Source organism: Pseudomonas sp. GL_139_B (assembly GCF_057834475.1).
In genome coordinates this window covers 5,288,494-5,744,454 of record NZ_CM174403.1, presented here as the reverse complement: position 1 = coordinate 5,744,454, position 455,961 = coordinate 5,288,494, and the positions used below count along the sequence as shown (strand labels likewise).

General features: G+C 58.3%; 420 protein-coding genes, 14 tRNA genes, 6 rRNA genes, 10 pseudogenes and 1 riboswitch (2 of these 451 cut by a window edge). Of the genes and pseudogenes, 268 read left to right on the top strand and 182 right to left on the bottom strand.

The features are described from left to right. From glpE to AC3ISI_RS26335, 7 genes are all read right to left on the bottom strand, one after another. Positions 1-201, bottom strand: the 5' portion of a protein-coding gene (glpE, locus tag AC3ISI_RS26365; protein ID WP_016983139.1) for a thiosulfate sulfurtransferase GlpE. The gene continues 129 nt to the left of window position 1, outside the view; only the first 201 of its 330 coding nucleotides appear in the window; its start codon is at positions 199-201; its stop codon lies beyond the left edge, outside the window. Between the two features lie 33 nt (positions 202-234). Then, positions 235-1,113: a symmetrical bis(5'-nucleosyl)-tetraphosphatase gene (locus AC3ISI_RS26360; RefSeq protein WP_489334442.1), complete on the bottom strand. Its 879-nt coding sequence runs from the start codon at positions 1,111-1,113 to the stop codon at positions 235-237. After that, positions 1,113-1,493 carry a Co2+/Mg2+ efflux protein ApaG gene (gene apaG / locus AC3ISI_RS26355; RefSeq protein WP_489334441.1) on the bottom strand — a complete coding sequence of 127 codons (381 nt, stop codon included), beginning with the start codon at positions 1,491-1,493 and terminating at the stop codon, positions 1,113-1,115. The genes AC3ISI_RS26360 and apaG overlap by 1 nt, the downstream gene beginning before the upstream one ends. Before the next feature lie 123 nt (positions 1,494-1,616). Beyond that, complete coding sequence (rsmA, locus tag AC3ISI_RS26350) at positions 1,617-2,435, bottom strand: 16S rRNA (adenine(1518)-N(6)/adenine(1519)-N(6))-dimethyltransferase RsmA (protein ID WP_489334440.1); 819 nt, start codon at positions 2,433-2,435, stop codon at positions 1,617-1,619. Beyond that, on the bottom strand, positions 2,432-3,421 hold the full coding sequence (gene pdxA, locus AC3ISI_RS26345; RefSeq protein WP_489334439.1) for a 4-hydroxythreonine-4-phosphate dehydrogenase PdxA: 990 nt from the start codon (positions 3,419-3,421) through the stop codon (positions 2,432-2,434). The genes rsmA and pdxA overlap by 4 nt, the downstream gene beginning before the upstream one ends. Beyond that, positions 3,418-4,740 carry a peptidylprolyl isomerase SurA gene (surA, locus tag AC3ISI_RS26340; protein ID WP_489334438.1) on the bottom strand — a complete coding sequence of 441 codons (1,323 nt, stop codon included), beginning with the start codon at positions 4,738-4,740 and terminating at the stop codon, positions 3,418-3,420. Before surA ends, pdxA begins: the two co-directional genes overlap by 4 nt. Continuing rightward, entirely contained in the window at positions 4,715-7,510 is a 2,796-nt protein-coding gene (locus tag AC3ISI_RS26335; protein ID WP_489334437.1) for an LPS-assembly protein LptD, read from the bottom strand. The genes surA and AC3ISI_RS26335 overlap by 26 nt, the downstream gene beginning before the upstream one ends. Positions 7,511-7,640: 130 nt before the next feature. On the opposite strand from AC3ISI_RS26335, the gene AC3ISI_RS26330 reads away from it, so the two are divergent. From AC3ISI_RS26330 to AC3ISI_RS26320, 3 genes are read left to right on the top strand one after another with little or no spacing between them, the layout of a single operon-like run. Continuing rightward, complete coding sequence (locus AC3ISI_RS26330; protein WP_489334436.1) at positions 7,641-8,660, top strand: aminoglycoside phosphotransferase family protein; 1,020 nt, start codon at positions 7,641-7,643, stop codon at positions 8,658-8,660. Next, positions 8,657-9,328 (top strand): N-acetylmuramate alpha-1-phosphate uridylyltransferase MurU, encoded by a 672-nt coding sequence (murU, locus tag AC3ISI_RS26325; protein ID WP_489334435.1) that lies wholly within the window; start codon positions 8,657-8,659, stop codon positions 9,326-9,328. Before AC3ISI_RS26330 ends, murU begins: the two co-directional genes overlap by 4 nt. A gap of 1 nt (position 9,329) precedes the next feature. Further along, on the top strand, positions 9,330-10,097 hold the full coding sequence (locus AC3ISI_RS26320; RefSeq protein ID WP_489334434.1) for a TerB family tellurite resistance protein: 768 nt from the start codon (positions 9,330-9,332) through the stop codon (positions 10,095-10,097). A gap of 139 nt (positions 10,098-10,236) precedes the next feature. Here AC3ISI_RS26320 and AC3ISI_RS26315 read toward each other — a convergent pair whose 3' ends face one another. Then, on the bottom strand, positions 10,237-11,217 hold the full coding sequence (locus AC3ISI_RS26315; RefSeq protein ID WP_489334433.1) for an alpha/beta hydrolase family protein: 981 nt from the start codon (positions 11,215-11,217) through the stop codon (positions 10,237-10,239). 73 nt (positions 11,218-11,290) lie between these two features. On the opposite strand from AC3ISI_RS26315, the gene AC3ISI_RS26310 reads away from it, so the two are divergent. The 10 genes from AC3ISI_RS26310 to trpE all read left to right on the top strand — a co-directional run bounded on the left by AC3ISI_RS26310 (position 11,291) and on the right by trpE (position 23,786). Further along, positions 11,291-13,687, top strand: coding sequence for a PAS domain-containing sensor histidine kinase (locus AC3ISI_RS26310; protein WP_489334432.1), 2,397 nt, complete (start codon positions 11,291-11,293; stop codon positions 13,685-13,687). A 125-nt stretch (positions 13,688-13,812) separates the two neighbouring features. Continuing rightward, a complete protein-coding gene (locus tag AC3ISI_RS26305) occupies positions 13,813-14,442 on the top strand; it encodes a response regulator (RefSeq protein WP_046030067.1) in 630 nt (209 codons plus the stop codon). Between the two features lie 324 nt (positions 14,443-14,766). Then, positions 14,767-15,891 carry an ABC transporter ATP-binding protein gene (locus AC3ISI_RS26300; RefSeq protein ID WP_489334431.1) on the top strand — a complete coding sequence of 375 codons (1,125 nt, stop codon included), beginning with the start codon at positions 14,767-14,769 and terminating at the stop codon, positions 15,889-15,891. A gap of 48 nt (positions 15,892-15,939) precedes the next feature. Beyond that, complete coding sequence (locus AC3ISI_RS26295; RefSeq protein ID WP_489334430.1) at positions 15,940-16,983, top strand: ABC transporter substrate-binding protein; 1,044 nt, start codon at positions 15,940-15,942, stop codon at positions 16,981-16,983. Between the two features lie 189 nt (positions 16,984-17,172). Beyond that, positions 17,173-18,420: an ABC transporter permease gene (locus AC3ISI_RS26290; protein ID WP_489334429.1), complete on the top strand. Its 1,248-nt coding sequence runs from the start codon at positions 17,173-17,175 to the stop codon at positions 18,418-18,420. Between the two features lie 12 nt (positions 18,421-18,432). Further along, on the top strand, positions 18,433-19,257 hold the full coding sequence (locus AC3ISI_RS26285; protein ID WP_489334428.1) for an ABC transporter permease: 825 nt from the start codon (positions 18,433-18,435) through the stop codon (positions 19,255-19,257). 222 nt (positions 19,258-19,479) lie between these two features. Beyond that, positions 19,480-20,628 carry an iron-containing alcohol dehydrogenase gene (locus tag AC3ISI_RS26280; RefSeq protein WP_489334427.1) on the top strand — a complete coding sequence of 383 codons (1,149 nt, stop codon included), beginning with the start codon at positions 19,480-19,482 and terminating at the stop codon, positions 20,626-20,628. 115 nt (positions 20,629-20,743) lie between these two features. Then, positions 20,744-21,418, top strand: coding sequence for a ribulose-phosphate 3-epimerase (gene rpe / locus AC3ISI_RS26275; RefSeq protein WP_489334426.1), 675 nt, complete (start codon positions 20,744-20,746; stop codon positions 21,416-21,418). Further along, positions 21,415-22,233 (top strand): phosphoglycolate phosphatase, encoded by an 819-nt coding sequence (locus AC3ISI_RS26270; protein ID WP_489334425.1) that lies wholly within the window; start codon positions 21,415-21,417, stop codon positions 22,231-22,233. Before rpe ends, AC3ISI_RS26270 begins: the two co-directional genes overlap by 4 nt. Before the next feature lie 71 nt (positions 22,234-22,304). Next, the gene (trpE, locus tag AC3ISI_RS26265; RefSeq protein WP_489334424.1) at positions 22,305-23,786 is read left to right on the top strand and encodes an anthranilate synthase component I; all 1,482 of its coding nucleotides are present in this window, start codon (positions 22,305-22,307) and stop codon (positions 23,784-23,786) included. A 173-nt stretch (positions 23,787-23,959) separates the two neighbouring features. Here the strand turns inward: trpE and estP are convergent, their stop codons facing one another. Continuing rightward, positions 23,960-25,870, bottom strand: coding sequence for an esterase EstP (gene estP, locus AC3ISI_RS26260; protein WP_489334423.1), 1,911 nt, complete (start codon positions 25,868-25,870; stop codon positions 23,960-23,962). A gap of 411 nt (positions 25,871-26,281) precedes the next feature. Here estP and AC3ISI_RS26255 point away from each other — a divergent pair, with 411 nt between their 5' ends. From AC3ISI_RS26255 to AC3ISI_RS26240, 4 genes are all read left to right on the top strand, one after another. Beyond that, positions 26,282-26,875: an aminodeoxychorismate/anthranilate synthase component II gene (locus tag AC3ISI_RS26255; RefSeq protein ID WP_489334422.1), complete on the top strand. Its 594-nt coding sequence runs from the start codon at positions 26,282-26,284 to the stop codon at positions 26,873-26,875. Between the two features lie 9 nt (positions 26,876-26,884). Next, on the top strand, positions 26,885-27,934 hold the full coding sequence (gene trpD / locus AC3ISI_RS26250) for an anthranilate phosphoribosyltransferase (RefSeq protein ID WP_489334421.1): 1,050 nt from the start codon (positions 26,885-26,887) through the stop codon (positions 27,932-27,934). Further along, a complete protein-coding gene (trpC, locus tag AC3ISI_RS26245; RefSeq protein ID WP_489334420.1) occupies positions 27,931-28,767 on the top strand; it encodes an indole-3-glycerol phosphate synthase TrpC in 837 nt (278 codons plus the stop codon). The genes trpD and trpC overlap by 4 nt, the downstream gene beginning before the upstream one ends. 145 nt (positions 28,768-28,912) lie before the next feature. Next, positions 28,913-29,614 (top strand): lipoate--protein ligase family protein, encoded by a 702-nt coding sequence (locus tag AC3ISI_RS26240; RefSeq protein ID WP_489334419.1) that lies wholly within the window; start codon positions 28,913-28,915, stop codon positions 29,612-29,614. Here AC3ISI_RS26240 and crp read toward each other — a convergent pair. Then, positions 29,611-30,255, bottom strand: a complete 645-nt coding sequence (gene crp, locus AC3ISI_RS26235) for a cAMP-activated global transcriptional regulator CRP (protein ID WP_489334418.1) — start codon at positions 30,253-30,255, stop codon at positions 29,611-29,613. The two genes, AC3ISI_RS26240 and crp, sit on opposite strands and share 4 nt — an antisense overlap. Before the next feature lie 237 nt (positions 30,256-30,492). Between crp and AC3ISI_RS26230 the strand changes: the two genes are divergently transcribed. Beyond that, entirely contained in the window at positions 30,493-30,915 is a 423-nt protein-coding gene (locus AC3ISI_RS26230; RefSeq protein ID WP_030130026.1) for an OsmC family protein, read from the top strand. A 113-nt stretch (positions 30,916-31,028) separates the two neighbouring features. Here AC3ISI_RS26230 and coq7 read toward each other — a convergent pair whose 3' ends face one another. From coq7 to hemJ, 6 genes are all read right to left on the bottom strand, one after another. Then, positions 31,029-31,676 carry a 2-polyprenyl-3-methyl-6-methoxy-1,4-benzoquinone monooxygenase gene (gene coq7 / locus AC3ISI_RS26225; RefSeq protein ID WP_027926752.1) on the bottom strand — a complete coding sequence of 216 codons (648 nt, stop codon included), beginning with the start codon at positions 31,674-31,676 and terminating at the stop codon, positions 31,029-31,031. A gap of 109 nt (positions 31,677-31,785) precedes the next feature. Beyond that, positions 31,786-32,124 carry a histidine triad nucleotide-binding protein gene (locus AC3ISI_RS26220; protein ID WP_007947975.1) on the bottom strand — a complete coding sequence of 113 codons (339 nt, stop codon included), beginning with the start codon at positions 32,122-32,124 and terminating at the stop codon, positions 31,786-31,788. Between the two features lie 61 nt (positions 32,125-32,185). Beyond that, the gene (locus AC3ISI_RS26215) at positions 32,186-32,974 is read right to left on the bottom strand and encodes an SDR family NAD(P)-dependent oxidoreductase (protein ID WP_489334417.1); all 789 of its coding nucleotides are present in this window, start codon (positions 32,972-32,974) and stop codon (positions 32,186-32,188) included. A gap of 61 nt (positions 32,975-33,035) precedes the next feature. After that, entirely contained in the window at positions 33,036-34,013 is a 978-nt protein-coding gene (locus AC3ISI_RS26210; protein ID WP_489334416.1) for a DUF805 domain-containing protein, read from the bottom strand. Between the two features lie 97 nt (positions 34,014-34,110). Beyond that, on the bottom strand, positions 34,111-35,079 hold the full coding sequence (locus AC3ISI_RS26205) for an NAD(P)H-dependent flavin oxidoreductase (protein ID WP_489334415.1): 969 nt from the start codon (positions 35,077-35,079) through the stop codon (positions 34,111-34,113). 34 nt (positions 35,080-35,113) lie between these two features. Then, on the bottom strand, positions 35,114-35,542 hold the full coding sequence (hemJ, locus tag AC3ISI_RS26200; RefSeq protein ID WP_489334414.1) for a protoporphyrinogen oxidase HemJ: 429 nt from the start codon (positions 35,540-35,542) through the stop codon (positions 35,114-35,116). Between the two features lie 134 nt (positions 35,543-35,676). Between hemJ and argC the strand changes: the two genes are divergently transcribed. Beyond that, positions 35,677-36,711 carry an N-acetyl-gamma-glutamyl-phosphate reductase gene (gene argC, locus AC3ISI_RS26195; protein ID WP_489334413.1) on the top strand — a complete coding sequence of 345 codons (1,035 nt, stop codon included), beginning with the start codon at positions 35,677-35,679 and terminating at the stop codon, positions 36,709-36,711. A gap of 168 nt (positions 36,712-36,879) precedes the next feature. Next, the gene (erpA, locus tag AC3ISI_RS26190) at positions 36,880-37,230 is read left to right on the top strand and encodes an iron-sulfur cluster insertion protein ErpA (protein WP_007947969.1); all 351 of its coding nucleotides are present in this window, start codon (positions 36,880-36,882) and stop codon (positions 37,228-37,230) included. A gap of 68 nt (positions 37,231-37,298) precedes the next feature. Here the strand turns inward: erpA and AC3ISI_RS26185 are convergent, their stop codons facing one another. Both AC3ISI_RS26185 and AC3ISI_RS26180 read right to left on the bottom strand, forming a co-directional pair. Then, complete coding sequence (locus tag AC3ISI_RS26185; RefSeq protein WP_489334412.1) at positions 37,299-38,390, bottom strand: anhydro-N-acetylmuramic acid kinase; 1,092 nt, start codon at positions 38,388-38,390, stop codon at positions 37,299-37,301. A gap of 3 nt (positions 38,391-38,393) precedes the next feature. After that, positions 38,394-39,806 carry a peptidoglycan DD-metalloendopeptidase family protein gene (locus tag AC3ISI_RS26180; protein ID WP_489334411.1) on the bottom strand — a complete coding sequence of 471 codons (1,413 nt, stop codon included), beginning with the start codon at positions 39,804-39,806 and terminating at the stop codon, positions 38,394-38,396. 212 nt (positions 39,807-40,018) lie between these two features. Here AC3ISI_RS26180 and tyrS point away from each other — a divergent pair, with 212 nt between their 5' ends. The 56 genes from tyrS to bfr all read left to right on the top strand — a co-directional run bounded on the left by tyrS (position 40,019) and on the right by bfr (position 83,578). Beyond that, the gene (gene tyrS, locus AC3ISI_RS26175; protein WP_489334410.1) at positions 40,019-41,218 is read left to right on the top strand and encodes a tyrosine--tRNA ligase; all 1,200 of its coding nucleotides are present in this window, start codon (positions 40,019-40,021) and stop codon (positions 41,216-41,218) included. Positions 41,219-41,713: 495 nt separating this feature from the next. After that, positions 41,714-43,250 (top strand): 16S ribosomal RNA (locus AC3ISI_RS26170). Between the two features lie 81 nt (positions 43,251-43,331). Next, positions 43,332-43,408 (top strand) — tRNA-Ile (locus tag AC3ISI_RS26165). Positions 43,409-43,438: 30 nt separating this feature from the next. Continuing rightward, positions 43,439-43,514 (top strand) — tRNA-Ala (locus tag AC3ISI_RS26160). 235 nt (positions 43,515-43,749) lie between these two features. Continuing rightward, positions 43,750-46,641: ribosomal RNA gene (locus AC3ISI_RS26155) — 23S ribosomal RNA — on the top strand. 148 nt (positions 46,642-46,789) lie between these two features. Next, positions 46,790-46,905 (top strand): 5S ribosomal RNA (rrf, locus tag AC3ISI_RS26150). The 16S, 23S and 5S rRNA genes sit together here with 2 tRNA genes alongside, the layout of an rRNA operon. A 135-nt stretch (positions 46,906-47,040) precedes the next feature. Further along, the gene (gene birA, locus AC3ISI_RS26145; RefSeq protein WP_489334409.1) at positions 47,041-48,000 is read left to right on the top strand and encodes a bifunctional biotin--[acetyl-CoA-carboxylase] ligase/biotin operon repressor BirA; all 960 of its coding nucleotides are present in this window, start codon (positions 47,041-47,043) and stop codon (positions 47,998-48,000) included. Then, a complete protein-coding gene (locus AC3ISI_RS26140) occupies positions 47,990-48,739 on the top strand; it encodes a pantothenate kinase (RefSeq protein ID WP_489334408.1) in 750 nt (249 codons plus the stop codon). The genes birA and AC3ISI_RS26140 overlap by 11 nt, the downstream gene beginning before the upstream one ends. Positions 48,740-48,746: 7 nt before the next feature. Next, positions 48,747-49,187 (top strand): hypothetical protein, encoded by a 441-nt coding sequence (locus AC3ISI_RS26135; protein WP_489334407.1) that lies wholly within the window; start codon positions 48,747-48,749, stop codon positions 49,185-49,187. A 144-nt stretch (positions 49,188-49,331) separates the two neighbouring features. Then, positions 49,332-49,416: transfer RNA gene (locus tag AC3ISI_RS26130), tRNA-Tyr, on the top strand. Between the two features lie 24 nt (positions 49,417-49,440). Then, a tRNA-Gly gene (locus tag AC3ISI_RS26125) sits at positions 49,441-49,514 on the top strand. 26 nt (positions 49,515-49,540) lie between these two features. Beyond that, positions 49,541-49,616 (top strand) — tRNA-Thr (locus tag AC3ISI_RS26120). Between the two features lie 84 nt (positions 49,617-49,700). Further along, positions 49,701-50,894: an elongation factor Tu gene (gene tuf, locus AC3ISI_RS26115; protein ID WP_027924378.1), complete on the top strand. Its 1,194-nt coding sequence runs from the start codon at positions 49,701-49,703 to the stop codon at positions 50,892-50,894. Positions 50,895-50,947: 53 nt separating this feature from the next. Continuing rightward, positions 50,948-51,023, top strand: a tRNA-Trp gene (locus AC3ISI_RS26110). Between the two features lie 45 nt (positions 51,024-51,068). Then, positions 51,069-51,437 carry a preprotein translocase subunit SecE gene (secE, locus tag AC3ISI_RS26105; protein WP_007896620.1) on the top strand — a complete coding sequence of 123 codons (369 nt, stop codon included), beginning with the start codon at positions 51,069-51,071 and terminating at the stop codon, positions 51,435-51,437. Positions 51,438-51,446: 9 nt separating this feature from the next. Further along, positions 51,447-51,980, top strand: coding sequence for a transcription termination/antitermination protein NusG (gene nusG, locus AC3ISI_RS26100; RefSeq protein WP_007896622.1), 534 nt, complete (start codon positions 51,447-51,449; stop codon positions 51,978-51,980). Between the two features lie 117 nt (positions 51,981-52,097). Next, entirely contained in the window at positions 52,098-52,529 is a 432-nt protein-coding gene (rplK, locus tag AC3ISI_RS26095) for a 50S ribosomal protein L11 (RefSeq protein ID WP_003176435.1), read from the top strand. Beyond that, positions 52,529-53,224 (top strand): 50S ribosomal protein L1, encoded by a 696-nt coding sequence (gene rplA, locus AC3ISI_RS26090; protein WP_008041297.1) that lies wholly within the window; start codon positions 52,529-52,531, stop codon positions 53,222-53,224. The genes rplK and rplA overlap by 1 nt, the downstream gene beginning before the upstream one ends. Positions 53,225-53,422: 198 nt before the next feature. Further along, positions 53,423-53,923, top strand: a complete 501-nt coding sequence (gene rplJ / locus AC3ISI_RS26085) for a 50S ribosomal protein L10 (protein ID WP_452628342.1) — start codon at positions 53,423-53,425, stop codon at positions 53,921-53,923. Between the two features lie 75 nt (positions 53,924-53,998). Further along, complete coding sequence (gene rplL / locus AC3ISI_RS26080) at positions 53,999-54,364, top strand: 50S ribosomal protein L7/L12 (RefSeq protein WP_401221642.1); 366 nt, start codon at positions 53,999-54,001, stop codon at positions 54,362-54,364. Positions 54,365-54,584: 220 nt separating this feature from the next. Beyond that, positions 54,585-58,658 carry a DNA-directed RNA polymerase subunit beta gene (gene rpoB / locus AC3ISI_RS26075; protein ID WP_007946139.1) on the top strand — a complete coding sequence of 1,358 codons (4,074 nt, stop codon included), beginning with the start codon at positions 54,585-54,587 and terminating at the stop codon, positions 58,656-58,658. A 64-nt stretch (positions 58,659-58,722) separates the two neighbouring features. Next, positions 58,723-62,922: a DNA-directed RNA polymerase subunit beta' gene (rpoC, locus tag AC3ISI_RS26070; protein WP_008145492.1), complete on the top strand. Its 4,200-nt coding sequence runs from the start codon at positions 58,723-58,725 to the stop codon at positions 62,920-62,922. Between the two features lie 216 nt (positions 62,923-63,138). Then, on the top strand, positions 63,139-63,510 hold the full coding sequence (gene rpsL / locus AC3ISI_RS26065) for a 30S ribosomal protein S12 (protein WP_002555494.1): 372 nt from the start codon (positions 63,139-63,141) through the stop codon (positions 63,508-63,510). Positions 63,511-63,628: 118 nt separating this feature from the next. Beyond that, positions 63,629-64,099 carry a 30S ribosomal protein S7 gene (rpsG, locus tag AC3ISI_RS26060; protein ID WP_002555493.1) on the top strand — a complete coding sequence of 157 codons (471 nt, stop codon included), beginning with the start codon at positions 63,629-63,631 and terminating at the stop codon, positions 64,097-64,099. A 30-nt stretch (positions 64,100-64,129) separates the two neighbouring features. Continuing rightward, complete coding sequence (fusA, locus tag AC3ISI_RS26055; protein WP_489334406.1) at positions 64,130-66,235, top strand: elongation factor G; 2,106 nt, start codon at positions 64,130-64,132, stop codon at positions 66,233-66,235. Positions 66,236-66,265: 30 nt separating this feature from the next. Then, complete coding sequence (gene tuf / locus AC3ISI_RS26050) at positions 66,266-67,459, top strand: elongation factor Tu (protein ID WP_027924378.1); 1,194 nt, start codon at positions 66,266-66,268, stop codon at positions 67,457-67,459. Positions 67,460-67,618: 159 nt separating this feature from the next. Then, the gene (rpsJ, locus tag AC3ISI_RS26045; RefSeq protein ID WP_003186070.1) at positions 67,619-67,930 is read left to right on the top strand and encodes a 30S ribosomal protein S10; all 312 of its coding nucleotides are present in this window, start codon (positions 67,619-67,621) and stop codon (positions 67,928-67,930) included. An 80-nt stretch (positions 67,931-68,010) separates the two neighbouring features. After that, a complete protein-coding gene (gene rplC, locus AC3ISI_RS26040) occupies positions 68,011-68,646 on the top strand; it encodes a 50S ribosomal protein L3 (RefSeq protein ID WP_003186059.1) in 636 nt (211 codons plus the stop codon). 12 nt (positions 68,647-68,658) lie between these two features. Beyond that, positions 68,659-69,261, top strand: a complete 603-nt coding sequence (rplD, locus tag AC3ISI_RS26035) for a 50S ribosomal protein L4 (RefSeq protein ID WP_007896707.1) — start codon at positions 68,659-68,661, stop codon at positions 69,259-69,261. After that, entirely contained in the window at positions 69,258-69,557 is a 300-nt protein-coding gene (rplW, locus tag AC3ISI_RS26030) for a 50S ribosomal protein L23 (RefSeq protein ID WP_002555488.1), read from the top strand. Before rplD ends, rplW begins: the two co-directional genes overlap by 4 nt. A 14-nt stretch (positions 69,558-69,571) precedes the next feature. Continuing rightward, positions 69,572-70,396 carry a 50S ribosomal protein L2 gene (gene rplB / locus AC3ISI_RS26025; RefSeq protein WP_003176423.1) on the top strand — a complete coding sequence of 275 codons (825 nt, stop codon included), beginning with the start codon at positions 69,572-69,574 and terminating at the stop codon, positions 70,394-70,396. Positions 70,397-70,412: 16 nt separating this feature from the next. Further along, entirely contained in the window at positions 70,413-70,688 is a 276-nt protein-coding gene (rpsS, locus tag AC3ISI_RS26020) for a 30S ribosomal protein S19 (protein WP_002555486.1), read from the top strand. An 11-nt stretch (positions 70,689-70,699) separates the two neighbouring features. Further along, positions 70,700-71,032, top strand: a complete 333-nt coding sequence (rplV, locus tag AC3ISI_RS26015; RefSeq protein ID WP_003103908.1) for a 50S ribosomal protein L22 — start codon at positions 70,700-70,702, stop codon at positions 71,030-71,032. A gap of 13 nt (positions 71,033-71,045) precedes the next feature. Beyond that, positions 71,046-71,732 (top strand): 30S ribosomal protein S3, encoded by a 687-nt coding sequence (gene rpsC, locus AC3ISI_RS26010; protein WP_003176422.1) that lies wholly within the window; start codon positions 71,046-71,048, stop codon positions 71,730-71,732. 12 nt (positions 71,733-71,744) lie between these two features. After that, positions 71,745-72,158 carry a 50S ribosomal protein L16 gene (gene rplP / locus AC3ISI_RS26005; protein ID WP_007896757.1) on the top strand — a complete coding sequence of 138 codons (414 nt, stop codon included), beginning with the start codon at positions 71,745-71,747 and terminating at the stop codon, positions 72,156-72,158. Then, on the top strand, positions 72,158-72,349 hold the full coding sequence (gene rpmC, locus AC3ISI_RS26000; protein WP_002555481.1) for a 50S ribosomal protein L29: 192 nt from the start codon (positions 72,158-72,160) through the stop codon (positions 72,347-72,349). The genes rplP and rpmC overlap by 1 nt, the downstream gene beginning before the upstream one ends. Positions 72,350-72,351: 2 nt before the next feature. Next, a complete protein-coding gene (gene rpsQ / locus AC3ISI_RS25995; protein WP_003176419.1) occupies positions 72,352-72,618 on the top strand; it encodes a 30S ribosomal protein S17 in 267 nt (88 codons plus the stop codon). A gap of 23 nt (positions 72,619-72,641) precedes the next feature. Then, positions 72,642-73,010, top strand: a complete 369-nt coding sequence (rplN, locus tag AC3ISI_RS25990) for a 50S ribosomal protein L14 (RefSeq protein WP_002555479.1) — start codon at positions 72,642-72,644, stop codon at positions 73,008-73,010. A gap of 11 nt (positions 73,011-73,021) precedes the next feature. Then, positions 73,022-73,336 carry a 50S ribosomal protein L24 gene (gene rplX, locus AC3ISI_RS25985; protein WP_003176416.1) on the top strand — a complete coding sequence of 105 codons (315 nt, stop codon included), beginning with the start codon at positions 73,022-73,024 and terminating at the stop codon, positions 73,334-73,336. 20 nt (positions 73,337-73,356) lie between these two features. Then, positions 73,357-73,896: a 50S ribosomal protein L5 gene (gene rplE, locus AC3ISI_RS25980; protein ID WP_003176415.1), complete on the top strand. Its 540-nt coding sequence runs from the start codon at positions 73,357-73,359 to the stop codon at positions 73,894-73,896. Between the two features lie 13 nt (positions 73,897-73,909). Beyond that, a complete protein-coding gene (gene rpsN / locus AC3ISI_RS25975; protein ID WP_003176414.1) occupies positions 73,910-74,215 on the top strand; it encodes a 30S ribosomal protein S14 in 306 nt (101 codons plus the stop codon). Between the two features lie 209 nt (positions 74,216-74,424). Further along, positions 74,425-74,817 (top strand): 30S ribosomal protein S8, encoded by a 393-nt coding sequence (gene rpsH, locus AC3ISI_RS25970; protein ID WP_003186040.1) that lies wholly within the window; start codon positions 74,425-74,427, stop codon positions 74,815-74,817. A gap of 12 nt (positions 74,818-74,829) precedes the next feature. Next, positions 74,830-75,363 carry a 50S ribosomal protein L6 gene (rplF, locus tag AC3ISI_RS25965; protein ID WP_003176412.1) on the top strand — a complete coding sequence of 178 codons (534 nt, stop codon included), beginning with the start codon at positions 74,830-74,832 and terminating at the stop codon, positions 75,361-75,363. Positions 75,364-75,373: 10 nt separating this feature from the next. Continuing rightward, on the top strand, positions 75,374-75,724 hold the full coding sequence (gene rplR, locus AC3ISI_RS25960; protein WP_003186037.1) for a 50S ribosomal protein L18: 351 nt from the start codon (positions 75,374-75,376) through the stop codon (positions 75,722-75,724). A gap of 3 nt (positions 75,725-75,727) precedes the next feature. Further along, positions 75,728-76,228, top strand: a complete 501-nt coding sequence (gene rpsE / locus AC3ISI_RS25955) for a 30S ribosomal protein S5 (RefSeq protein WP_007943782.1) — start codon at positions 75,728-75,730, stop codon at positions 76,226-76,228. 2 nt (positions 76,229-76,230) lie between these two features. Further along, positions 76,231-76,407, top strand: a complete 177-nt coding sequence (gene rpmD, locus AC3ISI_RS25950) for a 50S ribosomal protein L30 (RefSeq protein WP_003186033.1) — start codon at positions 76,231-76,233, stop codon at positions 76,405-76,407. 3 nt (positions 76,408-76,410) lie between these two features. Further along, positions 76,411-76,848, top strand: a complete 438-nt coding sequence (gene rplO / locus AC3ISI_RS25945; protein ID WP_007896782.1) for a 50S ribosomal protein L15 — start codon at positions 76,411-76,413, stop codon at positions 76,846-76,848. Continuing rightward, positions 76,849-78,177 (top strand): preprotein translocase subunit SecY, encoded by a 1,329-nt coding sequence (gene secY / locus AC3ISI_RS25940; RefSeq protein ID WP_003228718.1) that lies wholly within the window; start codon positions 76,849-76,851, stop codon positions 78,175-78,177. A 27-nt stretch (positions 78,178-78,204) separates the two neighbouring features. Next, positions 78,205-78,321 (top strand): 50S ribosomal protein L36, encoded by a 117-nt coding sequence (gene rpmJ, locus AC3ISI_RS25935; protein WP_002555468.1) that lies wholly within the window; start codon positions 78,205-78,207, stop codon positions 78,319-78,321. Between the two features lie 130 nt (positions 78,322-78,451). Continuing rightward, a complete protein-coding gene (gene rpsM, locus AC3ISI_RS25930) occupies positions 78,452-78,808 on the top strand; it encodes a 30S ribosomal protein S13 (protein WP_003186020.1) in 357 nt (118 codons plus the stop codon). Positions 78,809-78,838: 30 nt separating this feature from the next. Continuing rightward, complete coding sequence (gene rpsK / locus AC3ISI_RS25925) at positions 78,839-79,228, top strand: 30S ribosomal protein S11 (protein WP_002555466.1); 390 nt, start codon at positions 78,839-78,841, stop codon at positions 79,226-79,228. Positions 79,229-79,246: 18 nt separating this feature from the next. After that, entirely contained in the window at positions 79,247-79,867 is a 621-nt protein-coding gene (gene rpsD, locus AC3ISI_RS25920) for a 30S ribosomal protein S4 (RefSeq protein ID WP_003210056.1), read from the top strand. Between the two features lie 22 nt (positions 79,868-79,889). Continuing rightward, positions 79,890-80,891 (top strand): DNA-directed RNA polymerase subunit alpha, encoded by a 1,002-nt coding sequence (locus AC3ISI_RS25915; protein ID WP_003186012.1) that lies wholly within the window; start codon positions 79,890-79,892, stop codon positions 80,889-80,891. A 42-nt stretch (positions 80,892-80,933) separates the two neighbouring features. Beyond that, on the top strand, positions 80,934-81,320 hold the full coding sequence (gene rplQ / locus AC3ISI_RS25910; protein WP_007918448.1) for a 50S ribosomal protein L17: 387 nt from the start codon (positions 80,934-80,936) through the stop codon (positions 81,318-81,320). 189 nt (positions 81,321-81,509) lie between these two features. After that, the gene (locus tag AC3ISI_RS25905) at positions 81,510-82,964 is read left to right on the top strand and encodes a catalase (RefSeq protein WP_489334405.1); all 1,455 of its coding nucleotides are present in this window, start codon (positions 81,510-81,512) and stop codon (positions 82,962-82,964) included. A 149-nt stretch (positions 82,965-83,113) separates the two neighbouring features. Next, the gene (bfr, locus tag AC3ISI_RS25900) at positions 83,114-83,578 is read left to right on the top strand and encodes a bacterioferritin (RefSeq protein WP_489334404.1); all 465 of its coding nucleotides are present in this window, start codon (positions 83,114-83,116) and stop codon (positions 83,576-83,578) included. A gap of 65 nt (positions 83,579-83,643) precedes the next feature. Here the strand turns inward: bfr and uvrA are convergent, their stop codons facing one another. Beyond that, positions 83,644-86,478, bottom strand: a complete 2,835-nt coding sequence (gene uvrA / locus AC3ISI_RS25895; protein WP_489334402.1) for an excinuclease ABC subunit UvrA — start codon at positions 86,476-86,478, stop codon at positions 83,644-83,646. A gap of 191 nt (positions 86,479-86,669) precedes the next feature. Between uvrA and AC3ISI_RS25890 the strand changes: the two genes are divergently transcribed. From AC3ISI_RS25890 to AC3ISI_RS25880, 3 genes are all read left to right on the top strand, one after another. Beyond that, a complete protein-coding gene (locus AC3ISI_RS25890) occupies positions 86,670-88,067 on the top strand; it encodes an MFS transporter (RefSeq protein WP_489334401.1) in 1,398 nt (465 codons plus the stop codon). A 9-nt stretch (positions 88,068-88,076) separates the two neighbouring features. After that, positions 88,077-88,601: a single-stranded DNA-binding protein gene (locus tag AC3ISI_RS25885; RefSeq protein WP_007896798.1), complete on the top strand. Its 525-nt coding sequence runs from the start codon at positions 88,077-88,079 to the stop codon at positions 88,599-88,601. A 124-nt stretch (positions 88,602-88,725) separates the two neighbouring features. Beyond that, on the top strand, positions 88,726-88,971 hold the full coding sequence (locus AC3ISI_RS25880) for a hypothetical protein (RefSeq protein WP_489334400.1): 246 nt from the start codon (positions 88,726-88,728) through the stop codon (positions 88,969-88,971). On the opposite strand, the gene AC3ISI_RS25875 is transcribed toward AC3ISI_RS25880, so the two are convergent. The 12 genes and pseudogenes from AC3ISI_RS25875 to AC3ISI_RS25820 form a co-directional block, all read right to left on the bottom strand. Beyond that, positions 88,961-93,952, bottom strand: coding sequence for an autotransporter outer membrane beta-barrel domain-containing protein (locus tag AC3ISI_RS25875; protein ID WP_489334399.1), 4,992 nt, complete (start codon positions 93,950-93,952; stop codon positions 88,961-88,963). The genes AC3ISI_RS25880 and AC3ISI_RS25875 overlap by 11 nt on opposite strands. Continuing rightward, a complete protein-coding gene (locus AC3ISI_RS25870; RefSeq protein WP_489334398.1) occupies positions 93,952-95,205 on the bottom strand; it encodes an autotransporter strand-loop-strand O-heptosyltransferase in 1,254 nt (417 codons plus the stop codon). The genes AC3ISI_RS25875 and AC3ISI_RS25870 overlap by 1 nt, the downstream gene beginning before the upstream one ends. A gap of 731 nt (positions 95,206-95,936) precedes the next feature. Then, a pseudogene (locus tag AC3ISI_RS25865) lies at positions 95,937-96,098 on the bottom strand (IS5/IS1182 family transposase); the annotation flags it as partial. A gap of 52 nt (positions 96,099-96,150) precedes the next feature. Further along, positions 96,151-98,355 carry an OsmC domain/YcaO domain-containing protein gene (locus AC3ISI_RS25860; protein WP_489334397.1) on the bottom strand — a complete coding sequence of 735 codons (2,205 nt, stop codon included), beginning with the start codon at positions 98,353-98,355 and terminating at the stop codon, positions 96,151-96,153. A gap of 147 nt (positions 98,356-98,502) precedes the next feature. Continuing rightward, positions 98,503-99,660: a glutathionylspermidine synthase family protein gene (locus AC3ISI_RS25855; protein ID WP_489334396.1), complete on the bottom strand. Its 1,158-nt coding sequence runs from the start codon at positions 99,658-99,660 to the stop codon at positions 98,503-98,505. A gap of 12 nt (positions 99,661-99,672) precedes the next feature. Next, a complete protein-coding gene (locus AC3ISI_RS25850; RefSeq protein ID WP_489334395.1) occupies positions 99,673-100,383 on the bottom strand; it encodes a DUF1190 domain-containing protein in 711 nt (236 codons plus the stop codon). Between the two features lie 19 nt (positions 100,384-100,402). Continuing rightward, on the bottom strand, positions 100,403-100,831 hold the full coding sequence (locus AC3ISI_RS25845; RefSeq protein WP_027924370.1) for a DUF350 domain-containing protein: 429 nt from the start codon (positions 100,829-100,831) through the stop codon (positions 100,403-100,405). 14 nt (positions 100,832-100,845) lie between these two features. After that, positions 100,846-101,526, bottom strand: coding sequence for a DUF2491 family protein (locus AC3ISI_RS25840; protein ID WP_489334394.1), 681 nt, complete (start codon positions 101,524-101,526; stop codon positions 100,846-100,848). A 65-nt stretch (positions 101,527-101,591) separates the two neighbouring features. Beyond that, a complete protein-coding gene (locus tag AC3ISI_RS25835) occupies positions 101,592-102,155 on the bottom strand; it encodes a rhomboid family intramembrane serine protease (RefSeq protein ID WP_489334393.1) in 564 nt (187 codons plus the stop codon). A 167-nt stretch (positions 102,156-102,322) separates the two neighbouring features. After that, positions 102,323-103,021: a PspA/IM30 family protein gene (locus AC3ISI_RS25830; protein ID WP_489334392.1), complete on the bottom strand. Its 699-nt coding sequence runs from the start codon at positions 103,019-103,021 to the stop codon at positions 102,323-102,325. 21 nt (positions 103,022-103,042) lie between these two features. After that, positions 103,043-103,732: a YjfI family protein gene (locus AC3ISI_RS25825; RefSeq protein WP_489334391.1), complete on the bottom strand. Its 690-nt coding sequence runs from the start codon at positions 103,730-103,732 to the stop codon at positions 103,043-103,045. A 185-nt stretch (positions 103,733-103,917) separates the two neighbouring features. Next, positions 103,918-104,469, bottom strand: a complete 552-nt coding sequence (locus tag AC3ISI_RS25820; protein WP_489334390.1) for a cysteine hydrolase family protein — start codon at positions 104,467-104,469, stop codon at positions 103,918-103,920. Positions 104,470-104,571: 102 nt separating this feature from the next. Between AC3ISI_RS25820 and AC3ISI_RS25815 the strand changes: the two genes are divergently transcribed. The 3 genes from AC3ISI_RS25815 (at position 104,572) to AC3ISI_RS25805 (ending at position 107,634) form a co-directional block, all read left to right on the top strand. Further along, positions 104,572-105,564 (top strand): GlxA family transcriptional regulator, encoded by a 993-nt coding sequence (locus tag AC3ISI_RS25815; protein WP_489334389.1) that lies wholly within the window; start codon positions 104,572-104,574, stop codon positions 105,562-105,564. Positions 105,565-105,776: 212 nt separating this feature from the next. After that, a complete protein-coding gene (locus AC3ISI_RS25810; RefSeq protein ID WP_489334388.1) occupies positions 105,777-106,886 on the top strand; it encodes a DUF3182 family protein in 1,110 nt (369 codons plus the stop codon). Next, positions 106,876-107,634: an alpha/beta hydrolase family protein gene (locus AC3ISI_RS25805; RefSeq protein WP_489334387.1), complete on the top strand. Its 759-nt coding sequence runs from the start codon at positions 106,876-106,878 to the stop codon at positions 107,632-107,634. Before AC3ISI_RS25810 ends, AC3ISI_RS25805 begins: the two co-directional genes overlap by 11 nt. A gap of 114 nt (positions 107,635-107,748) precedes the next feature. Here AC3ISI_RS25805 and AC3ISI_RS25800 read toward each other — a convergent pair whose 3' ends face one another. From AC3ISI_RS25800 to AC3ISI_RS25780, 5 genes and pseudogenes are all read right to left on the bottom strand, one after another. After that, entirely contained in the window at positions 107,749-108,735 is a 987-nt protein-coding gene (locus AC3ISI_RS25800) for a lysylphosphatidylglycerol synthase domain-containing protein (RefSeq protein ID WP_489334386.1), read from the bottom strand. Continuing rightward, complete coding sequence (gene clsB / locus AC3ISI_RS25795; RefSeq protein ID WP_489334385.1) at positions 108,722-110,017, bottom strand: cardiolipin synthase ClsB; 1,296 nt, start codon at positions 110,015-110,017, stop codon at positions 108,722-108,724. The genes AC3ISI_RS25800 and clsB overlap by 14 nt, the downstream gene beginning before the upstream one ends. Then, complete coding sequence (locus tag AC3ISI_RS25790; RefSeq protein WP_489334384.1) at positions 110,014-110,811, bottom strand: endonuclease/exonuclease/phosphatase family protein; 798 nt, start codon at positions 110,809-110,811, stop codon at positions 110,014-110,016. The genes clsB and AC3ISI_RS25790 overlap by 4 nt, the downstream gene beginning before the upstream one ends. Continuing rightward, on the bottom strand, positions 110,808-111,734 hold the full coding sequence (locus tag AC3ISI_RS25785) for a DUF72 domain-containing protein (protein ID WP_489334383.1): 927 nt from the start codon (positions 111,732-111,734) through the stop codon (positions 110,808-110,810). Before AC3ISI_RS25785 ends, AC3ISI_RS25790 begins: the two co-directional genes overlap by 4 nt. Positions 111,735-111,851: 117 nt before the next feature. Continuing rightward, positions 111,852-113,063: pseudogene (locus tag AC3ISI_RS25780) on the bottom strand (MFS transporter). Positions 113,064-113,310: 247 nt separating this feature from the next. Between AC3ISI_RS25780 and AC3ISI_RS25775 the strand changes: the two are divergent. Then, positions 113,311-115,437, top strand: a complete 2,127-nt coding sequence (locus AC3ISI_RS25775) for a mechanosensitive ion channel family protein (protein WP_489334382.1) — start codon at positions 113,311-113,313, stop codon at positions 115,435-115,437. Positions 115,438-115,555: 118 nt separating this feature from the next. Here AC3ISI_RS25775 and AC3ISI_RS25770 read toward each other — a convergent pair whose 3' ends face one another. Further along, complete coding sequence (locus AC3ISI_RS25770) at positions 115,556-119,872, bottom strand: Lhr family helicase (protein ID WP_489334381.1); 4,317 nt, start codon at positions 119,870-119,872, stop codon at positions 115,556-115,558. 311 nt (positions 119,873-120,183) lie between these two features. Here AC3ISI_RS25770 and AC3ISI_RS25765 point away from each other — a divergent pair, with 311 nt between their 5' ends. Further along, positions 120,184-121,068 (top strand): sugar nucleotide-binding protein, encoded by an 885-nt coding sequence (locus tag AC3ISI_RS25765; RefSeq protein WP_489334380.1) that lies wholly within the window; start codon positions 120,184-120,186, stop codon positions 121,066-121,068. After that, a complete protein-coding gene (locus tag AC3ISI_RS25760; protein ID WP_489334379.1) occupies positions 121,061-121,990 on the top strand; it encodes an NAD-dependent epimerase/dehydratase family protein in 930 nt (309 codons plus the stop codon). Before AC3ISI_RS25765 ends, AC3ISI_RS25760 begins: the two co-directional genes overlap by 8 nt. A 111-nt stretch (positions 121,991-122,101) precedes the next feature. Here the strand turns inward: AC3ISI_RS25760 and AC3ISI_RS25755 are convergent, their stop codons facing one another. The 5 genes from AC3ISI_RS25755 to AC3ISI_RS25735 form a co-directional block, all read right to left on the bottom strand. Beyond that, a complete protein-coding gene (locus AC3ISI_RS25755; RefSeq protein ID WP_489334378.1) occupies positions 122,102-122,803 on the bottom strand; it encodes an OmpW/AlkL family protein in 702 nt (233 codons plus the stop codon). A 126-nt stretch (positions 122,804-122,929) separates the two neighbouring features. Then, positions 122,930-123,448: a DUF3299 domain-containing protein gene (locus tag AC3ISI_RS25750; protein WP_489334377.1), complete on the bottom strand. Its 519-nt coding sequence runs from the start codon at positions 123,446-123,448 to the stop codon at positions 122,930-122,932. Between the two features lie 11 nt (positions 123,449-123,459). Continuing rightward, positions 123,460-124,725: an ABC transporter permease gene (locus AC3ISI_RS25745; protein WP_489334376.1), complete on the bottom strand. Its 1,266-nt coding sequence runs from the start codon at positions 124,723-124,725 to the stop codon at positions 123,460-123,462. A gap of 1 nt (position 124,726) precedes the next feature. Further along, complete coding sequence (locus AC3ISI_RS25740; RefSeq protein WP_489334375.1) at positions 124,727-125,437, bottom strand: ABC transporter ATP-binding protein; 711 nt, start codon at positions 125,435-125,437, stop codon at positions 124,727-124,729. Between the two features lie 135 nt (positions 125,438-125,572). Further along, a complete protein-coding gene (locus AC3ISI_RS25735) occupies positions 125,573-126,148 on the bottom strand; it encodes a DUF2796 domain-containing protein (protein ID WP_489334374.1) in 576 nt (191 codons plus the stop codon). Positions 126,149-126,283: 135 nt separating this feature from the next. Here AC3ISI_RS25735 and AC3ISI_RS25730 point away from each other — a divergent pair, with 135 nt between their 5' ends. Next, complete coding sequence (locus AC3ISI_RS25730) at positions 126,284-126,631, top strand: hypothetical protein (protein ID WP_489334373.1); 348 nt, start codon at positions 126,284-126,286, stop codon at positions 126,629-126,631. Here AC3ISI_RS25730 and trxA read toward each other — a convergent pair. The 3 genes from trxA to AC3ISI_RS25715 form a co-directional block, all read right to left on the bottom strand. Then, entirely contained in the window at positions 126,628-127,500 is an 873-nt protein-coding gene (gene trxA / locus AC3ISI_RS25725; RefSeq protein ID WP_489334372.1) for a thioredoxin, read from the bottom strand. The genes AC3ISI_RS25730 and trxA overlap by 4 nt on opposite strands. Before the next feature lie 165 nt (positions 127,501-127,665). After that, on the bottom strand, positions 127,666-128,322 hold the full coding sequence (locus AC3ISI_RS25720) for a class I SAM-dependent methyltransferase (protein WP_489334371.1): 657 nt from the start codon (positions 128,320-128,322) through the stop codon (positions 127,666-127,668). Then, positions 128,319-128,783, bottom strand: coding sequence for a YbaY family lipoprotein (locus AC3ISI_RS25715; RefSeq protein WP_489334370.1), 465 nt, complete (start codon positions 128,781-128,783; stop codon positions 128,319-128,321). Before AC3ISI_RS25715 ends, AC3ISI_RS25720 begins: the two co-directional genes overlap by 4 nt. A gap of 127 nt (positions 128,784-128,910) precedes the next feature. On the opposite strand from AC3ISI_RS25715, the gene nrdR reads away from it, so the two are divergent. From nrdR to AC3ISI_RS25655, 12 genes are all read left to right on the top strand, one after another. After that, on the top strand, positions 128,911-129,375 hold the full coding sequence (gene nrdR / locus AC3ISI_RS25710) for a transcriptional regulator NrdR (RefSeq protein ID WP_003228656.1): 465 nt from the start codon (positions 128,911-128,913) through the stop codon (positions 129,373-129,375). Continuing rightward, the gene (gene ribD / locus AC3ISI_RS25705; protein WP_489334369.1) at positions 129,372-130,505 is read left to right on the top strand and encodes a bifunctional diaminohydroxyphosphoribosylaminopyrimidine deaminase/5-amino-6-(5-phosphoribosylamino)uracil reductase RibD; all 1,134 of its coding nucleotides are present in this window, start codon (positions 129,372-129,374) and stop codon (positions 130,503-130,505) included. The genes nrdR and ribD overlap by 4 nt, the downstream gene beginning before the upstream one ends. Before the next feature lie 44 nt (positions 130,506-130,549). After that, positions 130,550-131,215 (top strand): riboflavin synthase, encoded by a 666-nt coding sequence (locus AC3ISI_RS25700; protein WP_414875975.1) that lies wholly within the window; start codon positions 130,550-130,552, stop codon positions 131,213-131,215. Positions 131,216-131,245: 30 nt separating this feature from the next. Next, positions 131,246-132,337 carry a bifunctional 3,4-dihydroxy-2-butanone-4-phosphate synthase/GTP cyclohydrolase II gene (gene ribBA / locus AC3ISI_RS25695; protein WP_007944233.1) on the top strand — a complete coding sequence of 364 codons (1,092 nt, stop codon included), beginning with the start codon at positions 131,246-131,248 and terminating at the stop codon, positions 132,335-132,337. A 91-nt stretch (positions 132,338-132,428) separates the two neighbouring features. Beyond that, positions 132,429-132,905: a 6,7-dimethyl-8-ribityllumazine synthase gene (ribH, locus tag AC3ISI_RS25690; protein ID WP_074871273.1), complete on the top strand. Its 477-nt coding sequence runs from the start codon at positions 132,429-132,431 to the stop codon at positions 132,903-132,905. Beyond that, positions 132,902-133,402, top strand: a complete 501-nt coding sequence (gene nusB / locus AC3ISI_RS25685; protein WP_007944234.1) for a transcription antitermination factor NusB — start codon at positions 132,902-132,904, stop codon at positions 133,400-133,402. Before ribH ends, nusB begins: the two co-directional genes overlap by 4 nt. 18 nt (positions 133,403-133,420) lie before the next feature. After that, positions 133,421-134,386: a thiamine-phosphate kinase gene (gene thiL / locus AC3ISI_RS25680; RefSeq protein WP_489334368.1), complete on the top strand. Its 966-nt coding sequence runs from the start codon at positions 133,421-133,423 to the stop codon at positions 134,384-134,386. Further along, the gene (locus AC3ISI_RS25675; protein ID WP_150782649.1) at positions 134,383-134,886 is read left to right on the top strand and encodes a phosphatidylglycerophosphatase A family protein; all 504 of its coding nucleotides are present in this window, start codon (positions 134,383-134,385) and stop codon (positions 134,884-134,886) included. The genes thiL and AC3ISI_RS25675 overlap by 4 nt, the downstream gene beginning before the upstream one ends. A 21-nt stretch (positions 134,887-134,907) precedes the next feature. After that, on the top strand, positions 134,908-135,642 hold the full coding sequence (locus AC3ISI_RS25670; RefSeq protein WP_489334367.1) for a substrate-binding periplasmic protein: 735 nt from the start codon (positions 134,908-134,910) through the stop codon (positions 135,640-135,642). Between the two features lie 248 nt (positions 135,643-135,890). After that, complete coding sequence (gene ribA, locus AC3ISI_RS25665) at positions 135,891-136,508, top strand: GTP cyclohydrolase II (RefSeq protein ID WP_489334366.1); 618 nt, start codon at positions 135,891-135,893, stop codon at positions 136,506-136,508. Then, positions 136,505-136,924: an MFS transporter gene (locus AC3ISI_RS25660; protein ID WP_489334365.1), complete on the top strand. Its 420-nt coding sequence runs from the start codon at positions 136,505-136,507 to the stop codon at positions 136,922-136,924. Before ribA ends, AC3ISI_RS25660 begins: the two co-directional genes overlap by 4 nt. After that, positions 136,924-137,724, top strand: a complete 801-nt coding sequence (locus AC3ISI_RS25655; RefSeq protein ID WP_489334364.1) for a cobalamin-binding protein — start codon at positions 136,924-136,926, stop codon at positions 137,722-137,724. Before AC3ISI_RS25660 ends, AC3ISI_RS25655 begins: the two co-directional genes overlap by 1 nt. A 120-nt stretch (positions 137,725-137,844) precedes the next feature. Here AC3ISI_RS25655 and AC3ISI_RS25650 read toward each other — a convergent pair whose 3' ends face one another. The 5 genes from AC3ISI_RS25650 to AC3ISI_RS25630 all read right to left on the bottom strand — a co-directional run bounded on the left by AC3ISI_RS25650 (position 137,845) and on the right by AC3ISI_RS25630 (position 144,328). Further along, positions 137,845-139,728: a TonB-dependent receptor domain-containing protein gene (locus AC3ISI_RS25650; protein ID WP_489334363.1), complete on the bottom strand. Its 1,884-nt coding sequence runs from the start codon at positions 139,726-139,728 to the stop codon at positions 137,845-137,847. 167 nt (positions 139,729-139,895) lie between these two features. Continuing rightward, positions 139,896-141,794: a 1-deoxy-D-xylulose-5-phosphate synthase gene (gene dxs / locus AC3ISI_RS25645; protein ID WP_489334362.1), complete on the bottom strand. Its 1,899-nt coding sequence runs from the start codon at positions 141,792-141,794 to the stop codon at positions 139,896-139,898. Between the two features lie 92 nt (positions 141,795-141,886). Next, positions 141,887-142,774 carry a (2E,6E)-farnesyl diphosphate synthase gene (gene ispA / locus AC3ISI_RS25640; RefSeq protein ID WP_489334361.1) on the bottom strand — a complete coding sequence of 296 codons (888 nt, stop codon included), beginning with the start codon at positions 142,772-142,774 and terminating at the stop codon, positions 141,887-141,889. Continuing rightward, positions 142,771-143,013 (bottom strand): exodeoxyribonuclease VII small subunit, encoded by a 243-nt coding sequence (locus AC3ISI_RS25635; protein ID WP_007894317.1) that lies wholly within the window; start codon positions 143,011-143,013, stop codon positions 142,771-142,773. Before AC3ISI_RS25635 ends, ispA begins: the two co-directional genes overlap by 4 nt. Before the next feature lie 169 nt (positions 143,014-143,182). After that, positions 143,183-144,328: a Fic family protein gene (locus AC3ISI_RS25630; protein WP_489334360.1), complete on the bottom strand. Its 1,146-nt coding sequence runs from the start codon at positions 144,326-144,328 to the stop codon at positions 143,183-143,185. A gap of 278 nt (positions 144,329-144,606) precedes the next feature. Here AC3ISI_RS25630 and AC3ISI_RS25625 point away from each other — a divergent pair, with 278 nt between their 5' ends. From AC3ISI_RS25625 to AC3ISI_RS25600, 6 genes are read left to right on the top strand one after another with little or no spacing between them, the layout of a single operon-like run. Then, entirely contained in the window at positions 144,607-145,398 is a 792-nt protein-coding gene (locus AC3ISI_RS25625) for a YfaP family protein (protein WP_489334359.1), read from the top strand. A gap of 36 nt (positions 145,399-145,434) precedes the next feature. Next, entirely contained in the window at positions 145,435-147,147 is a 1,713-nt protein-coding gene (locus AC3ISI_RS25620) for a DUF2138 domain-containing protein (RefSeq protein ID WP_489334358.1), read from the top strand. Continuing rightward, a complete protein-coding gene (locus tag AC3ISI_RS25615) occupies positions 147,132-147,782 on the top strand; it encodes a DUF1175 domain-containing protein (protein ID WP_140669546.1) in 651 nt (216 codons plus the stop codon). Before AC3ISI_RS25620 ends, AC3ISI_RS25615 begins: the two co-directional genes overlap by 16 nt. After that, a complete protein-coding gene (locus AC3ISI_RS25610; RefSeq protein WP_489337791.1) occupies positions 147,779-152,344 on the top strand; it encodes an alpha-2-macroglobulin family protein in 4,566 nt (1,521 codons plus the stop codon). The genes AC3ISI_RS25615 and AC3ISI_RS25610 overlap by 4 nt, the downstream gene beginning before the upstream one ends. A 1-nt stretch (position 152,345) precedes the next feature. Beyond that, positions 152,346-153,965, top strand: coding sequence for a DUF2300 domain-containing protein (locus tag AC3ISI_RS25605; RefSeq protein WP_489334357.1), 1,620 nt, complete (start codon positions 152,346-152,348; stop codon positions 153,963-153,965). A 3-nt stretch (positions 153,966-153,968) separates the two neighbouring features. After that, on the top strand, positions 153,969-154,784 hold the full coding sequence (locus AC3ISI_RS25600; protein WP_489334356.1) for a YfaP family protein: 816 nt from the start codon (positions 153,969-153,971) through the stop codon (positions 154,782-154,784). A gap of 56 nt (positions 154,785-154,840) precedes the next feature. On the opposite strand, the gene AC3ISI_RS25595 is transcribed toward AC3ISI_RS25600, so the two are convergent. After that, a complete protein-coding gene (locus tag AC3ISI_RS25595; RefSeq protein ID WP_489334355.1) occupies positions 154,841-155,794 on the bottom strand; it encodes an HAD family hydrolase in 954 nt (317 codons plus the stop codon). A gap of 438 nt (positions 155,795-156,232) precedes the next feature. Here AC3ISI_RS25595 and AC3ISI_RS25590 point away from each other — a divergent pair, with 438 nt between their 5' ends. Next, positions 156,233-156,892 (top strand): MarC family protein, encoded by a 660-nt coding sequence (locus tag AC3ISI_RS25590; protein ID WP_489334353.1) that lies wholly within the window; start codon positions 156,233-156,235, stop codon positions 156,890-156,892. Positions 156,893-157,348: 456 nt separating this feature from the next. Here AC3ISI_RS25590 and AC3ISI_RS25585 read toward each other — a convergent pair whose 3' ends face one another. From AC3ISI_RS25585 to exaC, 9 genes are all read right to left on the bottom strand, one after another. Beyond that, entirely contained in the window at positions 157,349-158,095 is a 747-nt protein-coding gene (locus tag AC3ISI_RS25585; protein ID WP_489334352.1) for a S24 family peptidase, read from the bottom strand. A 229-nt stretch (positions 158,096-158,324) separates the two neighbouring features. Next, complete coding sequence (ppa, locus tag AC3ISI_RS25580; protein WP_008052339.1) at positions 158,325-158,852, bottom strand: inorganic diphosphatase; 528 nt, start codon at positions 158,850-158,852, stop codon at positions 158,325-158,327. A gap of 113 nt (positions 158,853-158,965) precedes the next feature. Then, the gene (locus tag AC3ISI_RS25575) at positions 158,966-159,778 is read right to left on the bottom strand and encodes a M90 family metallopeptidase (protein ID WP_489334351.1); all 813 of its coding nucleotides are present in this window, start codon (positions 159,776-159,778) and stop codon (positions 158,966-158,968) included. A gap of 6 nt (positions 159,779-159,784) precedes the next feature. Next, positions 159,785-160,441, bottom strand: a complete 657-nt coding sequence (locus AC3ISI_RS25570; protein ID WP_489334350.1) for a DedA family protein — start codon at positions 160,439-160,441, stop codon at positions 159,785-159,787. 284 nt (positions 160,442-160,725) lie between these two features. Next, the gene (locus AC3ISI_RS25565) at positions 160,726-161,187 is read right to left on the bottom strand and encodes a GNAT family N-acetyltransferase (RefSeq protein ID WP_489334349.1); all 462 of its coding nucleotides are present in this window, start codon (positions 161,185-161,187) and stop codon (positions 160,726-160,728) included. Positions 161,188-161,297: 110 nt separating this feature from the next. Next, positions 161,298-162,122, bottom strand: coding sequence for an ethanolamine ammonia-lyase subunit EutC (eutC, locus tag AC3ISI_RS25560; protein ID WP_489334348.1), 825 nt, complete (start codon positions 162,120-162,122; stop codon positions 161,298-161,300). An 8-nt stretch (positions 162,123-162,130) separates the two neighbouring features. After that, on the bottom strand, positions 162,131-163,525 hold the full coding sequence (locus AC3ISI_RS25555) for an ethanolamine ammonia-lyase subunit EutB (RefSeq protein ID WP_489334347.1): 1,395 nt from the start codon (positions 163,523-163,525) through the stop codon (positions 162,131-162,133). A 201-nt stretch (positions 163,526-163,726) separates the two neighbouring features. Then, positions 163,727-165,097: an ethanolamine permease gene (eat, locus tag AC3ISI_RS25550; protein WP_489334346.1), complete on the bottom strand. Its 1,371-nt coding sequence runs from the start codon at positions 165,095-165,097 to the stop codon at positions 163,727-163,729. Positions 165,098-165,336: 239 nt separating this feature from the next. Next, positions 165,337-166,857 (bottom strand): acetaldehyde dehydrogenase ExaC, encoded by a 1,521-nt coding sequence (gene exaC / locus AC3ISI_RS25545; RefSeq protein ID WP_489334345.1) that lies wholly within the window; start codon positions 166,855-166,857, stop codon positions 165,337-165,339. A gap of 424 nt (positions 166,858-167,281) precedes the next feature. Here exaC and AC3ISI_RS25540 point away from each other — a divergent pair, with 424 nt between their 5' ends. Continuing rightward, the gene (locus AC3ISI_RS25540; RefSeq protein WP_489334344.1) at positions 167,282-169,189 is read left to right on the top strand and encodes a sigma-54-dependent Fis family transcriptional regulator; all 1,908 of its coding nucleotides are present in this window, start codon (positions 167,282-167,284) and stop codon (positions 169,187-169,189) included. Between the two features lie 36 nt (positions 169,190-169,225). On the opposite strand, the gene AC3ISI_RS25535 is transcribed toward AC3ISI_RS25540, so the two are convergent. Then, positions 169,226-170,296, bottom strand: coding sequence for a J domain-containing protein (locus AC3ISI_RS25535; RefSeq protein WP_489334343.1), 1,071 nt, complete (start codon positions 170,294-170,296; stop codon positions 169,226-169,228). 249 nt (positions 170,297-170,545) lie between these two features. On the opposite strand from AC3ISI_RS25535, the gene mpl reads away from it, so the two are divergent. From mpl to AC3ISI_RS25520, 3 genes are read left to right on the top strand one after another with little or no spacing between them, the layout of a single operon-like run. Beyond that, a complete protein-coding gene (gene mpl / locus AC3ISI_RS25530) occupies positions 170,546-171,895 on the top strand; it encodes a UDP-N-acetylmuramate:L-alanyl-gamma-D-glutamyl-meso-diaminopimelate ligase (protein WP_489334342.1) in 1,350 nt (449 codons plus the stop codon). Continuing rightward, positions 171,892-172,524 (top strand): flavin prenyltransferase UbiX, encoded by a 633-nt coding sequence (gene ubiX, locus AC3ISI_RS25525; RefSeq protein ID WP_489334341.1) that lies wholly within the window; start codon positions 171,892-171,894, stop codon positions 172,522-172,524. Before mpl ends, ubiX begins: the two co-directional genes overlap by 4 nt. Next, positions 172,517-172,801 (top strand): YceK/YidQ family lipoprotein, encoded by a 285-nt coding sequence (locus AC3ISI_RS25520; protein ID WP_489334340.1) that lies wholly within the window; start codon positions 172,517-172,519, stop codon positions 172,799-172,801. The genes ubiX and AC3ISI_RS25520 overlap by 8 nt, the downstream gene beginning before the upstream one ends. 131 nt (positions 172,802-172,932) lie before the next feature. Here AC3ISI_RS25520 and AC3ISI_RS25515 read toward each other — a convergent pair whose 3' ends face one another. The 3 genes from AC3ISI_RS25515 to AC3ISI_RS25505 all read right to left on the bottom strand — a co-directional run bounded on the left by AC3ISI_RS25515 (position 172,933) and on the right by AC3ISI_RS25505 (position 175,877). Further along, entirely contained in the window at positions 172,933-173,574 is a 642-nt protein-coding gene (locus AC3ISI_RS25515) for an oxidoreductase (protein WP_489334339.1), read from the bottom strand. Between the two features lie 27 nt (positions 173,575-173,601). Next, entirely contained in the window at positions 173,602-175,320 is a 1,719-nt protein-coding gene (locus AC3ISI_RS25510; protein ID WP_489334338.1) for a C13 family peptidase, read from the bottom strand. A gap of 101 nt (positions 175,321-175,421) precedes the next feature. Beyond that, positions 175,422-175,877, bottom strand: a complete 456-nt coding sequence (locus tag AC3ISI_RS25505; protein ID WP_489334337.1) for a MaoC family dehydratase — start codon at positions 175,875-175,877, stop codon at positions 175,422-175,424. 195 nt (positions 175,878-176,072) lie between these two features. On the opposite strand from AC3ISI_RS25505, the gene AC3ISI_RS25500 reads away from it, so the two are divergent. The 3 genes from AC3ISI_RS25500 to AC3ISI_RS25490 are packed head-to-tail and all read left to right on the top strand — an operon-like array spanning position 176,073 to position 177,749. Continuing rightward, complete coding sequence (locus AC3ISI_RS25500; protein WP_489334336.1) at positions 176,073-176,435, top strand: CidA/LrgA family protein; 363 nt, start codon at positions 176,073-176,075, stop codon at positions 176,433-176,435. Then, positions 176,432-177,148, top strand: coding sequence for an LrgB family protein (locus AC3ISI_RS25495; protein WP_489334335.1), 717 nt, complete (start codon positions 176,432-176,434; stop codon positions 177,146-177,148). The genes AC3ISI_RS25500 and AC3ISI_RS25495 overlap by 4 nt, the downstream gene beginning before the upstream one ends. A 10-nt stretch (positions 177,149-177,158) precedes the next feature. After that, positions 177,159-177,749 (top strand): LON peptidase substrate-binding domain-containing protein, encoded by a 591-nt coding sequence (locus AC3ISI_RS25490; RefSeq protein ID WP_489334334.1) that lies wholly within the window; start codon positions 177,159-177,161, stop codon positions 177,747-177,749. Between the two features lie 21 nt (positions 177,750-177,770). Here AC3ISI_RS25490 and AC3ISI_RS25485 read toward each other — a convergent pair whose 3' ends face one another. Further along, positions 177,771-179,087 carry a bifunctional DedA family/phosphatase PAP2 family protein gene (locus AC3ISI_RS25485; RefSeq protein WP_489334333.1) on the bottom strand — a complete coding sequence of 439 codons (1,317 nt, stop codon included), beginning with the start codon at positions 179,085-179,087 and terminating at the stop codon, positions 177,771-177,773. Positions 179,088-179,174: 87 nt separating this feature from the next. Beyond that, entirely contained in the window at positions 179,175-179,873 is a 699-nt protein-coding gene (locus tag AC3ISI_RS25480) for a DNA-3-methyladenine glycosylase (protein ID WP_489334332.1), read from the bottom strand. A 177-nt stretch (positions 179,874-180,050) separates the two neighbouring features. Here AC3ISI_RS25480 and AC3ISI_RS25475 point away from each other — a divergent pair, with 177 nt between their 5' ends. From AC3ISI_RS25475 to AC3ISI_RS25415, 13 genes are all read left to right on the top strand, one after another. Beyond that, complete coding sequence (locus tag AC3ISI_RS25475) at positions 180,051-181,322, top strand: glutamate-5-semialdehyde dehydrogenase (protein WP_489334331.1); 1,272 nt, start codon at positions 180,051-180,053, stop codon at positions 181,320-181,322. Then, a complete protein-coding gene (gene nadD / locus AC3ISI_RS25470) occupies positions 181,291-182,013 on the top strand; it encodes a nicotinate-nucleotide adenylyltransferase (RefSeq protein ID WP_489334330.1) in 723 nt (240 codons plus the stop codon). Before AC3ISI_RS25475 ends, nadD begins: the two co-directional genes overlap by 32 nt. Before the next feature lie 71 nt (positions 182,014-182,084). Beyond that, positions 182,085-182,579 (top strand): ribosome silencing factor, encoded by a 495-nt coding sequence (rsfS, locus tag AC3ISI_RS25465; protein WP_489334329.1) that lies wholly within the window; start codon positions 182,085-182,087, stop codon positions 182,577-182,579. 9 nt (positions 182,580-182,588) lie between these two features. Further along, positions 182,589-183,056, top strand: coding sequence for a 23S rRNA (pseudouridine(1915)-N(3))-methyltransferase RlmH (gene rlmH, locus AC3ISI_RS25460; protein WP_489334328.1), 468 nt, complete (start codon positions 182,589-182,591; stop codon positions 183,054-183,056). Between the two features lie 10 nt (positions 183,057-183,066). Then, positions 183,067-184,962, top strand: coding sequence for a penicillin-binding protein 2 (gene mrdA, locus AC3ISI_RS25455; RefSeq protein ID WP_489334327.1), 1,896 nt, complete (start codon positions 183,067-183,069; stop codon positions 184,960-184,962). Between the two features lie 31 nt (positions 184,963-184,993). Further along, positions 184,994-186,097, top strand: coding sequence for a rod shape-determining protein RodA (gene rodA / locus AC3ISI_RS25450; RefSeq protein ID WP_050590204.1), 1,104 nt, complete (start codon positions 184,994-184,996; stop codon positions 186,095-186,097). 17 nt (positions 186,098-186,114) lie between these two features. Next, positions 186,115-187,125 carry a lytic murein transglycosylase B gene (mltB, locus tag AC3ISI_RS25445; protein ID WP_489334326.1) on the top strand — a complete coding sequence of 337 codons (1,011 nt, stop codon included), beginning with the start codon at positions 186,115-186,117 and terminating at the stop codon, positions 187,123-187,125. Beyond that, a complete protein-coding gene (locus tag AC3ISI_RS25440) occupies positions 187,125-188,138 on the top strand; it encodes a septal ring lytic transglycosylase RlpA family protein (RefSeq protein WP_489334325.1) in 1,014 nt (337 codons plus the stop codon). Before mltB ends, AC3ISI_RS25440 begins: the two co-directional genes overlap by 1 nt. A 180-nt stretch (positions 188,139-188,318) precedes the next feature. Beyond that, positions 188,319-189,476: a D-alanyl-D-alanine carboxypeptidase family protein gene (locus AC3ISI_RS25435; protein WP_489334324.1), complete on the top strand. Its 1,158-nt coding sequence runs from the start codon at positions 188,319-188,321 to the stop codon at positions 189,474-189,476. Positions 189,477-189,563: 87 nt separating this feature from the next. Continuing rightward, on the top strand, positions 189,564-189,839 hold the full coding sequence (locus AC3ISI_RS25430; protein WP_223521967.1) for a DUF493 domain-containing protein: 276 nt from the start codon (positions 189,564-189,566) through the stop codon (positions 189,837-189,839). Then, on the top strand, positions 189,839-190,486 hold the full coding sequence (gene lipB, locus AC3ISI_RS25425) for a lipoyl(octanoyl) transferase LipB (protein ID WP_123433427.1): 648 nt from the start codon (positions 189,839-189,841) through the stop codon (positions 190,484-190,486). The genes AC3ISI_RS25430 and lipB overlap by 1 nt, the downstream gene beginning before the upstream one ends. Before the next feature lies 1 nt (position 190,487). Then, positions 190,488-191,513, top strand: a complete 1,026-nt coding sequence (lipA, locus tag AC3ISI_RS25420) for a lipoyl synthase (RefSeq protein WP_008035102.1) — start codon at positions 190,488-190,490, stop codon at positions 191,511-191,513. Between the two features lie 175 nt (positions 191,514-191,688). Further along, the gene (locus tag AC3ISI_RS25415; protein ID WP_489334323.1) at positions 191,689-192,639 is read left to right on the top strand and encodes a S66 peptidase family protein; all 951 of its coding nucleotides are present in this window, start codon (positions 191,689-191,691) and stop codon (positions 192,637-192,639) included. A 104-nt stretch (positions 192,640-192,743) separates the two neighbouring features. Here the strand turns inward: AC3ISI_RS25415 and AC3ISI_RS25410 are convergent, their stop codons facing one another. The 5 genes from AC3ISI_RS25410 to leuS all read right to left on the bottom strand — a co-directional run bounded on the left by AC3ISI_RS25410 (position 192,744) and on the right by leuS (position 198,779). Next, entirely contained in the window at positions 192,744-194,066 is a 1,323-nt protein-coding gene (locus tag AC3ISI_RS25410) for a lytic murein transglycosylase (protein WP_489334322.1), read from the bottom strand. Between the two features lie 61 nt (positions 194,067-194,127). After that, positions 194,128-194,292: an alternative ribosome rescue factor ArfA gene (gene arfA / locus AC3ISI_RS25405; protein WP_007946659.1), complete on the bottom strand. Its 165-nt coding sequence runs from the start codon at positions 194,290-194,292 to the stop codon at positions 194,128-194,130. A 109-nt stretch (positions 194,293-194,401) separates the two neighbouring features. Beyond that, positions 194,402-195,439, bottom strand: a complete 1,038-nt coding sequence (holA, locus tag AC3ISI_RS25400) for a DNA polymerase III subunit delta (protein WP_489334321.1) — start codon at positions 195,437-195,439, stop codon at positions 194,402-194,404. A 39-nt stretch (positions 195,440-195,478) separates the two neighbouring features. Beyond that, a complete protein-coding gene (locus tag AC3ISI_RS25395) occupies positions 195,479-196,084 on the bottom strand; it encodes an LPS-assembly lipoprotein LptE (protein WP_489334320.1) in 606 nt (201 codons plus the stop codon). A gap of 88 nt (positions 196,085-196,172) precedes the next feature. Beyond that, positions 196,173-198,779, bottom strand: coding sequence for a leucine--tRNA ligase (gene leuS, locus AC3ISI_RS25390; RefSeq protein WP_489334319.1), 2,607 nt, complete (start codon positions 198,777-198,779; stop codon positions 196,173-196,175). A 278-nt stretch (positions 198,780-199,057) separates the two neighbouring features. Here leuS and AC3ISI_RS25385 point away from each other — a divergent pair, with 278 nt between their 5' ends. Then, a complete protein-coding gene (locus AC3ISI_RS25385; protein ID WP_489334318.1) occupies positions 199,058-199,378 on the top strand; it encodes a hypothetical protein in 321 nt (106 codons plus the stop codon). A 114-nt stretch (positions 199,379-199,492) separates the two neighbouring features. Continuing rightward, positions 199,493-200,254: a YdcF family protein gene (locus AC3ISI_RS25380; protein WP_489334317.1), complete on the top strand. Its 762-nt coding sequence runs from the start codon at positions 199,493-199,495 to the stop codon at positions 200,252-200,254. Between the two features lie 111 nt (positions 200,255-200,365). Here AC3ISI_RS25380 and lnt read toward each other — a convergent pair whose 3' ends face one another. From lnt to miaB, 5 genes are all read right to left on the bottom strand, one after another. Next, positions 200,366-201,889 carry an apolipoprotein N-acyltransferase gene (lnt, locus tag AC3ISI_RS25375; protein ID WP_489334316.1) on the bottom strand — a complete coding sequence of 508 codons (1,524 nt, stop codon included), beginning with the start codon at positions 201,887-201,889 and terminating at the stop codon, positions 200,366-200,368. Positions 201,890-201,897: 8 nt separating this feature from the next. Next, complete coding sequence (locus AC3ISI_RS25370) at positions 201,898-202,737, bottom strand: CorC family transporter (protein WP_223521987.1); 840 nt, start codon at positions 202,735-202,737, stop codon at positions 201,898-201,900. Positions 202,738-202,742: 5 nt separating this feature from the next. Beyond that, the gene (gene ybeY / locus AC3ISI_RS25365) at positions 202,743-203,237 is read right to left on the bottom strand and encodes an rRNA maturation RNase YbeY (protein ID WP_489334315.1); all 495 of its coding nucleotides are present in this window, start codon (positions 203,235-203,237) and stop codon (positions 202,743-202,745) included. Beyond that, entirely contained in the window at positions 203,230-204,234 is a 1,005-nt protein-coding gene (locus AC3ISI_RS25360) for a PhoH family protein (protein WP_033049346.1), read from the bottom strand. The genes ybeY and AC3ISI_RS25360 overlap by 8 nt, the downstream gene beginning before the upstream one ends. Positions 204,235-204,441: 207 nt before the next feature. Continuing rightward, positions 204,442-205,770 carry a tRNA (N6-isopentenyl adenosine(37)-C2)-methylthiotransferase MiaB gene (miaB, locus tag AC3ISI_RS25355; protein ID WP_489334314.1) on the bottom strand — a complete coding sequence of 443 codons (1,329 nt, stop codon included), beginning with the start codon at positions 205,768-205,770 and terminating at the stop codon, positions 204,442-204,444. A gap of 133 nt (positions 205,771-205,903) precedes the next feature. On the opposite strand from miaB, the gene AC3ISI_RS25350 reads away from it, so the two are divergent. Next, positions 205,904-206,233 carry a DUF1820 family protein gene (locus tag AC3ISI_RS25350; RefSeq protein ID WP_007894425.1) on the top strand — a complete coding sequence of 110 codons (330 nt, stop codon included), beginning with the start codon at positions 205,904-205,906 and terminating at the stop codon, positions 206,231-206,233. Between the two features lie 140 nt (positions 206,234-206,373). On the opposite strand, the gene AC3ISI_RS25345 is transcribed toward AC3ISI_RS25350, so the two are convergent. From AC3ISI_RS25345 to AC3ISI_RS25330, 4 genes are all read right to left on the bottom strand, one after another. Further along, the gene (locus AC3ISI_RS25345) at positions 206,374-206,928 is read right to left on the bottom strand and encodes a tetratricopeptide repeat protein (RefSeq protein WP_489334313.1); all 555 of its coding nucleotides are present in this window, start codon (positions 206,926-206,928) and stop codon (positions 206,374-206,376) included. A 224-nt stretch (positions 206,929-207,152) separates the two neighbouring features. After that, the gene (gene hemL / locus AC3ISI_RS25340) at positions 207,153-208,436 is read right to left on the bottom strand and encodes a glutamate-1-semialdehyde 2,1-aminomutase (RefSeq protein ID WP_489334312.1); all 1,284 of its coding nucleotides are present in this window, start codon (positions 208,434-208,436) and stop codon (positions 207,153-207,155) included. 15 nt (positions 208,437-208,451) lie between these two features. Beyond that, entirely contained in the window at positions 208,452-209,075 is a 624-nt protein-coding gene (gene thiE, locus AC3ISI_RS25335) for a thiamine phosphate synthase (RefSeq protein ID WP_489334311.1), read from the bottom strand. A 32-nt stretch (positions 209,076-209,107) separates the two neighbouring features. Next, positions 209,108-209,905, bottom strand: a complete 798-nt coding sequence (locus tag AC3ISI_RS25330; RefSeq protein ID WP_489334310.1) for a hydroxymethylpyrimidine/phosphomethylpyrimidine kinase — start codon at positions 209,903-209,905, stop codon at positions 209,108-209,110. 432 nt (positions 209,906-210,337) lie between these two features. On the opposite strand from AC3ISI_RS25330, the gene AC3ISI_RS25325 reads away from it, so the two are divergent. The 4 genes from AC3ISI_RS25325 (at position 210,338) to AC3ISI_RS25310 (ending at position 216,834) form a co-directional block, all read left to right on the top strand. Continuing rightward, a complete protein-coding gene (locus AC3ISI_RS25325; protein WP_489334309.1) occupies positions 210,338-212,701 on the top strand; it encodes a 7TM diverse intracellular signaling domain-containing protein in 2,364 nt (787 codons plus the stop codon). Positions 212,702-212,797: 96 nt separating this feature from the next. Further along, positions 212,798-214,444 carry an acyl-CoA dehydrogenase family protein gene (locus tag AC3ISI_RS25320; protein WP_489334308.1) on the top strand — a complete coding sequence of 549 codons (1,647 nt, stop codon included), beginning with the start codon at positions 212,798-212,800 and terminating at the stop codon, positions 214,442-214,444. 136 nt (positions 214,445-214,580) lie between these two features. Continuing rightward, a complete protein-coding gene (gene amn, locus AC3ISI_RS25315) occupies positions 214,581-216,080 on the top strand; it encodes an AMP nucleosidase (protein WP_193560094.1) in 1,500 nt (499 codons plus the stop codon). Between the two features lie 118 nt (positions 216,081-216,198). Beyond that, positions 216,199-216,834, top strand: a complete 636-nt coding sequence (locus AC3ISI_RS25310) for a pseudouridine synthase (protein ID WP_489334307.1) — start codon at positions 216,199-216,201, stop codon at positions 216,832-216,834. Here the strand turns inward: AC3ISI_RS25310 and AC3ISI_RS25305 are convergent. Beyond that, positions 216,829-217,038, bottom strand: a complete 210-nt coding sequence (locus AC3ISI_RS25305) for a DUF2788 domain-containing protein (protein ID WP_027924271.1) — start codon at positions 217,036-217,038, stop codon at positions 216,829-216,831. The genes AC3ISI_RS25310 and AC3ISI_RS25305 overlap by 6 nt on opposite strands. Before the next feature lie 213 nt (positions 217,039-217,251). Next, the gene (locus tag AC3ISI_RS25300) at positions 217,252-217,731 is read right to left on the bottom strand and encodes an Lrp/AsnC family transcriptional regulator (RefSeq protein WP_007937367.1); all 480 of its coding nucleotides are present in this window, start codon (positions 217,729-217,731) and stop codon (positions 217,252-217,254) included. A 435-nt stretch (positions 217,732-218,166) separates the two neighbouring features. Between AC3ISI_RS25300 and AC3ISI_RS25295 the strand changes: the two genes are divergently transcribed. Continuing rightward, positions 218,167-219,225, top strand: a complete 1,059-nt coding sequence (locus tag AC3ISI_RS25295; RefSeq protein WP_489334305.1) for a DUF6515 family protein — start codon at positions 218,167-218,169, stop codon at positions 219,223-219,225. Here the strand turns inward: AC3ISI_RS25295 and AC3ISI_RS25290 are convergent. Together AC3ISI_RS25290 and AC3ISI_RS25285 are read right to left on the bottom strand one after the other, a co-directional pair. Next, positions 219,210-220,115 (bottom strand): cation diffusion facilitator family transporter, encoded by a 906-nt coding sequence (locus AC3ISI_RS25290; protein WP_489334304.1) that lies wholly within the window; start codon positions 220,113-220,115, stop codon positions 219,210-219,212. The genes AC3ISI_RS25295 and AC3ISI_RS25290 overlap by 16 nt on opposite strands. A gap of 29 nt (positions 220,116-220,144) precedes the next feature. After that, on the bottom strand, positions 220,145-220,564 hold the full coding sequence (locus tag AC3ISI_RS25285) for a polyribonucleotide nucleotidyltransferase (RefSeq protein WP_223522008.1): 420 nt from the start codon (positions 220,562-220,564) through the stop codon (positions 220,145-220,147). Positions 220,565-220,674: 110 nt separating this feature from the next. Between AC3ISI_RS25285 and hrpB the strand changes: the two genes are divergently transcribed. Further along, positions 220,675-223,191 (top strand): ATP-dependent helicase HrpB, encoded by a 2,517-nt coding sequence (gene hrpB, locus AC3ISI_RS25280; protein WP_489334303.1) that lies wholly within the window; start codon positions 220,675-220,677, stop codon positions 223,189-223,191. 53 nt (positions 223,192-223,244) lie between these two features. On the opposite strand, the gene AC3ISI_RS25275 is transcribed toward hrpB, so the two are convergent. Beyond that, a complete protein-coding gene (locus AC3ISI_RS25275; RefSeq protein ID WP_489334302.1) occupies positions 223,245-224,654 on the bottom strand; it encodes an amino acid permease in 1,410 nt (469 codons plus the stop codon). A gap of 323 nt (positions 224,655-224,977) precedes the next feature. On the opposite strand from AC3ISI_RS25275, the gene AC3ISI_RS25270 reads away from it, so the two are divergent. From AC3ISI_RS25270 to AC3ISI_RS25235, 8 genes are all read left to right on the top strand, one after another. Then, positions 224,978-225,997: a TauD/TfdA family dioxygenase gene (locus AC3ISI_RS25270; protein WP_489337790.1), complete on the top strand. Its 1,020-nt coding sequence runs from the start codon at positions 224,978-224,980 to the stop codon at positions 225,995-225,997. Positions 225,998-226,001: 4 nt separating this feature from the next. Next, complete coding sequence (locus AC3ISI_RS25265; RefSeq protein WP_489334301.1) at positions 226,002-227,585, top strand: phenylalanine aminomutase (D-beta-phenylalanine forming); 1,584 nt, start codon at positions 226,002-226,004, stop codon at positions 227,583-227,585. Then, positions 227,582-228,658, top strand: coding sequence for a pyridoxal phosphate-dependent aminotransferase (locus AC3ISI_RS25260; RefSeq protein WP_489334300.1), 1,077 nt, complete (start codon positions 227,582-227,584; stop codon positions 228,656-228,658). The genes AC3ISI_RS25265 and AC3ISI_RS25260 overlap by 4 nt, the downstream gene beginning before the upstream one ends. A gap of 12 nt (positions 228,659-228,670) precedes the next feature. After that, positions 228,671-229,477 (top strand): alanyl-tRNA editing protein, encoded by an 807-nt coding sequence (locus tag AC3ISI_RS25255; protein WP_489334299.1) that lies wholly within the window; start codon positions 228,671-228,673, stop codon positions 229,475-229,477. A 25-nt stretch (positions 229,478-229,502) separates the two neighbouring features. Beyond that, the gene (locus tag AC3ISI_RS25250; RefSeq protein WP_489334298.1) at positions 229,503-230,402 is read left to right on the top strand and encodes a hypothetical protein; all 900 of its coding nucleotides are present in this window, start codon (positions 229,503-229,505) and stop codon (positions 230,400-230,402) included. A 132-nt stretch (positions 230,403-230,534) separates the two neighbouring features. Beyond that, positions 230,535-231,917, top strand: a complete 1,383-nt coding sequence (locus AC3ISI_RS25245; protein WP_489334297.1) for an FAD-binding oxidoreductase — start codon at positions 230,535-230,537, stop codon at positions 231,915-231,917. A 36-nt stretch (positions 231,918-231,953) separates the two neighbouring features. Next, positions 231,954-233,189, top strand: coding sequence for an ATP-grasp domain-containing protein (locus tag AC3ISI_RS25240; RefSeq protein WP_489334296.1), 1,236 nt, complete (start codon positions 231,954-231,956; stop codon positions 233,187-233,189). Continuing rightward, positions 233,186-234,370 carry an MFS transporter gene (locus AC3ISI_RS25235; RefSeq protein WP_489334295.1) on the top strand — a complete coding sequence of 395 codons (1,185 nt, stop codon included), beginning with the start codon at positions 233,186-233,188 and terminating at the stop codon, positions 234,368-234,370. Before AC3ISI_RS25240 ends, AC3ISI_RS25235 begins: the two co-directional genes overlap by 4 nt. Positions 234,371-234,385: 15 nt before the next feature. On the opposite strand, the gene AC3ISI_RS25230 is transcribed toward AC3ISI_RS25235, so the two are convergent. After that, complete coding sequence (locus AC3ISI_RS25230; RefSeq protein ID WP_489337789.1) at positions 234,386-235,300, bottom strand: LysR substrate-binding domain-containing protein; 915 nt, start codon at positions 235,298-235,300, stop codon at positions 234,386-234,388. Between the two features lie 226 nt (positions 235,301-235,526). Between AC3ISI_RS25230 and AC3ISI_RS25225 the strand changes: the two genes are divergently transcribed. The 5 genes from AC3ISI_RS25225 (at position 235,527) to AC3ISI_RS25205 (ending at position 241,412) form a co-directional block, all read left to right on the top strand. Then, on the top strand, positions 235,527-237,017 hold the full coding sequence (locus AC3ISI_RS25225) for an aldehyde dehydrogenase (protein ID WP_489337788.1): 1,491 nt from the start codon (positions 235,527-235,529) through the stop codon (positions 237,015-237,017). Between the two features lie 22 nt (positions 237,018-237,039). Continuing rightward, positions 237,040-238,410, top strand: a complete 1,371-nt coding sequence (locus AC3ISI_RS25220) for an aspartate aminotransferase family protein (RefSeq protein WP_489334293.1) — start codon at positions 237,040-237,042, stop codon at positions 238,408-238,410. 378 nt (positions 238,411-238,788) lie between these two features. After that, positions 238,789-239,775 carry an ABC transporter substrate-binding protein gene (locus tag AC3ISI_RS25215; protein WP_489334292.1) on the top strand — a complete coding sequence of 329 codons (987 nt, stop codon included), beginning with the start codon at positions 238,789-238,791 and terminating at the stop codon, positions 239,773-239,775. Positions 239,776-239,784: 9 nt separating this feature from the next. Beyond that, positions 239,785-240,588, top strand: a complete 804-nt coding sequence (locus AC3ISI_RS25210; RefSeq protein WP_140669488.1) for an ABC transporter permease — start codon at positions 239,785-239,787, stop codon at positions 240,586-240,588. Further along, the gene (locus AC3ISI_RS25205) at positions 240,576-241,412 is read left to right on the top strand and encodes an ABC transporter ATP-binding protein (protein ID WP_489334290.1); all 837 of its coding nucleotides are present in this window, start codon (positions 240,576-240,578) and stop codon (positions 241,410-241,412) included. Before AC3ISI_RS25210 ends, AC3ISI_RS25205 begins: the two co-directional genes overlap by 13 nt. A gap of 129 nt (positions 241,413-241,541) precedes the next feature. On the opposite strand, the gene AC3ISI_RS25200 is transcribed toward AC3ISI_RS25205, so the two are convergent. Both AC3ISI_RS25200 and AC3ISI_RS25195 read right to left on the bottom strand, forming a co-directional pair. Then, positions 241,542-242,615 (bottom strand): endonuclease/exonuclease/phosphatase family protein, encoded by a 1,074-nt coding sequence (locus tag AC3ISI_RS25200; protein ID WP_489334289.1) that lies wholly within the window; start codon positions 242,613-242,615, stop codon positions 241,542-241,544. A 66-nt stretch (positions 242,616-242,681) separates the two neighbouring features. Beyond that, positions 242,682-243,356: a hypothetical protein gene (locus AC3ISI_RS25195; protein ID WP_489334288.1), complete on the bottom strand. Its 675-nt coding sequence runs from the start codon at positions 243,354-243,356 to the stop codon at positions 242,682-242,684. A 179-nt stretch (positions 243,357-243,535) separates the two neighbouring features. On the opposite strand from AC3ISI_RS25195, the gene AC3ISI_RS25190 reads away from it, so the two are divergent. The 5 genes and pseudogenes from AC3ISI_RS25190 to AC3ISI_RS25170 all read left to right on the top strand — a co-directional run. Next, on the top strand, positions 243,536-244,306 hold the full coding sequence (locus tag AC3ISI_RS25190; protein WP_489334286.1) for a DUF2076 domain-containing protein: 771 nt from the start codon (positions 243,536-243,538) through the stop codon (positions 244,304-244,306). A 140-nt stretch (positions 244,307-244,446) separates the two neighbouring features. Beyond that, positions 244,447-244,926, top strand: a complete 480-nt coding sequence (locus AC3ISI_RS25185) for a LabA-like NYN domain-containing protein (protein WP_007946629.1) — start codon at positions 244,447-244,449, stop codon at positions 244,924-244,926. 22 nt (positions 244,927-244,948) lie between these two features. Beyond that, positions 244,949-245,560, top strand: a complete 612-nt coding sequence (locus AC3ISI_RS25180) for a 3'-5' exonuclease (protein ID WP_489334285.1) — start codon at positions 244,949-244,951, stop codon at positions 245,558-245,560. A gap of 467 nt (positions 245,561-246,027) precedes the next feature. Continuing rightward, positions 246,028-246,543 (top strand): BRO-N domain-containing protein, encoded by a 516-nt coding sequence (locus AC3ISI_RS25175; protein ID WP_489334284.1) that lies wholly within the window; start codon positions 246,028-246,030, stop codon positions 246,541-246,543. A 90-nt stretch (positions 246,544-246,633) separates the two neighbouring features. Beyond that, positions 246,634-246,708: pseudogene (locus tag AC3ISI_RS25170) on the top strand (3'-5' exonuclease); the annotation flags it as partial. Positions 246,709-246,823: 115 nt separating this feature from the next. Here the strand turns inward: AC3ISI_RS25170 and AC3ISI_RS25165 are convergent. Further along, the gene (locus tag AC3ISI_RS25165) at positions 246,824-247,276 is read right to left on the bottom strand and encodes an Lrp/AsnC family transcriptional regulator (protein WP_489334283.1); all 453 of its coding nucleotides are present in this window, start codon (positions 247,274-247,276) and stop codon (positions 246,824-246,826) included. A gap of 163 nt (positions 247,277-247,439) precedes the next feature. Here AC3ISI_RS25165 and yedA point away from each other — a divergent pair, with 163 nt between their 5' ends. Continuing rightward, positions 247,440-248,366 (top strand): drug/metabolite exporter YedA, encoded by a 927-nt coding sequence (gene yedA / locus AC3ISI_RS25160; RefSeq protein ID WP_489334282.1) that lies wholly within the window; start codon positions 247,440-247,442, stop codon positions 248,364-248,366. Between the two features lie 78 nt (positions 248,367-248,444). Further along, entirely contained in the window at positions 248,445-249,779 is a 1,335-nt protein-coding gene (rhlE1, locus tag AC3ISI_RS25155) for an RNA helicase RhlE1 (protein WP_223519368.1), read from the top strand. Positions 249,780-249,914: 135 nt separating this feature from the next. Here rhlE1 and AC3ISI_RS25150 read toward each other — a convergent pair whose 3' ends face one another. Together AC3ISI_RS25150 and AC3ISI_RS25145 are read right to left on the bottom strand one after the other, a co-directional pair. Continuing rightward, positions 249,915-251,156 carry a TIGR03862 family flavoprotein gene (locus AC3ISI_RS25150; RefSeq protein WP_489334281.1) on the bottom strand — a complete coding sequence of 414 codons (1,242 nt, stop codon included), beginning with the start codon at positions 251,154-251,156 and terminating at the stop codon, positions 249,915-249,917. Positions 251,157-251,452: 296 nt separating this feature from the next. Next, a complete protein-coding gene (locus tag AC3ISI_RS25145) occupies positions 251,453-252,373 on the bottom strand; it encodes a histone deacetylase family protein (RefSeq protein WP_489334280.1) in 921 nt (306 codons plus the stop codon). A gap of 73 nt (positions 252,374-252,446) precedes the next feature. Between AC3ISI_RS25145 and AC3ISI_RS25140 the strand changes: the two genes are divergently transcribed. The 3 genes from AC3ISI_RS25140 to AC3ISI_RS25130 all read left to right on the top strand — a co-directional run bounded on the left by AC3ISI_RS25140 (position 252,447) and on the right by AC3ISI_RS25130 (position 254,585). Beyond that, positions 252,447-253,016, top strand: coding sequence for a GNAT family N-acetyltransferase (locus AC3ISI_RS25140; protein WP_489334279.1), 570 nt, complete (start codon positions 252,447-252,449; stop codon positions 253,014-253,016). A gap of 109 nt (positions 253,017-253,125) precedes the next feature. Further along, the gene (gene tesB / locus AC3ISI_RS25135) at positions 253,126-253,995 is read left to right on the top strand and encodes an acyl-CoA thioesterase II (RefSeq protein ID WP_489334278.1); all 870 of its coding nucleotides are present in this window, start codon (positions 253,126-253,128) and stop codon (positions 253,993-253,995) included. Continuing rightward, positions 253,992-254,585, top strand: a complete 594-nt coding sequence (locus AC3ISI_RS25130; RefSeq protein WP_027924249.1) for an HAD family hydrolase — start codon at positions 253,992-253,994, stop codon at positions 254,583-254,585. Before tesB ends, AC3ISI_RS25130 begins: the two co-directional genes overlap by 4 nt. A 124-nt stretch (positions 254,586-254,709) precedes the next feature. On the opposite strand, the gene AC3ISI_RS25125 is transcribed toward AC3ISI_RS25130, so the two are convergent. Then, positions 254,710-255,669: an alpha/beta hydrolase gene (locus tag AC3ISI_RS25125; protein ID WP_489334277.1), complete on the bottom strand. Its 960-nt coding sequence runs from the start codon at positions 255,667-255,669 to the stop codon at positions 254,710-254,712. Then, positions 255,670-256,563: a KPN_02809 family neutral zinc metallopeptidase gene (gene ypfJ / locus AC3ISI_RS25120; RefSeq protein ID WP_489334276.1), complete on the bottom strand. Its 894-nt coding sequence runs from the start codon at positions 256,561-256,563 to the stop codon at positions 255,670-255,672. A 278-nt stretch (positions 256,564-256,841) separates the two neighbouring features. On the opposite strand from ypfJ, the gene AC3ISI_RS25115 reads away from it, so the two are divergent. Continuing rightward, on the top strand, positions 256,842-257,618 hold the full coding sequence (locus AC3ISI_RS25115; RefSeq protein ID WP_489334275.1) for an IclR family transcriptional regulator: 777 nt from the start codon (positions 256,842-256,844) through the stop codon (positions 257,616-257,618). A gap of 133 nt (positions 257,619-257,751) precedes the next feature. Next, complete coding sequence (locus AC3ISI_RS25110; RefSeq protein ID WP_489334274.1) at positions 257,752-258,630, top strand: DMT family transporter; 879 nt, start codon at positions 257,752-257,754, stop codon at positions 258,628-258,630. 49 nt (positions 258,631-258,679) lie between these two features. Here AC3ISI_RS25110 and AC3ISI_RS25105 read toward each other — a convergent pair whose 3' ends face one another. After that, complete coding sequence (locus AC3ISI_RS25105) at positions 258,680-259,981, bottom strand: MFS transporter (protein WP_489334273.1); 1,302 nt, start codon at positions 259,979-259,981, stop codon at positions 258,680-258,682. A 387-nt stretch (positions 259,982-260,368) separates the two neighbouring features. On the opposite strand from AC3ISI_RS25105, the gene quiC reads away from it, so the two are divergent. Beyond that, positions 260,369-262,270: a 3-dehydroshikimate dehydratase QuiC gene (gene quiC, locus AC3ISI_RS25100; protein WP_489334272.1), complete on the top strand. Its 1,902-nt coding sequence runs from the start codon at positions 260,369-260,371 to the stop codon at positions 262,268-262,270. A gap of 102 nt (positions 262,271-262,372) precedes the next feature. Then, the gene (locus tag AC3ISI_RS25095; protein ID WP_489334271.1) at positions 262,373-263,050 is read left to right on the top strand and encodes a TetR/AcrR family transcriptional regulator; all 678 of its coding nucleotides are present in this window, start codon (positions 262,373-262,375) and stop codon (positions 263,048-263,050) included. A 36-nt stretch (positions 263,051-263,086) separates the two neighbouring features. On the opposite strand, the gene AC3ISI_RS25090 is transcribed toward AC3ISI_RS25095, so the two are convergent. The 3 genes from AC3ISI_RS25090 to AC3ISI_RS25080 form a co-directional block, all read right to left on the bottom strand. Next, on the bottom strand, positions 263,087-263,941 hold the full coding sequence (locus AC3ISI_RS25090; protein WP_489334270.1) for a shikimate dehydrogenase: 855 nt from the start codon (positions 263,939-263,941) through the stop codon (positions 263,087-263,089). A gap of 5 nt (positions 263,942-263,946) precedes the next feature. Further along, on the bottom strand, positions 263,947-264,387 hold the full coding sequence (gene aroQ, locus AC3ISI_RS25085) for a type II 3-dehydroquinate dehydratase (protein ID WP_489334269.1): 441 nt from the start codon (positions 264,385-264,387) through the stop codon (positions 263,947-263,949). Between the two features lie 140 nt (positions 264,388-264,527). Further along, the gene (locus AC3ISI_RS25080) at positions 264,528-265,439 is read right to left on the bottom strand and encodes a LysR family transcriptional regulator (RefSeq protein ID WP_489334268.1); all 912 of its coding nucleotides are present in this window, start codon (positions 265,437-265,439) and stop codon (positions 264,528-264,530) included. Between the two features lie 247 nt (positions 265,440-265,686). Between AC3ISI_RS25080 and AC3ISI_RS25075 the strand changes: the two genes are divergently transcribed. Continuing rightward, entirely contained in the window at positions 265,687-266,115 is a 429-nt protein-coding gene (locus AC3ISI_RS25075) for a DUF4160 domain-containing protein (protein ID WP_489334267.1), read from the top strand. Continuing rightward, positions 266,112-266,558 carry a DUF2442 domain-containing protein gene (locus AC3ISI_RS25070; protein ID WP_489334266.1) on the top strand — a complete coding sequence of 149 codons (447 nt, stop codon included), beginning with the start codon at positions 266,112-266,114 and terminating at the stop codon, positions 266,556-266,558. The genes AC3ISI_RS25075 and AC3ISI_RS25070 overlap by 4 nt, the downstream gene beginning before the upstream one ends. Positions 266,559-266,613: 55 nt before the next feature. Here the strand turns inward: AC3ISI_RS25070 and trmA are convergent, their stop codons facing one another. Beyond that, a complete protein-coding gene (gene trmA / locus AC3ISI_RS25065) occupies positions 266,614-267,693 on the bottom strand; it encodes a tRNA (uridine(54)-C5)-methyltransferase TrmA (protein ID WP_489334265.1) in 1,080 nt (359 codons plus the stop codon). Then, positions 267,690-268,985: an NCS2 family permease gene (locus AC3ISI_RS25060; RefSeq protein WP_489334264.1), complete on the bottom strand. Its 1,296-nt coding sequence runs from the start codon at positions 268,983-268,985 to the stop codon at positions 267,690-267,692. The genes trmA and AC3ISI_RS25060 overlap by 4 nt, the downstream gene beginning before the upstream one ends. Before the next feature lie 223 nt (positions 268,986-269,208). Between AC3ISI_RS25060 and AC3ISI_RS25055 the strand changes: the two genes are divergently transcribed. Both AC3ISI_RS25055 and AC3ISI_RS25050 read left to right on the top strand, forming a co-directional pair. Continuing rightward, positions 269,209-269,655, top strand: a complete 447-nt coding sequence (locus AC3ISI_RS25055) for a DUF4879 domain-containing protein (RefSeq protein WP_489334263.1) — start codon at positions 269,209-269,211, stop codon at positions 269,653-269,655. 67 nt (positions 269,656-269,722) lie between these two features. Further along, positions 269,723-270,274 (top strand): DJ-1 family glyoxalase III, encoded by a 552-nt coding sequence (locus AC3ISI_RS25050; protein ID WP_489334262.1) that lies wholly within the window; start codon positions 269,723-269,725, stop codon positions 270,272-270,274. A gap of 6 nt (positions 270,275-270,280) precedes the next feature. Here the strand turns inward: AC3ISI_RS25050 and AC3ISI_RS25045 are convergent, their stop codons facing one another. Next, positions 270,281-271,519 (bottom strand): MFS transporter, encoded by a 1,239-nt coding sequence (locus tag AC3ISI_RS25045; RefSeq protein WP_489334261.1) that lies wholly within the window; start codon positions 271,517-271,519, stop codon positions 270,281-270,283. A 484-nt stretch (positions 271,520-272,003) separates the two neighbouring features. Between AC3ISI_RS25045 and AC3ISI_RS25040 the strand changes: the two genes are divergently transcribed. The 3 genes from AC3ISI_RS25040 to AC3ISI_RS25030 all read left to right on the top strand — a co-directional run bounded on the left by AC3ISI_RS25040 (position 272,004) and on the right by AC3ISI_RS25030 (position 274,695). Further along, on the top strand, positions 272,004-273,440 hold the full coding sequence (locus tag AC3ISI_RS25040; RefSeq protein WP_489334260.1) for a cytochrome ubiquinol oxidase subunit I: 1,437 nt from the start codon (positions 272,004-272,006) through the stop codon (positions 273,438-273,440). Positions 273,441-273,443: 3 nt separating this feature from the next. Continuing rightward, positions 273,444-274,451, top strand: coding sequence for a cytochrome d ubiquinol oxidase subunit II (gene cydB / locus AC3ISI_RS25035; RefSeq protein ID WP_489334259.1), 1,008 nt, complete (start codon positions 273,444-273,446; stop codon positions 274,449-274,451). A gap of 76 nt (positions 274,452-274,527) precedes the next feature. Further along, positions 274,528-274,695, top strand: coding sequence for a DUF2474 domain-containing protein (locus AC3ISI_RS25030; RefSeq protein ID WP_116029815.1), 168 nt, complete (start codon positions 274,528-274,530; stop codon positions 274,693-274,695). A 68-nt stretch (positions 274,696-274,763) separates the two neighbouring features. Here the strand turns inward: AC3ISI_RS25030 and AC3ISI_RS25025 are convergent, their stop codons facing one another. Both AC3ISI_RS25025 and AC3ISI_RS25020 read right to left on the bottom strand, forming a co-directional pair. Beyond that, complete coding sequence (locus AC3ISI_RS25025; protein WP_489334258.1) at positions 274,764-275,888, bottom strand: methyltransferase; 1,125 nt, start codon at positions 275,886-275,888, stop codon at positions 274,764-274,766. A gap of 177 nt (positions 275,889-276,065) precedes the next feature. Further along, positions 276,066-276,776: an autoinducer binding domain-containing protein gene (locus tag AC3ISI_RS25020; RefSeq protein WP_489334257.1), complete on the bottom strand. Its 711-nt coding sequence runs from the start codon at positions 276,774-276,776 to the stop codon at positions 276,066-276,068. Positions 276,777-277,122: 346 nt separating this feature from the next. Here AC3ISI_RS25020 and AC3ISI_RS25015 point away from each other — a divergent pair, with 346 nt between their 5' ends. Then, on the top strand, positions 277,123-277,899 hold the full coding sequence (locus AC3ISI_RS25015) for a ferredoxin--NADP reductase (protein ID WP_489334256.1): 777 nt from the start codon (positions 277,123-277,125) through the stop codon (positions 277,897-277,899). Positions 277,900-277,943: 44 nt separating this feature from the next. On the opposite strand, the gene mscL is transcribed toward AC3ISI_RS25015, so the two are convergent. Continuing rightward, entirely contained in the window at positions 277,944-278,357 is a 414-nt protein-coding gene (gene mscL / locus AC3ISI_RS25010) for a large-conductance mechanosensitive channel protein MscL (RefSeq protein ID WP_489334255.1), read from the bottom strand. Positions 278,358-278,501: 144 nt separating this feature from the next. On the opposite strand from mscL, the pseudogene AC3ISI_RS25005 reads away from it, so the two are divergent. From AC3ISI_RS25005 to radA, 3 genes and pseudogenes are all read left to right on the top strand, one after another. Then, positions 278,502-278,861, top strand: a pseudogene (locus tag AC3ISI_RS25005) (catalase); the annotation flags it as partial. A gap of 118 nt (positions 278,862-278,979) precedes the next feature. Then, on the top strand, positions 278,980-279,132 hold the full coding sequence (locus AC3ISI_RS25000; protein WP_489334254.1) for a hypothetical protein: 153 nt from the start codon (positions 278,980-278,982) through the stop codon (positions 279,130-279,132). Between the two features lie 96 nt (positions 279,133-279,228). After that, entirely contained in the window at positions 279,229-280,596 is a 1,368-nt protein-coding gene (radA, locus tag AC3ISI_RS24995) for a DNA repair protein RadA (protein WP_008040321.1), read from the top strand. 125 nt (positions 280,597-280,721) lie between these two features. Here radA and AC3ISI_RS24990 read toward each other — a convergent pair whose 3' ends face one another. Then, complete coding sequence (locus AC3ISI_RS24990; RefSeq protein WP_489334253.1) at positions 280,722-281,090, bottom strand: PilZ domain-containing protein; 369 nt, start codon at positions 281,088-281,090, stop codon at positions 280,722-280,724. Between the two features lie 160 nt (positions 281,091-281,250). Here AC3ISI_RS24990 and AC3ISI_RS24985 point away from each other — a divergent pair, with 160 nt between their 5' ends. The 3 genes from AC3ISI_RS24985 to yjiA all read left to right on the top strand — a co-directional run bounded on the left by AC3ISI_RS24985 (position 281,251) and on the right by yjiA (position 284,626). After that, on the top strand, positions 281,251-283,317 hold the full coding sequence (locus AC3ISI_RS24985) for a carbon starvation CstA family protein (protein WP_489334252.1): 2,067 nt from the start codon (positions 281,251-281,253) through the stop codon (positions 283,315-283,317). A 15-nt stretch (positions 283,318-283,332) separates the two neighbouring features. Beyond that, positions 283,333-283,530, top strand: coding sequence for a YbdD/YjiX family protein (locus AC3ISI_RS24980; protein WP_003228401.1), 198 nt, complete (start codon positions 283,333-283,335; stop codon positions 283,528-283,530). A gap of 124 nt (positions 283,531-283,654) precedes the next feature. After that, positions 283,655-284,626 (top strand): GTPase, encoded by a 972-nt coding sequence (yjiA, locus tag AC3ISI_RS24975; RefSeq protein ID WP_489334251.1) that lies wholly within the window; start codon positions 283,655-283,657, stop codon positions 284,624-284,626. A 65-nt stretch (positions 284,627-284,691) separates the two neighbouring features. Here the strand turns inward: yjiA and glyA are convergent, their stop codons facing one another. Both glyA and AC3ISI_RS24965 read right to left on the bottom strand, forming a co-directional pair. Continuing rightward, positions 284,692-285,945 carry a serine hydroxymethyltransferase gene (gene glyA, locus AC3ISI_RS24970; RefSeq protein WP_489334249.1) on the bottom strand — a complete coding sequence of 418 codons (1,254 nt, stop codon included), beginning with the start codon at positions 285,943-285,945 and terminating at the stop codon, positions 284,692-284,694. A 249-nt stretch (positions 285,946-286,194) separates the two neighbouring features. Next, positions 286,195-290,043 carry a sensor domain-containing protein gene (locus tag AC3ISI_RS24965; protein ID WP_489334248.1) on the bottom strand — a complete coding sequence of 1,283 codons (3,849 nt, stop codon included), beginning with the start codon at positions 290,041-290,043 and terminating at the stop codon, positions 286,195-286,197. A gap of 285 nt (positions 290,044-290,328) precedes the next feature. On the opposite strand from AC3ISI_RS24965, the gene ettA reads away from it, so the two are divergent. Continuing rightward, on the top strand, positions 290,329-291,993 hold the full coding sequence (gene ettA / locus AC3ISI_RS24960) for an energy-dependent translational throttle protein EttA (protein ID WP_489334247.1): 1,665 nt from the start codon (positions 290,329-290,331) through the stop codon (positions 291,991-291,993). 165 nt (positions 291,994-292,158) lie between these two features. Here the strand turns inward: ettA and AC3ISI_RS24955 are convergent, their stop codons facing one another. From AC3ISI_RS24955 to AC3ISI_RS24945, 3 genes are all read right to left on the bottom strand, one after another. Then, entirely contained in the window at positions 292,159-292,653 is a 495-nt protein-coding gene (locus AC3ISI_RS24955) for a GreA/GreB family elongation factor (RefSeq protein WP_489334246.1), read from the bottom strand. A 143-nt stretch (positions 292,654-292,796) separates the two neighbouring features. Beyond that, a complete protein-coding gene (locus tag AC3ISI_RS24950) occupies positions 292,797-294,650 on the bottom strand; it encodes an Lnb N-terminal periplasmic domain-containing protein (protein ID WP_489334245.1) in 1,854 nt (617 codons plus the stop codon). A gap of 91 nt (positions 294,651-294,741) precedes the next feature. Continuing rightward, positions 294,742-295,230 (bottom strand): DUF3015 domain-containing protein, encoded by a 489-nt coding sequence (locus AC3ISI_RS24945; RefSeq protein WP_489334244.1) that lies wholly within the window; start codon positions 295,228-295,230, stop codon positions 294,742-294,744. Positions 295,231-295,509: 279 nt separating this feature from the next. On the opposite strand from AC3ISI_RS24945, the gene AC3ISI_RS24940 reads away from it, so the two are divergent. Both AC3ISI_RS24940 and AC3ISI_RS24935 read left to right on the top strand, forming a co-directional pair. After that, the gene (locus AC3ISI_RS24940) at positions 295,510-297,948 is read left to right on the top strand and encodes a Lon protease family protein (protein WP_489334243.1); all 2,439 of its coding nucleotides are present in this window, start codon (positions 295,510-295,512) and stop codon (positions 297,946-297,948) included. Positions 297,949-298,274: 326 nt separating this feature from the next. Then, the gene (locus tag AC3ISI_RS24935) at positions 298,275-298,616 is read left to right on the top strand and encodes a PA4575 family protein (RefSeq protein ID WP_046028575.1); all 342 of its coding nucleotides are present in this window, start codon (positions 298,275-298,277) and stop codon (positions 298,614-298,616) included. A 5-nt stretch (positions 298,617-298,621) separates the two neighbouring features. On the opposite strand, the gene AC3ISI_RS24930 is transcribed toward AC3ISI_RS24935, so the two are convergent. After that, entirely contained in the window at positions 298,622-300,451 is a 1,830-nt protein-coding gene (locus tag AC3ISI_RS24930; RefSeq protein WP_489334242.1) for a hypothetical protein, read from the bottom strand. A gap of 171 nt (positions 300,452-300,622) precedes the next feature. Between AC3ISI_RS24930 and AC3ISI_RS24925 the strand changes: the two genes are divergently transcribed. From AC3ISI_RS24925 to bamJ, 3 genes are all read left to right on the top strand, one after another. After that, positions 300,623-301,111, top strand: coding sequence for a TIGR00645 family protein (locus AC3ISI_RS24925; RefSeq protein ID WP_027924206.1), 489 nt, complete (start codon positions 300,623-300,625; stop codon positions 301,109-301,111). A 214-nt stretch (positions 301,112-301,325) separates the two neighbouring features. Then, positions 301,326-301,637: a DUF6482 family protein gene (locus AC3ISI_RS24920; RefSeq protein WP_489334241.1), complete on the top strand. Its 312-nt coding sequence runs from the start codon at positions 301,326-301,328 to the stop codon at positions 301,635-301,637. A gap of 121 nt (positions 301,638-301,758) precedes the next feature. Then, entirely contained in the window at positions 301,759-302,376 is a 618-nt protein-coding gene (gene bamJ, locus AC3ISI_RS24915; RefSeq protein ID WP_223515490.1) for a BamJ family beta-barrel-assembly machinery protein, read from the top strand. A gap of 119 nt (positions 302,377-302,495) precedes the next feature. On the opposite strand, the gene AC3ISI_RS24910 is transcribed toward bamJ, so the two are convergent. From AC3ISI_RS24910 to AC3ISI_RS24900, 3 genes are all read right to left on the bottom strand, one after another. Beyond that, entirely contained in the window at positions 302,496-302,753 is a 258-nt protein-coding gene (locus AC3ISI_RS24910; RefSeq protein WP_489334240.1) for a PA4570 family protein, read from the bottom strand. A gap of 206 nt (positions 302,754-302,959) precedes the next feature. Then, a complete protein-coding gene (locus AC3ISI_RS24905) occupies positions 302,960-303,301 on the bottom strand; it encodes a zinc ribbon domain-containing protein YjdM (RefSeq protein WP_046028563.1) in 342 nt (113 codons plus the stop codon). A 189-nt stretch (positions 303,302-303,490) separates the two neighbouring features. Beyond that, on the bottom strand, positions 303,491-304,459 hold the full coding sequence (locus AC3ISI_RS24900) for a polyprenyl synthetase family protein (protein WP_489334239.1): 969 nt from the start codon (positions 304,457-304,459) through the stop codon (positions 303,491-303,493). Between the two features lie 239 nt (positions 304,460-304,698). Between AC3ISI_RS24900 and rplU the strand changes: the two genes are divergently transcribed. From rplU to AC3ISI_RS24875, 5 genes are all read left to right on the top strand, one after another. Then, on the top strand, positions 304,699-305,013 hold the full coding sequence (rplU, locus tag AC3ISI_RS24895) for a 50S ribosomal protein L21 (protein ID WP_003176051.1): 315 nt from the start codon (positions 304,699-304,701) through the stop codon (positions 305,011-305,013). A 34-nt stretch (positions 305,014-305,047) separates the two neighbouring features. Continuing rightward, positions 305,048-305,323: a 50S ribosomal protein L27 gene (gene rpmA, locus AC3ISI_RS24890; RefSeq protein ID WP_007943982.1), complete on the top strand. Its 276-nt coding sequence runs from the start codon at positions 305,048-305,050 to the stop codon at positions 305,321-305,323. A gap of 193 nt (positions 305,324-305,516) precedes the next feature. Then, a complete protein-coding gene (gene cgtA, locus AC3ISI_RS24885; RefSeq protein WP_008037904.1) occupies positions 305,517-306,740 on the top strand; it encodes an Obg family GTPase CgtA in 1,224 nt (407 codons plus the stop codon). A 137-nt stretch (positions 306,741-306,877) separates the two neighbouring features. Next, the gene (gene proB, locus AC3ISI_RS24880) at positions 306,878-307,996 is read left to right on the top strand and encodes a glutamate 5-kinase (protein ID WP_027924199.1); all 1,119 of its coding nucleotides are present in this window, start codon (positions 306,878-306,880) and stop codon (positions 307,994-307,996) included. Positions 307,997-308,008: 12 nt separating this feature from the next. Further along, positions 308,009-308,476 carry a CreA family protein gene (locus tag AC3ISI_RS24875; RefSeq protein WP_489334238.1) on the top strand — a complete coding sequence of 156 codons (468 nt, stop codon included), beginning with the start codon at positions 308,009-308,011 and terminating at the stop codon, positions 308,474-308,476. Between the two features lie 180 nt (positions 308,477-308,656). On the opposite strand, the gene rpsT is transcribed toward AC3ISI_RS24875, so the two are convergent. Further along, the gene (gene rpsT, locus AC3ISI_RS24870) at positions 308,657-308,935 is read right to left on the bottom strand and encodes a 30S ribosomal protein S20 (RefSeq protein ID WP_007942340.1); all 279 of its coding nucleotides are present in this window, start codon (positions 308,933-308,935) and stop codon (positions 308,657-308,659) included. 252 nt (positions 308,936-309,187) lie between these two features. On the opposite strand from rpsT, the gene murJ reads away from it, so the two are divergent. The 6 genes from murJ (at position 309,188) to ispH (ending at position 316,676) form a co-directional block, all read left to right on the top strand. Continuing rightward, positions 309,188-310,726, top strand: coding sequence for a murein biosynthesis integral membrane protein MurJ (gene murJ / locus AC3ISI_RS24865; protein ID WP_489334237.1), 1,539 nt, complete (start codon positions 309,188-309,190; stop codon positions 310,724-310,726). 128 nt (positions 310,727-310,854) lie between these two features. Beyond that, a complete protein-coding gene (gene ribF, locus AC3ISI_RS24860; RefSeq protein WP_489334236.1) occupies positions 310,855-311,805 on the top strand; it encodes a bifunctional riboflavin kinase/FAD synthetase in 951 nt (316 codons plus the stop codon). Further along, the gene (gene ileS, locus AC3ISI_RS24855) at positions 311,806-314,637 is read left to right on the top strand and encodes an isoleucine--tRNA ligase (protein WP_489334235.1); all 2,832 of its coding nucleotides are present in this window, start codon (positions 311,806-311,808) and stop codon (positions 314,635-314,637) included. Next, positions 314,630-315,142, top strand: a complete 513-nt coding sequence (gene lspA / locus AC3ISI_RS24850; RefSeq protein ID WP_489334234.1) for a signal peptidase II — start codon at positions 314,630-314,632, stop codon at positions 315,140-315,142. Before ileS ends, lspA begins: the two co-directional genes overlap by 8 nt. A 7-nt stretch (positions 315,143-315,149) precedes the next feature. Further along, on the top strand, positions 315,150-315,587 hold the full coding sequence (fkpB, locus tag AC3ISI_RS24845) for an FKBP-type peptidyl-prolyl cis-trans isomerase (protein WP_174602658.1): 438 nt from the start codon (positions 315,150-315,152) through the stop codon (positions 315,585-315,587). A 141-nt stretch (positions 315,588-315,728) separates the two neighbouring features. Beyond that, positions 315,729-316,676: a 4-hydroxy-3-methylbut-2-enyl diphosphate reductase gene (ispH, locus tag AC3ISI_RS24840; protein ID WP_489334233.1), complete on the top strand. Its 948-nt coding sequence runs from the start codon at positions 315,729-315,731 to the stop codon at positions 316,674-316,676. Here the strand turns inward: ispH and AC3ISI_RS24835 are convergent. Beyond that, positions 316,673-317,191, bottom strand: coding sequence for a GspH/FimT family pseudopilin (locus tag AC3ISI_RS24835; RefSeq protein ID WP_489334232.1), 519 nt, complete (start codon positions 317,189-317,191; stop codon positions 316,673-316,675). The two genes, ispH and AC3ISI_RS24835, sit on opposite strands and share 4 nt — an antisense overlap. Before the next feature lie 128 nt (positions 317,192-317,319). On the opposite strand from AC3ISI_RS24835, the gene AC3ISI_RS24830 reads away from it, so the two are divergent. The 7 genes and pseudogenes from AC3ISI_RS24830 (at position 317,320) to thiO (ending at position 321,417) form a co-directional block, all read left to right on the top strand. Further along, a complete protein-coding gene (locus tag AC3ISI_RS24830; RefSeq protein ID WP_489334231.1) occupies positions 317,320-317,793 on the top strand; it encodes a GspH/FimT family pseudopilin in 474 nt (157 codons plus the stop codon). Further along, positions 317,790-318,239, top strand: coding sequence for a type IV pilus modification protein PilV (pilV, locus tag AC3ISI_RS24825; protein ID WP_489334230.1), 450 nt, complete (start codon positions 317,790-317,792; stop codon positions 318,237-318,239). The genes AC3ISI_RS24830 and pilV overlap by 4 nt, the downstream gene beginning before the upstream one ends. After that, complete coding sequence (locus tag AC3ISI_RS24820) at positions 318,236-318,949, top strand: PilW family protein (protein ID WP_489334229.1); 714 nt, start codon at positions 318,236-318,238, stop codon at positions 318,947-318,949. Before pilV ends, AC3ISI_RS24820 begins: the two co-directional genes overlap by 4 nt. Positions 318,950-318,960: 11 nt before the next feature. Then, a complete protein-coding gene (locus AC3ISI_RS24815) occupies positions 318,961-319,440 on the top strand; it encodes a pilus assembly PilX family protein (RefSeq protein WP_489334228.1) in 480 nt (159 codons plus the stop codon). Positions 319,441-319,627: 187 nt separating this feature from the next. After that, positions 319,628-319,843 (top strand): annotated as a pseudogene (locus AC3ISI_RS24810) (hypothetical protein); the annotation flags it as partial. A gap of 14 nt (positions 319,844-319,857) precedes the next feature. Beyond that, on the top strand, positions 319,858-320,259 hold the full coding sequence (locus AC3ISI_RS24805; RefSeq protein WP_489334227.1) for a type IV pilin protein: 402 nt from the start codon (positions 319,858-319,860) through the stop codon (positions 320,257-320,259). A 57-nt stretch (positions 320,260-320,316) separates the two neighbouring features. Then, a complete protein-coding gene (gene thiO, locus AC3ISI_RS24800) occupies positions 320,317-321,417 on the top strand; it encodes a glycine oxidase ThiO (RefSeq protein ID WP_489334226.1) in 1,101 nt (366 codons plus the stop codon). A 127-nt stretch (positions 321,418-321,544) separates the two neighbouring features. On the opposite strand, the gene AC3ISI_RS24795 is transcribed toward thiO, so the two are convergent. The 4 genes from AC3ISI_RS24795 to AC3ISI_RS24780 all read right to left on the bottom strand — a co-directional run bounded on the left by AC3ISI_RS24795 (position 321,545) and on the right by AC3ISI_RS24780 (position 325,845). Further along, positions 321,545-322,885: a sigma-54-dependent transcriptional regulator gene (locus AC3ISI_RS24795; RefSeq protein ID WP_489334225.1), complete on the bottom strand. Its 1,341-nt coding sequence runs from the start codon at positions 322,883-322,885 to the stop codon at positions 321,545-321,547. A gap of 2 nt (positions 322,886-322,887) precedes the next feature. After that, complete coding sequence (locus AC3ISI_RS24790; protein WP_489334224.1) at positions 322,888-324,477, bottom strand: sensor histidine kinase; 1,590 nt, start codon at positions 324,475-324,477, stop codon at positions 322,888-322,890. Beyond that, positions 324,467-324,700, bottom strand: coding sequence for a PP0621 family protein (locus tag AC3ISI_RS24785; RefSeq protein WP_489334222.1), 234 nt, complete (start codon positions 324,698-324,700; stop codon positions 324,467-324,469). The genes AC3ISI_RS24790 and AC3ISI_RS24785 overlap by 11 nt, the downstream gene beginning before the upstream one ends. A gap of 122 nt (positions 324,701-324,822) precedes the next feature. After that, a complete protein-coding gene (locus AC3ISI_RS24780) occupies positions 324,823-325,845 on the bottom strand; it encodes an outer membrane protein assembly factor BamD (protein WP_489334221.1) in 1,023 nt (340 codons plus the stop codon). Positions 325,846-325,996: 151 nt separating this feature from the next. Here AC3ISI_RS24780 and rluD point away from each other — a divergent pair, with 151 nt between their 5' ends. From rluD to AC3ISI_RS24745, 7 genes are all read left to right on the top strand, one after another. Next, entirely contained in the window at positions 325,997-326,959 is a 963-nt protein-coding gene (gene rluD / locus AC3ISI_RS24775; RefSeq protein ID WP_007942311.1) for a 23S rRNA pseudouridine(1911/1915/1917) synthase RluD, read from the top strand. Next, entirely contained in the window at positions 326,956-327,675 is a 720-nt protein-coding gene (gene pgeF, locus AC3ISI_RS24770) for a peptidoglycan editing factor PgeF (RefSeq protein ID WP_489334220.1), read from the top strand. The genes rluD and pgeF overlap by 4 nt, the downstream gene beginning before the upstream one ends. Positions 327,676-327,971: 296 nt before the next feature. Then, positions 327,972-330,536 (top strand): ATP-dependent chaperone ClpB, encoded by a 2,565-nt coding sequence (gene clpB, locus AC3ISI_RS24765; RefSeq protein WP_489334219.1) that lies wholly within the window; start codon positions 327,972-327,974, stop codon positions 330,534-330,536. Positions 330,537-330,835: 299 nt separating this feature from the next. Further along, positions 330,836-330,911: transfer RNA gene (locus tag AC3ISI_RS24760), tRNA-Asn, on the top strand. Between the two features lie 9 nt (positions 330,912-330,920). Continuing rightward, positions 330,921-330,997: transfer RNA gene (locus tag AC3ISI_RS24755), tRNA-Pro, on the top strand. A gap of 5 nt (positions 330,998-331,002) precedes the next feature. Continuing rightward, positions 331,003-331,078: transfer RNA gene (locus tag AC3ISI_RS24750), tRNA-Lys, on the top strand. A 96-nt stretch (positions 331,079-331,174) separates the two neighbouring features. Continuing rightward, positions 331,175-331,251 (top strand) — tRNA-Pro (locus AC3ISI_RS24745). 103 nt (positions 331,252-331,354) lie between these two features. Here AC3ISI_RS24745 and AC3ISI_RS24740 read toward each other — a convergent pair. From AC3ISI_RS24740 to AC3ISI_RS24720, 5 genes are all read right to left on the bottom strand, one after another. Next, on the bottom strand, positions 331,355-331,753 hold the full coding sequence (locus AC3ISI_RS24740) for an HvfA family oxazolone/thioamide-modified RiPP metallophore (protein WP_489334218.1): 399 nt from the start codon (positions 331,751-331,753) through the stop codon (positions 331,355-331,357). Between the two features lie 327 nt (positions 331,754-332,080). Continuing rightward, positions 332,081-333,379: an NAD(P)/FAD-dependent oxidoreductase gene (locus AC3ISI_RS24735; protein WP_489334217.1), complete on the bottom strand. Its 1,299-nt coding sequence runs from the start codon at positions 333,377-333,379 to the stop codon at positions 332,081-332,083. A 60-nt stretch (positions 333,380-333,439) separates the two neighbouring features. After that, positions 333,440-333,613, bottom strand: a complete 174-nt coding sequence (locus tag AC3ISI_RS24730) for a DUF3094 domain-containing protein (RefSeq protein ID WP_489334216.1) — start codon at positions 333,611-333,613, stop codon at positions 333,440-333,442. A 50-nt stretch (positions 333,614-333,663) separates the two neighbouring features. Then, the gene (locus AC3ISI_RS24725) at positions 333,664-334,191 is read right to left on the bottom strand and encodes an MOSC domain-containing protein (protein WP_489334215.1); all 528 of its coding nucleotides are present in this window, start codon (positions 334,189-334,191) and stop codon (positions 333,664-333,666) included. Next, the gene (locus AC3ISI_RS24720) at positions 334,188-334,814 is read right to left on the bottom strand and encodes a DUF1780 domain-containing protein (RefSeq protein ID WP_489334214.1); all 627 of its coding nucleotides are present in this window, start codon (positions 334,812-334,814) and stop codon (positions 334,188-334,190) included. Before AC3ISI_RS24720 ends, AC3ISI_RS24725 begins: the two co-directional genes overlap by 4 nt. A gap of 138 nt (positions 334,815-334,952) precedes the next feature. Here AC3ISI_RS24720 and AC3ISI_RS24715 point away from each other — a divergent pair, with 138 nt between their 5' ends. After that, positions 334,953-335,642: an energy-coupling factor ABC transporter permease gene (locus tag AC3ISI_RS24715; protein WP_489334213.1), complete on the top strand. Its 690-nt coding sequence runs from the start codon at positions 334,953-334,955 to the stop codon at positions 335,640-335,642. 63 nt (positions 335,643-335,705) lie between these two features. Beyond that, positions 335,706-335,921, top strand: coding sequence for a hypothetical protein (locus tag AC3ISI_RS24710; RefSeq protein WP_489334212.1), 216 nt, complete (start codon positions 335,706-335,708; stop codon positions 335,919-335,921). A gap of 4 nt (positions 335,922-335,925) precedes the next feature. Here the strand turns inward: AC3ISI_RS24710 and yacG are convergent, their stop codons facing one another. From yacG to AC3ISI_RS24690, 4 genes are read right to left on the bottom strand one after another with little or no spacing between them, the layout of a single operon-like run. Further along, positions 335,926-336,126, bottom strand: coding sequence for a DNA gyrase inhibitor YacG (gene yacG / locus AC3ISI_RS24705; protein WP_489334211.1), 201 nt, complete (start codon positions 336,124-336,126; stop codon positions 335,926-335,928). Next, on the bottom strand, positions 336,123-336,746 hold the full coding sequence (gene coaE, locus AC3ISI_RS24700; protein ID WP_489334210.1) for a dephospho-CoA kinase: 624 nt from the start codon (positions 336,744-336,746) through the stop codon (positions 336,123-336,125). Before coaE ends, yacG begins: the two co-directional genes overlap by 4 nt. Continuing rightward, the gene (locus AC3ISI_RS24695) at positions 336,743-337,615 is read right to left on the bottom strand and encodes a prepilin peptidase (RefSeq protein ID WP_489334209.1); all 873 of its coding nucleotides are present in this window, start codon (positions 337,613-337,615) and stop codon (positions 336,743-336,745) included. The genes coaE and AC3ISI_RS24695 overlap by 4 nt, the downstream gene beginning before the upstream one ends. A gap of 1 nt (position 337,616) precedes the next feature. Then, positions 337,617-338,834 (bottom strand): type II secretion system F family protein, encoded by a 1,218-nt coding sequence (locus AC3ISI_RS24690; RefSeq protein WP_489334208.1) that lies wholly within the window; start codon positions 338,832-338,834, stop codon positions 337,617-337,619. Positions 338,835-339,068: 234 nt separating this feature from the next. Here AC3ISI_RS24690 and AC3ISI_RS24685 point away from each other — a divergent pair, with 234 nt between their 5' ends. After that, entirely contained in the window at positions 339,069-339,491 is a 423-nt protein-coding gene (locus AC3ISI_RS24685; RefSeq protein WP_489334207.1) for a pilin, read from the top strand. A 307-nt stretch (positions 339,492-339,798) separates the two neighbouring features. Further along, the gene (locus AC3ISI_RS24680) at positions 339,799-340,152 is read left to right on the top strand and encodes a BON domain-containing protein (protein WP_489334206.1); all 354 of its coding nucleotides are present in this window, start codon (positions 339,799-339,801) and stop codon (positions 340,150-340,152) included. 212 nt (positions 340,153-340,364) lie between these two features. On the opposite strand, the gene AC3ISI_RS24675 is transcribed toward AC3ISI_RS24680, so the two are convergent. The 15 genes from AC3ISI_RS24675 to dksA form a co-directional block, all read right to left on the bottom strand. Beyond that, positions 340,365-343,349, bottom strand: a complete 2,985-nt coding sequence (locus AC3ISI_RS24675; protein WP_489334205.1) for a DUF748 domain-containing protein — start codon at positions 343,347-343,349, stop codon at positions 340,365-340,367. Positions 343,350-343,409: 60 nt separating this feature from the next. Beyond that, the gene (locus AC3ISI_RS24670; protein WP_489334204.1) at positions 343,410-344,426 is read right to left on the bottom strand and encodes a class I SAM-dependent rRNA methyltransferase; all 1,017 of its coding nucleotides are present in this window, start codon (positions 344,424-344,426) and stop codon (positions 343,410-343,412) included. A gap of 173 nt (positions 344,427-344,599) precedes the next feature. Continuing rightward, positions 344,600-345,472, bottom strand: coding sequence for an oxygenase MpaB family protein (locus tag AC3ISI_RS24665; RefSeq protein WP_489334203.1), 873 nt, complete (start codon positions 345,470-345,472; stop codon positions 344,600-344,602). 50 nt (positions 345,473-345,522) lie between these two features. Then, positions 345,523-347,460, bottom strand: coding sequence for an acetate--CoA ligase (acs, locus tag AC3ISI_RS24660; protein ID WP_489334202.1), 1,938 nt, complete (start codon positions 347,458-347,460; stop codon positions 345,523-345,525). Between the two features lie 108 nt (positions 347,461-347,568). Beyond that, a complete protein-coding gene (pgi, locus tag AC3ISI_RS24655) occupies positions 347,569-349,233 on the bottom strand; it encodes a glucose-6-phosphate isomerase (protein WP_489334201.1) in 1,665 nt (554 codons plus the stop codon). Between the two features lie 210 nt (positions 349,234-349,443). Beyond that, positions 349,444-349,824 (bottom strand): aspartate 1-decarboxylase, encoded by a 381-nt coding sequence (gene panD, locus AC3ISI_RS24650; protein WP_489334200.1) that lies wholly within the window; start codon positions 349,822-349,824, stop codon positions 349,444-349,446. 131 nt (positions 349,825-349,955) lie between these two features. Next, a complete protein-coding gene (panC, locus tag AC3ISI_RS24645; RefSeq protein ID WP_489334199.1) occupies positions 349,956-350,816 on the bottom strand; it encodes a pantoate--beta-alanine ligase in 861 nt (286 codons plus the stop codon). After that, complete coding sequence (gene panB, locus AC3ISI_RS24640; RefSeq protein ID WP_489334198.1) at positions 350,813-351,613, bottom strand: 3-methyl-2-oxobutanoate hydroxymethyltransferase; 801 nt, start codon at positions 351,611-351,613, stop codon at positions 350,813-350,815. The genes panC and panB overlap by 4 nt, the downstream gene beginning before the upstream one ends. Before the next feature lie 363 nt (positions 351,614-351,976). After that, positions 351,977-352,462, bottom strand: coding sequence for a 2-amino-4-hydroxy-6-hydroxymethyldihydropteridine diphosphokinase (gene folK / locus AC3ISI_RS24635; RefSeq protein WP_489334197.1), 486 nt, complete (start codon positions 352,460-352,462; stop codon positions 351,977-351,979). Positions 352,463-352,465: 3 nt separating this feature from the next. Beyond that, positions 352,466-353,866 (bottom strand): polynucleotide adenylyltransferase PcnB, encoded by a 1,401-nt coding sequence (locus tag AC3ISI_RS24630; RefSeq protein ID WP_223515650.1) that lies wholly within the window; start codon positions 353,864-353,866, stop codon positions 352,466-352,468. A gap of 740 nt (positions 353,867-354,606) precedes the next feature. Then, entirely contained in the window at positions 354,607-356,043 is a 1,437-nt protein-coding gene (locus AC3ISI_RS24625; RefSeq protein ID WP_489334196.1) for a sigma-54-dependent transcriptional regulator, read from the bottom strand. Between the two features lie 22 nt (positions 356,044-356,065). Next, positions 356,066-359,020 carry a sensor histidine kinase gene (locus AC3ISI_RS24620; protein ID WP_489334195.1) on the bottom strand — a complete coding sequence of 985 codons (2,955 nt, stop codon included), beginning with the start codon at positions 359,018-359,020 and terminating at the stop codon, positions 356,066-356,068. Further along, entirely contained in the window at positions 359,004-359,180 is a 177-nt protein-coding gene (locus tag AC3ISI_RS24615; RefSeq protein WP_003176118.1) for a hypothetical protein, read from the bottom strand. The genes AC3ISI_RS24620 and AC3ISI_RS24615 overlap by 17 nt, the downstream gene beginning before the upstream one ends. A gap of 77 nt (positions 359,181-359,257) precedes the next feature. Next, complete coding sequence (gluQRS, locus tag AC3ISI_RS24610) at positions 359,258-360,154, bottom strand: tRNA glutamyl-Q(34) synthetase GluQRS (RefSeq protein WP_489334194.1); 897 nt, start codon at positions 360,152-360,154, stop codon at positions 359,258-359,260. Positions 360,155-360,354: 200 nt separating this feature from the next. Further along, entirely contained in the window at positions 360,355-360,798 is a 444-nt protein-coding gene (gene dksA / locus AC3ISI_RS24605; RefSeq protein WP_477791522.1) for an RNA polymerase-binding protein DksA, read from the bottom strand. Between the two features lie 333 nt (positions 360,799-361,131). Here dksA and AC3ISI_RS24600 point away from each other — a divergent pair, with 333 nt between their 5' ends. Beyond that, the gene (locus AC3ISI_RS24600) at positions 361,132-362,304 is read left to right on the top strand and encodes a pyridoxal phosphate-dependent aminotransferase (protein WP_489334193.1); all 1,173 of its coding nucleotides are present in this window, start codon (positions 361,132-361,134) and stop codon (positions 362,302-362,304) included. Continuing rightward, entirely contained in the window at positions 362,304-363,017 is a 714-nt protein-coding gene (gene sfsA, locus AC3ISI_RS24595; RefSeq protein ID WP_489334192.1) for a DNA/RNA nuclease SfsA, read from the top strand. Before AC3ISI_RS24600 ends, sfsA begins: the two co-directional genes overlap by 1 nt. Here sfsA and AC3ISI_RS24590 read toward each other — a convergent pair. Continuing rightward, positions 363,014-363,331 (bottom strand): Rieske (2Fe-2S) protein, encoded by a 318-nt coding sequence (locus tag AC3ISI_RS24590; RefSeq protein WP_489334191.1) that lies wholly within the window; start codon positions 363,329-363,331, stop codon positions 363,014-363,016. The genes sfsA and AC3ISI_RS24590 overlap by 4 nt on opposite strands. A 162-nt stretch (positions 363,332-363,493) precedes the next feature. Here AC3ISI_RS24590 and AC3ISI_RS24585 point away from each other — a divergent pair, with 162 nt between their 5' ends. Genes AC3ISI_RS24585 through AC3ISI_RS24570 form a run of 4 tightly spaced genes read left to right on the top strand, consistent with a single transcriptional unit; the run spans position 363,494 to position 367,039 of the window. Next, positions 363,494-364,366, top strand: coding sequence for a heme/hemin ABC transporter substrate-binding protein (locus tag AC3ISI_RS24585; protein ID WP_489334190.1), 873 nt, complete (start codon positions 363,494-363,496; stop codon positions 364,364-364,366). Positions 364,367-364,416: 50 nt separating this feature from the next. Next, complete coding sequence (locus AC3ISI_RS24580; protein ID WP_489337786.1) at positions 364,417-365,400, top strand: FecCD family ABC transporter permease; 984 nt, start codon at positions 364,417-364,419, stop codon at positions 365,398-365,400. Beyond that, positions 365,400-366,167: a heme ABC transporter ATP-binding protein gene (locus AC3ISI_RS24575; RefSeq protein WP_489334189.1), complete on the top strand. Its 768-nt coding sequence runs from the start codon at positions 365,400-365,402 to the stop codon at positions 366,165-366,167. The genes AC3ISI_RS24580 and AC3ISI_RS24575 overlap by 1 nt, the downstream gene beginning before the upstream one ends. Positions 366,168-366,187: 20 nt before the next feature. Then, positions 366,188-367,039 (top strand): ChaN family lipoprotein, encoded by an 852-nt coding sequence (locus AC3ISI_RS24570; protein WP_489334187.1) that lies wholly within the window; start codon positions 366,188-366,190, stop codon positions 367,037-367,039. Positions 367,040-367,304: 265 nt separating this feature from the next. On the opposite strand, the gene AC3ISI_RS24565 is transcribed toward AC3ISI_RS24570, so the two are convergent. The 3 genes from AC3ISI_RS24565 to AC3ISI_RS24555 form a co-directional block, all read right to left on the bottom strand. Further along, positions 367,305-367,577, bottom strand: coding sequence for a TfoX/Sxy family protein (locus AC3ISI_RS24565; protein WP_489334186.1), 273 nt, complete (start codon positions 367,575-367,577; stop codon positions 367,305-367,307). A 242-nt stretch (positions 367,578-367,819) separates the two neighbouring features. After that, positions 367,820-368,164, bottom strand: coding sequence for a pentapeptide repeat-containing protein (locus AC3ISI_RS24560; protein WP_489334185.1), 345 nt, complete (start codon positions 368,162-368,164; stop codon positions 367,820-367,822). Between the two features lie 89 nt (positions 368,165-368,253). Next, positions 368,254-369,810, bottom strand: a complete 1,557-nt coding sequence (locus AC3ISI_RS24555) for a bifunctional aminoglycoside phosphotransferase/ATP-binding protein (RefSeq protein WP_489334184.1) — start codon at positions 369,808-369,810, stop codon at positions 368,254-368,256. 118 nt (positions 369,811-369,928) lie between these two features. On the opposite strand from AC3ISI_RS24555, the gene mrcB reads away from it, so the two are divergent. From mrcB to AC3ISI_RS24470, 17 genes are all read left to right on the top strand, one after another. Next, positions 369,929-372,253: a penicillin-binding protein 1B gene (gene mrcB, locus AC3ISI_RS24550; protein WP_489334183.1), complete on the top strand. Its 2,325-nt coding sequence runs from the start codon at positions 369,929-369,931 to the stop codon at positions 372,251-372,253. A gap of 16 nt (positions 372,254-372,269) precedes the next feature. Then, a complete protein-coding gene (locus tag AC3ISI_RS24545; RefSeq protein ID WP_489334182.1) occupies positions 372,270-373,016 on the top strand; it encodes a tetratricopeptide repeat protein in 747 nt (248 codons plus the stop codon). After that, positions 373,016-373,351, top strand: coding sequence for a YqcC family protein (locus AC3ISI_RS24540; RefSeq protein WP_489334181.1), 336 nt, complete (start codon positions 373,016-373,018; stop codon positions 373,349-373,351). Before AC3ISI_RS24545 ends, AC3ISI_RS24540 begins: the two co-directional genes overlap by 1 nt. Before the next feature lie 467 nt (positions 373,352-373,818). Next, the gene (locus AC3ISI_RS24535; protein ID WP_477791509.1) at positions 373,819-375,543 is read left to right on the top strand and encodes an acetolactate synthase 3 large subunit; all 1,725 of its coding nucleotides are present in this window, start codon (positions 373,819-373,821) and stop codon (positions 375,541-375,543) included. Positions 375,544-375,545: 2 nt separating this feature from the next. Further along, positions 375,546-376,037 (top strand): acetolactate synthase small subunit, encoded by a 492-nt coding sequence (ilvN, locus tag AC3ISI_RS24530; RefSeq protein WP_003176102.1) that lies wholly within the window; start codon positions 375,546-375,548, stop codon positions 376,035-376,037. Between the two features lie 48 nt (positions 376,038-376,085). Next, positions 376,086-377,102, top strand: a complete 1,017-nt coding sequence (gene ilvC / locus AC3ISI_RS24525) for a ketol-acid reductoisomerase (protein WP_007948647.1) — start codon at positions 376,086-376,088, stop codon at positions 377,100-377,102. A gap of 145 nt (positions 377,103-377,247) precedes the next feature. Beyond that, complete coding sequence (pssA, locus tag AC3ISI_RS24520; RefSeq protein WP_007948646.1) at positions 377,248-378,105, top strand: CDP-diacylglycerol--serine O-phosphatidyltransferase; 858 nt, start codon at positions 377,248-377,250, stop codon at positions 378,103-378,105. 63 nt (positions 378,106-378,168) lie between these two features. After that, positions 378,169-379,182 carry a protein-methionine-sulfoxide reductase catalytic subunit MsrP gene (msrP, locus tag AC3ISI_RS24515; RefSeq protein ID WP_489334180.1) on the top strand — a complete coding sequence of 338 codons (1,014 nt, stop codon included), beginning with the start codon at positions 378,169-378,171 and terminating at the stop codon, positions 379,180-379,182. After that, entirely contained in the window at positions 379,182-379,802 is a 621-nt protein-coding gene (gene msrQ, locus AC3ISI_RS24510) for a protein-methionine-sulfoxide reductase heme-binding subunit MsrQ (protein WP_489334179.1), read from the top strand. Before msrP ends, msrQ begins: the two co-directional genes overlap by 1 nt. A 487-nt stretch (positions 379,803-380,289) precedes the next feature. Beyond that, positions 380,290-381,826, top strand: a 16S ribosomal RNA gene (locus tag AC3ISI_RS24505). Between the two features lie 162 nt (positions 381,827-381,988). Further along, positions 381,989-382,065: transfer RNA gene (locus AC3ISI_RS24500), tRNA-Ile, on the top strand. Positions 382,066-382,095: 30 nt separating this feature from the next. Continuing rightward, positions 382,096-382,171, top strand: a tRNA-Ala gene (locus AC3ISI_RS24495). Between the two features lie 235 nt (positions 382,172-382,406). Beyond that, positions 382,407-385,298, top strand: a 23S ribosomal RNA gene (locus AC3ISI_RS24490). 148 nt (positions 385,299-385,446) lie between these two features. Continuing rightward, positions 385,447-385,562: ribosomal RNA gene (gene rrf, locus AC3ISI_RS24485) — 5S ribosomal RNA — on the top strand. A gap of 149 nt (positions 385,563-385,711) precedes the next feature. Next, the gene (locus tag AC3ISI_RS24480) at positions 385,712-386,371 is read left to right on the top strand and encodes a paraquat-inducible protein A (protein ID WP_489334178.1); all 660 of its coding nucleotides are present in this window, start codon (positions 385,712-385,714) and stop codon (positions 386,369-386,371) included. Next, complete coding sequence (locus tag AC3ISI_RS24475) at positions 386,358-386,981, top strand: paraquat-inducible protein A (RefSeq protein ID WP_223519818.1); 624 nt, start codon at positions 386,358-386,360, stop codon at positions 386,979-386,981. The genes AC3ISI_RS24480 and AC3ISI_RS24475 overlap by 14 nt, the downstream gene beginning before the upstream one ends. Continuing rightward, positions 386,974-389,277, top strand: a complete 2,304-nt coding sequence (locus tag AC3ISI_RS24470; RefSeq protein ID WP_489334177.1) for a PqiB family protein — start codon at positions 386,974-386,976, stop codon at positions 389,275-389,277. The genes AC3ISI_RS24475 and AC3ISI_RS24470 overlap by 8 nt, the downstream gene beginning before the upstream one ends. Positions 389,278-389,470: 193 nt before the next feature. Here the strand turns inward: AC3ISI_RS24470 and mksF are convergent, their stop codons facing one another. From mksF to mksB, 3 genes are read right to left on the bottom strand one after another with little or no spacing between them, the layout of a single operon-like run. Continuing rightward, positions 389,471-392,311: an Mks condensin complex protein MksF gene (mksF, locus tag AC3ISI_RS24465; protein ID WP_489334176.1), complete on the bottom strand. Its 2,841-nt coding sequence runs from the start codon at positions 392,309-392,311 to the stop codon at positions 389,471-389,473. Then, the gene (mksE, locus tag AC3ISI_RS24460) at positions 392,308-393,009 is read right to left on the bottom strand and encodes an Mks condensin complex protein MksE (RefSeq protein ID WP_489334175.1); all 702 of its coding nucleotides are present in this window, start codon (positions 393,007-393,009) and stop codon (positions 392,308-392,310) included. Before mksE ends, mksF begins: the two co-directional genes overlap by 4 nt. Beyond that, positions 392,999-394,276, bottom strand: coding sequence for an Mks condensin complex protein MksB (gene mksB, locus AC3ISI_RS24455; protein WP_489334174.1), 1,278 nt, complete (start codon positions 394,274-394,276; stop codon positions 392,999-393,001). Before mksB ends, mksE begins: the two co-directional genes overlap by 11 nt. 206 nt (positions 394,277-394,482) lie before the next feature. Between mksB and AC3ISI_RS24450 the strand changes: the two genes are divergently transcribed. Both AC3ISI_RS24450 and rimI read left to right on the top strand, forming a co-directional pair. Then, on the top strand, positions 394,483-395,223 hold the full coding sequence (locus AC3ISI_RS24450; protein ID WP_489337785.1) for an energy transducer TonB: 741 nt from the start codon (positions 394,483-394,485) through the stop codon (positions 395,221-395,223). Continuing rightward, positions 395,216-395,668: a ribosomal protein S18-alanine N-acetyltransferase gene (rimI, locus tag AC3ISI_RS24445; RefSeq protein WP_046030107.1), complete on the top strand. Its 453-nt coding sequence runs from the start codon at positions 395,216-395,218 to the stop codon at positions 395,666-395,668. Before AC3ISI_RS24450 ends, rimI begins: the two co-directional genes overlap by 8 nt. Positions 395,669-395,812: 144 nt before the next feature. On the opposite strand, the gene AC3ISI_RS24440 is transcribed toward rimI, so the two are convergent. After that, positions 395,813-396,217: a serine kinase/phosphatase gene (locus tag AC3ISI_RS24440; protein WP_489334173.1), complete on the bottom strand. Its 405-nt coding sequence runs from the start codon at positions 396,215-396,217 to the stop codon at positions 395,813-395,815. Positions 396,218-396,358: 141 nt separating this feature from the next. Here AC3ISI_RS24440 and can point away from each other — a divergent pair, with 141 nt between their 5' ends. Continuing rightward, positions 396,359-397,003, top strand: a complete 645-nt coding sequence (gene can / locus AC3ISI_RS24435; RefSeq protein ID WP_477803236.1) for a carbonate dehydratase — start codon at positions 396,359-396,361, stop codon at positions 397,001-397,003. A gap of 192 nt (positions 397,004-397,195) precedes the next feature. Here the strand turns inward: can and AC3ISI_RS24430 are convergent, their stop codons facing one another. Next, a complete protein-coding gene (locus AC3ISI_RS24430; RefSeq protein WP_489334171.1) occupies positions 397,196-398,893 on the bottom strand; it encodes an acid phosphatase in 1,698 nt (565 codons plus the stop codon). Between the two features lie 147 nt (positions 398,894-399,040). Between AC3ISI_RS24430 and AC3ISI_RS24425 the strand changes: the two genes are divergently transcribed. Then, positions 399,041-399,331, top strand: a complete 291-nt coding sequence (locus AC3ISI_RS24425) for a nucleotidyltransferase family protein (protein ID WP_489334170.1) — start codon at positions 399,041-399,043, stop codon at positions 399,329-399,331. Further along, positions 399,328-399,672: a HepT-like ribonuclease domain-containing protein gene (locus AC3ISI_RS24420; protein WP_489334169.1), complete on the top strand. Its 345-nt coding sequence runs from the start codon at positions 399,328-399,330 to the stop codon at positions 399,670-399,672. Before AC3ISI_RS24425 ends, AC3ISI_RS24420 begins: the two co-directional genes overlap by 4 nt. A 36-nt stretch (positions 399,673-399,708) precedes the next feature. Here AC3ISI_RS24420 and AC3ISI_RS24415 read toward each other — a convergent pair whose 3' ends face one another. Further along, on the bottom strand, positions 399,709-401,127 hold the full coding sequence (locus AC3ISI_RS24415) for a short-chain fatty acid transporter (protein ID WP_489334168.1): 1,419 nt from the start codon (positions 401,125-401,127) through the stop codon (positions 399,709-399,711). A 202-nt stretch (positions 401,128-401,329) separates the two neighbouring features. Between AC3ISI_RS24415 and AC3ISI_RS24410 the strand changes: the two genes are divergently transcribed. The 4 genes and pseudogenes from AC3ISI_RS24410 (at position 401,330) to AC3ISI_RS24395 (ending at position 404,735) form a co-directional block, all read left to right on the top strand. Beyond that, the gene (locus tag AC3ISI_RS24410; protein ID WP_489334167.1) at positions 401,330-402,643 is read left to right on the top strand and encodes an MFS transporter; all 1,314 of its coding nucleotides are present in this window, start codon (positions 401,330-401,332) and stop codon (positions 402,641-402,643) included. Between the two features lie 85 nt (positions 402,644-402,728). After that, positions 402,729-403,493, top strand: a pseudogene (locus tag AC3ISI_RS24405) (PAS domain-containing protein); the annotation flags it as partial. After that, complete coding sequence (locus AC3ISI_RS24400) at positions 403,473-404,081, top strand: methyl-accepting chemotaxis protein (RefSeq protein ID WP_489337784.1); 609 nt, start codon at positions 403,473-403,475, stop codon at positions 404,079-404,081. The pseudogene AC3ISI_RS24405 and the gene AC3ISI_RS24400, both read left to right, overlap by 21 nt. Before the next feature lie 57 nt (positions 404,082-404,138). Next, a complete protein-coding gene (locus tag AC3ISI_RS24395; RefSeq protein ID WP_489334166.1) occupies positions 404,139-404,735 on the top strand; it encodes a flavin reductase family protein in 597 nt (198 codons plus the stop codon). Between the two features lie 22 nt (positions 404,736-404,757). On the opposite strand, the gene AC3ISI_RS24390 is transcribed toward AC3ISI_RS24395, so the two are convergent. Continuing rightward, positions 404,758-405,282 (bottom strand): hypothetical protein, encoded by a 525-nt coding sequence (locus AC3ISI_RS24390; RefSeq protein WP_489334165.1) that lies wholly within the window; start codon positions 405,280-405,282, stop codon positions 404,758-404,760. Positions 405,283-405,666: 384 nt separating this feature from the next. Between AC3ISI_RS24390 and AC3ISI_RS24385 the strand changes: the two genes are divergently transcribed. After that, positions 405,667-406,095, top strand: coding sequence for a TOBE domain-containing protein (locus AC3ISI_RS24385; RefSeq protein WP_489334164.1), 429 nt, complete (start codon positions 405,667-405,669; stop codon positions 406,093-406,095). Between the two features lie 24 nt (positions 406,096-406,119). Here AC3ISI_RS24385 and AC3ISI_RS24380 read toward each other — a convergent pair whose 3' ends face one another. Beyond that, positions 406,120-406,491: a helix-turn-helix domain-containing protein gene (locus AC3ISI_RS24380; RefSeq protein WP_489334163.1), complete on the bottom strand. Its 372-nt coding sequence runs from the start codon at positions 406,489-406,491 to the stop codon at positions 406,120-406,122. A 210-nt stretch (positions 406,492-406,701) separates the two neighbouring features. Continuing rightward, complete coding sequence (ggt, locus tag AC3ISI_RS24375; protein WP_489334162.1) at positions 406,702-408,540, bottom strand: gamma-glutamyltransferase; 1,839 nt, start codon at positions 408,538-408,540, stop codon at positions 406,702-406,704. A gap of 165 nt (positions 408,541-408,705) precedes the next feature. Between ggt and AC3ISI_RS24370 the strand changes: the two genes are divergently transcribed. Continuing rightward, the gene (locus AC3ISI_RS24370; protein WP_489334161.1) at positions 408,706-409,815 is read left to right on the top strand and encodes a DUF2817 domain-containing protein; all 1,110 of its coding nucleotides are present in this window, start codon (positions 408,706-408,708) and stop codon (positions 409,813-409,815) included. A gap of 89 nt (positions 409,816-409,904) precedes the next feature. Here AC3ISI_RS24370 and AC3ISI_RS24365 read toward each other — a convergent pair. Together AC3ISI_RS24365 and AC3ISI_RS24360 are read right to left on the bottom strand one after the other, a co-directional pair. Next, positions 409,905-409,981 (bottom strand) — tRNA-Met (locus tag AC3ISI_RS24365). A gap of 116 nt (positions 409,982-410,097) precedes the next feature. Further along, positions 410,098-412,152, bottom strand: coding sequence for a methyl-accepting chemotaxis protein (locus tag AC3ISI_RS24360; RefSeq protein WP_489334160.1), 2,055 nt, complete (start codon positions 412,150-412,152; stop codon positions 410,098-410,100). Between the two features lie 332 nt (positions 412,153-412,484). On the opposite strand from AC3ISI_RS24360, the gene AC3ISI_RS24355 reads away from it, so the two are divergent. Then, positions 412,485-413,702: an MFS transporter gene (locus tag AC3ISI_RS24355; protein ID WP_489334159.1), complete on the top strand. Its 1,218-nt coding sequence runs from the start codon at positions 412,485-412,487 to the stop codon at positions 413,700-413,702. A gap of 203 nt (positions 413,703-413,905) precedes the next feature. Here the strand turns inward: AC3ISI_RS24355 and ychF are convergent, their stop codons facing one another. From ychF to AC3ISI_RS24315, 8 genes are all read right to left on the bottom strand, one after another. Then, a complete protein-coding gene (gene ychF, locus AC3ISI_RS24350; protein WP_008011955.1) occupies positions 413,906-415,006 on the bottom strand; it encodes a redox-regulated ATPase YchF in 1,101 nt (366 codons plus the stop codon). A 23-nt stretch (positions 415,007-415,029) separates the two neighbouring features. Further along, positions 415,030-415,614, bottom strand: a complete 585-nt coding sequence (pth, locus tag AC3ISI_RS24345; RefSeq protein ID WP_046030136.1) for an aminoacyl-tRNA hydrolase — start codon at positions 415,612-415,614, stop codon at positions 415,030-415,032. A gap of 168 nt (positions 415,615-415,782) precedes the next feature. Then, complete coding sequence (locus AC3ISI_RS24340; RefSeq protein WP_489334157.1) at positions 415,783-416,382, bottom strand: 50S ribosomal protein L25/general stress protein Ctc; 600 nt, start codon at positions 416,380-416,382, stop codon at positions 415,783-415,785. A 141-nt stretch (positions 416,383-416,523) separates the two neighbouring features. Further along, positions 416,524-417,465 carry a ribose-phosphate pyrophosphokinase gene (locus tag AC3ISI_RS24335; RefSeq protein WP_003208392.1) on the bottom strand — a complete coding sequence of 314 codons (942 nt, stop codon included), beginning with the start codon at positions 417,463-417,465 and terminating at the stop codon, positions 416,524-416,526. A gap of 46 nt (positions 417,466-417,511) precedes the next feature. Continuing rightward, positions 417,512-417,586: transfer RNA gene (locus AC3ISI_RS24330), tRNA-Gln, on the bottom strand. 36 nt (positions 417,587-417,622) lie between these two features. After that, positions 417,623-418,474 (bottom strand): 4-(cytidine 5'-diphospho)-2-C-methyl-D-erythritol kinase, encoded by an 852-nt coding sequence (gene ispE, locus AC3ISI_RS24325; protein WP_489334156.1) that lies wholly within the window; start codon positions 418,472-418,474, stop codon positions 417,623-417,625. 2 nt (positions 418,475-418,476) lie between these two features. Beyond that, positions 418,477-419,094 (bottom strand): lipoprotein insertase outer membrane protein LolB, encoded by a 618-nt coding sequence (lolB, locus tag AC3ISI_RS24320; RefSeq protein ID WP_489334155.1) that lies wholly within the window; start codon positions 419,092-419,094, stop codon positions 418,477-418,479. A gap of 4 nt (positions 419,095-419,098) precedes the next feature. Beyond that, positions 419,099-420,823, bottom strand: coding sequence for a tetratricopeptide repeat protein (locus AC3ISI_RS24315; protein ID WP_489334154.1), 1,725 nt, complete (start codon positions 420,821-420,823; stop codon positions 419,099-419,101). A 182-nt stretch (positions 420,824-421,005) separates the two neighbouring features. Between AC3ISI_RS24315 and hemA the strand changes: the two genes are divergently transcribed. From hemA to AC3ISI_RS24285, 6 genes are all read left to right on the top strand, one after another. Continuing rightward, positions 421,006-422,295 (top strand): glutamyl-tRNA reductase, encoded by a 1,290-nt coding sequence (gene hemA, locus AC3ISI_RS24310; protein WP_489334153.1) that lies wholly within the window; start codon positions 421,006-421,008, stop codon positions 422,293-422,295. Continuing rightward, positions 422,292-423,374, top strand: a complete 1,083-nt coding sequence (gene prfA, locus AC3ISI_RS24305) for a peptide chain release factor 1 (protein ID WP_489334152.1) — start codon at positions 422,292-422,294, stop codon at positions 423,372-423,374. The genes hemA and prfA overlap by 4 nt, the downstream gene beginning before the upstream one ends. Next, on the top strand, positions 423,375-424,205 hold the full coding sequence (gene prmC, locus AC3ISI_RS24300; RefSeq protein WP_489334151.1) for a peptide chain release factor N(5)-glutamine methyltransferase: 831 nt from the start codon (positions 423,375-423,377) through the stop codon (positions 424,203-424,205). After that, a complete protein-coding gene (locus AC3ISI_RS24295) occupies positions 424,199-424,954 on the top strand; it encodes a molybdopterin-synthase adenylyltransferase MoeB (protein ID WP_489334150.1) in 756 nt (251 codons plus the stop codon). Before prmC ends, AC3ISI_RS24295 begins: the two co-directional genes overlap by 7 nt. Further along, the gene (gene murI / locus AC3ISI_RS24290) at positions 424,947-425,738 is read left to right on the top strand and encodes a glutamate racemase (RefSeq protein WP_489334149.1); all 792 of its coding nucleotides are present in this window, start codon (positions 424,947-424,949) and stop codon (positions 425,736-425,738) included. Before AC3ISI_RS24295 ends, murI begins: the two co-directional genes overlap by 8 nt. 114 nt (positions 425,739-425,852) lie before the next feature. Continuing rightward, the gene (locus AC3ISI_RS24285; RefSeq protein ID WP_489334148.1) at positions 425,853-426,371 is read left to right on the top strand and encodes an acyloxyacyl hydrolase; all 519 of its coding nucleotides are present in this window, start codon (positions 425,853-425,855) and stop codon (positions 426,369-426,371) included. 122 nt (positions 426,372-426,493) lie between these two features. Here AC3ISI_RS24285 and AC3ISI_RS24280 read toward each other — a convergent pair whose 3' ends face one another. The 7 genes and pseudogenes from AC3ISI_RS24280 to AC3ISI_RS24250 all read right to left on the bottom strand — a co-directional run bounded on the left by AC3ISI_RS24280 (position 426,494) and on the right by AC3ISI_RS24250 (position 431,944). After that, positions 426,494-426,799, bottom strand: a complete 306-nt coding sequence (locus tag AC3ISI_RS24280; RefSeq protein ID WP_007942663.1) for a YkgJ family cysteine cluster protein — start codon at positions 426,797-426,799, stop codon at positions 426,494-426,496. Positions 426,800-426,928: 129 nt separating this feature from the next. Beyond that, positions 426,929-427,675, bottom strand: a pseudogene (locus AC3ISI_RS24275) (SDR family NAD(P)-dependent oxidoreductase); the annotation flags it as partial. A 32-nt stretch (positions 427,676-427,707) separates the two neighbouring features. Continuing rightward, positions 427,708-427,857 (bottom strand): annotated as a pseudogene (locus AC3ISI_RS24270) (nuclear transport factor 2 family protein); the annotation flags it as partial. Then, positions 427,808-429,232: pseudogene (phrB, locus tag AC3ISI_RS24265) on the bottom strand (deoxyribodipyrimidine photo-lyase); the annotation flags it as partial. The pseudogenes AC3ISI_RS24270 and phrB, both read right to left, overlap by 50 nt. Before the next feature lie 20 nt (positions 429,233-429,252). Continuing rightward, positions 429,253-430,194, bottom strand: coding sequence for a MerR family transcriptional regulator (locus AC3ISI_RS24260; RefSeq protein WP_489334147.1), 942 nt, complete (start codon positions 430,192-430,194; stop codon positions 429,253-429,255). Beyond that, positions 430,194-430,709 (bottom strand): annotated as a pseudogene (locus tag AC3ISI_RS24255) (YbgA family protein); the annotation flags it as partial. The pseudogene AC3ISI_RS24255 and the gene AC3ISI_RS24260, both read right to left, overlap by 1 nt. A 248-nt stretch (positions 430,710-430,957) precedes the next feature. Next, entirely contained in the window at positions 430,958-431,944 is a 987-nt protein-coding gene (locus tag AC3ISI_RS24250; RefSeq protein ID WP_489334146.1) for an NAD(P)/FAD-dependent oxidoreductase, read from the bottom strand. A 196-nt stretch (positions 431,945-432,140) separates the two neighbouring features. Here AC3ISI_RS24250 and AC3ISI_RS24245 point away from each other — a divergent pair, with 196 nt between their 5' ends. Further along, on the top strand, positions 432,141-433,043 hold the full coding sequence (locus tag AC3ISI_RS24245; protein ID WP_489334145.1) for a TIGR01777 family oxidoreductase: 903 nt from the start codon (positions 432,141-432,143) through the stop codon (positions 433,041-433,043). Positions 433,044-433,056: 13 nt separating this feature from the next. Further along, positions 433,057-434,079, top strand: coding sequence for a ferrochelatase (gene hemH, locus AC3ISI_RS24240; RefSeq protein ID WP_489334144.1), 1,023 nt, complete (start codon positions 433,057-433,059; stop codon positions 434,077-434,079). A 145-nt stretch (positions 434,080-434,224) separates the two neighbouring features. On the opposite strand, the gene AC3ISI_RS24235 is transcribed toward hemH, so the two are convergent. Both AC3ISI_RS24235 and upp read right to left on the bottom strand, forming a co-directional pair. Next, a complete protein-coding gene (locus AC3ISI_RS24235) occupies positions 434,225-435,499 on the bottom strand; it encodes a uracil-xanthine permease family protein (protein WP_489334143.1) in 1,275 nt (424 codons plus the stop codon). 2 nt (positions 435,500-435,501) lie between these two features. Next, a complete protein-coding gene (gene upp, locus AC3ISI_RS24230; RefSeq protein ID WP_007942673.1) occupies positions 435,502-436,140 on the bottom strand; it encodes a uracil phosphoribosyltransferase in 639 nt (212 codons plus the stop codon). Between the two features lie 176 nt (positions 436,141-436,316). Between upp and AC3ISI_RS24225 the strand changes: the two genes are divergently transcribed. From AC3ISI_RS24225 to AC3ISI_RS24210, 4 genes are all read left to right on the top strand, one after another. Further along, entirely contained in the window at positions 436,317-436,874 is a 558-nt protein-coding gene (locus tag AC3ISI_RS24225) for a hypoxanthine-guanine phosphoribosyltransferase (RefSeq protein ID WP_007942675.1), read from the top strand. Between the two features lie 3 nt (positions 436,875-436,877). Continuing rightward, positions 436,878-437,351, top strand: a complete 474-nt coding sequence (locus AC3ISI_RS24220; protein WP_489334142.1) for a WbuC family cupin fold metalloprotein — start codon at positions 436,878-436,880, stop codon at positions 437,349-437,351. Positions 437,352-437,520: 169 nt separating this feature from the next. Continuing rightward, a complete protein-coding gene (locus tag AC3ISI_RS24215; RefSeq protein ID WP_489334141.1) occupies positions 437,521-438,006 on the top strand; it encodes a hypothetical protein in 486 nt (161 codons plus the stop codon). A 63-nt stretch (positions 438,007-438,069) separates the two neighbouring features. Beyond that, on the top strand, positions 438,070-438,357 hold the full coding sequence (locus AC3ISI_RS24210) for a PA4642 family protein (RefSeq protein ID WP_477793646.1): 288 nt from the start codon (positions 438,070-438,072) through the stop codon (positions 438,355-438,357). A 157-nt stretch (positions 438,358-438,514) separates the two neighbouring features. Here AC3ISI_RS24210 and mqo read toward each other — a convergent pair whose 3' ends face one another. Next, complete coding sequence (gene mqo / locus AC3ISI_RS24205; protein WP_489334140.1) at positions 438,515-440,023, bottom strand: malate dehydrogenase (quinone); 1,509 nt, start codon at positions 440,021-440,023, stop codon at positions 438,515-438,517. A 737-nt stretch (positions 440,024-440,760) separates the two neighbouring features. Next, positions 440,761-440,994, bottom strand: coding sequence for a hypothetical protein (locus AC3ISI_RS24200; protein WP_489334139.1), 234 nt, complete (start codon positions 440,992-440,994; stop codon positions 440,761-440,763). Between the two features lie 204 nt (positions 440,995-441,198). Between AC3ISI_RS24200 and AC3ISI_RS24195 the strand changes: the two genes are divergently transcribed. Continuing rightward, positions 441,199-441,783, top strand: coding sequence for a YajG family lipoprotein (locus AC3ISI_RS24195; RefSeq protein ID WP_489334138.1), 585 nt, complete (start codon positions 441,199-441,201; stop codon positions 441,781-441,783). A gap of 179 nt (positions 441,784-441,962) precedes the next feature. Here AC3ISI_RS24195 and AC3ISI_RS24190 read toward each other — a convergent pair whose 3' ends face one another. Further along, the gene (locus AC3ISI_RS24190; protein WP_489334137.1) at positions 441,963-442,169 is read right to left on the bottom strand and encodes a hypothetical protein; all 207 of its coding nucleotides are present in this window, start codon (positions 442,167-442,169) and stop codon (positions 441,963-441,965) included. Positions 442,170-442,365: 196 nt separating this feature from the next. On the opposite strand from AC3ISI_RS24190, the gene AC3ISI_RS24185 reads away from it, so the two are divergent. Then, positions 442,366-442,644 (top strand): hypothetical protein, encoded by a 279-nt coding sequence (locus tag AC3ISI_RS24185; RefSeq protein ID WP_489334136.1) that lies wholly within the window; start codon positions 442,366-442,368, stop codon positions 442,642-442,644. A gap of 46 nt (positions 442,645-442,690) precedes the next feature. On the opposite strand, the gene AC3ISI_RS24180 is transcribed toward AC3ISI_RS24185, so the two are convergent. After that, positions 442,691-443,854 (bottom strand): 1-acyl-sn-glycerol-3-phosphate acyltransferase, encoded by a 1,164-nt coding sequence (locus AC3ISI_RS24180; RefSeq protein WP_489334135.1) that lies wholly within the window; start codon positions 443,852-443,854, stop codon positions 442,691-442,693. A gap of 141 nt (positions 443,855-443,995) precedes the next feature. On the opposite strand from AC3ISI_RS24180, the gene AC3ISI_RS24175 reads away from it, so the two are divergent. The 4 genes from AC3ISI_RS24175 to AC3ISI_RS24160 all read left to right on the top strand — a co-directional run bounded on the left by AC3ISI_RS24175 (position 443,996) and on the right by AC3ISI_RS24160 (position 446,163). Continuing rightward, positions 443,996-444,178, top strand: a complete 183-nt coding sequence (locus AC3ISI_RS24175) for a CPXCG motif-containing cysteine-rich protein (RefSeq protein WP_477789397.1) — start codon at positions 443,996-443,998, stop codon at positions 444,176-444,178. Positions 444,179-444,191: 13 nt separating this feature from the next. Then, the gene (locus tag AC3ISI_RS24170; protein WP_489334134.1) at positions 444,192-444,452 is read left to right on the top strand and encodes a putative signal transducing protein; all 261 of its coding nucleotides are present in this window, start codon (positions 444,192-444,194) and stop codon (positions 444,450-444,452) included. A 35-nt stretch (positions 444,453-444,487) separates the two neighbouring features. Further along, a complete protein-coding gene (locus AC3ISI_RS24165; protein ID WP_489334133.1) occupies positions 444,488-445,111 on the top strand; it encodes an SOS response-associated peptidase in 624 nt (207 codons plus the stop codon). A gap of 233 nt (positions 445,112-445,344) precedes the next feature. Continuing rightward, positions 445,345-446,163 (top strand): M48 family metallopeptidase, encoded by an 819-nt coding sequence (locus AC3ISI_RS24160; protein ID WP_489334132.1) that lies wholly within the window; start codon positions 445,345-445,347, stop codon positions 446,161-446,163. A 121-nt stretch (positions 446,164-446,284) separates the two neighbouring features. Here AC3ISI_RS24160 and AC3ISI_RS24155 read toward each other — a convergent pair whose 3' ends face one another. From AC3ISI_RS24155 to AC3ISI_RS24145, 3 genes are all read right to left on the bottom strand, one after another. Further along, positions 446,285-446,866 carry a TMEM165/GDT1 family protein gene (locus tag AC3ISI_RS24155; protein WP_489337783.1) on the bottom strand — a complete coding sequence of 194 codons (582 nt, stop codon included), beginning with the start codon at positions 446,864-446,866 and terminating at the stop codon, positions 446,285-446,287. A 91-nt stretch (positions 446,867-446,957) separates the two neighbouring features. After that, a riboswitch (yybP-ykoY riboswitch) is annotated at positions 446,958-447,082 on the bottom strand. A gap of 40 nt (positions 447,083-447,122) precedes the next feature. Beyond that, complete coding sequence (locus tag AC3ISI_RS24150; RefSeq protein WP_489334131.1) at positions 447,123-448,121, bottom strand: methyltransferase; 999 nt, start codon at positions 448,119-448,121, stop codon at positions 447,123-447,125. 33 nt (positions 448,122-448,154) lie between these two features. After that, a complete protein-coding gene (locus AC3ISI_RS24145; RefSeq protein WP_489334130.1) occupies positions 448,155-449,120 on the bottom strand; it encodes a 2-hydroxyacid dehydrogenase in 966 nt (321 codons plus the stop codon). 242 nt (positions 449,121-449,362) lie between these two features. Between AC3ISI_RS24145 and AC3ISI_RS24140 the strand changes: the two genes are divergently transcribed. The 5 genes from AC3ISI_RS24140 to AC3ISI_RS24120 form a co-directional block, all read left to right on the top strand. Continuing rightward, entirely contained in the window at positions 449,363-449,992 is a 630-nt protein-coding gene (locus AC3ISI_RS24140) for a LysE family translocator (protein WP_489334129.1), read from the top strand. 153 nt (positions 449,993-450,145) lie between these two features. Continuing rightward, positions 450,146-451,828, top strand: a complete 1,683-nt coding sequence (locus tag AC3ISI_RS24135) for a fatty acid--CoA ligase (RefSeq protein WP_489334128.1) — start codon at positions 450,146-450,148, stop codon at positions 451,826-451,828. A 334-nt stretch (positions 451,829-452,162) separates the two neighbouring features. After that, on the top strand, positions 452,163-454,052 hold the full coding sequence (locus tag AC3ISI_RS24130) for a DUF1302 domain-containing protein (protein ID WP_489334127.1): 1,890 nt from the start codon (positions 452,163-452,165) through the stop codon (positions 454,050-454,052). A 27-nt stretch (positions 454,053-454,079) separates the two neighbouring features. Continuing rightward, on the top strand, positions 454,080-455,444 hold the full coding sequence (locus AC3ISI_RS24125; RefSeq protein ID WP_489334126.1) for a DUF1329 domain-containing protein: 1,365 nt from the start codon (positions 454,080-454,082) through the stop codon (positions 455,442-455,444). A gap of 274 nt (positions 455,445-455,718) precedes the next feature. Continuing rightward, on the top strand, positions 455,719-455,961 hold the beginning of the coding sequence (locus tag AC3ISI_RS24120) for a winged helix-turn-helix domain-containing protein (RefSeq protein ID WP_489334125.1). 2,496 nt of this gene lie beyond the right edge of the window; only the first 243 of its 2,739 coding nucleotides appear in the window; its start codon is at positions 455,719-455,721; its stop codon lies off the right edge, out of view.

Below are 455,961 nucleotides of genomic sequence, written 5' to 3'. Positions count from 1 at the left end.
GCCGTGGTAGCAGACCACTACAGTGGGGGCGTCCAGATCTGCGCCCTGAATAAAGGCATGCAGGGAATGGTTGTCCAGATGCTTCGAGCCGCTGATATGCAAAGCGGCGAATGTGGCAGGATCACGGACATCGACCACCACTGCGCCTTGTTCGCGCAGGGCCTGGGCCTGTTCCGGGGGGATACGTTTGAATTCGCTCATGGCGGGCTCCTGTGGCGCGGCTGATAGAGCAGCCTAGCGCGGGTCGCTGGCTGGTGACTGTTCGGTAATGGTTGGGGTGGTGGGTAGGGCATGGCCGTGTTCGCTGCATTTGCACTGCAGGCGCTCGCCGGTATCGACGTTCATCAGCGTCATCGCTCCGCCCCAGACACAACCGGAGTCGAGCGCAAAGATCCCCGGCTCGTCACATTGGCCTTCGAGGGCCGCCCAATGGCCAAAGATGATCTTCAGGCCCTTGGTCTTGCGCTCCTTGTACGTGAACCATGGCTTATAGCCCGGTAGCGCTGTGCCGACGCCTTCCTTGCTCTTGAGGTCGAGTTTGCCCTCGCTGGTGCAGAAGCGCATGCGGGTGAAGTAGTTGGTGATGACTCGCAGGCGGGCCACGCCCTTGAGGTCGCTGTCCCATTTCGCCGGATCGTTGCCGTACATGCCGTCGAGATACGGGGCAATGCGGTTGTCGTCGCGCAGGGCTTCTTCAACTTCGGCGGCGCATTTCAGTGCTTTGCGCAGTGACCACTGCGGTGGAATGCCGGCATGTACCAAGGCGATGTCGCGCTGTTCGTCGTAATGCATGAGCTTTTGCTGGCGCAACCATTCCAGCAGCTGAGCACGATCGGGTGCTTCGAGAATCTCGCGCAGGGTGTCGTTTTTTTTCAGGCGTTCGATGTTTCGCCCGGCGGCCAGCAAGTGCAGGTCGTGGTTGCCCAGTACGCACACCAGCGATTCGCGAATGCCATAGAGAAAACGCAAGGTTGCCAGAGACTGCGGACCGCGGTTGACCAGGTCGCCGACCAGCCAGAGTCGATCCTTGGCCGGATCGAAAGCGACTTGCTCGAGCAGGCATTTCAGGGGCTCAAGGCAGCCTTGCAGGTCGCCAACGGCGTACGTTGCCATTAGTGCAAGGCTCCGGGCACCGCCAGACGGAATGGAGCGATGATGGCGTCGAAATGCTTACCGTCGTCGGCAATCATCTGGTAGCTGCCTTGCATGGTGCCGACCTTCGTGGTCATGACCGTACCGCTGCTGTACGTGTGGCTCTGGCCTACTTCGATCAACGGTTGCAGACCAACCACGCCGGCACCGCGAACCTCTTCTACATGCCCGTCACCGTCGGTGATCACCCAATGCCGCGACAACAGTTTGGCCGGTAGCTCGCCATTGTTTTGCACGGTAATGGTGTAAGCAAAGGCAAAGCGACTGTGCTCGGGTTGCGATTGTTCTGCCAGATAGCGGGTGACGACGCTGACGTCGACCTGATAACGAGGATCGGACATGCAAGAGGCCTTAAAAACGAAGCGGGACGCGGGGCGTAGCTGATGGAGATCAGTCTAGGCCAAGTACCGGGTAGTAAACCAGACATCGCGTCTGGCGTCCTACCCGATAACGCTTGTCACCTGTCAATCGGCGGCGGGCGGGTTCAGGGCTTGTTCGCTGAGCTTGTCGGCCAGGCGCACGAAGGCGGCCAGATCGAGCTGTTCTGGGCGCAGGCTGCCATCGACGCCGGCGGCTTCGATTTCGGCATTGCTCAGCAGCAACTTGAGGGTGTTGCGCAGGGTTTTGCGGCGCTGGTTGAAGGCTTCGCGAACCACACGCTCCAGCAATTTATGGTCTTTGGCCGGGTGTGGCAGTACCGCGTGAGGCACCAGGCGCACGATGGCCGAATCGACTTTCGGCGGCGGATTGAACGCACCCGGGCCGACGTTGAACAGATGCTCGACCCGGCAGTGGTACTGAACCATGATCGACAGACGGCCCCAATCACCGCCGCCCGGGCCTGCCGCCATGCGCTCGACGACTTCTTTTTGCAGCATGAAGTGCATGTCGCGGATCAGGCTGGCGTTATGCAGCAGATGAAAAATCAGGGGCGTGGAAATGTTGTACGGTAAGTTGCCGACCACACGCAGGCTACCCGGCGCGGCATTCAGGCTGGTGAAGTCGAACTTCAGCGCATCGCCCTGATGCAGGCTGAAATTGCTTCTGCCGGCGAACTGCTGATTGAGGATCGGGACCAGGTCCTTGTCCAGCTCTACCACGTCCAGCTGGGCACCGCTGTTGAGCAGGCCTTGCGTCAGGGCGCCCTGGCCCGGGCCGATTTCCAGCACGCGGTCTTCGGCTTTGGCGTGGATAGATCGCAAGATACGGTCGATAACGCCGGCATCATGCAAGAAGTTCTGGCCAAAGCGTTTGCGCGCCTTGTGTTGGTAGTGCTCGGTCATAAACGGGTCTCGGCCATCTGGTAAGCGGTTTCCAGGGCGACTTGCAGGCTGCCGGTGTCAATTTTACCGCTACCGGCCAGATCCAGGGCGGTGCCGTGGTCGACCGAAGTGCGGATGATCGGCAAGCCGAGGGTCACGTTGACTGCCGCGCCGAAGCCTTTGTACTTCAGCACGGGCAAGCCCTGGTCGTGGTACATCGCCAGCACTGCGTCGCAGTGCTCCAGATATTTGGGGGTAAACAGAGTGTCGGCGGGCAGGGGGCCGCGAAGGTCCATGCCTTCACCGCGCAGGCGCTCTAATGTAGGTTCGATAATGTCGATTTCTTCATGGCCCAGGTGTCCGCCTTCACCGGCGTGCGGGTTGAGCCCGCAGACCAGGATGCGGGGCTGGGCGATACCGAATTTTTCTTGCAGGTCGGTGTACAGAATTCGTGTGACCCGCTCCAGTCGCTCCGACGTGATCGCATCGGCAATCTCGCGAAGGGGCAGGTGAGTGGTGACCAGAGCCACGCGCAATCCATGCGTGGCCAGCATCATCACCACCTGTGCGGTGTGGGTCAGGTCAGCAAGAAATTCGGTATGCCCGGAGAAGGCAATGCCGGATTCGTTGATGACACCCTTGTGCACGGGGGCGGTAATCATGCCGGCGAAATGCTTGTCCAGACAGCCTTGACCCGCACGGGTCAGGGTTTCCAAGACAAACGCGGCATTGGCCTTGTCCAGCTGGCCCGCGGTGACCGGCGCATTGAGCGGTGTATCCCAGACATACAGGCTGTTAGCTGGAGCAGGAACATCCGGCCAACTGTCCGGCGTTACCGGCAACAGATTGACGGCCACGCCCAGCTGCGCGGCCCGCTCAAGGAGCAAGTCGGCGCTGGTAATGGCAATCAGGGGGTGTGGCTGGGCGTGCGAGGCGAGCAGCAGGCACAGGTCTGGACCTATGCCGGCCGGTTCGCCGGGTGTCAGCGCGAAACGCTTGGGTTTCACTGCGCTGCCTGGTTTGCACCAGGGAGTTTGATTTCTACATACGCTTCGTCACGGATCTGACGCAGCCAGGTTTGCAGCTCTTCGTCGTATTTACGGTTACGCAGTACGGTCATTGCCTGTTGCTCGCGAGCCTGTGCGGTGCTGTCCGTGGCGCGACGGCCAAGCACTTCCAGAACGTGCCAGCCGTACTGGGTCTTGAATGGCTTGGACAGCTGACCTTGCGGGGTCTTGGCCATCACTTCGCGGAATTCCGGTACCAGTGCGTTCGGGTCGATCCAGTTCAGGTCGCCGCCGTTGAGGGCAGAACCCGGGTCTTCCGAGTAGTTCTTGGCCAGTTCGCTGAAGTCTTCACCGGCTTCGATACGCGTATAGAGCGACTGAGCCAGGGCCTTGGTTTTCTCTTCGTCACGGATCGGGCTTGGTTTGACCAGGATGTGGCGCACGTGCACCTCATCTCGCGTCTGGGTTGCACCGCCACGCTTGTCGAGGATCTTCAAGATGATGAAGCCGCCGGGTGTGCGCATGGGTTGGGTGACTTCGCCAACGGACATGGAGCTCAACATGCGATCGAACGGAGGTGGCAGTTGTGCGGCTTTACGCCAGCCCATGTCGCCGCCTTCCAATGCAGTTTCGCTGGCAGACTTGGCGATGGCCAACTGACCGAAATCAGCGCCTTGCTTGAGTTGCTGGTAAACCGCGTCGGCCTGCTTGGCTGCATTCTGAATCGCTTCGGAGTTGGCGCTTTCCGGCGTAGGAATCAGGATGTTGGCCAAACGGAACTCTTCGGACAATTGCATCTTGCCAAGGTCGGAGGCGAGGAAGTTCTTCACTTCCTGTTCGGACACCTGGATGCGCTCGGCCACGCGACGCTGACGCACACGGCTGATCACCATTTCACGGCGAATCTGTTCACGGGCGTCGTCATAAGACAGACCGTCGTGAGCCAGCGCGGCGCGGAATTGATCCACCGTCATGTTGTTGCGCTGGGCAATGGTGCCCACCGCCTGGTTCAGTTCTTCATCGGTAATGCGGATGCCCGAACGTTCGCCGATCTGCAATTGCAGGTTTTCGACGATCAAGCGCTCAAGCACCTGCTGCTCCAGCACGCTGGCTGGCGGCACGGCAGTGCCACGCTTGGCAATGGTTTGCTGAACCTCATGAACGCGTTGGTCCAGTTGGCTCTGCATGACCACGTCGTTGTCGACGATGGCCACCACTTTATCGATGGACTGTACGGCGGCGTTGGCTGCAGTACCCAGAAACAGCGCGCCCAGCAGTAGCGGGCGCAGACAATCAGAAAGCTTGGTTTTCACGTTCACGATAACCTTGGATGCCTTTGTCGAGGAAGCTCTCTACTTTGGCGCCGGTGAGGCCGCCGAGTCCCTTCAGAACAATTTGGAGGAAGACGCCGTGGTCGCCCGATTCGTTTTGTGGTGCGTTCTGACTGAACTCGTCATAGGAAACAAAATAACGGTTGATCAAGCGCAGTTTCCAGCAGCAGTTGTCGTACTCGAAACCACCGAAGGCTTCCAGAGTACGGTTTTGGGTGTAGTCATACTGCCAGCGGCTGATGGCGTTCCACTGAGGCACGATCGGCCAGATTACCGAGAAGTCGTGCTGCTCGATCTTGTAGTAGTCCTTCACGAAGTTGTCGGTGCCAGGGGTGCCGTAGTCACCTCCGAACTGCCATTTACCGGTGTTCGGGTTGTAAATCACCTGATCGTTACGATAGCGATAGCCGGCGTTGATGACCTTGTTCGGGTTGTCTTCAGGTTGGTAGTGGAACATCGCACTACCCGAGCGAGGGGTGCGGCTGTCCGGGTCCCAGTTGTAGTCGGCGGTGGTGCGCCAATCGCGGTTCCAGCGGTATTCGTATTCCAGTGCGTACGGCGAAACACCGGATTTAGAATCGGCGCGGGTATTTGCATCGATACCCGGCAGCTGAACTTCGCGGTCTTGGAAGAACAAAGCCTGGCCCACGCTGATGCGTTGACGCTCAAAGCCGTCGTCTTCGATCCAGCGGTTGGTGACGCCCAACGACAGTTTGTTCTCGTCGCCGACGCGGTCGGAGCCGGTAAAGCGGTTGTCACGGAACAGCGACGAGTAGCTGAAGGTGCTTTCGCTGGTGTCGAAAACAGGAATGTCTTCCTGGTCTACCTCTGGCACATAGAGGTAATACAGGCGCGGTTCAAGGGTCTGGCGGTAGTTCTTGCCGAACCATTGGGTTTTGCGATCGAAATACAAACCGCTGTCGATGCTTGCGATTGGCACACCACGGTTCTGATTGCTGTCAAAGGTGCCGCTGACTTGGTCCTGTTCTGGGGTCTGTGCGGCAATCTGGGATTTGCCGATACTGTCCAGGTCCAGTTGGTACTGGGTGTATTGGTACTTGAGTGTCGGCTTCAGGAAACCGTAAGTCCAGTCCAGCGGCAGGCTGACGGCGGGTGCCAGGTTGAGACGGTCGCCGGTAGCGCGCGCCAGGCCCTGGGTGTTGGTGTCTATTTGAGGGCTCACATTGCCGTCTTGATCGGTGAACGTGCCATTTCTCAGGTCACGATCAAACCGCACGATTTCAGTGTTGTAGCTGAATTTCAGGCCGTTTGGATGATAAGGCAGGGCACCATCGAAGGTGACCTGCGGCAATCGATCGTAAGGGGTGACGTTCTGAACTGTCGCCAACTGAAATGCTTGCGCATTCACGCGCGCCGTATAACTGTCACCACGGTAGGAAACCGAACCTTGCTGGTTCACGTAGTCAGCGCTTTTCACGCCAATCTGGTCGGTCTGCAGATCCTGGAAGTAATAAGGATCGCTGATCTTGGTGTAGTCGACTTGCGTGAGTACGCGAGAATCCAGACCACCCTTGTGCTGCCAGTTATACATGTAGCGGTCCCGCTGGTAGTCGGTCTCTTTGCTGCGCTCGGTGTCTTCGTCGTTGAGGTACGCACCACCGAACTGACCTTCGCTGGACTGGGTGAGGTAGCGGAATTCGCCTTCCATCAACAAGCCGCGTTTTTCCATGTAACGCGGGTACAACGTGGCATCGTAGTTCGGTGCCAGGTTGAAGTAATACGGTGTGACCAGCATGAAGCCGGTATCGCTGCCGGTGCCAATGGTCGGCGGCAGGAAGCCGGACTGGCGACGGTCATCGATCGGGAAATAGATGTACGGCGTGTACAGGACAGGAATGTCCTTGACCCGCAGTGTCACGTTGGTCGCGGTGCCGAAGCCGGTCGCCGGGTTCAGGGTGATGTTGTTACCCTTGAGCTGCCAGGCGTTGCTGTTCGGTTCGCACGTGGTGTACGTACCATCCTTGAGGCGGATGATCGCGTTTTCGGCACGCTTGGCGTACAGCGCGTTACCGCGGATACGGGATTTGTGCATCACGTATTCGGCGTTGTCGACCTTGGCTTCACCGGTGTCTAGTTGCACATCGGCGTGGTCGCCGACGATCAGTGCGCCGTTGTCGCGGATGCGCACGTCGCCATTGAGTTCGGCGCGGCTCTCGGCCTGATACAGGCTGGCCTCGTCGGACTCGACCTGCATGCTGCCCTGACGCAACACAACGTCACCGGCCAGCGTGCCGACCTGATCTTCGGTGTTGTAGCGCGAGGCCTTGGCGCCGATAAAGGTAGGTGCGTCACTTTTATTCGTCTTGTCATTCATGCCAGGACGAATCGGTTCGATATAGGAACCAGAGCAGTAAGGACCGGTTTCGGCCAATTGCGCGGCAGTGAGGTTCTCGCGTGGCACCCAGTCGAGGTGGCTGTAGTCTTCACTACGCGACTTCAAGCCGCGGCCCTTGGATTCGGTAACGAGTGCAGGCTTGGCGCCGGTTTCTTCGCTGGAACCGTTCTGGACTGCTGCTTCGCCAGCGGCGGAGACTGTGCCATCTTCATGGACGGGGCGCGGTGGCAATGTCGCCGTCGACGCTTTTGGCGCGCAGCTCCAGGCACCCGAAGCAGAGGCTGAGCAGTCATACTGTTCCGCGGCGACCACAAATGAAGTGGCCAGGGGTTGCAGGGCCAGCAAACTGCCGGTAACCAGCAACGGAAATTTTTTACGAAACGCGGGGGATTTCAATGCCATCTTATTAGTCCGGGCTTCCTGCGTGCCATCTGCCCGCGGTGTGGGCCGCACGCCTCTCGATGGTCTGAAAAAGATGCTGGATAATAAAGCATGACCCGCTTGACGGCTAGCGCCGTCGGAGACCCTTGCAATGCCTGACCAAGATGTACGTTTGCAACACCTGAAAGTTTGGCTCGATGAGCAGTTGGCGATTCTCTTTGCAGCACAAGGCTGGGGCGCCGTCCCCCCGGCTACGTTGACTGCGGCCAGTAGCGATGCGAGTTTTCGACGCTATTTTCGCTGGGAAGGCGAGGGTAGACGCTTCATCGTGATGGATGCTCCACCGCCTCAGGAAAACTGTAAACCCTTCGTGGATATCGCTTTTTTTCTGGCGAAATCCGGAATAAACGTGCCGCAGATATATGCCGAAGACCTCGAGCGCGGTTTTCTTTTGCTCAATGACTTGGGCAACAAGACCTATCTGGACGTGATCGACAGCGAAAACGCGGACAATTTGTTCAACGATGCCCTACAAGCACTGCTGGCTTTTCAGCAGTTGCCGATGGTTGCGCCGTTGCCGAGTTACGACGTCGCGCTGTTGCGTCGCGAGCTGGAACTGTTTCCCGACTGGTATGTAAAACATGAGCTGGGCATCGAGTTCGACGCTGCGCAGAAAATGCTTTGGCAGAACGTGACCGATCTTTTGATTGATAGCGCACTGGCCCAGCCCAAAGTCCTGGTGCATCGCGACTACATGCCACGCAACCTGATGCTCAGCCAACCGAACCCGGGTGTGCTGGATTTCCAGGATGCGGTGTATGGACCGGTGACCTACGACGTGACCTGTCTGTTCAAGGACGCCTTCCTCAGTTGGCCGCAAGAGCGTGTGCGTGGCTGGCTCGAACAGTACTGGAAACAAGCCGGCGCCCTCGATATTCCGGTTCAGCCGGATTTCGAAGAGTTCCTGCGTGCCAGCGACCTGATGGGCGTGCAGCGTCACCTGAAAGTCATCGGCATCTTCGCCCGCATCTGCCATCGCGACGGCAAGCCGCGCTACCTCGCCGATGTGCCACGCTTCTTTGCCTATATAGAAGCTGTAATCGCTCGCCGGCCTGAACTGGCCGAGCTGGATGTGTTGCTGCTGAGTCTGCGTGCCGGAGCGAATGCATGAAGGCAATGATTCTGGCTGCGGGCAAAGGCGAGCGCATGCGCCCCTTGACCTTGACCACCCCCAAACCGCTGGTTCGTGCTGGCGGCGTACCGCTGATTGAGTATCACCTGCGCGCCCTGGCAGCGGCCGGGTTCACCGAAATCGTGATCAACCACGCCTGGCTTGGTCAGCAGATCGAAGATTATCTGGGAGACGGTTCACGCTACGGCGTCAGCATCCAGTACTCGCCGGAAGGTGAACCGCTGGAAACCGGCGGCGGGATTTTCCGCGCGTTGCCGTTGTTGGGTGACGAAGCCTTTGTGGTGGTCAACGGTGATATCTGGACCGACTACGACTTCAGCGTGCTGCATCAACCCAGCGCCGGGTTGGCGCACCTGGTGCTGGCGGATAACCCGGCCCATCACCCGGCAGGCGATTTCACGCTGGCCGACGGGCGCGTGCGCGACGGTCAGCCAGGTATCACAACCCTGACGTATAGCGGCATCGCGGTTTTGCACCCGCAACTGTTCGAGGGTTGTTCGGATGGGGCGTTCAAGCTTGCACCGCTGTTGCGTAAAGCCATGGCCAACGGGCAAGTGACGGGTGAGCGGCTAAAAGGCCAATGGGTGGATGTCGGCACGCACGAACGCCTGGCCGAAGTTGAAGATCTGATAGAAGCGAGCCGCTGAGATGTTATGGCCAGGGACTCTGATTGGAGCCGGAGCCGGTTTTGCCATAGCCAGTTTTCCGGGGGCCATGCTCGGCGCCTTGTTGGGGCAGGCGCTGGATCGGCGTTTGCACCTGCAAAGCCTTGGGCATTTGTTTGAAAAGCTCGGCGGTCGCCCGATGCTGCGCAATGATGAACTGCTTTTCGTGTTGTTGGGACGGTTGGCCAAGAGTGATGGGCGAGTGACCGATGGCCACATCCAGCAGGCCCGCCAGGAAATGCGTGCCCTGGAGATGACGGATTCGGCAAAGCGTCGTGCCATTGACGCGTTCAATCGCGGCAAGTCCGGCAATGACCGGTTACGCGGCTATCTGCGGCGTTTGAGTGCTCAACCGCATGCGGCGGAAGGTGTGTTGCGCGCCTGTTGGCGGATGGTCTGGGCCGATGGCCGTGCCGGCAGTCGTGAGCGTGAGTTGATTGCCCAGTGGGGTAAGTGGCTGGGCTGGACGCCGCATCAGGTTCAGGGATTGGCCGCCGATTATGAACAGCACAAGCGGCCAAAGGTCAGCAGCGCCATCAGCTATCAAGATGCGTTGCGGCTTTTGGGGGTATCGGCAACCAGCGAACCGGCGCAGATCAAGCGCGCTTATCGGCGCCTGCTGAGTCGCCATCACCCGGACAAGATTGCCGGCAGCGGGGCGACGGCGTTGCAGGTTCGAGAGGCAACGGACAGGACGCGCGAGTTACATACCGCCTACACCTTGATTCGTGAGCGGCGGAATTTCCGCTAGGTGTTGTGTGGCCTGTGAGGACGCCATCGCGAGCAGGCTCACTCCCACAATTGATCTTCAGTGAGCACTAAATTCTGTGCCGACGAAAATCCACTGTGGGAGTGACGGTGCGACCTGCTCGCGATGGCCGCGCCTCGGTTTATCCGCCAGCCACATTCTGCGGATTCAACCAGCCGCGCACCCGGCGCACCAGTTGTTCCTGCTCAGCCTTGGCATTCCCCGGCAACGCCTTCAGCGACACCTGGCTGAACGACGGCGTCTTCAAACGCTTGCTGGCCTGTAAACGCTCCAGTGCTGCTTTGCGATCCAGCGGTTTATCCACATAGAAGAAATCGGCCGTCGCGAGCTTTAATGTCGGCGTCAGTTCGGCCAACGCGGGCTTTGCCGCACCCGGTGTCTGGGCGGCGACCATCACAAATTTTTGCACTTGCGAGGGTTGCCTCTCACTCAGGTAGCGCGCGGCCCAGTAAGCGCCAGTGCCATGGCCAAGCACGACAATGCTGCGGGCGTTTTGTTGTTCGGCATACGCAACGGCGGCGTCGAGACGTGCGAAGATCCGCTCGGCGTCGGCCTTGACCTGCTCCTCGCTGGTTTCGGCGATGACCTTGTCGGCCACTTCCGCTTCACCGCCGGCGGCCTGCTCGATGGGCACTGCGGTAGTGGAATCTTTGCTGCCGGTATCCGGCGTTTTAGGCGCTGGCGCGACTTCGACGATACGTGGCGCAATGGCGTCGCTTTGCAGGTCTGGCAAGGTGATACTCAGGCTGCTCCACTGGACGTCCGGCAATTGGCGGCGTAATGGCCCAATTGCTTGCGGCCAATCAACAGTTTCGCCAGCGCCGGGGATGATAATCACCGCGCCCTTGGGCTCGGCGGTATTGGCCGGTTTCCACAAGGCCAGAAAATTGTCGGTCCCGGCTTGCAGTTGTTGCTGTTCCTGAGCAGGGATTTTTCGCTCAAGAGCTATGGCTTCTTCCTGACTACGCTCAGGCAATGGCTGGCGTTCGGCCGGTTTTTCTTCTGCGGCAGGCGCCAGGTCGGCGGCTTCGACAGAAAAGGCGCAAGGCAGGATCAGCGACAGACACAATGCTGGCAGTGCCAGGCGGTAGACAGGGGGCATCGGATATTCCAGGCCAGAAGTGTTTCCGGCAGCCTAATGGGTTGGTCAGTGTTTGTCAGTGCGTGAGACTTCGATGATGTTTATTCGCTGCCTGTGGGTTATCGGCTGTTTGTGGTTTCCCTTGATGGGGTGGGCGGCGTCTGCGCCCCCGGTGCATGCCGCGCAATTGTCACCCCAGCAACAACAATGGCTGGCGGTGCATGGCGAACTGCGAGTCGGCGTGGTGTTGCAGGCACCTTATGCACAATACGATCGCCGCTTGCAGCGATTGTCCGGGGTGAACATCGAGTTGATGAAATGGCTGGCCGATGTGCTCAAAGTTGAGCTCAGCTGGCGCAATTTTCCGGATGTCGCGCAGCTGGAAGAAGCCGCACGCGAGGGGGCGATCGACATGGCTGTGGGGTTGACGCAAACGCCAGCCGGTTTGCGCCTATGGCAATTTACCGACCCGTACATGCGAGTTCCGCAACTCGTGGTCAGCGATCAGAAAGGCACTGGTGTCGTGGAACTGGAGAAACTCGACAGCCAGACCCGCGTCGCGGTGCGCATGCCCAGCGCGACCGCCGATTATTTGCGCAGTAACTATCCACATTTGAACCTGCAAGGCGTGCCCATCGAGCGCCAGGCGCTGCAATTGTTGCTGAGTCAGCAGGCCGGTTACGCCGTGGTCGACGAGGCACAGCTGGGCCGCTTGTCCGCCGAGCCTGAGTTCGCCGGGCTGGTCGTGGTGGGTGACATCGGCCTGCCGCAATTGCTGCGCGTGGCCACTCGCCGGGATTGGCCAGAGCTGGCCGGCATTGTCGAAAGTGCGTTGCGGGCGATCCCGGCCAAGGACCTGGAGCAACTGCACAACCAATGGTTGCAGCCTAAATATCCAAGGTTTTCCGAGTCCCCGGGGTTCTGGAAAAACCTTTGCCTGCTGTTCGCCATCCTGCTGCTGAGCAGCATGGCCATCGTGTTTTGGCAGCGGCGCCAACAGCACAGCCTGGAGCAACGCCTGTTGGCCGCGCGCGAAGACATTGCCCTGCGTGAGGCCAGTGAAGAGGCACTGCGCCTGACCCAGTTTTCCATCGATCAGAGCACCGTCGGCATTCTCTGGGTCAACTGGGACAGCCATGTGCGTTACGCCAACCGCGCCGCCGAAACCATGCTGGGATATCCGTCGGGCGGGATTATCGATCGGCCGCTGATCGACTTCGAACCCGGCCTGCACATGGATCGCTGGCTGAATCTTTGGAAACGCGCACGGGCCAGTGAGGAGGGACCGCTAAGTTTTGAAACTAACTGCGTGCGGGCGGACGGCAGCATTTTACCGACGGATGTTTCGTTGAGTTTCCTGCGGTTTCGCGACGGCGAATATCTGGTTGTTTACCTCAACGACGTGACCGAACGCCGTCGCGCGCTGGCCGCGCTGCAGGAAAGCGAAGCGCGGTTGCAGGGGATCGCCGCCAACGTTCCTGGACTGGTCTTCCGCCTGGAGCGTGCGCCGGTGACAGGGCAGATCGACTTTGCCTACATCAGTGAAGGCAGTGAAAGTCTGGTGGGGTACTCACCGACCACCCTGGCCCATCGCGATAAAGGCCTGCGCAGTCTGGTGCACCCGGACGACAAGGCCAGCTATCACCAGACTCAGGACCATGCGCTGGATACTGACAGCGACTGGTCATGGCAAGGACGGATTTTGACCCGTTCGGGCGAACAGCGGTGGGCTGAGATCAAGGCCATCACCCGTCGACTGGAGGACGGGGCTTACGTCTGGGACGGTATCGTCTGGGACATCAGCGAGAGCAAGCGTATTGAGCTGGAGCTCGCCAGCTCCCGCGAACAACTGCGTGAGTTGTCCGCCCACCTGGAGAGTGTGCGCGAAGAGGAAAAAGCGCGCATTGCCAGGGAAGTTCATGACGAATTGGGCCAGATGCTGACCGTGCTCAAACTGGAAACGTCCATGTGCGAATTGGCCTACGCCCAACTCGACCCCGGGCTGAACGAACGCTTGAACAGCATGAAGCGCTTGATCGCTCAGCTGTTCCAACTGGTACGCGACGTGGCTACGGCGTTGCGACCACCGATTCTCGACGCCGGGATCGCGTCTGCCATCGAGTGGCAGGCAAGGCGTTTCGAGGCGCGCACGCAGATTCCGTGTCTGGTGCAGGTGCCGGACAATCTGCCGGTGCTCAGCGATGCGAAGGCGATTGGCCTGTTCCGAATCCTTCAGGAAGCCCTGACCAATGTCATGCGCCATGCCCAGGCGCATACTGTTGAACTGACGTTGGCGCTGGAAGGCGACGAGTTATGTCTGACCGTCAGTGATGATGGCGTAGGATTTGTCGCCGCAACCGGCAGGCCGACATCTTTTGGGGTGGTGGGCATGCGCGAGCGGGTGTTGATTATGGGCGGGCAGCTGTCGCTTGAAAGTGAGCTGGGAGAGGGCACGACGTTGAGTGTGCGGGTGCCGCTGGATGCAGCCTGAAGGTTTTTGAGATGTTTTTACTGGCCCCATCGCGAGCAGGCTCACCCCACATTGGATGTGCGTTGTTCACAAAACCCCTGTGGGAGCGAGCCTGCTCGCGATAGTTCTTGAATCTGGAGAAAAACGTGATCCGTGTACTGGTAGCCGAAGACCACACCATCGTCCGCGAAGGCATCAAGCAGTTGATCGGCCTGGCAAAGGACTTGCTGGTGGTGGGGGAGGCGAGCAATGGCGAGCAGCTGCTTGAAACCTTGCGTCATGTGCCGTGCGAGGTGGTATTGCTCGACATCTCCATGCCGGGTGTGAATGGCCTGGAGGCGATTCCGCGGATTCGTGCGCTGAACAATCCGCCTGCGATCCTGGTGTTGTCGATGCACGACGAAGCACAAATGGCCGCCCGGGCATTGAAAGTCGGCGCTGCGGGTTACGCGACCAAGGACAGTGATCCGGCGCTACTGTTGACCGCGATCCGTAAAGTGGCGGCGGGTGGGCGCTACATCGACCCGGACCTCGCCGACCGCATGGTGTTCGAAGTCGGCTTGACCGATTCCCGGCCGTTGCATTCATTGCTGTCGGAGCGCGAGTTTTCGGTGTTCGAACGTCTGGCCCAGGGCGTCAACGTCAATGACATCGCCCAGCAACTGGCCCTGAGCAATAAAACCATCAGCACCCACAAAGCGCGATTGATGCAGAAGCTCAACATTACTTCTCTGGCGGAATTGGTGAAGTACGCGATGGAACACAAACTCCTCTAAAGGCAGCGTTACCCCTGTAGGAGCCCAGCTTGCTGGCGATGGCGCCCTTAAGATCGCCATCGCCAGTTCAGCTGGGCTCCTACAGGGATCAAGCGTAGCCATATCCATTTGCGACGTGTCTTGGGTCCTCACTTTTTCCAGTTCTTGCGGCTTGCAGCTGACCGCTTGTCGCTGCTGTTATCCATCCCCGCCATCCTTGTAGGGCAATCCCTACCCACAACCTTCCATCCGGCTGAGGCGATTCTCTCCTGCCCCCCGATTTGCGCGGTCGGCAGTGTCCACTAGGCTTAGTCGACAGCAGTCATCAACAACAAAGGTGCGGGTATGAGCCAGGTCGATTCAAACGCAGGGGCCAGCGACATTCTGGTCAGCTTTCGTGGAGTGCAGAAAAGCTACGACGGCGAGAACCTGATCGTCAAAGACCTCAACCTGGACATTCGCAAAGGCGAATTCCTCACCTTGCTCGGGCCGTCCGGCTCCGGCAAGACCACCAGCCTGATGATGCTCGCCGGTTTCGAAACACCGACCGCGGGCGAAATCCTGCTGGCTGGGCGTTCCATCAATAACGTGCCGCCACACAAACGTGACATAGGCATGGTGTTCCAGAACTACGCGTTGTTCCCGCACATGACGGTCGCCGAGAACCTCGCGTTCCCGCTGACCGTGCGCGGCATGAACAAGAGCGACGTCAGCGCCAAGGTCAAACGTGTCCTGAGCATGGTGCAACTCGACGCTTTTGCTCAGCGTTATCCGGCACAACTGTCCGGCGGTCAGCAGCAGCGTGTGGCGTTGGCTCGTGCGCTGGTGTTCGAGCCGCAACTGGTACTGATGGACGAACCGCTTGGCGCACTCGATAAACAACTGCGCGAACACATGCAGATGGAGATCAAACACCTGCATCAACGCCTCGGCGTGACCGTGGTCTACGTGACCCACGACCAGGGTGAAGCCCTGACCATGTCTGACCGGGTGGCGGTATTCCATCAAGGCGAAATTCAGCAAATCGCGCCGCCGCGCACGCTCTACGAAGAGCCGAAAAACACGTTCGTCGCCAACTTCATCGGCGAGAACAACCGCCTCAACGGCCGCTTGCATAGCCAGACCGGTGATCGCTGCATCGTTGAACTGGGTCGCGGCGAAAAAGTTGAAGCGCTGGCGGTCAACGTCGGCAGGGCCGGCGAACCGGTCACACTGTCGATTCGTCCCGAGCGCATCAGCCTCAATGGGGCCAGCGAGTCATGCGTCAACCGCTTCTCAGGGCGGGTGGCGGAATTCATCTATCTGGGCGATCACGTCCGGGTTCGCCTGGAAGTCTGCGGCAAGACCGACTTCTTCGTGAAACAACCGATTGCCGAGCTCGATCCCGCGCTGGCTGTCGGCGACGTGGTACCGCTTGGCTGGCAGGTCGAACACGTTCGCGCGCTCGACCCGCTTTTAGAGGCGAATTGATCGCCCCGGCTTCAACAACACCAACCCTGCACGTGGAGAGAACAATAAATGTTGAGATCCCTGAAACTCACCGCCCTGGTCATGGGCATGATCGGTGCGGCACACGCAATGGCGGCGGGTCCGGACCTGACCGTGGTGTCCTTTGGTGGCGCAAACAAGGCTGCGCAGGTCAAAGCTTTCTACGCGCCGTGGGAAGCGGCAGGCAACGGCAAGATCGTGGCGGGCGAGTACAACGGCGAAATGGCCAAGGTCAAAGCCATGGTCGATACCAAGAGCGTGTCCTGGGACCTGGTAGAAGTAGAATCGCCGGAGCTGTCCCGTGGTTGCGACGAAGACATGTTCGAGCAGCTTGATCCGAAGTTGTTCGGCAAAACCGAAGACTACGTCAAAGGCGCTATCCAGCCGTGCGGCGTGGGCTTCTTCGTGTGGTCCACCGTGTTGGCCTACAACGCCGACAAACTGGCTTCCGCACCAACCAGCTGGGTGGATTTCTGGGACACCAAGAAATTCCCGGGCAAACGTGGCCTGCGTAAAGGCGCCAAGTACACCCTGGAATTCGCTCTGATGGCCGACGGCGTTGCGCCCAAAGACGTCTACAAAGTACTGGCCAGCAAGGATGGTCAGGACCGCGCGTTCAAGAAGCTCGATGAGCTCAAACCAAACATCCAGTGGTGGGAAGCCGGCGCACAGCCGCCGCAGTACCTCGCTTCCGGTGATGTGGTCATGAGCTCGGCCTACAACGGCCGGATCGCAGCCGTGCAAAAAGAAAGCAACCTGAAAGTGGTGTGGAACGGCGGTATCTACGACTTCGACGCATGGGCGATTCCAAAAGGTCTGGATAAAGCACGTGCTGAAGCGGCGAAGAAATTCATCGCCTTCTCGGTGCAGCCACAGCAGCAGAAGACCTACTCGGAAAACATCGCCTACGGCCCGGCCAATATCCTGGCTGTACCGTTGCTGCCCAAGGATGTCCTGAAAGACATGCCGACCACCCCGGAAAACATCGCCAACCAGGTGCAGATCGACGTCAGCTTCTGGGCTGACAACGGCGAGCAACTGGAACAGCGCTTCAATTCCTGGGCTGCAAAATAACTTGCGATTGAACCTGTAGGAGCTGGCTTGCCAGCGATCCGGGCGGCACGGTGTATCAGCCAGACCCCGTTATCGTTCATCGCTGGCAAGCCAGGCTCCTACACGTGATCAGCTGTTATCAAGAACAGAAGTGGCCTTGCCCTCAATGAGTGCCACTTCTGTAACGATCAAAGATTTCCGGAGTACGCCATGGCCACCGCCATTCCCCTGAACGCGGGCACTGACCCCACCTTGAAGCAGCGACTCAAGCACGCCGAGCGGGTCAACCGCTGGAAAGCCCAAGCCTTGATCGCGCCCTTGGTGTTGTTTTTGTTGCTGGTGTTCCTGGTGCCGATCGTGGCGCTGCTCTACAAAAGCGTAGGTAACCCGGAAGTGGTCGGCGGCATGCCGCGCACCGTGTTGGCCATCGCTAGCTGGGACGGCCGAGGCCTGCCCACCGAACCGGTATACAAAGCGGCTAGCGAAGACCTCGCCGAAGCCCGCAAGAATCAGACCCTGGGCGACTTGTCCAAGCGCTTGAACATGGAGCTGGCCGGCTACCGCAGCCTGCTGACCAAAACCGCCCGCGCCTTGCCGTTCGCCACTGAACCGGCCTCCTATAAAGATGCGCTGGAAGGTCTCGACGAGCGCTGGGGCGACCCGGCCTACTGGCAGGCCGTGCGCCGCAACACCAGCAGCATTACGCCTTACTACCTGCTGGCGGCGGTCGATCATCGTATCAATGACCTCGGCGAACTGGCCCCGGCCACACCCGACCAGGCGATCTACCTCGACATCTTCGCCCGGACCTTCTGGATGGGCCTGATCATTACGGCAATCTGCCTGGTACTGGCGTATCCATTGGCCTACCTGCTGGCGAACCTGCCTTCGCGTCAAAGCAACCTGTTGATGATTCTGGTCCTGCTGCCGTTCTGGACCTCAATTCTGGTGCGCGTCGCCGCCTGGATCGTGTTGCTGCAATCGGGCGGCCTGATCAACAGCGGACTGATGGCCATGGGCATCATCGATAAACCGCTGGAGCTGGTGTTCAACCGCACCGGGGTTTACATCTCCATGGTGCACATCCTGCTGCCGTTCATGATTCTGCCAATCTACAGCGTCATGAAAGGCATCTCGCCGACGTACATGCGCGCCGCGATTTCCCTCGGCTGCCACCCGTTCGCCAGTTTCTGGCGTGTGTATTTCCCGCAGACCTATGCCGGTGTCGGCGCCGGTTGCCTGTTGGTGTTCATCCTCGCCATCGGCTACTACATCACCCCGGCGTTGCTGGGCAGTCCGAACGATCAGATGGTCAGCTACTTCGTCGCCTTCTACACCAACACCAGCATCAACTGGGGCATGGCGACTGCACTGGGCGGGTTGTTGTTGCTGGCGACCGTGGTGCTTTATCTGATTTACAGCTGGCTGGTGGGCGCCAGTCGCCTGCGCCTGAGCTAAGGGGAGAACGAAATGCTGAGTCCTTATATGTCGCCCGTTGAGCGGGTGTGGTTCTACAGTTTGCGGATTCTCTGCGGCCTGATTTTGCTGTTCCTGATTTTGCCGGTGTTGGTGATTATTCCGCTGTCGTTCAACTCGGGCAGTTTCCTCGTGTATCCGCTGCAAGGCTTTTCGCTGCACTGGTATCAGGACTTCTTCGCCTCGGCCGAATGGATGCGTTCGCTGAAAAACAGCATCATCGTCGCCCCTGCGGCCACGGTGTTGGCGATGGTCTTCGGGACCCTCGCAGCGATTGGCCTGACGCGCGGCGATTTTCCCGGCAAGGCGTTGGTCATGGCGCTGGTGATTTCGCCGATGGTTGTGCCGGTGGTGATCATTGGTGTAGCGAGTTACCTGTTTTTTGCTCCGTTGGGATTGGGCAACAGCTTTTTCTCGCTGATCGTGGTGCATGCGGTGTTGGGTGTGCCGTTTGTGATCATCACCGTGTCGGCGACATTGCAAGGGTTCAACCAGAATCTGGTGCGCGCCGCCGCAAGTCTCGGTGCCTCGCCGCTGACGGCGTTCCGCCGGGTGACGTTGCCGTTGATTGCGCCGGGCGTGATTTCGGGGGCGCTGTTTGCCTTTGCGACATCGTTCGATGAAGTGGTGGTGACGCTGTTCCTGGCCGGTCCGCAACAAGCGACCTTGCCACGGCAGATGTTCAGCGGGATTCGCGAAAACCTCAGCCCGACGATTGCGGCTGCGGCGACGTTGCTGATTGCTTTCTCGGTGATCCTGCTGCTGACCCTGGAATGGTTGCGCGGTCGCAGCGAAAAACTGCGCACCGCCCAGGTCTAAGGTTGCGCATCGATTAACTGTGGGAGCGGGCTTACTCGCGATGACGGTGTATCCGACAACCGAGATGTTGAGTCTGATGACGCCATCGCGGGCAAGCCCGCTCCCACAGGAGATTTCTAGTGTTTTCGGGATCGTTGATCATTCATTGCCTGAATAGCAGACAACCCCCAATCCCCAGCTACTATTGTGCCCAGCTCCCCTATCTATAAGAGGCTGCGCCCGATGAGTCTTTCCTCTTTCAAAATCGCTCACAAACTGATCACCGGCGCAGGTGCCATCGAGCAGCTCGCCGCAGAACTGACGCGTCTTGATGTCGATAACCCGCTGATCGTTACCGATGCCTCACTGGTCAAATCCGGCACGGTTGAACTGGCGCTGGCTCAGTTGGGTGATCGCACCTACGAGATTTTCGACCGGGTACTGCCAGACCCGGAAATCGCCATCGTCGAAGACTGCATGCGGGTGTATCGCGACGGCGGGCATGACGGCCTGATCGGTCTGGGCGGCGGCAGTGCCATCGATATTGCCAAGAGCGTGGCGGCGTATGCCGGTTACCATGGCGCGCTGGAAGATTTGTTCGGTATCGATCAGGTGCCGCGCAAAGGTCCGCCACTGATCGCGATCCCGACCACCGCCGGCACCGGTTCGGAAGTCACCAATGTGGCGATCCTTTCTGACAAGGTCGCGCAGCTGAAAAAAGGCATCGTCAGCGACTATCTATTACCCGACGTGGCGCTGGTCAGCCCGCAAATGACCCTGACCTGTCCGCGCAGTGTCACCGCTGCCAGCGGCGTCGATGCGCTGGTGCATGCCATTGAATCCTACCTGTCAGTCAACGCCTCGCCGATCACCGACGCCCTGGCCATCGGCGCCATCAAGCTGATCGCCAAGGCGCTGCCCAAGGCCTATGCCAATCCCTCCAACCTGCAAGCCCGCGAAGACATGGCCACCGCCAGCCTGATGGCGGGCATGGCGTTCGGCAATGCCGGGGTCGGCGCGGTACACGCATTGGCGTATCCGCTGGGCGGACGTTTCAACATCGCCCACGGTGTCAGCAACGCCTTGTTACTGCCCTATGTCATGACCTGGAACAAGATGGCCTGCGTCGAGCGCATGCAGGATATTGCCGAGGCCATGGGGGTGAAGACCGCTCATTTGAGCGCCAACGAAGCGGCGGACAAAGCCGTGGAGGCGATGACCGCGCTGTGCGCAGCGGTGGAAATCCCGTTGGGCTTGCGCAGTTTCGGTGTTCCCGAAGACGCCATCCCGGCCATGGCTGTGGAAGCGGCGGGAATCGAGCGTCTGATGCGCAACAATCCTCGCAAATTGAGCGCCGCCGATATCGAGAAGATCTATCGAGCGGCGTACTAGAGCCTGCGGTGACTTATTGATCGAAGGCAGCCCCAATCATCGCGGTCACAGTGCGCGCGCCAAAGTATGAGGTATACAATGCGCGCCATCGTGATTCCGCTCAAAAAGGTGCGTCATGCAGCCCTTCGTTATTGCTCCGTCGATTCTCTCCGCCGACTTCGCCCGCCTGGGTGAAGAAGTGGACAACGTTCTGGCCGCCGGTGCCGACTTCGTGCACTTCGATGTCATGGACAACCACTACGTGCCCAACCTGACCATCGGTCCGATGGTGTGCGCGGCGCTGCGCAAGTACGGCGTGACCGCGCCAATCGACGCGCACCTGATGGTCAGCCCGGTGGACCGCATCGTCGGTGACTTTATCGAAGCCGGCGCGACCTACATCTCCTTCCACCCGGAAGCCTCGCAGCACGTCGACCGTTCCCTGCAACTGATCCGCGAGGGCGGCTGCAAGTCGGGCCTGGTGTTCAATCCGGCGACCCCGCTGAGCGTGCTCGAATACGTGATGGACAAGGTCGACATGATCTTGCTGATGAGCGTCAACCCGGGCTTTGGCGGACAGAAGTTCATCCCCGGCACCCTCGACAAACTGCGCCAGGCGCGGGCGTTGATCGATGCCTCCGGGCGTGACATTCGCCTGGAAATCGACGGCGGGGTGAACGTGAACAACATTCGTGAAATCGCTGCGGCGGGCGCGGATACCTTCGTGGCGGGCTCGGCGATTTTCAATGCGCCGAACTATCAGGAAGTGATCGAGACGATGCGCGCCGAACTGGCACTGGCTCGCCCATGAGTGGTTTTGAGCAGTTGTTCCCGGGGCGTCTGCCGCGGCTGGTGATGTTCGATCTGGATGGCACGCTGATCGATTCGGTCCCGGACCTCGCAGCGGCTGTGGACCACATGCTGCTCAAACTGGGCCGCAAACCTGCCGGCATCGAGTCGGTGCGTGAATGGGTTGGTAACGGCGCGCCGATATTGGTGCGTCGTGCGCTGGCGGGTGGCATCGAGCATTCGACGGTAGATGACGTCGAGGCTGAACATGCGCTGGAGATTTTCATGCAGGCCTATGGCGCGAGCCATGAGCTGACCGTGGTTTACCCTGGTGTGCGTGACACCCTCAAGTGGCTGAACAAACAAGGCGTGGAGATGGCGCTGATCACCAACAAGCCGGAGCGTTTCGTCGCGCCGCTGCTGGATCAGATGAAAATCGGCCGCTACTTCAAATGGATCATCGGCGGCGATACCTTGCCGCAGAAGAAACCCGACCCGGCCGCACTGTTTTTCGTGATGAAAATGGCCAACATCCCGGCCTCGCAATCCTTGTTCGTCGGCGATTCGCGCAGCGATGTGCTCGCGGCGAAAGCGGCGGGGGTCAAGTGTGTGGCGCTCAGTTACGGCTACAACCATGGCCGGCCGATTGCCGAAGAGTCGCCGGCGCTGGTGATCGACGATCTGCGCAAGCTAATTCCCGGTTGCCTGGATCCGGCCGCTGAGATAACGTTGCCCGACGCTGTTCAACCCCCTGCTGGAAACGCCATCGTGGTGGTCACTCGCAAACTCTGGATGAAAGTCATCAAGGCCCTGGCCCGCTGGCGTTGGCGCGCCTGACTTGTTCCTGGCCGGCGTACCGGCGCGTTTGCATACCTGACCGTTAGACCCTCAAGCCACGAGGCTACCCCATGATCCGCGAAGAATTCCTGCGTTTGGCCGCTGCCGGCTACAACCGCATCCCGCTTGCCTGCGAAACCCTGGCTGACTTCGACACGCCGCTGTCGATCTACCTGAAACTGGCCGACGAGCCGAACTCCTACCTGCTCGAATCGGTTCAGGGCGGGGAAAAGTGGGGCCGTTATTCAATCATTGGTCTGCCGTGCCGCACCGTGCTGCGGGTGCATGACTATCACGTCAGCATCACCGTCGATGGCGTCGAGACCGAAAGCCACGACGTTGAAGACCCGCTGGCCTTCGTCGAAACTTTCAAGGCCCGTTACAACGTGCCGACCATTGCCGGTCTGCCGCGCTTCAACGGCGGTCTGGTGGGTTACTTCGGTTATGACTGCGTGCGGTATGTGGAGAAGCGCTTGGGCAAATGCCCGAACCCGGATCCACTAGGCGTGCCGGACATTCTGCTGATGGTTTCCGACGCGGTGGTGGTGTTCGACAACCTCGCCGGCAAAATGCACGCGATTGTGTTGGCCGACCCGACCCAGGCCGGTGCTTTCGAGCAAGGTCTGGAACGTCTGGAAGCGTTGCTGGAGAAACTCCGCCAGCCGATAACGCCGCGCCGTGGCCTGGATTTCAGCAAGCAGCAGTCGGCTGATCCGGTGTTCCGTTCGAGTTTCACCCAGGACGATTACGAAAAAGCCGTCGACACTATCAAGGAATACATCCTGGCCGGTGACTGCATGCAGGTCGTACCGTCCCAGCGCATGTCGATCGACTTCAAGGCTGCACCGATCGATCTGTACCGGGCGCTACGCTGCTTCAACCCGACGCCTTATATGTACTTCTTCAACTTCGGCGACTTCCATGTCGTCGGCAGTTCGCCGGAAGTGCTGGTGCGGGTCGAAGACAACCTGATCACCGTGCGCCCGATTGCCGGTACCCGTCCACGCGGGGCCAACGAAGAGGCTGACCTGGCGCTGGAAAAAGACCTGCTGTCCGATGACAAGGAGATCGCCGAGCACTTGATGCTGATCGACCTGGGCCGTAACGACACCGGTCGGGTCTCGGAAATCGGCTCGGTGAAACTTACCGAGAAGATGGTCATCGAGCGTTATTCCAACGTGATGCACATCGTGTCCAACGTCACCGGGCAGTTGAAGGCCGGGCTGACGGCCATGGACGCGTTGCGGGCGATCCTGCCGGCGGGCACGTTGTCAGGTGCGCCGAAGATTCGCGCGATGGAAATCATCGATGAGCTGGAGCCGGTGAAACGTGGCGTCTACGGCGGTGCGGTCGGTTACTTTGCCTGGAACGGCAACATGGACACCGCGATTGCGATCCGTACCGCGGTGATCAAGAACGGCGAACTGCATGTGCAGGCCGGTGGCGGCATTGTCGCCGACTCGGTGCCGGCGCTGGAATGGGAAGAAACCCTGAACAAACGCCGCGCAATGTTCCGCGCCGTGGCACTGGCCGAACAAACCCCGGATACCTGAGTTCACACAATATCCCCTGTAGGAGCGAGCTTGCTCGCGAAGGCGGTGTGTCGTTCAGCATTGATGTTGACTGACAGGGCCTCTTCGCGAGCAAGCTCGCTCCTACATGGATTTTGCTCATTTCAAAAAAACGCGGCACCTGTGAGGGCGCCGCGTTTTTTGTTGCCCGCGATTTAGAAGTCCAACGCAACCCCTACGTTAATCCCTTGCTGAGTAAAGTCGTCATCCTTGCGAATGTTGTAGCTGGCACGCAGGGCCAGTTCCTTCGTGAGGTTGTGGCTCACACCCAGGTTCACCCGGTTCAGATTGGTTTGCGGGGTGTAGCCTTCCAGCGTGAACTGATTGTTTGGCAGGCTGTTGAGGCTGATGGTTACGTCCTGGGCATCGTCGTTGTACTCACGTTCGTGAGCCACTTCGCCGAATACCTGGGTTTGTGGGGTGATCTGGTATTTGCCCTGCAAGCCGACGCCCAGACGTCGGGAAATACTGTCCTGATCGGCAAAGGTCAGCGCGGTGGAATCATTGGCTTGCTCCGAGTAACCATCGACTTTTACCTTGGAGAAATCGGCGCTGACAAATGGCGAAAGGTGCCAAGGGCTGCTGGCTTGCTGTGCGATGTCATAACCGATGCGGGCGCTAAAGGCTTCGACGTAGCCACTGGTATCGCCTTTTTCGCTGCGTTCGTTGACGCCCAGCTGGAATTTACGCTTGAGGCTGTCGTAATCCAGATGCCCGGCCGTCAACGCCATGTCAGCCCATACGCGGTTTTGTTGGTACTGGGCGAATGCGGTGCCCAAGTAAGTGTTGAGTTTGTAGTCGGAGTCGTTAGTCCCGGCTTCGAGTTTCTGGTTATAGAAACCGGCCGCCAAGCCCACGCGCCAGGCATCGTCGAGGCGATAGCTGCCACCGATGTTCAGGTTGTAACCATTACCGTCGGCACTCACGACGCTGTCCTGGCCATCAAAGTCCTGATGCTGGCCACCGCCGGCAACAATGGCGCGCCATTGGCCAACGCCTTGCCAGTTTTCCCAATCGGCCATCCATTGGTTACGCAGTTCATCCTGATGCGCGCGCAGGGTGCCTTGGGCCATTTGCGGCAGAAGTGTCAGCTCCCACGGCGCCGACAACAGTGAATACGCATAATCGGCAATCAGGCGCTGCCCGGTTTCGGTCGGGTGTACAGCGTCGTTGTAAATCAGCTTGGTCGGGTCAGGTGTGGCGCTGTTGATGCCGTATCGGGCGTTCTGGGTGCAACCGTTGCCGCTGAAACAGGTGGCGGTCAGGTTCTGGTCGGTCGCCAGGCCGAACTGCGCCGGATTGGCGAACGTTTCCCGTAACAGGAGCGGAATGTTCAACGGAATCACTTCGGCGTTGACGTTCTGCAGTCGGCTCACCAATTCAGTGTTGAACTGGGCGCTGAGCTGAGAGGTGAACGCTTGAAGCGGGCTGCCATTGACGGCGGGAGTGAGGCCAATGTCGGGCAGCAGCCAGACCACGATGTATTTGGCACCGGCAGTTTGCAGCGCCTGCACGCTGTCGGCCAGTCGGTCGGCAGCGGCACTGGCCTGAGGCAGGCTGGTGACGCGGCCCTGCAGGAAGTCGTTACCGCCACCCGACAGGTAATACAGCGCGTTCGGATCGGCACGGAAGTTGTTCGAAGGCAGGTAACCCGCTCGGGTACGCTCGCCGGTGTCGGAAATGCTGGTGATCGAATCGAGAATCTGATCGGTGCGATAACCGCCGACGGCCCAGTTGTTGCCATCGGGCTGGCCATTGCTGGCGCGCACCGCCGAAGACGATGAAGCGGTCTGGTCTGCGGTGAAGCCCAGTTTGCCACCCACTATCTGCGTGGAGTTGAGCGAGCGGATTTCGCCACTGCCATCCAGGTAAACCGGCCCCGTCCGGTTGGTGAAGCGTTCCGTCGCCCCGGCAGGGCCACCGGTGTCGGCAAAGGTCCCGGCGTCATTGAGGCTGTCGCCGAAGACGACGAAATTAGTGTAAGGATTAGGCGCGGCATTCGCCTGGGCGCAGGCCATTGCGAGCAAGCATCCTGCGAGCGGTACAAACAACGTCTGTCTGATCATGAGCAAGTCCATTTATTTATTGTTGTAGTGAACGAAACGACAGTACCAAAAACTTCCAGCCTTTTGCCATCTGTCGCGAAGCCTTTGATAGTTTCGCGAGCAGTGGCCCCGGCCATATTGCACGCTCTGCCCGGCTAAGTTACTGTGCCCGGACGTATGAAAGAGACCTTCTCCGTGTTGATCATCAGTAAACTCCTGGATCAAGTCATCAAGGCACACGCCCGCTGGCGTTGGCGCGCCTGAATTCTTTTTGCCGGCCCCGCCGGACTTGTACCCGCTTTGCCTTCTTTACCTGTTTGAAATGCCGCTTTGCTGGCGCTACTCCAGCACCTGACAAAGCGTAGCGCGCTGCGGGTAAATCATTCGAAGGCCATCTTTAAAGTCAGTGAATTCAAGAGGTTCAAAAACGCCATGTTGCTGATGATCGATAACTACGACTCCTTTACCTACAACGTTGTGCAGTACCTCGGTGAGCTCGGCTCCCAGGTCAAAGTCGTGCGCAACGATGAGCTGACCATCGCTGAAATCGAAGCCCTCAACCCAGAGCGCATCGTGGTGTCCCCCGGTCCTTGCACCCCGACCGAAGCCGGGATCTCGATTGAAGCGATCAAGTATTTCGCCGGCAAACTGCCGATTCTTGGTGTCTGCCTCGGCCACCAGTCCATCGGCCAGGCCTTTGGCGGTGATGTGGTTCGTGCCCGTCAAGTGATGCACGGAAAGACTAGCCCGGTATTCCACGAGGACAAGGGCGTTTTCGAAGGCCTGAATCGCCCGCTGACGGTGACGCGCTATCATTCGCTGATCGTCAAGCGTGAAACCCTGCCCGATTGCCTGGAGCTCACCGCCTGGACCCAGCTTGAAGACGGTTCGGTCGACGAGATCATGGGCTTGCGCCACAAGACACTGAACATTGAAGGCGTGCAGTTCCACCCCGAGTCGATTCTCACCGAGCAGGGCCATGAGCTGTTCGCAAACTTCCTAAAACAAACCGGCGGCACGCGCTAAGGACTTTTCATGAATATCAAGACAGCCTTGGGCCGTATCGTCGATCACCTCGACCTCAGCACCGATGAGATGCGCGATGTGATGCGCGAAATCATGACTGGCCAATGCACGGATGCGCAGATCGGCGCTTTCATGATGGCCATGCGCATGAAGAGCGAAAGCATCGACGAAATCGTCGGCGCCGTGTCGGTCATGCGCGAGCTGGCGGACAAGGTCGAACTCAAGACCCTCGACGGCGTGGTTGATGTGGTCGGAACCGGCGGTGACGGTGCCAACATTTTCAACGTGTCGACTGCTTCTTCTTTCGTTGTTGCAGCAGCTGGTTGCACCGTGGCCAAGCACGGTAACCGTGCGGTGTCTGGCAAAAGCGGTAGCGCTGACCTGCTGGAAGCGGCGGGCATCTATCTGAACCTGACGCCTGTTCAGGTCGCACGTTGCATCGACAACGTCGGCATCGGATTCATGTTCGCCCAGACTCATCACCGCGCCATGAAGTACGCCGCCGGTCCGCGCAAGGAGCTTGGCCTGCGTACCCTGTTCAACATGCTCGGCCCGCTTACGAATCCGGCCGGTGTGAAGCATCAGGTAGTCGGCGTGTTCAACCATGCGTTGTGCCGGCCATTGGCTGAGGTCCTGCAGCGACTGGGCAGCAAGCACGTGCTGGTGGTGCATTCGAAGGATGGTCTGGACGAATTCAGCCTGGCCGCGCCGACCTTTGTGGCGGAATTGAAGAACGACCAGATCAGCGAATATTGGGTCGAGCCAGAAGACCTGGGCATGAAGAGCCAGAGCCTGCATGGCCTGGCCGTAGAAAGCCCGGAGGCCTCGCTGGAATTGATTCGCGATGCCTTGGGCAAACGCAAAACCGAAAGCGGTCAGAAAGCCGCCGAAATGATTATGCTCAATGCCGGTGCCGCGTTGTACGCCGCCGACCATGCAACCAGTTTGAAAGAAGGCGTTGCCCTGGCGCACGACGCGCTGCACACAGGCCTCGCTCGGGAGAAACTGGAGGAGTTGGGTGCTTTTACCGCGGTATTCAAAGTGGAGAATGAAGGATGAGTGTACCGACGGTTCTGGAAAACATTCTGGCGCGCAAAGTCCAGGAAGTCGCCGAGCGTAGCGCTCGTGTGAGCCTGGCCGAACTGGAAAGTCTGGCCAAGGCGGCCGATGCACCCCGTGGTTTTGCCCAGGCCTTGTTGGCGCAGGCCAAGCTCAAGCAGCCGGCGGTGATTGCCGAAATCAAGAAAGCTTCGCCGAGCAAAGGCGTGATCCGCGAGAACTTCGTTCCTGCCGACATCGCCAAGAGCTACGAGAAGGGTGGCGCGACGTGTTTGTCGGTGCTGACCGATATCGATTTTTTCCAGGGTGCCGATGCGTATCTGCAACAGGCCCGGTCGGCGTGCAAACTGCCGGTGATCCGCAAGGATTTCATGATCGATCCTTACCAGATCGTTGAAGCGCGGGCGCTGGGCGCCGATTGTGTATTGTTGATCGTCTCCGCGCTGGATGACGTGAAAATGGCCGAACTGGCTGCCGTGGCAAAAAGTGTCGGCCTTGATGTGCTGGTGGAAGTTCACGACGGCGACGAGCTGGAGCGGGCATTGAAAACCCTCGACACACCGCTGGTTGGCATCAATAACCGCAACCTGCACACCTTCGACGTCAGCCTGGAAACCACACTCGACCTGTTGCCGCGTATCCCTCGTGATCGTCTGGTGATTACCGAAAGTGGCATCCTCAACCGCGCCGATGTCGAGCTGATGGAAATCAGCGACGTGTATGCGTTCCTGGTCGGCGAGGCGTTCATGCGTGCTGAAAGTCCGGGGACTGAGTTGCAGCGACTGTTCTTTCCGGAGCGCGGTACTGCGGTGAGTGGTTCTACACTCGACTAATCAGGCTCAGACCGAGTCGACCCCATCGCGAGCAGGCACACTCCCACAGGTGATCTACTAACAACAGAGATCAAATGTGGGAGCGAGCCTGCTCGCGATGGCGGCATAAGTAGCACCTCAGACTTCAAGTCCAACGGAATACCTTATGACCTCAATCGTCTCTTTGACTGTCGAAGCCGGCCTGCAAGCCGAACAAGATTTGTTGGCGGCGGTCTGTGCCGGTGAATCGGAATTCGGACTGCTGTTCTGGCAACCCAATGACCGCGCACTGGTCATGCCCCGACGCCTGAATCGCTTACCCGGTTTCGAAGCGGCCTGCGAAGTCTCAGCTGCTGCCAGTTGGCCCGTGCTGTTGCGTGAAACCGGCGGCGAGCCGGTACCGCAATCAGCATCCACCATCAACATCGCACTGGTCTACGCACCACCGCGCAGTGAAGGTGACCAGAACCGCATCGAAACCGCCTATCGCCGTCTCTGCGATCCGATCTGTCAGTTGCTGGATGAGCTAGGTGGGGTGTCATCCCTCGGCGAAATCGATGGTGCATTCTGCGATGGCCGTTTCAACGTCAATCTGGATGGCCGCAAGATGGTCGGCACCGCTCAACGCTGGCGCCAAAGCAAGGGCGGCACGCGTCCGGTCGGTTTGGTGCACGGTGCGTTGTTGCTGGATAACGAGCGAGAATCGATGGTCTCGGCGGTCAATCGCTTCAATGAAGCCTGTGGTGTGGAACAGCGCGTTCGCGCCGAAAGCCATATCGCCTTGCATGAGAAGTTCGCCGCGCCCGATGCGCTCGGGCGGCTCGACGCGCTTTATCGCCAGTTGCTGGCAGACATGTTCAACGCTTAGCGCGTACCGAAGACCACCATGGTCTTGCCTTTGACGTCCACCAGGTTGCGTTCTTCCAGATCCTTGAGCACGCGACCGACCATCTCGCGCGAGCAGCCGACAATCCGGCCGATTTCCTGACGGGTCACTTTGATCTGCATGCCGTCCGGGTGGGTCATTGCGTCCGGCTGCTTGCAAAGTTCCAGCAGGCAACGGGCCACGCGACCTGTCACGTCGAAGAACGCCAGGTCACCGACCTTGCGTGTGGTATTGCGCAGACGCTGTGCGATTTGTCCGCTGAGCACGTAAAGAATGTCTGGATCTTGCTGGGACAGCTCACGGAATTTCGCGTAGCTGATTTCCGCGACCTCGCATTCGATCTTCGCGCGGACCCAAGCGCTGCGTGCCTGTTCCAGTCCGGCCTGTTCGAACAGGCCCAACTCCCCGAAAAAGTCCCCGGGGTTCAGGTAGGCGATGATCATTTCACGACCGTCGTCATCCTCGATCAGGATCGTGACCGAGCCTTTGATAATGAAGAACAGTGTTTCCGAGCGATCGCCCGCACAAATAATGTTGCTCTTGGCTGCATAACGACGGCGCTGGCAATGCATCAACAGCTTGTCGAGGTTTTTGATTTTGGGTATTGGGGTAATAGCAACCATGGTTGTATCCCGAAAAGACTTCACGGTGTGTGTTGGTTTTCTTGTGAGTCGCTGACAACGGTCGATGCAAAGCTGGCTATGCGCCAGTGAATTGGCGCCAGCTTAACAGACACTTCCTTCAAGATTCGAGAATTTACCTACGGCTTGGACACCTGCGTCCTAGGAAGGTGAAACGCTGTCAATCCGGGGCCCTGTGCTAAGCTGGCGACCCTTTTTTTAGACAGTGGAGTCTTGGCGATGAAGGCACGCATCCAATGGGCTGGCGAAGCCATGTTCCTCGGTGAATCCGGCAGCGGTCATGTCGTGGTCATGGACGGTCCGCCCGATGCCGGCGGTCGCAACCTGGGTGTCCGGCCGATGGAAATGCTCCTGCTGGGTGTCGGCGGTTGCAGCAATTTCGACGTGGTCAGCATCCTCAAGAAGTCCCGTCAGGCCGTCGAAAGCTGTGAAGCCTTCCTCGAAGCCGAGCGTGCGACCGAAGACCCTAAAGTCTTTACCAAAATTCATATGCATTTCGTGGTGAAGGGCCGCGGGCTGAAAGAAGCCCAGGTCAAGCGCGCCATCGAGTTGTCGGCAGAGAAGTATTGCTCGGCCTCGATCATGTTGGGTGCGGCAGGCGTTGTGATTACCCACGATTACGAGATCATCGAACTCGGTTGAGTCAGGCACAAAAAAGGCGACTCCCTCACGGCAGTCGCCTTTTGTATTATCTGAACACGAACCCTGTGGGAGCTGGCTTGCCTGCGAAGAGGCCCTTGCAGGCAGCCAAAGTATCAGATCCGATAAGTGCTCTTGGTCATCACCTTGGCCAGCAGGCTCATCCCGAACTTCACCGGCGCCGGAAAACGGAACCCTCCGGCATCCAGCGCACTTTCCGCGTGATGTTCTTCATCAATACGCATCTGCTCAAGAATCGCCCGGGACTTTTCGTCTTCAGCTGGCAATTGCTCAAGGTGTTCATTCAAGTGCTTGCATACTTGATGTTCGGTGGCGGCAACGAACCCCAGGCTGACTTTGTCGCTAATCAACCCGGCCACTGCGCCGATCCCGAACGACATGCCATAAAACAGCGGATTGAGAATGCTGGTGTGACTGCCCAACTGGTGAATGCGTTGCTCGCACCACACCAAATGGTCGATCTCTTCTTCGGCAGCATGCTCCATGGCGGCACGCACATGCGGGAGCTTGGCGGTCAGGGCTTGCCCTTGATACAGCGCCTGAGCGCAGACCTCGCCGGTATGGTTGATGCGCATCAGGCCGGCAACGTGCCGGGTGTCCTCATCGCTCAATTTCGCATCGGGCTGGACGATGGCTGGCGACGGACGGTAGGGCTGGCCGCTGAAGGGCAACAGAGTGCGCATGGCGGCATCGGCTTGCAGCAGAAGACGGTCAATCGGCGAGTAGTGACGTTGGGTAGTCATGCTGACCTCCGGGAAAAATCTCGGCGGCCAGTTTAACCCATTCGGCCGGGCAAGGTTTGAGCTGGGTCACGGGGGGAGTGGCTGGCCACTCCCTTGAAACCGTCTGCACTCAGCCCGGCGGCCAATGCATCTGGCGCTGACCCAGCACGTGCATATGAATGTGATAGACAGTCTGCCCCCCTTCTTCATTGCAGTTCATGACAACGCGGAAACCTTTTTCGCAACCCAGTTCCAGCGCCAGACGCTGCGCGGTGAACAGGATGTGCCCGGCCAATGCCTTGTCTTCCTCAGTGAGGTCGTTGAGGGTGCGTACGGGTTTTTTCGGGATGACCAGAAAATGCACCGGTGCCTGTGGGGCGATATCGTGGAAGGCCAGTACCTGGTCGTCCTCGTAAATGATCTTCGCCGGGATTTCCCGGTTGATGATCTTGGTGAACAGAGTATCCACAGCTGTTTTCTCCGTTGTTTTGGCTGGCCTGAGTGTACCCATGGTTTTACCGTAGGACCATTCAGCGTGGGCAGTAAACCTTGTTGACCATGCCAGCGATTGTCCGGTTTAACCAGCGAGAGCCGAATCGCGGCAGAAAGGCGCGCCAACGGTTGCGTCGGCCCGGAATAATGATCGCGCGATTTTTCTCCAGCGCGCGCACGGTATACAGCGCCACTTCCTCGGGACTCATCAGCATTTTGCTGTCGGCCAGTTTGCTGGTGTCCAATTGCGCTGTACGGAAAAAGCCGGTGCGTGTCGGACCGGGGCAGAGCACTGAGACCTTGACTGCGCATTTCTTCAGTTCGACGCGCAAGCCTTCGGAAAAATGCAGCACATACGCTTTGCTGGCGTAATAGGTGCTCATCCACGGGCCGGGCAGAAACGCGGCGACCGAGGCAACATTGAGGATTTGCCCGCCACCCTGTAAGGCCATGCTGTTCCCGATGGCGTGGCAGAGGCGGGTGAGGGCCAGAATGTTCACTTCGATCAGGTCTTGCTCGGTCATCCAGTCTTGAGCGAGAAAAGGACCGCAGGTCCCCATGCCAGCGCAGTTCACCAGCAAATCAATTTGACGGTCGCCTTCCTCCAGTTCCAGCAGAAACCCCGACAGCCGAAGCGGCTCGCCGAGGTCACAGGCACGGAAAAGCACCTCCACGCCAAAACGTTGAGTCAGTTCAATCGCAATACTTTCCAGCTGATCACGTTGTCGGGCCACCAGAATCAGGCTGCGGCCACGCCGGGCCAGCGCTTCGGCCATCGCCAGGCCGATGCCGCTGGAAGCGCCGGTGATCAGAGCGTAACGGGTCATGCAGTTCTCCATCGCAACAGCTCCGCGCCGCGACGCAGGTGTCACGGGCGGGGAGCGCTGTTTATTCTTTCGCAGAGTCTACAGGGGACGGGGCTTCTTCGGCTTGATCGTCTGCAGAATCCGGTGCGGTTTCGGTCGCTTCGGCCGGCTCGACTTCAATCTCGTCGGTCGTCACCGAGCTGCTGTCATAGCTGCTTTCAGTGGCGCTTTCATACTCTTGCTCAATCGCAGTAAAACCGCCGGACAGCGCCGACACTACGACGATGGCGATAAACACGACCCATAACGAAGACAGTACTTTGACGGCAGTGCTGTTGGGCGGTGGTGGCGGACCGTAGCGATTTGCGATGTTGGTGCCAGGGACGACCATGATCACGAACGGAAAGAGGCTGCCCACGAACGGGACAAAGTTCAACAACCAAAGCCACCCGGACCAGCCGATGTCGTGCAAACGCTGCACGCTGATCAGAATGCTGACGACCACGACGGCGATGAACAGGATCAGCGCCACGAGGCCACCGCCAATCAGGCCGGCAGTCGAGTCTGCGCTGATCAGGGCAATGGCGAAAACGGCGAGTGCCGATCCGACACCCAGCATCACAAGGGTCAGGACCATCATCCACGCGAGATACCGCAAGCGACCGATACGCCCTTCGACGCTGAACGGCTTGAGCGTGGCTAACGCGGGCAGGCTTTCTCCGACGCTGGCCTGAGGCGGAGCGTAAGGTGACACCGGGTCGACGAAAACAGGTTGGGCCTTGGCGGGAAGGTGTTCGTGAGCCTCGGTCAGGTTCAGCTCAATGGACGATTCGCTTTCGATCCGCGCATTGATGCCGGTTTTCGTCAGTGCCTGAAGGTAGGTTTGCGCCTCTACTTGCGACAAACCTTGTTTGAGCGTGACGGTCTTGCCTGTGAACAGCCGCTCGATCGCTGTGACTTCGCTTTTGTACAGCGCGGCGAGATTTTGTTTAGCTGTAGTGAGGTCAACACCTGGCAGCAGAGCTCCGTCGAACACGATCTTGAAACGGTTTTCGCTCATTGCGAGGCATCCTTGTCGCGAGTGTTTGAATTAGAACGGCTTGCAGGCATGGATGAAGTGTAGGGCCAGCCGGACGGGGCTGGCCAAAACTTTCATCTCAGCGCGGCCAGCGTTTTGGCAGTTGTGCCGCCAATTCCAGTGCCTTGCGATATTCCGCGTCCAGCCGTGCGACCAATTGATCGACACTCGGCAGATCATCGATTTCCCCGACGCCCTGGCCCGCAGACCACACGGTTTTCCAGGCCTTGGCTTCATCGCTGATCGGTTTGAGTTTGGAACCAAAGTTGACCTCACCCTTGTTTTGCAGGGCTGCCATGTCGAAACCTGCAGCTTCCAGGCTCTGACGCATGAAACTCGCCGGTACGCCGGACACTGCTGGAGTATGGACGATGTCCGCCGCCCTTGAAGTCAGCAGCATCTCCTTGTAGGCGTCAGGCGCATGACTTTCAGTGGTGCCGATAAATCGTGTACCGAAGTAGGCCAAATCCGCACCCAGCAATTGCGCCGCAAGAATCTCGTGGCCATGGTTCAGGCAGCCGGCCAGCAGCAGGGTTTTGTCGAAAAACTGGCGAATTTCGGCAATCAGCGAGAATGGGCTCCAGGTGCCCGCATGTCCGCCAGCGCCTGCGGCCACTGCTATCAAGCCGTCCACGCCGGCCTCGGCGGCTTTTTCGGCATGGCGGCGAGTCGTCACGTCGTGAAACACCAAACCGCCGTAGCCATGCACGGCGTCGACCACTTCTTTCACGGCGCCCAGGCTTGTGATCACAATCGGCACTTTGTGCTCGATGCAGATCTCCAAATCCGCTTTTAGGCGTGGGTTGCTGTTGTGGACAATCAGATTGACCGCAAAAGGCGCCGGGTTCTCCAGTGTCGCCAAACCTGCTTCGATCTCTTCCAGCCAGGCCTTGAAACCGCTGCTCTCGCGCTGGTTCAGCGCGGGGAAACTGCCGACCACGCCATTACGGCAGCAGGCAAGCACCAATTGCGGATTGGAAATCAGGAACATCGGCGCAGCCACCACGGGCAGACGCAAACGTTGTTCGAGCAGAGCGGGCAGCGACATTGGAAATACCCCCGTTGAGTTGTGTTTATTGACGTTAGAACGGCCGAACCACGACCAGAATTACGATAGCCAGCAATATCAGAACCGGGACTTCATTGAACCAGCGATAAAAGACATGGCTGCGGGTGTTTTCGCCACGGGCAAAACGCTTCACCTGCGCGCCGCACATGTGGTGGTAGCCGATCAGGATTACAACCAGCGTTAGTTTGGCGTGAATCCATCCGCCCTGACTGAAGATGCTCGGATTGAGGTAGATCAGCGCGATGCCGAAAATCAGGGTGGCGATCATCGCCGGGCCCATGATGCCGCGATACAGTTTGCGCTCCATAATGCTGAAGCGTTCCTTGCTGACGGTGTCTTCACTTTGCGCGTGATAAACGAACAGGCGCGGCAGGTAGAACAGGCCGGCAAACCAGCAGACCATGCTGACGATGTGAAGCGCTTTGAGCCACAGATAGAGCATTTTAGTTATTCCCAGGTTCACGGTAGCCCGGATAGTAGAGGCTTGAGCGGCCGCACGTCACCTTGCCGGTTGTCGCAGGACGATACGCACCCTATTATCGACGGCTTTCCAGTGGGTTCGTTGAGGGCAGGTTTATGGTCAAGGTCGGAATCGTCGGCGGCACGGGTTACACCGGTGTCGAACTGCTGCGTCTGTTGGCACAGCATCCGCAAGCTGAAGTGGTAGTGATCACTTCCCGATCCGAGGCTGGCCTGGCCGTGGCCGACATGTACCCGAACCTGCGAGGCCACTATGACGGCTTGGCGTTCAGCGTTCCGGACATCAAGACGTTGGGTGCCTGTGATGTGGTGTTCTTCGCCACCCCTCACGGTGTTGCTCATGCACTGGCCGGCGAGCTGCTGGCGGCCGGAACCAAGGTCATCGACCTGTCGGCGGACTTCCGTCTGCAAAACGCCGCAGAGTGGGCCAAGTGGTACGGCCAGCCACACGGTGCTCCGGAACTGCTCGAAGAAGCGGTCTACGGCCTGCCGGAAGTCAATCGTGAGCAGATCAAGGATGCTCGCTTGATCGCCGTTCCGGGTTGCTACCCGACTGCTACGCAATTGGGTTTCCTGCCCTTGCTCGAAGCCGGTCTGGCCGACACCACTCGTTTGATCGCTGACTGCAAATCCGGCGTCAGCGGTGCGGGGCGTGGTGCCTCTGTAGGATCGCTGTACTCCGAGACATCCGAAAGCATGAAGGCTTACTCGGTCAAAGGTCACCGTCACTTGCCGGAAATCCGCCAGGGGCTGCGTCGCGCAGCGGGCAAGGATGTCGGACTGACGTTCGTTCCGCACCTGACGCCAATGATTCGTGGCATTCACTCGACGCTTTACGCGACCGTCGTGGATCGTTCGGTCGATCTGCAAGCGTTGTTTGAAAAACGCTACGCCAGCGAACCGTTCGTCGATGTGATGCCTGCCGGTAGCCATCCTGAAACCCGCAGCGTGCGTGGTGCCAACGTGTGCCGTATTGCCGTGCATCGTCCACAGGATGGAGATCTGGTGGTGGTGCTGTCGGTGATCGACAACCTGGTCAAAGGCGCGTCGGGCCAGGCGGTGCAGAATATGAACATTCTGTTTGGTCTGGATGAGCGCTTGGGCTTGTCCCACGCAGGTATGCTGCCGTAAGGCTCTAGCCCGCACAGCAAAAAGGCCCACTCAGTGGGCCTTTTTGCATTCTGGTCTGGCGATTTGCTTGATTGATATACCGTAACAATAGTTGACCGCTTTTCTAGGACAAGCGGATAATGCGCGTCATCACGCATTATGGCGGCGTAACGCCGGGAGATAGTCAGCATGAGCGTCGAATCCTTCACCCCCACGGCTTTGCAATTCACCCACGGTGCCGCGCACAAGGTGAAGAGCCTGGTCGATGAAGAGGGGAATGATCGCTTGAAGCTGCGCGTATTCGTTACGGGCGGCGGTTGTTCAGGTTTTCAGTACGGCTTTACCTTCGATGAAGAAGTGGCCGATGACGACACCATCGTCGAACGCGAAGGCGTGAGCCTGGTGGTGGATCCGATGAGCTTCCAGTACCTGGCAGGTGCCGAGGTGGATTATCAGGAAGGTCTGGAAGGTTCGCGCTTCGTGATCAAGAATCCGAACGCCAGCACTACTTGTGGCTGCGGCTCTTCGTTTTCGATCTGATCGCACTTCAGCGCAATGCAAAACGCCGCAGAACCTCATGGGTTGTGCGGCGTTTTGCTGTCTGGCGTTTACGCGGGGTAGATAGCGCCGAGTACGCGCAGGCCGCTGGCGCCGGTGACGCTAGGGCGATTGGCGGCGATGCCTTCGAGACAGCAATGAGCTAGCCAGGCGAATGCCATGGCTTCAACCCAGTCAGGGTCTATACCATGAGTGGCGGTACTGCTGACTTTCGCATTTGGCATTAAGTCGGCCAAGCGCTTCATCAGCGCGACGTTGTGTGCGCCGCCGCCACAAACCAGCACTTCCTGAGTGTCCGATTGGGCGTGTTGCAGTGACTCGACGATGGTCAGTGCGCTGAGCTCAAGCAGGGTTGCTTGCACATCTTCGGCGGCGAAGGTCGGTAGTTTCGTGAGGTGCTGTGTCAGCCACGGCAGGTTGAACACTTCGCGGCCGGTACTTTTGGGGCCTTTGGTTACGAAGAAAGGATCACTCAGCAGTTCATTCAGCAGTGCCGGTTCGACGTTGCCGCTGGCAGCCCATTGGCCGTCACGGTCAAAGTTGTCGCCGCGTTGCTGATGGATCCAGGCATCCAGCAGCACATTGCCCGGACCGCAGTCGAAACCCGCAACGGGTTTGCCGGGTTCGATCAGGCTGAGATTGCTGAATCCGCCAATGTTCAACACTGCGCGATGACCGGTTCGTTCATCAAACAAGGCTTCGTGGAAGGCTGGAACCAGTGGTGCACCTTGCCCGCCAGCAGCAACATCACGGCTGCGGAAATCACTGACCACAGTGATGCCGGTCAACTCGGTCAGCAGGGCGGGGTTGCCGATCTGCACCGTGAAGCCGCGTGCTGGCTCGTGACGAATAGTCTGGCCGTGGCTACCAATAGCGCGAATGTTTTCGGGCTTCAGGTTTTGTTGAGCAAGCAGGGTATGAATGCCCTGGGCAGCCAGTTTTACCCAGTTTTGTTGGGCGATGGCAGAGCGGGCAATCTCGTCCGGGCCGCTGGCGCACAAGCCAAGCAGCTCGGTGCGCAGGGATTCAGGCATGGGAATGTAGTGCGTGGCGATCAGCTTGATCGCCGGCGAAAGCTCGACCAGAGCGATGTCCAGGCCATCAAGACTGGTTCCGGACATCACACCTATATAGAGCGTCATGGATTAGCGCTTGCTCGAAGCCAGCAGGGTGGACTTCTCTTGTTCCATGCGCGCCATCAACGGTTGGCTCTGTGCGAGGAATCGCGAGCGTTCGGCCTTGGCGATAGGATCGGCCATCGGCAGCTTCTGGCCCAGTGGATCGACGTGAACGCCATTGACCTGGAACTCATAGTGCAAGTGCGGGCCGGTGGAGAGCCCGGTGGTGCCGATGTAGCCGATGACCTGGCCCTGTTTGACCGTGCCGCCGGTCTTTACGCCTTTGGCGAAGCCTTGCATGTGGCCATACAACGTGGTGTAGGTGGCGCCGTGCTGGATGACCACGGTGTTGCCATAACCACCACGACGCCCCGCCAGTAGTACCTTACCGTCACCGGCGGCCTTGATCGGAGTGCCGCGGGGTGCTGCATAGTCGACACCTTTGTGAGCGCGAATCTTGTTCAGGATCGGGTGCTTTCGCCCCATGGAGAATTTCGAACTGATGCGGGCGAAGTCAACCGGGGTACGGATGAACGCTTTACGCATGCTGTTGCCGTCAGCCGTGTAGTAACTGGCGTTGCCCTGTTTGTTGGTGTAGCGGATGGCGGTATAGGTCTTGCCACGGTTGGTGAACCGCGCGGAAAGTATCGGGCCGTTGCCGACTGCCTTGCCGTTGACGACTTTCTGCTCGTAGATCACATCGAATTCGTCACCCGGGCGAATATCCTGGGCGAAGTCGACGTCGTAGCCAAACACGCTGGCCATGTCCATGGTCAGGCTGTGGGAGAGCCCGGCGCGAGCAGCGGATTGCGACAGCGAACTGTTGATGACCCCATGTACGTAGGCAGAGCGCACGGTGGGCTTGGCGGTGACGCGGTTGAACACATAACCCTTGTCATTCTTGGTCAGACTAATGCTTTCGAGGTCGCTGAGCTTGCTGTGCAGGTTGGTCAGCTGGCCTTCTGGGTTTAGTTCGAATTCGAGCTTCTGACCATGTTTCAGCTGGCTGAATTGTTTGGCTTGCTTGTCGCTGGCCAGGATCTCATGCACCGATGTGGCCGGGAGGCCGACTTTTCCAAACAGAGTGGACAGCGTATCGCCTTTGGTAACGATCACTTCCCTGTGGCTTGGAGACTTCTTTTCTTCAACCGCAGGCGCGGCTTGAGCGGTTTCCTGCGGTTCTTCGGTGCTGTTTTCGATCTGCGCGAAAGGGGAGACTACAGGTTCATTTGTGGCTTGAGCGGCTTCAGCTGCGTCTTGGTCTTGTGACAGTTGTTCAGCAGGGCTTTCCAGTTCAAGACTCAGGGTGGTCTTTTTGGCTTCAACATCGCTGGAAGGGAATACCAGAAGCGCCAGGCTCAGCAGGGCGGCGATGCCACTTGCTGCGAGCAGGTGGGTCTTCGGGTAAAGCGGCGGCGCTTTAGACGATTCTTTGGTCATAAGTGATTTTTGACTTTGAAAAAGATGAATTGGAAAAGATGAATGACATGATGAAGATGAAATAACTGTATAAAATATAACCAAATCATCCCTGAAGCAAGTCCACGGACACTCTGCTGTCAGATTGGCGTCATTGCGCCGGCCAAACTTTGTATTTGACGCGTGATCTTGTATGGTTGGTCCCCTTTGAATTCGAGTCTTGCGGGTCTGTTATGAAGTCGGTTGAAGAACAGCTAGCGCTGATTAAACGTGGTGCGGAAGAACTGTTGGTCGAGTCCGAGCTGATCGAGAAGCTCAAGCGTGGCCAGCCGCTACGTATTAAGGCTGGCTTCGATCCGACCGCGCCGGATTTGCACCTGGGGCACACCGTGCTTATTAATAAGCTGCGTCAGTTCCAGGAGTTGGGGCATCAGGTGATCTTCCTTATCGGTGACTTCACCGGGATGATCGGTGACCCGAGCGGTAAGAGCGCGACACGTCCGCCGCTTACCCGTGAGCAGGTTCTCGAGAATGCCGAGACCTACAAGAGTCAGGTCTTCAAAATTCTTGATCCAGCAAAAACCGAAGTTGCGTTCAACTCCACCTGGATGGATCAGATGGTGCCGGCGGACTTCATTCGCCTGACATCGCAGTACACGGTTGCTCGCATGCTTGAGCGAGACGACTTCGATAAGCGCTACACGACCAATCAGCCAATTGCTATTCACGAGTTCCTCTATCCGCTGGTACAGGGTTACGACTCGGTGGCGTTGCGTGCGGATGTCGAACTGGGCGGTACCGATCAGAAGTTCAATCTGTTGATGGGGCGCGAGCTGCAGCGCGGGTACGGTCAAGAGCCTCAGTGCATTCTGACAATGCCGTTGCTCGAAGGTCTGGATGGTGTGAAGAAGATGTCCAAGTCCCTGGGCAACTACGTCGGTATTCAGGAAGCTCCGGGTGTCATGTACAGCAAGCTGGTTTCCATTCCGGATGCGTTGATGTGGCGCTACTTTGAGCTGCTTAGCTTCCGTTCCATGGATGAGATCAATGCATTCCGTGCGGATGTCGAGGCTGGTGCGAACCCGCGTGACATCAAGATCAAGCTGGCAGAAGAGATTGTTGCGCGTTTTCATGGGGAGGAGGCCGCGGCCAATGCTCACCGTGGGGCGGGCAATCGTATGAAAGAAGGCGAGCTGCCAGATGATCTCCCGGAAATCGAATTGACTGCTGCCGAAGATATGCCGATTGCGGCTGTTCTTAATAAAGCAGGGTTGGTGAAGAATTCGGCGGGTGCGCGTGATCTATTGAATTCTGGCGGTGTGCGTATAGATGGTGAGGTGGTTGATCGCACCTTTATATACGTACTGGGCGCAACGCACGTTTGCCAGGCCGGCAAGAAGTCCTTTGCTCGTATTACGCTGAAATCCGAGTAAAGCTGCAAACAGTGCTTGACGGCAGATCCTGGATGTCTATAATTCGCCCCACTTCCGGCGCAGTCGAAACGGAAAACTCCTTGGTAAACAAAGAGTTATGCAGTTTCCGGCAGCAAGCGGCTTCAGGTCATCGAAGCCCGAAAGGAGTTGAAAAAGAGGTGTTGACAGCAGCGTGTAACGCTGTAGAATTCGCCTCCCGCTGACGAGAGATCGAAAGCGCAAGTGGTTGAAGTTACAAAGGAAACTTTGAACGCTTCTGAAAATAACCGCTTGACAGCAACAGAGGCTGCTGTAGAATGCGCGCCTCGGTTGAGACGAAAGATCTTAACCAACCGCTCTTTAACAACTGAATCAAGCAATTCGTGTGGGTGCTTGTGGAGTCAGACTGATAGTCAACAAGATTATCAGCATCACAAGTTACTCCGCGAGAAATCAAAGATGTAACCAACGATTGCTGAGCCAAGTTTAGGGTTTCTTAAAAACCCAAAGATGTTTGAACTGAAGAGTTTGATCATGGCTCAGATTGAACGCTGGCGGCAGGCCTAACACATGCAAGTCGAGCGGTAGAGAGAAGCTTGCTTCTCTTGAGAGCGGCGGACGGGTGAGTAATGCCTAGGAATCTGCCTGGTAGTGGGGGATAACGTTCGGAAACGAACGCTAATACCGCATACGTCCTACGGGAGAAAGCAGGGGACCTTCGGGCCTTGCGCTATCAGATGAGCCTAGGTCGGATTAGCTAGTTGGTGAGGTAATGGCTCACCAAGGCGACGATCCGTAACTGGTCTGAGAGGATGATCAGTCACACTGGAACTGAGACACGGTCCAGACTCCTACGGGAGGCAGCAGTGGGGAATATTGGACAATGGGCGAAAGCCTGATCCAGCCATGCCGCGTGTGTGAAGAAGGTCTTCGGATTGTAAAGCACTTTAAGTTGGGAGGAAGGGCAGTAACCTAATACGTTGCTGTCTTGACGTTACCGACAGAATAAGCACCGGCTAACTCTGTGCCAGCAGCCGCGGTAATACAGAGGGTGCAAGCGTTAATCGGAATTACTGGGCGTAAAGCGCGCGTAGGTGGTTCGTTAAGTTGGATGTGAAAGCCCCGGGCTCAACCTGGGAACTGCATTCAAAACTGACGAGCTAGAGTATGGTAGAGGGTGGTGGAATTTCCTGTGTAGCGGTGAAATGCGTAGATATAGGAAGGAACACCAGTGGCGAAGGCGACCACCTGGACTGATACTGACACTGAGGTGCGAAAGCGTGGGGAGCAAACAGGATTAGATACCCTGGTAGTCCACGCCGTAAACGATGTCAACTAGCCGTTGGGAGCCTTGAGCTCTTAGTGGCGCAGCTAACGCATTAAGTTGACCGCCTGGGGAGTACGGCCGCAAGGTTAAAACTCAAATGAATTGACGGGGGCCCGCACAAGCGGTGGAGCATGTGGTTTAATTCGAAGCAACGCGAAGAACCTTACCAGGCCTTGACATCCAATGAACTTTCCAGAGATGGATTGGTGCCTTCGGGAACATTGAGACAGGTGCTGCATGGCTGTCGTCAGCTCGTGTCGTGAGATGTTGGGTTAAGTCCCGTAACGAGCGCAACCCTTGTCCTTAGTTACCAGCACGTTATGGTGGGCACTCTAAGGAGACTGCCGGTGACAAACCGGAGGAAGGTGGGGATGACGTCAAGTCATCATGGCCCTTACGGCCTGGGCTACACACGTGCTACAATGGTCGGTACAGAGGGTTGCCAAACCGCGAGGTGGAGCTAATCCCAGAAAACCGATCGTAGTCCGGATCGCAGTCTGCAACTCGACTGCGTGAAGTCGGAATCGCTAGTAATCGCGAATCAGAATGTCGCGGTGAATACGTTCCCGGGCCTTGTACACACCGCCCGTCACACCATGGGAGTGGGTTGCACCAGAAGTAGCTAGTCTAACCTTCGGGAGGACGGTTACCACGGTGTGATTCATGACTGGGGTGAAGTCGTAACAAGGTAGCCGTAGGGGAACCTGCGGCTGGATCACCTCCTTAATCGACGACATCAGCTGCTCCATAAGTTCCCACACGAATTGCTTGATTCATTGAAGAAGACGAAAGAAGCAGCCCGAAATTGGGTCTGTAGCTCAGTTGGTTAGAGCGCACCCCTGATAAGGGTGAGGTCGGCAGTTCGAATCTGCCCAGACCCACCAATTTTGTGTGGGAAACGCCTGTAGAAATACGGGGCCATAGCTCAGCTGGGAGAGCGCCTGCCTTGCACGCAGGAGGTCAACGGTTCGATCCCGTTTGGCTCCACCACTACTGCTTCTGTCGGTATAAAGCTTAGAAATGAGCATTCCATCGAATGATGGTGAATGTTGATTTCTAGTCTTTGACTAGTTCGTTCTTTAAAAATTTGGGTATGTGATAGAAAGATAGACTGAACGTTACTTTCACTGGTAACGGCTCAGGCTAAGGTAAAATTTGTGAGTTAAATTGCGAATTTTCGGCGAATGTCGTCTTCACAGTATAACCAGATTGCTTGGGGTTATATGGTCAAGTGAAGAAGCGCATACGGTGGATGCCTTGGCAGTCAGAGGCGATGAAAGACGTGGTAGCCTGCGAAAAGCTTCGGGGAGTCGGCAAACAGACTTTGATCCGGAGATGTCTGAATGGGGGAACCCAGCCATCATAAGATGGTTATCTTAAGCTGAATACATAGGCTTAAGAGGCGAACCAGGGGAACTGAAACATCTAAGTACCCTGAGGAAAAGAAATCAACCGAGATTCCCTTAGTAGTGGCGAGCGAACGGGGACCAGCCCTTAAGTGGCTTTGAGATTAGCGGAACGCTCTGGAAAGTGCGGCCATAGTGGGTGATAGCCCTGTACGCGAAAATCTCTTGGTCATGAAATCGAGTAGGACGGAGCACGAGAAACTTTGTCTGAATATGGGGGGACCATCCTCCAAGGCTAAATACTACTGACTGACCGATAGTGAACTAGTACCGTGAGGGAAAGGCGAAAAGAACCCCGGAGAGGGGAGTGAAATAGATCCTGAAACCGTATGCGTACAAGCAGTGGGAGCCCACTTTGTTGGGTGACTGCGTACCTTTTGTATAATGGGTCAGCGACTTATTTTCAGTGGCGAGCTTAACCGAATAGGGGAGGCGTAGCGAAAGCGAGTCTTAATAGGGCGTCTAGTCGCTGGGAATAGACCCGAAACCGGGCGATCTATCCATGGGCAGGTTGAAGGTTGGGTAACACTAACTGGAGGACCGAACCGACTACCGTTGAAAAGTTAGCGGATGACCTGTGGATCGGAGTGAAAGGCTAATCAAGCTCGGAGATAGCTGGTTCTCCTCGAAAGCTATTTAGGTAGCGCCTCATGTATCACTGTAGGGGGTAGAGCACTGTTTCGGCTAGGGGGTCATCCCGACTTACCAAACCGATGCAAACTCCGAATACCTACAAGTGCCGAGCATGGGAGACACACGGCGGGTGCTAACGTCCGTCGTGAAAAGGGAAACAACCCAGACCGTCAGCTAAGGTCCCAAAGTTATGGTTAAGTGGGAAACGATGTGGGAAGGCTTAGACAGCTAGGAGGTTGGCTTAGAAGCAGCCACCCTTTAAAGAAAGCGTAATAGCTCACTAGTCGAGTCGGCCTGCGCGGAAGATGTAACGGGGCTCAAACCATACACCGAAGCTACGGGTATCACTTAGGTGATGCGGTAGAGGAGCGTTCTGTAAGCCTGTGAAGGTGAGTTGAGAAGCTTGCTGGAGGTATCAGAAGTGCGAATGCTGACATGAGTAACGACAATGGGTGTGAAAAACACCCACGCCGAAAGACCAAGGTTTCCTGCGCAACGTTAATCGACGCAGGGTTAGTCGGTCCCTAAGGCGAGGCTGAAAAGCGTAGTCGATGGAAAACAGGTTAATATTCCTGTACTTCTGGTTATTGCGATGGAGGGACGGAGAAGGCTAGGCCAGCTTGGCGTTGGTTGTCCAAGTTTAAGGTGGTAGGCTGGAATCTTAGGTAAATCCGGGATTCTAAGGCCGAGAGCTGATGACGAGTGTGCTTTTAGCACACGAAGTGGTTGATGCCATGCTTCCAAGAAAAGCTTCTAAGCTTCAGGTAACCAGGAACCGTACCCCAAACCGACACAGGTGGTTGGGTAGAGAATACCAAGGCGCTTGAGAGAACTCGGGTGAAGGAACTAGGCAAAATGGCACCGTAACTTCGGGAGAAGGTGCGCCGGTGAGGGTGAAGCATTTACTGCGTAAGCCCATGCCGGTCGAAGATACCAGGCCGCTGCGACTGTTTATTAAAAACACAGCACTCTGCAAACACGAAAGTGGACGTATAGGGTGTGACGCCTGCCCGGTGCCGGAAGGTTAATTGATGGGGTTAGCTAACGCGAAGCTCTTGATCGAAGCCCCGGTAAACGGCGGCCGTAACTATAACGGTCCTAAGGTAGCGAAATTCCTTGTCGGGTAAGTTCCGACCTGCACGAATGGCGTAACGATGGCGGCGCTGTCTCCACCCGAGACTCAGTGAAATTGAAATCGCTGTGAAGATGCAGTGTATCCGCGGCTAGACGGAAAGACCCCGTGAACCTTTACTATAGCTTTGCACTGGACTTTGAATTTGCTTGTGTAGGATAGGTGGGAGGCTTTGAAGCGTGGACGCCAGTTCGCGTGGAGCCAACCTTGAAATACCACCCTGGCAACTTTGAGGTTCTAACTCAGGTCCGTTATCCGGATCGAGGACAGTGTATGGTGGGTAGTTTGACTGGGGCGGTCTCCTCCTAAAGAGTAACGGAGGAGTACGAAGGTGCGCTCAGACCGGTCGGAAATCGGTCGTAGAGTATAAAGGCAAAAGCGCGCTTGACTGCGAGACAGACACGTCGAGCAGGTACGAAAGTAGGTCTTAGTGATCCGGTGGTTCTGTATGGAAGGGCCATCGCTCAACGGATAAAAGGTACTCCGGGGATAACAGGCTGATACCGCCCAAGAGTTCATATCGACGGCGGTGTTTGGCACCTCGATGTCGGCTCATCACATCCTGGGGCTGAAGCCGGTCCCAAGGGTATGGCTGTTCGCCATTTAAAGTGGTACGCGAGCTGGGTTTAGAACGTCGTGAGACAGTTCGGTCCCTATCTGCCGTGGACGTTTGAGATTTGAGAGGGGCTGCTCCTAGTACGAGAGGACCGGAGTGGACGAACCTCTGGTGTTCCGGTTGTCACGCCAGTGGCATTGCCGGGTAGCTATGTTCGGAATAGATAACCGCTGAAAGCATCTAAGCGGGAAACTAGCCTCAAGATGAGATCTCACTGGGACCTTGAGTCCCCTGAAGGGCCGTCGAAGACTACGACGTTGATAGGTTGGGTGTGTAAGCGCTGTGAGGCGTTGAGCTAACCAATACTAATTGCCCGTGAGGCTTGACCATATAACACCCAAGCAATTTGCGTCGAAAGGCCAGATTGCGGTGTGTGAAGACGAAAGAACCGAAAGTTCGAAAGCAACGCACAAATCTATTGCATACCCATTCGCTGGAGCGTGATCTCGCAAGAGAGCACGAGCTGGCTACCGAATTTCTTGACGACCATAGAGCATTGGAACCACCTGATCCCATCCCGAACTCAGCAGTGAAACGATGCATCGCCGATGGTAGTGTGGGGTTTCCCCATGTGAGAGTAGGTCATCGTCAAGATTAAATTCCAAAACCCCTATCTGCGTATGCAGGTAGGGGTTTTGTTTTGTCTGCAGGAAAGCTGACTTGTCGGGTTTCTATGCAAGGGCTCGGGGCATGGCTATCATGCGGGCCTCATTGTGAGGCGGGACTTGCATGCTGACGTTGTTAAAGCTTCTTAAAGATGGCCGGTTCCATTCGGGTCAAGCCCTGGGTGTTGCCTTGGGTGTCAGTCGTAGTGCGGTGTGGAAGCAGCTTCAGCATTTGGAGGCTGAGCTCGGCTTGTCAATTCATAAAGTGCGCGGCCGTGGATATCAACTGGCGGCACCGCTAACGTTGCTTGATCCTGTTGCCATAAAAGACAAAGCGCCTACGTGTGGCTGGCCAATTTTGGTCTTCGATTCAATAGACTCCACCAATGCTGAGGCCTTGCGCGCTATCGAGCGTGGTCAGGCTGCGCCATTTTTGGTGCTTGCCGAGCGCCAGACGGCTGGCCGCGGACGGCGGGGCCGCAAATGGATCAGTCCTTTTGCAGAAAACATCTATTACAGTCTGGTATTGCGAATTGACGGCGGAATGCGACAGCTGGAAGGTTTGAGCCTTGTTGTCGGTCTTGCGGTGATGCAGACCTTGCGAGCGCTCGGTATTCCAGAGGTAGGGTTAAAATGGCCTAACGATGTTTTGGTGGGTCAGAAAAAGATCGCGGGGATATTGCTTGAGTTGGTGGGTGATCCTGCGGATGTTTGTCACGTGGTGTTGGGTGTTGGAATTAACGTCAACATGCAGATCACGGATGAGGTTGATCAGTTGTGGACGTCGATGCGTCTTGAGTCAGGTAGGGTGTTTGATCGCAATCACCTGGCTTCAGAATTGGGCTCGATGCTCCAGGCGTACCTGGCTCGGCACCAGCTCGACGGATTTTCCTCCATTCAGTCGGAGTGGGAGCAAAACCACCTATGGCAGGGGCGGGCAGTGTCTCTGATCGCCGGCGTAAGCCAGATAGATGGTGAGGTATTGGGTATCGACAGTCAGGGGGCTTTGCGCTTGAAAGTGAATGGCGTTGAAAAAGCCTTTAGTGGTGGTGAGCTCAGTCTGAGGTTGCGCGATGATTCTTGAGCTCGATTGTGGAAATAGTTTTATCAAGTGGCGCGTGCTCTATGCGGATGTCAGTCGGGTGTTCAGTGAGGGCGTGGTTGATTCCGATGACGCTTTGCTGGAGGGCTTGAGTAAGCTTGGTGGGCTCGCCCTTAGGCATTGTCGGTTGGTTAGTGTTAGAACGGCCGAAGAAACTGGCGCGTTAGCCTCTGTATTGACGCAAACTTTTGGCGTATCCGTGGTGTGCGCGACACCTGCTCGCGAAATAGCTGGTGTGCGTAACGGATACGACGAGTTTGAGCGGTTGGGACTCGATCGCTGGCTTGCGATGCTTGGAGGGTTTCATCTGGCCTCCGGTGCGTGCCTCGTGCTTGATTTTGGCACGGCTGTGACTGCTGATTTCGTCGCTCGAGACGGAGAGCACCTCGGCGGTTTTATTTGCCCTGGAATGCCCTTGATGCGCAACCAGCTGCGAACCCATACCCGCAGAATCCGATACGGTGATCTGGCTGCCGAGCGCGCGCTCGAGAGTCTTATTCCTGGCCGTACAACCGTCGAGGCGGTCGAGCGAGGGTGCTCTCTTATGCTGAGGGGGTTTGTCCTGACTCAGTTGGAGTTGGCGCGTAGTTATTGGGGGAATGACTTTACTGTGTTTCTCACCGGGGGTGATGCGGCTCTAGTCTCCGGAATCGTGCCCGAGGCCAGGCTGGTTCCAGACCTTATTTTTGTAGGTTTAGCGATGGCGTGCCCATTGTCCTGAGGTTTTTATGCGTTGGTTGTTTTTGTTGCTGCTTGTTCTCAATGTCTTCTATTACATTTGGCATCAACAAGAGGCGCCGCTGCGGGCGAAGGATGTAACGCCTTTGAGCTTGTACCGGGGGGCACAGCAGGATATCCGCTTGTTAAGCGAGGCAACTGATGCAACTCGTGATAAAGGAAAAGCCGCTGTGGCGGGTAATGTCTGCCTCTATTTGGGAGGCTTTGTTCGCCAGGAGTCTGTCTCGGCGGTTGGGCGGCGACTCGGTGAAATGGGTGTCAGGTTTCAGTCCCTGCCGAAGGACCCTGCAGAGTCGTCTGTTTATTGGGTGCGTATAGCGCCCGAGAGCCAGCGTTTTCTGGATGATTTACAGCTGCTAAACCTTTCTAAAGAATTCAATGAGTTAAAACATAAAATAATGCCATGCGAAGGGGTTGCACCGGCTGAATAGTTTGCATAGAATGGCGCCCGCTTCGCAGTGAAGACCATTAACGGTCAACGGTGCGGTAGTAGTGTCAATGCAGCTAACCTCAGGTTTTTAATGAGAAAAATGCTTGACAGAAGGCTGGCATGATGTAGAATGCCGGCTCGCTTAGGAGGGGTTCCCGAGCGGCCAAAGGGATCAGACTGTAAATCTGACGTCTACGACTTCGAAGGTTCGAATCCTTCCCCCTCCACCATTTTTAGCGAGAGCTGCAAGCTCCGCGGGTATAGTTTAGTGGTAGAACCTCAGCCTTCCAAGCTGATGATGCGGGTTCGATTCCCGCTACCCGCTCCAAGTTTGCAGATCCTGCAAAGTGTTACGCTCTTGTAGCTCAGTTGGTAGAGCACACCCTTGGTAAGGGTGAGGTCAGCGGTTCAAATCCGCTCAAGAGCTCCATATAACAAGGCAGATATGAAAATATCTGCCTTTGTTTTAATGGTTGATATTGCTTGCTCAATTCTTTTGTTGGGGGTTGTTTCGATGGCTAAGGAAAAGTTCGATCGTTCGCTGCCGCACGTTAACGTTGGTACTATCGGTCACGTTGACCATGGTAAGACTACGCTGACTGCTGCTCTGACTCGTGTTTGCTCCGAGGTTTTCGGTTCGGCCATCGTTGATTTCGATAAAATCGACAGCGCGCCAGAAGAAAAAGCTCGTGGTATCACTATTAACACTGCACACGTCGAGTACAACTCGAAGATCCGTCACTACGCTCACGTTGACTGCCCAGGTCACGCTGACTATGTGAAGAACATGATCACCGGTGCTGCTCAGATGGACGGCGCTATCTTGGTTTGCTCGGCCGCTGATGGTCCGATGCCGCAAACCCGTGAGCACATCCTGCTGTCCCGTCAGGTAGGCGTTCCGTACATCGTGGTTTTCCTGAACAAGGCTGACCTGGTGGACGACGCTGAGCTGCTGGAACTGGTTGAGATGGAAGTGCGCGATCTGCTGAGCACTTACGACTTCCCAGGTGATGACACTCCGATCATCATCGGTTCGGCGCGTATGGCGCTGGAAGGCAAAGACGACAACGAAATGGGCACCACTGCCGTTCGTAAACTGGTTGAAACTCTGGACAGCTACATCCCAGAACCAGTTCGTCTGACCGACAAGCCGTTCCTGATGCCAATCGAAGACGTATTCTCGATCTCCGGTCGCGGTACTGTTGTGACTGGTCGTATCGAGCGCGGTATCGTTCGCGTTCAGGATCCACTGGAAATTGTTGGTCTGCGTGACACTACCGTCACCACCTGTACCGGTGTTGAAATGTTCCGCAAGCTGCTCGACGAAGGTCGTGCTGGCGAGAACTGCGGCGTGTTGCTGCGCGGTACCAAGCGTGACGACGTTGAGCGTGGCCAGGTTCTGGTTAAGCCGGGTTCGGTTAAGCCGCACACCAAGTTCACCGCAGAAGTTTACGTTCTGAGCAAGGAAGAAGGCGGCCGTCATACTCCGTTCTTCAAAGGCTACCGTCCACAGTTCTACTTCCGTACTACTGACGTGACCGGTAACTGCGAATTGCCAGAAGGCGTTGAAATGGTAATGCCAGGCGATAACATTCAAATGACTGTTACCCTGATCAAAACCATCGCGATGGAAGATGGTCTGCGTTTCGCTATCCGTGAAGGCGGTCGTACCGTCGGCGCTGGCGTCGTAGCCAAAATCATCGAGTAAATTGTTGTAATGTCTTTTTCGGGCCGGCATAATGGTCGGCCTGATTTTGTTTTAGGTCAGTAGCTCAATTGGCAGAGCGACGGTCTCCAAAACCGTAGGTTGGGGGTTCGATTCCCTCCTGACCTGCCAGATTCACTTGGTGTGTCTGGCTTTCTTTTCACAGGATCTTCATAGATGACTCCTAAAGCTGAAGCTCAAGGCTCTCGCTTCGATCTGCTCAAGTGGCTAGTAGTAGTCGCTTTGGTGGTTGTTGGCGTTGTTGGCAATCAGTATTACTCTGCTTCGCCGATCCTGTACCGCGTACTTGCACTGCTCGTCATTGCTGCTGTAGCTGCCTTTGTAGGCCTGCAGACAGTCAAGGGCAAGTCTTTCTTTGTACTGGTTAAGGAAGCTCGCACCGAGATTCGTAAAGTCGTATGGCCAACTCGCCAAGAAACCACGCAGACCACGTTGATTGTTGTGGCTGTTGTTCTGGTTATGGCGTTGCTGTTGTGGGGGCTTGATTCCCTCCTCGGCTGGCTTGTTTCCTTGATTGTCGGCTAAGGGTGTCCCGTGGCTAAGCGTTGGTACGTTGTGCATGCTTACTCCGGTTACGAGAAGCATGTCATGCGCTCGTTGGTAGAGCGCGTAAAGCTGGCTGGCATGGAAGATGGCTTCGGCGAAATTCTGGTTCCCACTGAAGAAGTGGTTGAAATGCGTAATGGCCAGAAGCGCAAAAGCGAACGCAAGTTCTTCCCGGGTTATGTGCTGGTACAGATGGATATGAACGAGGGTACTTGGCACTTGGTCAAGGATACACCTCGGGTGATGGGCTTCATTGGCGGTACTGCCGACAAGCCTGCGCCAATCACTGATAAAGAGGCGGAAGCAATTCTGCGTCGCGTTGCCGATGGTAGCGACAAGCCGAAGCCGAAGACGTTGTTCGAGCCAGGCGAGTCGGTACGTGTCAATGATGGGCCGTTTGCTGATTTTACTGGCACGGTTGAAGAAGTTAACTACGAGAAGAGCCGGATCCAAGTGGCGGTGCTCATTTTCGGTCGCTCTACCCCGGTAGAGCTAGAGTTCAGCCAGGTCGAAAAGGTCTAGCTGATCAAGCATCCCAACCCCGCAGCCCCAGGCTGTGGGGTTTTGTCGTCACTGGGATAAACGCGCAAGTAACCGGGGAGCCTTTCGAGGCGTTTGAACCCGTAATTGGAGTGCCTCATGGCCAAGAAAATTACCGCTTACATCAAGCTGCAAGTGAAGGCCGCTCAGGCTAACCCAAGCCCACCTGTTGGTCCTGCTTTGGGTCAGCACGGCGTGAACATCATGGAATTCTGCAAGGCTTTCAACGCCCGTACTCAGGGTCTTGAGCCAGGTCTGCCGACTCCAGTGATCATCACTGTCTACAGCGACCGTAGCTTTACGTTTGAAACCAAGTCCACCCCTGCTTCGGTTCTGCTGAAGAAGGCTGCTGGTCTGACTAGCGGTTCCGCTCGTCCGAACACCGTTAAGGTTGGCACCGTGACTCGTGCTCAGCTGGAAGAAATCGCGAAAACCAAAAACGCGGATCTGACTGCAGCTGATATGGATGCAGCCGTGCGTACTATCGCCGGTTCTGCTCGTAGCATGGGCCTTAACGTGGAGGGTGTGTAATGGCTAAGTTGACCAAGCGTCAAAAGGCTATCGCCGGCAAAATCGAAGCAGGCAAGTCCTACAATTTTGTAGATGCTGCTGCTCTGCTGGCTGAGCTGTCGACTGTCAAGTTCAGCGAGTCGTTCGACGTTGCTGTAAACCTCGGCGTTGACCCGCGTAAATCTGACCAGGTTGTTCGTAGCGCTACTGTGCTGCCGCACGGCACTGGCAAGACCGTTCGCGTTGCTGTGTTCACCCAGGGTCCAGCTGCTGAAGCCGCTCTGGCTGCCGGCGCTGACCGTGTAGGTATGGACGATCTGGCTGCCGAAATGAAAGGCGGCGACCTGAACTATGACGTAGTTATCGCATCCCCGGATGCAATGCGCGTTGTTGGTCAGTTGGGTCAGATCCTCGGCCCACGCGGCCTGATGCCTAACCCTAAAGTTGGCACTGTAACTCCAGACGTAGCTACCGCGGTTAAAAACGCCAAGGCTGGTCAGGTTCGTTATCGCACCGACAAAAACGGCATCATCCACACTTCCGTTGGCAAGATTGGCTTCGACGCCGTCAAGCTGAAGGAAAACGTTGAAGCCCTGATCGCTGATCTGAAGCGTATCAAGCCAGCTTCCTCGAAAGGCATTTACGTCAAGCGCGTTACCCTGAGCACCACTATGGGCCCAGGTCTGGTCATCGACCAAAGCTCGCTCGACGCGTAAGACATAGGTTGGCGCAAGCGATTGCGCCAATTGAAAGATTGGGGTCCCTGCCTGGCGGGGGCTATCCAAGACCGTAGGCGACGCAAGTCTTAAACCTCAAGCCTACGCAGATGGTGCTCCCGGTTCCTTACCGAATCAGACACCAAAACGACATCCGGCTCCGGCCAGATGAAACGGTAACAAGCAGGAGTTAAACCCGTGGCAATTAAACTCGAAGACAAGAAGGCCATCGTCGCTGAAGTCAACGAGGCTGCCAAAGTCGCTCTGTCCGCTGTCGTGGTTGATGCCCGTGGCGTAACAGTAGGCGCAATGACCGGACTCCGTAAAGAGGCTCGTGAAGCTGGCGTTTTCGTACGTGTTGTACGTAACACCCTGCTCAAGCGCGCTGTTGCTGACACTGAATTCAGTGTTCTCAACGACGTGTTCACCGGCCCGACCTTGATTGCATTCTCCAACGAACATCCGGGCGCTGCTGCTCGCATCTTCAAGGAATTCGCAAAAGGTCAGGACAAGTTCGAGATCAAGGCAGCTGCGTTCGAGGGCAAGTTCCTCGCAGCTAACCAAATCGACGTGCTGGCAACTCTGCCGACCCGTGACGAAGCAATTTCTCAGCTGATGAGCGTGATTCAAGGCGCTACCAGCAAATTGGCTCGTACTCTGGCGGCAATTCGCGACCAAAAAGAAGCAGTTGCAGCCTAAGGCTCGTCTCCTTCTCGCGTTTTTTGTTTATTTCGATGGTCGCGTAGGCCGTCCCCAATATCAGGAATTAGATTCATGTCTATCTCTCAGAACGATATCCTTGAAGCAGTTGGCAACATGTCCGTAATGGAAGTTGTTGAACTGATCAAAGCTTTCGAAGAAAAATTCGGCGTTACCGCTGCTGCTGCATCGGCTGGTCCAGCTGCTGCTGCTGCCGTTGTTGAAGAGCAAACCGAATTCAACGTCATGCTGCTGGAAGCTGGCGAGAAGAAAGTTAACGTGATCAAGGCAGTACGTGAACTGACCGGTCTGGGCCTGAAAGAAGCCAAGGCTGTAGTTGACGGCGCTCCTGCCATGGTTCTGGAAGCTGTTTCGAAAGACGCAGGCGACAAAGCCAAAGCTACTCTGGAAGAAGCAGGCGCTAAAGTCGAGCTGAAGTAAGCATCGACTTTGCTCCTCCAGCCCGAGCGTAAAGCGAAAGGCTGATGGCTGGTGGCTCTTGCCACCGGCCTTTTTCCGTTATTGGCAGCCGACTGGGTCGGTGCTGATAACGCGCTGTAACCACCCGATGTGGTGGCGCAAACCATGGGGTTTGCACGATTTTCTGGCTGCTCCCGTCGGGAGGGGCCAAACAAGCAGGTGACCAAGCTGGGGAACGCTGATGGCTTACTCATATACTGAGAAAAAACGTATCCGCAAGGACTTTAGCAAGTTGCCGGACGTCATGGATGTGCCGTACCTCCTGGCCATCCAGCTGGATTCGTATCGTGAATTCTTGCAAGCGGGAGCGACTAAAGATCAGTTCCGCGACGTGGGCCTGCATGCGGCCTTCAAATCCGTTTTCCCGATCATCAGCTACTCCGGCAATGCTGCGCTGGAGTACGTCGGTTATCGCCTGGGCGAACCGGCATTTGATGTCAAAGAATGCGTATTGCGCGGTGTAACTTACGCCGTACCTTTGCGGGTAAAAGTGCGCCTGATCATTTTCGACAAAGAATCGTCGAACAAAGCGATCAAGGACATTAAAGAGCAAGAAGTCTACATGGGTGAAATCCCCCTGATGACTGAGAACGGTACCTTCGTAATCAACGGTACCGAGCGTGTAATCGTTTCCCAGCTGCACCGTTCCCCGGGCGTGTTCTTCGACCACGACCGTGGCAAGACGCACAGCTCCGGCAAACTGCTGTACTCCGCGCGCATCATTCCTTACCGCGGTTCGTGGCTGGACTTCGAGTTCGACCCGAAAGACTGCGTGTTCGTGCGTATCGACCGTCGTCGCAAGCTGCCTGCATCGGTATTGCTGCGCGCGCTGGGCTATACCACTGAAGAAGTGCTGGACGCGTTCTACACCACCAACGTCTTCCACCTGAGCGGCGAAACCCTCAGTCTGGAACTGATTGCTTCGCGTCTGCGTGGTGAAATCGCTGTTCTTGATATTCAGGACGAGAAGGGCAAGGTCATCGTTGAGGCTGGTCGCCGTATTACTGCGCGCCACATCAACCAGATCGAAAAAGCCGGTCTCAAGACCCTGGAAGTGCCTCTGGACTACGTCCTGGGTCGCACTACCGCCAAGGCCATCGTGCATCCGGCAACCGGCGAAATCCTGGCAGAGTGCAACACCGAACTGAACACCGAGATCCTGGCAAAAATCGCCAAGGCCCAGGTTGTTCGCATCGAAACTCTGTACACCAACGATATCGACTGCGGTCCGTTCGTCTCCGACACTCTGAAGATCGACTCCACCAGCAACCAATTGGAAGCGCTGGTCGAGATCTATCGCATGATGCGTCCAGGCGAGCCGCCAACCAAAGACGCTGCCGAAACCCTGTTCAACAACCTGTTCTTCAGCCCTGAGCGCTATGACCTGTCTGCGGTCGGCCGGATGAAGTTCAACCGTCGTATCGGTCGTACCGAGATCGAAGGTTCGGGCGTGTTGTGCAAAGAAGACATCGTCGCGGTACTGAAGACTCTGGTCGACATCCGTAACGGCAAAGGCATCGTCGATGACATCGACCACCTGGGTAACCGTCGTGTTCGCTGCGTAGGCGAGATGGCCGAGAACCAGTTCCGCGTTGGCCTGGTACGTGTTGAGCGTGCGGTCAAAGAGCGTCTGTCGATGGCTGAAAGCGAAGGCCTGATGCCGCAAGACCTGATCAACGCCAAGCCAGTGGCTGCGGCGGTGAAAGAATTCTTCGGTTCGAGCCAGCTGTCCCAGTTCATGGACCAGAACAACCCGCTGTCCGAGATCACCCACAAGCGTCGTGTGTCTGCACTCGGCCCTGGCGGTTTGACTCGTGAGCGTGCTGGCTTTGAAGTTCGAGACGTACACCCGACTCACTACGGTCGTGTATGCCCGATTGAAACGCCGGAAGGTCCGAACATCGGCCTGATCAACTCCCTGGCCGCTTATGCGCGCACCAACCAGTACGGCTTCCTCGAGAGCCCGTACCGTGTGGTGAAAGACGCTCTGGTCACCGACGAGATCGTGTTCCTGTCCGCCATCGAAGAAGCTGATCACGTGATCGCTCAGGCTTCGGCCACGATGAACGACAAGAAAGTCCTGATCGACGAGCTGGTAGCTGTTCGTCACTTGAACGAGTTCACCGTCAAGGCGCCGGAAGACGTCACCTTGATGGACGTATCGCCGAAGCAGGTAGTTTCGGTTGCTGCGTCGCTGATCCCGTTCCTCGAGCACGACGACGCCAACCGTGCGTTGATGGGTTCGAACATGCAGCGTCAAGCTGTACCAACCCTGCGCGCTGACAAACCGCTGGTCGGTACCGGCATGGAGCGTAACGTAGCTCGTGACTCCGGCGTTTGCGTCGTGGCTCGTCGTGGCGGCGTTATCGATTCCGTCGACGCCAGCCGTATCGTGGTTCGTGTTGCTGATGACGAAGTTGAAACCGGCGAAGCTGGTGTCGACATCTACAACCTGACCAAGTACACCCGCTCCAACCAGAACACCTGCATCAACCAGCGTCCGCTGGTGCGTAAAGGTGATCGGGTTCAGCGCAGCGACATCATGGCTGACGGTCCGTCCACCGACATGGGTGAACTGGCTCTGGGTCAGAACATGCGCATCGCGTTCATGGCATGGAACGGCTTCAACTTCGAAGACTCCATCTGCCTGTCCGAGCGTGTGGTTCAGGAAGATCGCTTCACCACGATCCACATTCAGGAACTGACCTGTGTGGCACGTGACACCAAGCTTGGGCCAGAGGAAATCACTGCAGACATCCCGAACGTGGGTGAAGCTGCACTGAACAAGCTGGACGAAGCCGGTATCGTTTACGTAGGTGCTGAAGTTGGCGCAGGCGACATTCTGGTCGGTAAGGTCACTCCGAAAGGCGAGACCCAACTGACTCCGGAAGAGAAGCTGTTGCGTGCGATCTTCGGTGAAAAAGCCAGCGACGTTAAAGACACCTCCCTGCGCGTGCCTACCGGCACCAAGGGTACTGTCATCGACGTACAGGTCTTCACCCGTGACGGCGTTGAGCGTGATGCTCGTGCACTGTCGATCGAGAAGACTCAACTCGACGAGATCCGCAAGGATTTGAACGAAGAGTTCCGTATCGTTGAAGGCGCAACTTTCGAACGTCTGCGTTCCGCTCTGGTCGGCCACAAAGCCGAAGGCGGGGCCGGTCTGAAAAAGGGTCAGGACATCACCGACGAAGTTCTCGACGGTCTTGAGCATGGTCAGTGGTTCAAGCTGCGCATGGCTGAAGATGCTCTGAACGAGCAACTCGAGAAGGCTCAGGCCTACATCGTTGATCGCCGCCGTCTGCTGGACGACAAGTTCGAAGACAAGAAGCGCAAACTGCAGCAGGGCGATGACCTGGCTCCAGGCGTGCTGAAAATCGTCAAGGTTTACCTGGCAATCCGTCGCCGCATCCAGCCGGGCGACAAGATGGCCGGTCGTCACGGTAACAAAGGTGTGGTCTCCGTGATCATGCCGGTTGAAGACATGCCGCACGATGCCAATGGCACCCCGGTGGACGTTGTCCTCAACCCGTTGGGCGTACCTTCGCGTATGAACGTTGGTCAGATCCTTGAAACCCACCTGGGCCTCGCGGCCAAAGGTCTGGGCGAGAAGATCAACCGGATGATCGAAGAGCAGCGCAAAGTTGCTGAGCTTCGCACCTTCCTGGACGAGATCTACAACCAGATCGGCGGTCGTAACGAAGATCTGGATAGCTTCTCCGACCAGGAAATCCTGGATCTGGCGAAGAACCTGCGTGGCGGCGTTCCAATGGCCACTCCAGTGTTCGACGGCGCCAAGGAAAGCGAAATCAAGGCCATGCTGAAACTGGCAGATCTGCCAGAAAGCGGCCAGATGCAGCTGACCGACGGCCGTACCGGCAACAAGTTCGAGCGCCCGGTTACTGTTGGCTACATGTACATGCTGAAGCTGAACCACTTGGTAGACGACAAGATGCACGCTCGTTCTACCGGTTCGTACAGCCTGGTTACCCAGCAGCCGCTGGGTGGTAAGGCGCAGTTCGGTGGTCAGCGTTTCGGGGAGATGGAGGTCTGGGCACTGGAAGCTTACGGTGCCGCTTACACTCTGCAAGAAATGCTCACAGTGAAGTCGGACGATGTGAACGGCCGTACCAAGATGTACAAAAACATCGTGGATGGCGATCACCGTATGGAGCCGGGCATGCCCGAGTCTTTCAACGTGTTGATCAAGGAAATTCGTTCCCTCGGCATCGATATCGATCTGGAAACCGAATAACACGTGACGCGAATCGAGAGCGGGGCAGGATTGCCCGCTCTCTGCTCCGCCAGGAGGAAAGGCCTTGAAAGACCTACTGAATTTGCTGAAAAACCAGGGTCAAGTCGAAGAGTTCGACGCCATCCGTATTGGATTGGCATCGCCTGAGATGATCCGTTCGTGGTCGTTCGGTGAAGTTAAAAAGCCGGAAACCATCAACTACCGTACGTTCAAACCTGAGCGTGACGGCCTGTTCTGCGCCAAGATCTTTGGCCCGGTAAAGGATTACGAGTGCCTGTGCGGTAAGTACAAGCGCTTGAAGCACCGCGGCGTGATCTGCGAGAAGTGCGGCGTTGAAGTCGCGCTGGCTAAAGTTCGTCGTGAGCGTATGGCGCACATCGAACTGGCCTCGCCAGTTGCCCACATCTGGTTCCTGAAGTCGCTGCCGTCGCGTATCGGTTTGCTGATGGACATGACCCTGCGTGATATCGAACGCGTTCTCTACTTCGAGAGCTATGTCGTTATCGATCCAGGCATGACCACCCTTGAAAAAGGTCAACTGCTCAACGACGAGCAGTATTTCGAAGCGCTGGAAGAGTTCGGCGACGATTTCGATGCCCGCATGGGTGCCGAAGCTGTCCGTGAACTGCTGCACGCTATCGACCTGGAACACGAGATTGGCCGCCTGCGTGAAGAAATTCCGCAAACCAACTCCGAAACCAAAATCAAGAAGCTGTCCAAGCGTCTGAAGTTGATGGAAGCCTTCCAGGGTTCCGGCAACCTTCCAGAATGGATGGTGCTGACCGTTCTGCCGGTGCTGCCGCCAGATCTGCGTCCACTGGTCCCGCTGGATGGCGGTCGCTTCGCGACTTCCGACCTCAACGATCTGTATCGTCGAGTGATCAACCGTAACAACCGCTTGAAGCGCCTGCTTGATCTGTCCGCTCCGGACATCATCGTGCGCAACGAAAAGCGTATGTTGCAGGAAGCCGTCGACGCACTGCTCGACAACGGTCGTCGTGGCCGCGCTATCACCGGTTCCAACAAGCGTCCTCTGAAATCCCTGGCTGACATGATCAAGGGTAAGCAGGGTCGTTTCCGTCAGAACTTGCTCGGTAAGCGTGTTGACTACTCCGGTCGTTCGGTAATTACCGTAGGTCCGACCCTGCGTCTGCACCAGTGCGGTCTGCCGAAGAAAATGGCTCTCGAGCTGTTCAAGCCGTTCATTTTTGGCAAGCTGGAAATGCGTGGTCTCGCGACCACCATCAAAGCTGCCAAGAAGATGGTCGAGCGCGAGCTGCCGGAAGTTTGGGACGTTCTCGCTGAAGTGATCCGCGAACACCCGGTTCTCCTCAACCGTGCACCGACCCTTCACCGTCTGGGTATCCAGGCGTTTGAACCGGTACTGATCGAAGGTAAGGCTATCCAGCTGCACCCTCTGGTCTGTGCTGCGTACAACGCCGACTTCGACGGCGACCAAATGGCCGTGCACGTACCGCTGACACTGGAAGCCCAGTTGGAAGCGCGCGCGTTGATGATGTCGACCAACAACATTCTGTCGCCAGCCAACGGTGAGCCAATCATCGTTCCGTCGCAGGACGTTGTATTGGGTCTGTACTACATGACTCGTGAAGCGATCAACGCCAAGGGCGAAGGTCGTGTGTTCGCGGATCTGCAAGAAGTTGACCGTGTGTTCCGTGCCGGCGAAGCCGCACTGCACGCGAAAGTCAAAGTGCGGATCAACGAAACCGTTAACGATCGTGACGGTGGCAGCGTCAAGAACACCCGTATCGTCGACACCACTGTCGGCCGTGCACTGTTGTTCCAGGTTGTTCCACCTGGCCTGTCGTACGACGTCGTCAACCAGCCGATGAAGAAAAAGGCGATCTCCAAGCTGATCAACCAGTGCTACCGCGTGGTTGGTTTGAAAGAGACGGTAATCTTCGCTGACCAGTTGATGTACACCGGTTTTGCTTATTCGACCATTTCCGGCGTTTCCATCGGTGTTAACGACTTCGTTATCCCGGATGAAAAAGCCCGCATCATCAATGCTGCTACTGATGAAGTGAAAGAGATCGAAAGTCAGTACGCCTCCGGCCTGGTAACCCAGGGCGAAAAGTACAACAAAGTGATCGACCTTTGGTCCAAGGCGAACGACGAAGTTTCCAAGGCAATGATGGCCAACCTCTCGAAAGAGAAAGTCATCGACCGCCATGGCGTCGAAGTCGACCAGGAATCTTTCAACTCGATGTACATGATGGCCGACTCGGGCGCACGGGGTTCTGCTGCGCAGATCCGTCAGCTCGCCGGTATGCGTGGCCTGATGGCCAAGCCGGACGGTTCCATCATCGAAACGCCGATTACTGCGAACTTCCGTGAAGGTTTGAGCGTACTTCAGTACTTCATCTCGACTCACGGTGCTCGTAAAGGTTTGGCGGATACCGCGTTGAAAACTGCGAACTCCGGTTACCTGACTCGTCGTCTGGTAGACGTGGCGCAGGATCTGGTTGTGACCGAGATCGATTGCGGCACCGAGCATGGCCTGGTAATGACTCCGCACATTGAAGGCGGTGACGTTGTTGAGCCGCTGGGTGAGCGCGTATTGGGTCGTGTTATTGCCCGTGACGTGTTCAAGCCAGGTACCGAAGAAATCATCGTTCCTGCCGGCACACTGGTAGACGAGAAGTGGGTTGAGTTCATCGAGCTGAACAGCATCGACGAAGTGATCGTGCGTTCGCCGATCAGCTGCGAAACCCGCTACGGCATTTGCGCCAAGTGCTACGGCCGTGACTTGGCTCGTGGTCACCAGGTGAACATCGGTGAAGCGGTCGGCGTTATTGCTGCCCAGTCCATCGGTGAGCCGGGTACCCAGCTGACCATGCGTACGTTCCACATCGGTGGTGCGGCAAGCCGGACCTCCGCGGCTGACAGCGTTCAGGTGAAGAATGGCGGTACCGTCCGTCTGCATAACCTGAAGCACGTTGAGCGAGTGGATGGTTGCCTGGTTGCTGTGTCCCGTTCCGGTGAGCTGGCGATCGCTGACGACTTCGGTCGTGAGCGCGAGCGTTACAAGCTGCCGTACGGTGCTGTGATTTCGGTTAAAGAAGGTGACAAGGTCGACGCTGGCGCAATCGTGGCCAAGTGGGATCCGCACACTCACCCAATCGTTACCGAAATGAAAGGTACCGTGACCTACGTGGGCATGGAAGAAGGCATCACGATCAAGCGTCAGACTGACGAATTGACTGGTATGACCAACATTGAAGTACTCGACGCCAAAGACCGTCCAGCTGCCGGTAAAGATATCCGTCCTGCTGTGAAGATGGTTGATGACAACGGCAAGGATCTCTTGCTGCCGGGTACCGACGTAATTGCTCAGTACTTCCTGCCTGCTAACGCCCTGGTTGGTGTAGCGGACGGTGCGAAGATTGCGATCGGTGATGTTATCGCTCGTATCCCGCAAGAGACTTCGAAGACCCGTGACATCACCGGTGGTCTGCCACGTGTTGCCGACTTGTTCGAAGCCCGTCGTCCGAAAGAAGCCTCGATTCTGGCTGAAGTCAGCGGCACCATCGCGTTCGGTAAAGAGACCAAAGGCAAGCGCCGTCTGGTTATCACCCCGAACGACGGTACCGATCCGTACGAAGAGCTGATTCCTAAGTGGCGTCACCTGAACGTCTTCGAAGGCGAACAGGTAAACCGCGGCGAAGTTATCTCCGACGGTCCGAGCGATCCACACGACATCCTGCGTCTGCTGGGTGTGAGTGCGCTGGCCAAGTACATCGTGAACGAGATCCAGGACGTTTATCGTCTGCAAGGCGTGAAGATCAACGACAAGCACATCGAGACCATTCTGCGTCAGATGTTGCGTAAGGTTGAAATCGCTGAATCCGGCGACTCGACTTTCATCAAGGGCGACCAGATGGAGTTGACTCACGTTCTGGTAGAGAACGAGCGTCTGGCTGGCGACGAGAAATTCGTTTCCAAGTTCACTCGCGTGCTGTTGGGTATCACCAAGGCGTCGTTGTCCACCGAATCGTTCATCTCGGCGGCTTCCTTCCAGGAAACCACTCGCGTACTGACCGAAGCGGCGGTAACCGGCAAGCGCGATTACCTGCGCGGCCTGAAAGAAAACGTGGTCGTGGGTCGTCTGATCCCGGCTGGTACCGGTCTGGCTTATCACAGCGAGCGCAAGCGTCGCCGTGATGCTGACAAACCGTTGCGCGTAAGCGCCAGTGAAGTGGAAGCTGCACTGACCGAAGCGCTGAACTCTAGCGGTAACTGAGTTCTGCGATAAATGAGCGTAAGGCCCTGGCTGCTCCGTTCATCGAATCGAGACAATTTGTCGAGGTTGGATGGGTGGGGAGGTCGGGGCCTTGCCTTGACTGGGGACAAGATCCTCTTTAGACTCTTGTACCCCTAAATTTGGCGGGAATTCGTTCCTGCCATTTTGCTTTTCTTGCAAGACAATAGCGTCGCAAGACAACAGTGGAGCTAGTAGATGGCAACTATCAACCAGCTGGTACGTCAGCCGCGTAAGCGTATCGTCGAGAAATCCGACGTGCCTGCGCTGCAGAACTGCCCGCAACGTCGTGGCGTATGCACCCGTGTGTATACCACCACGCCGAAAAAACCTAACTCGGCACTGCGTAAAGTATGCCGTGTGCGTCTGACCAACGGTTTCGAGGTTTCCTCGTACATCGGCGGTGAAGGCCACAACCTGCAAGAGCACAGCGTGGTACTGATCCGCGGCGGTCGTGTAAAAGACTTGCCGGGTGTTCGTTACCACACCGTACGCGGTTCTTTGGATACTTCCGGCGTTAAAGGTCGTAACCAGGGTCGTTCGAAGTACGGTACCAAGAAGCCTAAGTAGTAGCGGCTTTTTGTAAAAACTGATTTTCTATTTTTCTGAGTCGATAAGAGTAAGGTCGGAGGCGTCCCGTAAGGGCACCGATTCCGAGCGAACCTGAAGACCGTTTGAGGGCTTATCCATGCCAAGAAGACGCGTAGCAGCCAAGCGCGAAGTGCTTGACGATCCAAAATACGGCAGCCAGATCCTGGCCAAGTTCATGAACCACGTGATGGAAAGCGGCAAGAAAGCCGTTGCCGAGCGTATCGTTTATGGCGCGCTGGAAAAAGTTAAAGAACGCAAGAACAGCGATCCCCTGGAAATCTTCGAGAAAGCTCTCGACGCCATCGCTCCGCTGGTCGAAGTAAAGTCGCGCCGTGTAGGCGGTGCTACTTACCAGGTTCCGGTCGAAGTTCGTCCGTCCCGTCGTAACGCTCTGGCAATGCGCTGGTTGGTAGACTTCGCCCGCAAGCGTGGCGAGAAGTCTATGGCTCTGCGTTTGGCTGGCGAACTGTTGGACGCCGCTGAAGGTAAAGGTGCTGCAGTTAAGAAGCGTGAAGACGTGCACCGTATGGCTGAAGCCAACAAGGCTTTCTCGCACTACCGCTTCTAATTTTAGCGTCACTAATTTTGCGAGGGCTTTATGGCTCGTACAACACCGATTAATCGCTACCGTAACATTGGTATCGTTGCTCACGTGGATGCTGGTAAAACCACCACCACCGAGCGCGTCCTTTTTTACACTGGCAAAAGTCACAAAATGGGCGAGGTGCATGACGGCGCCGCGACCACAGACTGGATGGTGCAGGAGCAGGAGCGTGGTATTACCATTACTTCTGCTGCTATTACCGCCTTCTGGCAGGGTTCCGAGAAGCAGCACAAGGACCAATACCGCTTCAACGTCATCGACACCCCGGGCCACGTTGACTTCACTATTGAAGTTGAACGTTCCCTGCGTGTTCTCGACGGCGCGGTAGTTGTGTTCTGCGGCACCTCGGGTGTTGAGCCTCAGTCGGAAACCGTATGGCGTCAAGCCAACAAGTACGGCGTTCCACGTCTTGTTTACGTAAACAAGATGGACCGTGCTGGTGCGAACTTCCTGCGCGTGATCGGTCAGATCAAGCAGCGTCTGGGTCACACTCCAGTGCCAATCCAGTTGGCTATCGGTTCCGAAGACAACTTCCAGGGTCAGATCGATCTGATGTCCATGGAAGCTGTTTACTGGAATGATGCTGACAAAGGCATGACTCCACGTCGCGAGCCAATCCCTGCTGAACTGCAGGAGCTGGCTAACGAGTGGCGCGGTAACATGATTGAAGCTGCGGCCGAAGCCAGCGAAGAGCTGATGAACAAGTACCTCGAAGGTGAAGAGCTCACCAACGCGGAAATCAAGGCCGCTCTGCGTCAGCGTACTATCGCTGGTGAGATCGTTCTGGCTGTTTGCGGTTCTTCCTTCAAGAACAAGGGTGTTCCCCTGGTTCTCGACGCCGTTATCGACTACCTGCCGGCTCCTACCGACATTCCTGCCATCAAGGGTACTGACCCGGATGACGAGGAAATTCAAATGGAGCGTCATGCAGACGACAGCGAGCCGTTCTCGGCTCTGGCGTTCAAGATCGCTACCGACCCATTCGTGGGTACCTTGACCTTTGTTCGAGTTTACTCGGGCGTGTTGGCCTCCGGCGACGGCGTGATCAACTCGGTTAAAGGCAAGAAAGAGCGTGTGGGTCGTATGGTGCAAATGCACGCAAACGCCCGCGAAGAAATCAAGGAAGTACGCGCTGGTGACATCGCGGCCTTGATCGGCATGAAGGACGTCACCACTGGTGAGACTTTGTGCAACGCTGACAAGCCAATCATCCTGGTTCGCATGGACTTCCCGGAGCCGGTTATTTCGGTTGCCGTAGAGCCTAAGACCAAGGATGACCAGGAAAAAATGGGTATCGCTCTGGGCAAGCTTGCTCAGGAAGATCCATCTTTCCGCGTCAAAACCGATGAAGAGACTGGTCAAACGATCATCTCCGGCATGGGCGAGTTGCACCTGGACATCCTGGTTGACCGGATGCGCCGTGAGTTCAACGTCGAAGCCAACATTGGTAAGCCTCAGGTTTCCTATCGTGAGCGCATCACGAAGAACTGTGAAATCGAAGGCAAATTCGTTCGTCAATCCGGCGGTCGTGGTCAGTTTGGCCATTGCTGGATTCGTTTTGCTCCTGCTGACGAAGGTCAGGAAGGTCTGCAATTCGTGAACGAAGTCGTGGGTGGTGTGGTTCCTAAGGAATACATCCCGGCGATCCAGAAGGGTATCGAAGAGCAGATGAAGAACGGCGTTGTTGCCGGTTATCCGCTGATCGGCCTGAAGGCTACCGTGTTTGATGGTTCTTACCACGACGTCGACTCCAACGAGATGGCGTTTAAAGTGGCTGCTTCCATGGCGACCAAGCAACTGGCCCAGAAGGGCGGTGGTGAGCTGCTTGAGCCGATCATGGCGGTAGAGGTTGTTACGCCTGAAGACTATATGGGTGACGTGATGGGCGACCTTAACCGTCGTCGCGGCATGATTTTGGGTATGGAAGACACGGTCTCCGGCAAAGTAATTCGCGCCGAAGTTCCGCTGGGCGAGATGTTCGGTTATGCGACCGACGTTCGTTCCATGTCCCAGGGTCGCGCAAGCTACTCTATGGAATTCAAAAAATACAATACGGCTCCGTCGCACATCGTCGAAACCGTTACCAAAAAACAAGGCTGATTCAGTCCTTTAGGCAAGGAGTTAATTGTCGTGGCTAAAGAAAAATTTGATCGTTCCCTACCGCACGTCAACGTTGGCACCATCGGTCACGTTGACCACGGTAAAACCACTCTGACTGCTGCTCTGACTCGCGTCTGCTCCGAAGTATTCGGTTCGGCCATCGTTGATTTCGATAAAATCGACAGCGCGCCAGAAGAAAAAGCTCGTGGTATCACCATCAACACCGCACACGTCGAGTACAACTCGAAGATCCGTCACTACGCTCACGTTGACTGCCCAGGTCACGCTGACTATGTGAAGAACATGATCACCGGTGCTGCTCAAATGGACGGCGCTATCCTGGTTTGCTCGGCCGCTGATGGTCCGATGCCACAAACCCGTGAGCACATCCTGCTGTCCCGTCAGGTAGGCGTACCGTACATCGTGGTTTTCCTGAACAAGGCTGACCTGGTAGACGACGCTGAGCTGCTGGAACTGGTTGAGATGGAAGTGCGCGATCTGCTGAGCACTTACGACTTCCCAGGTGATGACACTCCGATCATCATCGGTTCGGCGCGTATGGCGCTGGAAGGCAAAGACGACAACGAAATGGGCACCACTGCCGTTCGTAAACTGGTTGAAACTCTGGACAGCTACATCCCAGAACCAGTTCGTCTGACCGACAAGCCGTTCCTGATGCCAATCGAAGACGTATTCTCGATCTCCGGTCGCGGTACTGTTGTGACTGGTCGTATCGAGCGCGGTATCGTTCGCGTTCAGGATCCACTGGAAATCGTTGGTCTGCGTGACACTACCGTCACCACCTGCACCGGTGTTGAAATGTTCCGCAAGCTGCTCGACGAAGGTCGTGCTGGCGAGAACTGCGGCGTGTTGCTGCGCGGTACCAAGCGTGACGACGTTGAGCGTGGCCAGGTTCTGGTTAAGCCGGGTTCGGTTAAGCCGCACACCAAGTTCACCGCAGAAGTTTACGTTCTGAGCAAGGAAGAAGGCGGCCGTCATACTCCGTTCTTCAAAGGCTACCGTCCACAGTTCTACTTCCGTACTACTGACGTGACCGGTAACTGCGAATTGCCAGAAGGCGTTGAAATGGTAATGCCAGGCGATAACATTCAAATGACTGTTACCCTGATCAAAACCATCGCAATGGAAGACGGTCTGCGCTTCGCTATCCGTGAAGGCGGCCGCACCGTTGGTGCTGGCGTTGTAGCTAAAATCATCGAGTAATTATCTCTTCTGAGATAGCTCGATTTTTTTGAGAAGGCCCCCGCTTAGCGGGGGCCTTTTTTATTGGGTTGACACCTATCTGGGGCGTCTATAGAATTGCGCCTCCTTTTAACGGGCGTATTGCGCTCGGTGGGAATAGCAGCCGGAGTCTGAAATCCAATGCAAAATCAGCAAATCCGTATCAGGTTGAAGGCTTTTGACCATCGCCTGATCGACCAATCCACCCAGGAAATCGTGGAAACCGCGAAACGTACTGGTGCTCAAGTGCGTGGTCCAATTCCACTGCCTACCCGTAAAGAGCGGTTCACCGTTCTGGTCTCCCCGCACGTCAACAAAGACGCGCGTGACCAGTACGAGATCCGTACTCATAAGCGCGTTCTGGACATCGTCCAGCCAACGGATAAAACCGTTGATGCTCTTATGAAGCTTGATCTTGCGGCCGGTGTGGAAGTGCAGATCAGCCTCGGCTAAGACTCGGTCTTAGTCGTGTAACGCTCTGAAATGGGCGGCCATAGCGGGTGAAAGCCCCGTACACTCATGAGGTTTACAACATGACTATTGGTGTAGTCGGTCGTAAATGCGGTATGACCCGTATTTTCACCGAAGAAGGTGTCTCCATTCCGGTCACGGTCATTGAGATCGAACCGAATCGCGTCACCCAGTTCAAAACTGAAGAGACCGATGGCTATCGTGCAGTGCAAGTCACTGTAGGCGAGCGTCGTGCTTCGCGTGTTACAGCTGCTCAAGCTGGCCACTTCGCTAAAGCGAACGTTGCTGCTGGTCGCACCGTAATGGAATTCCGCCTTGAAGAAGGCGAGTACCAGGCCGGCGATCTGATCAACGCTGAAATCTTCGCCGCTGGTCAACTGGTTGATGTAACCGGTCAGTCCAAGGGTAAAGGCTTCCAGGGCACGATCAAGCGTTGGAACTTCCGCGGGCAAGATAATACCCACGGTAACTCCGTGTCCCACCGCGTTCCAGGCTCTATCGGCCAGTGCCAGACTCCTGGTCGTGTATTCAAGGGCAAAAAAATGTCCGGTCATATGGGCGCTGAGCGCGTGACCGTGCAGTCCCTCGAAGTAGTGCGCGTGGACGCTGAACGCAATCTGTTGTTGGTCAAGGGCGCTGTTCCTGGCGCTACTGGCGGCAACTTGGTTGTACGTCCAGCAGCCAAGGCTCGCGGTTAAGGGGAAGCTGACATGCAATTAAATGTAAATGACGCTCAAGCGATCGAAGTTTCCGAACTGACATTTGGCGGCGAATTCAACGAGACGCTGGTTCACCAAGCAGTCGTGGCCTACATGGCCGGCGGCCGTCAGGGTTCCAAGCAGCAAAAGACCCGTTCCGACGTTCGTGGTGGCGGTAAGCGCCCATGGCGCCAGAAAGGTACTGGCCGTGCTCGTGCCGGTACTATCCGTAGCCCAATCTGGCGTGGCGGCGGTACCACTTTCGCAGCTCGTCCTCAGGATCACACCCAGAAGCTGAACAAGAAGATGTATCGCGCAGCAATGCGTTCCATCCTTGCTGAGCTGGTGCGTACTGATCGTCTGGTAGTGGTTCAGGACTTCGCTGTTGATGCACCGAAGACCAAAGATCTGCTGAACAAACTGACTGGCATGGGCTTGACTGACGTCTTGATCGTGTCTGAAGTCGTTGATCAGAACCTGTACCTGGCTGCTCGTAACCTGCCACACGTTGATGTACGTGACGTGCAAGGTTCCGATCCAGTTAGTCTGATCGCATACGACAAGGTGTTGATCACCGTGTCGGCCGTGAAGAAATTCGAGGAGCTGCTGGGATGAACCAGGAACGCGTATTTAAAGTTCTGCTTGGCCCGCACGTTTCCGAGAAGGCTACGGTTCTGGCTGACAAGAAAGGCCAGTTCGTTTTCAAGGTTGCAACTGACGCAACCAAGCTGGAAATCAAGAAGGCCGTCGAAAGCCTGTTCAGCGTGAAAGTAGAGCGTGTTACTACCCTGAATGTTCTGGGTAAGAGCAAGCGCACTGCTCGCGGTCTGGGCAAGCGTAATGACTGGAAGAAGGCAGTTATCTCCCTTCAGCCAGGCCAAGATCTCGATTTCAGCAGCAGTGCTGAGTAAGGAAGGGGTGCATCATGGCAATCGTTAAATGCAAACCGACTTCCCCTGGCCGCCGTTTTGTGGTCAAGGTGGTCAACCAGGAGCTGCATAAAGGCGCTCCTCACGCACCGCTGCTCGAGAAAAAATCGAAGACTGGTGGTCGTAACAACAATGGTCGCATTACCACTCGTCACATCGGTGGTGGCCATAAGCAGCATTATCGTCTGGTCGATTTCCGTCGCAACGACAAAGATGGCATCTCTGCCACTGTCGAGCGTATTGAATACGATCCAAACCGTACTGCTCACATCGCTCTGCTGCTGTACGCAGATGGCGAGCGTCGCTACATCATCGCCCCTAAAGGCGTGAGTGCTGGTGACCAGCTGATCGCAGGTGCTCTGGCACCGATCAAGCCGGGCAACGCTCTGCAACTGCGTAACATTCCAGTTGGTAGCACCGTACACGGCATCGAATTGAAGCCAGGTAAAGGCGCGCAAATCGCTCGTTCCGCTGGTGCTTCGGCTCAGCTGATCGCTCGTGAAGGTGTCTACGTGACCCTGCGTCTGCGTTCTGGTGAGATGCGTAAAGTGCTGGCTGAATGCCGCGCGACCCTGGGTGAAGTCTCGAACTCCGAGCACAGCCTGCGTTCGCTGGGTAAAGCTGGTGCCAAACGCTGGCGTGGCGTTCGCCCAACCGTTCGTGGTGTTGCCATGAACCCGGTTGACCACCCACATGGTGGTGGTGAAGGTCGTACCTCTGGTGGTCGTCATCCGGTATCGCCATGGGGCTTCCCGACTAAGGGCGCGAAGACTCGTGGTAATAAGCGTACCGACAAAATGATCGTCCGTCGTCGCAAGTAAATAGAGGGATACGACAGTGCCACGTTCTCTGAAAAAAGGTCCTTTTATCGATCTTCACCTACTGAAGAAGATCGAAGTGGCGGCGGAAAAGAATGATCGCAAACCGGTGAAAACCTGGTCGCGTCGTTCAATGATCCTGCCACAAATGGTCGGTTTGACCATCGCAGTACACAACGGTCGTCAACACGTCCCAGTTCTCGTTAACGAAGACATGGTCGGCCACAAACTGGGCGAGTTCGCCGGTACCCGCACTTATCGTGGGCACGTGGCAGACAAGAAAGCCAAGCGTTAAGGGGTTAGGAAATGGAAGTAGCCGCTAAGTTGTCGGGCGCTCGAATCTCCGCCCAGAAAGCCCGCTTGGTCGCCGACCAGATCCGCGGGAAGAAGGTGGGCGAAGCGCTCAACTTGTTGGCTTTCAGCAGTAAGAAAGCCGCCGAGATCATGAAGAAAGTGCTGGAGTCGGCCGTAGCCAACGCCGAGCATAACGAAGGCGCAGACGTTGATGACCTTAAGGTCAGCACCGTTTTCGTCAACGAAGGGCGTTCGCTGAAGCGCATCATGCCGCGTGCCAAAGGCCGTGCTGATCGCATCGTCAAGCGGTCTTGCCATATCACTGTCAAGGTTGCTGACAAGTAACGGAGTCGAAGAGATGGGTCAGAAAGTACATCCCATTGGCATTCGCCTGGGAATCGTCAAGGAGCACACCTCCGTCTGGTACGCAGACGGTCGGACTTATGCGGACTATTTGTTCGCTGATCTGAAGGTGCGTGAGTATCTCCAAGACAAACTAAAAAGCGCGTCCGTAAGCCGTATCGATATCCATCGTCCGGCTCAGACTGCACGTATCACCATCCACACCGCTCGTCCAGGTATCGTTATCGGGAAGAAAGGTGAAGATGTTGAGAAACTGCGTCAGGACCTGACCAAGCAAATGGGTGTGCCTGTGCACATCAATATCGAAGAGATCCGCAAGCCGGAGCTCGACGGTATGCTGGTTGCGCAGAGCGTAGCTCAGCAGCTGGAGCGTCGCGTAATGTTCCGTCGCGCTATGAAGCGCGCTGTTCAGAACGCCATGCGCATTGGTGCCAAAGGCATCAAAATCCAAGTGAGCGGTCGTCTCGGCGGTGCTGAAATCGCACGTACTGAATGGTATCGCGAAGGTCGTGTGCCACTGCACACCCTGCGTGCCGACATCGACTATGCCAACTACGAAGCTCACACCACTTACGGTGTGATCGGTGTAAAGGTTTGGATCTTCAAAGGCGAAGTAATTGGTGGTCGCCAAGAAGAACTGAAACCACAAGCACCAGCGCCTCGTAAAAAAGCTGCTAAGTAAGGGGTACGCCAAATGTTGCAACCAAAGCGTACGAAGTTCCGCAAGCAGATGACAGGCCACAACCGTGGTCTGGCTCAGCGCGGTAGCAAAGTCAGCTTCGGCGAGTTCGCGCTGAAGTCTGTAGCTCGTGGTCGTCTCACCGCTCGTCAGATCGAGTCAGCGCGTCGTGCTCTGACCCGTCACGTTAAACGTGGCGGCAAGATCTGGATCCGTGTATTCCCGGACAAGCCTATTTCCAAAAAGCCCCTCGAAGTTCGGATGGGTAAAGGTAAGGGTAGTGTGGAGTACTGGGTTGCCCAGATTCAGCCAGGCAAAGTCCTGTATGAAATCGAGGGTGTTTCTGAAGAGCTGGCGCGTGAGGCTTTTGCCCTGGCTGCTGCAAAGCTGCCGCTCGCCACCGCCTTTGTTAAACGGACGGTGATGTGATGAAAGCGAATGAACTTCGTGAAAAATCCGCACAGCAGCTGAACGAGCAACTGCTCGGCTTGCTGCGCGACCAGTTCAATCTGCGTATGCAGAAAGCAACTGGCCAGTTGGGGCAGTCTCATCTGCTCTCGCAAGTTAAGCGTGACATCGCTCGCGTGAAGACTGTGCTCAACCAGCAGGCAGGTAAGTAATCATGGCTGAAGCCGAAAAAACTGTCCGTACGCTGACTGGCCGTGTTGTCAGCGACAAGATGGACAAAACCATCACCGTACTGATCGAGCGTCGCGTAAAGCACCCGATCTACGGTAAATACGTTAAGCGTTCGACTAAGCTGCACGCGCACGACGAAACCAATCAGTGCCACATCGGCGACAAAGTCACTATTCGTGAAACTCGTCCTTTGGCCAAGACCAAGTCTTGGGCGCTGGTTGATGTTCTCGAACGCGCTGTGGAAGTCTAAGGACTAGGGGTCGGAGAAATTATATGATTCAGACTCAATCCATGCTCGATGTGGCCGATAACAGCGGCGCTCGCCGTGTTATGTGCATCAAGGTGCTGGGTGGCTCCCATCGTCGTTACGCTGGTATCGGTGACATCATCAAAGTTACCGTGAAGGAAGCAATTCCTCGCGGTAAAGTGAAAAAAGGCCAAGTGATGACTGCTGTTGTAGTCCGCACTCGTCACGGCGTACGTCGTGCTGATGGCTCCATTATCCGCTTTGATGGCAACGCTGCTGTTCTTCTGAACAACAAGCAAGAGCCGATCGGCACCCGTATCTTTGGGCCAGTGACCCGTGAACTTCGTACTGAGAAGTTCATGAAGATCGTCTCGCTCGCCCCAGAAGTGCTGTAAGGAGATCCGACATGCAAAAGATTCGTCGTGACGACGAGATCATCGTGATCGCCGGCAAAGACAAAGGTAAGCGCGGTAAGGTGCTTAAGGTTCTCGCTAACAACCGTCTGGTTATTGGTGGTCTGAACCTGGTCAAGCGTCATACCAAGCCTAACCCGATGTCGGGCGTACAAGGCGGTATCGTCGAAAAAGAAGCTCCACTGGACGCTTCTAACGTCGCCATTTTCAACGGCGAAACCAACAAGGCTGACCGCGTTGGTTTCAAAGTAGAAGACGGCAAGAAAATTCGTGTCTTCAAGTCGACCCAAAAAGCGGTTGATGCTTGAACACTGCTAGGTAGAAGACCATGGCACGACTAAAAGAGATTTACTGGAAGGAAATCGCACCGAAACTTAAGGAAGAACTTAAGCTTTCGAACGTGATGGAAGTTCCACGCGTTACAAAAATCACCCTGAACATGGGTCTGGGCGAAGCGGTCGGTGACAAAAAAGTCATCGAGCACGCTGTTGCCGACCTGGAAAAGATCACCGGCCAGAAAGTCGTTGTGACCTACGCTCGGAAATCCATCGCTGGCTTTAAAGTCCGTGAAGGTTGGCCGATCGGCGTCAAAGTGACCCTGCGCCGTGAGCGTATGTACGAGTTCCTGGATCGTCTGCTGTCGATCTCCCTGCCTCGGGTTCGCGACTTCCGCGGCCTGAATGCCAAGTCCTTCGATGGTCGTGGTAACTACAGCATGGGCGTTAAAGAGCAGATCATCTTCCCGGAAATCGACTACGACAAGATCGATGCTCTCCGCGGTCTGGACATTACCCTGACCACCACTGCCAAGAACGATGATGAAGGTCGCGCCCTGCTGCGCGCTTTCAAATTCCCGTTCCGCAACTGATTGGAGTAGGAAAATGGCCAAGATGAGCATGAAAAACCGCGAGCTGAAGCGTCAGCTCACGGTTGCCAAGTACGCCAAAAAGCGTGCAGCACTGAAAGCTATCATCGTAGATCTGAACGCAAGTCCAGAAGCACGTTGGGAAGCTACAGTAGCTCTGCAGAAGCAGCCACGTGACGCAAGCGCCTCGCGCATGCGTAACCGCTGCCGCCTGACCGGTCGTCCACACGGCGTTTACCGCAAGTTCGGCCTCGGCCGTAACAAGCTGCGTGAAGCTGCAATGCGTGGTGACGTGCCTGGTCTGGTTAAAGCCAGCTGGTAAGCACTATCAAAGTCTCGGTGTCCGGGATCGCAAGATCCTGACCACCGGTGACCTTGAACTTGAATCAAGCCCCTTTTGGGGCTTGATTCATTTGTGGGGTGTGTCTAGAATACCCGGCTCGCCTGAGCCCGTGCTTTTTCCGCATGGATGAGCTCGGCGACACGTAGTAGCCGCAAGGCTAATTTTTTTGTATTAGGAGCGTCTAGCCCATGAGTATGCAGGACCCGTTAGCGGACATGCTAACTCGAATCCGTAATGCCCAGATGGCTGAAAAGTCCGTCGTAAGCATGCCATCTTCTACTTTGAAGGTAGCTGTTGCCAAAGTCCTGAAGGACGAAGGTTACATTGCGGGTTATCAGATCAGCAGCGAAATCAAACCACTGCTGTCCATCGAGCTGAAGTACTTCGAAGGCCGTCCGGTCATCGAGGAAGTGAAGCGCGTTAGCCGTCCAGGCCTGCGTCAGTACAAGTCCGTCGATGATCTGCCAAAAGTTCGTGGCGGTCTCGGTGTGTCTATCGTCTCCACCAACAAAGGTGTGATGACGGATCGTGCTGCGCGCGCTGCCGGTGTCGGCGGCGAAGTTCTTTGCACTGTGTTCTAAGGGGGGATAAGCATGTCACGCGTCGCTAAGAACCCCGTTAAGCTGCCAGCCGGTGTCGAAGTCAAATTCGCAGGCCAACAGCTTTCGGTGAAGGGTGCCAAGGGCACTCTCGAACTGAACATCCATTCGTCCGTTGAGATCGTTGAAGAAGCTGGTGAGCTGCGTTTCGCTGCTCGCAATGGCGATCAACAAACTCGCGCAATGGCTGGTACCACTCGTGCGTTGGTAAACAACATGGTCCAAGGCGTAAGCCAAGGCTTCGAGCGCAAGCTCCAGCTGGTCGGTGTTGGTTACAAAGCGCAAGCAAAAGGCACAGTGCTGAACCTGGCTCTTGGCTTCTCGCACCCAGTGGATTATGAACTGCCGGAAGGCATCACCGCTGAGACTCCTAGCCAGACCGATATCCTGATCAAGGGCATCGATAAGCAGCTGGTAGGTCAAGTGGCCGCCGAGATCCGCGACTTCCGTCCACCAGAGCCGTACAAAGGCAAAGGTGTGCGCTACGCGGACGAAGTCGTCCGTCGTAAAGAAGCCAAGAAGAAGTAGGGCATAGCAAATGACCGACAAAAAAGTTACTCGACTGCGTCGCGCTCGCAAAGCACGCCTGAAAATGCACGAACTCGAAGTCGTGCGTCTCTGCGTGTTCCGCTCGTCGCAGCACATCTACGCCCAGGTCATTTCGGCCGACGGCAACAAAGTCCTGGCATCTGCCTCGACTTTGGATAAAGAACTGCGTGATGGCGCCACTGGCAACATCGACGCGGCCACTAAGGTTGGCCAGCTGGTCGCTACGCGTGCTAAAGCCGCTGGCGTCTCGCAGGTGGCTTTCGACCGCTCTGGCTTCAAGTACCACGGTCGCGTCAAGGCGCTGGCTGATGCTGCTCGTGAAGCTGGGCTGGAGTTCTAAGTTATGTCAAATAACGACCAAAAGCGCGACGAAGGCTACATCGAGAAGCTGGTTCAAGTTAACCGCGTAGCCAAAACCGTTAAAGGCGGCCGTATCTTCACTTTCACCGCGTTGACCGTGGTTGGTGATGGTAAAGGGCGTGTTGGCTTCGGCCGTGGCAAGTCGCGTGAAGTGCCTGCTGCGATCCAGAAGGCAATGGAAGCTGCTCGCCGCAACATGATCCAAGTTGATCTGAACGGTACTACTCTGCAGTACGCAATGAAGTCCGGTCACGGCGCTTCGAAGGTGTACATGCAGCCTGCTTCTGAAGGTACCGGTATCATCGCTGGCGGCGCTATGCGTGCTGTCCTCGAAGTTGCTGGCGTTCAGAACGTTCTGGCCAAGTGCTACGGCTCGACTAACCCGGTAAACGTGGTTCACGCCACTTTCAAAGGTTTGAAAGCTATGCAGTCTCCTGAATCCATTGCCGCCAAGCGTGGCAAAAGCGTCAAGGAGATCTTCTGATCATGGCTACCGTTAAAGTTACGCTGATCAAAAGCATGACCGGCCGTATCCCTAACCACAAACTGTGCGTTAAGGGTCTGGGTCTGCGTCGCATCGGTCACACTGTAGAAGTACTTGATACTCCCGAGAATCGCGGGATGATCAACAAGGCTTACTACATGCTGCGTGTCGAGGGTTAATCGATGAAACTCAATGATCTGAGTCCAGCGCCGGGTTCCCGTCGCGAAAAGCATCGTCCGGGCCGTGGTATCGGTAGTGGTTTGGGCAAGACCGGTGGCCGTGGCCACAAAGGTCAGTCCTCCCGCTCCGGTGGCACCATTGCTCCAGGCTTTGAAGGCGGTCAACAGCCGCTGCATCGTCGCCTGCCGAAGTTCGGTTTCGTTTCCCTGAAAGCCATGGACCGCGCAGAAGTGCGTCTGTCCGAGCTGGCTAAAGTGGAAGGCGACATCGTCACCGTGCAGTCCCTGAAAGATGCCAACGTGATCAACGTCAACGTTCAGCGTGTGAAAATCATGCTGTCCGGCGAAGTTACTCGCGCTGTCACCATCGGAAAGGGAATCGGCGCCACCAAAGGTGCGCGTGCGGCTATCGAAGCAGCTGGCGGCAAGTTCGAGGAATAAATGGCTAAGCAAGGTGCTCTCTCTGCGCTCGGCAAAGGCGGTATGTCTGAACTCTGGGCTCGTCTGCGTTTTCTGTTCCTGGCGATTATCGTCTACCGAATAGGCGCACACATCCCGGTTCCAGGTATCAACCCGGACCGACTCGCGGACCTGTTTCGACAGAATGAGGGGACCATTCTTAGCTTGTTCAACATGTTTTCCGGCGGCGCGCTGGAACGGATGAGCATCTTTGCGCTGGGGATCATGCCGTACATTTCGGCATCGATCATCATGCAACTGATGACCGCCGTCAGCCCGCAGCTGGAACAGTTGAAGAAGGAAGGTGAAGCTGGCCGTCGCAAGATCAGCCAGTACACCCGCTACGGCACTGTCGTCCTCGCTCTCGTTCAGGCAATTGGCATGTCCATTGGTCTGGCGGGGCAGGGCGTTGCGTTCACTGGTGACTTTGGCTTCCATTTCGTCGCGGTATCCACTTTTGTGGCTGGTGCGATGTTCATGATGTGGCTGGGTGAGCAGATTACTGAGCGTGGTGTTGGCAACGGTATCTCGATGTTGATTTTTTCGGGTATCGTCGCCGGTCTTCCGAGAGCGATCGGGCAGTCTTTCGAGTCTGCACGTCAGGGTGATATCAACATCTTCGCCCTGGTTGCCATCGGTTTGCTGGCAGTAGCGATTATCGGTTTCGTGGTGTTCATTGAGCGTGGTCAGCGTCGTATTGCTGTTCACTACGCCAAGCGTCAGCAGGGCCGTAAGGTCTTTGCTGCGCAGACTAGCCACTTGCCGCTGAAGGTGAACATGGCCGGTGTTATTCCGGCCATTTTCGCGAGCAGCATTTTGCTGTTCCCGGCTTCGTTGGGTGCCTGGTTTGGTCAGTCTGAAGGTATGGGCTGGTTGCAGGACATCTCGCAGTCGATCGCTCCTGGTCAGCCGTTGAATATTCTGCTGTTTAGTGCAGGGATTATTTTCTTCTGCTTCTTCTATACGGCGTTGATGTTCAATCCGAAAGACGTAGCGGAAAACCTGAAGAAGTCCGGTGCCTTTATTCCGGGCATCCGTCCAGGTGAGCAGTCTGCGCGCTACATTGATGGCGTTCTGACCCGCTTGACCATGTTCGGTGCTCTTTACATGACGGCCGTCTGCTTGTTGCCCCAGTTCCTGGTGGTTGCAGCAAACGTACCGTTCTACCTTGGCGGGACCTCGTTGCTGATCGTCGTCGTGGTTGTGATGGACTTCATGTCCCAAGTACAATCGCACCTCGTTTCGCACCAGTACGAATCCCTGATGAAGAAAGCCAACCTGAAGGGTTACGGCAGCGGCATGTTGCGCTGAGTACCCATAAGGTTCGAGGAGTTGGTGATGAAAGTTCGTGCATCGGTGAAAAAGCTGTGCCGTAACTGCAAAATTATTCGCCGCGAAGGTGTTGTTCGAGTAATTTGCAGCGCGGAACCGCGTCACAAACAGCGCCAAGGCTGAGTGTGATTGTGCTTCAAGCCCGGTAGCTAGTGCGCTACCGGGTTGATTATTTGTTATTACAGCGATATTATCTCGCGCCCTATTTCTTGGCTTCCGGGGCGTAGGTAGCTGTCAATTGGAGTCCCACTGAATGGCCCGTATTGCAGGCGTTAACATTCCAGATAACAAGCATACTGTTATCTCGCTGACCTACATCTATGGTGTTGGTCGCACTACTGCACAGAAGATCTGTGCAGTGACTGGGGTAAACCCAGCCGCAAAGATCAAAGATCTGAGCGACGAGCAGATTGAACAGCTGCGTGGCGAAGTGGCGAAGTTCACCACTGAAGGTGACCTGCGTCGCGAAATCAACATGAAAATCAAGCGTTTGATGGACCTCGGTTGCTATCGCGGTCTGCGTCATCGTCGTGGTCTTCCAGTGCGCGGTCAGCGTACCAAGACTAACGCGCGTACCCGTAAAGGTCCGCGTAAGCCGATCCGCAAGTAATCGCCCCCGCGAATCGACAGGAAAATTATCATGGCAAAACCTGCTGCTCGTCCTCGTAAAAAAGTTAAAAAGACAGTGGTTGATGGCATCGCCCACATCCATGCATCTTTTAACAACACAATCGTGACCATCACCGACCGTCAAGGCAACGCTCTTTCCTGGGCTACCTCCGGTGGTTCGGGTTTCCGCGGTTCCCGCAAGTCCACCCCGTTTGCTGCTCAAGTAGCTGCTGAACGTGCTGGTCAAGCTGCGCTGGAATACGGTCTGAAAAACCTCGACGTTAACGTCAAAGGTCCAGGCCCAGGTCGTGAATCTGCAGTCCGCGCTTTGAACGGCTGTGGCTACAAGATCGCCAGCATCACCGACGTGACGCCAATCCCGCACAACGGGTGCCGTCCGCCGAAGAAGCGCCGCGTGTAATCCAGGAGATTGTAAAGAATGGCTCGTTACATTGGTCCAAAATGCAAACTCGCTCGTCGCGAAGGCACCGATCTCTTTCTGAAGAGCGGCGTGCGCGCGATCGAATCGAAGTGCAACATTGAAGCAGCACCTGGTATCCACGGCCAACGCCGCGGTCGCCAGTCCGATTACGGCACCCAACTGCGTGAAAAGCAGAAGGTCCGTCGTATTTACGGCGTTCTCGAGCGTCAATTCAGCGGCTACTACAAAGAAGCTGCTGGCAAGAAAGGTGCAACCGGTGAAAACCTGCTGCAACTGCTCGAATGCCGTCTGGACAACGTTGTATACCGTATGGGCTTTGGTTCGACTCGTGCCGAATCCCGTCAGCTGGTATCGCACAAATCCGTCAGCGTTAACGGTCAGACCGTAAACGTACCGTCCTACCAGGTTCGTGCTGGTGACGTGGTCGCGATTCGCGAGAAAGCAAAGAACCAACTTCGCATTGTCCAAGCTCTCGATCTGTGTGCCCAACGTGGCCGCGTAGAATGGGTAGAAGTAGACACTGAGAAGAAGTCGGGCGTTTTCAAGAACGTTCCAGCTCGCAGTGATCTGTCCGCCGACATCAACGAAAGCCTGATTGTCGAGCTCTACTCCAAGTAAGGGCTAGAAAATAGGTGCATCCATGCAGATTTCGGTAAATGAGTTCCTGACACCCCGCCACATTGATGTGCAGGTTGTCAGTCCAACCCGCGCCAAGATCACTCTCGAGCCTCTCGAGCGTGGTTTCGGCCACACCCTGGGCAACGCGCTGCGACGCATCCTGTTGTCCTCAATGCCCGGCTGTGCAGTAGTCGAGGCCGAGATTGACGGTGTACTCCATGAGTACAGCGCCATCGAAGGCGTACAGGAAGACGTAATTGAAATCCTGTTGAACCTTAAAGGTCTGGCTATCAAGCTGCACGGTCGTGACGAAGTTACGCTGACCTTGTCGAAGAAGGGTTCGGGGGTGGTTACCGCTGCCGATATTCAGCTGGATCATGATGTCGAGATCGTTAACCCCGATCACGTAATCGCTAACCTGGCGTCTAACGGCGCCCTGAACATGAAGCTCACCGTAGCTCGTGGTCGTGGTTATGAACCGGCAGACTCGCGTCAGAGCGATGAAGACGAAAGCCGCAGCATCGGTCGCTTGCAGCTTGACTCTTCGTTCAGCCCGGTTCGCCGTATCGCATACGTGGTGGAAAACGCCCGTGTCGAACAGCGTACTAACCTGGACAAGCTGGTTATTGATCTGGAAACCAACGGTACTCTGGATCCTGAAGAGGCTATCCGCCGCGCTGCAACCATTCTGCAACAGCAGTTGGCTGCGTTCGTCGATCTCAAAGGTGACAGTGAGCCAGTGGTTGTCGAGCAGGAAGACGAGATCGATCCGATCCTGCTTCGCCCGGTTGACGATCTGGAACTGACTGTACGTTCGGCTAACTGCCTTAAGGCGGAAAACATCTACTACATCGGTGACCTGATTCAGCGTACCGAAGTAGAGCTGTTGAAGACTCCGAACCTTGGCAAGAAATCCTTGACTGAAATCAAGGACGTTCTGGCCTCCCGCGGTCTGTCCCTCGGCATGCGCCTCGACAACTGGCCGCCTGCAAGTCTTAAGAAGGACGACAAGGCGACTGCCTGATCGTCGTAATCACCGAACGTCGTGTTTGGTAAGGAATGAACCATGCGTCATCGTAAAAGTGGTCGTCACCTGAGCCGCACTAGCTCGCACCGCAAGGCCATGTTTCAAAACATGGCAGTGTCGCTGTTCGAGCACGAGCTGATCAAAACTACACTGCCGAAAGCTAAAGAACTGCGTCGCGTTGCTGAGCCGCTGATCACTTTGGCCAAGACAGACAGCCTGGCTAACCGCCGCCTGGCTTTCGACCGTACTCGTTCGAAAGCTATCGTTGGTAAGCTCTTCAACGATCTGGGCAAGCGTTACGCTACCCGTGAGGGTGGCTACCTGCGCATCCTCAAGTGCGGCTTCCGCACTGGCGACAACGCGCCTATGGCGTACGTCGAGTTGGTTGATCGTGCTACTGCCGGCGAAGCTGTATCCGCCGAGTAAGACGTCAGTCTGAAACGAAAAACCGGGCCTAGCGCCCGGTTTTTTGTGCGCGTTCGAAAAGTGCTGCGAGCGTTAGTTATTTTCTATCGCTACTGAAAGGTTAATGAATTTGTAGGTGTAACGTTGGTGATCAATACTCCTCCTCAGCCGATTAGCCGGCAGTTATAGACTGACAAAGGAAGAGATCGCATGAGCCAAAGTAAAACGCTTACCACCGCCAGTGGCGCTCCTGTCGCCGATAACCAGAATTCCCGTTCCGCCGGCCCTCGCGGCCCGCTGCTGCTCGACGATTTTCACCTGATCGAGAAGCTTGCCCACTTCAATCGTGAAAACATCCCGGAGCGCCGTGTACACGCCAAGGGTTCGGGTGCCTACGGTACATTCACCGTCACGCGTGACATCACCCAGTACACCAGCGCCAAACTGTTCGAGTCCGTCGGCAAGCAAACCCCAACGTTCCTGCGGTTTTCCACCGTCGGCGGTGAGCGCGGTTCGGCCGATACCGAGCGCGATCCGCGTGGCTTCGCTCTGAAGTTCTATACCGAAGAAGGCAATTGGGACATCGTTGGCAACAATACGCCCGTGTTCTTCATTCGCGATCCTTTGAAATTCCCGGACTTCATCCACACCCAAAAGCGCCTGCCGCAAAGCAACCTGAAAAGTGCGCAGATGATGTGGGACTTCTGGTCGCATTCACCCGAGGCGCTGCACCAGGTCACCATCCTGTTCTCGGATCGCGGCATTCCTGACGGCTACCGTCACATGCATGGCTTCGGCAGCCACACCTACAGCCTGATCAACGCCAATGGCGAGCGGCATTGGGTGAAGTGGCACTACAAAACCAAACAAGGAATCAAAAACCTAGCCCCGGCAGAAGCTGCGCGCCTTGCTGGTACCGATCCGGATTACGCCCAGCGCGATCTGTTCGGCGCGATCGAGCGTGGTGACTTCCCGAAATGGCGCGTCTGCGTACAAATCATGTCGGAAGCTCAAGCTGCGGCGCACTACGAGAACCCGTTCGATGTCACTAAAACCTGGTCGCAGAAAGAGTTTCCACTGATCGAAGTCGGTGAACTGGAGCTCAATCGCAATCCGCTGAACTACTTTGCTGAAGTCGAGCAGGCGGCGTTCGGTCCGAGCAACATGGTGCCAGGTGTTGGTCTGTCGCCTGACCGCATGCTACAAGGTCGCGTATTCGCTTACGCGGATGCGCACCGCTACCGTATTGGCACCAATCACCAACAACTGCCGGTGAATGCGCCTCGCAGCCCGGTGAACAGCTACCAGCGCGATGGTTCGATGGCGTTTGGCAGCAACGGCGGTGCGGCACCTAACTATGAGCCGAACAGCTATGTTGAGTCGCCGAAGCAAGCACCGCGCTATGCAGAGCCGCCATTGGCGCTTGGTGGTGCGGCTGATCGCTACGATCACCGCGAAGATACCGATTACTACAGCCACGCCGGTGCGTTGTTCCGTTTGATGAGCGATGAGCAGAAAGCGCTGCTGGTCAACAACATTGCCGGCGCAATGGCCGGGGTTTCCAGCGATGTGGTTGACCGTCAATTGCAGCATTTCTACAAAGCCGATCCTGCGTATGGAGAAGCAATCGCAAAGCTGCTCAACGTACAGCTTAACGAAGTCTAAATGAGAAGCAGAACCGCCCTCCATTGGGCGGTTTTTGCGTTATTTAAACTACTTTTCTCAGAATATCTTCGCTTTTATCGCGCAAACGGAGTGACCAATCAGTCGTCGTGGTTCAAACTACAGACTTTCAAGCAGGGAGATGTAGGGCGATGCAAGGCCACCCAGACGTAATCGATTACCTCAACACGTTGCTGACCGGCGAACTGGCGGCGCGTGATCAATATTTCGTCCATTCGCGGATGTATGAGGACTGGGGTTTCACCAAGCTCTACGAACGTATCAACCACGAGATGGAAGAAGAAGCCGGGCATGCTGATGCCCTGATGCGTCGAATTCTGATGCTCGAAGGCACGCCTCGTATGCGTCCGGACGACCTTGATGTCGGCACCACCGTGCCGGACATGCTCGCCGCCGACCTGCGACTTGAATACAAAGTTCGCGCTGCATTGTGCAAAGGCATCAAGCTCTGCGAGCAGCACAAGGACTATGTCAGCCGCGAAATGCTGCGGGTTCAATTGCATGACACCGAAGAAGACCACACCTACTGGCTAGAAAAGCAGCTGGGCTTGATCAAGCTGATCGGTCTGGAAAACTACCTGCAATCGCACGCTTGATTCCACTCGATACAAAAAAGCCCCTGTCACCGATAAAGTGACAGGGGCTTTTTCGTGGGCAGGATTCAGGCCCTGTCGCGAGCCAGCAGCGGCTTGAGGTAGAAGCCGGTGTGAGACTGCTTCATCTCGGACACTTCTTCCGGAGTACCGACGGCAATGATCTGCCCGCCCTTGGAACCGCCCTCTGGACCTAGGTCCACCAACCAGTCAGCGGTCTTTATCACGTCGAGGTTATGCTCGATCACCACCACGGTGTTGCCGTGGTCACGCAGTCGATGCAATACATCGAGCAGTTGCTGGATGTCCGCGAAATGCAGACCAGTGGTTGGCTCATCGAGGATATACAGGGTCTTGCCGGTATCTCGCTTGGACAGTTCGCGGGACAGTTTCACCCTTTGCGCCTCACCACCGGACAGCGTCGTCGCCGATTGCCCCAGCTTGATGTACGACAAGCCAACATCCATCAGCGTCTGAAGCTTGCGTGCCAGCGCTGGAACCGCGTCGAAGAACACCCGGGCTTCCTCGATCGTCATCTCGAGGGTTTCGTGGATGCTCTTGCCCTTGTATTTGATCTCAAGGGTTTCACGGTTGTATCGCTTGCTCTTGCAGACGTCACAAGGGACATAGATGTCGGGCAGGAAGTGCATTTCCACCTTGATCAAGCCGTCGCCCTGGCAGGCTTCGCAACGTCCGCCCTTGACGTTGAAGGAGAAACGTCCTGGGCCATAACCCCGTGAGCGAGATTCCGGCACGCCGGCGAACAGCTCGCGAATCGGTGTGAACAGCCCGGTATAGGTGGCGGGGTTGGAGCGCGGTGTGCGGCCGATAGGGCTTTGGTCGATATCGACAACCTTGTCCAGATGCTCCAGGCCCTTGATGCTGTCGTGCGCGGCAGCTTCCAGCGTCGTAGCACCATTGAGGGCCGTAGCGCTCAAAGGAAACAGCGTATTGTTGATCAGCGTCGACTTGCCGGAGCCGGACACGCCGGTCACGCAGGTCAGCAGACCGATCGGAATGTCCAGGTCGACATTGCGCAAGTTGTTACCGCGAGCCCCCTTGAGCGACAGCGACAACTTCTTGTTGCGTGGTGTGCGATTGGCCGGAACGGCGATCTTCACCCGCCCCGACAAATACTTGCCGGTCAACGAATCAGGGTGAGCCATGACCTCGGCCGGTGTACCTTCGGCAACAATATGCCCGCCGTGTATGCCAGCACCCGGACCGATATCCACAACGTAATCCGCCAGTCGAATCGCGTCTTCGTCGTGCTCGACCACAATCACCGTGTTGCCGATGTCGCGCAGGTGCTTGAGGGTCCCCAGCAATCGATCGTTGTCCCGTTGGTGCAGACCAATCGACGGTTCGTCGAGGATGTACAGAACGCCCACAAGGCCGGCGCCGATCTGGCTGGCCAGACGAATCCGCTGAGCTTCACCACCGGACAAGGTGTCGGCACTGCGATCCAGCGATAAGTAGTCGAGGCCCACGTTGACCAGGAACTGCAGACGCTCGCGGATTTCCTTCAGGATCTTGTCGGCGATTTCTCCGCGACGGCCAGTCAGTTTTAGCACGCCGAAATATTCACAGGCGTCGCCAATCGGCAGATTGGTCACTGCTGGCAGCGTCTTCTCACCCACCCAAACGTGCCGCGCCTCGCGACGCAGGCGCGTACCACGGCAATCCGGACATGGCTGGGTGCTGAGGAACTTGGCCAGCTCTTCACGCACCGAAGCGGACTCGGTTTCGCGATAGCGGCGTTCAAGGTTCGGCACGATGCCTTCGAACGGGTGTGAGCGTTTAACAATGTCGCCACGGTCGTTCAGGTATTTGAAATCGACGTTCTGCGAGCCGCTGCCATGCAGGATGAATTTCTGCTGATCGGCCGGCAGTTCGTTGAATGGCACTTCGAGGCTGAATTTGTAGTGGGACGCTAACGACCCGAGCATCTGGAAGTAATAGACGTTGCGCCTGTCCCAGCCACGAATCGCGCCCTCGGCCAGTGTCAGCTCGCCGTTCACCAGGCGCTTGATATCGAAAAACTGCTTCACGCCCAGGCCATCGCAAGTCGGGCATGCGCCGGCCGGGTTGTTGAAGGAGAACAGCTTGGGTTCCAGTTCACTGATGGCATGGCCGCAGATTGGGCAAGCGAAGCGGGCGGAGAAGATCATCTCTTCACCCGGCTCGTCGTCCATCGGTGCAACCAGTGCAATGCCGTCAGCCAGTTTCAGTGCGGTCTCGAACGACTCAGCCAGGCGCTGTTGCAGGTCGGCGCGAACCTTGAAGCGATCGACCACGACATCGATCGTGTGCTTCTTCTGTTTATCCAGCTTCGGCAACTCGTCCAGCTCGCACAGCCGGCCGTTGACCCGTGCCCGTACGAAACCTTGCGCGCGCAATTCTTCGAAGACCGACAGATGTTCGCCTTTGCGCTCGCGGATCACCGGCGCCAGCAGCATCAGTTTGCTGCCCTCCGGTTGGGCAAGGACCAGGTCGACCATCTGGCTGACGGTCTGCGCTTCCAGCGGAATGTCGTGATCCGGGCAGCGTGGAATACCCACGCGCGCATACAGCAGGCGCAGGTAGTCGTAGATTTCGGTGATGGTGCCCACCGTCGATCGCGGGTTGTGCGAGGTCGATTTTTGTTCGATGGAAATAGCCGGCGACAAACCTTCGATGGTGTCGACGTCAGGTTTTTCCATCATCGACAAAAACTGTCGGGCGTAGGCCGACAACGATTCGACGTAGCGGCGCTGGCCTTCGGCGTACAGCGTGTCGAACGCCAGGGACGATTTGCCCGATCCGGACAAGCCGGTGATGACGATCAGTTTGTCCCGGGGCAGGGTCAGGTCGATGTTCTTCAGGTTGTGGGTCCGGGCCCCACGAATCAGGATCTTGTCCAAAGTGGCCTCGCTTGGCGGGCGTCGAAAACGTAGGAGTATACGGCCAAATACTGGATGGATGCACACTGTCAAACGAGTGGGTGATTGTCTTACATGAAGAGTCTGTCAGCCGAACGCGTCAAAGCGTCGCGATATACCCTGTCATTCGATGGGACTGGTAGAATCGCGGCCGGTTCACATGAGGTTTTTCCATGCACGATCCCCACAGCGAACGCATGAGTGGCAGTGAGACCCGCGCAGCAAGCGGTCTGGCCCTGGTGTTCGCCTTCCGTATGCTTGGCATGTTCATGGTGTTGCCGGTACTGGCGACCTATGGGATGGATCTGGCAGGCGCAACACCGGCCCTCATCGGGCTGGCGATCGGCGCTTACGGCCTGACCCAGGCAATCTTCCAGATTCCGTTCGGCATCATTTCCGACCGTATTGGTCGTCGTCCGGTGATTTACCTTGGGCTGATCGTCTTCGCCCTGGGTAGCGTGCTGGCGGCCAATGCCGATTCGATCTGGGGCGTTATCGCCGGACGAATCCTGCAAGGCGCGGGGGCGATTTCTGCCGCCGTCATGGCGTTGTTGTCAGACCTGACTCGCGAACAGCATCGGACCAAAGCCATGGCTATGATCGGCATGACGATTGGTCTCTCGTTCGCCGTCGCCATGGTGGTCGGGCCGTTGCTGACCCGTGCGTTCGGCCTGTCCGGACTGTTCCTCGCTACGGGCGGCATGGCGCTGTTCGGCATCGTCATCGTGATGTTCATGGTGCCGAAATCCACCGGGCCGTTGCAGCACCGCGAGTCGGGTGTCGCGCGTCAGGCGCTGATTCCGACACTCAAGCACCCGGACCTGTTGCGCCTGGACCTCGGCATTTTTGTGTTGCACGCGATGTTGATGTCGAGCTTCGTTGCATTGCCTTTGGCACTGGTCGAAAAAGCCGGTCTGCCTAAAGAGCAGCACTGGTGGGTGTACCTGACCGCGCTGCTGATTTCCTTCTTCGCCATGATCCCGTTCATTATCTACGGCGAGAAGAAACGCAAAATGAAACGAGTTTTACTCGGCGCCGTCGTGACGTTGATGCTCACTGAGCTATTCTTCTGGCAGTTCGGCGATAGCTTGCGGGCTCTGGTGGTCGGGACGGTGGTGTTTTTCACCGCGTTCAATCTGCTGGAAGCTTCGTTGCCTTCGCTGATCAGCAAGGTTTCACCAGCAGGTGGCAAGGGCACGGCGATGGGGGTTTATTCCACCAGCCAATTCCTCGGTTCGGCACTCGGCGGTATCCTCGGCGGCTGGATGTATCAGCATGGCGGTCTGTCGGTTGTGTTCCTTGGATGCGCCGGTCTGGCTGCCCTCTGGCTGGCCTTTGCTGTTACCATGCGCGAACCTCCCTACGTGACGAGTCTGCGCTTGCCGTTGTCGCCCGAGGCGATCCGCGAAGCGGGTCTGGTTGAGCGCCTGAAGGCCGTCGTAGGGGTAACAGATGCAGTGATCGTCGCAGACGAAGCGGCGATTTACATCAAATTGGACACCGAACTATTGGATCGCACCACCCTCGAGCGCCTGGTGAACAACCCGCCCGAGGCAGCGTGCGTAGCCTAGGAGAACGTTATGGCCCGTGGGGTTAACAAAGTCATATTGGTCGGCACTTGCGGCCAGGATCCCGAAGTTCGCTACTTGCCTAACGGTAACGCCGTGACCAACCTGAGTCTGGCGACCAGCGAACAATGGACCGACAAGCAAACCGGTCAGAAGGTCGAGAAGACCGAATGGCACCGTGTTTCGATGTTCGGCAAGGTTGCCGAAATCGCCGGCGAATACCTGCGTAAAGGTTCGCAGGTGTACATCGAAGGCAAGCTGCAGACCCGCGAGTGGGAAAAAGACGGTATCAAGCGTTACACCACTGAAATCGTGGTCGACATGCAAGGCACCATGCAATTGCTGGGCGGCCGTCCACAACAGGGCGACCAACAAGGCGGGGGCAATAACTACCAGCAGTCCGCCCCGGCTCCACGTCAGCAGGCTCCGCGTCCGCAGCAGTCGGCTCCGCAACAGTCACGTCCGGCTCCACAGCAGCAGGCCGCACCTCAGCCAGCTCCGGATTTCGACAGCTTTGATGACGATATCCCGTTCTGACGTATAGCTTTTTACTCGTGTAAATAAAGGTCCTTAGCTCTTCTGCTAAGGGCCTTTTTCGTTGTTACGAATCCGTTTCCTGATCCATACCTATTCGTTACTGAATAGTTATGGCGTGAAAACAATGAGTCTCCGATATGCGATCCGCCATCTGACCTTTCAATCGGGTGAGCGCTTCCCACTGCTGGTCGACCAGGTCAGCGGTATTCCACTGCACGCGCCAACCTTGTTCATCGTGTCTGAGTTCAGGGCTCGCAACCGTGCCTTGACTGCCTATATTTCAGACAAACAAAAAACGGCGGCAGAGGTTTTGATAGCCACATCAAAAACCTTTGCCGCCGAGCGATACCTTCAGAACATTAGAACTTGACGGTCAGACCGACCTGGGCGCTATATCCATCACCATCGGTGTTGCTTGAAATACCCCATCCATAACCAACTTGGGTGTTAACTGAAATGCTCTCGCTCAAATGACCTTCGACGCCGCCATCAAGTTTAAGTGACGTGCCACGCATATCCGAGCTGAAGTCCACTTCGCCTTGAGTCGAGGTGGAGAAGCTGGTGGTCGGATTACCCTTGAACTCTTTCACCACACTCGGCCGCACCCACGCTGTTACCGGGAGCTGATCGCTCTTGCTCCAGGTTTTGGCCACGCGCGCGCCCAGCCGGGTTTGCAGGCTATCGATCGCACCAAAATCTATCCCGGCGGCCTGATCATGTGCTTTGTCCAGACCGATGTGCTGATAGACCACCTGAGCCTGGGGTTCGACCACTACGCCGCCGCCCACATCAAATGGCATGCCGGCCTCAAACGAAGCGGCGGTGCCCAGACCCTGAGTGCTCAGATCCAGTCCATTGGCCGATTTTGCTTGCACCTCGTTCCAAGTGGCTTGCAGCAAACTGTCCAGATACCAGCCAGAAGGGGCAATATGCGTCCAATAGACGCCCAGCGAGTAGGCGGTCAAGTTGTTATTGCCAGCATTACGGCTGTCAAAGTGATCCACTGAGCCTTTGTTTTGACCAATGGCGCCATAGAACCCGGCGCGATCCTTGCCGTTGCTGTCGTTGCGCTGGAACAGATCCGTTCCTATTTGAAGTGCGGTGAGAGTGGAATCATAGGCCGCCCCCTTTCCATAGATGCCATTAGCGGCACCATTGTGCGTGTTTTTCTGGGCCAGTGTGCGTGCCCAGACCCGTTGCTCGTCGTTGTATGCCGTGCTGGCAAACGCTCCACGTCGGTCGTGCAGGGTCCCGACCAACGCGTTGCCGTAGTCCAGTGCCATGGAGGGCAGCACGGAATACAACGAGGTTTCAGCGCGGTAATTCGGGCGCCGATCGTTGTCAGGCTTACCGGGTGTTCCCGGCTTGTCAGGTATTCCTGGTTTGTCAGGTGTTCCCGGATTGTCGGGTATCCCCGGATTGTCAGGTGTTCCTGGAGTGCCTGGATCTACAAGATCCGAGGAGAGGAACCAGTCCTGACTCGCCGAATCGCGGTGCAGGGTGTACTCGTAGGCGCCACCCAATACTGGAGCATTCAATCTGAAGGCATCAGTGGAGGTGGTAGCGCCATTGACGGCATCCACCAGCAGGATGCCGTTGCCCGTGGTTTGATCGCCGAGGCCATTGGCATTACGGATGCCCAGTCGGGTATCTCCTGTCGCCGTACCGCCATCAATAACAAGGGTATCGGACAACGATGAGCTGTCACCCAACGCGGTATTGAGGGTGATCAAGCCGCCGTTGCCGTTCAGGTTGTTGACGGTCAGTCTCTTTGCGGCAAAGGCTCCCGTCGGGGCCTGGAAGTCGATATTGCCGGCGTTGTTCAACGTGTCAATCAGCGAGTCGGCGGTCATGGTCCAGTGAGTGCCGGACTCCAGCGTCACATCGAGCGGGTCAATCGAGCCAATCAAGCGGGCTCCGTTTTGCAGGCGCAGCAAGGCACCGCTCAGCCCCGCCACATTGCCGGTCAGAGTGGTGTTGTCCAGGGCCAGAGTGCCGGCATCCACAAAGGTCGTGCCCGTATAATCCAGCGCACCGGACAGGGTCAGGGTGCCATTACCGGTCTTGGTAAAGTCGAAACTCCCCCCGGTTTCCAGAACACCTCCGTTGAATGTCACATCGTTGCCATCGGTGACTTGCAACGCGCCATTTTGGCGTAATTCCAAGGTTCGCTGACTGCCGAAACTGCCGTCGACCTTCAGCTGACCGCCGTTGAACACGACTTCACGAGACAGGTTTGTGTCGCCCAAGGCGCCATCCTGACGGATGGTCAGGGTGCCGTCATTGATTCGGGTATGGCCGACGTAGGTGTTATTGCCGCCCAGCACGGTTTCACCGCTGCCATCCTTGATCACGTAGAGATTATCTCGACCCGGCTGGCCGATCGTGGCGTTGAAATCACCATCCTGCAAATACACGGAGTCGCCGGAACCGATGACGCCGCCGACGCCATTGGATTGATCGTCGAGCACCAGGCGGCTCCAGTCACCGATGTCGGTGCTGTCGGACAAGTCCAGCCAGCCACCTTTCAGTACGACGGTCTTGTTGAATGCTGCCGCGTCGGCTGCCGAGATGTCGAGCTTGAGCACGCCCGACCTGAGCTCGGTGTGACCACCTAACCCTTGAGCCACATCACCTCTGAATATCTGGGTGTAACTACCGTCTTTGACCAGATTGCCAGTGCCCGTCAATTGCCCGGCAAACTGGTTCGTGCCAAAGGCACGATTGAGTGTCAGGTCATGCGTGCCGAGCGCAGCCGTACCGCTCCCCTCGAGACCGCCGATGCTGGAGTCCCCCAGCAGGCCGAGGTTCGCGCCACTCTGGATCATCACCGCCCCTGCAAGGGTTGTCCTATCGAGCAGCAAGCTGCCGGCATTGACCTGAGTACTCCCTGTAAACCCTTGAGCCACATCGCCTCTGAGGGTCTGGGTGTAACTACCGTCCTTGATCAGATTGCCAGTACCTGTCAATTGCCCGGCAAACTCGCTCGTGCCAGAGGCTCGATTGAGTGTCAGGTCATGCGTGCCGAGCGCAGCCGTACCGCTCCCCTCGAGACCGCCGATGCTGGAGTCCCCCAGCAGGCCGAGGTTCGCGCCGCTCTGGATCGTCACCGCCCCTGCAAGGGTTGCCCTGTCGAGCAGCAAGCTGCCGGCATTGACCTGAGTACTCCCTGTAAACCCTTGAGCCACATCGCCTCTGAGGATCTGGGTGTAACTACCGTCTTTGACCAGATTGCCAGTGCCCGTCAATTGCCCGGCAAACTCGCTCGTGCCAGAGGCACGATTGAGTGTCAGGTCATGCGCGCCGAGCGCAGCCGTACCGCTCCCCTCGAGACCGCCGATGCTGGAGTCCCCCAGCAGGCCGAGGTTCGCGCCGTTCTGGATCGTCACCGCCCCTGCAAGGGTTGCCCTATCGAGCATCAAGCTGCCGGCATTGATCTGAGTACTCCCTGTAAACCCTTGAGCTACATCGCCTCTGAGGATCTGGGTGTAACTACCGTCTTTGACCAGATTGCCAGTGCCCGTCAATTGCCCGGCAAACTCGCTCGTGCCAGAGGCACGATTGAGTGTCAGGTCATGCGCGCCGAGCGCAGCCGTACCGCTCCCCTCGAGACCGCCGATGCTGGAGTCCCCCAGCAGGCCGAGGTTCGCGCCGTTCTGGATCGTCACCGCCCCTGTAAGGGTTGCCCTATCGAGCATCAAGCTGCCGGCATTGATCTGAGTACTCCCTGTAAACCCTTGAGCTACATCGCCTCTGAGGATCTGGGTGTAACTACCGTCTTTGACCAGATTGCCAGTGCCCGTCAATTGCCCGGCAAACTCGCTCGTGCCAGAGGCACGATTGAGTGTCAGGTCATGCGCGCCGAGCGCAGCCGTACCGCTCCCCTCGAGACCGCCGATGCTGGAGTCCCCCAGCAGGCCGAGGTTCGCGCCGTTCTGGATCGTCACCGCCCCTGTCAGTGTCGCCCTCTGGAGCAACAAGCTGCCGGCATTCACCTGAGTACCCCCTGTGTACGTCAGAGGTCCGCTCAGGGTGAGGGTGTTGGCGCCGTCCTTGGTCAATTCGCCATTACCTGAGAGGGGGCCCGAGAACACGCTGTCGCTGCTCTGATTAAAGATCAGGTTGCCGTGATTAATCACATCGCCTGTGATCTGTCCGCCATCATTAATCCGAGTGATCCCTTCCAGTACACCGCCGCTGGAGACCTCGAGAGCGCCAAGAACCGATACGGTTGTGTCCGTGGCCGTACCGTTACCCAGAACGCTGAGTCGCCCTTGGCCCTCGACCAGAACGTTATTGGTTGAATGCGTGGTCGCGTCGACAGAAAACGCCCCCAGACTATTGGTGCCCGCGACCGTCGCGTCCGTACTGGTAATCAGAACCCCACCATTATTTTGCGTGACGCTGGTGGCTGTACCGCCTGCCAATACCGTTAAGGTTCCTGCCGAGTTGATGGTCGTGCTATCGGCTGATCCACCTGCCGAGACAATTTGCCCGCCTCCGAAGATTGTCGTGCGTTGAGCCACTCCCGTGACATGCTGAGCACCACCATTCCCGACGTTTGTGTCATTGGCGCTGCCGCCAGAGGAAACAATCTGAGCGGCGAGACTCCCACTGATGATCGTGCCATTGGCGACGCCACCATTTTGAATAACCTGGGTGCCCCACGATGTGATGGTAGTGTTATCGGCTAATCCTGCGACGAATTGCTCGCCTGCCGAGTTGATTGTCGTGCGGTGGGCTTCTCCCCCACTGTGGATATATTGGAGGCCTGCGTTGATCGACGTGTCATTGGCGGTGGCGCCGTTGTAGAGATGTTGTTCACCTCCAGAGTTTATGGTCGTGTCATTGGCGACTCCGGCTGGCCCGCCGGAAACTCCTCCTGACCCGACGGTTTGACTGCCGCCCGAGTTGATTGTCGTGCGGAAGGCTACTCCGCCTTCGAGATGTTGGGCACCATTCTGGACGATCGTGTCATTGGCGACGCCCCCAAAGAAAATTCTTTGGGCACCCCCCCCCATGATGGTCATGCTATTGGTCAATCCACCACTGCTGACATGTTGGATGCCTGCCGAGGTGATGAAACCGCTATTGGCGATTCCACCGGAGTCGATAAATTGACCGAAGGTATCCACGGTTTCGCCGGTCACCGTCATCCCGGAAGTGACGTCACGCGTATAGGCGAAAGCAGGCTCCAGCACAGCCATATTCAGTACGCAGGTAAGCGAGAGCAGCGCCCGTTTGCGACTACCGCCGGTGACACCGGATTTGGTTTTACCCTTGGCATGTTCGGACGCCACCATCCAGCTTTCCTGGCTGTGGTTCCAAACCAGCCGAAATGTACGGTTCATTAGCAATTACTCATGTTTTTTGGGTGAGAGTCACCAGCGTGTGAACGCTGCAGCTGACGATGGAGATGGTTGATGGGGTTGATCACCTGTTGCCCGGTGATCAGTCGGCTGCACTCGAACTGGCGTTCGGTATCCTTGTGCCGAGGGCACCAGAAAAAGTCTTTGTGATCGAACTGCACTGTCATGTCGTCCCAGCAGCCGTTGCAGGCATGGGAGTTGAAGACTCGGTAAGGGGTGCTGAACTCGCAGGTGGGCAGAGTGAAGCCGCTGATCAACACCACAGGAATCCGCGCAGCCCACGCCAGCCAGGACAGTCCACTGCTGAGCCCGACAAAAAACGCCGCGTGCTGCAACAAGTCGACACGCTCGCGCAAGGGGATATCGCCGGTAAAATCCTCGGCTCCATATGGGATGTGGTTCCAGACAAAGCCCACGCCATGGGTGGCCTGCTTGTCGATGCACAGCACCCGATAACCCAGGCTTTTGAGGTGTTCGACCACTAGGCGCCAGCCGTGACCGTTGTTCCAGTACTTGGCCTGGCAGGACGATTGCGCGGCGATGCATACGTAGGGTTCGATAACGCGGCGCTTGGCATTGAGCGTCAGTCGCGGCGGAGCCTCCGCGGGATCAACACCCAGAATGTAGCCCGCCGTACGGTGTAAACCGACCGCCCGGAAGTCGATCGGCTGTTGAGCGGTATTTCCACCAAAGAACAGGCCAATGCGATAAGTCGCATAGGGTTCAGCCATCACCACCGCTTGAGGGGTGGAAAGCCGGATATCGGGGTACTGATCAGCAAACAGGTCGGCGATTTCCCGGCCCAAGGTGCATTCGAGCTGGCACTCATGGCGCTGGGCAAAGCGCTCGGCATAAGGAAACCAGCCGATGAGATCGCCCAGGGTGCCAACGGGAAAAGAGATCAGGACAGGTTTGTCTTTAAGATCCAGCGTGTGATCGAGTACAGGGATCTGTTGATCACGTTGCCAAACCTTGATCGTGAAACGCACAAAGTACTTCTTGGTGCTTTGTACCCAGCCGCTCTCTACGTCGCTGGCGAATAGAATGTTTCCCGAATCGGCATCAATAAGATTTACATGCCATGCCCCTTTGGGTAATAACAAACGGGCACCATCATTAAAGTCATAGCGAATACCCAAAGGTCCAAGCTGGGTCGGTAGTTTCGGGGGCGGAAGTAAAAAAGGATGTGCAACACCAGGCTCGGGTGACCGGGCTAAAGAAGTACTTGTGCTCATGGACTCAAGCCTGCTTGATTAAGTATTTGAATCGATATTTGTTTGTTTAAAGCGAGCGCAGAGTTACTCGTTTCCCTGTACGGGAAATGTGCAGGAAAGATGCTGAATTGATAATGTTATGCAGCCAAAGCCAATGGTTGAAATAACTCAATAACTACTCTGCACTCGCATGCGTTGCGAGAGGCACAAATATCCATAATGCTTTAATGATCGTTGCAGACTGACTAACTCTGGCTTTGTAGGAAATGCCCTACAACTATCACCATAATCTTTAGGGATATAAAGTGGCGGTTTCTGGGCGAGTTGTAGGAAAATTCTGGGGGGCGAGTGGTGTATGAATCATGCCGCGTCTTTGGCTTCCTGAGGAAACACTGAGTAAGACTTTCTGATTTGGCGACGTGTAACTGAGCGTGCACTACTGTTGCAGTCGGTTGGACTCGGCCCCGGCAGCTCGCGGGGTTGACTGAGGAGCGCTGTAGGTTCTCAGTCCGATATCGCTGCAGCTGAGCGAGAACCGAGACACCATAGCGGATTTGATGAAAAAAACCGCATCCACGTCATTAGCTATCATGCAATAAAGAGTTAAAGGTGGTCTGAAGTAACCATGTGTTTTTGGCTGACTTCGGCCACCACCGATTTTGAAAGTGGCAAGTCGATCCACAACGCTCAGATCAATCACTCATTTCCGTCTTTTTAGCCGCTGTGAGCACCTCGCGGCGGCTATTCCCATATTACAGGCGCACCTCTTCTGCATTGCTCAGTAAATGCTGGCGTGCCATCCACAAGTTCGACAGTGCAAGCAGCGTCACCAATTGCGCCGTGTTCTTGGCCAGGCCATGGAAGCGAGTTTTCAGATAACCGAACTGACGATTGCTCACTCGAAACGGGTGGTCAGTAACAAAAAAGCGAATCCAGTGATCTGGCTTCGCTTTTTTGTGGGCGCTGTTAATTGGATAACGTGGTCACATTAGTCCGAGCCGAGTGCAGTTTCTTGTAGCTCTCGATCAACCGCAGGTGCCGGTCGAGTCCCTCCAGTTTCATGCTGGTCGGCGTCAAGCCATGGAAACGCACGCTGCCGTCCACCGATCCGATTGCAGCATCCGTACGCTCGTTGCCAAACATCCGGCGGAAATTGGCCTCGTAGTCTTCCAGTTCCAGGTCTTCGTCCAGCTTCATCTCCAGCACCACATTGACAGCCTGGTAGAACAAGCCACGTTCAACCGTGTTGTCGTTGTACTGCAGGAACATTTCCACCGCCTCTTTCGCCTCTTCATATTGCTGCAAGGCGAGATAGATCAGCAGTTTCAACTCCAGAATCGTCAGCTGACCCCACGCCGTGTTGTCGTCGAACTCGATGCCGATCAAGGAGGTGATGTCGGTGTAATCGTCCAGCTCACTTTCCACCAGACGCTCAACCAGCGATTGCAGCTCTTCTTCATCCAGGCGATGCAGGTTGAGGATGTCGGCGCGGAAGAACAACGCTTTGTTGGTGTTATCCCAGATCAGATCATCCGCAGGATAGATTTCCGAATAGTCCGGCACCAGGATGCGGCATGCCGTTGCGCCGATATGCTCGTAGACCGCCATGTACACTTCTTTGCCCATGCCTTTGAGAATGCCGAACAAGGTTGCGGCCTCCTCGGCATTCGAGTTTTCACCCTGGCCGGAGAAGTCCCACTCCACGAATTCGTAATCCGACTTGGAACTGAAGAAGCGCCACGACACCACGCCGCTGGAGTCAATAAAGTGTTCGACGAAGTTATTCGGCTCGGTCACCGCGTGCCCTTCAAACGTCGGTTGGGGCAGGTCGTTGAGGCCTTCGAAACTACGGCCCTGCAACAATTCGGTGAGGCTGCGTTCCAGCGCCACTTCCAGGCTCGGGTGAGCGCCGAACGAGGCGAACACACCGCCGGTGCGCGGGTTCATCAGCGTGACACACATCACCGGGAATTCACCGCCCAGGGACGCATCCTTCACCAGCACCGGGAAGCCTTGCTCTTCCAGCGCCTGAATACCGGCGAGGATCCCGGGGTACTTTGCCAGCACTTCGGCCGGGACATCCGGCAAGGCAAATTCGCCTTCTATGATTTCGCGTTTGACCGCGCGCTCGAAGATCTCCGACAGGCACTGCACCTGGGCTTCGGCCAGCGTGTTGCCGGCGCTCATGCCGTTGCTCAGGAACAGGTTTTCAATCAGGTTGGACGGGAAATACACCACCTCGCCGTCCGACTGGCGCACGTACGGCAGCGAACAGATGCCGCGCTCTTCATTGCCCGAGTTGGTATCGATCAGATGGGACCCGCGCAGTTCGCCGTCGCGGTTGTAAATCTTCAGGCAGTATTCGTCGAGAATTTCGGTTGGTAGCTCATCTTTACGGCCAGGCTTGAACCAGCGTTCGTCCGGGTAATGCACAAACGGCGCATTGGCGATGTCTTCGCCCCAGAACTGGTCGTTGTAGAAGAAGTTGCAGTTGAGTCGCTCGATAAACTCGCCCAACGCCGACGCCAATGCGCCTTCTTTGGTTGCGCCTTTGCCGTTGGTGAAACACATCGGCGAGTGCGCATCGCGGATGTGCAGCGACCACACGTTGGGCACGATATTGCGCCACGAAGCGATTTCAATCTTCATGCCCAGGTCCGCCAGAATGGCTGACATATTGGCGATGGTTTGCTCTAGCGGCAGGTCTTTGCCGGCGATATAGGTGCTCGCTTCTGAGTTAGAAGCAGGCATCAACAACGCTTGGGCATCGGCGTCGAGGTTATCGACCTCTTCGATTACAAACTCAGGCCCGGCTTGCACCACTTTTTTCACAGTGCAACGGTCGATGGAGCGCAGGATGCCCTGGCGGTCCTTGTCGGAGATATCCGCCGGCAACTCGACCTGAATCTTGAAAATCTGGTTGTAGCGGTTTTCCGGGTCAACAATGTTGTTCTGCGACAGGCGGATGTTTTCCGTGGGAATACTGCGAGTGTCGCAGTACAACTTCACGAAATAAGCCGCACACAATGCTGATGAAGCCAGAAAGTAGTCGAACGGACCCGGTGCCGAGCCATCGCCCTTGTAGCGGATAGGTTGATCGGCGACCACGGTGAAGTCATCGAACTTTGCTTCAAGCCGAAGGTTGTCGAGAAAGTTGACTTTGATTTCCATGGGGGATTACCAGAATAACGGGCTAGACGAATTGGCCGCCATTATCCGGCTTTTCAGGCATATGTCTTGTCGTTGTCTAGTTCTGAACCTGTTTCACCCTAACGCCCGATACACGGTACCAGGCGTTTTTTATGAACGATGGATTGCTCAGTCAAGGATCAGGTGCGGCAAAAACCGGCTCGAATCCTTGGTAATCAAACTGTTGTCTTCCCGCACACCAATCCCGGCTGCCTTATCGCCAATCACCCAAGAGCCAATCAGCGTATAGCTGTCGCCAAACTTGGGCAGCGGCGCGAACTCCTGAAGGATAAACGGCGCATCGGTGTAGGGCCCGTCCTCTTTGACGATCAGGCCCTCGGCGGTTTGCAGCTCGATGTTGGCGCCTTCGCGGGAGAAAAACGGTTTGCGCACCCAGCCCTTGGGCACTGCTTTGTTGGGATCTGGGTCCAGGTGCGCCGCGAGCAGGTTCGGGTGGCCTTTGTTGAATTCCCACAGCAACGGCAGGATGCCCTTGTTGGAAACGATGGATTTCCAGGCCGGCTCGAAAAACTGCGTATCACTCTGGGCAATTGCAGCGCCAAAGGGCTCGTGGAAGATGAATTCCCAGGCGTGCAGCTTGAACAGATGAGGAATCCAGCGATCCTCAAGATCGACGAAGCGTCCGTCACTGGTCAGACCGATGTCTTCGATATCAATGTGGCGTGATTCGATGCCGACCTTTTCCGCGACCAGTCGCAGGTAATCGGTGGTGCCTTTGTCTTCGACCGAGTGTTTCATCGAGGCGAAATAGAACGGCTGCTTGAGCTGCAGTTGAGCGAAGGCCTGATGCAGTTTGGTATCGATGCTGTTGAACTGGTCGGCATGCTTGGGCAGCAAGCCGCGCTCGATGCATTGCTCCAGCCAGCCCCATTGAAACGCCGCGGCCTCATACAGACTGGTCGGCGTGTCGTAGTTGAGTTCCAGCAACTTGGCCGGCCCGGTGCCGTTGTAGGAGAAATCCATGCGCCCATACAGGTGCGGGTGGCCTTCGAGCCATGACGTGCGAATCATGTCGTAGAACGCCGGTGGAATACTCAGGCGCTCCAGCAACTCCTCGTTCTGCACCACGCGGGCGACCATGTCCATGCACATCTCATGGATCTCAGTGGTCGGGTCTTCCAGATCGTTCTCGATTTGCTTGAGCGTAAACTGGTAATACGCGCTCTCGTCCCAATAGGGTTCGTCGTCGATGGTGTGGAACAGAAAACCGAGACCTTCGGCAGTTTGTTTCCAGTCATGACGCTCTGCGCAACGAATCTTCTTCATGGCCCGGTTTCCTTAACTGCTCGACCCGCCGCCCCAGCCGCTGCGTGCACTGGCTTTGCTGCCGAAGCCGCCACGCGACGTCGACGAAGCAACGGAAACCGGCTTGCTGGCCGATTTGCTGATGGAATTGGTGTAGCTGCCGCCGTACTTTGCCTGGTTGGACCGGTTGAACGTTGAACCGTTGGCAATGCGCTGGTTAAGCGTTGAGGTGCCGTAGTTTCCGCGATTATCGCGGTAGCGGTAGACCGGCTGGGAGTAATAGCTGTTGCGGTTGTTGCTCAGCATATTGCCGATCAATAGCCCGGTGAGCAGGCTGCTGGTGGAAAATCCCGAACCGCCGGTGTTGGCTTCCGAGGCCGGCAGTTGCGCCTTGGCGGCGTCTACCTGGGATTGCGTCACCTGGCCATCGGCTGTGAGCTCGAAGCCGCCGAGCTTGGGGATGAACTTGCCAGCGGAATCCTGCTGGCACCAGTCGGCGACAAAGTCAGCATCACAATCAGCCTGGTTGTCGTACACCGGCGCAATACGGCGATGCTCGGCCATGGCGCTCATGTAGGCGTCCGAGCAGACGTCCACCGGGAGTTTTTCATCGGCGCATTGCTGAACGGACTGAAAACTGTATTTCTTCTGCACCGGGTAGGTTTTTTCCGTTGGCCCGCAACCGGATATCGCCATGGCGACCGATGCTGCCAGCGAGAGCTGAACGTACTTGCTTCGTTTCATCGGGGGCTCCGCTGCGCAATCAATTCTGGGAAGGGGTCATGCACGCGGCATTCAACATGCCGACGCTGATGGCCACTGCCGCGACATAGATGCCCGCCGCGATTTCACCTTTTTTGATGCGCTCAGAGGTACCTTTCAGCACCAGGCTGGTCATCAGGAACGCCAGCAGTTGCACGAACGCGGCGATCACCGCCCAGACGACGAAGTCGAGGAGGCTGATCGAATAGGCAATCACATTGCTGGCCGGAATGGCGAAGCCGATGATGGCGCCCCCCAGTGCAATCGCAGCGGCCACGTTGCCCGAACGGATCAGTTCAAACTCCTTGTGTGGGGTGATGCGGGTGTAGATGAACTGGAACAGCGCGAACAGCACGGCGGCGCCGAGGATGTACGAAACAAACCCGAGCACGGCCGCCGGGTTCAGGGAGATGGAGAGTGCTTCTAGCATGGACGTCTTCCTTGTTAAAAAATGTTCAGGTCGGTGGTGTACAGCGAGATACCCAGCGACGTACTCAAACTGATGGTGCCCTCGGCGTCTTCTTCGACGGAGAACAGCAGGAATTCCCGGCGATCGGTCAGGCCGGTTTCGCGGGCGTACAGCATCGAACGGTGCTCGATGCTGTACGACTCATCCGGATTTTTCAGCTGTTCGCTTAGCGCCACCAGTTCTGTCTGGCCATTCTCGGTGCCCCATTCGCGGGTGTATTCGACACCGTTGTGGGTGTAGGTCGGCAGCCCGATCGGGCTTTGCGGTCCGGCCAGCCGACGCAGTTCCGCTTCGCTGCTGATGGTGATGTAACTGAGGTAGTTGAACAGGATCACCGACTCGACCTGTCCAGCGATTGCGCCGGTGGTGTGCACTTGCAGCCAGTAGTCTTCATCGTTCATGTAATAGCGCGAGAGCCAGGTCGACTGCCCGAGATCGACGGTGCCGGCGCTCCAGATCTGCTGGGAGCCCGGGATCGTCACGGTGGTATTGCCGTCGAGCAACAATCTCAGGCTGGTGTCGAACATCACGCCTTTGCCCAACGCCAAGCCCAGCGGGCCGGTGATCGGTGACGTGTCGTTGGCGGTCCATTTCGACTGGGTGTTTGTCTCCGTGTTCGGAGCCTCAAGCCCCATCAACTGTTTAAACCATCCCATTGGACATTTCCTTGAGGCGAGTGGAGACGATGCAATCGCTTCGGCATCTGAGTGTTCAAGTGCACTTACCGGGCGGCATTCAATCTGCCACGAGGTGTGGATAAAAGTACTTTGGCGGCAATAAAACCGGCGAATGCCCCGAACAGATGGCCCTCGAATGAAATGCCCCGCCGAGGTAAAAAGCCAAAGACCAGGCCGCCATACAACAGGGCGACGAGGCCCGCCGTGATCACATTGCCCCAGCTCTTCTGGAACCAGGCGCGCGACAGAATGTACACCCACAGCCCGAAAACCCAGCCGCTGGCGCCGATGTGTACGCCTGTAAAGCCGAACAGCCAGACCAGCGAGCCGCCCAGCAAAATAATGATGGCACTGACGGCCATGAACCGATTGAGCCCGTCGACCATCACCAGCGTGCCGAGTACCAAAAAGGCCACGAGGTTGGCGCTCAGGTGCGAGAAGGACGCGTGTAAAAAAGGTGAAGTGACGATGCCGAGCAGTCCGTGCACGGTTCTCGGGACCAGACCGAATGCCATAAGGCTGTAGCCGGTCGCGGCATTGATCACTTGCAGCGTGACCATGAAGATGGCCAAGCCGGCGATTATCTTGAAACCCTTCAGGGCATCCATCCGTGACCTCAACTCGACAAAACTGAAACGCAATCCATTCTGGGAGCGAGCCGGCTCCGGGCGGCGTTCCGACGAAGGCGGAGCGTCAGTAACGTCGATGTTGACTGACACTTCCTCATCGCGAGCAGGCTCGCTCCCACAGGTTTTACGCCTGGCGCCAGGGACGGTTACTCGGCCGATTTTTGCTTCAGGCGTTCCAGAATCGCGTTGGCGCTACCTTCGTTCGGCGTGATGCCGGCTTCACGCAGTTTGCGCTCCAGGTCGTTGCCGGTCGATGCGTCGGCCAGTTCGTCCTGCGCTTGCAGTTCTGCGGCGCGTTGCTGTTGCTTGGCCTGCAAACGGTTCAGTGTGCCGACGGCGGTTTCCAGCTTGCCGTTGGCGCCGCCGCTGGCGATGGATGCGCTGACCTGGGCTTTCTGTACGCTATCGCGCGCCTTGGCCATGTCCACTTGCTGGCGCAGGCTTTTGATGCGGGCTTCGGCCTTGGTAATGTCTTTGCGCATGCTGTCGGCGTAACCACCGAATTCGCTGGCCTGCTTTTGCTCGACATCAAGTTCGTTGGTCAGGGTCGAAATCGCTTCGGCCACTTCCATCGCCAGGTCCTCGCGGTTGGCCTGAATCGCGGCCATGGCCTTGGATTCCAGGTCCTTGATTTTGGCGTTGTGCTCGCTGACGCGGTCGGCCGACAGTTTGTGCTTGGCCATGATGGTAACCAGCTCACGCTTGGCATTGGCCAGCGCGCTGTCAGCATCGCGAATTTCCTGGTCGAGAATGCGCAGGGCCTGCTGGTCGACGATTGATTCGCCCACTTCGGTGGCGCCGCCGCGCAACGCGGTGAACAACTTGCTCCAGATGGACTGAGTCATTGGATCTTCCTTTCCTGATAATTACTTGAAGAAGCGTTCGAAGGCTTCGATGGCACGCTGGACGTTGTCGACCAGGGTTTTCACCTCGGTCACCACGTTGGTCAGGCTGGAGTCGGAACTCAGCGCGCCGAACATGTTGTAAACGATTTGGCCGTTGGGCATGGACTCGATACCGATCGAGGACAGAGGGAACATTTCCCGACTGCGCAACACGGCATCGTTGAAGGCCGGCACGTCGTTGATGGACTCGACATCGACCAGAACGGTGTCGACGATGATCTGCTCACCGGCGATGGCGATGTGGATTGGCAGACCACCAAACTCGTTCATCTCCAGCCGCAGGCTGGGTTCGGCGCTCTGGATCAAGGACAGTGTGATCTCATGCGAAGCCACCTCATCAAGCGCCTTGAGGGCATTGAAGAGGCTATCGATGTTCCAGTTGTTGCTTGCGCTCATGTAATTCTCCGACATGAATGAGCCAGCCAGAATCGGTTGGCGTAGCTGTTGCTCCATCTGCTTGAGCAAGCTTCGGTTTTCCGGAAGCACCCAAGTTTCGTGTTTCACATAGCCGGTGGATGCCAGGCCTGCACGCATCTGCTTCATATAGAAGCTTGATGGTTTTTTCACGGACGGTTTTGAACGCTCTCCCTTAGGGATGTTTGAAGTAACAGCAGGCTCGCGAGGCGAGTCTGACAGGGAGCGGCTTTTCATGGGGTGACTCCGTTGTGAACATCTCACGCGTGGGCAACCGTACAGCCAAAGAAGTACACCAGCGATGGCTCACGTGTGAGATTTTGTTGCAGCAAGCGAAAAGGCCCGCAGCAAGGCGGGCCTGTAGTATTTCAAGGTGTTGCTCAGCTTTTGGCGAAGGCCGGCATGTCCGCATTCACCTGCGTTTAATCACGGGACAGGAATTCGTCGGTGGACACTACACTGGCATAGGCAAAACCCAAGGCCGACATGAACGCGGCGTGGACGTGAGCCGCCGGCACCGTCAGACCGTTGAACTCCAGGTCACGTGAGGCACAGGCATCATGGATGACCGTGACGGTGTAACCGAGGTCGTTGGCGGCACGGGTGATGCCGTCGACGCACATGTGGCTCATGCTGCCGACCACCACCAGTTCCTTGATTTCCTGCTCGTCGAGGATCGACTTCAGATTAGTTTCGCGAAACGAGTTGACGAAGTGCTTGACGACGACGGGCTCATTGGCGTGGTTAAGCACTTTGGGGTGCAACTTCGCGCCTTCGGAACCGGGGGTAAAGAACGGTGCGGCGTCAGAGGTGAATTCGTGGCGGATGTGCACCACTGAATCACCAGCCTCACGAAAGGCCTTGAGTAGACGAACGGCGTTATCTGCCGCAGCGTCGGCGCCGACCAGCGGCCACTTGCCTTGTGGGAAGTAGTCGTTTTGGATATCAACTACGATGAGTGCTTGCTTGGCCATGACGGTGTCCTCGAAGTGCGTGGTGGGTGTGGAATGAAGTATTGGGTTTAGCAGGCCATCCGAGGATTGGTCGCACCGACAATAGAAGGGGGAAAACTGACAATGGATGCACAAAGGCCAATCGCCGAGCTGGGCGTGCTGATTTATCCCGGTGCGCAGATGGCGGCGGTGCATGGGCTGACGGACCTGTTCGGGGTAGCCAACCGGATCGCCGCCGAGCATCAGGTTGCGTGGTTGCCGCTGCTGCGGGTCAGCCATTGGCAAGTGGAGGGCGATCAGGCCCCGATTCGGGTCTACGACAGTCATCCTGCACCAGACTCGGCCTTGGTGGCCGTGTTGATCCCGCCGTCGATTACCAGTTTTCACGCCGGTCAGATGCCGCAGGGCTTGCTCGAATGGGTTCGTCAGCAACATGCTCGCGGCGCGACGCTCGGTGGTGTTTGCGTGGGCTCGATAATATTGGCCGAAAGCGGTTTGCTCGACGGCCGCAGCGCCACCACTCACTGGACCTCGGCCAAAACCTTCGCCGAGCGTTACCCGACGATCAAGCTCAAGGCCGATACGCCGATTGTCGATGACGGCGATCTGATTACCACAGCCGGTCTGATGGCCTGGTCCGCGTTGGGGTTGCGCTTGGTGGACCGTTTGCTGGGACCAAGCATTGCGACCGGCACGGCGCGGTTTCTGGTGGTGGAACACAGCGACAGTGCGAGCGAGTGCGGCAGCAACTTTTCACCGATTCTCAGTCACGGCGATGCGTCGATTCTCAAGGTTCAGCACTGGTTGCAAAGTACCGGGGCGACCGATGTGTCGCTGACGGCCATGGCCGAGCGGGCAGGGCTGGAGGAGCGCACGTTCCTGCGTCGGTTCCGCGCGGCGACCGGGCTCAAACCGACCGAATACTGCCAGCACCTGCGGGTCGGCAAGGCCCGGGAAATGCTCGAATTCACCAACGGCACCATCGATCACATTGCCTGGACCGTGGGGTATCAGGACCCAAGTGCGTTTCGAGCGACGTTCAAGAAAATTACCGGGCTGGCTCCGAGTGATTACCGGACACGGTTTGGTGTGTCGCCGGTGGCTGCTACCCGCTAGCCGCAGCACCTCAAATCCCCTGTGGGAGAGGGCGAAGCTGAATCGTGCAAAATGCAGGAAATGAGGCGGCGGTCGTGCAGAATAAAACAGGCCTGATGCCATCAGCGTTTCCACAACCAACTGATTCATCAGTGGTTTGCATAAAACGTCGCTTGGCCTGATCTCTGCACCCCTCCCTCTACACTCATCAAACGCCAATTGAAGGGGGACGCATGACCCCAACAAACCGCAAAAAACTGGTGGTCGCCCATTCCGTGCACTCCGATGCGCCGCAGCACGAAGTCGAAACCAATCGCGCCCTCGCCCGTTGGCTGGCGCAGATTCTAGGCCTTGAATACGGCGGTAGTTTCGATCAGGCGCAGCATAACGGCCGCGACCTTTATGTGTTGCCTACCCAGACGCTGGTGGGCGTTACCGCCGCCCGGCAAGTGGGCGTATGCGGGCCGGAAGATTTGTGGGGCGGTTACGTTGACCACGACTTCATCTGCACCAAAGCCATCAGCCATGGTTTGCTCAACCAAAATGCTTACGCCCCGCCTGGTTGGTCCCCGCTGTTCTGCGAACGCGTGCGTAATGTGGTGCTGGAGGGCCTCAGCGTGTTCTCCCTCGACGATGCGCGACCCGCGGCCGAACACTTGATCTACAGCGGTCCGATCCGTCTCAAGCCAGTGCATGCCTGCGCCGGACGCGGGCAAGAAGTGATCGACAGTCTCGATCAGTTCGACGCCATCCTCGCCAGGCCCAACGCCAGCAACTTGTTCGCCGAAGGCGTGGTGCTGGAACAGGACCTGGGCAATGTGATCACCCACAGTGTCGGCCAGAGTTTTATCGGCGACACCGTGCTGAGTTACTGCGGTGATCAATACTTGATCGAAGACGGGCAGGGCGAGTGGGTGTACGGCGGTTCCAACCTGCTGGTGGTGCCGGGTTATTACGAGGACCTGCTCAAGCTGCCGCTGCCTGACGATGTGCGGCTGGCGATCCAGCAAGCGCAGGTGTTTGACAGCGCCGCCGATGAGGCCTATCCCGGTTTTTATGCCTCGCGGCGCAATTACGACATCGCCCAGGGCATGGACAGCAACGGCAAACAGCGCAGCGGCGTGCTGGAACAATCCTGGCGCATGGGCGGTGCCAGCAGCGCAGAAGTGGCGGCATTGCAGAGCTTCGTCAACGATCCGGGGATGCGCGCGATTCGTGTGTCCTCAGTCGAAACCTACATCGACCAGCCGTTGCCGGCGGACGCCATCGAGGTGTATCGCGGACCGGCGCAAACCAGTGACTTTCTACTCAAGTACGTAACGGTCAAATCCTATGACGGCTAGAAGCGAAACGATTCAGATCGACATCGACGATGAGCAGATGAGCGGGACTTTTCTCAGCCCCAAATCCAAAGTCCCCGGTGTGCTGTTTGTGCATGGTTGGGGCGGCAGTCAGGAACGGGATCTGGAGCGGGCCAAAGGCATCGCCGGTCTGGGATGCGTATGCCTGACCTTCGACTTGCGCGGTCACACTGGCGGCACTGGAATCCCGCTGACGCGCGTCACCCGTGAAGACAACTTGCGCGACCTGTTGGCGGCGTATGACCGATTGCTCGCGCACCCCGCGCTCGATACGTCGGCCATTGCGGTGGTCGGTACCAGTTATGGCGGTTATCTGGCTTCCATCCTGACGTCATTGCGTCCGGTGCGCTGGCTGGCGTTGCGGGTGCCGGCGCTGTACCGCGACGATCAATGGCACACGCCCAAGCGTGACCTGGACAAGATTGATTTGCGCGATTATCGCAGCACGCTGATACGCGCTGACAGCAACCGGGCGCTGCATGCCTGTTCGAATTTCACCGGTGACGTGCTGCTGGTTGAATCCGAGACCGACGACTATGTGCCCCATGCGACCATCATGAGTTACCGCGCGGCCTGTCAGCAGACCCACTCGCTGACCCACCGGATTATCGACGGCGCCGATCACGCCTTGAGCGAACCGGTTTCACAGCAGGCGTACACCTCGATCCTGGTGGACTGGATTACCGAAATGGTGGTGGGTGAGCGGTTGAGCATTATTCAATCGACCTGAAAAATCTTCGGTGTTCTTCAGTCCATCGCGGGCAAGCCCGCTCCCACATTGGATTGCGTTCAACCTGTGGGAGCGGGCTTGCCCGCGATGGCGGCGCCCGCCTCACCGCAATTCTCAGGAAGGTTTCTTGGCGATCCGCAACGACTTGGCCTTGGCCTCCACCACCAGATACATCACCAGCGTAATCAACAACGGCAAGATGAAATAAATCGCCCGATACGCCAGCAATCCCGCTACCAGACTGCCCCGCGAAACCTCGTGTTGCAGCAGCGCCACAAACACCGCCTCCAGCACGCCAAGCCCCGCCGGAATATGCGTGATGACCCCGGCGATGGCGCTGATCAACAACACCCCCAGCACCAGCGGATAGTCCAGCTTGCTCGGCAACAAGGTAAAAATCACCGCCGCCATTAGCGACCAGTTCAACGCCCCTAGTGCCAGTTGCAGCACCGCCATGCGCAGTGACGGCAGGTTGATTTCCACCCCGCGAATGGCCCATTCCCGACGCTTGGAAAATTGACAGGCCGCCAGATAGCCCGCGCTCACCAGCAGCAACAGTACGCCCACACCTTGTAATGCATCGCTGCTCAATTTCCAGCCGGGCGGCATTCGCACCAGTCCGGTGCTGAACACTGCGCCGGCAATCACCATGTATCCAAACCAATTGGTGGCCAGGCTCAAGCCGAGGATTTTCGCGATATTGCCCTTGCTCACACCCAATCGTGAATACAGCCGATAGCGCATGGCGATGCCACCCACCCACGCGCTCAAATTGAGATTGAAGGCGTAGCTGATGATCCCCACTGGCAGGATCTGTTTCCACGTCAGGTCCTGGCGAATGTAGCTGCGGCCGATCAGGTCGAAACAGGCGTAAACCAAAAAGCTCAACAGCGTCAGGCCCGAGGCGATGACCAGCGTACGTACCTTGAAGTCGGCGAGGGTGTCGAACACTTCGTTCCATTCGAGACGCTGGGCGAGCATCGTCAACAGGACGATCAGCGCCAGGAAAAACAGCATCGTCAATAGCCGTTTCCAACGGCTCCAACGGGTTTTCGCCGGGTGCACGGTGTGGCGGGTCGAATGAGCTTCAGCGCGGGACATGTTGATTACTCCCGGTCGGCTGAGTGAAGGCTTTCAGGCGCGGCTTGTGTGCCGGTAGCCAACCCGCCCAGGCCGGGAAATGCCGCAGGAAGTGAAACACCAGAAAGCCGACCGTCATGTGCCAGATTCGTCCGCGCGGAGCCGTTTCGAAGGACATCGCTTTGCAGTGGTTGTCGCTCAGGTGTTCAAGGCGTTCGAACAGCGTGCGGTTGAACGCACGGTCGCGGATCAACACGTTGGCTTCCAGGTTCATGGACAGGCTCAATGGGTCGAGGTTGCTTGAGCCGACGGTACTCCAGTCTTCATCGACCAGCGCGACTTTGCCGTGCAGGGGGCGCTCGCAATACTCATGGATCTGCACGCCCGACTTGAGCAGATAGTCATAGGTCATGCGCGCTGCGAGTTTGGCCACCAGCATGTCCGGTTGCCCTTGCAGGATCAGCCGCACCTCGACGCCCCGGCGCGCCGCGTTGCGGATCTCGCGCAGCAAGCGATAACCGGGAAAGAAGTAGGCGTTGGCGATCACCACGCGGCGCTTTGCACTGCGCAACACCAACCGGTAAACCTCTTCGATATCGGTGCGATGGTCGCCATTGTCGCGGTACACCAGCCGAACCTGGCCGTCATGATCGTTGAAGGCCATTTCCGAACGCCGTTGCCGGCGTCGCTGCCACCAGTATTTGGCGCGGGCCGGGCGACCGCATTGCAGCAGGGCGAAGTGATGAATGTCGGCCACCGCCGGGCCTTGCACTTCAACGGAATAATCCTGCTTGGCCTCGGGGCCGAAGTCGCCTAAATGGTCGGCGGAAAAATTGATCCCACCGATGAAGGCAATCGTGCCGTCGACCACGACGATTTTGCGGTGCAGACGGCGGAACCAGTTGGTGCGAATGCCCAGGTGCTTCGGCGCCGGGTCGAATATCTGAATGTGCACACCAGCCTCGCTCAACGCGGCCAGAAACCCGGTGCTCAACTCGCCACAGCCAAAGCCGTCGAGACTGGCGGTGACCCGCACACCGCGCCGGGCAGCGTCGATCAGTACTCGCTGCATCTCGTTACCGACCTTGTCCTCGAACACAATGAACGTTTCCAGGAGGATTTCAGTCTTGGCCTGACGCATGGCTTCGAACACCCGTGGGAAATATGCCTCGCCGTTTTCCAGCAACTCGACCCGGTTGTTGCCTTGCCAGCCATAGTCGACATCGACCACGCCGGGTTTGCCGGTCGTCGGGGGGGTGATTAAGTTTTCCACGCGGGTTTCTTCCATCGACGGGATGCTCATAACTCGATCTCCACCGACAGCGGTGCGTGGTCGGAAAGGTGTGACCAGGGGCGTGCCACCAACACCTGCGGACGGCTGGCCTTGAGGTTTCGCACGTAGATGCGGTCGAGTCGCAACGTCGGCATTCGCGCGGGAAAACTGCGCGCCGGTTTGCCGTGATGTTCGGCGAACACTTCGCGCAGACCACACGGCTTGAGCAGCGTATCGGCCCGCTGGCGCCAGTCATTGAAGTCCCCGGCAACGATTACCGGTGCATCATCTGGCAACTCTGCCAGGCGTCGGCTCAATAGTTTGAGCTGTTCGGTGCGATGTGTTTCGCGCAGCCCCAAATGCACGCAGATGGCGTGAACTTCTTGGCCGTCACCGGGCAGGCGCAGTACACAATGCAGGAGGCCACGGTTTTCGTGGCCGCTAATCGAGACGTCAAGGTTGTCATGCTCAATGATCTGGAATTTCGACAATAGGGCATTCCCATGATCGCCCGCCGGGTAGACCGCGTTACGGCCATAGGCGAACTGCGGCCACAAAGTGTCGGCAAGGAATTCGTATTGCGGCATCGTCGGCCAATTGCTGTAGCGCATGGGATGCTGTTCATGGGCGCCGTGGACTTCCTGCAAAAACACCACGTCGGCCGCCACGCTGCGCACCGCTTCACGTAACTCCGGCAGGATGAAACGCCGATTCAGCGGGGTAAAACCTTTGTGTGTGTTGACCGTCAGCACCGTGAAGCGGTGTACGGCAGTGAGGGTGGGCGACGGATCATCGGCAGCGCCGAGCGGCTCGGGAACGTTCATGGCAGCACGCCTTCGGCCGCCGGCTCACCGGGGGCGGTGGCGAGTTCGTGGTCGAGGTGGAAGCGTTCAAGCAGGCGCCGCGCGTCGAAGGGCGCGCGGACCTTGATGTCGTTATCGAAATAACAGAACACCTCGCGGGATTTGCGGGACTTGGGTTTGTGCCGAGGGGCGATCAATTGCGCGTCCGACGGTTGTTGGCCATGAACCCAGGCGTCGATCCGGTCGCCCCAACGTTTCAGCGCCTGCGGGGTGTAGCCGCTGGCGTAGAGCTCTTCGGCACCATGCAGGCGCAGGTAAACGAAATCGCTGGTGAGGTCTTCACGGTACGGCCATTTGCCCGCCGTATCGGCAATCACCAGCGCGGCGTTGTAGCGTCTGAGCAAGCGGATGAACGCTGGGTCGACAAAGCTTTCGTTGCGGATTTCCACGGCATGACGCACAGGTTTTTTCTCGTACGCCGTGAGGCTGGCGTGACCGCTCAGGTGCGAGTCGTGTTGGCGGGCGAGGGCGGCAGCTTGTTGAGTGTCGTGGGGTAATTGTTCGAGAAAGTTTTCGAACACCTCGGGGTCGAATTTAAAGTTGGGCGGGAATTGCCAGAGGATCGGCCCGAGTTTTTCCTTTAGCTCCAGCACCCCGGACGCGAAAAAGTTTGCCAGAGGGTAATGAATGTCCCGCAGGCGTTTGATGTGGGTAATGAAACGCGGGCCTTTGACGCTGAAGACGAAGCCCGGCGGGGTGTCGGCGTACCACTGGGCGTAACGTTGCGGCCGTTGCAGGGCGTAAAACGATCCATTGATTTCAATGCTGTTGACCGCCCGCGACGCGAATTGCAATTCGCGCTTTTGGGTCAGCCCCTTCGGGTAGAAATCTCCCCGCCAGGGCGTGTAGCGCCAGCCTGAAATACCAATATGAATCGCCGCCATATCGCCTCCCGCCTGATGGTCATCGGATAGCCCTGTCTTTTGATGACTGCCTGGCCGGCGAGAAAGTTTCGACGGGACTACAGACGGCACACCTTCAACAAACCACCGCAGGGTTAATCAGTGTCCGGCGAAGATTCGGGTGGTGCCTTCAGCCGGTTCGGCATACACCGGCCCCAACCGATCAAGCCGACCGCTCCACGCCGTCAGCGCCAAGGCCACCAACACCACCAAACCACCGATCCATGCGGTATGAATCAACCCCATATGTGCAACGATCAATCCACCACCCCACGCACCACCGGCGATGCCGAGGTTGAACGCCGCAATGTTCAGCCCTGACGCCACGTCCACCGCCTGCGGGGTGTGATGTTCAGCCTAACGCACCACATACACTTGCAGACCCGGTACGTTGCCGAAGGCGACGGCGCCCCAGACCAGTACCGTGGCCAGCGCCAGCCATGGATTGCCGGCGGTAAAGGTCAGTACGAACAGCACAGCGGCGAGCAAGGCGAAGATGATTTTCAGCGCGCTGATCGGGCCGCGTTTGTCCGCCAGTTTTCCGCCCCAGATGTTCCCCACCGCCACCGAAACGCCGTAGACCAGCAGCACCAGGCTGACCGCGCCGGTGCTGAAACCAGCGATGTCCTGAAGAATCGGCGCCAGGAAGGTAAACGCGATGAACGAACCGCCGTAACCAACTGCCGTCATGGCATACACCAGCAACAAGCGCGGTTGCTTGAGCACCTGCAATTGCTGCAACAGCGAAGCGGATTTGCTGTGGGCGATGTTCTTCGGCACGTAAAGCAGGCTGCCAATGAAGGCGATGACGCCCAATGCCGACACGGCGAGGAAGGTTTCACGCCAGCCGAAATGTTGACCGATGAAGGTCCCTAACGGCACGCCGGTGACCAGCGCCACGGTCAGGCCGGTGAACATGATGGCGATCGCACTGGCGGCTTTTTCCTTGGGCACCAGACTGGTGGCGATGGTCGAGCCAATCGAGAAAAACACCCCGTGCGCCAGGCCGGTGACGATCCGCGCAATGATCAACGACTCGTAGCTCGGCGCTTGCCAGGCCAGCAGGTTACCGAGGGTAAACAGCACCATCAGCGACAACAGCAGCATCTTGCGCGGGACTTTGCCGGTCAGGGCGGTCAGCACCGGGGCGCCGATGGCCACGCCCATGGCGTAGAGGCTGACCAGCAGACCGGCGGACGGCAGGCTGACGCCAAGGTCGGCGCCGATGGTGGGTAACAGGCCAACGATGACGAACTCGGTCGTCCCGATGGCGAAGGCGCTGAGGGTCAGCGCGAGCAAAGCAATGGGCATGGCTGCAACTCCGGTGGGTTTAAGTGATTGGAGCGCAGTGTCGGGGTTCGGGTTAGGCGGAAAAATACAGGGGGGAGCATTTGATATTTGCGTTAAGGTCAAATATCGATAGTGCTATACAGTTATTTGTGGGTGCGAGCCGGCTCCCACAGGGAATGGCCGAGTCCTTTATCCTTCGGCAAAAACCGAACTTGCCCGCCATTTTTCGATCAGTTCCTTACAGGCTTTTTCGACGGAGCTCCCCGTTTTGCATCAGTTCAAGACTGCGATACTGCTGGCGTTACTGCTCATGACTGGCGGCGCCGGGCTACAAGCGGCGGCGATACCGGGCCTGCCGGCGACCAGCACCGCCGCGACACCACCGGCCCACCCGGAGCCGCTGGTCCAGGGTGGTTTACTGGGAGCAATCAGTTCTAGCATCGATGAGGTCGAGGGAAAACTCGATCTCAACGAAGATCTGGTCGATGCCTGGCGACTGCGCGCAGATCGCGCCGCCGATGAAGTCGATCAACTGGTCAATCATCCGTCGGCGCGTTCCAGCTGGAGCGTGGCGGGGGATTTCCTGCTGTTGTCCGGCGTTTGGATGGGCGTCTTTGCGTTGCTCTGGATGCTTGGCGGGATGCTGGCCACGCGTCTGAGTCGGCACCGCTTGCTGCTCACCCGTGAACGCGGTCAGGCGGTGCTCGGTTATGCATTGCCTTACAGCATTCCGGCGCTGGTCAGCCTGCCGTTGACGATATTGGTCAGCCACTACTTGCCTGTGTCGGCCGGCCGGGCGCTGGCATTGTGTTTCGCCTATGCCACCAGCAGCGGCATCTTCGCCGCCTCGCTGGTGCTGACATTGGTGGTCCTGTTCAATGCCGGCCACAAGCGTCGGGCGGTGCAGATTCTTCGTCAATACAGCCCACGGCCGTTGTTTGGAATCGGCTTTCTGGTCGCTATCAGTGATGCCTTGACCAGCCCGCAGATCGCCCACCAGTTAGGCAGCAATCTCACCAGCAGCGTCGCGGTATTGACCGGGCTGGGGGCCTCGATAGCCTTTGGTCTGTTGGTGATCAAGATGCGTCGCCCGGTCGCTCATCTGATCCGCATTCTGCCATTGGCCCAGCGCCTCAAACAGCCGGCACTGCGCGAGACGCTGCGGATATTTTCCGGTCTGTGGTATTGGCCGATTCTGTTGATGGTGATGGTCTCGGTCATCAACCTGGTCAGCATCAGCGACGACAATCAGCAGGTGCTGCGCAACGCACTGTTCACCACCGTGTTGTTGATTGCGACGGTGTTTCTCAGCACGACGCTGCATCACCTTTTCAAGTCCCGCGGCGAGCAAGCGGCGCGTCGCAGCAATGCCTACAAAGAGCGCTTCCTGAGCCTTTCACACGCGTTACTGCGGATCGGCATGGCGATTGTTTTCATCGATATCCTGGGGCGTATCTGGGGTGTTTCACTCCTGGAGTTCGCGATGAGCAACACGGTCGGGCGAGCGATCAGTGATTCGCTGAGCCGCATAGGTCTGATTTTCCTGGTGACCTGGATGGTCTGGGTGGTGCTCGACACGGCGATTCAGGAAGCCCTGAAACCACCGGTCAACAAACGCTCAGCCCGCCAGCCGAGTACGCGGGTGAAAACCATCCTGCCGCTGCTTCGCAACGCGGTCAAAATCCTGCTGGTGGTGATTTGTGCGATCACCACCATGGCTAACCTTGGGATCAACGTGGCGCCGTTTCTGGCGGGTGCCGGGGTCGTGGGGCTGGCCATCGGTTTTGGCTCCCAGCAACTGGTGCAGGACGTCATCACCGGGTTGTTCATCATCATTGAAGACACCTTGTCGATCGGTGATTGGGTGGTGCTCGATTCCGGGCATGCCGGCACGGTCGAAGGCCTGACCATCCGCACCCTGCGACTGCGCGACGGCAAGGGCTTTGTGCACTCGGTGCCGTTCGGCCAGATCAAGGCCGTGACCAACCAGTCCCGGCAGTTCGCGTATGCGTTTTTCTCGGTGCAGTTCACTTACGACACCGATGTCGACAAGGCGATTGAATTGATCCGCGAGGCCGGGCATTCGATCAGCGACGACCCGTTTCTCAAGTACAACCTGCAAGGGCCGCTCGACGTATTCGGCGTCGACAAAATGGACCTCAATGGCGTGGTGCTGACGGCGCAGTTCCGCACCGTGTCGGGGGGGCAATATGCGGTGAGCCGGGCCTTCAACCAGCGTTTGAAAAAGCTTGTGGATAACAGCCCATGGGTGCATTTCGCGCAGACGTATCCACAACAGGTTTTTATGCCCAAGCGGCAGATGGATGAGCAGGATGACGGGCCGGTATCGGAGCATTCGGCGGTGTTGATGCCGGATCAGCCCAGGACCCAATAGTTTGTATGGATGCTGATGGCCTCTTCGCGAGCAGGCTCGCTCCCACATTGAATCTCCAGTGAACACAGAATTTGTGAACGACAGAGATCCCCTAATGAAATGGCTTGCCCGGTCGACCTCAATGCCGGATCAATTTGCTGTGCAATTCGGCAGTCGACGGCTGATCCAACTCCAGCCAAAAATGCTGTTTGCCGGCAATCTCCGCCGCCGCCGGAAGCCCATCGCGATACACCAGCCGGTTACTCGCCAACGCCGGCACCTTCGCCCCCGGTAACAGCGTCCCGGCCAGGTTCAACGGGTCAACCCCGCACACCGCAATCAAACTCCCGTCATGCGGCCGTCGACGTACTTCGCGCAGCAACGGTATCGCCTCGGGCAACGCAAACTGTTCACCGGCCAAACCACTGACGAACCGCCCGCCGCGTATCTCGCCCCGAGCCTCTAGCCGATGAAACGTGCGCAGCAATTCGCGCCAGCTCGGCAGCCAATCCGCCTCACGTTCCAGCAAACGCCAGAACACCACGCCGTAGCGTCGCAGCAAGGTCATGGCGATGTGTTCCAGTGTCTCGGTCGGCGTGGGCGCCGGACGTTGGTTATCCACAATCGGCGCAGGAGTTCCGCGGCGTAACAAGGCCCAGCGCCCGGCGTCGTCCATGCCGCCGACAAACGCCCCGCGCCCGCGTCGGCTGCTGCGATTCTGGCGTTTGCTGGCCGGGGTGATCAACGCTCGCAAGCCGGCGAAGCTGTCGGCATTCACCAGTCCGGCGCCGACCAGTTCCTGCAAGGCGATTTCCAGTTCCGAGCGCAGCAGATGAGCTTCGTGCATCACCTCATCGAAAAACAGCGCGCCGTGTTGGCTGAGTGCTGCGTGAACCTTTTGTGTTTTGGGTGACAGTTCGCTGATCGGTGTCTGCTCGGTCAAGCCGCTCCACAAGCCAACCTGACTGCGCGGCAACAACAGAATCGGCGTGCTGCGCAATGCCGTGCTGGCGCCTTTGTTGCGAGCGGTCAGGCGTGTCCAGACCAGTTTGCCGCTGCGGCACAGATCATCCAGCCAACCCGGTGAATAGTCTTTAATTCGCGCCGACAGAATGTCGCTGTCCCAGGATGACGCGGCGGCGGGATAGCCTTCGAACTGACCGACGATGGCGGGCAACACCGCGCTGCCCTGGCCTTGAGTCGCTGCCGACAGGTGCTGCCAGTCGAACAGAAAACGCATGAAATCCTGCAACGCCACCGGCTCGATTTCCCGGCGTAATCGCTTGACGGTGTAGCGATGAATTCGCGCCAATAGATGCCGTTCGCACCATTCCTCAAACCCTGCGCCGGGCGTGAAGCGGCCGCGCAACACATAGCCTTCGCGTTCCAGTTGCGCCAAGGCCTGGGTGACGTGATTTACCGCCAATCCCAGCGGTTCGGCAATCGCTGTGAGCGGCAATGGCCCAAACGCGCTGAGCCGCGCGCGGATCACTTCAAGCATGGCTTCGTCTGGCGCCCAAGCTTCATCGAAACCCGGCAACGCTTGCAGTGCCGGCAACAAAGTGGCCTGTGGATAAATCGCCTGCAAGCAGGTCAGCCGCTCCAATGGCAGCCATAGCGATTTCTCGGCATTGATTTGCAAGCGGCTGGCACGACCGCTGTCGGCCAGGGTGCTCAGCCAATCGAGCCAGCGCGCATTGGCCTGCGCCTCGGCATCGGTGATGCACGCAAGGCTCATCAATGCCTCGTGCATTTCATCGAGGCCGGTGGGTGCCGGCCACGCCTCATCGCGTACAGCTTGAATCGCTTCGGCATCCAGCGCACCGAGGTCGTTTGTGGACTGTGGGTCGGTCCAGCGCCGGTTGAGCACCGCCTGCGTGCGGCGTTCCTCCAGCGGTGCATCGTCGAGAAAGGTGTAGGGCCGGGCGCTGAGAATTTCCGCCGCCAGCGGCGACGGCGCTGGCAAGTCACGACTGATCAGCCGCACGTCGCCACGTTCCATGCGCCGCAGTAATGCTAGCCAGCCTTCGCTGTCCATCGCCTCGTGCAGGCAATCGTCGAGGGTTTGTTCCACCAACGGATGGTCGGGAATTTCGCGCTCGCCGGCGAGGTTTTCCACACAGGCAATCTGATCGGGGAAGACACTGGCGATCAGGTCTTCGCTTTTCATCCGCTGGATCTGCGGTGGGACTTTACGTCCGCCGCTATAGCGCGGAAGGGCCAGGGCGACCCCGGCATTCCAGCGCCAGCGCACGCCGAACAGCGGCGCGTCGAGCACCGCTTGAATCAAGGTGTGTTCAGCGCTGTTGCTGTGCAGGTAGCGCCAGACGTCGTCGAGTTCAAAACTGTGGCTGGTGGACAGCGACAGCACGATCGCGTCTTCGCTGGCGGCAGCCTGCAATTCGAAGTTGAAGGTGCGGCAGAAGCGCTTGCGCAGGGCCAGGCCCCAGGCACGGTTGATGCGGCTGCCGAACGGGGTGTGAATGATCAGTTGCGTGCCACCGGACTCGTCGAAAAAGCGCTCCATCAGCAACGTGTCTTGTGACGGCAGGGCGCCCAGCGTCAGGCGCGCCCGGGCGAGGTAATCGACCAGTTGCTCGGCGCTGGCGCAGTTCAGGCTGAGGGTGTCGGTCAGCCAGTCGAGGGCCGGTTGCAGGTGGCCCGGTGCGGCGCCGAGCAGTTCGTCGAGGTGCGCTTGCAGGCGAGCGACGGCAAAGGACAATTCCGCGCTGCGACCTGGCGCTTCACCCAGCCAGAACGGAATGGTCGGAGGTTGACCCTGAGCGTCTTCGACCCGGACCTTGCCGGTTTCGACCCGCAGGATTCGGTAGGAGGTATTGCCCAACTGGAACACGTCCCCGGCAATGCTTTCCACCGCGAAGTCTTCGTTGACGCTGCCGATGTTCAGCCCTTGGGGTTCCAGCAACACGCTGTAGTCAGCGTTGTCCGGAATTGTCCCGCCGCTGGTCACGGCGGTCAGTTTGGCGCCCCGACGACCGCGCAGGGTGCGAGTGACGGCGTCGCGGTGCAGGTAAGCGCTGCGAATGCCCTGACGCCCGTTGTATCCCTCGGCGAGCATGTGCAGCAGCGCCTGATAGTGTTTTTCATCGAGTTCGGCATAGGGCGAGGCGTTGCGGAACGTCTCCAGCAGCGCTTGCTCCGGCCATTCCTGGCAACTGACTTCGGCGATGATTTGTTGCGCAAGTACGTCCAGCGGAGCTATGGGAATCTGCAACGTATCGAGTTCGCCGCGCCGTACACAATCGAGCAGCGCGGCGCATTCGATCAGGTCATCGCGGGTGGTGGCGAACAAGCGGCCCTTGGGCGTCCCTCCCACTTGGTGCCCGGAGCGGCCGACCCGTTGCAGAAACCCGGAAATCGAACGCGGCGAGGCGATTTGGCACACCAGGTCGACGTCGCCGATGTCGATGCCCAATTCCAGCGAAGCGGTGGCGATCAGCACTTGCAGGTCGCCACGCTTGAGCCGCTGTTCGGCGTCCAGTCGAAACTCTTTGGCCAGGCTGCCGTGGTGCGCGGCCACCGCGTCCTTGCCGAGGCGTTCGCTCAGATGCCGGCTCAGGCGTTCGGCGAGGCGCCGAGTGTTGACGAAAATCAGCGTGGTCCGGTGTTCGCGGGCGAGGGCGGCGAGACGGTCGTAAACCAGTTCCCACACATCATTGGCCATGACCGCGGACAACGGCACGGGCGGGACTTCGATGTCCAGGTCCCGTGGGCGGGCGTGGCCGATGTCGATGATGTCGCAAGGACGGTCGCGGCCCACCAGAAAGCGCGACACCGCTTCGATGGGTTTTTGCGTGGCGGACAGACCAATGCGTACCAGCGGTTCTGCGCACAGCGCCTGCAAGCGTTCAAGGCTCAGGGCTAAATGGCTGCCGCGTTTGCTGGCGGCGATGGCGTGGATTTCATCGACGATCACCGTGCGCGTGGTGCCGAGCATCTGTCGGCCGGAGTCGGAACCGAGCAGCACATAGAGGGATTCCGGGGTGGTCACCAGGATGTGCGGCGCGGTCTTGCGCATGGCCGAGCGATCTTTTTGCGGCGTGTCGCCGGTGCGCACGGCGGTGTTGATCTGCAATGGGGGCAGGCCCATCACCCGTAATTGCTGAGTGATACCGGCGAGCGGGTTTTGCAGGTTGATCTGGATGTCGTTGGACAAGGCCTTGAGCGGCGAAACATAGACCACCAGGGTTTCGTCTGGCAGCCCGTCGTCGGTTTCCAGACCCCGGTGAACCAGGTCGTCGATGACGGCGAGAAAGGCAGTGAGGGTTTTTCCGGACCCGGTAGGCGCGGCGATCAGGGTCGAGCGGCGCTGGCGAATCAATGGCCACGCCCGGGCCTGGGCGGCTGTGACCGTCGCAAAGGTGTTGCTGAACCAGGCGCTGACGGCGGGGTGGAAGCCTGCCAGGGCGATGTCCGTCGGGATTGGCAGATTCATGAAGCAATTTATGCGGGTGGGATGGGCAAGTTGCAAGTACCGTTTGGGATCTGCGTCGAACCCTCTGGTCCCATCGCGAGCAGGCCCACTCCCACACTGGATCTGCGCATCAACCCAAATCCCCTGTGGGAGCGAGCCTGCTCGCGATGAGGCCAGTAGCCACTCTTCATATCCACGATCACTACACTTTACGGATGACGGTTGCGCACTAAACCCGCAAAATGCAACGATTCCAGAATCTATCAACGACATGGCCCGCGGGCCGTCTCGATAAAAACCATCGTTCCAATCAGACTGGGCCTGCTGACTCTATGCGAATGCGCCTTATGTTACTGGGCGGCGGAAATGCCCTTGGGCAGGCGCTGATTCGCCTCGGTGCGGAGGAAGACATCGGCTTCCTCGCCCCCCGCCCCCCGCAAGACGGCTGGGATGCCGCGAGCCTGACGCAACTGCTCGACGACACCCGCCCGGACGCGTTGATCAATCTCGCCTACTACTTCGACTGGTTTCAGGCGGAAGTGGTCAGCGAGCAACGTCTGGCCGGGCAGGAGCGAGCAATCGAACGTCTGGCCGAACTGTGCCAGCATCACAACATTGTTCTGCTGCAACCCTCGAGCTATCGCGTGTTCGATGGCTCCCGTGCCACTGCCTACAGCGAAAAAGACGAACCAGTCCCGTTGGGGTTGCGCGGTCAGTCGTTGTGGCGCATCGAACAAAGTGTTCGCGCGACCTGCCCGCAGCACGTATTGCTGCGTTTCGGCTGGCTGCTCGATGACAGTCCTGATGGCACGCTCGGGCGCTTCCTCGCGCGGGCAGAGACGCCGGACGAACTGCTGCTGGCCGACGACCGCCGGGGCAACCCGACACCGGTCGACGATGCGGCCCGTGTGATTATCTCTGTGCTCAAACAACTCGATTGTGCCGCGCCGCTGTGGGGCACCTATCATTACGCCGGGCATGAGGCGACCACGCCGCTGGCACTGGGGCAGGCCATCCTGACCGAAGCACGCAGCCTGCATCCGCTGGCCATTGAAGCGCCGACTGCCCAGGCTCACGCCGCGCGTCCGGATGCCGCCGAAGAGCCGCAACACGCAGTGCTGGCCTGCAAGAAAATTTTGCACACGTTCGGGATCAAGCCTCGCGCCTGGCGCGCCGCACTCCCGGGCCTACTGGATAGGTTTTATCGCCATGGCTGACGGACCTGTTTTAATCACCGGCGGTGCGGGTTTTATCGGCTCGCACCTGACCGATGCCTTGCTCGCCAAGGGGCACTCGGTTCGCATTCTCGATGACCTGTCCACCGGTAAACGCAGCAACCTGCCGCTGGACAATCCCAACCTCGAATTGATCGTCGGCGACGTCGCCGATGCTGCGCTGGTGGCTCAGGCGATGGTCGGTTGCAGCGCTGTGGCGCACCTGGCCGCGGTGGCCTCGGTACAGGCATCGGTTGACGACCCGGTGAAGACTCACCAGAGCAACTTCATCAGTTCGCTGAATGTCTGCGAAGCCATGCGCCAGGCCGGCGTCAAACGCGTGCTGTTTGCCTCCAGTGCCGCGGTTTACGGCAACAATGGCGAAGGTCAGTCGATCGACGAAGACACGCCTAAAGCGCCGTTGACGCCGTATGCGTCGGACAAGCTGGCGAGCGAGTACTACTTCGACTTCTATCGTCGCCAGCATGCACTGGAACCGGTGATTTTCCGCTTCTTCAACATCTTTGGCCCGCGTCAGGATCCGTCCTCGCCGTATTCCGGGGTAATCAGCATTTTCAGCGAACGGGCGCAGAAAGGCCTGCCAATCACTGTGTTCGGTGACGGCGAGCAGACGCGCGATTTCGTCTACGTCGAGGATTTGGTGGACCTGCTGGTGCAGGCCATCGAACAACCGCAAGTTGAAATCGGCGCGGTGAATGTCGGCTGGAACCAGGCAACCAGTCTCAAGCAGATGCTGCAAGCGCTGGAAGCGGTGGTTGGGGAGTTGCCGCCCATCAGCTACGCCCCGGCGCGTTCTGGCGATATCCGCCATTCGCGGGCGAACAACCGGCGTTTGCTGGAGCGCTTTACCTACCCTGCGCAGACACCGATGAGTGTTGGTCTGGCGCGGTTGTTGGGGCGCTGATATTTTCGCGATCACAAAAAAGGCGCCCTTGAAGGGCGCCTTTTTTGTGGCCGGTATTCGCTTCTATGGCGATGTTTACAAAGGCCAGGTTCACCACCACGTGAACGTACTTTAGAACTTGTAACCCAGGCCCACCATGTAAACGAACGGGTCTACGTCCACATCGACTTTTGCCCGGGTGCCCGGTGCAATCGCGTTGTTTTCAACGGTCGCGGTGGTGTCGATGTCGATGTAGCGCACTTGGGCGTTGAGCAAGATGTTGTCGGTGATCATGTAGTCAGCACCAACCTGAAACGCCATGCCCCAAGAGTTATCCGCTTCGAAGTTGCTGAAGCCCTTGGCCTGGGCTTCGCTGCCGACGTGTTCGTCGTAGATCACGGTGTAGTTGATGCCTGCACCGAGGTACGGTTGGAAAGCGGACTTCGGGTCCAGGGGGTAGTACACGACGCTCAAGGTCGGTGGCAGCTGTTTAATGGTGCCGAGTTTGCCGTTGGCTGCTGAGCCCAGAGCCGTGCCTTTGAGTTTCACGTCATGCTCAAACGGGGTGGCTGCCAGCAACTCGATACCCCAGTGGCTGGTAAACATGTAGGCGAAGTTCAGGCCCAGTTGCGTGTCGCTGCTCAGGGTGGCTTCACCACCCAGGTTTGCACCGGCCAGCGGGCCTTGGTCTACCTTGACGCTGGAGCTGTCGCCTTTTGGGTCTACAGTGATTGCGCCGGCACGAATAAGGATGTCGCCAGCCTCGAAGGCGTGGGCGAGTGGGGCTGTGAGCGCGAGGGCAACCAGCGACGCGCTGAGTAAAAACTTGTGCATGGGAGGGCTCCAAAGGGCGTTTAAATTTTTTGATGCCCCATGGTACTAAGTAGCTTGCTAAGGTTTTTTGACTCAGCTCAATGAAACAGCGATAGCGATCTTGTGGGCAACACACAATTGCCGGATTCACTCCGGCAATTCATACACATAAATCTTGTCGGCCTCCATCTGGTATCCAGCATCCGCCAACTCACTGGTTGATGCCTTGACCTGCATCGCCCCCTCGATCCAGTACGGCTGATACAGCTCATCCAGCTTCACGCCGACTTCGCTTTTCACGTGCACGATCTGGTTCGACGGTGGCGGCGGCACGTGGATGCAGGCACCGAAATAGGGCACCAGCAGAAACTCAGTAGTACGCCCGTCTTCACTCACTTCCAGCGGCACGATGTAGCCCGGCAGGCGAATATTCTGGCCATCAAGGGCCTTCACCACCGGCGCATTCGGCATGTCCTGTTTGGCTGCGGGTGCCGACTCGGCAGACAGCGTGTTGCTCATCTGCGACAGGTCGTGCAGGGGCGTCATGTTTGGCACTTCCGGCGCGGCGTCCGGCGGGATCATTTCTGACCAGGTCAAATCTTTCGGCTGGGCGGCCCACAGGGGCAGGGCGACCAGCATCAGCAGCGCAAGCAAGGCGCGGGGCATGTTCAACGTCCTCATAGTCGGATCGACAGGCCATCGGCCAACGATTGGCGATACGCGCGCCAGGCCGGCACGCTGCCCATCAGCAAGGCGGCGGCAAGGATGCCACCGAGCAACATCCATTCATACTCGCTCGGCCACGCCAGTGGCAGGTACAAACCGTAATTGGCCTGCACGTAGCCCTGGGCCGCGGCGATGCACACATAGAGCAATGCCACGCCGGCGATTACCCCGGACAGCGCCAGGGCAAACGCCTCCAACACCAGCAAGGTCGCGATGTGCCATGGCCGGGCGCCCACCGATCGCAGAATCGCCATCTCGCGCCGACGTTCGTTCAGGCTGGTGAGAATCGCCGTGAGCATGCCGATCAACCCGGTTAGCACCACAAACAGCGAGACCACAAACAAGGCTTTTTCTGCCGTGCTCATCAAACTCCACAGTTCTTGCAGCGCCACGCCGGGCAGGATCGCCAGCATCGGCTCGCCACGGAATTCATTGATCTCACGTTGCATCGCGAAGGTCGAAATCTTGCTGTTGAGGCCGAGCATGAATGCGGTGATCGCTTGCGGCGTGAGGTCCATGTTGCGCGCCTGATCGGCGCTGATACGGCTTTTGCCTTGAGCTGGCACACCGTTGTTCCAGTCGACGTGAATTGCCTCCATGCCGCCAAGGCTGATGTGCAGCGTGCGGTCCACCGGGGTTCCGGTGCGTTTGAGAATGCCGACCACGGTGAAGGGTTTGTCGTCGTGCTTGACCAGGCTGATCACCGCAACGCCGTGGGCCAACACCAGTTTGTCGCCGAGTTTGTAGTGCAGCGCGTCGGCCACTTCCGCACCGAGCACCACTTCGAACGGATCGGTGGCGAAGGCGCGGCCGTCGGCCAGCTCCAGGTGTTGCTGATGGCCGTACTGGTAATGCTCGAAGTACGCCTCGGTGGTACCCATCACCCGATAACCGCGATGGGAATCGCCGAGGGACATCGGGATCGCCCACTTCACTTTCGGGTTGTTGGCGAAGTGTTCGAAGCTGTCCCAGCGGATGTTGTTGGTGGCGTTACCGATCCGGAACACGGAATACAGCAGCAAGTTCACCGACCCGGAACGGGCGCCGACGATCAGGTCGGTGCCGCTGATGGTGCTGGCGAAACTGGCTTTGGCTTCGGTGCGCACCCGTTCCACGGCCAGTAGCAGGCACACCGACAGGGCGATGGCGAACGCTGTGAGTATCGCGGTGAAGCGCCGGTTAGCCAGACTGGCCATGGCTAGACGAAACAGATACATCTCAGACCTCGGACGGGGTGGCGGCGCGATTGAGCTCGGCCAGCGACAGGTGGCGATCGAATAGCGGCGCCAGGCTCTGGTCATGGCTGACAAACAGCAGGCTCGACCCGGCTTCACGGCATTCGGCGAACAACAGGCGAATGAAATTTTCCCGAGCGTCGTAGTCCAGCGCCGACGTCGGCTCATCGGCGATGACCAACTCCGGCTGGCCGATCAGTGCTCGTGCAGCGGCCACGCGTTGTTGCTGACCGATGGACAGCGAGTCGGCGCGGCGGCTGAGGATGCTTTCGTCCTTCAAGCCCAAGTGAGCGAGGAGGGTGGCCGCCGCTTGATCGACGCTGCCGTGGCGCTGTTTCGCCCGTTCAGCGCGCAATTTGGAGAAGTGGCAGGGCAGTTCGACGTTCTCGCGCACCGACAGAAACGGCAGCAAATTGAATTGCTGAAAGATGTAGCCAGTGTGATCGACGCGGAAACGGTCACGCGCACCGGCGCCGAGTTCGGTCAGTTCCTGGCCAAGCAGGCGAATACTGCCGCGATCAGGCTTCTGTACACCACCGAGCAGGCCGAGCAGGGTGGTCTTGCCACTGCCGCTGGGGCCTTTTAGGAACAGGGTTTCGCCAGGCTCCAGGCGAAACGCCGGGATATCCAGCAACGGCGGGTGACCGGGCCAGCTGAAGCCCAGGTCGGACAGTTCGATGAGTGCTTGGGTCATAGCGCCGATTTCATGGGTGTTAATTAACCTGTGGGAGTGAGCCTGCTCGCGATGGCGGTGTGATAGTCAATGCAGATGTTGAAGGTTATGGCCTCATCGCGAGCAGGCTCACTCCTACAGGGGATTTGCGGTGAATCAGAATTTCAGGGGGGCCGCTTTGGCTGTCACTTCAACGCCTTGCTGCCCGCTTGGGCTGATTAGTTGTACCTGAATTTTCTGAGTCGCCGGGAACGTATTGAAAATGTTCGCCAGGTCCAGGTTTTTCAGGGCGCCGGGAGCTGCGCAGGTGAATTGGTAGTGAGCATGGATTTCGCTGTGGTCGTGATGATGTTCGTTTTTGGCGTCTTCATCGTGATCATCGGCGTCCGGTTTGTCTCCGAACAACGGGCTTTCCAGTTCCTGCATGGAGACCTCGCAACCGGCCGCTTTTGGCAGGTTGAACAGCACCAGTGGTTTTTCGAGGTGCGCACGAACGGTGGCGACCTTGGCCTTGTCGGCGTCAGTGGTGGCGGCGTGTTCGAAACCCACCAGGTTCATCGCCGGGCTTTCCAGTTCCAGCTCCAGGGTCTGGCCGTCCAGCGCTGCGTTCAAGCGACCGACGCCATGTTCGTGGGCGCCGAGACTGCCGTGCTCATGATCATGTTCGTCAGCGGCGTGGGCGACGGCCAGCGGCAACAAGGCAAACGGCAAAGCGAGCAGCAGACGGCGCATGGCGGGTCTCCGATAAGTAAAATGAAGAAATTGTTATGTAATCTTATAACGTAAGTGCGAGGAGTTTGACCGGCTACTTGGCGTTGCACAAGTCCCATGGGAGCATGCAGGTCAGAAATGTGCAGGAGCAGACGTATGTTGCGTATACGCGGAAGCATCGGCGACTGGCCGGTGGATTTGACGCTGGAGATGGATGACGGCGATTGGGCGCGTCTCGGCGCGCAGTTGCAGGTGAGCCAGCCCGAGGCCAGTGTCACCCCGGCCAAACCGGTGACTCAGGATGAGGCGTTGTGGCAGATCGCCAAGGACCTGTTGCGTCAGGCCGGACAATTGAGCGGGCCGGATTTGCTCGATCAGTTGGAAGGACTGACCGGCAGCGCAGCGTCGGGTAAGCGCTTGTTGGTGCGCTTGCGCCATAGCGCCGATGTGAAAGTGTCGAGCGGCGGGGATACGCCGCTCTACAGGTGGATCGAACCGGCTTAGTACAGCGCAGCAAACAGCTTGCGGCGGTACGTGGTCACTAGCGGATGGTCATTGCCCAGCAGTTCGAACACCTGCAGCAAGGTCTTGTGCGGCAAGCCTTCGCTGTAGCTGCGATTGCGGATGAACAGCTTGAGCAACGCATCCAGCGCTGCGTCGTACTGCTGGCGAGCCAATTGCTGGACCGCCAGCTGATACACCGCTTCATCGTCCTGCGGATTTTTCGCCAGGCGCGCTTTGAGGTCTGCCGCATCCGGCAAATCCTTGGCCTGACCGAGAAACTGGATCTGCGCCTTGGCGCCGGCCAGGGCCGCTTTGTGTTCATCGCTCTTGACCGCGTCGAGCACGGTTTGCGCTTCACCCAACTCACCGCGCTCGGTGAGGCAGCGGGCGTAAAGGATCAGTGCCTTGGCGTTGGTGTTGTCTTCACCGAGTAGCACTTTCAGCACGGCTTCGGCGTCGGCGAAACGACTGTCATCGAACAAGGCCTGAGCCTGCTCGAACGGGTCGGCGGCGGCCGGTGGCGGCATTTGTACGTGAGGCTCCAGCATCGCCCGCACGGCGGATTCCGGTTGCGCACCGGCAAAGCCGTCAACCGGTTGACCATCTTTAAACAGCACCACGGTCGGCAGGCTGCGAATCCCGAAACGGGCGACGATGTCCTGTTCCAGATCGCAGTTGACCTTGGCCAACAGCAACTCGCCCTGATAACTCTCGGCAATGGTCTGCAGCAATGGCATCAGCACCTTGCAGGGCGCACACCATTCTGCCCAGAAGTCCACCAGGACCGGTTTGTGAAAGGAGTTCTCGATCACCGACTGGTCGAAATCAGCAGTCGTGGCGTCGAAGATGTACGGCGTTTCCTGACTCATGGGGGATCTCTTGGAAGCATGAATGGGGCAACTATAAGGCCAGGCGGGGTATGGCTGAAAGCGGGGTGGAAGTTAGTCTTGTGTTGCCGAACAAATCGCCATCGCGAGCAGGCTCGCTCCCACAAGTGATCTATGTCACACCGAACATCCCTGCTCGCGATGTTTTTAGCAGCGCCGCGCATGATAGAGACTCACATGCCGAAATTCTTCAGGTTCGGCCAGATCCGGCAGGGTCATGGCCTCCAGCATTTCGATGCGCTGATACAGCGAATGACGAAAATCCCTGACGCGCGAATCGGCCACCAGCGCCTCTTTTCCGCGGGTCAAAAACTCATCGAGCAATGGCAGGTTCGCGCGATCGTAGAGCACATCCGCGACCAAAATCAGATCAAACCGGTCCGCCTCGGCGAAAAAGTCGGTGGAGTAGTTGAGGTCTACGTCATTGAGTTCAGCATTCGCCCGACACGCGGCAATCGCCAGCGGGTCGAGGTCACAGGCCACCACCTCCAGCGCGCCGGCCTTCACGGCGGCAATCCCCGCAACACCCGAACCGGCGCCGAAATCCAGTACCCGCTTGCCCTTGACCCACTCGGGGGATTCGGCAAGGTAGCGCGCCACTGCCAGACCACTGGCCCAGCAAAAACTCCAGTACGGAGGTTCATGCAGAATCCGTCGGGTTTCTTCGGGGCTGAACGCGCGGTCCATGTTGTCGCCGTCGATCAGCCAGAGTTTCAGGTCGGTCTCGGGCAATGCGACAGGCACAAGCTGCGCATCACCGAGCAGTTCACCCAAGGCCTGTTGCAGGTCGAACGGTACAATCATGGCGCTTTGACAAATTGCAGCTGACCCAAAGCCTGGGTGGTTGGCTGCGAGATGACCTGCGACGGCAGATGCAAAATCAACTGACCGGACTGGCTGGCGCGGCCGCGCAGCTCAACGCGGGCACCGGATGGGAACGATTCCGGGTTAAAACGCAGGTGAAACGGCAGCACTTGATTGGTGCCGATCAAGCTGGAGCTGGCAAGCAATTGTTGCGGGCGATCCTTTTCGTCGATCACCAGCAGCGCCAATTCGACTTCGGCGCCGGCCGGTACGCCTTGCAAAGTGCCGCTCAATTCACGTTGATACGCCGGTAACGGCCCGAGGTTGGCCGATTCCTGCGCTTTTTTCTGCGCTTCCTGCGAGGCAGGACCTGGCGTCGGCGGCTGGGGCTTGGGTGCATTGCTGCCGCAGGCCACCAGCAGGCTGAAAAGGCTGAGCAAAACGAGCGGTCTTAGGGACATTTGCGGCTCCAGCAAGGTGAAATCCATGGATCAAACACTATAGCCGTCTGTATACCGCAAACCCTATGGCTTGTCTTGCCACGGGGATGCGCTACCATGGCCCTCCCTTTTTTTGTTGCCTGCCACCATGCACTGTCCCTTCTGCGGTGCCAACGACACCAAGGTCATCGACTCGCGTCTGGTCGCCGAGGGCGAACAGGTGCGCCGCCGGCGTGAATGCCTGGCCTGCGGCGAGCGTTTCACGACGTTCGAGACCGCCGAACTGGTGTTGCCGCGCCTGATCAAAACCGACGGCAGTCGCCAGCCGTTCGACGAAGAAAAACTGCGCGCCGGCATGCAGCGTGCGCTGGAGAAGCGCCCGGTGAGTGTCGAGCGCCTCGAATCGTCGCTGGTGCACATCAAACACAAACTGCGTGCCACCGGCGAGCGTGAGGTCAAATCGCTGGTGGTCGGTGAGTTGGTGATGGCCGAGCTGCAAAAGCTCGACGAAGTCGCCTACATTCGCTTCGCTTCGGTGTATCGCCGCTTCCAGGACCTCAATGAGTTCCGCGAAGAGATCGATCGCCTGGCCCGTGAACCGGTGAAAGAATGAATACGCCCGCAGAACTCGCCATCCTCGACGCCCATTACATGGCCCGCGCGCTTGAACTGGCGCGAAAAGGCCATTACACAACGCATCCCAACCCTCGGGTGGGCTGTGTGCTTGTGCGGGACGGGCAGGTCGTCGGCGAAGGCTGGCACGTGCGCACCGGCGAGCCACATGCCGAGGTCCACGCCCTGCAAGCCGCCGGTGACAAGGCCCGTGGTGCAACCGCCTACGTGACACTGGAACCGTGCAGCCACCACGGCCGCACGCCGCCCTGCGCCGATGCACTGGTGAATGCCGGGGTCGCCCGCGTGGTCGCGGCCATGCAGGATCCGAATCCGGAGGTCGCCGGTCGCGGACTGCAACGCCTGGCCCAGGCCGGAATCGCCATCGAAAGTGGCGTGCTGGAAGGTGAAGCGCGCAAGCTCAATCAAGGTTTTCTCAAGCGCATGGAGCACGGCTTGCCGTTTGTGCGGGTCAAATTGGCCATGAGCCTGGACGGTCGCACTGCGATGGAAAGCGGCGAAAGCCAATGGATTACCAGCCCCGCGGCGCGTTCGGCGGTGCAACGCCTGCGTGCCCAGGCCAGCGTAGTGTTGACCGGCGCCGACACGGTGCTGGCGGACAACGCCCGGTTGACCGTGCGCGCTGACGAATTAGGCCTGGATGCGGAGCAAACCGCTTTGGCCATGAGCCGTCCGCCGCTGCGCGTGCTGATCGACGGTCGCCTGCGGGTGCCGCTGAATGCGCCGTTCTTCAAGGCCGGCCCGGCGTTGGTCGCCACCTGCGTGGCGGTGGAAGAGCAGTACGGCAATGGCCCTGAATGCCTGATCGTGCCTGGCGTTGACGGTCAGGTCGATCTGCGTCAATTGCTGGTCGAGCTCGCCCATCGTGGCGTAAATGAAGTGTTGGTCGAAGCCGGCCCGCGTCTGGCCGGCGCATTCGCTCAGCAAGGCCTGGTGGATGAATTCCAGATTTTCATCGCCGGCAAGTTCCTCGGCTCCTCGGCGCGGCCACTGCTCGACTGGCCGCTCGCGCAAATGAAGGATGCGCCCGAGCTCAAAATCACCGAAATTCGCGCGGTTGGCGATGACTGGCGGGTCACTGCCATTCCTTCACCAGCGGCGAGCGTATAATTCCTGGCCGCAGCCTAGACGGCTTTGTTCTCGAGGAGGACTCCATGTTTACCGGCATTATCGAATCCATCGGCAGTATCCGTGCATTGACCCCCAAAGGCGGAGATGTGCGGGTACACGTAGAAACCGGCAAGCTCGACCTGAGCGACGTCAAACTGGGCGACAGCATCGCGGTCAACGGCGTGTGCCTGACTGCGGTTGAACTGCCGGGCAACGGCTTTGCCGCCGATGTCAGCCGCGAAACACTCGATTGCACCGCGATGAATGACCTCAAAAGCGGCAGCCCGGTGAATCTGGAAAAAGCCCTGACCCCGACCACTCGCCTCGGCGGGCACCTGGTCAGCGGTCATGTCGATGGCGTGGGCGAAGTGGTTGCCCGTACCGAAAACGCGCGTGCCGTGGAATTTCGCATCCGCGCACCGAAAGAACTGGCCAAGTACATCGCCCATAAAGGCTCGATCACTGTCGACGGCACCAGCCTGACAGTGAACGCGGTCGATGGCGCCGAGTTCCTGCTGACGATCATTCCGCACACCCTGAGCGAAACCATCATGGCGTCGTATCAGCCAGGTCGCCGGGTGAATCTGGAAGTCGACTTGCTGGCGCGTTATCTGGAGCGTCTGTTGCTGGGCGACAAGGCCGCCGAATCAACAGCCGGCAGCACCATTACCGAAAGCTTTCTGGCCCAAAACGGCTACCTCAAATCCTGAAGCTCAAATTTCAAAGAAAGGGGGTGCCTTGTGGCGCTCAATAGCATCGAAGAACTGGTTGAAGACATCCGCCAAGGCAAGATGGTCATCCTCATGGATGACGAAGACCGCGAGAACGAAGGCGATCTGATCATGGCCGCCGAGTGCTGCAAGCCCGAGCACATCAACTTCATGGCCAAGCACGCCCGTGGACTGATCTGCATGCCGATGAGCCGCGAGCGCTGCGAACTGCTGAAGCTGCCATTGATGGCGCCACGCAACGGTTCCGGCTTCGGCACCAAGTTCACCGTGTCGATCGAAGCGGCTGAAGGCGTGACCACCGGCATCTCCGCCGCTGACCGTGCGCGCACCGTGCAAGCGGCTGCCGCCAAAGACGCCAAGGCCGAAGACATCGTCAGCCCGGGCCACATCTTCCCGCTGATGGCCCAGGCCGGTGGCACTCTGGCCCGCGCTGGCCACACTGAAGCCGCCTGCGACCTGGCGCGCATGGCCGGTTTCGAGCCGAGCGGTGTGATCTGCGAAGTGATGAACGACGACGGCACCATGTCCCGTCGCGCCGAACTGGAAGCTTTCGCCGCGGAACACGACATCAAAATCGGCACCATTGCTGACCTGATCCACTACCGGATGATCCACGAACGTACCGTTCAGCGGATTGCCGAGCAGCCACTGGACAGCGAACTGGGCCAATTCAACCTGGTGACCTATCGTGATTCCGTGGAAGGCGACGTGCACATGGCCCTGACCCTGGGCACTGTCTGCGCCGAAGAACCGACCCTGGTTCGCGTGCACAACATGGACCCGCTGCGCGACCTGTTGATGGTCAAGCAACCGGGCCGTTGGAGCCTGCGCGCCGCCATGGCTGCGGTCGCCGAGGCCGGCAGCGGTGTGGTGCTGTTGCTCGGTCACCCGCTCGATGGCGATGTGTTGCTGGCGCATATTCGCGAAACCGCCGACCAGGCGGCCGTGAAAAAACCGACCACCTACAGCATCGTCGGTGCCGGTTCGCAGATCCTTCGGGACCTGGGCGTACGCAAAATGCGCCTGATGAGTGCGCCAATGAAATTTAATGCGATATCCGGTTTCGATCTGGAAGTTGTAGAATACGTGCCCTCCGAATAATGACCGGTTGTTTCCAGTCCTTGATTCGCGGCTAAAAAATCACTGAGGGACGCGTAGAAAACGCGTCCCGGCTCTTTAAGAGATCTAACGAATGACCCTGAAGACCATCGAAGGTACCTTCATCGCCCCTAAAGGCCGCTACGCTTTGGTAGTGGGCCGTTTCAACAGCTTCGTCGTTGAAAGTCTGGTCAGCGGTGCAGTGGATGCCCTAGTTCGCCACGGCGTAAGCGAAAGCGACATCACCATCATCCGCGCTCCTGGCGCCTTCGAAATTCCGCTGGTTGCGCAGAAAGTTGCTCAGAAGGGCGAATACGCGGCAATCATCGCGCTGGGCGCGGTCATTCGTGGTGGTACTCCGCACTTCGAATATGTGGCGGGCGAATGCACCAAGGGCCTGTCCCAGGTGTCCATGGAGTTCGGCGTTCCAGTCGCTTTCGGCGTGCTGACCGTTGATTCCATCGAGCAAGCCATCGAACGTTCCGGCACCAAGGCCGGTAACAAAGGTGCTGAAGCTGCCCTGTCCGCTCTGGAAATGGTCAGCCTGCTGGCGCAGTTGGAGGCCAAGTGATTAGCGACGAAAGCGATCGTTTCAACCCGCGTGATCCAAAGCCTGCGGATGCCGGCAAGCCATCGAAAAGCGTCAAGCGTCGCGAAGCTCGTCAGCTCGCGACTCAGGCGTTGTATCAATGGCACATGGCGAAGCAGTCTTTGAACGAGATCGAAGCGCAGTTCCGGGTCGATAACGATTTCAGTGATGTTGATGCCGCGTACTTCCACGACATCCTGCACGGCGTTCCGGCGCACCGCACCGAGATCGATACGGCCCTGGCCCCGTGCCTGGACATTACGATCGAAGAGTTGGACCCGGTTGAACTGGCCGTTCTGCGCCTGTCCACCTGGGAGCTGATCAAGCGCGTCGACGTCCCGTACCGCGTTGTGATCAACGAAGGTATCGAGTTGGCTAAAGTCTTCGGTTCCACCGACGGTCACAAGTTCGTCAACGGTGTACTCGACAAACTGGCCCCGCGTCTGCGTGAAGCTGAAGTGAAGGCGTTCAAGCGCTGATCGGCGTTTGAATCTGCGATGGGCGAGTTTGAGCTGATCCGCAATTTCTTCGCCGCCGCGCCTTGTGCGCAAGGCGGCGAGGGCGTTGCCCTCGGGATCGGCGACGACTGCGCCTTGCTGGCTGTTCCCCCCGGCGAGCAGTTGGCCATTTCCACCGACACGCTGGTGGCCGGTGTGCATTTCGCAGACCCCTGCGACCCGTTTCTGCTCGGTCAGCGTTCGCTGGCTGTGGCGGTCAGCGATCTGGCTGCCATGGGCGCCACCCCCATTGCCTTTACCCTTGCCCTGACCTTGCCGACGGTGACCGCCGATTGGCTGCAAGCCTATGCCCGTGGTTTGAACCTCATGGCGCAACGCTGCGGCGTGGCGTTGGTGGGCGGCGATACCACCCGTGGGCCGCTGAGCGTGACCATGACCGTGTTCGGTCGGGTGCCAGCCGGCAAGGCGCTGACCCGTAGCGGTGCGCAACCCGGTGACTTGCTTTGCGTTGGTGGTGAACTGGGCAACGCGGCAGGGGCTTTGCCGTTGGTGTTGGGGCAGCGTACCGCTGATGTGGCCATTGCCGATCCGTTGCTGGCGCATTATTGGTCACCGCAGCCGCAATTGGCATTGGGTCAGGCTTTGCGCGGCAAGGCGACCTCGGCGCTGGACATCTCCGACGGCCTGCTCGCCGATTGCGGGCACATAGCGCTGGCGTCGCAGGTCGGTGTTCAAGTTGAGCGGAGTAAACTACCCGTGTCGTCGGCGTTGGTGGCATTCCTCGGTCAGACGGGTGCCGAAACGGCGGCATTGAGCGGTGGTGACGATTACGTGCTGGCCTTCACCTTACCGCCCGTAGAGTTGTCTTCATTGCTGGCGGACGGCTGGCCGATCCATGTAGTCGGGCGAGTTGTAACGGGGCAGGGCGTGGCGCTGCTGGATGCCGACGGACAAGACATCACCCCGCAAACCCGGGGTTATCAACATTTTCGGGAGACACCGTGACAGATCATCCCAAACAGGTCCCGGCGGAGTTCGTACCGCCATCGGTCTGGCGCAATCCCTGGCATTTCCTGGCGTTCGGCTTCGGCTCGGGGACCCTGCCAAAAGCACCGGGCACCTGGGGTTCGTTAGTTGCGCTACCCTTTATCCCGTTGTGGCAAATGCTGCCCGACTGGGGCTATTGGCTGATGCTAGGCATCACCATGCTGTTCGGCTTCTGGCTGTGCGGCAAAGTGGCCGACGATTTGCGCGTGCACGACCACGAGGGCATCGTCTGGGACGAAATGGTCGGGATGTGGATTACCCTGTGGCTGGTGCCGGAGGGTTGGTACTGGCTGCTGGCGGGGTTCCTGATGTTCCGCTTCTTCGACATTCTCAAGCCCTGGCCTATTCACTGGATCGACCGGCATGTGCATGGCGGCGTCGGGATCATGCTCGACGACGTGTTGGCAGGCGTATTTGCGTGGTTGGCAATGCAAGGGCTGGTATGGATTTTCGCCTGACGAGCGAAGCAGGGGGCTAGGATGGCGCGGTGCTGGTTAGCGGTGGTTTTCGCAATGTTTTGCTCGCTCGCCCAGGCGGCGGATACCGCGCCGACGCCGTCCGTGATTCATCTGGCCAGCGAAGAATGGGAAGACTACACCGCCGCTGACGGGCATGGTCTGGGCTGGGACGTGCTGCGGGCGATCTTCGAGCCGGCCGGGGTCAAGCTGGACTGGCGCACCGAACCCTATACCCGTGCGGTGGGTCTGGCCCAGCGCGGTGAAGTGGATGCCTGTGTCGGCTCTTACCGTGACGAGGCCAGCGATGTGCTTTATCCACGCTGGAGTTACGATACCGATCACATTTACGCCCTGGGCCTGGCCAGTAATCCGACACCGACCCCGGAAACCCTCGGCAACTATCGACTGGCCTGGGTCCGCGGTTACGAGTACCAGAAGTACCTGCCCAATGTGCAGCGCTATAACGAGGTCGTACGGCGCAGCGGTATATTGTCGATGCTGACCCACAACCGTGCCGACTTTTACATCGATGCGCTGCCCGAGATCGATTACATCGTCAAACGGGCCAAGGATCCTGCCCAGTTCCGTCGCACGCATATCGCTGATTTGCCGCTGTATCTGTGCTTCGCCAATACACCGGAGGCTCGGGCGTTGATGGCATTGTTCGACCAGCGCATGGATCTGCTGGTGAAAAGTGGCGCGCTGAAACCGGTCTTCGAGCGCTGGAAACAGCCCTACCCGTTCGACGCGAACTGAACACAAATCCTATGGCTGGCGACAACCTGTGGGAGCGAGCTTGCTCGCGATAACGGACTGTCTGTCACCATTAATGGCGCCTGACACACCGCAATCGCGAGCAGGTTCGCTCCCAAAGGGTGCAGTAGTGGCCTGATATCTAACTTTTTGATCGTTATGCCCCATAATTCAGCCTAAGCGTCTGCAGGAATCGGCTGTTACAATGCCGCGTCTGCGTATCTCCAGTAATTATGATCAGGAGCACACCGGTGCCTGTCGTTTTTGTCGCCGCTTCCAAGCTGCCAACGCCTTTTGCGCAATTCACCATGCATGGCTTTCTCGATGAAGCCACCGGCCGCGAGCACGTTGTGCTGAGCCTGGGTGAGTTCGCCGACGGTGCCCCGGTACTCGGCCGGTTGCATTCCGAATGTCTGACGGGCGATGCCTTGTTCAGCCAGCGTTGCGATTGCGGCTCGCAACTTGAAGCCGCCTTGCAGGCCATCGCCCGTGAAGGTCGTGGCGTGTTGCTGTACTTGCGTCAGGAAGGCCGTGGCATTGGCCTGCTGAACAAGATCCGCGCCTATGAATTGCAGGACGGCGGTGCTGACACCGTTGAGGCCAACGAGCGCCTGGGCTTCGCTGCCGACCAGCGCGATTACGGCATATGCCTGCCGATGCTTGAGCACTTGGGCGTGAAATCCCTGCGTCTGATGACCAACAACCCGCGCAAGGTCAAAGCCTTGACCGACATGGGCATCGTGGTCGCCGAGCGCGTGCCGCTGCACACCGGCCACAATCCGCACAACAAGCTCTACCTGGCGACCAAGGCCAGCAAGCTCGACCACATGATGGGCAATGAGCATCAGGGCGAGGCAGATCGAGCGTGACCCGCGGTCAGGTTCGACGGCGTTTGTCGTTCAGTTGGTGGCAGTACCTGGTGCTGGCCTTGCTGCCGCTGTTGGTGATCAACGGTGTATTTGGCCAGGGCGAGGCGATTCTGCCGGTGCTGGCAATGCCGTTATTCATCGCCGGGGTGGCCTCGATGTTTGTCAGCCTGAAGTTTTTCGGTGGCTACAAGCACGCCCTGATCGCTACGCAAAAAGCCCTCGACACGCCTGAGGAACCCGCCGCCTGGATCGCCCTGGCCGCCAAGCGGCGTACCGCGTTCCTGGCGGCTGCATTGCCTGCCTGGATTGGTGCGCTGGCGGTGTTCGTCGGCCTCGAAGCCGTGCCGTTGATGCTGCTGGCGCTGTCGACCATGGTGCTGTTCTACCTCTACCGTATTCCGCGTCAACTCGGCTGATGTTTCGAGCCTGGCTGGCGGTTCTGCTGCTGGCCGTCAGCGGCTCGGTGGTTGCCGTTGGGCGGGTCGTCAGTCTGGCGCCGTCCCTCTCTGAAATCGTCGTTGAACTGGGTTCCGCCGACCTGCTGGTCGGGGTGCTGGATGCCGGTGAACGTCCCGCCGAGCTTGAACACCTTCCTTCGGTTGGCCGCTACGGTCAGTTGGACATGGAGCGCTTGCTCAGTCTCCAGCCCGATTTGTTGCTGCTGTGGCCGGGCAGCGTTGGGCTGGCCCAGCGTGAGCAGCTCAAGCGGTTGAACATCCCCACGTACGTCGCCGAACCTCATTCGCTCGAGCAACTTGCTGCGCAAATGGAGGCGATCGCCATGCAACTCGGCCGACCCGAACGGGGCGTAACGTTGGCTGCCGACCTGCGCCAAAAACTGGATAACCTGCGTCAGCGTTATCGACGGGAAGAGCCGTTGCGGGTGTTTTATCAAGTCTGGGATCGGCCGCTGTACACCGTGGGTGGTGGGCAGATCATCAGTGATGCGCTAGAGGTGTGCGGGGCGCGCAACGTGTTTGCCGACCTGACGTTGCCCGCGCCGCAGGTCAGTGTCGAGGCGGTATTGCAGCGTAATCCTGAGGTGATTCTGGCCAGCGATCAGGCCCAACTCGACGCATGGAAGGCGTGGCCGCAGGTGGCGGCAGTGGCGCATGGGCAATTGCTGTTGGTGACGGATAAGGGGCTGGAGCGGCCGAGTGGGCAGATGGTCGAGGCGACAGCCAAGCTTTGTCAGGTCATTGCGCCGGACCGGTGAGACCGAGGTGCGGCCATCGCGGGCAGGCTCACTCCCACACTTGATCTGTGAACGACACGAAACCCCTGTGGGAGCGAGCCTTCTCGCGAAGACGCCAGTCCAAGCAGCACAAATTCAGGATTAGATCCCCGGTATCCAGGTCACCCCAAACAACCAAGCCCGACCTTCCTCTCGATACCCAAACTGATTGCCTTCATGGCTGTACATCGCCCGGCTATAGCTTTTATCCAGCAGGTTATCGAGCTTCATCTCAAGCTTGATTTCACGATTGAGCTCCCAGCTGCTGCGCAAGCCCAACAAGCCGTAGCCACCCAACGACTGTTGATTGTTCAAGTCGTCATAACTGCTGCTGACCGCTTGCCAGCTGCCGCCAAGGCCCAGGCGATCAAATTGTCGATCCAGATCCAGGCTCAGTGTCCGCCGTGCACGACGGGCGAGGGTGTGGCCGGTATCGCGGTCGCGCGGGTCGATGATCGCTACGCCAAGGTTGCTCTGCCAGCCGAACAACTCCTGTTTCAATGCCGCTTCGAAGCCATTGATTCGCGCTGAAGCCACGTTCTCTGGCTGAGAGTTACTGCCGAAAATAATCGCGTCTTCAAGGTCGATGCGATACAGCGATGTTTCCAGACGACTGGTTTCTGTTAACTGGCTACGCCATTGCAGCTCATAGTTTTTCGACGTTTCAGGCTTCAGGTTCGGGTTGCTGAAATCCGGGTAGTACAAGTCATTGAATGTCGGCGCGCGAAAGCCTTCGCTGTATGTCAGCAGCACGTCGTTGTCCGGGTTCAGCGGCAAGGTGAAGGTGCCGCTCCAGCTGTTTTGGCTGCCAAACTGCTGGTTCTCGTCATGGCGCAGACCCAGCTCAGTGGAAAAACTGTCCGCACGGTAGTGATGCTGGAAAAATGCCGCGCGGTTCCAGCGGCTGTCTTCATCGAACTCTGTGCTGCTGTTTATGCGGTCTTCGTACCAGTCGCCGCCCAGGAGCAGGCTGTTGCGATCGTTGAGCGTCAGGTCGTTCTGCCAGTTCACCGAGTCGCGGTAGGTGTTGAAGACGCTGCGCTCATCGCTGAGCTTGTCGAGGGTCTTTTCGCGGTTTTCGCTGTGGCCGAATTCGACGCGGGTCTTCCAGGCATTGTTAATCCGTGCGTCGACATAACTGCTGACGCTGCTCACCTCGAACTCGCTGAAAGGCTGCTGCTGGACTGACTCGAAAGTGTCCGGATCAAAACGGCCAAACGGGTTGTCGAACTCGCTTTTGCCTCGGTTATCCAGCACATTGGCGCCGATTTCCAGCTCATCGGTGAGCGCATGGCTCAGGCTGAAACTGACTGATTGATTGCGGTACTCATCATGATCGCTGTCGCTGGGATAAGACTCGTGCGTGCGATTGATCCCGGCGGTTTCATTGAGGCTGGCGCCGAGGTTGAAGCGGGTTTGCTCATCGCCGCCGGACAGCCCAGCGCTGCGATCCCAGGTCTGATTGCTGCCAAATCCCACGTGCATCCGCGGTTGCAGGCCTTGTTCGCCGCCGCGTCGGGTGAAGATTTGAATCACCCCGCCGATGGCGTCACTGCCATACAGCACCGAACGGGAGCCGCGTAGCACTTCCACGCGCTCGACCTGCTCGATGTTGATGTGTTGCAGGTTGCTGTCGCCCGAGGTCGAATTGCCGATGCGCTGACCATCCACCAGCACCAGGCTTTGCGCCGACTGGGTGCCGCGAATATAAACTCCCGGCAGACTGCCGAGCCCGCCGGTTTGCGCCACTTGCACGCCCGGCACTCGTTTGAGCAAATCGGTGATGCTGTCCGGCTGCAGGCGGTCGATGTCTTCGCGGGTGAAGACCGTATTGGCAGCACTGCTGTCGTTGCGCGCTTCGACCTGACGATTGGCGGTGATCAGAACGTTCGGCAGCTTCAGGGCTTGATCGCGTTCGAAGGTGTCGGCCAGCAGTTGGCCGGCCGGCCACAGGGTCAGCGTCAGGGCGAGGGGGGAGAGTTTCATCGGTAGTCCGTTGGTGCGTTGTAGCAAACAAAATTAGAAGATCACAAAAAACCAATGTGGGAGCGAGCCTGCTCGCGATGACGGTGTGTCAGTCAAAGAATTGTTGACTGGCAGTCCGCTATCGCGAGCAGGCTCGCTCCCACAGGGTATTGCGTGTATCCAGTAGGTTAGATATTGAGCAGTTGCAGGCGCTCGCGGATCGCAGCTTCGATCCCGGCTTCGTCCAGCCCGCACTCGGCCAGCATCTGCGCCGGCTTGGCGTGTTCGACGTAGAGGTCCGGCAAGCCCAGATGCAGGACCGACTTGAGGATGTTTTCGCGGGCGAGGAATTCGCTGACCGCGCCGCCGGCACCGCCCATGATTGCGTTTTCTTCGACAGTCACCAATAGCTCGTGGCTGCCGGCGATTTCGCGAACCAACGCTTCATCCAGCGGTTTGACGAAACGCATGTCGACCACCGTTGCATCCAGTGTTTCGGCGACTTTCAGTGCTTCGGCCAGTTGCACGCCGAACACCAGCAAGGCGACTTTGCTGCCCTGACGACGAACGATGCCCTTGCCTATTTCGATTGGTTGCAGGTCTTTTTCGATGGTCGCATTCGGACCTGCGCCGCGCGGGTAACGCACCGCCGCCGGGCCGTTGTAGAGGTGGCCGGTGGTGAGCATTTTGCGCAGTTCGTTTTCGTCGCTCGGGGTCATCACCAGCATGCCGGGGATGCAGCGCAGGAACGACAGGTCGAAGCTGCCCGCGTGTGTCGGGCCGTCTTCGCCCACCAGGCCGGCGCGGTCGATGGCGAACAATACGTCAAGGTTTTGCACCGCCACATCATGCACAAGCTGGTCGTAACCACGTTGCAGGAAGGTCGAATAGATCGCCACCACCGGTTTAGCGCCTTCGCACGCCATGCCGGCGGCGAGGGTCACGGCGTGTTGCTCGGCAATCGCCACGTCGAAGTAGCGCAGCGGGAAACGTTCGCTGAACGCCACCAGGTCCGAGCCTTCTTTCATCGCCGGGGTGATGCCCACCAAGCGCGGATCAGCAGCGGCCATGTCGCACAGCCATTCACCGAACACGCCGGAATACTTCGGCCCACCGGATTTCTTCGGCGCGGCGGCCGGTGCGTCCAGCGGTTCGAGCTTAGTGATGGCGTGGTAGCCGATCGGGTCGACTTCGGCAGGGGCGAAGCCTTTGCCTTTCTTGGTGACGACGTGCAGGAACTGCGGGCCTTTGAGATCGCGCATGTTGCGCAAGGTGGCGATCAGGGTCGGCAGGTCATGGCCGTCGATCGGGCCGATGTAGTTCCAGCCCAGCTCTTCAAACAGCGTGCCGGGCACCAGCATGCCTTTTGCGTATTCTTCGGTACGACGGGCGATTTCCCAGGCGCCGGGCAGGCGCGACAGGACCTTTTTGCTGCCCTCGCGCATGCTTGCGTAAGTGCGGCTGGAAAGGATTTTCGCCAGGTAGTTCGACAAGCCGCCGACGTTGCGCGAGATCGACATGTCGTTGTCGTTGAGGATCACCAGCATGTTGGCGTTCACTTCCGGCGCGTGGTTCAACGCCTCGAACGCCATGCCGGCGGTCAGCGCGCCATCGCCGATCACGGCAATGGCTTTGCGATCACTGTTTTGCAGACGGGCGGCAATGGCCATGCCCAGCGCGGCGCTGATCGAAGTGCTGGAGTGGCCGACGCCAAAGGTGTCGTACTCGCTTTCGGAGCGACGCGGGAAGGCGGCGACGCCGTCCTTCTGGCGCAGGGTGCTCATGCGCTCGCGACGGCCGGTGAGGATTTTGTGCGGATAAGCCTGATGACCCACGTCCCACACCAGCCGGTCGTCCGGGGTGTCGAAGACGTAATGCAACGCGATGGTCAGTTCGATGACGCCCAGGCCTGCACCGAAATGCCCGCCGGTCTGACCGACCGTGTAGAGCAATTCCAGGCGCAACTCATCGGCCAGGGTTTCCAGCTCGGCTTCGCCTAACCGGCGCAGGCCGTCCGGCGTGTTGGCACGGTCGAGCAGGGGCGTGGTCGGGCGCTTGCGGGGAATCTCATGAAACGTCGTGGGCATCAGGCGAATCGTTATAGATATAAAAGATGCGGCAGTTTACCTGATGCATCGCCCCCTGCCCACGCGTAGGCCTTAACTTGGCCGATTCGCTGTCAGCTACGCCGGTCGACGATGTAGCGGGCCAGATCGCGCAAGGGCTCGGCGGCCGCGTCAAACGGTCGCAGCGCGTGCAGGGCCTGATCGCGCAGCTCCAGGGCGTAAGCCTTGGCCGCGTCGAGCCCGAGCAGCGCCGGGTAGGTCGGTTTGTCGCGAGCGATGTCGGCGCCCTGACGTTTGCCGAGGGTTTCGGTATCGCTTTCCACGTCGAGAATGTCGTCCTGCACCTGAAACGCCAGGCCAATGGCCTGTGCATAGGTCTGCAAGGCTTTCAGTTCGTTCTTTTCCGCGTGGCCGCTGGCCAGGGCACCGAGTTTGACGCTGACTTCGATCAGCGCGCCGGTCTTGTGCCGGTGCATGTACTCGAGGGCTTTTTGATCGAGTTTCAGACCTACGGAGCCGAGGTCGATGGCTTGACCGCCGACCATGCCCGCCGGGCCTGCCGCGACGGCCAGGGCGCTGACCATCTGCAGGCGGATCTCGGCGTCCGCCCCGTTCAGGCGCGGGTCGAGCAGGGCGCTGAATGCCAGGCTCTGCAAGCCGTCACCGGCAAGAATTGCGCAGGCTTCATCGAATTTCTTGTGCGTCGTCGGCTGGCCGCGACGCAGGTCGTCATCGTCCATGGCCGGCAAGTCGTCGTGCACCAGGGAGTACGCGTGGATCAGCTCTACTGCGCAGGCTGCGCCGTTGGCTAGTTCAGCCTTGCCGCCCAACGCTTCGCAGGCCGCATAAGCCAGCAATGGACGTACGCGCTTGCCGCCATTCATCACGCTGTAGCGCATGGCTTCATAAAGGCGGGCAAGTTCAGGGCTGGGGGCGTTGAACAGGGTTTCCAGTGCCGCGTTGACGCGGGCCTGGCTGGTCGCTGAATACGCTGCAATCATTCTGGCTGATCCGCGTCGAAGGGTTCCTCGGCCAACTCGCCATCACGTTCGAGCAGCACTTGAACCTTTTGCTCGGCCTGGGCCAGCGCCGCCTGGCAATCGCGAGTCAGACCGATGCCTTGCTCGAAAGCGGTCAGCGAGTCTTCCAGCGACAGTTCGCCGTTCTCCAGACGCTCCACCAGTGTTTGCAGGTCAGCGAGCGATTGTTCGAAATCCAGTGCAGCTTTTTTGCGGGCCATGGCGGCTATTTCCGGTTGACGTTAAACCGGCGCGACACTAGCAGACATGGGGGTTATGGGCAAATGAGCGGGCAGTTCTGCCTCTGCACCGGCAGCAACCGTTTCAGCTGCGCCACACTATTTGTAGCCGCAGGCTTCGCCAATTGCTACAGATCGCATTACGGCTTGATTAATAGGTTGAGTCATCTGGATAGCGGACCTGATAGCGGGTACTGCGTCCACCACCGGGCAGGCGTTTCAGACAACCCTTCTCCAGCAACTCGGCCAAATGACGGGTCGCAGTGGCTTTCGATACTTTCGCCACAGCTTGATACTGAGCCGCGCTGATGCCGTCCTCGAAACCGCGCTCCCCACCATCCAGCAAGCGATTCAGTACCATGAATTGCTCGGCAGACAGTTTTGCGTCCCGATAGGCCTGCCAGAAGCGCGCCTTGCCCATTACCGCTTCGATCCGTGTCATGGCCTGCTGCAAGCTGAGCAGCAAGGTTTGCAGAAACCATTCCAGCCACTCGGTAATATCCGTGGAGCTTTTCTGGCTGGTTTCCAACACTCGGTAATAGCCGGAGCGATCCTCAAGGATGCTCGCCGACATGGCGTAAAAACGGATCGCTTGGGCTTCACCCTGAGCCAACGCCAAGTCGGTGATGGTTCGCGTGAGGCGACCGTTGCCGTCGTCAAAGGGGTGCAAGGTGACGAACCAGAAGTGCGCGATGCCGGCCCGCAACAATGGATCGAGCCTGCCCTGTCTCTGGCTGTTTTCAAACCACACAAGAAAAGTATCGAGCTGTTGTTCAAGGCCAAGGCGGGGCGGTGCCTCGAAGTGGATGGTCGGTTTGTCGAGTCGTCCGGAAACCACCTGCATCGGCTCATCGCCGCGCAATTCGCCGATATGAATCGAGCGGGCGGCAACATTCATGCCTTGATCCGGAAACAGCCATTGATGCCATGCCAGTAATCGCTCCAATGTCAGCGGTTGCGCAAAGTGCTGAGTTGCGTCGAGCATTAACTGCGCGAGCCCTTCACTGCGTTGGCTGACTTTATCGCCATCGACCACCTCCAGACCCAGGCGTCGCGCCAGTGATGAGCGGACCGAGCCAACATTCAGCTGCTCACCCTCGATAGCTGAAGACGTCACGATGTTCTGCAATAACGCATCCAGTTCGTTCTGCACGTTGAGTGAGCCACCCACAGAACTGGCCATGCCCATCAACCGACCTTGCGCCTGCACGCACTCACGCAATAGCAGCGTCAGGCGTTCGGATTGCCAAGTGAAATTCGGCCAATCAGGCTGTTGCCAAATCCAGTGAGGTGCCATGACCACGGATAACTCCAGAGTGAATGAGCCGAATAATAGTCTTATTCGGCTCATTTAGTGAGCCGAATAAGGTCGCTATTCGGCTCACGCACTCAAATGTTCGTGACTCGCACCGCAAATCAAGATGGATCCGATTGTTAAAAACTAGCCAAATCGCTACCCTCGCGCCTTCAAGGACCCATCAGTCACCGGGTCTTTCTGACGAAACGCAGCTTTTGGAGCTGTAACGCGCCGAGGATCGGGCGCAAGGTTTCGTTATGCATGGCAGGAGGCATCACATGCGTTCATATCTTTTGCTGGTGATGGGGCTGGTCTGCGCGAGCGCTGCCTGGGCAGAACCGACGGCCGAGCTGTCGGAACCGGTCGGCGGCTGGCGCTTTAGCGGTCTGCTCGACCGCAGCGAAAACCCTCAAGTGGCCTATCCCACGCCGCCCATCGATCGGGGCGTGCAGCGCAATCGCACGATGATCGAAGGCCAACTCAAGGCCCTCGGCACTCAACGCGGGCCGCACACGCTGGCGGTCAACGGCAATCCACTGAATCTGTACACCGACGACGAAGGGCGTTTCGCCCGGCCGTATGCCTTTGGCGCGGGCTCCAACAGCGTCGAAGTGCGCAGTGCCGAAGGCCAATCGCTCAAACGCGTTCAATTCTATGAAGCCAATGACCTGCGCACGCCGGCACGGATTCGCGTGGTACTCGGTTGGGACGACCCGAAAGCCGAGCTCGACCTGCACATCATTACCCCCGACGGCCAGCATGCGTTTTTCGCCCATACGGCGTTGACCAATGGCGGTGGCCTCGACCCGGACGGCGTCGATGGCCCCGGCCCGGAAATGTTCACCATGACCGCGCCGCTGCATGGCACCTATCTGGTTTACGTGAACTATTGGGGCAACTTCGGCAGCGAAGGCTATAACTTCGATGAGACCAGCAACCAGAACGAGGTCATCACCTCGCAAATCAACCTGGTGCTCAACGAAAACACCGTCGACGAAAATCGCGAGACCTTCATTGTGCCCTTGCGCGCGATCGGTGACCTGCTGCTGGTCAAGACTTTCAACTATTAAACATCCCGCACCACGGATGAATTGGGTGTTGTGAACATGAGTGAAGAGACTGTTTCCCCGGCCGCTGAAACACCGGCCGCCAAAACTCCTCGCCGTTGGCCGGCGCTGCTGGTCGGCCTGGCCTTGGTGGCCGGCGCCGCGGGCGGGTTGGGGTGGTTCATGCATAAATCCAAGGCACCGCCGGCTACACTTGCCAGTGACAAACTGGGCATGAGCCGGCCGGACGGTCTGCTCGAAACCCACTCCTTGAGCCAATTGCCCAAGGACTTGCTGGCGGTGCCATTTCTTAAGGAAACCCTGACTGAAGATTTCGTCTTCTATTACGAGACGCATGTCGATCGCCTCGGCTTGATCGGCAGTCTGCGGCGGATCATTTACGAACATGACCTGAAATTGCAGGACAGCCTGATCGAACAGCTCTTTGATCAACCGGCCGATGTGGCGCTGTGGCGCGGGGCGGATGGCCGACTCAAGGATTTCCTGTTGGTGATGGATCGCGGTGGCCTGGCCAAGGTCTTGGAGCCGTTGGCCAAAGTGGCGCTGGATGACTCGCAGCTGACCAAACTCAGTGATGTGAACGTCGGTGCCGACGACGTGGCGCTTTATCAGCTCACCTACAACAACAGCAAAGCGCTGGTCTTCGCTTCCCATGGCGACAAGCTGGTGGTGCTGTCTAATCCTTCCAAACTCTACGACGCCAGCAACGGCCCGAGCGATGAGCGCGGTAGTGTCTCGACCACGGCCATCGCCGCGTTGCTCAACGGCGACAAACTGTTCCCCGAAGCCTTCGGCTTGCCACCGCGCGCGCCAGAAGTGAAGCAACGCCTGTCGGTCAATTCCAGCGTTCTGGCCATGGGTTACCAGCGCTTCATTCCGAATTTCGCCGGTCTGCGTTTCGACATGGACGACAAGGGCTGGCACAGCTTCCTCGCCATGGACGAACTGGACAATCAACCGGACTTCGATTTCAAACCAATCTGGCAAGCCATGCCGATGGGCGCCAGCGCTTGCGTCGCTTTGCCGCTCGCCGCCGACCAACAGAAGCCGCTGCTGGTGAAACTTGGCGCCGAAGAACCCGTGGCCCAAGCCCTGACCGAACACATGGCCGGTGCCGCCGGCCTGTGCTGGTACGCGGATTCGCGGTTGTACACGCCGTTGCTGGTGGCCAGCCTGAACGACAAGGACAGCGCCAGACTCGACGGTGACCTCGGCAGTTTGTTTGGCTCGATGGTCGGCGCCTATGAGCCCAATGTCGAAGAGCACGCGTTCCCGGTAATCGAAAAACAGGAAGGCCCAACCCACCAATGGCAGCGTCAGGTCAGCTCCAATTTCGGCCCCTACAAAGCCAAGGAGGCTGAAGACCCGGACGCGATTTCCGGCAAGGCCTTCATGAAAGTCAGCCTGGCCCGTCACGGCTCGACGCTGCTGTTCTCCCTCGACGACAAGCTCGTGGACAAGGCCCTCGGCACTCTCGACAAGCGCTTCCCGCCAATGGCCGATGTGGTGCCGAAAGACCTGCTGATGCCGGTCTATTTCGGCCCGGATGCCATGGCGCAACTGATGCAACAGGAAACCCTCGACAGTCTGCCGCAGGACATGGAACCGGTGTTTTACAACGCCGCGCAAACCTACCTGATCCCGAAACTGCGCAAGCTCGGTGGCTATGGCAAATACGCCCTGACCTTGCCCGAAGGCAGCGAACCCGATGGCCATTGGCAATGGCTGCCGCTGGAATGGAAAGCCCTGTGACCGCACTCATCCGAGGCCTCGGCCTGCTGGCTATGTTGTTGGGCAGTCGCGCCTTTGCCACTGAGGCGGCGCCGCTGGATCCGCAGCAATCCCAGGTGTTCCGTGCCTGGTTCGTACGCATCGCCCAGGAACAACTGACCCAAGGCCCGAGCCCGCGCTGGTATCAGCAGGACTGCGCAGGACTGGTGCGGTTCGCCGCCAACGAGGCGCTGAAAGTCCATGACGATAAATGGCTGCGCAGCAATGGCCTGTCCAACCGCTACCTGCCGCCGGAACTGCAATTGAGCGAGGCGCAGCGTGGTCTCGCCCAGCAATGGCAACAGGGCGGCGGCAAGGTCGGGCCGTACGTCAACGCGATCAAACTGATTCAGTTCAACAGCCATTTGGTCAGCCGTGATGTGGCGCAAGCCCGGCCCGGCGACCTGATGTTTTTCGATCAGGGCGATGACCAGCACCTGATGATCTGGATGGGTCGCTACATCGCCTATCACACCGGCACCACAACCCCCACTGACAACGGCATGCGTTCGGCAAGCCTGCAGCAACTCATGACATGGAAGGACACCCGATGGATACCCGACGCAGCCAACCCCAACTTCATCGGCGTCTATCGACTGAACTTTCTCTCCCAATGATCGGTGCCCGCATGTTGCGTTTTCTGCCTCTGCTGTTGGTCTTGCTGCTGCCTTTTTCGGCGGTCTACGCCGAGGACACCGTCGAGTCGAGCGGCTACACGCCGGTGGCTGGTGAAAGCTTTTTCCTGTTGGCCGACAGCAGTTTCGCCAGCGACGAACAGGCGATGGTGCGCCTCGAAGCGCCGGGCCGTGACTATCGCCGGTTCCGCATGGAGCCTTATGGCGGGGCCGACATTCGCGTGTACCGCATCGACAAGCCGCTGGATTTCCTCAAGCGCCAGAAGAACCTGCACCGCGTGGTCAGCGACGGCCAGTTCAAGGGCGAAGGCCTGTCGAACACCCTCGCGTATCTGTGGGACAACTGGTACCGCAAATCTCGTCGCGTGATGCAGCGGGCGTTTTCCTACGAGTCTCGCCAACAAGTCACCGAGGCAGTGCCGGAATTGAAGATGGGCACTGCCATCGCCGCGCCAACGCCTTACGACGCCCAGCCGCAATTCGCACTGATTCCGGGCCTGCCCGTAGTCAGTCAATTCCGCTATCCGCTGTGGCAAGCCAAACCGATCCAGCCGCCTGAGGGTGTGAACCTGGCGGGTTCTTCCAGCGAGTTCGTCAGCGTCGCGCCGGGCAATGTGTACATCCCGCTGGGCAACTTGAAGCCGGGTCTGTACCTGGTGGAAGCGCTGATCGGCAAGTACCGCGCGACGACCATGGTGTTTGTCTCGAACACCGTGGCGGTGAGCAAGATCGCCGGTGATGAACTGGTGGTCTGGGCTGCGCGCAAACACGAAGGCAGTTCGGTGCCCAAGGTTAATGTGCTGTGGACCGATGGCCTCGGCGTGATGAGCAGCGGCGCCACTGACACCGACGGTTTGCTGCGTCTGAAACACGTCAGCCCCGAGCGTTCTTTCGTGATTGGCGAGGACGAAGAGGGCGGGGTGTTTGTCTCCGAGAACTTCTACTACGACAGCGAAATCTACGACACCAAACTCTACGCCTTCACCGATCGGCCGCTGTATCGGCCGGGGGATTGGGTGTCGCTGAAAATCGTCGGGCGCGAATTCAAGAATGCCCGGGATTCGGTGGCGCCGAGCGCTGCCGACGTCAACGTGACCGTGCTCGATGCCACGGGCACGGCGCTGCAATCGCTGGCGTTGAAACTCGATTCCAAGGCGGGCACCCAAGGTCGTTTCCAGTTGCCGGACAATGCGGTGGCAGGCGGTTATGAACTGCGTTTCAGCTACAAGGATCAGGCCTACAGCAGTGCGTTCCGCGTGGCTGAATACATCAAGCCGCACTTCGAAATCTCGCTGAATCTGGCGAAGCAGGATTACCGCACTGGTGAGCCGGTGAAAGGCAGCCTGGTGCTGCTGTACCCGGACGGCAAACCGGTGGCCAATGCCAAGTTGAGCCTGAGCCTGCGCGCCCAGCAGCTGTCGATGGTCGACAACGAACTGCAATACCTCGGGCAATTCCCGGTGGAGTTGACCAGCACCGAACTGACCACTGACACTCAGGGCAATGCGACCCTCGACCTGCCGGCCGCGGAGAAACCGAGCCGCTACATGCTCACCGTGTTTGCCAGCGATGGCGCGGCGTATCGGGTCAAGACCACCAAGGAAATTTTGATCGACCGTGGTGCGGCGAGTTTCAGCTTGAGCGCGCCGCAGCGGTTCAGTGCGGTGGGTGACAAGGTTGCGTTCAGCTATCAGAACGAAGGCGCCAACGAGCAGAGCAAAACCGTCACGCCTAGCAGCTATAGTTGGGTGCGTCTGGAAGATCAGACCACTGGCGACGGCAAGCTTGCGGCAAAAGATAAAGGCTTCACCTTGGCCTTCGAGCGTCCCGGTACTTACAACCTGACGTTGAAAGATGACCATGGCCGCGTGATTGGCGCGACCGGTCACTCAGTCACCGGCGACGGCGTCAAAGCCGTGCCGGGCACTGTGGAAATCGTCCTTGATAAACCGGAGTACAAGGCCGGTGACGAAGCTCTGGCGCTGATTACTTTTCCGGAACCGATCAGCGATGCATTGCTGTCGCTTGAGCGTGACAAGGTCGAGGCCACCGCGCTGCTGTCCAAAGGCGGCGACTGGCTGAAGATGGAAAAAATCAGCGACACCCAATACCGCGCGCGCATCCCGGTAAAAGACAATTTCGCACCGAACCTGACCTTCTCCGTGCTCTACACCAAGGGCGGTCAATACAGCTTTCAGAACGCCGGGATCAAGGTTGTCGCGCCGCAGATTGACGTAGCCATCGCCACCGACAAAGAGGCGTATCAACCGGGCGATACGGTGTCGGTCGACTTGACCACTCAGTTCGCCGGCAAGCCTGTTCCGGCGCACCTGACCGTCAGCGTGGTTGACGAAATGGTCTACGCGTTGCAACCGGAAGTCGCGCCGAGCATCGACCAATTCTTCTACCACCCGCGCCGCAACAACGTGCGCACCAGCGCCAGTCTGTCGTTCATCAGCTACGACGTGGCACTGCCGGGCAGCCCCGGTGCGCCGGGTAAGGCCAACCGCAGCGAACGTGGGGTGAAAGTGCTGGAGCGGCCGCGCCGTGAAGACGTCGACACCGCTGCGTGGCAGCCGGAACTGGTCACTGACGCCAACGGCAAAACCCGTTTCACTTTCAAAATGCCGGACTCGCTGACCCGCTGGCGCATTACCGCCCGGGCCATCGCCGATGACGGGCAGGTCGGGCAGAAAAAACAGTTCGTGCGCTCGGAAAAACCGCTGTACCTGAAGTGGAGCGGGCCGACCAAATTCCGCAGTGGCGACAAGCCGGCGCTTGGGGTATTCGCCTTCAGTCAGGCTGAAGAACCGGTCAAGGCAGAGCTGGTGATTCATTACCGCGGCACCGATCAGCGTGTGCCGGTTACCCTGAACAACGGCATCAACTACACCGCGTTGCCGGCGTTCGCCTTGGCCACTGGCGAGTGGACGGCGGAGTTGGTGCAGGACGGCAAAACCGCTGACGCACTGACCGTGCGCTTGACCGCAACCGGTGAAGGTTGGCAGGTTACGCAAAGCCAAAGTCTGGATGTGGCCAGCGGCGATACACCGCTGAGTTTGCCGGCGGACGCGACGGATATTCGCCTGCGTCTGGATGACAGCCCGCAAGCGTTGTTCCGCTCGGCGCTGGATGATCTGCTCAGTTATCCATACGGCGGCGTTGAACAAACCGCCAGTCGTTTGCTGCCTCTGAGCATCGCGTATCCAGCCTTGGCGTCGAACCCGCAAATCCGCGATCGCTTGCGCCTGATCATGCAAAACAGCCGTCTGCGTCTGGTGCAAATGGCCGGCCCTTCCGCGAGCTTCACGTGGTGGGGCATGGACGGGGAACCGGATGCCTTCCTCACCGCTTACGCTTATTACGCTGACTGGAACGCCAGCAAGGTGCTGGAGCTGAGCTTGCCGCCGGAGCATTGGCAGCGGGTGCTGGAGGTGTATTCGAAGCAGGCAAAAAACACCCAGCTGCTGCAGCGCGCGCTGATCCTGTCGTTCGCCAAACAGATGCAACTGCCGGTGAACACCTTGCTCAGTGGGTTGATGGATGACCTGGCGAAAGCGGGCGAGGGTAATGCGGCGAACCTGATGGAGGATGGCGAAGACAGCCTCGTCATGAGCGATCCGGATTCGGCGCTCGGCCTGGCCGCTGCACGCGTGTTGACGGCATCACTGGCGCGTCAGTCCAAGGTGACGCTGCCGGAGGCGTTCAATCGCCAATTGGCGGATGCGCAACAGCGTTTGGCGGTCAGCTCGCAGCCGTTCGCCGAAGCGCTGAACCTGTCGCTGCAAGCCTTCGATCCGGCACACGCTCAAGCGTTGTTGCAACGCTTGCTGCCACAGCAATCGACGCTGGAACGCGCCTTGGCGCTGATCTGGTTGCAACGCAGCATCGAACAAGTTTCGCCGACCATCGCACTGGCACCGGGTGAAGGCTGGAAGAAACAGTACGGTGATACCGGTGAGATGTACTGGACGTGGCAGGGGGCTGTGCCCGTGCCGGCGGTGTTGTCATTGACCGGGACGCAGGAGCGGCCATTGCGCGCCGCGTTGAGCTTCCAGACTCGGCAACCGCCGGTTGATCCAATGGCCGTAACCATCACCCGTCGTTTGTCTCGATTGGTGCCGGGTGACGAAGCCTTCACCTTCAAACTCGAAGCGGTCGGCACTCAGCCATTGTCCAGCGACAGCCTGTATCTGGACGAAGTGATCATCACCAGCAAAGCCGCGAAACCACTGCGTTACGGCATGCTCGAAGTGCCGCTGCCGCCGGGCGCGGATGTCGAACGCACGACGTGGGGCATCAAGTTGATGGGCAAGGCCGGTGTCGAACCGACGGCGTTGGAGAAGGCGCGTTTCGAGCCGGGGCAAATGGCTTACGCGATTCCGGTGGATGCTTTGAGCGGGGAAATGCGCTTGCGTCACCTGGTGCGCTTCTCGCAGAAGGGTCAGTTCAATTTGCCGCCAGTGCGGTTCACTCAGGTTTATGCGCCGCAACATCAGGCGCAGGAGCAGAAGCCGGCCCTGGGCCAGGTCACGGTCAACTGACATGACCCGGCCTCTGGTCTGGTTGCTGCTGTGTTTGATTCCTGCGCTGGCGACAGCGCAGGACGAACCGCTGCGGTTGGGTTTCAAGGGCGAACTACTGTCGTTGAACCGGACTCAGGTGATTTCACGCGAGCCCATACCAACTGATTTTCAGGCGCCATTGGGCAGTTTGTGGAAGTTGTTTGTGTACGGTTGGCTGGTGGATACCGGCGCTCATGAACCTGCGTATGAATGTCGCGGGCAATCGAAGGAAGAGGTTTATTGCTGCACGGCCGGCGGCAAGATCGAGCGCGATCAGGCATTGGTGAAATCATGCGGTTTGTACTTTGAACCGGCACGTCTGGGTATCACTGGCGCTGACTGGCGTACGTATTGGCAAGCACGACAGGCACCGGAGTGGTTGCTGGATTTGCCGTCGTTAAAGCCCTCTACCCGAGTGTCCGTCGCTGAATTGCTCAAGGTGTTGGCCGTGATGCCGGCGCAAGATCAGGCGCGGCGGGTATTGCTGGACGTGGTGCTCAATGCCGCTGACGGCAATGTCGTGGGCGAACTCGGTGGCCGATTACGGGTGAAAACCTGGAGCTGGTTGGGGAATCAGGACCCGTTGTCACGTCAGGGCGGGTTTGCCGGTTGGACGGCGGATGGCGCGCCCATTTGGGCGGGTGGGCGCGGGACCAGCCAGAGGGTGCTTCGTCATTACGCTGAGGCGTTAGCTTCGGTGTTGCCGACTGATTGGCCGGCGGATACGGGGCGCTGTGTCGAAGTCGGTCTGTTTTCTCGCTATCCGATTGAGCGGATTCTGGTGGGGGATCGTATTGTTTCTTCCGGGCCATTGCAGGGCGACTATCGCGTCGAGTTTTCAAACGGCAACCAGCTCGATATCCACAGCGACGGCGAACTCTTCTTGCTAAAGGATCAGCTCGTCGCCCGTCTGGACCGTGAAGAATACGTCGCCCGCGTCCTCCAGCGCGAAGCCACACCCGAACCCGCCGAAGCCGCCAAAGCGCTGGCCATCGCCATCCGCACCTATCTGTTGCAAAACGCCACGCGCCACGGTGACTGCCTGAGCATCGACGACAGCAGCAGCCGCCAACGCGTCGCCCCACGCCCGGCCACCCCCGAATCGCGCCACATCGCCGCCTGGACCAGCGACCTCGTGCTGGCCGGCAGCACCGTCACCTATCACTCTGACCAACCCGGCCCGGACAAACTCTCCTGGCAGCAAGCCGTCGAACAAGCCAACGCTGGCCAACGCTACGACGCCATCCTGCTGCACGCCTATCCACGCGCCAGCCTCAGCCGCTGGGACAACCCCGTCGCCTCCTGCGAAGCGCTGCCCGCGGCACAAGACTGGCTGCAAACCCAGCGCCGCGGCTGGCGTGCGCGGTTGGAAAGCGAGGTCGGCTACAACGAAGTCAGCACCTTCGCCGTCTGCCGCCTGGCCTTCGGTCGCCCCTATGTCGACCGCGAGCGCCAGCGCCTCTACGTGCGCGGCGTGCTCTCGCTGCAAGACCGCCTCGACCTGACCCACGAATACCTGCACCTGGCCTTCGAAGCACACCCCAACGGCCAGGATGAAACCTACATCGAAGGGCTCGCCCGCCACCTCTTGCTGGAATAGGCCATGAAACTCCGTTATCCACAGGTCTTCCTGTTCCTTTTTTCTTGTTGCGCATTGCCGACGATTTTCGCGGCCGATAGCGCCGTCAATCTCGAAACCCCCGTCGGTGGCTGGCGCATCGGCGCGGATGAGGGCGAAGGTGAAAACTTCCGGCAGACCGTCAATTATCCCGCTTCGTCGGTTAATACCCCAGTGGGTCAGGCCAACACCGCGCGTATCACTGGCCAGATCAAATCCACGCCAAAATCTGCGGAGCCTGGTCGATTGATCGTCAACGGCGTGAGCATGCCGCTGAAAATCGACTCGGTGGGTCGCTTTGATCGCCCGTTCTCGTTTCCTAATGGCAGCAACAACGTTGAAGTGCGCAGCCCTGATGGTCAGCAGCGCCATCGCACGCAGTTTCTTAATGCCGGTGGTGGTGCCACGCCGGCCAAGTTGCGGGTGTTGATGTCTTGGGACAGCGACAACACAGATCTGGACCTGCACCTGATTACGCCGGATGGGGCGCACATCTGGTACGGGGACCGGGTTGCGCCCAATGGTGCGGCGCTGGATGTTGACGTAACCACCGGGTATGGCCCGGAAATTTTCGCCATGCCTGCGCCGATCAAGGGGCAGTATCTGGTGTATGTGAACTACTTTGGTGGTGGCTATCGCAGTGACGAGGAAGGCCAGGAGGATGCAGTTCAGCCGCTGACGACGGCGCAGGTAACGGTGATTACCGAGGAGGGGACGCCGAGCGAGAAGATGGAGACGTTTCTGGTGCCGATGCGGGCCGTGGGAGAGTTGACGCTGGTGAAATCATTCAGTTATCCATGATGAAGTGATTGTCCAGCGGGCTGCTGGACAATCAAAAACTCAACGACAGCTGCTTTTCACTCGAATGAAAAAATCTTCTTCCAGTCCTTTTTCATACTAATCACGGTCCAGCCCTCATTTGTCGCCTGGTTGAACAACGATTCCGTAAAAGTGCCCACTTTTGTATCCGGTAATCCTTGCGCAGGGCCATAGGCATACTCGCGATCAGCGTCGTCATGGAGCACCAACATCGCCAGTCGCGCACCCTTGCCGGCTTTGGTGTACTCCAGCATTTGCTTGTCACCGGTGGAATTGCCGAAGGCTGCTTGAGGCTGACGGCCGACCATCAGGTAAATATTCTCTGGCTTACCCGCATCGTTGTCGTTGAGCAGGATCTTGGGCATTTTGATCAGCTCGGGTTTGCCGCTTTTGTCGTAGCCATATTCGGTGGCCCCGGCACTGCCGACAACCTGTTCGGGGGGCACACCATAGACTTCTTCGGCATAAGCGCGAACGAAGTCCTGACCGCCGCCGGTGACGATGTAGGTTTTGTAGCCATTGTCACGCAGGTATTGCATGACTTCTTTCATCGGCTTGTAGGTCAGCTCGGTAAAAGGGCGCTTCCAGCGAGGGTCACGGGCTTTGACCAGCCAGTCCTGGACTTGCTGCTTGAACTCATCCGTGGGCATGCCGCTCAGGGTCACCATGGCAATTTTAAGATAATCATCAAGGGTCAGTTTCGCCATGGCGGCACGGTCCCCCGACAGCACTGTCTTGAAGGGTTCTACGTTAGCCAGCTGTGGCTTTGCCTCAACCGCGGCAGGCACGCGGCTCAGGCAGTAGAACAATTGACTATAGGCCGGCTGCTCAACCCATAAGGTGCCGTCCTGGTCGAAGGTCGCGATGCGCTCGGCCGGCGATACGAACTGAGCACCGCCTTCCTGGGTGGTCGCCTTGACGAATTCTACGATGGCTTGCTTGGCCGGTCCTTCATTCCATGAAGGCAACGGGTCGGCAGCGAACACCGCCATTGACGCAATCAAACTCAGCCCAAGTACGGCAAGTGGGGAACCTAAACGTCGCCTGACATGACTGTTGGGGTGATTAGCAGAGATGACGGAGCTCCAGGTACGCTGCACCAAAATCATGAATTTCATGATGACCACCCATTGTTGGATTGGTAAATCGTTGGAGGTTACAGGGCTGCTCACTTTGCCGATGACTACAGCAGTCAGTAGGGAGTCAAGTGTAGATGATTTGGTAATGGCTGCTATTCAGGCCGCTTCCTCTCGCCTGTTGCCCGTTTGTAAGCTGGTTTTTACCCGGTGTATGGACGCCACCACCTCAGAGAAACGCCAGTGGTGTTGAAGCTCAATGCTGCCAGACCCGGCGACAGAATAAATCCGTAACGAGCTCATCGCTCATCATCCGCTATGGTGATGTAAACGGTTTCTTCTCGAAGGTGCGCCATGAACACCTATTTCACGCTGTTTATCGGCATGTTTACCACGTTACTGGCCATCATCAATCCCTTGGAGGCGATTCCCGTGTTCCTTGGCATGTTGAAAGGCAAGGACGTTGCCGAACTCCGCCGGGTGGCACGTAAAGCTTGCCTCTATGCGTTGATGCTGATGTTCTTTTTCCTGATTTTCGGCAACTTGCTGCTGCGTTTGTTCGAAGTCCCACTGAGTATGATTCGGGTGGTTGGCGGGATAATTCTGATGCGTATCGGTTTCGAACTTTTCGCACCCTCACCCAATAGCAGCCTGATTCCCACTAGCGTCGACACCAATCAGGATGTGTCCTTTATCCCCCTGGCCATGCCAATCATGTTTGGCCCCGGTGCGATTGCCACCGTGATCGGACTGACCAGCACCATCAAGGATGCCGATCGGGCCCTATTATCTTTCGCCGTGGTGGCACTGGCCATCTGCGCCACCATGTTCACCACCTATTTGTCACTGGCCTACGCTCAAGTCATCCTCAAGACAATCGGCCCGCAAGGGATCGATGCCGCCACACGAATTGTCGGTTTCTTCGTCTCTGCCATGGGGGTTGGCCTGATATTCCACGGCACGGTGGAGTTTCTGCAATCGTATGGGGTGCTGCTCCATGGTGGAGCGGGGTAGGGTTGCGGCGTGATCGTGAATTGCCGAGAAGGGGGCTTCTTGCGAAGTCAGTAATTACGTGGGTTTCAGGCGTTAAAAAGCCGGCTTGTGGCCGGCTTCTCGGGGACTGGCTTGGATCATTTTTGGTAAACCGCGCCAGCCTTCAAAACGTACACCCGGATCTTGCGTCCGGCTGTGGGACTTGGCGAGAAAATCATCTGCCGTGTCGGTGCGATCTGAGCCGCGAGGCGGGTCGATGCGCAAATGTGGGGCGCAGCATACTGATTTTTTTACGGAATTCCCAGTCTGGTGTGCGTAGTAGAGCTATCGGTGCTCTGAGTTGAGTAACTCGTCCGGAAATTCAGGGTGAATGTTCCGGCGCATTCGCGAGCAGGCTCGCTCCTACAGTTAACCGTATTCCAATGTAAGAGCGACGGTGCGATGAGTCGACCTGCTCACGAAGCGTGCGGCGCGTTTTCACAAGAACGGCACCGCCGGCCGGCGTTTGTTAAGCGTCGACCACCAAAACACCCACCCCAACACCTTGATGTTCTGCTTATCGATCTGCTCGGCACTGAAGATCTCATCCGGGTGCTCGGTTTTGTTGTAGCTGCGCAACCGCAATGCATTGCCCGGCATCCGGTGCAGGTATTTGATACGTAGCATCCCGTCATGGTCGATGGCGTAAATCTCCCCATCAATCACCGTGGTCAGTCCACGGTCGATGGCCAGTGTGGAGCCATCTTCAATCCTCGCGCCCATGCCGTTTCCAAGCATGTGAACGCAGAACACATCCGCATGGTTGATTTCCAGGGAGTCGAGGTAGCTTTTGGGCAGACGGATGAATTGGCCGGTGTCTTCCACGATGTGGGTTTTATGGGACCCCGGGGCGATGGGCATTTCTTTGTAGAGGGGCAGTTCGACATCCGTCGGCTCGATGACCGTGTAGATGCCACGAATCGCCTGGGCGTCGAAGGTGTTGCCAGACCCGTCGAGCAGGTGCAAGTGTTTGGCGTCTTCCGGACCTTCGCCGGTTTTGAGCCAGTGGCTGTTTACCGAGAGTAATCTGGCGACCTCTTCCATGCGGTAGGCGGGCACACCGCGGGTGTACCAGTTGTGGATGTTTTGTGCTTCCGTGTCGAAAAAAGCGGCAAATCCTGTCGTCGTGATGTTCGCTTTTTCGAGGAGTGCTTTGAACCGTGTGCCGCTAGTGTTCTTTTTCATAAACACGAGTCTACGGGCGCAGGGCGGGGCTTTGAATAAACGAACTGTTCAAATTTTGAGGGAAATTTACGACTGGATGTAAGACGTATTTGGAACAAATTAAACAGAAAAAAACCGCAGCGAACGGAAGATAAACACGTTGTTTAAAACGCTTTATGAACGCCCACAAAAAACCCCGGATCAACCGGGGTTTTTTTCAAGTCGTCAGTAGCGCGAGGCCAATGGCGTCTTAGCCTTTATAGGCAGCAACGGACTTGGTGATCGCGTCGCGGGCGGCATCTGCGCCGGCCCAGCCTTCGATCTTCACCCATTTGCCTTTTTCGAGATCTTTGTAGTTCGCGAAGAAGTGCTCGATCTGCTGGATCAGCAGCGGTGGCAGGTCGGTGTATTCCTTCACGTCGACGTACAGCTGGGACAGCTTGTCGTGTGGAACAGCGATGACTTTGGCATCGCCGCCGCCGTCGTCGGTCATGTTCAGGATGCCGACCGGACGAGCGCGGATGACCGAACCTGGAGCAACCGGATAAGGAGTCACAACCAGCACGTCGAGGGGATCACCGTCGTCAGCCAGGGTGTTCGGGATATAACCGTAGTTGGCCGGGTAGAACATCGGGGTGGCCATGAAACGGTCAACGAACAGGCAATCGCTGTCTTTGTCGATTTCGTATTTGATCGGCGCGTGGTTGGCCGGAATCTCGATCGCGACGTAGATGTCGTTCGGCAGGTCTTTGCCAGCCGGAATCTTGCTGTAGCTCATTGGGCGGTGCCCCCGTTAGTTGACCAAAGATACTTGGCCGGATTGACCAAAAAGTGGCGGCGATTATAGGCATATTCCGCCGTGGATGCTACGTGCCAAGGGTCGTAGAGACCTTAGTCGCGTGGCTGATAGACCGGGTCGGCAGCCAGAAGTTGCTGTAACCGGCTCAGTGGATCCTGTCGGTAGAAAAGCTTGAGCTGCTCATAGACCTGTGGATAAGCCTCGACCAGTAAATCCGGGGCGCTGAAGAAGTATTCGCTGGTGACGGCGAAAAACTCGGCGGGGTTTTCCGCTGCGTAGGGGTCGATCGCGGTTTCGGCTTCTGGATTGCGCTCCAGTTGGCGGTCGAGGTTGTCGTAGGCCTCTTGCATCACCTTGGCCCAGTCGCTGACCCGCATATCGGGGTGCAGCGGCGGCAAGCCGTTGGCGACGCCATTGAGCATGTCGAGTTTGTGCGCGAGTTCGTGGATCACCAGGTTGTAGCCTTCCCAGCCACCACTGGCCATCACACCCGGCCAGGCGAGGATGATCGGACCTTGCTGCCACGCTTCGCCACTGTGTTCGCCGTCCCACTCATGTTCAACGCCGCTGGCATCGCGATGGCGCTGGGGGCTTAGGAAGTCGTCGGGGTATAGGATGATTTCGTGGAAGCCCTGATACCAGTTCAAGTCGCCCAGATTCAGCAGTGGCAATTGCGCCTGCGCTGCCAGCAGCAGGCGCTGCTCCCGGTGCAGTTCGACGCCGGGCAGGGCGGTCAGGTGTTTGTCTTCGAGGAACAACACGCTGGCTTCGCGCAGCCACTGGTCTTCAGTGGCGCTGATGCCATCGAGGAAGCTCAGGTGATGGCGCACCCGCTGCCACATGTCGTCGGCAATCGGGTGCTTGGCCAAGGTGCGCTGGCGGCGCCAGGCGCTAAGCGACCACATCGCGGATCAGCGCGACTGGGCTTTGGACGCGGCGTTGGCGAGGCGGCTACGGACCATGCTTATGATCATCGGAACCAACGACAGCAGGATGATGCCCACCACCAGCAGCGACAGGTTTTTCTTGATGAACGGTACGTTGCCAAAGAAGTAACCGAGGGTCACCAGGCCGCCGACCCAGAGGATCGTGCCGAAGACACTGAAGAAAAAGAAACGCGGGTAAGGCATTTTCCCAACACCGGCGACGAACGGTGCAAAGGTGCGAATGATCGGCAGGAAGCGCGCCAGTGTTACGGTTTTACCGCCGTGCTTGTCATAAAAGTCGTGGGTTTGTTGCAGGTAGTCGCGACGAAAGATCTTCGAGTCCGGGTTACTGAACAACTTTTCGCCTGCCGTTCGACCAATCAGGTAGTTGGTGCTGTCGCCGAGAATCGCCGCGAGCATCAACAGGCCGCCCAGCAATACAGGGTCCATGCTGCCCCCGGCCGCAACGGCACCGGCGATGAACAGCAGGGAGTCACCCGGCAGGAACGGTGTCACCACCAGGCCGGTTTCACAGAAAATCACCAGAAACAGAATGGCGTAGATCCAGGTCCCGTAATTGGTTACCAGCATGTCGAGGTAAACGTCGAGATGCAGAATAATGTCGATCGGGTTGAAATCCATAGGGGCACCTGTGGTAATGGCCAGACTCAGCAGGCCTGTGCGGATGACTTCGCGTAAGACTACACAGGGGTGTAGTTGTTCTTGCAAGTCGGAAAGCTCGGGATTATACGGACTGAAAAGTGAAAAGAGCGTTCAGTTTGTAGCGGGGGATATCGCAGTAGACCGATGGTTGATGCGGTTTTTTGTAGGAGTGAGCCTGCTCGCGATGGCTTCATCTCGATATGACAGATTCACCTAGGTGAAGCCATCGCGAGCAGGCTCACTCCTACACTAGGCGATGTGAGTCAGAGACTGTCGCTGATCGGCAGTACGTAGTTCTTGAACTCGGTGTCTTCCTTGAACCCGATGGATTCGTAGGTTTTGCGCGCGACTTCGTTGTGGCTGCTGGTGGAAACGCGCATGCGCACGGCATTGGTTTCCTTGGCCATTTTTTTCGCAGTACGGATCAGGTTGTCGGCCACCAATTGGCGGCGGGCGTCTTCGGCAACATAAATGTCGTTAAGGATCCACACGCGTTTAAGCGAAAGGGACGAAAAGCTCGGATACAACTGACAGAAACCCATCAGTTTGTTGTTGTCGTCATCGGACAGCGCCAGATAGATCACTGATTCCTTGCGACGCAGGCGTTTCTCCAGAAACGCTCGGGACGAGTCCGGGTAGGGCAGGGATCCATAAAACTCACGGTATTTCACGAACAGTGGCGTCAGAAGGTCCAGGTGTTCGAGGGTCGCTTGAATAATCCGCATGGTAGGTCTCGACTTCAAGTGGCTGTCTTGCGTGACGGCGATGGGAAACCCGTGGCGGCCGTTCGTCGATCCTGCCTTAAACCTGCGCAGTAACGCAATGCAGAAACGGTTCAGGCATCTGCTTGACCCAACAGGAAGTTGCGTTTCATGTCCGCTCCTGCGTCTGAGTCCAGAGTCTGAAGCTGCGCTTCATCCTTGAGATTGACCCCTGACAACTGTCTGCGACAGGCCTCGCGCATTAAATAAAGCAAACGATGTGCCGCCATGCCGTAACTCAGGCCTTCGAGCCGGACATTGGAGATGCAATTGCGATAAGCGTCTGTCAGGCCGATTTTGGGATTGTAAGTGAAATATAACCCCAGACTGTCCGGGGAACTGAGTCCAGGACGTTCACCGATCAGGATGACCGTCATTTTCGCCCGCATCAGTTCACCGATCTCGTCGGCCACCGCAACGCGGCCCTGAGCGACCAGCATCACTGGCGACACGGACCAGCCTTCGGCCTGCACCTGTTCTTCCAAGCGCGCGAGAAACGGCAGGGTATGGCGATGAACGGCCAGCGCCGACAGCCCATCGGCCACCACAATCACCAGATCGACACCGCCGGGATTGGCCGAGGCATAGGCGCGCAGTGTCCGCGCCGACTCATCGCTCAACTTTCGACCCAGATCAGGGCGCTGCAAGTAGCTGTTTCTGTCCGTGGCGGCGCTGTGCAGCAACACACTGTCGCGCCCGATCTCGGCCAGTTGCGAGCTGAGCCCTGTCGAGTCGAACGGCAGATGCACCGCATCCCGCGCCTGAGCGTGGGCGTACTGGAAATCCAGTTGGGCGCTGGTCGGCATGCTGGTGCCCGTGCGCCCCAGGGCAATTCGTGCCGGTGTCAGGCGCCGCAATTCCAGCAACGGGTTCTGTGGATCAACGGGTGGTTTTTCCATGAAGGCACTCATCCCAATTGCGCCATCGCCTGGCGGAAGGCCGGGGGCAGGCTGTCGCCGAAGTGAATTTTGCCGTCTGCCTGGGTAAAGATGCCCATTTTTGTCAGCCACTGTTCGAATTCCGGTGCGGGTTTCAGGCCCAGGGTCTGACGGGCGTAGAGGGCATCGTGGAACGAGGTGGTCTGGTAGTTGAGCATGATGTCGTCGGAGCCGGGTATGCCCATGATGAAGTTGATCCCGGCCACGCCCAGCAAGGTCAGCAGGGTGTCCATGTCGTCCTGGTCGGCTTCGGCGTGGTTGGTGTAACAGATGTCGCAGCCCATCGGCACGCCCAAAAGTTTGCCGCAAAAGTGGTCTTCGAGACCGGCGCGAATGATCTGTTTGCCGTTGTAGAGGTATTCCGGGCCGATGAAGCCTACGACCGTGTTGACCAGAAACGGCTTGAAGTGACGCGCTACGGCGTAGGCGCGGGTTTCGCAGGTCTGCTGATCGATGCCGTGGTGGGCGTTAGCCGACAGTGCGCTGCCCTGACCAGTTTCGAAATACATCAGGTTCTGACCCAACGTGCCGCGATTGAGGCTCAAACCGGCGTCATAACCTTCCTTCAAGACATTCAGGTTGATGCCGAAACTGGCATTGGCCGCTTCGGTGCCGGCAATCGACTGGAATACCAGATCCAGCGGAACCCCGCGATTGATCGCCTCGATCGACGTGGTGACGTGGGTCAGCACGCAGGCCTGGGTCGGGATTTCGTAGCGCTGGATGATCGCGTCGAGCATTTCCAGCATCGCGCAGATCGACGCGATGCTGTCAGTGGCCGGGTTGATGCCGATCATCGCGTCGCCATTTCCGTACAGCAGGCCGTCGAGGATGCTCGCCGCAATGCCCGAGGGCTCGTCGGTGGGGTGATTGGGTTGCAGGCGAGTGGATAGCCGGCCACGCAATCCCATGGTGCCGCGAAACCGGGTGACCACGCGGATTTTTTGCGCCACCAGCACCAGGTCCTGGACGCGCATGATCTTCGACACGGCGGCCACCATTTCCGGTGTCAGGCCGGGGGCGAGCGCGCGCAGGCTCTGTTCATCGGCGGCATCACTGAGCAGCCAGTCGCGAAAACCGCCGACGGTGAGATGGCTGACCACGGCGAAGGCGTGTTTGTCGTGAGTGTCGATGATCAGTCGGGTGACCTCATCGGCCTCATAAGGAATCAGTACTTCCTGCAGGAAGTGGCTCAGCGGGATGTCAGCCAGGGCCATCTGCGCGGCCACCCGCTCTCCATCATTGAGCGCAGCGACACCCGCCAGGAAATCACCGGAGCGCGCTGGACTGGCCTTGGCCATGACGTCCTTGAGGCTCTCGAAGCGATAGGTCTGAGCGCCGACGGAGTGGGCAAATGTGGCCATGGGATGGTGTCCTCCTGAACTGTACAAGTCTTGATAACACTGACGTCCCTTGTAGGAGCGAGCTTGCTCGCGAAAGCGGCGTCACACCCGATGCATGTGCTGGATGACACACCGCATTCGCGAGCAAGCTCGCTCCTACATTGGATCTCAATGCACTTCAATATGGCAGGCGCCGGGCGATTGGCCCGGCGCCGGTGCAACTCAAATACCTTCGAGCATCGCGTCGGCCGGCGCATCGGCGCGTTGCTGGGCGGTCAGCTGGAAATACAGGTAACCGGCCGCCATGAAGCCGAGGAACACACAGCCGATCAGCGTGTTGAACCAGGCCATGGCCACCAGGCACACCACTGCCAGAAACAGCGCAATCGCCGGCACAATCGGATAGCCCGGTGCGCGGAAGGTGCGTTCCAGGTTCGGTTCGGTCTTACGCAGTTTGAACAGGCTCAGCATACTGATGATGTACATCACGATGGCACCGAATACCGACATGGTGATCATCGCCGCCGTCAGGGTCATGCCTTGCAGGTTGACCAGGCCATCGCTGTAAATCGCCGCGATGCCAATCACACCACCGGCCAGAATGGCGCGGTGCGGGGTCTGGAAGCGCGAGAGTTTAGCCAGGCCGCTTGGAAGGTAGCCGGCACGCGCCAGGGCGAAGAACTGGCGCGAGTAGCCGAGGATGATCCCGTGAAAGCTCGCCACCAGGCCAAACAGACCGATCCAGACCAGCATGTGCATCCAGCTTGAATTGTTGCCGACCACGGCCTTCATCGCTTGGGGCAGCGGGTCATTGATGTTGGACAGTTGGCGCCAGTCGCCGACGCCGCCGGCCATCACCATCACGCCGATGGCCAGGAACACCAGGGTCAGAATACCGCTGACGTAAGCCTTGGGAATCGTGCGTTTCGGGTCCTTGGCTTCTTCAGCCGCCATGGCCGCCCCTTCAATTGCGAGGAAAAACCAGATCGCGAAGGGAATGGCGGCAAAGATGCCGGGAATGGAGGCAATCGTGAACTCATTGGAGCCTGACCAGCCATTGAGCACAAAGTTACTGAAACTGAAGCCTGGCGCGACGACACCCATGAACACGAGCAACTCGGCGACCGCCAGTACGGTGACCACCAGTTCGAAAGTCGCGGCGATACTAACGCCGAGGATATTGAGGGTCATGAAAACAAAATACGCGCCAACGGCGGCGATCTTGGGGTCAAGTTCCGGGTATTGCACGTTCAGGTAAGCGCCAATAGCCATGGCAATGGCCGGGGGCGCAAAGACGAATTCGATCAGGGTGGCGATGCCGGCGATCAATCCGCCTTTCTCACCAAACGCCCGCCGGCTGTAGGCGAACGGCCCTCCCGCGTGGGGAATCGCGGTCGTCAGTTCGGTAAAGCTGAAGATGAAGCAGGTGTACATCGTCGCCACCATCAGGGCAGTGACGAGAAAACCCAGGGTGCCTGCGGTGCCCCAGCCGTAACTCCAGCCGAAGTACTCGCCGGAAATCACCAGGCCGACGGCAATACCCCATAGGTGCAGGGTTCCGAGTGTGGGTTTGAGCTGTGTAGAAGCAGTCATAAGTCCTCGCTGTCTTTTTATTGTTTGATCTTTTGGACTTGCGGTACGACGTTTTAGCTGTGAAGCGGGCACGCAAAGCCCGTGCCAGAGCGGCCAGAGCGATGTTTTGGGTGCCTTCGATGACGCCATCGCGAGCAGGCTCGCTCCCACAGGGGGAGCGCGGTGCAAATGTGGGAGCGAGCCTGCTCGCGCTAGCTATAGAAAGGGCGATGCAGAACTCCCTGCACCGCCCCCGGTTTTTAGAAGAAGCCCAGCGGATTGATGTCGTAGCTCACCAGCAGGTTTTTGGTCTGCTGATAGTGATCAAGCATCATTTTGTGGGTTTCACGGCCGACGCCGGACTTTTTGTAGCCACCGAACGCGGCATGCGCCGGGTACAGGTGGTAGCAGTTGGTCCACACACGACCGGCCTTGATGGCGCGACCCATGCGATAGGCGCGGTTAATGTCGCGGGTCCAGAGGCCGGCACCCAGGCCGAACTCGGTGTCGTTGGCGATGGCCAGGGCTTCGGCTTCGTCCTTGAAGGTGGTGATGCTCACCACCGGGCCAAAGATTTCTTCCTGGAACACGCGCATTTTGTTGGTGCCCTTGAGCAGGGTCGGCTGGATGTAATACCCGGTTGCCAGGTTGCCCTCGAGTTTTTCTATCTTGCCGCCGGTCAGCAACTCGGCGCCTTCGCCCTTGGCGATTTCCAGATACGAAAGGATTTTGTCGAATTGCTGCTCGGATGCCTGGGCGCCGACCATGGTGTCGGTGTCCAGCGGGTCGCCACGTTTGATCGACAGGACTTTTTTCATCACGACTTTCATGAAGTCGTCGTAGATCGACTCTTGCACCAGCGCGCGGGACGGGCAGGTGCAGACTTCGCCCTGGTTGAAGAAGGCGAGCACCAGGCCTTCAGCGGCTTTTTCGATGAAGGACGGTTCGGCCTTCATGATGTCTTCGAAGAATATGTTCGGCGATTTGCCACCCAGCTCCACGGTGGACGGAATGATGTTTTCGGCGGCGCATTTCATGATGTGCGAGCCGACCGGAGTCGAGCCGGTGAAGGCGATTTTGGCAATGCGTTTGCTGGTGGCCAGCGCTTCGCCGGCTTCTTTGCCGAAGCCTTGCACGATGTTCAGCACGCCGGGTGGCAGCAGGTCGCCGATCAGTTCGACCAGCACGGTAATGCCCAGCGGGGTTTGTTCGGCAGGCTTGAGCACCACGCAGTTACCGGCGGCCAGGGCCGGGGCGAGTTTCCAGGCGGCCATCAGGATCGGGAAGTTCCAGGGGATGATCTGCCCGACTACGCCCAGCGGTTCGTGGATGTGATAGGCGACGGTGTTGCCGTCGATCTCGGCAGCACTGCCTTCCTGGGCGCGGATGCAACCGGCGAAGTAGCGGAAGTGGTCGGCCGCCAACGGTATGTCGGCGTTGAGGGTTTCACGAACGGCTTTGCCGTTGTCCCAGGATTCGGTGATTGCCAGCAGTTCCAGGTTTTGCTCGATGCGGTCGGCTATTTTCAGCAGCACCAGCGAACGCGCCTGGGCGGACGTGGCACCCCAGGCATCGGCGGCGGCGTGGGCAGCGTCCAGGGCCTTGTCGATGTCTTCGGCGGTGGAGCGCGGGAATTCGGCAATCGGTTGGCCATTCACTGGCGAGGTATTGGTGAAGTACTGACCTTTGACAGGCGCGACGAACTCGCCGCCGATGTAGTTACCGTATTTGCTCTTGAACGAAACGATAGCGCCTTCAGTACCGGGGTGAGCGTAACGCATGGTGGGATTCTCCTTGGCTTTTGTGCTTATAAGGGAGAGCGCATGTGCGCTTGTATAAGCGTAGAGCAAAGGTCGCGCCACTGCTTTGCAGGTCAGGCAAATCAAGGCTTTGCGTGGTTTTTGTCGGACAGGCGGGCGGTGCCTGTGACGGTTTCGGTACAGTCGGCGTGACACTTTGTACCGTTTGTGACACAGCCGGTGAATGGCCGGTCTTGCAAGCATTGCAATGCACGCTAGGCTGGAGGATGCTCGGACTCGCGCTCCATGTAGCAGCTGCCGAAGGCTGCGCACGAGTGCGCAGCGCTCGCCTCGTATTCGGTCATGCACACGGGACACAAGTTTTATGACGGCTTCGCAGCCGGACGCAGCCTTCGGCAGCTGCTACATGGGGGCGAGCCAGACCTTGTGGGGAGAATAATAAGAAATGCACGACAACCATTTGAGTCGCCATGCCCAGCAAGTCTTGACCGTGACTCAGGGTAAATCGCACCTGCACGGCCCCGGCAGCGATCCGTCCATTGCCCGCTCCTGGCTGCGCTGTCTTGAGGATTATCACCTCGACCCGGCCCTGACGATGGCGCCCACCGTGTTGGAGCACGGCCGCGTGCTGGAAAGCCGCGAACGTTTGCAGCAGGTGCTGCACATCGCCGGCGGTGAAATGTCCAGCCTCCACCAACAACTCTCCGGCGCCGGTCACGCCGTGCTGCTGACGGATGCCCGGGGCGTGATCCTCAATTGCGTTACTGCGCCCGCCGAACGGAAGATTTTCGAACGTGCCGGCCTCTGGCTCGGCGCCGACTGGAGCGAAGCCTGCGAAGGCACCAACGGCATCGGCACGTGTCTGGTAGAGCGTCAGTCGCTGACCATTCATCAGGACGAACACTTTCGCGGACGCCACACCGGCCTGACCTGCTCGGCGAGCCCGGTCTTCGATCCTCATGGTGAATTGCTGGCGGTTCTCGACGTGTCCTCGGCGCGCCACGACGTATCACGCCAGAGCCAGTTCCACACCATGGCCCTGGTTAATCTGTCGGCGAAGATGATTGAGAGCTGTTATTTCCTGCGCTACTTCGACAACCAATGGCTGCTGCGTTTTCACTTGCAGGCCGAATCCGTCGGGTTATTCAGCGAAGGACTGCTGGCGTTCGACGGGGAAGGGCGGATCTGTGCGGTCAATCAAAGCGCGCTGAACCTGCTTGGGCACATTCGCGGCGGCTTGCTCGGAAAACCGGTGGAAGCGTTTTTCGACTGTTCGCTGGATGAATTGCTCGGCCGCGCCAGTGTGAATGCCAGTGCCAGTTGGCCGTTGCGCACCCGCGACGGCCGTAGTCTGTTTGCCGTGTTGCGTGGGCAGCCGCGCAGTATTCCAGTGCCCGTGGTGCAACGCCCGGCGATTGCCGAACGTCCACGGCTGTCGGGCATCTGCATCGGTGATGCCGCGCTGCAGGAGGATTTTCGCAAGTCGCTGCGGGTGTTCGAGCGCGATGTCCCGCTGCTGATCAATGGCGAAACCGGTTCCGGCAAAGAGGCGTTCGCCAAAGCCGTGCATCAGGCCAGTCAAAGGGCGGAAAAAGCCTTCGTCGCCCTCAACTGTGCGGCCATTCCGGAAAGCCTGATCGAGAGCGAGTTGTTCGGCTATCGCGGCGGCAGCTTCACCGGCGCGCGCAAGGAAGGCATGCGTGGCAAGTTGCAGCAGGCCGATGGCGGGACCCTGTTTCTCGACGAAATCGGCGACATGCCGTTGGCCTTGCAGACCCGACTGTTAAGGGTATTGGAAGACCGGCAGGTGGTGCCGATTGGCGGGGAGCCGGAAGCGGTCAACGTGCGAATCATCAGCGCGACTCACCGTAATCTGCTGGATCGGGTGCAGGACGGCAGTTTCCGAGAGGATTTGTATTACCGGCTCAATGGGCTGGAAGTGGCGTTGCCGGCATTGCGTGAGCGTAGTGATAAATCGCAGTTGCTCGATTTTTTACTGGCCGAAGAGGCAGGTGGGGAAACCATTCTGATCGACGGACCGGCGCGGGAAGCCTTGCTGGGTTTTGCCTGGCCGGGCAACGTGCGGCAGTTGCGCAATGTGCTGCGCACGTTGGCGGCATTGTGTGACGGCGGGCGAATCGGGCTGGAGGATTTACCGGCGATGATTCGTCAGGCGCGGCCGGTCAGGGCTGTAGAAGAGTCATCGGACCATCCGTTGGAAGATGCCGAGCGGCTGGCGTTATTGAACGCGCTGGAGCATACGCGTTGGCATATGACCCATACCGCTTTGCAGTTGGGGGTCAGCCGAAATACCCTCTATCGAAAATTGCGTAAACATGGTATCGCCCGTTAGAGAGTAGGCGTTTAAGTAAAACCGGCCGACCGTATTTCAGCGAAAAAATGTACCCGGGAAGTCATCGAACAGGTCATCGTCAAGTTCCATGGCCTTTTGAAACTCCCTTTGTTCCTTAAGCCATGTCCTAAGTATTTTGGGGTCCGTAAGCTCCTCACACAAAATGCTCAGTTCTTCGATGTCAGTGCGCAGCATGTCGAATTGGCATTGATAGATGTCAGTCAGGTTCTGAGGCATCACCTCATCAAATGGATCGAGGTTGAATTGCTGTTTGAACGCCCGCTCGTGGTCGATCACTTCCTGTTGCAACTCACCGAGCTGCTCGGCCAGAACATGGTTGTAGTGCTTGAGTCGATCAGCGGAAAGTGTTTCGAGACTGTCCGCGTTGATGTGCTCCATTTCCAACTGCAGTTGCAGCAGCTCAAGCAGGTTCCGCTCGCTGTAGGCGTGGTTGACGCGTTGCATCAGCGAGGTCTTGCGTTTGCGCTCGTTCGGATCGGTTTCCCGGTCGGGGTGCAGGGCACTGGCCAGTTTGCGGTAAACCTCACGCAAAGATTGGCTAGCTTGGGCCGCCTCTGCTTCCATGCGCTGTTGGCGTGCGTTTTTTTTACCCGGTTTTTGTTGCTGTGCCGTTTCGGCGTGCTGCTGTTCGAAGATTCGTTGCGCAATGTCTTCATGGGACTGCATGTCGACATCATCGTCCAATTCAACACCGAAAATGTCTTGCAACCCCAGTTTGAGCAACTCGTCGCTTTCGCGCTCATCAGCATCGAAGTCACCACCGCTATGTTTGTTGTACAGCGCTTTCAACGTGGCCTCCTCCTCCGCGTTGCAGTTGTCGCTATCGATCAACGAGTAGGCTTGAGCCAAAATTTCCTGAACCAATGTCTGGCGATCGGTTTTCGAGAGTTTGATCCGTTCGCTGAGACCATCCAGGACATGCACAAGCTCAAGATTGCATTGATGAAATTTGTCGAGTTGGGGGACGAACTCGCGGTGCCAGCGTTCGACATAAATGGGGGTAGTGGCTTTCCACTCCTGGAGAATCAGGCGCTGTTTTTCGATTTTCTTGATGAGGCCGTTGAATTTTCGCTGTCCTGCGGACATTTTTTTCGTTCCTGATGCAGGTGCGATGTCGAGCTGAGAAGTGTTGTTTTTCACAAGCGGCTCCAGGTGATCGTTTCAAAGTCTTGGGTAACATTATTAGAGCAAATCGAGTCAATTGCAGTGCAGTCTGACGTCAGGTGAGTCCGGATATTGTGTAGTGTGGGGGAAAGCACCGTAGGTCATCCGAAACACAAGGTGCGATTTTCCCCTCCCTACGCTAACCTGCGGCCATGTTTTACGAGGTCGACTATGCACATTCATATTCTGGGTATTTGCGGCACCTTCATGGGTTCGATGGCGGTTCTGGCCAAGGAACTGGGCCATCACGTGACCGGCTCCGATGCCAACGTCTATCCGCCGATGAGTACTCAGCTTGAGGCTCAGGGCATTGAGTTGACCCAAGGCTACGATCCTTCCCAGCTCGATCCGGCACCGGACCTGGTGGTGATCGGCAACGCCATGTCGCGCGGTAACCCGGCCGTCGAATATGTGCTGAACAAAGGTTTGCCGTACGTTTCCGGCCCGCAATGGCTGGCCGATCATGTGTTGCAAGGTCGCTGGGTGTTGGCCGTCGCCGGCACTCACGGCAAAACGACCACCAGCAGCATGCTCGCCTGGGTCCTGGAGCACGCGGGCATGAGCCCGGGCTTCCTGATTGGCGGCGTGCCGCAGAACTTCTCGGTGTCGGCACGCTTGGGCGGCACGCCGTTCTTCGTGATCGAAGCCGATGAATATGACAGCGCCTTCTTCGATAAACGCTCCAAGTTCGTTCACTACCGCCCACGCACGGCGATCCTGAACAATCTTGAGTTCGATCACGCAGACATCTTCCCTGATCTGCCAGCCATCGAGCGGCAATTTCACCATTTGGTGCGAACCATTCCAAGCGAAGGCCTGGTGATCCATCCGACCACCGAACCGGCGTTGCAGCGCGTCATCGAAATGGGCTGCTGGACCCCGGTGCAAACCACCGGTGCTGGCGGTCAGTGGCAGGTCAAGCTGCTGAGCGAAGACGGTTCGAAATTCGAAGTGATGTTCGAAGGCGTTTCCCAAGGCGTGGTCGAGTGGGACATGACCGGTCAGCACAACGTGGCCAATGCCTTGGCTACGTTGGCGGCTGCGCGTCATGTCGGCGTAGTGCCTTCTATGGGCATCGCCGCGTTGAGCGCGTTCAAAAGCGTTAAGCGCCGTATGGAAAAAGTCGCCGAAGTACGCGGCATAACCATCTACGACGACTTCGCGCACCACCCGACTGCCATCGCCACCACCCTTGATGGCCTGCGCAAACGCATCGGCGATGGGCCGTTGATCGCGATCATCGAGCCACGCTCCAACTCCATGAAGCTCGGCGCGCACCGCGACGGTTTGCCGCAAAGCGTGGTCGATGCCGATCAGGTGATCTGGTATGCCCCGGCCAACCTCGGTTGGGATTTGGCCGGCACGGCAGCGCTGTGCACTGTGCCGTCGATTGTCAGCGATTCGCTGGAAGGCATCATCGAACGCGTGAAGAGCCAGGCCCGGCCCGGGACCCACGTGGTGATCATGAGCAATGGCGGCTTCGGTGGCCTGCACGGCAAACTTGCCGAGGCGCTGCAATGAGCAGCGGCCCGGATCGCATCACGCTGGCTATGACCGGCGCTTCCGGCGCCCAGTACGGTTTGCGCCTGCTCGATTGCCTGGTGCGTGAAGATCGCGAAGTGCACTTCCTGATTTCCAAGGCGGCACAGCTGGTGATGGCCACTGAGACTGACGTGACGCTGCCGGCCAAACCGCAGATGATGCAAGCCTTCCTTGCCGAATACACCGGTGCAGCGGTCGGGCAAATCAAGGTGTATGGCAAAGAAGACTGGATGTCGCCAGTGGCTTCGGGCTCCGGTGCGCCCGCGGCGATGGTGGTGGTGCCGTGTTCCACGGGGACGTTGTCGGCCATTGCGACCGGTGCCTGCAACAACCTGATTGAACGTGCCGCCGACGTCACCTTGAAGGAGCGTCGCCAGTTGATTCTGGTTCCGCGTGAAGCGCCGTATTCGAGTATTCATCTGGAGCACATGCTCAAGCTGTCGAACATGGGCGTGACGATCCTGCCGGCCTCACCGGGCTTCTATCATCAGCCGCAGACGATTGATGACCTGATCGACTTTGTCGTGGCGCGGATTCTCAATCTGTTGAACATCCCCCAGGACATGCTGCCACGCTGGGGCGAACACCATTTGAGCAGCGATGAATAAGCTACTGATCCTTCTGCTGGTGTTGCAACTGACGGGCTGTGCCACGGCGCGCACCCTTGATGCTGCCAAGCCGGGGGCGCCGCTGGTGTATGCGGGGACGCGTCTGGATGTATACGCCATGAACGGTGGGTGCTGCGCCAAGGACCACTTTGGCGCCGAGGCGCCGAGTTACCCCGGCGTTGACCTCCCAGCCAGCGCGTTGCTCGATACGCTGCTGTTGCCGTTATCGCTGCTGACGGTGATCGGGGTGAGTTTTCAGGCGACGGGCGGGTTGTAGGAGAGCGCTTCGCGCTCTATCGCGAGCAGGTCGAATCGTCGCACCGTCGCTCCCACATTGGATTTGTGGCCCATGCGGATCAGTGTGGGAGCGAGCCTGCTCGCGAAGGCGGACTTATAGGCGCCGCAGAGTTACTTGCCTAGTTTGCGCAACTCATCCGATTCAACAATCCGAACCCCATCCTGCTCTTCCAGCGCCAAGCGCCACATCGCCCGGGCCAGTTGGCAGGCTTCGATGCCGTGATATTTGCCCGGGATCAGGCGCGACAGCGGGCCGGCAATTTTCTCACCCAGACGTGGCGTGACGCGATCACCGAGCAGTAGAGAAGGGCGGCAAATGGTCAATTGCGGCCAGTCCTGCGCGCGCAATGCGTGTTCCATCTCGCCTTTAACCCGGTTATAGAAAATCTTGGATCTGCGATCGGCGCCCAAGGCGCTGATTACGATCAGGTGCCGTGCGCCCATTTCCCGTGCGCGTTTGGCGAAAGCCACCACCATGTCGAGGTCGACCGCGCGAAACGCTTCTTCGGAGCCGGCCTGTTTGATTGTGGTACCGAGGCAGCAGTAGGCAATGTCGACGCGACCGTTCAATTGCGGCAGAAACACCGTTGGGTCGCCGACCGGGTTTTCCAGGTGGGGATGTTTGGCCAGTGGTCGCCGTGAAGGGGCCAATACCCTTGAAATGGTGGGCTCATTGAGCAAGCGATCAAGCAAGTGTTCACCGGTCAACCCGGTAGCTCCGGCAAGCAATACATGCTGAGGCGTCAAGTACATAGTGTTTCCCCCTTGATACTGTTCAGCTTAGTTGTTCTTTGAGTCCTTGCTGTCGGTAGAGATACTTTGTAGCGCTTTTCGTGCCTGCTGCTTGCGTAACAACTGCCAGTGCGCAATCACCCCTTTAGGCGCCCACATCTGCGGCTCAGAGGCTTCGAAGCCGTCCGCCACTTCGCGTTCGGCGACAGTCGCCTTGGCCAGTTTGAAGGCTTGCTCCAGGTCGTCGGTCTGGTTCAGTGCCTGGGTGAACAGGGCGTTGCCGAAGTAGGTGGAGTTGGCTTCTTCGGAGCAGCCGAAGGACACGCGATCTGCCCGCGAGGCAGTGATGATCAAGGTGCGTTCGTCCTTGAGGGCGGGAATGAAACCGCCGGAGTAGCAGGACGAAATCACAATGATCTTGTCGCGATTCTTCAAGGGTGCAAGCACCGCGGCGAGTTCATCGGCCGGCAGATCCGACAGTTCCATGCGCGGCTGATCGAGCACCAATTCGTGTTCGCTGGTGCCGTGGCTGGTCAGGTAGATGAAGATCAAATCTTCCGGGCCGCTGCGTTCGGCCAGCGTCAGTGCGGCGCGGCGCAGGTTTTCCCGGGTGGCCATCGGCCGGTCGACCATGTGGTCGCGATGATTCACCAGACGGATCTGACCAAATGCACCGAAGCGGCTGCTGAGCATGTTGCTGACATAATCGGATTCGCGCAAAAACACGCTTTGTTTGCCGTCACCACCCAAGGTCAGGGTGTACAACTCGACGGCCGGAGTCGAGCTCGGAACGTTAAGCAGTGCGTCGTCGAGCAAGCGGCCCTGAGCCAGCAAACCGAGCTCAAGGCTATCGGGCAGCAGCTTGCCATCGGCGTCACGCACACGTTGGCCATTGATCCATGTGCCGCTTTGCACGGTGCCGTCAGTCAGCACCAGCGTGCCGCGTCCCGAGTAACTGTCATTGTCGAACTGGCCCGTGTAGAAGCTGCCGTCCGGCAGGTTCAGTCGCCCTTGGCCGGTGAAGCGCCAGTCGCTGAACCGGCCGATGTAGTGGCTGCCATCGGCACCGATCAACTCGCCCTTGCCGTTCAACGAGCCTTCCTTGAACTGACCCAGCCAGACATCGCCGTCGGCATTCTCGTAGCGGCCCTTGCCGTGCAATTGATTATTCTTGAAACCGCCGACGTAAATGTCGCCCTCGGCGCTGTTGAAGGTGCCGTTGCCTTCCAGCTGTCCGTTGACAAAATGCCCGGTGAACTGATTGCCGCTGGCGTCGCCACGCTGGCCTTCACCGTTGGGTTTGCCTTGGGCGAACTGGCCCTGGTAGGAGCTGCCGTCGTCGAGTTCGAGATGACCGAGCCCTGAATATTGATCGGCCTTGAATTCGCCGCGATAGGTTATGCCGCTTTCTTTGAGCGTGCCTTCGCCTTCGCGCCGGCCGAGTTTGAAACCGCCGGTGTAACTGCTCTCAGGCGTGGTCAACGTGCCTTGGCCGTCGAACAGGCCCTGATTGAATTGCCCGCGAAAGACCTCGCCGTTGCTGCCATGCCATTCGCCTTGGCCATGCCATTGACCCTTGTCGAACTCACCGGCGTACCAGCTCTTGTTCGGGTAGTCGATGCGGCCCTGGCCTTGCAACAAGCCGTCAACCAGATCCCCTCGATAGCGTCCACCGTCCGGCAAGCGGGCATCGGGGGGCAACAGCGATTCGCCGTCGCCGCAAGCGGTGAGCAACAGGGTCAAGGCAAGGAGTGCAAGTGAGCGCATAGCAGGATCCGGGCAATTAGGCGACGGAGTATGCCGCAGCTATGTGTCGTATATATAGAGACGGTCGCGAAACAGCGTGAGCTGTTTCGCGACCCGGAGACTTACACGAAGCAGAGGGACAGGGACTCTGCAACATAAGCTGGTTTGTCCGAGCCTTCTATCTCAAGGGTGGCGATGGCTTTGAGCAGCCATTGGCCTGGTTTTTTCTCGGTGACTTCGCCCAACTCGACCTTGAGGCGTACTTTCGAGTTGACCTTGACCGGCTGAATGAAGCGCACGCTGTCGAGGCCGTAGTTGACCACCATCTTCAAGCCTTCTGGCATGACGAGGATGTCTTCCATCAACTTCGGGATCAGTGACAGCGACAGGAATCCATGTGCGATGGTGCTACCAAACGGCGTTTGCGCGGCTTTGACCGGATCGACATGAATAAACTGAAAGTCACCTGTGGCTTCTGCGAACAGGTTGATGCGCTCCTGATCGATGGTAAGCCATTCGGAACGTCCGAGTTCCTTGCCGACATAATCTTTGAGTTCTGCAACCGGAACATGGGGCATTGAGACTCTCCTTGGGTTTCATCGGATTTATAGTTTTTCGGGTGGGGGGATTTGACCTCCCTGTGAACCACTTTAGATCAACATGGCAAATGGCTCCGGTCAACTGTCCATGCTTTTGGCGAATGCCGATCCATAGCGCTGACGTGCTTATAATGCTCGGCCCCTTTTTGGTGGGGAGAGCACGGGAGATGCCGGATGTTGTTACGTGGCCTGACCTGGCTGGTGCTGTTCCAATTGCTGGGCACAGCCATCAACCACTTGTTTTTACCGGTGCTGCCGGGGCCGATTATCGGTTTGCTGTTGTTGCTGGTGTACCTGATTTCGCGCGGACAAGTCGGTGAGCCGCTGAGCCTGGCGGCCAGCAGTCTGCTGCGTTATTTGCCGTTGCTGCTGGTGCCGCCGGCCGTGGGCGTGATGGTGTATGCCAAGGACATTGCCGCTGATTTCTGGGCCATCGTCGGCGCCTTGGTGTTGTCGCTGGTGCTGTCCATGGCCTTCGCCGGGGTGCTGATGCAACGCATGGTCAAGCGCCACGCCCCTCACGGAGATGACCAATGACCCTTGATTGGCATGGAGCGCTTGAGGCGGTGATTCACCATCCGTTGTTCGGCATCGGCATTACATTGGGTGCTTATCAGCTGGTGCTGGCGGCTTTCGAAAAAACCCGCTGGATCTTTTTGCAACCGGTGCTGGTCTCGATGTTGGTGGTGATCGGTATTCTCCTGACATGCGGCCTGACGTACGCCGAATACCGCAAGAGCACCGAGATCCTTAGCATATTGCTCGGGCCTGCAACCGTTGCGCTGGCCGTGCCGCTGTACCTCAATTTACGGCGGATTCGGCAGTTGTTCTGGCCGATATTTACTACGCTGGTGATAGGTGGCGTGGTGGCCACGGGCCTGGGCGTGTTGCTGGGTTGGGAGTTCGGTGCCGAACACATGATCCTGATGACCATGGCACCCAAGTCGGTGACGTCGCCGATTGCCATGCTGGTGGCCGAGCAGATCGGCGGCGTCGCGGCACTGGCAGCGGTGTTCGTGTTGATCACCGGCGTGATCGGTGCGATCTTCGGTCCGAGTTTGTTGACCCGGCTCGGCGTGCACAGCCCTGAGGCTCGCGGCATGGCTTTGGGCATGACCGCCCATGCGGTGGGCACTTCGGTGGCCTTGCAGGAAAGTGAAGAGTGCGGCGCGTTTGCGGCGCTGGCGATGAGTCTGATGGGCGTGGCCACGGCGGTGTTCCTGCCGTTGGCGGTGTCGATGATGGTGTAAGGAAATGTCTATGAGTTTGCCGCTTTTTCCGCTGAACACAGTGCTGTTTCCTGGCTGCATCCTCGATTTGCAGATCTTTGAGGCGCGCTATCTGGACATGATCAGCCGCTGCATGAAACAGGGCGGCGGCTTCGGCGTGGTGTGCATCCTCGACGGCGAAGAAGTCGGCATCGCTCCGGCAGGGTATGCCTTGGTGGGATGTGAAGCGCTGATCACCGATTTCAAACAGCAGGACAACGGCCTGCTGGGGATTCGCGTGCAGGGCGGGCGGCGTTTTCATGTCTTGCACACCGAGGTTCAGCGCGACCAGTTGACCGTCGCCGACGTCGAGTGGCTTGAAGACGAGCCTGAACAGCCGCTGCAGGATGAAGACGCCGATTTGGTGGCGCTCCTGAAGGCGTTGGCCGAACACCCGATGGTCGAAGCATTGAACATGGGCACTGAGGCGACCGGGCAACAATCATTGGCTAATCAGTTGGCCTATTTGCTGCCGTTCGCGGAAGTGGACAAAATTGACCTGTTGCAACTCGACGATCCGCAGCAGCGACTGGATGCGATTCAGGCGCTGCTGGATGAGTTGCAGGGGGAGTTGTTTGCCTGATTGCGGCTGATAGGGCGCACGTCAATAGGCATACCGCAACATCGCATTCGGCAAGTGCCGCAACGCAAAGAACGCAAACAATGCCATCAGCGCCGGCAACACCAGCCACCAGACCTTGGGCGGCATGGCGTTGAGCGGTGTCTTGCGCTGACTGAGCCACAAGCTCGCCGCACAAACACAGGCAGCCAACATGGCGCCGGCCAGTACATCCGTCGGCCAATGCGCGCCCAGATACACCCGCGACAACGCAATCGCCAATGCCGGCAAGCAGCCCAGCAGCAACCAGGTCAGGCGCATCCGCGGTGGTTGCCCACGACCTGCCAGAACCGCGAGGGTCAGGAATAACGCGAATGCCCCCGAGGCATGGCCGCTGGGCATGCTGTAGCTGGTCAGCGGATCGCTGAGCACTTCGGGGCGCACGCGGGCGAAGAAGTGTTTGGTTGCTGTATTCCCTAGCGCGGTGAAGAGCAAGGTGCTGCCGGCAAAAATCGCCTGCCGCCATTGTCGCGTGATCAACAGCAGGCCGGTCAGCAGTGCGCTGAACAGCAGCATGTTGCGAAACTCGCCAATCAGCGTAAAGACGACCGCCACTTCATCGAGCGTCGGGCCGCGGTGTTCCTGCACCAAGGTCATCACGCCCTGATCAAGCGCGGTCAGGTACGGGTAGCCGATAAACAGCCCCGCCAGAATCAGCAAGCTCATTCCGGCAATCAGCATCGTCGCCTTGCGATGACGGCGCAGGCTGCTGGTGACGCTCAAGCCAATCATGACAGCAATAGCGCCAGCGACGACTCCCGCCTCAGGCCAGAAGCCTTCCGGCAATGGAAGGCGAATCGCCGCGCCCGTCGCCCAGCCGGGCAGCAAGTACGCCACACTCCACCCCGCGGCAGCCAGCAGGCTGACGGCGAGAAATCGCGGGAATGGCATATCGAACATTCCGGCAACCATCGGCAGCATCGGGCGCAGCGGCCCGATAAAGCGCCCGACCAACAGGCTGGCGATGCCATAGCGCTGGAAATACGCCTCGGCGCCGGTAATCCATTCCGGGTGATGGCGCAAACCCGGCAGCCGCCGGATGTTCTGATGGAAATGTCGACCGATGAAGTAGGACACGACATCGCCCAGCACACCGGCGATGAACCCCAACAACAGCGTTTCACTCAACGACAACGCGCCGCTGCCAGCCAGTACCGCCACCGCAAACAGCAACACCGTACCGGGCACGATCAGCCCGGCAATCGCCAGGCACTCCACAAAGGCCACTATGAACACCGCTGCAGCCAGCCATTGCGGGTTGACCGTTAACCAACCGGTGATGCTATCGAGCCATGGGCCCATAAAAACAACTCCATAAATACTCATTGGTCCCATGGGGGAGGAACGCATTCTTCAAAACACTACAGATCCCTTGGGGGATATCCATCTTCAAGACAGTAGAAAATAATCGCGACCTTCGACCTGCCCCCGTCGCAGCGGATTGCGCGTGCAATACGGCGCGTAAGCCGCATCGACAAAGCGGTACATCAAATGTTCGTCGCGCCCATGGGGGATGCCCAGGCGCGTGGTCTGGATGATGTGAGCAGGCGCCGGGCCGATGTCTTCCACCAGTAACACATCATGATCGAAACGCTTGGCGTCCCAGACCGGCACCTTCAAACCCAGGGCCTTGCACAACAGGGTCTGTCCGGCACACAGCTTTTGCGAGGGGCGAGGGCGGCCTTGGGCGTCAGGATTGTTCAATAGCATTTGCGCCAGGCTCGCCGGGCCACTCAGTTCATCGACCCATGGATAGGCTGATTTGATCAGCACCGCATTGCCAGGACCTTTGGCGCTGAAATTCAAAGAATCGCCACCACGGGCGTAATACATATAGATGTGGCCGCCATCCAGAAACAAAGCCTTACGCTTTTCTGTGTAGCCGAGGGAGGCGTGGCTGCCTTTTTCTTCAAAGTAATAGGCTTCGGTTTCAATAATCCGGGCGCTGAGCCACAGGTCGCCGACCCGATGACGAATGACTTTTCCGAGTAAATCCCGGGCCAGAGCTTGCGCGTCACGGTCGAAAAACGCGTCCGAAAGACCGGTGGGCCGGCTTGCAGCGGACGCTCGAACAGTCAGGTTGGACATGATGAACGGCGTTTATCAGGGCTGATTGAACGGTGATGATAACAATTTGCAGCTTAATCACGGCTGAACGTCGGCAAATTGCCCTCGATTTCGACCATCCGCCCGTCACCGCTGTTAGTCGGGAGACGCGACAGCTATAATCTGCCGCTTTCCTCTTTGCCAAGACCACCGCAGACAATGACTGAGTCCGTTCTTGACTACATGACCCGCCTGGGTCGCGCCGCCCGCGAAGCCTCTCGCGTCATCGGCTGTGCCAGCACCGCGCAGAAAAACCGCGCCTTGCAGGCCGCTGCCAATGCGCTGGACGCTGCACGCGCCGAGCTGACGGCGGCCAATGAGCTGGATTTGGCCGCGGGTCGCGCCAATGGTCTCGAACCTGCCTTGCTGGAGCGTCTGGCGCTGACCCCGGAACGCATTGACGGCATGATCGTCGGCCTGCGTCAGGTGGCCGCATTGCCGGACCCGGTCGGCGCGATTCGCGACATGAGCTTCCGGCCGTCGGGTATTCAGGTTGGCAAGATGCGCGTGCCGTTGGGCGTGATCGGGATCATCTACGAATCCCGACCGAACGTGACCATCGATGCCGCCAGCCTGTGTCTCAAGTCTGGCAATGCCACGATTCTGCGGGGCGGCTCCGAAGCGATCCATTCCAATCGCGCCATCGCCGCCTGCATCCAGCGCGGCCTGGCCGAAGCCGAGCTGCCGGCCGCCGTGGTGCAAGTGGTCGAAACCACCGACCGTGCCGCCGTTGGCGCGCTGATCACCATGCCGGAATACGTCGACGTCATCGTGCCCCGTGGCGGCCGTGGCTTGATCGAGCGTGTCAGTCGTGATGCGCGCGTGCCGGTGATCAAGCACCTGGACGGCATCTGCCACGTTTACGTGAGTGAACATGCCGATCTGGCTAAAGCCCAGCGCATTGCCTTCAACGCCAAGACCTACCGTTATGGCATCTGCGGCGCCATGGAAACGCTGCTGGTGGATCAAGCCGTTGCCAAAAGTTTCCTGCCATCGATGGCTGCCCAGTTCCGCGAAAAAGGCGTCGAGCTGCGCGGTTGCGAACGTACACGAGCGATCATCGATGCCGTAGCGGCCACCGAAACAGACTGGACCACTGAATACCTGGCGCCGATTCTGTCGATTCGCGTGGTCGACGGGCTGGATCAGGCCATCGAACATATTAATAAGTACGGCTCCCATCACACCGACTCGATCGTCAGCGAAAACCTCGCCGACACACGGCGTTTTGTCGCGCAAGTCGATTCGTCGTCGGTGATGATTAACACCCCGACGTGCTTCGCTGATGGCTTTGAATACGGATTGGGTGCCGAGATTGGCATTTCTACTGATAAGCTGCACGCCCGCGGCCCGGTGGGTCTCGAAGGTTTGACCTGCGAGAAGTACATCGTCGTCGGTGATGGCCAGTTGCGCGGCCAGGCGTCAGTCTGACTTGAGCGACCTTGACTCGACAGCCCCGGTCACCCCGCGTGAGCCTCAGCCTCGCCGGATTGGCATGCTGGGCGGTACGTTCGACCCGGTGCACATTGGCCATCTGCGAGGTGCGCTGGAAGTCGCCGAGGCGTTGGCGCTCGATGAGTTGCGTCTGACACCCAGTGCCAGGCCGCCGCATCGCGGTACGCCGCAGGTGTCGGCCAATGACCGTCTGGCGATGGTCGAGTGCGCGGTGGCCGGTGTGGCGCCGTTGGTGGTGGATGCCCGCGAATTGCAGCGGGACAAACCGTCCTACACTATCGATACCCTGGAGCTGATGCGCGCCGAACTGGCCGCCGAGACTCAGGTATTTCTACTTTTGGGCTGGGACGCATTTTGCGGCCTGCCCACTTGGCACCGCTGGGAGGAGTTGCTCCAGCATTGCCACATCCTGGTGCTGCAACGCCCGGATGCCGACAGCGAACCGCCGGATGCCTTGCGCAACCTGCTGGCAGCGCGCTCGGTGAGCGACCCGCTGGCCCTCAAAGGGCCGAGCGGACAGATTGCATTCGTCTGGCAGACACCGCTCGCGGTATCCGCCACCCAGATCCGTCAACTGCTGGCCAGCGGTAAGTCGGTACGTTACCTGGTGCCCGACGCGGTCCTGGCCTACATCGATGCGCACGGACTTTACCGTGCGTCGAACTGAAAAGAGGCGCGCTTCAAGCACGTGATCACGTGTATCGAAGCCCCCGAACATACGAGCAAAACGAGTTTTATATGACTGACAAAGACGTAGCTAAAGTAAAGCGCAAAGGCACATTCAAAAGCGCCCCACTGCCAGTAGCAGCACCCACCGGCCCGGAACTGGTCGGTGAAGAACTGGTCAAGGTTGCCGTAGCGGCCCTGGAAGACGTCAAGGCCCAGGACATTCAGGTGATCGACGTTCGTGAAAAGCAGAGCATCACTGACTTCATGATCATCGCTACCGGTACGTCCAACCGCCAGATCGGCGCGATGCTGGACAAGGTTCGCGAAGCCGTCAAAGCCCAGGGCGTCAAGCCATTGGGTGAAGAAGGCAAGGGCGACAGCGACTGGGTGCTGCTGGATATGGACGACGTCATCGTGCACATGATGACCGCCTCGGCTCGCCAGTTCTACGACCTGGAGCGTCTGTGGTCCGGCGCTGAACAGAGCCGTGCTCTGAACGCGGCTCACCACAGCCCGGAAAATACCCACGAGCATTTCATCAAGCTCAACAAAGACCAGCAATAAGGGCCCGCTGTGCGACTGCGACTGATCGCCGTCGGTTCACGGATGCCCAAGTGGGTGGAGGAAGGCTGGCATGAATATGCCAAGCGTCTTCCGTCCGAGCTGGCGCTGGAACTGGTGGAAATACCGCTCAACACCCGTGGCAAGAACGCCGACGTGGCGCGCTTCATCCGTCAGGAAGGCGAAGCCATGCTGGCCAAGGTCGGGCCGAATGAGCGTGTTGTCACCCTCGAAGTTCACGGCAAACCCTGGAGCACTGAGCAGTTGGCGGTCGAACTCGACCGCTGGCGCCTGGACTCGCGCACGGTGAATTTCATGGTCGGCGGCCCTGAAGGGCTGGCGCCGGAAGTCTGTGCCCGAGCTAATCAGCGCTGGTCATTGTCGCCGTTGACGTTGCCGCACCCGCTGGTGCGAATCCTGATCGGCGAACAGCTGTATCGGGCCTGGACAGTCTTGTCCGGCCACCCTTACCACAAGTAGTTCTGCCCTCATGTCTCAGCCGATCCGTATCAAGGACCACGAAAAAGACGCCCGTCTGGTGCGTGGTCGCGTCGTGTTCGGTGCAATTGCGGTTGTGACGCTTATTTGTGTGCTGATCGCGCGGCTGTATTTCCTGCAGGTCATCCAGTACGAGTACCACTCGACCCTGTCGGAAAACAACCGCGTCCATGTGCAGCCGATCCCGCCCACCCGTGGGCTGATCTATGACCGCAATGGCGTGGTGGTGGCCGATAACCGGCCCAGCTTCAGCCTGAGTATGACCCGCGAGCGCTCCGGCGACTGGCAGCAAGTGCTCGACGTGATCGTCGAAGTGCTGGAAATGACACCCGAGGATCGGGTGATCTTCGAGAAACGCATGCGTCAGGGGCGTCGGCCATTCGAGCCGGTGCCAATCCTGTTCGAGCTGACCGAAGAGCAGATCGCCCGGATCGCGGTGAACCAGTTCCGCCTGCCGGGCGTGGAAGTGGTTGCGCAGCTGGTTCGCCACTATCCGCAGGGCGCGCATTTTGCGCACTCAGTCGGGTACATGGGGCGGATCAACGAGAAAGAGCTCAAGACGCTGGACCCGGTGAGCTACAGCGGCACCCATCAAATTGGTAAAACCGGCATCGAGCGCTTCTACGAGCCGGAATTGCACGGACAGGTCGGTTACGAAGAAGTCGAGACCAACGCCCGTGGCCGCGTGCTGCGGGTGCTCAAGCGTACCGAACCGATTTCCGGCAAGGACATCGTCCTGAGCCTGGACATCAAATTGCAGGAAGCGGCCGAAGCGGCACTGGGCGGTCGTCGTGGCGCCGTCGTGGCGCTGGACCCGAAAACCGGCGAAGTGCTGGCGATGGTCAGCCAGCCGAGTTTCGACCCGAACCTGTTCGTCACTGGCATCAGTACCAAGGCCTATTCCGAGCTGCGTGACTCCATCGACCGGCCGCTGTTCAACCGCGTGCTGCGTGGTCTGTACCCGCCGGGTTCGACCATCAAGCCGGCGGTGGCGATTGCCGGTCTGGATTCGGGGGTTGTCACCGCGTCGACCCGCGTGTTCGACCCCGGTTATTACCAGCTGCCCAATTACGATCACAAATACCGTAACTGGAACCGCACCGGCGACGGTTACGTGGACCTGGACACGGCGATCATGCGCTCCAACGACACCTACTTCTATGACCTGGCTCACAAGCTGGGGATCGATCGGTTGTCGTCGTATCTGGGCAAATTCGGCATCGGCCAAAAGGTCTCGCTGGACATGTTCGAAGAATCGCCGGGCCTGATGCCAACCCGTGAGTGGAAGCGTGCGACCCGCCGCCAGGCCTGGTTCCCGGGCGAAACCCTGATTCTGGGGATCGGCCAGGGCTACATGCAGTCCACGCCGCTGCAACTGGCTCAGGCCACGGCGCTGGTGGCTAACAAAGGGGTCTGGAACCGTCCGCACCTGGCCAAGACGGTCGAAGGCGAGAAACCCAAGGATGAAAACCCGATGCCGGACATCGTCCTGCGCGACCCGTCGGACTGGACCAAGGTCAACCACGGCATGCAGCAGGTGATGCACGGCGCTCGCGGTACGGCGCGCAAGGCATCGATTGGCGCGCAGTACCGGATCGCCGGGAAAAGTGGTACGGCCCAGGTGGTTGCGATCAAGCAGGGCGAGAAGTACGACCGCTCCAAGGTTCAGGAGCGTCACCGCGACCACGCCTTGTTTGTCGGCTTTGCGCCGGCCGACAACCCGCAAATCGTAGTGTCAGTGATGGTCGAGAACGGTGAGTCCGGTTCCGGGGTCGCTGCGCCAGTGGTGCGTCAAATCATGGATGCCTGGCTCCTCGATCAGAACGGCCATCTCAAGGCCGAATACGCCAGCCCTATCAGTGCGGAGGCCACGGCCCATGATGAATAACTTTGATCGCATGCTCTCCAGCGAGGATGTGATGCGTCGTCGTGCGACGTTGTTGCAACGCCTGCACATCGATGGGCCGTTGCTCATTTTGCTGCTGACCCTCGCCGCTGGCAGCCTGTTCGTGCTGTATTCGGCCAGCGGCAAGAGCTGGGACCTGCTGGCCAAGCAAGCCACTTCGTTCGGCATCGGCCTGGTGTCGATGATTGTCATCGCGCAATTCGAACCGCGTTTCATGGCGCGCTGGGTGCCAGTCGGTTATGTGCTCGGTGTGCTGTTACTGGTGGTGGTGGACGTCATGGGCCACAACGCCATGGGCGCCACGCGCTGGATCAACATCCCCGGTGTGATCCGTTTCCAGCCCTCTGAGTTCATGAAGATCCTGATGCCGGCGACTATCGCCTGGTATTTGTCCAAGCGCACCTTGCCGCCGCAGCTCAAACACGTTGCGGTCAGCCTGTTTCTGATTGGCTTGCCCTTTATCTTGATCGTGCGTCAGCCGGACCTGGGGACATCGCTACTGATCCTGGCCGGTGGCGCGTTTGTACTGTTTATGGGTGGCTTGAAATGGCGCTGGATCATCAGCGTGCTGGCGGCTGCCGTGCCGGTGGCCGTGGCGATGTGGTTTTTCATCATGCACGACTATCAGAAGCAGCGAATCCTCACCTTCCTTGACCCGGAGAGCGATCCGTTAGGGACTGGCTGGAACATCATCCAGTCGAAAGCCGCCATTGGCTCCGGTGGTGTGTTTGGCAAGGGCTGGTTGCTGGGCACCCAGTCGCACCTGGACTTCCTGCCGGAAAGCCACACCGACTTCATTATTGCGGTATTGGGCGAAGAGTTCGGGCTGGTCGGCATTTGCGCGTTGCTGTTGATATACCTGTTGTTGATTGGTCGCGGGCTGGTGATTACCGCTCAGGCCCAGACATTGTTCGGTAAATTGCTCGCGGGCAGTTTGACCATGACGTTTTTTGTTTATGTTTTCGTCAACATCGGTATGGTCAGTGGCCTGTTGCCGGTGGTGGGGGTGCCGTTGCCGTTCATTAGCTACGGAGGAACTTCGCTGGTAACGCTGCTGTCAGCGTTTGGGGTTTTGATGTCGATCCATACCCATCGTAAGTGGATCGCACAAGTTTGAATAAGGTGAAGATTTCAATGCAAGTAATGCGTGGCTGGGTGACTCGATACGCGCCATGGGTCGGCCTGGTAAGCATCCTTGGCACAACGCAGAGCGCGTTGGCTGGCGAATACGAAGGCTCACCTCAGGTAGCCGAATTCGTCGGTGAAATGACCCGCGATTACGGCTTCGCCGGCGAACAGCTGATGGGCGTGTTCCGCGAAGCCGAGCGCAAGCAGTCAATCCTGGACGCGATTTCGAAACCCGCCGAACGGGTCAAGCAATGGAACGAATACCGCCCGATGTTCATCACCGATGCGCGTATCGCCCGTGGTGTGGATTTCTGGCGTCAGCACGAAGCGGTGCTGGCGCGCGCGGAGCAGGAATACGGTGTACCGGCGCAGGTGATCGTCTCGATCATCGGCGTTGAAACCTTTTTCGGGCGTAATACCGGCAACTACCGGGTGATTGATGCATTGTCGACGCTGAGCTTCGACTATCCTCCCCGGGCTGAGTTCTTCCGTAAGGAATTGCGTGAATTCTTGCTGCTGGCCCGGGAAGAGCAGGTCGATCCGTTGACTCTCAAGGGCTCCTACGCGGGTGCCATGGGCTTGCCGCAATTCATGCCGAGCAGTTTTCGTGCGTATGCGGTGGACTTCGACGGTGACGGTCACATTAATATCTGGACCAATCCCGACGATGCCATTGGAAGCGTCGCCAGTTACTTCAAGCGTCACGGCTGGGTCGCCGGCGAACCGGTGGTCAGTCGCGCCGATGTCCGCGGCGAGCAGGTGGACGACGGTTTGACCACGGGCATTGAGCCGACTAAAACCGCAGGGGAGTTGCGGGCTCTGGGGTGGTCAAGTCATGATGCGCTGCGCGATGATATGCCGGTCACGGCTTTCCGCCTGGAAGGTGACAATGGCCCCGAGTATTGGATGGGCCTGAATAATTTTTATGCGATCACGCGTTATAACCGCAGCGTGATGTACGCCATGGCCGTACATCAACTGTCTGAACAGCTGGTCCAAGCACGGGGCGTCAAGTAATGCGGGCATTGCCGATGAAAAAACCCCTGAAGCTCATGGCTTTCGCCGCGTTGGCGGTGCTGCTCGCCAGTTGTTCGACCAGTCGCGCACCCGCTCAGAAATCCTCGTCCACCGCCGTGCGCGCGACGCCGGGGCTGGACATCAACCGTGCCCACAAAGATGGCGCGCCGTGGTGGGATGTCGACGTATCACGCATCCCGGATGCCACCCCGACCTTGCACTCCGGCCCTTATAAGGCCAACCCGTACACGGTGCTGGGCAAGACCTACTTTCCACTGCAAGAGTCCAAGACTTACGTCGCCTCGGGCACAGCGTCCTGGTATGGCACCAAGTTCCACGGCCAGAATACCGCCAACGGTGAGGTCTACGACCTGTACGGCATGAGTGCCGCGCACAAGACGTTGCCACTGCCGAGTTACGTCCGGGTGACCAACCTGGACAACAACAAGAGCGTGATTTTGCGGGTCAACGACCGTGGGCCGTTTTATTCGGACCGCATCATTGACTTATCCTATGCCGCCGCCAAAAAGCTCGGTTACGCCGAAATCGGCACGGCGCGGGTCAAGGTCGAGGGTATCGACCCGCAACAGTGGTGGGCACAAAAAGGCCGTCCGGCGCCTTTGATGCTCAACGAGCCTCAAGTCGCGCAAAATAGCGCCCCGGTAATTACGGCTTCGGCCGGCACCGTCGAGCAATGGACACCACCGGCGCAGCAACACGCCGCGGCTGTCGTGCCTGTCCAGCTGGATGCAAAAAAAAACGCTTCTGTACCAGCCTCTGGCCAGTATCTGCAGGTGGGCGCGTTCGCCAACCCGGACGCTGCAGAACTCCTGAGATCGAAGCTCAGCGGGATGGTGAGCGCTCCGGTGTTCATCAGCTCGATAGTGCGCAACCAACAGACACTGCATCGGGTGCGTCTGGGGCCGATCGGTTCTCCGGGTGAAATCCAGCAAGTGCAGAACAGCGTGCGCATGGCCAATCTCGGTTCGCCGAGCCTGGTCACCGCCGAGTAATACGTAGTACTTGATTGACGGTTCGCTTGCTGTTTGGGGGGCGGACCTGGTTGTTGGCTCGTAAAGAACAAAAGCCCGGCAAGGGTTCTGAGTGAACAACTGAACACGCGATGGCCCGTTAGAAGGCCGTCTGATTAGTTTTGCCCCTGGGCAGTTTCCATTAGCGATTTCGAGAGACGGATGAACATCACCACCTTTGCCAAACGCCTGTTCCTGTTAGTCCCGCTGCTCCTCTCGCCAGCCGCGTTCGCGGTCGAGGTGATGCCAGCTCCACCACAACTGGCCGCCAAAGCCTATGTGCTCATGGATGCCAGCAGCGGCAACGTGCTGGTCGAGAACAATGGTGATCAGCGTCTTCCACCTGCCAGCCTGACCAAGCTGATGACCGCGTACATCGCGACCCTGGAAATCCGTCGTGGCCAGATTGGCGAAAACGATCCGGTGACCGTCAGCGAAAACGCCTGGCGTACCGGCGGTTCGCGGATGTTCATCAAGGTCGGCTCGCAGGTTACTGTCAGCGATCTGCTGCACGGCATCATCATTCAGTCGGGTAACGACGCCAGTGTTGCGCTCTCCGAGCACATCGCCGGCAGCGAAGATGCTTTCGCCGACGTGATGAACAAAACCGTGGCCGACCTGGGCATGACCAACACCCATTTCATGAACCCGACCGGTCTGCCGAACCCTGAGCACTACTCGTCGGCTCACGACATGGCGGTGCTGGCGCGCGCGATCATCCACGAAGACCCGGCTCACTATGCGATCTACTCGCAGAAAGAGTTCTTCTGGAACGGCATCAAGCAACCTAACCGCAACCTGCTGCTGTGGCGCGACAAGACCGTCGATGGCCTGAAAACCGGTCACACCGACGAAGCCGGCTACTGCATGGTGTCTTCGGCTGTACGTGATGGCATGCGCCTGATCGCGGTGGTGTTTGGCACCAGCAGTGAAGTGGCTCGTGCTGCCGAAACCCAGAAACTGCTGACTTACGGTTTCCGTTTCTTCGAAACCCAGACCTTCTATCAGAAGGGCGCCGAGCTGGCTCAGGCCCCTGTCTGGAAAGGCGCGACCAATCAAGTCAAGGCCGGTCTGGCTGAAGACCTGACCATGACGCTGCCCAAAGGCCAGTTGAAAAAGCTCGCTGCCAGCATGACCATGAACCCGCAACTGGTTGCGCCAATCGCCAAGGGCGACGTGATCGGTAAAGTCGAAGTGAAACTGGACGACAAAGTGGTGCACAGCGCCGATCTGATCGCCCTGGACGCTGTCGAGGAAGGTGGTATCTTCCGCCGCATGTGGGATAGCATCCGTCTATTCTTCTACAGCATCTTCAACTGAATACAGTGTGCACCTGCATGACTTCGCGCTGATCCGGCGCGGAGTCATGCCCGTCGCCACGGCTTACGCTTACGAGGCCGTTACGCCATGACCGATACCGAAGTAAAGGCGCCAAAGATCGAATTCCCTGCCACTGATTACCCGGTTAAGGTGATCAGCGACACCGGCGTGGGTAATAAGGACAAGATCATCAATATCGTCAGAAAACACGCCACCATCAACGATGAGCGTGTTGACGAGCGCCAAAGCAGCAACGGCAAATACACCACCATCCAGTTGCACATCGTCGCCACCGACCAGGACCAGCTGTACAACATCAACAGCGAACTGCGGGCTACCGGCTTCGTGCACATGGTGTTGTGATGTCTGGCACGCTGGGCTTTCGTGAGCTCGGCCAGATGGCTTACGAGCCGGTCTGGCATGCCATGCAACGCTTCACCAACGAACGCGGCACCGAGGCCGCCGACGAGATCTGGCTGGTCGAGCACCCGCCAGTGTTCACCCAGGGGCAGGCCGGAAAGGCCGAGCACTTGTTGCTGCCGGGAGATATTCCGGTGGTGCAGGTCGACCGAGGCGGGCAGGTGACTTATCACGGGCCCGGCCAACTGGTGGCTTATCTGCTGCTGGATGTACGCAAGTTGGGATTTGGCGTGCGAGACCTGGTCACCCGCATGGAGCTGTGCCTGATCGAACTGCTGGCGAGTTACGGCGTCACTGCCGCCGCCAAGCCAGACGCGCCGGGTGTCTACGTCAATGGGGCGAAAATCGCGTCCCTGGGGCTGCGGATCCGCCACGGTTGTTCCTTTCATGGCCTGGCCCTGAACGTGGACATGAACCTGGAACCGTTTCGACGGATTAATCCCTGCGGTTACGCCGGGCTGGCGATGACCCAGCTGAGCGATCACGCAGGACCGATTGAATTTGCCGAGGTAAGTGCCCGGCTGCGCGCGCAGCTCGTCAAACACCTCGACTATGCTGAGCAGACGACCCTAACGGGCGGAATCGACTGATATGACTACTGATGCAGTGCAAACCATGATCCCGACGCTTGATGTTACCGAGCGTCCGGCCCCGCGTGCCAAGGTTGAAGCCGGCGTCAAGCTGCGCGGCGCCGAGAAGGTTGCACGTATCCCGGTGAAGATCATTCCGACCACCGAATTGCCGAAGAAACCCGACTGGATTCGCGTGCGCATACCGGTTTCCCCGGAAGTCGACCGCATCAAGGCCCTGCTGCGCAAACACAAGCTGCACAGCGTGTGTGAAGAAGCCTCCTGCCCGAACCTGGGCGAGTGCTTCTCCGGTGGCACCGCGACCTTCATGATCATGGGCGACATCTGCACCCGTCGCTGCCCGTTCTGCGACGTTGGCCACGGCCGTCCGAAACCACTGGACGTCAACGAGCCGGAAAGCCTGGCTATCGCTATCGCCGACCTGAAACTCAAATATGTAGTGATCACCTCGGTAGACCGCGACGACCTGCGTGACGGTGGTGCCCAGCATTTTGCCGACTGCATCCGCGAGATCCGCAAGTTGTCGCCGAACGTGCAGCTCGAAACCCTGGTTCCGGACTACCGTGGCCGTATGGACGTGGCGCTGGAAATCACCGCGGCCGAGCCGCCAGATGTGTTCAACCACAACCTGGAAACCGTGCCGCGCCTGTACAAGGCTGCGCGTCCGGGTTCGGACTATCAGTGGTCGCTGACCCTGCTGCAACGCTTCAAGCAGATGATGCCGCACATTCCAACCAAATCCGGCCTGATGCTGGGCCTGGGCGAAACCGATGAAGAAGTCATCGAAGTCATGAAGCGCATGCGCGAACACGACATCGACATGCTGACCCTGGGCCAGTACCTGCAACCGTCCCGCAGCCACTTGCCGGTGCAGCGTTTTGTGCACCCGGACACCTTCGCCTGGTTCGCCGAGGAAGGTTACAAGATGGGTTTCAAGAACGTCGCGTCCGGCCCGCTGGTACGCTCTTCGTACCACGCCGACGAGCAAGCGAAGCTGGTTAAAGCCGAGCTGATATCGTCCTTGTAATTTGGCGATGACATAAAAGACGCCCGCATGGCTTTTCAGGCTTTGCGGGCGTTTTTTTGCCTGGCCTACGCCAGCCAGTGTTTTTTCCTGCAACCTGCGGGCGACTGACCCTCTTCTGTTTGTCCCCGTTCCTGACTACTGTGTGCTGAAGATTTTCGCGCAGGGAGATTCATGGATGACCGTTCGACCGACCCACACGTTGTATCCGCACAAACCTGTTCCGGCCCTGCCTTCGCAAGGGTTGATCGGCGTGATCGCGCCCGCCGGCCCTGCCGGGCTGGACACCGACAAAGCCATTGCCTGGATGCGCGCTCGTGGTTATGCGTTGCGGGTGTTTCCCGGGGTCTATGAACAAGATGGCTATCTGGCCGGCAGTGACGAGGTGCGGCTCAATGATCTGCACGCGGCGTTCGCTGATCCTGAGGTGGATGCCATCATTTGCCTGCGCGGTGGTTATGGCACACCGCGGTTGCTCGACCGTATCGATTTCGAACTGCTGCAAAACAACGCCAAACCGTTCATCGGCTACAGCGACATCACGGCGCTGCACCTGGCAATCAGCCGTTATGCCGGTTTTGTGACCTTTCATGGCCCGCTGCTCAATGCCGATTTGCTGGGCGACAAGCAGAAGCCTACCGAGTCGTCGTTTTTCAACATGCTCAGAGGGCAAGTGAAGGCCGGCAGTGTGCTCACGCATCCGGTGGCCTGGCCATTGACCACGATTGAGCCAGGCATCGCTCACGGGCGCTTGCTGGGTGGCAACCTGTCGATGATTGCCGCGACCATGGGCACGCCGTACGAACTGGACGCCGAGGGCGTCATCCTGCTGATCGAGGACGTCAACGAGCCGCTGTATCGCATTGACCGGCTACTGACCCATCTGCGGCTGGCTGGCGCGCTGGGCAAGCTTCGTGGGGTGTTGGTGGGGGATGTGGCTGGGGTCGATGCGGTAGCGCTGGAGGGGTTGCTCAAGCAGACTTTTGAACCCTTGCGGATTCCGGTGCTGGCCGGGTGGCGTAGCGGACATTGTGATCCGAACCTGACATTGCCGATGGGGGCACTGGTTCGATTGGATGCGGGGAAGAAGGAGTTGCTGTTGGAGCAGGATGTCGTGGTCAGGCGCTAGAGTTTCGTCGCTAATAGTCTGCTATCGCGGGCAAGCCACGCTCCCACATTGGATCTATGTCACGACGAAGATCACCTGTGGGAGCGAGCCTGCTCGCGATGCTTTTAGCGGCTACGCAGTCCTTCCAGCAACTTGTGCGTCGGATACCCATCCGCCGGCCAGCCAAACGACTGCTGTGCACTGCGAATCGCCTTGCGCGTGTTGGCACCGATAATTCCGTCCGGGGTGCCCGCGTCGTAGTTTTGGGCACTCAGCAGGCTTTGCAATTCCATGCGCTCGGTGCGGCTCAACGGCAAGTCATCTTTGGGCCAGCTGCCGCTGATCAGTCCTGCACCGTCGAAGCGTTCGGACAACAAACTTACGGCCAACGCATAGGACGAAGAGTTGTTGTACTTGAGAATCGCGCGGAAGTTGTCGAGGACCAGGAACGCAGGGCCGCGATAACCGGCCGGCAGCAACAGGGCCGCGGAGAGGTTGTCGGCACCCGAAGGAACGTGGGCACCCTGTGGCAGGGTGACCCCAAGTTGCTGCCACTCGGCGATGCTTTTGCGAATCGTGCCATCGGCCAGAATGTAGTTGAAATTGCTTGGCAGGCGCACTTCAAAGCCCCACGGCTGGCCTTTTTGCCAGCCAGAGCTTTGCAAATAGTGCGCAGTCGAGGCCAGTGCATCGGCGGGGCTGTTCCAGATGTCGCGGCGGCCATCACCGTCGAAGTCCACTGCGTGGGTGTTGTACGTCGTCGGGATAAACTGGGTCTGGCCCATGGCGCCGGCCCAGGAGCCGAGCATTTTCTCGGGGGTGATGTCGCCTTGTTGCAGGATTTGCAGGGCGGCGATCAGTTGATCGTGTGCAAAGCCCGGGCGCCGTCCTTCGTACGCCAGGGTTGCCAGCGAGTTGATGACTGACTTGTTGCCCTGGAACTGACCGAAGTTACTCTCCATGCCCCATACCGACACCAGCGCCTGGCGGTCGACGCCATAACGCTGTTCGATGCTTTGCAGGATGGCAGCGTTTTCGCTGATCAGCGCTTGGCCTTTGCGGACTCGCACCGGTGAAAGGGCGCCGTCGAGGTATTCCCACACCGGACGGGAAAATTCCGGCTGGCTGCGATCGGCACGGATCACGCTGGGGTCGAAGCTGACATTGGCGAAGGCGCGGTCGAACAGATCGGCGCGGATACCGGCGGCCAGTGCGTCTTTGCGGAAACCCGCTTGCCATTCGGCGAACGATTGGGTGGGTTGGATATCAGGGGTTTCATCCGTCGGCACCGCGGGCGAAATGACTATAGGGGTTGTCGCGACAGGAAGGGTTTTGAGCGGCTGGGCGTCGGCGGCGGTCGGTTTTTCCGCGCAAGCGACAAGCAAAATGAGGCTGGAGGCAGCGATCAGTTGGCGAACGGGCCAGCGACGGGAAAGACAAAGGGGCATGCACAGGTCCAGGGCAATCGATTCAGGTACAGACCTTAACATGTAGAAGGGGTGTTCTGCTTTATGCAGCCAGAAAGTAAGAAGCCTCCCAGCTATTAGACTGGAAGGCTTCGCGGCGGTAGCTGCCTTTGCCCTTGCCGGCTCGTTCCTGACGGCTGCGGAACAATGGTTGGGCGATAATGGATTTAGCTTTGTTGGGGCCGTGCGTTGATGGCTTTTTGCTCATGATGATGTCTCGCAAGTGAGTGGTTTTTGCGGGGCAAATCATCGGTCGAACTTGTGGTTCTGTCTAGTCCCCACATTGTGTAGGACCTTTCGCTGCTACAGGGGAGTGTTTACTCGGAAGGCAAAGTCAGGCGTTGGCCGGCCATCAACAGCGACAGTCGACTGAGGCTCATCCACGGCGAACCGGCTGCCTGGCCTTTGATCTGTGCGTCGATCCGTTGCGCCTCCAGCAGCAACTGTGCCCAGCGTTGCGCCGAGTAGCGTTGCAGCGCCTTGCTCATTAGCGGTTTGCGCTTGTCCCAAATGGGTGGTCGGGCCGAGCTGAACGCCTTATCCAGCGGCACGCCCTGGCTGTATTGCAGCGACAGGTTGGCCAACAGGCGCAGTTCCCGGGCCAGGGCCCAGAGAATCACCGGTGGTTCGACACCTTCACCGCGCAGCCCTTCCAGCATGCGTAGCGCGTGTGCCGCTTCGCCATTGAGAATGGCGTCGGTCAGGCCGAATACGTCGAAACGTGCACTGTCGGCCACGGCAGCCTGTACGGTCTCGACGGTGATCTGCCCACCTTCGGCCATCAATTTGAGCTTTTCGATTTCTTGCGCGGCGGCGAGTAAATTGCCCTCGACGCGGGCTGCAATCAGTTCGACGGCGTCCTGGCTGGCGGACAATCCGGCTTGAGATAGACGCTGGCGGATCCAGCTTGGCAACTGGTTAGCATCTACCGGCCAGATCTGCACGAACTGAGTGTGCTGACCTTCGACCAGCGCCTTGCCCCACTTGGTTTTCTGCGCGCTGGCGTCAAGCTTGGGCAGGCTGATCAGCAATATCGTGTCTTCGGCCGGGCGCGAGCAGTACTCGATGAACGCGGCGGCGCCTTTGTCACCGGGTTTACCGGATGGGAGGCGCAGTTCCAGCAGGCGCTTTTCGGCAAACAGCGACATGCTTGCCCCCGCCTGCAACAACGTGCCCCAGTCGAAACTGGCGTCGGCGGCGAAGACCTGACGTTCGTCGAAGCCCTGTTGTCGCGCAGCCGCGCGAATGGCATCGGCCGCTTCCTGGCACAGCAGCGGGTCATCGCCACTGATGATATAGACCGGCGCGAGGGCACCTTGCAGGTGTTTACCGAGTTGGGCGGGGGCAAGTTTCATAAGAGGGGCCAAACGGGGCGCCGGAACGCCCCGAAAGTCTTACTGCTTAGGAATCTGGACAGGCGACTGGCGCGGAGTATTCGCTTCAGCCTTCTGTGCGGCTTCCAGCGCCTGGGCTTCGGCCTTGGCCTTGGCTTCGGCGGTCTGCTGCAGTTGGTCCAGCTGCGCCGGGGTGATCTGTTGCAAACGCAGGATCATGCGTTGAATCAGCTCGCGGCGATTTTCGTTGCGGATGCCGCTAGCTTCCTGGTCGGAACCCAGCAGGTTGTTGCCGTCGTGAACATAGATCTTGCGCACTTCGATCTTGTCGCTCATCAGCGGCAGGTTATGTGCCCCACGAATGTCGTAGTTCAACACGGTGACCGCTTCATATTCGCCGGTACCACCACCGCCTGTGTAGCTGAGGATGCGCTGGCTGTCCTGCTCATTGGTCAGCACCAGTTTGTAAGGTGCGCCCGTGTAGACCTTGACGCCATTGCCTTCCAGCGCCTGACGCAGTTGCGCCACGGTTTCGCCGTAGGCATTGCGGGCGCTCAGGTCGAGCTCTTTGATCGCCAGTTCGGTGGTGCCGGTGCCGCGCAGCTGGAAACCGCAGGCGCTCAACAGGACCGCAAGGCCCATCACCAGCAGATTGCGTTTGATCATTTTGTTGCTCCCCTTGAAACCATGTGGGCCGATCTGGCGGCCCGAAAGGTTTTACTCGGCGCCGGGCATGGCCCGGCGCCTGGTCCAGTTAGCTGGCGACGATATTGACCAGTTTCCCGGGCACGACGATCACTTTGCGAATCGTCAGGCCGTCGACAAAGCGCAGGACGTTTTCGTTGATGCGGGCAGCAGCCTCGACTTCTTCGCGTGTCGCGCTGGCCGGCATTTCGATCTGGCCGCGCAGCTTGCCGTTGACCTGAATCACCAGTGTCAGGCTGTCCTGCACCAAAGCGCTTTCATCCAGCACTGGCCACCCTGCGTCGATCACAGGATCGGCGTGACCCAGTTGGTTCCACAGCTCGTGGCAGATGTGCGGGGTGATCGGAGCCAACAGCAGAGTCACGGCTTCCAGTCCTTCGTGAACCAGCGCGCGATCTTGTTCGGTGCCTTGCGGGGCTTTTTCCAGCACGTTCATCAGTGTCATCACCTGAGCGATGGCGGTGTTGAATTTGTGGTTCTGGCCGACGTCGTGGCTGGCCTGCTTGATGGCCAGATGAATCGAGCGGCGAATGGTTTTCTGCTCGTCGTTCAGGCTGGCGATGTCCAGTTTGCCCGGCAGGCCCTGAGTAACGTGAGCTTGAGCCAGACGCCAGACGCGCTTGAGGAAGCGGTGCGAACCTTCCACGCCGGAGTCGGACCATTCCGCGCTCATGTCCGGTGGCGAGGCAAACATCATGAACAGGCGGCAGGTATCGGCGCCGAACTGGTCAATCATCGACTGTGGGTCAACGCCGTTGTTCTTTGACTTGGCCATCTTTTCAGTGCCGCCGATTTCCACCGGCAGGCCGTCCACGATCAGCTTGGCGCTAATGACCTTGGCCTTGCTGTCACGCTCAAGTTCCACGTCCGCCGGGTTGAACCAGGTGTAGGCGCCATTGGCTTCGCGACGATAGTAAGTCTCGGCGATCACCATGCCTTGGGTCAGCAGGTTCTTGAACGGCTCGTTGGAGCTCACCAGGCCTTCGTCGCGCATCAGCTTGTGGAAGAAGCGCGCGTACAGCAGGTGAAGAATCGCGTGTTCGATGCCGCCGATGTACTGATCCACCGGCAACCAATGGTCGGCCGCTGATTTTTCCACCAGACCGCCTTCATAGTGGGGCGAGGCGTAACGGGCGTAGTACCACGAGGACTCGACGAAGGTGTCCATGGTGTCGGTTTCACGCTTGGCAGGCTGTCCACATTTCGGGCAGCTGCACTCGTAGAACTCGGGCATGCGCGCCAGTGGCGAACCGGCACCGTCGGGTACGACGTCTTCCGGCAGCACAACAGGCAATTGGTCTTCCGGCACCGGCACATCACCGCAGGTAGTGCAGTGGATAATCGGGATCGGGCAACCCCAATAGCGCTGGCGGCTGATGCCCCAGTCGCGCAGACGGAACTGGGTGCGCGAAGCGCCAAGGTTTTTCTTGATCAGCGCGACTTCAATGGCGTCAAACGCGCCGGCGAAATCGAGGCCGTCGAACTCGCCGGAATTGATCAGCGTGCCGTGCTCGCCATAAGCGTCCTGCCACGGAGCCGGGTTGGTATCACCTGTACTGGTGCGCACCACGGACTTGATCGGCAGGTTGTACTTGGTGGCGAATTCGAAATCACGTTCGTCGTGCGCCGGGACAGCCATGACCGCGCCATCGCCGTAGTGCATCAGCACATAGTTGGCGACCCATACCGGCAGTTTTTCGCCGGTCAACGGGTGCTCGACGAACAACGAGGTCGGCAGGCCTTTTTTCTCTTGGGTGGCGACGTCGGCTTCAGCGACGCTGCCGCCCTTGCATTCAGCGATGAATGCTTGCAGCTCAGGATTGTTCTGCGCGGCCAGGGTGGCCAAAGGGTGTTCGGCGGCCACGGCAACGTAGGTGGCGCCCATCAGGGTGTCCGGTCGGGTGGTGAACACTTTGAGCGCGCCGGCTTCGCCGATGGAATCGATGTTGTACGGGAACTGCACTTCCATTCCGCGGGACTTGCCGATCCAGTTGCGCTGCATGGTCTTGACCTGTTCAGGCCAGCCAGTCAGTTCGTCGAGGCTCTCCAGCAGCTCATCCGCGTAAGCGGTGATCTTGAAGTAGTACATCGGAATTTCGCGCTTCTCGATCAGCGCGCCGGAACGCCAGCCGCGACCGTCGATCACTTGTTCGTTCGCCAGAACGGTCTGGTCGACCGGGTCCCAGTTCACGGTGCCGCTTTTTTTGTAGATCACGCCTTTTTCGAACAGGCGAGTGAACAGCCATTGTTCCCAGCGATAGTAATCCGGCTTGCAGGTGGTCACTTCACGTGACCAGTCCACCGCCAGGCCCAGGCTGCGCAGCTGGGATTTCATGTAGGCGATGTTTTCGTAGGTCCACTTGGCGGGCGCTACGTTGTTCTTCATCGCGGCGTTTTCCGCCGGCATGCCGAAGGCATCCCAACCCATGGGTTGTAGAACGTTCTTGCCTTGCATGCGCTGATAGCGGGAAATCACGTCGCCGATGGTGTAGTTACGCACGTGCCCCATGTGTAGCTTGCCGCTGGGGTAAGGGAACATCGACAGGCAGTAGAACGTCTCCTTGCCTGGCTGTTCACTGACTTCAAAGGACTTTTGCTCATCCCAGAATGACTGGGCGGCGGCTTCGATTTCACGGGGCTGATATTGTTCGTGCATGGCTACTTTTGAACTGAATAGGGGTGGCCTAATCCTCTTCAATGCGACGCTGGACGGTGATCAGCCAAATCGGCGTTTCGGTGCCCAGACGAGCTGGAAGTGGAGTTACAGGAAGCGCCGTAGCATACATGACCGCACTCTACCGAGGGAAACCCTGATTACGGCCGCGCGTCTTGTAAAAATGGCTGCGGGGGCCGTTGGTCGCAGTGTTCAGCCGGTTTGTTCATGGAAGCTAAGCTCTAAATGGGGAGCGAGTCATATCTTCAATGAGGTGAGGGATGGTTGAGTCACGGCAAAAAGCTACAAAACCGGAACTGTACGAAAGACTGATTGATCGTCTGGGAATGGCTCTGGACGCTGCAAAAACTGCTGGTCGGCTGCGCGATGAGCGTCCCCTTGAGCTGGAACTGCGTGGTCTTAGTCCCGCAGAGTTTGAATTGGTCAAAGCCTATCTGGATCGCAGTGAACGTGAAACACGTGGATGCCTGTCAGCAGCAGTGCAGCAACTCGATGCACCACGTTCGGCCAAAATCATCTGGCTCAAGGATAAGGTACCTGGCAGGGATGCGGTAAAGGTCCGGTCTCTGCAATTCAAATAAGGGCGCTTGAGCTATTGGCCTCTTCATTTGACCCATTCCATAGCGTAGTCCTTCCGTATTTGTTGTCGCTTTGCGTCAACCCACTTAGGCTTCGGGCATCTCTGGAGATGCTCGATGCCTTTTCGATATTTCGTGAAACAACTTTTTTTGCCCCCCGGCCTGCTGTTGCTGTTGCTGATGCTGGCGTGGTGGTTGCGCCGCTCAAGGCCAAGGCTTGCGGGTGTGTGCTTTGTCTTGGGTTTCGGTGGCTTCTGGCTGATGAGTTTGCCTGTGGTGGTGCAGTGGAGCGCTAAAGCGCTTGAGCGCGAACCGCCGCTGGCACGCGACGAGTGGGCGACGCTAGGGCAGCGCGCGGACGCCATTGTGGTGTTGGGTTCCGGGCGTGAACGCGGCGACCTGGCCTGGGGCGCCGACCAACCGACAGGTGTAGGGTTGGAGCGCGAGCGTTATGCGGCGCGTCTGGCCAAGGCTTCCGGTTTGCCGGTTCTGACCAGCGGTGGTCTGCATTACGGCACACCACCCACCGAAGCGAAGTTGATGGCGGACTCACTGCTCGATGATTTCGGCGTGACGGTACGCTGGCAGGAAGGGCGCAGTCGCACGACGTGGGAGAACGCGCAGTTCAGTGCCGAAGTGTTATTGCCTCAGGGTATCAAGCGGGTCGTGATCGTGACTCAGGCCTGGCACATGCCGCGGTCTGTCTGGAGTTTCCAGAAAGCAGGATTTGAAGTGGTGCCCGCGCCAATAGGGTTTTTAGGCGTGGACAATGCCCGACCGTTGGGCGGCTGGATGCCGGAATTCAAGTCGATCTGGCAGTCCGGGCAATTGCTGAATGAGGCGGTGGGGCAGATCGGGTATTCGCTTTTCTATCGCTGAAGATCAAAAGATTGCAGCCTCGTTTCACTCGACAGCTCCTACAGAGTACGCAATCCCCTGTAGGCGCTGTCGAGTGAAACGAGTCTGCGAATTTTTCAGACGCCGCAATACTTAAACGGTCTTGGCCATCCGGCTGGCAATCAACGCCCAGCCAAGCAACAGCACGCAAACGATGATCAGCGGCCACGAGCGCCATTGCAGGTAAGGCGTCAGGTTGTGCATCGGCACGACTTCGCCGTATAGGATGCCGCGTTCGAATTGCGGGATCTGCGCGGTAATCTGGCCAAACGGATTAATCAGCCCGGAAACGCCGTTGTTGGTGGCGCGGATCATCCAGCGGCCCGCCTCAAGCGCGCGCATCTGCGCCATCTGTAAATGTTGCAGCGGGCCGATGGAGGTGCCGAACCAGGTGTCGTTGCTGATGGTCAGCAGCAAGTCACTGCGGGCCGCGAGGCTGGCGGCGAATTCCGGGTAGACCACTTCGTAGCAGATGAATGGCGCAATCTGATAACCCTTGGCCTGCAGCATCGGCTGATCGGCCGGCCCGCGTGCGAAGTCGGACATTGGCAGGTCGAAGAACGCGATCAGCCCGCGCAGTACATCCTGCAGCGGCACGTATTCGCCAAACGGCACCAGTTTCTGCTTGAGGTAGGTGCCATCGCCTTCACCGACTACCGTAATGCCGTTGAAGAAGCGTTTTTCGTGATGCACTTCCTGACGGATCGGAACGCCGGTAATCAGCGCCGAATTACGCTGGGCGGCGAAGTTGCCCATCATGGTCAGATAGTCCTCTGCGTGCTCCTTGAGCACCGGCACGGCGGTTTCCGGCCAGATCAACAGGTCGACGCGCTTGGAGCGAAAACTCATGTCGCGGTACAGCCCCAATTGCGCATTGAGCTGCGCCGGGTCCCACTTCATGCTTTGCTCGATATTGCCTTGAATCGCTGCGACGCTGAGCGGTGGACCCGCCGGGCTGGTCCAGGCGTGTTCTTTCAGTGCCACGCCAGCCACCCACGGGCCGATCAGCAGCAACGCGCCAGCCGCGATAAACCCTTTGCGCCCGGTGCGCACCAGGCGTAATGCGTTGTAGATCAGCGCGGCGGTCAGGGCGAGGGTGAAGGAAATCAGCCACATCCCGCCCAAGGGCGCGAGTCCGGCCAATGGGCCATCAAGCTGGCTGTAGCCGGAATAGAGCCATGGGAAACCAGTGAGGAACCAGCCGCGAAACGCTTCCTGGCCAACCCACAGCGCCGCAAATGCCAAAGCATCCGCCAACGGCGCTTCATTGCGACGCAACCAGCGCGCCCAAATCCAGGCTGGCAGGGCGAAGAACCAGGCAATCGCGGCTGTGAAGGCCAGCATCAGCAATCCCGCTAGCAGCACTGATGCGCCACCGAAGTTATGAATGCTGTAGTAGATCCAGCTGGTGCCGGCGCCAAACAGGCCAAAACCGAAACACCAGCCACGGCCCAAGGCCTGACGAGGATTCAGTTCGCGTAAACCGGCGTAAAAGAAACCGACTGCCAGCAACGCCAGTGGCCAGATATCGAACGGCGCCAAGGCCAGGGTGGTGAGTGCACCGGCCGCCACGGCCAGCAGGTTACCGGGCCAGCCGGGGCGGGTTACGCGGAGCATGTCAATCCTTAACGGGCAATAGGGGTCAGGCGTAGCAAGTGAATTCGCCGGCTGTCGGCGTTCAGGATGCGGAAGCGATAAGGGCCGATTTCAGTGATTTCGTTGCGTTTTGGCAAGTGCCCGAACGCGCTCATCACCAAGCCACCGACGGTATCAAACTCATCGTCAGAGAACTCGCTGTCGAAGAACTCGTTGAAGTTTTCGATCGGCGTCAGGGCCTTGATCAAGAAGTCACCGCTGGGTAGCGGCTTGATGTAGCTGTCTTCTTCGACGTCGTGCTCGTCTTCGATGTCGCCGACGATTTGTTCCAGCACGTCTTCGATGGTCACCAGCCCAGCCACACCGCCGTACTCGTCAATGACGATGGCCATGTGGTTGTGGTTGGCGCGAAATTCACGCAGCAGCACATTCAGGCGCTTGGACTCGGGCACGAAGGTGGCCGGGCGCAGCAGGTCCTTGATGTTGAAGCGGTCGCCATTCTCCTTGAGGATCAACGGCAGCAAGTCCTTGGCCAGCAACACACCCATCACGTCATCGTGGCTTTCGCCGATGACCGGGTAACGGGAGTGGGCCGAGTCAACCACGGCGGGCAGGAACTCGCGAGGGGTCTGGGTCGCCTTGATGCTGACCATTTGCGAGCGCGGGACCATGATGTCCCGTACTTGCAGGTCCGCAACCTGGATGGCGCCTTCGACGATGGCCAGCGCTTCGCTGTCCAACAGTTTGTTCTGGTGTGCATCGCGCAGGAGCTCCAGCAGCTCCTGACGGTTTTTCGGCTCGTGGGCAAAAGCCTGGGTGAGCTTACCCAGCCAAGACTTCTGCCCGTTGCTCGATCGATCTTCGCTCATAGCGATTACTCTGAATCCTTTGTTGTAACAATAGGGGATGTTTCGGTTTCGTCGTCCGCGTACGGGTCCGGATAGCCCAATTCAGCAAGCAACGTTCGTTCCAGTGCTTCCATTTCTTCGGCTTCGTCGTCATCTATATGGTCGTAACCCAGCAGATGCAAGCAGCCGTGAATGACCAGATGTGCCCAATGGGCCTTCAGTTCCTTGCCTTGTTCGGCGGCTTCGCGCTCAACCACGGCCACGCAGATCACCAGATCGCCCAGCAGCGGGATATCCAGAAACTCATCGGGTACATCGGCGGGGAATGATAGAACGTTAGTGGCGTAATCCTTTTGCCGCCAGGTGTGATTCAGTTCGCGGCCTTCTTCTTCGTCGACCAGGCGAATGGTCATCTCTGAATCGGCAGTGCGCTGGCGCAGGGCCAGTTCGCACCATTGACGGAACTCGGCTTCAGTGGGGGCGGACGCTTGCGTCGCCCGTTGCAGATCAAGCTCAAGCATCGCGGCGGTGGTCCTTGGGGGCTTCTTCGGCCACGCGGTTCTCGAAGCGCTCGTAGGCTTCGACGATGCGCTGCACCAGTGGATGGCGCACAACGTCCTTGGGCATGAAATGGGTGAAGCTGATACCCGGCACGTCTTTGAGTACCTCGATCACATGGTGCAGCCCGGACTTGGTGCCTTTGGGCAGGTCGACCTGGGTGATGTCACCGGTGATGACCGCGGTGGAGCCAAAGCCGATACGGGTCAGGAACATCTTCATTTGTTCGACGGTGGTGTTCTGGCTTTCGTCGAGGATGATGAAGCTGTTGTTCAGAGTGCGGCCGCGCATGTATGCCAGCGGCGCAACTTCGATGACCTGGCGCTCGATCAGCTTGGCTACATGTTCGAAGCCGAGCATTTCGTAGAGAGCGTCGTAGAGCGGGCGCAGGTACGGGTCGATCTTTTGCGACAAGTCGCCGGGCAGGAAGCCGAGCTTCTCGCCGGCTTCAACTGCCGGGCGAACCAGCAGGATGCGGCGAATCTGCTCGCGCTCCAATGCGTCTACCGCGCAGGCAACGGCCAGATAGGTCTTGCCAGTACCGGCAGGGCCGATGCCGAAATTGATGTCGTTGCCGAGAATTTCCTTCACGTAACGCAGCTGATTCAAGCCGCGAGGGCGAATCATGCCTTTTTTGGTGCGCAGCGCTACGGAGGGTTCGGACGGGGACACATTGTCCAGCTCTTCGACGGCCGATTCCTGCAGGAACAGGTGAACCATATCCGGCGACAGCTCGGTACCTTTGGTTTCCCGGTACAGGCGGCGCAGGAGGTTTTCCGCGGAGGTAGTGTGTTTGGGCTCGCCGATCAATTCGAACTGGTTTCCGCGGTTGCGGATCTCGATGGTCAGGCGCTGTTCGATCAAGCGCAGATGCTCGTCGAATTGCCCGCACAGATTGGCGAAGCGGCGAGCCTCAAAGGGCTCGAGGATGAAACGATGTGGTTCTATGGGTGCGTTCAAGGTCGTATTTAGCCGCCCTGGGGCAATTAAGATGAAATCAAGGATAACGCCAGTGGGCTGGGTGGGAAAGCTCTTAAATATCCCAACCACAAACACTATCTCTGTAGGAGCCGAGCTTGCTCGCGATGGCTGCCTGGCATTCAACATGATTGTCGTCTGACCTGGTGTCATCGCGAGCAAGCTCGGCTCCTACGGTGATGTGTGGTGTTATTGAATGAGCGAGCCCCGCAGTGAGTGCGGTTGTGCGGCATCGATGTGCACGTCGGCGAACTGGCCGATCAAGGTCGGATTGTCACAGCGGAAGTTGACGATACGGTTGTTTTCGGTCCGGCCTTGCAGTTCGCCGGGGTCCTTTTTCGAATAATCGGTGACCAGAATCCGCTGGATCGAACCGACCATTTGTCGGCTGATCTCGAAACCTTGCTGGTTCAGGCGATGTTGCAGGGCGTTCAGCCGCTCTTTTTTCAGTTCTTCGGGCGTTTCATCGGCCAGGTCGGCAGCCGGAGTGCCAGGGCGTTGGCTGTAGACGAACGAATAGGAGAAGTCGAAGCCAACGTCCTCGATCAACTTCATGGTCTGCTCGAAGTCTTTTTCGGTTTCGCCCGGGAAGCCGACGATAAAGTCCGAACTGATGCAAATGCCCGGCACGGCAGCCCGCAATTTGCGCAGTTTGGATTTGTATTCCAGCGCGGTGTGGTTGCGCTTCATCGCCGAGAGAATCCGGTCCGAACCCGATTGCACTGGCAGGTGCAGATGTTTCACCAGCTCCGGCACATCGGCGTGGGCCTGGATCAGGCTGTCGGAAAATTCCAGCGGGTGCGACGTGGTGTAGCGAATCCGGTCGATGCCATCGACAGCGGCCACAACGCGGATCAGTTCGGCCAGATCAGCCAAACGCCCGTCGTGCGTAGTGCCGCGATAACCGTTGACGTTCTGCCCCAGTAGCGTCACTTCGCGCACGCCGTTTTCGGCCAGGTGAATGATCTCGGCAATCACGTCGTCGAACGGGCGGCTGACTTCTTCGCCACGGGTATAGGGCACCACGCAGAAGGTGCAGTACTTGCTGCAACCTTCCATGACCGACACATAGGCACTCGGGCCATCGATGCGCGGCTCGGGCAAATGGTCGAATTTTTCGATTTCCGGGAACGAGACATCAACTTGCGGCAATCTGGTGGCGCGGGCGGCGTCGATCATTTCCGGTAGGCGATGCAGGGTTTGCGGGCCGAAGACCACGTCGACATACGGTGCGCGATCACGAATGGCGGCGCCTTCCTGACTGGCCACGCAACCGCCGACGGCGATCACCATATCCGGGTTGGCCAGTTTCAATTCGCGCCAGCGGCCGAGCTGGGAGTACACCCGGTCCTGGGCGCGCTCGCGGATCGAACAGGTATTGAGCAGGATCACGTCGGCGTCTTCAGCGCGAGCGGTGACTTCCAGGGCCTGGTGTTCGCCCAGCAAGTCGACCATGCGCGAGCTGTCGTACTCGTTCATCTGGCAACCGTGGGTTTCGATGTAAAGCTTCTTGGCCATGGACAGAGTCATCACGTGATTCAAAGAACCGCGCATTATAGGGAACATGTCCCAAGGTTCCTACCGTTGTGCGTCCAGTGGCTATGCTATAGTTCGCGCCCTCATTTTTATCCAAATGTGTTGCTCGCCCACCATGACCAAACGTGAAGCTCCAATCTACAAGGTGATTTTCCTCAACCAGGGCCAGGTGTACGAAATGTATGCCAAGCAGATCTATCAAAGTGATCTGTGGGGCTTTCTGGAAGTGGAAGAATTCGTCTTTGGCGAGCGCACGCAAGTGGTCGTCGATCCGAGCGAAGAAAAGCTCAAGGCTCAGTTTGAAGGCGTGGTACGCAGTTTTGTGCCGATGCATTCGATTGTGCGCATCGACGAGGTAGAGCGTTTGGGTACACCGAAAATCAGCGAAGCCCGTGGCGCGGTCGGCAATGTCATGCCGTTTCCGATGCCGATGCCTGAGAAGTAGGCCTCAGCACCGAGTTGCTCCAGTCGCGAGCAGGCTCGCTCCCACAATGAATCTCTAGTGTTAACAAATGTTGTGTTCACAGGAGATCAACTGTGGGAGCGAGCCTGCTCGCGATGGGGTCAGTCAGATCAATACAGAAATCAGGGCAGTGGCGAAAACGGCGTTCGCCCATCCGCGCTCTGTAATTCCATCAGATATTTTCGAAAGATTTGCCCCAGCACTTGAGTAGCCACTTCAAGTTCTTCGCGCGGCATTTTCTCGGCCACTTCATCCGCCGTGTCCAGCGCATCTTCCGCGCCATTGACCGCCGCCATCTTCAGCACGATATACGCCTGAATGTTGTTGGCCGGTACACCTTCGCCGTGGAAGAACATGGTGCCCAGTTTGAATTGCGCCTGGGCGTGGCCTTGCAGTGAGGCTTTTTCGAAATAGCTGAGGGCTTTATCGAGGTCGCGCGGCGTGTTTTTGCCGTTGTAGTAGAACTCACCCAACTCGTATTGCGCTTGCGCATCCCCTTCATCCGACGCTTTCTGGCAGGCGGCGAGGGCTTGCGTCAGGTCTTGCGGCTGAGTATTGAGGGTGCAGCGACCCATCGCTGGGATTAACAACGAGTTGCCGCCTGCTTGTGCGAGCGCGAGCAGCGGCTGAAGGAGCAACAGGCAGCCCAATGAAAGGGCGCGGCCGGTGCGGTTCATGAGAATCGACTTACCTCTGAAGGGCACGCGGACCCATCGAGGGATCCAATAAGCGCGCATTATGAAATAAGCAGGGCCAACCTTACAAAGTCTTTACTCGTTTTTCTGCTGCGCGGGGAATATATCGCCCAATTTGCGGGAGATTATCAGCAGTAGCGTAGGAAGAACGGTACGGATGTAGGTAAAAGCTGACGCTGGCAGTCGCCAACGTCAGCGGCCAAGCATTATTTCAATGCGGCGAATGCACGCTCGGCGGCATCCAGCGTCAGTTTCAACTCAGCTTCGCCATGAGCGATCGAGGTGAAGCCGGCTTCGAAAGCGCTCGGCGCCAGGTACACGCCGCCTTCGAGCATCAGGTGGAAGAAGCGACCGAACAGGGCTGCGTCGCTGGCCATCACGTCATCGAAGGTCACGATGTCGTCCGCGCCACTGAAGTACAGGCCGAACATGCCGCCGGCCTGCGTGGTCACGAACGGAATGCCCGCCGCATCGGCGCGCTGTTGCAGGCCATCGAGCAGGCGGCTGGTGTAGTCGCTCAGCTCGGCATGGAAACCCGGGCGGCTGATCAGGCGCAGGGTGGTCAGGCCGGCGGCCATGGCCAGCGGATTACCCGACAATGTGCCTGCCTGGTAAACCGGGCCCAGTGGCGCGATGTGCGACATGATTTCGCGTTTGCCGCCGAAGCAGCCGACGGGCATGCCGCCGCCGATGATCTTGCCGAACGTGCTCAGGTCCGGCGTCACGCCGAAGTGGGCTTGGGCACCGCCGAGGGCAACGCGGAAACCGGTCATCACTTCGTCGAAAATCAACACCACGCCATGCTTGTCGCACAGGGTCCGCAGGCCTTCGAGGAAGCCCGGCGCCGGCGGTACGCAGTTCATGTTGCCGGCCACCGGCTCGACGATGATGCACGCCACGTCCTGGCCGACTTCGGCGAGCATGGTTTCTACCGCGTCGATGTCGTTGAACGGCAGGGTCAGGGTATGTTTGGCGAAGTCCGCCGGCACACCGGCCGAGCTTGGTACGCCTTGGGTCAATGCGCCGGAACCGGCCTTGACCAGCAGGCTGTCGGAGTGACCGTGGTAGCAGCCTTCGAACTTGATGATGTTGTCGCGGCCAGTGAAACCACGGGCCAGGCGGATCGCGCTCATGGTTGCTTCGGTGCCGGAGCTAACCATGCGCACCATTTCCATCGATGGCACGATTGAGCAGACCAGGTCGGCCATCTCGGTTTCCATCGCGGTCGGGGCGCCGTAAGACAACCCGTGGTCCAGTTGTTTACGCACCGCGTCCAGTACGTCCGGATGGCTGTGACCGAGGATCATCGGGCCCCAGGAACCCACGTAATCGACATAACGCTTGTCGTCTTCGTCGGTGACGTAGGCGCCTTCAGCGTGTTTGAAAAACAGCGGGGTGCCACCCACGCTTTTGAAGGCGCGAACAGGCGAGTTCACGCCCCCGGGAATGTGTTTCTGGGCATGGGCAAACAGGGTTTCGGAACGAGACATGGTCGGGCTCTCAAATCAGATTTTAAGTAATTCGTTAAAAGCGCGGGCGCGGCGTGTCACTTCAGCCGGGCTCTCGGCGCCAAACAGGCCGTGGACGACTGCCAGCAGATCAACCCCGTGGGCCACCAGTGGCGCGGCATTTTCCAGGGTGATGCCACCAATCGCGCAGATCGGCAGATGCAGTGTGCGGCGGGCCTGGTCGAGTAGTTCGAGGCTGCAAGTGGGGGCGCCGGGTTTGGTGTTGGAGTTGAAGAAACGACCGAAGGCGACATAACTGGCGCCTTCCTTCGCGGCTTGTTCGGCGAGTTCGAGTTGCGCGTGGCAGGTGGATCCGATGATGGCTTTGGAGCCGAGCAAGGCGCGGGTCGGCGACAACGGACCATCGGTCTGGCCCAGGTGCACGCCGACGTTCAGGCGTGCGGCCAGTTCGGCATCGTCATTGATGATCAGCTGGGTTTTATAGCGGTCGCACAGATCGCGCAACGCTTGGGCCTCGCGCAGACGTCGGGCCTCGTCGCTGCTCTTGTCGCGGTACTGCAGCAGGGTGACGCCGCCTTCCAGCGCTGCCTCCACATACTCAAGCAGTTTGCCGGCCAGCAACTGGCTGTCGGTAATGGCGTACAGGCCACGTAGTTTCATCGAACAAGCCTCACCGCAGAACTAAATAGGAGTTACGAACAGAAATCCAACGGCAGGCGGCGCGGCACGAATTGGCCTTTGCCCAATTGCTCCGCATCACGCAGGGTTCGCCATGTGTAGTTAAGCGCGGTCTGCACGGCACTGGCGAGGTTTTCACCCTGGGCCAGACGACCGGCCAGGGCGCTGGCCAGTGTGCAACCGGAACCGTGATAACTACCGGGCAAACGCTGGCAGGTGAAGGTCGCGCGTTGGCCGTCGCGACTGTACAGGCGATTGTGGATTTCGTGTTCGTCGCCATGGCCGCCGGTGATCAGCAGGTGTTTGACGAATGGCAGCAGTTTTTCGGCGCACTCGTCGGCGGTGCCTTCGGGCAATTCGGCGAGGATGCGTGCTTCGGGAAGGTTAGGGGTGGCAATGATGGACAGGGGCAGCAGGCGTTCGCGCATGGCATAGCCGACTTCGTCCTTGCCCAGTCGTCCGCCACCGCCGGCGCGCAGCACCGGGTCGCAGACTACCGGCAAATGCGGGTGCGCCGAGAGCAGTTCGACAACGGTGTCGACCATCTCCAGGGAGCCGAGCATGCCCAGTTTGACCGCAGCGACTTCGGAGTCGTTGAGTACGGCATTGGCCTGGGCCAACACCCACTCACGGTCGAGGACGCGAAAGTCAGTGACGTTGACCGTGTCTTGCACGGTCAGGGCGGTAACGGCCGGGGCCGCATGACAACCCTGAGCGAGCAGGGCTTCGATATCTGCCTGCAAGCCGGCGCCACCACTTGGGTCGTGGCCGGAGAGACAGAGGACAACGGGGCGAGAGCTGTAGATATTCATGGTGCGCGAGCTTACCACCAAACATCATTTTTCGGATGCAGAGACGTCCATTCTGGCCGATACAGTGTGGCGAGGGGGCTTGCCCCCGTTGAGGTGCGAAGCGCCTCCATTGCCTTCTGTCTGGATCACCGCGCCGACAGGATCGCGCCTGCTTCGCAGCCCAACGGGGCGGTGCGGCGGTCCGACAAGCTCCCTCGCCACAGGTGTTCGGCGTTATTACCCTCATGACCGGACAAACAGCTCTATATCAACGGTTGCGGCTGGAACGCCCGTTCTAGAGCCTTTGCTGTAAATATTTCAATGGTGTTCAAAGGCCATCAACGGCTATGCTAGAGTGGATCCAAACCAATAACAGGTAAGGCCGGTTTTACGTCTACTCAAAAGGAATGAGGGGCTTCCTGAGATAACCGGACAGGCCACGCTGGGGCTTAAATGCGCTATTTGCTGATGTTGCTGCTTTGCTTGCCCCTCATGGCGAGCGCCGTCGAGTTCGACGAATTCACTCAAAGCCTGCCCTTGGGCAAAAGCCTGCAAGTGTTTGAAGACGCGGGCGGTCAGGCGACCATCGCCGATGTCCGTGCGCAAGCCGCGGCCGGAAACTTCAAGACCCACGACAAAGAGACGCTCAACGCCGGCTATTCGCGTTCGGTGTTCTGGCTGAAAATCGACCTGCATTACCGTCCGACCCACCCTGAAGCGCAACGCACCTGGCTCCTCGAACTGGCCTATCCGCCCCTTGATCACCTTGACCTTTACTTGCCCGATGCTACCGGCCGCTATCAATTGGTGCGGCAGACCGGCGATGCCTTGCCGTTCGCCACGCGCGAGATCCGTCAAAACAATTTCCTGTTCAATCTGAATTTCACACCTGACCAGGCACAAACGGTGTACCTGCGCCTGCAAAGTGAAGGCTCGATCCAGGCGCCGGTCACCTTGTGGTCGAGCACCGCCTTTCTCGAAGAACAGCCGGTCCGGCTTTATGTGTTGGGGCTGATCTATGGCGTGTTGTTGGGGATGCTGGTTTACAACCTGTTCATCTACCTCAGCGTGCGCGACACCAGTTACCTCTATTACATCTTCTATATCGCCTCGTTCGGGTTGTATCAGCTGTCAGTCAACGGCGCGGCCGTGCAGTATTTCTGGCCGAACAACCCGTGGTGGGCCAACGCCGCAACACCGTTCTTCATCGGTTGCGCCGGGCTGTTTGGCAGCCAGTTCGCCCGTAGCTTCCTGCAGACAGGGTCTTACGGGCGCTGGCTCGATCGCTTGTTGCTGGCATTGATAGCATTCGGCGCGGTGGTGATCGGGCTGTCATTGATGGCCAGTTACGCCCTGGCCTTGCGTCTGGCCACCGCCTTGGCCTTGACCTTCACGGTGGTGATTTTCGCCGCCGGTTTGTGTGCCTGGTTGCGTGGCTTGCGCGTGGCGCGGTATTTCATTATTGCCTGGTCGGCGTTTTTGCTCGGCGGCATCGTCAACACGCTGATGGTGCTGGGTTACCTGCCCAACGTGTTCCTTACCATGTATTCGAGTCAGATCGGCTCAGCGATCGAAGTCGCCTTGCTGTCGCTGGCTCTGGCTGACCGCATCAACGCCATGCGCGAGCAGCAAGCGCAAACGCTGTTTGATGCGGGGCAAAAACTCGAAGTGCTGAACCAGCAACTTGCTCACAGTAACAAGCTCAAAGATGAATTCCTCGCCACCCTGACCCACGAATTGCGCACCCCCATGAACGGTGTGATCGGTTCGCTTGAGTTGATGCAGACCGTCGAGATGGACCCCGAACTGGAGCAATACCAGCAAACCGCCTCCGGTTCCGCGCGGGACATGATGCGCATGGTCAACGGCATCCTGACCTTGACCGAATTGCAGGCAGGTAAGCTCAAGGCCTCTGCGGCGGCGTTCAGCTTGCGGGGTGTGATCGATGCCCTGCGCGTGCAGTTCGAGGGCAACGCATCGAGCAAGTCGCTGGACTTCAAAGTCGATGTAACCCCGGGACTGCCTGACCGCTTGCACGGTGACAGCACCAAGCTGACGCAATGCCTGGAATGCCTGTTGGACAACGCGATCAAGTTCACTCGGGTCGGTGGGTTGGCGCTGCGGGTCACGGGCAAGCCGGTGGAAAACGGTCGGTTGTCGTTGTCGTTTGCGGTGATCGACACGGGTATCGGCTTCACCGATCTGGGAGAGGCGACGATGTATCAGCGTTTCTTCCAGCTCGACGGTTCAATGACTCGCGAATACGGCGGTTTGGGTGTGGGGCTCGCGATTTGTCGGCAACTGGTCGAACTGCTCGGTGGGCGTCTGACGCACCGCTCCGAACCGGGCAGTGGCAGCCGCTTCCAGCTTGATGTCGACTTTGAAGTGCCGGTTGTAGAGCGACCGCCCGTACCGTTGATGAGCGGCGATATTGTGCGTTTGCGTTTACCGCAGGATTGCAGCGTGTTGCTGGTGGATGACAACAGCGTCAATCAGTTAGTGATGCGCGGCATGTTGCTCAAACTCGGGTTCCGGGTGCGTTCTGCCGACAACGGTCTGAATGCGCTCGATCAGTTGCAGCGTGAATCTTTTGATGCGGTGCTGGTCGAGGGTCAGTTGCTACCTCAAGATGGCACCTTCCTGTGCTGCCAGATCCGTGCCCTGCCTGGATGTGCCGAATTGCCGGTGTTCGTGGTGGCTTTGAGTGCTGATCGCGAGCGCTGCCCGACCGGCGACTGGATCGATTACCTGAACAAACCGGTGAAGTTCGAAGAGTTGCAGACCGCGCTGTATCGTCGGGTGTTGTGCCAAGCCTAGGGTGAAAGCGCCGACAGTTAGGCGGATATGCCACTTTGTTCGGCCTCGGGGCAGTGCTTAACTGACTCCCTTGGCTGACCCAAAGGAGCCCCCGTCATGAACCTGCATCAGTTCGCCGAAACCCACGAAGTCACCAACCAGCCACCGTCGCTGGACGGCACCAACCTCTATCGCATCGACTTGCCGTTGCAAGAATGGTCGCGGCGGTTCGGGGCCGGTTGGGCCGAGTCGCGAATCGACGGGTATGGCGCGCTGGCGGGTGGGCCGCTGATGGAGGCCGGTTTTTTGGCCAACCAGAACAAACCGGTATTCGTCAGCCATGACCGTTATGGTCACCGCATTGATCTGGTGGAGTTCCACCCGGCCTATCACCAATTGATGCGCACCGCGGTCGAGCACGGGCTGACTTCGTTGCCTTGGGCGCATCCTCAATCTGGTGCGCATGTGGCTCGCGCGTCCATGAGTTATCTGCACAGCCAGGCCGAAGCCGGCAGCGGTTGCCCATTGACCATGACCTTTGCCAGCGTCCCGGCGATGCGCCTGCAACCGGATCTGGCTGAGCAGTGGCTGCCGAAAATCCTTTCTACCGAATACGACCCGCGCAACATCGGTATGGCGCACAAGGCTGGTGTGACCATCGGCATGGCCATGACCGAAAAGCAGGGCGGCACCGACGTCCGTGCCAACACCACGAAAGCGTATCCGGTTGGCTCTGGCGGTCCTGGTCAGGCTTACGAACTGGTCGGTCACAAATGGTTCTGCTCGGCGCCGATGTGTGATGCGTTCCTGACCCTGGCGCAGACTGACAAGGGTTTGACCTGTTTTCTGCTGCCACGCCATCGCCCCGACGACACCCGCAATCAGTTCTACATCCAGCGTCTGAAGAACAAGCTCGGCAATTGCTCCAACGCCTCCAGCGAAGTGGAATTCCGTGGTGCGCTGGCGTGGATGGTCGGTGAGGAAGGGCGGGGCGTGCCAACCATCATCGAAATGGTTGCCATGACCCGCTTCGATTGCATGGTCGGCTCCAGCGCATTGATGCGCCAGGCCCTGACCCAGGCCAGCCATCACTGCGCCCACCGCTCGGTCGGCGGCAAGCTGCTCAGCGAACAGCCGTTGATGCAGAACGTGCTGGCCGATCTGGCGCTGGAAAGTGAAGCGGCCTTGGCGTTGAGCCTGCGCATGGGCAAGGCGCTGGATCATCTGGACGACAGCCATGAAGCAAAATTCGCCCGATTGGTGACGGCGGTGGGCAAATACTGGATCTGCAAGCGCGCACCCGCAATGATCAACGAAGCCGCCGAATGCATGGGCGGCGCAGGGTACGTCGAAGAAAGCATCCTGCCGCGCCTGTACCGTGAGGCACCGGTCAATTCGACGTGGGAAGGCTCCGGCAACGTGCAGTGCCTGGATGTGCTGCGGGCGCTGTCGAAAGAGCCTGGTGTGCTCGACGTGCTATTTGATGAGTTGGGTGATGGTCATGGTGACAAACACCTGGCCGCGCACATCAGCCAGTTGCAGGCGGCGTTCAAGGACACCAGCGATATTCAATACCGAGCGCGGCAACTTACCGAAGACATCGCCTTGGGGCTTCAGGCCAAGCTGTTGTTGGAGGCGGGAAACGCGCCGGTCAGTGATGCGTTTATCGCCAGTCGCCTTGGTTCTTCCGGCCGGGTGTATGGCGCGTTGCCGCGTGGGTTGGAGGTAGAAACAATTGTCGCTCGCTCGACGCCATTTATGTGAGCGACGCAGAACCCCTGTGGGAGCTTAGTGGGCGATCACAGGGAGAGGCGGGGGTAGCCATTTCATTATTGGTTCTGCACTGGACTTGGCATTTGTGTTGCCACCACTGTTCCCGTGAAGCGTCGATGCAGGCAAGATGAAGGTCTGCAAGTCAGAACACAGGATGCTGATCGTGACCGAAGCTTTTATTGTCGTTCAAACCGCCGAGCAAGCCGTGGACCGGCTTGCGCTCTTGCACAATCGTGCAACCACCGCGCTGAACCAGGCGCTCAAGCGTTACCTCAAGGATCGAGTCGAACCGGACGCCGAACAGCGTGCGATGTTTCGTTATCCCGAACTGCGTCTGACCTATCACTGCCAGGGCGAAGTCCCGCAGACCACGCGCGCGTATGCCAAGGTTCAACTGCCGGGGACCTACAGCGTCACCGTCACCCATCCGGCAGCCTTTCGTAAATACCTGCTGGAACAACTCGTGCCGTTGATGCACGACTTCACCGTGACCGTCGAAGTCGGCATCAGCCAACAAAACATTCCTTATCCGTATGTGGTCGAGCAGGGCGATGAACTGGCCGGCTCCGGCGTTACCGCTGCCGTGCTGGCGCGAGTGTTTCCAAGTACCGATTTGTCGGCCGCGACCGATGGCATTGCCGATGGTTTGTACGATTGGGAAAACACTGACCCGCTGCCGCTGGCGCTGTTCGACGCCGCCCGGGTGGACTTCTCACTGCGCCGCCTGGTGCATTACACCGGCAGTGACTGGCGTCATGTGCAGCCATGGATTCTGCTGACCAACTACCACCGCTACGTTGACCAATTCATCGTCCATGGTCTGGAGCAATTGCGCAGCGACCCGCGTTTTGTGCGCATGGTCTTGCCCGGCAACGTCATCATCGAAAAAAGCATGGACCATGGCGAAGCGTCGGCGATTGCGGCGGGCGTGGTCTGGCACCGTTACCAGATGCCGGCCTATCACCTGATCGCCAGCGATGGCCACGGCGTGACCCTGGTGAACATCGGCGTCGGCCCGTCCAACGCCAAGAACATAACCGACCACTTGGCGGTACTGCGTCCGCATTGCTGGTTGATGATCGGTCACTGTGGTGGCTTGCGTCAGTCGCAGACCATTGGCGATTACGTACTGGCGCACGCTTACATGCGCCGCGACGGGATTCTCGACCGGGTCGTGCCACCGAATATTCCGATTCCGGCCCTGGCCGAAGTGCAGATGGCGTTGCAGCAAGCGGCGGCCAACATCACCGGCGAAAAAGGCGATGAGCTGAAAAAACGTCTGCGCACCGGCACCGTGCTGACGTATGACGACCGCAACTGGGAACTGCGCTGGGCGCAGGAACGTCCGCTGATCAACCTGTCTCGCGCTGTCGCGGTGGATATGGAAAGCGGCACCATCGCAGCGCAAGGTTATCGCTTGCGTGTTCCATACGGCACGCTGCTGTGTGTCTCGGACAAACCGTTGCACAGTGAAATCAAGCTGCCGGGTTCGGCCAACGCTTTCTATGAGCGTGCGGTTAGCCAACACTTGAAGATCGGCATCGAAGCGGTAGACCTGTTGCGCACCGAACTCAACTCGCTGCACTCGCGCAAACTGCGCAGCTTCGACGAGCCGCCGTTCCGCTGACAGTCATGGTCATTTGGCGGTCAGGGCAGGGCGTGCTATCGATTATTTCCACTGCGGTGGAAATAATCGATAGCACGCCCTAGCATTAGCAGCCCTGACCGTTAGATGTTCCTTCCCCATGTCTCGTCCACAACGTCCCGCACCTCGCCGTCCTGGCGCGAATAATCCGTCCTCAGCCCCGCGCCGTGTCGCGAAGGCGCCGCCGGCTGAGCCGAAGCTGATCCTGTTCAATAAACCGTTCGACGTGCTGACCCAATTCAGCGACGGCGAAGGGCGGGCGACGCTCAAGGATTACATCGACATCCCGGGAATTTACCCGGCAGGACGGCTGGACCGCGACAGCGAAGGCTTGCTGCTGCTGACCAACGACGGCCAGCTTCAGGCGCGGATTGCCGACCCGAAACACAAACTGGCCAAGACCTATTGGGTGCAGGTCGAAGGCGAGCCGAGTGCCGAGCAATTGCAGCGTTTGCGCGATGGCGTTGAACTGAACGACGGCATGACCTTGCCGGCCGAGGCGCGTCAGCTTGAAGAGCCCGAACTGTGGCCACGTAACCCGCCCGTGCGTTTTCGCAAAAGCGTGCCGACGAGCTGGCTCGAGCTGGTGATTCGCGAGGGGCGAAACCGTCAGGTGCGGCGCATGACGGCGGCGGTCGGCTTGCCGACGTTGCGTCTGGTGCGGGTCAGAATCGGCGACTGGACGATCGAAGGGCTCGATCAGGGTCAGTGGAAAGAAGTGCCGGCGCGTTTATAACGTGCCGGATTCGATCAGGCCGATCACCACGCTTTTGATCACGAACGCGGCCACGCCCAGACCCAGAACAAAGAACAGAATCATCGAGCCAAAGCGCCCGGCCTTGGACTTCTTCGCCAGATCCCAGACGATGAAACCCATGAAAATGATCAGGATGCTGACAAGGCCAGTCATCATCCACTCTTCAAATACTGCAGGATCCATCGTACTTCTCCAGCGCGGGCGCGACTAAAAGGGCGCGGCGAGTATACGCCATGCTGGATTGGGGCAGCATGGACCTGCGTCGGTGTGTCGCAGTCATTCGTCGCCTGTGCTGGCCTCTTCGCGGGCAAGCCCGCTCCCACAGGTTTTGCGGCAGTCACAATATTGCTTCTGACACAAAACCTTGTGGGAGTGAGCCTGCTCGCGATGGCGTCCTTAGCTGCGCAGATGAGTCAGCGGCAACTCAGTGCTATTGAGCACCTGGTTCAACACAAAACTCGACCGCACACTCGTCACCCCTTCAATCCGGGTCAGATGCCCCAGCAGCAGTTTTTGATAGTGATCCATATCTGGCACCACCACCTTCAACTGATAATCCGCATCCATGCCCGTCACCAGGCTGCATTCCAGCACCTGCGGCAAGGTACGAATTGCCGCTTCGAAGTTCTCGAATCGTTCCGGAGTGTGCCGGTCCATACCGATCAACACGTAAGCCGTGAGGCTCAAACCGAGCATTTTGCGGTCCAGCAGGGCGACCTGGCGGGAGATGTAGCCGTCGTCTTCCAGTTGCTTGACCCGGCGCGAGCATGGCGAAGGCGACAGGCCGATGCGTTCGGCCAGTTCCTGGTTGGAGATGCGCGCGTCACGCTGCAATTCCGCCAAAATGCTCAAGTCGTATCGGTCGAGTTTGCTCATCATTCAGTCCTTTGTCGTAACTATTGCGGCAGATTATCTATCCAGGGTTAAAAATTGCGCAAGTGATGTTTAATTGAGCAATCTTCGCAATCCTCTGCCGACGCCTCAGGCCTATTCTTATCACCAGAATCACTGCTCGGACAAACAGTCCACAGCGGCTCGCCCAATCAGGCCAGCCGCGGCCGCCACCCCCACCGGGGATGTGCCGGCCCCCGAGCTGCACACTGTCCAGAAGACGGCGTGAGGTGAGCCGACGTCAAAAGCGTCGAGCACGGACGAAGTTCTCAAAGGGAGGCCGACGGGTCTCCCTTTTCTTTTGCCCGTCATTTCTGTTCTGCCCTCAATAAATAAGTTTCGCGACTGATAACCTGTTGCAGAACCGGCCTGTGCTTTTTCAGTCTTACGTACAGGCCCTAACCCGCAGTGAGGAAAAGCATGAAGTCGCGCATCTGGCGTTTGGCCGGTGTTGGTTTGCTGTGTGTCGGTGTCGCTGCGCAATCGCTGGCTGATGATCAGCAAAACCATGGGCCCGATGGCAGTCAGCATGGGGCGGACGGCCAACAGGGAAACGGTCAGGGACATGGCGGTAACAATCAGCCGCACCCGCAGAATAATGGTCAGCAACAGAACCAGCCGCACCCGCAAAACAACGACGTCATTCGTGGCGACAACAGCCGCCAGTTCGAGCACAACGGCCAGAATCAGAATAATGGCCAGTGGCAGAGACGCCCGCAGCCTGACTTCAATAGTCCGGTTCGATCGCCTCCGCCCCCGCCGCAGCTGCCGGCCACTGACATGCCGATCCAGCCCCGGCCCGACACGGTGCATCAGACCCAGCCGCCGCAGCGTGGTTACTATCAGGACGTGCCGCGACGCAACGACAACAACCAGCACTGGAACGGCTATATCGGCGCTCCATCCAATGATAATCATTGGCAGGGTCACCCGCAGGGGCACGGCAACGGCTGGGGACCTGGGCCGCAATATCGCCCCGGTCAGGTGATCGATCGCTTCCCGGATCACGAATTTCGCGTGCCTTACCGTGGCATGGATTACTTCTATTCCGGCGGTTACTGGTATCGCCCGCTGGGCCCGCGGTATGTGGTGGTGCAACCGCCGCGCGGGATTCGTGTCAGCTATTTGCCTGACTACGCCCAGCAGGTCTGGATAGGCGGGTCGATGCTGTTTCTGGCGGCCGGTTCGTATTACGCCTTTCAGGAAAGCACTCAGGATTACGAGGTGGTCGAGCCGCCGGTTGGCAGCCCGCAATCACAACCCGCCAGCAATGGTTATGACGTAGAGGCGTATCCGGCCAACGGTCAGTCGCCAGAACAGGTCAGTCGGGACGGTTACGAGTGCTATCAATACGCGGTGCAGCAGAGTGGGTTCGACCCGCGAACCGCGACCTATCAACCGGACCCATCGGTGGTTCAAAACTATCGCCAGGCCCAGGGCAACTGCCTGAGCAGCCGCGGTTATCAGGTGAGTTTCTGATCCCTGGCGGCTTTCACCACTTCCTGCGGGTCGGCGTGCACCAGCACTTCGGCTCGCGGGTAGGCGGCGTGAATCGCATCGGCGGCCTGATCGCTGATGCCATGGGCGACTGACAAGGTCAAATCCCCCGGCAACTCCAGGTGCAATTGCACGAACCACTGGCTACCGGAAACCCGCGTGCGCAGATCATGTGCGCCCAAAACCCCCGGCACGCTGCACGCCAGTTCAAGCATGTGCTGGCTGACATCCAGCGGCAGCTCCTCATCCATCAACACCGTAAAACTTTCCCGTGCGATCTGAATCGCGCTCCAGAGAATGTACACGGCAATTCCCAGACCGAACCACGGGTCGACCTGATGCCAGCCAAACCCGGCCAGCACCAGCGCCACCAGAATGCTGCCGTTGAGCAGCATGTCCGAGCGGTAATGCAGCGAGTCCGCGCGCACCGCGTTGGAGCCCGTCGCCTTGACGACGCGATGTTGCAACATCAGCAACGCCAGCGTCAGCACCAGGGACAGCACAATCACCCCGATGCTGATCCACGGCGCACCCACAGGCTCCGGATGTTGCAGTCGTTCAAACGCCTGCAAGGCAATCAACACCGCACTGCCACCAATGAACAACGCCTGGGCCATGCCCGCCAGCGACTCGGCCTTGCCATGCCCGTAACGGTGATCGTCATCGGCCGGGCGCAAGGCGTAATGCACCGCCAGCAGATTGAGCAGCGACGTGACGCCGTCGAGCGCCGAGTCGGTCAGCCCGGCGAGCATGCTCACCGAGCCGCTCAACCACCAGGCGATAGATTTGGCGACGATCAGCGTACACGCCACCGCCACCGAAGCGCGGGTCGCCAGCCGCAGCAGGCGGGCGTGTTCGGAGCTGGAAATCATAAGTGCGGCTGTTCCTTCTGGTGCATGGACTACGCGGCGGGTTGCAGACCGAACATCGCCAGTTGCTGGGCGCTGCCCTTGTGTTGAATCAGGCGTGGGTCATCCAGCGGGAAGCTGCGGCCCAGTTCCGTTTCGAGAATAGTCTGCAGTTTGTGGTTATCGACCTTGCCGTCGGCGCCGATCGCTTCCTTGAGCTTTTCCGGTGCTACATGAGCGGTCTTGCCCGGCTCCAGATAAATCGCGCCGGTGGCGAAGTCGACAGCAAACGCGATCAGGCCGGGGAGGATGTAGAACAGCAGACCCACGGCATCCAGCGCCGCGACGACCGGGTCAATCTTGCCGTCAATCTGCCCGCGGCGGTCGGGAAAGAAAATCGATCCACAAGCGGTAACCTGGGTCAGCAGCGTTGCGACCAATACACCGCCAATCAAGCGAAAGGGAACACGCATAAAAAATCTCCTGGGTCATTTGGAAAACGAAGCGACGTCGTTATGCATTAGGACCGTGATAAACGACAAGCAGTTCGCCGTTATACTCGCGCCTCTGTTTGGGAGCCAGCATGATTTCTTTACCGATCGATGAAGTTTTACCCGCCCTGCGTGAAGCCTTGGCGACACGCCACGAAGCCGTGCTCGAAGCACCGCCCGGCGCCGGTAAGACCACCCGCGTGCCATTGGCTTTGCTCAACGAGGGCTGGCTGGCCGGGCAGACCATTCTGATGCTTGAACCGCGCCGGTTGGCCGCGCGGGCGGCGGCGGAGCGGTTGGCCAGTGAGTTGGGCGAGAAGGTCGGTGAAACCGTCGGCTATCGAATTCGGCTGGACAGCAAGGTCGGCCCCAATACCCGCATTGAAGTGGTCACCGAAGGCATTCTCACGCGGCGTTTGCAGGATGACCCGGCGCTGGAAGGCATTGGCTTGCTGATCTTCGATGAGTTCCACGAACGCAGCCTCGACGCCGATCTGGCGCTGGCCCTGAGCCTGAATGGCCGGGAACTGTTTCGCGACGATCAACCGCTGAAAATCCTGCTGATGTCCGCGACGCTGGAGGGCGAACGCCTGGCCGGCTTGCTCGACGACGCGCCGATCCTGCGCAGTGAAGGACGCATGTACCCGGTAGCGATGCGCTGGGGTCGACCGTTTCAGTCTGGTGAGTTCATCGAGCCGCGCCTGGTGCAAACCATTCTTGAAGCCTTGAATGACGAAGCCGGCAGTATTCTGGTGTTCTTGCCGGGGCAGGCGGAAATCCGTCGTGTGCATCAACAACTGGCCGATGCGTTGGGCGATAGCTCGCAAGTTCTACTTTGCCCGTTGCACGGCGAACTGGACTTGAATGCCCAACGCGCAGCGATTGATCCGGCACCGGTCGGCAAGCGCAAAGTGGTGCTGGCGACCAACATCGCCGAGACCAGCCTGACCATCGATGGTGTGCGAGTGGTGATCGATGCCGGGCTGGCGCGGGTGCCGCGTTTCGATCCCGGCAGCGGCATGACCCGCCTCGACACCCAGCGCATCTCCAAGGCCAGCGCCACTCAGCGCGCGGGCCGGGCAGGGCGGCTGGAACCGGGCGTGTGTTATCGCCTGTGGTCGCAGGATCAGCACGAGCAACTGGCGGCCTACGCCAGTGCGGAAATTCTCTCGGCGGACCTCGCCGGGTTAGCGCTGCAACTGGCTCGTTGGGGCGTGACGCCGGGTCAGTTGGTCTGGCTGGATGTACCTCCGGCCGCCGCTTATGCACAGGCTCAGGACTTGCTGGATCGGCTGGGCGCATTGGAGGGTGAAGTGCTGACTCGCCACGGTCAGGCCATGGCCGAACTGCCGGCGCATCCGCGCATCGCCCATTTGTTGTTACGCGGTCAGGCGCTCGGCTTGGCTGACATGGCCTGCGACGTCGCCGCATTGCTTGGCGAGCGCGATATTTTGCGCGGGGCTGGCGCCGATTTGCACAGTCGTTTGGTGTTGTTGTCCGGCGAAGAGCGCGCTACTCGGGGTGCGCAGGGCGGCGTGCAGCGGGCCCGGCAACTGGCGCGACAGTATCGCGGTTATCTGCGCGGCAAAGCCTCGGAACCGGTCAGCGATCCTGACCACCCGCGCTGGCTCGGCGCGCTGCTGGCGTTGGCCTATCCCGACCGCGTTGCCCAGCAGCGCCGTGCCGGTGGTGCGGAATATCGTCTGGCCAACGGGCGCGCCGCGTTGTTTGCCGAGGCTGACAGCCTGATGAAGGAGGCGTGGCTGGTGATCGCTGATCTAGGCAGCCGACAGGGCCAGCGTGAAGAAAGAATTTATCTGGCGGCGGATTTCGATCCGGCGCTGTTCGATTCGGTGCTCGCCGAGCAAGTACGCGTGGTAGATCAACTGGATTGGGACGAACGTGAAGGCGTGTTGCGCGCCGAGCGTCAGCGCAAGGTGGGCGAGTTGATCCTCAGCCGCGAACCGTTGACCGGCCTCGATGAAACCGCTCGCAGCCAGGCGCTGGTGAACCTGGTGCGGCGCAAGGGGCTGGAACTGTTGCCGTGGAGCCCGGAGCTGCGTCAGTGGCAGGCGCGGGTCGCATTGTTGCGCCAGTTGGACCTCAACAGCAAAAGCGACAGTGAATGGCCGGATGTCAGCGACCCCGCGCTGCTCAAAAGCCTCGAACATTGGCTGATGCCGTATCTGGGCAAAGTCTCGCGGCTCAGTCATTTCGCCAATCTGGACCTGTCGAGCATCGTCCACAATCTGCTGCCGTGGCCGCTGCCACAACGGCTGGATGAACTGGCGCCGCATCATCTGAGCGTGCCGTCGGGTTCGTCGATTCGACTGGATTATAGCGAGCAACCGCCAATTCTCGCGGTTCGCTTGCAGGAGTTGTTTGGCCTGGCCGAGACCCCACGCATTGCCGGTGGCCGGCAAGTGGTGAAGTTACATTTGCTGTCCCCGGCACGGCGGCCGGTGCAGGTGACGCAGGATCTGGCGAATTTCTGGCGCAGCACGTATGCCGAAGTGAAGAAGGATTTGAAGGGGCGGTATCCGAAGCATTATTGGCCGGATGATCCGCTGGTGGCCGAAGCGACCGCGCGGATCAAGCCCCGCAAGTAAGGACGAATATATGGCCTCAGCCGGGCGATGGGGCGTCCGAGATTTGCAATCGTTCAGGGCTCACCGTAGAGGGCCTGCGAAACACTGCGTTTGTGCTTGATGCTATGGCAGATCCACATCAACGCAATCCATATCGGTATCGCATACACCGCCATCTGATAGATGGGATCCAGCAGCATGACGCCCAATATGAACACCACGAATGCCAGGCAAACATAGTTGCCGTAGGGGTACCACAGCGCCTTGAACCGCGATGTCTGTCGGGTGTTGTTCATATGCTGGCGAAATTTGATGTGGGACAGGCTGATCATCGCCCAATTGATCACCAGCGTCGCAACCACCAGAGACAACAGCAATTCCAAGGCATGCTGCGGGATCATGTAGTTCATCAGCACCGCGATCAAGGTCACGGCCGCCGACGCGAGGATGGAGCGCACGGGGACGCCGCGCCTGTCGATCCTGATCAGGCTTTGCGGGGCGTCACCTTGCTCGGCCAGACCCAGCAATATGCGGCTGTTGCAGTAGGTGCCGCTGTTATAGACCGACAGGGCGGCGGTCAGAACTACGAAGTTGAGAATGTGCGCTGCGATGGCACTGTCGAGCATCGCGGCCGCCTGGACGAATGGGCTGCCACTGTAGCTATCTCCAGATGCGTTGAGCGATATCAGCAGACTGTCCCACGGCGTCAGCGACAGCAGCACGAGGAGCACGCCGATGTAGAAAATCAGAATACGGTAGATCACCTGGTTGATGGCTTTGGGGATCACGATGTGAGGTTTTTCCGCCTCGGCAGCGGTGAAGCCGAGCATTTCCAGGCCGCCAAAGGACAGCATGATGATTGCCATGGACATCGCCAGTCCGCCCAGTCCATGGGGGAAAAAACCGCCGTGCTGCCACAGGTTGCTCACCGAGGCTTGTGGTCCTGCGTTGCCGCTGACCAGGAGATAGCTGCCCATGGCAATCATGACGATCACGGCCAGGACCTTGATGATGGCAAACCAGAATTCGGCCTCGCCAAATATTTTGACGTTTGTCAGGTTGATTGCATTGATAAGCACGAAGAAGACTGCGGCCGATACCCAGGTCGGAATCTCTGGCCACCAGTAGTGCACGTATTTGCCGACGGCTGTCAGTTCGGACATGCCAACCAGGATGTACAAGATCCAGCAGTTCCATCCCGACAGGAAACCGGCAAACCCGCCCCAGTACTTGTGGGCGAAGTGGCTGAAAGAGCCGGCGACGGGTTCTTCAACAATCATTTCGCCCAGTTGTCGCATGATCATGAAGGCGATGAAACCGCAAATCGCGTAGCCGAGGATGATTGAGGGGCCGGCAGACTTGAGTGCTCCCGCCGAGCCCAGGAACAGGCCGGTACCCACTGCCCCACCCAGGGCGATCAGTTGAATGTGTCGATTTTTCAGGCTGCGCTTCAGCTCGCCCGGGCGCGCATTGGGTCCACTCATGAGAAGTGGCTCACGTAAGGTTTGATGGGGAGTGTTGCAGGGGGCTTGAGGAGGCAATCACTCAGTACTGATGAAGCGTCTGCGCATGCAGCGGGTGATTGCGGCTTTTCCATGGTCATATGGTCTTCGATTCCTTGAATTATTTTTAATATATATCAAAAAGTTGGGTTGCTACTGCGGCGCGCTCGGCGGCGAGGTCGCGTACGCAACCTTAAAGAATCTACCAGAAGAAAAATATTTCTATCTGTTGAGTTTGTAAGTGGGGAGTGGTATTCAATGCATCGCAGACGGAGATGCCGACGATTCCAGGGAAGTGAGGAGTGATGAAAGTGAAGGGCAGTGATGCAGAAAGGACATTCGATTTCGTGGCCAGCGGATACGCTGATCCGCAACGTTATTTTTTAGACGCCGCGGATGACATCCATGCACGCCTGCTGAATGACGGGGCCGTTGTCATTCGCGGCGCCGGTCAGTGCCGGGACCCTGGCGTGTTTGAAAAGGCCATTGGCGCACTGGGCTTCCAGACCCGGGATTACGTAGGCGGGAGCTCTCCACGCTCGACTATTCAGGGCAAGGTCATGGAAGCGACCCGCACACCTCCCGCGTGGTCAGTCATCCTCCATCAGGAAATGGCCTATGTGAAAAGTCCGCCCGAGATCATCGCTTTCGTATGCGTGGAGCCTGCCGGGAAGGGTGGCGAATCTGTCATCGGGGACATGCGCAAAATGGAGCATCTGGTTGATCAGGTGACATTGAAACAACTGACCGATCGCGGTCTTAAATTGCGCAGGACCTTACCCTGCGAGACGCGAGTCAATCTCAAGCCCGGGGTCAAGAAAAGCTGGCAGGAGACGTTCTCCACCACCCGCGAGGCCGAAGCAGAAGTGCTTTGCCAGGCGCGGGGTTGGGACTTCGAATGGAGCGACAAAGACCTGGTCCTCTGGCAGGACTGTATCGCTCCGATGCGTCAGCATCCTCGTAAAACGGCAAGCATTTGGTGCAATCAAGCGCACTTCTGGGGTGCGGCAGCCATGATCGAATGGGCGCGTATCGATGGTCGAGAGCAGGACGCCAGTGAACTGATAAACGCGCGCCGCAAGAGCCCGGAACTGTTGGAAGCCATGTGTTTTGGTGATGGTGAACCGCTTCCGGAAGATCTCACCCTCGAGCTGTTCCACACCGTCAGAGGGTTGGAGCGAGATGTCGATCTGGGGGAGGGCGATCTTTTACTGCTCGATAATTTTCAGTTTGCTCACGGCCGGCGCGCATTTTCGGGCAATCGAAAAATCAACGTGGTCATCGCCGATTGGTCTGATGGTCAGTCACATGTAGCTCAGGGATGAAAAGATGACGATTCAGGAAAAAAACTTCACGTCGGATAGCACGTTTGTACTGACTCCCGGCGTCGATGTCTGCCTCAAGGACCTGATCAGGTTTGCCGCGCCCGGAAAAAAAGTGGTCGCGTCGCAAGCCACCCGGCAAAGGGTCCAGGCGTCGAGAGAAGCCTTGGAAAACCTCGTCGCGCAAGGGGCGGTCATCTATGGTGTGAATACCGGAATGGGGGGCTTCGTTGACCACCTTGTGCCGATCGAGAAAGCCCACGAACTCCAATCCAACCTGATTCAGGGTGTCTCGACAAACGTTGGCGAACGCTTTCCGGACAGCGTCGCCCGCGCAACGATGTTTGCGCGAATCGTATCCTTGTCGCGCGGAAACTCGGCGATCTCGCTGGAGAATTTTGATCGCTACATTGCTATCTACAACGTCGGTCTCATTCCCGAAATTCCGAGCAAGGGCTCTCTCGGTACCAGCGGCGACCTGGGGCCGCTGGCGGCTGTTGCGCGGATGCTGACCGGGGACGGATATGCCTATCTCGAGGGTACCCGCATCCCTGCAGCGCAGGCGCTTGAACAGTTGGGCCTGGCACCGCTTCACCTGAGTTACAAAGAGGGGCTGGCGCTGATCAACGGCACTTCCTGCATGGTCGCGGTCGCAGCGATGAATGTGGTCGAGGCCAGGGACCTGCTTGAGCAATACACCTCGATTTCCGCCTTCTCTTTCGAAGCGTTGCAGGCCCGCATGCGTCCGTTCCACCCCGACGTTCATCAGTTGAAACCGCATCTGGGCCAGCAAATGATCGCCCAGGCCATCTGGGACGATCTTCAAGGGTCGGAACTGGCGATCGATGATATTGAATTGTCGTCGCAACTGAGCGCGCTGCGCACAGACCAGGTAAGCCAGCAAGACATGCCCATCGAGGATGCATACTCCATTCGCTGCACCCCTCAGATTCTGGGTCCGGTTCTGGAGACCATCGAGTTCGTCGAGCGCGTGGTCACCAACGAACTGAACTCATCGAACGACAATCCATTGATCACGCCTGAGAATGGTCAGGTTTTTCACAATGGCCACTTTCACGGGCAGTACATCGCCTCGGTCATGGACTATCTGACGATCTCTATGATCACGATGTGCAACCTCTCCGATCGCCGAATCGATCGCTTCCTGACGAAAGCAAACAGCAATGGTCTCCCGTCATTCCTGTGTGCGGAAAATGGCGGTCTGCGTTTCGGCCTCATGGGGGGGCAATTCATGTCCGCTTCCCTGACGGCAGAAAACCGTTCCCTGGCCACGCCGGTCTCGATCCAGACCTTGACCACCACGGGGGATTTTCAGGACGTGGTTTCATTTGGCCTTGTGGCCGCGCGGCGTGTGGCCGAGGTGCTTCAGAACACGCGCTATGTCATCGCCTTCGAGTTGATATGTGCTGCCCAGGCCGCGGATATCAGGGGTTGCGCGAAACTGGGACCCCAGGGCCGCTCCTGGCACGAGCGAGTGCGTGAACTTATCCCTTATCTGGATCGGGATGTCGCCTTGACCGGGTATCTGGAAAAGATTGTCGCCCAGGTACTGGGGGGGCAGGGCCGATGAGTTCGTCTGTCAAGGAGTCTGTGCTCGCGGGCAGGGAGCTGTTGGCAGCGGTCACCAGCAATGTCCGACTGCACGCCAACGAAAATCCGCTGGGCCCGTCTGGTCTGGCACTGCATCTGTGCATGTCGATGCCGTCGCTATTGAGCGAATACCCTGAGGTGACTTACAAGTCTCTTCGCTCGGCAATCGGAGAGCGCTGGAATGTTGATCCCGGGCGGGTGGTTGTAGGGGCAGGTTCTGATGAATTGATCGATATTTCATTGCGTGGCTTGTTGAAACCAGGCAGCCGCATCGTGGCGCTGCACCACAGTTTCAAAATGTACAAAATCAGATCAGCGCTACTGGGGGCTGAATACAGTGAGATTTTTCCAGCCGCCGGTCAGGGCTATGAGACCGCGCTGAATATCGCCCTTGAGAAAAAGCCGGATGTGGTTGTGCTGGTAAATCCATCCAACCCTCTGGGTGACTATTTATCACCATCGGAATTGTTGGCGCTTGTGGCCGCCATTCCGAAAAGTACCACGGTCATTATCGATGAAGCGTACGCGGAGTTTGCGCCGGATCGGGAAAACTCTGCAGGCGTTCAGATAGTGAACACTCGGGAAAACTCGATATGCCTACGGACTTTTTCAAAAGCGTACGGCATTGCGGGATTACGTCTTGGTTGGGCTTTTGCCAGCGCTGACCTGATCCCGGTACTTCAAGCGCGGCGCGCGCCCTACAACGTCAGTTCGTTTTCTGCCCTCGCGGGAGAATACGTGCTCCAGGACTCTGATCATCTGGACAAGACCGCGGCGCATTGTCTTGCCTGGGGGCAGGAAATTGTGAGGCTGTTTAACGCCTATGGCATTCAAGCCAGAAGCCAGTACGTCAACTTTGTATTCGTGGAGTGCGTCAGCCAGCACAACTGCCAGGATTTGCATGGCTATTTGGAAGGTGAAGGCTTCCTGACTTCGCAGTTGACCGATTATGGGCTACATACATGCCTCAGGATCTCGTTCGGGAGTGAGGATCAGATGACAAGACTGTGCAATGTCCTGAGGAAAAAACTGGAAACCCATGAGCGCCACTGAGGCCCGCAAGCCATGGAAGCCCTCGATGATTCGCGAGGGCTTCCAGCGCAATCCGGTGAGACTTTACTCGAGGTAAAAATGAGCGAAACGCAGCCTTTATTTCACGAAAAACCGTATCTGAAGCAACTGGAATGTCGAGTCGACTTGCTTGAACGCGACGACGCGGGTCTTCCTTTTGCGCTCCTTCGCGAGACAGTTTTCTACCCGCAAGGAGGCGGACAACTCGGAGATCGAGGCGTGTTGAATATCCCGGGTCCAGGGAAGAATGAGGCACTGCGAGCGTTGGAGATTGTGTCGACCAAGAAAAGGGATGATCAAATCAGGCATTACTTGAGCGTTGACGATGAGGTGTTCACGCTGCTGAGAGAGTGCGCGATTGGCCAGCAGGCTACGGCAACGCTTGATTGGCCATTGCGATATCATCAGATGCGTCTTCATTCAGCCATGCATTTGATGCACTGCATGCTAGAACAGACGCTTGGGCGGTCCATTCCACACCCGGTACGCTCTCCGTTGAGTGACGAGGGTGGGGAGAATCAATACGAGTTTATCGGAGAGTTCGACGAAGACAGTTTGAGGCGGGCGACGTATGCCTTGAACGAGTTTTGCTCTGCAAGTCATGAGATTCGTACGGAAGCGGATACGAGCAAAGGACATGGATTTCGTTGGTGGCAATGCGAAGACTGGTTAATTCCCTGTGGGGGAGTTCATGTGCGTAATACGCAGGAAATAGGCGTGGTAACTTCCAGTATGAAAATCAAGAAAAATACCACCAGAGTGGTTGTCACTCTGTCGGCAGAGGCTGAAGAGCTTGGATAGTAAACGAGCGTTTGGTGCGTTTCTCATGCAGTTGCGGATCGAAACGGGGCATCTGAAGATTTCAACGTTTCTCGATGAGGTCAATATTCCATTTTCGGCCAATTACTATCGTGACGTTGAGGCCGGAAGGAAATACCTGAGTATTGATGCCGCAGTGGAGTTGCATGACCATCTTGGTATCGACGCCTCAAGCAAAGTCAGTTTTGATTATTTCTGGCATTACTTCAGAGACTTGCTGCCCGCTAACGTCCACGAGATGCTGTTTGGCAAAGGTGTCGAAGTCACGGATCTTTCTTCCAGGCTTGAGTTGAGAGAGCATGATTCGAAAATTTTACGTCGGGCGCTGAGTTTAAGTCGGTATGAGCGTGAGTTCATCATCACCCAAGAGGTGATTGCAGCATTCGAAGCGAACTTTGAACTGCTGCCATTGATGACTTATCTCTATATGGTGGACAGTGCCTCCGTTGCTGAAATCCAGTTGGTGTGCCAGCAAATTGGCCTTGCCTACGATCAACATACGGAAGCTTTCTTGAGCCTTGTCTCAAAAGAACGAACAGCACCTGAAGATCCCTTTGTTCGTCATGCACCAACGCTGAGGATGCCCAGAACAGTTGATGCGTTGAGGTTAAAGGATCAGTTCCTGCGCTACGAAGTGGAACGGTCGCTGCTCAAGCCTGAAAAAAGTGAATACTTTGATGTTTCAGGTTCTTTCAAATACAGCTCGATGGTGACACTGAAAGACGCGGAAATAGAACAGATTCAGGACCGTCTTGTGGATCTTTTCTCTCTCATTGAAGTGCATAACAAGTCAGGGAGTCAGCTCGAGGACTCAGGCGCCCAACCTTATTTCTTCGGGTTAATTGTTTCTGGCCGTCCGGAGTACGACGGGCGTGCGGCCCGAAAGACCAAAAGTACCAAGGAATGAACATTCAGGAGGCGGGTTTCATCGCCTTCTGTGTTCGTTGATTCGCGACCGTCGACCGCTCACAGGAGTGCGCGGTGATCTGGCAGATAAACAGAAACCTGGCAGTGATCAGTCAGAACAGGGATGAGACAAATGAATACTCTGGTTGTTGAAAAACTCCGTCAGCTGTTTGGCGAACGTTTAAGGCTTGAACAAGGCATCAGGCAACAATTCTGTCAGGCCCCCCCTGGTATCGATCTGAGCCCTCCCGATGCCGTCGTTACAGTGCGGAGCGAGGAGGAAATCGTTCAGGTTGTTCGGCTCTGTCGTGAATACAGCGTTGCGGTGATCCCAGCGGGTGCCCGCTCATCCCTGGAGGGGCAAATCAACGCGCCATATGGTGGTGTATGTGTTGATTGTTCAGAGATGAACGCGATCCTTGGCGTAAACGTTACCGACATGAGCGCAACGGTTCAGCCGGGTGTCACCCGTGAACAGCTGAATAGTTATTTGCGTGATACGGGGCTGTTCTTTTCAGTCGATCCCGGCGCCAACGCTTCCATGGGGGGAATGGCTGCGACACGTGCGTCGGGTACCAACTCCGTTCGTTACGGGACGATGGCTGCCAATGTCAAAGCCGCACGCTGGATTATGGCGGATGGGACAGTGGCTCAAATTGGCTCCAGAGCGCCCAAATCAGCCATGGGATTAGACCTGCTGGCGATCGCTGTGGGATCGGAGGGAACCCTTGGCGTATTCAGTGAGCTGGAAGTCAGGTTACATCCATTGCCGGAGGCCATCATCGCGGGCGTCTGTTCGTTTGACTCTGTCGACAGCGCCGTACAGACGGTGGCAAGTGCGCTCGGGCAAGGCCTCTCTATTGCACGGATCGAGTTGTTGGATGTCACAGCTGTTCGCGCGTGCAACGCCTATTCCCCCTCTTTGTGCTTGCCGCTGACACCACATCTTTTCCTCGAATTCCACGGGGATAAGTCCACGGTTGCCAGTAGCGTTGAATTGTTCACGAATTGCGCTCGTGAGCACGGGGGGCAGGTCAAGATTTCTGATCGGCTTGAAGAACGCACGGCCTTGTGGAAGGCCCGGCATGACGCCTGGTGGGCATTTCACGCGTTCTACAAGGGGCGCAAGGGGCTGGCCACCGATGTCTGTGTTCCGCTGTCGTGTCTGAGTGCATGTATCAGCGCCACCACGGCAGACATCGCCGCTTCCGGGCTCGACGCACCACTCATCGGCCATGTAGGGGACGGTAATTTCCACTTACTGGTCATGCTTGAGGAAGGTGAGGATGAAAGTGTGGAGATTCAGGCTTTCCTCAGTCGATTGTCGAGTCGGGCGTTGTCATTCGGCGGCACGGTCAGTGGCGAGCACGGCGTAGGGCAAGGAAAAGTGAAATGGATGTCGGCACAACACGGCACGGCGCTCCAGTTCATGCGGGCAATCAAATCGGCATTGGACCCGCAGAACATCCTGAACCCCGGAAAAATGTATCAGCCGTTAATCGTTGAAGCTCAATAATCGTCGTTTTTTCATTTTTATGGATGGATGTGAAAGATGCGTCATATTTTGATAGTTGGTATTAACAAGGTATCCATCAAGTATGTTTGCGATGCTATTCGCAGTGCAGGGTTCGAGCCGATACTTTCCGTTGATCCTTCAGGTTTTCACGGCGCAGCCAAAGCTGTATTCGAGGGGGTAACCTGCATTCCTGCATTTACCGACACAAATGCCCTGGCCGGTTACTTGAAGGCTAATGAAGCGCTGGTTGGCAAGATCCACAGCATTACAACCTTTTTTGACGAGCTGTTCCCTGTTGTCTCAGCGATTGCCGAAACGTTCGGCTTCAACGCGCCTCCAGCGGTATTTGCAAGACTGTCATCAAAGGAGTTCGTGGGTGGCTTGATACCCGAGCACGTTCCGGCCGAGTCCTGTGTTGCGCTGGCTGATGGCGACTTCGTGCTCTCCTGGCTGACGCCAGGTGTGAAAAATGATGCTGTCCTCAAGCCCGCGGTCGGCTCCGGCGCGGTGGCAACGACCATGCTTTCAATCGCGGCGGACGTTGATCCTGCCAGTGTGATCAAATCGGCCATCCTGGAGAGCGGAGTCGACGATCCCGAAGGCATTGCGTGGATTGTCCAGGCGCACTGCGTGGGTGACCTCGTGAGCATGGAGGGCTTCGTTCAGGACGGGCGGGTTGTCTTCCTTGGGCTGTCCAGACGCGATCGTGTCGGGTTCACTGAAGTCGCTAATCAGTTTCCGGCCAACCAACTCATTGCCTCGTCCGTTCGTTCGAAAATCGAGACAGCAGTGCGCGATCTGGTTTCGCGTTCGGCGTTTGATAACGGTTTCTTTCATTGCGAGTTCATCGCAACACCATCCACGGCCTATCTGATTGACGCCAACATGGGGCGCTTGGGTGGGGCGAGCATCGTCGAGCAGATTGCATTGGCCTATGACCTGCCGCCTGCAACCGTTCTACAGCACGTTGCACTGCTGCCGCTGGGACTGCTGGATGCCACGCTGGAATACAAACCGGTTGAAGAGTGCCGGCAGACCTTGAGCTATTGGTATTGCCTGGACCACGAAGCAATCGTGCATGACTGGGAGGTTCCGCAAATGGCTTCCATTCATACGCCGATCGCTAACGTCGGCAGCGTGATCCAACCCATCGGCACTTCCGATTATGCCTGGATCGGCATGCTCACCGGCTATGCAGAAGTCGTGGTGCGCGAGATCGGCCAAGTGCTGATCCACACTGATCGTGGCCCTAGAAGTCCGGTATTCAAATGATATACATCGTCCGGTTTCTATCGTCCGCCGCATGGAGTTGCTTTTATCCATTCATGGCTATCTGGCTCAATGCAGCCGTGGGCCTCAGTACCAGCGCTGCCGGCATCGTTGTCGGCTTTGCAATTGTTTCAAACCGCATAGGTGCACTGGCCTTTCAAGGTGTTCTGGACAAGGTTGATCGCCGCCGGGAAATTGCCCTGGCATTGCTGTGCGTGGCGGTGGCCGCGTTATTGATGCTTGTCATGGCAGCGATGGGAATTACCAACGTATTGATCTGGGTGGTGCTTGTCGTGGTGTTTGGCGTGGCCAATTCGATCGCTACGATTTCGCAGATCTCCTATATCGTTCAGTACTTCGGAGAGGGAGAACACGAGCGCGTACTCTCCTACGAGAATGTTGCAGCGAACGCCGGCGCCGGTGTTGCCCCCTTCATTGCATCGTTGATACTGGCCGGGGCGGGTTACTGGTTTGTTGCCTTGCCATTGCTTTTAGGTGTGCTTGCAACCGCTTCCACCACATTGATTCCTCACCTGGCACGTTCAGCAGGTCTGGAGGTTGGTGATCGTTCTTCCACGGTGGACGGATCCGAGGCTTCCCCTAAAGTTGTCGCATTCTTGGCAATCAATTTTTTGACCATGATTGGCTATGCGCAGTTTTATTACGTGTTTCCAACCTATGCGACCGAGCGCTTTTCCAGTGAGTTGGTGGGGGTACTGTTCCTGGTGGCTAGCGGGATCATCATTTTCAGCCAGGTTTATATAACCTCGCTCTCGCAGCGAGTGTCTCGCTTGTGGCGAGTAATCGTTTCAAACCTGTTGATCGGGACGGGATGCCTGCTGTTGATCATTTCATCGCAAGCTCAGGCGATTCTGTTTGTCGTGGTGGTTTTTATCGTTATTGGCGAGATGATCTGTGGCCCGTTGTATCAAGCCCAGGCCGTCAAGATATGGAGAGGGCGAAGCTCTGTCGCGATGGCCGTCCAGACCTGTGTCTGGGGGGCGGCCGAGGCAACCGCAGCGGTGCTCGGACTGCTGGCTGTCGCGCAAGAGCTCAGCTTCATGTCCTTCCTGTTGGGATTTGCCGCATGTGTGATCGCAGCCGTGGGGGCATGGGTATCGATTGCCTTGAAGCGCCCACTCATTGGCATCGAGATCGAGCACAGGTCACCTCAGGTTTCCTGAATGGGGCCGGGGCATTCAAGTACCGGCCTTGGGAGTCAACTGCTCCCGACAATAATCAGCAAACAACTGCGCCGGTTTGGTCAGCTGCCCACGCTTGAGCCACGCCGCCACCAACCCTGAACCGGTGACGTCTTCGACGATGTCCACGCACACCACTTTCTTTCCGTCGTAGGTGCACTCCGAGTGCGGCCGCGTAACCAGAATCGAAAAGCCGAACCCTTGCCCGACCATGCCCCGCACCATCTCGATCGACGGTGAACTGAAGGCAATGTTCGGCGACAGGTTCAATTCCTCGAACAGGCTGACGAAGTAAGTCCGGCTCGGCTGCACGTCCAGCAGAATCATCGGCTCCAGACACAAATCCCGCAGCGACACCTGCTTGAGCTGGGCAAAGCGATGGTCCGCCGGCAGCAACGCATAAGGTCGCTGCGCCGGCATCAATGGTTCGGTCTGGATGGTGGCGTCGAGGTCGTGTTCATACAGGATCGCCAGGTCAAAGGTGCCCGACGTCAATCCTTGCACCAGCTCTTGCTGCTCGCCGTCGCGAATGCGGATTTTCACCCCCGGATACAGCGCCGAGAAGCCGGCAATCAGTTGCGGCAGGTACAGCGGCGCAACCGTTTCGAAGCAACCGATATCGATCTGCCCGGATACCACGTCATTGTCGGCCAGGGCGTTCTGTTCGAACTCCTTGGCCATGCGCAGCAGTTCCTGGGCTTTGCGATAGAAGCGTGCGCCGCTCGGCGTCAAGGACACGCCTTGGGCGTGATGACGAATCAGCAGTTGCACGCCGAAGCTGTCTTCCAGGCCCTTGATCGCCGTGGAGATCGCCGGCTGGGCGATGTACAGCTTGCGCGAGGCCTCGGCAACGCTGCCGCATTCGACGGTGGTGATGAAGTATTTCAGTTGACGCAAGTTGTAGGCAGCCACGGCAAACCTCGGGGTGGATGATCCAGGCATCCAGGCAAATTTCGCGCCGACTGCGTCCGTTCTGACGACGGTGTTGTTGTGCTTGAACAATAACCACATACCGCGCCACGGGGGAGGTTGGCTGCCCAGTTTTTTCATGGTCTGCGAAAACATTTTTACTATTTTTCCTGGACACGGGCCTGGGCCACCATCCAATTCACAAGAAAAGCCCATGGAGCATCTGAACGTGTTCGAGCTTGCATATTGGCAAAACAAAGCCGCAGCGCTGCAGTTTCCCGACCAGGCCGTGATCGACGGTAAACGCCGTTCCGCGCAGTCCGGCCAGACGTTCGCCGCGATCAACCCGGCCACCGGGCAATGCCTGGCCAACGTTACTGCGTGTGGCGATGAAGAGGTCAACGCTGCCGTCAGCAATGCGCGGCAGGTATTTGAAGCCGGCACCTGGTCGGCGCGCTCGCCCGGTGAGCGCAAACAGGTGCTGCTGCGCCTGGCTGAGCTGATCATGGACCATCGCGAAGAACTGGCACTGCTTGATTCGCTGAACATGGGCAAACCGGTGATGGACGCCTACAACATCGACGTGCCAGGCGCGGCCGGGGTGTTTCGCTGGTACGCTGAAAGCCTCGACAAACTCTACGATCAGATCGCCCCCAGCGCGCAAAACGTACTGGCGACCATCACCCGTGAAGCCCTCGGCGTGGTCGCTGCCGTGGTGCCGTGGAATTTCCCGTTGGACATGGCCGCGTGGAAACTCGCACCGGCATTGGCCGCTGGCAACTCTGTGATTTTGAAACCCGCCGAGCAATCACCGTTTTCCGCCTTGCGTCTGGCCGAGCTGGCGTTGGAAGCTGGCTTGCCAGCAGGCGTATTGAACGTGCTGCCGGGACTCGGCGAGCAAACCGGCAAAGCCCTCGGTTTGCACCCGGATGTGGATTGCCTGGTGTTCACCGGCTCCACTGAAGTGGGCAAATACTTCATGCAATATTCCGCGCAATCAAACCTGAAACAGGTGTGGCTGGAGTGCGGCGGCAAGAGCGCGAATCTGGTGTTCGCCGATTGTCAGGATCTCGATTTGGCCGCCGAAAAAGCCGCGTTCGGGATCTTTTTCAATCAGGGCGAAGTCTGTTCGGCCAACTCGCGATTGCTGGTGCAGCGTTCGATCCATGACGCGTTCGTCGAGCGCCTCAAAGCACAGGCCGAACGCTGGCTGCCGGGCGATCCACTGGACCCGTCGAGCAGCGCCGGCGCGATTGTCGATAGCCGTCAGACCGCGCGCATCATGAAGTTCATCCAGCAAGCCGAACGCCAGGGCGCGACAAAAGTGTGCGGTGGTCGGCAGTCGATTTTCAACGGTTCTGACAACTTCATTCAGCCGACGATTTTCACCGGCGTGAACCCGGACATGCCACTGTTTCGCGATGAGGTATTCGGCCCGGTGCTGGCGGTCACGGCGTTCGACGATGAGGCCCACGCCTTGCAACTGGCCAACGACAGCGTCTACGGTCTGGCGGCTTCGTTGTGGACCGATGATCTCAATCGCGCGCACCGTGTGGCGCGGCAATTGCGAGCGGGAACGGTTTCGGTCAACAGCGTCGATGCACTCGACGTGACCGTGCCGTTCGGCGGCGGCAAGCAGTCCGGTTTCGGCCGCGACCTGTCACTGCACTCATTCGATAAATACACTCAGTTGAAGACCACCTGGTTTCAATTGCGCTGATAACAAAAACGGAGAACTGGCGATGACCACACCACGTGAAACCCGCGACTACCAGGCCGCCGACGCTGCGCACCACATCCATGCGTTCGTCGATCAAAAGGCACTCAATGACGAAGGACCTCGGGTAATGGTTCGTGGCGAACGCCTGCACCTGTGGGACAACGACGGTAGGCGTTACCTCGACGGCATGTCCGGGTTGTGGTGCACCAACCTTGGTTACGGGCGCAAGGACCTGGCGGCGGCAGCGACTCAACAGCTGGAGCAGCTGCCGTACTACAACATGTTTTTCCACACCACTCACCCGCAGGTGATCGAACTGTCGGAGCTGCTGTTCAGCCTGCTGCCAGGGCACTACAGCCACGCGATCTACACCAACTCCGGGTCTGAGGCCAACGAAGTGCTGATCCGCACTGTGCGCCGTTACTGGCAGGTGCTTGGCAAGCCCGAGAAGAAGGTCATGATCGGTCGCTGGAACGGTTATCACGGCTCGACCCTGGCCGCGACGGCGCTCGGCGGCATGAAATTCATGCACGAAATGGGCGGCATGATTCCGGACATCGAGCACATCGACGAGCCCTACTTTTTCGCCCACGAAGGCAACCTGACTCCGGCTGAATTTGGCCTGCGGGCAGCGCAGCAACTGGAAGGGAAGATTCTTGAATTGGGTGCGGACAAGGTCGCAGGCTTCATCGCCGAACCGTTCCAGGGCGCGGGCGGGATGATCTTTCCGCCAGAGAGTTACTGGCCGGAAATCCAGCGCATCTGCCGCAAGTACAATGTGTTGCTGTGTGCCGACGAAGTGATCGGCGGCTTTGGTCGCACCGGTGAATGGTTCGCCCATGAGTACTTCGGTTTCGAGCCTGATACGTTGTCGATTGCCAAGGGATTGACCTCGGGTTACATCCCCATGGGCGGGCTGATTCTGTCGAAGAAAATGGCTCAGGTCTTGGTAGAGCAGGGCGGGGTGTTTGCCCACGGTCTGACTTACTCCGGGCACCCGGTGGCCGCGGCGGTGGCGATAGCCAACCTCAAGGCCTTGCGCGATGAAGGCGTGGTGATACGGGTCAAGGATGACATCGGCCCGTACCTGCAACAGTGCTTGCGCGAGGTGTTCGGCAACCACCCGTTGGTGGGGGATATTCAAGGTGTCGGCATGGTCGCGGCGCTGCAATTGGCCGAGGACAAAACCAGCCGCAAGCGCTTTGCCAACGAGAACGATATCGCCTGGCGTTGCCGCACGATTGGCTTTGAAGAGGGGGTGATTATTCGCTCGACGCTGGGGCGGATGATCATGGCGCCGGCGTTGATTGCCAGTCGTGAGGAGATTGATGAGCTGGTGGGCAAGACCTTGAAAGCGCTGGAACGTACGGCTCAGGAGTACGGCCGACTTTGATCTTGTAGCGCTCTTGCGGGCCTCTTCGCGAGCAGGCTCGCTCCCACATTGGATTTGTGTCGATCACAAGTCCCTTGTGGGAGCGAGCCTGCTCGCGAATGCTATGGCCGATTCACCGCACCTCGCACCTTTTGCACTCCCCTCGGGCACCCCCGCCCACACCGCCCTTTTCCAGTGCGCGCTACATAGCTTTTTCATCATTCGCCTCGACATATTTCCTAATTTTCCTTCTCCCCGCACTGGGCCAACATCGACTTCGCCAGTCAGCCCGATGCTGCCCGCCGCAAGGTCCATCAGAGACCTGAGGTGACAGCCGATTTTCAGGGCCGCTGGCCGTACTGCCCATCAAAACTAAATCAACAGCTTTGGGAGTGCTCCATGATCAAGTCCTTGCTAACCCGCATCGCTCATCCATTGGCGATCACCGCTATTGCCGCCACGGTCGCCACCAGCGCCCAGGCCGGCACCCTATCCATCGGTCACACCACCTGGGTCGGCTACGGCACCCTCTACCTGGCTCAGGACCTGGGCTACTTCAAGGAAAACGGCTTGACCGTCGAATTGCCCGTCGTCGAAGAGGCATCGATGTACATGGCCGCCCAGGCTTCGGGCGAGTTGTCAGGCTCGGCGTCGACCATCGACGAAGTGCTGAAGTACCGTCCGCAATTCTGCTTCAAGGCTGTGGCCGCGCTGGATGACAGCCATGGTGGCGACGGCGTGCTGGTGGGGAAGGACGTCAAGACTCTGCAGGAGCTCAAAGGCAAAGCGGTGGCGGTGAACGAAGGGTCGACCTCGCAGTTCTGGTTGTCGTATTTGCTGAAGAAACACGGCATGACCATGAGCGACATCACCGTGCAGAACATGACGGCTGATGACGCTGCCACTGCGTTCATCGCCGGTCGCGTGCCCGCGGCGGTGACGTGGGAGCCGCATCTGTCGATGGTGCGTGACAAGCAGCAGGGCAAGGTGCTGATCGACAGCAGCAGCACGCCGGGCGTGATTGTCGATGTGGTGGCGCTGAACTGCTCGGTGATCGAGAAACAGCCGCAAGACGTGAAGGCCTTGGTCGCCGGCCTGTACAAAGCCGTGAAATACACCCAGGAACATCCGGAAGAAGCCTACAAAATCATGGCCAAAGGTGTCGGCGGTTACCTCGCCGATCCGAAGGAACTGGCCGCCGCCGCGCGAGGCGTGCGTTTCTACGATCAGGCCATGAGCGAAAAACTCCTCGGCTCGCCGGGCAAGCCGGGCGACAGCGAACCACTGATCAAACTGGCCAATGAAACCGCCAGTGAACTGCAGGGCAAACCCTACAACGTCAGCAATGACGACCTGATCGACAACCGTTTCGTCACCCCGCTGTAGGAGGTTTGCATGTTCAAGCGCAATTCATGGCTGAGCCGCTGCATCACGCCCAAGACCGGCTTGCCGGTTCAGGTGATCTGGAGCGCAAGCGGTCTGGCCTGGGTGTTGTTGATCGGCCTGTGGGCCGGGTTGTCCTACGGCGGCGTGGTGCCGGGCATGTTCCTGCCGACACCGGGCGCGGTGGTCGAGGCCGCTGTGCGCCTGGGGCGCGACGGCACCCTTGGCCTGCATGTGTGGGCCAGTCTTGAAGTGGTGATGGTCGGTTTCATTGTCTCGTCGCTGGTAGCGGTACCGCTGGGGTTGCTGATGGGCAGCTTTCGCATCGTTCAGGCGTTCCTTGAGCCGATGGTCAATTTCATCCGCTACCTGCCGGTGACCTCGTTCGTGCCGCTGTTCATTCTGTGGATCGGTATCGGTCTGGAACAGCGGGTCTCGGTGATCATCTTCGGCGTGTTTTTCCAGCAACTGGTGATGATCGCGGACGTGTCCAAAGGCATCTCCAAAGACTTGATCAACGCCTCTTATACCTTGGGTTCGACCCGTCGCGACGCGGTGCTGCATGTGATCGCCCCGGCGTCGTTGCCGGGCGTGCTCGACACCTTGCGGGTGACCATGGGCTGGGCCTGGACCTACCTGGTGGTGGCCGAACTGGTCGCCGCTTCCAGTGGCCTGGGTTACTTGAGCCTAAAAGCCATGCGTGGCTTTCAAGTGGATGTGATTTTCCTGGCAATCGCGATCATCGGCCTGTTGGGCCTGGTCACCGATCAACTGTTCCGTTTCCTACGTCTGAGGATCGCCGCATGGGCTCAGTAAGCGCCGTCAACCCTCGCTTTGTCACACCCTCGGCCGCCCCGGTGCAGGCCGCCCCAAAGCTGCAAGTGGACAAGGTCAGCCTGCGCTATCAGAAACCTGACGGCGGCATGTTCACAGCGCTGGAGCAGGTGTCGTTCGAAGTGCCGGACCAACAATTCGCCGTGCTGGTCGGGCCTTCGGGTTGCGGCAAGTCGAGTCTGCTGTACCTCACCGCCGGGCTCAACGAACCCACCGAAGGCGAGATCTACGTTGGTGGCCAGCAAGTGCAGGGGCCGGGTGCGGACCGCGGCATGGTGTTCCAGAGCTACACGCTGTTCCCGTGGCTGACCGTGCGCCAGAACGTCGAATTCGGGCTCAAGCGTCGCGGTATGGCTGCTGCCCAGCGCAAGGAAATCGTCGACTACTACGTCAATGAAGTCGGCCTGAGCGGATTTGCCGACAACTACGCCAAGCAGCTGTCCGGCGGCATGATGCAGCGTGTGGCGATTGCTCGTGCACTGGCCAATGATCCGCAAATCCTGCTGATGGACGAACCTTTCGGCGCGCTCGACAGCCAGACGCGCCTGCAAATGCAGCAGCTGTTGTTGCGGGTCTGGGGCAACAGCAAGAAGACCGTGTTGTTCGTGACCCATGATATCGACGAGGCGGTTTTGCTCGGCGATCGAGTCTACGTGATGGGCGCCAGGCCTGGGCGGATCAAGCAGATTCTCGACGTGCCGATTGAGCGGCCACGGACCCTGGACATGGTCATGGAGCGCTCGTTTATCGATATGAAACGCAAAATCTTCGGGCTATTGCATGACGATCTGGAAGAGGTGCATTGAACCGATTTTCTGGTCTAACCCAATCCCTGTGGGAGCGAGCCTGCTCGCGAAGGCGGCTATACCTTCAACATTGATGTTGTCTGATACACCGCTTTCGCGAGCAGGCTCGCTCCCACAGGTTTTGTATTGTCAGTTGGCAGGTAGCAGGAACCGCGCAATCACCGGCAAGTGGTCGGAAATGCGCAACGTATCGTCCTGCCTCACCATCGCCTCGACCCGTTTGATGCGCGGACTGTAAAACAGGTAGTCAACAGTGCGGTCCGGGCCATTCAAGCCAGGATCATTCGGGTAATGCGTCAGCCACTGGGCCCGATCGACGCCGCTGGCTTCGTTGTTGGTCGGGATCATCGGGTATTTGTCCCACAGCACGTGCAGTGCGCTGTCGGCGGAGTAGGGCGTGCGCTGCTCGTCGGGCAATCGGCGAAACTGCCCCAGCGGCAACAGATTGAAATCGCCACCGATCAGCCACGGCGTGCCACGGCCTTCGAATTTATCGAGGACCTTGGCGACGGCGGTCACTTGGGCTTGCAACGTTTCGTCAGGCTGGAGGACGCGGTCCAGATGGGAAGTGAGAACCGCCATCTGCCCGCCGTCGTTCAACGGCAGATAAGTCACCAACAGGGCGTTTTTCGGCTTGAACTGGCGGCTGATCATGTTGGCCGGCGCGACCGGCAATTGTAGGCGTTCGGCGTGTTCGATCTGATAGCGGCTCAGCGTTGCCAGTTGCCGGCCAACGCTGCCGAAAATGTGCGGCTGCGGTACGAAATCGGCCTTCCAGTCGAAAGCGCGAGCGCTGCACGGATACAGGTCGGCGACCCGCTCTTGCAGGAGCTTGAACTGGTTCTGGTAATCGCTGGTCTTGGCGTTGTCATCGAGTTCCTGCAACAACACGATGTCGGGGTTTTCGTCGCGAATCACCCGCGCCACTTCGTCGAGGCTGAAAGCCATGTCTTCCAGTGTCGGCCTCTCGTCCTCACCCTGCGCCAGGTCGTTCCAGAACACGTAGCGTTTGCCCGCCAGGTACTGAACATTCCAGGTCATCACCTTCAACGCTTGGCCGGGCACCAGAGTTGGCGCTTGAACCGTGCAGCTGACGGGCACCACTTCCCTGGCGTCCGGGCGCCAGGTCAGGTTGTAGATCAGGGCGATTACGCCGATCACGATTAACAGACTCTGCAGGGTGTAGCGCAGTAGACGGGGCATGGCTCGGCTTATAGCGTTACAAAAGATGGCCCGGAGCATAACCGAGCGCCGCGCCGAAGCCCACGGTTAGAGCGGTTTATCAATCTTTTCGGGTTCGTCGCTGATCAGCATGAACAAACGGAACAACACCACACTAGTGAACAGTTGCAGGAAGCTGTGAGCACTGTCGATCACCAGGCTGATCACCGGGGCCTGTGGCTCTGGATACACCGCGAAGGTTGCGCCCTTGAGTACCCACAACGGGCCCATTACACACAGGATGCACACCAGAATGCGCATGAAATGGCCACGGGTCAGACGTAGGCTTTCCTTCATCGCCGCCAGCGGAGCCAGTCCTCGCAGCACCAGCAGGTATTCGCCGAAGGCCAGGGTCACCATCAGATAGATACCGGGCAGGAAGTACAGCGACAGGCCGAGCAGGATCAGCAGGGTGTTCAGGGCGGTCAGCAGGGCGAAGCGCGGCCACAGATAAGCGGCTCTCGACAGCAAAGCGCGATTGCCCGGCGATTCGCCACGACTGCGGGCGTCGAGAAACAGAATCAGGGCGGCGGTGTACAGCGGATAAACCAGCAAGCCGACGATCACACTGACGCCGGGAAAACTGTCCGGCTCGGTAGAGTGGTCGACCACTTGTTGCAGGAGCGCCTCAAGGATCACCAGCGGCAGGCACAGTTGCACAATCTGTCCCAGATTGCGCTTGAAGAAGTACAAGGAGTCACGCAGTACATCGAACGGATTCATCAGTCGGTATCGCTGGTTGGAAGCGGTGGCCCACTTTAACCGATGAAACCCTTGGGGGCGCAAACGTAAACGTAAGGTAAAGGTCATTGAAACGCCTTGTTTCAGCCTCCATTAAGGTGGGGCACCTTATCCTCTTCGGAAAAGGACAACGATTTTCCCCGGCAATCTACGAGGTCGCCATGAACAGCGAAGAACAAACCCTGATCGATGGACTGTTTTCCCGGCTGCAACAGGCCGAAACGGATTCAGCCCCGCGCGACGCCCAGGCCGAGGCGCGGATCAAGGAACACCTGACTCGCCAGCCTGCGGCCGGCTATTTCATGACCCAGGCGATTCTGGTTCAAGAAGCCGCCATCAAGAGTCTCGACGAGCAGAACAAACAACTGACCCAGCACGTGCAGCAATTGCAGGCCGAACTGCAGTCGGCCAAGGCTCAGACAGCGGCTCCGGCACCGGCGCCGAGCGGTGGTGGCTTTTTGTCGAGCATCTTCGGTGGCAGCACCCGCGACCCGCAGCCAGTGCCGACCCAAAGTGCCGCGCCGTCCACAGGCGGCTGGCGCGAACCGGCGCGGCCATCGTTCAATACGCAGCCACAGCAAAACTTCGGCTCAGCACCGCCTCAGCAGAATTACGCACCGCAGCAGCAAGCTCCGGCGGCTGGCAGCGGTTTTCTCGGAGGCGCACTGAAAACAGCGGCCGGTGTGGCGGGTGGCGTGATGCTGGCACAAGGCATCAGCAGCCTGTTCCATCACAATCAACAGCCGGAAGTGGTTGAAGTGATCAAGGAAGAGCCGGCTCAGGTCAGCGATCAACGCGATAGCGGCACTGGTTGGGGCGATGATCAGCGCATGGCTGACAACTCCAACGATCAGGGTGGTTTTGCCAACACTGATTACAACGATGACAGCTCATCGTTCTTCGGCGGCGATGACGACGATTCCTTCGTCTGACCCCTGTGGCGAGGGAGTAAGCTCCCTCGCCATATAGCCGATTATTCGCGGAACAATCCTTCGGGCTGGCATACTGGGCGACTTTTCGGGCCCTGTGCCTGATCTCGCCTGCGCGCCTGTGCGCCAAGAGGAAACCCGCGGTGAAAAAAATCGCAGTGTTCGCCGATGTTCAAAACCTCTATTACACCGTGCGTCAGGCCTATGGTTGCCACTTCAACTACGCCGCGTTGTGGGCTGACATCAGCAAACAGGGCGAGATTGTCGAGGCTTATGCCTACGCGATCGATCGCGGTGACAGCAAACAGCAGCAGTTTCAGCAGATCTTGCGCAACCTCGGTTTCACCGTGAAGCTCAAACCCTACATCCAGCGCAGCGATGGTTCGGCCAAGGGCGACTGGGACGTGGGCATCACCCTCGACATCATGGACGCAGCCGATCACGTCGACGAAGTGGTGCTGGCCTCCGGCGACGGTGATTTCGACATGCTGCTGGAGCGCATCATCAGCAAACACGGGGTGCAAGCGGTGGCCTACGGCGTACCGGGCCTCACCGCCAACTCGCTGATCCGCGCCGCCAGCCGTTATGTGCCCATCGAAGGCGCGTTGCTGCTCAAGAATTGATTTTTACGGAGTTGAAACAGGTTTGGAACGCATAGCAGTCATCGACTTTGAAACCACCGGGATCTCCCCGAGCAGCAGCTGCCGGGCCACTGAAATTGCCGTGGTGATTCTTGAACAGGGGCGCATCGTCGAGCGTTACCAAAGCCTGATGAATGCCGGCGTGCGCGTTCCGGCCTTCATCGAGCAACTGACCGGCATCAGCAACGCCATGCTGCGCACCGCGCCGTCGGCGGAGCAGGTGATGAACGAAGTCAACGAGTTCGTCGGCTGCACTCCGTTGCTCGCGCATAATGCGGCGTTCGACCAGAAGTTCTGGGACTTTGAGCTGGGGCGGATCAAACGCACGCGTTTGCAGAACTTTGCCTGCTCGCTGCTATTGGCCCGTCGGCTGATGCCAGCAGCGCCCAATCACAAACTCGGTACCCTCACCACGTTCGCCAACCTGCCCGATACCGGCAAGGCTCACCGGGCCATGGCCGATGCCGAGATGGCGGCCAACCTGACGGCGCATCTGGCTGAAGAATTGCGGCGCAAGCATGGGTTGCGCGAGTTGTCGCATGATTTGCTGTGCAGCTTGCAGAAAGTGCCGGCGGCGAAGATCAATGAACACCTCAAGCGCCATCGCGGATTTTAAGCACGCCACAAATCCCCTGTAGGAGCCGAGCTTGCTCGCGAAAACGGTGTATCAGTCGACATCAATGTTGAATGGTAAATCGCTTCGCGAGCAGGCTCGCTCCCACAGGGTCGGTGTTTGACGTTGTTCTTGTGTTTAACCACGCCTCAAATTCGATGATTACTCCTACCAAATATTAGGAATTTGTCCGTCTTGCCCCGTACCTGCGGCATCGATAACCTCTGGGACGTCGCTGCCAATTCAGCGACCGGGCCTGCAAGCTCGTCGAGGTTTGGTAGATAACTACAGTCGCACCTATAATCGTGTCGCTTTACTTGGCGACCATCGATTTATGGTGGCTGTGTACGGGGTGACCTTCGGGTCTGCCGGGGTTATCTATCGACTCGGTCTTGCAGACTCGTACACAGCTGCCACCCATCACCTGCAAGTGATGCTGGTAACTTCAACTTTTCGATGGATTATTCGCCATGATCAAAGTTACCCCCAATCCCCCAGAAGACTCTGCGCAATCAGCTTCGAGCGCAGCTCACGTCATCCCCAAAACATTCATCCGTCACCACATCCAGCTACGAGCACTTTTGCTGCATGCAGAGCCTTGGTTCTGTGCCCGCGATATCGGCCGATTAATGGGTGTGGACTTAAATGGAAGGCAAGTGCTCAAGCTTGATGCGGATCAGAAACAACTGATGTGTCTGTCCGGAAATGATGACCTCGAAGAGACCTTGATGTTGAGTGAGTCGGGCGTATACGCGATGTTGGTGTATCACTATTGCCCGGAAAACCGCCATTTGCGGCGTTGGCTGACACACGATGTGGTGCCGATGTTGCGGGCGGAAGAGGGGGCCATTTCGAATCAAGCGCCGCGTATGCGGGCAATGGAATGGGCGGGCGGAACGCTGCGGCTGCTGCATTGGCGCAAAGAACCCTGGGTGCGCCTGCGGGATATGCCGGGTTTGTTGCCTGCAAGTTACAGCGGCGTCTGACAGATCGCTTCGCGAGTAAGCCCGCTCCCACAGGAATGAGGTAACACCTGTGGGAACGGGTTGTTGAAGGCCCACCGGGACATGGCCGATGATTGGCTGTGCAGCTTGCAGAAAGTGCCGGCGGCGAAGATCAACGAACACCTCAAGCGCCATCGCGGATTTTAAGCACGCCACAAATCCCCTGTAGGAGCTGAGCTTGCTCGCGATGACGGTTGGACAGTCAACATTGATGGTGACTGACATGCCGCCATCGCCAGCAAGCTCAGCTCCTACAGGAGAACTATTTGCCATTCCCTTCCAGTTGTCCCAACGGCACACGCTTTTCTATCGCACTCGACAACACAATCGACGTCTTGCTGAACCCGAACTTGGCAACCTTGTTGATCAACTCCTCCAGCTCCGGCATCGAACCCACCGCCGCTTGCATGATCACGCACGGATCGCCGGTGACCCTGTGGCACTCGGTCAATTGCGGGATTTTGATCAAGTCGTCGTAGGCCTTTTGATTGCCATGCTGGTTCAGGCGCAGTTCAATAACGCACTGGATCGGCAAACCGAGCTTGGCCATGTCGACTTTAGCCTGGTAGCCGGTAATCACACCGCTGGCTTCCAGTTTGGCCACGCGCTCGGCCACGGCCGGGGCGGACAGGTTGACCTTGCGCGCGAGGTCGGCGTAGGACGCACGACCGTTTTCCAGCAGGGCGCCGAGGAGCATGCGATCGTATTTATCCATCGTCGTACACCTGAAACATGACTGACTTTCGAAAGCACGGTTTATAGCGCCGATCTCCGTGTTTTGAAAAGTGTACCGGCGCTATAAACAGGTTTTGTAACTTATTTTTGGCGCTTGGCCTTTCTAGAATAGCTGTTCACATTGTCCTGTCATCGAGCTGCTCATGCCTGGCTTACGTCGTTTTCCCTTACCGTTGATCGCCGCCTTTTTCGCGCTGTATGTAATTTGGGGATCGACCTATCTGGTGATCCGCATCGGCGTGGGGTACTGGCCGCCGTTGCTTCTCGCGGGGATCCGTTTTGTACTCGCCGGGACATTGATGTATGCCTTCCTGCGCTGGCGCGGGGCGCCGGCTCCGACATGGGCGCAGTGGAAAGCCGCCGGCATTATCGGGATCTTGCTGCTCGCTGGCGGTAACGGTGGAGTCAGTGTGGCCGAACACATGGGGGTGGCATCCGGTGTGGCCGCTTTGGCGATAGCGACGGTGCCGTTGTTTACCTTGTTGTGCGGATATTTCTGGGGCGCGCGTAATACCCGTCTCGAATGGGCCGGGATTGCGCTCGGGCTGATCGGCATTGCCATGTTGAATCTCGGTTCGAACCTGCAGTCGAGCCCGTTGGGAGCTGCATTGCTTGTGTTCGCGGCAGCTTCCTGGGCATTCGGTTCGGTCTGGAGCAAGCACTTGCCGTTGCCCAAGGGGGCGATGGCCAGTGCTGTGGAAATGCTGGTCGGCGGCGTAGCGCTGCTGATCGGCAGTGCACTGAGCGGCGAGCATCTGCAAGCCATGCCACCGATCGAAGGTTGGGCAGCCCTGGCGTATCTGACGTTCTTCGGTTCGATTATCGCGTTCAACGCCTACATGTATCTGTTGAAACATGTGCGTCCGGCGGCGGCCACCAGTTATGCCTACGTCAACCCGGCGGTGGCGGTAATGTTGGGCATCGTGTTTGTCGGCGAGACCATTGGAATCGAAGAAGGGCTGGCCATGCTGGTGATCATCAGCGCCGTGGTGTTGATCGGTTTGCCGCAGTGGCGCCGGGCGCCTGAGCAGCCGGCTGTAGTCGCGCCGACAGAATCCCGTGTGAATTAGGGTAAACTGCGCGCCATTGCATCTTTTTTTGCACACTTGTTTTGAAAAACCCGCGCTGAATTTTCCTACGGTAATCCCATGACTTTCGCCACCCTTGGCCTGATCGAACCCTTGCTGCGCTCTCTCGAGACGCTCGGCTACCAGACCCCGACGCCGGTTCAGGCGCAAGCCATTCCGGCGGTGCTGGCCGGTCGCGACCTGATGGCTGCGGCCCAGACCGGTACTGGCAAGACTGCCGGTTTCGCGCTGCCGCTCCTGCAATTGCTGGCCATGGAAGGGCCGAAAGTCACTGCCAACTCCGTACGCGCACTGATTCTGGTGCCGACCCGCGAACTGGCGGAACAGGTTCACGAAGCCGTGCGTCAGTACGCCGAGAACCTGCCGTTGAGCACTTACGCGGTGTACGGCGGCGTCAGCATCAACCCGCAAATGATGAAACTGCGCAAAGGCGTGGACTTGTTGGTAGCCACACCGGGCCGCTTGCTCGACCTGTTCCGTCAGAACGCACTCAAGTTCAATCAGCTGCAAACCCTGGTGCTGGACGAAGCCGATCGCATGCTCGATCTGGGCTTTTCCGAAGAACTGGGCAACATTTACAAGGCGCTGCCGAAGAAACGTCAGACGCTGTTGTTCTCGGCGACGTTCTCCGATGCGATCCGCACGCTGGCCGGGCAGATGCTCAACGATCCGCTGAGCATCGAAGTCAGCCCGCGTAACGTGGCGGCCAACACGGTCAAACAGTGGGTCGTGACGGTCGACAAGAAACGCAAGCCGGAACTGTTCGTTCACTTGTTGCGCAAAGGCAAGTGGAAGCAAGTGCTGGTGTTCGCCAAGACCCGCAACGGCGTCGACGCTCTTGTGGAAAAACTCCAGGGCCTGGGCATCAATGCCGACGGCATCCACGGCGACAAACCACAGGCTACGCGTCAGCGCGCGCTGGACCGTTTCAAGGCCAGCGAAGTGCAGATCCTGGTCGCCACCGACGTCGCGGCCCGTGGTCTGGACATTGAAGACTTGCCGTTGGTGGTCAACTTTGACCTGCCGATTGTGGCCGAGGATTACATCCACCGCATCGGTCGTACCGGCCGTGCGGGTAACACCGGGCAGGCCATTTCACTGGTGTGCGCCGATGAAGTGAATCTGCTGTCGGCCATCGAGACGTTGACCCGTCAGACCTTGCCTCGGCAGATGGAACATGACTTCGAACCTGAGCACCGCGTACCGGACACCGATGCCAGCGGTCAGGTGGTGAAGAAGCCGAAAAAGCCGAAGAAGCCAAAGACCTCCAGCGGCGGCAAGCGCAACCTGGGCAAGTGGGTTGAGAGCGGGGATGCTTCGGCGCCGGAGCCTTCGATCAAGCCTGTGCGTAAAGTGCCGGTGTTCAATACCGGGCCGCGCAAGCGTAAGCCTTAAATAGCGGCGGCGTCTGTTAAGCCGCCATCGCGAGCAAGCTCGCTCCCACAGGGGATTTTCTGTGAACACACAATATGTGAACACTAGAGATTAATTGTGGGAGCGAGCCTGCTCGCGAAGGGCGCGCCACGGTCTTCAGCCTTGGTGTTTCAACCACTCCACCATCCCCATCCCCGCCGCGCGCCCACTGGCGAAACACGCGGTCAGCAGATAGCCGCCCGTCGGCGCTTCCCAATCCAGCATCTCCCCCGCGCAGAACACGCCAGGCAACTGCTTGAGCATCAAGCGTTCATCCATCGACTCAAACATCACGCCCCCGGCGCTGCTGATGGCTTCGTCCAGCGGGCGGGTTTTCACCAGCGTCAGCGGCAATGCCTTGATCGCTTTGGCCAGCAATGCCGGGTCGGTGAAGCAGTCGGCCGGCGTCAGTTCACGCAGCAACGCAGCTTTGACGCCATCAATGCCTAGCTGACTGTGCAGGTGTTTGGACATCGAACGTGAACCGCGCGGTTTGCTCAGCGCTGCCTGCACTTTATCCACAGGCTTGCCCGGCAACAGGTCAAGGTGAATAGTCGCCGAGCCGTCCAGGTTGATGGCTTCGCGGATTGGTGCCGACAGGGCGTAGATTAGACTGCCTTCAATCCCGGTCGCCGTGATCACACATTCCCCGAGCCGTGGCACATCGTCATTGAGGCCGATGGCGATGTTTTTCAGCGGCGCGCCGGCGAATTTACTGACCATCAATTCGCTCCATGCCTGCACCTCGAAGCCGCAATTGCTCGGTTGCAACGACGCCAGTCCTACGCCGCGTTGTTCCAGCGGCAGCATCCACGCGCCATCTGAACCGAGGCGCGACCAACTGCCGCCGCCGAGGGCCAGCAGGGTGGCGTCAGGTGACAGGCTTTTTTCACCGTCGGGGCTCGACACATTCAAGCTACCGTCGGCATTCCAGCCGAGCCACCGGTGGCGGGTGTGGATAACTACGCCGGCATCTCGCAAGCGTTTGAGCCAGGCGCGCAACAGGGGCGCGGCTTTCATGTCGGTCGGAAACACCCGGCCGGAGCTGCCGACAAAGGTTTCGATGCCCAGGTCATGAATCCATTGGCACAGCGCGTCGGCGCCAAAGGATCGCAGCAGCGGCGCAATCTGCGGGGCGCGCTCGGCGTAGCGCGAGAGAAACGCCGGGTAGGCTTCGGAATGGGTGATGTTCATGCCGCCGACCCCGGCCAGCAGGAATTTGCGTCCCACCGAAGGCATGCCGTCGTACAGGTCAACCTTGACCCCGGCCTGGCTCAAAACTTCAGCCGCCATCAGGCCGGCAGGGCCGCCGCCGATGATGGCGACTTGAGGGGGGAGGGGAGTCAACGGCTGAGTCATGATGAGCGCTGTAGTGTGGCGGAATAGCCGCGCATTCTAGCAGTACCCAATAACTGTGGGAGCGGCGGTGCGACGCTTCGACTTGCCCGCGATAGCGGAGTGTCAGTCAACAAAGATGTTGAATGTGCAGGCTCCATCGCGGGCAAGCCCGCTCCCACAGGGGATTTGTTGTGTGTTCATGATCTGGTTAAAAAACAACCATCATTGTGCAGCCTATACGCCGCATGGGCTGTAGGCCCTTCCACTCAGGTTATCCACAGGCAGTTCCACAGGCATTGTGGGTAAAGACCCACGACTCAGTGACAACCTGATGACTGCCACACCCGTTGCGCGCTGTGATGCAGAATCCCATGCCGCCGCGCCAATGCCTTGCGGTCCTTGCTGTACCCGCCGCCAATCACCCCGACCACCGGAATATCCCGGCCCAGACAATGACGCATCACGCTTTCATCACGCGCGGCCACGCCTTCGTCCGTCAGCTTTAAATAACCCAGTGCGTCGTCCTTGTGCACATCGACCCCAGCGTCATACAGCACCAGATCCGGTTGATAGAGCGGCAGCAAATAGTTGAGCGCATCGTCGACCACTTTCAGGTATTCCACATCGCCCATGCCCTTGGGCAACGGGATGTCCCAGTCACTTTCGGCTTTGCGTGCAGGAAAATTCTTTTCGCAGTGCAGGGAAACGGTCACCGCGTCCGGGGTGTTGTGCAGGATTCGTGCAGTCCCGTCGCCCTGATGCACGTCGCAATCGAAGATCAACACCCGATTCACCCGGCCACTTTCCAGCAGGTAATGGCTGATCACCGCCAGGTCATTGAAGATGCAGAAACCGGCCGGGTAGTCGTAATGCGCGTGATGGGTGCCGCCCGCCAAGTGACAGGCCAAACCGTGCTCCAGCGCCTGTTCCGCCGCCAACAATGAACCGCCGACTGCGCGCACCGTGCGCCGGGCCAGGGCTTCGCTCCAGGGTAGGCCGAGGCGCCGTTGGTCTTCACGGGACAACTCACCACTCATGTAACGTTCGATATAGGCAGCGTCATGGGCGAGGGCGAGAATCTCTGGGGGGCAGAGCTCTGGGCGCAGCAGATCGGCGTCCCGGGTCAGACCGCTGTCCACCAGGTGATCGCGCAACAAGCGAAACTTGTCCATGGGGAAGCGGTGATCCGCCGGGAACTCGGGGCTGTAGTCTTCGTGATAAATCAGCGGCAGCGGCATGATGATTTCATGTGGGAATGAGAGACGGATCCTACCAGCGATGTAGACTTGCGGCATGGAAAGGGGGAACGCAATGGAGCCAATACTGGAACTCGAAAGCGCGCGATTGTTGTTACGGCAGTGGCGCGATGAGGATTTGCCGGAATTTGCGGCGATGTGTGCCGATCCGCAGGTGATGCGATATTTCCCGACCCCGTTGAGTCGTTTGGAAAGTGCTTCGCTGATCGGGCGAATACGCGGGCATTTTGCCGAGCATGGTTTTGGCCTGTGGGCACTGCAACGCAAAGATACCGGCCAGTTCATCGGCTTTACCGGATTAGGTGTGGTTGGCTTCGACGCGCCTTTCACCCCGGCGACTGAAATCGGCTGGCGCCTGGCCCGCGAGCATTGGGGATTGGGCTACGCCAATGAAGCGGCGTGGACGGCTCTGCGTTGCGGGTTTGACCGGTTGGCGCTGAAAGAAATCGTGTCCTTCACCACTCAAACCAACACCCCTTCCGAGAAAGTCATGCAGGCGATTGGAATGCACCATGATTCAGCCGATGACTTTGAGCACCCAAAGCTCGCGGCCGACCATCCCCTGCGTCACCATGTGCTGTACCGCATCACCCGTGAACAATGGCTGCAAACCTTGCATGGATAAGCCGACGCGGACGTTTACAATGGCTTCCATATGATTGGCCCGGGCCAGAAATTGAATCGACCGTCGCAGCCAAGACTGCGCGGCAAAGTTTTGCTTGAGGAGAGTCTGAATGAGCCAAGTATTGGATGATCTGGTCGATTTACTGACCCTGGAACCAATCGAAGAAAACCTGTTCCGTGGGCGCAGCCAGGACCTGGGTTTTCGCCAGTTGTTCGGCGGTCAGGTGATCGGTCAGTCGCTGTCGGCAGCCAGTCAGACGGTTGAAGAAGCGCGGCATGTGCATTCCATGCACGGGTATTTCCTGAGGCCTGGCGATTCCGCGTTGCCGGTGGTTTATCAGGTGGACCGGGTGCGTGACGGCGGCAGTTTCAGCACGCGCCGGGTGACGGCGATCCAGAAGGGCAACCCTATTTTCACCTGCAGCGCCTCGTTCCAGTACGACGAAAAAGGCTTTGAGCACCAGGCCCGGATGCCGGTTGTGGTCGGACCGGAAAACCTGCCCTCGGAACTGGAGCTCACCCAGCAGCATGCGCACCTGATCCCCGAGCACATGCGCGAAAAGCTGCTGTGCCCGAAACCGATCGAATTCCGCCCAGTGACCGAAAAAGATCCTTACAACCCGCAGCCCTCTGACCCGATCAAATACGTCTGGTTTCGTGCCGACGGCACCTTGGCCGACTCGCCGGCGCTGCACAAATACTTGTTGGCCTATGCGTCGGATTTCGGTCTGTTGGTCACCTCGATGCAGCCCCATGGCAAAACGGTCTGGCACAAAGACATGCAGGTCGCCAGCCTCGATCACGCACTGTGGTTCCATCAGGATCTGCGCGCCGATGACTGGTTGCTCTACGCGATGGACAGCCCGTGGGCCGGCAATTCCCGTGGCTTCAACCGTGGCAGCGTGTTCAACCGGGCCGGGCAACTGGTGGCTTCGGTCACGCAGGAAGGCCTGATTCGTCATCGCAAGGATTGGGCATGAGCCTGGCCGAGGTGCGCCATTGGGTGTTCGACATGGACGGCACCCTGACAGTAGCCGTGCATGACTTCGCAGCGATTCGCGTGGCATTGGCGATCCCGGCCGAAGACGACATCCTGACGCACCTCGCGGCCTTGCCGGCCGATGAAGCGGCGGCTAAACATGCGTGGCTGCTGGAGCACGAACGTGATCTGGCGCTGGGTTCGAAACCGGCGCCGGGTGCGGTGGAATTGGTGCGTGAATTGGCCGGACGCGGCTATCGCTTGGGCATTCTGACGCGCAATGCCCGGGAGCTGGCGCACGTCACGCTGGAGGCCATCGGCCTGGCCGACTGCTTTGCGGTGGAGGACGTGTTGGGGCGTGATGAAGCACCGCCTAAACCGCATCCCGGCGGCTTGCTGAAACTGGCCGAGGCCTGGAACGTGCCGGCGAGCGAGATGGTGATGGTCGGTGATTACCGGTTTGATCTGGATTGCGGGCGGGCGGCGGGAGCGCGGACGGTGTTGGTGAATTTGCCGGATAACCCGTGGCCGGAACTGACGGATTGGCATGCAGCGGATTGCGTGGCGTTGCGCGAAATGCTGTTGGCTTGAGGGCCTATTCGCGAGCAGGCTCGCTCCCACAGTGGATCTTCAGTGAACACAATTTTGTATTCCATAGAGAACCCATGTGGGAGCGAGCCTGCTCGCGAAGGCGTCAGATCAGGCACCCCATCACTCACTGCCCAAACAACGCCTTCTGCCCCTCCGGCGACGTAAACATCCCATCCCCGTTATGCCCAACCCCCGGCACGTCGACCAGTTGCTGGTTCACCCCGCGTGGATTGCGACGCAGCAAATAATCAAAATAGTTGTGCCCCCGAGCCAGGCGATTAGCCCCCTGGGCTTCAGCTTCGCACCCCTTGTCCAGCGCGGGATGCTGCGGGTCGATGTCTTGCTGCCCGAGTAGATAAATCACGTCACGCTTGACGTAATTGCCTTCAATCTGCGGCGCGGTTTGCCCACTGGCATAGAGCGGTAAATCTGTCAGACCGTACTTCCAGCGGTTGAAACCGGGGCATTTCGCGTGATCGAACGCCATGGGCCTCCGCTCATCGAAATACGCATACGAGGACGGGTTGGCGACTACATAAAGGACTTTCACACCGGCAGCGGTAAGCGTTGGTTGATCGTGAGCCAACAAGGCATAACGCTGAACCACTTGGGCACCACCGGAATGGCCGGCGATGACGATTTGTTTCACATCCGGAAACTGTTGCCGGTCGCTGACCCTCGCAATGATCTGATCCAGTGCCCCATAGGAACTCAGTGCAAACGGGGCTGTGGATAAACCGCCGGCCATCCAGTCGTTGCCCTGCCAGCGCAGTACGGAGTCCGCCACTGGATGCAGGGCTACATCGGTTTCATTGAGGAATTGTGGGGCGATCACCAGAGTGGTTTGGCTTTGTCCTGCCAGTTCAGCTGCCTGCTCAGCGCTCTCGCGGTAGGTTTCAGCGTTGCGTAAACGGCCGTGGATGATGATCAGCACACGTTCGATTTTCGCCGGCGCCGCGCCGAGGCTCACCGCCATCTCGCCTTCTTTGAGCAACAGCCGACCGGGGCTGACTGCCTTGACCCCCTGCTCGGCGGCTTGGGTACTTGCACAGGTAAACAGTACAGCTAACAGCCACTTATTCATTTACAGGTTTTTCGCCGCAAAGGTATCGCACTGGCCCACCTGGCCTTGTGCAAATCCGGTTTTAAACCAGCGCACCCTTTGCGCTGACGTGCCATGGGTAAACGAGTCCGGCACCACGCGACCCTGACCTTGCTGTTGCAAGCGGTCATCGCCGATGGCATTGGCAGCGTTCAAGGCTTCTTCGATATCGCCGGGTTCCAGCCAGTTCAGACGCTTTTGTGCATTGTTGGCCCAGACCCCGGCCAGGCAGTCGGCCTGCAATTCCTGGCGCACGAGTAAACCGCCATCACCTTCCATCTGTCGGCCTTGCTGGCGTGCGGTTTGAATTTTCGCTGAAACACCGAGCAAGGTCTGAACGTGGTGCCCAACTTCATGAGCGATCACGTAGGCCTGAGCGAAGTCGCCGGCGGCGGAAAAGCGTTGTGACATTTCCTGGAAGAACGCCATATCCAGATAGACCTTCTGGTCGGCCGGGCAATAGAACGGACCGGTTGCCGATGTCGCCAGACCACAGGCGGAATTGACGCGATTGCTGAACAGCACCAGGGTCGGGTCCTTATATTGCCGACCTGCCTGCTGGAAAATCTGACCCCAGGTGTCTTCGGTATCACCGAGAATCGAACGCACGAATTCGGCGCCTTCGTCATTGGCCGGCGGCGCCTTGCGGGTTTGGGGGGTGGCTGGCGCCGATTGCTCGCTCATTTGACCGGTGAGCTGTCCGAGGATTTGCAGCGGGTCTTGGCCTGTAATCCATCCAATCCCGACAATCAGAAGGATCGCGGTCAGGCTCAGTCCTTTGCCGCCACCGAAACGCATCCCACCGCCACCACTGCCGACATCATCACCACGGGCATCGACCACGTTGTCGCTGCGTCGGCCTTTTTTCCATAGCATGTGGGAATCCTCTGATTGTCCGTGGGGATGAGTGTTGCTGGTGTGCGGAAGCGACGCCAGTCCGGTCGTCCGGGTTTCTGCGTGTGCCAGCATGCACTGTAGCTTTGCGGCAGGGGGAACCTTGCAGACTGTAGGAACATGGATAGCCCATCGAATTCCGTCAGGCGATGGGTTTTTCTCGAATGGGTGTATGCCTGTACTTGTCGACTGTTCAGTTCCAGATTTCGCGTTATACGGTTCATCTTCTAGAATCAGGCAAATTGTGTGTGGAATCTCCCATGGCCGGCAGTCAGATCGAACGTGTTTTCAGTGTGCTGGAAAGTCTTACCAGTGACCCCCGCGGCTTGCAGATGCAGACGTTGGCAGAGCAACTGGACATCCCTAAAAGCGCGACCCATCGCTTGCTCGCCGAGCTGATCCGCTTGGGTTACGTGCGGCAGAATCCGGATAACCTGCGCTATCACCTGTCGACCAAACTGGTGGCGATGGGGTTTCGTTATCTGGCGGGCAGCGGCACAGATATCGTGCAGCCGGTGCTGGATCGCCTGGCGCAGGAGACCGGCGAACTGGTGCGCCTGGGCGTCATTGAGGGCGAGCGGCAGATCTGGATCGCCAAGTCTCAAGGAGCCCGGTCCGGCCTGCGATACGACCCGGACATGGGGCGTGATGCGCCGTTGTTCTACACCGCCTCGGGCCACGCGTGGCTGGCGTGCATGAGCGATGCCGAGGCATTGTCGCTGGTAGAACGTCAGGGCGATGAGCGGCCGAAGGACCTGGGGCCGAATGCGCCGCGCTCTAACATTGAACTGCTGGAGCGTCTGCGTCTGGCGCGCGAGCAGGGCTATGCCTGGGTTGAAGAGAGCTCGGCGGTGGGCACCTCGGCGATTGCTGCCGTGGTGAGGCACCCGAGCGAGGGGCGGGTGATCGGGGTGTTGAGCATCGCCGGGCCAAGTGCGCGAATGCCGGGCGCGCGGTTGCATGAGTTGGCACCGCTGTTGTTGACGTTTGCCGAAGAGTTGTCGGCGGCGAGCCTTGCTTCAGAGTTGTTTAGTTAATTGGGCACTCCACCTCCCACATTCTGTTCATCTGAAATCTGTGCGTTGTTCGAACACTTTCGGCCTATGCTTGTATAGGAATCTGGAACCAGGTTCTAAATTATTGGAATTCGCCAGGCACAAGGGAACCCATATGACCGTCAGCACCCCGCTCTCCGGCGTAAACCGCCCCTTCAAAGGGATTTTGCTGATCGTTCTCGCCACCTTCCTCTTTTCCAGCCATGACGCCTTGTCGAAATACCTCTTGGGCTTTTACCCGATGGTCATGGTCGTTTGGGCGCGTTATATGGTTCACACCTTGTTGATGGCCGGGATTTTTCTGCCGCAATCAGGGCTGAGCGTGCTGCGTACCAGGCGGCCTTTGCTGCAGACAATGAGAGCGTTGTGCCTGTTGGGCACCAGTCTGTTTTTCACCACCGGTTTGCAATACATCCCGTTGGCCGAAGCCACGGCGGTCAATTTTCTTGCGCCGGTGCTGGTCACCGCGTTGTCGGTGCCGTTGTTGGGGGAGCACGTCACCCGTGGCCAATGGATCGCGGTTATTTGTGGATTTATCGGCGTATTGATCATCGTCCACCCAGGCGGTGATCTGTTCACGCCTGCGGTGCTGTTGCCGTTCTGCTCGGCGCTGTTTTTCTGCTTCTATCAATTGCTCACCCGCAAGCTCAGCAACATCGACAGCCCGACCACCAGCAACTTCTTCGCCGGCCTGTGCAACACCTTGGTGATGTGTGTGCTGGTGCCGTTCTTCTGGAAAATGCCAACCTTTGGGCATGGCTTGATGATGGTGGCGTTGGGTGCTTGCGGGATGACGGCTCACTTGTTTCTGACTCAGGCGTTCCGCTACGCCGCGCCTGCGCTGCTGGCGCCGTTCGGTTATTGCCAGATTGTGTTTGCCGGGTTGCTGGGCTGGCTGCTGTTTTCCCACACGCCAACCCTGACCACTGTGGTCGGGATCGCGGTGATTTGCTGCAGCGGGTTGGCGGCAGCGTGGCAACAGAGTCGTCGGTAGGAGAAACAAAAAGGCAGGCCTGGAATCAGGCCTGCCTGGGGAAGGGCAATTACTCGGTAACGGTAGGAATCTTGCGCGGTGCCATGAAGTACATCCAGGTCAGGGCGATGAAATACATCGCCGGAATCAGGGTGAACAGCACGGTGTAGTTGTTGTTGGTGACGGTCAGAATGTGCCCGACCAACTGCGTCATGAACATCCCGCCGATGGCAGCGCACATGCCGCCAAAACCAAATACCGTACTCATCATGTGTTTAGGCGTGTAGTCCATTACCAGGCTCCAGATGTTCGCGGTCCAGGCCTGGTGCGCGCCGATGGCCAGGGAAATGGCGGCCACCGCGACCCACAGGCTGCTCGAACCGGCCGCCATGATCACGCCGATGATGCAGCAGGCGAACAGGAACATGGACATCAGCCGCGCCTTGATCGGGTTGACTCCGCGACCGATCAGGAACGAAGACAGAATCCCTCCGCCGACGCTGCCGAAGTCTGCGGTCATGTAAATGATGATTAGCGGGATGCCCATCTGGGTCACGTTGATCCCCAGGTTGTATTGCTGATTGAGGAACGGCGGCAGCCAGTACAGGTAGAACCAGAACACCGGTGCGGTCATCGCGTAAGCCAAGGCGAAGGCCCAGGTGCCACGCATGCGCAGGATTGTCGAAAACGATACGCGGGATTGTTCCGGTTCGACTTCGTTCTGGATGTAGTCCAGCTCTGATTGTTTAACGCTCGGATGTTCTTCCGGGTTGAAGTACTTCAAGCCCCAGAACATCAGCCAGATACCGCCCAGCGCCGACATGCACAGGAACGCAGCCTGCCAGCCCCACACGTGGAGGATCAGTGGCAACAGCATCGGGGTGAACATCGCACCGACGTTGGTCCCGGCATTGAAGATGCCGGTGGCCACGGCGCGTTCTCCGGCCGGGAACCACAGGCGCGTGGTTTTCACGCAGGCCGGGTAGTTGGCGGCTTCGGTCAGGCCGAGGATGAAGCGGCAGACCATGAAGCCGACTGCCGAAGTGGCCAGGCCGTGAGCACCGGTGGCGATGCTCCAGAGCAGCACCGCACAGAAGAACACGCGCTTGACGCCGATCCGGTCGATCAATCGGCCTTGCAGCACGAAACCGATGGCGTAGCCGACCTGGAACCAGAAGTTGATGTTGGCGTAGTCCATCGCCGTCCAGCTCATGTCTTTGGCAAGGATGGGCTGCATGACGCCGAGCGCGGCACGGTCGATGTAGTTCAGGGTCGTCGCAAAAAACACCAGCGCCAGCATGCCCCAACGGGTTTTGCCGACCGCCATGGCGCCGCGGATCTTGTCGCCGATGCCGCCGATGGCAGGAGTCATGGAGGAGCGCTCCACGGGAGAACTTTGAGAAGGAGTCATGTAGTCCACCGATTGTTTTTATGTGGTGTTCTGGGTCTTTGGTAACCGAATCCGATGGTTTATGACCGGGCTCAATGTGGAGTTGATGTTGCGCAGTGGACAAAAAATCGTCAATTCGCCAACGGTCATTTTGTTCGATAATCGAACACAAAACTAACCGGGTAGTACACTTTAAATTGCTGTGTGAGTTCACGCAGCCAATAATTCACTTCACAAAAAGACGCAGTCCTGTAGGAGCACGGCTTGCCGGCGATGGCAGCCGCGAGATCGCCATCGCCGTCAAGCCGTACTCCTACATAAAGCGTGCAGCGCCCTGACAAGACTGTCTCCACCACCGGGAGTCGAAATATGCAGCGTTCCATTGCCACCGTGTCCTTGAGCGGTACCCTGCCGGAAAAACTCGAAGCCATTGCCGCCGCCGGTTTTGACGGGGTAGAGATTTTCGAGAACGACCTTCTCTACTACGACGGTAGCCCACGGGAAATTAAACAAATGTGCGCCGATCTCGGGATCGCGATCACGCTGTTTCAACCGTTCCGAGACTTCGAAGGGTGCCGCCGTGACCGACTGCCGCGCAATCTGGAACGGGCCGAGCGCAAGTTCGACTTGATGCAGGAACTGGGCACGGACCTGGTGCTGGTGTGCAGCAATGCATCTGCCGATTCCATTAGTGATGAACACATCCTCGTCGACGACCTGCGCCTGCTGGCCGAACGCGCCGGCGCGCGTGGCCTGCGAATCGGTTATGAAGCCCTGGCCTGGGGCCGTCACGTAAACACCTATCAACAGGTGTGGAACATTGTCCGTCAGGCCGATCACCCGAACCTCGGCGTGTTGCTCGATAGCTTCCACACGCTGTCGCTGAAGGGCGATCCGAGCGCTATCGCAGAGATCCCCGGAGACAAGATTTTCTTCGTGCAAATGGCCGACGCGCCGATCCTGGCCATGGACGTGTTGGAGTGGAGCCGGCATTTCCGCTGCTTCCCGGGCCAGGGCGAATTCGATTTGCCGGGGTTCCTTGCGCCGATCATCAAGAGTGGCTACACCGGACCGCTGTCGCTGGAAATCTTCAACGATGGTTTCCGCGCTGCGCCTCCTCGGGCCAATGCCGCTGACGGTTTGCGTTCGTTGCTGTACCTCGAAGAGAAAACCCGCCAGCGTCTGGCGCAGGACGCCCAGCCGGCGACCAACCTCGACATCCTGTTCGAGACCCCGACGGCCAGCGAGTACAACGGCATCGAGTTTCTTGAGTTTGCGGTGGACGAAAGCCTCGGCGCCAAGCTCTCCCATTGGCTGGAGCGGCTGGGTTTCGTCAAGGCCGGGCAGCATCGCTCCAAGAGTGTGAGCCTGTTGCGTCAGGGCGATATCAACCTGATCCTCAACTCTGAGCCTTACTCGTTCGCCCACAGCTTTTTCGAAGCGCACGGTCCGTCGCTGTGCGCCACCGCTGTGCGGGTTAAAGACAGTACGAGTGCGCTGGCCCGGGCCGTGGCTTACAAAGGTCAGCCGTATCGCGGACTGGTCGGGCCCAATGAATTGGAGCTGGCCGCGGTGCGCGCACCGGATGGCAGCCTGATTTATCTGGTGGACCAGGAAGCCGATGTCTATGGCACCGACTTCAATCTGTATCCTGGCGTCGTGGCCAGTGGCGGCCTCAAGCGTATCGACCACATGGCCATGGCGTTGCCAGCCGACAGCCTCGACAGTTGGGTGCTGTTCTACAAGAGCCTGCTGGATTTCGAAGCCGACGACGAAGTGGTGCTGCCCGACCCGTATGGCCTGGTAAAAAGCCGTGCGCTGCGCAGCCGCGACAGTTCGATCCGCTTGCCGTTGAACATTTCCGAGAACCGCAACACCGCGATCTCACACGCGCTGTCGAGTTATCGCGGCTCCGGGGTGCACCACATCGCGTTTGATTGTGATGACATCTTTGCGCAAGTCAGTCGCGCGAAAGAGGCGGGCGTGCCGTTGCTGGACATCCCGCTCAACTACTACGACGACCTTGCGGCGCGCTTCGACTTCGATGACGAGTTCCTCAGCGAGCTGGCCTATTACAACGTGCTGTACGACCGCGATGCGCAGGGCGGTGAACTGTTTCATGTGTACACCGAGCCGTTCGAAGGGCGGTTCTTTTTTGAAATCATTCAACGCAAGAACGGCTATGCCGGCTATGGCGCGGCCAACGTCGCGGTTCGACTGGCAGCGATGGCCAAATCCCGCAGCGGTGCCCTCCGTCAGGCCAAGTTGTAGGAAAATCGTAAACACGGGTACAAACCGCTGCCGCACGGCTTCCTTCACTGTGCGGCGCGGCCCATAATCGCCAGCCTGTGCAGTGATGGCCGTGAGCCCGCAATGACAATGACTTCAGAACGCTCCGCAGTGCCCGGCGAACCCATCGTCGAGCCTCGCAAAAGCCGCAAAAACAATCCGGAAAAGACCCGCGAGAATATCCTTCAAGAGGCGATTGTCGAGTTCGTCCAACAAGGACTTTCCGGGGCTCGCGTCGATGCAATCGCCGAGCGCATCCACACCTCAAAACGCATGATCTATTACTACTTCGGCAGTAAAGAGCAGCTCTACGTTGAAGTGCTGGAAAAGCTCTACGGGGACATTCGCAACACCGAAAACCGTTTGCTCCTGACAGAGCTGGCGCCGGTCGAGGCCATTCGTCGCCTGGTGGAATTTACCTTCGACCACCATGATCGCAATGTCGATTTTGTACGCATCGTCAGCATCGAGAACATTCACAACGCTGAATACGTGAAGCGCTCCGATGCGATCAAGGCGATGAACAATACGATCCTCGATTCACTGGGCGAGATTTTGCGTCGCGGTGCCGAGGAGGGGCTATTCCGAAGCGGACTTGATCCGCTGGATGTGCATCTGTTGATCAGTTCGTTCTGCTTCTATCGCGTATCGAACCGTCACACCTTCGGGGAGATTTTTCAGATCGACTTGCCGGACGAAGCCATCAAGCAGCGTCATCGGGCGATGATTTGCGAGTCGGTGTTGCGCTACTTGCAGGCTTGACAGGAGGTGAGGGGATTGCCCCCTCACTGCATCCACTCAGCCATTCATGCTCTGAAAGTGCGCCAGCATTCGCTGCGCATCCGGCACTACGCCGCTGAACAATTCAAACGCCTTCACTGCCTGAAATACCGCCATGTTGCCACCATCCAGGGTCCGGCAACCGAGCGCGCGGGCATTGCGCAGCAGTTCGGTTTCCAGCGGGAAGTAAACAATCTCCGCCACCCACAACTCAGCGCGAAGCAACTCCACCGGCACAGGCATGCCCTGCAGTTTTTTCATGCCCATCGGCGTGGTGTTCACCAGTCCGTCCGTTTGGGCCATTGTGCTTGGCAGATCATGCCCGGCCACCGCCCGGCCAGCACCGAAGTGTTGATTGAGATTGTCCGCCAGGGCCTGCGCGCGGCTGATCTCCACGTCGAAAATACTCAGCATTTGTACGCCTTCGCTCAAAAGCGCGTGGGCCACTGCCGCGCCTGCGCCACCGGCACCCATTTGTACGACGTACTCACGGGCAGCATCCTTCAGGCCACGGCGAAAACCTTCGGCAAAACCCAGGCAATCGGTGTTGTGGCCGATGCGTTTGCCGTCCTTCAACACCACGGTGTTCACCGCGCCGATGCCGCGCGCTTCGGGCGACAGTTCGTCGAGCAACGGGATGATCGCCTGCTTGCACGGGAAGGTGATGTTCAGCCCGGTGAAACTCATGCGCTCGGCCGCCGTTAGCAAATCAGGCAGGGCACTGCTGTCGAGCTGCAACTGATCCAGGTCGATCAAACGATAGAGGTAACGCATGTCCTGCGCGTCGCCTTCGTGCTCGTGCAGCGCGGGTGTGCGGGAGGCTTGAATTCCGGCGCCGATCAGCCCGGCCAATACGGTGTTGTGCTGAGTCATCGCGTTCACCTCTTCAATTGCAGGCTGAAATGTTCCAGTGCCAGGCGATAGCCGTGGCTGCCGAAACCGGCCAGCACGGCAGTGGCGATGGCCGAGACGAACGAGTGATGGCGCAAAGGCTCACGAGCGTGGACATTCGACAGGTGGACTTCGATCACGGGCAGTTCGCTGGCGACGAGGGCATCGCGGATCGCAACCGAGGTGTGGGTCCACGCGGCCGGGTTGATCACAATCCCGGCGCAACGACCGCGAGCGGCGTGAATCCAGTCGAGCAACTCACCTTCGTGGTTGGTCTGGCGAAACTCCACGACCAGGCCGAATTCTTCAGCGGCACGTCCGCACAGCGCAGAGATGTCTGCCAGGGTTTCGTGACCATAAGTCGCCGGTTCACGGGTGCCGAGCAGGTTCAGGTTCGGGCCGTTGAGCACCAGAACGATAGGGGGCATCGAGGGTCTCTCCACTTATTGTTTTTGGAATTGGCTGTTGGTTCAGCCTGTGGGGATAAATTGTACTAGCTAGTTAGTTTGGTCAATTAAAGAGAGGTTTCAGCCGGGATTTGTGGGCGGTGATCGGACAGTTTCGAGGTTTATCGGGGCAGATGCTCAACCAGGAAGTCGATAAAGGCGCGCAACTTCAGGGGCACATGGCGGCTTTGCGGATACAGCAACGTGAACGGTCGCGAGCGTCCGCTGTAAGGCTTCAACACTTCAACCAGCGAGCCATCGGCCAGTTCGTTTTCGACGATAAACCGGTACGTCTGAAACAATCCCGCCCCGTGTTTGGCCAGGGTCACGCCGCCTAGCACATCGTCAGAGCAACTGAGATTGCCCTCGGCGAGAATCTCCAGTGGTGCGCCGTTGTCATTGAACAACCAGGCAATCCGCCGACCGCTGCTGGGCAATTCGTATTGAATGCATTCGTGCTGCGCCAGGTCGTCCAGGGTTTGTGGAACGCCCGCGCGTTTGAGGTATTCGGGGCTGGCAATCAGCACCAGCGCGGCGTCCTCCAGATGTCGGGCGATCAAGCCAGAGTCTGGAATCGCCCGAACGCGAATGGCCATGTCATAGCCTTCGCCAACGAAATCGATGTTGCGATTGCTGATGTGCGACTCGACCTTTACCTCGGGAAAGCGCGCCCGAAACGCCGGCAGCAACGGCAAAATCCGGTGGTGCGCATAAGTCGTGGGAATGCTGATCCGCAACGTGCCGGACGGTTGCTGCTGCTGGCCCATGACCTCGCGTTGGGCTTCGATCAGTTGCGCCAACGCCTGGCGACATTCCTCGTAATACCGGCGACCACTGTCGGTCAACTTCACGCTGCGGGTGGTGCGCGCGAACAGCCGCACGCCGAGGCGTTCTTCCATGCGTGATACCGAACGGCTGACGGCGGCCGGTGTCACGCCCGCTACCAGCGCGGCGGCGGTAAAGCTCCCGGCTTCGGCCGCCAGACAAAACAGTTCGATGCTGCCCAGCTGAAGATCATCGAAGACTCGCTGCATGATTGATTACACCGGGGATCAAATGAGGGACTGAATGGCGTCACTGTAGATGAAATCGCCGTGGCAATGCTTATCTGGAGCAGCGGCGTTTTGGGGGCGTGGTGAAAGGATTGCTTACTATTTTTTCGCGGGAGACGGCGAGTCAAAAAGCGCTCAAGCGCTAGTCTGAAAACCGGATCGCACGAATTATCGGGTTCTTCAAGGAATGGAGAATCTTTGCACTCTATAACCTAACGGATGGGTTAGCATGAACGTATGTCGCTACAAGGGCTATTCATTGGTCGTCATGCTGCGCGATGAGCATTGTCCACCTCATGTCCACGTCGATGCACGGACGTGGAGTGCGCGCTTCAAATTCAGTTTCTGGCACAACGGCGTGGCGCTCTGGGATGTCGTTCCTCATTTGCAGCGCCCGCCTTCAGCGGTGCTGGAGGGATTGCGCCAGGCGCTTGGGCAACCTGCGCATTTACGGCGAGCGCGTGGCATCTGGTGGAGCAAATTGCGCACCGTCTGCCTCGACAATCAGTTGTGGGATTGGGAGGGCAATGAAGTGGTCGTGATGAAACGAATCGCCCGCACGACCTACCTGATTGGCTCGGCCTGCTACGAGCCGGAAACGAACAAGACGTTGTTGTCCCTGATGGGGGCTGCCGAGGGAGTGGAAATCGAACTATGAAAACGATACAGGCGAACATTCAGGCGGATCGCCCCGTCACCGAAGAAACACTGGATCAGGCCATTCAGCGAGGTGAGTTGAGTCGTCGTAGCGGTTTGAATGCGACAGCAGTGACTTGGACAGGACATTGCCTGGTCGTCGGCTTTGAAGACGGCAGTGGCGTGTTGCTACCGGCGAAGAATTACCCGGAGTTTGATGGCTTTGACGATGGGGATTTCGTTGATTTGAAGGTCGGCTTTTCAGGAACCGCTCTCTGCCATGAAGGCCGTGATTTACAGGTTTCCATTGCTGGATTGATTTCAGCGAGCAAGCCACTGATGGACATGGCGTCTTCAGTCATCGCCTCGCGCAATGGTCGTCAGAGCAGTGTTGCCAAGGCCGAGGCAGCGCGGGCCAATGGCAAAAAAGGCGGGCGCCCGCGCAAGGTCGATGCGGGTCTTTAACATCGGCCACAAAAAAGCCGTCGTCATGACGGCTGATTTGTATCGGCAATTGCAATCAACGACGGGTCAACAATACCCCTGATTCCATGTGATGCGTCCACGGGAACTGGTCAAACATCGCGCACTGAGTGATGCGATGCGTGTCGTGCAACTGGGCGATGTTCGCTGCCAGTGTTTCCGGATTGCAGGAAATATAGAGGATGTTGTCGAAGCGCCGGGTCAGCTCGCAGGTGTCCGGGTCCATGCCGGCACGGGGCGGGTCGACGAACACGCTACCGAACTCATAGCTCTTGAGATCAATGCCCTGCAGGCGACGGAACGGGCGGACTTCGTTCAGCGCTTCGGTCAACTCTTCGGCGGACAGGCGCACCAGGGTGACGTTCTCCACCGCGTTTTCACTGAGATTGCTCAGCGCTGCGTTGACCGACGTCTTGCTGATTTCGGTGGCCAGCACTTTGCGTACGCGGGTCGCGAGCGGCAGGGTGAAGTTGCCGTTGCCGCAGTACAACTCGAGCAAGTCGTCCGGGCGATCACCCAAAGCGTCGTAGGCCCAGTTGAGCATCTTCTGGTTCACGGTGCCGTTGGGCTGGGTGAACGCGCCTTCCGGCTGGCGATAGCTGAAGGTGCGACCGCCGACTTCGAGCTTCTCGACCACGTAATCGTGGCCGATCACTTCGCGTTTGCCCTTGGAACGACCGATGATGCTGACGTTCAGGTCGGCGGCCAGTTTCGAGGCCGCTGCATGCCAGTGCTCGTCCAGCGGGCGGTGATAGCACAGGGTGATCATCGCATCACCGGCCAGGGTGGTCAGGAACTCCACCTGGAACAGCTTGTGGCTCAGGGCCGCACTGGCTTTCCATGCCGCCTTGAGCTGCGGCATCAGTTCGTTGATGCGCAGGCTGGCAATCGGAAACTCTTCGATCAGGATCGGCGTGCGTTTGTCTTCCTGGGAAAACATCGCGTAGTGCCGCTCACCACCTTCACGCCACAGGCGGAATTCTGCGCGCAGGCGGAAATTCTTCAGCGGAGAGTCGAACACCGCCGGTTCTGGCGCATCGAACGGGGCCAGCAGGTCACGCAGGCGCGTGACCTTTTCTTCGAGCTGAACGGCGTAGGCCTGGGAATCAAAAGTCATGCGTTGAACCAACCCAACTTGATCACGAACAGAATCGACAGGATCACCAGCGCCGGGTTCAGCTCACGGCCGCGACCGGACATCAACTTGATGGCGGTCCAGGAAATGAAACCGAAGGCGATGCCATTGGCAATGGAATAAGTGAACGGCATGGCCAGTGCGGTGATCACGACCGGTGCAGCAACGGTAATGTCGTCCCAGTCTATTTCGGCCAGGCCGGAGGTCATCAGTACGGCGACGAACAGCAGCGCCGGTGCCGTGGCGAATGCCGGAACGCTGGCCGCCAGTGGCGAGAAGAACAGCGCCAGCAGGAACAGAATCGCCACCACTACCGCGGTCAGGCCGGTGCGGCCGCCCGCACTCACGCCGGCTGCGGATTCGATGTAGCTGGTGGTGGTCGAGGTGCCCAGCAGCGAACCGGCCATGGCCGCGGTGCTGTCGGCGATCAGGGCGCGGCCCATTTTCGGCATGTGGCCGTCCTTGCCCATCAGGCCGGCGCGCTTGGCGACGCCGATCAGGGTGCCGGAGTTGTCGAACAGATCGACAAACAGGAAGGCGAAAATCACGCTGACCAGACCGATGTCCAGTGCACCTTTGATGTCCAGTTGCAGGAAGGTCGGGGCCAGGGAAGGAGGCATCGACATCACGCCGCCGAACGGGGTGAAACCCATCACGATCGAAACGATGGTGACCACCAGAATGCCGATCAGCACTGCACCGCGTACGGCCAGGGCTTCGAGAGCAACGATCAGGGCAAAACCCAAGGTCGCGAGGATCGGGGCCGGTTGTTTCAGGTCACCGAGGCCGACCATGGTCGCCGGGTTGCTGACGACGATGCCGGCGTTGTGCAGGGCGATCAGCGCCAGGAACAGGCCGATACCGGCCGCAATCGCCGAGCGCAGCGGTAGCGGGATGCTGTTGATGATCCATTCGCGGATGCGGAAGATCGACAGCAGGAAGAAGCACACCGCCGAGATGAACACCGCCCCCAGCGCCACTTGCCAGGTGTGCCCCATGTGCAGGACCACGGTGTAGGTGAAGAAGGCGTTCAGACCCATGCCCGGCGCCAGCGCGATCGGGTAGTTGGCGATCAGGCCCATCACCGTGGAGCCAAAGGCCGCAGCCAGACAGGTGGCGACGAATACCGCGCCCTTGTCCATGCCGGTCTCGCCGAGGATGCTCGGGTTGACGAACAGAATGTAGGCCATGGCCAAGAAAGTCGTGACGCCCGCCAGAATCTCGGTCCGCACGTTGGTGTTGTGTGCCTTGAGTTGAAACAGCCTTTCCAGCATGTCTGCTCCCCGTGGCGCGCCGGGCGCCGTGAATGTATCGACCTCAACAGCAAAGCACAGACCGCTGAACGCGCCTGGGAAATTACTGTGGGCCGGAAAAAGCCGCGCATCATACCAGCAGCGTGGGGTTATGGCTGCTTATGGCTGCGATCGTCGTCGATGTTTTGCCGACAAGTGAAGTGAGCCATACTGCGCGCTGGTTTTGGGAGTCGCTATGTATTGCATGAAAAAGCCTGTGATCGCCGTGATTGGCGTCGTGTTTGCCTTGTTGTTGGGGGCGCAAAACGCTTCGGCCGCGATGGCGCCACCGTTGAGCCAATTGAAAGTGCTCAAGGTCGAATCGCCAGGCTGTGGGTTTGAAGACATTGCCGAGGGGCAGGAACAGACGCGCTGCGACCACAGCGGCCCGAGTATCAAGGTCTACGTGCTGGAGGTGGGTTACGGACGCGAGGCGTTTGTCGCGCTGGACGGGTTTGAACTGAACGGCACCCGCACGCCGGTCTGTGCTTTTGATACCGGTAATCTGACCGAGTGCACCGTCGGGAGAAAAACCGTCGGTTATCTGTATGTCCTGGACCTGGCGGGCAAGCAGAACGGCGTCTTCACCTTCAGCGATACCTCGATCAACGCGCCGGGCAACTCGATGTCGACGCAGCTTTACATCAAGTAACGGCTGCGCTCGAACAAGCGTCAGGAAAGCTGACTAAGCTTTAAAGATCATCTTGTGGACTGCCCCCATGACCTTTAGAGCTTTGATTACCCTCGCTGAGGGCATCGATGACCTGCAAACAGTGACCCTGGTCGATGTACTGCGCCGTGCCAACGTTGAAGTGGTGGTGGCCAGCATCGAGGGGCGGCGCATGCTCACCTGCGCCCGTGGCACCCGGCTGACGGCCGATGCCATGCTGGTGGATTTGCTCGCCCAGCCGTTCGACCTGATTGCCTTGCCCGGCGGCGCCGTCGGCGCGCAACACCTGGCGGCCCATCAACCCCTGCAACAACTGATCAAGGATCAGGCCGCCGCCGGACGCTTGTTCGCGGGCATCGCCGAAGCCCCGGCGGTCGCGCTGCAACAGTTCGGTGTGTTGCGTCAGCGGCGCATGACATGCCTGCCCTCGGCCAGTCATCAGCTGTCGGGCTGCAACTTTGTCGACCAACCGGTGGTCGTTGACGGCAACTGCGTGACCGCCCAGGGCTCTGGCGCCGCCTTGGCATTTGCCCTGACATTGGTGGAACAACTCTGCGGCAAAGCTACGCGCACGACGGTGGCGGGGGAATTGTTGGTTTAAAGCGATTCAAACCTTCACTTCTTCCACCGGCACATGCATGCGGTCGCGGTTGGCCAGGCTCGGGAACAGTTTCACCCAGACCCCGGTCACCACCAGGGTGCCGATCCCGCCCATGACCACTGCTGGCACGGTGCCGAACCAGTGGGCAGTCAGCCCGGATTCGAACTCGCCCAACTGGTTCGACGCACCGATGAACAGGCCGTTCACGGCGCTGACCCGGCCACGCATTTCGTCCGGGGTTTCCAGTTGCACGAACGAGGCGCGGATCACCATGCTGATCATGTCTGCCGCGCCCAGCACTACCAGCACGGCAAGAGAGAACCAGAACGAGGTCGAGAGGCCGAAGGCAATGGTGGCCACGCCGAACACACCGACTGCCGTGAACATCACCCGTCCGACGTTGCGCTCAACCGCAAATCGCGCCAGGAACAACGACATCAATAACGCTCCGACTGCCGGCGCGGAACGCAGCAGCCCCAGACCCCACGGGCCGGTGAGCAGGATGTCCTTGGCAAACACCGGCAGCAGCGCCGTCGCGCCACCGAGCAAGACCGCAAACAGGTCCAGAGAGATTGCCCCGAGAATGTCCGGGCGACTGCGAATGAAGCGGATGCCCGCCAGCAGTGAATCCAGGGTCGCCTTGCCCTTGTTCAGCGGCGTTTGCCGGGCCGGCAGGTTGAGCATTAGCACACAGGCAATGATGTAGAGGATCACCGTCGGGCCATACACCCAGACGCTGCCGAAGGCATAGAGCAAACCACCGAGCGCCGGGGCGACGATGGTGGCTGATTGTTGCGCCGATTGTGCTGCGGCCACCGCGCGGGGAAACAACGCACTGGGCACGATACTCGGCAAAAGGGCTTGAGTGGTGGGCATTTCGAAGGAACGCGCGGCGCCGAGCAGGAACGCGAGGATGAAGATCATTTCCCGGGTGACATGATCGGTTGCACTGCCGATGGCCAGTGACAGGGCAATCAGCGCTTGCAGGGACTGGCAGATCGCCGCGACTTTGCGCCGGTCATAGCGGTCCGCAACGTGCCCGGTGTGCAGCATGAACAGCACGCGTGGCACAAACTCCACCAACCCGACCAGACCCAGATCGAGCACGTTGCCGGTCAGTTGGTAGAGGTTCCAGCCAATGGCCACCGTAAGCATCTGGAAACCACTGGCGGTGAAAACTCGGGCCAGCCAGAAAGCGAGGAACGGACGGTGGTGACGTAACAGCAAGGGCTCTTGGCTGGGCATCTGGAGGCAAGTCTTGATCGAGGGAAGGCCTGAGATTATCACCAACCTGTAACTAGAAGTTGCGGCCGCCAGAAATTTAGTTAGCTAGACACCGATCTCGAAATCGTCCAAATCCCCCGTGGGAGCGAGCCTGCTCGCGAAGCGGTGTTTCAGGCAGCATGAGTATTGACTGATACGCCGCCATCGCGAGCAGGCTCGGTCCCACAGGGAAAGTATTGCGGTGCATGTCTGCGGCCATGAGGCAACTTGTCACGCGGCAAAAGACCACGCGGTTCATGGACAGAAATGGGACTACTCTTTCAACGTTGATTGATCCAGATCAAAACCCCAAAAGGAATTGATCCGACGGCCATCCGGCCAGACGCCCTGCGTTGTGATGCTATCAAATAAAGAACGAATTTGAATTCGCCACACTCCATACCCGTGGGGGCCGTTGGGTGCAGGCTTCCAGCCAGCAGCCGTATTACCTGACAGAGGAAGACTTATGTTCGGTTTAGAGGCACTTGATCTCGCCCGAATGCAGTTTGCGTTTACCATCTCTTTTCACATTCTGTTCCCGGCCATCACCATTGGCCTGGCGAGTTACCTGGCGGTGCTCGAAGGCTTGTGGCTGAAAACCCATAACGACACCTACCGCGACCTGTATCACTTCTGGTCGAAGATCTTTGCCGTCAACTTCGGCATGGGCGTGGTCTCCGGGTTGGTGATGGCTTATCAGTTCGGCACCAACTGGAGCCGTTTTTCGGACTTCGCCGGCTCGGTGACCGGGCCATTGCTGACGTACGAAGTACTGACCGCCTTCTTCCTCGAAGCCGGTTTCCTGGGCGTCATGCTGTTTGGCTGGAACAAGGTCGGGCGCAAGCTGCACTTCTTTGCCACAGTCATGGTGGCCATCGGCACGCTGATCTCGACCTTCTGGATCCTGGCGTCCAACAGCTGGATGCAAACGCCGCAGGGTTTCGAAATCGTTAACGGTCAGGTGATCCCCACCGACTGGCTGGCGGTGATCTTCAACCCTTCATTCCCGTACCGCCTGATGCACATGGCGACGGCGGCATTCGTCGCCACCGCGTTCTTCGTCGGCTCTTCGGCGGCCTGGCACTTGCTGCGCGGCAAGGACAACCCGGCGATCCGGACGATGCTGTCGATGGCCATGTGGATGGCCCTGATCGTGGCACCGATTCAAGCGGTCATCGGTGACTTCCACGGCCTCAACACGCTCAAGCATCAGCCGGCGAAAATTGCGGCAATCGAAGGTCACTGGGAAAACATCGGCGATGAACCGACCCCGTTGATCCTGTTCGGCTGGCCGGACATGAAAGCCGAGAAAACCAGATTTGCCGTCGAAATTCCGTACCTCGGCAGCCTGATCCTCACCCACTCGCTGGACAAACAGGTGCCAGCGCTCAAGGAATTCCCGCCTGAAGACCGGCCCAATTCGACCATCGTGTTCTGGTCGTTCCGGATCATGGTTGGCCTGGGTTTCCTGATGATCTTCACCGGGTTGTGGAGCCTTTGGCTGCGCAAGCGCGACAAGCTCTATACCTCGCGTCCATTCCTTTATCTGGCGTTATGGATGGGGCCATCGGGCCTGATCGCGATCCTCGCAGGTTGGTTTACCACCGAAATCGGCCGTCAGCCGTGGGTGGTCTACGGTCTGATGCGTACGGCGGATGCTTCCTCCAACCATAGTTTCATGCAAATGAGCATTACGTTGATTCTGTTCGTGGTGGTGTATTTCGCGCTGTTCGGTGCCGGCCTGGGTTACATGATGCGCTTGGTGCGCAAAGGTCCGAAGATCGACGAAGGCAAGGAAACCAACCACGGTGGCCCTGGCCAGAAACGCACACCGGCCCGTCCGCTGTCCGCCGCTGACGATGATGGCGCCGACAGTGACCACAGCCTGACCAAGGAGATTTGAGTCATGGGTATTGATCTTCCGCTGATCTGGGCCGTGATCATCATCTTCGGCATCATGATGTACGTGGTCATGGACGGCTTCGACCTGGGGATCGGGATTCTCTTCCCGTTCATTCCCGGCAAGACCGACCGTGACGTGATGATGAACACTGTCGCACCGGTGTGGGACGGTAACGAAACCTGGCTGGTACTGGGCGGTGCCGCGTTGTTTGGTGCCTTTCCGCTGGCCTATTCGGTAGTGCTCTCGGCGCTGTACCTGCCGCTGATCCTGATGCTGATCGGGCTGATCTTCCGTGGCGTGGCCTTCGAGTTTCGTTTCAAGGCCAGGGACAACAAGCGTCACCTCTGGGACAAGGCCTTTATCGGTGGCTCCGTCACCGCAACCTTCTTTCAGGGCGTGGCATTAGGGGCCTTCATTGATGGGTTGCCAGTGGTCAATCGCCAGTTTGCCGGTGGTTCATTGGACTGGCTGACACCGTTCACCCTGTTTTGCGGCTTGGCGTTGGTGGTGGCTTATGCGTTGCTCGGTTGCACGTGGTTGATCATGAAGACCGAAGGCAAGCTGCAGGAGCAAATGCACGATCTGGCCCGGCCGCTGGCCTTCGTGGTGCTGGCGGTGATCGGCATCGTCAGCATCTGGACGCCATTGGCCCACGCCGAAATCGCCGCTCGCTGGTTCACGCTGCCCAATCTGTTCTGGTTCATGCCCGTGCCGATTCTCGTGCTGGTGACCATGTACGGTCTGATCCGCGCCGTCGCCCGCAATGCGCACTACACGCCGTTCCTGCTGACGCTGGTGCTGATCTTCCTCGGCTACAGCGGATTGGGCATCAGCCTGTGGCCGAACATCGTGCCACCGTCCATCTCGATCTGGGACGCTGCTGCACCGCCGCAAAGCCAGGGTTTCATGCTGGTCGGCACGTTGTTCATCATCCCGTTCATCCTGGGTTACACCTTTTGGAGCTACTACGTGTTCCGCGGCAAGGTGACCCACGAAGACGGTTATCACTAACACCGTGGGAGCGACGATTCGACCTGCTCGCGATGGCGCCCTCACCGGCGCCATCGATCTATTGAGGATTGATGCAATGACCGGCAAACATTCGCTGCACGACATTGAAGAAGCCGAAAAAAAACCGCTGTGGCAACGGCTAGGATGGCTGGCCTTGATTTGGGTCGGCAGCGTCGGCGCGCTGTTTATCGTGGCCAGTCTGATGCGCATGTTCATGAATGCGGCAGGTCTGACCACGCACTGAAGGCTCCGTCCCGTTGCCTTGGGACACGGATTTACAACCCTCCTGCGCGGAGGGTTTTTTTTCAGTGCTTATTTGCGGGCTTTGAGAATCACGAATTTTGGCGTGGCGGCCACTTGCTCCACACCCCGGAACAGTCGGGCAAGCTTGCTGTGGTACCCCAAGTGACGGTTGCCGACGATATACAGCGCACCGCCCACCACCAGCGCCTCTCGGGCCTGCTGGAACATGCGCCAGGCGAGGAAGTCGCCAACGACTTGTTGCTGATGGAACGGCGGGTTGCACAACACCACATCCAGGGATTGAGGCTCCTGCCCTGCGAGGCCATCGCCGGCCCGCACAATGACTTCTCTGTCACCGAGTGCCGCGCGCCAGTTTTCGGCGGCCGATTGCACGGCCATGTACGACTCGTCCACCAGCGTGTACTGCGCCTGCGGGTTTTGCAGCGCACTGGCGATGGCCAGCACGCCGTTACCGCAACCGAGGTCCGCGACTCGCGCAGTGCCGAGGTTCTTCGGCAGGTGCGGTAGAAAGGCCCGGGTGCCGATGTCCAGTCCTTCGCGGCAGAACACATTGGCGTGGTTCAGCAGTTCAATGGCCGGTTCATCGAGTTGATAGCGCGAAGGGTAGGGGGACACGACAGGGGCTTTTGCTTCAGGTGTGGCGATTAATAGCCGGGCCTTTTTTACCGCCAAAGAGGCTTGCACCGGGCCGATGTAGCGTTCAAGCAGATCACCGGCAGCACGTGGCAGATGCTTGATCATCGCCGCAGCAATCACCTGCGCCCCCGGCGCCAACTGGCCCTGCAAGCGAATAAGTTGTTCTTCCAGCAACGCCAGGGTTTTCGGCACCCGGATCAATACCCGGTCAAACGGGCCGCTGATTGCTTCGCTGGCGGGCACGCTCGGTACCGCGTCAAATGCCTGGTTGTTACGGATCAGATTTTTCTCCAGCCCCTGAAACGCCAGAAACGAGTCGCCACTGCTGACCACCCGGACCTTGCCTGCGAGGCTGGCGGCCAACGCGCCAAAACTGTCGTTCAACACCAATACCCGAGTCTCGGCCGAGGGGTGTTGTTCAGCGAGATGGTTGAGCAGGTATTCGTCGGCCGCATCGAAAGCTTGCAGCGGTTCGTTCTGCTGTTCTGGCTGACGGATCAGATCGAGTTGGGCGAAGGGTGTTTCGAGCAGGGGCATGAGGCGAGGCTCTGGGTAGTCAACGAGTGTGGTGTCCCGCTGCCGGAGGCGTTGTAGCGGGCGGGGCCCTCCGAGTGCACTTCATCGTAAGGTTACAGACGACATCACTCAGGGGGCCGCAAATGGTACGTTTTTTTCTGTTGGATTACTCGCAGGTTTTCCTGGCATGGTGTGGATTCAGATGGCCCCCGTCCTCACAGCCTTTATCACCGCTGCAATCTTGTTATTCACGCCAAATTTCTGGATTGCACTGTGCACGTGGAAATTGATGGTGCGTTCACTGATGCTGAGGATTCTGGAGCATTCATAAGCCGTCTTGCCGTCGGCTGACAATTTCAAAATTTCGATTTCACGTGTCGACAAATGAGGTGTGCATGCGGTCGGCAGGCGATGACGCAGTTTTTTAGCTGCATGCCCATGCAACTGGTGGTTGATGAATATGGCGTAACCCAGATTTTCATACAATTCATAGGCAGTGACAGGGCTGTTGCTTCTGGCGAGGCTAAACATGCTGCGAAGACCATTGCAGTCATGAAACGATTGTGACCAGCCATATTGCAAGCCTAGTTTTTTTTGAGCCTGTCTCAACTGAGATGCCTTTGAGAAGACCTCATCCTCCCAAAGAATCGGCAGCTCTGATTGATTGCAATGAGCCAGTATTGGGTCTATTTCAGAGAAGTGGTTGTGTTCATATGTCGTATTCCAATCGTGTGGGTAGTTGTTAAAACTTACTGTGTCGCGATGATGCATTTGCGCGGGGGATGTAATTGAAAAAGCACAGAAAGTGAAGCCGAGACTCTTAACGAGATTGAGTGAAATTTCATATGCAGATTTAATTTCTTTGGCGTCGGATATTTGTCTTAACTGTGATTCCTTCCACATTTCCATCGCAGTAGCTCCATGCGGATATCTTGGGGGTGCATATTGGATCCGCGATCCAGCACGTGCCGAGTGTAGGGGCAATCCTACACACATGATGCAATTATTTTGTTCTTGAAAATTTTCTGAGCTGCATGTCTGGTTCTTAGGCTTTTTCAAAGCCAATACAGCTTAGTCACATGGTGTACATCATTCTATTTGTCGTTTTTTGTACAAGTTGGTGTATGCCGCTAGCAATATAAAGTCAGGCTATATCACTAACAAAGAATCTCATTTCCAAAGACACTACAAATCACCAGTGTTTACATCGTCTGCTTTGCGAGACACTGGTGAGGTCAGTTCAATGGAGCGACCCATGACCGCCAGTGCCGATAAATTCACTCGCCAAACCTTGCTCGACGTCCAGCCGTTGACCCCGAACCTGTTTACCCTGCGGGCCACCAGGGATCCGGGTTTTCGTTTCAGGTCAGGGCAGTTCGCCCGGTTAGGCGTTACCAAAGCCGATGGCAGTACGGTTTGGCGTGCCTACTCAATGGTGTCGTCGCCCTTTGACGAATTTCTCGAGTTCTTCTCCATTGTCGTGCCAGGTGGGGAGTTCACCAGCGAGTTGAGCCGACTGGAGGTTGGCGATACATTGCTGGTCGACCGCCAGGCATTTGGTTATTTGACCCTTGATCGTTTTGTTGATGGGCGTGATCTGTGGTTGTTATCCACAGGTACCGGCATTGCCCCGTTTCTGTCCATCCTGCAAGACTTTGAGGTCTGGGAGAAATTCGAACGCATCATCCTCGTCTACAGCGTGCGCGAAGCCCGGGAGCTGGCGTATCAGGCGCTGATCGCCGAGTTGGGGCAGCGCGATTATCTGGCCGAAAACGCCCACAAATTGCAATTCATCGCCACCGTTACTCGCGAACAACATCCCGGCGCCCTGAGCGGGCGGATCACTACGCTGATCGAAAATGGCGAATTGGAGCGGGCTGCCGGTGTGGCGCTGACACCCGAACACTCGCGGGTCATGCTTTGCGGTAATCCGCAGATGATCGATGACACGCGCAAGCTGCTCAAACAGCGTGACATGCATCTGAGCCTCAGCCGACGGCCAGGCCAAGTGGCTGTGGAAAACTTTTGGTAAAAAAACGGCGCATTGAAGGCGCCGTTTCTATTTGCAATCAGTCTTCAGGGCCGATTGTTCTGGGCCTTGAGCAAATCACGGATCTCCCTCAACAGCTCCTCCTCCTTGCTCGGAACCGGCGGTAATGTTGGGGCCGAGGCCTCTTCGCGCTTCAGTTGGTTGATCGCTTTGATCCCCATAAAAATCGCGAAAGCGACAATGACAAAGTCAATCATGCTCTGGATGAATTTACCGTAGGCCAACACCACTGCTGGGGCATTGCCCTCGGCTGCCTTGAGCGTAATGGCCAGATCACTGAAGTCCACCCCGCCGATCAGCAATCCAATGGGGGGCATGACGACGTCGCCGACAAACGACGTAACGATCTTGCCGAAGGCCGCGCCGACGATGATACCGACCGCCATGTCGATCACATTACCTTTGACCGCGAAGGCCTTGAACTCACTTATCACGCCCATAGGTTATTTCCTTGTTACAGATGAGGTTGGTAAACGCAGTGTAAATCAGCGGGACCGCTCTTGCTCGAAACACCTCATTACAAAGCTAGTGGTTAACGACCTGTCTGCCGGCATTTAGTTTGACGTGCGTGGAATGGCACCTTCTCGGTGGCCAATGACCTCGGCGACCTGACCACCGTGGAGGTGTTCGCTGACGGCCATAGCCCCCCCGAAACCGTGCGTTTCTGCGCCGCTTTCCAAGGCAACTATTCGCCACAACCCTCGCGCGCGCCGCTCGGTTTCGTCACCCGGTTCTACACCGCCGATGGCAACTGGGCCTTGCGGGGCAATAACTTTCCGACTTTCGTCATTCGCGGAGCGGCTAATTCGATCCGAATCAGTTACAAAAGTCTAAGGTCAAGACATCTGTCAAATGATCGATGGCTGTTTGCACATGTTGAAACAAGGCGATATTCAAAGTTGAAGCTTGTACGACCGGCTTTTGAAAGCTCAAGACTTGTATAGGTTTAATATCGATCCATTGGGTGCAACGAAGATCTCTTTTGTAGTTTCTGAGTCAAAAGTTGGACAAATGGTTTTATGCTAAATCAGTGGATGCCTCCAGCAAACCGAGCAAGTTGCAATGGCATCGCCCTATCTAGTTCTCGGTATAAAGACTGTGGCCGATCGCTTATTTCAAGGCGGAGTGATTTCCTACACCGATACTCAACGCTATCGTCTGGTTACATCTGCAGTTGCCGATCAATGCTCCGAAAGTTTCCGAGTGCAACGGTAATCAGGTCGTGTGATGAACATTGGTGAAATCCGTGCCGCTGCATCGCGCTGATCAGCGTCAGCTGAGCTATCATCGCGTTTTTTGCCGGGAGTTCAGATGGCCAAGGCCAAACGCATGTACGGCTGCACCGAGTGTGGCTCAACCTTCCCCAAGTGGGCTGGCCAGTGCGGCGAGTGCGGGGCCTGGAACACGCTGACCGAGACCATGGTGGAAAGCGGTGGCGCCGCCGCCCCGAGCGGTCGCACCGGCTGGACCGGTCAACAGGCCCAGATCAAGACCCTGGCCGAAGTCAGCGTCGAAGAAATCCCGCGCTTTTCCACGGCATCCAGCGAACTCGATCGGGTGCTGGGCGGTGGCTTGGTTGACGGTTCGGTGGTGCTGATCGGCGGCGACCCGGGCATCGGTAAGTCGACCATCCTGTTGCAAACCTTGTGCAACCTCGCCAAAAGCATGCCGGCGCTTTATGTCACGGGCGAAGAATCGCAGCAGCAAGTGGCCATGCGTGCCCGCCGGCTGGGTTTGCCGCAGGATCAACTGCGGGTGATGACCGAAACCTGCATCGAAACCATCATCGCCACGGCCCGGGTGGAAAAGCCCAAAGTCATGGTGATCGACTCGATCCAGACGATCTTCACCGAGCAACTGCAATCGGCACCGGGTGGCGTCTCTCAGGTTCGCGAAAGTGCGGCGTTGCTGGTGCGTTATGCCAAGCAGAGCGGCACCGCGATTTTCCTGGTGGGGCACGTGACTAAAGAAGGCGCACTGGCCGGTCCGCGCGTGCTGGAGCATATGGTCGACACCGTTTTGTATTTCGAAGGCGAATCCGATGGGCGTTTGCGTTTGCTGCGTGCGGTAAAAAACCGTTTCGGTGCGGTCAACGAATTGGGTGTGTTCGGCATGACGGACAAGGGCCTGAAAGAAGTCTCCAACCCGTCAGCGATCTTCCTCACCCGTGCTCAAGAAGAGGTCCCGGGCAGTGTGGTCATGGCGACGTGGGAAGGGACACGGCCCATGTTGGTGGAAGTCCAGGCATTGGTGGACGACAGTCATTTGGCCAACCCGCGTCGGGTCACGCTGGGGCTGGATCAGAACCGTCTGGCGATGTTGTTGGCGGTCCTGCACCGTCATGGCGGCATTCCGACACACGATCAGGATGTGTTCCTCAACGTGGTCGGCGGTGTGAAGGTTCTGGAAACGGCTTCTGACCTGGCGTTGATGGCGGCGGTGATGTCCAGTTTGCGCAACCGGCCATTGCCGCATGATCTGTTGGTGTTTGGCGAAGTCGGCTTGTCCGGCGAAGTACGCCCGGTGCCCAGCGGTCAGGAGCGCCTGAAAGAAGCCGCCAAGCACGGCTTCAAACGCGCCATTGTGCCCAAGGGCAATGCGCCGAAAGAGGCGCCACCGGGGTTGCAGATTATTGCGGTCACGCGCCTGGAGCAGGCACTCGACGCGTTGTTCGAGTAGTCCACAATCCAGCCCAACCCCTGTGGGAGCGAGCCTGCTCGCGATGACGGTGGGTTAGAAAAGTATGTCGACTGACACTCCGCTATCGCGAGCAGGCTCGCTCCCACAGTGGATTTGTGGTGGGTTCAAACTTCGATCAAGGCGCCCAGCTCACGTTCCAGCTCCTGCGGATCACCCAGATTGAGTTCGATCAACCGCCGCAGGCGTTCAATCGACTCCAGACTGATGTGTTTGCAGACGAAGCCGAGTTGGCCATGATCATCGTGGGTCAGTTGTACATCCATCTTGATGGAAACATCATCGGTGAGATGAACATCGACGAGGAAATGCCATTCTCGATTACCCAACCACGGCTCGGGCTTCTGGATAAGCAACCCCTTGAGCGACAGGTCGATCAATTTTACCGGCCAGATGTACTCCCCCTGACTCAGCTCGGTCCTGGCATCGAACGCGATACGTTTGAAGCGGCGGCGATCGGCTGCGTGTTCGCTCATGGCGCAATCCTCGAAAAGGTACGCTGACTATAGACCCGCATTCTCAAGGCCTGCCAGCGCGGACAGGTGTCTAGACCAATGTTGGGGTATGGCCTTTGCCGACAGGAGAGCTAAACTCGGAGTGGCTGTCTTTCTTGTCCACTCTGGCTGGAATCATAAAATGAAAAATAATAATAGCCCGCTTAGCCACTTACCCTGGCTTCTGCTGGCAATCGTCGGTGCGTGCGCCCTGGGTGTAGTGGCATTGCGCCGTGGTGAGGCGGTCAACGCCTTGTGGATTGTGGTGGCTGCCGTGGCCATTTATCTGGTTGCATATCGCTACTACAGTCTGTTCATCGCTCACAACGTGATGCAGCTCGACCCGCGACGGGCCACCCCCGCCGTACTCAATAATGACGGTCTGGACTACGTTCCGACCAACAAACACATCCTTTTCGGTCACCACTTCGCGGCCATCGCTGGCGCTGGTCCTCTGGTCGGTCCGGTATTGGCGGCGCAGATGGGCTACCTGCCGGGTACGCTGTGGATAATCGCGGGCGTGGTGTTGGCCGGTGGTGTTCAGGACTTCATGGTGTTGTTCATGTCGACCCGCCGTAATGGCCGGTCTCTGGGCGACATGGTCCGAGAAGAAATGGGCCGCATCCCCGGCACCATCGCGCTGTTTGGCTGCTTCCTGATCATGATCATCATCCTCGCGGTGCTGGCGCTGATCGTGGTCAAGGCCCTGGCTGAAAGCCCGTGGGGCATTTTCACGGTGATGGCGACCATCCCGATTGCGATGTTCATGGGCATCTACATGCGCTACATCCGCCCGGGCCGCATTGGTGAGATCTCGGTAGTGGGCGTGCTGTTGTTGCTCGGTTCGATCTGGCTTGGTGGGCAGATTGCTGCTGACCCGGTCTGGGCCAAGGCGTTCAGCTTCACCGGGATTCAGATCACCTGGATGTTGATTGGCTACGGTTTTGTTGCAGCAGTGTTGCCGGTGTGGCTGATTCTGGCCCCGCGTGACTACCTGTCGACCTTCCTGAAAATCGGCACCATCATCGCCTTGGCCATCGGTATTGTGGTCACCATGCCTGTGCTGAAAATGCCGGCGCTGACCCAGTTCATCGACGGCACGGGGCCGGTGTGGAAGGGCGGGCTGTTTCCGTTCCTGTTCATCACCATCGCTTGTGGCGCGGTCTCGGGTTTCCACGCACTGATTTCCTCCGGCACCACGCCGAAGCTGCTGGATAACGAAACCAACGCCCGTTACATCGGTTACGGCGGCATGCTGATGGAATCGTTCGTCGCCATCATGGCCATAGTTGCCGCCTCGGTGATCGAGCCGGGCGTGTACTTTGCGATGAACAGCCCGGCAGCCGTGGTCGGCGGTGATGTGGTGGCGGTGGCGCAAGTGGTCAGCAACTGGGGCTTTGCGATTACCCCGGAAGCCCTGCAAGCCGTGGCCCATGACATCGGTGAAACCACCATCCTGGCCCGTGCCGGCGGTGCGCCGACCTTGGCGGTCGGTATCGCGCAGATCCTGCACAGTGTCCTGCCGGGTGAAAACACCATGGCATTCTGGTACCACTTCGCGATCCTGTTCGAAGCACTGTTCATCCTGACCGCTGTCGACGCCGGCACCCGTGCCGGTCGTTTCATGCTCCAGGATTTGCTCGGTTCCTTCGTCCCGGCACTGAAACGTACCGAATCCTGGACCGCCAACCTGATCGCCACCGCCGGTTGTGTGGCCATGTGGGGCTGGCTGCTTTATCAGGGTGTGATCGATCCATTGGGTGGCATCAACACCTTGTGGCCGCTGTTCGGCATCTCCAACCAGATGCTCGCCGGTATCGCGCTGATGCTCGGCACCGTTGTGCTGATCAAAATGAAACGCCAACGCTACATCTGGGTCACCATGGTGCCAGCGGTCTGGCTGCTGATCTGCACCGTCACCGCGGGCTTCATCAAGCTGTTCGACGCCAACCCGGCGATCGGCTTCCTGTCGTTGGCCAAAAAATACAGCGATGCGCTGGCCAATGGTCAGCTCCTTGCCCCGGCCAAGGACATCACGCAGATGCAGCACGTGATTTTCAACGCCTACACCAACGCCACGCTGACAGTGCTGTTCCTGTTCGTGGTCTTCAGTATCCTGTTCTACGCACTCAAGGTTGGCATTGCCTCCTGGGGCACAAAAGAGCGTACGGATAAAGAATCGCCATTCCAGGCCTTACCGGACGCGTAATCGAGGATTGCAAGCATGTTCAATGACCTGAGTCGCCTCGGTAAATACCTCGGTCAGGCCGCGCGCCTGATGGTCGGCATGCCCGACTACGACACCTACGTCGAGCATATGCAAACCAAACACCCGGACAAACCGGTGATGAGCTACGAAATGTTCTTTCGCGAACGCCAGGAAGCTCGTTACGGTGGCAAGGGTGGGCCGAAGTGCTGTTGATACTCGGCATTTAGGCGACACATCATCTCTGTAGGAGTCCGGCTTGCCGGCGATAGCGATCTTCGGGACGCCATCGCCGGCAAGCCGGGCTCCTACAGTTTTTTGCGCATGAGAGGTTTTCGTTTTGTTCACACCAATCCCGGTAACAATCCTCAGCGGTTTTCTCGGCGCCGGCAAGACCACACTGTTGCGTCACCTGCTCAAAGCCGAGCACGGGCTGAAAATCGCCGTGATCGAAAATGAATTCAGTGACGCCGGCATCGACACCCAACTGCTGGGCGACGAGCCGGTACAAGTCATGACGCTGTCCAACGGCTGCGTCTGCTGCACCATCCACACCGATCTGACCAAAGCGCTTTACCTGTTGCTCGAACGCCTGGACAGCGGCGACATCGCCTTCGATCGTCTGGTGATCGAGTGCACCGGTTTGGCCGACCCGGCACCGGTGGCGCAAACCTTCTTCATTGACGAAGAATTACGTGAGCGCTACATCCTCGACGGCATCATCACCCTCGTCGACGCGGCACACGCCGACACGCACCTGACTCAAACCATCGCCCAGGCACAAATCGGTTTCGCCGACCGCTTGCTGGTGAGCAAACGCGATCTGGTCGACGAGTCGACGTTCACCGCATTGAGTGAGCGCCTGACCCGCATCAATCGGCGTGCACCGATCCGCGTGGTGGATCACGGCAAGATCGATCTGGCTGAATTGCTCGACGTGCGCGGTTTCAATTTAAATGCCGACCTTGGCGGTGGCATGAGTTTGCGTCCGGTGAGCCAGGCGCCGTCCATCGACCGCATCTCCAGCCTGGTGCTGCGCACCGAGAAGCCGCTGGATATCGACAAGCTCAGCGAGTTCATGAACGAACTGCTGGAAGACCATGGCAAGCAACTGCTGCGCTACAAAGGGGTGTTGAGCATCCTCGATGAGCCACGGCGGATGGTGTTTCAAGGCGTGCTGAAGTTGTACGGTTTTGATTGGGACACTGAATGGGCAGACGATGAGGTACGTGAAAGCGTGATCGTGTTCATTGCCGATGATTTGCCGGAAGGGAAGATTCGCGAGGGGTTTGCGCGGGTAACCGCCCACTGATTTGCGGACATAAAAAAACCGGCCATTTCTGGCCGGTTTTTTAGTGCCGCGGTTTAGCGGGCTGATTAAGCGCCGTACACCGGCAGCTTCTTGCAGATAGCCTTGACCTTCTCACGAACGGCGTCGATCACCGTTTCGTTGTTCAGGTCTGCCAGGATGTCGCAGATCCAGCCGGCCAGTTCCTTGCACTCTGCTTCCTTGAAGCCGCGAGTGGTCACAGCCGGTGTGCCGAAGCGCAGGCCGGAGGTGACGAACGGGGAGCGCGGGTCGTTAGGCACGGAGTTCTTGTTCACGGTGATGAACGCTTTGCCCAGAGCGGCGTCGGCGTCTTTACCGGAGATTTCCTGCTTGATCAGCGACAGCAGGAACAGGTGGTTCTCGGTACCGCCGGAGACCACGTCGAAACCGCGTTCGATGAACACGCCGGCCATGGCCTTGGCGTTTTTCACCACTTGTTGCTGGTAGGCCTTGAACTCAGGCTGCAGCGCTTCCTTGAAGCAGATCGCTTTGGCGGCAATCACGTGCTCCAGCGGGCCACCCTGGGCGCCCGGGAATACGGCGGAGTTCAGCTTCTTCTCGATGTCGGCGTTGGCGCGCGCCAGGATCAGGCCGCCACGTGGACCGCGCAGGGTCTTGTGTGTGGTGGTGGTCACGACGTCAGCGAATGGCACCGGGTTCGGGTAGACGCCAGCGGCGACCAGGCCGGCCACGTGGGCCATGTCGACGAACAGGTAAGCGCCCACTTTGTCGGCGATTTCGCGGAAGCGAGGGAAATCCAGGATCTGCGAGTAGGCAGAGAAACCGGCCACGATCATTTTCGGCTTGTGCTCAACCGCCAGACGCTCGACTTCGTCGTAGTCGATCAGGCCGTTGGCGTCGATGCCGTACTGGATGGCGTTGTACAGCTTGCCGGAGGACGAAACGCTGGCACCGTGGGTCAGGTGACCACCGTGGGCCAGGCTCATGCCCAGGATGGTGTCACCAGCCGACAGCAGGGCCAGGTAAACGGCGCTGTTGGCTTGCGAACCGGCGTGTGGCTGAACGTTGGCGTAATCGGCGCCGAAGAGCTCTTTGGCGCGGTCGATGGCCAGCTGCTCAACAACGTCGACGAACTCGCAACCACCGTAGTAGCGCTTGCCCGGGTAGCCTTCGGCGTACTTGTTGGTCAGTACCGAGCCTTGAGCTTCCATCACCGCTGGGCTGGTGTAGTTTTCTGAAGCGATCAGCTCGATGTGTTCTTCCTGGCGCTGAGCTTCTTGCTCCATGGCGGCAAAAAGATCGGCGTCGTACTTGGCAATAGTCAAATCACGGCTGAACATGGCGGTCCTCAAGGATCGGGGCAGAAAAGGGGGGCATTCTAACCCAATGGGTTTTGGATGGCATATGAAACGACGTCAAGTCGCAGACAAGTGGGCTTCATGAAGGGATCAGCGGTGATCATGCTGGCCTCTTCGCGAGCAGGCTCGTTCCCACAGTGGATCTTCAGCGTTCGCAAGTTTTGTTTACACCCGAAAACTCTGTGGGAGCGAGCCTGCTCGCGATAGGGCCATCAGCCCCACCACAAAATCTCAGTCAAACATGAACAGCGCATCATTGCTGAACTGCGCTTCAAACTGGCTGGGCGGCATCGGCCGGCCGAACAGGTAGCCCTGAACCTCATCGCAACCATGCTCACGCAGGAAATCCAGTTGCTCTTGGGTTTCCACGCCTTCGGCGATCACCGCCAGGTTCAGGCTGTGAGCCATGGCGATGATCGCCCGGGCGATTTGCGCATCCTGTTCACCGGACGGCAGGCCATCGACAAACGTACGGTCGATTTTCAGCACGTCGATCGGGAATTGCTTGAGGTAGTTGAGGGATGAATAACCGGTTCCGAAGTCGTCGACCGCGATGCTCAGGCCGAGGTTTTTCAACCCGGCGAGAATCTGCATCGCCTCGCTGACTTCGCGCATCAGAATACTTTCAGTCAATTCCAGCTCCAGGCATGCTGGCGGCAGACCGGTTTCCTTGAGGATGTTGGCGATCCGCGTGCCCAACTGGCCGTCGGAGAACTGCCGCGCCGAGATGTTCACCGAAACCTTCGGCACGCGGACCTTGGTCTGGTGCCAGGTCTTGAGTTGACGGCACGCTTCGCTGATCACCCAGTCGCCGACATCCACCACCAGGCCGAGCTCTTCGAGCACCGGAATGAAGTCTCCCGGCGGCACCAGACCTCGTCGCGGATGACGCCAGCGCAGCAAGGCTTCGGCACCGGTCAATCGTTTGCCATCGCCGCTGAACTGCGGTTGGTAATACAGCACGAATTCGTTCTGTTCGAGGGCATGGCGAAGGTCGCTTTCCAGCTCCAGCCGCTCCAGGGCGCTGGCGTTCATGTCCGCCTGATAAAACTGGAAGTTGTTCTTGCCGCGTTCCTTGGCGTGGTACATCGCGGTGTCGGCGTTCTTCATCAATTGGCTGAGTTCGTTGCCGTCTTGCGGGCTCAGGGCGATCCCGATGCTGGCCGTGACGAAGAACTCGCGGCCTTCCAGCACAAAGGGTTTCACCAGGCTGGCGAGAATCTGTTCGGCCACATGAATCGCCCGGTTCAGAGCGATTTCGCGGTTGACCCGTGGCTGCAGCAGCAAGGTGAATTCGTCGCCGCCCATGCGTGCCACGGTGTCGTCATCATCGACGCAGCCGAGCAGGCGCGTGGCCATTTCCTTGAGCATGCGGTCGCCGGCGGCGTGACCGAGGGAGTCGTTGATCGGCTTGAAACGGTCCAGGTCGAGGAACATCAACACCACCCAGGATTTCTGCCGCTCCGCCGATTGCAGCGCGGTGTGCAGGCGATCCTGGAACAGCGTGCGGTTGGGTAGATGGGTCAGGGCGTCGTAGTAGGCGAGGCGGTGAATCCGCTGTTCACTGGCCTTGCGTTCGCTGATGTCGCTGAAGAAGCACACGTAACTCGCCAGATCACCTTCATCGTCGAGCACCGCCGTGATACCGACCCAGGCCGGGTAGTGTTCGCCGTTGCGTCGCTTGAGCCAGACCTCGCCTTCCCAGGTGTTGTTCTGATGAAGTTGCTTGAGCACGTAGCGCAGATGCGATTCCTGCTGCTCGTCGACAGTCAGCATATTCGGCAACTGATCGAGTACCTGTTCCACGGCATACCCGCTGACACGACTGAACGCTTCATTGGCCTGAACGATGTAACCGGCCGGATCGGTGATCAGAATGGCTGAGGTCGAGTGTTCAAATACCGTGGCCGCCATGCGCAGGTCTTTCTCGGCCCGGCGCTGCTGGCTGATGTCGCGACCGACACCGAGCACTCCTTCGAATGCGCCGTGTTCGTCCCAGACCAGCACCAATCGCAGTTCGATGGGAATCTTGCGGCCGTCGGCTCGCAGGCAATCGAACAGGAACAATTGGGTCTGCACCTGGCTGCGCAACAGCGCCAATTGCTCGGGTTTATCCAGCGCTTTGCTGACCCGGTCCATCAGGCTGAAGATGCCAGTCAGTTGTTGCGGGTTGGCGATGATCGATTGCCAGCCGTTCTGGAAAATCCACTCTGCGTCGTAACCGAGCACTGCCTGCACCGAAGGGCTGACATAGTTGAGCGACAGCTTGCTGTTCGTGGAGAAAATCACGTCGCTGATGCTTTCGGCGAGCATCCGGTAACGCTGCTCGCTGTCGCGCAACGACTCACTGGCTTCGATCTGGTCGGTGATGTCCTTGGCCACACCAATAATGCGCGTGACCTGATTGTGCTTGTCCCGTGCCAAGGCTTGTTCGCGAATTTCGAACCGCCGCCATTGGCCATCACGGTGGCGGAAGCGCAGTTGGCACTGCATCAATTGGCTGTAACCACCCTGGCGCTGGATCTGGCGTGAACGGTGGTAGAAATCGGCGTCTTCGGGGTGCAGCAGGATCTCCCAGAAATACTCACCCATTTGATGCAGTTCGGTGCGGTCGTAACCCAGGGTGTGCCCCAGGTGGTGGTTGCTGAAAATCATCCGCTGGCTGATCACGTCTTGCACGTACAGGTGATCCGGCACGGTGCGCACCACATCGGACCAGAAGCTTTCGCGCTCCAGCAGCGATAGCTCGATCAGTTTGCGGCTGGTGATGTCGGTGATACTCAGGATCACGGCTTTATAGTCGTGCTGATCGACTGGCAGACGCAGGACCAGCCACAAATGCTGATCGCGGTCGTGGGCGTCCTGCAGTTTGATTTCCAGCTCAAGCTGCTTCTGCTGGTTGAAAACCGCTTCTAGCACTTGATTGCCGATGGCGGTGCCGTCCAGCGGGTTGCCGTCGATCAGCAAGTTCCAGGCTTGATCACAGGACTTGACGTTGAGCAATTGCAGGGCAACCTGGTTGACCTCGGTGATGCGCAACTCCTGAAGCAGTTGCCGGCGCTGTTCCGGGGAATCAAGCCGGGTTTGCAATTGTTCGCGGCTGTGCAGCTGAGCCTTGTCGAAAAAGCTCTGGAGCCCGGAGACGTCGAGTACGCAGAGGGCAACGCCGGTGCCTTCGAAAATGTCCTGATAGCGTCGACGACCCTCATTCAGTTGGCGTTGACGCCGGCGCATGTTCAGCAGCGCAATGAATGGCAGTAGAGAAAGCGCCAGGCCCAGCAGGCATTTGCCAATGAACGCCGGCAGCAAGTCTTCGAGCACGCGTTGCCGATCAAACAACCCACGCAGTTGCCAGTCGCTGTTGCTCAAGGGAACGGTCAGCACGCTGCTGGCCAGTTCATCTGGTGTCAGCACGGCAGGCTTGCTTGAGGGCAATGCATCATCGCGGCTGATGATCTGGCGATTGATCCGGTTTTCCACCAGCCACAGTGGTCGGATACCGGTTTCATCTTGTTTGGTCAGTGTTGAGAAAAAAGTCGGCGACAGGCGCAGGGCCCAATAGCCTCGAGTGCTCCCGCTGGCTTGATGCAACAGAAGATGCACCACCGAACCGTCATCGGCATTGCTGAAGTAGTGTGCCTGAGCGTGACTGCGCCGCACCAGTTCACTCAGGTAATCAGCGTCTTGGTTGTCCTCGGCGCTGTCACTGAGGATTTTTCCAGAGGGGCTGAGCAATGCCAGGCTGCGCAGCTCGGGCAATGACCGTTGCAGCTTGCGCAGCAGCGCCTGCTGTTCGTCGGTGCTTTGCGGTTGTTCGATGATGGGTAACAGGTTGAGGGCTATCTGGGCGTTGAGTGCCATGTTCAGGCTGACTTGCGCGGCCAGATCGGCGGTGTAATCAATGGTGTATTGGCGCTGGCTTTTCTGGGTTTCTCGAAACTGGTCCAGCAACTGCCAGAACAGCAGGGCGAGCAGCAACAGGACGAGGGTGGCCAGTGTGCCCTTCAACGTTCCGCGCAGGGGTGAGCCGGTTGCAGGGCTGGGGGCGCTCACGGAAACGGGCGGGGTGACGTTAGGCAAACTGAAATCCTGCGGTTTGACCGGGCTGGTGCGCCGTGCACTATAAGTCGGACGCCCGAAGGGCGGCTAGCATGCCTTGAGTTGTGGCGAAGTGCCAGTCCCGCTCGGCTGGACTGCCATCTGTCAATCAGGTAGCTTTGCCGGTTACGCGGGAGCGTTCCAGCTCCTAAAATCAGACTTTTTCAGCGCGCACGTATTGATAGCTATCATTCGGACGACGCGCACAGTCTGGCCGGGCTTCGCCTGCGCTCCAATCAATCATCTGTCACTGACCCAAGGTTCTCCATGGCTCAATACGTCTTCACCATGCATCGGCTGGGCAAAGTTGTTCCGCCGAAGCGGGAAATCCTGAAAAACATTTCCTTGTCGTTCTTCCCAGGCGCCAAGATCGGTGTACTCGGCCTCAACGGTTCGGGTAAGTCCACGCTGCTGAAAATCATGGCGGGCGTCGACACCGAGTTCGAGGGCGAGGCCCGGCCGATGCCCGAGCTGAACATCGGCTACCTGCCACAGGAACCGATCCTGGATCCGACCAAGACCGTGCGTGAAGTGGTCGAGGAAGCGGTCAGCGTGATCAAGAACGCCCAGGCACGCCTGGACGAGGTTTACGCAGCTTACGCTGAAGAAGATGCCGACTTCGACAAACTGGCGGCAGAACAGGCCAAGCTCGAAGCCATCCTGCAAGCCAGCGATGGTCACAACCTGGATCGCCAACTGGAAGTCGCCGCCGATGCGCTGCGCCTGCCGGCATGGGACGCCAAGGTCGAATTCCTCTCCGGTGGTGAAAAGCGTCGCGTGGCCCTGTGCCGCCTGCTGCTGTCTGCCCCTGACATGTTGCTGCTCGACGAACCGACCAACCACCTGGACGCCGATTCCGTCGCCTGGCTGGAGCACTTCCTGCACGATTTCCCGGGCACCGTGGTTGCGATCACGCACGACCGGTACTTCCTGGACAACGTTGCCGGCTGGATTCTGGAACTCGACCGCGGCGCGGGCATTCCGTACGAAGGCAACTATTCGGGTTGGCTTGAAGCCAAGTCCGATCGTCTGGCGGCCGAATCCAAGCAGCAATCGGCTCACGAAAAGGCCATGAAGGAAGAACTGGAGTGGGTGCGCAAAGGCGCGAAGGCCCGCCAGTCGAAATCCAAGGCCCGTCTGCAACGCTTCGAAGAAATGCAATCGCAGGAATTCCAGAAGCGCAGCGAAACCAACGAAATCTACATTCCGGCCGGTCCGCGCCTGGGCGACAAGGTCATCGAATTCAAGAACGTCACCAAGGGCTACGGCGATCGCGTGTTGATCGACAACCTGTCGTTCTCCATGCCTAAAGGCGCCATCGTTGGCGTGATCGGCGGTAACGGTGCCGGTAAATCGACCCTGTTCCGCATGTTGATGGGCAAGGAACAACCGGATTCGGGCAGCATCGAAGTCGGCGAAACCGTACAGCTGGCGTGCGTCGATCAGAGCCGCGAAGACCTGGACGGCAGCAAGACCGTGTTCCAGCAGATCTCCGAGGGTTCGGACCAGATCCGCATCGGCAACTACGAGATCCCGTCGCGTACCTACGTCGGTCGCTTCAACTTCAAGGGCGGCGATCAGCAGAAGTTCGTCAAGGACCTGTCCGGTGGTGAGCGCGGTCGCTTGCACCTGGCCCTGACCCTGAAAGAGGGCGGCAACGTCCTGCTGCTCGACGAACCGTCCAACGACCTCGACGTTGAAACCCTGCGTTCCCTGGAAGAAGCCCTGCTGGACTTCCCGGGCGCCGCCATTGTGATCTCTCACGATCGGTGGTTCCTTGACCGTGTCGCGACGCACATCCTTGCGTACGAAGACGACTCGCAAGCGGTGTTCTTCGAAGGTAACTACAGCGAATACGAAGCCGACCGTAAAAAGCGTCTCGGCGAAGCGGCTGCCCAGCCGCATCGTGTACGGCACAAGAAACTGGCCTGATTGGGGCTGGTTGCATGAAAAGCGGAGCCTTCGGGCTCCGTTTTTTTATGGGCGCTCAGTGATTCCGTGGTGCGGCCATCGCTAGCAGGCTAGCTCCCACAGTGGATTTGTGTCGATCACATAACCCCTGTGGGAGCTAGCCTGCCAGCGATGGCGGCCAAAAGGTCACCCAATCTCAATATGCAAAACCTCAATCACCAAATCCCCCACCGGCCGCTTCCACACCACCTCATCCCCCACTTGTGCGCCCAGCAGCGCCCGCCCCAACGGCGAGCCCCAATTGATCAACCCGCTGGCGGCATCCGCCTGATCCTCACCCACCAACTGAACCCGTTGTTCGCTGCCCTGTTCATCCGCAAAGGTCACCCATGCGCCGATTTGTACCTTGTTGGTCGAGGAGGCAGGCACGACTAATTGGGCGCTTTGCAGGCGCTGATTGAAATATCGCCAGTCACGCTCAAGATCAGCCTGGCGCTGTTTGTCGGCCAGTTCACCTTTCGCGCTCTGTTCATTGATCAGGTTTTGCACCTCGGCGACTTTCGCCTGCAACTGCGCAAGCCCCGCCGGCGTGACGTAATTGGGCTGCGCGCTGACCTGCCGTTCGACCGGCTGATCGGCTTGTGCGGCGGCGTTATCTTCGTTGACGAATGCCCGGCTCATGCTCTTCTCCCGTCTAGTGTTTAGGTCATGGTGGCAGGTATGTAGGAGCCCAGCTTGCTGGCGATGGCATCACCTCGGTCTATCTGAATAACCGCATTGATGCCTTCGCCAGCAAGCTGGGCTCCTACAGGTAAGCGGGGTGGTCAGTAGTGATACCACTTCACCTCAAGCATCACTTCATTCTCCGGGGTGGCGAGGTGGCTGAATTCGCGCTGGGCGCTCAGGCGCAGGCCCAGGTTGCGTGACAGTTCCCATTGCTGATTCAGGCTGATGTTGCGGCGCACCTCGCCATTGGTGAAGAAATCGCCTTTGCTCTCCAGACTGAAATTGCCCAGCGGGTTATTCCACAGTACACCGGTATTGAAACCCGCCGCCGGGGCGATGAAACCGGCGAAGTCGTTGTTGTGTTCAATACGTGCGGTACCCAAGGCAAAACCTAGCACGTCGTCGCCCAGTTGCCAGGTACCGCCGCCACCGCCGTTGATGTGGCTGACCAGGGTTTCGTCGTCATGTTTGCCCGGCACCCGTTCCAGGCCGCCAGTCACCTGCCATGACAGCGGTTGCAGCAGTTCGTTGCGGGGGGTGAAGGAGCGAATCGTCGCCAGATCAAGCTGCTGAAACTGCCAGTGATTGCCTTCGTACTGGCGCAGTTTCATTTGCAGGATTTCAATTTGTGCGCCGAGCGGGAAGCTCTCGGCGTTGTCGTTGAGATCGTGATAGGCCATGCGCAGGCCGTATTCGCCGAACGCCCTGTCACCCCGGGTGCCGACGCCGGCCTGCCAGGTGCGGGATTCATGGCCATCCTCGGGCAGGCCGGGTTGCGGGATGTCCAGCTCCGGTGGCGGGTTCTGGTTGATCGCCCGCAGCAATTCGAAACTGCGCTGAGCCTGGGCGGGGTCGCGTTCCTGGCCGTTGGCACGGTAGCGTTCCAGACGATAGGCCGCGTCGATGATCAGCGCCTGGCGATCCTTGGGTTGCGCCCTGAAGGCGGGTTCCTGCAACTGTTTCTGGTCAGCGCTGACTTTCAACACCCATTGCAGTTCATCAGGATTCAGCGGTTCGGCACGACTTAACAACTCACGCTCGCGGGACGGGCGATATTGAATCGATTCCACCAAACCGGCTTCTTTCACGGCTTTGACCGTGTCGGTAGGAATCGCGGTCAGCGGGAATTGCTCGGTCAGCCGCAGACTGGGGCGCGCCACTTGCAGCAATTCCAGCAGGCGATAGGAGCAGTTTTCGTCGAAGAAGAAATAGTCGAACCGGACCTGCTTCAGCTCCCAGACGTGCTCGACCATGCGTTCGGTTTCTGGCGGGGTCAGGTTCAGCCGGTATTCCCACAAATCACGGTTCTCAAGGCTGCGGTATTCCGAGAGTTTTTCCTGATAGGGCACTAGCGAAAAAAGCCCCGGATAGCCACCCATCAAGCCTTTCCAGGCGAAGAGGATGCTGTTGTCCGAACCTTCGATGAAGGCGCCGAAGTTGATGGCGTAACTGAGCAGGGCCGTGTGGTCGCTTTGCACATCCGCCTGGTCGATGCGCAGCAACGTGTGGCCGAACATTGATGACGGACTGTTCAAATAAGCCGCCGGAAAAATCATCACCGCACTGTGTGGCGAGACGTCCTTGAACCATTGCTTGAACTCGGTGCAGGCTGGCGTCGGCAAGCCGGTCAGGTTGAGCTGCGACTTCAACCAGCGGGTGCGGGCCGGATAGACACATTGGGCGTGTTGTTCGCCGGCACTGACCGGGGCGTACAACGCTTGTACGGTGGCTGCCAGTTCACGGTCGGGGTGTTCGTTGCCGTCGGGCGCCAGGAAGAACTTCTTGCCGCTGATATAACTGCGCCAGCCGCCGAGCTTGGCGGTTTCGTAGTGTCCCAGGGAGATCCAGAAGGGGTCATTGGCCAATTGCTGCAAACGTTGAGGGTCGAAGTGCGGCGCAGCAGACAGCGGGGCGCAGACACAGAGCGCCAGCCAGGCAAGGCGTTTGAGCATAGTGGGCAACTTAAGTCGAAAAAAACAAAGACCCAAAGAGGGGCGGGCCAAAAAAAAAATCCGCTCCCCGAAAGGAGCGGGCGGCTCGAGCTTAAGCTTGAGTGGCGTACTTGGCCAGACGCGGATCGTTCTTCAGAACGGCCAGGGTGTTGGTATGCACGTCTTCAGCGGTCACATCCGCCTTGCTGAAGATTTGCTGGAAATGCTCGTGAGTCACGGCGGCGAAATGCGCACGGTCTTGCGGCGCAACCCCCAGGACCACGGCGTAAGTGGTCAGCGCTTCGCCCTGACCTTTAGCCATGTCTTCGGACAACTCGTTCATCATGCCATTCATGGCAAACCAGGATTTGCCGCCGTAAGTCAGCGACGAATTTGTTGCGCAGCCGTTAGTGCCGGAGGTCATACCGAAGGTTGCGTTGCCGGATGTGCCGTTGGTGATGGAGGCCATGATGTGAGCCGGGGTGCCACGCTGACCTGTGAACAGCATGTTGCCCCATCCGCAATCCGGGCCGCCTGGGGCTTGCGCCATGGCGTTGAGGGATACAACGGTGAAGAGAGTACCGAGAAGAATCCGTTTCATAGCTATGTTCTCTTTGTGTGCATACCGATGGACAAGGGGGACTGGTGCCAATTCGACGCCAGTTAGGCCGGTTATAAGTCCAGCCGCGCAGTTTGGAGTTTAGGCGCGATCCCCGGGTTCCGTGATTTTTCGCAAAACATCCGCTGAAATCATTGATTTAGCCCCGGCCCGCCTGGGGATGGCAGTTTGTCTATGCTTTGGCTGGAGGCGCGCCTTGCAAGTGAGGTATGGGCAGCGCCAGAATGCCGCTATCTGCCCCGCCTGATGTAAGGAAGCCCGATGCCTGATCCTGTTGCTGCCAGCTTGCGTCTAGCGCCCGAAGCGCTGACCCGTCCGTTTTCCGCTGAACAGTTCAGCTTCTCTACCACCAATGATCTGGAGCCCTTCCGCGGTGTGCTTGGCCAGGAACGTGCGGTCGAAGCCTTGCAGTTCGGTGTGGCCATGCCACGCCCCGGTTATAACGTCTTTGTCATGGGTGAGCCTGGCACCGGCCGGTTCTCGTTCGTCAAACGCTACCTGAAAGCCGAAGGCAAGCGCCTGCAGACCCCGGCGGACTGGGTCTACGTCAACAATTTCGATGAGCCGCGCGAGCCTCGCGCCCTGGAATTACCGTCGGGCACCGCCGGTGCTTTCATCGGTGACATCAATGGCTTGATTGACAACCTGCTGGCAACGTTTCCGGCAGTGTTTGAACACCCGTCCTACCAGCAGAAGAAAAGCGCCATCGACCGCGCCTTCAACCAGCGCTACGACAAGGCATTGGACGTGATCGAGCGCCTGGCCCTGGAAAAGGAAGTCGCGCTCTATCGTGACGCCAGCAACATCGCCTTTACCCCGATGAGCGAAGGCAAAGCGCTGGATGAAGCGGAATTCGCCCAGTTGCCGGAAGCCGATCGCGAACGTTTTCACGAGGACATCTCCGGCCTGGAAGAGCGTCTGAACGAAGAACTCGCCAGCCTGCCGCAATGGAAGCGTGAATCGAGCAATCAACTGCGCCACCTCAACGAAGAAACCATCACGCTGGCGTTGCAGCCGTTGCTGTCGCCTTTGTCGGAGAAGTACGCCGAGAACGCTGCCGTGTGCGGTTACTTGCAGGCGATGCAGGTTTACCTGCTCAAGACGGTGGTCGAGCAACTGGTGGACGACAGCAAGACCGACGCCATTGCCCGCAAGCTGCTGGAAGAGCAATACGCGCCGAGCCTGGTGGTCGGGCATTCGGCCAGCGGCGGTGCGCCGGTGGTGTTCGAGCCGCACCCGACTTATGAAAACCTGTTTGGCCGCATTGAATACAGCACCGACCAAGGCGCGCTGTACACGACCTATCGGCAACTGCGCCCGGGTGCCTTGCACCGGGCCAACGGCGGTTTTCTGATCCTTGAAGCGGAAAAAATGCTCAGCGAGCCGTTCGTCTGGGATGCGCTCAAGCGCGCCCTGCAATCGCGCAAGCTGAAAATGGAATCGCCGTTGGGTGAGCTGGGCCGTCTGGCCACCGTGACCCTGACGCCGCAGCACATTCCGTTGGCGGTCAAAGTCATCATCATCGGCGCCCGTCAGCTGTATTACACGTTGCAAGACCTCGATCCGGACTTCCAGGAGATGTTCCGCGTCCTGGTGGACTTCGACGAAGACATCCCGATGGTTGACGAGAGCCTGGAGCAGTTCGCCCAGTTACTCAAAACCCGCACCTCCGAAGAAGGCATGGCGCCGTTGACGGCGGATGCGGTGGCGCGTCTGGCGACGTACAGCGCGCGTCTGGCCGAGCACCAAGGGCGTTTGTCGGCACGCATCGGCGATCTTTTCCAGTTGGTCAGCGAAGCGGACTTCATTCGCCACCTGGCTGGCGATGAAATGACCGACGCCGGGCACATCGAGCGTGCGCTCAAGGCCAAGGCCACCCGCACCGGGCGCGTCTCGGCGCGGATTCTTGATGACATGCTGGCCGGGATCATCCTGATCGACACCGATGGTGCCGCCGTTGGCAAGTGCAACGGGCTGACGGTGCTGGAAGTCGGCGACTCGGCCTTCGGTGTGCCGGCACGGATTTCCGCCACGGTGTATCCGGGCGGAAGCGGCATTGTCGACATCGAGCGTGAGGTCAACCTCGGGCAGCCGATTCACTCAAAAGGTGTGATGATCCTCACGGGATATCTGGGCAGTCGTTACGCTCAGGAATTCCCGCTTGCGATTTCCGCGAGCATCGCCCTGGAGCAGTCCTACGGTTATGTCGATGGCGACAGTGCTTCGCTGGGCGAGGCCTGCACGCTGATTTCGGCCTTGTCGAAAACACCACTCAAGCAGTGCTTTGCGATCACAGGCTCGATCAACCAGTTCGGCGAAGTGCAGGCGGTAGGCGGGGTCAACGAGAAGATCGAAGGCTTCTTCCGGCTCTGCGAAGCGCGCGGGCTGACCGGCCAGCAAGGGGCGATCATTCCGCAAGCGAACGTTGCCACGTTGATGCTCGACGAGAAGGTATTGGCGGCGGTGCGCGCGGGGCAGTTCCATGTTTACGCGGTGCGTCAGGCGGACGAGGCCTTGAGCCTGTTGGTCGGCGAGCCTGCCGGTGCGCCGGATGAGAATGGCGAGTTTCCGGAAGGCAGCGTGAATGCGCGGGTGGTGGAGCGACTGCGCGTGATCGCGGAAATGATCAGCGAAGAAGACCTCAAGGAAGCCGAGAAAGAGATGGCGCAAGAGGCGTTGGCAGAAACAAAACCGGCCTGATACAAACAATCTCAGGCTTACACCAACCCCCTCCTGTGGGAGTGAGCCTGCTCGCGATGACGGACTGACATTCAACTTTGATGTTGACTGAAAGTCCGTCATCGCGAGCAGGCTCGCTCTCACATTTGTATGGGGTGCAATCTGGAAAAGTGCCATCACTCTGGCGTCAAGCTTCACACAATGACCATTCGGCGCCTTCTGGTCTCACCTGACCTACGGGGCGGACTTTTCTTCTATTCTCTGCTCAGGGATATCGACAGTAATCACTGGAACGAGACAGCTCCTCTGCGGGGGGCTGAATACCGGATCTACCGAGGGTCGCCGCCATGTCGCGCAACCTCTGCCTAACCCGTCAATGCCTGGGTCTTGTAACCCGTATCGAATGTGCCATCCGCCCTTTGGCGGGAGATACGGGCATGTGGACTTTGCTCTTCGCCGCCGGAATGGCCGGCGAGCAGCCTTCAGCCATCAAGGCGCAAGGCCCGTTTCATGGTCCTTTCGTAGCTGAATCAATCCTCGACACCATTGTTGAAAGCCTGACTTTGCACGGCTACGAACTGGCCGACGACCCACAAATCTGGTGCCTGCACCTGCAAGCCCAGCTGCGGGAAATCAACGGCGGCCGTTGCCGTAATCTCGGTGGCTTCGAGTACCGGCCCGATCACTGAGCGGGTTATTGATCAAGTTGGCTTGGATCAGCCTTGGACAGTTGGACCTCGAAACCATATTGCACGGTGGTGAGGTCGGTTCGCTGATAGCTTTCCAGGTGTGTCGGTTGACCATAAAAGTAATGCACCTCGAATAGCGTCGGGCCCTCGGCGCTTGCGTCATGCGTGACTGCAAGAATCTCTTTCAGGTAGTTCCCGCTGTCGTCCTTGGCGAAAAATCGCCAGTCTTGCGCAGGGAACAGCTTCATATCCACTACCAGCGCATTGCCTTTGAGCTCCAGGCCCTTGGGCAATTTTCGGGTGTCGAGGGCCTGCTTCTCGATCGTGGCCAGAAACAACGGCATGGAGCCCACTGCATACGCTGGCGTTTGCGGAAACAGGTTCAGGTCATAGGTGATCGTGCCGCGCAGAGGGTCGACCTGATAAGCCTGAGGTGGCAGTTCGATTGGCTCATCGCGTTTGCCGCTACTGTCCGCGGTAAAAAAACTGAGCGGGCTATCGGCAAGGCTGAAGGAGCTGCCGAGCAACTCGTCATTGAAACTTCTGGGGTGATCGAACTCGATGCGCGCAGCGCTCGGGTCTTCCACCGACTGATTGATGTTGATGCTTTTTTTCAGCTGTTCCTCACTCAATGTCGCGCCCTTGAGCCAGTTCGGCGTCTGATCGTCATACACCACCACTGGCATGGTCAGCGGCGGGATGGTTTTTTCCGTGGTGTGCGGGTCAAAGCGGCGTATCGGCAGGTTAAGGTCTTTGCGGGTGACAGTGGCGGCCGAGAAATCCAGCAGACTGACCTCAAGGGTCTCGATCGGCCCGTTGAAGTACACCTTGGAGTAATGCTTTCCCTGCTGCTGCTCGAACGTGTGCTGTTCTTCATTGAGCTGTTGTTCGAAAGCCTCGCTCCAGGTTTTCTGCTGCTGCATTTTCACCAGTTGTTTTTGATAGAAGGCAATTTGCGTGGCGGTTTCATTGATCGAGCCTGCGCGCGAGAGAAATTGCCCGGTGGTGTCTTTGGCCTGAACAATCAGTGGATTCAACGGAGTTTCACCGACTTCGGGGGCCAGTGGCGCGCTGTTGTTGTATTCAATTTCGGCGTAGTTCTTGTCAAGCTTTAACAGGGTGACACTGAGGTTGTCGTTGGTGCGCGTTTGGCCGACGTCCTTTTTGGTCAGGTCGAAGCTGTAGAGCCGGCGCGGCGCGATCACTTCGACTTTGCCCTGCAGGCTCACCGGTTGCGGCTGGTTTTTTTTGTCGACATCCAGGCCTTCGATGAAGGGGTAGGTCACCGTCAGGTCATCGGGGCTGGTCAGGTTGGAGCTCGACGGGCTGAACTGGATGCCTGGATCGGTTTCCGACCATTCGGGTTGGAAGGGGATGATCCGTTTGTTGTTCAGGGTCACCGATTGCCATTCCAGTCCATGGGGGAAAAGGAACGTCGCCGGAATACTGAAATTGAAGGGGAATACCGGTTGCAGATCGGTCAGGTAATCGGAACTGGAGTCCTTGTGCAGCACGAACAGGCCATTGATGTAGGTATCGACGAGGGCCTGGGGCGTGGGGTAGTGCTTGAGCACGGCGAGGGTGTCTTCGCCGTATTCGGTTTCCACCGGTTTGCTGTCGAGCTTGAGTTGCGCACGTTCGAGCAACAAGAGTGAGCCGCCGAGTTCAGAGACCGCGTCCTTGAGCTTCGGGTCCTGGATCTGATCCAGCGACTGCTCGAACTGTGCGGTTTTTTCCTCGAGGCTGACTTGACGCTTATCCTCGCTGGGCGAGCACCCGCTCATTAGCAGGATCAGGCAAATGCCGGTACTCGTTAAAGGCAATCGCACATCCATTTTCCAGTCTTCCTGTCCGATGTCGCTGAGCGGTCAATAGTCTGGACACTAGCAGAAAAACTTTATGACACATGCGCAGGTAGCGGATTTTTCGACGGTTTCTGGCTGCTTCTGGGTGTAGACAGGTGGCTGGTATACTCGCGGCCATTTTCAACCCACGTGTGAGACTCAATGGAACGCTTTATCGAAAATGCAATGTACGCCTCCCGGTGGCTGCTGGCGCCGATCTACTTCGGGCTATCCCTTGGTCTGCTGGCGCTGGCGCTGAAGTTCTTCCAGGAGGTTTTCCACGTAATTCCCAACGTCTTCTCGATGGCAGAGTCGGATCTGATTCTGGTGTTGTTGTCGCTGATCGACATGGCGCTGGTGGGCGGTTTGCTGGTGATGGTGATGATTTCCGGTTACGAGAACTTCGTCTCTGAACTGGACATCGATGACCACAAGGAAAAACTCAACTGGCTGGGCACCATGGATTCATCTTCGCTGAAGATGAAAGTGGCCGCTTCCATTGTGGCAATTTCCTCAATTCACCTGTTGCGGATCTTCATGGACGCCAAAAACGTCGATCCCGAGCATTTGAAGTGGTACGTGATCATTCACATGACGTTCGTCGTGTCGGCATTCGCCATGGGCTATCTGGACAAGCTGACCAAGCACTGACTTCGCACAACCCCCTGTAGGAGCCTGGCTTGCCAGCGATGGCATCACCGCGGTTTATCGTCAGACCGAGTTGATGCCATCGCTGGCAAGCCAGGCTCCTACAAGGGCATTGGGTCGAACCGGACGGGTGGTGTGATTTCTGGCTTGTACTTTGAGGCGCCGAGGCCTATCCCTGTAAGTAGTCTTGGCTCGCTCTACTGTATGAGGTGCATTCATGAACCTTGTTGAACTACGCGCTTATGCCATCGCAGGGAAAGTCGATGAGTTAAACCTGATCTCCATGGAGGGCGGGATCTACCTGCTGGAGGCGCGCATGCATGGTGCCGCGTATCCGCTGAGTGATGCCCGCGATCAAATGTTTCAACTGCGCTCGGTCGAGCACGCACGGCAAGTGCTTCATGCCTTCCCTTCCTTACCCTTCAACCTTGTTCACGCCTCGGTTCATGATGAAATGTGCGGACTGGGTGGGATCGTGGGGGAAAACCTGAAGGTGCCGATTGCCTTCCGCTCTTCCTGGCATCACTGACGGCTCTGATCAACGCAATGACATCTGTGCTAGTCTGCTGGCCCTTTTGGTTCCGGGCGCTCCGGGATGCGCTGTGCGAGCACGGCGAGTTCCTGAGCCGTCCGCACAGCGGAGCAATGTCATGTCCGAAGTAAATCTGTCCACCGACGAAACCCGCGTCAGCTACGGTATTGGCCGTCAGCTGGGCGACCAACTGCGCGACAACCCGCCTCCGGGCGTTAGCCTGGACGCGATCCTGGCGGGTCTGACTGACGCCTTCACCGGCAAAGAAAGCCGTGTTGGCCAGGAAGAAATGTCCGCGAGCTTCAAGGTGATCCGCGAAATCATGCAAGCTGAAGCCGCTGCCAAAGCTCAAGCCGCTGCTGGCGAAGGCCTGGCTTTCCTGGCTGAAAACGCCAAGCGTGATGGCATCACCACCCTGGCTTCCGGCCTGCAATTCGAAGTGCTGACTGCCGGTGAAGGCGCCAAGCCAACCCGTGAAGATCAAGTACGCACTCACTACCACGGCACCCTGATCGACGGCACTGTGTTCGACAGCTCCTACGAGCGCGGCGAGCCTGCAGAATTCCCGGTTGGCGGCGTGATCGCTGGCTGGACCGAAGCCCTGCAACTGATGAACGCCGGCAGCAAATGGCGTCTGTACGTGCCGAGCGAACTGGCTTACGGCGCTCAAGGCGTTGGCAGCATACCGCCGCACAGCGTACTGGTATTCGACGTCGAACTGCTCGACGTTCTGTAATACCTTGATCTTGTAGGAGCGAAGCTTGCTCGCGAAGGCGGTGTGTCAGTCAACGATGACGTTGAATGTGATGGCCTCTTCGCGGGCAAGCCTCGCTCCTACAGGGTTTTGCGCCATCTTCATATTTCGATCTTGTGGTGCAGTTCACTCGACGGGCGCAACGCCCGGGCGTAGCAGAACAGAAACAGATTACGAACCAGTTCCTTGAGCACCACCGGCTCGCTGGAACTCAAGTCGCTGACGTCCAGATCCCCCTGATCCTGCAACTCGTTCAAGGCTTCTTCTTCAAGCACCGCACAGACTTCCCCGGTTTCCCGATGCAGGATCCTGAGGTAAGGGTGTGGGCGGTCCAGCCAGGCATCGATCAAATAAGTCACGTCTCATCTCCATTGAATGGGTTTCAATGAGAATAATTCTTATTCGTCAAATAGCAAGAGCCTATTGGCGCGTTGTGTTTTTTTCCGGGTAAAGATTGCGACAGGTCAAAACGGCTGGCGTTTGGCTATTGCGCGTGCAGGTGGGATGAAGCGGGAGGAGGGCGAAGCACCATCCCACGCGAGGCGCGGGATGGAATACAGCCGGTTCAGACTTTTCTGACGAACTCGGATTTGAGCTTCATCGGGCCGATTCCGTCAATCTTGCAGTCGATATCGTGATCGCCATCGCACAGGCGGATGTTCTTGACCTTGGTACCGACCTTGACTACCAGCGACGTACCTTTGACCTTGAGGTCCTTGATCACGGTGATGGTATCGCCGTCCTGCAGGACATTGCCGACCGAATCCTTTTTCACGGTGTCATCGGACGCCACGTCGGCTTCGCCGCTGGCCGACCATTCGTGCGCGCACTCGGGGCAGATCAGCTGTGCGCCGTCTTCATAGGTGTATTCGGAATTGCATTTTGGGCAAGGTGGCAACGTGCTCACTAAAGCTCCTTGAATTCAGGATGGCTAAAAAGCGCACATTATATAGGGTTTTAGGCGGGTGGTGGGGCAGCACGTTCCCTGTGGAAGCCGGGCTTGCCCGCGATGCAGGTACTTCGTATCAGAAGCACCGCAGTGATGGCATCGCAGGCAAGCCAGCTCCCACAGGGGCCGGGTTCCAATCAGTGGATATCAGTGCGTGCGGGCTACCGCAAACTCGCTCAATTCGACCAATGCATCGCGATACTCGCTGGCAGGCAGCGCCTCGAGGCACTTAATCGCTCGGGCCACGTAATCACGGGCCAGTTGCGCGGTGTATTCCAGCGAGCCAGACGCTTCTACCGCTTCGCGGATGCTTTCCAGGTCTTCGATGCCGCCTTTCTGGATCGCCTTACGCACCAGTGCAGCCTGTTCCGGCGTGCCTTCGCGCATGGTGTAGATCAGCGGCAGGGTCGGCTTGCCTTCGGCTAGATCGTCACCGACGTTCTTGCCCAGGGTTTCGGCGTCGCCTTTGTAATCCAGCAGGTCGTCGACCAGTTGGAAGGCCACGCCCAAATGGTCGCCAAAGGTGCGCAGGGCTTCAGCCTGTTCCGCTGGGGCTTCGCAAAGAGCGGCCGCACTGTGGGTCGACGCCTCGAAAAGCATCGCGGTTTTGCCGCGGATGACTTCCATGTAGGTTTCTTCAGTGGTGCTGGCGTCACGGACCTTCGACAGCTGCAACACTTCGCCTTCGGCGATGATGCGGGTCGCTTGCGAAAGGATCTTCATCACCGGCATGGAGCCCAGTTCGACCATCATTTCGAAGGAGCGCGAATAGAGGAAGTCGCCGACCAGTACGCTCGGTGCGTTGCCCCACATGGCGTTGGCGGTCGAGCGGCCACGGCGCATGCCGGACATGTCGACCACGTCGTCGTGCAGCAGCGTGGCGGTGTGCAGGAACTCGATGGTCGCAGCCAGCAGACGCAGGTCATCGCCTTCGCGGCCCAGCGCCTTGCCACACAGCAACACCAATAAAGGACGCAGGCGCTTACCGCCAGCCGAGGTAATGTAATCGCCGATTTTCGATACCAGCGGCACTCGGGAAGTCAGCTGTTTCTTGATGATACCGTCGACGGCGCTAAAATCGTCCGCCACCGCGCGGTAGAAAGCTTGGGGTTGCATCAGCGACAGTTGCTCCAGAAGGGTTGCGCGGCATGCTAGGACCCACGTCGGCGAGTGTCAAGGCGCGATGGACGGCCTCTTGCATCGCTCCGGCGGCTTGCGTACAATCGCGCACCCTGAACTTCCTGGGCAGCACCTGCCTTACGCAATTGCAAAAAGGCCTCCAGCCTTATGCAGCCATGCCAGCCAATACCTCTTCTTATAAAGAGCTGGGTGAGCAGGATTATCGGAGAAATACCATGTCGTACGCAGTAATTGTTACTGGTGGCAAGCAATACAAGGTCGCCCCAGGTGAATACCTGAAGATCGAAAAACTGGAAATCGCTACCGGCGAATCCGTTACTTTTGATCGCGTTCTGTTGGTCGCCAATGGCGATGACGTGAACATCGGCGCTCCAGTTGTTGCTGGCGCTACCGTTGTGGCTGAAGTGATCTCCCAAGGTCGTCACGATAAAGTCCGCATCATCAAGTTCCGTCGTCGTAAGCACCACATGAAGCGTATGGGCCACCGCCAGTGGTACACCGAGATCAAAATCACCGGTATTCAGGCTTAATTTCAGCCTAATTCCTCACTAGGAGAATTGACTCATGGCACACAAAAAAGCTGGTGGTAGTACCCGTAACGGTCGCGACTCAGAAGCCAAACGCCTTGGCGTGAAGATGTATGGCGGCCAGGTTATCATTCCGGGCAACATCATCGTGCGTCAGCGCGGCACCCAATTCCACGCCGGTTACGGTGTTGGCATGGGTAAAGATCACACTCTGTTCGCTAAAATCGACGGCGTGATCAAGTTTGAAGTAAAAGGCGCTTTCAATCGCCGTTACGTAAGTATTGTCCCGAAGACTGACGTCGTCGCGGCATAATTACGTGGTTGCTGGAAAAGCCCTGTCTTGCGACGGGGCTTTTTCGTTTGTGGGGTGAGTCTCTTGCAAAGCTGTTTGTGATGGGCTCCAGCGCAGGTTTTGCGGTCGTTGATTGAGGTCGCTGCGCTCATTTTTGCAAGAGTCTTATGTCTAGATTTTTTCGGCTCGTCCGTATGGCGAGAGGCGTTTTGTTATGAAGTTTGTTGATGAAGTATCGATTCGAGTAAAGGCCGGCGACGGCGGCAACGGTTGCATGAGCTTCCGTCGCGAAAAATTCATTGAAAACGGCGGCCCGAACGGCGGTGACGGTGGTGATGGCGGCTCGGTCTACATGATCGCCGACGAAAACCTCAACACCCTGGTCGACTACCGTTACACCCGTCACTTCGATGCCGAGCGCGGTTCCAATGGTGGCAGCACCGACTGCACCGGCAAGAAAGGTGAAGAGCTGGTGCTGCGCGTACCGGTCGGTACCACTGTCATCGATGCGGCCACTCAGGAAGTAATCGGCGACCTGACCAAGGCTGGTCAGAAGCTGCTGGTGGCTCATGGCGGCTGGCACGGTCTGGGTAACACCCGTTTCAAATCCAGTACCAACCGCGCTCCGCGTCAGACCACTCCGGGTAAACCGGGTGAGGCGCGTGACCTCAAGCTGGAAATGAAAGTGCTGGCTGACGTCGGTCTGTTGGGCTTGCCGAATGCCGGTAAAAGTACGTTTATCCGCTCGGTCTCGGCCGCCAAGCCGAAAGTTGCCGATTACCCATTCACCACCTTGGTGCCGAACCTGGGCGTGGTCAGTGTCGATCGCTGGAAGAGCTTCGTAGTCGCGGACATTCCGGGCTTGATCGAGGGTGCTTCCGATGGCGCCGGCCTGGGGATTCGCTTCCTCAAGCACTTGTCGCGTACCCGTTTGCTGCTGCACCTCGTGGACATGGCGCCGCTGGATGACACTAGCGCACCGGATGCGGCTGAAGTGATCGTGAGCGAGCTGACCAAGTTCAGCCCGTCCCTGGCTGAGCGTGATCGTTGGTTGGTGCTGAACAAGTGTGACCAGATTCTTGAAGAAGAGCACGATGCTCGCGTCAAGGAAATCGTTGATCGCCTGGAGTGGACTGGTCCGGTCTACGTGATCTCGGCCATCTCCAAGCTCGGCACCGAGCGTCTGTGTCACGACATCATGCGTTACATGGAAGATCGTGCTGATCGTCTGGCTAACGACCCTGCCTACAAGGAAGAGTTGGCTGAGCTCGATCAGCGCATCGAAGACGAAGCGCGTGCTCAGCTGCAAGCCCTGGATGACCAGCGTGCCCTGCGCCGTAGCGGCGTGAAGTCGGTCCATGACATCGGTGATGATGATTGGGACGAAGAAGATGTGGATGACGAAGACGGTCCGGAAATCATTTACGTGCGTGACTGATTCGTTGCAGTAAACTTAAGCGCCGCTCAATCGAGCGGCGTTTTAGTATCTGGAAATCGATCGTTGGTCAGTAATAGCCACGATTAACGTTACGGGCAGTGCCAGGTCGCGCTGCCCTCAAGCTAAGGTTGAAGATGATGCGGAGCAAGGTGACAGGTGCGCAGCGTTGGGTCGTGAAGATCGGTAGCGCTTTGCTGACAGCGGACGGCAAAGGCCTGGATCGCGCGGCAATGGGTGTCTGGGTCGAGCAGATGGTGGCTTTGCATGAAGCAGGCGTCGAGCTGGTGTTGGTGTCTTCCGGGGCTGTAGCCGCGGGCATGAGCCGTTTGGGTTGGACCGTGCGACCCAGTGCGATGCACGAGTTGCAGGCTGCTGCCGCCATCGGTCAGATGGGCTTGGTGCAGGCCTGGGAGTCGAGCTTTGCCGAGCATGGTCGGCACACCGCGCAGATTCTCCTGACGCACGATGACTTGTCCGACCGCAAACGTTACCTGAACGCCCGCAGCACCTTGCGCGCTCTGGTGGAATTGAAGGTTATCCCGGTGATCAATGAAAACGACACCGTGGTAACCGACGAAATCCGTTTCGGCGACAACGACACGCTGGCGGCGCTGGTCGCCAACCTGGTCGAGGCTGACTTGCTGGTGATCCTTACGGATCGCGATGGCATGTTTGACGCCGATCCGCGCAACAACCCTGATGCCAACCTGATTTACGAAGCGCGTGCCGATGATCCGGCGCTGGACGCGGTGGCGGGTGGTACTGGCGGCGCGTTGGGGCGTGGCGGTATGCAGACCAAATTGCGTGCTGCGCGTCTTGCGGCCCGTTCTGGGGCGCACACCATCATCGTTGGTGGGCGTATTGAACGCGTACTGGATCGCCTGAAGGCGGGTGAGCGCATCGGCACCTTGCTCTCGCCGGAGCGTGGCATGCTGGCAGCGCGCAAACAGTGGCTGGCCGGGCATTTGCAAACCCGTGGCACGCTGGTGCTGGATGGTGGTGCGGTGAAAGCGCTGGCCCAGGATCATAAAAGTTTGCTGCCGGTGGGCGTCAAGCTGGTTCAAGGTAGTTTCCGTCGTGGCGAAATGGTGGTGTGCGTGGCGCCAGATGGTCGCGAGATCGCCCGAGGCCTCGCTAACTACAGTGCGCTTGAGGCGCAAAAAATTATCGGTCAGTCGTCTGAGGCAATTGTCGGTTTGTTGGGTTATATGGCTGAGCCGGAACTGGTTCACCGCGATAACCTGATTCTGGTCTGAGGGAATGCCCGAATGCGCGTAACAAAAGGATTGTTGGGCCTGCTGCTGGCAATGCCGCTGCTGACTTCGGCTGAGGAAATTGGCCAGGTATCAACGGTGTTCAAATTCGTCGGCCCGAACGACCGTATCGTCGTTGAGGCGTTTGATGACCCGAAGGTCGATGGCGTGACGTGCTACCTGTCGCGCGCCAAGACCGGCGGCGTGAAGGGTGGATTGGGGTTGGCGGAAGATCGCGCCGAGGCCTCTATCGCTTGCCGTCAGGTCGGTCCGATCAGTTTCAAGGGTGAGCTGAAAGATGGTGATGAGGTGTTCAAGGAGCGCACATCGCTGGTGTTCAAGACCATGCAGGTGGTGCGTTTTCTCGACAAGAAACGCAATACGCTGGTGTATCTGGTCTACAGCGATCGTTTGATTGAGGGGAGTCCGCAGAATGCGGTGACGGCGATCCCGATCCTGCCGTGGGCTCACGCTCAGCAATAACACGCAAAACCAATTGTAGGGGTGAGCCTGCTCGCGATAGCGGTTAGTCAGATAAGCATTTACTGACTGACACACCGCTATCGCGAGCGGGCTCGCTCCTGCATTTTTTTGCGATGTATTCGATAAATCGCAGGCAATAAAAAACCGACCCTGAGGTCGGTTTTTCAACAAGCTTATCGCTTAAGCGGCAACAGCAAGGTTCAGAGCCTTGACGTGACCGTTCAGGCGGCTCTTATGACGAGCAGCCTTGTTCTTGTGGATGATACCTTTATCGGCCATGCGGTCGATAACTGGTACGGCCAGAACGTAAGCAGCTTGCGCTTTAGCAGCGTCTTTTGCGTCGATGGCTTTAACTACATTCTTGATGTAGGTACGAACCATGGAACGCAGGCTGGCGTTGTGGCTGCGACGCTTCTCAGCCTGTTTTGCACGTTTTTTGGCGGAAGGTGTGTTGGCCACCGTCGAGCTCCTCGAAAGACTTTTTAGGAAATAGCAAACAAAATAGGCCGCGAATCATGCCGATGAGTTGATGTCTTGTCAAGGGCGGTTGAGACGTTCCGCTAAGTGGTAGGTATAAAGAGGCGGGATATTTATTTCCGGCGCTTGACCTGTAAACTCGCGAGCTTTGGCTCTGTGCTGCTGCGGCGCGGAGTATCGCATAAGTAGGCGCTTTGTTCGCCTGCTGTTTATCGACAGGCACAAACTCTTTCAATGAATCTGCTCAAATCGTTGGCCGCCGTCAGCTCTATCACGATGATTTCCCGGGTTTTGGGGTTTGTTCGTGACACGCTTATCGCACGTACATTTGGTGCCGGGATGGCGACGGACGCCTTCTTTATCGCCTTCAAACTGCCCAACCTGCTGCGGCGGATATTTGCCGAGGGGGCGTTCTCCCAGGCTTTCGTGCCGATTCTGGCCGAATACAAGAGCCAGAAGGGTGAAGAGGCGACGCGAACGTTTGTTGCGTACGTCTCGGGCCTGCTGACGCTGGTGCTGGCGCTGGTTACAGTATTGGGGATGATTGCTGCCCCCTGGGTCATCTGGGCGACCGCGCCGGGATTTACAAATACACCAGAAAAATTCGAGCTGACCTCCAGCCTGTTGCGGGTGACCTTTCCGTACATCTTGTTGATCTCCCTGTCGTCCCTGGCCGGTGCGATCCTCAATACCTACAACCGTTTTTCGGTGCCGGCCTTTGTGCCGACCCTGCTCAACGTCAGCATGATCATCTTTTCGCTGTTCCTGACGCCGTATTTCGACCCGCCGGTCATGGCGTTGGGCTGGGCGGTTCTGGCGGGTGGCTTGGCGCAATTGCTCTATCAGCTGCCGCACCTGAAAAAGATCGGCATGCTGGTGTTGCCACGCCTGAACCTGCGTGACAGCGGCGTCTGGCGGGTTATGAAACAGATGCTGCCGGCGATTCTCGGCGTGTCTGTGAGTCAGATTTCGCTGATCATCAACACCATCTTCGCGTCGTTCCTGGTGGCCGGTTCTGTGTCTTGGATGTACTACGCCGACCGCTTGATGGAATTGCCGTCCGGCGTATTGGGTGTGGCGTTGGGCACGATTCTGTTGCCGACGCTGGCCAAAACCTACGCCAGCAAGGACCGTCACGAGTACTCACGCATCCTCGATTGGGGCTTGCGCTTGTGCTTCGTCCTGGTGTTGCCGTGTTCGCTGGCACTGGGGATTCTGGCTGAGCCGCTGACTGTCTCGCTGTTCCAGTATGGTCAGTTCAGTGCCTTCGATGCATCGATGACACAACGGGCGTTGATCGCTTATTCAGTCGGTTTGCTGGGCATTATCGTGATCAAAGTGCTGGCGCCGGGCTTTTATGCGCAACAAAACATCCGCACGCCGGTAAAAATTGCAATTTTCACCCTTGTGGTGACCCAGTTGTTCAACCTGATGCTGATCGGACCGCTGGCCCATGCCGGTTTGGCCCTGGCCATCAGTGCCGGTGCCTGCCTCAACGCCGGGTTATTGTTCTATCAATTGCGCAAGCAGCAGATGTATCAGCCGCAGCCGGGCTGGGCGAAGTTCGGCGCCAAGCTCGTCATCGCCGTATTGGTCATGTCTGCGGTGTTGTGGGTCGGGATGCATTTCATGCCGGCATGGGATCAGGGGCATATGCTGGAGCGGTTCCTGCGCCTTGGCGCCTTGGTCGGGGCCGGCATCGTCTCTTATTTCGGGATGTTGCTGTTGATGGGCTTCCGTTTGCGCGACTTCAATCGCAAGGCATTGAGTTGAGGTTGCGGCCTCGTTAAACACGGGCGAGTCGGTGGTTTTGTCGGCTCGATCACTTTGGTTACGGTGTTGCCTGTCGTCGGCCGCCGGGTGTGGTTATAATCGACCACTTTATGAGCAAGAAGCGCGTTATGCAGCTGGTTCGAGGCCTCCAAAATCTGCGCCCCCAGCATCGGGGCTGTGTCGCCACTATTGGCAACTTTGACGGTGTTCACCGTGGTCACCAGGCTATCCTGGCGAGGCTGCGTGAACGTGCGCTCGAGTTGGGCGTGCCCAGCTGCGTGGTGATTTTTGAGCCGCAGCCCCGAGAATTTTTCGCCCCGGACACGGCTCCTGCCCGTCTGGCCCGGCTGCGGGACAAACTGCAGCTGCTGGCCGACGAAGGTGTCGACCGCGTCCTGTGTCTGGCTTTCAACCAGCGGCTGAGCAAGCTCAGCGCCCGCGAATTCGTTGATACCATTCTGGTGGACGGCCTTGGCGTGCAGCACCTTGAGGTCGGTGACGACTTCCGGTTTGGCTGTGACCGCGTAGGAGATTTCGATTTCCTGCAACAAGCCGGCATCGTTCAAGGCTTTACCGTCGAAGCGGCGCAAACCGTCGAGCTGGATGGTATTCGCGTCAGCAGTACCCAGGTCCGCAATGCCCTGGCCGCTGCTGATTTTGCCTTGGCCGAGCGACTGCTCGGGCGACCGTTCCAGATTACCGGGCGGGTGCTGCACGGCCAAAAGCTGGCGCGCCAGTTGGGTACGCGCACGGCCAACATACAACTCAAGCGCCGTCGCGTGCCGCTGACCGGGGTTTACCTGGTCAATGTCGACATTGACGGCAAGACCTGGCCAGGCGTCGCCAATATCGGCGTGCGGCCAACGGTTCAAGGTGATGGCAAAGCCCACCTTGAAGTGCATCTTTTAGATTTTGCCGGCGATCTGTATGACCGGCGTTTGACGGTGGTCTTCCACCACAAGCTGCGTGAAGAGCAGCGTTTCGCCTCTCTGGAGGCGCTTAAGACGGCGATCAATGCGGATGTCGCCGCCGCCCGTGCCCTGTCGCACCTAGCGCCAATCGCTAATGAAGAGCCTTAAATGACCGACTATAAAGCCACGCTAAACCTTCCGGACACCGCCTTCCCAATGAAGGCCGGCCTGCCTCAGCGCGAACCGCAGATTCTGCAGCGCTGGGACAGCATTGGCCTGTACGGTAAGTTGCGCGAGATTGGCAAGGATCGTCCGAAGTTCGTTCTGCACGACGGTCCTCCGTACGCCAACGGCACGATTCACATCGGTCATGCGCTGAACAAGATTCTCAAGGACATGATCATCCGCTCGAAGACCCTGTCGGGTTTCGACGCGCCTTATGTGCCGGGTTGGGACTGCCACGGTCTGCCGATCGAGCACAAAGTCGAAGTGACTCACGGCAAGAACCTGGGCGCGGACAAGACCCGCGAACTGTGCCGTGCCTACGCCACCGAGCAGATCGAAGGGCAGAAATCCGAATTCATCCGTCTGGGCGTGTTGGGCGACTTCGCCAACCCGTACAAGACCATGGACTACAAGAACGAAGCCGGTGAAATCCGCGCTTTGGCTGAAATCGTCAAAGGCGGTTTCGTGTTCAAGGGCCTCAAGCCTGTGAACTGGTGCTTCGACTGCGGTTCGGCTCTGGCTGAAGCGGAAGTCGAGTACGAGAACAAGAAGTCCTCGACCATCGACGTAGCTTTCCCGATTGCCGACGAAGCCAAACTGGCTGCCGCTTTCGGTCTGCCATCGCTGGCCAAACCGGCTTCGATCGTGATCTGGACCACCACCCCGTGGACCATCCCGGCCAACCAGGCGCTGAACGTCCACCCGGACTTCAACTACGCCCTGGTCGATATCGGCGACAAACTGCTGGTGCTGGCTGAAGAGCTGGTCGAGTCGTGCCTGGCGCGTTACGGCCTGGAAGGTTCAGTCATCGCGACCACCACCGGTAAAGAACTGGATCTGATCAATTTCCGTCACCCGTTCTACGATCGCTTGTCGCCGGTTTACCTGGCCGAGTACGTTGAACTGGGCGCCGGCACGGGCGTGGTTCACTCCGCACCGGCCTACGGCGTGGACGACTTCGTGACCTGCAAGAAGTACGGCATGGTCAACGACGACATCCTCAACCCGGTGCAAAGCAACGGTGTGTACGCGACTTCGCTGGAATTTTTCGGTGGCCAGTTCATCTGGAAGGCCAACCCGGCCATCGTCGACAAGCTGACTGAAGTGGGTGCGCTGCTGCACACCACCATCATCGAACACAGCTACATGCACTGCTGGCGTCACAAGACCCCGCTGATCTATCGCGCCACCGCGCAGTGGTTCATCGGGATGGACAAAGAGCCTGCGACCGGCGACACCCTGCGCAAGCGGGCGATCAAAGCCATCGAAGACACCAAGTTCGTTCCGGCCTGGGGCCAGGCGCGTCTGCACTCGATGATTGCCAACCGTCCTGACTGGTGCATCTCCCGTCAGCGCAACTGGGGCGTGCCGATCCCGTTCTTCCTGAACAAGGAAAGCGGCGAACTGCACCCACGCACCGCCGAGCTGATGGAAGAAGTCGCCAAGCGCGTCGAAGTCGAAGGCATCGAAGCCTGGTTCAAGATGGACGCCGCCGAACTGCTGGGTGATGAAGCGCCGCAGTACGACAAGATCAGCGACACCCTGGACGTCTGGTTCGATTCCGGCACCACGCACTGGCATGTCCTGCGCGGTTCGCACCCGATGGGCCACGAAGCCGGTCCACGTGCCGACCTGTACCTGGAAGGTTCGGACCAGCACCGTGGCTGGTTCCACTCGTCCTTGCTGACCGGTTGCGCCATCGACAACCACGCGCCGTACCGCGAACTGCTGACTCACGGCTTCACCGTTGATGAGTCCGGTCGCAAAATGTCCAAGTCGTTGGGCAACGTGATTGCACCGCAAAAGGTCAACGACACCCTGGGCGCCGACATCATGCGTCTGTGGGTGGCTTCCACCGATTACTCAGGTGAAATGGCAGTTTCCGAGCAGATCCTGCAACGCAGTGCGGACGCCTACCGGCGTATCCGTAACACCGCGCGCTTCCTGCTCTCGAACCTGACCGGCTTCAACCCGGCCACCGATATCCTGCCGGCGGAAGACATGCTGGCGCTGGACCGTTGGGCCGTGGACCGCACCTTGCTGCTGCAGCGTGAGCTGCAAGAGCACTACAGCGAATACCGCTTCTGGAACGTCTACTCCAAGATCCACAACTTCTGCGTGCAGGAGTTGGGCGGTTTCTACCTCGACATCATCAAGGACCGTCAGTACACCACTGGCGCCAACAGCAAGGCCCGCCGTTCGGCGCAAACCGCGCTGTATCACATTTCCGAAGCGCTGGTGCGCTGGATCGCGCCGATCCTTGCGTTCACCGCTGACGAACTGTGGGAATACCTGCCGGGCGAGCGTAACGAATCGGTGATGCTCAACACCTGGTACGAAGGTTTGACCGAGCTGCCGGAAGGCGTCGAGCTGGACCGCGCCTACTGGGAGCGGATCATGGCCGTCAAAGTAGCCGTCAACAAAGAAATGGAAATCCAGCGCGCGGCCAAGGCCGTCGGTGGCAACCTGCAAGCCGAAGTGACGCTGTTCGCCGAAGAAGCGCTGAGCGCCGACCTGGCCAAGCTGAGCAACGAACTGCGTTTCGTGTTGATTACGTCTACCGCCACCGTCGCACCGTTCGTACAGGCACCGGCCGATGCCGTGGTTACCGAAGTCAGTGGTTTGAAGCTGCAAGTGGTCAAGTCGAGTCACGCCAAGTGCGCCCGTTGCTGGCACTGCCGTGAAGACGTCGGCGTGAACCCGGAGCATCCGGAAATCTGCGGTCGTTGCGTCGACAACATCAGCGGCGCTGGCGAGGTTCGTCACTATGCCTAATGCCGTTGGCCGTTTCGGACGGCTGAGCTGGCTCTGGTTGAGTTTGCTGGTCCTGGTCATCGACCAGGCCAGCAAGTTTTACTTCGAAGGCAGACTCCAGATGTACCAGCAAATCGTGGTGATCCCCGATTTGTTCAGTTGGACCCTGGCCTATAACACCGGCGCGGCGTTCAGCTTCCTGGCCGACAGCTCTGGCTGGCAGCGCTGGTTGTTTGCCCTGATCGCGGTGGTGGTCAGTGCGGTGCTGGTGGTGTGGCTCAAGCGTCTGGGGCGCAACGAAACCTGGCTGGCTGTCGCCTTGGCGTTGGTGCTGGGCGGTGCGCTGGGCAACCTGTATGACCGCATTGCCTTGGGCCATGTGATCGATTTCATTCTGGTGCATTGGCAGAACCGCTGGTATTTCCCGGCGTTCAACTTTGCCGACAGCGCAATCACGGTAGGTGCCGTGATGCTCGCACTGGATATGTTCAAAAGTAAGAAAACCGGAGAAACCGTTCATGACTGAACAGGTATTGGCTGAGCAACGCATCCGCCAGAACACGGAAGTCACCTTGCACTTTGCACTGCGCCTGGAGAACGGCGACACCGTCGACAGCACCTTCGACAAAGCCCCGGCGACCTTTCAGGTCGGCGACGGCAACCTGTTGCCAGGTTTCGAAGCGGCACTGTTCGGCTTCAAGGCGGGCGACAAGCGTACGCTGACCATTCAGCCGGAAAACGCTTTCGGCCAGCCGAACCCGCAGAACGTACAGATCATCCCGCGTTCGCAGTTCAAGGACATGGACCTGTCGCCGGGTCTGCTGGTGATCTTCAACGATGCGGCGAATACTGAGCTGCCAGGCGTTGTGAAAGAATTCGATGATGAGCAAGTGACCATCGACTTCAACCACCCGCTGGCCGGCAAGACTTTGACCTTTGACGTCGAAATCATCAGCGTCAAATCGCTGTAAACGCTTTTCTGTAGGAACCGGCTTACCGGCGAAGTGGCCTTGAAGACTAGCGTTGAAGCTGATGGCCTCATCGCTGGCAAGCCAGCTCCTACAGTGAGTTGCAATGTTTCAATTTCCTGCGCGCAAGACACGAGGCACAGCATGCAAATCAAACTCGCCAACCCCCGTGGCTTCTGCGCCGGCGTGGACCGTGCGATCGAAATCGTCAACCGCGCCCTGGAAGTCTTCGGGCCGCCGATCTACGTGCGCCACGAAGTGGTCCACAACAAATTCGTCGTAGAAGACCTGCGTGCTCGCGGGGCGATCTTCGTTGAGGAACTGGATCAGGTGCCGGACGACGTCATCGTGATCTTCAGTGCCCACGGCGTTTCCCAGGCGGTGCGTACCGAAGCCGCCGGCCGTGGCCTCAAGGTGTTCGACGCGACCTGCCCGCTGGTGACCAAGGTGCACATCGAAGTCGCGCGCTACAGCCGCGATGGCCGTGAATGCATCCTCATCGGCCACGCCGGCCATCCGGAAGTCGAAGGCACCATGGGCCAGTACGATGGCAGCAATGGTGGCGCGATTTACCTGGTCGAAGACGAGAAAGACGTCGCCGCGTTGCAGGTACACAACCCGGAAAAACTCGCCTTCGTGACCCAGACCACCCTGTCCATGGACGACACCAGTCGCGTGATCGACGCACTGCGTGCGCGCTTCCCAGCGATTGGTGGCCCGCGCAAGGACGATATCTGCTATGCCACGCAAAACCGTCAGGACGCCGTCAAGCAACTGGCCGACGAATGCGACGTGGTGCTGGTGGTCGGCAGCCCGAACAGCTCCAATTCCAATCGCTTGCGTGAGCTGGCCGAACGCATGGCCACCCCGGCGTACCTGATCGACGGCGCCGAAGACCTGCAAAAGAGCTGGTTTGACGGTGTTGAGCGTATCGGCATTACCGCCGGCGCTTCTGCTCCGGAAGTGTTGGTGCGGGGTGTGATCCAGCAGTTGCAGGCCTGGGGTGCAACCGGTGCCGATGAGCTGGCCGGTCGCGAGGAGAACATCACGTTCTCCATGCCTAAAGAGTTGCGCGTGCGTTCCTTGCTTTAACGCTGACATAAAGCCTGCTCCGCTTTATCGCTGCGCAAGCTGACGCGACCTGTTGGAGCCAGCACCACCTGGAGCTGGCTGACGGGGTCGCGGGCTGCGCAAAAGTGCAGTGTCCCCGCTTGAAAGGCCCGTTCGGGCATCTGTGGTGCACCTATCCCGCTGAAACGAATGTAACGCCTGACCAGCCAATTGCCGACAATCGGCACTCTGGCGCTGCTCACGCGCTCGACCAGCAGCGGATTGCTGCTGTCAGCCGGCCCTTTGCCGCTGATGTCCAGAATGATTCGCCAGCCCTGACCCCAATCCCCGTTGATGGCATGGATCACTACGGTCTGGTTGCGTGTGATTGCGAGGGTTCTGGCATTGCGTATCCCACTGATCAGCGCATTCGCCGCCTGCTCTCGATGGTTCGACTCAGTGAGTGCTGCGAACGCCGGACTGACCAACAGCAGAACAATTGCGGCAATCGCCAGTCCCATAAGCAGTTCGATCAGGCTGAAACCTTGCTGTTGCATGGCATTTCCTTCCCTGGAGAGTTGTGACCCGCGCAATCCCTGCGGGGTGATGGCAAACAACCTGGCTTTGCCGGTCGAGTTTTCTAGCGTGTAGAGGCAGGTATAGCCGACGGCAACTGAGGGCACCGATGGATCATCGTACAAAAGGTTTCACGCTGATCGAGCTGCTGATTGCGCTCGCGGTGTTTCTGATTTTGATAACGCTGGCGGTTCCGGCATTTACCCGTTCAGTGCAAACCACCAGGGCCGATACAGAAATCGGCGACTTGCAGCGTGGACTCAACTTCGCCCGATTGGAGGCCATCAACCGTGGCATCACCACCCGGGTTCGCCCGACAGCCGGTGGCAGCGTTTGGACCGGTGAATTGAAGGTCTATGACGGTACTGGCACACCGGCTAATGTATTGCGGGTTGTTCCAGCGACGAGCAGCGGCGCCACCCTGACACTAACCTCAGGAGTGACCGCACTGGACTTCAACAATCTGGGCGGTTTGTCGGCACCGTCCACCGCCGTGGTTATCAACTATGTGCGGGGGACGCAAAACAGGACGCTGAATGTGTGTTTGAACGGACGAATTCTATTGGGTGGAAGTTGCGGATGAGGGGATGGAGCAAGCGTGCACAGGAGGGCATGACGCTGATCGAAGTCTTGGTGGCGTTGTTGATACTGACGGTGGGGCTCTTGGGGGCGGCGGCGATTCAGCTCAATGCGCTGAAGTACACCGACAGTTCACGGATGACCAGCCAGGCCAGTTTTATCGCCTACGATATGATGGACCGCATCCGCGCCAATTCCGGCGCTGATTACACCGTCACGCCACCGACCTCGGGCAACCAGAGTGTCGCCCGCGATCAGGATCTCTACGATTTCACCACCAACATCATCAATTTCGGCGGCGCGACGGCCACCGGCAGTGTGGCGTTGAACCAGCGGGTCTACACCATCACCATCACTTGGGATGACTCGCGCGCCGCCAATACCGCCAACTCGCGCCGCAGTTTCGTCTTGACCAGTCGCGCCACGGTCGACCCGGTGTCCACGCCATGAGCCGCTCCAGCCGAGGGTTCGGTTTGATCGAGTTGCTGATTGCGCTGGCATTGAGTCTGATCGTGGTACTGGGTGTGGTGCAGATTTTCATCGCGGCCAAAAATACTTACGTCAGCCAGAACCTCTCCGCCGGCATGCAGGAAGACGCACGATTTGTGTTGAGCAAGATGATTCAGGAAATTCGCATGGTCGGCATGTTCGGCTGTCTGGGGACTATTACTGACTCAAGTGATGCGGGGGATTTCAACGCCAGCCAGATAACGCCCATCAGTTGGGACAACGTCAACCACAAGCTGACCCTGGTGACGGCGGATGTCGGCGGCGCGGGCGGGGTGCCAACCTGGACCGTGGTGTCCGACTGTCGCAATGACGCACGGGCCTATACCAAAGCGGCGATGCCGGCGCCCGGACAACTAGCGTTTCCGATTCGACGGCTGATTTACAGCTACCGCGATAATCAGTTGATGATGGGGACGGGTGTCAGAGCGCGGACGCAACAGGTGCTGGTAGATCACGTCAGTGCGTTCAATGTGAGTTTCGGTCTCGCCAGTTCTGCCACAGATGTTGCGGCTTCCAGTTACAGCGACCAGCCGTCGGACCCCGCTCGAATTCGCAGTGTTCGCCTGAGCCTGACACTCACGGACCCGAACCATCGAGTGCGCGACCAAACCTTCAACGTGGTTGCCGCTTTGCGCAACCGCTTGCTGTGAGAGGAGAGCAGATGAGTTGTTCGCCCCTGACTTTCCAGGCCCAACGTGGCATGGCGCTGCTGGTCAGCTTGGTGTTTCTGTTGTTGCTGACGTTGATCGGCCTTTCTTCGATGCAAAACGCCATCCTGCAAGAAAAAATGGCGGGTGGTTTGGGGCTGCGCAATCAGTCGTTTCAAGGTGCAGAAGCTGCGCTGCGTGTGGGGGAAAGTGCCGTGCGGCGGGACGGTTATTCACTGCCGATTTGCGGCAGTGGCCGTCAGTGCTCACCGCCACCCGAGTCAAAGTCCGTGACTGCCGCTGGGGTTAATTCCGCTTCGGGGGTGACCTGGATCGCTTCCGGAGCCGGCTTTTATGGTGTGCAAAACATCGGCTCTTCCCGGGCTGCAGTGAATTTACCGACTCACACCACGGCAACCCTGTACCGGGTGACGGCAGTAGGTCTTGCGGGCCATTCGCGCAGTGTGGTGGAGAGTATTTATGCAAAATACTAAGCGCCACATTGCATGGCGACTGCGGTGGTATGGCGTTGGGTTGCTGCTGTGCCTGTCGATGCCGGCCTATTGTTTTACGTCGCCGGACCCGCCAACCCCGAGTAAACGTCGATGTCTGGCCGCTGGCAATTGGTACGGTTTCTATCGCGACAGACAGGGGTTGACGGCAATCTGCCTGAAGCTGCCCGAAGCGTTCAGCGTTAAGATGCTCGACGGCAATGGCGATGGCGTGGTCGATAATCCCGACGCAATTTCCAGCGGGGTGATCTATATCGGCGATAATCCGCCCTCCGATGGCATCGCCAATGACATCACCGGAAATGATTCCGGAGACGTGATCACCCCAGTGGTGGAAAAAACCGGCGGCGGCAGCCGTCGCATCATGTGGCGACAAATACAGTAAGTGAGAGTTGAGGCATGCGTAGATCCAACCGAGGTTTTACCCTGATCGAAATCATGATCGTGATTGCGATCATCGGGATCGTCCTGACTATTGCCGCCCCGAGCTTCACCGAATACCTGAATAAGGGCCGGCGTAGCGAAATTGCCGGAGTGTTATCGGAGCAGGCGCAGATCCTTGAGCGGTACTACTCCCAGAAAAATGCCTACACCGATGCCACTGGGCTGAGCGCCGGCAATGACTATTACACCATCACCCCGACCCTCACTGACCAAACCTTCTTGCTGACAGCGGTGCGCAAGTCCGGTTCGAGCATGGCCACCGACAAGTGCGGGGATTTCACCCTCTCCAATACTGGTGTCAGAAGCATGGTCAATGCGACAGACGGGTTGACGGCCAAAGATTGCTGGGGTGGCTGAGTTTTTTTGGGGGGGCGCCATTTACGCCCTCTGTCTATTTAACGGTTGGATCTGAACATGATCAGGCAACAGCAAGTGGTGATTGTCGGCGGCGGCGTGATTGGGCTGCTGACGGCGTTCAATCTCGCGTCCGAAGTGCACAGCGTTGTGCTGCTGGATCGTTCGAACGTCGGGCAGGAGTCGTCATGGGCAGGGGGCGGGATTGTTTCGCCGCTGTACCCGTGGCGCTACAGCCCGGCAGTCACAGCGTTGGCGCATTGGTCCCAGGATTTTTATCCGCAACTCGGTGAGCGACTGTTCGCCGCGACCGGGGTTGACCCTGAAGTTCACACTACCGGTCTGTACTGGCTGGATCTGGATGACGAGGCTGAGGCGCTGGCCTGGGCCGAGCGCGAGAACCGTCCGCTACGGGCTGTGGATATCTCGGCGGCACACGATGCGGTGCCGGTGCTGGGCGCGGATTTTTCGCGAGCGGTGTACATGGCCGATGTGGCCAATGTGCGCAATCCACGGCTGGTGAAGTCGCTGAAAGCGGCCTTGCTGGGGTTGCCGAATGTGACAATTCACGAGCAGTGCGAAGTCAGCGGGTTTATTCGTGAAGGCGATCGGGTCGTTGGCGTGCAGACCGCGACGGGTGCCATTGCTGGTGATCAAGTGGTGCTGACCGCCGGCGCCTGGAGCGGTGATTTACTGAAAAGCCTGGGGCTGGAACTGCCGGTCGAACCGGTAAAAGGGCAAATGATTCTGTATAAGTGCGCGGCAGATTTTTTGCCGAGCATGGTGCTGGCCAAGGGGCGATATGCGATTCCTCGGCGCGACGGGCACATTCTGATCGGCAGTACGCTGGAACATGAAGGCTACGACAAGACGCCGACCGATTCGGCGCTGGAAAGCCTGAAGGCATCGGCGGTGGAGTTGATTCCGGCATTGGTGGATGCCGAAGTGGTTGGGCATTGGGCCGGGTTGCGGCCGGGCTCGCCGGAAGGCATTCCTTACATCGGTCAGGTGCCAGGGTTTAAAGGGCTTTGGCTCAATTGCGGGCATTACCGCAATGGGCTGGTGCTGGCGCCGGCGTCGTGTCAGTTGTTTGCGGATGTGATGCTGGGCAGGGTGCCGATAATTGATCCTGCACCGTATGCACCGATCGGGCGAATTTGACCGCTGGTTATGTGTCGTTGGGCAGATAGCTATCGCGAGCAGGCTCGCTCCCACAGTTGATCTGTGAATGACACAAATTCCCTGTAGGAGCGAGCCGGCTCCGGGCGGCGTTCCGACGATGGGGCCCTCAATCCAGACCCAGTTTCTTCAGCCGGTAACGCATCGACCTGAACGAAAGATTCAACCGCTGAGCCGCCGCCGTGCGGTTCCAGCGGGTTTCCTCCAGCGCCTGGAGGAGGAGTTTGCGTTCGACGTTTTCCAGATAATTTTCCAGGTTGTCGATCTGCGTCAGGTCAGGCACGCCGGTCTCTGCGGTGCAATTTCCTTCGGCCAGGCGTAGGTCGCTGGATTCGATCTGCTTGTTCTCGCACAAGGTATGAGCCCGTTCAAGCACGTTCTCCAGTTCCCGAACATTCCCCGGAAAACGGTAATTTTTCAGCGCATTCAGGGCGAGTGGGTGGAGCGTTGCGGCGGGTTGCCCGCTGCCGGCTGCCAAGCGCTTGAGCACATGGCTGGCCAGTGGTTCGATGTCGTCACGGCGTTCGCGCAAGGAGGGAACCCGCAGTTCGATTACGTTGAGCCGGTAGTACAAATCCTGGCGAAATCGTTCGGCAGAGACTTCGGCATCGAGGTCTTTGTGGGTGGCGCAAAGGATGCGTACATCGACCACAGTTTCCTGTTGTTCGCCGACCCAGCGAACCGTTTTTTCCTGAATCGCGCGCAGCAGTTTGACCTGCATGGCCAAAGGCAAATCCGCGACTTCATCGAGGAATAGCGTGCCACCATGGGCGGCCTGGAACAGTCCGGGTTTGTCTTCAATGGCGCCACTGAAACTGCCTTTGCGATGCCCGAAGAACTCGCTTTCCATCAGCTCTGACGGAATCGCCCCACAGTTGACCGGGACGAAGGGTTGATGGGCTCGCGGTCCTTGCTCATGGATCAGTCTGGCGACCAATTCTTTGCCACTACCGGATTCGCCGCTGATGTATACCGGGGCCTGGCTGCGCGCGAGTTTGTCGATGTGTTTGCGCAGGCTGCGCATGGGCAGGGAATTGCCCAGTAGCCTGCGATCAATGGCTGTGTTGGCTTCGCCTGGCGCAGACAAGCGCAGGGCGCTGGTGATCAGTTCTCGCAGCCGAGTGAGGTCGACCGGTTTGGTCAGGAAGTCGAAGGCGCCGGCCTTGAGTGCGTTGATCGCAGTTTCGAGGCTGCCGTAGGCGGTGATCATCGCCACCGGCACCTGCGAGTAACGCTGTTGGATGTGCAGCACCAACTCAAGGCCGGTGCCGTCGGGCAGGCGCATGTCGGTCAGGCACAGATCGAAGGTTTCCCGGGCCAACAAGGCTTGGGCATCGCCCAGGTTGCGGACACTGAAGGTATCGAGTTTCATCCGTCCCAGGGTGATTTCCAGGAGTTCGCGGATATCCGGTTCGTCGTCGACGATCAGGACTTTGGGCCGTGGGCTCATGTTCAACTTTGTTTCCGTCCGTGGGCAAAAGTAATGCGAAAGCAGCCGCCGCCTTGGCGTGGTTGGAAGTCTAGGCGTGCCTGATTGCTTTCGCACAGCTCACGGGACATATAAAGGCCAAGGCCCGTGCCTTGGCTACTGGTGGTAAAAAACGGTTCGAACAAATGCACTTGCTGGTCCGGTGCCACGCCGGGGCCGTTGTCCACGACTTCGAGCATCGGTAACTGGGTCTCGGCATCGACAAACAACTCGAGCCAGACTTGGGCCACGTCGTGATTCAGGGCGCTATGGCGCCACGCATTGCGCAACAAATTGTCCAGAATTTGGTTGAGCTGGTTCGGGTCCATCAAGGTGCTGAAGTCGCCTGAGCCTATGTGCAGGTGAATGCGCTGAGCCTCGGTCGCGCCCTCACGGGTTTCGGCGACGAACTTTTCCAGCCATGGCTTCAGATCGAGCCGTTGCGGTACGGTTTGCTGGCGGCGGGACAGTTGCAGGACGTTTTCGATAACCCGATTCATTCGCTCAGAGTGGTCTTGAATAATCTGGGTCAGACGCCGATCTGCCCCCTTGAGTTCCTCTGATTCGCGCAGCAATTGCGCGGCATGACTGATGGTGCCCAATGGATTGCGGATTTCATGGGCAATACCCGCCGTCAGTTGACCGAGGGCGGCGAGTTTTAGTTGTTGAGCCTGTTGTGCGACCTCAGCGAGGTCTTCGAGAAAAACCAGGGTCTGGTGATTAGGGCTTTGGTCCAGGGCAATGAAACCGGGTTGCAGCTCCAGGCCGCTGCCGGGGATTTTCAGGCTTTGCGGGCGAAGGGTCGGATTGTTGAGCCACAGCTGAAGACGTTCGACCAGCGTTGGCGAAGAATCATCGATCAGCTGTCCGCTGAGGGCTTTGTGCCCCAGGAAAGTCAATGCACTGTGATTGGCCAGTTGCACCCGACGGTGTTCGTCGAGCACCAGAATGCCCGTGCGCATGCGTTGCAGGATCAGCGCGTTGAGTGTTTCGAGCCCCACCACTTCGCTGGCCCGCCGTTCGGCGAGGTGTTCGCTGACTTCCAGGCGTCTTGTCAGGCCTTGCACCAGCAATGCCACGGCAAAATAGAGCGCGCCGAGCGTGCCGACTTGCAGGTAATCGTTGGGGCTGGCCGGGTGGCTGTAGCTCAGTAGCCAATTCAAACCGACGATGCCCAGTGCGCCGACTGCGGCGACTGACAGGCCGATACGTCCACGCAGCAGAGTATTGCTGATGGTCACCGACACGATCAACAGATTGCCGATGCCACTGGCCACTCCGCCAGCGGCGTAAAACAAACCGCAGAGCAGCAAGACGTCGACCAGCGCCAGGCTGAACAGCTGTGCCGGCCGTCGGGTGTTTCCCGGAAACACCACCAGCAGAATATTCAGCACCAGGTACAACCAGCTGCCACTGCGCAGCAGGTCGCCATTGGCGAACGCCAGCAACCCGTTGTCGAGGTTGCTGGTCATCAACACCACCAGAGTGATGCCGACGCTTAAGCGGTAGAGGTGATAAAGGCGCAGCAGTCGCTGCGCCTGTTTGTCGCCGGGACTGGACGTCTCAGCGACCACTAGGGCCCGGGCCTTGCTCCAGGTGAGCCTGGCTGCAATACCACTGTTGTTGAAGGCTTAGCGCGCGGTCGCGGGGCAGGTGCACGCCGCAATGGGCGCAGCGGACCATCGGAGCAGCCTCCAGCTCGGCAGGAGATTTCGGCGCGGCTGCCTGTCTCTTGGATTTCAGCCAGAACCATACCGCCACAACAATCAGGGCGATCCAGAACAATTTACCAACCATGGTGAGCTGCTTTATGACGAGTGATCCAGCAGTTTAGCCAAGGTCATGCCGAGCGCACAGCGTAATCATCACACCCACAAAAAAGGAGCCTCGCAAGGCTCCTTTTTGTACAACCGCAGGTGTCAGTCGAACACCCCAAAGGTCATGTAGCTGAACCACGAGCGGTCACTGTTGTTGCCTTCGGAGTTGTGTTGCTCTTCTTCGATCGCGTCGTCATTTCCATCTTTAGGCTTCAGTTCGCTCGGAATCGCGTCCTTGGCATCCTGGAACTGTCTCTGCACGTCTTGGTTGGCGCGGGTTTCGCCCGGCGGCAGTGGCGGACGGGACTCGATCAGGCCCAGTGTGGCCTTGCTCAACCACGAACGGTTGTCAGCTTCGGCGACCGAAGGCTTGAACTGACCGTCTTCCAGGCTTGGGTGTTTCGGGTAGTTGAGCTTCAGGGTTTCGAGGCTGGTGGCCGCCAGTTCGTCCAGATGCATACGCTGATAGGCTTCAGTCATGATCGCCAGACCGTCACCGACGGACGGGGTATCCTGGAAGTTTTCCACCACGTAACGGCCACGGTTCGCGGCGGCGACATAGGCCTGACGGGTCAGGTAATAGTTGCCAACATGAATCTCGTAGGCTGCCAGCAAGTTGCGCAGGTAAATCATGCGCTGCTTGGCGTCCGGCGAGTAGCGGCTATTCGGGAAGCGGCTGGTCAGTTGGGCGAACTCGTTGAAAGAGTCGCGAGCGGCACCCGGATCGCGCTTGGTCATGTCCAGTGGCAGGAAACGCGCCAACAGGCCAACGTCCTGATCAAAGGACGTCAGACCTTTCATATAGTAGGCGTAATCCACGTTCGGGTGCTGCGGGTGCAGGCGAATGAAACGCTCGGCGGCCGACTTGGCAGCTTCTGGCTCGGTGTTTTTGTAGTTCGCGTAGATGAGCTCCAGTTGAGCCTGATCAGCGTAGCGACCGAACGGATAACGCGATTCCAGAGCCTTCAGCTTGGTAATGGCGCTGGTGTAGCTACTCTTGTCCAAATCTTGTTGAGCCTGCTGGTACAGCTCGACTTCGCTAAGGTTTTCGTCTACGACTTCCTTCGATGAGCAAGCAGCGGTCAATGCGAGGATGGCGATCAGCAGCAGGTGTTTCACTTGCATGGCGGCTTGCGTCCCTATGACGGCCGCTGTCTTGGGCGGGGCCGTCCTGTTATGATGAGCGCCCCGTTGTATAGCCTCGGGGCAAAAGACGCCGTATTTAACCACAAGCGCGCAGCCGAAACCAAAGGCTGTGCCGACGCCTAGTCTGAGCATGTCCGATAAAATTGAACTTCGCGCAGAGGTGCCGTCCGAATTGGGCGGCCAACGCCTCGATCAAGTCGCCGCACAATTATTCGCTGAGCACTCGCGCTCGCGCCTTTCCGCCTGGATCAAAGACGGCCGCCTGACTGTGGATGGGGCGGTTATCCGCCCGCGAGACATCGTTCACGGTGGCGCCATTCTTGAACTGACTGCCGAGCAGGAAGCTCAGGGCGAATGGATCGCTCAAGACATCGAGCTAGACATTGTCTATGAAGATGACGACATCCTGGTGATCAACAAACCTGCGGGCCTGGTGGTGCATCCGGCTGCTGGCCACGCTGATGGCACCTTGCTCAACGCCTTGCTGCACCACGTGCCGGACATTATTAATGTCCCCCGCGCCGGTATCGTGCATCGCCTGGACAAGGACACCACCGGTTTGATGGTGGTGGCCAAGACCATTCAGGCGCAGACACAGCTTGTCACGCAATTGCAGAGCCGCAGCGTAAGCCGGATCTACGAGTGCATCGTGATCGGTGTGGTGACGGCGGGTGGCAAGATCAACGCGCCCATCGGTCGTCACGGCCAGCAACGCCAGCGCATGGCGGTGATGGAAGGTGGCAAGCAAGCCGTCAGCCACTACCGCGTGCTCGAGCGTTTCCGCTCCCACACTCACGTGCGGGTGAAGCTGGAAACCGGTCGTACGCACCAGATTCGTGTGCACATGGCTCACATCAACTATCCGTTGGTCGGAGACCCTGCCTACGGCGGTCGCTTCCGTATCCCTCCGGCAGCCAGTGTGACCATGGTCGAATCGTTGAAGGCGTTCCCGCGTCAGGCCCTGCATGCGCGGTTCCTGGAGCTGGATCACCCGACCACCGGTAAACGCATGAGCTGGGAATCACCGTTGCCGGACGATTTCGTCTGGTTGCTGACCCTGCTCAAGCAAGACCGTGAGGCGTTCATCGGATGAGTGACTGGCTGATTCCCGACTGGCCTGCGCCTGCCGGGGTGAAAGCCTGTGTGACCACCCGTGCGGGCGGCGTCAGTCTGGCGCCGTTCGACAGCCTCAACCTCGGCGATCATGTCGACGACAGCCCCGAAGCTGTGGCCGAAAATCGCCGTCGCCTCACGGATCATTTCTCTATTCAACCGGCCTGGCTGCAACAGGTTCACGGCATCGCCGTGGCCCATGCGAACCCAGGCCTGGTAGCCACTGCTGACGCCAGTTGGACAGACACGCCCGGTATTGCCTGCGCGGCGATGACAGCGGACTGTTTGCCAGCGCTGTTCTGCGACCGTGCTGGCACTCGCGTTGCGGCAGCCCATGCCGGTTGGCGCGGGTTGGCGGCAGGTGTGCTGGAAGCGACGCTCGACAGTCTGGACGTGCCGCCTGCAGACGTGCTGGTCTGGCTCGGCCCGGCCATTGGCCCCAACGCCTTTGAAGTCGGCCCGGAAGTGCGCGAAACCTTCGTTGAGCAATTGCCTGAAGCCGCGAAAGCCTTTGTGCCGAGCGCCAATGCTGGCAAGTTCATGGCCGACATCTATGAGCTGGCGCGTTTGCGTCTGGCGGCTCGCGGTGTCACTGCTGTTTATGGCGGCGGTTTTTGTACCGTGACCGATCCTCGCTTCTTTTCTTACCGCCGCAGTCCACGCACCGGCCGGTTTGCCTCTCTTATCTGGCTGTAGTGCCCTGTCTCACGAATACTGTTCCTTTTTGACGGTGTCTGTTGCCGCCATGCTGCGTTGCCGCTCCTCGCCATAGCGGGCTATGACTCGTCGCGGCGCCTTGCCTGACGACAACAGCCACTCGTCAAAAGAGGAACGTATTCGTGAGACCGGGCACAAACGCTAGACTTCTCTGATCTGCATCAACGTCACGATGCTTGAAACTCCCAGAATCGACCGCATCTATAACGGTATCTGGCAGGTTTCTTCATTCAGGATGTTTTATAGGTCCGGCCTGCTCAAAAGGAAGGTGACCCATGCGTATAGATCGTTTAACCAGCAAATTGCAGTTAGCACTATCCGACGCCCAATCCCTGGCTGTCGGCCTCGACCATCCCGGTATCGAACCGGCGCACTTGATGCAGGCCATGCTCGAACAGCAGGGCGGCTCGGTCAAACCCCTGCTGATGCAGGTCGGTTTCGACGTCAACAGCCTGCGTAAAGAGCTGACCAAAGAGCTCGATCAACTGCCGAAAATCCAGAACCCGACCGGCGACGTGAACATGTCGCAGGACTTGGCGCGTCTGCTGAATCAGGCTGATCGTCTTGCCCAACAGAAGGGCGACCAATTCATCTCCAGCGAGCTGGTGTTGCTCGCCGCCATGGACGAAAACAGCAAGCTCGGCAAGTTGTTGTTGGGGCAGGGCGTGAGCAAGAAAGCCCTGGAAAACGCGATCAATAACCTGCGTGGCGGCGAAGCGGTCAACGACGCCAACCACGAGGAGTCGCGCCAGGCGCTGGATAAATACACCGTCGACCTGACCAAGCGTGCCGAAGAAGGCAAGCTCGATCCGGTAATCGGCCGTGACGATGAAATTCGCCGGACCATTCAGGTCCTGCAACGCCGTACCAAGAACAACCCGGTGCTGATCGGTGAGCCTGGCGTGGGTAAAACCGCCATCGCCGAAGGTCTGGCCCAACGCATCATCAATGGCGAAGTGCCGGATGGCCTGAAAGGCAAGCGCTTGTTGTCCCTCGACATGGGGGCGCTGATTGCCGGTGCGAAGTATCGCGGTGAGTTTGAAGAACGCCTGAAATCGCTGCTCAACGAGCTGTCGAAGCAGGAAGGGCAGATCATTCTGTTCATCGACGAACTGCACACCATGGTCGGCGCCGGTAAAGGCGAAGGCTCGATGGATGCGGGCAATATGCTCAAACCTGCGCTGGCGCGCGGTGAACTGCATTGCGTCGGCGCGACCACGCTTAACGAGTACCGCCAATATATAGAGAAGGACGCAGCCCTCGAACGGCGCTTCCAGAAAGTCCTGGTGGACGAGCCGAGCGAAGAAGACACCATCGCGATTTTGCGTGGCCTCAAAGAGCGTTACGAGGTTCACCACAAGGTGGCGATCACCGACGGCGCCATCATCGCCGCGGCCAAGCTCAGTCATCGCTACATTACCGATCGCCAATTGCCGGACAAAGCCATTGACCTGATCGACGAAGCGGCCAGCCGTATTCGGATGGAGATCGACTCCAAGCCGGAAGTGTTGGACCGTCTGGAGCGTCGCCTGATTCAGTTGAAGGTGGAATCTCAGGCACTGAAGAAAGAAAGCGATGAGGCGGCGATCAAACGCCTGGAAAAACTCCAGGAAGAAATCGTCCGTCTTGAGCGTGAGTACTCGGACCTCGAAGAAATCTGGAATTCGGAAAAAGCCGAAGTCCAGGGTTCTGCGCAGATTCAGCAGAAAATCGAACAGTCCCGTCAGGAACTGGAAGCCGCGCGCCGTAAAGGCGACCTGAACCGTATGGCCGAGCTGCAATACGGGGTGATCCCGGACCTGGAACGCAGCCTGCAAATGGTTGATCAGCACGGTAAAAGCGAGAACCAGTTGCTGCGCAGTAAGGTGACTGAGGAAGAAATCGCTGAAGTCGTGTCGAAGTGGACCGGTATTCCGGTGTCGAAAATGCTCGAAGGCGAGCGCGACAAACTGATGAAGATGGAAAGCCTGTTGCACCAGCGCGTGATCGGCCAAGACGAAGCGGTGATCGCGGTCTCCAACGCGGTGCGGCGTTCCCGGGCGGGGTTGTCCGACCCGAATCGCCCGAGCGGTTCGTTCATGTTCCTCGGCCCAACCGGTGTCGGTAAAACCGAGCTGTGCAAGGCATTGGCCGAGTTCCTCTTTGATACTGAAGAGGCCATGGTGCGGATCGATATGTCCGAGTTCATGGAGAAACATTCCGTGGCCCGGCTGATTGGTGCGCCGCCAGGCTATGTAGGCTATGAAGAGGGCGGTTACCTGACCGAGGCGGTGCGTCGCAAGCCTTACTCGGTGATCCTCCTGGACGAGGTCGAGAAGGCCCACCCGGATGTGTTCAATATCTTGCTGCAAGTGCTGGAAGACGGCCGCTTGACCGACAGTCATGGCCGCACGGTGGATTTCAAGAACACCGTGATCGTCATGACCTCCAACCTGGGCTCGGTGCAGATCCAGGAACTGGTCGGTGATCGTGAGGCACAGCGCGCGGCGGTGATGGATGCAATTTCCACCCACTTCCGGCCGGAGTTCATTAACCGGGTCGACGAAGTGGTGATCTTCGAGCCATTGGCGCGGGATCAGATTGCGGGCATTACGGAGATCCAGTTGGGTCGCCTGCGCAGTCGCCTGACCGAGCGTGAGCTGAAACTGGAGTTGAGCCCTGAGGCCATGGATAAGCTGATCGCGGTGGGTTACGACCCGGTGTACGGCGCACGTCCGCTCAAACGAGCGATTCAGCGCTGGATCGAGAACCCGCTGGCTCAGTTGATTCTGTCGGGGCGTTTCCTGCCCGGCGAGACCGCCAAGGGCGTAGTGGAGAACGACGAAATCGTATTCGTCTGATCCATTCAGGCAGCAAAACTGATGAGGCCTCGCATTGCGAGGCCTTTTTTTCGCCAGGCTGTTGAACTCTAAGGAAAAGGCTTGTAAAGTGCGCCCCGCAGTAAGTCACCCGCCAGGGTTTCCGCTCCCCAAGCAGGAATCCAAAATAAGTTGCAAATCATTAACTTGAAAGCAATTTAGGGGGTTGACAGAGGTTCTGAAGATTGTAGAATAGCGCGCCTCAGACACACGAACGCAGCGATGCGAACGGGTCGAAGAGAACGCAAAAAGCTTCACCGTTGTAAATTGAAATATGTAGTTCCGTGATAGCTCAGTCGGTAGAGCAAATGACTGTTAATCATTGGGTCCCAGGTTCGAGTCCTGGTCACGGAGCCAATTTCAAACCGGGGTATAGCGCAGTCCGGTAGCGCGCCTGCTTTGGGAGCAGGATGTCAGGAGTTCGAATCCCCTTACCCCGACCATTTTTGGGTCGTTAGCTCAGTTGGTAGAGCAGTTGGCTTTTAACCAATTGGTCGTAGGTTCGAATCCCACACGACCCACCATTTTTGAAACCAGTTAACGCTGGAATCGAATCTTAAGATCAGAGGCCAAAAGCGCTGATCGAAGAAGGCGACTTGTAAAGGTCGCCTTTTTTTTACCGGGGTATAGCGCAGTCCGGTAGCGCGCCTGCTTTGGGAGCAGGATGTCAGGAGTTCGAATCCCCTTACCCCGACCATATTAAAAATCCTCGTATCGAAAGATATGGGGATTTTTTTTGTCTGTGAAAATCAAAAAACCCCGCTTCTCGGTGGAGATAGCGGGGCGTGGTACCCAGAGGCTTAAGCGCCGTCTTGATCTTTCAGGTGCTCGAACAAACCTTTTGGCATTTTCTTGCCGTTGGCTTCGTAGTTGGCTTTCACGTTATTGAACGCTTCTTGCTCGTCGATGAAGCCGTCGTGGTTGGTATCGATCTTGTCGAAATTGGATTTCGGTGCAACTTTCAAGAATTCCGCACGGGAGACCTTGCCGTCGCCATCGGTGTCGGTCTTGGCCATCGATGCATCGCCACACTTACCTTCACCGCATTTACCTTCAGAGGTTTTCACCACCTGTTCAGCTGAGGCCAGCAGATAGCCTTGAGTCAGTGGCTGCGATGCGAATACGGTGCCGGTCAACATCATGCCACCGGCCAGAACAGCGCCAAGCAGACCGATAGTGTTTTTGGTGGTACGGGACATTTCAATTCTCCTGGGTTGCACGACACAACCGCTTGATAAAGGGTTGCCACGTAAGTGCGGCGACAACCGAAGCAGGCGTGCTGCCTTGCTCGGGTGTGGTCATTTAGCGGGAGTGGTGTATCGCTACTGTGTCGCGCAAGGGGGGAGTTTGTAAGCGAAGGGGCTAAATCGCGGGGGGAGATACAGTGAGACACAGAAGTTTTCGCAGGTTAGACCGAGGCGCCTGCATCGCGGGCAAGCCACGCTCCCACATTGGATCTGCGTCCTGCACAGATCAACTGTGGGAGCGGGCTTGCCCGCGATGAGGCCCTGACAGGCGCCGAGTATTTAGTGCAGCTTGAGTCGCGGCTCAGTCCCACGCCCGATTTTGCTGCCCAGCATCAGCATCGCCGTACGGAACGCGCCATACAGCGCCATCTGGTGCATGCGGTACAGCGACACGTAAAACATCCGCGCCAGCCAACCTTCCAGCATTACAGTGCCGGTCAGGTTGCCCATCAAGTTACCCACCGCCGAAAAACGCGACAGCGAGATCAACGAGCCGTAATCGGTGTATTTGTACGTAGGCAGCGGTTTGCCTTCGATCCGTAGCTTCAGCGATTTGGCCAGCAACGAAGCTTGCTGATGCGCCGCCTGGGCACGTGGCGGCACATTGCGATCTGTTCCCGGTTGCGGGCAAGCCGCGCAATCGCCGAAAGCGAAGATGTTCTCGTCGCGAGTGGTTTGCAGGGTGGGCAGCACCTGCAGTTGGTTGATGCGGTTGGTCTCCAGGCCGTCGATGTCCTTGAGGAAACCCGGTGCACGAATCCCGGCGGCCCAGACTTTCAGGCTGGCGTTGATCACTTTGCCATCGGCGGTAATCAGACTATCGGCAGTCACTTCACTGACCGCTGCATTGGTCATGACGTTAACTCCGAGTTTCTCCAGGGTTTTATGCACAGGCCCGCCTATACGTTCCGGCAGGGCAGGCAATACTCGTGGACCGGCTTCGATCAGGGTGATGTGCATGTTTTCCGGTTTGATCCGGTCCAGGCCATACGCGGCCAATTCGTGCGCCGCGTTGTGCAACTCGGCGGCCAGTTCAACCCCGGTGGCGCCGGCGCCAACGATGGCCACACTGATCTGTTCGACTTTGTCGGTTTGCCCGGCATGGGCGCGCAGATAGTGGTTGAGCAGTTGCTGGTGGAAACGCTCGGCCTGTTTGCGCGTGTCGAGGAACAGGCAGTGTTGCGCCGCGCCTTGGGTGCCGAAATCGTTGGTGGTGCTGCCGACGGCAATCACCAGTGAGTCGTAACCCACTTCACGGGCAGGCACCAGTTCCAGCCCCGCTTCGTCGTAAGTGGCGGCCAGCTGGATTTTTTTCAGCGTGCGATCGAGTCCGCTCATGCGCCCCAGCTGGAACTCGAAGTGGTTCCATTTGGCTTGGGCAACATAGTTGAGTTCGTCTTCTGAAGAGTTCAGCGACCCGGCTGCCACTTCGTGCAATAGCGGTTTCCAGATGTGGGTCAGGTTCGCGTCGACCAGCATCACATTGGCCGTACCGCGCTTGCCCAGAGTCTTACCCAGACGGGTAGCCAACTCCAGACCGCCGGCGCCGCCGCCAACGATGACAATACGATGAGTCATGGGGATATCTCGCAAGGCTAAAAGAAATCGGTGCAGTTAACCGAGCGAGCGCGAGGCAGCTCATAGCGTCAGGTAACTGATAAGTCGGCTCAACAGGCCCAGACCAATGGTCGCTGCCAGTACCACCACCAGGAGCATCCACGGCCGGAAAGGCCGGCGCTCGACTTGGTGCTGGGACAAGTGCAGGTACTCTTCGACATGCTTTTGGTCGTCGGGGTTCAGGCGGCTGGTCATAAAGGCCTCGTCGGTAGACGTTGCTGAATGTATAGAAGCTACAGGCTGATTTAACGAACATTGAACGGAGCATAGCCGCTGTCCGGGATGGGCTCGACGCTCACCGTGTCGTCCAGGTGAATGATCCCACTTTGTATCACTCGGGCGGTGATTCCGCCATGTCCGCGCACGGCCTGAAAAGTCCCGGGACCAAGGTTGTTTTGAAGGCGCGCACAAGGCTGGCACCAGCCGGTGGTTTCGAAAATCGCCTGACCGATCCGGAAGCGCCTGCCCTTGAGGCTGAACAGGTTGATACCGCTGATAACGAGGTTGCGCCGCAAATCACTAGGTAATACCGGCTGATCGTCCGGGCGGCCCATCAGCGAACTGATCACCGCCAGATGCTCCCACTGAATCAACGTCACCTGCCTAGCGTTACGTACGCCTGGACGGGCATGATCGCCGGTCAAGCCGGCTTCGAGCCGAGCCTCCACGGCCTCCAGTTCGATCATCTCTGTGCGTGATTCCGGGCGCACGCCAATCCAGCGTACGCGGCCGGTTTGCGGGACTTGCGCGATCAATGCCTGCAATGGACTCACAAACTGATACCGACATCGAAGACGATGCTGCGCCCCAGGTTACTGCGCAAGAAGTCTGGTGCATCGGGGTGTGCGAACAGCACCCGGGCGAACGTCGGGCCGACCAGTGACAGTGAGCGCCAGCCCTGGCGCAGGTATTCGGTAGGCGGTGGGAAATGGCTGTTGAGGTCCAGCACTTCGCGTTTGAGGCTGGCGAAAGCGATGATGTCGAGCTCCCCCAGGTCCATGCCGCGTTCTTTGTAGTTGTGCGCTTTTTTGCGCAAAGTCGGCGCCAGTCTCAGCAAAAACTCATTGGCGGGGATGCGTCTAGGTTTGGCTTCGCGTCGTACTAACTGGCTCAGGGAAAACGCACTGCGCCGACGTTGCAGCTCGTCGCGCCATTCGTCGTTCAGTCGCCGGCCCTCATCGAGCACGAAGAACACCTCGAAATTCGCCTCTCGAAACAATACGTCCGGCGGCTCGCCGGCCGGGGCGAATTCATCGGCGCGGTAGGGAATGTTCAAGCCTTGCAGCAGGCGCTGACACACCCAACGCTCACGCTCCCATTTGCGGGCATTGGACAAGAACGCGTTGGCTTGCTCGGCCGCGATGGTCAGCAGGCGTAAATAATCAGAGTCATCCATAGGCCCAAGCTTAGCGTTCAAATGCGACAAGCAGAAAGCTTTGCATCGGGTAGAGCGACTTTTGTGCCGGTGTAGACTGCTGGGCACAGAGCCGTTATCACACAAGGAGTCTGCGGTGGAGTTCAAGGGGTTACCCACATGATTGGCGCGGAGTTGTTGTCACCCGAAACGCTGACGGTCGGTTGGTTGATCTATGTGCCTGTGTTGCTTTGGGCCATCTGGCGTGCGCCCTGGGTTGAGTTGTTCACCGACAGTCGGCGCCAGCATTTGCTGTTCGGCACAGTGTTCGCGTTGTTCATGCTGTGGCTGGTGCGGCGGGATTTCGATACCGGCGTGTCTTATCACTTCATCGGCATGACGGCCGTCACCTTGTTGCTGGACTGGCCGCTGGCAATCGTCGGCGGCTTGATTGCGCAGCTCGGGCTGGTGCTGCTCGGGCGTCAGGACCTGGTCGCCGTGGGTGTAAACGGGGCGCTGCTGATTTTACTGCCCGTGCTGGTCACCGAGTGCATCGCCATCCTGGTGGAGCGGGCGCAACCGCGTAATCCCTTTGTGTATATCTTCTGTTCCGGCTTTTTTTCGGCGGCGCTGTCGGCGTTGTTGTGCCTGCTGCTGGCGCTGTGGGTGCTGTGGTACGACGAACGTTTTGCCATGCCGTACTGGCTGGAAGATTTTGTCGGCTATCTTTGGCTGCTGATTTTTCCGGAAGCGTTCATCAACGGCATGATCGTCAGCGCGCTGGTGGTGTTTTGCCCGGAATGGCTGGAGACGTTCAATCGCACACGCTACCTTTCGGCCCCCTGGAAAGACGACGATCCGAAGTCTTGATCCACATCAAATCGGCCGTTGACCGGCGAACTCATGCTCGACCAAACCTTGAGGAGCATGGGCATGAGTGTGTACGAATGGGCAAGACAGGAGCTGCGTCAGAGTCTGGATGGGGCGCAGGAGGTGGGATTTGATCCGGGGTTGAGCCTGCGCGCCTTGCTCAGCGCAGTGGTACAGCAAAGCAAGACAGTGCGCAGTACCGAAGACCTGGCCGACGAGTTGCGTTTTCTCGCGGAAAACCTCGATGACGACCAGGATTACGGTTTTATGCGGCCCTGAGAAATCAGTGACGCGGGTCGAAATCGCCGCTGAACAACTCGTCCTCGGCATCGGGAGCCACTGGAATCTTGTTTTCTTCGGACGCCCAGGCACCCAGGTCGATCAGTTTGCAGCGGTCGGAGCAGAATGGCCGGAATTTGCTCTCGGCCGTCCATTCCACGGGGGCGCCACAGGTTGGGCATTCGACGGTTGTTGGTTGGCTCATGACTGGCCTCCACGCAAAGTAAGGTAAAAGTGATGCAGGCGTTCGACCTCGCTGTGCAGCCAGGCGAGATCGCGGTCGTTGACCACCACATCGTCGGCATGGCTCACGCGATCCTCGCGGCTTGACTGGGCCTTGAGGATCGCCTGGACCTGTTGTTCAGTGGACTGGTCACGCTGCAAGGTGCGTTCGATTTGTAGCTGTTGTGGGGCATCGATCACTAAGACCCGCTGGGTTATGGCGGTCTGCCCGGATTCGATCAGCAGCGGCGAAACCAGAATTGCATAGGGCGATTGTGCCTTGGCCAGATTGTTCGCGATTTCTTCACCGATCAACGGATGCAACAAGCCTTCGAGCCACCGGCGTTCCTCTGGCACTTCAAAGATCAATGCGCGCAGGGCCGCACGATCCAGTGTTCCGTCGGCTTGCAGCACGCCGGGGCCGAAGTGTTCGGCGATGGCGGCCAGCGCCGGGCGTCCCGGCTCCACCACCCAGCGCGCCGCGTGATCGGCGTCCACGACGTGGATACCCAGGTCGATAAAGTGTTGGGCAGCGGCGCTTTTGCCGCTGCCGATGCCGCCAGTCAGGCCGAGAATCCAGGGTTTTTCCACAGGGGTATTCATTTCAAACCGACAAACTGCCAATAGAAGTCGGTTATTTGACCACCCCAGAGCAAGGCAATCCAGCCGGCAATCGCCAGATAGGGGCCAAAGGGGATTGGCGACGAGGTTTTTGCGTTGCGCAGACGCAACAAAATCACCCCGAGAATGGCGCCCACGAGCGATGACAGCAGGATCGTCAGTGGCAAAATTTGCCAGCCACCCCACGACCCGAGCATGGCCAATAGCTTGAAATCACCATGGCCGATACCGTCTTTGCCGGTGAGCAGCTTGAACAGCCAGAAAACCGACCACAACGCCATGTACCCGGCGACCGCCCCCCACAGCGCTTCATGCAATGACACGAAGACCCCGAAGCTGTTGACGATCAACCCAAGCCATAACAGCGGCAACACCAGCACATCCGGCAGCAGTTGGTGCTCGGCGTCGATCAGGCTCATCGCCAGCAAGCCCCAGGTCAAGATCAACACCATGCCGGCCTGCCAACCGAATCCGAAATGCCAGGCGATAAATGCCGAGAGCAGGCCACAGGCCAGTTCAATCAGCGGATAGCGCTTGCTGATCGGTGCGGCGCAGTTTGAGCATCGCCCCCGTAAAAGCAGGTAACTGAACACTGGAATATTTTCCCAGGCGCGAATTTGATGATCGCACTGCGGGCAATGGGAGTGGGGCAGCATCAAGTTGTAGGTCGGGCCAGGCGCTTCGGGCGGGACACCCAGCACGTCTTGGGCTTGCAGCCGCCATTCGTGGTGGAGCATTTTGGGCAGGCGCCAGACCACCACATTGAGGAAGCTGCCCACGACCAGGCCCACCACTAATGCGAGGACCACGAAGAACGCTGGGTAAACCGTCAGAATTTCATTCAAGGGCATGTCAGATCGCTGAGCCGAGTTGGAAGATGGGCAAGTACATTGCAACCACCAGGCCCCCGACGATAACACCCAGCACGACCATGATGAATGGCTCCATCAGGCTGGTGAGGTTATCGACCATGTTGTCCACTTCGTCTTCGTAGAAACCTGCGACTTTATCGAGCATGTCATCCAGTGCGCCGGATTCTTCGCCAATGGCTGTCATTTGAATCGCCATGTTGGGGAAAACGCCGCAAGTACGCATGGAAAAATTCAGCTGCATGCCGCTCGACACGTCCTGCTTGATGCGCAGTACCGCGCGCTTGAACACAATGTTGCCGGTCGCACCGGCCACGGACTCCAACGCTTCGACCAATGGCACGCCGGCGGCAAAGGTAGTCGACAGCGTTCGGGCGTACCGGGCTACGGCAGATTTGTACATCAGCGTGCCAATGAGGGGTAGTTTCAACAGCCAGGTGTCCAGCCAGTCACGAAAGCCCGGGGATTTTTTGAAAGCGTGGCGCACGCCGAAAATCGCCGCGATTCCCACACCGAGCATCGCCCACCACCAGTGCTGCATGAGCGCCGACAGGCCGATGACCATCACCGTGAAGGCAGGCAGTTCGGCACCAAAACCTTTGAACACCGACTCGAACTGCGGCACCACCTTGACCAGCAAAATCCCCGTGACAATGATCGCGACGAACACCACGGCCAATGGGTAGGTCATGGCTTTCTTGATCTTGGCCTTGAGGCTTTCGCTCTTTTCCTTATAGGTCGCCACCCGCTCCAGCAACGTATCGAGGGCGCCGGCCTGTTCGCCGGCATCCACCAGGTTGCAGTAGAGCTCATCGAAATACTGCGGTTTTTTGCGCAGGGACGCGGCGAAGCTGTTACCCGCCGCGACTTCCTGCTTCAACTCGTCCACCAGTTTGCGCATGGCCGGGTTATCGAAGCCTTCGCCGATAATGTCGAAGGACTGCAACAGCGGCACGCCGGCTTTCATCATGGTCGCCATCTGCCGGGTGAACAGGGCAATTTCCTGAGTCTTGATACGTTTGCCGACGTTGAAAATCGACGCGGATTTCTTGTGCACCTTGCTGGGGCTGATGCCTTGCTTGCGCAGTTGGGCCTTGATCAACGCCGGGTTCTGGCCGCTCAACTCTCCAGTCATTTTGGAGCCTTTCCTGTCTGTGCCTTCCCAGGCGTAGACATTTGTTTTTGCTGCTTTGACCGACATGTTCAGTCCTTGGTGACCCGATTGATTTCTTCATGGCTTATAGCCTAGTCAAGGCGCTGAGCCAAACCAGCGGCCTTGAGGTGACAAAAAGTGTCAGATAGTGCGGTTACTGGGGGGAGGAACGGTCTTTGATTCGACTCGCCGCCCCGCGAACAGGGGGGTGTAGCGCTTGGCATGGGCTGTGCTGATGCTCTTTCAGATCATGAGCTTTCGACTCATGCATGGAGCTTGTCTATGAAAACTCAGAAAGGTTTTACCCTGATCGAACTGCTGATCGTGGTGGCGATCATCGGGATTCTGGCGACGTTTGCGTTGCCGATGTATTCCAAATATCAGGCCAGGGCAAAGTTGACGGCGGGTCTGGCCGAGATTTCCGCAATGAAGGTGCCGTATGAAGATGCTATCAATCAGGGCACGGCGCCAACGATAGGCAACGTGGCGCCGGCGGGTCACGCCGCGACCAGCAATTGCACCGTCGCGGTCACCGGCGCTGTGGATACAGGTAATGGCAGCATCACCTGCACGGTTTTGAATGCCCCGGCGCCAGTGCTGAGCAAGACCATTAAATTGATCCGTGATGCTTCCAATGGCTGGTCGTGTACCAGTACTGCTGAACAAGACTACCTGCCTAAAGGTTGCACCAGTTCCGCCTCGTAAACGCTGTCATCCAGCACGGCCTCGCTGTTTCGGTTGCGGGGCTTTTTTTTGTTTGTCGAATGCCTCGCTACTGAAAAAAAGGCAAAAAATTCAGTGTGTTAGGAACTTTGTGAAAACCCGCAAGTTGCATGCAGAGTTTCGCCAGGTCATGCATTTTGCATGATTTCGAAAATATGCAAAATTTATAACTTGTTGATTTAAAACGATTTAGTTGTTGTTTCAAAGTTGGCACAGCGTTCGCACTCTACCCAGTAACCCTGCTGAGAAGACAACCAGCAGACTTTCTAGAAAAACAGGAGTTACACGTATGAAGAAGTTCGCTATCGCTGCCGCTACTGCTACCGCGCTGACCCTGACTCTGGCCAACGCTGCATTCGCACAGACCACCACCACTCAATCGCCAATGACATTGGCTTCGGGTGAAATGACCAAGGCCGAGGACGCTACTTCCGACACCTGGATCACGACCAAAGTTAAAAGCGACCTGCTGACCGAAAAAGGCATTCCTGGTACCGACATCAAAGTCGAAACCAACAAAGGCGTAGTGTCCCTGTCGTCCTCGGTTGCGGTGACTGCCTCCCAGAAATCCACCGCTGTGGCGATCACCAAGAAAATCAAAGGCGTCAAAGCGGTCTCCGCTGACGGCCTGAAAGCCGAGTAAGGCAAAACTTCTCGCCTGGACCGGGAGAAGGTGTGGCAGACGGGCTGAGTAATACGCCTGCCACTTCTTAGGAGTTCATGCGAACGGCCATAAGGATGTGGCCATTACAGGCCCCGGCATTTGTGTCGGGGCCTGTTCTATGGCTGCACAAAACAATTGCGGCCACTCAAGATTGTGTTGAGTTCAATGGCTACCGAGCAATATTCTCAGCATCACTCGGCATCCAGATGCAACGGCGTAATCACCCGGCCATCACTTTGCGCTTCGCCAAGGTTGGCGTCGATGAAGTACACACGGTCATCGGCCAGCTGACCTTTGTCCACCAGATAGTCCTTGATGCTGCTGGCGCGCTCCTGCCCTAGCTGACGCAGCAGCACGTCGCTGGTGCTCCAGAACTTGATCACGTCGGCGCGCATTTTGGCGGTGCGTTCTTCCTTGCCCAAGTCATTCCATTCGGCGGGCGGCTGAGTCTTCAGACGTGTGCGGTAAATGCCTTCCAGCAGCGCACCTTTCTCGTTTTCCGGGACCACCAGCAATGAAGCCTGGGCCGGGACTTTGTCGCCGCGACGCTGGAGCATTTTGTAGTAGTTGTATTGGTACTCCCGCTCCAGGCGTTGTTCGGCAATCAACGGGCCGTCACTGCTGGCGGCGGCCGTACCCTCGATTTCAAGTCGCAGGGCCGGACGTTCCTTCAAGGCTTGGGACAGTTTTACCAATGCGGCCTCGGCGTCCTTGTTCAAATCGCTTGAGCCCGGTGCGAACGATACGGTACCCAAGTCCTCGGAACCGCCGCCACTGACCAGTCCGCCAATCAGTTTGAACGGCGCAGCGGCGGCTTTGACGATCAGGTTGCGCAGGGTTTGCCAGACTATTGGCATGACGCTGAACTGCGGATTATTGAGGTCGCCAGTGACAGGCAATTCGATGGAAATCTTGCCATCCACATCCTTGAGCAAGGCAATTGCCAGTTTCAGCGGCAGACTCACGGCATCCGGGCTGTCGACTTTTTCCCCCAGCTCCAATTGCTCGACCACCACTTTGTTCTCGGCCTTGAGCTGACCTTTGATGATCAGGTAATGCAGGTCGAGGTTGAGCCGGCCCTTGCGGATGCGATACCCGGCGAATTTGCCAGAGTAAGGGGTGAGCGTGGTCAGCTCCACACGTTTGAAACTGGTCGCAATGTCGAGGCTGGCGATCGGGTCGAACGGATTGACCGCGCCCTTGATGGTCACCGGTGCATAACGGTCGACCTTGCCTTTGATATCCACGCTGGCCGGTTTTGCCTGACGGCTGTCGATGGTGCCGATCTGCCCGTTGAGCTGTTGCACGGCGGTGGCGAAGTTCGGTGTCAGGCTGAAGTCGGCGAAGTTGGCCGAGCCGTCATTGATGGCGATGCCGCCGATGTGTATGCCCAGTGGCTTGCCGTTACTGGCCGGTTTTCCGGCGGTGGTTTTGGCCGCGGTATCGGGGGGTTGCGGGATCAACAGGTCATCGATACTGGTGGTGCGATCTTCGTTGATCATGAAGCGCGCATAAGGCTGGAACAGGTTGACCTTGTCGATCGACAGGCTATCACCGTGCTGATAGTTCAGGCCTTCGAGCACTAGCTGCTGCCACTTGAGGAAGTCGCGGGTTTTAAGGGTGTCGAGGGTGTGCAACTGATCGACTTGAGCCCGGCCAGTGACGCTAAATGCCAGCGGCTCAGTGCTTTTCAGATCGACTGCCAGATCACCGCCGAGCATGCCGCTACGCAGTTCCAGGCGGATGAATGGGGTGATGTAGGACTGGGCGACACGCAGGTCAATGTCTTTGGTCTGAACCTTCAGTTTGGCGCTGATCGGGGCGAGATTGACCACGCCGTCGGCCAACACCTTGCCTTGTTTGCCCACGCCGGTGTCGAGCTTGAGATTAAAAGGCGAACCGTTAAGGCTGTCGAAATTCTGCAGGTCCAGATTCAACGGGCCGACTTCCAGCGCCACAGCAGGTTGCGCCTTGCGGTCGGCAAGGTGCACCTGGTAATCGCGCAACTGCACGTCTTTGAGCAGCACTTGCCACGGTTTGCTCGGTGGCGTCGGTTCAGGTTTGGGCGAGTCGGCTGCCGCTGGCGCACTGGCAGGTTCGGCCTTGGCCTTGGCGGCGGGTTTGGACGGCTGACTGGCGAACAGCTTTTGCCAGTCAAGTTGCCCGTCGGCTTCGAGGGCGGCCCAGGTTTCCAGTTTGTGGCTGCGGACCTTGCCGACCACCACGTGTTGCTTGGCCAGGTCTACGGTAGTTTCGCTGATATCAAGTCGTTCAAGCTTCGCCAAAGGTCGGCCGTCCGGGGCCTTGATCGCGAAAGGCGCGACACTGACGGCGACATTGCTCAGTAGCAGTTCGGTTTCTTTGGACAGATTGAGTTTGTAATCGGTGCTGAGGCTCATGATGCCGCTTTCGAGGTTCAGGGGCACTGCGTCGCGCACATAGGGCCAGAAGGCTTTCATCTTGCCATCGGTGATTTTCAGCTTACCTTCGGAGGCGAGCGGGATCAGGCTGAAGTTGCCGGTCCAGTCGACCTGTCCGCCGTTGGGGCCGATGGCCACCAAGGTCATGTCGGCGCTGTCGTCGGGAAGGGTGCTGAGGTTTTTCAGCTCGAAGTCGAGTTTGTCATAGAGGAATTCGATAGGTTCGCTGGGCCGGGCATCTTCAAAGTGCAGGGCGCCACCCGCCAGTTTGATCCGCTCGATGCGCAGCGGAAACGGCTTGGCATCCGGGTCGGCGGGGGTGGGTTCGCCCGCTGGCAATTTGAACAGCCCGAGCAGGTTGAGCTGGCCGTCCTTGCTGAAGAGGATTTCAGTCTTGAGTTTGTCCAGTTCGATATCGGACAGGTGCACGGCCTTGGTCCAGAGACTGTCGAGTTGCAGATTGGCGTACAGGCGTTCGAAGCCGATCTGTTCCTTGCCTGGCTCGCCGATGACCAGGCCCCAAAGGGTGACTTCCAGGCTGAACGGGTTGAATTCGATCCGCTGAAGGTGGGCGGGCACCGTGGCGTAGTTGGCCAATTGCTGGTTGGCGACCCGCAACGCGATGCCCGGCAAAATCAGAAACCCCAGCAAGCTGTAGAGAGCCAGAGCAGTCAACAAGGCGCCGATAGCGCGAATCAATCCTTTGGTCATGTGTGGCTTCATCTGTCTGAATCGGAGTGCCTTGGAGTATGGCATGCGATTGCAGTTCCGAAGTGACCACGCTTTGCAGGATTTGTCTGAATTTTTGGGTAAATGTCAGAGCTGCAGAATCAGCGTTTTCAGCGGAGGCTGCTGATCCATCGACGGAAAATCAGCGCCCGGTGTCATCACTGTCCACTCGCGCACCGGTCGCCCGGCTTTCTCTGCGCAGCGCAATACCTGTTCACGCCAGTCGTCCATGCTGACCTTTGCCAGGTTGTTGCAGCAGATCAGCACGCCATTGTCGGCGGTGGTCAGTAGTGCGGGTTTGAGCAGGCTCTGGTAGTCGCGTAGCAGGTCGACGGTGCCGAAAGCACTCTTGGCCCAGGCGGGAGGGTCGAGCAGCACCAGATCGTACTGACGCTGTTCCAGGCGTTGGTAGCTCGGCAGTTTCTGCCCGCGTCGGTGACTGATTGGCAGACCCGCCAGTTGGCGGATCGCCGGGAAGTAATCGGACTGGACGAATTGCATGGCTGGCAGCTGCGAATTGAGCAGCCCGTTCTCACGGCCGACCGCCAGGTTGCCCTCGGCGAAATCGAGGTTGCACACCTCTCGGGCGCCACCGGCCGCAGCACTCAACCCGACGCCACAGGTGTAGGCAAACAGGTTGAGCACGCTTTTGTTCTGGCTGTGCGCTTTGACCCAGCCACGGGTATTGCGCAGGTCGAGAAACAGCAGCGGATCCTGGCCGGCATGACGCCCGCGAACCCGGTAATTGAGGCCCCATTCGTGGCCGACCAAATCCTCCAGCGCCGCCGCATCGGCACGGTAGACCGTGTCTTCACGGTCGATGCGCGAATTGCCCCGGGAGCGGTCGTTGTAGACCAGCAGAGTGTCGAGGCCCAAATGCTGGTTGATCGCCTCGTGCAATTGCAGCAGCGCGTCGCGCTCCAGCGACTGGTGAAAGCTTTGCACCAGCAGCTGTGGGCCATAGCGGTCTATGGTCAGGCCGCCGGCGCCTTCCTGGCTGCCGTGGAACAGACGATAGCAATCGGTGCCTTGCTGATGCAATTCGGCAAGCAGGTCCTGGCGATGTTCGAGGGCGGCGCGCAGCGCCTGATTCAAGGAAGACATGCTGGGCGCCTTGCAGGAGGGAATTTGGCGCGGGAGTTTAACAGCTTGGGCCGGAACCGAGGTGATGCCATCGCGAGCAGGCTCACTCCCACAGGGGATTTTGTGTTCGACATCGATCAAATGTGGGAGCGAGCCTGCTCCGGGCGGCGTTCCGACGATGCTTTTGGGGGCAATCAGGTCAACAACCCCATCCGCCGCTTCGCCCGCTGCACCGAGCCATTACGCACCGCCCAGCGCAGCATCGGCGCGCTTCGATTGACGCTGGCGCGGATCAGTTTGCGCTGCAACGGGTTTTGGCTGACGCCGAGCATGTCACTGGCCCAGTCCGGCAACAGATCGATGCCGGCCTGCATCATCAAGCCGCCGAAAGGCTTGGCCAGACGGCTGGGGGAGGGGGCGTTCAGCAACAGTCTCAAGACTTCGCGGCTGCGTTCGTCGCACAGCAACTGTGGGCGAACACGTTCAAGGTAATCAGCTATTTCCTGCCGCGAGCGGGGCACATCACGGGCACCCAGTCGCTCGGCGACCAACGCGATTTCCCCGTAGTAACGGTCCTGATCGGCCAGTGACAGATTCGGATTGCGATAACGCAAATGCGCGGCCAGAAAGTTGCTGACTTCGGCCACATGCACCCAAGTCAGCAGGTCTGGATCGCTGGCCGCATAAGGGCGCCCATCCGGCGCAGTGCCCGTCACTTGCAGGTGGATAGTGCGGACTTTCTCGATCAGCCAGTCGGCATCCTTTCGTGAGCCAAACGTAGTGCCGGAGATGAACTGCCCGGTGCGGCGCAGCCGGCCGAGCATGTCCTCGCGAAAATTCGAATGGTCCCAGACTCCGGCCAGGGCCAATGGATGCAAGGCTTGCAGCATCAGGGCACTGATGCCGCCGATGAGCATGCTGCTGAAATCGCCATGCACTTGCCAACTCACCGAGTCGGGGCCGAACAGGCCGGGATCGCCCTTGGGATTTTCCAGATCGAGCTTGCCGAGGGACAGACCGGTCAGGCTCATGATCTGGGTTTCGATGCGGGTACGGATAAATTCCATGGCGACTCAGTAGCGAACATAAAACGCGGCCATTGCTGGCCGCGCGAGGCTTATTGGTTCAGGCGTTTATCCACCAGATCCTGAACAACGCTCGGGTCGGCCAGGGTCGATGTATCACCCAGTGTGTCCAGTTCGTTGCAGGCAATTTTGCGCAGGATACGTCGCATGATCTTGCCCGAACGGGTTTTCGGCAAGGCCGGGGCCCATTGGATCAAGTCCGGTTTGGCGAAGCTGCCGATTTCCTTGCTGACGTGGGCCAGCAGCACTTTCTTCAGTTCGTCGTCGGGGGTGGTGCCGTTCATGGGGGTGACGAAGGCGTAAATGCCCTGGCCTTTGAGGTCGTGGGGGTAACCGACCACCGCGGCTTCGGCGATGCTGTCGTGCAGCACCAAGGCATTTTCCACTTCGGCGGTACCGATACGGTGGCCGGAGACGTTGATCACGTCGTCGATGCGCCCGGTGATCCAGTAATCGCCGTCCTCATCGCGTCGCGCACCGTCGCCGGTGAAGTAATAACCGGGGTAGGGCTTGAAGTAGGTATCGACCATGCGTTGCGGGTCGCCGTAGACGCTGCGGATCTGCGCCGGCCAGCTGGATTTGATCGCCAGCACGCCGCTGCCGGCGCCTTTGATTTCCTTGCCCGTTTCATCGAGCAGCACCGGTTGCACGCCGAACATCGGTTGTGTGGCGCAGCCGGGTTTGATCCGTTGCGCGCTGACCAGCGGGCTGAGCATGATGCCGCCGGTTTCGGTCTGCCACCAAGTATCGACAATCGGGCATCGCTGTTCACCGACAACATTGAAGTACCAATCCCATGCCTCCGGGTTGATCGGCTCACCGACACTGCCGAGTAATCTGAGGCTGGCGCGCGAGGTTTGCTTCAACGGTTCTGGCCCTTCGCGCATTAGTGAACGCAGCGCAGTCGGCGCCGTGTAGAAAATGTTGACGTGGTGTTTGTCGATGACCTGCCAGAAGCGCGAGCTGCTCGGGTAACTCGGCACGCCTTCAAAGATCAGCGTGGTCGCGCCGTTGGCCAGCGGCCCGTAGACGATGTAGCTGTGGCCAGTGACCCAGCCGACATCGGCAGTGCACCAGAACACTTCGTTATCGCGGTAGTCGAGCACGTATTTGAAGGTCATCGCCGCTTGCAGCAGGTAACCGCCGGTAGTGTGCAACACGCCTTTGGGTTTGCCGGTGCTGCCGGAGGTATAGAGGATGAACAGCGGGTCTTCGGCGTCCATCGGTTCCGGCGGGCAATCGTCACTGACGTCCCGTAGGGCCTGGTGATACCAGAGGTCGCGACCTTCAACCCAATTCACTTTGCCTTGTGTGCGCTCGACCACGATCACGGTGCTGACGTTGGGGCAACTCTCCAGCGCCTTGTCGACTTTCTCCTTCAAGGGCACGACTTTGCCGCCGCGTACGCCCGCGTCGGCGGTGATCACGGTGCGGCAGTCGGCATCGAGAATCCGGTCGCGAACCGAATCCGGGGAGAAACCGCCAAAGACCACCGAATGCACCGCGCCGATTCGCGCGCAGGCGAGCATGGCATAGGCCGCTTCGGGGATCATCGGCATGTAGATGCAGACGCGGTCGCCTTTCTTCACGCCACGGCTTTTCAGTACGTTGGCCAGGCGGCAGACGTAGTGATGGAGTTTGTTGTAAGTGATTTGTGCGGATTTGGCGGGATCGTCGCCTTCCCAGATGATCGCGACCTGATCGCCGCGCTGTTCCAGATGACGGTCAATGCAGTTGTAACTGACGTTCAACTTGGCGCCGGCAAACCAGCTGGCTTCACCGGTGTTCAGGTTGTAGCGCTGGACGGTATTCCACGGCGTACTCCAGTCGAGAAAGCGCGAGGCTTGTTCGGCCCAGAAGGTAGAGGGGTGCTCGATGGATTCACGATACAGGCGGTGATAGTCGTCCTGACTTAAATTCGCAGCCCGGCGGACGGCATCGGCTTTGGGAAACATGCTGATATCGAACATGACGGTTCCTTATTCTTGTTGTGAAACAAGAGGGGAGCTACGCGACCCTCGTAGGAGCTGGCTTGCCAGCTCCTACAAGGTTAGTACCGTCTGTAGGCCTGCGTCAGATCAACCGCGGTGACGGCCGCGGAAGTAGTTGATCAGGCCTTGGGTCGAAGCATCGTCAGCCGGGGTTTCTTCGCTGCCGACCAGGCGGTTGTAGACGCCTTTGCCCAGTTCTTTACCCAGCTCCACGCCCCACTGATCGAAGGCGTTGATGCCCCAGATCACGCTTTGCACGAAGACTTTGTGTTCGTACATCGCCACCAGTGCGCCGAGGCGACGCGGGCTGATGCGCTCGACCACCAACGTGTTGCTCGGGCGGTTGCCCGGGATCACTTTGTGCGACGCCAGTTTCTTCACCTCGTCTTCGCTCATGCCTTTTTCGCGCAGCTCGGCTTCGGCTTCGCTCAGGGTCTTGCCGAGCATCAGCGCCTGGCTCTGCGACAGGCAGTTGGCGTACAGCCACTGGTGGTGGTCGGACACCGGGTTGAAGCTGACGATCGGCACGATGAAGTCGGCCGGGATCAGTTGGGTGCCTTGGTGCAGCAACTGGTGATAGGCATGTTGCCCGTTGCAACCGACGCCGCCCCAGATGACTGGTCCGGTGTCGGTGGACACCGGGGTGCCGTCCTGGCGCACGCTCTTGCCGTTGGATTCCATGTCCAGCTGTTGCAAGTGCTTGGTGATGTTACGCAGGTAGTGGTCGTACGGCAGGATCGCGTGGCTTTGTGCGCCCCAGAAATTTCCGTACCACACGCCGAGCAAGGCCAGCAGCACCGGCATGTTCTGTTCGAAAGGCGCGCTCTGGAAATGCTGGTCCATGGTGTAGGCACCGGACAGCAGTTCCTTGAAGTTCGACATGCCGATGGCCAGCGCGATGGGCAAGCCGATGGCCGACCACAGCGAGTAACGGCCGCCGACCCAGTCCCACATCGGGAAGATGTTTTCTTCGCGAATACCGAAGGCCACCGCCGCGGCATTGTTGCTAGACACAGCGATGAAGTGACGATACAGCTCGGCTTCCGAACCACCCTGAGCCAGGTACCAGGCGCGTGCGGCCTGGGCATTCTTCAGGGTTTCGAGGGTGTTGAAGGATTTCGACGACACGATAAACAGCGTGGTCTCGGCACGCAGCTTCATAGTCAGTTCGTGGAACTCACTGCCATCGATGTTCGCCAGGTAGTGGCAGCGCACGCCTTTCTGGGCGTAGGACAGCAGCGCCTCGGACACCAGCTCCGGGCCGAGGAACGAGCCACCGATACCGATGTTGACCACGTCAGTGATCGGCTTCTCGGTGTAACCGCGCCACAGACCGTCGTGGATGCGGCCCACGAGGTCGGTGATCTGGTTCAGCACTTTGTGCACTTCCGGCATCACGTTGACGCCATTGACTGACAGCTTGTCGCCTACTGGGCGGCGCAGCGCGGTATGCAGGGCTGGACGCCCCTCGGAGGCGTTGACGATTTCGCCGTCGAACAGCGATTTGATCGCGCCCTTGAGGTCGACTTCATTGGCCAGGTCCACCAGCAGATTGCGGGTCTGGGCGTTGATCAGGTTCTTCGAGTAATCGAGAAACAGTCCGCAGCTGCTCAGGGTAAATTGAGTAAAACGCTGCGGGTCGGCATTGAAGGCTTCGCGCATGCTGAAATCCTGCATGGCTTGGCGGTGATCATTCAACGCCTGCCAAGCGGGCAGAGCGGTCACGTCGTGAGGAGTGCGGTAGTACGCCATCGCTGCGGGTTTCCTTTTTACTTGAACGGCTTTTTGAACACTAAAAATCCCGGAGCGCTGCGGGTAGGCGTCCGGTCAACTGCGTCGACACGATTTCATGGCGCAGGGCGAATACAGTAAACCCCGCGCTTTGATCTGTCTTGACTTTGTCTGACCTGTTTCCGGTACTTTTATACATCGAAGCCTGAGACGGTCCGACAAACGGCCTGATCAGGCAACCTGAACCGGGATGGCGTTGGTGGTGTGGCTCAGCTCGTTGCCCGGCGCCATATAGAGCATGCGCGGCTTGAAGTTGAGCAGCTCGGCTTCGCTGTAATGAGCGTAAGCGCAGATGATCACGCGGTCGCCGACCTTGGCTTTGTGGGCGGCGGCACCGTTGACCGAGATCATGCGCGAGCCTTCTTCGCCCCGAATCGCGTAAGTGGTGAAGCGTTCACCGTTGTCGACGTTATAGATCTGGATTTGCTCGTATTCACGGATGCCGGACAAGTCCAGCCATTCGCCGTCGATGGCGCAAGAGCCTTCGTAATCGAGTACTGCGTGGGTGACTTCGGCGCGATGCAGCTTGGCCTTGAGCATGATGGCGTGCATGAGTGTTTTCCAAGGTCGAAATCGAACGGCGGGCAGTTTGCCCGAAGGCTCAAAGGGCAGCAATACAATGCAGGAATTGATGCGGGCCGCCCCTGTAGGAGCTGGCAAGCCAGATCCTACAGGGGGGTGTTTTAGGCGGAGGCGTCGAGGTTCAAGTGCAGGTTGTCGATCAACCGCGTGGTGCCCAGGAACGCAGCCACCAGAATCACCAGATCGCGATCATCTGCTGTGGCCGGGCGCAAGGTCAGTGCATGGCGAATCTCCAGGTAATCGGGACGCAATCCAGCCACATCAAGCTGCTTGATTTGCGCGTCGATCAGCGCCGGGAAATCCCTGTCACCCTGTTTTATCGCGTCGGCAATCGAACTCAGCGTGCGATAGACCACCGGCGCCACGGCTCGCTGCTCTTCACTGAGGAAGCCATTGCGCGACGACAGCGCCAGGCCATCGGCCGCACGGACAGTCGGTTCACCAATGATCTGGACCGGCATGTTCAGGTCATGGACCAGGGATTTGATCACCGCCAGTTGCTGGAAGTCTTTCTGACCGAAGACTGCCAGGTCCGGCTGGACCATGTTGAACAATTTGCTGACCACCGTCGCCACACCTTCAAAATGCCCCGGACGGCTGGCGCCGCACAGGCCTTCAGACAGCAGCGGAACGCTGACGCGCGTCTGGCCGGCCATGCCGTCCGGATACATTTCTTCAGCGCTTGGCGCGAACAGCAAGTGGCAACCGGCCTGGAGCAGTTTCTCCTGGTCGGCGGCGAGGGTGCGCGGGTACTTGTCGAGGTCTTCGCCTGCACCGAACTGCAGCGGGTTGACGAAAATGCTCGCGACCACGAAATCCGCCCGTTGGGAGGCTTTGGTAATCAGCGCGATATGCCCGCTGTGCAAGTTGCCCATGGTCGGCACCAAGCCGATCCGCTTGCCTTCACCGCGGGCACGGGCCACGGCGGCCCGCAGTTCGCGTACGGTTTTTACGGTGTTCATGCTGAGAATCCGTGTTCGATACCTGGGAAAGTCGCCGCTTTGACTTCGGTGACGTAAGCACTCAAGGCTGCTTGAATCGTGTGCTGTCCGGTCATGAAGTTCTTCACGAATTTTGGCACGCGACCGGTAATCGACAAGCCCAGCATGTCGTGCAGGACCAGTACCTGGCCGTCGGTGCCACTGCCGGCGCCGATACCAATGACCGGAATCTTCACGGCCTGGGTGATTTCTTCGGCCAGTTCGCTGGGTACGCACTCGAGTAGCAACATGGCTGCCCCGGCCTGTTCCAGAGAAATGGCATCGGCACGCATTTGCCGAGCCTGGTTTTCGTTACGCCCCTGGACTTTGTAACCGCCCAGGATATTCACCGATTGTGGTGTCAGCCCCAGGTGCGCGCACACCGGGATGCCACGCTCGGCCAGCAGACGGATCGAGTCTGCCAGCCACAGAGCGCCTTCTACTTTGACCATGTGCGCTCCGGCTTGCATCAGCAGGGCACTGTTAGTCATGGTTTGTTCGGTGGTCGCGTAGGCCATGAACGGCAGGTCGGCGAGGATGAGCGCATCGGTGTTACCACGTTTGACGGCTGCCACGTGGTAAGCCATTTCAGCAGTCGTCACGGGCAGGGTGCTGTCGTGACCCTGTAAAACCATGCCGAGGGAGTCGCCCACCAGCAGCACTTCGACGCCCGCCTCATTGCAGGCGTGGGCGAAGGTCGCGTCATAGCAGGTCAGCATGGTGATTTTTTCACCTTTTTGCTTGAGACCTTGCAGAGTGGTCAGGGTGATGGCTGGCATGAAAAGTTCCTCATTCAGGCGCTGTGGAAACTACTGCGAGTAACGCGCGTGATTCTTCGTTAAATACAGGCGCACGGTCTGTTGTCGTGCTTTTAAGGCCTGGATTGCGCCTTCAACGCCGTGTTGGCGGCAGTGGGACGCCTATAGTCGTGAGGAGAACTCGGGAAGTCAATTGCATGTGTTACCGCGTTGTTACGACGGGTGTGTTACCGGCGTAACTGATGCGATTCAGCAGCCGATTTTGGCTTCAACACAAAAACCAATGTGGGAGCGAGCCTGCTCGCGATGGCGTCCTGACAGTCAACATCTTCGGTGAATGTTGAATCGCTTTCGCGAGCAGGCTCGCTCCCACAGGGGATTGCATTAATTCGGAGGGAGGCGTTCCAGGCCGACGAACGGGCAGTCTGCGAGTAAATCCTTCAGATTGCGGCCATCGGCCAGACGCAATTCCGCAGGTGCCAACTCAGCCAGCGGATACAGGACGAAGGCCCGTTCCTGCATGTGGTAATGCGGAACCTTGAGACGAGGTACATCGATCACCCGATCGCCAAACAGCACAATGTCCAGATCCAGCGTGCGAGGACCCCAGCGCTCCAGGCGCTCGCGCCCCTGCTCGTTCTCGATGGATTGCAGCGCATCCAGCAGTTCCAGCGGTGTGAGAGTGCTGTCGAGGGCGGCGACCGCGTTGGTGTAACGCGGTTGGCCAGGCAGCAGCGAGTCGCTCTGATAAAACGCGGACACCCCGACCAGCCCGGTCTGTGGTAGCTGCGCCAGCGCGTCGACGGCGTTGCGTAATTGCTCGGCGGGGTCAGCCAGATTGCTGCCCATGCCGATGTAGATGCGTTCCATGGATTACTCGCCCGAGACGCTCGGTTCGCCGGCTGCGCGTTTACGCTTGGCGCCACCGCTGCGGCGACGTTTGCGTGGTGCGCCGGTGCCGTCTTCCTTGCCGCTGAGGTCGCGGATCATGTCGCGACGTTCGCTGTCATTGGCGTCCTGGTAATCCGTCCACCATTCGCCCAGGCCATCGGTCTGCTCACCGGCGCTTTCGCGCAGCAGCAAGAAGTCGTAACCGGCGCGAAACCGTGGGTTGTCCAGCAACAGGTCGGCACGCTTGCCGCTGCGGCGTGGCAGACGCTCCTGCATGTCCCAGATCTCGCGGATCGGCATGGTGAAGCGTTTCGGGATGGCGATGCGTTGGCACTGTTCGGCGATCAGTTCGTGTGCCGCTTCCTGCATGGCTGGAATCGGCGGCATGCCACGTTCTTGCAGGCGCAATACACGAGCCGGCAGGGCAGGCCACAGCAGGGCGGCAAACAGGAACGCCGGGGTCACCGGTTTGTTCTGCTTGATTCGCAGGTCTGTATTGATCAGTGCGTCGCTGATCAGGGTGTGGGTATACGTCGGGTTGTATTCCAGCGCCTCGGCACTGGCCGGGAACAGCGGATCGAACAGTTGCAGATCGACCAGCATCTCGAAGGTGTCCGCAGCGTGGCCGGAGAGGAACAACTTGAGCACTTCTTCGAACAGACGGGCCGACGGGATCTCGCGCAGCATCGGTGCCAACTCGCGAATCGGCAAGGCGCTGTGTTTTTCTATACCGAAATTCAGCTTGGCGGCAAAACGCACGGCCCGCAGCATCCGTACCGGGTCTTCCTGGTAGCGCTGTTTCGGGTCGCCGATCAGGCGGATCAGGTGATTGCGGATGTCGTGTACGCCATTGGCATAGTCGAGAATGCGCTCGCTGACCGGATCGTAATACAGGGCGTTGATGGTGAAGTCGCGACGTTGCGCGTCTTCTTCCAGCGTGCCATAGACGTTATCGCGCAGGATGCGCCCGCTTTCATTACGGGAAGACTGGTTGCTGTCTTCTTCCTCGTCGTTTTGCGGGTGATTGGCGCGGAAGGTCGCGACCTCGATGATTTCGCGGCCAAAGTGAATGTGCACCAGCTTGAATCGACGACCGATGATCCGTGCATTGCGGAATTCGGCGCGCACCTGTTCAGGTGTGGCGCTGGTAGCGACGTCGAAATCCTTGGGCGTGATGCCGAGCAGCATGTCACGCACACAGCCGCCGACCAGGTAAGCCTGGTAACCGGCGTTCTGCAGGCGTTCGACGATATTCACCGCGTAACGGCTGAACTGGGCCTTTTGCAGCGAGTGTTGGCCGCTGTTGAGCACTTCAGGCGTACTGCGAATGTGTTGCGTATGACGCTTGGGAGAACGGAATGACTGGAACAGCTTCTTCAGCATGGGATGCACTGTTTGAAGGAATGTTCGGCCATAACAGAAGAATGACCGCATGATGGGCGGGGATTCTAGCATTTAGTCGAGGGATGGTGTAGGACACAGCAGATATGAGCTGTAAGCCGCAGGCTTCAAGCGAAAAACAAAGGAGATCTGGGCAGGTTTTTCGAATCGCAGAAACTACAAGGGGAGCCGAAGCTCCCCAAGAAGTAGTTGCATGCTCTATTTTTATTATTGGTTTCGGGCTTTTTGTTTTTGTTAAGTGCCCTCGTCATGAAGATTTTCCTTCATGACCCTCCCAATCGGGAGCCAAGAGCAAACGGATTGCTTTGGTCGCTGTGCTGCAGTGATCTTGCGATCCAACCAGTTCAGGCACTGCCTTAGGACAGTTTTTTATTATTCTCGGCCTGGTCGTGGGGCGATCCCCCAAATACAACGCCTCTCCAAAAGAATCAGTTAGCTGCGCCTCTCGCCGTCTTGTTTTTATTGTGCGTGAGTCGATTCGTCTTATTTTTATTATGTTATGCATTGCTTGTTATTGTTCTTGTACCAAACATACTGCAGGGTGCGTGCCAACTTTTGCGAACCCCAGTAAAACAAGGAGTTAGGTCGGTCGGTGGGGGTTTTTCAGGCCCAAAAAAACCGGGGCTTCGTTACCGTAAGCCCCGGCTTCTGTTACGTGAAAAATCTGAGGTAACAGTTTTTTCAGAAAGTCATGTGTTACCCGCGCATCAGACAGGTGCCATTCAGCTTTCGCTGGCGACCCCGGTTTTGCGCCGCGGGATGCCCAGGCGCTGACGACGCTCCCACAGGCATTTGCGGCTGACCCCGAGTTTGCGAGCCAGTTCGGTTTCGGTCATATGGTCCTGATGCTCGAGGACGAAGTGCTGGAAGTAGTCTTCCAGTGACAGGTCTTCGGTCGGCTCATGGCTGGAGTTACCGCCATTGTTGGCCTGCTGTGGTGCCAGGCCGATGAACTCATCCTCTTCCAGGCCACTCAGTTCGATGTCGATACCCAGCAGCTCGGCAGAAATCTCCGGGCTTTCGCACAGAATGACCGCGCGCTCGACGGCGTTTTCCAGCTCGCGAACGTTACCGGGCCAGGAGTAATGACGAATCGCCTGTTCGGCATCCGGGGCGAATTTCAGATCGGTGCGGTTGACCCGCGCACTCTGCCGCGCCAGGAACGCATTGGCGATTTCGTTAACGTCGGCACCGCGCTCGCGCAAGGCCGGCAGCTTCAGGGCGATCACGTGGAGGCGGTAATACAAGTCTTCACGGAACTGGCCGATTTTTGCCAGGCTCTTGAGGTCCCGGTGAGTCGCGGCGATCAGGCGAACGTCGACTTTCTGCGATTGCACCGAGCCCACCCGGCGAATTTCGCCTTCCTGCAACACGCGCAGCAAGCGGGCTTGGGCTTCCAGTGGCAACTCGCCGATTTCATCGAGGAACAGGGTGCCGCCGTCCGCGGCTTCCACCAGGCCGGCACGCCCCGCGCTGGCGCCCGTGAACGCGCCTTTTTCGTGGCCGAACAACTCGGACTCGATCAGGCTTTCCGGAATGGCCGCGCAGTTCACCGAAATCATCGGTGCCTTGGCACGCTTGGACAGGTTATGCAGGGCGCGCGCCACCAGCTCTTTACCGGTACCGGATTCACCCTGAATCAAGACATTGGAATCGGTTGGCGCGACTTTGCGGATTTTGCTGTACAGGTCTTGCATCGGAGGGCACGAACCGATAATGCCGATTTCGCCGTTGCTGTTGTCGATGCTAGCTTTTGCGATGCCATTGCCAGCTTTGCCGGTGGCAGGTTCGCTGTTGGCCGGCAGTGATTGCCGATCCCGCAGGATACGGGCGACAGCCTGAAGCATTTCATCGTGATCGAAAGGCTTGGCGATGTAATCCACCGCGCCCATCTTCATCGAATCGACCGCCGAACGCAGGCTGGCGTAGCTGGTCATGATCAGCACCGGCGTACCCTGGCCGAGTTTGATCAACTCGGTGCCCGGTGCGCCCGGCAGACGCAGGTCGCTGACGATCAGGTCGAACGTGGGAATTGTGAAGCGTTCTTGTGCTTCCTGCACTGAACCGGCTTCGCTGACCTGGTACTGGTTACGTTCCAGCAGGCGGCGCAAGGCGGAGCGGATAATTGTTTCGTCTTCGACGATCAAAATGTGCGGCATTGATTCGATTCTCTCGACGGTCTCAGTTCACAGCGGACGTCGCTTCGACATGACGCGGCAAAGTCACCCGGATACGGGTGCCGCGTTGGCTTTGAATATCAGCCGGGCTGTCGATGGTGATTTGTCCATAATGCTCTTCAACGATGGAATAGACCAGTGCAAGGCCCAGGCCGGTGCCTTCGCCAGGATCCTTGGTGGTGAAAAAAGGTTCGAACAATCGGTCCATGATGTTCTTCGGAATACCGCTGCCTTCGTCTTCCACGATCAGGTCGACTGTGTGTTCGCCGGCTTCGCTTTTAACCCGCACCGCGCTGCCGGGAGGTGAGGCATCGCGGGCGTTTGAAAGCAGATTGATCAGTACTTGGGCGAGTCGCTGTGGATCGCCTTCGACCCAGTGATCGGGGTCGCACAAATTATAAAACTGCACTTCGAAATTGCGTCGGTTCAGCGCCAGCAAGCCGATGGCATCTTGAGCCACTTCGGCCAGACAGACGGGCTCATCGCTGTGCTGGTGACTGCCGGCATGGGCGAAGCTCATCAGCGATTGAACGATGCGCGACACGCGTTTGGTCTGCTCGAGGATCTGCCCGCTGATTTCCTTCAGCTCGCCATCGTCTTCACGCTCTTCGCGCAGGTTCTGCGCCAGGCAAGCAATGCCGGTGATCGGGTTGCCGATTTCGTGGGCCACACCCGCAGCGAGTCGACCAATACTGGCCAGACGCTCGGAGTGCACCAGTTTGTCTTCGAGCATCTGGGTTTCGGTCAGGTCTTCCACCAACAACACCAAGCCGCTGTTGCCCGGTGCGAGCGGTTCATCGATCGCCGCTTTGTGCAGGTTCAACCAGCGAGTCTGGCCATCAAGGGCCAGATGCTGTTTGTGTAAATGCTCGTCCGGCAAATTAATGAAGCCTTGCAGCAGTTCTTTCCACGGATCGGCAATGGTGCTCAGGCGCGAACCCACCACACGTTGCGCGGCAATGCCGGTGAGTTCCTCCATGGCTTTGTTCCACATGAGGATTTCCTGATCCTTGGCCAATGAGCAGACGCCCATCGGCAGTTCCTGCAGGGTCTGGCGGTGATAGCGGCGCAGGGCATCGAGTTCGGCGGCAAGGCCGGTCAGGCGCGAGTGGTAATCCTCAAGGCGACTTTCGATAAAGTGAATGTCTTCGGTGACATAGTTTTCGCCGCCCGCCTTATAAGGCAGGAACGTTTCGACCATGTCCTGCGCCACGCTTGGACCCATCAGGCCGGACAGGTTGGCTTCGATGCGATCACGCAAGCGGCGCAAGGCGTATGGGCGGCGCTCGTCGAATGGCAGGTAGAGATCGCGCAGCGCCTGTTCGACCTCTTTCTGCGCAGCCTTGGCCCCCAAGGGTTTTGCCAGTTGAGTGGCGAATTCCTGAGGGGACGCGGCGTGCAATTCACGGCGCTGCGGGCGACGCACGTTGTCCACGGCGCAAGCTTCGGCGGCGCTGGCCTCTTCCGGGCTGGCGTTGGTGAACAGCGAGATCAGGGTGAACATCAACACGTTGGCGGCCAGCGACGCAATCGCCGCCATGTGCCAGCTGGTGTCGTCCAGCACGTAGATCATGTTCAGCAGCGGGATGTAAAAGCCCTGCAGATTGCCCACCAGCGGCAATAACATCGTGACCAGCCACACCAGAATCCCTGCCAGCAAACCGGCGATGAAGCCTCGGCGGTTGGCAGTCGGCCAGTACAGAACCGACAGCACGCCCGGCAGGAACTGCAACGTGGCGACAAACGCGACGATGCCGAGGTTCGCCAGATCCTGATCTGTCCCCAGCAGCAGGTAGAAGCCGTAGCCGGCCATGATGATCGCTACGATCAGCGCCCGACGGGTCCACTTCAGCCAGCGGTAGATGTTGCCTTCGGCCGGCGGCTGATAGAGCGGTAACACCAGATGGTTCAGCGCCATCCCGGACAGTGCCAGGGTGGTGACGATGATCAAGCCGCTTGCTGCCGACAAACCGCCGACATACGCCAGTAGCGCCAGGGCTTTGCTGTTGGCGGCGATGCCGATGCCCAGGGTGAAGTATTCCGGATTGGTGGTGGCGCCGAGTTTCAGTCCGGCCCAGAGAATCAGCGGCACCGCCAGGCTCATCAGCAGCAGGAACAGAGGCAAGCCCCAGCTCGCACTGACCAATGAGCGCGGGTTGAGGTTTTCGGTAAAGGTCATGTGATACATGTGCGGCATCACAATGGCCGAGGCAAAGAACACCAGGAGTAACGTACGCCACGGACCTTCTTGCAGCGGCGTGTGCAAGGCGGCGAGGGCGGTTTGGTTTTGCAGCAGCCAGAGTTCAAGCTGTTGCGGGCCGTCGAACACGCCATACAACGCATACAGGCCGACGCCGCCGATGGCGATCAACTTGATCACCGACTCGAAGGCAATGGCAAACACCAGGCCTTCGTGTTTTTCGCGGGTGGCGATGTGGCGTGAGCCAAAGAAGATGGTGAACAGGGTAATCAGTGCACAGAAACTCAGCGCGACCCGATGCTGCACCGGCTCACGGGTGAGAATGCTGATGGAGTCGGCGACCGCTTGAATCTGCAAGGCCAGTAGCGGCAATACTCCGACCAGCATGAAGATCGTGGTCAGCGCGCCAGCCCATGTACTGCGAAAGCGGAACGCGAACAGGTCGGCCAGCGACGACAGCTGATAGGTGCGGGTGATTTTCAGGATCGGATACAGCAGCACCGGCGCCAGCAAAAATGCGCCGGAGACCCCGAGGTAGCTGGATAAAAAACCGTAGCCGTACTGATAGGCCAGGCCTACTGTGCCGTAAAACGCCCACGCGCTGGCGTAAACGCCCAGTGACAGGGTGTAGGTCAGCGGGTGGCGAATGATCGCCCGGGGGATCATGCCCCGTTCACTGACCCAGGCCACGCCGAACAGCACCGCCAGGTACGCGGCGCTGATCAGGATCATCTGGGTCAGGCTAAAGCTCATCGGCATCTTTTTGACTCTGCAGGATGAAGGTCACGACGATCAGAATCAGCCAGAGCAGATAAGGGCGATACCAGGCGCCAGTGGCGTCGATCCACCAATCCATGATGGCCGGGGAGAACAGATAAATCCCCACTACCAGGAGCAGGACCAAGCGATAGATGTACATCCCGGCCTCTCTTTTTTATGCGCGTGCCCGAAAACGTGCGGCGATGGTAACGGATGGGCGCGCCACTGCAAGTGCGATCACTGCAGTTGCGCCTCTGGCAGGTTAAGTGTGCGCGGGATCAGCGCCGCATCCCAGTGGGCAATGCCCCAGTTCAACACCTCCCGAGGGGTGGCGTAAGCCAGTTCAGTAACGGGGTTTTGCCCGAGTGCACGCAATGCACGCAGCAATAAAGGTGTCGCCTGATCTTCGGTCAACGGCGGCGAGCGGTAGGATTTGCCGAGTTTGTTGCCATCGGGCTGGGTAATCAGCGGAATGTGTAAATAACGCGGTTGTCGCAGGCCGAGGAGTTCTTGCAGATAGAGCTGGCGCGGCGTGGAATCCAGCAGGTCGGCGCCACGCACGATGTCGGTAATGCCTTGCCAGGCATCGTCCAGGACGACAGCCAGTTGATAGGCGTAGAGCCCGTCGCGACGGCGAATCACAAAATCGCCCACCTCGCGACCCAGATGCTGGCGGTATTCACCTTGCACGCGGTCGATGAAGTGGTATTCCAGTTCAGGCACGCGCAGGCGAATCGCCGCGTCTTCTGTGCCGTGGCCGGCGTTGCGGCACAGCCCTGGATAAATGCCGTGATACGGTTCCAGCTGCTTGCGCGAGCAGGTGCAGGCATAAGCAAGGCCGTGATTGAACAGGCGATTGATCACTTCAGCGTAAGCCCCGTGCCGGTCGCTTTGGCGGACCATTTCGCCGTCCCACTCAAAACCGTAGCGTTCAAGTGCCTTGAGAATCGCCGCCTGAGCGCCGGGTTCTTCCCGGGGCGGGTCGAGGTCTTCCATACGCATCAGCCAACGGCCACCCACCGCGCGGGCGTCGAGGTACGAGGCCAGTGCGGCGACTAGCGAGCCGAAATGCAAATGGCCACTGGGCGTGGGGGCGAAGCGCCCGATGTAGGGAGTAGAAGTCGTGGCGGTCATGGACGAATGTTACATCTCTGGTCGTGCGCGAGTCCCTGTGGGAGCGAGCCTGCTCGCGAAGGGGCCATCAGCTCCAACATTATTGTTACCTGACACACCGCATTCGCGAGCAGGCTCGCTCCCACAGGCGGGCTCGCCGAGGCGAATTTCAGAAACAAAAACGGAGCGTTCGCACGCTCCGTTCTTCGTTCAAGCCGATGTTACTTGCCGACTTGCTTTTCCTTGATTTCCGCCAGGGTCTTGCAGTCAACGCACATGTCGGCGGTAGGGCGGGCTTCCAGTCGCTTGACGCCAATTTCGACGCCGCAGGACTCGCACCAACCATATTCTTCGTCTTCAATCAGTTGCAGTGTCTTGTCGATCTTCTTGATCAGCTTGCGCTCGCGGTCGCGGGCACGCAGCTCGAGGCTGAATTCTTCTTCCTGGCTGGCACGGTCTGCGGGGTCCGGGAAGTTGGCCGCTTCGTCTTTCATGTGATCAACAGTACGGTCGACTTCCTGCATCAAATCCTGTTTCCACTTGTTCAGGATCTTGGTGAAGTGCGCGCGCATGGGCTTGCCCATGTACTCCTCGCCCTTCACTTCTTTGTAGGGTTCGAAGCCGCTGATCGTCGGGTTTTGCTGTTGCTTTGCTTGGGTGGGCATGAAATGGACCGCCTCTACTCTTGTAATCCATCTGCGCAGGATTGCTCCATCACCGACACCTGCCGGCCCTGCGGCTGCAAGCGGGCGAACTTACCAGATCAAATCGGGGCGCGCTACTCCCGGATGTTGAAGTAGTGGCTCGGGGCCCTTGCAAAACATTGCAAAGCCTTGTCTGGTGGTGTTGGAGACTTGGTCAAATATTGATTTTAGTCAAACTTGGGGTACTCGTTTGAGTCGTTTATGGTCAGGTGTTAAGGCGTCTGACCGCTTTAAGCTCTCGCTCGTTCCTGCGCTTGGGTAGAATTGATTCTTTTCTCTGTTGAAGGAAGGCTAATGGCTCAGTCCTACAGTGCCCGCAGTCGTGCAATCGAACCTTTCCACGTCATGGCGTTGCTGGCGCGGGCCAATGAACTGCAAGCTGCTGGTCACGACGTGATCCACCTGGAAATCGGCGAGCCTGACTTCACCACTGCCGAGCCGATCATCCAGGCCGGCCAGGCCGCATTGACGGCAGGGAAGACCCGTTACACCGCCGCCCGGGGCATTCCCGAGTTGCGAGAGGCCATTTCCAATTTCTATCAGCAGCGTTATGGGTTGAACATTGACCCCCAACGAATCCTCATCACCCCCGGCGGTTCGGGCGCCTTGTTGTTGGCCAGTGCCTTGTTGGTGGATCCGGGCAAGCACTGGCTGTTGGCGGATCCGGGCTACCCCTGCAACCGGCACTTTCTGCGCTTGGTGGAGGGGGCGGCGCAGCTTGTTCCTGTAGGTCCGGAGGTGCGATATCAGCTGACCCCGGATCTGGTCGCGCGTCACTGGGACCACGACAGCGTGGGCGCATTGGTGGCGTCCCCAGCCAATCCGACCGGGACGATCCTGACCCGCGACGAGCTGGCGGGGTTGTCTGCGGCGATCAAGCTGCGACACGGCCATCTGGTGGTGGACGAGATCTATCACGGCCTGACGTACGGTACCGATGCCGCCAGCGTGCTGGAAGTCGATGACAACGCATTTGTGCTGAACAGCTTTTCCAAGTATTTCGGCATGACCGGCTGGCGTCTCGGCTGGCTGGTCGCGCCGGAGGCGGCTGTCGGTGAGCTGGAAAAGCTCGCGCAAAACCTCTACATCAGCGCACCGAGCATGGCCCAGCACGCCGCATTGGCCTGCTTTGAGCCGGCAACCATCAGCATTCTCGAAGAGCGCCGCGCCGAATTTGGTCGTCGTCGCGATTTCCTGCTGCCTGCCTTGCGCGAGCTGGGTTTTGGTATCGCTGTGGAGCCTGAAGGCGCGTTCTATTTGTACGCGGATATCAGCAAGTTCGGCGGAGATGCCTTCGCGTTCTGTCGACATTTCCTCGAAATCGAACATGTAGCAATAACCCCGGGGCTGGATTTCGGGCGTTTTCACGCCGGGCACCACGTGCGGTTTGCCTACACCCAAAGCCTGCCGCGCTTGCAGGAAGCGGTCGAACGGATCGCTCGCGGTTTGAAGAGCTGGCAAGGCTGATGCGTTTTCATCCACCCCTCGAAGAAGGGCGTCTGATCCGTCGTTACAAGCGTTTTCTCGCCGATATCGTAACCGTTAGCGGCGAGTTGCTGACTATTCATTGTCCCAATACGGGCTCGATGCTCAATTGTCAGGTCGAAGGTGGGCAGGTCTGGTTCAGCCGCTCCAATGACCCCAAGCGCAAGTTGCCTGGTACCTGGGAAATCGGCGAAACCCCGCAAGGGCGCTTGTTTTGCGTCAATACCGGGCGAGCCAATGGTTTGATTGAAGAGGCGCTGCGCGCCGGCGTTATCCGTGAGCTGAACGGTTTTACCGAGCTCAGGCGCGAAGTCGCCTACGGGCAGGAAAGCAGCCGGATCGATTTTCGTCTCGATTTCCCCAGCGGCCCGGCTTATATCGAAGTTAAAAGCGTCACCCTGGGCTTCGACGGTTCTTCGGTGGCCGCGTTTCCCGACGCGGTGACCCAGCGCGGAGCCAAGCATTTACGCGAATTGGCGCATTTGGCCCGGGACGGGATTCGTGCGGTTCAGTTGTATTGCGTCAACCTGACCGGCATCGAAGCCGTGCGTCCTGCGCAAGAAATTGATTCGGCCTACGCGGCTGCCTTGCGCGAAGCTGTGGCGTGCGGGGTCGAGGTGCTGGCCTATGGCGTACGTTTGAACCATGAGGAGATGGTGGTTGATCGGCGCCTGGACGTGTTGCTCAACGGCTAAAGGCTGACCCAGATGCCTTGTGCGTCTTCCCGGCAAGGCACAGTGGTCAACGACTGACCGGCGCACGGCCCGGAAACGCATTCGCCGTCTTCGATCAGAAACAGTGCGCCGTGGGTGGCGCACTGGATCAGGCTGTTACTGGGGTCGAGAAACCGGTCGGGTGTCCATTCCAGGCCAACACCACGGTGCGGGCAGCGATTGATGTAGACGTAGACCTGACCGCCCCGGCGTACGGCAAAGAGCTTCTGCCCTTCGATGTCGAAACCGCGACTGCTGGCGTCAGCCAATTCGGCGCCCGTGCAGAGAAACTTCATGTCTATCCTCAAGTCCGTCTCGTGACCAGAAATGTCTGAGCTTGACGTTCAAATGCAAACAATTATCAAATGGCCGCCTTGCCCGTCGGGCGCAGGTGCCAGAGGCCGAGAATACGTGGCCTGCCATCTCGATGCCCGGGAAAACTGTAAAGGAAGCTGTGTATGCGCCTGAGTACCCGCGTTGCTGCGCTCTGTGCCGGACTCTTCGTCAGTCACCATGGCGCAGCGGACGAGTTGCCGCAACGTTGGGTCAGTGCCGGTGGCGCGTTGTCCGAATGGGTGAGCGCACTGGGGGGCGAATCGAAACTGGTCGGTGTCGACACCACCAGTCAGCACCCTGTAAGCCTCAAGGCGCTACCAAGTATTGGCTATCAGCGGCAATTGTCAGCCGAGGGCATCTTGAGCTTACGCCCGCAGCTGCTGATCGGCACCGAAGAAATGGGCCCGCCGCCGGTGCTCTCGCAGATTCGTAACGCGGGGGTGCAGGTCGAGCTGTTCTCGGCTCAGCCGGATTTGCCTGCGTTGCAGGGCAATTTGCAGCATCTGGGCAAGTTGCTCGGGGCTGAAGACCAGGCTGCACAGGCGTACCAGCACTATCAGGCACAACTCGATCAACAAAAAATCCGCGTGACCCAGGCACAGCTGACGCAGCAATCTCCGGGCGTGTTGATGCTGCTCGGGCATGCGGGCGGCAAACCGCTCATCGCTGGCAAGGACACCGCCGCCGACTGGTTGCTGCAACAGGCGGGTGGCCACAACCTGGCCACGCATACCGGCTACAAGCCTTTTTCTGTCGAGTCGCTGGTGAGCCTGGATCCAGAGGTGCTGGTGTTTGCCGACCGCGCACTGACGGGGGATGCGGCGCGTGTAGCGTTGTTCAAGGAAAACCCGATACTGTCCTCGACCCGCGCGGCGAAGGACGGTCGAGTCATAGAGCTGGATCCGACGTTGTTGGTGGGCGGGCTGGGGCCACGGTTGCCGGGCAGCCTCAAAAAGTTGTCTGACGGGTTCTTTCCTGGCGTGGCCGGCCAATGACCGTTCTGGTTAAACCTCGTGCACTGTTCATTGGCTTGAGCCTTCTGTGTTTGCTCGCGATCTGGCTGTCGCTGGCACTGGGGCCGGTCAGTTTGCCGATGCTAGACACTTTGCACGCTGCGCTGCGTCTGGTCGGGTTGCCGATTTCGTCAGAAGGGCTGGAGCAAGCCGAATTGATCGTGGGGCAGATCCGTCTACCGCGAACCTTGCTGGGCCTGGCGGTGGGCGGCGTGCTGGCGCTGACAGGTGTGGCGATGCAGGGCCTGTTTCGTAACCCGCTAGCCGATCCGGGATTGGTGGGGGTGTCCAGCGGCGCAGCATTGGGTGCGGCCATCGCGATTGTGGGCGGGTCAATGTTGGGCGGCCTGCCCGAGTCGTTCGGGCCTTATCTGTTGTCGGTGTGTGCGTTTCTCGGTGGCTTGGGCGTGACGGCGCTGGTGTATCGACTGGGCCGACGCAATGGCCAGACGAACGTCGCGACGATGCTGCTGGCCGGTATCGCATTGACCGCTCTGGCGGGCTCGGCGGTCGGGTTGTTCACCTATCTGGCTGACGACGCGACCCTGCGTACGCTGACGTTCTGGAATCTGGGCAGCCTCAATGGCGCCAGTTACGCGCGACTCTGGCCATTGCTGGTGGTGAGTGCGGGCGTGGCGCTGTGGTTGCCGCGTCGAGCCAAGGCCTTGAATGCGTTGTTGCTGGGGGAGTCGGAGGCCGGTCACCTGGGCGTTAACGTCGAGGGGCTCAAGCGCGAATTGGTGTTCTGCACAGCGCTGGGGGTTGGCGCGGCAGTGGCGGCGGCGGGGATGATCGGATTTGTCGGGCTGGTGGTGCCGCACCTCGTGCGCTTGCTAGCCGGTCCCGATCATCGAGTGTTGTTGCCCGCTTCAGTTCTGGCAGGTGCCAGTCTTCTATTGTTTGCCGATCTGGTGGCGCGACTGGCGCTGGCGCCCGCCGAACTGCCGATCGGCATTGTCACGGCCTTTATCGGTGCGCCGTTTTTCCTGTTCTTGTTGCTCCGGAGGCGCGTCTGATGTTGCGCACGCAGAACCTGCATATCCGTCGGGGCACCAAGACTGTGCTGACGGACATCACGCTTGAGCTCAGACCTGGCGAAGTGCTGGGTGTGCTCGGCCCCAATGGCGCCGGCAAAAGTACCTTGCTCAGTGCTTTGTGCGGCGAATTGCACGCCCATCATGGAAGCGTCTGGCTCGATGATCGCGAGTTGCATCACTGGGTCTCCACGTTGCGCGCGCAGCGGCTGGCGGTGTTGCCGCAGGTGTCGACCCTGGATTTTGCCTTTCGCGTCGAAGAAGTGGTGGGTATGGGGCGTTTGCCCCATCAAAGCGGTCGGGTGCGCGACGATGAGATTGTCGCTGCCGCCTTGCACGCCGCCGATGCCGGGCACCTGAGTGGTCGCAGCTATCTGGCGTTGTCCGGCGGCGAGCGTCAGCGGGTGCATCTGGCTCGGGTGCTGGCGCAGCTCTGGCCGGGCGAGGCGGGGCAGACGCTATTGCTCGATGAGCCGACCTCGATGCTCGACCCGCTGCATCAGCACACCACACTGCAAGCGGTGCGCGAGTTTGCCGATCGCGGCGCGGCCGTATTGGTCATCTTGCATGATCTGAACCTGGCGGCGCGTTATTGTGATCGTCTGTTACTGCTTGAGGGCGGGCGTGCGGTGGCGCTCGATACGCCGGAACAGGTTCTGAAACCCGAGCCGCTCAAAGCCGTGTTCGGGCTGGAAGTATTGGTCCAGCAACATCCGGAGCGTGGGCATCCGCTGATCATCGCCCGCTGATACTGGTCATCGAGGTGAACATGCGTGGAATTATGCTGTTGGTCGTACTGCTATTGAGTGCCTGCCAGCATGTTTCGGAGCCACCGCCGGTCAGCGCTGACATTCGGGACCTGAGTACCGGTGAAACTCTGACGGCGCAGGAACTGATCGAACGGCTTTCCAAATCTTCGCGGCTGATCGTCGGTGAGCAGCATGACAATCGCGATCACCACCAACTGCAACTGTGGTTGCTGCAGTCGCTGGGTGAGCGACGGGCACAAGGCAGTTTGCTCCTGGAAATGCTGACGCCGGATCAACAACAGCGCGTCGATGATGTTCGCCAGGTTTCGATGCCACCGGAAAATTTGCCTGCTGCTTTGGCTTGGCAGGAGGGTTGGGACTGGGACCTGTACGGGCCGATCGTGCGTTTCGCACTGACTCAGCCTTATCCACTGCTCGCCGCTAATCTGGATAACCTCGAGGTTCGTGCGGTCTACGCCAAACCTGCGGCATTGAGCGGTTCTCGGTCTAATGCGGCATCGGTCAAGGAAACTTTGCTGGCACAGATCAGCGACTCCCACTGCGGCCTGCTGCCCACTTCACAAATGCCTGCCATGTTGGCGGTCCAGCAGCAACGAGACCGGCGAATGGCCGAGCGCTTGTTGGCAGCCCCAACACCTTCACTGCTGTTTGCCGGTGCGTATCACGCGCGCAAGGACGTTGGCGTGCCGATCCATGTACTGGATTTGGGGCAGTCGCAAGCGCCGACGGTATTGATGCTGGCAGAGCAGGGAGCCGAAATAACAGCGGCAATGGCCGATTACGTCTGGTACACCCCCGCTTCACCACCTCAGGATTATTGCGCGCAGATGCGTCAACAGTTCGGCAAATAACATCCGGTTTTTTCACGGGCAAAAAAAGACCCGGCAAGAGCCGGGTCAAATAACCGTGATTAGCCTGATGAGGAGATATCTGAGAGTCCGAACCAAGGGCTTTTCAAATATCGACCAGTCTCGCGACCAGTTGTGGTAATCATAGCGATTCTCATTATCAAGTCAACCGCTGTTTTTTGATTTCTTTTAAATGCGTCGTCAACCCGTTTCAAAGCCCAATGATCACTGGGTAATCAGGCTGCGCGCTTGAGCGAAATCAATGCCTTCATACCTTGTTGCGTGACGAAATTGCTTCCAGTTGTTTGTTCAAGGCTTCTTTACGCTCGGCTGGAATGTCATTCCAGTGCACATCCATCAATGCGCCTTCGATCGCATACAACAACACCTTGGACGCCCGAAACCCGCGCGTACGTACGGCCCGATAAGCATCCACCGCCCCAAGGCGACGCAAGTCCGAGGCGCTGTGGATGCCCACAGCATGCAGCCACTGTGCCGACGTCTTGCCCAGATTTTTCAGGTGTTGCAGTTCATCATTCATCAAGCCTCCTTGCGACGGCCGAGCGGTGCGTGGGCGAGCTTCTCAGGAGTGTAGCCATCAGTAGGGAAAGCGTGATTGTTTGGCGGGTATCGATGCAAAAGCTTCTAAGAAGCAAACTTAACTTTGGGTGGATGTCGGCGAGCGCAAAAATAGGACGGGTACTGGAAGTCCAGCCTTCGTAAGCACACACGGAGTCCAGCGCGAAGGGGGGGGCGCTGGACTTGTCAGGTAAAACGGCGTTTTTAGCGAGTGCGATAACGCAGGCGTGTGCCGAAGTTCATCGACATCAGGATCTCGTCCGCGCTCAGTTCTGGCGGGAAGTAGGCGCCGGAGATCTGTGCGTGAGCAAGGCTGGCACCTTCGAGGGATGCGTTGCGAAAGTCGATGCCGCGCAAGTCCGCAGAACGGAAATAGGCATCCGTAAAGTCGACGCCATCAGCGTTCAGCTCACGCAAGTCCAGACCGCGAAAATCGCCACCGACCATGTCGATAGGTCCGTCTTTGGGCCGTTCGTTGTTGAAGCCTGTGATGTCGTCTTTGTGCAGCAAGGCATACAGCGGAGTATCGAGAATTTTGGGCTGGCTCATGTCGCATCACCTGATGGTTTTATGGCGCCAGTGTAGTGCCACTATTTGGCAGCCGTGAAGCCAGGGGAGGCTTCACGGCTGAAATAGTTTTACAGGCCTGGCATGCGTTGACGAATTTGCGCAACGACCGTGTCCAGGGTCCCGCTTTCATTGGTCTGAACGCGCTTGCTGCACAGAATCTCAGCTGGCGTCAGTGCTTCACGACTGGCTTGCTGGGCTGCAATAACGGCCAGGTTGGCATCGGACGGATCCTTGTTGTCTGCCTGGCGCAAGGCCAACCAGCTCTCGATCACGGCTTGCGGCGCATTGCAATCGAGGATCAGGAATGGTGCACCCGTGGCCTCGGCGATTTTTGCCGCGCCGTCGCGCTGGTCGCGCTTGAGGTAAGTAGCATCGATCACCACGGGGAAACCGGCGCGCAGGATAACTCCGGCAATCTGATGCAGACGGCTGTAGGTGGTGGCGCTGGCGTCGGCACTATAAATGCCTGCCTGTGGGTCATTCGGTACGGTTTGTTCGCCGAACAGACGTTTGCGTTCTACATCCGAACGAAGGCGAATGGCGCCCAACGCTTCAACCAGGCGCATGGCGACGTGGCTCTTGCCGACGGCGGACACGCCGTGGGTAATCGCCATGAAACGCGAAGGAATGGTGCTATAGCTTTCCGCGAGGTTGGCGTAGTTGCGGTACTGGCGCAGGGTCGTGGCACGCTGCACCGGGTCGGCTTCGGCGGGCATGCTGAACAGGCTGACTTTGGCGCGAACCAGTGCACGGTAGGCTTTATAGAAATTCAGCAGCTCAAGGCCTTGATAGTCCCCGGTCAGCTCAAGGTATTGGCTGATGAAACGGCGTGCGAGGGACTTCAGGCCACGGTCTTCCAGGTCCATCGCCAGGAAACCGGTGTCGGCGTAGACGTCGGTGAAACGGAACGGTTCGTTGAACTCGATGCAGTCGAAGATCACGACCTTGCCATCGATCACGGTGGCGTTACCCAGGTGGATATCACCGTGGCATTCACGAATAAAACCCCCTGCCTTGCGCTGGGCAAACAGTGGCTTGAGGCGTTCAAAGCTGCTTTCGGCCCAGGCTTGCAGGGCATCGAGTTGCAGCAGATCAGTCTTGTCGCTGAGGAACGGGCGAATCTGCTCGAAGTTCTGGCGCACCGGTGCCATCACGCTGTCCGGAGTGCCGGCTTCGTGTTCAGTCGGGACTTTCGGCGCGTTGAGGTGGAATTGGGCGATCTGCGCGGCCATTTCGTCTATGTGCAAGGGGGTCAGTTCGCCATTGGCCTGCAGGGTGCTGAGCAGCTGGCTTTGTGGGAATTGGCGCATTTTCAGGGCGAAATCGACGACCGGGCCTTCACCGCCCAGTTGTGGTGCTTCGGCGCTGCCGGTGATTGGCAACACTTCGAGGTACAAATCGTTGGTCAGGCGCTGGTTCAAGCGCAGTTCTTCACCGCAGAAGTGCTCGCGGGCGTCGAGGCTGGTGAAGTCGAGGAAGCCGAAATTCACTGGCTTCTTCACTTTATAAGCAAAGGGGCCTGTGAGGATGACCCAGGAAATATGGGTTTCGATGACCTGGAACCCGTCTACCGGATGTGGGTAGAGGGCCGGGTTTTGCAGAGCGGCGATCAGGGACTGGCTCACAGGCGATCCTTCAGAGTCTGGGAAAAATTCAAGGCCGTCATTATGGCCGCAAGTCCGCCTGACGCAAACCTTGGAGGGTGCCTGTTGAGTATGAATAAAGTGCGTATAATCCGCCGCCATGACTCGTACTCGATCCCCCCGCACTCCAAAAAAACCACCTTCCAGGGGCCTGAGCCCGTGGCTGGGCTGGGCCCTTAAACTCAGTCTGGTCGGCCTCGTGGTGCTCGCCGGATTCGCGGTTTACCTCGACGCTATCGTCCAGGAAAAATTCTCCGGCAAGCGCTGGACTATCCCGGCCAAGGTGTATGCGCGCCCGCTCGAGCTGTTCACCGGCCAGAAGCTGAGCAAGGATGACTTCCTCACTGAGCTCGACGCTTTGGGCTACCGACGCGAAAGCGTGAGCAACGGCCCGGGTGCTGCGTCGGTCAACGGCAATACCGTCGATTTGAATACCCGTGGCTTCCAGTTCTATGAAGGCCTGGAGAAACCTCAGCCCGTGCGCGTGCGGTTCTCCGGTGACTATGTAGCAGAGCTCTCGGCGACCGACGGTTCGAAGCTTTCGGTAGTGCGGCTGGAGCCGCTGATGATCGGCGGAATTTACCCCAAAAACCTGGAAGACCGCATCCTGATCAAAATCGATCAGGTGCCGCCTTATCTGCTGGAAACCCTGATTGCCGTGGAAGATCGGGATTTCTATAGCCATTGGGGCGTGTCACCCAAGTCGATTGTTCGAGCCGTCTACGTCAATACCTCTGGCGGCAAGATGACCCAGGGCGGCAGTACGCTGACACAACAGTTGGTCAAGAACTTCTACCTGACCAGTGAACGCAGCCTATCGCGCAAACTCACTGAAGCCATGATGGCGATGTTGCTTGAGCTGCATTACGACAAACGAGACATTCTTGAGGCCTACCTCAATGAGGTGTTCGTTGGTCAGGACGGCCAGCGTGCAGTTCACGGTTTCGGTCTGGCCAGCCAGTTCTTCTTCGGACAGCCGTTGTCGGAACTGAAACTGCATCAAGTTGCCATGTTGGTGGGGATGGTCAAGGGGCCGTCGTATTACAACCCGCGTCGCAATCCTGAGCGGGCGCTGGAACGCCGCAATCTGGTGCTCGATGTCCTTGAACAACAAGGCGTCGCCACCGCTGAGCAGGTCGCTGCCGCGAAGAAAATGCCACTGGGTGTGACGACGCGCGGCAAGCTGGCCGACAGTTCGTTCCCGGGTTTTATCGATCTGGTTAAGCGCCAGTTGCGCGAAGACTACCGCGACGAAGACTTGACCGAAGAGGGGCTGCGGATCTTCACCAGTTTCGACCCGATTCTGCAGATGAAAGCCGAAGCCTCCGTCAACGACACTTTCAAGCGTCTGTCCGGTCGCAAGGGCTCCGATGACGTCGAGGCGGCCATGGTCGTGACCAACCCGGAAACCGGTGAAGTCCAGGCCATGATCGGCAGTCGTCAGGCCAGTTATGCCGGATTCAACCGTGCACTGGATGCGGTGCGCCCCATCGGTTCGTTGATCAAGCCGGCGGTTTATCTGACGGCGCTTGAGAAACCGAGTCAGTACACCTTGACCAGTTGGCTGTCGGACGAATCCTTCTCTATCAAAGGCGCGGACGGTCAGGTGTGGAAACCGCAGAACTACGATCGCCGTTCCCACGGTACGGTGTTCCTGTATCAGGGGCTGGCGCATTCCTACAACCTGTCGACTTCGCGTCTCGGCTTGGCATTGGGTGTACCGAATGTCCTCAAGACCCTGGCTCGCTTGGGCGTGACTCGTGAGTTTCCGGCGTTCCCGTCGATGTTGCTGGGCGCGGGTGGCATGACGCCGATTGAAGTGGCGACCATGTACCAGACCCTCGCCAACGGTGGTTTCAATACGCCGATGCGCGGGATTCGTAGCGTATTGACCGCCGAAGGCGAACCGCTCAAGCGCTATCCGTTCCAGATCGAACAGCGTTTTGACCCAGCGTCCATTTACCTGATCCAAAGCGCCATGCAGCGGGTCATGCGTGAAGGTACCGGCAGTTCGGTTTACAACGTGTTGCCCAAGACCCTGACTCTGGCCGGCAAGACCGGTACCAGTAACGATTCCCGGGACAGCTGGTTCGCCGGTTTCAGTCAAGACTTGCTGGCGGTCGTCTGGCTGGGCCGCGATGACAACGGCAAGACGCCGTTTACGGGTGCCACCGGTGCCTTGCAAGTCTGGACCAGTTTCATGCGTAAGGCTGATCCGCTGCCGCTGGACATGCCGCAGCCGGACAACGTTGTTCAAGCCTGGGTCGATTCGCGTACCGGGCAAGGCTCCGATGCGGGCTGCCCAGGCGCTGTACAGATGCCGTATATTCGCGGCAGCGAACCACCTCCCGGTGCGGCTTGTGGTGGCGAAGGCCCTGCTTCCGGTGAAACGGTGATGGATTGGGTCAAGGGCTGGATGAATTAAGCAAAGAGGGATTCAAGTGAACAAGTGGTTGATACCAGCAGTTGTCACCGTGGCGTTGCTCAGCGGTTGCTCCACCGTACAACGTGGTTCGATTCCGGTTGAGGATGCCGGTACGACTGTGTCCAACAGTGAGCGGATTTCGGCGAATGGTGGCTTTCGCAAGACGACTGTGAAGCGTCCTGTTCAAGGCCAAACCCAACCCCAAACCCAAGCGATTCCGCAAGGCGACACTGGCGTGGTGGTGATGATTCCGGGTGGCGGTGCCGTCACCTCGGCGCCGATCAGTACCTCGCCAATCACGCCAGGCCCGATTACTCCAGGGCCGATCGATACGTCGCCGGCCCAGTCGGCACCGATCAATCAGGGCAGCTACAGCATGCCGTCGACGCCGAGCGGAATTCCTTCGGCGAGCGCTGGCGGCCTGTCGGCCGACGAGCAACTGGATGGTCCGGTGCTGGCGTTGTTGACCACGGCTCAGCAGCAACAGGCCAGTGGCGACCTCAATGGTGCTTCGTCCAGTCTGGAACGTGCTCAGCGCGTCGCGCCGCGTGAGCCGCAAGTGCTCTATCGTCTGGCTCAAGTGCGTATGGCGCAAGGGGATGCCGCGCAGGCTGAACAATTCGCTCGTCGTGGTCTGACGTTCGCCAATGGCCGTCCAGACCTTCAGGCCAGCCTTTGGGATTTGATTGCCCAGGCGCGTGACAAACAAGGTGATTCTGCCGGCGCAGCATTGGCCCGTCAGAAGGCCAAGGTATCGTTGTGATGGACGCACGTTTCCCGAAGATTGCTGAGCAACTGCTGCTAATTGAGCGTGAACTGCGAGTGCAGGGTTGGTGGGATGAGAATTCGCCTTCCGCTGAAGCGCTTTCCAGCGTCGAGCCATTTTCGGTCGATACACTGGATTTTGAGCAGTGGCTGCAATGGATCTTCCTGCCTCGGATGAAAATGATCCTCGAACAGGATCTGCCATTGCCCGCCGTATCCGGGATTCAGGAAATGGCCGAAATGGTCTTCGCCGCCCGTAATGTCCAGGGCAGGGATCGGCAGCTGCAAGTGCTGCTCAAAGAGTTCGACGTGCTGATCACCAACTCCCGCTAACTCCAATCTTTTGTAGGGCGGCTACTGAGGGTGATCAGCAGGCTGACCGTGAAGTAGATCGTTCGCATGTCATTTCCTAGTCATGAGTTGCGCAATCGAAGCTAACACAGTCGCTGTTTGGCGATTTTTTCTTGCTTTCTCATGTGCTTACTTCAATTAAGCACATAGACGACTTGACTTGCAGAGGACGAAACAGAAGAATCCAAAGTCCGCTGTAGAGGGACTGCCAGAAGCAGGCCCACTCAGCAGATCATGAGGCGCACACCCGCGCCGACTTGTTACACCCGCAACGCGTTACCTCGCGCTGGGTGGGAAAGGCCCGCAACACTTGGGACGATCCCAATACTTGCTCAGTCAGTGCTGACGTAGTCGGCGACCACCGTCGCTCATGCTCTGCTGAGAAGTAAACCTATTAAGACCCGTCCCGTTTTTGTGGGCGGTATTCTGGCGTTTTAGAGGTGAACAACGTGGAGCTTTTATCTGGCGGTGAGATGCTCGTCCGCTTCTTGCGTGACGAAGGCGTCAAATATATCTACGGGTACCCGGGTGGTGCTCTTCTTCATGTTTACGATGCCCTGTTCAAAGAACCGGAAGTGACCCACATCCTGGTTCGTCACGAGCAGGCTGCGACCCATATGGCTGACGGTTATGCCCGTGCCACCGGTAAAGCCGGCGTGGTATTGGTAACTTCCGGCCCGGGCGCAACCAACGCCATCACCGGTATTGCCACGGCCTACATGGACTCCATTCCGATGGTGGTCATTTCCGGCCAGGTGCCTAGCAGCATGGTGGGCACTGATGCGTTCCAGGAAACCGACATGATCGGTATTTCCCGGCCGATCGTGAAGCACAGCTTCATGATCAAGCACGCATCGGAAATCCCGGAAGTCATGAAGAAAGCGTTCTACCTGGCGCAATCCGGTCGTCCGGGCCCGGTCGTTGTCGATATTCCGAAAGACATGACCAACCCGGCCGAGAAGTTCGAATATATCTTTCCCAAGAAAGCCAAGCTGCGTTCCTACAGTCCGGCCGTTCGTGGTCACTCCGGGCAAATCCGCAAGGCGGCAGAAATGCTCCTGGCGGCCAAGCGTCCAGTGATGTACGCCGGCGGCGGCGTGATTCTCGGTGGTGGCTCCGCGCCGCTAACCGAATTGGCGAAGATGCTCAACCTGCCAGTGACCAATACCCTGATGGGGCTGGGTGCCTACCCTGGCACTGACCGTCAGTTCATCGGCATGCTCGGTATGCACGGCAGCTACACCGCCAACCTGGCGATGCACCACGCCGACGTGATCCTTGCGGTCGGCGCGCGTTTCGATGACCGCGTGATCAACGGCCCGGCCAAGTTCTGTCCGAATGCCAAGATCATTCACATCGACATCGACCCGGCTTCGATTTCCAAGACCATCAAGGCAGACGTGCCTATCGTCGGCCCGGTCGAGAGCGTCCTGACCGAAATGGTCGCGATTCTCAAGGAAATCGGCGAGACCCCGAACAAAGAGTCCGTTGCCAGTTGGTGGAAGCAGGTCGACGAGTGGCGCGGTGATCGTGGCCTGTTCCCTTACGACAAGGGCGATGGCAGCGTCATCAAGCCGCAGACCGTGATCGAAACCCTGTGCGAAGTGACCAAGGGCGATGCCTTTGTCGCTTCGGACGTAGGCCAGCATCAGATGTTCGCGGCGCAGTACTACAAGTTCAACAAGCCGAACCGCTGGATCAACTCCGGTGGCCTGGGCACCATGGGCTTCGGTTTTCCGGCGGCCATGGGCATCAAGTTGAGCTTCCCGGATGCCGACGTTGTCTGCGTGACGGGCGAGGGCAGCATTCAGATGAACATTCAGGAACTGTCCACCTGTCTGCAATATGGCTTGCCGGTCAAAATCGTCATCCTGAACAACGGTGTTCTGGGTATGGTTCGCCAGTGGCAAGACATGAGTTACGGCAGCCGTCACTCGCACTCGTACATGGAATCCCTGCCTGACTTCGTCAAGCTGGCAGAAGCCTATGGTCACGTTGGCGTGCGCATCACCGATTCGAAAGATTTGAAGTCGAAGATGGAAGAGGCGTTCGCCATGAAAGATCGCTTGGTGGTGCTGGATATTTCAGTCGACACCAGCGAGCACGTCTACCCGATGCAGATCAAAGACGGCTCCATGCGCGATATGTGGCTGAGCAAGACGGAGCGTACTTAATCATGCGACACATTATTTCCTTGCTTCTGGAAAACGAACCGGGCGCTCTGTCTCGTGTAGTTGGCCTGTTCTCGCAGCGCAACTACAACATCGAAAGCCTGACTGTGGCGCCAACCGAAGACCCGACCCTCTCGCGTCTGACGCTGACCACTGTTGGCCATGATGAAGTGATCGAGCAGATCACCAAGAACCTGAACAAGCTGATCGAAGTAGTCAAACTGGTCGACTTGTCGGAGAGTGCTCACATCGAGCGCGAACTGATGTTAGTCAAGGTCAAGGCTACCGGCGCCCAGCGTGCCGAGATCAAGCGCACTACCGATATTTACCGTGGACAGATCGTCGATGTCAGCGCCAGCGTATATACCGTTCAACTGACCGGTACCAGCGACAAGCTCGACAGCTTCATTCAGTCCATTGGCACTGCGTCGATTCTGGAAACCGTCCGTAGCGGCGTAACCGGTATTGCTCGCGGCGACAAAGTACTCAGCATCTAAACCAAATTAGCGAATGGCCTGAACGGCCTGGATATATAGGGGAATTTCATGAAAGTTTATTACGAAAAAGACTGCGACCTGTCCATCATCCAGGGCAAGAAAGTTGCCATCATCGGTTACGGCTCCCAGGGCCACGCTCAAGCGTGCAACCTGAAAGACTCCGGCGTTGACGTTACTGTTGGTCTGCGTAAAGGTTCGGCCACTGTTGCCAAAGCCGAAGCTCATGGCCTGAAAGTGACTGACGTTGCTTCCGCTGTTGCAGCTGCCGACCTGGTCATGATCCTGACCCCGGACGAGTTCCAGTCTGCCCTGTACAAAAACGAAATCGAGCCGAACATCAAGAAAGGCGCCACCCTGGCCTTCTCCCACGGCTTCGCGATTCACTACAACCAGGTTGTTCCGCGCGCTGACCTCGACGTGATCATGATCGCGCCGAAAGCACCGGGCCACACCGTGCGTTCCGAGTTCGTCAAAGGCGGCGGTATTCCTGACCTGATCGCGATCTATCAGGATGCTTCCGGCAACGCCAAAAACGTTGCACTGTCCTACGCAGCTGGCGTTGGTGGCGGTCGTACCGGCATCATCGAAACCACCTTCAAGGACGAGACCGAAACCGACCTGTTCGGCGAACAAGCCGTTCTGTGCGGTGGTACCGTTGAGCTGGTCAAAGCCGGTTTCGAAACTTTGGTTGAAGCTGGCTACGCGCCAGAAATGGCCTACTTCGAGTGCCTGCACGAACTGAAACTGATCGTTGACCTCATGTACGAAGGCGGTATCGCCAACATGAACTACTCGATCTCCAACAACGCTGAATACGGCGAGTACGTGACCGGTCCGGAAGTGATCAACGCCGAATCCCGTCAGGCCATGCGCAACGCCCTGAAACGTATTCAGGACGGCGAATACGCCAAGATGTTCATCAGCGAAGGCGCAACCGGCTATCCTTCGATGACCGCCAAGCGTCGTAACAACGCCGCTCACGGTATCGAAATCATCGGCGAGCAACTGCGCTCCATGATGCCGTGGATCGGTGCCAACAAGATCGTCGACAAAGCCAAAAACTAAGTCACGACCCTGTACGGAAAACGCGGCCTAGGCCGCGTTTTTTCGTTTGGAACGCCGCTTCTGGTATAAAGCTGCATCGTTTGTGGTCGAACCGTCGTCCCAGACACCTGTCGAAAACTTTCCATCCTGTTGCAAGGTAATGTCCATGAGCGAACGCCCCGAAGAGCCAAACCAGGCTTCTGACGCCGAAAGCCTGCTGCCCATCGATGAACATATCGAAGAAGGGCATGACGCTGAAGGCCGTAAAGTCCGGCATCGTGGTATCTATCTTCTGCCGAATCTGTTCACCACTGCGAACCTGTTCGCGGGATTTTATTCCATCATCAACTCGATGAGCGCCCAGGCGGCATTGAGTGCCGGTGATTCGGTCAATGCGAGCAAATACTTTGCTTTTGCCGCGATCGCGATTTTCGTTGCGATGGTGCTCGACGGTCTTGATGGCCGTGTGGCTCGCATGACCAATACTCAGAGTGCTTTTGGTGCTGAGTACGACTCACTGTCCGACATGGTCGCCTTTGGTGTCGCGCCGGCGTTGCTGGCATTTGGCTGGGCCTTGGGTGATATGGGCAAGGTTGGCTGGATGGTCGCCTTCATCTATGTAGCGGGCGCTGCGCTGCGTCTGGCGCGCTTCAACACTCAGGTCGGCACCGCGGACAAACGCTATTTCATCGGTCTGGCCAGCCCGGCGGCGGCGGGTGTGGTTGCCGGGATAGTCTGGGCGTTCAGCGATTACGGCATCCAGGGATCGAAGATGTCCTTCCTGGTTGCGCTGATGGTTGCAGCTGCCGGCATGCTGATGGTCAGCAATATCAAGTACAACAGCTTCAAGGAACTGGACTTGAAAGGGCGCGTGCCTTTCGTGGCGATCCTTGCGGTGGTGCTGGTGTTTGCTGTGGTCTTCAGTGATCCGCCACGCATTCTGCTGCTGGTGTTCCTCGCTTACGCGGCCTCTGGCCCGGTGCAATACCTGTTGCGCCTTCGTCGGCACAAAAACGCCGAGTGATGTAATTTCCCTCATACTCCGCAGTCTATTGGTGCAACTGTTCTCCAATGCTGCGGAGTTGCCATGCTGATCAAAGTCCCCAAAGCGTCTGACTGCCATGAGTCGGACGTCACGCCTGAATCCTTCTATCTATCCCGTCGGAATGTTCTCGGCGCTGCCGTTGCAGGTTTGGCTGTCAGTAGCCTGCCGCGCTGGGCCGGTGCCGAAGAGGCTGCGCGCTATGCGGATGTCGAGCCTGGCAAGACGCCTTCCTGGTTTACCGAAAAGCTTCCTTCTACTAAATGGGGAGCGGTCGCCGTCAAAGACGAAGCGATTACGCCATTCAAGGATGCAACCCACTACAACAACTTCTATGAGTTCGGTACTGATAAAGGCGACCCTGCTGCCAATGCGGGGGCGTTAAAGACTGAGCCGTGGAGCGTAGTGGTGGATGGAGAGGTGGGTAAGCCGGGGCGGTATGCGCTGGAAGACTTCATGAAGCCTTATCAATTGGAGGAGCGGATCTATCGTCTTCGCTGTGTTGAAGCCTGGTCGATGGTCATTCCTTGGATAGGGTTCCCCATCTCGGCCTTGCTCAAGCAAGTCGAGCCGACCTCCAAGGCGAAGTACATCCGTTTCGAAACACTCGAAGATCCCAAGAGTATGTCGGGTCAGCGGTCAGGCTTTGCCCTGATTGACTGGCCGTATGTAGAAGGGTTGCGTCTGGATGAAGCGATGAACCCACTGGCGATTCTCGCGGTAGGCATGTACGGGCGTGAACTGCCAAATCAGAATGGAGCGCCGCTGCGTCTGGTGGTGCCCTGGAAGTACGGTTTCAAGAGTATCAAATCCATTGTGCGTATCAGTCTGGTCAGCGAGCAGCCGAAAACCACCTGGCAGAGCATTGCCGCGGATGAGTATGGTTTTTACGCGAACGTGAATCCCACGGTCGATCACCCGCGTTGGACTCAGGCGCGGGAGCGCCGTTTGCCCAGTGGTCTGTTCAAGCCCAATGTGCGCGACACGCAGATGTTCAACGGCTACGCGGATGAAGTCGCCTCTCTATATACAGGGCTCGATTTGCGGAAGAGCTACTGATGCGTTTTCCGGTTTGGCGTATTGGTGTCTTCATTGCGGCAGCGGTGTGGCCGCTACTCTGGTTGTATCAGGCGTGGGTTGATGTGCTGGGTCCTGATCCGGGCAAGGTGCTGGTCGATCGATTGGGGTTGGGGACGCTTGTTCTGCTACTCATTACGCTCAGCTTGACGCCTCTGCAAAAACTCTCCGGGTGGGCAGGGTGGATTGCGGTGCGAAGGCAGTTGGGTTTGTGGTGCTTCGCGTATGTGGTTTTGCATTTAAGCGGCTATACGGCGTTCATTCTTGGGTTCGACTGGTCGCAACTGGGTGTTGAGTTGCGCAAACGGCCGTACATTATCGTCGGTACTGTGGGATTTCTGTGTTTGTTGGCGTTGGCGGTGACCTCCAATCGCTACAGTCAGCGGCGTTTGGGCGTGCGCTGGAAGAAGCTGCATCGCCTGGTCTATGTGGTTCTCGGGCTTGGGTTGCTGCATATGCTGTGGATTGTTCGTGCCGATCTGAAGGAGTGGGCGGCGTATGCCTCTATAGGGGGGGTGCTATTAGTGCTGCGTATACCGGTAGTTACTCGTCGAATCCCGCGTTTAGTGGCTAAAAAGGCGACGTCTGTACGAAAGGCGTAATTAAAGGTTGACGGCAGATTCTGGATGTCTATAATTCGCCCCACTTCCGGCGCAGTCGAAACGGAAAACTCCTTGGTAAACAAAGAGTTATGCAGTTTTCGGCAGCAAGCGGCTTCAGTTTATCGAAGCCCGAAAGGAGTTGAAAAAGAGGTGTTGACAGCAGCGTGTAACGCTGTAGAATTCGCCTCCCGCTAACGAGAGATCGAAAGCGCAAGTGGTTGAAGTTACAAAGGAAACTTTGAAAACTTCTGAAAATAACCGCTTGACAGCAACAGAGGCTGCTGTAGAATGCGCGCCTCGGTTGAGACGAAAGATCTTAACCAACCGCTCTTTAACAACTGAATCAAGCAATTCGTGTGGGTGCTTGTGGAGTCAGACTGATAGTCAACAAGATTATCAGCATCACAAGTTACTCCGCGAGAAATCAAAGATGTAACCAACGATTGCTGAGCCAAGTTTAGGGTTTCTTAAAAACCCAAAGATGTTTGAACTGAAGAGTTTGATCATGGCTCAGATTGAACGCTGGCGGCAGGCCTAACACATGCAAGTCGAGCGGTAGAGAGAAGCTTGCTTCTCTTGAGAGCGGCGGACGGGTGAGTAATGCCTAGGAATCTGCCTGGTAGTGGGGGATAACGTTCGGAAACGAACGCTAATACCGCATACGTCCTACGGGAGAAAGCAGGGGACCTTCGGGCCTTGCGCTATCAGATGAGCCTAGGTCGGATTAGCTAGTTGGTGAGGTAATGGCTCACCAAGGCGACGATCCGTAACTGGTCTGAGAGGATGATCAGTCACACTGGAACTGAGACACGGTCCAGACTCCTACGGGAGGCAGCAGTGGGGAATATTGGACAATGGGCGAAAGCCTGATCCAGCCATGCCGCGTGTGTGAAGAAGGTCTTCGGATTGTAAAGCACTTTAAGTTGGGAGGAAGGGCAGTAACCTAATACGTTGCTGTCTTGACGTTACCGACAGAATAAGCACCGGCTAACTCTGTGCCAGCAGCCGCGGTAATACAGAGGGTGCAAGCGTTAATCGGAATTACTGGGCGTAAAGCGCGCGTAGGTGGTTCGTTAAGTTGGATGTGAAAGCCCCGGGCTCAACCTGGGAACTGCATTCAAAACTGACGAGCTAGAGTATGGTAGAGGGTGGTGGAATTTCCTGTGTAGCGGTGAAATGCGTAGATATAGGAAGGAACACCAGTGGCGAAGGCGACCACCTGGACTGATACTGACACTGAGGTGCGAAAGCGTGGGGAGCAAACAGGATTAGATACCCTGGTAGTCCACGCCGTAAACGATGTCAACTAGCCGTTGGGAGCCTTGAGCTCTTAGTGGCGCAGCTAACGCATTAAGTTGACCGCCTGGGGAGTACGGCCGCAAGGTTAAAACTCAAATGAATTGACGGGGGCCCGCACAAGCGGTGGAGCATGTGGTTTAATTCGAAGCAACGCGAAGAACCTTACCAGGCCTTGACATCCAATGAACTTTCCAGAGATGGATTGGTGCCTTCGGGAACATTGAGACAGGTGCTGCATGGCTGTCGTCAGCTCGTGTCGTGAGATGTTGGGTTAAGTCCCGTAACGAGCGCAACCCTTGTCCTTAGTTACCAGCACGTAATGGTGGGCACTCTAAGGAGACTGCCGGTGACAAACCGGAGGAAGGTGGGGATGACGTCAAGTCATCATGGCCCTTACGGCCTGGGCTACACACGTGCTACAATGGTCGGTACAGAGGGTTGCCAAGCCGCGAGGTGGAGCTAATCCCAGAAAACCGATCGTAGTCCGGATCGCAGTCTGCAACTCGACTGCGTGAAGTCGGAATCGCTAGTAATCGCGAATCAGAATGTCGCGGTGAATACGTTCCCGGGCCTTGTACACACCGCCCGTCACACCATGGGAGTGGGTTGCACCAGAAGTAGCTAGTCTAACCTTCGGGAGGACGGTTACCACGGTGTGATTCATGACTGGGGTGAAGTCGTAACAAGGTAGCCGTAGGGGAACCTGCGGCTGGATCACCTCCTTAATCGACGACATCAGCTGCTCCATAAGTTCCCACACGAATTGCTTGATTCATTGAAGAAGACGAAAGAAGCAGCCTGTATCGGTTTGTAGCTGAGTTGGTTAGAGCGTACCCCATGCTTTGTGGTCAAGAGCAGGGTGAGATCGGCCTGAGTAGCTCGAAATTGGGTCTGTAGCTCAGTTGGTTAGAGCGCACCCCTGATAAGGGTGAGGTCGGCAGTTCGAATCTGCCCAGACCCACCAATTTTGTGTGGGAAACGCCTGTAGAAATACGGGGCCATAGCTCAGCTGGGAGAGCGCCTGCCTTGCACGCAGGAGGTCAACGGTTCGATCCCGTTTGGCTCCACCACTACTGCTTCTGTCGGTATAAAGCTTAGAAATGAGCATTCCATCGAATGATGGTGAATGTTGATTTCTAGTCTTTGACTAGTTCGTTCTTTAAAAATTTGGGTATGTGATAGAAAGATAGACTGAACGTTACTTTCACTGGTAACGGTTCAGGCTAAGGTAAAATTTGTGAGTTAAATTGCGAATTTTCGGCGAATGTCGTCTTCACAGTATAACCAGATTGCTTGGGGTTATATGGTCAAGTGAAGAAGCGCATACGGTGGATGCCTTGGCAGTCAGAGGCGATGAAAGACGTGGTAGCCTGCGAAAAGCTTCGGGGAGTCGGCAAACAGACTTTGATCCGGAGATGTCTGAATGGGGGAACCCAGCCATCATAAGATGGTTATCTTAAGCTGAATACATAGGCTTAAGAGGCGAACCAGGGGAACTGAAACATCTAAGTACCCTGAGGAAAAGAAATCAACCGAGATTCCCTTAGTAGTGGCGAGCGAACGGGGACCAGCCCTTAAGTGGCTTTGAGATTAGCGGAACGCTCTGGAAAGTGCGGCCATAGTGGGTGATAGCCCTGTACGCGAAAATCTCTTGGTCATGAAATCGAGTAGGACGGAGCACGAGAAACTTTGTCTGAATATGGGGGGACCATCCTCCAAGGCTAAATACTACTGACTGACCGATAGTGAACTAGTACCGTGAGGGAAAGGCGAAAAGAACCCCGGAGAGGGGAGTGAAATAGATCCTGAAACCGTATGCGTACAAGCAGTGGGAGCCCACTTTGTTGGGTGACTGCGTACCTTTTGTATAATGGGTCAGCGACTTATTTTCAGTGGCGAGCTTAACCGAATAGGGGAGGCGTAGCGAAAGCGAGTCTTAATAGGGCGTCTAGTCGCTGGGAATAGACCCGAAACCGGGCGATCTATCCATGGGCAGGTTGAAGGTTGGGTAACACTAACTGGAGGACCGAACCGACTACCGTTGAAAAGTTAGCGGATGACCTGTGGATCGGAGTGAAAGGCTAATCAAGCTCGGAGATAGCTGGTTCTCCTCGAAAGCTATTTAGGTAGCGCCTCATGTATCACTGTAGGGGGTAGAGCACTGTTTCGGCTAGGGGGTCATCCCGACTTACCAAACCGATGCAAACTCCGAATACCTACAAGTGCCGAGCATGGGAGACACACGGCGGGTGCTAACGTCCGTCGTGAAAAGGGAAACAACCCAGACCGTCAGCTAAGGTCCCAAAGTTATGGTTAAGTGGGAAACGATGTGGGAAGGCTTAGACAGCTAGGAGGTTGGCTTAGAAGCAGCCACCCTTTAAAGAAAGCGTAATAGCTCACTAGTCGAGTCGGCCTGCGCGGAAGATGTAACGGGGCTCAAACCATACACCGAAGCTACGGGTATCACTTAGGTGATGCGGTAGAGGAGCGTTCTGTAAGCCTGTGAAGGTGAGTTGAGAAGCTTGCTGGAGGTATCAGAAGTGCGAATGCTGACATGAGTAACGACAATGGGTGTGAAAAACACCCACGCCGAAAGACCAAGGTTTCCTGCGCAACGTTAATCGACGCAGGGTTAGTCGGTCCCTAAGGCGAGGCTGAAAAGCGTAGTCGATGGAAAACAGGTTAATATTCCTGTACTTCTGGTTATTGCGATGGAGGGACGGAGAAGGCTAGGCCAGCTTGGCGTTGGTTGTCCAAGTTTAAGGTGGTAGGCTGGAATCTTAGGTAAATCCGGGATTCTAAGGCCGAGAGCTGATGACGAGTGTGCTTTTAGCACACGAAGTGGTTGATGCCATGCTTCCAAGAAAAGCTTCTAAGCTTCAGGTAACCAGGAACCGTACCCCAAACCGACACAGGTGGTTGGGTAGAGAATACCAAGGCGCTTGAGAGAACTCGGGTGAAGGAACTAGGCAAAATGGCACCGTAACTTCGGGAGAAGGTGCGCCGGTGAGGGTGAAGCATTTACTGCGTAAGCCCATGCCGGTCGAAGATACCAGGCCGCTGCGACTGTTTATTAAAAACACAGCACTCTGCAAACACGAAAGTGGACGTATAGGGTGTGACGCCTGCCCGGTGCCGGAAGGTTAATTGATGGGGTTAGCTAACGCGAAGCTCTTGATCGAAGCCCCGGTAAACGGCGGCCGTAACTATAACGGTCCTAAGGTAGCGAAATTCCTTGTCGGGTAAGTTCCGACCTGCACGAATGGCGTAACGATGGCGGCGCTGTCTCCACCCGAGACTCAGTGAAATTGAAATCGCTGTGAAGATGCAGTGTATCCGCGGCTAGACGGAAAGACCCCGTGAACCTTTACTATAGCTTTGCACTGGACTTTGAATTTGCTTGTGTAGGATAGGTGGGAGGCTTTGAAGCGTGGACGCCAGTTCGCGTGGAGCCAACCTTGAAATACCACCCTGGCAACTTTGAGGTTCTAACTCAGGTCCGTTATCCGGATCGAGGACAGTGTATGGTGGGTAGTTTGACTGGGGCGGTCTCCTCCTAAAGAGTAACGGAGGAGTACGAAGGTGCGCTCAGACCGGTCGGAAATCGGTCGTAGAGTATAAAGGCAAAAGCGCGCTTGACTGCGAGACAGACACGTCGAGCAGGTACGAAAGTAGGTCTTAGTGATCCGGTGGTTCTGTATGGAAGGGCCATCGCTCAACGGATAAAAGGTACTCCGGGGATAACAGGCTGATACCGCCCAAGAGTTCATATCGACGGCGGTGTTTGGCACCTCGATGTCGGCTCATCACATCCTGGGGCTGAAGCCGGTCCCAAGGGTATGGCTGTTCGCCATTTAAAGTGGTACGCGAGCTGGGTTTAGAACGTCGTGAGACAGTTCGGTCCCTATCTGCCGTGGACGTTTGAGATTTGAGAGGGGCTGCTCCTAGTACGAGAGGACCGGAGTGGACGAACCTCTGGTGTTCCGGTTGTCACGCCAGTGGCATTGCCGGGTAGCTATGTTCGGAATAGATAACCGCTGAAAGCATCTAAGCGGGAAACTAGCCTCAAGATGAGATCTCACTGGGACCTTGAGTCCCCTGAAGGGCCGTCGAAGACTACGACGTTGATAGGTTGGGTGTGTAAGCGCTGTGAGGCGTTGAGCTAACCAATACTAATTGCCCGTGAGGCTTGACCATATAACACCCAAGCAATTTGCGTCGAAAGGCCAGATTGCGGTGTGTGAAGACGAAAGAACCGAAAGTTCGAAAGCAACGCACAAATCTATTGCATACCCATTCGCTGGAGCGTGATCTCGCAAGAGAGCACGAGCTGGCTACCGAATTTCTTGACGACCATAGAGCATTGGAACCACCTGATCCCATCCCGAACTCAGCAGTGAAACGATGCATCGCCGATGGTAGTGTGGGGTTTCCCCATGTGAGAGTAGGTCATCGTCAAGATTAAATTCCGAAACCCCTATCTGCGTATGCAGGTAGGGGTTTTGTTTTGTCTGCAGGAAAGTACGCCTCTGTTTAACGCACAAATTGGCGCAGTTATTTTCGACTCATACCTCTAGAATAGGTCCAACTTTCTCGGAGCCAGAGCCTTTATGCCAGATTCGGTTGACGCCCCAAGGCTGTCAGAATTACCGCTGGACGATTTGGTCGCATGTCATGAGTGCGACTTGCTGATGCAAAAGCCCGAACTCGCCCATGGCGAGAAAGCGCTGTGCCCGCGCTGCGGTTATGAGCTCTACGCCCATCGGCACAACGTCGTGCAACGCAGTCTCGCCTTGGTCATCGCCGCGTTATTATTGTATGTGCCGGCGAACTTTTTACCCATCATGGAGCTCAATCTACTCGGGCAATCGTCGAAGGACACCGTCTGGAGCGGCGTTGTCGCCTTGTTCGATACGGGCATGCAAAGCGTTGCGGTGATTGTGTTTCTTTGCAGTATGGGAATCCCATTACTCAAACTGCTCTGCCAATTGGCAGTCTTGTTGAGTATTCGCTTTGATCTCGGACGCAGCTACGGCTTGCTGCTCTATCGCATTTATCACCATTTACGGGACTGGGGAATGCTTGAGGTTTACCTCATGGGCGTTCTGGTCGCGTTCGTAAAGCTGGCAGATATGGCAGCCATTAGCGTAGGTCTTGGTCTGGTGTGCTTTATCAGTTTGCTGTTGGTTCAGGTCGGGTTGGAGGTAGTGATGTCGCCTCATCAGATCTGGCAGGCTTTATCAGGAGAGGATGCCCATGCGGGCGATTGATGCAGGCATTCTGATTTGTGCGGAATGCCATGAGTTGAACAAGCAGGAAGCTGACACCGACGAGCAAGTCTGCACCCGTTGTGGTGCGCTGGTTCATGCCCGTCGCCCGAACAGCCTGGTGCGCACCTGGGCGCTGCTGATTACCGCTGCGATTCTCTACATTCCGGCCAACATGCTGCCGATCATGACCATCAATTCACTCGGCAAGGGCGCCCCAAGCACCATCATGTCCGGCGTGATTGACCTGGTTCATTACGGCATGTTTCCCATCGCGGCAGTTGTGTTCATTGCCAGTATTCTAGTGCCGACGTTCAAACTGGTGGGCATAGGGTTGCTGCTGTTTTCGATACAGCGCCGCCAGCCACTCTCGGCTCGCCAACGTATCTGGATGTACCGCTTTATCGAGTTCATTGGCCGCTGGTCGATGCTGGATATCTTTGTGATCGCCATCCTGGTGGCGGTCGTGAATTTCGGACGGCTTGCCAGCATTGAAGCCAATCTTGGCGCCATCGCCTTCGCCAGTGTGGTGATTTTGACGATGCTTGCCGCAGTTTCTTTCGATCCCCGACTGATTTGGGATAACACGGAGTCGGACGACGACCATGACTGATTTGCCTACAGCGAAAACCCGACCGGCCTCGAACTGGTCAGCCATCTGGATTCTGCCTCTGATCGCCTTGATTATCGGCGGCTGGCTTGGCTGGCGTGCTTATAACGAGACAGGCATCGAGGTTCAGATACGTTTCGAAAGTGGCGAAGGCATCCAGGCCAACAAGACCGAAGTGGTCTACAAAGGTATGTCCGTCGGTAAGGTAAAAGCCCTCAAACTCGATGACGAAGGCGCCTCCAAAGGCGTGATCGCGACTGTCGAGATGAATAAGGATGTCGAGCAATACCTCAAGACCAGCACGCGCTTCTGGCTGGTCAAGCCGAGCGTGACCCTGGCGGGTATCACTGGTCTGGAAACGTTGGTCTCAGGTAATTACGTGGCGATCAGCCCTGGTGAAGGTGAACCCACTCGCAAATTCAAGGCGCTGGCCGAAGAGCCGCCTTTGTCTGACGCCAAGCCGGGTTTGCACCTGACCATCAAGGCTGATCGCCTCGGTTCTCTGAACCGCGGCAGCCCTGTGTTCTACAAGCAGATCAAGGTCGGCGAGATCAAAAGCTACGTGCTTTCGGAAGACCAGAGTACGGTCGAGCTCAAAGTTTTCATTGAACCCACCTACGCCAATCTGGTGCGCAAACACACGCGTTTCTGGAACGCCAGTGGCATCAGCATCGACGCCAATCTGTCCGGTGTGAAAATTCGCAGTGAGTCGCTTGCCAGCATCGTCGCCGGTGGTATCGCGTTCGCCACACCGGATAACCGCAAAGACAGTCCGCCCACCGATCCTAGCTTGCCTTTCCGTCTTTACGAAGACTTTGACGCTGCGGCTGCCGGCATTCGGGTCAAGGTCAAACTCACCGACTTTGAAGGCCTGCAAGCTGGTCGTACGCCGGTGATGTACAAAGGTATTCAGGTCGGCAACCTTAAAGCGCTGAAGATCGATCCGGACCTGTCCGGTGCCACTGCTGAACTGACCCTCGATCCATTGGCTGAAGATTATCTGGTCACCGGCACACAGTTCTGGGTAGTCAAACCGTCGATTTCCCTCGCGGGTATCACCGGTCTGGAAGCGTTGGTCAAAGGTAACTACATCGCAGTGCGTCCTGGCGATAAAGGTTCAGCACCGCAGCGCGAATTCGTGGCGCGGCCCAAGGCGCCGCCACTGGATCTGCGATCGCCGGGCCTGCACCTGGTATTGTTTACTGAAAACCTGGGATCGCTGGAAGTCGGTAGCCCGATTCTCTACAAGCAGGTCAAGGTCGGTTCGGTCCAGAGCTATCAATTCTCCAAGAAAACCAAGCAACTGGTGATCGGTGTTCACATCGAGAAGGAATATGAAGGACTGGTCAACGCCTCCACGCGTTTCTGGAATGCCAGCGGCATCACGCTCACGGGCGGACTGACGGGCGGGATACAGGTCAAAAGTGAATCGTTGCAAAGCCTGATGGCTGGCGGTATCGCTTTCGAAACACCGGAAGCCAAGGCGCCGCTGCAAAAGAAAGTTCCGCGTTTCCGTCTGTTCGCCAACCATGATGAGTCCAATCAGAAAGGCACCGTGGTCACCATCAAGGTTGAGCGCGCCGATGGCTTGCGTAACGGCACACCAGTACGATTCAAAGGGCTGGATGTCGGCAAGATTGAGGACGTTGACCTCACCGATGATCTGCAATCGGTACTGCTCACCGCGCGGATCACCGAAGTGCCGGAGCACATTGCCCGGGTGGGTAGTCAGTTCTGGGTGGTCAAACCTGAACTGGGTCTGATCAAGACCACCAACCTCGAAACTCTGGTGACCGGCCAATATATCGAAGTGCAACCTGCACCGAAGAACCTTGGCCCGCAGAAGAACTTCGTAGCATTGGCTAACCCGCCGGAAAGCAGCAAGCAGGAAGCCGGCTTGAGCTTGGTGCTGAGTGCCGCCCGCCGAGGTTCACTGAAAACCGGTGTGCCGGTGACGTACCGCGAAATCACCGTCGGCAAGGTCACTGGCTATGAACTCGGGCAGACTGCGGATCGTGTGTTGGTACACATTCTGATTGAGCCGAAATACGCGCCGTTGGTGCGTAGCGGCACGCGTTTCTGGAACAGCAGCGGTTTTGGTATCGACTACGGCTTGTTCAAAGGGGCAACGGTGCGCACCGAGTCGCTGGAGACGCTGATTCAGGGGGGCATCGCCTTTGCCACGCCGGACGGTGATCGCATGGGTAGCCCGGCGCGGGCTGAACAAACCTTCCCGCTGTTCGACAAGTTCGAAGATGAGTGGCTGACCTGGGCGCCGAAGATCGCAATCGGCAAGTAGTCTATCGGTGCCGGTGCCTGTGCCGGTGCCTGTGCTATCGCGAGCAGGCTCGCTCCCACATTAAATCCGGTGCATACCGAACCATTGTGGGAGCGAGCCTGCTCGCGATGGGGCCCTCAAATGCGGCGAGACACTCCCATAAAAAAGGCCGCGATCCATTGGATCGCGGCCTTTTCGTATCTGACGGTTTAACTCAGACTACATCCAGCTCCGGCTCATCAGCTTGCACTACAACGTTCGCCTTCACTTCATCATGACGACGAATGTACTTCCAGTCCGCCTCGTCGATGTAGATCCCGTTCGGCCCGCTGCCACCTTCCAGGTCAATCGCAACACTGGCGCAAACCTGCGGTTTCACGCTCGCCAGGATCGGCACGAAGCCCAGTTGCAAACTCGTTTCCAGCAGCGCTGCCTGGTTCTTCTCGTCGATGTCCGCCGCTTCGTCGAGGTAGTACGGTAGGCGCACGCGACCGGCCTGGTCGCGGTCCATCAAGTGCAGCAACAAGTACATGTTGGTCAGCGCCTTGATGGTCATCGTGGTGCCGTTGGAAGCGGCGCCGTCGATGTCGGTGTGGATCACCGGCTGACCATTGACCTTGGTGATCTCGAAGGCCAGTTCGAACAAGTCCTTGAGGCCCAGCTGGTTGTGGTTGGCCGCCACCAGCCGTGCCAGGTATTCCTTGGCTTCTTCGTTCTTGTTGTCCTGCTCGGCGCTTTGGCTCAGGTCGAACACGGAGAGGGTTTCGCCTTCTTCGTACTGGCCGGCGCTGTGGATGATCTGGTCGATGTGCTTGAGCGCTTCCTTGTTCGGCGCGAGCACGATGCGGAAGCTTTGCAGGTTGGAGACCTGACGCTTGTTGATCTCGCGGTTGAACAGCGCCAGTTGATGCTCGAGGCTGTCGTAGTCGCTACGAATGTTGCGCAGGGTCCGGGCGATGTCGGTAACCGCTGCACGACGCGCCTTGCCCAGTGTCAGGGCTTCATCGGTGCGGTGCGCGTAGGCGTTGATCAGCAATTGCAGACGGCGTTCCATATCGTCTTCGCTGTCGAATTTGGCCACGCCTTTGAGGCGGACCTGTGCGTACAGCGCTTCGATCTGACCGTCGCTGCGCAGCAAACCTTGCCAGCTGTCCTGATAGTCATTGAGCAGCGGCAGCAGGTTGTCCATGGAATCGTCGATCGGGTCCATGAACGGCGTGCCAAAAGGCATGTCTGCCGGCAACAGCTGACGTCGGCGCAGGGCGTCGTCGAGGGTGCGCTGCTTGGCTTCCATGTCGCCGATTTGACGGCCGACCAATTGCAGCTTGGCCGACAGTTGCTGAACGCGTTCGGTGAAGGCGTCGCTGGAACGCTTCAATTCGTCCTGCGCCGCTTCCATCTGTGCCAGTTGCTCAAGCTTGTCGCCTTCCTCGGCGCTCAGGGTTTGCGCGCGACGGAAATCTTCCAGGGCTTTTTGCGCATCCAACACTTGCTGGTACAGCGCTTCGGTCTGGGTCTTGCTCGCCGCGCGGTCGGCGGCCACGGCCTGCTGGGTCTTGAGTTGCTTGAGTTCTTTGTCCAGACGCTCTTTCTGATCGCGCAACGCGGCACGGTCAGCCAGGGCTTGCAGCGCTGGCGGTTCGATGTGCGAAATGTCGATGGACAGGCCCGGCACTTCGAAGCGCTCGCCTTTGAAACCGTCGAGGATCAGCTCCATGGATTTGACCCACTGGCCGTCCTCGTCCAGCGTAATGCCGTGCTCACCCAGCGGCAGGCTGAACAAAGCGCTATTGAACAGACGCATCAAACGCTCGACGTCCTGCTGCGAGAACTCTTCACGCAGACGGGCGTAGCTGTTGTTATCAGCGTGATCGAGCTGCTGCTTGACCGACTTGAGGCGTTTTTCCAGATCCCGCAGGCGTTCTTCCAGATCTTCGGCAGAGAACTGCCGCGACTGTGCCAACGCACCAGCCAATTCATCGTGAGCGTCCTTGGCCGCCAGCAGTTGCTGCTCCAGCACTTTGACGTCATCGACCAGCGCGAAGCGATGCTTGAGCACCGACAACTCGCCGAGCCAGCGCTGGATGCCGGTGATTTCCCGTTCCAGGCGCATCAGTTCTTGCGTGCCGCCGCGCTGATCGTTTTGTAGCGCGTCCTGCTCGTTGCGGTAATGCTCGGCCTGAATCGTCAGCTCTTCCTTGCGCGCACTGGCGTAGTCCGACCAGGTGCCGAGCAAGGAATCGAGCAGCGGCGAGATCCGGTGCAGTTTGCCGCGCAGGATATTGCGCTGGGCCACGCCAGCGGCCAGTGCTTCAACCAGCGGGCCGGCAGTGACCAGCGAGTTGTAGTCCTGTTCCATCCGCCGCACATCGCGGAACGCTTCTTCGCACGCGGCGATGTAGTCGACGCTGCCGGAACGCAGGCTGTGCTCAAACGCATCGAGGAACAGCTGCTTGAGCTTGGCCGCGGTGATTTCGCGCATGTGCAGCAGGTTGATGAACAGGGCGCGGAAGGTTTTCAGGCTTTGCTCGCTGGTGGAGCGCAGCGGGATCAGCGTCAGGTCCAGCGGAATCGAGGTGTGACCACCGACCAGCAAGCGACGCAGCTCATCAGGCTTCAACTCGTAGGCTTTCAGGCCTTCGCGCTCAAGGTTGGTGAACAGTTCTTTCTGGCGCAGGCAGGTGTCGTTCTTCTGGTAATGCGCCAGATCCAGTTTGCCGGCATAGGCAAAGAACTGGTGACCGAAACCACCGCCCGGGCCGCGACCGACCACGCCGATCACGTGCGGGCCGTGGGGCAGCGACACTTCAACCAGGATGTAACTGGTGTCCGAGGCGAAGTAGAAACGCCGGGATTGTTCCAGGCTGTACTTACCGAAACTCATGTCCGACATGCGCGCCAGAATCGGGAACTGCAAAGCGTTAATCGAGGCGGATTTGCCGAGGTTGTTCGCGCCGTAGACCGACAGCGGCTCTTCCAGCGGAAACAAGCCGAGGCTGTAACCGGCGGTATTCAAAAGGGCAAAGCGGCGAATGCCGTAGCGTTCCTTGCTCATGCGTCGATCTCCTGTTCTTCGGCAATGGCGCGGGCCATGGCGTCTTCTTCGCTTTCTTCTTCGAAGTCAGTCAAATCCAGCGGATCATCAGTTTTCAGCAGCTTTTCGTCGCTGTCGTCATCGATCAGCACCGGGACCGGCAATGGCAGCACACTGTGCAGGCTGGCCGCCAGATCGCGGTCTTGCTGAACCGACAGGCAGACGTCGAGGAAGCGGTGCATCGGCGGCAGGAAACGGTAGATGCCGTTTTCTTCGCCGGCGAATCCGAGCTGGGTCATGCGGCGCATGATCTTTTCTTCGAGTTCTTCGACCATCTGCACTTCCGCCTGGATGAACAGGTCGCGGTACTTTTCCAGTAAGGAAGGCAATTCATCGCGGCCGAGGCTGCCACCGTCGAGCACGGCAACCGGGTCACGGCCCTGATCGGCCAGGTGCTCGACGAGGATGAAGGTGAACAGCGCCAGTCGTTGCGCGGTCTTGTTCACTGCGGCGGCGGCGAGGTCCGGCACGAAGTAGTAGAAACCCCGGGTGTCGCAGACCAGTTCAAATCCCAACGCCTTGAACAGCGTGCGGTACTGGTCCTGGAAGTTCGACAGTTGCGCGTACAACTCCGGGTCGCGGCGACTGACGTGGTAGCCCTTGAACAGTTCGCGAAAGATCGGCGCCAGCTGGGACAGTTCGTTTAGATCAAGATGCATGTGGGATGCTCGCAGAATCCTCGGCGGCGGTGTCGCCGGCCGAGAGCAGGGCGAAGGAGCGCAGGCTGACCTGGTGCTCATGAGTGTGGTAATCGCGGCGTTCCAGACGCTCGCGTTTGAAGCGCTTCTCCCGCGACAGGCGCGAGAACCAGTACAGCAATTCGTCGGTCGCGCCGTCCGGCTCCTGCTCCAGCAGCCAGGTCATCAGGTCCGGCATCGGCAGGGCGTCTTCGCAGCGTTCGAGCATTTCGCGAACGGTACGTGGCGCGCGCGGGGCTTCGCCTTTCTGGGTCTTGTGGGCCTTGGGGAAGCGCGCCGGTTTCGGTTCGAAACGGGCCAGCGCATACACGTAGGCTTCGACCTGACTCGCACTGCCGAGGAACGTGCTTTGCGGGCGAGTGAACATTGGCATCGCGGCTTGCGGTACGGCGTCGATGCCTTTGCGACGAATAGCCGACAAGGCCAGCGCCGCGCCGCGAGTTACGGCGTTGTGGCGACGGGCTTCTTCACGCAGCGGCAGCAACAGTTCGCGGGCATGACGCAGGGTCAATTGGGCGCTGGTCTGCATTTCGAGGATGCGCGCGTGGGTGCGCAGCAGCATGTCGTCATCGACCAGATGGCCGAGGCGCTGCTGCTCGCTGAGCATCTTCAGTAGGACGGTTTCGACCTTTCGTACGCCTTGTTCGAAGGCGCCGTCGGCGTTCACCAGGTCAATCATAGGCTCGACGTATTCGTCCCAGGTCGCCAGCACTTCAGCATAACGTTGACGCAAAGGAATCTGTCGGTCGCTGGTTTTCGCCCTTTCGGCGACGGCCACCAGCGCCTGTTCATCGTTATCGAGTTTTTTCAGTACATCGCGTACGCGCATATCGAGCAAGCGCAATTGGCGCGCCAGATCGTGGCCATCACGAATGTCGAAGGCGTCCTGGATATAACCGGCCAGGCGCTCGAGATGGCGCAAGTAGGCTTCGATTTCCAGGCACAGGCCCAGTCGGTGCTCACGGCGCAGATAGGCGAGGAAGTCGTGGATCTGCGCATTGAGCTCGAAACGGTTCGGGCTTTTCGCCACGGGAACCAGAATGTCGAGGCGGATCCACACGTCCAGCAGGCTGGTGATGTCCTGCGGCGTACTGTCGAGTTGCTGGGCGGCCAACTGTGAACGCAGTTCGTTGAGGCTCAATGTGCCTTGGTCGAAGTGCTCGCACAGTGGCTCCAGAAGTGCCCAGTGTTCAGCGAGGGCGCGCAAGACGCGCTTGGGTTCGATCATCGGAATGGCCGGCTGGTTGGCGATTAAAAGCCGCGATTGTACTGCATCGCAGGCGATGCGATTCACTCTCGGGACAGACTGTAGGTTTTCTATCGATCAAGCGCGGGCGATCTTGAGCGAAGGGCGGTAGAATCAGCGCACTTTAGTTATCCACAAGTGGCCGACCTTTGCTTATCGAGTCCCGTCGCCGCGCTTATTTGACCGCCATGCAGGTGGTCAACTGGCTGCCGCGCACCGAATTGCCCTTTGCCGCGCCCTCACGGCCCGAGCTACTGGAGAGGCCCGAGCCGTTGGTCGTGTCCCTGGTTGCCCCGGCTCCAGTGGCTGAAGTGCCTATGGAGCCTGTGGTCAAACCGGCCGAGCGGGTAAAAATCGAGGTGCCTCGCCCGTCGTTGGCCAGCACACGCACCAACGCCAAGGTCGAAGAAGAGGCCGCGCCGGTCGTCGCCAAGGCGGTGCAAGTGCCGCCACCACGCTTCGCCCTGCAATTACTACGTGCCGGTCGCTGCCTGCTGCTGGTGGAGTTACCCACAGGCGAAACGTTCCAGACCCGCGATCCTGCCTATCTGCTGCTCAAAGACATGCTGCGCGCCGCCGGTCTGCCGGACAGCCCACAGATCGTCGGCGAACCTGTGCGCTGGCCGCTCTTGGCTCGCGGCACCATGGATCAAGGCCCGGAAGCGGCTCGCGACTTCGTGCAAGGCTTTCTCTCGGCCCGCATCGAAGACGCGCCATGCGTGTGCGTGTGGCTGATCGGCCTGCCGGCGGTGCGATTTGCCGGTGAGGCCAACGCCGAATCGTTCAACCGTGAACTCCAGGTCGAAGGCCTGGGCTCGGTCTGGGCCCTGCCGGGTCTGGAATTATTAATGGAAGAGCCACAGCGTAAGGCTGATGTCTGGCAAGCCATGCGTCGGCTGATGGCGCGCTGGAAAGAATCAAATGAGTGACGCTGTATCGTTCCGCCCGATGACCGAGGCGGACCTGGACGCTGTACTGAAAATCGAATACGCGGCCTACAGCCATCCGTGGACCCGCGGGATTTTTCTCGACGGACTGGGCAAGTACCAAATCTGGCTGATGTTCGAAGGTCAGCAGCAGGTCGGGCATGGCGTGGTGCAAATCATTCTGGATGAGGCGCATTTGCTCAATATCACCGTCAAACCGGAAAACCAGGGCCGTGGCCTGGGTTTGACGCTGCTGGAGCATTTGATGTCGATTGCCTACAAGGCTGAGGCGCGGGAGTGTTTTCTGGAAGTTCGCGACAGTAATCGCTCGGCGTTTCGCTTGTATGAGCGGTACGGGTTTAACGAGATTGGCCGGCGTCGGGATTATTATCCGGCCGTTGGTGGGCGGGAAGATGCCGTAGTCATGGCCTGCACCCTCGTCGACTGACCCCCCTTAAAAGCATCGTCGGAACGCCGCCCGGAGCCGGCTCACTCCTATAGAGGATCTGTGTAGTCCACAAATTCTGTGACCCACATGGATCAACTGTGGGAGTGAGCCTGCTCGCGATGGCGTCAAATCAGGCAATAGAGATCACCGATCCCCATCCATTGGATCCCGCTGCGCCATCTCCGCCTCATCCAGTCCATTCCCCCCACCAATGTCATCTTCATCGACAATGCTCAAATCCCAATCCGCCTGATCGACTTCACCCGCTTCATGAGCATCGCGTGCCCCGTCCTCAAGGATCAACGTTTCCGGGCTCATGTCATCATCGGTAGGTTCGTGATCATCGGTCGAGGCGCCCGTCATGCCCGCTTCACGTACGCGCTCCTTAGGCATCAACCGTTCGCGCTCGGTTTCCGGCAGTTCGTCACCGATTTTGGCGCTGGGTTCTTCTTCGTCGAAGTCCAGCTCATGCATCGAGCCCATGCGGTCTTCGTTGTCGTCGATCGGCTCTGGTTGCGCCGCATCGAACGGTCGTCGTGATTCAGTCATGGCAATTCCTCATACTGTGGGTCTTACTAGGGTGGACCCACTGGGCTCCTGAGAATTCCACCGGTCCTACTTGCATCAAGCGCGTGACCTCGACGGGCGGTTGTCTGTCAAACCAGCGCATCATTCTTGAGGCTTTACAGCATGAACGAATTACAAGATCTGATTGATAACAACGAACGCTGGGCCGAAGCGATCAAGCAGGAAGATCCGGACTTCTTCTCCAAGCTGGCCCGTCAACAAACGCCGGAATACTTGTGGATTGGCTGTTCCGACGCCCGGGTGCCGGCCAACGAGATCGTCGGCATGTTGCCGGGCGACCTGTTCGTGCACCGCAACGTGGCCAACGTGGTGCTGCACACCGACCTCAACTGCCTGTCGGTGATTCAGTACGCCGTGGACGTGCTCAAGGTGAAACACATCCTGGTCACAGGTCACTACGGCTGTGGCGGTGTGCGCGCCTCGATGCAGGATCGCCAGTTGGGCCTGATCGACGGTTGGCTGCGCTCGATTCGCGACCTTTATTATGAGAAACGTGAAGAACTGGCCAAGTTGCCCACCGAAGAAGAGCAGGTCGACCGTCTCTGTGAGCTGAACGTGATTCAGCAAGTGGCGAACGTCGGGCATACCAGCATTGTGCAAAACGCTTGGCATCGAGGGCAGAAACTGTCGATCCATGGCTGCATTTACGGCATCAAGGATGGGCGTTGGAAAAGCCTGAATGCGACCATCAGCGGGTTTGAGCAGCTGCCGCCGCAATACCGTCTGCGTCCGGTCGAAAAGCTTTAAGCCGATCGGGGGAGTGCGCGTCAGTCTTGACTGACGCGCAAAGTGATTACAACGCAAGTGCCGGAATCGCTTTTGCGGGCGCCGGGGCTTGCCGTTGAGGGCGGCAAAGGTGAGTCCTGTGAGTTTCAACAGGCTCAGATCCTTTTCAGCGTGGGGCGCGGGCCGCCGTGCTAAAGCAGATCGGCCGATTGCTCAGCTGAACCTGAGCGCATTGGTTAAATCGCCCATGGGATTCTGCCCCCGGGCGATCATCGCGTCGTCTCGCTGCTTGAGCCCGTCGAGCTTCTCCAGTCCGAACACCCGAGTGATCAAACGCAGAATCGACGCTGTGTCATAGACCGTGTGATCCACCGTGCCTTTGCGCGCGAAGGGCGACACCACCAGCGCCGGGACCCGCGATCCGGGGCCCCAGCGATCACCTTTGGGCGGTGCCACGTGATCCCACCAACCACCGTTTTCATCGACCGTGACCACGACTACCATGTTTTTCCATTGCGGGCATTCGCGCAGTACTTTCAGGGCGCGCACGATGTGCCGATCGCCGGACGCCACATCAGCGTAACCGGCGTGCATGTTGAGGTTGCCTTGGGGTTTGTAGAAGCTCACGGCGGGCAGCGTACCAGCCTCGGCATCGGCGAAGAACTTGTTGGTGCTCGACTCATCGCCCAGGCCGGCGTCGCGCAGACGTTTGTTGCGTTCGGTCGGGTTCTCCGGACCTAGCTGTTTGAAGTAGTTGAACGGCTGGTGGTGATACTGGAAGTTGGGGATTTTCGGGATGCCACCGGAGTCCTTGAACTGATCCAGCGTCGCCTGCCAGGCGCCGGCGTACCAGGCCCAGTCAATGTTCTTCTTGGAAAGCTTGTCGCCGATGTGCTCGTGGGGCTGCGGGACCATCACGTTCGGCAGGTCCGGTTTGGCGTAGGCTGGGCGGTCAGGGTCGCGAATCCAGGTCGGCCAGTACGGTGGCGCGAGCGTGTTGACGCCGTAGCCATCCGGGGTCAATGCGCTAGGCCCGAACTGCGGTGGACCGGTCATGGCGCTGGCCGGGGATTTCTCCAAAGGCTTGAGCCGTGGGTCCGCCGGATCGTCGCTTTGCAACACCGCGACTTGCGCCTTGGCCACCGAGTTGGCGACATCGGGATAAAACGGCGCGGTGGCGCTGATCAGGTACTGGTGGTTGAGAAACGAACCGCCGAAAGCGCCCTGGAAAAAGTTATCGCAGAGCACAAACTCTTGGGCAACGTCCCACAAGCGCAGGGAATAACGGCTCTGCGCGTAATGGCCCATGGTCAGGCCGCCGGAGTCGGCCCAGGCGACAAAACCGTCATTCTTGCCACCGTTGATCTGCATCTGGTTTTGATAAAACACGTGCCACAAATCGCGGGTCACCAGGCCAAACGGCAGGTCTTCAGCGTTCGGGCCTTTGAGGGCAAACGGCGCGTTTGGCAGTTGTTCCTGAAACTGGGTTTCATTGGGGTACGTCACTCCATCCAGGGTTTGTGGACCGATCTGCAAAACGCCGCCCCAGACCGGTGGCAGTGTCTTCAACAGACTGCCATCGCGATCACGCTGTTGATACTCGGTGGGTTGCAGCGACGACAGTGGCTTTTCGACGCCGGGGAAGTCACCAAACAGATTGTTGAAACTGCGGTTCTCGGCGTAAATCACCACCACGGTTTTCACCTGATCGTGCAGGGCTTTGTCGATTTCCGCTGGGGACAACGGATGTTCGAGAGGTTTGCCCGGCTCATCTTCCTGATTGCCGTAAGCACTCAGCGTCGCGCCGACGCCAAGCACTGCAACGCCACCAAGAAAGCGGCGGCGGCTGGTGTCGGTGGGCGCGTCTGAGTCAGGAGAAGAAGCGTCAATGCCGTCTTTATCGTCAGTCATGCCGAATCCCGTTTAGCTGAGTTTGTTGCAATATGTTTCGGCGGACGCTAGCAGCGGGATGTGACAAAAGGGTTACAAGTGACTCAGTGTTTACCTGTCCCAAGCACTGCTAGACTGGCGCAATACTGGACTTGGTAAAGGCCAATCATGAAACCCTCAATCGCACTTGATCTGAAACGCGCCGCCGTGCGCGAGGTTGTAAGCCGTTTTCGCACGTCCAATCCGCGTGTATTCGGCTCCGCATTATTGGGCACCGATAAAGAGGGGAGTGACCTGGACTTACTGGTGGATGCGCTACCAGGTGCCACACTATTCGATCTGGGCGGTCTTCAGGTTGAGCTCGAAGATTTGCTGGGAGTCAGTGTTGATCTGTTGACGCCGGGAGACCTTCCGTTGAAGTTTCGTCAGCAGGTGCTGGAACAGGCACGGCCTGTATGAGCGTCAACCGCCTCGGGGACTACCTTGACCATATGCGCCAAGCTGCTGGTGATGCACTTGTCTTCGTCGAGGGATTAAGCAAAGAAGAGTTTTTCGAAGACAAGCGCACCCAGCAAGCGGTCATTATGAGCCTCATCATTATTGGCGAAGCGGCTACCAAGGTTATGGATAGCTACACGGAGTTTGCAGTCGCTAACTCGCAGGTACCGTGGCGCAGCATGCGCGGTATGCGTAATCGCATTGCTCACGGCTATTTCGATATAAATCTTGAGGTGGTCTGGGATACGGCTCAGTCAGCGTTGCCGGAACTGTTGAAGGTTTTACCCACAGATCATACTTGATTGCACCTGCTCCCCAGCAGGTGCAATCAACTTCATTTAAGGCATCACCGGCGCCGTATACGTCAGCGTCGTCCCCAGCGCCCACAGCAGAAACAGCACCAGCGGCGTATGCACCAGCAACTGCACAAATGAAAACCCGATCAAATCCCGCGCCTTCAAACCGAGCACACCCAGAAGCGGCAGCATGTAGAACGGGTTGATCAGGTTCGGCAGGGCTTCGGCCGCGTTGTAGATCTGTACGGCCCAGCCCAGGTGGTAGTTCAGGTCGGTGGCCACTTGCATGACGTACGGCGCTTCGATGATCCATTTGCCGCCGCCGGACGGGATGAAGAAACCCAGAATTGCCGAGTACACGCCCATCAGCACCGCGTAGGTGTCGTGGGACGCGATGCTGACAAAGAAGGTCGAGATGTGGTGCGCCAGGGTCTGAGCGTCAGCGCCTTTGACGGTGGTCATCAAGGCGGCGATCGAGCCGTACAGCGGGAACTGAATGAGTACGCCGGTGGTGGTCGGTACTGCGCGGGACACCGCGTCGAGGAAGCTGCGCGGGCGCCAGTGCAGCAGCGCGCCGAGCATCAGGAACAGGAAGTTGTAGGTGTTCAACCCGGAGATGGCACTGAGTAACGGTTTGGTCGAAAACTCGTGGTACAGCCAGCCCGCCGCCAGCAGCACCAGCAAAAGGGTCAACAGCGGGCTGTATTCCAGCCATTCTCCGGGGCGAGTGCGTGGTTGCAATGGTGGCAGGTTGAAACTGGGGTCGACGCCGCAGGCTTTGGCGTCACGGGCCGTGTTGGGACCTGGCGCGGTAGCGTAGGCAACGATCAGCGAGACAACGATCAGTGCCAGCAGCATGACACCGGACTGCCACAAAAAGATCGTTTGGGTGAAGGGAATGACCCCGGTGATCGCCAGGATCGACGGCGGCAGGCTGGCCGGGTTGGCCTGCAATTGTGCAGCGGACGACGACAGGCCCAAGGCCCATACCGCGCCAAGGCCCAGATAGACGGCAGCACCGGCGGCACGGTAATCCATTTTCAGATCGGTACGGCGGGCGAGGGCGCGCACCAGCAAACCGCCAAACACCAGCGACAAGCCCCAGTTCAGCAGCGAGGCAGCCAGGGAGATCAACGCCACCCAGGCGACCGCGGAACGGCCGTTTTTCGGAAGACGCGCCAGACGGTCGATCAGTTTCACCGCTGGCGGCGAGCTGGCGACCACATAACCGCCAATCACCACGAACGCCATCTGCATGGTGAACGGGATCAGGCTCCAGAACCCATCACCGAACGCCATGGCGGCGTCAGTTGGTTTGGCGCCCATGAACAGGGTGGCGACGGCGACGATGATCACCGCCAGCGCGGCAAATACCCAGGAGTCGGGGAACCAGCGTTCGGCAAAATTTGAACAGCGCAGGGCAAAGCGGGCAGAGCGGGTATCTTCGATATCAGCAGCCACGGGCGTACCTCGAATTTTTATGTTTATGGTGGTCTTCGGGCCGTAACGGTCGGTCTAGACAGATGCCAACAATAAATCAACCGGCCCTGATGTGTGACTAAGTTTTACCAAAACAGGACTATGGTCTAACGGCTTGTCCATGGACGCGTTTGCGTAGACCATGGGCGCCTTGGTTTTTTTACCGGCTGCAGAGTTCTTTTTCATGACTGCCAACGTCCCTTCGCGCCCGACGCCCTTTACCCGCTCGGACTACAAAACCCTGGGCCTTGCGGCCCTTGGCGGCGCGCTGGAAATCTATGATTTCATCATTTTCGTTTTTTTTGCCCTGACCCTCAGTCAGCTGTTCTTCCCGCCGGAAATGCCTGAGTGGCTGCGCCTGCTGCAAAGTTTCGGAATCTTCGTCACCGGGTATCTGGCGCGCCCATTGGGCGGGATTTTGATGGCGCATTTCGCCGACCGGCTGGGGCGCAAGAAAGTCTTCAGCCTGAGCATCCTGATGATGGCACTTCCGTGCCTGCTGATCGGGATCATGCCGACCTACGCGCAAATCGGTTATTGGGCGCCGCTGCTGCTGTTGGCGCTACGTGTCCTGCAAGGCGCGGCGGTGGGCGGTGAAGTGCCGAGCGCCTGGGTGTTCGTCGCCGAGCACGCGCCGGTCGGGCATCGCGGCTATGCCCTCGGTTTCCTGCAAGCTGGCCTGACCTTCGGTTACTTGATCGGCGCCCTGACTGCGACCTTCCTCGCTCAGGCATTCACCCCGGCGGAAATTCTCGATTTCGCCTGGCGTTATCCGTTCCTGCTGGGCGGTGTGTTCGGGGTGATTGGCGTCTGGCTGCGCCGCTGGCTCAGTGAAACCCCGGTGTTCATGGCGATGCAGGCCCAGCGCGATGCCGCCGTCGAACTGCCGCTGCGCACGGTCTTGCGTGAGCATCGTCTGGCGATGTTGCCGGCCATGATCCTCACCTGCGTGCTGACCTCGGCCGTAGTGGTGTTTGTTGTCATCACCCCGACCATGATGCAGAAAACCTTCGGCATGACCGCCAGCCATACTTTCGCACTCAGCGCGTTGGGCATTGTTTTCCTGAACATCGGCTGCGTGCTCGCCGGGTTGCTGGTCGATCGCATCGGCGCCTGGCGCACGGTCATGCTCTATAGCCTGTTGTTGCCGCTGGGCATTGGCGTGCTTTACGGCTGCCTGATCAGCGCCGGCAATTGGACAGGTCTGACGTACGCGATTGCCGGCCTGAGCTGCGGGGTGGTCGGCGCGGTGCCGTCGGTGATGATCAGCCTGTTCCCGGCGCGGGTTCGCGTCTCGGGGATTTCCTTCACCTACAACATTGCCTACGCCGCGTGGGCGAGCATCACACCGCTGCTGCTGATCGGTCTGATGCCTTGGAGCCCGTGGATCTGTGTGATGTTCTGTGTCGTGATGGGCGCGGTGGGCGTTAGCAGCGCGGCGTATTTTGGTACGCGCATGCCCAAGGTTGGTCATTGCACGGCGGCTGGCGCGATGTAATCGCAGGTTGTGAGGGCAACTATATTTGTAGGACAACCCTGAAACACTCTTCAGAAAGTACCAGTACCGCCGATGGTTAGGCTGCATGCCGCTTTCCCTCCCTGTCCATCGGTGCTTTCCCATGTTCAATAAACGCTTGAAGCAGGAGCTGTCGGCTCTTCGCGAAGAACTCTCCAGCCTTCAGCAAGTGAAGGACAGTCTGGAAAGCGAGATGCTGGTGCTGACTCTTGATCCTGATGGGCGGATTCACTCGGCCAACCAGAACTTCAACGCAGAGATGTTCTACAAAAGCAACGACCTGGTCGGTCGTCACATCGAAGACATTGTTCCCATCCATGTGAAATCAGACGAATTCCACCGCCGCTTCCAAAACGCGCTGACCCGTGGCGAGCATTTCGCCGGTGCTGTGCGTTTGCTGCGGGGCAATGGCCAGGAAGCGTGGTTGCGGTCGATTTTGCAGCCGGTGCGCTCGGCGGATGGACGGGTCAAAAATTTCTCGATTTACTCCAGCGACCTGACGCGCACCATCGAAGCCTCTCGTGAGCACGAGAACCTGATCGGCGCACTGGTGCGCTCGACGGCGGTGATCGAGTTTGACCTCCATGGCAACGTGCTGACGGCCAACGATCGCTTCCTCAGCGGCATGGGTTTCAGCCTCGCGCAGATCAAGGGCAAACATCACCGGACATTCTGTGAGCCGCAGGAGTACAACAGCGCCGAGTATCAAGACTTTTGGCGGCGCCTGAACGCGGGTGAGTTTGTCGCCGGCCGTTTCAAGCGCTTCGACAGCCATGGTCGTATGGTCTGGTTGGAAGCGTCCTACAACCCGGTGACCGATGCCAACAACAAGCTCTACAAAGTGGTGAAGTTCGCCACGGTGATTACCGATCAGATCAATCAGGAAAACGCCGTTGCTGAAGCGGCCAACATTGCCTACAGCACCTCACAGCAAACCGACCAAAGTGCCCAGCGCGGTACGGCCGTGGTGACTCAGGCGGTGACCGTCATGCGCGACCTGGCCAAGCATATGCAAACCGCTGGCGATGGCATCGAAGCCTTGAATGAGCAATCGCTGGTCATTGGCACCATCGTCAAAACCATCAGCGGCATTGCCGAACAGACCAACCTGCTGGCGCTCAACGCGGCCATTGAAGCCGCTCGGGCTGGCGAACAGGGCAGGGGGTTTGCCGTGGTCGCGGATGAGGTCCGGCAATTGGCGTCTCGCACCAGCCAGGCGACCGATGAAATTGTCGGCGTAGTGCGTCAGAACCAGGAGATGGCGCGCAATGCCGTGGCCCTGATGACCGACGGCAAGCTCCAGGCGGAACAAGGTCTGGCGCTGGCGGCGGAAGCCGGCACGGTGATTGTCGAGATTCAGGACGGTGCGCAGAAAGTAGTGAACGCGGTGGGGCAGTTCGCCAATCAGCTGGCGACTTGATACCTGCCATCGCGGTGGAAATCGCTACAATCGGCTCTTTTCCCAGGAGCAGACAACATGAGCGATTCCCACCGCCGGCCGGTTCCTTTGTCCAAGGCGTATCGTCTGCTCAATCACGGGCCGACCGTACTGGTGAGCGCAGCCCATGATGGCCAGCGCAATATCATGGCCGCCGCCTGGGCCATGCCACTGGATTTCGAACCACCGAAAATTGCCGTGGTACTGGACAAGTCCACCTGGACCCGACAACTGCTGGAAGCCTCGGGAACGTTCGTGCTGAATGTTCCCTGTGCTGCGCAGGCCGATATCACCCAGACTGTTGGCTCGACGTCAGGCCTGGAGTTGACCCGGGGCCAAGGTCAGGACAAGTTCCAGGCCTATGGTTTGCAAACCTTCAGTGGCGAGCTGATTGACGCCCCTATGCTTGAAGGTTGCGTGGCATGGCTGGAATGTCGGCTGCTGCCCGAGCCCAGCAATCATCAGCAATACGACCTGTTCCTGGCTGAGGTAATCGCCGCTCAGGCGGATGAGCGCGTCTTCAGCGAGGGCCGTTGGCACTTCGAAGGACAGGATGCATTGCGCACCTTGCACCATGTGGCGGGCGGGCATTTCCTGATGATTGGCGCCCCGGTGGACGGCAAGACCCTGCCGTAGATCAGCCACCAGGCCTGCGTCCTTACAAGCGAATGTGATTTTTCGGATGGCTACGGGTTGGGCGAGTCACCAAAAAGTCATGCAGCAACGATACCGATGCTGAGAACACCAGGGTCATGAGGCAGAGAAGGAGCGTGCTCAGCCAGTGGTTGAGTGAAATCGGTACGTCCTCCATGAAGGGGGCAATCATCAGGAATCCGACGATCGCCCCAAGGCCGGTGCGCAGCAGGGTCAGGAAACCCGTCCCGACTTCCGCCGTGACCTTGTAGATCACCTCGAACCGTTCACGCATGCGGTCACTTTTCAGCCGGTGGATTTTTTTGTGAATGCAGACTGCGATGTAGATCGTCAGCAGGCAAAAGCCATGGCTGATGATGGGCGCGCTGGCCAGCAACGACTGGAGAATGGCTTGCAGTTCGGCCTGACTCGTCGAGTGGATGAGCAGGGGGATGGCGCCAAGAATGAAGCCCACGATCATTTCGATTTTAAAGCGCCTGAGAAACGCACCAGACTCATTGCGCGAATTGCGATTCCAACGGTTGCTCATCAAATGTAAACGCCTTGGTGGTTGTGAAAAGTATCGGACGTGCAGGGTTTTAACGGGGAAACCCGCCGGTCAAATCATGACGCCTGCAATTCGGGACACACTTTAAAACAACCACTGAAACACTTATGTCTGAAGCTTCCGAGGGTATTGGAGGGCGATTCCCACAGCGTTGTGGGCTTTGCGAGAAGATCCTGGATCTGGTGCTTGAGAAGCGCACAACGCGACAGGGGTTAAAGATCACGCGCTATGCTTCACGCGTCAGCGTGGTACTGAAATCCGGGATTGAAGCGTGGGTGTAGGTGAGCGCGAAGTTGCGTCACACCCGGTTATCACGAAAGATGGGTAGATCTGTATACAAAATTTATCATTCAAGGAGACAACACCGTGAAAGTCAGCGCGCGTAACGTATTCAAAGGCACCATCAGCCATCTGCAGCCGGGCGCGGTCAACGCCGAAGTCTCGCTGAAACTGTCCGGCGGCAACGAACTGGTCGCCGTCGTCACCATGGAAAGCGTGAAAAGCCTGGGACTGGCGGTCGGCAAGGAAGCGGTCGCTCTGGTGAAGGCGCCGTGGGTGATGCTGATGACCGAATCCAGCGACATTCGCCTCTCGGCGCGTAATTGCCTGGAAGGTAAAGTCATCAGCGTCACTGATGGCGCGGTGAACGCTGAAGTGGTGATCAAGCTTGATGGCGGTAGTGAAGTTTATTCGATTGTTACCCGTGAAGCGGTAGCGGAGCTAGGGCTGGCGCCGGGTGTGAGTGCAACGGCGGTGATCAAGGCGTCGCACATTATTTTGGGCGTGCCGGCCTGATTTCAAAAGTGGAGTAACGACCGATCAAGCCTGCTTCACTGGCTTGATCAGGCTCTCAGCCGGGATCCCGAACAACTCATGCAGTTTCCAGATCATTGGAAGCGTCAGTGCGCGTTTGCCATTGAGTACTTCATAGACCCGGTTTGTCCTGCCAATAGCGGGCGCAAGGTCTGAGGCAGACAAGCCGGATTGCTCCATACGAAACTTGATGGCGTCGATTGGATTGGGTAGATCGACCGGAAAATTTCTTGACTCATAAACTTCGATAAGCGTGATCATGATGTCGAAATAATCACCCTCAGGGGTGCCAGGCTCTGGTTCGTTGTCAAACAGTGCTGACACGTTTTGCAGAGCCGCACGGTAGTCCTCGTCGGTGTGAATCGGATGAATATTCATGGTTACTCCATCTCGACGGTGTCGGCGTCGATTGCGTCGTACTGCTTGTGAGTGCCGACAAGTTTCAGCTTTGAAACATTAGCCTCTACTCTACCGAGTAAACAGTTTTTGGCATGTAGGAAATGGCATCACGCGGCAGCCGATCAGAATGTGATACCTGTAAAAAAGGGCCTACCTCCCGGTAAGCCCTTTTTCATTCCCGCGTACGAATCAATCCCCCAACGCTTCCCCCTCACGCCGAGGATCGGCTCCACCGGCCAGCGATGCATCCCCTTGCGCATCCTTTACCCGAACAATCGCCTGGGTGCCGCTGGTCATGTCGATTTCGCTGACGCTGTGTCCCTTGTCCTTCAACGCCTGGATCAGCTCGGCGCTGAACTGTCCCTGCTCCAGCTCCGTCGGGCCATTGCGGCTGCCGAAGTTGGGCAGGTTGATGGCGGCTTGTGGGTCGAGGTTCCAGTCGAGCAGGCCGATGGTGGATTTGGCGACGTATTCGATGATTTGCGAGCCGCCGGGAGAGCCGAGGGTGGCCAGGAATTCACCGCTCTGGCGGTCGAAGATCAGCGTCGGCGCCATGGACGAGCGTGGGCGTTTACCGGGCTCGACGCGGTTGGCGACTTTCTGCCCGTTTTCTTCGGGGATGAACGAGAAGTCGGTCAGCTCGTTATTGAGCAGAAACCCCTGGACCATCACGTGCGAGCCGAATCCGGACTCAATGGTGGTGGTCATCGACACGGCGCTGCCTTGGTCATCCACGGCCACCACTTGAGAAGTAGAGATTCGCAGCGGCGATCGATCCGGCGCGTAGGCGACCTTGATGCCTGGCGGGGTGCCGGGTTTGGCCACGCCCATGCTGCGATCACCGATCAGGGCGGCGCGGCTGGCCAGATAGGCCGGGTCTACCAGCCCTTTTACGGGCACGGGCACGAAGTCGGTGTCGGCCACGTATTGTGCGCGGTCGGCGTAGGCCAGTCGTTCGGCTTCGGCGATCAGGTGTACGGCTTCCGGGGCGGGCTCGGTGCCGGCGGGTTTTTGGGTCTTGACCGGTTTCAGCGGCGCGAGGGCGAAGCGTGGATCGCGGGTTTCCAAAGCCTGCAAGGTGCCGAGGATCTGCGCCACGGCGATTCCGCCCGATGACGGCGGCGGCATGCCGCACACCTGCCAGCGTTTGTAGTCGGTGCACAGCGGCGCGCGTTCCTTGGCCTGATAGCCTTGCAGGTCATCCAGCGACAGGCTGCCGGGGTTGGCGTGGCCCTGAACCTTGGTGACGATCTCTTGCGCGATGGCGCCTTTGTACAGCGCGTCTGGCCCTTCGTTGGCGATGCGCTTCAGCACAGCGGCCAGTGCCGGATTCTTCAGCAACGTACCGGCGGCTTTCGGGCTGCCATCCGCATTCAGAAAGTAGGCCACCATGTCCGGCGAACTGCGCATGGACGAATCCGAGGCGATCAACTGGTGAAGGCGCGGCGAGATGGCGAAGCCTTGCTCCGCGAGTTGGATGGCCGGTTCGAACAGCTTCGCCCACGGCAGGCGCCCGTATTTGCGATGGGCCAACTCAAGCGCTCGCAACACGCCTGGCGTTCCCACCGAACGCCCCCCAATCTGCGCCTGGGTGAATGCCATCGGTGTGCCATCGGCCTGTAGGAAAAGTTTCTCGGTAGCGCCGGCTGGTGCGGTTTCGCGACCGTCGAAAGTGTGCACAGCCTTGCCATCCCAAAACACGATCAATGCGCCGCCGCCAATGCCAGAGGATTGTGGCTCGACCAGCGTCAGTACCGCTTGCATCGCAATCGAGGCATCAATCGCCGAGCCACCCTGACGCAGCATCTCCCGGCCGGCTTCGGCCGCCAGGGGATTGGCCGCTGCCGCCATGTGTCTGGACGCGTACCGGGTTTTCAGGTCGGTGCGATAGCCCGAAGCGCTTTCTGGTGCCACAGACAACGTCGATGTCGATGTCGGTGGCGCGTTGCAGGCGGTGAGGGTCAGCGTAGCGACGATCAGCGACAGGGCTGAGCGGCGATAGCGGCTCAAATGGAAGGCTGAGAACACGTTGGGGTACTCCGTCCGTGGGGAAGGTTACCGGGACTTTATCGGCCGACTCGGCATGGCGCAAACCTGGGCCTACAGTAAAGCTGCTTTTGTCCTTCATGAGTCGACGGATTTTCTGTAGGGTCGAGGGCACTAGACGGGCCAGAAAATCAACAAGAGGCAGACATGCAGACCGAGTTTCCCACCCAGCCAAGTTACCGTAATCAAAGAGAGCTGTTCCTCGCGGCAGCCACCGAGGCCGGTGCGACGTTGACCGAATACCCGCATCCGCTCAAAGGGCCTTTCGACGAGCCCTTGAGCACCGACGTGGCGGTGCTGGGCGATCCGGGCGCCAAGCGATTGCTGATCGCGCTGAGCGGCACGCATGGCGTCGAAGGCTTCTACGGTTCGGGGTGTCAGGTCAAATGGATGCAGGAGTTGGGCAAGCGCTCACTGCCGGCGGATGTGGCCGTGGTGTTCATTCACCTGATCAATCCCTGGGGCAGCGCCTGGTTGCGGCGGGTTAACGAAGACAACATCGACCTGAACCGCAATCACCTGAATTTCGAGCGTGCGTTGCCGGACAATCAGGCTTACGCAACGCTGCATGACATCTACGCCTGCACCGAGCTGCAAGGTCCTGAGCGTGAGCGCGCCGATGCCTTGCTCGACGCGCAGATTCGCCAACATGGCTGGCCAGCAGTGATGTCGATTGTCGAGGGCGGCCAGCACAGTCACCCCGACGGTCTGTTTTACGGCGGGCGGGCCCCGAGCTGGTCGAACCGCACGTTGCACGCCATCCTGCAAAAGCACATCGCCCATGCCGACGTGGTCATGTGTTTCGACTTGCACACGGGGGCCGGTGAGTACGGTCATCCGATGCTGCTGACAATCACTGAGGCGGCGTATCCGGCGTTGCCCGATGCGCAGGCCATTTACGGCCCGTGGCTCTACACATTGCTGACCGGCGCCGACACCTTGAGTGAAACCGGTGTGGCGGCAACCGCGACCGGCTACACCTCGCAGGCAATGGTCGATGCGTTGCCGCACGTTCGATTGATGCCGTTTGTTATCGAGTGCGGGACGTACCCGGGGGCGGACGTGCATCGTCATTTGCGCGATGACCACTGGCTGCATCTGCATGGCAATCCGAATGATGCGATGGGGCGGGGGATCAAGCTGAATCTGCTGGAGCAATTCTATCCGGCCGACAGCGACTGGCAGGCCATGGTGTGGTTGCGGACGTGGCAGATTTGGGAGCGGGCGCTGTCGGCGTTGCCGACGATTCGCACCTAAGGCGGATCACCCTGGACCCATGGGGTTCAGGGTGCTTTTCTCGAGGCATAAAAAAACGGCCTACCTTTCGGTAAGCCGTTTTTAGTACTTGGTGGCTACACAGGGACTTGAACCCCGGACCCCAGCATTATGAATGCTATGCTCTAACCAACTGAGCTATGTAGCCAAGTGGCGCGCATTATTGGCTTGGAACGATGATGTGTCAAGCGTAAATCTAAAATATTTCTCTACGCTTTCAACTGCTTATCCTCCTGACCCGAAAAACCGGGCCGGAGGAGGGCATCAACTGAGCTGAAATCTCCCGGTATTCGCGCTCAGGGCCTTGCTGCCCTGGCTCAAGGTGTCCGCTGCCAGGTTCACCGCCCGTGCGCCTTCAAGCAACCTTACTGCCGCCTGATCGACTTGCTGAATGTTGCCGCTGACTTCATCGGCGGTGCTGGCCTGTTCTTCTACCGCGGTCGCGATGTGCGCCAGAGTGTCGGTCACGCCTTGCACCGCGAAGGCAATTTCCCCGAGGCGCTCACCCAGTGCGGTGACGGATTGGGCATCACTTTGTGCCTGACTACAGGCCGCCTCCATCAGGCTGACCGCTTCATTCACGGTGTTGCGCAGGCTGTCGACCGTGCCGGCAATTTGCGCGGTGGAAGACTGGGTGCGTTGTGAAAGGCTGCGCACTTCATCGGCGACCACGGCAAAACCGCGACCTTGTTCGCCCGCACGAGCGGCCTCGATAGCCGCGTTGAGCGCCAACAGGTTGGTTTGCTCGGCGACCCCGCGAATGGTGTCAACCACCAGCTGAATCTGTTGCCCTTGCTCACTGACCCGACCCAGTGCCGCCGCGGTGTCGTTCAAGCGCTGATTGAGCTGCTGAATGCTGGCGGTGGTGCGCTGACTGTCTCGGCTGCTGTCGGCGGCAATGCGCTGGGTGTGCTGAGCGCTGCCTGACGCCTGTTCACAACTCTGGGCAACCCCTTGAGAGGTGGCCGCCAACTGTGTGGCCGCAGCAGCGATCTGGCTGATTTGCAGTTGTTGCGCTTCGACTTCGCCGAGGGCACCGCTGGAGTGATGGTTGAGCGTGCGCACTGCATTGCTCACCTGCAAGGTTTCGTGGTCGACCCCCTGCAAGCTATTGCGTAACTGCACCACGGCGACGTTCAGGGCGGTGCTGATGGCCGCCAGTTCGTCACGGCCCTGCACGGGTGCTTGCAGGCTCAGATTGCCGTCACGCAGGGCTTCGGCCAGCAGGGTGATGCCGCTGGCGCCGCGCCGGATCGAGGCTTGCAGGCAAATGAACAGGTACAGTGCGGCCAGCAGCAGGCAGCCAAAGATCGTCGCCACCAGAATGAATTGGCGAATCGCCGAGTCGTGGTAGTAATCCAGACGTTGATCCAGCGACATCAACGATTGCTGGCGCAGGGCCGCAAGGTCCGTGAGCAGGGCGTCGAGGTTGCGTTCGAATTCTTCCGGCTTGAGGCTGATGCTGCCGCCGAACACGCCGTCATCCAGCACCTTCAGGCTCGCGTCGAGGTGCTTGAGATTGTCATGGTATTGCCCGGCCCAAGTTTGCAATGCGCTCGGCAGGCGTGCTTCCAGGAGCGTGGCGGTTTTCACCAGCTGCTCGCGGGCATCGCCGATGCGGCTACGCAAGTCGCGCAATTGCAGGCGGCTTTGCAAGGTGAACTGACCCGAGACTACTGACGCTTGGCCGACGGCGGCCAGGCGACCGACCCGTTCAATCAGGTCCGGTGCGTGCTGAGTGGAGATCTGCGTCAGCAGGTAAGTTTCCAGCCACGGCGCCAATGTCAGGCGATTGTCCATGGCGATCTGTTCGCGCAGCGCTTGCAGGGCGCTCAAGGCATTGGTGAAACGGTCGTAACCGTCCGGCCACCAGCCGACGCCGCTCAGACTTTTCGAATCCAAGCCATTAAGGGCGGTTTGCAGGGCTTGATAGCGGGTCGGCGTTTCGCCCTCGGCACCTTCGACTTTCAGCGCGTTGCCGAGGTCTGAAGTGGCCTGAGCGACGGCAGGCTGCACCGCATCAAACGCACCCATGGCGGCGAGGGTGGCGGGCGTCGGCTGGCGATTGGTTTCCGTGGCGCGCCAGCGAGCCGCGCGATCACGCTGGGCGGCGAGCAGGTTATCCACAGCATCCAGAGCAATCAGTTGCCTGACCCCGGCACGTTCGCCGGAGATGAGGCTGAGTTTGGCGCGATAATCCTGACCAATCATCAACAGGCTACCGGCCAGCGGCAGGATAAACAGCAGAAACAACAGCTGAAATTTGCGTGCGAAGCCAAAACGCCCCAGCAACCCGATCCCCGGTGATAAAAACGACATGCCCCGTGCTCCTGTGGACACCACGCCCCATCGGCGTGCGTCGAGGTCATTGCGACCGCGACAGGTGCCCTTGTAAAAGGCCTCGAAAGTTCACCCTCGCCAGCTCTGTAGGCCGACTCTGTAGCGAAACTTCCCATTCTCGGAGCCCTTTGTGAGAGGCCCGCATTGAAGGGGTTAAACAAGGCAAGATTTAGACCATGGCGTTGCGCTATCACCTGTCGGGCGTTGAATATTTAGTTCGTTAGCTGGCTAAGGGGATGGCAATGTCGCACCGAAAAATGGCACATTGACGCACCTGCCCGCGTGCACCCATCCGCTGTACGGAAATACTCATGGCTATCAGCAACGCTCAGACCGGCGCGACGTCGGCACCCGCGACTTCACAAAGCAGCCCTTTGGTCATACGCATCATCGGCGCGGTGGCGCTGGCGCACCTTATCAACGACCTGATCCAGTCAGTGTTGCCGTCGATTTATCCGATGCTCAAGGCCAACTATGGCCTGACCTTTACCCAGGTCGGATTGATCACGCTGACGTTTCAATTGACCGCTTCGCTCTTGCAGCCGTGGGTCGGTTACTACACCGACAGACATCCAAAGCCATGGCTGCTTCCCGCCGGGACCGTGTGCACGCTGATTGGCATTGTGATGATGTCGATGGTCGGCACTTTTCCGTTGATTTTGTTGGCGGCGGGGCTGATCGGTATCGGTTCGTCGACCTTTCACCCGGAAGCTTCTCGCGTGGCGCGACTGGCTTCGGGCGGACGATTTGGGTTGGCGCAATCGACCTTTCAAGTCGGTGGTAATGCCGGCTCGGCATTCGGTCCGTTGCTGGCGGCAGCGATCATCATTCCCTACGGTCAGGGGCATGTGGCCTGGTTCGGACTATTTGCCGTATTCGCGTTGTTCGTGCTTTACCGGATCAGCCGCTGGTACGCCAATCACTTGAACCTGTTCAAGCTCAAGCAAGGCCAGGCGGCGACTCACGGTTTGTCGAAGGGCAGGGTGATCAGTGCGCTGGTGGTGCTGGGTTTACTGGTGTTCTCCAAGTACTTCTACATGTCCAGCCTCACCAGTTACTTCACGTTCTACCTGATCGAAAAATTCGACCTGTCGGTGGCCAGTTCGCAATTGCACTTGTTTCTGTTTTTGGGAGCGGTGGCGGCGGGGACTTTCTTCGGTGGGCCGATCGGCGACAAGATCGGGCGTAAGGCTGTGATCTGGTTCTCGATCCTCGGCGTTGCGCCGTTCACGTTGCTACTGCCGCATGTCGACCTGTTCTGGACCAGTGTGCTGAGCGTGATTATCGGCTTCATCCTTGCCTCGGCGTTCTCGGCCATCGTGGTGTATGCCCAGGAACTGGTGCCGGGTAATGTCGGGATGATTGCCGGGGTGTTCTTTGGCTTGATGTTTGGTTTCGGCGGGATTGGCGCAGCGTTGCTGGGGCATCTAGCGGATGTGCACGGCATTGAATACGTGTACTTCCTGTGTTCGTTCCTGCCGTTGTTGGGTGTGTTGGCGATCTTCTTGCCACGAACCAAGAAGGCCTGATCCACACACCGTCCCTGTGGGAGTGAGCCTGCTCGCGATGGCGGAGTTTCAGTCAGCATTAATGTTGAATGTTAGACCCCAATCGCGAGCAGGCTCACTCCTACATCTATGGTTGTATGTTGTGAGTGGAATTATTTCCAGGCACAAAAAAGCCGCGTATCAAACGCGGCTTTTTCTTGGGCGGGTGCTTCGTTCTAAAAAACTTAGACGTTGAAACGGAAGTGCATCACATCGCCGTCTTTAACGATGTAATCCTTGCCTTCCAGACGCCATTTGCCAGCTTCTTTGGTGCCGGCTTCGCCCTTGTACTGGATGAAGTCGTCGTAGGCGATGACTTCGGCGCGGATGAAGCCTTTTTCGAAGTCGGTGTGGATCACGCCAGCGGCTTGTGGTGCGGTGGCACCGACGCGGACGGTCCAGGCGCGGACTTCTTCGACACCGGCGGTGAAGTAGGTCTGCAGGTGCAGCATCTCGTAGCCAGCGCGGATCACGCGGTTCAAGCCAGGTTCTTCGAGGCCCAGGGCTTCGAGGAACATGTCTTTCTCTTCGCCGTCTTCCAGCTCGGCGATTTCAGCTTCGATCTTGTTGCAGACCGGAACCACCATGGCGCCTTCTTCTTCAGCGATGGCTTTGACGATGTCCAGCAGCGGGTTGTTTTCGAAACCGTCTTCAGCGACGTTGGCGATGTACATGACCGGCTTGGTGGTCAGCAGGTGGAAGCCACGAATCACGGCCTTGTCGTCGGCGCCCATGTTCTTCATCAGGGTGCGCGCAGGCTTGCCGAGGGTGAAGTGAGCGATCAGTTGCTCCAGCAGGCCTTTCTGGACCACGGCGTCCTTGTCGCCACCCTTGGCGTTACGGGCGACTTTCTGCAGTTGCTTTTCGCAGCTGTCGAGGTCGGCGAAGATCAGTTCCAGGTCGATGATCTCGATGTCGCGTTTCGGGTCGACGCTGTTGGAGACGTGAATCACGTTCTCGTCTTCAAAGCAGCGGACCACGTGGGCGATGGCATCGGTTTCACGGATGTTGGCGAGGAACTTGTTGCCCAGGCCTTCACCTTTCGAAGCGCCGGCAACGAGGCCTGCGATGTCGACGAATTCCATGGTGGTCGGCAGGATGCGCTTTGGATTGACGATGGCCGCCAAGGCTTCCAGGCGTGGATCCGGCATCGGCACGATACCGGTGTTCGGCTCGATGGTGCAGAAGGGGAAGTTCTCGGCCGCGATCCCGGATTTGGTCAGGGCGTTGAACAGGGTGGACTTGCCGACGTTAGGCAGGCCGACGATGCCGCAATTGAATCCCATGGTGTTTTCCCCTAGGAGTAGAGTCAGGCCTTCTGGCTGTGCAGGTTTTTCATCGCGCGGTTCCATTCACCGGCGAGGATATCCGGCAGCACGCCGAGGGCAAAGTCGATGCTGGCATCGAGTTTTTCCTGTTCGGCGCGTGGCGCACGACCCAGGACGAAATTTGAAACCATACTGGCAACGCCCGGGTGGCCAATGCCAAGCCGCAGGCGGTGAAAGGTATTCTGATTGCCCAGTTGCGCAATGATGTCGCGCAACCCGTTGTGACCGCCATGACCGCCGCCCTGCTTGAGCTTGGCAACGCCCGGAGGCAGATCGAGTTCGTCGTGCGCCACGAGGATTTCTTCAGGCTTGATGCGGAAGAAACCCGCCAGAGCTGCTACGGCCTGGCCGCTACGGTTCATGTACGTGGTGGGAATCAACAGACGAACATCCTGACCCTGATGCGAATAGCGCCCGGTCAGGCCAAAATATTTGCGATCAGCGACAAGGTTAACGCCTTGTGCGTTCGCGATACGCTCAACAAAAAGGGCCCCTGCGTTATGCCGGGTCTGTTCGTATTCGGCACCTGGATTTCCCAGACCAACGATCAGTTTAATGGCAGTCACGATAGGGGCCCTTCCTTGGAGTGGTGGATAACATCGCCGCAATCAGTGTGTGCGGCGAAAGTGGACGAAAATTGCTCATTTACCATTATGTAAACTCCGCGTTCTCGCCCGCTTTCTCGCTACGTTCCAGTCCGCGATGTTTCAATCACTCCGGCGTACAGAGTGAAATTACTCTGCAGCGCCTTCTGCAGCTTCTGGAGCAACACGTGGAGCGTGAACGTTGGCAACAGCCAGGTCGTTACCGTGAGCCAGAGCAACAAATTCAACGCCTTTAGGAGCGCTGATGTCGGACAGGTGAATGATCGAGCCGACTTCGGCGTTAGCCAGGTCAACTTCGATGAATTCAGGCAGGTCTTTTGGCAGGCAGGACACTTCGATTTCAGCAACAACGTGCGAAATCTCGCCGCCTTTTTTCACTGCAGCAGCTTCGTTGATGAAGTGCACAGGAACGTGAGCGGACAGTTTCTGACCAGCAACAACGCGTACGAAGTCAGCATGCAGCACGTGGCCTTTGGCCGGGTGACGTTGCAGAGCCTTGATGATTACGTTTTGCTTGGTGCCGCCAACGTTCAGCTCGATGATGTGGCTGTAAGCCGCTTCGTTTTCGAGCAGTTTGGCAACTTCTTTAGCCAGCATGCTGATGGATTCAGGGGCTTTTTCGCCACCGTAAACTACAGCTGGTACCAGGCTTGCGAGACGACGCAGGCGGCGGCTCGCACCTTTCCCCAGGTCGGAACGCACTTCAGCATTCAGAGTAAAATCGTTCATGTTGTATCTCCAAAATAACCACATTCGCCCCAGCGTTTGCGACCAGCGCTAAAGGCGATATGGGCAAAAAAGCCCCGCCCCGACAGGAATGCCGGGGCGGGGCGCTTTTCGTCAACGTGATGAATGAGAAGGGCAGGGCCCTTAACGAAACATCGCGCTGATCGATTCTTCATTGCTGATGCGGCGGACCGCCTCGGCAACTACCGGCGCGATATCCAGTTGACGGATACGCGAGCAGGCTTGTGCAGCAGCGGACAACGGGATGGTGTTAGTCACCACCAGTTCGTCCAGCATGGAATTTTCGATGTTTTCGATCGCCCGACCGGACAGCACAGGGTGTGTGCAGTAGGCGAAAACCTTGGCAGCGCCATGCTCTTTCAAGGCCTTTGCCGCGTGGCACAGAGTGCCGGCGGTATCGACCATGTCATCGACCAGAATACAGGTACGCCCTTCGACATCACCGATGATATGCATCACTTCAGAGTGATTGGCTTTCTCACGGCGTTTGTCGATGATCCCGAGATCCACGCCCAAGGATTTGGCAACAGCTCGTGCACGCACGACGCCACCAATGTCCGGGGACACGATCATCAGGTTTTCGAAGCGCTGATCTTCAATGTCATCCACCAATACCGGGGAGCCGTAGATGTTATCTACCGGAATATCGAAGAAACCCTGGATTTGGTCAGCATGCAGATCAACCGTGAGAACACGGTCGATGCCGACTACGGTAAGCATGTCAGCAACGACTTTCGCGCTGATAGCTACACGTGCGGAACGCGGACGGCGATCCTGACGGGCATAACCAAAGTAAGGAATAACAGCAGTGATACGAGTAGCCGAGGAACGGCGGAAGGCATCAGCCATCACTACCAGTTCCATCAGGTTATCGTTGGTCGGAGCGCAAGTCGGCTGAATAATGAAGACATCTTTACCGCGGACGTTTTCATTGATCTCGGCTGTAATTTCGCCGTCGGAAAACTTGCCGACAGAGATGTCACCGAGAGGGATATGCAGCTGACGTACGACACGTCGAGCCAGATCGGGGTTAGCGTTCCCCGTAAAGACCATCATCTTGGACACGCGCAGTACCTGAAGGCTGAGGGTAACCTGGATGAGTATAGGAAAATGGCAGGGGCGGCTGGATTCGAACCAACGCATGGCAGGATCAAAACCTGCTGCCTTACCGCTTGGCGACGCCCCTGTATCTGTTGCAACGATTACCCAGTAATCGATTCCTTTAGAGCAGACTTTGCAGCTTGCGATGCAACATCGAAACGTTGCTTCCCTTTGCTACAAACCCTGTAAGGGTCTCTGTAAGAAGGGCCGAGACTTTATCAGCTTCAGCTTTGCTTGGGAAGCCCCCAAACACACAACTTCCAGTTCCGGTGAGTTTTGCTTCGGTAAATTTACCTAGCAAATTCAAAGCGTTACGTACCTCTGGATAACGCCTTGTTACCACCGGTAAGCAGTCATTACGACTGTTTCCCTTGGGAACGGGGCGCACTTTAATGGGCGGAGAGTTACGTGTCAACAGCGGATCGGAAAAAATTTCTGCTGTACTTACAGATACTTGCGGTACCAGCACGACATACCACGGTTCTTCGGGGTCTACAGGGGTCAGTTTCTCCCCTACGCCTTCGGCAAAAGCCGCATGTCCACGCACGAAAACCGGGACGTCAGCGCCCAGTTCAAGGCCCAGCGCAGCCAGTCGATCCTCGTCCCAGCCCAATTGCCAGAGATGATTCAGACCCAGCAATGTCGTCGCGGCATTGGAACTGCCACCGCCAATTCCGCCCCCCATGGGCAGAACTTTCTCGATCCAGATATCCATGCCGAGCGCGCAATCGGATTGCTCTTGAAGTAGCTTCGCGGCCTTGATGATCAAATTGCTGTCGTGGGGAACGCCATCGAAATCGGTGTGCAAACGGATCACGCTGTCGTCGCGAACGGCAAAGGTGATCTCATCGCCGTAATCGAGGAACTGAAAAATCGTTTGCAGCTCGTGATAACCGTCTTCACGGCGACCGAGGATGTGCAGCATCAGATTGAGTTTGGCCGGGGAGGGCAGCGTCAAGCGTGGAGTCTTCATGTTCACGACCCCAGCTTGCGTGGTTGCCATTCCTTGATCACCAGCGTGACATCAAGGTCGGTGCCGTGCAGTTTGATTTTTTCGGGCAGCCAGAAACCGTTTTGTTGTGTGTAAGAGGAGTATTCGACCTGCCAGCCATCCTGTTCGAGGCTCGCCAAGCGGCTGTCGGTATCCAGCGTCAATTTGCTTTTGCTGTCGGGCGCCGGGAGCCCGCGGACCCACCAGGCCAGATTCGATACCGGTAATTTCCAGCCCAGCTGTTCTTCCAACAGAACTTCCGGGTTCGGTGCGTCATAGCGCCCCTGATTGGCGACTTCCAGCGAGACCTTGCCAGGTCGGCCGGTCAGGCGCGCGGCGCCGCGACCCAGTGGGCCGGAAAGGCGGATGTCGTAGTAATCCTGGCGCTGCAGCCAAAACAGGGTGCCGCTGCCTGAGTCTTTGGGGGCGCGGATGCCTATCTTGCCGTTGATTTGCCAACCGTCGAGGCTGGTCAGTTGCTGTTTGTGTTCGCGCCATTGGGCCGGGTTGCCGTGGCCTTCGACCGACTCGCGGGCACCGAAACCTGCGCAACCGGCAAGCAGGGCGATAAAACTGAAAACGATGAGGTGGCGCAAAAACATAATCTTAAAGAGTCTCTGATCCGGTCAGGCGCTTGATGGTGCTGCGCAGGGTAGGGCTGTCGGGTTGTTCTTTGAGGAACTTGCCCCAGATTTGTTTGGCTTCCCGCTGTTTGCCATTGGCCCACAGGACTTCACCCAGGTGGGCCGCTACTTCCTGATCGGGGAAGCGATCCAGCGCCTGGCGCAAATAGCGCTCGGCGTCATCGAGATTGCCCAGGCGGTAATTGACCCAGCCGAGGCTGTCGAGCACCGCCGGGTCTTCCGGACTGATCTGATGCGCTTGTTCGATCAGGGCCTTGGCTTCGGCGTAGCGTGTGGTGCGATCAGACAGGGTGTAGCCGAGGGCGTTCAATGCCATGGCATTGTCCGGGTCGCGCTTGATGATCAGGCGCAGGTCTTTTTCCATCTGCGCCAGGTCATTGCGTTTTTCAGCCTGCATGGCGCGGGTGTACAGCAGATTCAAATCGTCAGGGTGCTGCTGCAAAGCTTTCTGCAAGACGGCCCAGCCCATGTCCCCCTGGTTATTGGCGGACAGGGTTTCGACCTCGATCAAATACAACTGAATTGCGTAATCCGGCTGCTCGTCGCGCTCGGTCGCCAGGCGGCGTTGCGCTTCGGCGGTCCTGCCGTTATTCATCAGAATATCGGTCTGACGCAATTGTGCGGGCAGGTAGTCGTTACCCGGTCCGACTTTGCCGTATTCGATCAGTGCGCCTTGAGGGTCGTTGCGTTCTTCGGCGATACGGCCAAGGTTCAGGTGGGCGGAGTCGACATGGCTATCGCGGGCGATCAGCTCTTCAAGCAAGCCCTTCGCCTGGTCCCAGTCCTTGGCTTCCAGACAGACCAGTGCCAGGGAGTAACGCAACTCGTCGTCTTCCGGGTATTGCTGGGACAGGCTGGCAAACTCGGCTTTGGCGTCATCCATGCGGTTCTGTTCAACCAGCATGCGCGCATAAGTCAGGCGCAGGCGCTTGTCGTCCGGGTATTTCTTGATGCTTTTTTGCAGCAATGGCAAGGCTTCTTCGCCACGGTTGAGCACTTGCAACAGGCGCGCGCGCAACAGAATCGGGGCGATTTCGCCTTCGTCCGGCGGATTGTTTTCCAGCAGGACCAGTGCGCCCTTGGCATCACCATCCTGTTGCATCAGCAAGGCCTTGCCGAAAATCAACTGGCTGTTGTTCGGGTGGCGCTGCAACAAGCTGTCGAAACTTTTCATCAAGCCGTTGCGCGTTTCCTGGTCAGTATCGGCGGCGGCAAGCGCAAGAAAGTCGAAATGCGTGTCACCTTTGCCTTGCAGGACTTTCTCCATATAGACCATGGAGTCGTCGTAACGACCGGCGCGGGCCAGTTGCACGGCGGCCGCACGCTGCGCTTCAAGGTCGTTTGGGGCGTTTTTTGCCCAGATCAGCGCGGTGTCCAGGGCGGCCTGATCGGCACCCAGGTACTCGGCAATGCGAAACGCTCGCTCGGAGATGCCCGGATCCTGTGTTTTGATGGCCTGGGTCACGTAGTTGTCCAAGGCAAGGTCGTAACGATTGCGTTGGCCAGCCAGTTCGGCACTCAACAGGCTGAAGACGGTTTCTTCACTGAATGAGCTGTAAACCTTGGGCTTTTCAGGGGCCGGACTGCTGTCTTCAACCGGCGACGTGCCGTCCGGCGACGCGGGTGCCAAGGCCTGGCAGCCGCTGAGGAAGACAAAAGCGAGGAGCAACGCGGAAGATCTATTCATATAGGAAAAGGACGACTAACCTGCGGTCGGATCATCATGACACAAGCCTTCGGCCAAACATAACCGAGTCTCAATCGAAGCCTTTATAGAGGCGGGACATTGGGACAATAGTCAGCGGTAGTTGTTCTGTCTGTGGCGAAGTAGGACAATTGCCGGCTTCACGTCACCATCAGCGACCTTGAATGGCCTTCCTTGCACTCGGTATCAACCACAAGACTGCGTCAGTAGACGTCCGCGAGCGCGTGGCCTTTACCCCTGAGCAGCTGGTGGAGGCCTTGCAGCAGCTCTGCCGCCTCACCGACAGCCGCGAAGCTGCGATCCTCTCCACCTGCAATCGCAGTGAACTCTATATAGAACAGGATCACCTTTCGGCTGACATTGTGCTGCGCTGGCTGGCCGACTATCACCATTTGAGCCTCGAAGAGCTGCGTGCGAGCAGTTATGTGCATGAAGATGATGCGGCAGTTCGTCACATGATGCGCGTCGCCTCCGGGCTCGACTCGCTGGTATTGGGTGAGCCCCAGATTCTCGGTCAGATGAAGTCGGCCTACGCCGTCGCCCGCGAGGCCGGCACCATCGGTCCATTGCTGGGGAGGTTGTTTCAGGCCACATTCAACGCGGCCAAGCAAGTACGCACCGACACCGCCATTGGGGAAAACCCGGTGTCTGTGGCGTTTGCCGCCGTCAGCCTGGCCAAACAGATTTTCAGTGACTTGCAACGCAGCCAGGCCTTGCTGATAGGCGCTGGCGAAACCATCACCCTGGTCGCCCGCCATCTGCACGAATTGGGCGTAAAACGCATCGTCGTTGCCAATCGCACCCTGGAACGCGCGAGTATTCTGGCCGAGCAGTTTGGCGCCCACGCCGTGCTGCTCTCGGACATCCCGGCTGAGCTTGTGCGCAGCGACATCGTCATCAGCTCCACCGCCAGCCAGTTGCCGATTCTTGGCAAAGGTGCGGTGGAAAGCGCCCTGAAGCTGCGCAAGCACAAGCCGATCTTCATGGTGGACATCGCCGTTCCGCGCGATATCGAGCCGGAAGTCGGTGAACTGGACGACGTTTACCTGTATAGCGTCGACGATCTCCACGAAGTGGTCGCCGAGAACCTCAAGAGCCGTCAGGGTGCAGCCCAGGCGGCGGAAGAGATGGTCTCGGTCGGCGCCGAAGATTTCATGGTCCGCCTGCGCGAACTGGCGGCGGTGGATGTGCTCAAGGCTTACCGTCAACAAAGCGAGCGCATGCGTGACGAAGAATTACAGAAGGCCCAACGCCTGCTGGCCAATGGCAGCAGCGCCGAAGAGGTGCTGGTGCAATTGGCCCGCGGCTTGACCAACAAACTGTTGCATGCCCCCAGTGTGCAATTGAAGAAGCTCTCTGCCGAAGGCCGCCTCGATGCGCTGGCCATGGCCCAGGAACTCTTTGCCCTGAATGAGGGCTCATCGGATAGCTTTTCGGATAAAAAACCGCAATGAAAGCGTCACTGCTCAATAAGCTGGACATCCTCCAGGACCGTTTCGAGGAATTGACCGCCTTGCTTGGCGATGGCGAAGTCATTTCCGATCAGAACAAATTCCGCACCTATTCCAAGGAATACGCGGAAGTCGAGCCGATTGTCGGCACCTATAAACAGTTGCTCAAAGTGCAAGGCGACCTTGAAGGTGCCCAGGCACTGCTCAAGGACAGCGATCCGGACATGCGCGAAATGGCCGTGGAAGAAGTCCGCGAAGCCAAGGAGCAACTGATCGAACTCGAAGCCAGCCTGCAACGCATGCTGCTTCCCAAAGACCCGAACGACGGACGCAACGTATTCCTTGAAATCCGTGCTGGCACCGGCGGCGACGAGGCGGCGATTTTCTCCGGCGACCTGTTCCGCATGTATTCGCGTTACGCCGAGCGTCGCGGCTGGCGGGTAGAGATTCTCTCGGAAAACGAAGGCGAACACGGCGGCTATAAAGAAGTCATTGCCCGAGTCGAAGGCGAGAATGTTTACGGCAAGTTGAAGTTCGAATCCGGCGCGCACCGTGTGCAACGGGTTCCGGCCACGGAGTCTCAAGGGCGCATCCACACTTCGGCTTGCACCGTGGCGGTGTTGCCCGAGCCGGACGAACAGGAAGCGATCGAGATCAACCCGGCGGATCTGCGGGTCGATACCTATCGCTCCTCCGGCGCCGGTGGTCAGCACGTCAACAAGACCGACTCGGCGATCCGCATTACGCACTTGCCGTCCGGTATTGTCGTGGAGTGCCAGGAAGAACGCTCGCAGCACAAGAACCGCGCCCGGGCGATGTCCTGGCTGTCGGCCAAACTCAATGATCAGCAAACCAGCGCCGCGGCCAATGCCATCGCCAGCGAGCGTAAGTTGCTGGTCGGGTCCGGTGATCGCTCGGAGCGGATCCGTACCTACAACTTTGCCCAGGGTCGGGTCACCGACCATCGGGTTAACCTGACGCTGTATTCGCTCGACGAAATCCTCGCCGGCGGTGTAGATGCGGTGATCGAGCCGTTGTTGGCCGAGTACCAGGCCGATCAATTGGCGGCGATAGGTGAGTAAATGACGATCATTGCCAGTTTGTTGCGCGCCGCCGATTTGCCCGACTCGCCCACCGCGCGTCTGGATGCCGAGTTGCTGCTGGCTGCCGCATTGGGCAAGCCCCGCAGCTTTCTGCACACCTGGCCGGAGCGCATCGTTCCCAGTGAGGCGGCGCTGACGTTTGCCAGTTACTTGCAGCGTCGTCGTGGCGGGGAGCCGGTGGCTTACATACTGGGGCTGCAAGGCTTCTGGAAGCTGGATCTGGAAGTGGCGCCGCACACGCTGATCCCGCGCCCGGACACAGAATTGCTGGTGGAGGCCGCGCTTGAGCTGCTGCCGGCCACACCCGCCAAGGTCCTCGACCTCGGCACCGGCAGCGGCGCCATCGCCCTGGCCCTGGCCAGCGAGCGTCCGGCCTGGAAGGTCACGGCGGTGGATCGCGTGCTTGAAGCCGTGGCCCTGGCCGAGCGTAACCGCCAGCGCCTGCACCTCAATAACGCCACGGTGTTGAGCAGCCATTGGTTCAGCGCCCTGGCAACTCAGCGTTTCCAACTGATCATCAGCAATCCGCCTTACATCCCTTCGTCCGACCCGCATCTGGTGGAAGGCGACGTGCGATTCGAGCCGGCCAGTGCCCTGGTGGCCGGTGTCGACGGGCTCGACGATCTGCGCTTGATCGTCGCCCAGGCACCGGATCACCTCGAAGCCGGTGGCTGGCTGATGCTCGAACACGGCTACGATCAAGCCCGTGCGGTGCGCGATTTGCTGTTGACTCACGGCTTTGAAGACGTCCATAGCCGTACCGATCTGGGTGGTCACGAACGTATCAGCCTGGGGCGCCTGCCGTGCTGAATGATCAGGAGTTATTGCGCTACAGTCGGCAGATTCTGTTGCAGCACGTCGACATCGACGGCCAGTTGCGCCTGAAAGAAAGCCGCGTATTGATCGTCGGTCTCGGTGGTCTTGGTTCACCGGTTGCGCTTTATCTGGCTGCTGCTGGCGTGGGAGAGCTGCACCTTGCCGACTTCGACACGGTCGACCTGACCAACCTGCAGCGTCAGATCGTTCACGACACCGATAGCGTCGGCTTGAGCAAGGTTGATTCGGCGATCAAACGCCTGAGCGCGATCAATCCCGAGATAAAACTGATCGCCCATCGCACCGCCCTGGACGAGGATTCCCTGGCTGCTGCCGTGGCTGCGGTGGATCTGGTGCTCGATTGTTCCGATAACTTCTCCACCCGCGAAGCGGTCAATGCTGCCTGTGTCGCCGCCCGCAAACCACTGGTCAGTGGGGCGGCGATTCGCCTCGAAGGGCAACTGTCGGTGTTCGATCCGCGCCGGCCGGAAAGCCCTTGCTACCACTGTTTATATGGGCACGGCAGCGAAGCTGAATTAACGTGCAGCGAAGCCGGTGTTGTCGGGCCGTTGGTGGGGTTGGTGGGGAGTCTTCAGGCACTGGAAGCTATGAAACTGTTGGTCGGTTTCGGCGAGCCACTGGTGGGACGCCTGTTGTTGATCGATGCGCTGGGATCGCGCTTTCGCGAATTGCGGGTCAAGCGTGATCCGGGCTGTAGTGTCTGTGGCTCCACACATGCGTGAAGCGCCGATTGGCGTGTTCGACTCCGGTGTCGGTGGGCTCTCGGTGCTGGCCGAGATCCAGCGTTTGCTGCCCAACGAGTCACTGCTGTATGTCGCCGACTGTGGGAATATTCCCTACGGCGAAAAAACCCCGGAATTCATCCGCCAGCGCTGCAGCATCATGGCCGAATTTTTCCAGCAGCAGGGTGCGAAGGCCTTGGTGTTGGCGTGCAATACCGCGACCGTCGCGGGCGTTGCCGACTTGCGGCGCGATTATCCCCAGTGGCCCATCGTCGGCATGGAGCCTGCGGTCAAGCCCGCCGCCGCCGCGACCCGCAGTGGTGTGGTCGGCGTGCTCGCCACCACGGGCACCTTGCAGAGTGCCAAGTTCGCCGCCTTGCTCGACCGTTTCGCCACCGATGTGCGTGTCATCACTCAGCCCTGTCCCGGCCTGGTAGAACTGATTGAAAACGGCGATTTGCACAGCGAGGCATTGCGCCAGTTGCTGGCAAGGTACGTCGAACCGCTGCTGGGCGCCGGGTGCGACACCCTGATTCTGGGTTGTACGCATTATCCCTTCCTCAAGCCTTTGCTTAAGCAGATGATCCCCGATGACATCAGCCTGATTGACACGGGGGCTGCTGTTGCGCGGCAACTTCAGCGCCTGTTGGCCGAGCGTGAATTGCTCGCCGATGGACCTGTTCGTGCCGCTCAGTTCTGGACGAGTGCCGATCCCGTTCATTTCAGAAATATCTTGCCGATACTGTGGAATACCTCGGGTGTTGTGAGAAGCTTCGACGGGTAGGTAGCGAGTTGGGGGGCGAAAGAGCAATTGGGATGAACTTTTGATCAAACGTCGACTTCTATAGCGTCAAGCAACAAAAAACCATACGAAATCGTTTGGAAAAGGAAGTTTCTAGTGAAGCGACTATTCTGCTTGGCTGCGATTGCGGCCGCTTTAATGGGGCAAAGTTTCACCGCACAGGCAACAGGCGTGGAGTTCGGGATCGGCCAGACCACCGATTCAACCATGACTTATCGACTGGGCATGCAATTCGATTGGGACAAGAGCTGGTGGCAAAGTGACGTGGGGCGTGTGACGGGCTACTGGAGCGGTGCCTATACCTATTGGGATGGCGACAAGACTTCCGGCAACAACAGCGTGTCGTTCTCACCTGTGTTTGTTTATGAATTTGCTGGTCAGTCCGTCAAACCTTATGTCGAGGCGGGGATTGGTGTGGCGTTTTTCTCCCATACCGAACTTGAAAACAACGACATTGGCCAGTCCTTCCAGTTCGAAGACCGTATCGGTTTTGGTGTGCGTTTTGCCGGCGGACATGAAGTCGGGATTCGCGCGACGCACTATTCCAATGCCTGTATGAGTAGTAACAACGACGGCGTAGAAAGTTATTCGCTGCACTACACCATCCCGTTGTAAACATGCCCAATGTGGGAGCGAGCCTGCTCGCGATAGCGGTGTATCAGTCGCATGTGTATTGACTGACAGGCCGCTATCGCGAGCAGGCTCGCTCCCACATTAGTTCTTCACCAGGCCGTCTTTCAGCGATACGCGGTGCTGATCCCTTGGCGCTCTTCAATGCACTCCGGTGCGCCCATCTCAAATTCCCGGCAGATCAGCGGACGCTTTTCGTAGATCGTGCACATCATGCTATTGCGATCCAGCGCGGCGCACCAGCCGTCGTCCAGACGCAGCATGACTTCCCCGCCCCAATCGTCGGTATCGATAAAACGTTCGGGTACGCCCGTATCGGTGATCAGCATCACTTCGAGCTGACAGCAGCAAGCCGCGCAGGTTGAGCACGTGACGGCCGGCTCGGCGATTTGCGTGTGGGGAATGGTTTTCATGGCGCGCAGTGTAAGGCAGTGGACCGGTGCTGTGTGAAAGGCCTGACGGACGCTCGGTATTGGGTATCTGAGGCGCGTCGCTGGGCCATGAAGTGAAGTGCGGAAAACAGCTGCCAATGAGGGCGATGTTTACAGCAGATCCTGAATCGGCGGGTTGCTGCGCATCATGCGTTTACCAATGGCCAGTTGCACCGCGTTGGGTAATTTCGACAGCGGCCAAAGCGCCGCCATGAAAAGGCCCGGAAAGGCGATCTCCAATGGCCGGTTCTCGAGTTTGGCGAAGAGGTGCCGGGCCGATTTACCTACCGGACAATCGAGCGGTACCGGGAAGTCACTCTTTGCCGTCAGCGGTGTCTGGCCAAAGCCTGGGCTGACCATGGTGACGTCGATGCCTTCCGGCGCAAGGTCCATGCGCAGTGATTCGAAAAGGTAACGCAGCCCGACTTTCGACGCGCCATAGGCTTCCGCTCGCGGCAGCGGCAAGTACGTCACGGGGCTGGCGACGCCCACCATGTGTGGCGCGGTGCCTTTGCGCAGCAGGGGTATCGCGGCTTCGATGCAATAAGCGCTGGCGAGCAAGTTGGTACGCACCACGTGCTCGACAATCGACGAATCAAACTGCTGAACGTCGACATATTCGCAGGTGCCGGCATTGAGAATTACCGTGTCCAGCGAGCCCCAGTCTTGCGCAATTTGCTCGCCGATTTCACGCACCCGCTGGCTGTTGGTCAGGTCTCCAGGCAGGACCAGCACTTGTCCGGGATAGCGCTGGGACAAGACTTTCAGCACCGCTGCCGAGCGTGAACTGACGGCCACATGAGCGCCGGTTTTCAGTATTTCTTCGGCCAGCGAGGCGCCGATGCCGCTGCTGGCACCGGTCAACCAGTAGCGCCGTGGGGGGGGACGACTCATCCCATTCTCCTTTTCAGCCAGGCAATCGCCCGGCCCAATATCGGTACATGTTCGTAATTCAGCACCCCGGCATTGAAGTAATCCCGGTGGCGATAAATCTTGTCGTGCCGGCAGGTTTTTGAACGCGGCCAGCGCCCGTTGTCGAGATGTGCTCAGATTGACGATCGGCGACGGATAGTCCGCCACGCCGAACAAGCCGCCGAGGTTGGCCGGGTTGTGCACGTCCTTTTTGTTGAGCCCGGCCAGTTCTGGCAGCCAGTGCTTGATGAACACGCCTTCGGCGTCGAATTTCTCCGACTGGCTCAACGGGTTGAAAATCCGGAACCAGGGCGCCGAGTCGGTTCCGGTGGACGAGCTCCACTGCCATCCACCGTTGTTCGCTGCCAGATCGCCGTCGATCAAATGCCGCATGAAAAAGCGCTCGCCTTCACGCCAGTCGATCAGCAGATTCTTGGTCAGGAACATTGCCACGACCATGCGCAGCCGGTTGTGCATCCAGCCGGTTTCAAGCAGTTGGCGCATGGCCGCGTCGATGATCGGCAGGCCGGTGCGAGCTTGTTGCCACGCCAGCAGTTCTTCCGGTGCATCACGCCAAGCCAGGGCCTCGGTTTCCGGGCGGAAGGCGCGATGGCGGGAGACCCGTGGGTAACCCACCAGAATATGTTTGTAGAACTCGCGCCACAGTAGTTCGTTGATCCAGGTGACTGCGCCTACCTTGCCGCTTTCGAACTCGCCCTGATTGCTTTGCAGGGCTGCATGCAAACACTGGCGGGGTGAAATCACTCCGGCGGCGAGATAGGCCGAGAGCTGGCTGGTGCCGGGTTTGGCCGGGAAGTCTCGTTCGTCTTTGTAGTAATCGATCTGGGCGTCGGCGAAGGTGTCGAGACGGCGTCGGGCTTCGGTCTCACCGGCAGGCCAGAGTTCGCGCAAGCTGTCGCTGGGCGTGGCGAAACCTTCAACGCTTGATGGAGGCGTGTCGCTGCTGATCGCCAATGGCGCCTGGACGGCGGGGGCACAGACCCGCTCTGGCGGTGATCTGTGCAGGCGGTCGTAACAGACCTTGCGAAACTGGCTGAAGACCTGAAAGTAAGTACCGGTCTTGGTCAGCACGGTACCCGGTTTGAATAGCAGTTGATCGAGGTAGCTATAGAAGTCGATGCCATTGGCTTTCAGCGCTTGGGCCACCGCCGTATCACGACGGCTTTCGTGAATGCCGTATTCCTCGTTGACGTGGACGGCGTCGATCTTCAACTGCTGACACAGGTCGAGCAGCACTGTCGGCGCTTCGTCCCAGCGTGATGCCTTGCGGATCAATAAGGGGATGTTCCGTTCGCCCAACGCGCGACTCAACTCGCTCAGGTTGCGCAGCCAGAAATCCACTTTGCACGGTGCATCATCGTGTTCCAGCCACTGCTCCGGACTCAGCAGATACACCGCCACCGACTGCCCGCTCGCTGCGCCAGCCGCGAGGGCGGTGTTGTCGTGTAGGCGTAAATCGCTGCGTAGCCAGATCAATTGCATGGTGCTTTCCGAACGACTCATTAAATTAACCCGCGCTGAACAAGTTCCTTATGCGCCGATAACGGGTCTTCGGCGAAGGACAAATCAGCGATTTCGGTCGTTCTTGCGGACAGCTCGGCGTGGTGGATGCGTACCGTAGGTCCGGCAATTATTTTTGGGCAACTGACACCATTCAAAAGTTTTGGCAGCTGCGAAAGGTTTATGGCATTGCTGGAATACAGCAGTACGCCGCGGGCTTGCAGGTGATCGACCGCCATTGCGAGCTCGCCGGCGGGCAAGGGCCAGTCGAACACCTCCACCGGGCAATCGGCGCTGCTGACCAGCCAGGCGGTGAGCCACAGGTGAGGTTCCAGTGGCACATCCGAGTGATTGATCAACAGCAGTGGCGCGGCGCGTAACTGACGGTTGTTATGGTAGATGCGTGCGCCGAATTTGCTGCGTAACCAGGAATAAAAGAACGCCCGCTCCATCTGCGCGCCAAACTGGCCCTGCCAACGCTGATCCAGTTCCGCCAACAACGGCAGTAACAGGCGTTCGCACAAGGTTCGCGGTGGATACAGCGCCATGGCTTGATTGACGGCGTCATCGAGGGCGCGTTCGTTGAGGTGAGACACCGCTTGCAGCAGCGTCTGGCGCGGCGCTTGCCAGTCGTTCTCGACGGATTCGGTAAGCGCTTGCGGCGTGTCCAGCAGTTGCTTGACCTGACCGACGGCCACGCCGCGGTTAAGCCAGGTAAGGATCGTCAGGATGCGTTGAACGTGTTCGGCAGAGAACAGCCGATGGCCCTTGGGTGTGCGTTGCGGAACGATCAGGCCATAGCGCCGTTCCCAGGCACGCAACGTCACGGCGTTGACGCCGGTTTGGCGCGCCACTTCACGGATGGGCAGCCAGCCTTCGTCCAGGGCTTTTTTAAAATCATCGCCAAGGTCTTCGCTGGCGCTGGGGTCGATTAAGGGTTTCATCAGATCGCGTTTCGCAGACTGAGATTTTCTGGATGCGGTTGCAGGTAAACCTGCTGCGTGATGTAAGTATCCGGGTGCTGGCGGAAATGGTGCTTGAGCAGGGTCAATGGAACCACCAATGGCACGATGCCTTGGCGGTACTGGCCGATGACGTGCTGCACTTCCTGTTTGTCTTCAGCACTGATGACCTGCTTGAGGTAGCCGCTGATGTGTTGCAGGACATTGGTGTGGGTGCGACGTGTGGGGCACTTCTTTAATGCTGCCATCAATTCACTGATGTAACGCGGGCCGAGATCGTCAGGGGTAGTCTGGTTCATGTTGCCCAGTAAATTCCCCAGGATTTTGTATTGCACCGGGTTATGCGCCATTAGCAGGTATTTGTAGCGCGAGTGGAAATCGGTGAGGCCGCGGCGGGTCAGGCCTTTTTGCAGCAATTGCTGCCAGTCGCTGTAAGCGAACACTCGGGTGAGGAAGTTTTCCCGCAGCACCGGGTCGTTGAGCTGGTCGTCTACTTCTTCCCCCATCAAGCAGGCGCTGATAGTGATTTTCGGTTTCACGGGGGCGTGGGTCATCAGAGCACCTCGAATCTAAACCTGTACAGAGTGGTGGTTCTGTAAAGCATGGCTTCATCATAGATTCAAAGGTGTACAAGTCAAACTTTATGTATAAGTTTTTTGGTTGGCAATGAAGACCCTGTGGGAGCGGTTGGACAGATGGGCTGCTGTCGACTTAGACAGCAGCAATTGACGCGGGTTGATGCGGATTACTGCATGTGTTCATGCAAGCGACGAGCAGCTTCCTGACCGCTGAGCCATGCGCCTTCGACACGTCCAGACAGGCACCAGTCGCCGCACACATACAGGCCCAGGTCGGCATCAGCGAGCGCGCCCCATTCATGGCTGTTGGCGGGGCGGGCATAGAGCCAGCGATGGGCGAGGCTGAAGGTCGGGGCGGGCATGGAGTCATGCAAAAGTTCGGCGAATGCGCCGTGCAGCTGCTCGATCACGGCCTCCTTGGACAGATCGATATGTTGCCGGCTCCAGGCGCTGGTCGCGTGCAGCACCCAGGTGTCCAGGGTGTTATCGCGTCCCGGTTTGCTGCGGTTGCGGGCCAGCCAGTCAAGAGGGCTGTCCTGCACGAAACAGCCTTCCATCGGCGTCTCCAACGGAGTGTCGAAGGCCAGGGCTACGGCCCAGGTCGGGTCCATTTTTACCCCGGCAGCGACCCCGGCCAACTTCGATGCAGCCGCCAGTAGTGCGGTGGCTTGAGGGGCGGGTGTGGCGATCACCACATGACTGAACGGACCGTGAGTGAAGCCTTCGGCGTCCTGCAAATGCCAGTGTTCTTCGCCGCGATAAACCTCGGTGACCCGGCAAGCGAACTGTACTTCCAGATCGCCGAGCAGACCCCGGGTGATGGCGCTCATGCGAGGCGTACCGACCCAGCGCGTCTGTTCGTCCGGCGACAGGCTGAGTTGGCCGCCGTGGTAGGTGTAGAGTTGCGGCGTCCACTCGGCGACCCAGCCGTTGGCTTGCCAACGCTGGACTTCGGTGACGAAGCGGCGGTCGCGGGCAGTGAAATATTGCGCACCCAAGTCCAGAGCACCCGCATCGCTGCGCTTGCTCGACATGCGTCCGCCACTGCCGCGGCTTTTATCAAAAAGCTGGACGACATGCCCTGTGTCAGTCAGGGCTTGAGCGGCTGAGAGCCCGGCGATGCCGGTGCCGATGATTGCGATAGGTACAGTCATAGGGGCCTCGTTTACCTTTCTGTACAGACTACGCCGTGGGTCAAACCTGTACAATATTGTTTTTTGGTATAACTTTTAGCGTTCTCGATCTGACAGCTTGGCCTATTGTTAAACACAGACCCAGCCCGATACCAAAGATCCCTGCTTATAAAAATAGACTAGTGATCAGGGTTAAACGCCACGCGAGGAAGAAGTCATGCACATATTGCTGACAGGCGGTACTGGTTTGATAGGACGTCAACTCTGCCGGCACTGGTTGAGTCAGGGGCATCACCTGGCGGTCTGGAGTCGCAAGCCTGAAAAAGTCGCGAAAATGTGCGGTACGCAAGTGCGTGGGATTGCCCGGCTGGAGGACCTTGATCAGGCACCGCTGGACGCGATTATCAATCTGGCGGGCGCACCGATTGCTGACCGGCCCTGGACTCACAAGCGCAAAGCGTTGCTCTGGAGTAGCCGCATCACCCTGACAGAAACGCTGCTGGCCTGGCTCGAAAAACGCGAGCAAAAACCTTCGCTGTTGATTTCTGGTTCGGCAGTGGGCTGGTATGGCGATGGGGGGGAGCGTGAGTTGAGCGAGGCTTCCTCTCCCGTCATCGATGATTTCGCCAGCCAGTTGTGCATCGCCTGGGAAGAAACCGCCCAGCGTGCCGAGGCCTTGGGGATTCGGGTTGTTCTGATTCGTACCGGGTTGGTTCTGTCGGCCGAGGGCGGCTTTTTGTCGCGGCTGTTGCTGCCGTTCAAACTGGGGCTGGGCGGGCCGATCGGCAATGGCCGGCAGTGGATGCCGTGGATCCATATCAACGATCAAATCGCCTTGATCGATTTTCTTCTGCATCAGAAAGTCGCCAGCGGTCCTTATAATGCGTGTGCCCCCAAACCGGTGCGCAATCGCGAGTTTGCCAAGACACTGGGCAGCGTGCTGCACCGCCCGGCGTTCATGCCGATGCCGGCCCTGGCACTGAAAGTGGGGCTGGGCGAGTTGTCATTGTTGTTACTGGGTGGCCAGAAGGCCCTGCCAGTTCGCTTGCTGGAAGCGGATTTCACTTTCCAGTTCACTGATTTGCGCGCGGCCCTGGACGATCTGTCCAGCCGCCTCTGAAATAGGACGTTGCATGACCGATCACGCGTTGCTTCTGGTTAACCTGGGTTCACCCGCCTCCACGTCAGTGGCGGATGTACGCAGTTACCTCAATCAATTTCTGATGGACCCGTATGTGATCGATCTGCCATGGCCGGTGCGCCGCTTGCTGGTGTCGCTGATCCTGATCAAACGCCCGGAACAGTCAGCCCACGCCTACGCCTCAATCTGGTGGGAGGAGGGCTCGCCCCTGGTGGTGCTCAGCCGTCGTCTGCAACAGGCCATGACGGCGCAGTGGACCCACGGTCCGGTGGAGCTGGCGATGCGCTACGGTGAGCCTTCAATTGAATCGAAACTGGTGCAACTGGCCGCCCAGGGCCACAAAAGAATCACCCTTGCGCCGCTTTATCCACAGTTCGCCGACAGCACCACCACGACGGTGATCGAAGAGGCCAAGCGCGTACTGCGCGAAAAAGGACTCGACCTGCAGCTGTCGATTCTCCAGCCGTTTTACGATCAGCCGGAATACCTCGACGCCTTGGTCGCCAGTGCGAAGCCTTATTTACAGCAGGATTACGATCACTTGTTGCTGAGCTTCCACGGTTTGCCGGAACGGCACCTGAAGAAGCTCAATCCCGGCCACAGTTTCGAAGGCGGCGGTGACTGTTGCGCCGGTGCTCCGCCGGAAGTGGTCGCGACCTGCTATCGCGGCCAGTGCCTGCGTACGGCGGCAGCGTTTGCCAAACGCATGGGGTTGCCGGACGGCAAGTGGTCGGTGTCGTTTCAGTCGCGTCTGGGTCGCGCCAAGTGGATCGAACCCTACACCGAAGCGCGGCTCGATGAGTTGGCCAAAAGTGGCGTGAGGAAGATTCTGGTGATGTGCCCGGCGTTCGTTGCCGATTGCATCGAGACGCTGGAAGAAATAGGTGATCGCGGACTGGAACAATTCCGCGAAGCGGGGGGGGAGGAGTTGGTGCTGGTGCCGTGCCTCAACGATGACCCGCAGTGGGCGCGAGCGTTGAGTGCACTGTGCGAAAGAGCGCCATTGGCCCTTTAAAAAGCATCGTCGGAACGCCGCCCGGAGCCGGCTCACTCCCACATTTGATCGGTGTCGAACACAAAGCGTGTGTACACCGAAAATCTAAATGTGGGAGTGGCCTGCTCGCGATAGCTAATTAACTGACAGCAAACATCTCAAGCAGTTACAGAAGTGGCTCATCCGCCTTCTTGTGCTTCCAGCTGTCATTGCCCGGCAGCAGCAGGTTCAGCGCAATCGCCACCACCGCGCACAGCGCGATGCCTTTGAGACCGAAGTCATCCTGGCCAGTCCCGGTGCCGACCAGCATACCGCCAATCCCGAACACCAGGGTCACCGACACAATCACCAGGTTGCGCGCTTCGCCCAAATCGATCTTGTGGCGAATCAGCGTGTTCATGCCCACCGCCGCAATCGAACCGAACAGCAGGCAGAGAATCCCGCCCATCACCGGCACCGGAATGCTTTGCAGCAGCGCGCCGAACTTGCCGATGAACGCCAGGCTGATGGCGAAGATCGCCGCCCAGGTCATGATTTTCGGGTTGTAGTTCTTGGTCAGCATCACCGCGCCGGTCACTTCGGCGTAGGTGGTGTTGGGGGGGCCACCAAACAGGCCTGCTGCGGTGGTGGCAATGCCATCGCCAAGCAGGGTACGGTGCAGGCCGGGTTTTTTCAGGTAATCGCGACCGGTCACGCTGCCGACGGCAATCACGCCGCCGATGTGTTCGATGGCCGGGGCCAACGCTACCGGAACGATAAACAAAATTGCCTGCCAGTTGAATTCGGGCGCGGTGAAGTGCGGAATCGCAAACCACGGCGCGGCCGCAATCTTCGCGGTATCGACGACGCCGAAGTAGAAGGCCATGGCAAACCCGACCAGTACGCCGGAGATGATCGGCACCAGACGGAAAATGCCTTTGCCAAACACCGCGACGATCAGGGTAGTCAGCAGCGCGGGCATCGAGATGAGCATTGCCGTCTGGTAATGAATCAGCTCAGTGCCGTCGCCGGCCTTGCCCATTGCCATGTTGGCGGCAATCGGCGCCATGGCCAGGCCAATGGAGATGATCACCGGACCAATTACCACCGGTGGCAGCAGGCGGTCGATGAAGCCGGTGCCTTTGATCTTCACGGCCAGGCCGAGGAAGGTGTAGACGAAACCTGCCGCCATCACGCCGCCCATGGTCGCCGCAAGGCCGAACTGGCCTTTGGCAAGGATGATCGGGGTGATGAAGGCAAAGCTCGACGCCAGGAACACCGGCACCTGACGTCCGGTGACGATCTGAAACAGAATCGTCCCCAAGCCTGCGGTGAACAGCGCCACGTTGGGGTCGAGGCCGGTAATCAAAGGCATCAACACCAACGCGCCGAAGGCCACGAACAGCATCTGTGCACCCGACAGCACCGTGCGCCAGAGCGGATCGTTGAACTCTTGCTGCATGCTCAAGCGTCCTTCTGCTTGGTGCCGAAGATCTTGTCGCCGGCATCGCCCAGGCCCGGGATGATGTAACCGTGTTCGTTCAGTTTTTCGTCAATGGACGCGGTGTAGATGATCACGTCCGGGTGAGCCTTCTCCACAGCGGCGATGCCTTCGGGCGCGGCCACCAGCACCATGGCGCGGATCTCGCGGCAACCGGCCTTTTTCAGCAAGTCGATGGTGGCGACCATGGAATTGCCGGTGGCGAGCATCGGGTCGATGATCATCGCCAGGCGCTCGTCGATTTCCGGAACCAGTTTCTCCAGGTAGGTATGGGCTTGCAGGGTTTCTTCGTTGCGGGCCACGCCTACGGCGCTGACTTTTGCGCCCGGGATCAGGCTCAGCACGCCTTCGAGCATGCCGATACCGGCGCGCAGAATCGGTACTACAGTAATCTTCTTGCCGGCAATTTTCTCGACCGACACCGTGCCGCACCAGCCTTCGATGTCGTAGGTCTCCAGCGGCAGGTCTTTAGTGGCTTCATAGGTCAACAGGGCGCCGACTTCCTGAGCAAGCTCACGGAAATTCTTGGTGCTGATGTCTGCACGGCGCATAAGGCCAAGTTTATGGCGGATCAGCGGGTGGCGGATCTCGAGGATGGGCATGGGAAAGGCTCCGGCGGCGGGCAAAAAAACCGGCCTAGATTAATCTATCCGAGGGTGTTGTCCTATAGACATACAGTACGTTAGTCCACAAACGCTTGATCTGACCTCGCTTGATGCGTACCTTTGCCCGCTTTTCCTGAATCCGTCCCTCCCCTTACCCCCCCTTGGAGAGCGCCATGTCCGCTGATCTCGAGCATATCCGTCAAATCATGCGAGAGGCTGACTGCCTGTACACCGAAGCTGAAGTCGAGGCGGCCATCGCCCGCGTCGGTGCGCAAATCAACGATCAACTGGCGGATTCCAACCCGGTGGTGTTCTGTGTGATGAACGGCGGCCTGATTTTCTCGGGCAAGCTGCTGACGCACCTGCACTTCCCGCTGGAAGCGTCTTACCTGCACGCCACCCGTTACCGCAACGAAACCAGCGGCGGCGACCTGTTCTGGAAAGCCAAGCCGGAAGTGTCGTTCATCGACCGCGATGTGCTGATCATCGACGATATCCTCGATGAAGGTCACACCCTGGGCGCGATCATCGATTTCTGCAAACACGCTGGCGCGCGCAAAGTGCACACCGCCGTGTTGATCGACAAAGACCACGACCGCAAGGCTCGCCCGGACCTGAAAGCCGATTTCGTCGGCCTGCCGTGCATCGACCGTTACATCTTCGGTTACGGCATGGACTACAAAGGCTACTGGCGTAACGCTAACGGGATCTACGCAGTTAAAGGAATGTAAGGCATGACCACGCCGCGCTTTTTTGATCAATCCTTGTTCACTGAGTTGGCCGGGAAAGCTGCGGTAAATCCTCGTGGGCGACAGCATCACAACTTCCACCAGATGGAAGAGGCGTGCCACCGCATGGTGGTGGGTTTGCAACCGGGCACCTACATCCCGCCTCACCGGCATTTGGGTGATAACAAGGCCGAAACCTTGCTGGTCCTGAAAGGGCGCCTTGGCGTGTTGATCTTCGACGAGGCCGGCGGGGTGGTTAAAAAGCAAATCCTGCAAGCCGCTGGCGATTGTGTCGGCGTGGACCTGCCCACTGGTGTTTTCCACGGATTGGTGGTGCTGGAAGCCGACAGCCTGATGTTCGAGTGCAAGGCCGGTCCGTATCGTCCGGTCGGTGAAGGCGAACTGGCGGATTGGGCGCCTCGTGAAGGCGAGCCAGGTGTCGCCGAGTATCAGGCATGGATGTGCGCGCAGTTCGATTGATTTTCACCCTGTGGGAGTGAGCCTGCTCGCGATTGCGGTCTGACTGACACATTTATCCTGGATGTGCCGACGTAATCGCGAGCAGGCTCACTCCCACAGGGGATCGCGTCCACAGAAGTATTTTCATATGCCCATGATAAAGTGCCCGGCTTCGCCTTCGGAGCCTGTCATGAGCCTTTTGATCCGCAGCTTTGCCGTCTTGTTGCTAACCGTCAGCCTGCCTCTGGCGGCCGCCCCGGCGCCGATGCACGCGCAGTTTCTGCCGCCTGATGACCTTGCCCTGCGCGACGCAGCGCCCGAGCAGCAGCAACTTCTGCAGGTCACCGAGTACTCGGTGGTGGTGGGCAGCCAACGCCAATCCAGTCAACAGCCGATTCCCGTCACGTCACCCTTGCTGATCCGCCTCAAGGGAAAATCCTTGAACAAGGGCGCGACCATCAATCAGGTGCTGGTCAACTTCGATGGCGAAAGCAAAAGCCTGAAAAAGCCGATCTACGATGACAAAAGCAAAACCCTGACGCTGTTTTACCCGCTGGCGCAGTACCGGGTGGTGATCGACTTGCTGCGCAATGACACGGTGTATTGCCAGTTCCTCAGCTATGCCAACGGCCATGTCTGGGCTGATTTGCACACCGGGGCCACTCGCACGCGTTGAGCCCGGCGCCAAGGGAGGGGTAAACTGCCCGCCCCGTGAAATGTCTGCGAGCTGGAGTCGGCAATGCGTAAAGATAAGAAGCAAGTGATTGGTGACGAGATCGGCGACGAGCAGATCAAGTTGTTCCTCGATTTCGAGCCAGTCGACGCCACTTCGCCGTCGCTGCACAAGTTAATCAAGGCCTACCGTGGTCTGCGCATCGATGACTTCGAGCGTTTTCTGACGTTCTTCGTCGAGGCAGGTCTGGACCTCAATGGTCAAGATGAGCACGGCAATGACTTCGTCGCCCTGATCAAGGATCAGCGCAATGCGGCTGAGTACATCGAGTTGATTGCCAAGGCCCGCGGTTAAGATCAAAAGCTCGCAGCCTCGCTACGCTCGACAGCTCCTACAAATGGTTCGCTCAAACCTGTAGGAACTGTCGAGCGTAGCGAGGCTGCGATTTTTTAAGCAGCATAAAAAAACGCCCCGCTCTCACTGAGAGCGGGGCGTTTTTTATGGGACCGAATCAAGCGTAGCTTTCGGTCTCGTTACTGGCTTCAACCAGTTCCAGCGCGATGTTGTTGTGCGCATTGATCTTGCGATACAGCGCAGCATCGGTTTCGAGCACTTTTTCGCGAGCCGGGAAGATTTCTGCCAGTTTGGCAGCCCACTCACCGGAAGCCTTGCCCGGGAAGCATTTTTCGATCAGTTCGAGCATGATCGAAACGGTTACCGAAGCGCCAGGAGAGGCGCCGAGCAGGGCAGCAAGGGAACCGTCCTTGGCCGCGACCAGTTCGGTACCGAACTGCAGAACGCCGCCCTTTTTCGGGTCCTTCTTGATGATCTGAACCCGTTGGCCGGCCACTTCCAGGCGCCAGTCTTCGGCTTTCGCTTCAGGGTAGAAACGTCGCAGGGATTCCAGACGCTGTTCCATCGATTGCATCACTTCGCTGACCAGGTATTTGGTCAGGTCCATGTTGTTTTTCGCCACGGCCAGCATCGGGCCGATGTTGCCGGCACGAACCGACATCGGCAGGTCCATGAAGGAGCCGTGCTTGAGGAACTTGGTGGTGAAACCGGCGTAAGGTCCGAACAGCAGGGACTTCTTGCCATCGACGACACGGGTGTCCAGGTGCGGCACGGACATCGGTGGCGAACCCACAGCGGCCTGGCTGTACACCTTGGCCTGGTGGTGTTTGACCACTTCCGGGTTGTCGCAACGCAGCCATTGGCCACTGATCGGGAAACCGCCGAAGCCTTTGCTTTCTTCGATGCCCGAAGCCTGCAGCAGCGGCAATGCCGCGCCGCCAGCGCCGAGAAAGACGAACTTCGCGTCGACGTCACGGGTGTTGCCGCTGTTGACGTCCTTGATGCTGACGGTCCAGCCGCCGTTGTTACGCTTCAGGCCGGTCACACGTTTGCAGTACTTGACCTGTGCGTCGGGCGCGCTGGTCAGGTGCTTGAGCAATTGATTGGTCAGGGCGCCGAAGTTGACGTCTGTGCCGTTCATCACGCGGGTAGCCGCGACGATTTCGTCGGCCGGACGGCCCGGCATCATCAGCGGCATCCAGTCGGCCATTTTAGCCTTGTCTTCGGTGTACTCCATGTCCGCGAAGGCATGGTGCTTGCTCAGCAACTTGAAGCGTTCCTTGAGGAAGGAAACGCCACTGTCACCTTGCACGAAGCTCAGGTGTGGCACCGGACTGATGAACGTCTTGCACGAGCCGAACGTGCCTTTTTTGGTCAGGTAGGACCAAAACTGTTTCGACACCTCGAATTGGGTGTTGATGTGCACAGCTTTCTTGATGTCGACGGTGCCATTGGCAGCCTGAGGCGTGTAGTTGAGCTCACACAGCCCGGCGTGACCGGTGCCGGCGTTGTTCCACGGGTTGGAACTCTCCGCGGCACCGGAATCCATCAGCTCGACGACTTCCAGCTTGATCGCGGGGTCGAGCTCTTTGAGCAATACCGCAAGGGTGGCACTCATGATGCCGGCCCCAACCAGTACTACGTCGACTGCTTCGTTATGCGCCATTTAACGCGTCTCCAAAATCTGCAGCACCAAATTGTCGGCATGGCTGCCAGGCGTTCCGGGGCGTGTCAGTGATGCCCCAGGTACCCATGGCCAGTATTGCCATGTCCGAATCTTCGCAATTTTTTGCAACTTCGACGGACGCTACCGGCCGGGTCAATGAGGGTTATGAACTCATTTCAACGCGCGACTGGCAATTCGACTTATGGTCGATACATCCGTTTGTGCAACCAAATCCGTAGCGGACAGGCTTCAGGCTCCGGTATACGAGGAGTGCTCGGTCCTGTGTCGTTGGGCTGTTTCAGACGCTAATGGTGCATGTTCAGACGCAAAACTATTCATTTGCTCGCCACACTCTTGTGAAGTTGTGAAAACCCGTTTTTTTCACGCTCTTTTGAAGACGTGAACCTCAAAAAAGGGCTGTCCCTGCCTGGCACCGTGCCCGCAAGCATTACCGTCATGGGATACATGACCGGCAAAACGGGCAGACAGCTCAGTGACCGAGCGTAATGACAGCTCTGCAGATTCGCGAAAAGCGGGTTTTTGCTCAAGGAACAGCAAGCGCGCCAGCTTCACTCGATCTGTGTGGGCGGCTCTCTGTGGGCGGTGCGGGGTGTCAATGCCGAGGCGTTAACGATGCTGCGAGGCCCGATCAGGAGACGTCCTTATAATCGGGGGGAGATTGTATCTAAGAAACGCAGGGAAATGGACGTGTTTAATGACTTTTATTAGGCATCTGGTCAGGTGGTCAACAGATGTTGCACCCGTGCACGTGGCTGGCGCGTGCTAACGCGTGCGCTAGGCGGCAGGGGATGATGCAGCCAGTTCAGGCGGATTTCTTCGATTTCGACCCAGTTATCACCCATCGGCTGGAGGCTGCACTGCTTGAACGCTTGGCAATGGCCATTGCTGTCGAGCAGGGCAAAGCAGCGGTGCAGGCGTTGTGGCGCGAACAGCGAAATGAAATAGCGCATGGCGAAGTACCTTGTGGGCGACTGTTGTGAAGATTGCCCGTGGGGCGTTACGTGCAAGTGTATGGGCGATGACAGAGGCGTGACACGAATCGCTTTCTGAGGTGGGTGTACGAAATTTCTTCAAGGCTTGTAGGGTGCTAGTTACCCGTCGTGACGCACCGCTATACTGCGGGCCTGTTTGTGCCTGATTCTGGAGAGAAACGCATGTTGCAACGTCTGTTGTTCGGTTTGATCACTGTGACCAGTTTAACCCTCGTTGGCTGCGCCCACAGCCCGCAACAACTGAACCCTGAGCCCAAGCTGACAACGCAGTTGGCACCAGTCGGCCATGGTCAGCCGGTGGTGGTGCGTGTGGTGGACGGTCGTCCGTCGCCAACATTGGGCACCCGCGGCGGTTTGTATCCGGAAACCAGCGCGATCACCGTGCAGGGTGCGCAGATTCTGCCTAAGTTGCAGGCCCAGGCCGAGGCTGCCGTGCGCTTGCTGGGCTTTACCCCGACGCCCAATGCACTGAATGCACCGCAACTCACCGTGACCTTGGCCGAACTGAAGTACCAGTCGCCTAAAGAAGGCATGTATGTGACTGAAGCGACCATCAGCGCGACGTTCCGCTCCGATGTGCAGAACGCCAATCGTCGTTACAGCGGCCGTTACGGTGCATCGCTGGACCAGCGTTTCGGCATGGCACCGAACCAGGAAACCAACACTAAACTGGTCAGTGATGTGTTGAGTGATGCGCTGACGCGTCTGTTCAAGGACCCGACGGTGGGGCAGGTTCTCGGCGAATAAGTATTCTTCGGATTCCAAAAAAGCCCGGTGCCAGCAATGGCTCCGGGCTTTTTCATTCAGGTGTACACAGAACACTGTAGGAGTGAGCCTGCTCGCGAAAACGGAGTGTCAGTCAAAGTAATTGTCGACTGACACTCCGTTTTCGCGAGCAGGCTCACTTCCACAGGGAATGTGTCGTGTCAGGCGGCTTCTGAGTAAAAATCCAGCACACTCACCCCAGTCAGCAAATCCGTCTCCGGCAAATCCGCATGTTGGTGCCCACCCAGCGCGCAATACACCAGCCAGTGGCGGTCCTGAACATTGAAGGCAAGGCTGCCAACCAGCGTTTGTTGTTCTTCACTTTGGGCGATGAGGTAAAGACGATCCTGGTTTTCAGCGTGCAGCATGACGGTCTCTCCGTGTCCGTTTTCGTGGGGTGTGAGACTGACGGATTTAGATGACGAATCTATGACGCAGGTCTGGAATCTGCCAAACAGTGAGCTATCTGTCGTAAAACGGGTGCGTGAAGAGAGGCTTTCGGTAGAATCCGCGCCGCATTCGTCGGTTCGGCGTCTGCTACACCTGTTTTGTTTGAGGTCCGTGATGTCGCTGCATTTGATGACGCTGTTTACCGCCCATCCAGCCAAACTGGTCAATCTGCTGGCCTTGCTGCTTGCCTTTCCGGGCTGTTGGCTGCTGCACGCCACTCGTCGTCGCGAACAACGCGCCATGGCCAGTATGGTGGCCCAGCGCCAGAGCCAACCCAACGTAGAGCCGACCCTCGATGGGGCGACGTTGCGCATGAACCGCTTTTTCTATCGCTTCGGATTCGCCTGCCTCGGGCTGGCGTTGCTGGTGTCGTGGATCAGCACGCGGGTCTGAAGCTCCTGCACAGAACCTGTGGTGAGGGGGCTTGCCCCTCGCCACACTACAGCGGCAAGCCGGCCTTCACCCGGTACTGATTGCGCACCGGCGTCGCATATTGCAGTACCAGGAACGGACGATGTTCTTCGGGGCAGGCCTCCAGGCGCTTGTTCCATTCTTCCTGCGCCTTGGCCAGTTCATCGGCCGCAAATACTTCAGCAGCTTTGGGTACCTGCAATTGCGGGTCGGCGTCTTTCCATTGGGCATAGGCCAGATAGTGCGCCGGGAACAAGCGGTAGCCACCGAGGATTTGCTTGTCCATCTCGACCGCCAATTGCTTGGTGTCTTCAAACAGCTCGGTGATCGGCGCGGCGAAGTTCACGTGGACCCGGCCCTTGTAGCCAGTAATGCCCTTGGCGATGCTCACATCGTCTTCGCCCGGCACTTTGCTGTAGCTGCCGGTGGTGGCGCGGATGAACAACTCGCGCGCCTTGGCCTGGTCGCACGGGTCGTATTCATAACTGATCGACACCGGGGTGAGGTTCAGCGACTGAATGACTTCGCCGAACGGCTCGTCCTTGCGGCTCATGTGGAACATCTTGAGGATCGCCGACTCGGTGCGGTCGTCGCCGTCTTTCGCCCGGCCTTCAGCCTGGGCGATCCAGATCGAGGCGCAATCGTTGCGTATCGAGTGGTTTATGTAGGCCGACAGCAGTTGATACGCCGCCATCTTCTCGCGGCGACCGGTGATCGAACGGTGCACGATGAAGCTCTTGTTCAGGCGCATCAAGTCGCTGACAAAGGGTTTTTGCAGCAGGTTGTCGCCGATCGCGATGCGTGGTGTCGGCAGGCCCGCGTGGTACACGGCGTAGTTGACGAAGGCCGGGTCCATCACGATGTCGCGGTGGTTGGCGATAAACAGGTAGGCGCTGCCGGACTTGAATTGCTCGACGCCGGTATAGGTGACGCCGTCTGTTGCGCGTTCGATGGTGTGGTCGACGTACATCTCGACCTTATCCTGCAATGTGGCCACCGAATGAACACCGGCGAACTCGCGGCGCAGTCGATGAGCTATAAGAGGTTTAAGCATCCAGCCGAAAGCACCGGCAAAACGCGGGAAGCGGAAGTGGGTGAGGATATCTAGAAACGCCTTGTCGCCAAGCAACCTGTCCAGTACTGCTGGGACTTCGCTGTCGTCGTAAGGTCGGATGGCATCGAATTCGCCCATCATGCTCTCTTGTTAGAAACGGCTAGGGTAAGTAAAGGTTTTGATCAAAACCGACAGGGCACGGTCTGAAAAAATAGCCAGACAAAAATAGCCCTGCAAATAGACCGGCGATTATACGCACAAGTCACCTGGGAGACCGCGATGCTGGAAACCGAGCGCTACGAATGTCCGTATTGTGGTGAACCGGCAGAGGCCGTGCTGGATTTGTCCGGCGGCGATCAGACCTATATCGAAGATTGTCCGGTGTGTTGTCGGCCAATAACGTTTGTCCTGCAGACCGACGGTCAGGAATGGTTGCTCGAAGTACTTAGCGAAAACGAATGAAAGGGGCACACCCATGCAGCGAATTTACGAGCCGGAAAACCTGATGGAAGGCGAGTTACTGCAAAGCATGCTGGCCAGCGAGGGCGTTGAGGCGCATCTGGTGGGGCGCGATTTGCTCGGCGGCACGGGTGAACTGCCGATCTTCGGCCTGTTGGGATTGTCGGTGGATAACGACCAGGCCGAATACGCCCGCGAGCTGATCACCGCGTACAATGCCGCGCTGCCGCTGTCCGGTGATGAACCGGAAAGCTTTCCCGGCACGCTGGTCTGTTAGGCTGACATTCGTTTTATTCAGAGTCGTGTTGCCCCATGTGTGGACGTTATGCCCTGTTTCGCTGGAACCCCGCCTTCGCGGCCCTGCCTGGCTTTCCCGCCGATCAGCAGGCCCAGTGGAATATTTCCCCCAACGATTCGGTGTTGATGCTACGTGCCAACGCAGACGGCCAGCATGAACTGGCCCGCGCCCGCTGGGGCCTGACGCCGCCGTGGCTGACTGACCTGTCCCGCACCCCGGCCCATGCCCGGGCGGAAACCGTTGCCGAGCAACCAATGTTTCGCCAGGCCTTTCGCGAGCGTCGTTGCCTGCTACCGGCCAACGGTTTCTATGAGTGGCGCGGCACGACGCGCAAACGCCCTTACTGGCTGACACCGGCTGAGGGTTCGTCGCTGTTTTTTGCCGCGATCTGGGAAGCTTACCCGGTGCAGGAACAGGTATGGCTGAGCACGGCAGTGATCACGCAGCCGGCGGCAAGTCAGCGGCGACCGTTGATTCTCGATGCGGCGGGGCAGGCCGCGTGGCTTGATCCCGAGACGCCGCTGCATACCTTGCAGGCCTTGCTCGCCAGTGAACCTGCGGTGTTGCGCGAGCGGGTGCTGGCGAATCTGGTAAATGATCCGAAGCTGAATGCGCCGGAGTGTCTTACCCCGGGTTGATGGGGTATCTGGGCTGGCCCCATCGCGAGCAGGCTCACTCCCACATTTGTTCTGTGTCGTTCACAAGTCCCCTGTGGGAGCGAGCTTGCTCGCGATAAGGTCCGCAGAGACTTGAGGGTTTTTTCCTGCGGTGCTGAGAGTTTTGCCTGAATTTTGCGTCTCATGTGTATGTATCTGGCGTCGATACACTTCCACGCCTAGGATACGCGGCATGATTTCAGGGAGTTTTTTTGATGAACAAGCTATTGGTTTTTGGGACGCTGAGCGCCAGTTTGCTGCTCGCCGGGTGCCAGTCGGTCAACACCACCAACGCGGGTGCCGTGGGAGTTGAGCGCAAGCAGTACATGTTCAGCATGTTGCCCTCGCAAGAGGTCGACCAGATGTATGCGCAGTCCTATCAGAAGACAATCGGTGAAGCTTCCAGCAAAGGTGTGCTGGACAAAACCAGTGAGAATGCCATGCGCGTCCAGGCCATTGCCGACCGGCTGATTGCCCAGGCGCCTAATTTCCGTCCGGATGCGGCTCAGTGGAAGTGGGAAGTCAACCTGATCAAGAGCGATGAGCTCAATGCCAACTGCGGGCCTGGGGGCAAGATCATCTTTTACTCCGGGCTGATCGACAAGCTGCAACTGACCGACGATGAAATCGCCGCAATCATGGGGCATGAAATCGCCCACGCCCTGCGTGAGCATGGACGTGAAGCGATGTCCAAAGCCTATGGTATCGAAATCGCCAAGCAGGGCGCCGGTGCCTTGTTAGGGTTGGGCCAGGACAGCATGGCGCTGGCGGACACCGTTGCGAACTACGGCATGACGCTGCCCAACAGCCGCGCCAATGAAAACGAGGCGGACCTGATTGGTCTCGAGCTGGCCGCTCGCGCCGGTTACAACCCGAACGCAGCGATTACCCTATGGAACAAGATGAGCAAGGTCTCGGAGGGCTCGCCGCCGGAGTTCATGAGTACTCACCCGGCGTCGAGCAGTCGTATTGCCGCGTTGCAGGCGGCGATTCCCAAAGTGATGCCGTTGTACGAGAACGCGCGTAAATCCTGAATCATGTATCAAGGCTGCTGACGCCTTCGCGGGCAAGCCCGCTCCTGCAGTTGAAATGCATTCCCCTGTAAGAGCGAGCCTGCTCGCGATGAACGACAACTCGATCTCCCGACTTACCGCGTCAAACCCACCCGCTGCTTTGCATCGCCTTGTACACCGCAACAATCGCCAAAATGAAGAACGCCGACGCCGCCAGTCGACGGATCAGGGTCAGTGGCAATTTTTCTGCCGCAAAGTTACCGGCCAGTACCACAGGTACGTTGGCAATCAGCATGCCGGCGGTAGTGCCGAGAATGACCAGCCACAAATCCGGGTATTGCGCCGCCAGCATCACGGTAGCGACCTGAGTCTTGTCACCCATTTCCGCCAGGAAGAACGCAATCAGTGTGGTCAGGAATGGCCCGAACTTGCGGGCGGTACTGACGTCGTCGTCCATCTTGTCCGGCACCAGGGTCCACAAGGCGGTCGCGGTGAAGCTGGCGGCCAGGATCCAGTGCAATGTCGCATTCGAGAAGAAACTGCCGAACCAGGCACCGACCGCACCAGCAGCTGCGTGGTTGGCCAGGGTCGCGGCGACGATGCCGGCGATGATTGGCCAAGGCTTGCGAAAACGGGCAGCAAGAATAAGGGCGAGCAGTTGCGTCTTGTCGCCGATTTCGGCCAAGGCAACGATTGCGGTAGGAACGAGAAGTGAATCCAGCATCATCAGGGTTTTCCTAAGGGGCGGGTCGACACGGCTATGACACGTACAGCCTCCCCGCCCCGGGTAAGGTGTTCGTGTCATAGGTCTTGTCAAACCCTGCGAACCGTCTGATGCGGACGCTTGGGTCGCATACGCCATGGTCTGAGGACCAAGTATGTTGACGTATGCCGGACGAGCATGGCGCTCGTGGGAGACTACTCCCCTAGGACGGAGCGGATTCTGCCTAGGCAAAATCCGTTAGGCAAGCACTTATTTGTCAGCCGCGTTTGGCCCGGTAGATTCTGAAACCCTGTCCCTCGGCCTTGATGGCGCACACGCCCAGGTGCTCTTCGATCAGCGGTTGGTACTTCAGGAAGCTGTTGGCTACCAGCCGCAGTTCGCCGCCGTTTTTCAGATGTTTGGCTGCTTTTCGCAGCAAGTTCTCTGTGGCGAAGTAATCGGTATGGACGCCGACGTGGAACGGCGGGTTGCTCAAAATCGCGCTCAAACCCATCGGTGCGGCGTCGATTCCGTCGCCGGTAATCACATCGGCTTCCAGACCGTTGGCGGCCAGGGTCAGGCGACTGCTGGCCGCAGCAAACGCATCGACGTCGAGCAAGGTGACCTGGTTGTGCGGATAACGACGCTTCACCGCAGCGCCCAACACGCCCGCGCCACAACCAAAGTCCAGCAAGTGACCGCTCGGCAACTTGTCCAGATGCTCCAGCAGCAGCGCGCTGCCGCGATCCAGCCGACCGTGGCTGAATACGCCCGGCAGGCTGATGACTTTCAATGGCCCTTCGGCCAGTGGCAATTCATAGGTCTGCGCCAGGCTTTCCAGTGATTTGGCTTCTGGCGCGTTGGCCACCGTGACCAGCCAGAGCTGGCAATGACGCGCGCTGTCGAGCTTGCGCGGCTTGCCGAACGGGTTCAGCTGTTTGGCTGCACCTTCGATGCCACTGCGTTTCTCGCCTACCAGATACAGTTCGCGACCGGCCAGGCGCGAGGCGAGAGCGTTGAGGATGTAATCGGTCAGGTCCTTGGACTTGGGCAGAAAAACCACGGCTGTTTCAAATTCACGCTGCGGCGCATTCACACCGAAATGGCTGCGCTCGGCAAAACGCGCATCCAGCGCCGCTTGATCGCCGGCGTGCCAGCACCAACCGTGGGCATCGGGCAATCGGCCCAGCAGATCGTCGGCGGGCAAACCGGCCAACAACACCGAACCCTGGAACAACTCGGGCTGACGAAGCAGTACTTCACTGCGCGGATCCATACTCTGCTCCTTGAAAAAAAGTGCGGCAGTTTATCAACTGACGACTCGCAGCGCTGTACCGCTGAAAAAAGCCTGCGCGTTTTCGGTCAACTGCCCCACGATTCGCTGCCGCGCCTCGCGACTGCCCCAGGCGTTGTGTGGAGTGACGATCAATCGTGGAATGTCAGCAGCCAGCAAGGGGTTGCCAGTCGTCGGTGGCTCTACGCTCAGCACATCGGTGGCCGCACCGCCCAGATGACCGTTGCGCAAAGCATCGGCCAGCGCCTGCTCATCGATCAAGCCACCGCGAGCGGTGTTGACCACGAAGGTGCCGGGTTTCATCGACGCCAGTTCGCGGGCGCCGATGAAGTGGCGGGTGTGTTCATTCAGCGGGCAGTGCAGGGTGAGGGCGTCGATCTGCGGCAGCAGTTCATCCAGCGGCAAGCGATCCGGCCGGGCAGGGCGCCCCGGGATTTGCCCCAGCAGCACGCGCATGCCGAATGCTTCGGCCAGTCGTGCAACGGCGCCACCCAGTTCACCGTGGCCGAGCAGGCCAAGGGTTTTGCCTTGCAGTTCGACGATCGGGTAGTCCAACAGGCAGAACTGTTGCGCTTGCTGCCAGCGACCTTCGCCCACGGCTTTTTGATAGTCGGCCAGGCGCGTCGCCAGGTTGAGCAGCAACATGATCGTGTGCTGCGCCACCGACGGTGTGCCATAGCCCTGGCAGTTGCAAACGGTAACGCCATGGGCGCGGGCAGCGGATAGATCGACGTTGTTGGTGCCGGTGGCGGTGATCAGGATCAGCTTCAGGTCAGGGCTGGCGGCGATGGCGTCGGCGTTGATCGGGATCTTGTTGCTGATGGCCACCGTGGCGCCCTTGAGGCGCTCGATCACTTGATCCGGCGTGGTCTGCGCGAACAGCTGCAAGTCGTCAAAGCAATCACGCAGCGGGCTGAGGTCGAGGTCGCCGAGGTCCAGGGACGGGTGGTCGAGGAAAACGGCGCGGCGAGAGTTCGTCATCAACTGTACCTTTTGTGCATTGAACTGAAGGCGTAATCTGCCGAGCCTACCAGATGACACAAATGGTTACGCAGTGCCAGGCTGAACGCTGGCCCTGTAGGAGTGAGCCTGCTCGCGATGACGGAGTGTCAGTCGACATTGTGTCGCCTGATTGACCGCTAACGCGAGCAGGCTCACTCCCACAGGGGATGGCGTTAACCTTGTGAGTTTCATTTCGACCGACCTGCCCCAAAGGAGCCCCAATGTATTGGACAGAGTTTTTGACCGTTGCCCTGATTCACTTGCTCGCCGTGGCCAGCCCCGGCCCGGACTTTGCCGTGGTGGTGCGTGAAAGCGTGACCCATGGTCGACGCGCCGGCACCTGGACGGCACTGGGTGTTGGTACGGCGATTTTCCTGCACGTCGGCTATTCGCTGCTCGGGATCGGCCTGATCGTGTCCCAGTCAATCGTGCTGTTCAACGCGCTGAAATGGGCCGCCGCCGCGTACCTGTTGTACATCGGCTACAAGGCCTTGCGCGCGCAACCGGCCAAAGCGGTCGCCGACAATCTGCACAAGGAAGCCGGTGAGCGCACCGCTCGTGGCGCTTTCACCTCCGGTTTCGTGACCAACGGTCTGAACCCGAAAGCGACGCTGTTCTTTTTGTCGCTGTTCACCGTGGTGATCAACCCGCACACACCGCTGGCGGTACAAGCCGGTTATGGGGTCTACCTCGCTGCGGCGACGGCGGCGTGGTTTTGCCTGGTGGCGCGGCTGTTCAGCCAGCAGCGTGTGCGTGCCGGATTCGCCCGCATGGGCCACTGGTTCGACCGCACCATGGGTGTGGTGCTGATCGCCATCGGCGTGAAGCTCGCCTTCACCGAGATGCATTGATAGCGGGCTGATCCTCTAAATCCTGCAAATGCTGGCGCAAAGCTAGCATTTGTCCAGCGCTGCAAATCATTCCTTTGGCTGATTTGGCTGTCATAGAAGAGCACTAGAGTGCTTACTTTCAGCCAACACCGTGCAGTCAGAAAAGGGATTGATATGTTGCAGACTCGCGTTATCCCCCCAGCCGAAGGCGCTTACCAGTATCCGCTGCTGATTAAACGACTGCTGATGTCCGGCGCTCGTTACGAGAAAACCCGCGAGATCATTTACCGCGACCAGGTGCGCTACAGCTATCCGACCCTGATAGAACGGGTCGCGCGGCTGGCCAATGTGTTGACGGCGGCCGGGGTCAAGGCCGGGGATACCGTGGCGGTGATGGACTGGGACAGCCATCGATACCTGGAGTGCATGTTCGCCATCCCGATGATCGGCGCGGTGATCCACACAATCAACGTGCGCCTGTCGCCAGAACAGATCCTCTACACCATGAACCACGCCGAGGACCGCTTTGTGTTGGTCAACAGCGAGTTCGTGGGGCTTTACCAGGCGCTTGCCGGGAACCTGACCACGGTCGAGAAAACCCTGCTACTGACCGACCTGCCGGAAAAAACCGCCGACCTGCCGAACCTGATTGGCGAGTACGAACAACTGCTGGCGGCTGCCAGCACGCAATACGACTTCCAGGATTTCGACGAACACTCGGTCGCGACAACGTTCTACACCACCGGCACCACCGGCAATCCCAAAGGTGTGTATTTCACCCACCGGCAGCTGGTGCTGCACACCATGGGTGTGTCGACCATCATGGGCTCCATCGACAGTGTGCGCCTGCTGGGCACCAGCGACGTGTACATGCCGATCACCCCGATGTTCCATGTGCATGCCTGGGGCTTGCCCTATGTGGCGACCATGCTCGGGCTCAAGCAGGTTTATCCCGGCCGTTACGACCCGGAATACCTGGTGGAGCTGTGGCGCAAGGAGAAGGTCACCTTTTCCCACTGCGTGCCGACCATTTTGCAGATGATCCTCAATGCCAAAGCGGCGCAAGGCACGGACTTCGGCGGCTGGAAAATCGTCATCGGCGGCAGCGCGCTCAACCGTACGCTGTACGAAACGGCCAAAGACAAGGGTATTCAGTTGACGGCCGCGTATGGCATGTCGGAAACCGGGCCGCTGGTGTCGTGTGCGCACCTCAACGATGAATTGATGGCCGGCAGCGAAGATGAACGCACCGCCTATCGCATCAAGGCCGGCGTGCCGGGGCCATTGGTGGAAGCGGCGATCGTCGACCCCGACGGCAACTTCCTGCCCGCCGATGGCGAAACCCAGGGCGAGCTCGTGCTGCGTGCGCCATGGCTCACCGAGGGCTACTTCAACGAACCGCAGAAGGGTGCCGAGCTCTGGGCCGGGGGCTGGCTGCACACCGGCGACGTGGCGACGCTGGACGCCATGGGTGTGATCGACATCCGTGACCGCATCAAAGACGTGATCAAGACCGGTGGCGAGTGGATCTCGTCTCTGGACCTTGAAGACTTGATCAGTCGCCACGTGGCGGTACGCGAAGTAGCAGTGGTGGGCATCGCCGATCCGCAATGGGGGGAACGACCGTTTGCGCTGCTGGTGATCCACGAAGGGCATGAGATCGGGGCCCGGGAACTCAAGGAACACCTCAAGCCATTCGTGGAGTTGGGGCACTTGAGCAAGTGGGCGATCCCGAACCAGATTGCCCTTGTTACTGAAATTCCCAAGACCAGTGTCGGCAAGCTCGACAAGAAGCGCATCCGCCTCGACATCACCGAATGGCAGGCCAACAACAGCACCTTCCTCTCGACGCTTTAAGCGTCTCCTGGCGTGCCCGAAAAGGCACGCCAGGCCCACCAAGCAAGCGCTTGGCTTGTGTAGTCCAAATTTTCAGTCATCCTTGCCGGCCGACAAGTGTCGGACTGGCGAAAGGACTGTTCCAGAGGTCGGCAGCTGCAAATCACACTTTAGAGGGATCAAGCTCTACTACCTGCTGGCTATAGTCCGTCCACGGATTTTTAAGAACGGAGCAAGCGCACCAAAGGGGGCGATGCAATTTTGGAGTGACTTCGGGACGCCTTGGCTCCCCGTCACCCACAACGTTTTTAGAAGTGCTCAAAGCCATAACAATAATGCACATGGAGTAGCGTCGATGACATCAGTAAACAAGTTCTGGCGCCGGGCGAAATTGCCCTTGGCGGTCAGTCTCGCCTCTTCGCTCGCCGGGCCTGCATTCGGCGTCAGTTTCAACGTTGGTGAAATCGAAGGTCAGTTCGATTCGTCGCTGTCCCTGGGTATGAGTGTCTCGACCCAACAGCCGAACAAGAACCTGATCGGCGTCAACAATGGTGGCAAGGGCCTGTCCCAGACGTCCGATGACGGTCACTTGAACTTCAAGAGCGGCCAAGCTTTTTCGAAGATCTTCAAGGGCATCCATGACCTTGAGTTGAAATACGGCGACACCGGTGTGTTTGTCCGGGGCAAATACTGGTACGACTTCGCGCTACAAAACGAAGACCTGGAATTCAAGAACGTCAGCAATGACCACCGCGATGAAGGTGCCAAGTCGTCAGGTGGGGAAATCCTCGACGCCTTCATTTACCACAACTATTCGATTGCCGATGAGCCGGGTACCGTGCGCTTGGGCAAGCAGGTCGTGAGCTGGGGTGAAAGTACGTTCATTGGCGGCGGTATCAATTCGATCAACCCGATCGATGTGTCGGCGTTCCGCCGTCCGGGGGCAGAGATCAAGGAAGGCCTGATTCCGGTCAACATGTTCTATATGTCCCAGAGCCTTACCGAGAACCTGTCGGCCGAGGGTTTCTATCAGATTGACTGGCAGAAGACGGTCACCGATAACTGCGGCACGTTTTTCTCTCAGGCGGACATCGTGACCACCGGTTGCGACGATAACCTGCGGGTGCTGAACAAGCGTTCGACCATTCCAGCCATCGCGCTCGGGCCATTGGCCGCGAACGGTGTCGACGTCAACGAAGAAGGCGTTCTGGTGCGTCGCGCACCTAACCGCAATGCCAGTGACAGCGGACAGTGGGGTGTGTCCACCAAGTACATGTTCGAACCTCTGGACACCGAGTTCGGCGCGTACTTCATGAACTACCACAGCCGTGCGCCGATCTTCAGCGCCACAGGTGCGCCACAGTCGGTCTATAACACTGCCAAGGCGCTACCAGGCCCGTTCGCTGCGCTCGCGCCGCTGCTGGTAGCGGGTAACTCGCAATACTTCATCGAATACCCGGAAGACATTCGCCTCTACGGTCTGAGTTTCTCCACCACCTTGCCTACCGGTACGGCGTGGCAAGGTGAAGTCAGCTACCGCCCGAACGCACCGGTGCAACTGAACTCCACCGACATCCTGTTCGCCGGCGTGCGTCCATTGGGCGGCGCGCTGACCAACGCTTCGCTGCTTTCCGCCGCACCGGGCACCGATCTTCATGGTTATAACCGCAAGGAAATCACCCAGCTCCAGACCACCTTTACGCACTTCTTCGATCAGGTCATGGGCGCCAGCCGTCTGACCCTGGTGGGTGAAGTCGGCATGACCTATGTCGGCGGCCTGGAAAGCAAATCCCAGGCCCGTTACGGTCGCGATCCGGTCTTCGGCCCTGGCGAACTGCCAGCGACCGGCGGCCTTAACACCTGCTCGCAAATCCTCAACGCTTCCACCATCGCTGGTGCGGGGCCAGGTGCCTCGACGAGCAATCTCAGCAGCAATTGCAACAATGACGGTTTCACCACGGCTTCTTCCTGGGGTTATCGCGGTCGGGCTATCTGGGAATACAACGACGTGTTTGCCGGTGTGAACCTCAAGCCGAACGTGGCCTGGTCCCACGACGTCAATGGTTACTCCCCAGGCCCAGGCGGCAACTTCGAGGAAGGTCGCAAGGCTGTCAGCCTCGGGGTCGATGCCGAATACCAGAACACTTACACCGCTAGCCTGGCGTACACCGATTTCTTTGGTGGCGACTTCAGCACCGTAGATGACCGCGACTTCGTTGCGCTCAGCGTCGGCGTGAACTTCTAAACACTGTTTTTTAGGACGAACACACATATGAAAATAACAAAGAGTCTGTTCAAAGCTGGTGTTCTGGGGCTTTCGCTGCTGGCGACCAGTGTGATGGCGGCGGTCCCTGCGGCCGAAGCCGACAAACTGGGCAAGAGCCTGACCCCGATGGGCGCCGAAATGGCGGGCAACGCGGACGGTTCGATTCCGGCCTGGAAGCCAATGGCGAAAAACATCGGAACCGTCGACAGCAAAGGTTTCCTGTCCAATCCGTACGCCAGTGAAAAACCACTGTTCACCATCACGGCGCAAAATGTCGACCAGTACAAAGACAAACTCGCCCCGGGTCAGTACGCGATGTTCAAGCGCTACCCGGAAACCTACAAGATGCCGGTTTACCCGTCCCATCGCGGTGCCACCGTGCCGGCTGACGTGTTCGCCGCCATCAAGAAAAACGCTACAACGACGACCCTCGTGTCCGGCGGCAACGGCCTGGAAAACTTCGAAACCGCCGTACCGTTCCCGATTCCCAAGAGTGGCGTTGAAGTCATCTGGAACCACATCACCCGCTATCGCGGTGGCAGCGTGACCCGTCTGGTGACCCAGGCCACGCCACAGCCGAACGGCTCGTACAGCCTGGTGTACTTCCAGGATCAGTTCGTGTTCCGCGACAAAATGAAGGACTACGACCCGAAAAACCCAGGCAACATCCTGTTCTACTTCAAGCAGAAAGTGACTGCGCCAGCACGTCTGGCCGGTGGTGTGCTGCTGGTGCATGAAACCCTGGACCAAGTGAAAGAACCGCGTTCGGCCTGGGTTTACAACGCCGGTCAGCGTCGTGTGCGTCGTGCACCACAAGTGTCCTATGACGGGCCGGGTACCGCGGCGGACGGCCTGCGTACCTCCGACAACCTGGACATGTTCAACGGTGCACCGGATCGCTACGACTGGAAGCTCGAAGGCAAGAAAGAGATGTACATTGCCTCGGACAGCTACAAGCTCGATTCGCCTACCCTCAAGTACGACGACATCATCAAGGCCGGTCATATCAACCAGGACCTGGCACGTTACGAGTTGCGCCGGGTCTGGCATGTGGTGGCGACTTTGAAAGAAGGCCAGCGTCATATTTACGCCAAACGTGACTTCTACATCGATGAAGACACCTGGCAAGCGGCAGTGATCGATCACTACGATGGTCGTAATCAGCTGTGGCGTGTGGCAGAAGCTCACTCCATGGATTACTACAACGTTCAAGTGCCGTGGTACTCCCTGGAAGCCCTGTACGACTTGCAATCGGGTCGCTACCTGGCGCTGGGTATGAAGAACGAAGAGAAGTCTGCCTATGACTTCGGCTTCACCGCTACCACCAGCGACTTCACACCGGCTGCACTGCGTCAGGACGGGGTTCGCTAACCTGCACTGAACAGAGGTCGCCTCCTCAAAAAAACGCCCCGACTGGTTCGGGGCGTTTTTTTTTTGATTTTGACCTGAACATTTTCGGTGTCTGTGAGGGCCTCATCGCGAGCAGGCAACTCGGTCTAAAAGGAAAGCACCATTTCAGTCCCGCAATGTCTGCTTATAGACTTTTTGTAGCCATTTGTAGCAATTACCTTCATTCCCTATCCGTTTACCGCTAGTCTGCGGACATCTGCAACGCCGCCATCCGCAATTCAAACAAGAGCCGGCCATGACTGAATTGTCCCCACTCCCGGGCCCTGCAAGCGTTTCCATCGCGGCATTGGACGGGCGCTTTTTTCGGCCCCCGCTGCCCGACGGCCATGTGCTGCGGCCTCGTCTGTGCGAGCGCCTGAGTGCCGGCCTCGGTGGCAGGCTGTTGCTGGTCAGTGCACCCGCCGGGTTCGGCAAGAGCTCATTGGCGGTAGAGTTCTGTCAGGGGCTACCGGCCCATTGGCGAAGTCTGTGGTTGGGG

Bases quoted from the DNA above. Each gene is read 5' to 3' on its own strand.
- AC3ISI_RS26360 (WP_489334442.1), bottom strand. From the start codon at position 1,113: ATGGCAACGTACGCCGTTGGCGACCTGCAAGGCTGCCTTGAGCCCCTG.
- apaG (WP_489334441.1), bottom strand. From the start codon at position 1,493: ATGTCCGATCCTCGTTATCAGGTCGACGTCAGCGTCGTCACCCGCTAT.
- rsmA (WP_489334440.1), bottom strand. From the start codon at position 2,435: ATGACCGAGCACTACCAACACAAGGCGCGCAAACGCTTTGGCCAGAAC.
- AC3ISI_RS26335 (WP_489334437.1), bottom strand. From the start codon at position 7,510: ATGGCATTGAAATCCCCCGCGTTTCGTAAAAAATTTCCGTTGCTGGTT.
- AC3ISI_RS26330 (WP_489334436.1), top strand. From the start codon at position 7,641: ATGCCTGACCAAGATGTACGTTTGCAACACCTGAAAGTTTGGCTCGAT.
- murU (WP_489334435.1), top strand. From the start codon at position 8,657: ATGAAGGCAATGATTCTGGCTGCGGGCAAAGGCGAGCGCATGCGCCCC.
- AC3ISI_RS26320 (WP_489334434.1), top strand. From the start codon at position 9,330: ATGTTATGGCCAGGGACTCTGATTGGAGCCGGAGCCGGTTTTGCCATA.
- AC3ISI_RS26315 (WP_489334433.1), bottom strand. From the start codon at position 11,217: ATGCCCCCTGTCTACCGCCTGGCACTGCCAGCATTGTGTCTGTCGCTG.
- AC3ISI_RS26310 (WP_489334432.1), top strand. From the start codon at position 11,291: ATGATGTTTATTCGCTGCCTGTGGGTTATCGGCTGTTTGTGGTTTCCC.
- AC3ISI_RS26300 (WP_489334431.1), top strand. From the start codon at position 14,767: ATGAGCCAGGTCGATTCAAACGCAGGGGCCAGCGACATTCTGGTCAGC.
- AC3ISI_RS26295 (WP_489334430.1), top strand. From the start codon at position 15,940: ATGTTGAGATCCCTGAAACTCACCGCCCTGGTCATGGGCATGATCGGT.
- AC3ISI_RS26290 (WP_489334429.1), top strand. From the start codon at position 17,173: ATGGCCACCGCCATTCCCCTGAACGCGGGCACTGACCCCACCTTGAAG.
- AC3ISI_RS26285 (WP_489334428.1), top strand. From the start codon at position 18,433: ATGCTGAGTCCTTATATGTCGCCCGTTGAGCGGGTGTGGTTCTACAGT.
- AC3ISI_RS26280 (WP_489334427.1), top strand. From the start codon at position 19,480: ATGAGTCTTTCCTCTTTCAAAATCGCTCACAAACTGATCACCGGCGCA.
- rpe (WP_489334426.1), top strand. From the start codon at position 20,744: ATGCAGCCCTTCGTTATTGCTCCGTCGATTCTCTCCGCCGACTTCGCC.
- AC3ISI_RS26270 (WP_489334425.1), top strand. From the start codon at position 21,415: ATGAGTGGTTTTGAGCAGTTGTTCCCGGGGCGTCTGCCGCGGCTGGTG.
- trpE (WP_489334424.1), top strand. From the start codon at position 22,305: ATGATCCGCGAAGAATTCCTGCGTTTGGCCGCTGCCGGCTACAACCGC.
- estP (WP_489334423.1), bottom strand. From the start codon at position 25,870: ATGATCAGACAGACGTTGTTTGTACCGCTCGCAGGATGCTTGCTCGCA.
- AC3ISI_RS26255 (WP_489334422.1), top strand. From the start codon at position 26,282: ATGTTGCTGATGATCGATAACTACGACTCCTTTACCTACAACGTTGTG.
- trpD (WP_489334421.1), top strand. From the start codon at position 26,885: ATGAATATCAAGACAGCCTTGGGCCGTATCGTCGATCACCTCGACCTC.
- trpC (WP_489334420.1), top strand. From the start codon at position 27,931: ATGAGTGTACCGACGGTTCTGGAAAACATTCTGGCGCGCAAAGTCCAG.
- AC3ISI_RS26240 (WP_489334419.1), top strand. From the start codon at position 28,913: ATGACCTCAATCGTCTCTTTGACTGTCGAAGCCGGCCTGCAAGCCGAA.
- crp (WP_489334418.1), bottom strand. From the start codon at position 30,255: ATGGTTGCTATTACCCCAATACCCAAAATCAAAAACCTCGACAAGCTG.
- AC3ISI_RS26230 (WP_030130026.1), top strand. From the start codon at position 30,493: ATGAAGGCACGCATCCAATGGGCTGGCGAAGCCATGTTCCTCGGTGAA.
- coq7 (WP_027926752.1), bottom strand. From the start codon at position 31,676: ATGACTACCCAACGTCACTACTCGCCGATTGACCGTCTTCTGCTGCAA.
- AC3ISI_RS26215 (WP_489334417.1), bottom strand. From the start codon at position 32,974: ATGACCCGTTACGCTCTGATCACCGGCGCTTCCAGCGGCATCGGCCTG.
- AC3ISI_RS26210 (WP_489334416.1), bottom strand. From the start codon at position 34,013: ATGAGCGAAAACCGTTTCAAGATCGTGTTCGACGGAGCTCTGCTGCCA.
- AC3ISI_RS26205 (WP_489334415.1), bottom strand. From the start codon at position 35,079: ATGTCGCTGCCCGCTCTGCTCGAACAACGTTTGCGTCTGCCCGTGGTG.
- hemJ (WP_489334414.1), bottom strand. From the start codon at position 35,542: ATGCTCTATCTGTGGCTCAAAGCGCTTCACATCGTCAGCATGGTCTGC.
- argC (WP_489334413.1), top strand. From the start codon at position 35,677: ATGGTCAAGGTCGGAATCGTCGGCGGCACGGGTTACACCGGTGTCGAA.
- erpA (WP_007947969.1), top strand. From the start codon at position 36,880: ATGAGCGTCGAATCCTTCACCCCCACGGCTTTGCAATTCACCCACGGT.
- AC3ISI_RS26185 (WP_489334412.1), bottom strand. From the start codon at position 38,390: ATGACGCTCTATATAGGTGTGATGTCCGGAACCAGTCTTGATGGCCTG.
- AC3ISI_RS26180 (WP_489334411.1), bottom strand. From the start codon at position 39,806: ATGACCAAAGAATCGTCTAAAGCGCCGCCGCTTTACCCGAAGACCCAC.
- tyrS (WP_489334410.1), top strand. From the start codon at position 40,019: ATGAAGTCGGTTGAAGAACAGCTAGCGCTGATTAAACGTGGTGCGGAA.
- birA (WP_489334409.1), top strand. From the start codon at position 47,041: ATGCTGACGTTGTTAAAGCTTCTTAAAGATGGCCGGTTCCATTCGGGT.
- AC3ISI_RS26140 (WP_489334408.1), top strand. From the start codon at position 47,990: ATGATTCTTGAGCTCGATTGTGGAAATAGTTTTATCAAGTGGCGCGTG.
- AC3ISI_RS26135 (WP_489334407.1), top strand. From the start codon at position 48,747: ATGCGTTGGTTGTTTTTGTTGCTGCTTGTTCTCAATGTCTTCTATTAC.
- tuf (WP_027924378.1), top strand. From the start codon at position 49,701: ATGGCTAAGGAAAAGTTCGATCGTTCGCTGCCGCACGTTAACGTTGGT.
- secE (WP_007896620.1), top strand. From the start codon at position 51,069: ATGACTCCTAAAGCTGAAGCTCAAGGCTCTCGCTTCGATCTGCTCAAG.
- rplK (WP_003176435.1), top strand. From the start codon at position 52,098: ATGGCCAAGAAAATTACCGCTTACATCAAGCTGCAAGTGAAGGCCGCT.
- rplA (WP_008041297.1), top strand. From the start codon at position 52,529: ATGGCTAAGTTGACCAAGCGTCAAAAGGCTATCGCCGGCAAAATCGAA.
- rplL (WP_401221642.1), top strand. From the start codon at position 53,999: ATGTCTATCTCTCAGAACGATATCCTTGAAGCAGTTGGCAACATGTCC.
- rpoB (WP_007946139.1), top strand. From the start codon at position 54,585: ATGGCTTACTCATATACTGAGAAAAAACGTATCCGCAAGGACTTTAGC.
- rpsL (WP_002555494.1), top strand. From the start codon at position 63,139: ATGGCAACTATCAACCAGCTGGTACGTCAGCCGCGTAAGCGTATCGTC.
- rpsG (WP_002555493.1), top strand. From the start codon at position 63,629: ATGCCAAGAAGACGCGTAGCAGCCAAGCGCGAAGTGCTTGACGATCCA.
- fusA (WP_489334406.1), top strand. From the start codon at position 64,130: ATGGCTCGTACAACACCGATTAATCGCTACCGTAACATTGGTATCGTT.
- rpsJ (WP_003186070.1), top strand. From the start codon at position 67,619: ATGCAAAATCAGCAAATCCGTATCAGGTTGAAGGCTTTTGACCATCGC.
- rplC (WP_003186059.1), top strand. From the start codon at position 68,011: ATGACTATTGGTGTAGTCGGTCGTAAATGCGGTATGACCCGTATTTTC.
- rplD (WP_007896707.1), top strand. From the start codon at position 68,659: ATGCAATTAAATGTAAATGACGCTCAAGCGATCGAAGTTTCCGAACTG.
- rplW (WP_002555488.1), top strand. From the start codon at position 69,258: ATGAACCAGGAACGCGTATTTAAAGTTCTGCTTGGCCCGCACGTTTCC.
- rplB (WP_003176423.1), top strand. From the start codon at position 69,572: ATGGCAATCGTTAAATGCAAACCGACTTCCCCTGGCCGCCGTTTTGTG.
- rplV (WP_003103908.1), top strand. From the start codon at position 70,700: ATGGAAGTAGCCGCTAAGTTGTCGGGCGCTCGAATCTCCGCCCAGAAA.
- rpsC (WP_003176422.1), top strand. From the start codon at position 71,046: ATGGGTCAGAAAGTACATCCCATTGGCATTCGCCTGGGAATCGTCAAG.
- rplP (WP_007896757.1), top strand. From the start codon at position 71,745: ATGTTGCAACCAAAGCGTACGAAGTTCCGCAAGCAGATGACAGGCCAC.
- rpmC (WP_002555481.1), top strand. From the start codon at position 72,158: ATGAAAGCGAATGAACTTCGTGAAAAATCCGCACAGCAGCTGAACGAG.
- rpsQ (WP_003176419.1), top strand. From the start codon at position 72,352: ATGGCTGAAGCCGAAAAAACTGTCCGTACGCTGACTGGCCGTGTTGTC.
- rplN (WP_002555479.1), top strand. From the start codon at position 72,642: ATGATTCAGACTCAATCCATGCTCGATGTGGCCGATAACAGCGGCGCT.
- rplX (WP_003176416.1), top strand. From the start codon at position 73,022: ATGCAAAAGATTCGTCGTGACGACGAGATCATCGTGATCGCCGGCAAA.
- rplE (WP_003176415.1), top strand. From the start codon at position 73,357: ATGGCACGACTAAAAGAGATTTACTGGAAGGAAATCGCACCGAAACTT.
- rpsN (WP_003176414.1), top strand. From the start codon at position 73,910: ATGGCCAAGATGAGCATGAAAAACCGCGAGCTGAAGCGTCAGCTCACG.
- rpsH (WP_003186040.1), top strand. From the start codon at position 74,425: ATGAGTATGCAGGACCCGTTAGCGGACATGCTAACTCGAATCCGTAAT.
- rplF (WP_003176412.1), top strand. From the start codon at position 74,830: ATGTCACGCGTCGCTAAGAACCCCGTTAAGCTGCCAGCCGGTGTCGAA.
- rplR (WP_003186037.1), top strand. From the start codon at position 75,374: ATGACCGACAAAAAAGTTACTCGACTGCGTCGCGCTCGCAAAGCACGC.
- rpsE (WP_007943782.1), top strand. From the start codon at position 75,728: ATGTCAAATAACGACCAAAAGCGCGACGAAGGCTACATCGAGAAGCTG.
- rpmD (WP_003186033.1), top strand. From the start codon at position 76,231: ATGGCTACCGTTAAAGTTACGCTGATCAAAAGCATGACCGGCCGTATC.
- rplO (WP_007896782.1), top strand. From the start codon at position 76,411: ATGAAACTCAATGATCTGAGTCCAGCGCCGGGTTCCCGTCGCGAAAAG.
- secY (WP_003228718.1), top strand. From the start codon at position 76,849: ATGGCTAAGCAAGGTGCTCTCTCTGCGCTCGGCAAAGGCGGTATGTCT.
- rpmJ (WP_002555468.1), top strand. From the start codon at position 78,205: ATGAAAGTTCGTGCATCGGTGAAAAAGCTGTGCCGTAACTGCAAAATT.
- rpsM (WP_003186020.1), top strand. From the start codon at position 78,452: ATGGCCCGTATTGCAGGCGTTAACATTCCAGATAACAAGCATACTGTT.
- rpsK (WP_002555466.1), top strand. From the start codon at position 78,839: ATGGCAAAACCTGCTGCTCGTCCTCGTAAAAAAGTTAAAAAGACAGTG.
- rpsD (WP_003210056.1), top strand. From the start codon at position 79,247: ATGGCTCGTTACATTGGTCCAAAATGCAAACTCGCTCGTCGCGAAGGC.
- AC3ISI_RS25915 (WP_003186012.1), top strand. From the start codon at position 79,890: ATGCAGATTTCGGTAAATGAGTTCCTGACACCCCGCCACATTGATGTG.
- rplQ (WP_007918448.1), top strand. From the start codon at position 80,934: ATGCGTCATCGTAAAAGTGGTCGTCACCTGAGCCGCACTAGCTCGCAC.
- AC3ISI_RS25905 (WP_489334405.1), top strand. From the start codon at position 81,510: ATGAGCCAAAGTAAAACGCTTACCACCGCCAGTGGCGCTCCTGTCGCC.
- bfr (WP_489334404.1), top strand. From the start codon at position 83,114: ATGCAAGGCCACCCAGACGTAATCGATTACCTCAACACGTTGCTGACC.
- AC3ISI_RS25890 (WP_489334401.1), top strand. From the start codon at position 86,670: ATGCACGATCCCCACAGCGAACGCATGAGTGGCAGTGAGACCCGCGCA.
- AC3ISI_RS25885 (WP_007896798.1), top strand. From the start codon at position 88,077: ATGGCCCGTGGGGTTAACAAAGTCATATTGGTCGGCACTTGCGGCCAG.
- AC3ISI_RS25880 (WP_489334400.1), top strand. From the start codon at position 88,726: ATGAGTCTCCGATATGCGATCCGCCATCTGACCTTTCAATCGGGTGAG.
- AC3ISI_RS25875 (WP_489334399.1), bottom strand. From the start codon at position 93,952: ATGAACCGTACATTTCGGCTGGTTTGGAACCACAGCCAGGAAAGCTGG.
- AC3ISI_RS25870 (WP_489334398.1), bottom strand. From the start codon at position 95,205: ATGAGCACAAGTACTTCTTTAGCCCGGTCACCCGAGCCTGGTGTTGCA.
- AC3ISI_RS25860 (WP_489334397.1), bottom strand. From the start codon at position 98,355: ATGGAAATCAAAGTCAACTTTCTCGACAACCTTCGGCTTGAAGCAAAG.
- AC3ISI_RS25855 (WP_489334396.1), bottom strand. From the start codon at position 99,660: ATGAAGAAGATTCGTTGCGCAGAGCGTCATGACTGGAAACAAACTGCC.
- AC3ISI_RS25850 (WP_489334395.1), bottom strand. From the start codon at position 100,383: ATGAAACGAAGCAAGTACGTTCAGCTCTCGCTGGCAGCATCGGTCGCC.
- AC3ISI_RS25845 (WP_027924370.1), bottom strand. From the start codon at position 100,831: ATGCTAGAAGCACTCTCCATCTCCCTGAACCCGGCGGCCGTGCTCGGG.
- AC3ISI_RS25840 (WP_489334394.1), bottom strand. From the start codon at position 101,526: ATGGGATGGTTTAAACAGTTGATGGGGCTTGAGGCTCCGAACACGGAG.
- AC3ISI_RS25835 (WP_489334393.1), bottom strand. From the start codon at position 102,155: ATGGATGCCCTGAAGGGTTTCAAGATAATCGCCGGCTTGGCCATCTTC.
- AC3ISI_RS25830 (WP_489334392.1), bottom strand. From the start codon at position 103,021: ATGACTCAGTCCATCTGGAGCAAGTTGTTCACCGCGTTGCGCGGCGGC.
- AC3ISI_RS25825 (WP_489334391.1), bottom strand. From the start codon at position 103,732: ATGAAAAGCCGCTCCCTGTCAGACTCGCCTCGCGAGCCTGCTGTTACT.
- AC3ISI_RS25820 (WP_489334390.1), bottom strand. From the start codon at position 104,469: ATGGCCAAGCAAGCACTCATCGTAGTTGATATCCAAAACGACTACTTC.
- AC3ISI_RS25815 (WP_489334389.1), top strand. From the start codon at position 104,572: ATGGATGCACAAAGGCCAATCGCCGAGCTGGGCGTGCTGATTTATCCC.
- AC3ISI_RS25810 (WP_489334388.1), top strand. From the start codon at position 105,777: ATGACCCCAACAAACCGCAAAAAACTGGTGGTCGCCCATTCCGTGCAC.
- AC3ISI_RS25805 (WP_489334387.1), top strand. From the start codon at position 106,876: ATGACGGCTAGAAGCGAAACGATTCAGATCGACATCGACGATGAGCAG.
- AC3ISI_RS25800 (WP_489334386.1), bottom strand. From the start codon at position 108,735: ATGTCCCGCGCTGAAGCTCATTCGACCCGCCACACCGTGCACCCGGCG.
- clsB (WP_489334385.1), bottom strand. From the start codon at position 110,017: ATGAGCATCCCGTCGATGGAAGAAACCCGCGTGGAAAACTTAATCACC.
- AC3ISI_RS25790 (WP_489334384.1), bottom strand. From the start codon at position 110,811: ATGAACGTTCCCGAGCCGCTCGGCGCTGCCGATGATCCGTCGCCCACC.
- AC3ISI_RS25785 (WP_489334383.1), bottom strand. From the start codon at position 111,734: ATGGCGGCGATTCATATTGGTATTTCAGGCTGGCGCTACACGCCCTGG.
- AC3ISI_RS25770 (WP_489334381.1), bottom strand. From the start codon at position 119,872: ATGAATCTGCCAATCCCGACGGACATCGCCCTGGCAGGCTTCCACCCC.
- AC3ISI_RS25765 (WP_489334380.1), top strand. From the start codon at position 120,184: ATGCGAATGCGCCTTATGTTACTGGGCGGCGGAAATGCCCTTGGGCAG.
- AC3ISI_RS25760 (WP_489334379.1), top strand. From the start codon at position 121,061: ATGGCTGACGGACCTGTTTTAATCACCGGCGGTGCGGGTTTTATCGGC.
- AC3ISI_RS25755 (WP_489334378.1), bottom strand. From the start codon at position 122,803: ATGCACAAGTTTTTACTCAGCGCGTCGCTGGTTGCCCTCGCGCTCACA.
- AC3ISI_RS25750 (WP_489334377.1), bottom strand. From the start codon at position 123,448: ATGCCCCGCGCCTTGCTTGCGCTGCTGATGCTGGTCGCCCTGCCCCTG.
- AC3ISI_RS25745 (WP_489334376.1), bottom strand. From the start codon at position 124,725: ATGTATCTGTTTCGTCTAGCCATGGCCAGTCTGGCTAACCGGCGCTTC.
- AC3ISI_RS25740 (WP_489334375.1), bottom strand. From the start codon at position 125,437: ATGACCCAAGCACTCATCGAACTGTCCGACCTGGGCTTCAGCTGGCCC.
- AC3ISI_RS25735 (WP_489334374.1), bottom strand. From the start codon at position 126,148: ATGCGCCGTCTGCTGCTCGCTTTGCCGTTTGCCTTGTTGCCGCTGGCC.
- AC3ISI_RS25730 (WP_489334373.1), top strand. From the start codon at position 126,284: ATGTTGCGTATACGCGGAAGCATCGGCGACTGGCCGGTGGATTTGACG.
- trxA (WP_489334372.1), bottom strand. From the start codon at position 127,500: ATGAGTCAGGAAACGCCGTACATCTTCGACGCCACGACTGCTGATTTC.
- AC3ISI_RS25720 (WP_489334371.1), bottom strand. From the start codon at position 128,322: ATGATTGTACCGTTCGACCTGCAACAGGCCTTGGGTGAACTGCTCGGT.
- AC3ISI_RS25715 (WP_489334370.1), bottom strand. From the start codon at position 128,783: ATGTCCCTAAGACCGCTCGTTTTGCTCAGCCTTTTCAGCCTGCTGGTG.
- nrdR (WP_003228656.1), top strand. From the start codon at position 128,911: ATGCACTGTCCCTTCTGCGGTGCCAACGACACCAAGGTCATCGACTCG.
- ribD (WP_489334369.1), top strand. From the start codon at position 129,372: ATGAATACGCCCGCAGAACTCGCCATCCTCGACGCCCATTACATGGCC.
- AC3ISI_RS25700 (WP_414875975.1), top strand. From the start codon at position 130,550: ATGTTTACCGGCATTATCGAATCCATCGGCAGTATCCGTGCATTGACC.
- ribH (WP_074871273.1), top strand. From the start codon at position 132,429: ATGACCCTGAAGACCATCGAAGGTACCTTCATCGCCCCTAAAGGCCGC.
- thiL (WP_489334368.1), top strand. From the start codon at position 133,421: ATGGGCGAGTTTGAGCTGATCCGCAATTTCTTCGCCGCCGCGCCTTGT.
- AC3ISI_RS25670 (WP_489334367.1), top strand. From the start codon at position 134,908: ATGGCGCGGTGCTGGTTAGCGGTGGTTTTCGCAATGTTTTGCTCGCTC.
- AC3ISI_RS25655 (WP_489334364.1), top strand. From the start codon at position 136,924: ATGTTTCGAGCCTGGCTGGCGGTTCTGCTGCTGGCCGTCAGCGGCTCG.
- AC3ISI_RS25650 (WP_489334363.1), bottom strand. From the start codon at position 139,728: ATGAAACTCTCCCCCCTCGCCCTGACGCTGACCCTGTGGCCGGCCGGC.
- dxs (WP_489334362.1), bottom strand. From the start codon at position 141,794: ATGCCCACGACGTTTCATGAGATTCCCCGCAAGCGCCCGACCACGCCC.
- ispA (WP_489334361.1), bottom strand. From the start codon at position 142,774: ATGATTGCAGCGTATTCAGCGACCAGCCAGGCCCGCGTCAACGCGGCA.
- AC3ISI_RS25635 (WP_007894317.1), bottom strand. From the start codon at position 143,013: ATGGCCCGCAAAAAAGCTGCACTGGATTTCGAACAATCGCTCGCTGAC.
- AC3ISI_RS25630 (WP_489334360.1), bottom strand. From the start codon at position 144,328: ATGGCACCTCACTGGATTTGGCAACAGCCTGATTGGCCGAATTTCACT.
- AC3ISI_RS25625 (WP_489334359.1), top strand. From the start codon at position 144,607: ATGCGTTCATATCTTTTGCTGGTGATGGGGCTGGTCTGCGCGAGCGCT.
- AC3ISI_RS25620 (WP_489334358.1), top strand. From the start codon at position 145,435: ATGAGTGAAGAGACTGTTTCCCCGGCCGCTGAAACACCGGCCGCCAAA.
- AC3ISI_RS25615 (WP_140669546.1), top strand. From the start codon at position 147,132: ATGGAAAGCCCTGTGACCGCACTCATCCGAGGCCTCGGCCTGCTGGCT.
- AC3ISI_RS25610 (WP_489337791.1), top strand. From the start codon at position 147,779: ATGATCGGTGCCCGCATGTTGCGTTTTCTGCCTCTGCTGTTGGTCTTG.
- AC3ISI_RS25605 (WP_489334357.1), top strand. From the start codon at position 152,346: ATGACCCGGCCTCTGGTCTGGTTGCTGCTGTGTTTGATTCCTGCGCTG.
- AC3ISI_RS25600 (WP_489334356.1), top strand. From the start codon at position 153,969: ATGAAACTCCGTTATCCACAGGTCTTCCTGTTCCTTTTTTCTTGTTGC.
- AC3ISI_RS25595 (WP_489334355.1), bottom strand. From the start codon at position 155,794: ATGGCGGTGTTCGCTGCCGACCCGTTGCCTTCATGGAATGAAGGACCG.
- AC3ISI_RS25590 (WP_489334353.1), top strand. From the start codon at position 156,233: ATGAACACCTATTTCACGCTGTTTATCGGCATGTTTACCACGTTACTG.
- AC3ISI_RS25585 (WP_489334352.1), bottom strand. From the start codon at position 158,095: ATGAAAAAGAACACTAGCGGCACACGGTTCAAAGCACTCCTCGAAAAA.
- ppa (WP_008052339.1), bottom strand. From the start codon at position 158,852: ATGAGCTACAGCAAGATTCCGGCTGGCAAAGACCTGCCGAACGACATC.
- AC3ISI_RS25575 (WP_489334351.1), bottom strand. From the start codon at position 159,778: ATGTGGTCGCTTAGCGCCTGGCGCCGCCAGCGCACCTTGGCCAAGCAC.
- AC3ISI_RS25570 (WP_489334350.1), bottom strand. From the start codon at position 160,441: ATGGATTTCAACCCGATCGACATTATTCTGCATCTCGACGTTTACCTC.
- AC3ISI_RS25565 (WP_489334349.1), bottom strand. From the start codon at position 161,187: ATGCGGATTATTCAAGCGACCCTCGAACACCTGGACCTTCTGACGCCA.
- eutC (WP_489334348.1), bottom strand. From the start codon at position 162,122: ATGGAAAAACCACCCGTTGATCCACAGAACCCGTTGCTGGAATTGCGG.
- AC3ISI_RS25555 (WP_489334347.1), bottom strand. From the start codon at position 163,525: ATGGCCACATTTGCCCACTCCGTCGGCGCTCAGACCTATCGCTTCGAG.
- eat (WP_489334346.1), bottom strand. From the start codon at position 165,097: ATGACTGCTTCTACACAGCTCAAACCCACACTCGGAACCCTGCACCTA.
- exaC (WP_489334345.1), bottom strand. From the start codon at position 166,857: ATGCGTTACGCTCACCCCGGTACTGAAGGCGCTATCGTTTCGTTCAAG.
- AC3ISI_RS25540 (WP_489334344.1), top strand. From the start codon at position 167,282: ATGCACGACAACCATTTGAGTCGCCATGCCCAGCAAGTCTTGACCGTG.
- AC3ISI_RS25535 (WP_489334343.1), bottom strand. From the start codon at position 170,296: ATGTCCGCAGGACAGCGAAAATTCAACGGCCTCATCAAGAAAATCGAA.
- mpl (WP_489334342.1), top strand. From the start codon at position 170,546: ATGCACATTCATATTCTGGGTATTTGCGGCACCTTCATGGGTTCGATG.
- ubiX (WP_489334341.1), top strand. From the start codon at position 171,892: ATGAGCAGCGGCCCGGATCGCATCACGCTGGCTATGACCGGCGCTTCC.
- AC3ISI_RS25520 (WP_489334340.1), top strand. From the start codon at position 172,517: ATGAATAAGCTACTGATCCTTCTGCTGGTGTTGCAACTGACGGGCTGT.
- AC3ISI_RS25515 (WP_489334339.1), bottom strand. From the start codon at position 173,574: ATGTACTTGACGCCTCAGCATGTATTGCTTGCCGGAGCTACCGGGTTG.
- AC3ISI_RS25510 (WP_489334338.1), bottom strand. From the start codon at position 175,320: ATGCGCTCACTTGCACTCCTTGCCTTGACCCTGTTGCTCACCGCTTGC.
- AC3ISI_RS25505 (WP_489334337.1), bottom strand. From the start codon at position 175,877: ATGCCCCATGTTCCGGTTGCAGAACTCAAAGATTATGTCGGCAAGGAA.
- AC3ISI_RS25500 (WP_489334336.1), top strand. From the start codon at position 176,073: ATGTTGTTACGTGGCCTGACCTGGCTGGTGCTGTTCCAATTGCTGGGC.
- AC3ISI_RS25495 (WP_489334335.1), top strand. From the start codon at position 176,432: ATGACCCTTGATTGGCATGGAGCGCTTGAGGCGGTGATTCACCATCCG.
- AC3ISI_RS25490 (WP_489334334.1), top strand. From the start codon at position 177,159: ATGAGTTTGCCGCTTTTTCCGCTGAACACAGTGCTGTTTCCTGGCTGC.
- AC3ISI_RS25485 (WP_489334333.1), bottom strand. From the start codon at position 179,087: ATGGGCCCATGGCTCGATAGCATCACCGGTTGGTTAACGGTCAACCCG.
- AC3ISI_RS25480 (WP_489334332.1), bottom strand. From the start codon at position 179,873: ATGTCCAACCTGACTGTTCGAGCGTCCGCTGCAAGCCGGCCCACCGGT.
- AC3ISI_RS25475 (WP_489334331.1), top strand. From the start codon at position 180,051: ATGACTGAGTCCGTTCTTGACTACATGACCCGCCTGGGTCGCGCCGCC.
- nadD (WP_489334330.1), top strand. From the start codon at position 181,291: ATGGCCAGTTGCGCGGCCAGGCGTCAGTCTGACTTGAGCGACCTTGAC.
- rsfS (WP_489334329.1), top strand. From the start codon at position 182,085: ATGACTGACAAAGACGTAGCTAAAGTAAAGCGCAAAGGCACATTCAAA.
- mrdA (WP_489334327.1), top strand. From the start codon at position 183,067: ATGTCTCAGCCGATCCGTATCAAGGACCACGAAAAAGACGCCCGTCTG.
- rodA (WP_050590204.1), top strand. From the start codon at position 184,994: ATGCGTCGTCGTGCGACGTTGTTGCAACGCCTGCACATCGATGGGCCG.
- mltB (WP_489334326.1), top strand. From the start codon at position 186,115: ATGCAAGTAATGCGTGGCTGGGTGACTCGATACGCGCCATGGGTCGGC.
- AC3ISI_RS25440 (WP_489334325.1), top strand. From the start codon at position 187,125: ATGCGGGCATTGCCGATGAAAAAACCCCTGAAGCTCATGGCTTTCGCC.
- AC3ISI_RS25435 (WP_489334324.1), top strand. From the start codon at position 188,319: ATGAACATCACCACCTTTGCCAAACGCCTGTTCCTGTTAGTCCCGCTG.
- AC3ISI_RS25430 (WP_223521967.1), top strand. From the start codon at position 189,564: ATGACCGATACCGAAGTAAAGGCGCCAAAGATCGAATTCCCTGCCACT.
- lipB (WP_123433427.1), top strand. From the start codon at position 189,839: ATGTCTGGCACGCTGGGCTTTCGTGAGCTCGGCCAGATGGCTTACGAG.
- lipA (WP_008035102.1), top strand. From the start codon at position 190,488: ATGACTACTGATGCAGTGCAAACCATGATCCCGACGCTTGATGTTACC.
- AC3ISI_RS25415 (WP_489334323.1), top strand. From the start codon at position 191,689: ATGACCGTTCGACCGACCCACACGTTGTATCCGCACAAACCTGTTCCG.
- AC3ISI_RS25410 (WP_489334322.1), bottom strand. From the start codon at position 194,066: ATGCCCCTTTGTCTTTCCCGTCGCTGGCCCGTTCGCCAACTGATCGCT.
- arfA (WP_007946659.1), bottom strand. From the start codon at position 194,292: ATGAGCAAAAAGCCATCAACGCACGGCCCCAACAAAGCTAAATCCATT.
- holA (WP_489334321.1), bottom strand. From the start codon at position 195,439: ATGAAACTTGCCCCCGCCCAACTCGGTAAACACCTGCAAGGTGCCCTC.
- AC3ISI_RS25395 (WP_489334320.1), bottom strand. From the start codon at position 196,084: ATGATCAAACGCAATCTGCTGGTGATGGGCCTTGCGGTCCTGTTGAGC.
- leuS (WP_489334319.1), bottom strand. From the start codon at position 198,779: ATGCACGAACAATATCAGCCCCGTGAAATCGAAGCCGCCGCCCAGTCA.
- AC3ISI_RS25385 (WP_489334318.1), top strand. From the start codon at position 199,058: ATGGTTGAGTCACGGCAAAAAGCTACAAAACCGGAACTGTACGAAAGA.
- AC3ISI_RS25380 (WP_489334317.1), top strand. From the start codon at position 199,493: ATGCCTTTTCGATATTTCGTGAAACAACTTTTTTTGCCCCCCGGCCTG.
- lnt (WP_489334316.1), bottom strand. From the start codon at position 201,889: ATGCTCCGCGTAACCCGCCCCGGCTGGCCCGGTAACCTGCTGGCCGTG.
- AC3ISI_RS25370 (WP_223521987.1), bottom strand. From the start codon at position 202,737: ATGAGCGAAGATCGATCGAGCAACGGGCAGAAGTCTTGGCTGGGTAAG.
- ybeY (WP_489334315.1), bottom strand. From the start codon at position 203,237: ATGCTTGAGCTTGATCTGCAACGGGCGACGCAAGCGTCCGCCCCCACT.
- miaB (WP_489334314.1), bottom strand. From the start codon at position 205,770: ATGGCCAAGAAGCTTTACATCGAAACCCACGGTTGCCAGATGAACGAG.
- AC3ISI_RS25350 (WP_007894425.1), top strand. From the start codon at position 205,904: ATGACCAAACGTGAAGCTCCAATCTACAAGGTGATTTTCCTCAACCAG.
- AC3ISI_RS25345 (WP_489334313.1), bottom strand. From the start codon at position 206,928: ATGAACCGCACCGGCCGCGCCCTTTCATTGGGCTGCCTGTTGCTCCTT.
- hemL (WP_489334312.1), bottom strand. From the start codon at position 208,436: ATGTCTCGTTCCGAAACCCTGTTTGCCCATGCCCAGAAACACATTCCC.
- thiE (WP_489334311.1), bottom strand. From the start codon at position 209,075: ATGAAACTACGTGGCCTGTACGCCATTACCGACAGCCAGTTGCTGGCC.
- AC3ISI_RS25330 (WP_489334310.1), bottom strand. From the start codon at position 209,905: ATGAATATCTACAGCTCTCGCCCCGTTGTCCTCTGTCTCTCCGGCCAC.
- AC3ISI_RS25325 (WP_489334309.1), top strand. From the start codon at position 210,338: ATGCGCTATTTGCTGATGTTGCTGCTTTGCTTGCCCCTCATGGCGAGC.
- AC3ISI_RS25320 (WP_489334308.1), top strand. From the start codon at position 212,798: ATGAACCTGCATCAGTTCGCCGAAACCCACGAAGTCACCAACCAGCCA.
- amn (WP_193560094.1), top strand. From the start codon at position 214,581: ATGAAGGTCTGCAAGTCAGAACACAGGATGCTGATCGTGACCGAAGCT.
- AC3ISI_RS25310 (WP_489334307.1), top strand. From the start codon at position 216,199: ATGTCTCGTCCACAACGTCCCGCACCTCGCCGTCCTGGCGCGAATAAT.
- AC3ISI_RS25305 (WP_027924271.1), bottom strand. From the start codon at position 217,038: ATGGATCCTGCAGTATTTGAAGAGTGGATGATGACTGGCCTTGTCAGC.
- AC3ISI_RS25300 (WP_007937367.1), bottom strand. From the start codon at position 217,731: ATGAGCAAACTCGACCGATACGACTTGAGCATTTTGGCGGAATTGCAG.
- AC3ISI_RS25295 (WP_489334305.1), top strand. From the start codon at position 218,167: ATGAAGTCGCGCATCTGGCGTTTGGCCGGTGTTGGTTTGCTGTGTGTC.
- AC3ISI_RS25290 (WP_489334304.1), bottom strand. From the start codon at position 220,115: ATGATTTCCAGCTCCGAACACGCCCGCCTGCTGCGGCTGGCGACCCGC.
- AC3ISI_RS25285 (WP_223522008.1), bottom strand. From the start codon at position 220,564: ATGCGTGTTCCCTTTCGCTTGATTGGCGGTGTATTGGTCGCAACGCTG.
- hrpB (WP_489334303.1), top strand. From the start codon at position 220,675: ATGATTTCTTTACCGATCGATGAAGTTTTACCCGCCCTGCGTGAAGCC.
- AC3ISI_RS25275 (WP_489334302.1), bottom strand. From the start codon at position 224,654: ATGAGTGGACCCAATGCGCGCCCGGGCGAGCTGAAGCGCAGCCTGAAA.
- AC3ISI_RS25270 (WP_489337790.1), top strand. From the start codon at position 224,978: ATGAAAGTGAAGGGCAGTGATGCAGAAAGGACATTCGATTTCGTGGCC.
- AC3ISI_RS25265 (WP_489334301.1), top strand. From the start codon at position 226,002: ATGACGATTCAGGAAAAAAACTTCACGTCGGATAGCACGTTTGTACTG.
- AC3ISI_RS25260 (WP_489334300.1), top strand. From the start codon at position 227,582: ATGAGTTCGTCTGTCAAGGAGTCTGTGCTCGCGGGCAGGGAGCTGTTG.
- AC3ISI_RS25255 (WP_489334299.1), top strand. From the start codon at position 228,671: ATGGAAGCCCTCGATGATTCGCGAGGGCTTCCAGCGCAATCCGGTGAG.
- AC3ISI_RS25250 (WP_489334298.1), top strand. From the start codon at position 229,503: ATGCAGTTGCGGATCGAAACGGGGCATCTGAAGATTTCAACGTTTCTC.
- AC3ISI_RS25245 (WP_489334297.1), top strand. From the start codon at position 230,535: ATGAATACTCTGGTTGTTGAAAAACTCCGTCAGCTGTTTGGCGAACGT.
- AC3ISI_RS25240 (WP_489334296.1), top strand. From the start codon at position 231,954: ATGCGTCATATTTTGATAGTTGGTATTAACAAGGTATCCATCAAGTAT.
- AC3ISI_RS25235 (WP_489334295.1), top strand. From the start codon at position 233,186: ATGATATACATCGTCCGGTTTCTATCGTCCGCCGCATGGAGTTGCTTT.
- AC3ISI_RS25220 (WP_489334293.1), top strand. From the start codon at position 237,040: ATGACCACACCACGTGAAACCCGCGACTACCAGGCCGCCGACGCTGCG.
- AC3ISI_RS25215 (WP_489334292.1), top strand. From the start codon at position 238,789: ATGATCAAGTCCTTGCTAACCCGCATCGCTCATCCATTGGCGATCACC.
- AC3ISI_RS25210 (WP_140669488.1), top strand. From the start codon at position 239,785: ATGTTCAAGCGCAATTCATGGCTGAGCCGCTGCATCACGCCCAAGACC.
- AC3ISI_RS25205 (WP_489334290.1), top strand. From the start codon at position 240,576: ATGGGCTCAGTAAGCGCCGTCAACCCTCGCTTTGTCACACCCTCGGCC.
- AC3ISI_RS25200 (WP_489334289.1), bottom strand. From the start codon at position 242,615: ATGCCCCGTCTACTGCGCTACACCCTGCAGAGTCTGTTAATCGTGATC.
- AC3ISI_RS25195 (WP_489334288.1), bottom strand. From the start codon at position 243,356: ATGAATCCGTTCGATGTACTGCGTGACTCCTTGTACTTCTTCAAGCGC.
- AC3ISI_RS25190 (WP_489334286.1), top strand. From the start codon at position 243,536: ATGAACAGCGAAGAACAAACCCTGATCGATGGACTGTTTTCCCGGCTG.
- AC3ISI_RS25175 (WP_489334284.1), top strand. From the start codon at position 246,028: ATGATCAAAGTTACCCCCAATCCCCCAGAAGACTCTGCGCAATCAGCT.
- AC3ISI_RS25165 (WP_489334283.1), bottom strand. From the start codon at position 247,276: ATGGATAAATACGATCGCATGCTCCTCGGCGCCCTGCTGGAAAACGGT.
- yedA (WP_489334282.1), top strand. From the start codon at position 247,440: ATGCCTGGCTTACGTCGTTTTCCCTTACCGTTGATCGCCGCCTTTTTC.
- rhlE1 (WP_223519368.1), top strand. From the start codon at position 248,445: ATGACTTTCGCCACCCTTGGCCTGATCGAACCCTTGCTGCGCTCTCTC.
- AC3ISI_RS25150 (WP_489334281.1), bottom strand. From the start codon at position 251,156: ATGACTCAGCCGTTGACTCCCCTCCCCCCTCAAGTCGCCATCATCGGC.
- AC3ISI_RS25145 (WP_489334280.1), bottom strand. From the start codon at position 252,373: ATGCCGCTGCCGCTGATTTATCACGAAGACTACAGCCCCGAGTTCCCG.
- AC3ISI_RS25140 (WP_489334279.1), top strand. From the start codon at position 252,447: ATGGAGCCAATACTGGAACTCGAAAGCGCGCGATTGTTGTTACGGCAG.
- tesB (WP_489334278.1), top strand. From the start codon at position 253,126: ATGAGCCAAGTATTGGATGATCTGGTCGATTTACTGACCCTGGAACCA.
- AC3ISI_RS25130 (WP_027924249.1), top strand. From the start codon at position 253,992: ATGAGCCTGGCCGAGGTGCGCCATTGGGTGTTCGACATGGACGGCACC.
- AC3ISI_RS25125 (WP_489334277.1), bottom strand. From the start codon at position 255,669: ATGAATAAGTGGCTGTTAGCTGTACTGTTTACCTGTGCAAGTACCCAA.
- ypfJ (WP_489334276.1), bottom strand. From the start codon at position 256,563: ATGCTATGGAAAAAAGGCCGACGCAGCGACAACGTGGTCGATGCCCGT.
- AC3ISI_RS25115 (WP_489334275.1), top strand. From the start codon at position 256,842: ATGGCCGGCAGTCAGATCGAACGTGTTTTCAGTGTGCTGGAAAGTCTT.
- AC3ISI_RS25110 (WP_489334274.1), top strand. From the start codon at position 257,752: ATGACCGTCAGCACCCCGCTCTCCGGCGTAAACCGCCCCTTCAAAGGG.
- AC3ISI_RS25105 (WP_489334273.1), bottom strand. From the start codon at position 259,981: ATGACTCCTGCCATCGGCGGCATCGGCGACAAGATCCGCGGCGCCATG.
- quiC (WP_489334272.1), top strand. From the start codon at position 260,369: ATGCAGCGTTCCATTGCCACCGTGTCCTTGAGCGGTACCCTGCCGGAA.
- AC3ISI_RS25095 (WP_489334271.1), top strand. From the start codon at position 262,373: ATGACAATGACTTCAGAACGCTCCGCAGTGCCCGGCGAACCCATCGTC.
- AC3ISI_RS25090 (WP_489334270.1), bottom strand. From the start codon at position 263,941: ATGACTCAGCACAACACCGTATTGGCCGGGCTGATCGGCGCCGGAATT.
- aroQ (WP_489334269.1), bottom strand. From the start codon at position 264,387: ATGCCCCCTATCGTTCTGGTGCTCAACGGCCCGAACCTGAACCTGCTC.
- AC3ISI_RS25080 (WP_489334268.1), bottom strand. From the start codon at position 265,439: ATGCAGCGAGTCTTCGATGATCTTCAGCTGGGCAGCATCGAACTGTTT.
- AC3ISI_RS25075 (WP_489334267.1), top strand. From the start codon at position 265,687: ATGAACGTATGTCGCTACAAGGGCTATTCATTGGTCGTCATGCTGCGC.
- AC3ISI_RS25070 (WP_489334266.1), top strand. From the start codon at position 266,112: ATGAAAACGATACAGGCGAACATTCAGGCGGATCGCCCCGTCACCGAA.
- trmA (WP_489334265.1), bottom strand. From the start codon at position 267,693: ATGACTTTTGATTCCCAGGCCTACGCCGTTCAGCTCGAAGAAAAGGTC.
- AC3ISI_RS25060 (WP_489334264.1), bottom strand. From the start codon at position 268,985: ATGCTGGAAAGGCTGTTTCAACTCAAGGCACACAACACCAACGTGCGG.
- AC3ISI_RS25055 (WP_489334263.1), top strand. From the start codon at position 269,209: ATGAAAAAGCCTGTGATCGCCGTGATTGGCGTCGTGTTTGCCTTGTTG.
- AC3ISI_RS25050 (WP_489334262.1), top strand. From the start codon at position 269,723: ATGACCTTTAGAGCTTTGATTACCCTCGCTGAGGGCATCGATGACCTG.
- AC3ISI_RS25045 (WP_489334261.1), bottom strand. From the start codon at position 271,519: ATGCCCAGCCAAGAGCCCTTGCTGTTACGTCACCACCGTCCGTTCCTC.
- AC3ISI_RS25040 (WP_489334260.1), top strand. From the start codon at position 272,004: ATGTTCGGTTTAGAGGCACTTGATCTCGCCCGAATGCAGTTTGCGTTT.
- cydB (WP_489334259.1), top strand. From the start codon at position 273,444: ATGGGTATTGATCTTCCGCTGATCTGGGCCGTGATCATCATCTTCGGC.
- AC3ISI_RS25030 (WP_116029815.1), top strand. From the start codon at position 274,528: ATGACCGGCAAACATTCGCTGCACGACATTGAAGAAGCCGAAAAAAAA.
- AC3ISI_RS25025 (WP_489334258.1), bottom strand. From the start codon at position 275,888: ATGCCCCTGCTCGAAACACCCTTCGCCCAACTCGATCTGATCCGTCAG.
- AC3ISI_RS25020 (WP_489334257.1), bottom strand. From the start codon at position 276,776: ATGGAAATGTGGAAGGAATCACAGTTAAGACAAATATCCGACGCCAAA.
- AC3ISI_RS25015 (WP_489334256.1), top strand. From the start codon at position 277,123: ATGACCGCCAGTGCCGATAAATTCACTCGCCAAACCTTGCTCGACGTC.
- mscL (WP_489334255.1), bottom strand. From the start codon at position 278,357: ATGGGCGTGATAAGTGAGTTCAAGGCCTTCGCGGTCAAAGGTAATGTG.
- AC3ISI_RS25000 (WP_489334254.1), top strand. From the start codon at position 278,980: ATGGCATCGCCCTATCTAGTTCTCGGTATAAAGACTGTGGCCGATCGC.
- radA (WP_008040321.1), top strand. From the start codon at position 279,229: ATGGCCAAGGCCAAACGCATGTACGGCTGCACCGAGTGTGGCTCAACC.
- AC3ISI_RS24990 (WP_489334253.1), bottom strand. From the start codon at position 281,090: ATGAGCGAACACGCAGCCGATCGCCGCCGCTTCAAACGTATCGCGTTC.
- AC3ISI_RS24985 (WP_489334252.1), top strand. From the start codon at position 281,251: ATGAAAAATAATAATAGCCCGCTTAGCCACTTACCCTGGCTTCTGCTG.
- AC3ISI_RS24980 (WP_003228401.1), top strand. From the start codon at position 283,333: ATGTTCAATGACCTGAGTCGCCTCGGTAAATACCTCGGTCAGGCCGCG.
- glyA (WP_489334249.1), bottom strand. From the start codon at position 285,945: ATGTTCAGCCGTGATTTGACTATTGCCAAGTACGACGCCGATCTTTTT.
- ettA (WP_489334247.1), top strand. From the start codon at position 290,329: ATGGCTCAATACGTCTTCACCATGCATCGGCTGGGCAAAGTTGTTCCG.
- AC3ISI_RS24955 (WP_489334246.1), bottom strand. From the start codon at position 292,653: ATGAGCCGGGCATTCGTCAACGAAGATAACGCCGCCGCACAAGCCGAT.
- AC3ISI_RS24950 (WP_489334245.1), bottom strand. From the start codon at position 294,650: ATGCTCAAACGCCTTGCCTGGCTGGCGCTCTGTGTCTGCGCCCCGCTG.
- AC3ISI_RS24945 (WP_489334244.1), bottom strand. From the start codon at position 295,230: ATGAAACGGATTCTTCTCGGTACTCTCTTCACCGTTGTATCCCTCAAC.
- AC3ISI_RS24940 (WP_489334243.1), top strand. From the start codon at position 295,510: ATGCCTGATCCTGTTGCTGCCAGCTTGCGTCTAGCGCCCGAAGCGCTG.
- AC3ISI_RS24935 (WP_046028575.1), top strand. From the start codon at position 298,275: ATGTCGCGCAACCTCTGCCTAACCCGTCAATGCCTGGGTCTTGTAACC.
- AC3ISI_RS24930 (WP_489334242.1), bottom strand. From the start codon at position 300,451: ATGGATGTGCGATTGCCTTTAACGAGTACCGGCATTTGCCTGATCCTG.
- AC3ISI_RS24925 (WP_027924206.1), top strand. From the start codon at position 300,623: ATGGAACGCTTTATCGAAAATGCAATGTACGCCTCCCGGTGGCTGCTG.
- AC3ISI_RS24920 (WP_489334241.1), top strand. From the start codon at position 301,326: ATGAACCTTGTTGAACTACGCGCTTATGCCATCGCAGGGAAAGTCGAT.
- bamJ (WP_223515490.1), top strand. From the start codon at position 301,759: ATGTCCGAAGTAAATCTGTCCACCGACGAAACCCGCGTCAGCTACGGT.
- AC3ISI_RS24900 (WP_489334239.1), bottom strand. From the start codon at position 304,459: ATGCAACCCCAAGCTTTCTACCGCGCGGTGGCGGACGATTTTAGCGCC.
- rplU (WP_003176051.1), top strand. From the start codon at position 304,699: ATGTCGTACGCAGTAATTGTTACTGGTGGCAAGCAATACAAGGTCGCC.
- rpmA (WP_007943982.1), top strand. From the start codon at position 305,048: ATGGCACACAAAAAAGCTGGTGGTAGTACCCGTAACGGTCGCGACTCA.
- cgtA (WP_008037904.1), top strand. From the start codon at position 305,517: ATGAAGTTTGTTGATGAAGTATCGATTCGAGTAAAGGCCGGCGACGGC.
- proB (WP_027924199.1), top strand. From the start codon at position 306,878: ATGCGGAGCAAGGTGACAGGTGCGCAGCGTTGGGTCGTGAAGATCGGT.
- AC3ISI_RS24875 (WP_489334238.1), top strand. From the start codon at position 308,009: ATGCGCGTAACAAAAGGATTGTTGGGCCTGCTGCTGGCAATGCCGCTG.
- murJ (WP_489334237.1), top strand. From the start codon at position 309,188: ATGAATCTGCTCAAATCGTTGGCCGCCGTCAGCTCTATCACGATGATT.
- ribF (WP_489334236.1), top strand. From the start codon at position 310,855: ATGCAGCTGGTTCGAGGCCTCCAAAATCTGCGCCCCCAGCATCGGGGC.
- ileS (WP_489334235.1), top strand. From the start codon at position 311,806: ATGACCGACTATAAAGCCACGCTAAACCTTCCGGACACCGCCTTCCCA.
- lspA (WP_489334234.1), top strand. From the start codon at position 314,630: ATGCCTAATGCCGTTGGCCGTTTCGGACGGCTGAGCTGGCTCTGGTTG.
- ispH (WP_489334233.1), top strand. From the start codon at position 315,729: ATGCAAATCAAACTCGCCAACCCCCGTGGCTTCTGCGCCGGCGTGGAC.
- AC3ISI_RS24835 (WP_489334232.1), bottom strand. From the start codon at position 317,191: ATGCAACAGCAAGGTTTCAGCCTGATCGAACTGCTTATGGGACTGGCG.
- AC3ISI_RS24830 (WP_489334231.1), top strand. From the start codon at position 317,320: ATGGATCATCGTACAAAAGGTTTCACGCTGATCGAGCTGCTGATTGCG.
- pilV (WP_489334230.1), top strand. From the start codon at position 317,790: ATGAGGGGATGGAGCAAGCGTGCACAGGAGGGCATGACGCTGATCGAA.
- AC3ISI_RS24820 (WP_489334229.1), top strand. From the start codon at position 318,236: ATGAGCCGCTCCAGCCGAGGGTTCGGTTTGATCGAGTTGCTGATTGCG.
- AC3ISI_RS24815 (WP_489334228.1), top strand. From the start codon at position 318,961: ATGAGTTGTTCGCCCCTGACTTTCCAGGCCCAACGTGGCATGGCGCTG.
- AC3ISI_RS24805 (WP_489334227.1), top strand. From the start codon at position 319,858: ATGCGTAGATCCAACCGAGGTTTTACCCTGATCGAAATCATGATCGTG.
- thiO (WP_489334226.1), top strand. From the start codon at position 320,317: ATGATCAGGCAACAGCAAGTGGTGATTGTCGGCGGCGGCGTGATTGGG.
- AC3ISI_RS24795 (WP_489334225.1), bottom strand. From the start codon at position 322,885: ATGAGCCCACGGCCCAAAGTCCTGATCGTCGACGACGAACCGGATATC.
- AC3ISI_RS24785 (WP_489334222.1), bottom strand. From the start codon at position 324,700: ATGGTTGGTAAATTGTTCTGGATCGCCCTGATTGTTGTGGCGGTATGG.
- AC3ISI_RS24780 (WP_489334221.1), bottom strand. From the start codon at position 325,845: ATGCAAGTGAAACACCTGCTGCTGATCGCCATCCTCGCATTGACCGCT.
- rluD (WP_007942311.1), top strand. From the start codon at position 325,997: ATGTCCGATAAAATTGAACTTCGCGCAGAGGTGCCGTCCGAATTGGGC.
- pgeF (WP_489334220.1), top strand. From the start codon at position 326,956: ATGAGTGACTGGCTGATTCCCGACTGGCCTGCGCCTGCCGGGGTGAAA.
- clpB (WP_489334219.1), top strand. From the start codon at position 327,972: ATGCGTATAGATCGTTTAACCAGCAAATTGCAGTTAGCACTATCCGAC.
- AC3ISI_RS24740 (WP_489334218.1), bottom strand. From the start codon at position 331,753: ATGTCCCGTACCACCAAAAACACTATCGGTCTGCTTGGCGCTGTTCTG.
- AC3ISI_RS24735 (WP_489334217.1), bottom strand. From the start codon at position 333,379: ATGACTCATCGTATTGTCATCGTTGGCGGCGGCGCCGGCGGTCTGGAG.
- AC3ISI_RS24730 (WP_489334216.1), bottom strand. From the start codon at position 333,613: ATGACCAGCCGCCTGAACCCCGACGACCAAAAGCATGTCGAAGAGTAC.
- AC3ISI_RS24720 (WP_489334214.1), bottom strand. From the start codon at position 334,814: ATGGATGACTCTGATTATTTACGCCTGCTGACCATCGCGGCCGAGCAA.
- AC3ISI_RS24715 (WP_489334213.1), top strand. From the start codon at position 334,953: ATGATTGGCGCGGAGTTGTTGTCACCCGAAACGCTGACGGTCGGTTGG.
- AC3ISI_RS24710 (WP_489334212.1), top strand. From the start codon at position 335,706: ATGAGTGTGTACGAATGGGCAAGACAGGAGCTGCGTCAGAGTCTGGAT.
- yacG (WP_489334211.1), bottom strand. From the start codon at position 336,126: ATGAGCCAACCAACAACCGTCGAATGCCCAACCTGTGGCGCCCCCGTG.
- coaE (WP_489334210.1), bottom strand. From the start codon at position 336,746: ATGAATACCCCTGTGGAAAAACCCTGGATTCTCGGCCTGACTGGCGGC.
- AC3ISI_RS24695 (WP_489334209.1), bottom strand. From the start codon at position 337,615: ATGCCCTTGAATGAAATTCTGACGGTTTACCCAGCGTTCTTCGTGGTC.
- AC3ISI_RS24690 (WP_489334208.1), bottom strand. From the start codon at position 338,834: ATGTCGGTCAAAGCAGCAAAAACAAATGTCTACGCCTGGGAAGGCACA.
- AC3ISI_RS24685 (WP_489334207.1), top strand. From the start codon at position 339,069: ATGAAAACTCAGAAAGGTTTTACCCTGATCGAACTGCTGATCGTGGTG.
- AC3ISI_RS24680 (WP_489334206.1), top strand. From the start codon at position 339,799: ATGAAGAAGTTCGCTATCGCTGCCGCTACTGCTACCGCGCTGACCCTG.
- AC3ISI_RS24675 (WP_489334205.1), bottom strand. From the start codon at position 343,349: ATGCCATACTCCAAGGCACTCCGATTCAGACAGATGAAGCCACACATG.
- AC3ISI_RS24670 (WP_489334204.1), bottom strand. From the start codon at position 344,426: ATGTCTTCCTTGAATCAGGCGCTGCGCGCCGCCCTCGAACATCGCCAG.
- AC3ISI_RS24665 (WP_489334203.1), bottom strand. From the start codon at position 345,472: ATGGAATTTATCCGTACCCGCATCGAAACCCAGATCATGAGCCTGACC.
- acs (WP_489334202.1), bottom strand. From the start codon at position 347,460: ATGTTCGATATCAGCATGTTTCCCAAAGCCGATGCCGTCCGCCGGGCT.
- pgi (WP_489334201.1), bottom strand. From the start codon at position 349,233: ATGGCGTACTACCGCACTCCTCACGACGTGACCGCTCTGCCCGCTTGG.
- panD (WP_489334200.1), bottom strand. From the start codon at position 349,824: ATGCACGCCATCATGCTCAAGGCCAAGCTGCATCGCGCCGAAGTCACC.
- panC (WP_489334199.1), bottom strand. From the start codon at position 350,816: ATGAACACCGTAAAAACCGTACGCGAACTGCGGGCCGCCGTGGCCCGT.
- panB (WP_489334198.1), bottom strand. From the start codon at position 351,613: ATGCCAGCCATCACCCTGACCACTCTGCAAGGTCTCAAGCAAAAAGGT.
- folK (WP_489334197.1), bottom strand. From the start codon at position 352,462: ATGGAACGCATCTACATCGGCATGGGCAGCAATCTGGCTGACCCCGCC.
- AC3ISI_RS24630 (WP_223515650.1), bottom strand. From the start codon at position 353,866: ATGCTGAAGAAGCTGTTCCAGTCATTCCGTTCTCCCAAGCGTCATACG.
- AC3ISI_RS24625 (WP_489334196.1), bottom strand. From the start codon at position 356,043: ATGCCGCACATTTTGATCGTCGAAGACGAAACAATTATCCGCTCCGCC.
- AC3ISI_RS24620 (WP_489334195.1), bottom strand. From the start codon at position 359,020: ATGCCGATGAGCTTTAGCCTGACCCAGATGATCCTGATCAGCGCCGCG.
- AC3ISI_RS24615 (WP_003176118.1), bottom strand. From the start codon at position 359,180: ATGTACATCTATCGCTTGGTCCTGCTCCTGGTAGTGGGGATTTATCTG.
- gluQRS (WP_489334194.1), bottom strand. From the start codon at position 360,154: ATGACCGCCACGACTTCTACTCCCTACATCGGGCGCTTCGCCCCCACG.
- dksA (WP_477791522.1), bottom strand. From the start codon at position 360,798: ATGCCCACCCAAGCAAAGCAACAGCAAAACCCGACGATCAGCGGCTTC.
- AC3ISI_RS24600 (WP_489334193.1), top strand. From the start codon at position 361,132: ATGGCTCAGTCCTACAGTGCCCGCAGTCGTGCAATCGAACCTTTCCAC.
- sfsA (WP_489334192.1), top strand. From the start codon at position 362,304: ATGCGTTTTCATCCACCCCTCGAAGAAGGGCGTCTGATCCGTCGTTAC.
- AC3ISI_RS24590 (WP_489334191.1), bottom strand. From the start codon at position 363,331: ATGAAGTTTCTCTGCACGGGCGCCGAATTGGCTGACGCCAGCAGTCGC.
- AC3ISI_RS24585 (WP_489334190.1), top strand. From the start codon at position 363,494: ATGCGCCTGAGTACCCGCGTTGCTGCGCTCTGTGCCGGACTCTTCGTC.
- AC3ISI_RS24575 (WP_489334189.1), top strand. From the start codon at position 365,400: ATGTTGCGCACGCAGAACCTGCATATCCGTCGGGGCACCAAGACTGTG.
- AC3ISI_RS24570 (WP_489334187.1), top strand. From the start codon at position 366,188: ATGCGTGGAATTATGCTGTTGGTCGTACTGCTATTGAGTGCCTGCCAG.
- AC3ISI_RS24565 (WP_489334186.1), bottom strand. From the start codon at position 367,577: ATGAATGATGAACTGCAACACCTGAAAAATCTGGGCAAGACGTCGGCA.
- AC3ISI_RS24560 (WP_489334185.1), bottom strand. From the start codon at position 368,164: ATGAGCCAGCCCAAAATTCTCGATACTCCGCTGTATGCCTTGCTGCAC.
- mrcB (WP_489334183.1), top strand. From the start codon at position 369,929: ATGACTCGTACTCGATCCCCCCGCACTCCAAAAAAACCACCTTCCAGG.
- AC3ISI_RS24540 (WP_489334181.1), top strand. From the start codon at position 373,016: ATGGACGCACGTTTCCCGAAGATTGCTGAGCAACTGCTGCTAATTGAG.
- ilvN (WP_003176102.1), top strand. From the start codon at position 375,546: ATGCGACACATTATTTCCTTGCTTCTGGAAAACGAACCGGGCGCTCTG.
- ilvC (WP_007948647.1), top strand. From the start codon at position 376,086: ATGAAAGTTTATTACGAAAAAGACTGCGACCTGTCCATCATCCAGGGC.
- pssA (WP_007948646.1), top strand. From the start codon at position 377,248: ATGAGCGAACGCCCCGAAGAGCCAAACCAGGCTTCTGACGCCGAAAGC.
- msrP (WP_489334180.1), top strand. From the start codon at position 378,169: ATGCTGATCAAAGTCCCCAAAGCGTCTGACTGCCATGAGTCGGACGTC.
- msrQ (WP_489334179.1), top strand. From the start codon at position 379,182: ATGCGTTTTCCGGTTTGGCGTATTGGTGTCTTCATTGCGGCAGCGGTG.
- AC3ISI_RS24480 (WP_489334178.1), top strand. From the start codon at position 385,712: ATGCCAGATTCGGTTGACGCCCCAAGGCTGTCAGAATTACCGCTGGAC.
- AC3ISI_RS24475 (WP_223519818.1), top strand. From the start codon at position 386,358: ATGCGGGCGATTGATGCAGGCATTCTGATTTGTGCGGAATGCCATGAG.
- AC3ISI_RS24470 (WP_489334177.1), top strand. From the start codon at position 386,974: ATGACTGATTTGCCTACAGCGAAAACCCGACCGGCCTCGAACTGGTCA.
- mksF (WP_489334176.1), bottom strand. From the start codon at position 392,311: ATGAGCAAGGAACGCTACGGCATTCGCCGCTTTGCCCTTTTGAATACC.
- mksE (WP_489334175.1), bottom strand. From the start codon at position 393,009: ATGCATCTTGATCTAAACGAACTGTCCCAGCTGGCGCCGATCTTTCGC.
- mksB (WP_489334174.1), bottom strand. From the start codon at position 394,276: ATGATCGAACCCAAGCGCGTCTTGCGCGCCCTCGCTGAACACTGGGCA.
- AC3ISI_RS24450 (WP_489337785.1), top strand. From the start codon at position 394,483: ATGCAGGTGGTCAACTGGCTGCCGCGCACCGAATTGCCCTTTGCCGCG.
- rimI (WP_046030107.1), top strand. From the start codon at position 395,216: ATGAGTGACGCTGTATCGTTCCGCCCGATGACCGAGGCGGACCTGGAC.
- AC3ISI_RS24440 (WP_489334173.1), bottom strand. From the start codon at position 396,217: ATGACTGAATCACGACGACCGTTCGATGCGGCGCAACCAGAGCCGATC.
- can (WP_477803236.1), top strand. From the start codon at position 396,359: ATGAACGAATTACAAGATCTGATTGATAACAACGAACGCTGGGCCGAA.
- AC3ISI_RS24430 (WP_489334171.1), bottom strand. From the start codon at position 398,893: ATGACTGACGATAAAGACGGCATTGACGCTTCTTCTCCTGACTCAGAC.
- AC3ISI_RS24425 (WP_489334170.1), top strand. From the start codon at position 399,041: ATGAAACCCTCAATCGCACTTGATCTGAAACGCGCCGCCGTGCGCGAG.
- AC3ISI_RS24420 (WP_489334169.1), top strand. From the start codon at position 399,328: ATGAGCGTCAACCGCCTCGGGGACTACCTTGACCATATGCGCCAAGCT.
- AC3ISI_RS24410 (WP_489334167.1), top strand. From the start codon at position 401,330: ATGACTGCCAACGTCCCTTCGCGCCCGACGCCCTTTACCCGCTCGGAC.
- AC3ISI_RS24395 (WP_489334166.1), top strand. From the start codon at position 404,139: ATGAGCGATTCCCACCGCCGGCCGGTTCCTTTGTCCAAGGCGTATCGT.
- AC3ISI_RS24390 (WP_489334165.1), bottom strand. From the start codon at position 405,282: ATGAGCAACCGTTGGAATCGCAATTCGCGCAATGAGTCTGGTGCGTTT.
- AC3ISI_RS24380 (WP_489334163.1), bottom strand. From the start codon at position 406,491: ATGAATATTCATCCGATTCACACCGACGAGGACTACCGTGCGGCTCTG.
- AC3ISI_RS24370 (WP_489334161.1), top strand. From the start codon at position 408,706: ATGCAGACCGAGTTTCCCACCCAGCCAAGTTACCGTAATCAAAGAGAG.
- AC3ISI_RS24360 (WP_489334160.1), bottom strand. From the start codon at position 412,152: ATGTCGTTTTTATCACCGGGGATCGGGTTGCTGGGGCGTTTTGGCTTC.
- AC3ISI_RS24355 (WP_489334159.1), top strand. From the start codon at position 412,485: ATGGCTATCAGCAACGCTCAGACCGGCGCGACGTCGGCACCCGCGACT.
- ychF (WP_008011955.1), bottom strand. From the start codon at position 415,006: ATGGGATTCAATTGCGGCATCGTCGGCCTGCCTAACGTCGGCAAGTCC.
- AC3ISI_RS24340 (WP_489334157.1), bottom strand. From the start codon at position 416,382: ATGAACGATTTTACTCTGAATGCTGAAGTGCGTTCCGACCTGGGGAAA.
- ispE (WP_489334156.1), bottom strand. From the start codon at position 418,474: ATGAAGACTCCACGCTTGACGCTGCCCTCCCCGGCCAAACTCAATCTG.
- lolB (WP_489334155.1), bottom strand. From the start codon at position 419,094: ATGTTTTTGCGCCACCTCATCGTTTTCAGTTTTATCGCCCTGCTTGCC.
- AC3ISI_RS24315 (WP_489334154.1), bottom strand. From the start codon at position 420,823: ATGAATAGATCTTCCGCGTTGCTCCTCGCTTTTGTCTTCCTCAGCGGC.
- hemA (WP_489334153.1), top strand. From the start codon at position 421,006: ATGGCCTTCCTTGCACTCGGTATCAACCACAAGACTGCGTCAGTAGAC.
- prfA (WP_489334152.1), top strand. From the start codon at position 422,292: ATGAAAGCGTCACTGCTCAATAAGCTGGACATCCTCCAGGACCGTTTC.
- prmC (WP_489334151.1), top strand. From the start codon at position 423,375: ATGACGATCATTGCCAGTTTGTTGCGCGCCGCCGATTTGCCCGACTCG.
- murI (WP_489334149.1), top strand. From the start codon at position 424,947: ATGCGTGAAGCGCCGATTGGCGTGTTCGACTCCGGTGTCGGTGGGCTC.
- AC3ISI_RS24280 (WP_007942663.1), bottom strand. From the start codon at position 426,799: ATGAAAACCATTCCCCACACGCAAATCGCCGAGCCGGCCGTCACGTGC.
- AC3ISI_RS24260 (WP_489334147.1), bottom strand. From the start codon at position 430,194: ATGAAACCCTTAATCGACCCCAGCGCCAGCGAAGACCTTGGCGATGAT.
- AC3ISI_RS24250 (WP_489334146.1), bottom strand. From the start codon at position 431,944: ATGACTGTACCTATCGCAATCATCGGCACCGGCATCGCCGGGCTCTCA.
- AC3ISI_RS24245 (WP_489334145.1), top strand. From the start codon at position 432,141: ATGCACATATTGCTGACAGGCGGTACTGGTTTGATAGGACGTCAACTC.
- hemH (WP_489334144.1), top strand. From the start codon at position 433,057: ATGACCGATCACGCGTTGCTTCTGGTTAACCTGGGTTCACCCGCCTCC.
- AC3ISI_RS24235 (WP_489334143.1), bottom strand. From the start codon at position 435,499: ATGCAGCAAGAGTTCAACGATCCGCTCTGGCGCACGGTGCTGTCGGGT.
- upp (WP_007942673.1), bottom strand. From the start codon at position 436,140: ATGCCCATCCTCGAGATCCGCCACCCGCTGATCCGCCATAAACTTGGC.
- AC3ISI_RS24225 (WP_007942675.1), top strand. From the start codon at position 436,317: ATGTCCGCTGATCTCGAGCATATCCGTCAAATCATGCGAGAGGCTGAC.
- AC3ISI_RS24220 (WP_489334142.1), top strand. From the start codon at position 436,878: ATGACCACGCCGCGCTTTTTTGATCAATCCTTGTTCACTGAGTTGGCC.
- AC3ISI_RS24215 (WP_489334141.1), top strand. From the start codon at position 437,521: ATGAGCCTTTTGATCCGCAGCTTTGCCGTCTTGTTGCTAACCGTCAGC.
- AC3ISI_RS24210 (WP_477793646.1), top strand. From the start codon at position 438,070: ATGCGTAAAGATAAGAAGCAAGTGATTGGTGACGAGATCGGCGACGAG.
- mqo (WP_489334140.1), bottom strand. From the start codon at position 440,023: ATGGCGCATAACGAAGCAGTCGACGTAGTACTGGTTGGGGCCGGCATC.
- AC3ISI_RS24200 (WP_489334139.1), bottom strand. From the start codon at position 440,994: ATGCGCTATTTCATTTCGCTGTTCGCGCCACAACGCCTGCACCGCTGC.
- AC3ISI_RS24195 (WP_489334138.1), top strand. From the start codon at position 441,199: ATGTTGCAACGTCTGTTGTTCGGTTTGATCACTGTGACCAGTTTAACC.
- AC3ISI_RS24190 (WP_489334137.1), bottom strand. From the start codon at position 442,169: ATGCTGCACGCTGAAAACCAGGATCGTCTTTACCTCATCGCCCAAAGT.
- AC3ISI_RS24185 (WP_489334136.1), top strand. From the start codon at position 442,366: ATGTCGCTGCATTTGATGACGCTGTTTACCGCCCATCCAGCCAAACTG.
- AC3ISI_RS24180 (WP_489334135.1), bottom strand. From the start codon at position 443,854: ATGGGCGAATTCGATGCCATCCGACCTTACGACGACAGCGAAGTCCCA.
- AC3ISI_RS24175 (WP_477789397.1), top strand. From the start codon at position 443,996: ATGCTGGAAACCGAGCGCTACGAATGTCCGTATTGTGGTGAACCGGCA.
- AC3ISI_RS24170 (WP_489334134.1), top strand. From the start codon at position 444,192: ATGCAGCGAATTTACGAGCCGGAAAACCTGATGGAAGGCGAGTTACTG.
- AC3ISI_RS24165 (WP_489334133.1), top strand. From the start codon at position 444,488: ATGTGTGGACGTTATGCCCTGTTTCGCTGGAACCCCGCCTTCGCGGCC.
- AC3ISI_RS24160 (WP_489334132.1), top strand. From the start codon at position 445,345: ATGAACAAGCTATTGGTTTTTGGGACGCTGAGCGCCAGTTTGCTGCTC.
- AC3ISI_RS24155 (WP_489337783.1), bottom strand. From the start codon at position 446,866: ATGCTGGATTCACTTCTCGTTCCTACCGCAATCGTTGCCTTGGCCGAA.
- AC3ISI_RS24150 (WP_489334131.1), bottom strand. From the start codon at position 448,121: ATGGATCCGCGCAGTGAAGTACTGCTTCGTCAGCCCGAGTTGTTCCAG.
- AC3ISI_RS24145 (WP_489334130.1), bottom strand. From the start codon at position 449,120: ATGACGAACTCTCGCCGCGCCGTTTTCCTCGACCACCCGTCCCTGGAC.
- AC3ISI_RS24140 (WP_489334129.1), top strand. From the start codon at position 449,363: ATGTATTGGACAGAGTTTTTGACCGTTGCCCTGATTCACTTGCTCGCC.
- AC3ISI_RS24135 (WP_489334128.1), top strand. From the start codon at position 450,146: ATGTTGCAGACTCGCGTTATCCCCCCAGCCGAAGGCGCTTACCAGTAT.
- AC3ISI_RS24130 (WP_489334127.1), top strand. From the start codon at position 452,163: ATGACATCAGTAAACAAGTTCTGGCGCCGGGCGAAATTGCCCTTGGCG.
- AC3ISI_RS24125 (WP_489334126.1), top strand. From the start codon at position 454,080: ATGAAAATAACAAAGAGTCTGTTCAAAGCTGGTGTTCTGGGGCTTTCG.